The organism is Halomonas sp. A40-4 (assembly GCF_015767635.1).
Classification (GTDB): domain Bacteria; phylum Pseudomonadota; class Gammaproteobacteria; order Pseudomonadales; family Halomonadaceae; genus Vreelandella; species Vreelandella janggokensis.
This window is the reverse complement of record NZ_CP065230.1, coordinates 1-461373: the sequence shown is the minus strand read 5'-3', so window position 1 is coordinate 461373 and position 461373 is coordinate 1. Positions and strand designations below refer to the sequence as shown.

Here is a 461373-nt window from a genome sequence, read left to right as displayed (position 1 = left end):
GCTTCAACATAGAGCACGAGCTCCTCAAGAATCTGGCGCTGGTGGTCAGTCAGCGTCTGCTGGTTATAGTTTTCGATCTCCCGGGCGAAAGCTTTCAAGGTGAAACCTGACAGCGTGGCATCGTTCAGACGTGTCCAGCGAAACGCCTCCCACTGCTCAAGTTCGTCTCCCTCGAGTGTTTCCGGGTAGCTTCGCGCACGAAAGCGGAACAGCATTTCTTCGAGTCGCGGGTCCTGAAAGGCAAACCGCTCGCCCACCAGATCCCAAGGGTCCATGGCCCTGACTCGCTCCATCTGCTTGCGGTCGGCGGCCGAGAAAAAGGCACCGGCATAGAGCATCAGGTCGGGATCCTGCGGCGCATCGTCGTAGCCTGCGCTGAAGACCTCAGCAACTTTCTGGGACACCCCAGACGCCTCGCGGAGCATTTTCCAATGACGGCGACAGGCGTTCATATCCAGTCCCAACCGGGCCACGATATCGCCATACTCGCCTTTCTGCGGGCCCTCCACGTCTTTCAACACAGTGGTGGGAAAGACCACAGGGCAGCGATTGATGTGAATGACCTTGAGCGGAATGCGGGTTTCGCCCTCCGTCAGATCCTGCTGACTGACAAAGACCCGCTCACGAATTTGCGATGCCGACATGGTCAGTAACTCGCTGGGGTCAACGCTCAGGTCATAGACGATGACCCCGTTGGGGTTGCTCGGATGCTCGGCCAGCGGCATCACAAGCGCACTACACGCCCGACTTGCCGGGTAGCGACGCGAAATATGCAAAATCGGTTTGGCGCTGGGCAGGTCGATCTGGTTGGCCACCTGCCGCTTGCCGCGAAGGCCGAGCAAATAGTCAAACAGCTTGGCATTGCGCGACTTCAGCAAGCGCGCCAGCGCAATCGTCGCACGCACGTCGGCCACCGCATCGTGGGCCCCTTCATGGGCGATACCATTGGCCGCCGTCAGGTCTTCCAGCTTGAAGCTCGGCGCACCATCGTCGCGCAGTGGCCATTCGATGCCCTCGGGCCTCAAGGCGTAAAAGGCTCTGACCACATCGATAAGATCCCAGCGCGAATTGCCGTTTTGCCACTCACGGGCGTAAGGATCGAGAAGATTACGGTAGAACAGGTGGCGCGACACTTCGTCATCGAAGCGCAGGCTGTTATACCCGACCACGCAGGTGCCCGGCTCACTCATATGGCGCTGCACTTCAGCGGCGAATTCGGCTTCGGGGAGACCGTGGCGTTGTGCCTTTTGGGGGGTAATACCGGTAATCAAGCAGGCAGCGGGATGGGGCAGATAATCGTCAGCGGGGCGACAGAACAGCTCGATCGGTTCGCCGATTTCGTTTAACTCCGCATCGGTGCGCAGAGCGGCGAACTGAGCGGGCCGATCACGACGCGGATCAGCCCCAAAGGTTTCATAGTCATGCCATAAAAAGCTGGCGGGGGCAGCATTGGGTGACGCCATGGACAAGCACTCCGCTGGGCAATGAAAAGCCCAAGCCTAGCATATCCACATCAGGTTTCGCCGCGTATTCAGAAAACCTCAGCAACCCTGGTTTCAAAAAAGCGCGGGTCAACTTTTAGGGAGCGTCACGTTCAACTCCAATACCGAGCAGTTATCCTCGCTATCCAGTGAGATCTGGATCGCATCGTCGTCCACGTGAACGTAGCGGCGAATGACCTCCAGCAACTCGCGTTCCAGCATCGGCATGTAATCGGGTTGCCCCCGTTGGCTTCGTTGATGCGCCACGATAATTTGCAGGCGTTCTTTGGCCACCGAGGCAGACTTCTTGCGCTCACGCTTCAAGAACTCCAGCAGTTTCATCGCCGACCTCCACCAAACATGCGGCTGAGCAAGCCTTTACGCTGCATTTCGTGAAAGCGCAGAGGCATGTCTTCACCGAGCAGACGCGAGACGGTATCGCTATAAGCTTGGCCCGCGTCGCTTGAAATATCGTGGGTAACCGGCACGCCCTGGTTAGAGGCCCGCAGCACTGCTTCGGACTCGGGAATCAGGCCAAGCAGATTAATCGCCAAAATTTCACGGATATCGTCCAGCGTCAGCATGTCGCCCGACGTGACGCGCTCAGGGTTGTAGCGCGTGACCAGCAGGTGCTCTTTAATCGGGTCGCTACTCTCCTCGGCACGACGTGTCTTGGATGCCAGCAGGCCAAGAATCCGATCAGAATCGCGCACAGAGGATACTTCCGGGTTCGTCACCACGATCGCCTCATCGGCAAAGTACATGGCCAACTGAGCGCCACGTTCGATACCGGCAGGCGAATCACACATGATGAAGTCGAAGTCCTCTTTCAACTTGTCGAGCACTTCGGCAACGCCTTCCTGTGTCAAGGCGTCCTTGTCGCGGGTTTGTGAGGCCGGCAGAATAAACAGGTTCTCAACCCGCTTGTCGCGGATCAGTGCTTGATTGAGCCCCGCCTCACCTTGAATCACGTTTACCAGGTCGTACACCACGCGGCGCTCGCAGCCCATGATCAGGTCAAGGTTGCGCAAGCCCACATCGAAATCGATCACCACCGTTTTCTTTCCGCGTAGCGCTAAGCCTGTCGAAATAGCGGCGGCACTGGTGGTTTTACCGACCCCCCCTTTACCCGAGGTCACTACAATAATTTTGGCCAAGAGTTACTTCCTTCTTGAAGTCGTTCATCGCAAGTGCGCCGTTAGCGCACTACGTACAACGGGAACGTCTATGTCATCTAAACCACGCGGTGACTCCGCGTGGCTGGCATTCTCAACGATTTACGCGCTCGGCGCTAATTAAGCGGCTTAATTTCCAATTGTTGTTGCGTAAAGTGCACCTCAGCAGGGGCACCCAATAGTTGAGAATCGATATCTTCCAGACGCTTGTAATTACCCGCCACTGACAGTAATTCAGCGGCCAGCTCGCGACAATAGATACCCGCCTGGGTATTGCCATGAATACCTGCTAATGCCCGTCCGCGCAATGCGCCATAAACATGAATACTGCCGGCGGCCAGAACTTCCGCTCCCGCATTGACCGCACCGATGACGACCAAATCACCTCCCGAAGCGCTCACCTGCTGCCCGGAACGCACTGTACCGCGGTAGAGACGAGTGGTTTCCGTACCGTTGCTTTCCTGCGCATCGGCTGCCTCTTTTTCGGTGTTTGCATCCGCCACGGCAACGGGGGCTGCACTTTCGCTATCACTGCCGACACTCTTGAGCATTTGCGCACGGCTTTCGTCGACCGGCGCGAACCAGCCAAGGCCGAGCGCCCACGCCGATTGACGCACCGGCTCAGTGCCCCCCCTCACTGCCACCGGGAGCAGCTTGTGGTCCCTGCAGACAGCGCAAATGCGCTCCAGCGAAAGATGGGGCTCATCAAGCTTTTCCACGCTAAGCACAACCGGTGTATGCTGAAAGAACGCAGGTGATTGAGACAGTTTGCCTGCCAGTTGACGTCGGATATGCTCTGGGTCAGCGCTGCTTAGCTCCATGACGGTCATCGGCAGCATGCCGCCTTTAAAGGTAAAGGCCACGTCGGCACTATCCACATTGAGGCTCATGGCCGAACTCCATGTCATGTTCAGGTAAGATATTAAGGTAGCGCATTTGAGCGCTTTTGGGCGGTGAGAATTAACCCTCATCGAACCCACATTATAAGTCAACGCTAAGCGACAGCGCCGACAACTGCAACCTTCTTAGGGTCGACGTCTGATTTTTTTCACGCAAAGCGCCTCACAGCAGGATGATCCATGCACGGACTGTTAAGACGCCTGTTCGCACCTCGCTGGCAACACCCCAATGCCGAGGTACGCCGCCAGGCTCTCCACCGCCTTGATCCTGACCATCGCGAACAGCGCCAGGCGCTCGCTTCGCTTGCGCAGGATCCGGATAGCGACATACAGCTTGCCGCATTACTTGCTCTTGATGACCTTGAAGGGCTCATGGCGGCTTACCCGGCCCACCAGAACGACATGGCTTGGCAAGAGGCGCTATGCCAGCGGCTCAGCGGCCAGCAAGGGCAAACGGGGCTTGGCCAGCGTGAGGCACTTGCCGAGCGTATCGACGATACCAAGATACTCAACGCTCTTGTGCATAAGGGTGACAACCTCAATTTACGGCTTACTGCGCTCGCCCGTTTGACCGATGAACGCGACTTGATCGAACACGCCTGCCATAACGGCGTCGCCGCCGTTCGTCACCAGGCAGCGGATCGCATCGTCAGTCAAGAGGGCCTGAAGCAGCTGTTGAAGCAAGCCCGCCGGGACCGCCAGGTCGTACGCATGGCCAAAGATCGGCTACAAGAACGGCGTGCCGACGCCGAGTGGAAAGAAGCCCAACAGCAAAAGCGCGAGACGCTTCTGCAGCAATTGGAACGTCACGCCCAATCCACCTGGGAACCCCTCTACGGCGGCCGGCTGCGTCATCTGCAGCGTGAATGGGATCAACTCAGCCAATCGCCTGACCCCGACCAGGAGGCACGTTACCATCAAGCCGTTCTCGCTTGCCGCAAAACGCTGCACGATCATGAAACTCACGAACAGGCGCGTCAGCAGAACAACCAGCAACGCGAAGCCACCGACCAGACCCGAGAACAGTTACTGGAAGGCCTGGAAGAAACTCTGGAAGGCCTGCGGCTTGGCAGTGGATTGACGTCTCAGGATATCGACAGCCTTCGCGCCCAGCGTCAGTTGCTTGGCCAGCGCTGGCAGCAACTGTCCGATGTGCACCCGCCCAGCGACTCGATACGCCAACGCTACACCCAGGCCCTGAAAGAGTACGAGGCCTGTATCGAAGCCTGGCAGCGCTGGCAACGCATTAGCGCTGAGCTTGAGCAAGCACTGGCCGACGCCGACCACTCCGCCATTTCATCACTGCTCGACCAATGCCGCTGGCCTGATACTCTGACCATGCCCACGCTTGCTCGCCAAGCACAGGAGGCGCTTGATGCCACCCATGAAACCGCCGATACGCAGACCGATGCCCAATCCCTCAGCGCTTACAGCAACGACCTGGACACCTTCGAACAGTTGCTTGAACGTGGTGCTTTCAAAAGCGCCAGCCGCCTACACCAACGGCTGAAGCCGCGCATTGAGGCGCTCAAGGATGACGATGCCCGACCGCTCAAAGCGAGGCTGAAACAGCTTGGCGCGCAACTCGCCGAACTACGCGACTGGCGAGGGTTTGTCGCAGGCCCCAAACGTGAACAACTGTGCGCTTCCATTGAGGTGCTTGCCGACGATCAGCACATGGCAGAACCGGCACTCGACCGGCACCACCGCCAGCTCGTCAAAGAATGGAAATCCCTTGGGGATGCAGCGGCTGACCGAGAGTTGTCCGCACGCTTTCGTGCTGCTTCGGACCGTATCCACGAGCGCCTAGCCCCCTGGCGAGAGCGGCTAACCCAACAGCGGGAGGCTAACTTGCGTGCCCGCGAAGCACTCTGTGAGCAGCTCGAGACCCTGCTGGCCCAGCCAGCACAGGACGCCGACCCGGATGTACTGCGCGAAATTCGCGATAAAGCACGCCAACAGTGGCGCCACCACTCTCCCGTACCGCGCGAACAGGCAGAAGCCATTGGTCGCCGGTTTGGCCGCGCTCGCCATCAGCTACAAAGCTTGATCGATACCCGTGCCGAGCATATTGCCGACCAGAAGAAAGCCCTGATCAGCAGTGTTCAGGCGCTTCACCAGGACGAACGTCCGCTCGCCGAGCGCATTGAAGATGCCAAGCAGCTACAGCAGCAGTGGCGTCAATTGGGGCGGGCGCCTAAAGGGGAAGAACAAACGCTCTGGAAGGCCTTCCGCCACGAATGCGACCAGTTGTTCGCCAGACGCGACGCGCATAAACAAGAGCAGCTTGCCCAGCAGCAACGCCAGCTCGACAGCCTGCAAGCACTGGTCGACGAAATGGACAGCTGGCAACCTCAAGATGCCAGCGACCACGCCAAGCTGGACGCCTTCATTGAACAGGCAACGCGTTTGGAACCCCTGCCACGTAGCCGCCGAAGCGAAGGCATGCAGCGGCGTCTAAGCGGCATTATTCGTGCCCGGCGTGAGCGTCTTAACCGCCTTGAAGTCGCGGGCACGGTCACCGCCTGGCAGCAGCTGACGCCGCTTATCGAAGCTCACTTGCGCGCAGACCAACGCAGGCTTGTCGACGAACAGGCAGACACGGTAGACGCACAAGCGGTGCTGGGCGAAACGAGCTTGAAAGCGCCTTTTGAGCAGGCCCACCATCAGCGCAATCAACGACGCATGGAGGGGCTCCCCAACGCCCACGAAGCCAACCTGAAGGATCAGCTTGCCCGGCTTCGCGTTCACTTATCACTGCTGGCCATGGGGCGTGTACATCAGCAAGATGAACCCCTGCGGCTGGCCATCCAGGTGGAACGCCTCAACGAGGGGCTTCAAAAAGAGCGTAGCCGCGCGCAGGAGGTTAGCGAGGTGCTTGCAGATCTCATTGCCCTTGGGCCCATGCCCAGATCGCTGTGGGATCAAGAAGTCGACGAGCTGGATGAACTGCTTACCCGGCTCGCTCAAACACCTACGCCTTGAGCCATCACAAAAGCCAGCGAGGGATACTCGCTGGCTTTTTGATCAATGAGCAAAATGAACGACGAGATCAGCCCATGAACTGACCACCATTGATGTCGAAGTTCGCCCCAGTAATGAACCCGGACTCCTCATCGGCGATGAAGGTCACGAGCCGGCCAATTTCCTCTGGCGTACCATAGCGCTTGACGGGGATCGTCTCACGGATCGCCTCGCGCACCTTTTCTGGAATGTTCATGATCATGTCGGTGGCAATGTAGCCGGGCGACACAGTGTTCACGGTAATGCCCTTCGTGGCGGTTTCCTGGGCAAGCGACATGGTCAACCCGTGCATCCCCGCTTTTGCCGCCGCGTAGTTCGCTTGGCCGAACTGCCCTTTGCGACCGTTGATGGATGAAATATTGATAATCCGCCCATAACCGTGTTCAAGCATCATTTCAATCACACTGCGGCAGGTATTGAAGACACTGTTCAGGTTGGTATCGATCACCTCATACCATTGCTCGTATGACATTTTCTTCATGGTGCCGTCACGGGTGATCCCTGCACAGTTAACCAACACACTGATGGGACCATGCTGCTCCTGAATTTGCTGGGCACCTTTTAGGCAGGCCTGATGGTCGGCAAGGTCGACACCGGACAGCGCAATGTTGTTATAGCCATCGGCTTGCTGCGATGCCAGCCAGGTTTTGGCCTTTTCGGGGTTGTGATAACCCGCTACGACCAGATAACCCGCATCCGCCAGCGAACGACAAATCGCCGTGCCGATACCACCAGTTCCACCAGTTACCCAGGCGACGGGGGCTTGATTGGCCATTGACTACCTCCCTGATATGACGAATGGCTTGGGCGTTGCAGAATTGACACCGCAAGCCATTGTGAAAAGCGCCTTGGCGCTTAAGTACCAACGGCAAATCGCAATACAGATGCGCGACTTACCGAGAGTCAGCATTGTTCTTGTTGCACTAACCTCAGCATAGCGCTACTCGGCTCATGTTGCAGCACGAAGCCCACCAACGGCTATAGGGAAAACGTTTTAAAACGCCTATTGACGAAACGTAAAAAAAGCGTAGAATACGCCACACGTTGATGCGGGGTGGAGCAGTCTGGTAGCTCGTCGGGCTCATAACCCGAAGGTCATCGGTTCAAATCCGGTCCCCGCTACCAATATTTCGAGAGGCAGATCAGTAACTTACTGGTCTGCCTTTTTTTGTGCTTACCGTTCACAATAGCCTTGGGCCCAGGCTGGGCGCAAACTGCATTTCTGCTTTCCCCCCAAAACACAAGTTATTGTTAGGCTCCAGACACGCCTTTCATCGACTCAGCGACTTCAACGCGTACTAGAGATGTCAGACGGCAACTGCTGGGGCCAGGGATTCTGGTTCAGCCACGCGATCCCCGCCCATGAATTCGAACAGCGGCTGAGCAAGCAGTCTGAGGCGTGATTGAACCTGGATCGTGCCGGGTTATATAAAAACCGCAAATTCAGCCTATTTCGCATCGTCATGCCAATTCCCGATAATCACGCCATCCTTTTGATAAGCTGAACCCCTCCATACAGGCAAGCAGGAGCGATGCCTCCTGACGGACCATGCCCTGGCCATTATTCATTTTTATAATAAGGAGGCTGCGCTTGGAAATACTTCAATATGCCCTGGGCAGTGCGGGCCTGCTGCTGTCGCGAACGTTAGAGCACATTGCCCTTGTCGGTGTTGCCGTGGGCATAGCGACATTGACGGGCGTGCCGATCGGCATCGCGATCACCAAAAACGAGCGCTTGGCTCAAGGGGTGCTGTATCTGGCCTCGATTATCGTCACCATCCCTTCAATCGCACTGTTTGGCATCATGATTCCGGTGCTATCGCTGATTGGGCACGGCATCGGCTACGTACCTGCCGTTATTGCGGTACTGCTCTATTCCCAGTTGCCCATCATTCGTAATACCTACACAGCGATAAACAACGTGAACCCCGCGTTGCGGGAAGCGGCCAGAGGCATCGGCATGAGCCCCAATCAACGCCTCCGTTTAGTCGAGATCCCGCTCGCCATACCGGTCATCATGGCCGGGGTTCGTACGGCCGTGGTGCTTAATATCGGCGTGATGGCGATTGCGGCCTATATTGGCGCAGGTGGCTTGGGCACCTTCATCAGCCGTGGCATTTCACAGTCAGACCCCCGTCAGCTGATCGTCGGCGCGGTTGCCGTCAGCGTACTGGCGATTATCGTTGACTATTCACTGTTGTATGTCCAAAAGCGCCTGACGCCCAAGGGAATGAGCCGCCAGGCCGACGCGACCTGAGGCCGCTTTTCTGATGTCATTTCTACTATAAGAGACACCCCTATGATTCGACTTGACAGCCTGACCAAGGTGTTCGATACGCCAAAAGGCGCGGTGGTGGCCGCTGACCATATCGATATGGAAGTGCCTGAGGGCGAAATATGCGTCCTGTTGGGGCCATCGGGCTGCGGCAAGACCACGACACTGAAAATGATCAACCGGATCGTAAAACCCACTTCTGGAAAAGTGTTTATCAATGGCGACGATACGACCGGCCTCGATACCCAGACACTGCGACGCAATATCGGCTACGTGATCCAGCAGATCGGCCTGTTTCCCAACATGACCATTGAGGAAAACATCACCATCGTGCCCAAGCTGCTGGGCTGGGACAAGGCCAAATACAAGGCGCGTGCCCGCGAGATGATGGCAATGATCGCGCTGGAACCCGATGCCTTTCTGAAACGCTTCCCAAGTGAGTTGTCGGGTGGCCAGCAGCAACGCATTGGTGTCGCCCGCGCGCTGGCCGCTGACCCGCCGGTCATGTTGATGGACGAGCCGTTTGGGGCCATCGACCCGATCAACCGGGCCGTCATTCAAGACGAGTTCCTGAAGATGCAACAAGAACTCAACAAGACCATCATGTTCGTTAGTCACGATATTGATGAAGCCATCAAAATGGGTGACCGCGTGGCGGTCTTCCGGGAAGGGAAGCTGGTTCAGTACTCCACGCCCGATGATTTGCTGGCAGCGCCCAAAAACACCTTTGTGGAATCGTTCCTGGGCGAAGACCGGGCGCTCAAGCGTTTGAACCTGGTTAAAGTGCGCGAGATTGTCACCGACGAAATCGGCACGGTATCGCCCGGTGATACGCTGGAAGCCGCGCTGGCCAAAATCGACAACTATGGCTACCAAAACGCCATTCTGATGGTCAATGACCGCAAGCAGCCCGCCGGGATTGTCAGCCGCTCCGTCGCGCGCACCACAAAGGGCTACTGCCGTGATCATTTCCAGGCCGTCCCGGCCGTTGTGGGTCTCGACGACGACCTGCGTAAAGCCGCATCCCTGATGTTTGCCCACGACCAGACCTGGCTCCCCTGTGTCAACGACGAAGGGACGGTGTGCGGGCAAATTACCCAGCGCGCCATGACCAGCCACTTAGGCGCGAGATATCGCGCTCGCCAGGGGGATGACCGCACGCCATCGCCGGCCATCAAGGAGTAACCATGCCGATTCGATCCATGAAAGGGGCGCTTAAGGCACTGGTGCTGGTGGCTATTTTTTTCGCCGGTGTATGGAGTCAGTCCAGTGGCGTCATCGATGACTTTATCTGGTATCTGCCCGATGTTCAGTATCTGGCGGTTCAGCACATCTGGCTGACGGCCATGTCAGGCAGTCTGGCCATTCTCGTTGCCATCCCGCTCGGTATTGTGCTCTCTCGCCCGAGTATGGCCCGAGTGGCCGAATCATTGATGCAGATACTCAACGTGGGCACCACGATCCCTACCCTGGCCGTCCTTGCGCTATCGATGAGCTTTCTGGGCATTGGCACAGTGCCAGCCGTTTTTGGTCTGTTTGTGGCCACGCTGCTGCCGATAACCCGGAATACTTATGCCGGCTTAAAGGGCGTTAACCCGGCACTGATGGAAGCGGCGGCAGGCATTGGCATGTCCCCCATGCAACGGCTTTTCAAAGTCGAACTACCCAATGCTCTCTACGTCATTTTTGCCGGCATGCGCACCGCACTCACCATCAATGTGGGCACGGTGCCACTGGCGTTCCTGATTGGCGCGGGCGGCCTTGGCGAGCTGATCTTTACCGGCATTGATCTGTACGACCCGGTCATGATGCTGTCGGGCGCCATTCCGACCGCGCTATTGGCGATCGTGGTCGATGCGCTGATTGCGATCATTGCCTTCCTCGTTGTCCCCCGCGGGGTCAACCCCGGCCGCGCTTGATGATCACCGTGACTGACGCTTCACTAACAAAAGAAGGAATCGATGATGAAAACATTAACTACCGCACTGACCAGTATTGCCCTTGCCAGCGGCATCTCGCTGGCTAATGCCAACGAAATCAGCGTTGGCGGCAAGAACTTTACCGAGCAGCAGATTCTCTCCACCATGACGACCCAGTACCTGAATAACTTGGGCTACGACGTCGATAACCGCTCCGGCATGGGCTCCGCCGTTTTGCGTCAAGCACAGGAAAACGGCCAGATCGATCTTTACTGGGAATACACCGGCACGTCCCTGATCAACTATAACGACATCACTGAAAGCCTGAGCCCTGAAGATACCTACCAGCGGGTGAAAGAACTCGATGCCGAAAAAGGCCTGACCTGGCTTGAACCGTCGGATGCCAATAACACCTATGCGCTCGCTATGCGCGAGGATGACGCCGAAGAACGCGGCATCGAAACGCTCTCCGACCTGGCCGACGCCGTCAACAATGAAGAAGGCCTGACCTTTGCGCTTAACGCCGAGTTCTACGCCCGTGAAGACGGCTGGCGGCCGCTCATGGAAGCCTATGACTTTCGCGTGGGTCGCAGCGACGTGAGCCGCATGGATACCGGTTTGGTCTATCAAGCGCTGCGCGATGAAGAAGTCGACGTCGGCCTCGTATTCGCCACCGACGGGCGTATCCCCGCCTTTAACTTTCACGTCCTCAAAGACGACCAGGGCTTCTTCCCGGCCTACGCCCTTGCCCCGGTGGTACGCACCGAAACCCTTGAAGCGAACCCTGAACTAGCCGACCAGATGAACCGCCTGTCGGCGCTGTTAAACGACGCCACCATGGCCGAGCTGAACGCCCGTGTCGATGTCGAGCGCGTGTCGATTGAAGACGTGGCAGAAAGCTTTCTCGAAGAGAATGATCTGCTCTAGTCGCTCGTGGGTAGCATTGGCATAATGCCGATTGCCATTACAGCAAAGCCGCTCCTATGGAGCGGCTTTTTCAATGGGGAAGCCCAATGCATTATCAAAACACCCTTCGCGTCGGCGCCGCCCAGATCAATACCACGCTTGGCGAGGTGAATGACAACCTTGAGCGCCATTTGGCACTGATTGCCGACGCCCAGCACGACGATGTCGAACTGCTGGTGTTTCCCGAGCTTTCACTGACGGGCTATCGCCTGGCAAACCACGTGATGCAGGTGGCAATGCCGCTGGAAGACCCGCGCCTGCAAACACTGGCCCGCGCCTGCGGCCCGATGCAGGTCGTCGTCGGTTTCGTGGAAGAGGCAAGCCCCGGTGAATATTACAACGCGCTGGCCATCTTTCAGCATGGCCAGCTTATCGCCGTGCACCGCAAACTGAACCTGCCCACCTATGGCGGACTTGAGGAAGGCAAATGGTTCACCCATGGGAGTGAACTCACTCACACGGATATCTGCCCGGGTTGGTCAGCCACCCAGCTGATTTGCGCCGACTTATGGAACCCGGCGCTTGTGCATGCAGCCCTGCTCGCCCGCCCCACGGTGCTTTGTGCGCCGATCAACTCCGCCAGCGGCATCGTCAGCGACGACTTTTCCAACGAAGAAAACTGGGCGCTGAATACACGCTTTTATGCCATGACGTACGGCACGCCCGTGATCATGGCGAACCGCTTCGGGCCGGAAGGCGACAGCCACTTCTGGGGCGGCTCGCGCATTCTCGGGCCAAGTGGCGAGACACTGGTACAGGCCGATGATGAAGAAGCGCTGATTGTCGCGGATCTATCACGCACCGCGATTGCCAAGGCGCGCTTTGAACTGCCCACCCACCGCGACGCCGACACACCGCTGGTGAGAGAGTTGATGGCGGGATACCGCTAGCGACGTTGAGGCGTCGCCAGCGGCTGGATCAAGCGACTACACTTCTCGGTTCAACAACACGTCGTTAAACGGATAGCGGGAAAGCCGCTCAATGCCGGTCTCGGTGATCAGCACCTCTTCTTCCAGCTTGACGCCGTCGGCTGCCCCGACTTCGCCAATATAGCTTTCTACCGACACCACCATGCCAGGCTCCAGGATACCGTCCTTGGAGAAACGGTCGAAATCCATGTGGTGGGCGACCAGCGGCGTCTCGCCGTGCATGCCTACCCCGTGAATGATCGACGGGTAACGGCGGTCGATAAAGCGCTCGGGGATTTTCCATGCCTGCTCGGCAATTTCCCGGTAGCTGATACCCGGCTTGAGCAAGCCCATATTATGTTGCACCTGGTCGTAGGCCATACCATAAAGCTCGCGCTGATAGGCCGTCGGCTTGCCGGGCCCGACATGGAAAGTGCGCGAAAAATCCGAGTAGTAGCCATGGCAACCGATGGTGTCCGTATCCAGCGCCACCAATTCACCCGGGCGAATCTTGCGGTCGCTGGCTTCGTTAAACCAGGGGTTCGTGCGCGGCCCTGAGGAAAGCAGACGGGTCTCGATAAACTCACCGCCGCCTCTGATCACCTCGCCGTACATGATCGCGAACAGCTCGTTTTCGGTAACCCCCGGTTTAATCGCCGCTTCGACTTCGGCGACAGCGGCTTCACTGGCGGCCATCGATTGCGCCAGGCAGGCGATTTCCTCGGGCGTTTTGATGCGTCGACAGTGCAGTGTGTCCTGCATACAGTCATACACATCGAGCCCTTGGGCTTCCAATGCCCGCGCCAGATTCAATGCACAGCGATCCAGACCGACCTTTTTGTTGCCTTTGCCATGCTCTTCAATCAGCTCAGCAATCTCCACCCCAAAGGGGTCGGATGACATACCATCACGCTGGTTCACCGCCGACCATACTACCTTGGAGGTTCGCGCCTCATCGATGGTTTCAAGCCAGGTGGATACATGCGCGCTGCCAGGATATTCGAACAGAATAATGGGCCCTTCCAGCGGCACGTAGACGTAACGCGTGGAGTTGCGCAAAAAGTAACCAAACATATTGCGCGATCCCGTCGCATAACGCTGGTTGTTCGGGTCAAACAGTACCAGCGCTGCATACCCTTCTTCCGCCATCATGGCGCGCAAGCGCTCAAGACGTCCGGCGCGCAGCTGCTTGGGGTCAAACGCCGTGGGGATACTGTCGCCGTTGGCCATGGGCGCCGAAGGCACGACGGGAATGTGGTCCGGCTCGTTATCAGTCAGACTTTCGCTTTCGACAATGCTCATGAATATCTCGCGTTGGGAGTGGTATCAGGAACGGAATGAGCGCCGGGCGGCCTTAATCCGCCAGGCTATCGCTGCGCTGCATGCCGTCTTTAAGAATCTGCTCATGGACCGGCGCCATGCGGCCGAAGATGCGCTGTGCACGTTCGGGACGACCCACGAAACCAGGCTCCTTGGCATAGGCGAAAATCACCGTATGGCGCTCTTTGTCACCCACCACGGGTGTCACCCTGTGGAGCGAATAGCGGCCAAAGAAAATCTGCAAATCACCAGGCTGAAGATCCAGCGCTTTCAAGCGTGAGCGATCACCATCGATCACCTTTTCCACCTCAGCAAAGTTTTCACCCTCGGGGTTGCGAATCCCCGGCGCATATTCAAAGCGCCCACCGCTGTGGGACTGCCGCGTCATCATGGTGACGATGAACTCATTGGTGTCGTAGTGCCAGGGGTGCTGACAGCCTTCGCGCAACACGTTCACCACCAGATCGGCCAGGGGATCGGCGTATTGGTGGATCTCATCGATACCCACAACCGCACCAATAAACCGCTGAAATTCGGGATTCTCGTACACCTGGCGGATAATGGTGTCATGGTCGATGCGGTCGCCGGCGACAAAGCCGTTAGTCCGATCATCAAAGCGGTTTTTGGGGTGTGTGTCAGGTAGCGATGCGTCACCGTCGCTGTTGTACGGATTGGTCTCGGTCTGGTTGTAGTGGGCGTCTGGCGATAGTCGTTCAGTTTCACGCTCAAGCCGAGCTAATGCGGCTTCAGGAACAAAGTTTTTAAGCACCACACAGCCATCTTCTTCGAGTTGGCGACGGCAATCGGCGATAAACGTTTTTCCTGCCGGCGATGACAACTCATTGAGCGGGTAGCGCTCAAGGTCGATCAGCCCTTCGAGGGCATTCACGGGTTGTTTAGCGGCGGTTATTGTCATGGGGTCACGCTCCTGTCGCGTTGGAAGCTTATCTGGACAGGCTAGTGAAGGCTCTTCCATAATAGAAATGAATAGTTAAGATAACACCCATTTAAATGGCTCATTCATCATGGACACAGACTTACTACGTGCGTTTGTCACCGTCGCCGAATGCCAAGGGTTTAGCGCAGCAGGGAAGGTGCTGCATCGAACTCAATCGGCGATGAGCCTGCAAATCAAGCGGCTTGAAGACCAGATGCATCAAGCGCTTTTTGAGCGCACCAGCCGCAGCGTTCTGTTGACGGCCGCCGGGGAACACCTGCTTCCCTATGCGCGCCATATGCTCAAGCTCGAAGATGAGGCCAAGGATCTTTTGAAGGGCGGAATGCATGGCGAGCTTATTCGGCTGGGCACTTCGGAAGAACAGGCCGCTACCTACCTGCCCGACTTGCTGCCACGCTTTGCGGCCCAGTTTCCGCAAATTCAGTTAGAAGTGCATTGCGATATCAGCGACACCCTGGTCAAGCGGTTTCAGGAAGGGCTGTTAGACGTGGTGCTCTCGGTAAGGCACAAGCCCACTCAATCCGGTCACTTGCTTGGCTGGGAGCCGATGGTGTGGGTCATGGCCGACCACGTCTCACTTTCGCAATGGCAAACACTGCCGTTGGCCCTTAATCCCGAGGGCTGCATTTTCAGGGCGCATGCGTTATCTGCGCTGGGCCGCGATGAGACCCGTTGGGAGCTTCGCTACGTCAGCCAATCCCCGACAGGTATCAACGTGCCGGTGCAAAATGGACTGGCGATAACCGTTAAAACCCCACGCAGCGTGCCGCCAGGCTGCCGGATAGTGACCGAAGAAGAAGGCCTCCCCAACCTGGGACATGTCGAAATTGAACTCCACCAACGCCCCGGACACTCCAGCGAGGCGTTTCAAGCGTTATGCAAATCCCTTGAAAGCGTGGTCGCCGAACACGAGTCGATTGCCTGCCTTGGGGGCAGGGAAGCACCTTAGTACGTCGCTGGTTTTTATTGACCTGGATATCAAGTTACGCACAGCGGCTTGAGCAAATGAGCTGAGATTGATTGGGCCTGGTATAGAGCCAGCCGCGCAATTCGGTGTGACAAAGATATAAAGTCACTGCTGGCTCTAAACCTGGGTGCTACTGAAGATGGAATGATGTCGGTCCAAGGGGAACTGGACCTTGGTATGCCCCCATTAATTCCACTTTTTATATCGCTTGAATAAATAGCTTGGTAAAGCAGGCGCCTTTAGCTCAATGATGGAAACCTGCTTTCTCCTCGCTTTTCGGAGAAGACAAAGCAAACCTGATCGGCGTTAATTTTTTCGCTTCAGACGAGGAAGAAAACATCATCCACACAGCGGGGATCATGACGACTATGACCACGCCAATTGGCACTAGCCCCAAAAAACTACCGATGCCGATTAAGAAGGCGGCTAAACCTGCCAACATCACCCTTGTGGAACCTCTGCTCGTGACCTTCTCGACATTGTCTAAATGAGCCGCAAGAGTCGTGTGCTGTTCTTCGCTTAACTCCCCCTGATGGTTGCACTGGGGGCAAGCCGACAAGCGTTCATCTTGAATTGCTTTGGCCTTTTTCCAATTAGCCGACCATTGATGGCCACATTGCTCACACGTTAGAACGGCCATCGTGTCCAACGGCCACTTTTCCTTTTGCATCATGATGTCCTTATCTGGGTTCGCTTATGGCTCATGTCAGTCGTGCGTTTTATCTAAAGGGCAGAGTGGGGTAAGACGCATGAGGTGCCTTAGGCACGTCTACCCCAAAGCGTTTCTCGATATCCCCCATCTCCACAAACTTTTCGCCGCGCTGGTAAGCGGCGCGCAAGTGCTCGCTCAGTTCAGTCACGGCTTGGGAAGGCTTAGCCCATTGGGATTTGGGTAAGGGCTTCGACCACTCAGCTAGCCAGTCACGGGGCACGGCTTTAGGCAGGATGTGCTTCATGCGGTACTCGGTGTACCAGTGGGCGAAGCGAGCATGCTCCCATAGCCGCTTGCGCCGAAAGCGCCGCCAGCGGGCGCTGTCATTCGTACGCTCGCATTCGGCTTTTTCACGGGCCACGTAGGCGTCGTACCACTCCACGCCCCACTCCCGGGCGGCAGTAGTGGTGGCATCGACGCCTTCTTCCATAAAGCGGCGAATATACTCCCACTGGGACAACGCCCCCGGCAGCCCGCCCACGCTGACGATGATGCCCGCCCCTGGCAAGGTGTAGCCGGGGCGCTCTGGGTCAGGCGGCAGCAGCGCGAAATTCCAGCCAAAACCGGTAATCGCCCCCGGCCCCAGGCTAGGGTTGAAACCACACACAGCTACCACGTCTTCCCAGGGCACCAGCACCGTGCGGCGCTCGCGCTTGCAGAGTCGGCAGATGAGATCGTAAAGAGGGGGATAAACGAAGAAAAAGGCAAACCCACCCACGTGCATCAGCAAAAAGCCGACGGGAAAACTCTCGCGAGCACCGCGAAGCCACTCGCCTATTTCAATGAGCCCCATGAATCCAGAAGCACTTAAAGCAAGCCCAACAGTAGAAATCAGCCAAAGGTTGTGAGGGACGGGCAACCAAAAGCGACCTGGGGGATCGACCACAAAGGCCACTTCACGTCGCTGGCGGTGCAACCGAATAGGCGGCATGCGTTGTAATACTGAGTTAACCGCGACGATACCAGCGACAAACGTAAAAAGAACGACGAAATAGAGCCCCCCCCATGCGGCTGCTAACTGCGGGTCAGGAGGGAATCCCCCGATACCTACCCATACAACAAGGAAAAAAGCCATCATGGCTACGACGCCTACGCTCAGCATATGCCCCGCCGTCATCATGCTATCCGGACTGGCACCCTGGCGAATATCCATGGTGACGTCATCGTGACGCACATCGATATGGGCCAAATCCACTGCGTATTCGCTGTCTGTAGGCAGTGGTAAGGGGCTTAAACAGTACTGTTCGCCCCCGGCGCGGCTTTCCCGCCCGTCTGCGCGCATGGGCGGTAGCGCGTTTTGGGGAGTCGTTTTAAACATACGGCGATTATGCCCGTTCCGCCTTCGACCGGAACGGATATGACGGATAAGGGGCCTGTACGGCAGTTGGGGCCGCTACCCCAAAGCGTTTCTCGATATCCCCCATCTCCACGAACTTTTCGCCGCGCTGGTAAGCGGCACGGAGGTGCTCGCTCAGTTCAGTCACTGCCTGGGAAGGCTTAGCCCATTGGGATTTGGGTAAGGGCTTCGACCACTCAGCTAGCCAGTCACGGGGCACGGCTTTAGGCAGGATGTGCTTCATGCGGTACTCGGTGTACCAGTGGGCGAAGCGAGCATGCTCCCATAGCCGCTTGCGCCGAAAGCGCCGCCATCGGGCGCTGTCATTCGTACGCTCGCATTCGGCTTTTTCACGGGCCACGTAGGCGTCGTACCACTCCACGCCCCACTCCCGGGCGGCAGTAGTGGTGGCATCGACGCCTTCTTCCATAAAGCGGCGAATATACTCCCACTGGGCCAACGCCCCCGGCAGCCCGCCCACACTGACGATAATGCCCGCCCCAGGCAGAGTGTAGCCAGGGCGCTCCGGGTCGGGCGGCAGCAGCGCAAAGTTCCAGCCAAAGCCAGTGACCGCCCCAGGCCCCAGGTTGGGGTTAAACCCACAGACTGCGACGACATCTTCCCAAGGCACCAGCACCGTGCGCCGCTCGCGCTTGCAGAGTCGGCAGATGAGATCGTAAAGAGGGGGATAAACGAAGAAAAAGGCAAACCCACCCACATGCATCAGCAAAAAGCCAAAGGGAAAACTCTCGCGAGCACCGCGCAGCCACTCGCCTATTTCGATGGAGCCCATTAACCCAGAGGCAGTCACTGCCAGACTAGCCGTCGAGGCGAGCCAAAGATTGTGGGGGGCAGGCAGCCAGAAGCGACCTAGTGGATCTACTACAAAAGCCACTTCCCGGCGCTGGCGATTAAAGCGAATGGGGGGCATTCGCTTGATTAACGTATTGAGCCAGAGAATTGCCAGTGTAAATACAAATAGAAATCCTGCATAAAGCCCCCCTCCCCATGCGGCTGCAAACTGGGGATCGGGAGGGAACCCACCGATGCCCACCCAGATGATAAGAAACATGATCATTATAGCGGTGACACCTACACTCAGCATGTGCCCTGCTGTCATCATGCTATCTGGGCTAGCGCCCTGGCGAATATCCAGGGTGGCTTCATCGTGGCGCACATCAATATGGGCTACATCGACGGCGCACTCGCTATTTACCGGTAACGGCAATGGGCTCAGGCAGTACTGCTCGCCCCCGGCGCGGCTTTCCCGTTCACCCGCGCGCATGGGGGGAAGCGCTTTGTTGGGCGTAGTTTTAAACATGCTCCATCCTTGTTCAGGGTGACCAGGGGGTCAGCGGCATGCTGGGCCAGGTACCTAATTTAACGCTACTGAAAAAACCGTCCGTCAGGGCTTCCACGCGATGCCAATCGCTGGAAATGGAACGGCCACGGCGATGCAACTCGTAAACCTGGGTGGAGGATTCGCCGTTGAGCCGTAAGCGCACCACCAGCCGCACAAAGTAAAACTGGCTCAGTGCTTCGGGCGCAAAGTGATAAGTGCCCCCTGCACCTTCCTTTTCAGAAGCCTGATGGGAATAGGACAAAACATCCTGAGTAAGTTCTTCATGATCACCGCTCATGGGTACGCCCCAAAGGCCAAACGAGAAATTTTCCTCATCGGGCAGTTGGCCGCCCGGCAGGGTCACCCGAAATGCGAGATCGCTGGGGGCGGGGCCAGGCCCCGGGCCTGCATGGGCTGCGGCTACTCCTTGACGCTCTACCACGGGATCACTACCGCTCAGTTTGCCCAGCGCCTGCTCATGTTCTTCCAAGCTTGCATATTCGCTGCTCAACCCCCAGTAGGAGCGCTGGCACCATTGCTGCACCGGGCTCAACGAGAAGCGGCTGGCCAATAAATCCCCCACCACCAGCAGCAAAGTGCTGGCCGCAACGAACCAGCCAACAGGCCCGGCAAACTTCAGCAATAACAGCCGCCACTGTGCCGCAGGGGCACCCAATATTTTGCCAACAAGCCCCATACCGCCCAAGAAGGTGCCACCTAAGGCTGTCCCTGACGCTCCTACCAGCGCTACTTGAGAGGCTAAGCGCTCGGCCTGCGTCTCGGCGCGGCCCACCTTTTGAGCCTGCCTAATAGCTTCAAACAACCCAGCAAAGCCCCCTAACCAAGCAACAGCCCCCATAGCCTTGTTGGCCACTCGCGCCCACCGTTCTAACTGCGCAGGACTACCCGCTGTCGCCCTCAGTTCAGTCTGGGCAACTTGCTGGAAGGCACGCCCTTCATAGAGTTTGCGATGGCGGGCATCGACTAGCATTTCCCTCATTGCCATCATGGCCGCTGCAGTAGCAAAGCCTTGAGAAACAGTATTACCAAGATACTCTAGAAACCGATCATGGCCGCGGCCTGCTTCAATCAATTCTTTCATCGCCACACATGCCGCGATAGCGCCTAAAGCTGACAAACTACCATTCACCAAGACACCCATCGCACGGGCTACCGATACGTCGTTCTGCTCGTTACGTATCAGGGTATCCAGCGTGCTGCGCATCGTCTCACGGGGCTGGTTGGTTATCTCTTTGAAAGCAGTGCGCTCGGCCAGCGCGGCTCGCGTCGCCGCCTGACTCAAACCGCCCACTTTTAGCGCATGCGAACCGTTTTCACTGGCAGGAAAACTATGTTCTGCCAGGTCATCCAACGCCTCGCTGACCAACTGCTTTTGCTGTTTGATTTCCGAGGCTTTGTTGCGGATATTGTTGGCGTGGTATTGATCAGCAGCGCGGCGATGGCTTTGGCTTGTTCCTCGCCTGGAAGCTTGTTTTATCTCTGCCTCCCGCTCCTGGTAATAGCGCTCCAATTCCTGCTCCAACCGCCGAAGCTGTGATAAGGAGCGTTCTGCCTTGGTGATGGCTTGCTGTAACTTCCCTAGCACCGTTTGGTCGGGTATGTCCCAGCCCATTTCCAGCAGCCCCAGGCGCTCAACAAACATCAGCCGCTGGCCTTCGGGTAACATGCCGGCCATATTGGCAAAGCGTTGTGGTAGTTCCATTTGCTGCGCATCATCCAGCAATGTCTTGATCACCGCTTCACCGAGCATCTTTTCTTTGAAATAGACCTCTCCGGCAATATCTGCAGCGACTTCGTCGCTAAGACCCGCGATGCTACGAAAACGCAGACCTGTTTGCTGCTCGATAGTGCCCTGCCATGCTTGGTAGTTTCCTAACGCGCCAGCGGCGGCCATCAGTGCCGCCGCCTGCGTTAAGGCTTTTTGCGGGCCTCCCAGCTCAGTCAGAAAGGTCTCAATAAAGGTGTCAGTCGGCTGAAAGTGGAGCAGATGGGCCGTGGTGGGAACATCCCCCATATAGTGTTGAGACAGGAAGTCTCCTTGCCCACACAGGGCCAGGGTTTCCACCGCGCAATGTTCCAGCTTACTGGTGAAGCTGATGTGTAATTCGTCTTCTCGATCCAGCAGCAGTGCATAGTTGTGCCATACAGGTAATAAGCCAGCCAAATCCTGCCCTATCTCCCGATAAGCGGTTTGCCAACCCTCTTCAAGCCCGTTGGCATACGTTAGAAAGTCTTGCAATTCCTGCTGACGAATAACATCGACAATGCCATTGGGGGCTAAAGCGTAGTTTCCGCCAATCACTTCGTTAAAGTGGGCCTGTTCGCTTTGCTCGACAAACGCTTTTACCGCTTCAGACTCCGTGCCAAGCCGTTCGGCAAGGTGTTCGCTCAGGGCATCAATATCTTCGTCAATAGGTTGTAATGCGCCCCCGATAAAACCGGGGTGCCCGCCCGAACTTGCAGCAACTTCTTCTTCCCTTTCACGGCGCTTTTCATATAGATCTGCCAATTCGCGTAGATCAGCTTGGTCATCATTCTCGGCATTGCCTAACCATTCAGGAATATTGCCTTGGCCCGCATTAGCGGCATGTGGAGAAAAATCCAGGCGCATAAAACCATCAATCGTGCGCGCAGCAAAGTTTTCGGTTTGGTAGTTATCATGCCAGTTCCCTTGCTGCTCGGCATGGCATGCCCACGCCTGCGATAAATCTTTTAACCGCCCGGGGATATCTTCAACGATTAAACAAGCGCTATCTTGCTTATACTCGCTCGTTATAGCCTCCACTATGCTACTGGCCCCTGCAAGCTGCCATTCTTTATCGCTTCCCTCAGCCTCGCACCATGCATAGCTACCTGTATCCAACTGGTTTTGCTCACCTGATGGCTCGGGGGCCTCCGGGGTACGTCGATGGTCGCCGACGTCATCGGCTAAAGCACTCGCTATATCGTCAGGGTTGAGTAGGTGTGACGTACCATTCCCTGGGCAATAAGCGCCCACATTTACGCGGGTCATGACCAAGTCGCGAAATGCCTCCTGGCGCAACATGGAAACATGCAGAGGTGTCAGTTCAAGAGGGCTATAGAGCACCTGTACCGAGCCTTCTCGCTTGATGACGACGGGGTCGCCACTTCCGTCTGGCTCTACCTTGAACACCTGTACTTCATCGGGCATTAGGCTGTGGACAAGATAAAGCCAGCCACTGCGAATGGGTCGAATACCTGAGCGGCGAAACGTACCCTCATGGGTTGGAGAAAACCCTGGTAGCGCAGCCGCAAGATCCGCTTCATCGGCTTCGGCAATCGCGTATCGCACAGGTACCAATTGAAGATCGGTGCGCGTTAATGGACATTGCCCCTGCGCCTGGCCTGGATCATTGTCTGGCTGGCTTTCCGCAACGCGCTGCGCTTCCGTCATGGAGTCGCTCATACTTGTTTCTCCGTATTCATGAGCCGCGAAGACGCCTCCGCTGCGGCTTTCAATCGTTCCATTGGCGCTCGTTGGTCAGGTCGTTGAAGTAAGGCCGCCATATCAGGCATGACATGATCATCCAGTGCCTGCTCTCCATGCGCGCCCAGAATATTGGCCATGTAGTAATGTGCTCGCCGACCCGTAAATCCCAATTCTCTCGTCAGGTGGATAACTCTTTCTGCGGCAAGGTGGGAGCCACCATGCGCACTCAAAAACACGCCAGAGGAAAAAAAGGTGTCGAGGTGAGTAGACAGCTCTTCAGCAAAGCGCTCCCAAGCAATGTGGCTTAGCGCATCTAGGTGTGCCTGCTGCAGTTGAAAGCTTGCCTCGCGCTGAGAACGCTCCGTACGCTCATTGGCAACCTCATACCAGCTCACCTCGCCATGCTTATTCACCGGGAACCAAGCGGTTTCCATATCTCCCAGTAATTCACTTTGCTGGGGTGACATTTCCGCACTGAGAAGAAGCCTCATGACATCCGCCGACGCCACTCGCAGGATTTTTTCCCCTTCCAATGGGTGTTCAACGAAGAGTAACCATCGTAAGTGCTGTAGCAGCTCGTCAAACCCGGCTGAGCTTGCGAACCCCCATCCCCACTTTCCCTCCACGCCACTCTCCAGAAAGCGCTTCCAGAGAGGATCGTTATCCTGAAGTTGAACCAAACACGGCGAAATGCCCCGGCACCCCTCCAGCGGCGTACCCAAATAAAGCGGTTCGTAAGTAGGGGACTCAACCTGCTCATAAAGCCATCTTTCCAACGGCTCCAGCTGGAGGCCGTCCAGTACCAGATAACGATTTAGCCAGTGATCGTTGACATGCACTGGAGACGAAATGGCCCGCAACCCTTCCATGCCTTACTCCTGGTTATCCAGAGGCGTGCAGGGCTGAGTTAATGCCATTTCCTGTCTAAGTGCGGCGTCCTGTCGTGGCGGCTCAACTCTGGTGAACTGAGGAGCGGCCTCCACCTCCTCCGGCAACCGCGGCCCCTGCGCAGCTTGCCCGCTACCACTGCCTGGGCTGCCGCCGGAGTTGATCTTGACCTGTGGACCTACAATGGTGACGCCGCTGGGGTCGATTTTCAGAAAGCTGCCGCCGGCTTTGAGGGTGATTTCCGCGCCTGCTTCGATCACTACCTTCATGCCTGCCTTGTGGTGCACTTCCTGCCCGGCTTCCATCAGGTGCGCTCGGCCGATCTTTTCGTGGCGGGTGCCGTCGATCATCAGGTGGTCGTCGCCGTCGACCTTCGTATGGCGGTTGTTATGCACCGTGTGGTGATCGTCGTTATCGATCTCGCTGATGCGGTCGTTGTGCACCTTGAGGTGGCTGTCGCGGCGGATTTCTTCGGTGCGATCATTGAGCGTCAGTAGCTCCAGGTCTTTCTGGGCGTGGAGCCAGATCTGCTCTTCGCCCGCTTCGTCTTCAAAGCGCAGCTCGTTGAAGCCTTCTGCCTTGTGGCTTTGGGTGCGCAGCACCGTGCGGGTCTTGTGCTCGGGGAGTGGGTACGGCGCGGTATTGACCGCGTGGTAGGTGCGTCCGGTGACCAGCGGCTGGTCGGGGTCGCCTTCCAGGAAGGAGACAATCACTTCGTGGCCGATGCGCGGAATGGCAATACTGCCGTAGCCGCCGCCTGCCCAGCCCTGAGCGACCCGTACCCAACAGCTTGCCGTTTCATTGGGTTCAGCGTAGCGATCCCAGGGGAACTGGACCTTGACCCGGCCGTGTTCGTCGCAGTGAATCTCTTCGCCGTCGGGGCCGACCACAAAGGCGACCTGAGGGCCATCGACGCGGGGTTTGGGGTTGGGGGTGGCCCGCCAGGGCGCATCGCCGGGGATCAGCGTTACCTGATTATGGTAGCGGGTCATACCGGCAGCGTCACCCTGGGTGATGCCATCTTCTTCCAGCGCCTGGGGCTGTTCGCCGTGGTGAAGAACACTGATGGCCTGCCAGTCGCGGTTGAGGCTATCAGTATCGTGATCCGTCAGCGTAAAGCGCAGGCCGGGGGCGAGTTCGGACAGGTCACTTTCGGCGCTAGCGGTGATGGATTCCCGGCGTAGCTGTTCCAGGCGGATACGGGTAAAGGGCTCGCCGGAGGCGTCCTGCTTGTAGCGGCCGGGGTAGTCGTAGTGTTCGTAATCCACTTGCTGGCCGTGCTGCTCGACGTCCCGCCCCAGGTGGTCGTGCAATTGAGCGTAGGCGGGATTTTTAAAGCTGTAATCCTTGAGCGTGGCGGACGAACTCGCCACCCGGGCGGTGTGGCTAAGCTTGCGTACATGGCGCGTGGGCGCAGTGCCCCCGGCACGGCTGTGGTACGTGCGCTCGCCGAGATGGGTCAGTACCTGCGGGTCATCGGCAAACACCAGCCGATGGGCGCCGTTGGCACTATCTTCGAACTCATGAAAGTAAAACAGGCCTTCTTCGGCGGCCAGGCGCTCGATAAAGGCAAGGTCGGTCTCACGGTACTGCACGCAGTACTCGCGCTCGGCAAGCTCGCGGGTGACCGCAAAGACCACGCCGCGAATGCCTCGCTCATCGCAAAGGGTATTGATGATGGTGAGCGGGTCGACTTTCTGGAAGATGCGCGAGTTGTGGCGCAGTGAAAGCCGCCAAAGAGCGGGGCGCAGTACCAGGGAGTAGAAGGTACGCCGGTGGCCGCGGTCACCCCGGCCAAACTCGCTGACGATACCGTGCACCCGGCGTAGCGGTTCGCCGTCCTGCCAGATGGTCAGGGTGGCTTCGCGATCCAGGAGGTCGGCGGCATCCAGGCTGCCATCGCGGCTGGCCAGGTTGAGCGCCAGCTCGAAAGGCTGGGAGAGCGCTTCGCGGTGGGTAAAGTCAATCACCGCGATGTCGTCAACACCGGGGAGCGTTAGGGTGAATTGCAGACCTGTGCTTGTCATATCAACTGCCCTCCCCTGAGCCAGAGCCAATCACCACGCCGCCGCAATCCACCGCGTGGCCCGTCAGTGAAGCCGGTTTGCCATCGATTAAAATAGTGCTTGAACCCTGTGCGATGGCCCGTGGGTGTGGCGGATGGTCGGGTTTGTCATGTGGTGCCAGAGGGTCACCCACGCGGGCGATTGGTTTGCCGTCCATCACCACCGTGCCACTGCCTGCAGTGACCGGTGTCGGTGGAAAGCCATCGTGGTCGGTCCCCATGTCACCGACGAGTACAAATTTCTGGCCCATTGCGCTACTCCTTTTGCAATCCTGCTTATTCGTGCTTGGTCGCCCTGCTCATTTATCCCGCTCATTCATCCCACATGGCAGGCGCTTCATAGCTGGCGACGTCGAAGGCATCTACGTATTGGCGGCTGAACCCCGCTGCCTCGAGGCTATCGATGGCCGAGTGGCAAGAAACCGGCAGGCGTGTTTGCAGCGGTACGCCATTCAAGCTGCGGCGTACGGCTCTCAATAGCCGCGTGCCATGACCACTGCCTTTCCACTCCTGGCTGATGTAGAAAAACCGCAGCTGCCAAGCGGCCTCATCATCGGGCCGGCAGGCAAGTACCATACCCAGCGGGGGGCCCTCGCCAAGATGCAGTGCTAGCAGGCGCCCCTGCCAATGCACCACTTGGCCCTCCACTTGCTGGAGCCATAGGCCACGGTGAACGGTGAATTCCAGTGCGCGGCGCAATGTTTCAAGCACGCTGTTATCACGTAGCACCCAGGGCGAATGCCCCTTGGCATCTGCCTGGTAGACCGCTTCGAGAAACTTATCGATATCCTCATCGCGCGCCGACTCTAACGGGCGGGCACGCTTCACACCTTGACGCGCAGGGTGCGAAGCGGGCCGGGTATTACCCGAGGTAAACAGCTGCTTAAGTTGCTTAAGCATCGTTATCTCGCTCCGCATAGAGTGCTGACGGCAGTTGGAAGCCTGTCACCTGTGAGCGCGTAAAGGGATTGGGCGCCCCGTTGGCAAACAGGCGATAGCGCATCGTGCCGCCGTCAACGTTGAAGCGCAGTTCCAGCTCTCGCTCGCCAACGTTGGTGATATCGGCCTGTTCCAGCAGGCGGAACCATGCCCAGGCGCCATCCCGTGTCATGCTGCGAGGCGAGCGGTTGACCTCACTGGGCACCATCGTGACACGGCTCTCCGTTCCACCCCGCAGCGAGTTGGGCCATACCATCGACACGCGCTGGCTGGGGCTATGGGCATACTCGATCAGTTGGCCATCCACGCTAATCACGCTTCGCCGTTTATCGGGGCTCAGGCTGATGGGTTCGAGGGCAAACTCAACGTCCAGGGCACCATCCCGGCTGAAGTAAGCACGCCGAATCTGCTCGGCCTGGTCAACCGCGCTATGCACGCTGTCACGCAGTATCGAATTACCCTGGGCGTCCACTAGATGCTCGGGGGCGCCCTCAATGAAAGGCTTGAGGTTATCTTGATAGAACGCATCCAAGGTGCCGTCGGGCGCAAAGAAGTCCTCGAAATCGCTCAGCGACACGTCCCGGCTTGCATTGGGTACCAGGGGATAACGCCCGGCCAGGCGCTCCTGGTAGGGTGCCACGACATCATCAAGCCATTGGCGTTCGAGGTGGCGAGTGGCGCTGGCCATCAATAGCTGCCAGCTTTGGTCGGCCAAATCTTGCAGCATGCCACCCACCGGCTGAGGCGTGTTTTCGGCTATTTTTTCCAGGTTATTGATGGGGTCATCACCACGCAGCGATAGACGATCACGCACGTTCACAAAGGCAGCACGACCGGCGTCACCGGATTCTTCAATATCCAGCAGATAGTCGCGTAGCTCAGTGACCGCCGCCTTGATTTCCTCTAGTGAAGACGGATTATCATCGCGGGCTTCGCTGAGTTGATTGATGGGTGTGAAAGGCTGTTCAATCTGGGCAGCGAGTTCATAGCGCGGGGAGTGCCTTAATGCCTCACGCGCTTTTTCATCGTCTTCTGGAAGCTCTGGATAAAGGCTTGTGTTGTGCTCAACGGCCGATAGCAAACGATCCAGTGGACGCTTGGCACCCACCAGGGCGTCGGCCACCACAATGGCTTGATGAATATCCGGCAGGGGAACCAGTTGGGTATCGCGCAGAGCATCGCGCCAGCTGACATGGTAGTCACTGACATAGTGCTCACGCAGGGCGGTTTTCAACTGCTGTTTATCAGCGTCGCTGAAGTTGATGTCGTCCCGCTGACCCAGCGTCCACGCATCGATGAGCGCTAACTCAGTCGCATGCTCCAACTCTTGTAAAAAGTAGTTCTCAAAACCCTCACGCGTGAGCAAATACGGTAGCGTCACATGGTCCGGGTTGTCGTTGCGAGCCATGAAAACGGTATCAAACAGCGTGCCCACACGCCGCCGTAGATCCAAGGGGTCACCTTCACGACTTCCCGCTGTTTTCAATGCCTCATACACGCGCTCATCGATCGGCTGGCGTGACAGTTCCTCCTGAGCGGCGACCAGGCTGCCCCTGAGTGGCTCCATCGCCTGCTTGGCTCGCTGGCTGCCATCCGCGATATGCCCTTCCAGATCGGTATGGGCCATGGCGAAGTCAAGGTGATCAAGGAGGCGCTCCTGGATCGCACCCTGCTGGGGGAAGTCGCCTTGCCAGCGCCGCGCCATGAAACGCATCACCCGGTCTGGCTGACGACCGCTGGCGTCGGACATCATGCGCAGCACGCGCAGCAGGGCGAGTTTTTCATTGCTGCCTGCCTCGGCGCGGTTCATGTCATCCATGATGCCGATCATCAAGGCGGGCAGGAATTGATGCTCAAGCATCGCCACGTAGGCACGCTCTACCTGAGCACCGATGACATGCCCCTGATACAGCCCCATGTCTGCCAGGTACGGGGTATGGGTACGGTATTCATCGAAGGTTTCCAGCGCGCTGCGTAAACGATCAAGCGGCTCCAGCAGTTCATAACCGGTGGGATCATCACTTCTGAAAGCCTCAGGATCAGTGGCCAGAAAGGTTTCGGCACGGGCTTCCACGGCAGATAAGGAGACGCTGTTTTTCTGATAAAAATGCGTCCAGCCCCCCACCAGGACCACGCCCATGATCAGGCAGGCCGCCAGGCTTATATTGCGCGTGCGGCGACGCTGCCGGGTCACGCGGGCATTGTCACCCGCCAGCCCCGCTTCGGGATAAATGATATTTTCGAACAGTTCCTCGGTAAAATAGAGGGCGCTGCGCGTCGCCCGGTGAGCGGGCTGAACGCTTTCATCCATGCCATAGCGGCGAGCAGCGGCACCCACGAAGGGGTCTTCGGGCACTCCCTGCTGATAGACCGAGGTAAAGTAGGTACCGCGCACCATGGCGGCCGTCGAGAAACGATCGCTGGAAAGCGACTCGGTCAAAAAGCCCAGCAGCACATCGCGAAGCCCGGCCAGTTGACGCACGAAACGGAATACGGACTCGCGCTCTTCCCGGTCTCGGCATTCCGACAACATGGTGGGCAGTTGCTTGTTCAGACGCGCAAGCATTTCGTCGTACTCGGCTTCGAATTCGGCTTCCCACTTCCCTTGGGTTTCCATTGAGGCAGGGGTAAACGTAAAACCCAGCGGAGCTTTGCGGGCGGCGCGGGAGTAATGCCGGAAAAAGTCGTCAAAACCATGCAGCAAATCCATTTTACTGAAGGTGACATACACCGGCAGTCGCGTGCCGTGACGTTCCATGAGTTCACGCAGCCGGGTGCGCAACAGTGCCGCATAGGCCTTGCGCACGGCGACCTGGGCATGGCTTAAACGAGCGAGATCGAGCACCAGAACAACGCCATCGAGTGGCCGCTGGGCACGATTACGTTCCAACCACTCCACAAAGTGGTCCCACAACCGACTCTGAAGCGCTTGGGGCTCGCCGCCTTCCATCGCGCCCTGGGTGAGCAATTCACCGTCAGGATCGATCAGTACGGCTTGGTCACCGATCCACCAGTCAAAGCCAAGATGCCCTTGTTTGGTGCTTTGACCCGAGGCTTTCATCACATGGGTCAACGCAAAGTTCTGGCCAGAGCGGTTGATAAGGCTGGTTTTGCCGGCATTCTCTACCCCCATGACCAGATACCAGGGCAAGCGGTATCGGCTACTGTCACCCCCGCCCAGGTTGGCGGTAATTTCACTCAGAACGTTGTTGAGTGCCGTTTCCTGACGCTCCACCTGGAGCATCACCGGGTCTTGCTGGCGAGCCTCTTCCTGCTCACGCTCGTCATTCAACGAGCGTAACCGCCGTGCAAGGCGTACCCCCCAGATCACGACGACCACGGTGACGATGGCCAACGTCGCCAGCAAGCGGTTGGTCAGCGGGGCCAGGGGCGTTACGCCAAAGACCTCCCAGCGTGGCCCCAGCCACCAAATGGCAATCAATAACGCCACCACCAGCAGCGCCCAAAGCAGCGTTGAAAGCCGTAACAGTCCTTTTGCCTTGTTGCTCTTGGCCTTGGCACTATTGTGCGCGGTCTGTGCTCTCGATAGGCCCGGCACCCAGCGGCCCAGCTTTGATTTTAACGTTGACCACATTAGCCTTTATCCCTCGTCCCTTGTATTAACGATATCGTCAGTGCGATGCATTGAGTGCGGCTTCCAGCCGCGAGACCAATGTCGGCTCCCACTGCTCTAGCGCCAGCGCCGTGACTGTTTGGTGAAGCGTTCGGTAGTGCTGCTGAGCCAGACTTTCCAGTCCCGCTTCATGTAACAAATCTGCGCTTGCCAAACGCCAATAGGCGCTATCACGTGGCGAGCGGGCACGACTCAATCCTTGATCAAGCACTTTTAACGCGGCTCCGACATTGCCATCCGCCATGGCATCGCGAGCCTCTTGCAAGCCTGCCTGCCAAGCTTCCCCACCGTCGCTCGATGATCCCGCACCCTGCGAACTGCTGAACAACCACCGTTTTGTTTCATCATCAATAAATGCCACCCCGTTATTAAAGGCCAGGGTGTCGATACCCGATAACCGCTCCAAAAAGCGCTGGGCTTCCTCACGAATCGCCTCGGCGCAGCGGGGGTGCCCTAACTGTTTCGCAACCCCTGCGCTCAAGCGATGGCCTTCCAGCCAATAAGGGCTCAACGTCAGACTGTTCTCAATGCGCTCCCACAGGTCGTGATCGCTTCCCCGCGCAATCGCGTCGCGGTAATCGGCAACCCGGTCAGCTGAAACAGGCGCCAGTTCGGTTTTACCGTCCTCCCTGGCATTGGGAAGTGCCTGAATCGCGCCCCAGATCGCGAAACGACGCAATCGATAGGCCAAAGGTTCACCAGGGGTTTGCTCGAGCAGGAAATCGGCCATCTTCAACAAGCTTTGGCGATTCGAGCGCTCGTTTCCGGCTTCCATGCGCAGCTCAGGCGCTTTGGCTGAAGAGGGCTGCGTTGTCGTAGCCGACTGTCTATTCGCATCAGGCTGGTCAGGCAGCGTGTTGTCCGACGGCGTTGTCTCGGCAGCGGACGTTGATGCTGTCGGCCGTTGGGCAAGCAATTGTCGGCTCAGCTCATCCAGATTCTGCCCGGGCAACGCGTTCGCTTCTGCTTGCTGCTGGAGCTCTTCAAGCGATGCCCGACAGGCCTCAAATTCATCCTCTGCGTTGTGAAAATCGAGGCTCGACACCAACTTCACGCTGCGCTGGGTGAACTGCTGAAATAAACGGGTACGTAGCTTGGCACCCCGGCTGCCCGAGAACGGGTAAGCCTGTGACCACCAGGGCTGGTCAACGCTGCGGGCAAGCAGCCGCAGCGAAAGCGCAAATCGCACGCCATTCCCGCCGTGCTGCAGGCAATGCACTAAGTGCCCCAACACCTTTAGGTCCTTGCCTTTGTCGCTCAGCATCCGCACGGCAAGGGTTTCAGCGGTGTCCCAGTCAACGTGGGCATGCTGCAATGAGCCTACCTTCATCATTTCTTCATCGAGCGCCAGATAGTCATTGGTGTCTTCCAGCGGCTCGCCGACGGGGTGCCCTTCATCGTTAACGTCCAGCGGAGCCAATACGGGCGTTAGATGATCTTCAACGGTGATGCGCATTGAGTGACTCCTTTACCAGCGACACGCATTGCGCAGTGGTTGAATATCCTCACGAAGGCCTGATACATCAAAGCGCAGCCCGTCCAAGGCACTCTCATCACTGCGTAATGTCAGTTCCTCTGCACTAAGTAATTGGCGAAGGGTATCGATGGCAGGCAAACCGCGGCCGCCGCTAATCACCTGCCCACCGTCACGAACCCGCCACTGCTGCTCAATAACGCCTCCATGACCGGTAAGCTCAAGCGTCACTCGGGCGCTATCTATGGCTACCGGCATATGCAGTTGAAACCGGGTAATCAGCTTTTCACAGGCCATCACCATGATGGGCCTGGGCGGTGTGGTGCCTAATGCGGGCACACTGATCAGCACGTCGCTGCCCGCTTCGCGTATGATCAACCCCATGTCGTCGCCGGCGCGCGCCGCCTCCTGGCGTTCAATGGCGTGCCATAACGCGGGCAATTCGCTGGTGTCGACGCTTGGCGTTGGCGTTTTAAACAGCGCGTCGTAGCAGTTCAGGCGCTCTAAACGGGAGGACTCCTCGGCGCATGCCCGAGCATTTTCCAGCAACGCTGTGGACCCTTCCGCGCGGGAGGGGTGGCTTAATAGCGTCAATAGCAAAAGCAAACCACCGGCTAAGACGTGGCGGTTTAACAACATCGTGTTCATTTGGTATCCAGTTCTAATAGCTGGCATTTATGGGCCAGGGTTCGCTTGGGTAAACCGAGGCTTTCTGCTACCTGGGCACGATTGCCCCCGAACCGCCGCAAGCGTTGACGGATAATGGCGGACTCGACATCGCGCAGGGCTTGGCGCAGGTCATCAATGTCATCAGGTAGTGCGAACCCAGCGTCTTCCGTCACCTCCGATGCCGATGAGGTTTGATCGCTTTGTTCACCCGGCAACAGGTAAGCGTCGATATCGGCCCCCTGAGGCGTCATGGCGCAGGCATAATCAATCACGTTTTTTAGTTCGCGGACGTTGCCCGGGTAATCGCGGCGATACAGCAGGCGCAGTGCGGCGGGGGTAATGCCCATTTCGTCCCGTCCTTCGCGTTCACAAAAGTCGCGAATAAAGGACTGGGCTAACGTGGCAATATCGTCGCGCCGTTCGCAAAGTGGTGGCAATTCAAGAGGGAACTGGCCTAACCGGTAGTAAAGGTCTGCGCGAAACCGCTGCTCACGAATCTGTTCACGCAGCGGTTGATGCGTGGCCGCCACCAGGCGCAAATTCGCGCAGCGTTCCTCACTGGCCCCGAGCGGTCGGTAGCGGCCGCTTTCCAGCACACGCAACAGTTTGGCTTGCAGGGCTAACGGCATATCACCAATTTCATCAAGGAATAACGTGCCTCCATCCGCTTGGCTGATGAGTCCTTCGCGGGCCTGGTCGGCCCCGGAAAAAGCCCCCTTGGCATGGCCAAAAAGCTCTGACTCAAGCAGCGCTTCGGGAATGGCGGCACAGTTAATCGCCATGAAGGGACCTTTTGACCGTCCTGAAAGCTGATGGATAGCCCGAGCCACCCGGTCTTTGCCCGTGCCAGTTTCACCCTGGAGGAGGACTGCCAGATTTGTTTCGGCCGCACGCACCACATGCCGGCGCAGTGCTTGCATGGCTGACGACTGACCCAGCAGGTCGTCGGCGAGCTGATCAGCCAGTGCCTGGCGACGGGCACCATCGTTCAGTTTGGCAAGCGAATCTTGCAGCAAGCGTGAGCGCTGACGCTCCCCCTGCTCCCGGGCCAATCGGGCCCATACACGGCACAACAAGGCATCAAACGCCACCATGCCGGGGTCTTCCGTCAGGCTGCGTACCCTTGACTGGGTGCCTACCAATACCATCACCCCCAGCCATTCGCGGCCTTTGTCCGCCGCCCGCAGGGGGCGGATGTGCAGGTACGAGCCTGCGCCAAGTGCGGCCACCTGTTGCTGGAAAGTGGCATCATCCAGGCGTGTGCGTGCATCGGCGACGCTAAGGGTCAACGCTTTGCCGCTGCGAATGACGTGGGCATAGGGGTGATTGAAATCGCTGCAATCAAACTGCCCCTCATCGCCATCTCGCCCCAGCCAGCGGCCGCTGCCATCGATATACAGGCATTCGGCCGATGCCAGCCCCAGTTGGTCTTGCAGCAGTTGGGCTGCTCGCTGGCGCAACATCGACGTTGAGCGACTTTCCACCAGCATCAATGCCAATGGCATAGCCGCCAGTTCAGCTGATAACGCACTCTTGGCAGTGGATGTGGCATCGGCAGCAGACGTCATGGTGTCAGGCTACCTCCGCCGTAAAGCTGCCGTGATCAGGATCGACTCCCAACACAACGCTAGCCACGCTTTCACGACGCGCCATCCGCTCAAGCAGTGCACGGGAAAGCGGCGGTAACAACTCGCCGTCGATCACCGACTCCAGCATGCGGGCCCCATTTTCACTGCGCGTTGCCCGAGCACAGATCGCCTCGACCAGCGCATCATCCAGTGTCACGTCTGCCTGACGGTGGCGTTCGCGGATGCGCGCCGCCAGGGTGGCAAGCTTGGCATTGACGATAGCACGGAGGGTATCGCCCTCTAGTGGTAAGTAAGTCACCACTTCCATACGTGCCAGCAAGGCCGGCTTGAAGAAGTCGGCCAGCTGCGGATAGAGCGCATCGTCGAGTGCCGTGGGGTTATCACGGTGAGCGACGATGGTTTCATAACCCAGATTGGACGTGAGGAAGAAAAGCACGTTCTTACAGTCGATCAACCGGCCTTCCCCATCCGCCAGCTCGCCTTTATCAAACGCCTGGTAAAACAGATTGAGCACATCAGGGTGGGCTTTTTCCACTTCGTCCAGCAGAACGACCGAATAAGGGCGCTGACGAATCGCCTCTGTCAGCAGCCCACCTTCACCAAAACCGACATAACCGGGCGGCGAACCAATAAGGCGGGATACTGTGTGCTTTTCCTGGTACTCGGACATGTTGATCGTCGTAAGAAACTGGCGACCGCCATACAGCTGGTCGGCGATCTGTACCACGGTTTCGGTCTTGCCGACCCCGCTGGGGCCAACGAGCAGGAAAGCACCCAGCGGCCGCCCAGGGCGACGCAGGTCGGCACGCGCGGTCAGTAGATGACGGTGGATACGTTCAATGGCAGCGTCTTGCCCCTGAATCATGTCACCAAGGTAGGCAGGTAGCGCGGTCAAACGCGTTAATTCATCGCTTGTCATCCGCTCAACCGGCACGCCGGTCCAGTCGCCAATCACCTGGGCAACTTGCGCTTCTTCAACGCTCGGGTTGACCAGGGTAAAGGTCTGCTGCAATTGGGCTAGCTGCTGTTCACGCGCCGCCAGCTCGGCGTGCAGGGAAGAGGAAAGCGGGTCTTCAGCATGACTGCCGTCATCGAGTAGTTGGCGGTGCAAGGCGACGATGGCATCGACACATTCACGCTGCTCGCCCCAGGCCGCTTCCAGCGTCGCCAGTTCATCGTCGAGGTTGGCTAAACGCTCGTCGAGTTCCTGACGGCGTGATACGTCGACGTCTCGGCCCAGCAGCGTTTCACGGGCTAGCTGATCACGTTCGCGCAGCGCTGCGGTATGCTCGCTTTGCAAATGGCTAAGCTTTCGCGGCGGTGTATCAAGCGTTTGTGCCAGGCGCGTGCAGGCAGTATCCAGCACGTCGATCGCCTTATCCGGCAATTGCCGACCGGCCAGGTAGCGAGCGGACAGGGCCGCTGCCGCTCTTAGGCCACTGTCGCCAATCAGTACGCCGTGGGCCTGTTCATAGACATCCCGTAAGCCCCGCAGAATCACCAGGGCTTGATCGACGCTGGGCTCAGACAGCGTAACGGGTTGAAAGCGCCGCGAGAGCGCCGGGTCTTTTTCAAAGTATTTCTTGTACTCCCGCCAGGTAGTGGCGGCGATGGTGCGCAGCACCCCTCGCGCCAGCGCTGGCTTGAGCAAATTGGCCGCATCACCACCGCCTTCCTGGTTACCCGCACCAATCAGGGTATGCGCCTCATCAATAAACAACAGCGTGGGGCGCGCCGCGTTCTTAACCTCGTCAATGACAGCTTTAAGCCGTTTTTCAAACTCACCTTTGACAGCCGCCCCTGCTTGCAGGGCCCCAAGGTCGAGCGTGAGCAGCTCGACATCGGCAAGCGCCGCAGGCACCTGGCCGGCCACAATGCGCGACGCGAGACCTTCAACGACAGCACTTTTGCCGACCCCGGCATCGCCAATTACGATGGGGTTGTTTTTGCGTCGACGCCCCAGGATATCGAGCATCTGGTCGATCTCAGGGTCGCGCCCCAATACAGGGTCGAGCGTGCCTTGTCGCGCCTGCTCGGTGAGTGAGGTAGCGAAGCGTGCCAGCGCACTGTCGTCAGCGTCAGCGGGTACTTGGCGTGGAAACCCCGTTGCCTCGTCCTGGGGAGCTTCGGCTGAATCCGCGGTTATCGGATCCAGGTGGCGGCGCAGGTTTTCCCGGTTGATGTCAGCCAGCAGCCTTACCGCACCTGCTCCCAGGTAGCGTTCCGGGTTATGCAGCAGCGCGGTAAATACAGCGCCGCTTCGCAGGGTTGGGTGCTGATACTCGGTGGAGGCAAGTAACCAGGCATCTTGAAGCAGCTCGACCAAAAGCGGTGAAAAGCTCGGCGTTGCCACCTCTACCTCGCGGGGTGGGCGTGTTTCTTCCGCCAACTGCGCACGTAACGGTGCGATATCCATATCCAGGTGTTCACATATGATGCGCACATCGCACAGCGGCTGATCCAGCATGGCTTGCAACAAATGCCCCACCGTCACCTCGGGCGCCTGCTGTTGCGCACACAGCAACGCGGCTTGCTCTAGCCCTTGGCGAGCAATCGTATTAAGACGGCCAATGAGCGCTGGTAGCTCTACCCTGAGCATGGTTTCTCCTAACGGTAAAGTTGATTAAGTAGCGAGGTAATTTGTGCCGCCTGTTGGTCCAGCGACCAGGAAAAGCCCCAATAAACGCCGACCATGGCGATACCAAACAACGCAAAGATGCCCCAGGTAGGGAAATGCGTTGAACGGCGTTGATGCCCCTGCACGACATTATCGAGGGGGTGAGTTAGCGCTTCTTCACCTGGCTCCTCGAGGCTGTTTAGCTGGTCACCCAAGGCCCTGACAACTTGCTCGTACTCTTCACGACCGTGAGACATCACCCGGTATCGACCTTCAAAGCCAAGGCACAGGCACAGGTAAATGAACGCCAGCATGTCTCGGTAGCGTTGGGGTTCTTGCTGGAGGCGGGCAAGAATCGAAAACACTTTTTCACCGCCCCAGGTTTCGTTATGAAAGCGGGTCAACAGCGAGTGTTCGGCCCATTTACTTTGCCGCCCCCAGGGCATGCCCATCACGGCCTCATCGATAAACGAACACAGCACGTAGCGATAGGCGAGCAGCGTGGCTCGGTCATAACCCTGCTCGGTCAGCTCGATTTCAATGGCAGCGATTTCATCGACAACCTGACGGTAAAGGCGCTCAATATCGCCCGCTTCATCCAGTTGCCGCACCCTGACCACCATGCCCAGCAGGCTGCTGGCCGCATCAACCAAAGGATTCAGGTTATGCCCGCGCAAGCGGAACCAATAATCCTCATCGGCATCAAGCTGCTCGGCGTGGCTATGAATCAAATGCTCCAAACCACGCTCGTTAATTAGATCCTCATGACGCACGCTGTCATTAGGTGCCTGGGAACGGCTCAAGCTGTGCGAATCGGTGGCAAGCTGCTGCATGGTTTAACTCCTGATAGCCCAGAACTGCATTTCCAGCCCTGGAAATTCACCGGCGACGTGAAAAGCAAAGCCGCTGGCACCGTTGAGCATGCCCCACGCCTCGCTTTGGCGGTCGAGCTGGAAATAGCTATAGCCAGCGTGATAGGGCAGTTCGCGGGGAGCCACCGGTAACGGCTCAAGCGGAATGCCGGGTAGCTGAAGGCTGATGAGATCGCGGATTCGCTCGACGCTCGCCACCTTGGTTTGCTGTAAAAACAGCTTGCGTAGCCGTTCATTGGGCATGTCGGCGCGCACGGCGAGGATGAATTCCGCAGATTCGATCAGGCTAAGGTCAGACAGCGGCGCCACTAGCAGGCCATAGCGTCGTGTCTGCAGCTGGATAGCCACGGCACGGGGTTCGAGCACCGTCGACAGCGCCTGGCGAAGCATTTTCATCAACGGATGAAAGGCGCCTTCCGGGTGATCGTGGTCGTAGGCAGGACACTCTGGGGGCAGCCGTGATTCGTCAGTGAAGGTGACAAGTTCACAGGCCACTTCATGCATGGTGTCGTAAAGTCGCTCAGGGTGCAGTTGACCCAACCGAGCGAGGTGCTGAAAACGCGGCTGGGCGCGGTTAAGCAGTTGCAGCAACATAAAATCGGAGACGTCAGCGACGCCCGCCTGATGCGGGGTTGACAGGCGCTGGGCAATGTTACGCGCGCGCTCACGCATCAACCCGGCCATCTCGCCCACAAAGCGCTGCAACCCAGGTGCCGCTTGCACATTGAGCAGCGTTGGCAAGAACTGCTCATCAAGCACCAGGCTGCCGTCAGGGCGACGCTCTACAATGCGCGCAACGGCGAGGCAGGCGTAGCCGCTACGGTCATCGCGTTCGAGCAGCAAGCGGGGCGACACCCGAGCGACATTGATATCGGTGGACACGCCCTCCTGTGAGTGAAGATCACGCACGCTGCGCGACAATAACCGGTAGCGCGCCGGCAAGTTGTCTTCAGGCCAACGCACTTCGCCAATACCATCGGTTGCCAGCGGCAAGCCTAGGTACACGACCTGATTGGTAATACTGGCGTCACTAATTTCCAGCGGCGCGGGCTCAACGTCATCGCCTGGCAGGTGAAACGCCACGCCGTCGGGCATGACGCCACTTGCCCGACTGATGGCGATGCGGCCAAAACTGAGGAATTCATTATTGAGTTCCAGCGAGAGAAAGCCGTATAAATAATGGCTTACCCCCTTTAAGCGCGTATCCAACATCCCTTCCAGGCTGCGCTGCTGTTGCTGGAAGTGCTGAGGCTTAATGAATAAGCCCTCGCTCCACACCACACGATTCCGGCTGGCCATTATCCCTCCTTCCTTAACTCAACTTCGCTGTCACGGAGGTGAACCAGCAGGTGATAGTGCTCGCCACGGCTTTTCACCTTGACGACCTTCTTCCATTCCGCCTCATTGGGGGAGGCGTAATACGCAATCAGCCCGATATAGCGAGTGTTTTCATCAACCTCGAAGGGCGCGTAGAACTTCCACTGCTCCGGCAGCAACGTAAAGTCGTCGTGGGCCAGGTAATTCGTGCCAAGGGTTTCTTCCAGGTCGCTTTCCAGTTGACCTAAATCCGCTGCCATTAGCATTGAATCATCTTTCAACTGCAGGACTTGAAAGCGAAGCGGTGTCCCCTCGCCTTCCACGTTAGGGTTCACGTCAGGTTCCGCCAGCATGCTGAGGTCAACCTTGGTAGGCTGATCACCGGGATAACCCACCGGGATGTCGGGGTCCTTCATGACCTGCCAGGCTTTACTGGTAGCTTCCCGAGTCGACGCGCAGCTTGTCAGCAGCAAGGTGAGGCAGAGCAGTCCGACAAGCCTTGCGATACCAGGCGCAATCATGCGTCCTCCCGCTGCTGGCGACGCACAGACTGGTCGTAGGCTTGCTCAAACACCTCCCAAAACAGCTTTTGAAACCCTTGCTGCCGGTCAGAATTCAGTTCTCGGTAATAGTGGTCATACATTTCCCACGCCCAGCCACTTTCGTTATCGATACGATTTCCGGCGCCGCGATAGGCATGAAAGCGTTTAAGCAACGCCTCGGGGGAAAAGGCGTCCAGAATGGCGCTCAATGCGTGGCCAATGGCGTCTTCGACCGCCGCTTGATGCTGGCCTTGGTGACGCAGACTCTCGGCCACGGCTTCCGGAGCTGATAGGTGTACTGGACTGCGGGACGCCGACAGCATGGTTTCAGCCGTTTCCTCGAATGACTGCCCTAATCGCAGCGGATTGTCTTCGATCGGTTGCAGGCGCCGGTCACGTAGCGGGTACTTACTGTCATTTTGGGTCTGTTGTAATACCCGCAGCCCGTCGATGGCAGCACGCAGGGTTTGGCCGGCTTCTTCCAGGAAAGCTTGTTGCTCTTCACTGTCCCGAAAAGGCAGGTCAATCCCCAATCCCCGCAGCAATGGGTCAGCACCAACATGGCTTAGCGAGCGCGTCGTCGGTTTTTGCCAACGGTCTTCCAATTGCTCACCCACCGAGCGTTCCAGGTCATCTAATTGCCGCTCATCCATGTTATTGCTCCTGTGCGTTTTTTGGCCGTTAAGAGAGGGTATGTCTGGCAGGCTCACCGCTTCGTGGCGGCGCTCTTGTTGAGCCCATTGCTGATATTCATGGCGCTGGGAAACGGGCAGTGTATCGACCGATTCCAACATGGCCGGTCTGGGAGCATCGTCTTCCAGTGCCACCATCGGGTCGTGCTGCAACGATCCAGGGATGACACCGCCCAGCGCTTCAATAGGATCTTCGCGCTGTGGTTGCTCACGACTGGGACCGTGGCTCCCCACCGGCGACGCATACCCATGGACGGTGACGTCTTCGTGCTCCTCGTCAACCAGAGTCGCGAGCGAGTGCGCGCCAGGCTGCCAGGACTGACGATCGCCAAGATGCACTTTCAAGCGGTACTCACCGATCAGCAGCTCGTCACCGTCACGCAGTGCTGCTTTCCGGCCACGCCCCAAAGGCAAGGTCGAGCGGTTGATGAAGGTTTGCCCACTGCTATCGATGAGGCAAAATTTCCCGTCAATTCTGGTAATGTCGGCGTGGCCGGGCCGAATACGCCCTCTATGGTCTTGCAGTAGCCAGTTATCGTGCGTGCCGCTGCCCAAGGTGCCACCGCCGCCACGGAAGACGAAACTGCTCGTCGAGCGCCCTTCGAGCGCTTCACTGTTGACAACCACCAAGGTGATGGCATCGGTCTGAATGGCATTCATGGTTTAACTCGTCATTTGGATGCGCACGCGGCGACGACTTGGGTTATCAACGCTTTCTGGGTCGACAAAGGTGGTCCAGCCAAGCTGACACGAACCACCATCCCCCAGACGCATGGGTTTGACAGCGCTGGGCAACAGTTCAAGTTCAAGGTCATAGGCCAGCGGCTCACGCAGCACAAAACTCACCAGTGTTTTCAATGAATTATGCTCCTCACCATCGGGCAAAAAGTCTCTAAAACGAGAGAGGCTCAAGCCCCGCAAGCAAAGCGCGAATTTGCCCTTGACGTCGGCAACACGCTCCCCGGCCACCACGTCCTCGCCCAAGGTCATACCGGCAAGGCCCGCGCGGCTTCGTTGGTCGGGGGGTATGTCGACCCAACGCAACACCCACTCATCAACCTCTACCTGATCCAGGTCAAAACAATGACCGACAATGCCGCATACCACGTCGGGAGAGCGCGAGCGGCCCGCCAGCAGACCTGCGTAGGCCAGCATCTTGCTCCAGTTGATCGGCGTCTCGCCGCGCAGATCACCGTCGGCTAGTCCCACCAACGCAAAAATCGCCGCTGAAAACCCGTCCTTGGCATCATCCTGGTAACGCACGTAGTGGCGGTATTTACGCCAATTACGGTGCATCAGGGTCAGCAGGCGATGATTAAAAAAATCCAGAAAATCGCCTGCCGCCCCTTCCTGATGCGCTGACTCATGGGCCAGCGCTTCAAGGTAATAGCTCGGGAGCGGCGACTGGGCGCCCTGCAGCCCCATAAAGCTGACCTTCATCTCGTACTGGCCACTTTCGTTCATCGCCAGGGTCAGCACATCGCTACCGGGGAAGCCCAGTGAAGCCGATGCCTTGAAGCGGACGCGCTGCAGTGAGGGCACGCTACCGCCAGGCCCCTGCTCTAAATCATCGCCATGATGACGGTGCAGGAGCTCAACCAACTGGAAAAACTCGTAACGTCTTGCCTCCTTAATGAGAGGCGTTAGCGCTACATCAGGGGCTGCTGCCCCGCCTGTAAACTCCATGTGTAGCGCTCTTGGTTATGTCGATTAACAACATGCAACTCATGAAAAGAGTTGATGCTGGCGTAAAGAGAGAAAAACCGCGCCAGCACACTGCCAAACAGGTACAAACTGCCTTCATCACCAAAGGCGTCCTGGTCCAACGTCATCACTGAGCGAAGGCCACGTATGGGCATGCCTTTGCGCAGTCGATCAACCGACTGTGTTTCGATATCCACGATGCCTGCCCATCTTTTTTGCGCGATGCGTTCTGCTTGACGATCGACAAGCGCGCGAAAGTCATAAGCTCGCAGCACTGAACACAGGGCATCACGCTCCAGTAACGAGAGGTAGTTGAGGGACAGGTTGGAGATCAGCATCCAGAGCAGCCCATCATCCAGTGCGGGTCGCAGCACGGGCGTCGGCCGGGTGATATTGCGAAAGTCGGCATAGGCAGGGCTGTTCTCAGTTGGCACGCAAACATCACCCACCGTCAGTTGCTCTGGCAATTCACGATTGCTGCAAGTCAGCTGCAATGAGATTGTTTCACGGCTTTCAAGGTGTGCCTGCTCGTCGCCCCGCATAAAGGCAATATCGTGGTCAAAGCCATCACTACGCAGGCTGTCACGCACTCGTAAACGGTAATAGAGGGCTTCACGCCCCCGGTCGCGCTCCATTTGATGCTGAAAACTTTCAAAGGGAACGTAACGCCGAGGCTCGCCCTGCCGGTCTGTCTCTGCTCGCCCTACCCAACCGTGAACATTGTCGACGCTGAACACTTCATAATGTGACGGTGAGCGTGTACTGGGCCGCAGGCGATACTCGCTACGCTCACCGCTCAGGTCGATCGGCTCGGCATCGTGGCTTAACAAGTTAATCGCGGGCGTGCAATAAAGCGCCAGGTGCTCATCCTGAACCCGCACATCCGTCGGCAGAGTGCGAGAAAACTCAAAGCGCAACGTGACCCTTTCCGCGGGTTTTGACGGTAAGTACTGGTTCAGCCTTGTGACATCGAAGAAATGAAACGCCTCGGGAAAGCAGAGGTACTCTTGTAAAATTCGGTAGCCCTGATGCACATTACGGGGGTAAGGCAATAGCGCCTGATCGCGCTCAAAACCTACCGCTTGAAGTGCATTGGTGGGCAGGGATTGCTGCCAGCCGTCAACGTCCAGCTCGACGCGGGTCAGGTAGTGATTAAGCCATAGGTACAACGTTCTTGCCGTATAGGCATCGCCGCCCAGATGCAGCCGCAACGACTCAATCCCCATGGCGTCCATCGGCTGGTCGCTATGCACATCCATCGCCAGCTCGACCACCGAGGTTTCACGGGTATGGCGCGCGCTCACACCACTATGAGCTAGCGGGTATAGCGTTACATCGTGACAAGTGCGGAATAAACAGGCGGTCTTTTCCACGGGCGTACTGGCAAGTGATGTGCCTCTTGCAACGGGCTGCTGATGGCTTAACGCATGCCACGCTGGGGTAAATTGCACGACCGTCATGCTGGGTACGGGCCGCAGGTAGTTCGGCCACAGCATGCTGATAAGCGAATGGGTGAGCTCAGGAAACTCGTCTTCCACTTTCTCACGCATACGACCGGTTAAAAAGGCAAACCCTTCCAGCAGGCGCTCGACATCCGGGTCGGTACTGCGCTCAGATAGGAAGCGACTCAGGCCTGGATTTGCTTGTGCAAACTCCCGTCCCTGACGCTTCAGAAAGTTGAGTTCATCTCGATAATAGCGATTGAGCATGCGTGCCCCTCAGCCCATCAGTTGAGACACTGATAACGCTTGTTGTTAAGCAACAGATCGATGGTGGTTTGGGCACTCGCCTTCCCAAGCGCAACGGTGGCATGGACTTGAAAACGCAGTTGCAATGGATCGCCTGCACTGGGCAACGCCTCAACATCCACGCGCTTTACCCGCGGTTCAAAGTGCTCAATGCATTGCCGGATCGCCTGCTGGACGCTGAGCTCCAGATCGAGTACGCCGATCGTGGCATCGTTAAAATCCAGCAGCCCCAATTCCGGTGCGCAGGTGCAGTTTCCAGGATGACTGTTCAGCAACTCCACCAGATGGCGCTTGATCGACTCAACGACATCTTCAAGCCGATCATTTTCTTCTTGCCTCACCGGTTGATGAGGTGCAGCAAGGCGCTCGAACAAGCGAGTGCCTAATACCCCGTTGCTGTTAGCTGCCATCGACCTGCCGTCCCTATTATTCCTTGTCGAGACGCCCGACGAGTGATAGCTCGAAGTTAGCTCCCATGTATTTAAAATGCGGCCGAACCGCCATTGAGACCTGATACCAGCCCGGATCGCCCTCTACATCTGACACCTGAATAGAGGCCGCACGGAGCGGGCGCCGACTACGCACATCAGCCGGCGGGTTCTCTTGGTCAGCGACGTACTGGCGAATCCAGGTGTTGAGCTCACGCTCAAGGTCCTGACGCTCTTTCCAGGAGCCGATCTGCTCGCGCTGAAGCACCTTCACGTAGTGTGCCAGGCGGTTGATAATGAACATGTAAGGCAGCTGAGTGCCTAACTTGAAGTTGGTTTCTGCCTCTTTGCCTTCGGCGGTATTAGGGAACACCTTGGGCTTTTGCACAGAATTCGCCGAGAAGAAAGCTGCATTGTCGCTACCTTTTCGCATGGTCAGCGAAATAAAACCCTCTTCAGCCATTTCAAATTCACGCCGATCCGTGATCAGCACTTCCGTGGGGATTTTGGCCTGCAGTTGACCAAATGCTTCATAGGTGTGAACCGGGAGGTTTTCGACGGCTCCTCCACTTTGCGGGCCAATGATATTGGGGCACCAACGGTATTTAGCGAAGCTGTCAGTCAAGCGCTCGGCAAGTAGGTAGGCGGTATTACCCCACAGGTAATGATCATGGTCTTCACTTACCGTTTCCCGGTAATTAAATGTTTTAACAGGGTTTTCAACGGGATCGTAAGGCGTACGCAACAGGAAGCGTGGCGCCGTCAACCCTAGATACCGCGCATCTTCAGACTCACGCAAGCTGCGCCAGCGCGCATATTTGGGGCCTTCAAAGATGGCTTTGAAATCTTTAATGTTCGGCAGTTCTTCAAAGCTTTCAATACCGAAGAATGACGGTGCCACCGATGACATAAAGGGGGCGTGCGCCATGGCACCCACCGCGGCAGTGTGCTGCAGCAACTTCATGTCAGGGGTGGACGGCGAAAAATCGTAATGCCCGATAATCCCCGCTACCGGCTCGCCACCAAACTGGCCATAACCGGCGTTGTACACATGGTGGTAGAGGCCGCTCTGACTGATTTCGGGCGCGAACTCGAAGTCTTCCAGCAGCTCTTGCTTGGTGGCGTGCAACACATCAAGCTTAATGTTTTCACGAAAGTCAGTCCGGTCAACAAGCAGTTTCAGGCCGCGCCACGCCGATTCCAACTGCTGGAATCCAGGCTCATGCAAAATTTCATCAACTTGATGGCTGATCTTGCGATCCAGCTCAACGATCATGTTATCGACCAGCGACTTATTGACACTGGGTGTTGTTTCACTGCCTTTAAGCAACTCTGATATAAACGCTGCAACACCCTGCTTGGCGACGTCATACCCCTCATCGGCTGGCGCCATGCGGGTTTGGGCCATCACCTGATCGAGAAGCGAAACATCCTCTGACTCTGTCTCTGCCGTCGTTGTCTGCTGCTTTGCTGCTTTACTCATCATTCCGCCCCGAATTCGCTGAAACGCACGCTTGAAAAATCCACCTGACTAATGCGCTACTCACCCTTGCCCTGGGTATCGAGCAGCGCCAGCTCATCCAGCAGTTGCTGTCGGGCCTCATCGCTTTCCAACAACTTTTGCAAACGATCACGGAAGGCGGGGACATTGCCCAGCGGCCCTTTCAAGGCCACCAGAGCTTCACGCAACTCGACCAGCTGGCGCAATTCAGGCACCTGCTTGGCGATCGAGTCAGGGGAGAAATCGCTGAGCGATTTGAAGGACAGGTCCACCGCCATGTCGCCCGGCTCTTCGCTCTCTTCGGCGAGACGGTTAGGCACCGACGCCTGCAAGGTGAGTCCCGCTTCGCGCATGACTGACTGAAAGTTGTTTTTATCAACAGAAACGGCTTGACGCTCTTCTATCGGCGCTTCTTCCTCGTTGCCTTTAAAATCGCCCACAACCAGCAGCTTAAGCGGCAACTCAGTCTCCGCCTGCTGATCACCTGTCGCCGGTACATACTTGATATTGATGCGCTCTTTTGGCGCGACGGTGCCTTGTTTAGCCATGGTGGTTCGCTCTGCCCCGAAGCCCAGCAAAAGGCTTCCTACAACTGTGAATGGTTATCAATCCCGGGAATGTAGCGAACTTAGCAACTACCCGCCAACCCGGGGACCAGGTAACGACAAGCCACCTTTGCTTAGCAGGATTACAAACATTGATTGTTTTTACCGAACTTCGACGCTTTTAGCCTCTAATTTGACTTTAAAACACCAAGCCGAAATTTCCATGTAAGAAATATCTTACAAACGAATCGGCAATCTCTTATAAAAATGAACCGCTTTTTCTTACAAACCAACTTATCTTTTATCGCGTAAAGCTCAATCTGATCGCTAATTAGAAACAAACAACACAACAAAAAAGCACCAAGGAAAGACCGAGCAAGATACCGCCAGAGGAAGCAAAGACTTGCTTAAAACCAGGCAAAAAATTGCCTAATTTAAAATAGCCTTACATATAGATTAAAATAAATATATGAAATATAACAAAAATATAGTTTAGGCACGATAGTTGCTGCCTTATAGCACCCACACTGGGTTTTTCTTTTATTTATTCCGTCTAGGAGCAGTTTTATGCCAACTCCATGTTATATCAGCATCGAAGGACAGTCTCAGGGCAACATTACGGCAGGCGCATTCACACCGGACTCGGTCGGCAACATTTATGTCGAGGGTCACGAAGATGAAATGCTGGTGCAGGAATTCAAGCATGTGGTAACGGTTCCCACCGATCCACAATCTGGCCAGCCTTCCGGTCAGCGCGCCCACAAACCCTTTGTGTTTACCGTGGCGCTGAACAAGGCCGTTCCGTTGATGTATAACGCGCTGGCATCAGGCGAAATGCTGCCCAACGTCGAGCTCAAGTGGTACCGCACGTCGGTTGAAGGCAAGCAAGAGCATTTCTTTACTACGGCACTAACCGACGCCACCATTGTGGATATCAATCTGCGCATGCCGCACGCCCAAGACGTTACCAAGTCTGAGTTTACTCAGTTGATGGACGTATCCCTGTCTTACCGCAAGATTGATTGGGAGCATACCGTCGCAGGCACATCAGGCTCTGACGACTGGCGCGCACCCATCGAGAGTTAATCTCTTCACCATGCGTCGCCTTCAGGCGACGCATGGGTTCATATCGATAGCTCAACCGCCTCAGTGAGCCTCATCCCAGTTGTTACCGCTTTCGGCTTCCACAATGAGGGGCACACTCAGTTTGACGGCGCCCTGCATGCGCGTCTGCACCTCTTCAATGAAGGCCTTCACCTGGTCCTCGGCGACTTCAAACACCAGCTCGTCGTGCACCTGCATGACCATTAGCGCGTCAAACTCGCCCTCTGCCAGCCAGGCATCCACATCGATCATCGCCTGCTTGATGATATCTGCCGCGGTGCCCTGCATGGGCGCGTTGATCGCGGTACGCTCGGCCCCCTGCCGACGGTTACGGTTTTGCGAGTGGATTTCCGGTAAGTAGAGACGGCGCCCTCTTACGGTTTCCACATAGCCGTCCTCTGCCGCCTGACTGCGAATACGATCCATGTAGCGCGCCACCCCTGGGTAGCGATCAAAGTAGCGGTCGATATAGGTTTGCGCCTGGTTACGCTCGATGTGCAGCTGGCGCGACAGGCCCCAGGCGCTCATGCCGTAGATCAAGCCAAAGTTGATGGCCTTGGCACTACGCCGCTGATCGCCGGAGACGTTCTCAAGCGACGTACCAAACACCTCCGCCGCGGTGGCCGTGTGGATATCGCGCCCTTCGGCAAAGGCTTCAAGCAGGCCCTTGTCTTCCGACAGGTGCGCCATGATGCGCAGCTCGATCTGTGAGTAGTCGGCCGCCACAATACGGTAACCGGGACGAGCCACAAACGCCTGGCGAATCTTGCGGCCTTCTTCGGTGCGGATGGGGATGTTCTGCAGGTTGGGGTCGGACGATGACAGCCGACCCGTAGCCGTGACCGCCTGATGGTAGCTAGTGTGAACGCGTCCGGTGGCTTTGTTCAAAAGACGCGGTAGCTTGTCGGTGTAAGTGGACTTCAGCTTGGCAAGCCCACGGTGCTGCATAATCACCTTGGGCAGCGGGTAATCCAGCGCCAGCTCTTCCAGCACCGCTTCTGCGGTCGAAGGAGCACCTTTGGGGGTCTTTTTGAGGACCGGAATTTTCTGTTCTTCAAACAGAATCTGCCCCAACTGCTTGGGTGAACCCAGATTGAATTCGCGCCCAGCCAGTTCATACGCCTGGCTTTCCAGCTCACGGATGCGGGTTTCCAACTGCTGGCTGTGCTCATGAAGGCGTTCTGCATCCAACGCCACGCCATTGCGTTCGATGCGCGATAGCACGCTCACCAGCGGTAGCTCCAGATGATCCAGTACCTCAGCGAGGCGGCCTTCGCGCTCGACCTGAGGGCGCAGGGTTTCCTGCAACCGCAGGGTAATATCCACGTCTTCACAGGCGTACGGGGCCGCCTGCTCCAGAGCGACTTGATTGAAGGTCAACTGTTTGGCGCCTTTACCAGCGATGTCTTCAAACGAAATGGTGCTTTCACCCAGATACTTCAGCGCCAGGGAGTCCATGTCGTGTCGCGTGGCGGTAGAATTCAGCACGTAGGAGGCCAGCATGGTGTCAGCCAGCGGTCCCGCCACGGCAATATCATAGTTGGCCAGCACGGAAATATCGTACTTGAGGTTCTGGCCAATTTTGGTTTTATGGATGTCTTCCAACAGCGGTTTCAGCGCGGTCAATACCGCTTTGCGGTCAAGCTGCGCCGGGGCATCCAGGTAATCATGGGCCACCGGAATATAGGCGGCTTCACCAGCCTCAAGCGCCAGGCCAATGCCGACAATTTCGGCGTCCATGTAGTTGAGGCTGGTGGTTTCCAGGTCGAAGCAGAAGCGCTCAGCGTTATGCAAGCGTTCCAGCCACGCATCCAGCTCACTTTGCTCTACGATCACATGATCGCGTCGCTCGCTGGGGGCGGCAACGCTATCATCGGCGGCGCTTGCGGGCGCGGGCTCGCCGCTCTTGACGTCATCAACGCCTTCGTCCTGGCCTTCAAGAAGCTCACCCAGCCACTGCTTGAACTCCATCTCTTTGTAGAGCTCTACCAGCGCTTCACGATCTGGGTGTGCGATGTCCAGGTCGTCCAGCCCCACGGGCAACTCACAATCGATCTTGATGGTAGCAAGTTGATAAGAAAGAAACGCCTGCTCACGGTGTTCTTCCAGTTTTTTGGGCAACGTTTTGGCACCCCGGAATGACAAGGTTTTAACCCGGTCCAGATCTCCATAAATGGTATCCAACCCCCCGCCCATGCCCTGAAGCAAGCCAATGGCAGTTTTTTCCCCGACCCCTGGCACGCCGGGAATGTTATCGACCTTGTCGCCCATCAAGGCGAGAAAATCGATGACCAATGCGGGCGGCAGACCGAATTTCTGCTCAACGCCTGCCTCATCCAGCGTCTCATCCTTCATGGTATTGACCAGCGTGATATGGGCATTGACCAGTTGCGCCATGTCCTTATCGCCAGTAGAGATCACCGCGTCGCGCCCTGCCTGAGTGGCATGGTGGGCCAGGGTGCCAATCACGTCGTCAGCTTCAACACCTTCAATACACAGCAGCGGCAGGCCGAGAGCTTTCACGCACTCGTGCAGTGGCTTGACCTGACTCCGCAGGTCGTCGGGCATCGGCGGCCGATGGGCCTTGTAGTCGCTGTACAGGTCATCGCGAAAGGTCTTACCCGGCGCGTCAAAAACGACGGCCATGGGGCTTTCGGGATAATCCTTGATCAGCCGTTTGAGCATGTTCAGCACCCCCTTCACGGCGCCCGTAGGCTGGCCATTGGAGGTGGTTAGCGGCGGCAGCGCATGAAACGCGCGGTACAGGTAAGAGGAGCCATCGACAAGCACGATCGGAGCACGGGCCATAACCAAATTCCATTGTTGGCAAACAGTAAGACATCAACTTTCCATGATACGCGTTCGGCGCCAACACTGCAGACCCAAGATGATGGCATGTGTTATTCAACATGACACAACGCTGCCAACTGATGCATCAAGCCGCTACAATAATGGGCTTAGCAACCTGGGCGAGATTCTCATGGCTGTATTCACTCCGCTTAGCGACGCACAGGTCGCTACGTTTTTAGAAAAATTTGATGTTGGCAGCTTCGTTTCCCTTCAGGGCGTCGCGGCGGGCACAGAAAATTCGACGTTCTTTGTGACCACCGACCATCGCGAACTGGTATTGACCCTGTTCGAACAGGGCGAGCATGCCGAGCTGCCGTTTTTTGTCGAGTTATTGGACTACCTGGATGAGCACCGTCTGCCCGTCCCCGGCACCGTTCACGACCGCGATGGCGTTGCGCTTCACAGCTTGGCCGGCAAGCCCGCGCTAATGTTTCCGCGCTTGCGGGGTCGTCACCCAGAGGCACCCAATCTGGCCCAATGCCATGCGCTGGGCGATACCCTTGGGCGAATGCACGTGGTGTCAAAGCACTTTCCCGGGCATCGCCCCAATCCGCGGGACCTGCATTGGCTACATGCCATGCATCACAGGGTGCTGACTTACCTGAGTCCTGATGACCAGACGCTGATGAAAGACGAGGTCGATGACTTCGAAAGTGCCTTCGCCCAACACGATGAGTTGCCCCAGGGCGCGCTTCATGGCGACCTTTTCCGCGACAACACGCTGTTTGAAGGCGACGAGCTTGGCGGCATTATCGACTTTTACAATGGCTGCACCGGTGACTTGCTGTTTGACCTCGCCATTGTCATTAACGACTGGGCTTCCAATGGGGACGGTACGCTGAACAGCGAACGCTATGCGGCCATCCTTAGTGCGTATCAGGCCCGCCGTCCATTAACGGCGGATGAGCAAGCACTGTGGCCGACCATGCTGCGCATGACAGCGCTGCGCTACTGGCTCTCGCGCCTGCTGGTGGTTTACGTGGACCCACCCGCCCACGACTTGACCCCCCATGACCCCGACCGTTTCCGAACCATCCTGAAAGCGCGCATCACCCATGGTGCATTACCACTACCCGAGGCATCTTCATGAGCGAAGCGTCCACCACCCGTTCAGCCCAGCGTGCTCGTCGCACCTGGAACATTGACCAGTGGGGGAGTGGCTACTTCGATGTGGATGACCAGGGCCAGGCACTGGTGAGGCCATTAGGCAACGCGGCCGAGGGGCCGGCACTGCCGCTGAGCAGCCTCGTGCGCCAACTTCAGAAAACCGGGTTACGCCTACCGGTACTGGTGCGTTTCAGCGACATCCTTCACGATCGCGTTGAGCAACTTTGCGGCGCTTTTGACGTCGCCATGCAAGAGCTCGACTATGCGGGCGGCTATACGGCGGTTTACCCTATCAAGGTCAACCAGCAACGACGCGTGGTGGAGGAAATCCTGGCCACCGCCGAACGCGGCCGCGGTCGTGTCGGCCTGGAAGCCGGCAGCAAGCCCGAATTGCTGGCAGTGCTTGCCCTCTCGGAGGGCGGCTCTTCGCTGATCGTGTGTAACGGCTATAAAGATCGTGAGTACATCCGACTGGCATTGCTGGGCGAGAAACTCGGCCACCGGGTTTACCTGGTAGTCGAAAAACTCTCAGAGCTCGACGTCATTCTTGAAGAGGCTCGTGAGCTGGACGTGACGCCGCGTATCGGCTTGCGCGCTCGGCTTGCTTCCGTCGGCAAAGGCAAGTGGCAAAATACCGGCGGCGAAAAATCCAAGTTTGGCCTTACCGCCAGCCAGATTCTGTCCGTCGTGGAGACTCTGCGTACTCAGAAAGCCCTCGATAGCCTGCAGCTTGTGCACTTCCATCTGGGTTCGCAGATTGCCAATATCCGCGATATTCAGCGTGGTCTGCGTGAGTGTGCCCGCTTCTATCAAAACCTGATTACCCTGGGTGCCCCGATTGATACCGTCGATGTGGGCGGTGGCCTGGGTATCGATTATGAAGGCACCCGGTCGCGCAGCGACTGCTCGGCCAACTATTCAATGCGCGAGTATGCCCGCAACGTGGTCAGTGCCTTTGCCCAGCTCTGCCAGGATGCCAAGCTGCCCCAGCCGCACCTGATCAGCGAGTCCGGCCGGGCACTAACCGCCCATCATGCCGTGCTGATTACCAATGTGATTGGCGATGAGCGTATCGACGACACGCCGCCCGAGCGTTCCCAACAGGATGATCTGCAAGTAGCCGCGTTATGGCGCGTCTTTGAGCAGTTGGCAGAACCCCAGGAACCTCGCGTGCTGGTCGAGGCGTGGCATGATTTGTTCCAGGCGGTCAGCGAATTACAGGACCGCTTCGTGCTGGGGCTCAGCGATATCAATGCCCGCGCCGAAGGCGAGCGCCTGTATATGGCCGCGTGCGCAAGACTGCGCAGCCAACTGGATACGCGCAACCGGGCGCATCGCGACATCATGGATGAGCTCGCGGAGAAGCTGGCCGACAAGCTCTTCGTCAACTTCTCGCTGTTCCAGTCAGTGCCCGATGTCTGGGGCATCGAGCAGATTTTCCCGGTACTGCCGTTAAGCGGGCTGGATCAACCTCCGACGCGTCGAGCGATTATCCAGGACATCACCTGCGACTCCGATGGCCGCATCGATAGCTATGTGGACGGCCAGGGCGTTGAAAGCACCTTGCCGATTCCTGAGTGGGCAACCGAGGATGAGCGCTGGCTGGGCTTTTTCCTGGTGGGGGCTTATCAGGAAATTCTCGGTGACTTGCACAACCTTTTCGGCGATACCGACTCAGTGGATGCGGCTCTGGGCCCCGACGGTGAGTGGCAGCTGTCCAATGCTCAGGCCGGGGATACGGTGGCGGAGGTGCTCGCCTACGTGAACTTCGATGCCCGGGTATTGAAGCAAAAGCTCACTGAACAGTTGGCTACCAGTGGTTTTTCCGCCAGCGAGCAGGCACGTTTTGCCGCCAGCTTGAGCGACGGATTGGAAGGCTACACCTACCTGGAATAGCGTTGGCTTACCCGCCTTTGTCAAAACTAAGGCCACCGACGCTGTCGGTGGCCTTTTACTGTCAGCGGCTCACTCAACCACGCTGGTGGTAATATCCAAACCACCGGTCAGCGTCATGTGCAGCGTGGCGCCACGTGGCAGCTCACCCACTCCCGAGGGCGTCCCGGTTAAAATGACGTCTCCTGCTTCCAGGGTGAAATGACGGCTCATCTCTGCGACCAGGGTAGGGATGGTGAAAATCATGTCCGCCCCCTCACCGTGCTGGCGTTCTTCACCGTCAATCTCCAGCTTGAAGGACAGCGCGTTCCAATTTGGTTCGCGGCTCAATGGTAGAAACGGCGACAGCGGGCAGGCACCGTCAAATGCCTTGGCAACCTCCCAGGGATGTCCTTTGTCTTTCAGTTCGGTTTGAACATCGCGCAGCGTTAAATCAAGCGCCAGCCCCAGCCCGACAATCGCTGCACTGGCTTCATCCGGCGTCGCATCACTGATGGTTTTGCCGACTAACAGGGCCAGTTCAGTCTCGTAGTGAACATCGCCACGTTGAAAGGGAGGTGACAACGGCTGCTGAATATCCACGACGCTGGTCGCCGGTTTGATAAACAGCAGTGGCTGGGTGGGAACCGGATTATCCAGCTCTTTAGCGTGGTCAGCATAGTTGCGCCCAACACACACAACCTTGCCCAGCTCGTAGGGAAACGCTTGACCATCGGTAAATTGGGGAACAAAACGCATGATGGGGTGACTCCTTATGATGCACACACAGTAGCAAGCGCACCAGTCTACCCCAGCCATGCGATTGTTCCACACCTGAGTGGTTACCGGGTTAATTTACCGGGATGGCGCTGTTAACGACTGGACGTCGTCATCAGGTTCGTGGGCAAGAAAGCCAGGACGCGATGCTGGTGCTGCATAAGGCTCGCGGCAACGGTTATCCGGACGGTTAAACACAAAAAAAACGTTGCTGCGCGGATCTGGCGACAGGTTGGCATTGGAAGCATGCAGCGTGTTGCAGTCAAACAGCAACAGGCCACCTGCCTGACCCTTGGGCGCCTCAATACCATGCTCGGCGACCAGTTCCGTCAGTGCTTCTTTGCTTGGCACGCCAACTTCCTGCGCTTTAAGTGAGCTTTTGTAGTTGTCTCCTGGCGTTTCCCCCAGACACGGCACGAATTTCTTGTGCGACCCTGGGATCAACATCAAAGGGCCATTAAATTCGTGGTTTTCTGTCAGAATCAGTGAGGCGCTCACGGCATGCATGTTGGGCATCCCGTCTTCAGCGTGCCAGGTTTCAAAGTCGGAGTGCCAGTTGAAACCTTTGCCGGCAAACCCAGGCTTATAATTGATGCGCGACTGATGCACATAGGGCTCGGCGCCGATCAGTTGCCGCGCAGCCCCCGCCAGGCGCTCATCCCGGGCGAGCTCACCCATGCGCTGCGAGAGAAGATGCACGGCAAACAGCGAACGGATCTCCTGACTTTCCGGCTCGGTAACGCTATACGGTTTATCCCGATAGGCATCATGATTCATTAGTGCCCGCAACTCCCGACGCAGCTCATCAAGCTCTGAACCGACGATCAGGTCAGGGATAAACAGAAACCCTTTGCGTTCGAACTCGTCGAGTTGCGCCTGGCTGAGAGGGCCAGACAAGTGCCGACCTTTCACCACTGACTCCTGGCGCGGTTGCCAGAGTGACGCTGGGGCGTTAGCCAGCCGCGATGGATAGGGATCCTTGACCATCGAAAACTGAGCAGACGGCATGTCTGTCATTTCGCTATATTGCTTGTGTGTGTTAACAACATTGAGAGGTGTGTTGCTGACTGTCATCTAATCCACTCCTTGTATGATTAAATTTCAGATCAATTTCAGGTAACTCATCTTGCAGTGCACAAGGTAGACAACCTCAGCTTCCCTGCAAGTCGTACATGCGCACCCCATAACATGGGTTACGTGAAAAAAATTCACTCTTTTGCGCCTGTACATCCAGGGAAGGTCTTACAGTGTATACAGTCCGATTCAGCCCATTCAAGACAGTACCTACCACCCCCACACGCACCGGTAGTTTTCAGCCTATCCATTACAAAATCGATACAATATAAACTACAAGTAAAATATCTGTATACTTTATAACCCATCGTTTTGCGGGCAACAGGAGACCCCATGCTGGTCCTGCATCAGGTACACAAAACCTTCAGCACCCCGCAGGGGACATTGCCAGTCCTCAACGGTATCAACCTGACGCTCCAACAGGGCGATAGCCTGGCCTTGATGGGCGAATCGGGCAGTGGCAAATCCACGCTGCTGCATTTGGCGGCAGGCCTGGATTTGCCCAGTGACGGCGAGATCTGCATTGACGGTCATGCGCTCTCCTCCCTGGATGAGCCTGCTCGCGCCAGACTGCGTCGCCAGTCGCTGGGGCTCGTGTTTCAGCAGTTCCATCTGGTGCCCAGCCTGAGCGTCATCGATAACCTGCGACTCCAGGCGCGCCTGGCAGACCGCGAGGACGCAGAATGGACTGCCCACCTGATGGCGCGTCTGGGGCTTTCCGGTCGCGAGGCCTACTATCCCGAGCAGCTGTCGGGTGGCCAACAGCAGCGTCTGGCGATTGGTCGCGCGCTGGCCGCTCGTCCCCGCCTGTTGCTAGCGGATGAGCCCACCGGCAACCTGGACGAGCAAAGCGCGGATACGGTCCTCGGGCTATTGCTCGATCTGGTGAAAGAGACGCGCTGTGCGTTATTGATGGTGACGCACAGCGCTCGCGTCGCAGCACCGCTCGACCGCCTGGTACACCTCCACCTGGGGCGCCTGGAGGATAACGCTTCATGATCCTGCGCGTGCTGGCGACATTACTGGCCCACTACCGGCGCCATCCAGGGCAGCTAGCCATGCTATTGCTGGGTCTGTGGGTCGCAAGCGCCCTGTGGAGCAGCGTCCAGGCCGTTAACGCCACCGCCAAGGACAGCTATGCCCGTGCCAATGCACTGTTCAGTGCCAACCTTGACGAGCTGTCGCGGCGCGATGGCCAACCACTCACCCGCGAGGACTACCTGAGACTGCGTCGAGAAGGCTTCCCCGTCTCTCCGATACTGGAAGGCACCCTGGAAATCGATGGGGAACGCCTGACCATCGTCGGCATTGAGCCGCTCACCTTGCCAAGCAGCAACACGCTGGGCGCCAGCGGTGCCGCGTTAACGGCCTTTATCACGCCACCCTGGCAAACCCGGCTCGCTCCCGACACGCTCGACTTGCTGGGGCTTTCTCGACAGCAGGCGCCAGGCATGACACCTGCTGTCGATAGTGCTGGAGACAGAGCTGGAGATAGTGCTGAAGACAGAGCTGGAGATAGTATTGAAGATAGCGGCCAGCGCCTTCCGCCACTGGCGCTGCGCACCGACCTTCCGCCGAACACCCTGGTGATGGACATCGCCGCAGCCGCCCTCTTGCTAGACCGCGATAACACCTTGAGCCAACTGGTCACCGCCCCGGGTGCGCTATCCACAGCGCCCGAAGGCTATCGGCTCACCCGCGCCGCTACACTGGCATCCCCAGAGCAGCTCACCGAAAGCTTCCATCTCAACCTCACCGCCCTGGCACTGCTGTCATTAGTCGTCGGCCTGTTTATCGTCCAGGCCGCACTGGGACTTGCCATGGAACAGCGCCTCACCACACTAAGAACGCTGCGCGCCCTGGGCGTCCCCGCCGCCACGCTCGTCATGGCCATTCTGCTTGAATTGCTGGTATTCGGCGTCCTGGGCGCAGCGCTTGGGCTCGCCAGCGGCATTTGGCTGGCAGGCCAGCTACTCCCTGATGTCGCCACGACGCTGTCGTCACTTTATCAAGCCGACGTCAATCGCAGCCTGGTGCTGCCGTGGCACTACTGGGTGGGCAGCCTGGCGATTACCTTCGGCGGCCTGCTGCTGGCGGGCAGCGGTGTGCTTTGGCGGGCGGCTCGCCTCAATGTGTTGGCACTGGGCCAATCCCAGGCATGGCGACTAGCCTACCAGCGCCAGCTAAACCGCATGACACTGGGTGCCGCCGCGGTGGCCGTTCTCGCCTTGGGGTTAGTACTGTGGCTTAGTCTACTGCCGCCCGGCCAGGGTGTGCTGATAAGCTTTGGGTTTGTTGCCGCGCTACTGCTGAGCAGCGCGCTATGCCTGCCGCCGCTGATAAATGGGGTGCTCCATCTCCTGCAGCGATGGCTCCGCCGTCACCCGCTTGCCCACTGGGCGGTCGCCGATATTCAGCTACAGCTGCCGCGACTTTCCCTGGCCATGATGGCGTTGCTGATTGCGCTTGCCACCAACCTGGGCGTCAGCAGCATGGTCGGTGGCTTTCGCCTTACCTTCCTGGACTGGCTGGACCAACGGTTGGCCGCCCCGTTATATGTCAATGCCTCGCCATCGACCTTGGCACCCATGCTGGATTGGCTCGATGCGCGACCTGACGTTGCTGAAACACTGCCCACCGCTCGCGGCAGCGTCGACCTGCTGGCGATGGACGACGCACAAGAACAGGGTACCCGCAAGCGCATTGCGCTGTTCGGCATTACCCCTGCACCCACCATCACCGACCGCTGGCCGCTGCTTGATACAACCGAAGGAAGACCCACTGCATGGGCAGCGTTATCGGCGAATAGCGTGTTTATCAACGAGCAGATGGCCGTGGCACAACAACTCGTACCGGGTGACGCGGTCACGCTGGATACCCCGCAAGGGGCGAGGCCATTTGAGATTGCCGCGGTTTACCCTGACTACGGCAACCCACGCCAGCAGATCCTGGTACCCACCGAAGTGCTGATTCAACGCTTCGGCGGCGAAGTTGCCTCGATAGGGCTGGTGGTCAACGACCGCGCCGACCGCCAGGCATTGCGACAGGCAATGACTGATCGCTTTGACGTATCCACGGAGGCGATGGTCGATCAACAGGAAATCAAACGGCTGGCGACGCAAATTTTCGAACGCACCTTTACCATCACCCGCGCATTGAATGGTCTCACCCTGGGCGTGGCGGCATTAGCGCTGCTCGCCACGTTGCTGGCCCAGGCGCGAGAACGACGGCGCCAGCTGGCTTCGCTATGGGCACTCGGCGTGCCGCGCAAAACGCTGACCTTCCTGCCGCTTTTTCAACTCGGCGGGCTGGCACTGTTTACCGGGGTGGTGGCGATTCCGCTGGGCATTGCCATCACCTGGACGCTCGTGGCAATCATCAACGTTGCGGCATTTGGCTGGCGGCTACCGCTCTACCTTTTCCCATGGGACATACTCATCACGCTGATCACCGCGTTGGGCGTGGCCTTGGCCGCCGCCGCCCTGCCATCAATTCAGCTGTGGCGTACCTCTCCCCAGGCGATGCTAAACCAGGGGGCCACATGAATTATTTCCGGTTATCGACTGCGCTCGTGGCGATGGCATGTGCCACCCTCATCGGCTGCCAGGAATCCCCTTCCGATGCGGCGCCCCAGGGGTTTGCGGGTCTGGGTGAAAACGCGGAGGAATTTGCTCAGGCGGATGCGTCCACGCCATTGAGCTTCCCCCGGGATCACGGGTCGCACCCCGACTACCGCATCGAATGGTGGTACCTGACCGCCAATCTTGAAGACGACAAGGGCGAGCCGCTCGGCCTTCAATGGACGCTGTTTCGCCAAGCGCTGACACCCCCTGACGAGCGCCCTGCGCCGTCGCCATGGGCAGCCGACCAGGTATGGATGGCGCACCTGGGGATTTCCCGGGGAGAAACGCACGTTGCCGCCGAGCGCTTTGCGCGCAGCCACAGTGAACACACCAATGGGCAGGCAGGCGCCGAAGCTGCGCCGTTTCAGGCCTGGATTGATGACTGGTTACTCGAAAGCCCGCCCGGCGCCAACTTCGAGGATTTTACGCTACAAGCCTACAGCGGTGAGGGCGCAGACCGGTTCGGTTACACGCTTACCCTCAGCGCTCAAGGCCCATTGGTCTGGCACGGAGAAAATGGGTTTAATGCGAAAACCGTCGAGGGTCAGGGATCACGCTACTACAGCCAGCCGTTTTTAAGCATCACCGGCCGTGTCACGCTCAGCGGCGAAACCCGCGAGGTCAGCGGCCAAGGCTGGCTGGACCGCGAATGGAGCAGCCAATTGCTCTCCCAGGAACAAACCGGCTGGGACTGGTTTTCGCTGCACCTGGACGATGGGCGCAAGCTGATGGCCTATCGGTTAAGAGGCGGCGGCGAAGCCGGGGGCGACTATGTCTTTGCCCATTTAATCTCGGTGGATGGGCAGACCCAGCTCATCGGCGCCGACCGCGTCACGCTGACGCCGCTGGAAACCCAGACCGTAGCCAACCGAGACATCCCTACGCGCTGGTCGCTCACGCTGCCCGATGCTGGGTTACAACTTATCGTAGAGGCACGCCACCCCAATCGCTGGATGCCCACTTCGGTACCCTACTGGGAAGGCGATGTCGTGGTTCGCCAGGCAGAAACGCAGGAAAATGTCGGGGTTGGCTATCTGGAGATGACGGGGTATTGATCACACCAACGGGCGGATGAAACAAGCCGCCAAGCCATCCCATTGGCAATGTCTACGCTGTGGACACTTTGTAGACACCCACAAAAAAACCGCCCTAGAAGGCGGCCTTTTAAAATTCTTTAACGTGCTGTTTCTAAACCACTTTTTAGTGGTGCCGACACCAGGAGTCGAACCCGGGACCTACTGATTACAAGATTCTTAAATAATGTACCAATACGGCATAAAAATTGCTAAATCAAATAGTTACCCGCAACTTAAAATCTATTCTGGCATGTTTTGGCATACTTCCGTGGACAGTTTTCTCAACCCCAATTTTCCATTATTATGATTGTTATGCACCCTTAAATAATATTTGAAATAAAATATATTCTCTTTGATTCCTTAAGCAATACTTCGTCTTAACGTAGATAACCTCAAGAGTAAATTCGCTCATCTTTTCCTTTTGTATTTTTTTAATAAGTCAACGCAGCAAATATTACCAAAAAATTAAATCAAAAGTTAAAGCAACCCTTGACTTAATAATCATTCTAAAAAAACCTGCTTACTCATGTAATAGACCTCCCTCCTAAACAAACCTTTTCTTATATCCTTTTCGAAGCATGATAATTTTTTTCCATTCGCCTCTTTTCTAACAAAACTTCCGTCTACATCTATGTATAAAAAAATATCACCAACACCAAATATAACACTACTTCTTAGATCATGCTTCAAATAAAAAATCTTCATGAATTTAAATGGTTTCATAATAACGCTCGAATGTTCAAACCTAACTTCTAAACCACTCAGAACGACTAACTTTTTAAAAAAATCATCAAAGCTATCTATAGTTATCAATCTATTTACGTCAATAGATCTAAATTCATTATGAAGCATGAGGACATCAAATATCTGCGCATTGCTTGATTCATCAAAATACCTTTTTAACTTCACCTCTGCATCCAAATCTCTATCTTCAAACTTATTGTTATAATTAAATCTTACATTATATATACAATTCTCCAACTCCCTTTTTAAGCTATCGAATATATTGTAATAAAAAGCTGGATAACCGCCTGAAAATTTCATGTACTTCTCTAAAAGGTTTTTTGATTTGTAATTGCTTTTTCTAATATTGGAAAAGCCAGCTTTCTTATCTTTTATAAAATAACCTAAAGGTCCATATGGCATTTCCTCTTCCTCATCCTGCTCAAAGCTCCCGCCGTAATTTACCACTTCTTGAATTTGCTCTATGTAACAGTTTTCATCAAAGTTTCCTTTTCTAAAATCATAGAAATTTGATTTACAAGATATCAATGAATTATAAAACCTTTCCATGTAATGGATTTTTTCTTTGTCAAACTTTTCGGCTTTCCATTTATTTATTGCGTTTAAACCAGCAAAAGCTGCTATCAAAACAGATAAAGAACTAATGAGCTTAACAATCTCATTCATATAAACCCCTTGTTAAAAAATAAAATTTACCATATATAAATATCACTTTCGTTTATTTTTCCACTTTTTAATCAATTTACTTTCAACCCATACATAAAAAATGGCCACCCCACCAAACAGGATCGCCATTTTCAAAATCTGGTGAAATGCTTCTCTCGCTTCTTCCACAGCCCTTGCTCCCTATTCCCCTTATCCACAATGCCTTCCTCCCTGGAACCATTTATACACAGCCCGTTGGGCTAGTCGGTATCCGTCCCTGTTTTCTTCAACGTCCGGCGTGCCTTCTCTAACTCGGGGCTTACCTGGCCACACGTCTCATCCGTCTGACCAGTCATCAGCCAAAGCGTGTACTTCGGCCATTGCTGGCAAATGGCTTGCAGCATTTCCCCTTTGGGGGCACGTCCAGCCTGCTCGATACTCTCAACTGTTTTTTTATTAAAACCAATAAGTTGCGCGAATTCTGCGCGGCCAGATGTTTCGACCTCACGAATTTCTCGCATTTTTTGGGCTAGATCACTGGACATATACCAACTTCTTCGTATACTAATTACATAGGCTACCAATTAATTGGTACACCGGCTCAGCAATCAATCTACACCGCTTTGATTTTCAAGATTGCTGGTTTTGAAGATACCACAACATGCCACAGCGAGCAGGTACAGCATGGAAACGAGCAATTCGCCCCACGTCCCCGCACCCCAGGTGCCCGTTATGACGGTCGAGCGTTTCTCCGAGCTATCCGGCCTTACCCCCGACACCGTCCGGGGCCAGCTCAACCAGGGAAACCTCCCGCTTATCAAGGTCGGCCGTCGTCGTCTCGTCAACGTCGCGCTCTTTACCGCTGAGTGCCTTCAATCGGAGGACTGGCACTAATGAACGCAATCGCTCCCCTATCGCCTGCTGTTACCCTCACAGCGCCTGACACGCTCCTGGACACCAATACCTTCGCTATCAAGGTACAAGAGCTCCTGATGGACGATCAGCGCGCTCCTGGCGTGGTGTTGCTTCACCAGCATGTTGTTAAAGATGTTGAAGGTGGCGGGTTCAACTTCATCAACGTCCCAGCGGCTCACATGCTCGCCCTCGATCTCGACGACGCCACCATCCTACGCACGGCCGACATCGACAACGGCCAGCGTTACAGCATCGTTTTCGACACCTACCAGCAAGCGCTGGCCTATCTCGCCAAGCACTACGGCCTTGCCCTGGCCGACGTACCTGCGCCCACACCGGTCGACGCCTCCCCTTGTCCCTCGGCGATTGTGGTACCGGCGCATCTATCCACACCCCCACGGCTAACCCGCCGTCCGTTATCCACAACGGCCTTTAGCCCTTTTGGAGTTATGCACATGAGTAAAAAACAGCCTATTCGGGTCTTCCTCGACCAGGAGATCCACAGTCGGTACTTGATCCAGGCAGGCACCAACGGCCTCACCCCCTCCGCCCTGGGGGAACGCCTGATTCAAAGCGGCCTTACCCAACTGGAACGCGGCGACAAGGCACCGCTGGATGCACCGGCCGGTGATGCCTCCCCCGCTCCCCACGGCAACGGGGCCTGATCCCATGTCCCCTGCCCGTCATCCGTCGCCCGTCGGTCGCACGGCTTCCCGAGTCCGCACCGGCGCGGCTGTCACACCCGAGGCACGAGCGGTTGACAGCCGTGCCGGTGTGGACTGCCGTGCATTTCGACCAGAGGGCCACGGAGGGCGGGCAGGGGACTCCCCCTGCCTCGATTCCCGAGCTCTGAGGGAGCGGGGCCAGCGGTGCCTGCATGGCCGAGATTATGCACGCGCCGCGACGTACTACGCCCAGGCCGAACACCTGACGTTACTACTGGACGGTGTGACCCCTGATACCACTGAGCTAGCCATTCTCGCGGACTACTGCCTAACCCAAGCCGCCAGAACCCAACGCTAACGAAAAGGAACCCTAACCATGATCAACACCATTCAAGCCCACGTCATCGGCGCATCACGCTACAGCATGGACAACGGCGTCAAAGGCGCAAAAGTCACCATCATGCAGCCCTCGGCACCCGACAACGAAAACCAGTTGGGCAACCAGGTCAGCACCATGTCAGCGCCCTATGAAATTCTCGACCAGCTGCACGCCTATGCCCCGCATATGCCGTGCCCCCTGGAACTCGATATCGAATTTCGTTCATCAGGTGGCAAAGCCACGATGCACGTCCTCGCCGCCCGCAAACCCAGCGGCACCGGCAGCCAGCCACAACCCGCCGCCAGCGGCGACAAAAAATAGGATTTCGAGCCATGGACACTAGCGAAATCTCCGGTCTGTGGCTCCTGGTTTATTGCGTCGGCCTCGTTCTGACGTTCGGGATCGGCGCGATAAATGGGGGCCAACGATGAACGAACCAAGCCTAACGTTTGTTGTTGGTTCCCTTTTCACGTCCTACGCCCTCGGGTGGGCGTTTGGACACATCATTCTGACGGTAAAACGCTTTATGGAGTCTGTCTCATGACCTTTAAAACCATCGCACAACACGTAAAACAAGCCGCCACTGACACACGCGGCAAAGTCGCTGGCGGTGCTGCCCTTCTGGTCGCTTCAGCCGCTGCCCATGCACAAACAGCCCCTACCGGCGCAGAAGCGGCCTTTAGTGAGGTGCAATCCGCCGGTGCGGATATGGCCGGTTACGCCTGGCCGGTCGTCGCCTCCATCACCGCCGCATTAATCGGCATCAAGCTGTTCAAGAAGTTCGCTAACCGCGCTTCTTAAGCCGGTGCCTCATGGAATCAACAAGGGGCGGAAACGCCCCTTTTTCAATAGCGAGGGGAACATGATTAAAAAAGCCGTTTTACCACTTCTTTTAGCGCCTTTTTTAATGGTGTTTTCTTTGCATGCTTTTGCGGGTAAAACCTATTACCTTACTTCTGCCTCTAAGCATTCTTCTCCTGCTGGTGCCTGCTCTGCTTATGACTTTTCGGATAGCATATCTTTTGGTTATGTGTCTTCTGATGGTCCTGGCGGTTTTATTTGTATGGGAAGAGTTCAAACATCGCCAAATGGCTATATTAATAATGCCAATTTAAAAGAAGGTTCCATCAGCACTTGTTCTTCTGATGAAGATTGGTGTAATAATGATGATCAATATAATAGTTTTGTTTTATCGAATCCTAATGCCCTGCCTAAAGTTGATGATGAGAAGTGTCAGTCTTCTAATGGCTCAACCATTCGCGTCTCATCTGGTGCTGCTAACGCCCTGAATGCAGGCGGTTCTTTTAAGACTCATGGCGGCGCTTGCTCTGTATCATCAACAGGGGGCGTTGAAGCCTGCGATGCTTCCGGCGAATGCATTGTATCGGTTGAATCCATTTCGACTGATGAATATGGCACCTGGTCGCAAGACTCCTCTTTAAACGGTGCCTGGCCTGGTGGGGATTCAGAAGGTACTTACTCTGAGATTGATCTTAACGTTCCTGACTATTTAACCCCACTTGGCGAGTCTTCCTGCACTGACAATTCTTCCTGCGTCACGATCGGCGATACCGACTACATGGTTGATTGGGACTCAGCGCCTGATTACTTCGAGTACGTTGGCTCCGATGGCAATACCTATAGCAACCCTAATTCGGGCGGTGGTTCTGGTGGTGGCGATGGTAACGATAGCGGCGATACTGGCGGCTCCGATCCCACCGATCCCGATAACCCTGGAGATGATGGGGGTAGTGGTTCCGGTGGTGATGACGGTGGCTCTAACGACGACGATGACAACGATAACGGCGGCGGTTCCGATGGTGGCTCTGGTGGCGGTTCCGATGGCGGCTCTAGCGTGCCGGATTTTGAATTTGATGAATCCGGCATCATTGAGGCGGTGGGATCTGCTGGCCAAGCCAACCAGTCCGCCATTGATGCTATGTCCGGCGACATTACCGGCGCGATTAACGGTCAAACCGATACTCTCTCCGACATCATAGACGGGGCAGCCGATGGCCTCTTAGAGGGTATCACCGACGCCTTGGATGGCTTTGTCGATGATCTGGCCGACACCTTCACCGAAGACCTGGGCAGCGGTGATGATCTGTTCGATTCCTCCGGCATGGATGAAACCCTGGACGGTGTTAGCCAGGAAGAAGCCGAGTACGGCGATGAAGTACGCGGCCTGATGGGTCAAATCGGCGAAGACGAGTCCTCAAGCATTGCAGAACAGGTCACCTCCCGCTTGCCTTCGCTCCCCTCCGGCAGCTGCACCCCCATGCAGTTTGGCCCCATGGAAATTTCCTGTCGTGCGTTCACCACCATTCAGCAATGGCTGACCTGGATCGTCTATTTCTGGACGGTCGTTAGCGTCGTGGACACCTTCTTCCGCTCCAGTCAGAGGACCGCATAAATGGCTTTGCCTGCATTACTTGGCATGGGCGCGATTATCGGCTTTTTCTCCCGCGTCCTGGAATGGTTCATCACCCGCATCGCCGCCCGCTTTACCAACCGTCTCGCGGGGATGCTGGTCTGGACAACACTCTATATCACGCTCCTGGTCGCCTTGGGGGGCACCCTGGCCGCGATTATCAACGGCCTGAGTGCGACCCTTCCGTCAGCGCTTGCCCAGGGCATCGGGGCGATAAAACCCAGCAACTTTGAAGCCTGCATGGCCGCGATTTACAGCAGCAAGATCGCCGTGTGGGTCTTCCAGCAGAAAAAGCAGCTGATCGACTGGGAGCAAGGGAGGCCCGTTCTCTAATGGCTGTCTACGTCGTCACTGGCAAACTCGGTGCCGGTAAAACCCTGGTCGCCGTCGGCAAGATCAAGGACAAACTGGTCCAGGGCTGCAAGGTGGCCACCAACCTGGACTTGAACCTGGATCAGCTGATTGGCGAGAAGGCCAAGCAAACCCGCTGCTTTCGCATCCCTGATAAACCGGTCCTGGCCGACTTGAAGGCTATCGGCACCGGTACCGAGGATTACGACGAAAGCAACAACGGTCTCTTGGTCCTGGATGAATGCGGCACCTGGTTCAACGCCCGATCCTGGAACGATAAAAGCCGCCAGGACGTGATTAATTGGTTCCTGCATGCCCGAAAACTCGGTTGGGACATCATTTTTCTGATCCAGGACTTATCGATCATGGACAAGCAGGCCCGAGTGGCCCTTGCCGAACACGTGGTGTACTGCCGTCGCCTGGATCGCGTCACCGTTCCCTTTGTCGGCGCGCTTTACTCCCTATTCATGGGCAAAAAAATGCCGCTGCCCAAGGTCCACCTTGGCATCGTCAAATACGGCGACTCGCCGCAAAGCCTCACCGTGGAACGCTGGACCTACACCGGCCGCGCCCTCTACCCCGCTTACGACACCAAACAAGCCTTCTCCGACAACTACCCCCACGGCACGTATTCGATGCTGCCGCCCTGGTACACCCACGGCATGTTTCGCGTGCCTCGGGATGCGAGGTTCTACATGAAGATGACGCACATCTACTGGAAGCGCTTTAACCGTCCGGTTCTTTCCCTGGCGTCGTTTGCCCTGGGCGCATTCCTTACCGTCTCGGTCCTGGTGGCCGACCGCGTTAACGCCCGTTCCCAGGACGACACGCCACCGCCTGAGTTGCCCGATCTGAGCAACACCCGTATCGCCAGTTTTACCCAGCTTGGCGATCAAATTACCTACCGCCTCATTGATAGCGACCAGCAGTCCCTAACCACCGACGATCTCGCCCGCCAAGGCTTTCGCATCGTCCCCGTTAGCGCCTGCCTTGTTCGCGTAGAAAATGGAGTCTCCCATGCTGAAATTCGCTGCTAACACCGTCGCCGGGTTCACCCTTGCCACCCTCTCGATCACCGCTCACGCCACGCCTGTGCAAATGCAGGACACCGATATTCGGGAATTTGTGCGCTGGTACGTCGAGCAAACCGATACCCCGCTTGCCATTCATCCCAAGGCCACCGGCACCTTGACCGTTTACGCCCCTGACGTAGCGGACCATCAACTGGATGAGTTCTTCCAGGGCGTCCTCTCAAGCCACGGTTACACCATCCTGCCAGGCAATCCGCCCACGGTAGCCCCCAGCAACCAGGCATCCACGTCTCAACGCGCTGACAACCCGACCGATCCCCGCGACGTAATCGCCTCACCGCCCACGTTAGAAAAACCAACCGAACCCCAGGCCACGCACCTGTTCCCGTTTGATAACGTGCGCGCCGACGATATCGCCCCCTTGATCACCCGCTTTTTAACCCAGCAAGGGGACGGTACCCAGCCGCGTGTCCAAGTGCTGCACGCCTCCAATGCCATCCTGGCAAAAGGCCCAGAGAAGCAACTGGCCCAGCTGCAAGACCTAATCCCCGATATCGACGTGTCACACCCCCAAATCTTGATTCAAGCGGTGATTTTCGAAACCACCGACGGCGACACCTTCGATTTAGGCGTGTCGCTTGGCAAGGCCACGGGTGGCGATGTGGCAGGCGGCTTCAACACCGATAACCTCGGCACCTCATTAAGCGGTACCGGCGGCACCTTCGGGATCTTCGACGGCAATATACTGGCGTTTGCGATTAACGCCTTGCAGCGTGATTCCACCTCCAAGGTGTTATCCACACCGCAAATTCTGACGCTGTCCGGCAAACGCGGCATTATCTCCATCGGTCAGAATGTCCCCTTCGTCACCGGTCGCGTCACGGGCGAATCGGCCAGCGTCGATAACCCCTTCCAGACCATCGAGCGCCGTGATGTGGGGATCCGTCTCAACGTACTGCCGGTGGTCACGGCCTCGGGCCTCGTGATCATGGATATCACCACGTCGGCCGATTCGCTTACCGATTCCCTGTTAGCGTCTGATATCATTACCAATCAACGGCAAATCAATACCACCGTTCAAATCCGATCCGGCCAAACCCTCTTACTAGGCGGCCTCTCGTCACAGGACGACCGATCACAGGTCTCCGGCGTTCCAGGCTTATCAGAGGTCCCCCTCGCCGGTCGGTTGTTTAAGAACGAATCCACAAGCGCCCAACGCACCAATCTCCATGTGCTGTTACAGGCCACGGTGCTCCCTCGTTTTGATGCCAAACAGCGCGTCACCGACCAAAACGCCACCCAATCCGTGGCCGGTCTTGTGACAACTCGCTGGTATCAAGAGGTCGAGACCCGCCCTGTAACACGTCTCGCAGAGTGACAACCAAACCCGAGTTATTGGCTCACTACAGCACGTTTCAGCATTTTGAAATTTAAGGAATGAAGCTCATGGAGCGTTGGAACCGTTATTCGATTGCTTCCCTTCAGAAAGGCGAGCAAGACCCGTTCGGAAAACTGTTGATCAGCTCGGCGGGTCAGCGTGAGTTGGGCGATATTCGCTTACTGAACGCAGGCGTGGACACGGTACGTCAGCTGTACCAGGGCAAGCCTTGCCTGTACCAGTTTGATGAGATCATCAGGGTCTACAACGAAGGCAAAGGCGCCACCATGGAGTTGTTCGACGTCACCTGGTCAGTGGGGGCCGGCGCAGCCGGTTCAGGCTTCCGCTACCGTCTCCAGAACAACGAGCTCGGCGTGATCATCTTTTTCCAGGCACGGCACACCAAGGTGGAGAACATCGGCACCCACCTGAAAATTGAGCTCTCCCCGCACTTCATCCAGGAGCGCAGCCCGCAGCAGTGCCAAGACTTCATGTACAACATCGCCGCTCAAATGCTCGCCTACGTCGAGCCGGTTGGCTGTGCCATTCACCTCGCCTTGGACGTCCAGGGCTGGGAACCCCCGACCGACTTTATGCAGCGCTTCGTGACCCGTTCCAAAAAGATCATGCGCATTGACGGCATCGAAGACCTGGAGTTTGCCCACGGCAGCATTGCCACCACCTACGGCCGCGGCGAAACCTACATGTTCGGAACGGCAGGGGCGCTGCAATGCGCGATTTACAACAAGACCCTGGAAGCCAAACACCGCGATAAGATGCACTTCTGGGAAGGCATCTGGAAACACGCCGTTAACGATGACCTGAGTCCCGCCTACGATCCCGACGATACCGTCTGGCGTATCGAGCTACGTTTTCACCAATCCGTGCTGCGGGAATTTGCCCAGGGGGTGCCCTGCAACGTCGATACCGGCGAGGTCCTGGACGCCTCCCACGGCTTTAACCGCTTCATTGAAGTGGTGCCCCACCTCTCCGGTCTCTGGCGAACCGCCATGCAGTCTTACCGCCTGGATGCTCGCCGGAACCTGATCGATCCCGCCTGGCAGGTCATGCAGGAAGACGCCCGCTTCTACTGCCACGAACCGTCATTCATGTACAAACGCGCGCGCAAAGCCCCAGGCATCGGCAACGAAAAGAACGTCACCCTGGCCTTTGGCAACCTCATCAGCATTTACGCCCGCCAAGGCTTCCGCACCCACGAAGCCGTCCGCTACCTCCAACGCTCCGGCATGTGGGAAGACCTCGCTGAATACTACCGCCGACGAGGGGTCGACTCGGGGCAATTCAGGCAGATCGTAGAACAGAAACTGATCGAGCGACGACTGGTAGGGAAAGCGGCGTGAGTATTAAGAAAGTCAAAGGTGGCTGGCAAGTCGATATTCGCCCCAAAGGTGCCTATGGGAAACGCGTCCGTAAGGTCTTGCCTTCTAAAGCGCGTGCGCTCAGCTTCGAGCGCAAAGTTTTGGGTTCCCCCGACGAATATATAACGCACTCAACGGATAAACGTCGCCTGCTCGACCTGGTAGAACTCTGGTACGTGCATCATGGCCAAACGCTTAAGAGTGCCCGGGATCGCGTCCGTGCCCTGCGTAAACTCGCTGACGCTTTGGGTAATCCGGTTGCCAAAAAATTCACTGCCCAGGACTGGGTAGAGTACCGAACCAAGCGGCTCAAGGAAGTGAAGCCCAATACCATCAATCATGAGCATACCTACCTGAAAGCGGTGTTCTCTGAGCTCGAGCGCCTTTCCCTATGGCCGCACGGCAACCCCATGCAGAAAGTCCGCAAGGTGCGCATCGATGAAACGGAAAAAGGGTACCTCGACCAGCTTCAAATACAGCGCTTGCTCGACTACCTCCAGGAGCAACCTACACAAGATTGCTACTTCATCACCCGCATTTGCCTCACGACCGGCGCACGCTGGAGCGAAGCGGAAACCCTCAGAGCTGAAAACGTCCGCGCTGACCGGATCGTCTTCATTGGCACCAAGTCCGGCAAGACCCGAACGGTGCCGATAGATCGGCAGCTTTCACAGCAACTTCGCGAACGACGCAAGATAGGCCGCCTATTCAGCAACCGCTATAAAGCCTTTGCCCAGGCCATCAAAGAACTAAACATTCAACTACCGGAAGGACAGCTAACCCACGTGCTTCGTCACACGTTCGCCAGCCACTTTATGATGAACGGGGGGAACATTCTGGTGCTACAGCAGATACTCGGTCACCAGTCGATCACTATGACCATGCGCTATGCGCATTTCGCACCAGACCACCTGGAAGAAGCGGTGAAATTGAACCCACTCGCTGCTACAAATCCATAGCCTTGGCGGGATATGAGTGTCCAACGGTTGGACACTTTGTGGACACCCACAAAAAAGCCGCCCTAGAAGGCGGCCTTTTAAAATTCTTTAACGTGCTGTTTCTAAACCACTTTTAGTGGTGCCGACACCAGGAGTCGAACCCGGGACCTACTGATTACAAGTCAGTTGCTCTACCAACTGAGCTATGTCGGCTACACGTAAAGTCGGCAATGGCTGGGGTACCAGGATTCGAACCTGGGAATGCCGCTACCAAAAAGCGGTGCCTTACCACTTGGCGATACCCCAGCAGTGTGGTGGCCAGAGACGGAATCGAACCGCCGACACGGGGATTTTCAATCCCCTGCTCTACCGACTGAGCTATCTGGCCGCTGCCAACGGTGCGTATTAAACAAGAATCTCGGCTTTTCGTCAACTCCTTTATAAAACTTTCCGTTTTGTCGGCAAGTTATGTGGCTTGTGTCGGCGGCACGTAACCTTCGGCCTGGTCGGTTTCCTGGTTATCGAAAAAGCGCTGCATCTGCTCCATCAGGTAGGCGCGAGCCTCGGGGTCTAACATGTTGAGGTGTTTTTCATTGATCAAGCGCGTTTGCAATGCCTGCCAGTCTTCCCAGGCCTGCTTGGAAACGGTTGCCTGGATTTCCTGGCCCTGCTTCCCCGGCAGGGGTGGAAATGGCAGGGCTTCCAGCTCTTGTTGATACTTGCGGCAAAATACGGTCTGCGGCATGAGATGGCTCCTAGACTTAGCGGCTACTCAGGGTCAAGCGTGCCCTGGCGTCGACGTCAGTGTGAAAGGGGTAAGTTGATTGATCAGCGACTTTACAGGGGCGGCCAGGCCGAGCTCAGCCGGTTGGCTGGGGTCGTACCAGACACCTCCTTCGCGCACGCCCTTCAGCCTATCGCAACTGACTGGCTGCGGGGTAATCGCCAGACGAAAATGACTGAAGGTATGCTGAAAACAGGCCAGAGGTGGCAAACGCTCAGGCCCCAGCACATGGTCATCCAACCATGAGGCCAGTTGGCTTTGGCTGTCAAACTGCGGCAGGCTCCAAAGCCCACCCCAAAGCCCGCTTGCCGGACGTTGCTCAAGCCACACCCGTCCGTCTGGGTCGTAAAGCATCAACATGATGGTTTCCCGCGTGGGCAAGGGTTTCTTGGGCTTGGATTCAGGATAGCGCTTGGTCTCGCCTTGCGCGTAGGCCAGGCAGACATCATTGAAAGGACAATGCCCGCAAAGCGGGGTACTGCGCTTACATAGCGTGGCACCAAAATCCATCATGGCCTGGGTGTAATCCGCCACGCGGGAATCGGGCGTGTAGTAGTCAGCGAGGGCCCACAGTTTGCGTTCGACGGCAGGTTTACCCGGCCAGCCCGCCACCGCATGCAAGCGCGTCAGCGAACGCTTGACGTTGCCATCCAGGATAGCAGCACGCCGCCCGGTGCTCTGGGCGATAATCGCTCCCGCCGTCGAACGGCCGATGCCAGGCAGCGCCATGAGCCCCTCGACGCTGTCGGTGGGTAGTTCCCCGTTGTGGGCCTCAAGCGCCACTTGCGCGGCTTTATGCAGATTACGCGCTCGGGCGTAGTAACCTAGCCCGGTCCACAGGTATAGCACTTCATCCTGAGGCGCCTCGGCCAGTGCCTCCAGCGTCGGAAAACGCGCCATAAAGCGCTCAAAATAGGCAATGACCGTGGCCACCTGGGTCTGTTGCAGCATGATTTCAGAGACCCAAACGCGGTAGGCGCTGCGCGGTGATTGCCAGGGCAGATCATGGCGACCGTAGCGGTCAAACCAGTCTAGCAAACGCTGTTGAAACACCTCAGCGGCCAGCCGCGGCGCGGGCATGTCCGTCATGCAAACTCCTTAATCAAGCATTGCGCTAATATAAAAAAACAGCGCCGATTCAAGACCGGCGCTGTTCGGGCTGATGGCCACTAATCAAATAAACGCTGCAGCCCCTCACGCAAGGCATTGCCACTGCCTTCACCCAGACGTTCGTCAAGTGAATCAAGCGATTCGCCCAGGCGTTCCTCAAGGGCTTTGCTTACCTGCCCACCGGCTTCTTCCTGAATGAGCTCGACAACAGCACCCTGAAAAGCATCACGATCAAAACGACACCACTCGCCACGGGCGTCGCTGATATGGCCCTCGCAACGCAATGGCAACGGCAGTGCTTCAAGACGGGGATTCACATCGCACGCGGCATCTGCGGTATCCACAAGCCCGGCATTGGCATGCGTATCAAACCGTTGGCTGGTGAGGTCGTATTCGCCCTCGCCCTTTACCTCGATCCCCGGCACGGTGATGATCAAATCGTCGCTGCGCACCACGCCGTCTCGAATCTGCAGCGTTGCGGCAAACTCATCGAAGGCGGTATCGCTTGACCAGTCACGCTGGACTTCCTCGCCTTCCAGCCGGGCAGCAAGCTCGCACATCTCTTGAGAGACATTAATGTCGAGAATGGCGCCCTCCGTTAACCGGGCCTTCAGGTCGCCATTCAGGTGGCGCAGCAATGCCTCGCGCTGATTACCGCGCGTTGTGAGATCTCCGCTCAGATTAAGTCGCCCCCTCAGCGGAGACGCCTCATCACCCTCGCTCAACGTCTCGATAAGCGGCGCTACCTGAACATTTTGCATGGTGGGTGAAAGCGCCCACTGCAGTTCATCCTGAGTGGCGTCTATGCGCCCGCTCGCGGTCAATTCGCCTTCGTAAAAGCCCGCTTCAAAATTGCTTAGCTGATGCAGCCCCTGATCGCCCTGCATCTGGAGGCGCGCATCGCTGAACGCCATGCCCGCCAGCTCAAGCGACTCGATATTCAGGCTGCCATTCACGCTTGACGACGCCAACCACGCCTGGGGCAGGAGCTCAGCCGGGCCGTCGGCAACGGCGGCCTTGATAACCTCCAAGCTTGCTTGCTGTTCGGTTTCTTGGCGCGGCAGATAACGGTCCAGGTTGAGCACGTCACCTTGAAGGTCAAAGTCGACACGCGACCCGTCCAGTCGCGACGCGATATTGCCAGTAAAAGTACTGTCATCCACTACCAGCGAGAGGCTGGGTAGCGATACTTTCTGCAAGTCCCCTTCAATGGGGCTGGTCATGGCAACATCGCTGAGTGCCGCTTCACTTGCCGTCTCAAGCACCACACCCGACCGAGCCAACCACGGGCGCAAGGTGAATGGCGCGACGGTTAACTGACCTTGGTATTCCGGCGCATCGCGGAATTGCGACACGTTAAGGTGACCGCTGACACGCAGGTTATCAGGCCCGGTCAGTTGCAGTTCTTTTAACCGTGCGGTTTGCGCCTGCCAGTCTCCATCCAGACCAAACGCAAGCGCCAGCGCCAGCCCACCATCCCAGTTTTCCGGATGGCGAAGAGTGGTTTCCAGCTTTCCATCGCGAATGCTCAGTTGCTGCTCAGCGAGCCGGACAATGGCTTCAGTCGCTGATACGTCGAACTGCTGCGGTTCGCCTTCAGCCTCAAACCGTGTGCGCGTACTAAGTTGGGTGTTTTCCAGCACAAACTTCTGTTCTGACAAGCCAAGTTGCATGCGTGTTTCAAGGCCGATATCGCTTGATATATTGGGCGCTCGCTCCAATGCCTCAGCGTCCAGGTTATTGTGCTTTGTCAAGGTGAACATGGCCTTAAGCGGAAAGGCACGAACAGGATTGACGTTACTACCAGAGACATTCAGGTCTCGCACATGCCACAGCGCTTGGGCCTGCTCATCCCGGAAACGGATATTGGCCCCGCTGATATTGACATTGGCAATACTCAACACGACTTCCAGGCTGCCAGCATCCACGTTGGGACCCGCACTCGCTGGCGCCAGCACGGTTTCGGCTTCTTCGCTTTGCTCTACAAGCCTGTCCAGAAGCGGCTCCCAGTTGCCCTCGCCGTCGGCATTGCGCTGCAGATTTAAACGCACGCCGTTCAGGGTCAAGCCATCAACGGCTATTTCACCGCGTAACAAGGGCGCAAAAGCGACGCTGACCTCGGCACGGTCGACCGCCGCAAACGCCGTGTCTTCTTCATCTTGACTGGGAAGCCTGGCATTGGCCGTCTCTACGCTGACGCCAATACGCGGATAAAACGACCAGTTGATCGGTCCATCCAGATCCAGGTTCAGTCCTGTTTGTTCTTCGACCACGGCAGTGAGGCGAGGCTTAAAGTCCTCCGGGTCTAAAAATGTCGTTACGTACACGACAGCCGCGACAGCCACAATCGCCAAAATACCAATTGCAGCGAGTACAATGCGTAATAATTGTCTCATTACCCTTTCCTTGTGGGTTTAATTCAACGAGGGTCTAATTCAACAAAATCGCTGGTTACCGGGGCCTCTAAAGACGGCTTTTCAGTATTTGCGACAGGCCGGTACCCCAGTTTTGACAACAAGACGCGGTCGGCCAACGGTAGCGACGACGTGGCGATGCGCAAGACACGCCCATCCTGCTTGGCTTTTTCACCGAGTAACGCCATCAAACGGGACCCTACGCCCCGGCGCCGGGTAGTCTTGCGAACACACAAATCTGATAGCCACCAGGCACCGTCTTGACCCTGTTTGATCGCGACAGCCCCCAATAAGCGGTCATTGAAATGGGCGCAGCCGAAAAAATGCTGCTGCAAATGCTGCTCGATAAAAGGCTCGACCGTTTGGCTGGGCATTCGGTCCTGTGGCGCATCATAATAGATGCGTATCAGATCAAGGCGCACTTGCTCATCGGCTTGCCACCGGGCTTGGTCGACGTAATGCAGTGTCACCGGCATGGAGTATTCCTCTTCACCAACGCAGCAAGGCTGCTTTTTCTTCACAATGGAAGGCGGTTACCTTTTAAGCATTGTAGCGGATGGGGGCACCGATTCACTATAATGGCCGCTTTGCAGAAGGCTTTATCCTTCTCGCTCGGTGGTATGTTCATTTGGGCCATCGGCTTTCTTCTAGAGTGCGCAACAGCGCAGGAGTTGCATGATGTCAGCGCGAATCGCCACGGTAAGCCGTGACACCAACGAAACGCAGATCAGCGTCAGCGTCAACCTTGACGGCGAAGGTCACCTGTCTGGACAGTCCGGCGTACCGTTTCTCGATCACATGCTCGACCAGATAGCACGTCATGGCATGATAGACCTCGACATCAATGCCAAGGGCGACCTGCACATCGATGACCACCACACCGTTGAGGATTTGGGCATCACGCTTGGCCAGGCATTTGCCGAAGCCGTGGGCGACAAGCGCGGCATTTATCGCTACGGCCATGCCTATGTCCCGCTGGATGAAGCATTATCCCGTGTCGTGGTGGATTTCTCGGGTCGCCCCGGTTTGTATATGAAGGCAGACTTTACACGCGACACCATCGGCCACTTCGAAACCCAACTGGTTGCCGAGTTTTTCCAAGGATTCGTCAATCATGCACGTGTTACGTTGCACATCGATAACCTGAAGGGCCTGAACGCTCACCACCAGGTCGAGACCATTTTCAAAGCCTTCGGCCGGGCACTGCGCATGGCGGTTAGCGAAGATCCGCGCATGGCGGGGCAAATGCCCTCGACCAAGGGAAGCTTATAAGGAGCGCTTAATGACCATCGCTGTCATCGACTATGGCATGGGTAATCTGCACTCGGTCGCCAAGGCACTCGAGCATGTTACTCATGAAAACGTGGTCATTACCCGTGACCCACGACGCATTTTAGGGGCCACCCGGCTGGTCTTGCCTGGCCAGGGGGCGATCCGCGATTGCGTCGGCGAACTGGAGCGGACTGAACTACGCGGATTGGTCGACGACATCCTGACGCGCCAGGCCAAGCCGCTTTTGGGTATCTGCGTAGGCCAGCAGATGCTGTTGGAACGCAGTGACGAAAACGGTGGCGTTGATTGTCTGGGCTTTTTCCCTGGCAACGTGAAGCGCTTTCCCGCCACCATGCGCGACCAGCACGACCAGCACGACCAGCGCTTGAAAGTGCCACATATGGGCTGGAACTTGTTACATCAGCGTCAGCCACACCCGCTATGGGAAGGCATCGAGCAGCATGAACATTTCTACTTTGTGCATAGCTACTATGTAGAAGCGGCGGATGACGCTCACGTATTCGGTACAACGGACTATGGCAGTGTGAATGCTCATGTCGCCATCGGCCGCGACAGCACCTTCGCCGTGCAGTTTCACCCCGAGAAAAGTGCCCGCGCGGGTCTACGCCTGCTGGAAAACTTTGTCACCTGGACGCCTTAAGAGGTTTGGTTATGTTGGTAATTCCCGCGATTGATCTCAAAGACGGCCAGTGTGTCCGTTTGAAGCAAGGCCGAATGGACGATGCCACCTCCTATGGCGATGACCCCGTTGCCATGGCCGCCCGTTGGGTGGAAGCGGGGGCACGCCGCCTGCATCTGGTGGATTTGAACGGTGCGTTTGAAGGCAAGCCGGTCAATGGCGACGCAGTGACGGCCATTGCGCGGGCTTATCCGGACCTCCCCATTCAGATTGGCGGCGGCATCCGCTCGGCCGAGACCATTGAGCACTACCTCAAGGCAGGCGTTTCTTATGTCATCATCGGCACCAAAGCGGTGAAAGAGCCGGATTTCGTCACTGATATGTGCCGCGCTTTCCCGGGCCATATCATTGTCGGTCTCGATGCAAAGGAAGGCTTTGTGGCCACCGACGGCTGGGCAGAGGTCTCCACGCTCAAGGCCACCGATCTGGCCAAACGCTTCGCCGACGACGGTGTATCGAGCATTGTTTACACCGACATCGCCCGAGACGGCATGATGCAAGGCGTCAATATCGAGGCGACTGCGGAGCTTGCCCGAGAAGGCGGCCTACCGGTCATCGCCTCAGGTGGTGTGACTAATCTTGACGATATCCAAGCCCTTTGCAAGGTCGCTGATAGCGGCATCCTGGGCGCCATCACCGGACGCGCTATTTATGAAGGCAGCCTGGACCTTGCCGACGCCCAGCGCCTGAGCGATCAACTGACGGGAGGCCGTAAATGAGTCTCGCCAAACGCATTATTCCCTGCCTGGATGTCGATGCAGGCAGGGTGGTCAAAGGCGTGAATTTCGTGGGTATCCGCGATGCCGGTGACCCGGTGGAAATCGCCAAGCGCTACAACCAGCAGGGCGCCGATGAGATCACCTTTCTGGACATCACCGCGAGCCATGAAGACCGCGCCACCACGGTGGAAATGGTGGAGCGTATTGCGGGAGAAGTGTTTATTCCGCTTACCGTGGGCGGCGGTATCCGCAGCTGCGACGATATTCGCACCATGCTGAATGCCGGCGCCGATAAAGTCTCCATCAACACGGCAGCGGTCACCAACCCCGACTTCGTCTTTGAGGCGGCTGAGCGCTTCGGCAGTCAATGCATTGTGGTGGCCATTGATGCCAAAAAGGTATCCGGCGAGGGTGAACCGCCACGCTGGGAGATTTTCACCCACGGTGGACGCCGCCCGACAGGGCTGGATGCCATCGAGTGGGCAAAAAAGATGGTGGACCTCGGTGCAGGCGAGCTACTCCTCACCAGCATGGACCGCGACGGCACCAAGTCAGGCTTTGACCTGGGGGTGACCCACGCGATTGCAGAAGCGGTCAGCGTGCCGGTGATTGCGTCGGGCGGGGTAGGCAACTTGGACCACCTCGTTGACGGGGTACTGAAAGGCGGCGCTGACGCCGTCTTGGCCGCCAGCATTTTCCACTTCGGTGAATACACCATTCCTGAAGCGAAGCGTTACATGGCCGAACGCGGTATCGACATGCGCTTGTGACCCGCTCAAAGCCGTCGACTTGTCCGGCGGCGGCCAGCGTTATGCCTCGTCCAGCGATAATCCCAGGTTACTGACGCCGCCATTACGGCCAAGCTGGCGAATATCTTTCAGGGTGTCTTTGGTCAGCGGCTGCGACACTTCTTCTAAAACAGCGTCCTGGAAGTTATTTTCGTCTTCCGTCAATGGATGGTCACGGATGAGGAGCGCCAGCGCGTTGGCGTCTTCTTCGCCTTCGGTCAGCTCGATAAAGGCGCGTACCCCGGCGCGTGAGGTGCGGCTGACATCCAGCACGGCTTCCGGCGACTCGCCCTGCAGCGTATCCAGCAATGCCGATATCGACACGACCGCATCCAGAGCCCGACGCGCGCCAAAGCTTTCGTCGCCTTCGGGCGGCTCACATTCGGCCAGTTTTTCTGCCTGACGGGCAAAATCGATGCTCGCGCCGGGCACGCTGAGGCGCTCCCAGACCAGGTTGAGCACCGCCCGCAGCGTATGCCCATCGCCATGCCCGGTGGTCTGTTCATAAAGCGCATAGTTGGGCAGTAGTCGCTCACAGAGTGCGGCCATAAATGCTTGCTGAGCGGCTAGCGGCAACTGTTGTAGCCGTTGATAAAAGCCGGGGGGATTGGTGGACGCCATACGCTATTCCTGGATTGAGTAACTCAAGTTATTGGTGAACGCCGGACAATACGTTATCGTCGCCATCGTGTCGGCAGCCTCTGTTGGCAAATTGCCGCAAGGCCGGCGAGGAGATTACCATGCATATTCATCTGCTACAGCACGGCCCTGACCATGGACCCGCCCGATTAACCGACTGGCTAACCAGTATGGGGCACAGCTTCACCATTTTTCATCTCTATGATCATGAGTTGGTCCCACGCGCCAGCGATAGTGACGCCCTTATCGTTCTGGACGGGCCAGACCGCTTCATCGAACAGCCACCGGCCTGGTTCAAGGCCGAAAACAAGCTGATTAATCGCTATCTGGATGGCCAGAAGCCTTTACTGGGTATTGGCCTGGGAGCGTTATGGATCGCCGACGCGCTCGGCAGCGTGGTCGCCCTCGGCACCTACCCCGAATCAGGCTGGCACACCATCCACCTGGCACCGGAAAGTCCCATCGACCTGCCCGAGCAGTTCGATGCCTTCATGTGGCATCGCTATGTCTTCAGCCTGCCCGATGATGCCTTACCCTGTGGGGGGAGCGAAGCGGCACCGCTTCAGGGCTTCAGTTGGGACGCAGGCCGCGTGGTCGGGCTGCTATGCCACCTTGAAGTCACTCAAGAAAGTATCGAGCCGCTATTGGCGCGCCATCCTCTCGAGGCAGAACGCCGCGACTTCCTGCAGACCGAGGCGGATATACGCCAGAGCCCCAAGCGCTTTGACACACTGGCGGCACTGCTTGACCGCTTGCTGAGTCAGTGGCTTCGCCCCGCATCGCTCTAACCATCTCGATTGCTTAGCGAGCAGTTGTCTGGTCGAGGCTCCATTGGCGGGCCGCCGCCAGGCAGCTTTCCCAGTCCCCCGCGTGGTATTCAGGTACACCAGCGTCACGCTGGCGTTCCAGATGATAGCGATACATGGGGTCGTAATATTCCGTGAGCAGCGGGGCTAGCCAAGCCTCGTGCGCTTGTGTATTGCCCTGCTCATGCGCCGTAAAAGCCAGTGCTTGCAGCCTCTGCAACCGCTGCAACCTCGCGTTGCCCAGTCGCTTCTTCAACCGCAACAAGGCGTTACTTAGCTGCCGACACATTCGCTGCCACCCTTCTTCAGGCCCGTAACGGAGCCGGTAGGCGTGCTCGAGATCGAGAATATAGTCGCGCCGCAGCTGCTCCAGACGCCAGTCCAGGGGCATCTCGACGCGTAAACGCGGCGCGTGTTCCATCGCACCCCAAAAGCTTAACGGCACATTCACTTCACCTATTTGCCGCGACTCGTCTTCCACCACCAGAGGACCGGGAAGCGCAAGCAAGCGCTTTGACAATCGGTGTTCAAAGTCGATCTGGCAAGGTGGAGGCTCAGGCGAACGACCAAAGGCGGAGCCTTTGTGCTTGGCAAAGCCTTCCAGATCGACGCCATTGGCTAAGCGATTGACCAGCACCGTTTTAGCGCAGCCCGTCAAACCGCCCACTATCAGCAGTGGCTGTTGAGCCGCCACGTCTATATGGGCGATCAGGCGTTGGCGCAGCGCTTTCCAGCCTCCCTCGATACGTGGCCTGACCACGCCTGACTCGGCAAGCCACTGCTGAACAATTTGCGAGCGCAAGCCACCTCGAAAACAGTAAATCACGGCTTCGGGGTGACGGGTCAAATAATCCCGCCAAGCTGCCATACGGGCCTCCTTGACGGCCCCGCTGACCAGCTCGTTGCCCAGTGCAATCGCCGCTTGCTGGCCCTGTTCCTTGTACGCAATGCCGACGCGGCGGCGTTCTTCATCTTCCATCAGTGGCAAGTTGACAGCACCGGGCAAGGCCCCCTTGGCAAACTCAACAGGCGCGCGTACATCAATCAATGGATGGCCCTGACGAATAAGCTGAAGATCGGCAGACACCGTTGGCAATATCACCCGATAACCTCAATCAGTGACTCGCCCTGGGGCTTTTTGAGCTTCCCAAACGGCTGCAACGTCAGCCCGAACGTACGTCCAATGCGTTCGACATCGTCTTCCCACGCCGGATCGACCGCCAGCAGCAAGCCACCTGAGGTTTGTGGATCACACAGCCATTGCCAGTGGGCTTCATCCATATCGGGTAGCGCACTGCCCAGCGCATCGCGATTGCGTTGCGTACCACCAGGCACTGCCCCTTGCCGACGATAGCTTTCCGCTTCAGCCAGGCGCGGCAAGCGACGAAAATCAATTTGTGCCATGACACCACTGGCTCGGCACATCTCGGACAGATGGCCAGCCAAGCCGAACCCGGTGACATCCGTCATGGCATTCACGCCTTTTATCTCAGCCAGCGGCACCCCAATACGATTCGATTGCAGCATGGTTTCGCGTGCCAACCCATGATGGCCCGCGGCTAGCAGGCCACGTTTTTCCGCCGTCGTGAGCATGCCAACGCCAATCGGTTTGGTAAGGAACAGCAGGTCACCGGGCTTGGCATGGGAATTTAGCTTCAATTTATCAAGCTCCACCAGGCCATTCACCGACAGCCCAAATATCGGCTCGGGCGCGTCGATGGAATGGCCTCCCGCCAGAGACACGCCAAGTTCACGACAGACGGCCTGGGCCCCGGCCACCACATCACCGGCGACGTCGGCACTTAATTTATCCAGGGGCCAGCCCAGAATCCCCAACGCCATGACCGGGGTGCCGCCCATGGCGTAGACGTCGCTGATCGCATTGGTGGCGGCAATACGCCCAAAATCAAACGGATCGTCGACAATGGGCATAAAGAAATCAGTGGTGGCAATCATGCCGCGACCGTCACCCAGGTCATAAACAGCCGCGTCTTCACGCCCCTGATTACCGACGACAAGCCGCTTATTCTTGGCCGCAGGGCCTGCCTTGGCAAGAATATGATCCAAGACATCGGGCGCAATTTTGCAGCCACAGCCAGCACCATGACTGTATTGCGTTAATCGAATGGAACTCATGGTGTCTCTCCTTGGCTCATTGATATCAATTCAGTGTAACCCAATCGCAACCGGTTAGAGGGCATCGAGCGCATCGCTCAATTTATCCACGGCGATGACCTCCATCCCCTTTGGTGGCTGTTTCGGGGCGTTGGCGCGTGGCACAATGGCTCGCTGAAAGCCATGCTTTGCCGCCTCGGTAATCCGCTCCTGCCCGCTCGGCACCGGACGTATTTCGCCCGACAGGCCGACTTCACCAAACACCACCAGTTCTCGTGGTAAAGCACGGTTTTGCAGGCTGGAAACAACTGCCAAAAGCACGGCCAGGTCCGCGCTGGTTTCGAGTACCTTGACGCCCCCCACGACGTTTAAAAACACGTCCTGGTCGCCGGTAAACAAACCGCCATGGCGGTTAAGAACAGCCAATAGCATGGCGAGGCGGTTCTGATCCACGCCCACCGCCACCCGCCGTGGATTACCCAGCGCCGACTCATCCACCAGCGCCTGCACTTCTACCAATATAGGCCGCGTGCCTTCCCAGACCACCATTACCAGGCTGCCCGGCGCTTGCTCTTCCTGCCGGGACAAGAAAATCGCACTGGGATTTTTGACCTCTTTCAAGCCCTGCTCGAGCATGGCGAACACGCCCAGTTCGTTGACAGCGCCAAAGCGGTTTTTCTGGCCGCGCAGGGTACGAAAACGGGAGTCGGCCCCACCTTCAAGTAACAGCGAGGCATCAATCATATGCTCAAGTACTTTCGGCCCTGCCAGCGTGCCATCTTTGGTGACATGCCCCACCAATAGCAGAACGGTATTCGTTTGCTTGGCAAAACGTGTGAGAGCCGCGGCCGACTCACGTACCTGGGCAACCCCACCCGGTGCCGAGGCGATATCTTCAAGGTGCATGGTCTGAATCGAATCGATCACCAGAACCTCGGGGTTTTCCCGTTCGGCTACTGCCAGAATGGTCTCCACACTGGTTTCCGCCAGCATCTTCAAGCCTTGGGTGGGGAGCTGCAGTCGATGGGCACGCATGGCCACCTGAGAAAGCGACTCCTCTCCCGTCACGTAGACGATACGTCGTTGCTGGGCCAGCTTGCAGGCGGTTTGCAGCAGTAGCGTCGACTTCCCTGCTCCAGGGTTACCACCCAACAACACCGCAGAACCTGGCACTAGGCCACCGCCCAGCACACGGTCAAATTCGGCAAAGGTCGACGTTAGCCTCGGGACTTCGCTGAGATCAACCTGGCCAAGGTCTACAATCTGTCGAGAGTGATCCCCCGCATAGCCTGCCCGCCCGGTGCCACCAGCTCCACTGCCGGGGCGGGCACTTGCCAGACGCACCTCGCTTAGCGTGTTCCATTCCTGGCAACTGGAACATTGCCCCTGCCATTTCCGGTATTCCGCACCGCATTCGGTGCAAACGAAAGCGCTTTTGGCTTTTGCCACCGCAGTGAGCCTCCATTTCATTCATTACATACACAAAAGGCGGCCAATGGCCGCCTTTACATGTGCAACATGTGCCGTTACTGGCGGGTAAGCTGCAGCGTTTCACCATTTTCAAAGCGACGACGCTCGGGGTCGATCAACTCCAAGGTGCTTTCATCGATGCGTAAAAAGTAATAGATCTGGCCATCGCCGTTAGGCGTCAGCTCGTAAACAGTGGCATCGGGATTCGATGGTGTTCCACTGAGAACTTCCCAATTACCTTGATAGTTTTCATCCGGTGGATTTTGCGGATGGTTGCGATAGGACGCATTCAGCGTGAAGGTGCGTTCTTCTGCAGCACTCATTTCTTCACCCATCATGGTGACATCCAGATCGATACCGTCGCAGTTACGGCAAGGCAGTGAGCCCTGATAAGTCGCCTGTGCGGTCGCTTCCTCTTCTTGCGGCTGTTCCATTGGGCCGCTCGCGCAGCCAGCTAGAAGTGCCAACATAGCCGAACCGGCTAGCAAACTCCTGAGTTGCATTGGGTCTCTCCTTATCGTGTTGGACATTTTCTTTGTTACGCGCACTTGTGACAGCATAACGCCTACAAGGTGCGACGCCCACCCCTGAGAGCTGAATGCTTGCGCTCAGTTAGCCTTCAAGCGACCATGGGCTATCTTGCAAGGATAATCAGGTTACCCCCATGAGCCAATACTGGAGTCCGGCCGTTCGCGAACTTACGCCATACGTGCCCGGTGAGCAGCCACGTGAGCAGCTTGTAAAGCTCAATACCAATGAAAACCCTTACCCGCCTGCCCCTGGTGTCGGCAACGCGCTCCGCGATTATGCAACCGATCATCTGCGTCTCTATCCGGACCCAACCTCTACAGCGCTGCGTGAGGCGCTCGCGGAGACGTTTAAGGTAGCCAGCAGCCAGGTGTTTGTCGGTAATGGTTCCGATGAAGTGCTCGCGCTTGCCTTTCAGGCGTTTTTCCGCCATGGCGCGCCGCTAGACGTTCCCTCGATTACCTACAGCTTCTATCCCGTTTACGCCAATCTTTATGGCATTGAGTTGCGTAAGCACCCACTCAATAAGCAGTGGGAAGTCGATATCGATGCGTTGACGGCGGAAACTCATCGAAGCGGCGTTATCTTTGCCAACCCGAATGCACCTACCGGCCACGCACACTCGCTGGAGGTCATTGAGTCGCTGCTTAACCGGGTCACGGATCGTGTGGTATTGGTGGATGAAGCCTATGTCGATTTCGGCGCTGAGAGCGCTGTAGCGTTGATTGACCGCTACCCCAACCTGCTCGTTACCGGGACATTCTCCAAATCCCGCAGCCTGGCAGGCCTGCGCCTTGGCTATGCGGTAGGTTCGGAGGAATTGATTGATGGCTTGCTGCGGGTAAAGGATTCCTTTAACTCTTATCCCGTGGATAGTCTGGCCAGCCTGGTGGGCATCGCCGCACTGAAGGATGTCGAGCATTTTGAAGCCTGTCGCGAGCATGTGATTACCACCCGTGAGCGTACCCGTCAGCGCCTTGAAGTGCTGGGATTTGAGGTATTGCCCTCCAAGGCTAACTTTGTGCTTGCCCAGCACCCTGATTATGCAGGGGCTCAGATATTTGCTGACTTACGTGAACGCGGCATCCTGGTCCGTCATTTCAATACCCCGGAACTCAACAACTTCCTGCGCATCACCATCGGCACCGATGACGAGATGGACAGCTTGATTGAAGCGCTGGAAGTGATCTGCGGTTAATGACCAGCATCGTTTTTAAGGGCGGCGCAAGCCGCCTTTTCAATAGCGGTTTTCTTCCACGCACACAAAAACCCCCGAGCACGATGTGCTCGGGGGTTTCTGCGGTATAGGTGCCTGACGATGTTCGGGGCGGCCTTCCGACGGTCGGCGCTCCGATACGCTTCATGGGGAGACCCCTAAAAACAAAGCCCCGACCAAATGGCCGGGGCTTCGTTAAATAAGTGCCTGACGATGACCTACTCTCGCATGGGGAGACCCCACACTACCATCGGCGCGAAGCGGTTTCACTGCTGAGTTCGGCAAGGGATCAGGTGGTTCACGCTTGCTATGGTCGTCAGGCGTAACTTTAAATGCATATCATGCTGTGTTTTGTGTGCGTCTCCTACCAAGCCCTGTGTCATCACCACTTGGCTCAGTACGCGTATCCGGTTCTCTGCGTGTCTTCACACGCGTCGTTATCATCACGACCAGACCCCTTGGGTGTTATAGGGTCAAGCCTCACGGGCCATTAGTACACGTTAGCTCAACGCCTTGCAGCGCGTCCACACCGTGCCTATCAACCAGCTGGTCTCGCTGGGCCCTTCAGGAGGCTCTAGGCCTCAGGGATGTCTCATCTTGAAGGGGGCTTCCCGCTTAGATGCTTTCAGCGGTTATCCCGTCCGCACATAGCTACCCGGCAATGCCACTGGCGTGACAACCGGAACACCAGAGGTGCGTCCACTCCGGTCCTCTCGTACTAGGAGCAGCCCTTCTCAAACATCCAACGCCCACGGCAGATAGGGACCGAACTGTCTCACGACGTTCTAAACCCAGCTCGCGTACCACTTTAAATGGCGAACAGCCATACCCTTGGGACCGACTTCAGCCCCAGGATGTGATGAGCCGACATCGAGGTGCCAAACACCGCCGTCGATGTGAACTCTTGGGCGGTATCAGCCTGTTATCCCCGGAGTACCTTTTATCCGTTGAGCGATGGCCCTTCCATACAGAACCACCGGATCACTAGAACCTGCTTTCGCACCTGCTCGACGTGTCTGTCTCGCAGTCAAGCACCCTTATGCTCTTGCACTCATTGCACGATGTCCGACCGTGCTGAGGGTACCTTCGTGCTCCTCCGTTACGCTTTGGGAGGAGACCGCCCCAGTCAAACTACCCACCACACACTGTCCTCGATCCGGATAACGGACCTGAGTGAGAACGCCAATGATGCCAGGCTGGTATTTCAAGGCTGGCTCCACCCGAACTGGCGTCCGGGTTTCTAAGCCTCCCAGCTATCCTACACAGGCAACATCAGCGTCCAGTGTGAAGCTATAGTAAAGGTTCACGGGGTCTTTCCGTCTAGCCGCGGGTACACCGCATCTTCACGGCGATTTCAATTTCACTGAGTCTCGGGTGGAGACAGCGTGGCCATCATTACGCCATTCGTGCAGGTCGGAACTTACCCGACAAGGAATTTCGCTACCTTAGGACCGTTATAGTTACGGCCGCCGTTTACCGGGGCTTCGATCAAGAGCTTCGCCTTGCGGCTAACACCATCACTTAACCTTCCGGCACCGGGCAGGCGTCACACCCTATACGTCCGCTTACGCGTTAGCAGAGTGCTGTGTTTTTACTAAACAGTTGCAGCCACCTGGTATCTTCGACCGGTTCTCGCTGAAGCCGCGAGGGCTCTCACAATACGCCGGCGTGCCTTCTCCCGAAGTTACGGCACCATTTTGCCTAGTTCCTTCACCCGAGTTCTCTCAAGCGCCTTGGGATTCTCACCCTGACCACCTGTGTCGGTTTGGGGTACGGTCGCACATGATCTGAAGCTTAGAGGCTTTTCCTGGAAGCGTGGCATCGATGACTTCAACACCGTGGTGTCTTCGTCTCGTCTCTCGGCCTTGAGCGCCCGGATTTACCTGAGCCCTCAGCCTACCGACTTTCACCAGGACTACCAACGCCTGGCTCACCTAGCCTTCTTCGTCCCCCCATCGCAATCATGTCCGGTACGGGAATATTGACCCGTTTCCCATCGACTACGCCTTTCGGCCTCGCCTTAGGGGCCGACTCACTCTGCTCCGATTAGCGTCGAACAGAAACCCTTGGTCTTCCGGCGAGGGAGTTTTTCACTCCCTTTATCGTTACTCATGTCAGCATTCGCACTCGTGATACCTCCAGCGAACTTCTCAATTCACCTTCATCGGCGTACACGACGCTCCTCTACCGCTCACACCTAAGTGTGAACCCGTAGCTTCGGTACCTGGTTTAGCCCCGTTACATCTTCCGCGCAGGCCGACTCGACTAGTGAGCTATTACGCTTTCTTTAAAGGATGGCTGCTTCTAAGCCAACCTCCTAGCTGTCTGAGCCTTCCCACATCGTTTCCCACTTAACCAGGATTTCGGGACCTTAGCTGACGGTCTGGGTTGTTTCCCTTTTCACAACGGACGTTAGCACCCGCTGTGTGTCTCCCACGCTCGCACTCACCGGTATTCGGAGTTTGCCTCGGGTTGGTAAGTCGGGATGACCCCCTAGCCGAAACAGTGCTCTACCCCCGGCGGTGATACGTGAGGCGCTACCTAAATAGCTTTCGAGGAGAACCAGCTATCTCCGAGCTTGATTAGCCTTTCACTCCGATCCACAAGTCATCCAAATCTTTTTCAACAGATCCTGGTTCGGTCCTCCAATTGATGTTACTCAATCTTCAACCTGCTCATGGATAGATCGCTCGGTTTCGGGTCTATATCCAGCGACTGTGTCGCCCAGTTAAGACTCGGTTTCCCTACGGCTCCCCTATACGGTTAACCTCGCCACTGAATATAAGTCGCTGACCCATTATACAAAAGGTACGCAGTCACAGAACAAGTCTGCTCCTACTGCTTGTACGCACACGGTTTCAGGATCTATTTCACTCCCCTCTCGGGGTTCTTTTCGCCTTTCCCTCACGGTACTGGTTCACTATCGGTCAGCCAGGAGTATTTAGCCTTGGAGGATGGTCCCCCCGTCTTCAGTCAAGGTTTCTCGTGCCCCGACCTACTCGATTTCACATGATCAGACTTTCGACTACGGGGCTATCACCCGCTACGGCCACGCTTCCCAACGTGTTCGGCTAGTCAGTCTCATGCTTAAGGGCTGGTCCCCGTTCGCTCGCCGCTACTGGGGGAATCTCGGTTGATTTCTTTTCCTCAGGGTACTTAGATGTTTCAGTTCCCCTGGTTCGCCTCCCCCACCTATATATTCAGTGGGGGATACTCATCTGATGATGAGTGGGTTTCCCCATTCAGAAATGCCCGGGTCACAGGTTGTTTGCCACCTCGCCGAGCCTTATCGCAGGCTTCCACGTCTTTCATCGCCTCTGGCTGCCTAGGCATCCACCGTGTGCGCTTCATTGCTTGACCCTATAACCCGAAGGGGTCTGGTGTCTCGCAATGATAACGATTGCCGGATACGCTTGAGACGTATCACAAAACAATTACGTATGAACGTCTTAAAAAAACGTTCATGTCAGCATGATATACATTGTTAAAGAGCGACTGCTATGCGCAGTGATAAGCGGATGCTTTGCTCACATTAAAAGGAAAAAAAGGTCTTTTCTCTTTTTTAACGTGAAGAAAACGCTTATCACTGCGTATCGACAGCTATCTGATCAGGTAATTCATTGTGAGCGCTTACCGCGAGGATGATGCATCGTTTAAGGAGGTGATCCAGCCGCAGGTTCCCCTACGGCTACCTTGTTACGACTTCACCCCAGTCATGAACCACACCGTGGTGATCGCCCTCCAACGTTAGGCTAACCACTTCTGGTGCAGTCCACTCCCATGGTGTGACGGGCGGTGTGTACAAGGCCCGGGAACGTATTCACCGTGCCATTCTGATGCACGATTACTAGCGATTCCGACTTCACGGAGTCGAGTTGCAGACTCCGATCCGGACTGAGACCGGCTTTAAGGGATTCGCTGACTCTCACGAGCTCGCAGCCCTTTGTACCGGCCATTGTAGCACGTGTGTAGCCCTACCCGTAAGGGCCATGATGACTTGACGTCGTCCCCACCTTCCTCCGGTTTGTCACCGGCAGTCTCCCTAGAGTTCCCGACCGAATCGCTGGCAAATAGGGACAAGGGTTGCGCTCGTTACGGGACTTAACCCAACATTTCACAACACGAGCTGACGACAGCCATGCAGCACCTGTCTCTGCGCTCCCGAAGGCACCAAGTGATCTCTCACAAGTTCGCAGGATGTCAAGGGTAGGTAAGGTTCTTCGCGTTGCATCGAATTAAACCACATGCTCCACCGCTTGTGCGGGCCCCCGTCAATTCATTTGAGTTTTAACCTTGCGGCCGTACTCCCCAGGCGGTCGACTTATCGCGTTAACTTCGCCACAAAGTGCGCTAGGCACCCAACGGCTGGTCGACATCGTTTACGGCGTGGACTACCAGGGTATCTAATCCTGTTTGCTACCCACGCTTTCGCACCTCAGTGTCAGTGTCAGTCCAGAAGGCCGCCTTCGCCACTGGTATTCCTCCCGATCTCTACGCATTTCACCGCTACACCGGGAATTCTACCTTCCTCTCCTGCACTCTAGCCTAATAGTTCCGGATGCCGTTCCCAGGTTGAGCCCGGGGCTTTCACAACCGGCTTATCAAGCCACCTACGCGCGCTTTACGCCCAGTAATTCCGATTAACGCTTGCACCCTCCGTATTACCGCGGCTGCTGGCACGGAGTTAGCCGGTGCTTCTTCTGCGAGTGATGTCTTTCCTGCCGGGTATTAACCGACAGGCGTTCTTCCTCGCTGAAAGTGCTTTACAACCCGAGGGCCTTCTTCACACACGCGGCATGGCTGGATCAGGGTTGCCCCCATTGTCCAATATTCCCCACTGCTGCCTCCCGTAGGAGTTCGGGCCGTGTCTCAGTCCCGATGTGGCTGATCATCCTCTCAGACCAGCTACGGATCGTCGCCTTGGTGAGCCATTACCTCACCAACCAGCTAATCCGGCATAGGCTCATCCAATAGCGGGAGCCGAAGCCCCCTTTCTCCCGTAGGACGTATGCGGTATTAGCCTGGGTTTCCCCAGGTTATCCCCCACTACCGGGTAGATTCCTATGCGTTACTCACCCGTCCGCCGCTCGTCAGCATCCAGCAAGCTGGACCTGTTACCGCTCGACTTGCATGTGTTAGGCCTGCCGCCAGCGTTCAATCTGAGCCATGATCAAACTCTTCAGTTTACAATCATTGTGATCCTTACTTGTCACTCGAAAGTAACAAAAGCGGATCAAACTTGGCTCAAGGTTTTCAAACGTTCTCTCAAGATCCGAAGACCTTGGACGAGTCGCTTGCCTTGATAATTGGTGATTTATCACCCTCATCGGCAAGCGCCCACATGAATTACCTGATCACATTATTAAAGAGCGTTTCGCTTGCGGGCCTCAAAACCTGACGTGGCCGCTGCTAAGCGAGGAAGGCGTATTCTACGCACTTTCCAATGTTTGTCAACGACTGTTTGGCAGAAGCGAAGGAAATGTTTAACTCAACTTTCCTTCCTGCTATTTGCCTAACCTACTGACAAACCAAGGTTTTTACACCTCATTCACCGCTGGCAACGCTGGGCGTCCCCGGCAGCGGATGCGTACTTTACGGCTTTGCTGACGAGGACGCAAGGGGTGTGCGGAAAAATTCTACTTAAACCACCCCGACTACTTGACCCCGTTCATTTGAAGCACTGACAAAGGCGCCCTGTCCTGCCTGGCAGCTTGAGTTCATTACGTGACAACCCTATCATTGGTCTTACCAATTTAGAGAGCCATTCAATGAACTACCCTCCGCTACGCCAGCAGCGATTAGCCGATGTGATCACCGAGCGCCTGGAGGCCATGATACTAGAAGGTAGCTTGAAACCCGGGCAGCGCCTACCGCCCGAGCGAGAGCTTGCTGAAAGATTTGGTGTGTCACGGCCTTCCTTAAGAGAAGCGATACAGAAACTATCGGCTCGCGGCTTGTTAACGAGCCGTCAAGGCGGAGGCACCTTTGTCGAAGAGTCGCTTAATAGCGGGTACACCGACCCGTTGCTGGAGATGCTTTCCCGGCATAAAGAGTTTCATCTGGATCTCCTTGAGTTTCGCGACGCCATGGAGGGCATTTCTGCTTATTACGCGGCATTGCGCTCTACGCCAGCCGATAAAGCCGTTCTTATACAACGCTTTGAAGAACTTGACGGCGGATTTGTCGGTGCCAACCCTGCCCAGGAAGCAAAGTTGGATGCGGCCTTTCACCTGGCCATTGCAGAAGCCGCCCATAATGTTCTGCTGTTACATACGATTCGCGGTATTTTTCATCTACTTGAACAAAGTATCGTGGATAATTTAGCCCACCTCTTTGCCAAACCGGATTCACGCAGCCAACTGATGCAGCAACACCGGTCACTGCTGGATGCCATCATTGAGGGACGGCCCGAAGACGCACGTACACGCGCTCACGAACACCTGGTATTTGTCGAGGACGGTTTGCTGGAAGTAGCTCGAGCTGAAACGCGCGCGCAGCGTGCCTTGCGCCGTGCCCAAGGCACGAGTTCGGCACCCTCATGAACATTCCTTTATTCCGCTGGCGGTATCTATGGTTGATCGCTGTAACGCTAGGGCTTTTCTTGTGCATGTGGCAAGCATCGCTCCTGGCCCGCGAACAGGCACTTAATAACCTTCAGCAAGAGGCGGAAAACGAACTTCGCCTGTCCGCCGCTAACCTCAATGGCTACCTGTTACGTTACGACTATCTCCCCCAGATGCTTGCCACGCGCGAAGGTGTACAGCGTTTTCTCGCCTCGCCGGACAGCCAGGACCCGATGCCCCTCAACTTATTGCTGGATCGGTTTCGCTTCACCTCTGGCGTTTCTGACGTTTATCTATTGGACCGCAATGCTGACACAATCGCGGCCAGCAACTGGCACCGTCCAAACACCTTCATCGGACAAAATTACGCGTTTCGCAGCTATTACCAAGATGCAATCGCCGGTGGACAGGGGCGCTTTTACGGACTCGGCCTGCAGTCGCAGGAACGTGGTTATTACTTCTCGTCCCCGGTATGGCTCGATGACACCTCACCCGACGCGCGTCCCGATGGCGTCCTGGTCATTAAAGTATTGCTAAACGACGTGGAAGAAAGTTGGGCCGAACAGGAATCCACTCTGTTCGTTACCGACGACGACAATATCATTTTCCTCGCCAGCCAACCCGAATTGCGCATGAGTGCACTTTATCCACTGACCGACGGACAGCGGCAATCACTGCATGCAACAAAGCGCTACGGCCAAGAACCCTTACCCTCCTCGGGCATTCAGGTGGAAGATATCTTGAATGTACATAGTCGCGTCGTGACGTTTAAAGAAGGCCCGCTCAGTGACGAGCACTATCTGAACCTGACCCGAGAAATCCCTGAGTTTAACTGGCAAATGCATATACTCAAGCCGCTAAGCCCCGTCGTAAACGCCCAATGGATGGCCGCCTTAATGGCCGGCGGCCTCTATGGAATCGTCGCTCTGGCCGCAGGTATCGGCTGGCAGCGGCTTCGGCTTCGCCGTGAGCGCGAGACATTCGCCGAGCGCGAGCGACAGACGCTGGCCCGCGTACGGGATGAGCTGGAGATAAGCGTTGAGAGACGCACCCGCGATCTGGTTGCCAGCAACCAGCGCCTTTCTGATGAAATAGATGAACGTCGCCGTGCAGAGGCCAACCTACGTCAAACCCAGGACGAACTCATCCAGGCCGCCAAGCTCGCGGTATTAGGCCAGCTCGCCGCCGGCATTAACCACGAGCTTAACCAGCCACTAGCGGCTATTCGCGCCTACAGCGAAAACGCCCGACGCTTTATCGAACTGTCCCGGGTAGAACAGGCAGATGCTAATCTGGAGCAGATTATCGAGCTCACCCACCGGATGGCCGACATTAGCGCCCAGCTACGCCAGTTTTCCCGTAAAAGCAGCGACCACCCAGAGACTGTTTCCGTTCAGGCGTGTGCCGATTACGCCTTGCGCCTCTTCCAGAGCCGACTTCGTGATGATCGTATTGACGTTGAACAGCAGTGGCCCGAGGACACGCTTTGGGTAAAAGCCGATCTGGTACGCCTGGAACAGGTACTGGTCAATTTAATCGGCAATGCCCTCCAGGCCATGAAAGAGACGCCTTCACCGCAGCTTATGCTTAGCGCTCAAGCCAACCATCAGCAGGTGATTATCCGGGTTGTTGATAACGGTCCTGGCATTCCGTCCCAATACCTTGAACAGGTTTTCGAGCCGTTTTTCACTACCAAAGCCCCGGGTAGCGGGCTAGGATTAGGGCTTTCCATTTCATCGCGTATCATGGACGATCTAGGCGGCAAGTTGCAGGCAGCCAACCTGCCTGACGGCGGCGCCTGCTTTACCATTACACTCCCTCTCGCTCCCGCTCCGCGGTCTACCCAGGAGACTCCTTCCGATGCATGAGCCGTCGACGCTGCCGGTCATGGTGATTGACGACGAACCGCATCTGCGCATCACCGCCAGCCAGACCCTTGAACTTGCCGGGTATACGCCCCACTGCTTTGAATCCGCCGAAGCGGCGCTGGCCGCACTACCCACCAACTTTCCGGGTGTCATTGTCAGCGACATTCGCATGCCGGGTATGGATGGCATGACGTTGCTGCACGAACTGCATCGTCGCGACAGCACCCTGCCAATCATTTTGATTACCGGCCACGGTGATATTTCAACGGCCGTCGAGGCCATGCGCGCCGGGGCGTGGGATTTTCTGGAAAAGCCTTTTGCCGGTGACGAATTGCTCGACGTGGTGCGCCGGGGTATCGAAAAACGCCAGCTCAGCCTGGAAAATAATCGGCTAAAAGCGGAACTTGAAGCTCAACAAGCGGCACTCGGCCCACGCCTGGTGGGTAGAACGCCGGTGATCTCCCGCTTGGCCGCGATGATTCAGCGCATCAGCCAAGTCGAAGCTGACGTACTGCTGTTCGGCGAAACCGGTACCGGCAAAGACCTGGTGGCCCGAGCCATTCACGAGCGCAGCGCAAGGCGCAACCACCCTTTCATGGCGATTAACTGTGGCGCCGTGCCTGAACACACCATCGAGTCTGAACTGTTTGGCCATGAAAAAGGCGCCTTTACCGGTGCGGTTGAACGGCGAATCGGCAAGTTTGAGCACGCTAACGGCGGCACCGTCTTTTTGGATGAAATTGAATCCATGCCCCTTGCCCTGCAGGTCAAACTGTTACGCGTACTCCAAGAACGACATATTGAGCGGCTGGGTGCCAACGATGTGATACCTCTCGATATCCGTGTGATTGCTGCCACAAAAATCGACCTCAAAGCCGCCGCCGAGGAGGGTCGCTTTCGCGAAGATCTCTATTACCGGCTCAACGTGGTCACCTTACCGCTACCAGCGCTGCGCGAAAGGCGTGAGGATATACCGCTACTTTTCCAGCATTTTGCCGTCGTGGCTGCCAACCGCAGCGGTCTGGAAGCGCCCACCATCGACAGCCATGGCATTGCCAGTCTACTTGCCCACGACTGGCCAGGTAACGTACGTGAATTGCGCAACCTGGCCGAGCGCTACGTATTGCTTGGCGCGGCCTTTGACTACCGGCTGGATGCTCTGCTTGAAGGCGCTCAGGCAGATACTGAAGAGCCAACGCTTCCCCGCCAGGTCGAGCTGTTTGAAAAAAGCCTGATCAGCCAGTCACTTTCCCGCCATCATGGACGCGTCACCGAGGTCTGCCACCATCTTGGCATTCCGCGCAAAACGTTCTACGACAAGCTGAAAAAACATGGGTTACACGCTGACGACTACCGCCATAGCAGCGATCCTTGATTGATCAGTTCGCCCAACACCCCCCAGGGAGGCAGGCAGGGCCAGAGGGGCAACAAGGCAATCAGCATCAACATATTCGACAGCGGGCGGCGACAATCGCCAAACTTCAGCGCCGTACCGAAGGACCGCTTGAGCCGAGCGCCTTCCAAGTCGACGCTGTAGATTTCGTCCAACAGCAAGTGAATAACAAACCCGATCCATACCGCCGCCCCATGCGACCAGGCCAGCCACGCTGGCTGGGAAAGCAGTTGAAAGCTCACGGCCGTTGTCAGCAGCGCGCATAAAAGGCTCGCCAGCAGTGAATGCCAGATACCACGGTGTACCGTAAAACGTGAAAACGTGATCCCCGCGAGATAGCGCACCGCAAGGTAGACGCCACCGCAGGCCATTAACAACTGCCCAGAGGACAGCCAAGGCTGCAATATAAGTACGCCCAGCACCAGTGCCGGTACGGAAAGGATATTGAAAATAAGCCGGATCGAATGCGACCGGTCAGCATCGATATCGGGCAAAATACCGCCAAACGCGGTCAAGATCACCATCAATAACGCCTGGGAAGGTGCCCACCACTGCAGTTGCCAGCCAGCATAAGCCAGCAGCATACCGCCTGTAGAAGCCACCGTGATATGGGTGCGAAAATTCGCCATGTCGTGCTCGACCGGAAAACTGTATAAATTAACAGATTTCCAGTCGATACAATACGACTTTCCAACAAAAAAAGAGGGGAATGAATCGCTTAAGTGTCACTTGATTCGGCAAGGAAGCGATCTTTCAATTTGACGTAATTACCCGCGGTGTAAGCAAAGAAAGCGCGCTCCTTATCTTTTAGAGGACGCAATGCCTTGGCCGGGTTACCCGCATAAACATGGCCGCTTTCCAGATGCTTGCCCGGCGTCACGACCGCCCCGGCGGCAATGATGACTTCATCGTCCACCACGGCACCATCCATGACAATCGCCCCCATGCCAACCAGAATACGGCTTCCCAGTGTACAGCCATGAAGGATCGCTTTATGGCCGATGGTAACGTCGTCACCCACGGTAAGCGGGAACCCCTCGGGATTGTAGTCACTGGCATGGGTGATATGCAGCACGCTGCCATCCTGGACGCTAGTGCGGGCACCGATACGGATACGATGCATATCACCCCGTATCACTGTCATCGGCCACACCGAGCTGTCGTCACCCAGTTCGACGTCACCAATCACGACGCTGGCCGAGTCAATATACACCCGCTCGCCCAGACGCGGCGTCATGCTACTGAAGCTTCTCAACGCACTGCTCATTGCATGCTCCTCACTTTAGATGCAGATGGTGGCCCACTATAGCAACCCGCTAAGCAGAACCATAAGCGTCAGCGGTATCGACACCCAGCGAACCACATTGCGCCAGCATAGATAACCGCGCTCACCCACGCCCAATGCGGCTGCGGCCGCACTGCGAGGCAGCACCCAGGCGGCAAAGATCGCGATCAACAGGCCGCCTAACGGCAGGAAAATATCCGGTGGAATACTGCTTACCAATTCGAATACGTTACGCCCTAACAGCGGACGAAAGTCAGCGAGCGTAGAGAACGACAACGCCGATAGCAGACCAATCGACCACACGCTAAGCGCCACGACGGCCGTTGAGACGCTCCGCCGCCAGCCAAACCCTTGTAATGTGGCCACCATGGGCTCGGCCAGGTTGATCGCCGATGTCCAGGTCGCTAACAGTAGCAGTAGAAAGAACACACTCAGCCATAGCGACCCCCAGGGTAGCTCTGAAAAAGCGATCGGCAGTGTCACAAACATGAGCCCTGGACCATCGGCAGGATCCATGCCCTGGGAAAACACTACCGAAAATATCGCAATACCGGCAAGTAGCGCCACGCTGATGTCCAATACTGCAACCGCCACGGCAGCCCGTGGCAGGCTCTGCTCGTCAGGCATATAGGCACCATAAGCCATCAATGCACACGCCCCCACTGCCAGGGTAAAAAAGGCATGCCCCATGGCATGCAATACAACGGAGGGCGTTAGCGCTTCCAAGGAAGGTAAAAATAGCCAGGACAGGGCTGTACCAAAACCGCTGGTCGTGGCCGCATAGGCCGCCAGCAACAGCAATAGGCCATACAGAAGAGGCATTAACAGATTATTTAATCGTTCCAGGCCTTTGGCAACGCCCGCCGCGACAACCACCATGGTCATCAACAGAAACAGCGTATGATTAAAGATCAGCAGGCCTGGATTCGCCAGAAAGGCATCAAAACCAGCACCAATTTCAGCAGCACTGGCGCCCCTGAAGTTGCCGTTGATGGATGCCACCAAAAACTCGATGGACCAGCCAGATACCACCGAGTAAAACGACAGGATACAAAACACCGTGAAAGCACCGAAAAGGCCCAGCCAACGCCAGTGTCGTGAGGCACCCGCTTCCGCCGCCAGAGCCCCCAGTGCCTGCATGGGCCCTCGGCGTCCGGCGCGGCCAATTAAAATCTCTGCCATCATCACGGGTATACCGAGTAATATTACAAAGGCCACGTAAATCAATAAAAACGCCGCGCCGCCATTCTCTCCAGCCACATAAGGGAAGCGCCAAATATTACCCAGCCCCACCGCAGCACCCGTTACCGCCAGGATAAAGGCCCGTTTTGACCCCCAGCGTTCTAGCGTTTTACTCATTGATGATTCCCGCCTTGGTGCCCTTAAAAGCCCGCAAGACTAACAGGCACTGGGCTGAAGGCAAGTCAAGGTAGTGCCCCAGCATTGAAACAACCCACGTTCGCCCGCACTCTAACGACATGACAGCGCTTGTCGCGCTCCCACGATACCCCAAGAGGTGACTATGTCCCGCAATCCGCTGCTCGAGATTCACTCGCTGCCCCCCTTCACAGATATTCGCGCTGAGCATGTGGTCCCAGCAGTTGAAACCCTGATCAGCGAAAGTCGTGACACAATTGATCGCCTTGCTCAGCAGGCCGCTGAAACAACCCCTACATGGGAAACGTTTGCCGAGCCTACTGAGGCCGTTAACGACCGGCTCACCCAGGCGTGGTCCCCGGTCTCGCATCTCAACGGCACCATGAATACGCCTGAGCTTCGCGACGCCTACCAAACTTGCCTGGAACAGCTTTCCGAGTTCAGTACCTGGGTGGGGCAACATGAAGGCCTTTTTCATGGCTGGCAAGCGCTCAAGGCGGGGTCTGCCTGGACTCAGTTAAGCCCGGCCCAGCAGCGCACTGTCGATAACGCGCTACGCGATTTCCGCTTGGCGGGCGTCGACCTGCCCGCCGATAAAAAAGCCCGTTACGGCGACATTCAGGCGCGCCTTTCGATGCTATCCAACCAATTTTCCAATAACGTGCTCGATGCCACACAGGCCTGGCACAAAGATATCAAACATGCAGACACGCTGGCGGGCTTGCCGCAAAGCGCGCTAGACACGCTGAAGGCGACAGCGGAATCCAAGGGCATCGATGGATTCCGTATCACCCTCGACTTTCCCAGTTTCTTTCCAGTGGTGAGTTATGCCGATAACCGGGAACTGCGCCGCGAAGTCTATACCGCTTTCGTCACCCGCGCGTCCGACCAAGGGCCAGACGCCGATAAGTTCGACAATGCGCCCATTCTCGAAGAAATTCTGACGCTGCGCCAAGAGCTCGCTCACCTGCTGGGCTTTGATACCTACGCCGACTATTCGCTGGTCACCAAGATGGCCGACTCGCCTGAGCAAGTGCTTACGTTTCTGACCGATCTGGCGAACCGCGCCGTACCTCAAGCCAGGCAGGAAGTTACCGAACTCAGCGAATTTGCGCGTAATGAGCTGGGTATCGAGACGCTTGAACCCTGGGACGTAGCTTATGCCAGCGAAAAACTGCGCGAAGCACGCTATGCGATTTCGCAAGAACAGCTGCGCCCTTATTTTCCTGCACCACAAGTCGTCGATGGGCTGTTTCAGGTGGTTGAGCGGCTCTATGGCGTACGCTTTGCAGAAGATACTGACGTTGCGCACTACCACGACGACGTGCACTTCTACTGGATCACCGACAATGATCAGCCGATTGCCGGCTTCTACCTTGACCTGTATGCCCGCGAAGGCAAGCGTGGCGGTGCCTGGATGGCGGATTGCCGGGTACGCCGCCAGACGCATGATGGTTTGCAGCTTCCCGTCGCTTTTCTTACCTGCAACTTCACCCCGCCAGTCGGCAACAAGCCCGCGCTGCTGACCCACGATGAAGTCACCACGCTGTTCCATGAGTTTGGCCATGGTTTGCACCATATGCTGACCAAGCAAACCATTGCTGACATCTCAGGCATTAACGGCGTCGCCTGGGATGCCGTCGAACTGCCGAGCCAGTTCATGGAAAACTATTGCTGGGAACGCGAAGGGCTCGACCTGATAGCCGGCCACGTCGACAGCGGCGACCCACTTCCAGAGGCTCTTCTAGAGCGCTTGCAGGCCGCCAAAAACTTCCAGTCAGCCATGGGCATGGCGCGTCAGATTGAGTTCTCGCTGTTCGACCTGCGCTTGCACCACGAGCTCGATTCTCCCTGCGCCAGCGATGTCCAGGCGCTACTCGACGAGGTACGCCAGAGCGTTTCCGTGGTCCCCACTGTGTCCTTCAACCGCTTTCAAAACAGCTTCGGGCACATTTTTGCAGGCGGCTACGCGGCGGGTTACTACAGCTACAAATGGGCAGAAGTGTTATCGGCCGATGCCTGGAGCGCGTTTGAAGAAGCCGGTATCTTTGACCCCACTACCGGCCAGCGCTTCCGGCAAGAGATTCTCGAGCAAGGCGGCGCACGCGATGCTGCTGACATATTCCGAGCCTTTCGCGGCCGCGAACCCAGCGTCGACCCGTTATTACGTCATAGCGGGATCCGTGCCGCTTAAACCCGCCCCCTACCTGAGCGCGCCCTCCTTTGAGGGCGCGCCATTGGAGCCTGATGATGTCGAGCGTAAAACGTTTTATTGCAGGCGTGACCTGCCCGCGCTGTGCGGCCATGGATCGCATTCGTGCCTGGGAGCAGAACGGTATTCGTTACCGGGAGTGCGTCAGCTGTGATTTTTTCGAACAGCTACCCATTGAGGATGAAGCACCTAGCGAGCTGACCACCCGCGTCAATCAAGCCCGTCCGGAGCCCGCCCAGAATGAGATACAGCCTGTGCGGATCATGGATCCAGACCACAAATCGTCCGACTCATAGCGATTGAAAGATCGCTGTCCTACTTTCACGACGCCTTCATGTGTGCGGATTAACGCACACAAAACCATGCGTACCGTGCGCAACCCCAGACACTTTGTTCTTGCCTCTATACGACTAACGTTGAAAACAAAAATTCTAAGCCTCTGTTTTTAAAAACAAAATCCTTTTTTGGCACGACAATCGCTCTAGTTTATAGCTCACCGCTGGTGGCGTTGCCTCACTCGCATACCGCCGGCGTGTTAATAACCTCAATAAACAACTAGGGAAATTCGCCATGCGCAATTTTAAACCGACCACATTGGCATTACTGACCAGCAGCGCGATTCTGGCGGCCGGTAGCGTCCATGCCGACCGCGAAGACTGGCCGGACAACTTCACCGTTGGCACGGCTAGCCAGGGCGGTACTTACTTCGTTTATGGCTCCGGCTGGGCCAACTTTATCGCTGATGAGTTAGACATCTCAGGCGGTGGCGAGGTGACCGGCGGCCCTACCCAGAACCTGGCACTGGTGCATAACGGCGATGCCGCCTTTGGTCTGGCCACCATGGGCCCGGCTGCCGATGCGGTGAACGGCAAAAGCCCCCTCGCCCCGGGACTGGAAATGGACAACGTCTGCGCGATGTTCCCGATGTACGAAACCCCGTTCTCAATCACCGTGCTCTCCGACAGCGGCATTGAATCAATTTCCGATATTCCCGATGGCGCACGTATCGGCTTTGGCCCATCGGCGTCCACGTCTGACACCTACTTCCCGGCAATGCTGGAAGAGCTAGGCGTCAACTTTGAACGCCGGAATGGCGGTTGGTCCGACCTGGGTGGTCAGCTGCAGGACGGCTTGCTGGACGTCATCGCCTTTGCCGCTGGCATCCCCATCCCGGCCGTCAGCCAACTCGAAGTCCAAACCGATGTAAACATCATCGAGTTCAATGAAGAAGAGTTGGAAACGGTGATGAACGCTTTCCCTGTGGCGGAATTCTCCATCCCGGCTAGCACTTATGAAACGCTGGAAGAAGACGCCCGCGCCGTTTCCATGTGGAACTTTGCCATCGCCGGTTGCGACCTGCCTGAAGACTTTGTTTACGAAGTCACCAAAGCCACTATGGAAAACAACGACCGCATGATGTCGGTCCACCGCAGTGCAGCTACCACCATTCCGGAAAACATCAAGCACAACACTGTGCTGCCTTTCCATCCCGGTGCCGCTCGCTGGTATGAAGAGAACGGCTACGAGATCGACGAAGACATGATCAAGTAAGCAACACTTGTTGTCGCCTGCCCCGGCCAATCAAGATTGGCTGGGGCAGTTTTCGCTAATGCCCCTTTGTTTGCTGTGAGGGTGAACTCTAATGAGTCACAAAACCGACCAAGAACCCAACGGCCTCAAGGATGATGCCCAGGATGCTGAATCTGCCCCTGAGTCTATTGTCGAGGGTGTCGATGAAGAGATTGTTGAATCCAACCGCCGTCTTTTTACCGGCTGGCAGTTTTTCTTGTTTGCGGCGTTAGCCATTGCCTATTCAAGTTTCCACCTGATTTCACTTAACGTGTTTCCTTTGGAAACTTGGTCGTTTCGTATCTTGCACATAGCCGGTGCGCTTATTCTCGGTTACGGGTTATTTGCAGGTGCTCGTTTTGCCGAAGACGACCACCAGGCATCTGGCGCTGCCTTGAAGTGGGCAAGTTACGCGCTGCTTGTTCCCGCCACCTATACACTTGTGCAAGTGTTCCTGATGCACCAGACCCTCAGTGGCGAAGCAATGCGTATCGACCCCAGCGTCGAGAACTGGCATTACGGTTATCCGCTCATGGCGACCACCGCCGGTGCCATTGTACTGTCATGGTTTTATCGTCAGGCCCGCCATCGCTTTAATCCGGCAGATCTGGTGCTCATGGTGTGCGCGGCCGCCAGTGCAGGCTATCTGCTGGTGGCGTTCAACACCAACATACGCATGTCGACCGGCACGTCCTTTGCCCCGTCAGGTATTTCCTGGGCGGCAATTGCAGGCTCCATGCTGATTCTGGAGTTGACCCGCCGCGTCGCCGGGTTGGCGTTGGTGGTCATCTCAGCGGTATTCTTGACCTATGTTTTTGCAGGTCCTGCGTTGCCCGGCTTTCTGGGCTACCCCGGCCTTTCGCTGCAGCGGTTCTTCAGCCAGGTATATACCGATACGGGCATTCTCGGGCCCACCACTGCCGTATCGTCGACCTACATTATTCTGTTCATTATTTTCGCTGCCTTTCTGCAGGCCTCCAAAGTGGGCGATTATTTCGTCAATTTCGCCTTTGCGGCGGCTGGGCGAGCTCGCGGTGGCCCGGCCAAGGTGTCTATCTTCGCGTCGGGCCTGATGGGCATGATCAACGGCACATCCGCCGGTAACGTCGTATCGACCGGCTCGCTGACGATCCCGCTGATGAAAAAGGTCGGTTACCCCGCGCGAAGTGCGGGCGCGATTGAAGCGGCCGCCTCTACCGGCGGGCAGATCATGCCCCCGATCATGGGCGCGGGCGCCTTCATCATGGCCGAAGTAACCGGTATTCCGTATACCGAGATTGCCATTGCCGCCATTATTCCTGCCGTTCTCTACTTTGCATCCGTCTACTTCATGGTCGACTTTGAAGCGGCCCGTAAAGGCATGCGCGGCATGCGCAAAGAAGAGATTCCGCTATTCTCCCGGCTGATCAAGCAGGTCTATCTGTTTGCCCCCATTATCATCCTGATCGTTGCTCTGTTCATGGGTTATTCGGTGATTCGTGCGGGGACTCTGGCGACGGCATCAGCAGCGGTTGTCAGTTGGATTTCACCTAACAAAATGGGCCTTCGTGCCATTCTGAAAGCGCTCCAACTGGCCGGCACCATGTCAATTCAGATCATCGCTGTGTGTGCCTGTGCGGGTTTGATCGTTGGTGTTATCTCGCTGACCGGCGTGGGGGCACGTTTCTCGTCGCTGCTGCTCGGTCTGGCAGGCGTCAGCCAGCTTCTGGCTCTGGTATTCGCCATGCTGATCAGTATTCTGCTGGGGATGGGCATGCCCACCACGGCGGCATATGCCGTGGCGGCTTCGGTCGTCGCGCCTGGCTTGATCAACATTGGCATTGAACCTCTGGTTGCCCACTTCTTCGTGTTCTACTTTGCGGTGGTCTCCGCCATTACCCCACCGGTGGCACTTGCCTCCTACGCGGCAGCGGGTATTTCCGGCGACAACCCCATGGGCACCTCGGTGGCGTCTTTCAAGATCGGGTTAGCCGCTTTCATCGTGCCGTTCATGTTCTTCTACAGCCCGGCCATGTTGATGGAAGGCTCTGCCATGCAGATTCTGCGCGTCGGGGTTACCGCAACACTGGGTATCGTATTGCTATCGGGCATGGTCCAGAAATGGTTCTTCGGTCCAGTGAATACACTCCAGCGTATCGTCATGCTGGTAGGTGCGATCTTCATGATTTACGGCGGTATTTATACCGATGTAGCAGGCCTGGTCATTGGTGCCATCCTGTTTATCATGCAGCGTAAACAGCACGGCGGTGGCAACAAGACGCCGCAAACGGGCTAATTGACTCAAGTCGCTAAACGCGAAGCCTAAAAAACCCCGCTCAAAGTTAACTGAGCGGGGTTTTTGTATTTCGGGTTCATCTATCGGCCTAGCCGCTCAGGTTATCAACAACCTTCAACACCGGCTTGGACTGATTAAGGGTATAGAAGTGCAAGCCCGGTGCCCCGCCATCCAGCAAACGCTGGCAGAGTCGACTGACGACATCGGTGCCAAAATCGGCAATGGCTTCGCTGTCGTCGCCGTAGGATTCCAGCTGCTTGCGAATCCAGCGGGGGATTTCCGCGCCACAGGCGTCGGAAAAGCGCGCCAGCTTGGTGTAGTTGGTAATCGGCATGATGCCCGGAATAATCGGCTGCTCAACGCCCAATGCGCGGGCTTTATCAACAAAGTGGAAATAGGCATCCGCGGTAAAGAAGTATTGGGTAATCGCCATGTTGGCTCCCGCCTTCATTTTACGCGCAAAGTTTTCCACATCCCTGTCTAGATTCGGGGCCTGTGGATGAGATTCTGGATACGCAGCAACGGCAATATCAAAATGATCGCCTGTTTCATCGCGAATGAACTCGACCAGCTCATTGGCGTAGCGCAGCTCACCGATGCTGGCCATACCGGATGGCATGTCGCCACGCAGGGCCACCAGGCTGTCGACGCCTTCTTCTCGGTACTGGGTCAACAGATCGCGCAGTTGGGCTTTTTCGCTCCCAATACAGGACAGGTGCGGGGCAGTCGTAACACCGCTCTGACTCACCTTGCGAACAATCTCACGAGTACGCGCCTGAGTCGAACCACCGGCACCGTAGGTAACCGAGAAAAACCGCGGATTGCGGGCGGCCAGTTCATCGCGTGTCTGGATTAGCTTGTCGCGCCCGGCATCAGTGCCCGGAGGAAAGAATTCAAAGCTAATACCTAGCGGATGCTCGTGGCGGCTCATGGGATTTCCTCATAATGTGACAATAGTCATGATATTTTGGGGTATTCTCGCTGTTCCGTTGCGCTGAGGCTAATGAAAGATTCCACGCTCGGCCTTTAATTCGGCTCATGTTGATCAGTGACTACTCTTATTACCGGAGGGTAAATGGACCTTACACCTGGGGCATTGGTTGGGCCGCTACTCATGTTACTCGGCTATGTGGGGTTAGGCTGGCTAGCCGCCCAACGGCTCAAGCTCGACCCTCGCCCGATTGCCACGCTGCTAGTTTATCTGATCGCTCCCTTTACCATTTTTCGCGCGCTGATGAACGGCGGTCCAACGCCTGACTACTTACTACTCACATTAGCGCTGTTCATTGTCGCGAGCCTGATGGCACTGTTGGTACAACGCGTCACGCGCCACCGCTTTGGCGAACAGGAAGCCGCCCTGCTGGCATTTTCCTCGGGAACCGGCAATACCGGCTACTTTGGCTTGCCGATTGCGTTGATATTGCTACCCCCCGAGGGCGTTACCCTTTACCTGTTCTGCATGCTGGGGATTAATATCTATGAATTTACCGTGGGCTTTTACCTCAGCGCCCGCGGTCGCTTTTCGATACGCGAGAGCTTGATCAAGATTTCTCGTTTACCGCTTATCTACGCTTTCCTGTTAGCGTTACTGCTTAGCGCCCTTGAGATCAACGTCCCCGCCACGGTCATGAGTTCCCTGCAAGTGTTCCCCGCCACCTACACGTTGCTGGGGATGATGATTATCGGCATGACCCTAAGCCAAGTGACGCTTGCCGCCTGGGATACGCGCTTTGTCGCTTCCTGCTTGGGACTGCGCTACCTGATGTGGCCATTGGTCATGCTAGCGGCCGTTTTAATACTGCAGTGGGTGGCGCCACTTTCCACGGAACTGGCCTTGGCACTGTTGTTAATGGGCGTGGTACCCATGGCCGCCAATGTCGTGGTGGTGGCCATGGAACTGGGCATCCAGCCCCAAAAAGGCGCCTTAGCAGTGCTGGTCACGACACTGCTTGCGCCGCTGCTAATTCCGCTCTATCTCGGTTTAATGCTACGCATGACGGGGCTGGGGTAGACGCTTTAATCCGCCGACCACCCAATGGGTTAAAAACCCTCAACCCCTATTTCGTTTAACTGCGCTGCCATCTGCTGCACGTCGGGATGGCTAAAGAACGCCACCAGCGCTTCGGCACGCACCGGGCCAACACCCGGCTGGGCCTGCCACTCGGAAGGCGTCAGGCCCGCCAGGATAGACCAGTCGCCCAAGCGAGCACTACCGCCGGGCGGCATCCCCAGCGCTTCAAGCCAAGTGGCGTAAGGGGCGAAGCGCGCGGCTTGAAACTGCTCCATCAACGAAGCGGCGGTAGTATTGCCAATACCGTAAGCCTGCTCAAGCTCGGCTGGCTCAAGGCTCAGCCAGCCCAATAAGCGGGTGACCACGCCCGCCTCCATCAGCGCTTGCCAGGTCCCCTCACCAATCCCTTGCATCTTCAACTGATCGCCAAGGTAAGTGAGCCGCGACAGCAGCTGGCTTTCGCAGCCGGGGGTTAACTCAAAACAGCTCAGCGGGTGAAAGCGCTGCGGTGATGGCGGCGTGAGCGGTGAACGCTCCTGGGTATGCCATACCACCTCGGTCATCTGTGGAATCGTCAGTCCGCCCAGGGTGACCGCCACCTGGTCGCCGGGGCGAACATCCAGTGATTCCCAGCGCTCCAGGGAGCCTAATGAAACACGGCTAATGCGCCGCCCTTCCAACAGTACTGGATTGAGCCATACCAGCGGCGTCACTTGCCCGGTGCGCCCGACGCGAAACTCAATGCCGCGCACTTCTGCCAGCGCCTGCTTAGCGGGGTATTTCCAGGCCACCGCCCACTCCGGTGGCGACGATGACCAGCGGCGTACGCCGGGGCGCTCGGCCTGCTTGAGGACGACGCCGTCAGTGGCAAACGGTAACGGCCCGTTAAACCATTTATCCCGCCAATAAGCCGCATCACGGCGATCATCAAGTCGGTGGGTATAGTCGGCAGTATCAAACCCTAAAGCACTTAGCTGTGCGAGACGATCAGCCATATTCTCGGGGCCATCAGGCCACCCCCAGATAAACAGTCCCACTTGCTCTCGGGTTTGCGGCGTCGGCGCTTGCTGGGCCATCGCGCCGGCGACATTCCCCCGCGCCCCCGTGGCAGGGTTTCGTGATTGGACATGATCCATCAAACGCCAATACAGCTCGCCCTGCAGAACGCCGGAAAGCGGCGTGGATAACCTATTGGGCACAGCAGGCAACTCACGGACACGGGCCGTCCAATCCTGGCCGCGCTCGCCATCACCACGACTCACCGCTTCTACCAGTTCCCCCTCCTGGTAGCGTAACGTGACCGCCACACCATCGACCTTGGGTTGTATCCAAAGGTTATTCCGGCGGCTGCTAAAGCGTTTCACCCCTTCGCTATCGGTTTTTTCAAGGCCGGTTTGCGCGTAAGGATGAGCGCGAGTGTCGCGGGTACTGGTGATGCGGGTCAACGGTTGGTGACTGGGAACCTTACCCAGGCACCTCTGCCATTCAGCCAAACGTGCCACGGCTTGATCGTAGAGCGCGTCGTCAATCAACGATACGCCCTGATCATGGTAGGCACGATCCCAAACGGCTACCTGCGCCGACAGCGCCCGGCTCTCGCGTGTCAGCCGTTCAGTGCTCCAGCCGGGACACTCGTTTGCCTGCACCGTTAGGGAGACGGCCATCAGCCACCCCACCAGCCATCCCTGCCTATAGCGTTTCATCACCACCAGCCTCCGCCAATTGTCCATTAATGACGTTAGCCTAGCGCACTGCGCATAAAAAACGTCCCCGGCATGCGCCAAAGGGACGTTTTCTTACAACACAGCGAGCAAATATCTTACAAAGCTGCTGCCTGACGGAGCGTATCGGCCTTGTCGGTGCGCTCCCAAGGGAAGGCGATGAACGTCTCTTGTTGGGTATGGCCTTTATCATCGACCCAATGGTAGCTGTGCTCAAACGGCTCGCGGCCAAAGTGTCCGTATGCGGCGGTCAGCTGGTACATCGGATGAAGCAGGTCGAGCATTCGGGTAATCGCGAAAGGACGCAGATCAAAATGCTCACGCACCAGTTTGACGATCTGGGCATCACTCACCTTGCCGGTACCGAAGGTATCGATGGACACGGAGGTCGGCTCGGCCACGCCGATCGCGTAGGAAATCTGGATTTCACACTTGTCGGCGAGGCCCGCCGCCACGATGTTTTTGGCCACATAGCGACCGGCATAAGCCGCGCTGCGATCAACCTTGGACGGATCCTTGCCCGAGAAGGCACCGCCGCCGTGGCGTGCCATGCCGCCGTAGGTATCGACAATGATCTTGCGGCCGGTCAAGCCACAGTCGCCCACCGGGCCGCCAATCACGAATTTACCGGTGGGGTTGATGTGGTATTGGGTATCATCATCGAGCCATTCAGCGGGGATCACCTGTTCAATAATTTCCCGCTTGACCATTTTACGCAGGTCTTGCTGGTCGATATCCGGATCGTGCTGGGTGGAAAGCACCACGGCATCGACGCCGCAGGGTTGGCCTTCTTCATTATAGCGGAAGGTCACCTGGCTCTTGGCATCCGGGCGCAACCATGGCAGCAGGCCGTTCTTGCGCAGCTCCGCCTGGCGCTCCACCAGACGATGCGAGTAATGGATCGGCGCCGGCATGAAGGAGTCGGTCTCGTTGGTGGCGTAGCCAAACATCAACCCCTGATCGCCCGCGCCCTGATCTTCCGGCTTGCTACGATCAACGCCCTGGGCAATATCGACGCTCTGTTTACCGATCAGATTGACCACGCCACAGGTGGCGCCATCGAAGCCCACATCCGATGAGGTATAGCCAATCTCAGTAATCACTTCACGTACCAGGGTCTCAAGGTCCACCCAGGCATTCGTGCTGATTTCACCGGCGATGATCGCGACACCGGTCTTGACCATGGTTTCACAGGCAACGCGCGCCTGCTTGTCACGGGCAATAATGGCATCCAGCACCGCATCGGAAATCTGGTCGGCAATTTTATCAGGATGACCTTCGGAGACGGACTCGGAGGTAAACAGGGAATATTCGCTCATCGCGCACTCTACCCTCGGTGTGACGGCGGCAAGTCACCGCAGCATCAGCAGGAAATCATGGCAGGAAGTTGCCCTGCCCACCTATTAAAGAAGCAACACTGCGCTTCGGGGGCCAAAGTTTACACGCTGTTGGAAGTTCTTCCCAGAACGAGCCCATAGAATTTGCCGACGCCCGGGAAGTCAGCGACAATAGCGCTTTATTATTCACGTTTTCAAGCGAGGAGCACCCCATGCCGTCCCGTTTTGAGCTGGCCAATGCCATTCGCGCCCTTTCCATGGATGCCGTCCAGAAGGCCAAGTCCGGCCATCCGGGCGCGCCCATGGGGATGGCGGATATTGCCGAAGTGCTGTGGAATGACCACCTCAAGCACAACCCCGAAGACCCGAAATGGGCCGATCGTGATCGGTTCGTGCTGTCCAACGGACACGGCTCCATGCTGCTCTATTCGCTGCTGCACCTGACCGGTTATGAGCTCAGCCTGGAACAACTGCAGAATTTCCGCCAGTTGCACTCGCCGACCGCCGGGCACCCGGAATACGGCTACGCACCGGGCATTGAAACCACCACTGGCCCGTTGGGGCAGGGCTTTGCCAACGCCGTGGGCTTTGCCATCGCCGAAAAAACCCTGGCGGCGCAGTTCAACCGCCCTGGCCACACCATCGTCGACCACCACACCTGGTGCTTCCTGGGTGACGGCTGCCTGATGGAGGGCATTTCCCACGAAGCGGCGTCGCTGGCGGGCACCCAGCAGCTCGGCAAACTGATTGCGGTGTATGACGATAACGGCATCTCCATCGACGGCGAAGTGAAAGGCTGGTTTACCGACGATACGGCGAAACGTTTTGAGGCGTACGGCTGGCACGTGGTGCCGACGGTTGACGGCCACAACCCGGACGAGGTCAACGCGGCCATTGAACTGGCCAAAAGCCACGATGACAAACCCAGCCTGATTATCTGCAAAACCATCATCGGCTTTGGTGCCCCTAACAAGCAGGGCAAGGAAGAAGCCCATGGGGCGGCATTGGGGGATGACGAAGTGGCGGCCGCCCGCGAGCAACTGGGCTGGCCCCATGCACCCTTCCATGTTCCAGAGCCAATCTATTCAGCCTGGGATGCCCGCGAAGCCGGCCGCGCGCACCAGCAGGCATGGAATGCCCGGTTTGACCGCTATGCGGAGGCGTTCCCCGCCGAAGCACGCGAGTTCCAGCGCCGTATGAAGGCGCAGCTGCCTGCGGAGCTGCCCACCGAAGCGCTGCTTGAGCAAGCCCAGGAAAAGGGCGACAGCATTGCCTCACGCAAGGCCTCCTTTGAAACGTTGAACGTAATTGGCCCGCAGATGCCGGAGCTATTGGGCGGCAGTGCCGACCTGGCCCCATCGAACCTGACGTTCTGGAACGGCGCCAAAGCGATCACGCCGGAAGACGCCAGTGGCAACTACCTGCACTATGGCGTGCGCGAGTTTGGCATGGGCGCGGTCATGAACGGGATTGGCCTGCACGGCGGCTTTGTGCCGTTCGGGGCGACCTTCCTGATTTTCATGGAGTACATGCGTAATTCAGTGCGCATGGCATCGCTGATGGGGCAACAGGCGATTTACGTCTTCACCCATGACTCCATCGGCCTTGGCGAAGATGGCCCGACCCACCAACCGATCGAGCAGCTGACCAGCCTGCGCACCACGCCCAACCTGAACACCTGGCGCCCTTGCGATGCGGTGGAAACCGTGGCGGCCTGGGACGCCGCCCTCAAACGCCACTCCGGCCCCACCGCGCTGGTTCTCTCGCGTCAGGGCCTGCCCCATCAGCAGCGCACCAAGGCACAGCTGGCGTCGATTCAAAACGGGGCGTACGTGCTTAAAGACCCTGTTCTCAAGGACAGTGAAGGCACGCCCGTAACGCCCGAGCTGATTCTGATTGCCACCGGCTCAGAAGTGTCGTTGGCGATGGACGCCGCCGCTGAGCTCGAGCAGCAGGGCAGGGCCGTCCGTGTGGTGTCCATGCCCTCGGCCTACCGTTTTAACGGCCAGGATGCCGAATACCGTGAAAGCGTACTGCCCAAGGCGGTCACCAAGCGTATCGCCATCGAAGCCGGGCATGCGGACTACTGGTACAAGTACGTGGGCCTGGATGGCCGGGTGATCGGCATGACCACCTACGGAGAATCGGCCCCGGCGGGCGACCTATTCAAGCATTTCGGTTTTACCGTCGAAAACGTCGTCAAACAGGCCAATGAGCTACTCGGATAAGCAAGCGAGGTAGGCCATGCCAGCGTTGAGTGGCCTGTTATGGCTGATTGGCTACTGGTTGCTCGGAGAAGTGGTTATCCACTTTTCCGGCTTGCCCATCTCGTCAGGCGTGGTGGGCATGCTGCTGATGTGCGCCACTCTGGTAGTCATCGGCCGCGTACCATCCAGTATCGCAGCCGCGGCTCAGCCGCTGATTGGTCTGCTCGCCATGCTCATCATGCCCGGTGTTGTGGGCGTCTTCTTTATTCTCGATGAACTGGCGGGCCAGTGGCTTGCCATCCTGGCGGCGCTGCTACTCGGAACGCTGCTAAGTGTCATTACCACACTCTGGTTGCTGAAACGGCTCATGGGGCATCATGCCCATTGACGTATTGGCGACGCTCACTGCGACGCCACTGTTTGCCGTCGGGCTGACAATCGCGGCGTACTTGTTGGGCAGCGAGCTCTTTAATCGCCTGAAAAAGCCCGCCTGGCTTCCCGCCATCCTGGTTGCCGCGTTACTCCTCGCCGGGGCGTTAGCGCTGATAGGCATGCCTTATGCAACCTACCGTCAGGGCGCCGATTGGCTGACGGTCCTGTTAGGACCGGCAACGGTTGCCTTGGGGATGCCGCTTTACCAACAGTTACCACGTATCCGCGCACTCTGGCGCCCGTTAGCGATATGCCTGCCGATCTCGGCAGCACTGGCAGCTTGCTATGCGTTGGGTATTGCCTGGTTAATGGGCAGCTCCGGTCAGATATTGGCCTCCATCGCCGCCAAATCCGTCACTGCGCCGATCGCCATTGGCATTACCGAACAGTTGGGTGGCAACGTGGCTCTATTGATGGGGGCCTTACTGATGACGGGGGTCGTCACCATTCCGTTTGTCAGCCTTTGCGCAAGGGTTTTACACATCGACGACGAACGCATTATCGGCTTTGCACTGGGTCTGAATGGTCATGCGATTGGCACCGTGCGAGCCTTTGAGCTAAGCCCCACCGCCGGCGCCTTTGCCTCATTGGGAATGAGTCTGACCGGCATTTTTACCGCGCTATTGCTACCACTGGCCTGGGAGTTGGTAGGTGTGGGCTAAGCATCGCCAGCTGAAATACGTTATCATCGCGTCTACTTTCATGCCCACCGTGGCCCCTGCTCCACTTTCAAGAGCCGCTTCGCGACATGGCTAATTCCAAAAGGTATCGCATCGCCATTAATGGCTACGGACGCATTGGCCAATGCATCCTGCGCGCGCTGGTTGAGCGAGGCCACCCCGATATTGAAGTGGTGGCAATCAACGAGCTTTCCGACCTGGCGACCATTACCTATCTCACCCGTTACGATACCACTCACGGCCGTTTTCCAGGTGAGGTGGATAACGATGGCGAAGCGCTGCTGATTAACGGGGAGCGCATTCATGTCCTCTGCGAACAAGATCCACGGTCACTTCCCTGGGCCGCTCTGGATATTGATCTGGTACTGGAGTGCTCGGGCAGCTTCAAGGATCGCGCCACCGCCGAGCAGCACCTTGAAGCCGGGGCCAAGCGCCTGCTGTTTTCTCAACCCGCTGAAAGCGATGTCGATGCCACCGTTGTATGGGGCATTAACCAGAACGAGCTGACACGCTCGCAGCGCATTATCTCGGCGGCGTCGTGTACCACCAATTGCCTGGTACCCTTACTGACCGTTCTGGACAACGCACTGGGACTGGAGCATGGCGTAACCACCACGATTCATTCGGCCATGAATGATCAGCCGGTCATTGACGCCTACCATCAGACCGATCTGCGCCTGACGCGTTCAGCGATGCAATCCATCGTACCGGTGGACACCGGCTTGGCGTTGGGCATCAGCCGCTTGATGCCGCGTCTTGCCGGTCGTTTTGAGTGCCTGCATATGCGCGTCCCCACCATTAACGTATCCGCCATGGATGCAGCGCTGACGGTGCACCAGGACACCGATGCCGACCAGGTGAATGCACTGCTACGGGAAGCCAGCCAACAGCAATTGGCGGGGGTATTAGGCTATACCGAAGCCCCCATGGCCTCGATCGATTTTAATCACGACCCGCGCTCTGGCATCCTAGACGCCACACAGACACGGGTGGCCGGTAAACGCCTGGTCAAGCTGCTGTGCTGGTTTGATAACGAATGGGGGTTTGCCAATCGCATGCTGGACATCACCCAACGCTTGGCCACACTGGCGGAAGGCAGCACACGCTGACTCGCAGGGCTCCACCATGACTTTTCACCCGCTTGAACACGAGGAAATACTCGCATGAACGTGCAAAAAATGACCGACCTGTCCTTGAAAGGACAGCGCGTACTGATTCGTGAAGACCTCAACGTACCGATCAAGCACGGGCGTGTGTCCAGCGATGCACGTCTTCGTGCGGCGCTTCCGACGATCCAGGCAGCTGCCAAGGCCGGTGCCAAAGTCCTGCTGATGAGCCACCTGGGCCGCCCGACGGAAGGCGAGTCAGCCGACGAATTTTCACTGGCACCCGTCGCTGCACACCTGGGTGAATTGCTGGGCCACCCTGTTAAACTGATTACCGACTATCTTGATCGTGCACCGACATTGGCCGACGGCGACGTTGCGCTGCTGGAAAACGTGCGCTTCAACACTGGCGAGAAGAAGGACGATGAGCACCTTGCCAAACAGTATGCCAGCCTGTGCGATATCTTCGTGATGGATGCCTTCGGCACCGCCCACCGTGCGCAGGCGTCGACCCATGGCGTTGCGCGCTTTGCCCCGACGGCCTGTGCAGGCCCTCTGATCGCCCAGGAACTTGATGCGCTGGAAAAGGCCCTGGCTCATCCCGCTCGCCCCATGGCGGCGATTGTTGGTGGCTCCAAAGTGTCGACCAAACTAGACGTGCTGACCGCGCTTTCCGACAAGTGCGACCAACTGATTGTTGGCGGCGGCATCGCCAATACGTTCATTGCCGCCGCAGGCTACAATGTCGGCAAATCGCTTCATGAAGCGGATTTAATCGGCCAGGCAAAAGCGCTGATGGAAAAAGTCACTATACCGCTACCCACTGATGTGGTGGTGGCGACCGAATTCTCCGAATCTGCCGACGCGGTGGTCAAGCCGGTAGATCAGGTTGGCGATGACGAAATGATCCTGGACATCGGGCCCGATACTGCTGCGCATCTGGCCAGCCTGTTGAAAAACGCCGGCACCATTTTATGGAATGGCCCGGTTGGTGTGTTTGAAATTGATCAGTTTGGCAAAGGCACCGAGGTGATCGCCCACGCCATTGCCGCAAGCAGCGCTTTCTCAATCGCCGGTGGTGGAGATACCTTGGCGGCCATCGATAAATACGCCATTGAAGATCATGTATCCTACATCTCAACTGGCGGTGGTGCGTTTCTTGAATACGTCGAAGGCAAACAGTTACCTGCCGTCGCTGCGCTCGAAGCCGCCGCCCAACGCGGATAACCGTTAACATTTCAGCGGGCGCTCGCTGCGCCCGTTGACTCCGATACCAGCATTAACCTCACAGATAAGGTGACTCAATGGCTCTGATCAGCATGCGCCAAATGCTAGACCATGCCGCCGAATACGGCTACGGCGTCCCGGCGTTCAACGTTAATAACCTGGAACAGATGCGCGCCATTATGGAAGCCGCCGATGCGACCGACTCACCGGTCATCGTGCAAGCGTCCGCCGGTGCCCGTAAGTATGCGGGCGCCCCATTTCTGCGCCACTTGATTCTGGCGGCTGTTGAAGAGTTCCCGCATATTCCGGTGGCCATGCACCAGGATCATGGGACCAGCCCGGCCGTTTGCCAACGCTCTATCCAGCTCGGCTTCTCATCCGTCATGATGGATGGTTCACTGGGCGAAGACGGCAAGACCCCCACAGATTACGCGTACAACGTTGATGTGACGCGCCGCGCCGTCGACATGGCGCATGCCTGCGGCGTTTCCGTCGAGGGCGAACTGGGCTGCCTGGGCAGTCTGGAAACCGGTATGGCCGGTGAAGAAGACGGTATCGGTGCCGAAGGCAAGCTCGACATGGAGCAACTGCTCACCGACCCGGAAGAAGCGGCTGAGTTTGTCAAAGCTACCCATGTGGATGCGCTTGCGATTGCCATTGGCACCAGCCACGGTGCTTACAAGTTCACCAAGCCACCCACGGGTGACACGCTATCGATCCAGCGCATCAAGGAAATCCATGCGCGCATCCCTGACACGCATCTGGTCATGCACGGTTCATCGTCTGTGCCCCAGGAATGGCTCGATGTCATCAACCAATATGGCGGCGAGATTCCCGAAACCTACGGGGTGCCTGTCGAAGAAATTGTGGAAGGCATCAAGCATGGCGTGCGCAAGGTGAACGTGGATACCGACTTACGTTTGGCATCTACCGGGGCAGTGCGTCGCTTCTTGGCTGAAAATCCGTCTGAATTTGATCCGCGCAAATTCCTCAAAGAAACCGTCTCGGCCATGCGCGAGCTTTGCATTGCGCGTTATGAAGCCTTTGGTACGGCAGGTAATGCCAGCAAGATAAACCCCATCAGCCTGGAAGACATGTATCAGCGCTACGAGCGTGGCGAACTGGCCCCCAAGGTAAAGTAACGCCAACAGCATCATGTCTGGCAGTAGCCACCAAAAAAGACGGCCAACTTGGCCGTCTTTTTAATGGACACTTATTGAATGGAGTACTTACTCTTCGTCTTCGGAGTCGCTTTCGCTGTCATCACTTTCTCCGTTATCCGCATTCGCATCGCCAGAGCCGCCAGTACCCGCTGAGGTTTCTTCATCTTCTGCCGCTTCTTCCTCAGCACCATTGTTCTCGGCGTCAGAGGTATCGCTGCTACGGTCTTCAGCGTCCCGCTTAACGGCACCTGCTTTAATACCATATTCTTCCTCGAGCGCTGCATCGTCGAGAGGCTCATGCTCATGTTCGTCAGCGGTTGCCGCACTAGTGGCGGCCAGCATGGCGGCAGCAAACGCCAACGGCATGATCCAGGGGGTTAGTCGCATCGTCACGGTCTCCTTATTGTGGTAGTACAGCTTAGCACGTCATTTCGTGCCTCGCGCCTTAACTATAAACCGTAAAAATGCCGCTCAATAAACGGTCAAATTTGGCATGCTAGTCACACGTTTTTGGTCAATCTGAATCAGCTCAACCGGTCAGGCAAGCAAAAAATTACAGAACACTGTTCACAAATACGCTAAAATCTCGTTCAATGGTCTTATGATTAATTTTTCTGTTTGTCACTGCAGCTGCTGAGTCTCTGCTAGGAAATCTCCCATGCCGCTTCCCCTGTTATTATTTGATTGCGATGGCACCTTGGTTGATAGTGAGCCTCTTCTTGCCGAAGAGATGTCGACAGGGCTGAATAGTGTGGGACTTCCTTTCTTACCGTCTGACTATTTGGGTGAATTTAGAGGCTCGCGCTTTCGTAATATCGTTGCCCAGCTACAGTTACGCCATGGCAATGTCTGCAATGATCAGTTGAACAGCATGGAAAACGCCATGCGTGCCAACCTGGCTAAACGGCTCGCCAATGAACTCACCACGATTCCCGGCGCGAAAGAAGCCCTTGAGCGGTTATCCGCTTACCCGAGTGCAGTGGTCTCTAACGGCCCCGAAGGCAAAATTCGCACTGCGCTCAAGGCAACAGGGCTCGATGGCTATTTCGCGGAACGCCTTTTCAGTGGCTATACCGCCAACTGCTGGAAACCAGAACCCTGTTTACATCTCTATGCCGCGAGTATCATGGGATTCAACGCAGCTAACTGTATCGCCATTGATGATGCGTTAGTCGGCGTACGGGCTGCCCTTGAAGCTGGCATGAAGGTCATTCATTTGAATCGCTTTCCCGACGCTGAAACCACGCCGGAAAATGCCATCATGATCAGCAACATGTTTCAGCTACCTGCCGTGGTCAGGCAGTTAAGCCAGGAAATGAGCGAGGCAGCCGAGCCTTATTACTCTGAAGGAAAATAACGCGATGGCCTCATTACGCGACCAGCTTGGTGGGCTGGTATATTCCACCGAAAAAGGCAACACCTGCCCCTCTTGCCGTGAACCTCTCGAATCCTGTCGCTGTGATGCCGATAGCGAACAAGCGCGTATTGCCGCCCTTGACGGTGTCGTCCGTATTCGTCGTGAAACCAGTGGCCGTAAAGGCAAAGGGGTCACGACGATTAGCGGCATACCGCTAACAACCGCAGAGCTCAAAGACCTCGCCAAAGCGCTTAAAAAACGCTGTGGCACAGGCGGTGCTGTTAAAGATGGCATCATTGAAATTCAAGGTGATCACCGTGATAGCCTGAAGCAGGAGTTAACTGCACGCGGCTATCAAGTCAAACTGGCTGGTGGCTAATCCATGCGTCTCAGGACGGACCGTCACTGTGCAGTCACATCGCACTAGGACTTTGCAATGACCTGGCTAGAATATTTGCTCCCGCTGATTTTTCTCTTTCCCATGGCGGCGATGGCCAGCATTGTTTTGGCACTCCGTAGCCTGCATGACGCTCGTGTTCAATCTCCCTTCGACACCCCGCTACGCGAGCCCGGCCAGGCTTTGCGCTACCGGTTGGATCAAGCGTTCTCAAGCCTGTTCCTCAACGGCGCATTAGGCCCTTTGATCAGTCTTTCGCCATTGGTCTATGGTATGGGGCGAATGCTTTTTGCCGATAAACAGGACTGGGTGGAATGGGCGCTGTATGGCCTGCTTAGTACACTGCTTGTCCTGGCATTTTCATTGCTTTTAGTCCGCGACTACCAACGCATTCGGCGATTGAAGCTGGGACTGGCCTGCGAGCTTGCTGTCGGCCAGGAACTTGAGCGGCTTATCCGCCCCGATGCACACCCTTACTACGTTTTCCACGACGTGCCGACGGATAATTTTACGATTGATCATGTGGTGGTGACCCCGCACGGCGTTTTCGTGGTCGAAACCCGCGCACGCGCTGTCCCCATCAGTAATGCAGGGCGTGGGCAAAATACGGTTGCCGTCGAGCGCGAGCGACTTCGCTTTCCCTATTGGCAAGAACGGCGTCCACTGCATAAAACGCGTCAAGGGGTCGATTGGCTACGCCAATGGCTGGAACAGCGCTGTGGTGTTTCGGTGCCCGTGAGAGGTGTGCTGGTCTTACCCGGCTGGCACATTGACACCGATGACGCGGCACCTGACATTTTAGTCGTAAGTGGCGATATGCTGGCAAGCCAACTGACCGCGCTCACCCCCGGCCAGATCAGCGACCCCATTCACGATAAGATCATCAATATTTTGCTGGAACGCGCCAAGCTCATGGAGCTGACGCATCTTCGCCAACCTTCGGTATGATGAAGCCTAATCGCCTCGCAAACGCCCGCCCATTTCCTGGGCCAGGTCGACGGCATAGTGATCTGTCATACCGCCGATAAAATCCAGCATTCGCCGGTAGCTTTCGTAGAGCGGCCAGGACGCCAGCGGCGTGTTCTCGCCTATCAAGGCGAGAACACGCTGATGCTTGAACGAGCTACGCCCGGTGTGGTGCAACTCGTGTGCAGCACCAATAAACGCTTCAAGCAAAATGCCCAGCGTTGTATAGGCGCCAATTTCCAGTTTTGCCTTCCGCTCATTTTGGAAAATGCGCTCCCGGGCCAACTGCTTTGCCGCCTGAACGCCCCATCCCAGATCTGGGTGGCACAGTTCCAGAAGGTCATCGCTGAGCGTTCCACTCAGCAGGGCCTGTTCATGTTGCACAAACACCGCGCCAACATCATTGACCGCACGCTCCATCGCTGCGCCACGAAGCAGTGCAATTCGCCGACGTTGTGACACATTGCGGGCTTGCATCTCGGCATACTCAGGTGGAAATTCTCCCGCTATCTGACGCAAGACCTCGACAACTTCTTCATAACGCAGAATCCCCATTTCCAAACCATCTTCGAGATCCAGTAGTGCATAGCAGATGTCATCCGCCGCTTCGACCAGCCAGGCTAACGGATGTCGACACCAGCGCTGCTCACCCTTGGGCAGTAGACCCACTGCTTCAGCGACCTCTTTGAGCAATGCCTGCTCTGACTGATATGCGCCAAACTTCCCCGCGCGCCCACTGTAACGGACCGTCCAAGGGTATTTAAGTAACGCACCCAGTGTCGCCGCAGAAAGTCGCATACCGCCATTGAACTGGTTATATTCGATCTGGGTAATCACTCGAAACCCCTGGGCGTTGCCCTCGTAGGTCAACAAATCCTCGCGCTCAGCCTCTGACAGACCTTCTAACAGGCCGCTGCTCTGAGCACGCTGAAACCAATCACGAATGGCATACTCACCGGCGTGCCCAAAAGGAGGGTTACCAATATCATGACCCAGGCATGCCGTTTGAACGATCACTCCCAAATCAGCAGGTGTTATCCATTTCGGCAACCTCTCGCGTAACAGCTCGCCCACAATCATGCCCAAAGAGCGTCCCACACAGCCGACTTCCAACGAGTGGGTCAAGCGGGTGTGGATATGATCGTTTTCAGTCAGGGGGTGGACCTGCGTTTTACGTCCAAGGCGCCTGAAAGAACCGGAAAAGACAATGCGGTCGTGATCTTTGTGAAACGGACTACGCCCTATTTCGCGGGTACTGGTCGAGCGTTGGTCGTGGAGCCGTTTAGGGGAAAGTAACTCTTCCCAGCGCATTTGTGTCATGACATTCCTCCTTGGGGGCAGTATTTTGACACAAAAGCTAGCCAGATAAACAAACACCCCCGACCATAATGCGGTTAACTAGAGCGGCATAAAAAATCCCCCAGCCTCTTCGAGGCTGGGGGATTTTTTCGAATAAGTGTCTGACGATGATCCGGCCGGCGCTCCGGGGGGCGGCCTTCCGCCGGCCGGCGCTCCGGGGGCAGGCCATCCTGAGGCCGACCATTCAGGACTCTCCATGGGAAGCCCCGTAAACAAAAACCCCCGAGCACAATATGCTCGGGGGTTTCTGCGGTATAGGTGCCTGACGATGACCTACTCTCGCATGGGGAGACCCCACACTACCATCGGCGCGAAGCGGTTTCACTGCTGAGTTCGGCAAGGGATCAGGTGGTTCACGCTTGCTATGGTCGTCAGGCGTAACTTTAAATGCATATCATGCTGTGCTTTGTGTGCGTCTCCTACCAAGCCCTGTGTCATCACCACTTGGCTCAGTACGCGTATCCGGTTTGTCTCGTTATCATCACGACCAGACCCCTTGGGTGTTATAGGGTCAAGCCTCACGGGCCATTAGTACACGTTAGCTCAACGCCTTGCAGCGCGTCCACACCGTGCCTATCAACCAGCTGGTCTCGCTGGGCCCTTCAGGAGGCTCTAGGCCTCAGGGATGTCTCATCTTGAAGGGGGCTTCCCGCTTAGATGCTTTCAGCGGTTATCCCGTCCGCACATAGCTACCCGGCAATGCCACTGGCGTGACAACCGGAACACCAGAGGTGCGTCCACTCCGGTCCTCTCGTACTAGGAGCAGCCCTTCTCAAACATCCAACGCCCACGGCAGATAGGGACCGAACTGTCTCACGACGTTCTAAACCCAGCTCGCGTACCACTTTAAATGGCGAACAGCCATACCCTTGGGACCGACTTCAGCCCCAGGATGTGATGAGCCGACATCGAGGTGCCAAACACCGCCGTCGATGTGAACTCTTGGGCGGTATCAGCCTGTTATCCCCGGAGTACCTTTTATCCGTTGAGCGATGGCCCTTCCATACAGAACCACCGGATCACTAGAACCTGCTTTCGCACCTGCTCGACGTGTCTGTCTCGCAGTCAAGCACCCTTATGCTCTTGCACTCATTGCACGATGTCCGACCGTGCTGAGGGTACCTTCGTGCTCCTCCGTTACGCTTTGGGAGGAGACCGCCCCAGTCAAACTACCCACCACACACTGTCCTCGATCCGGATAACGGACCTGAGTGAGAACGCCAATGATGCCAGGCTGGTATTTCAAGGCTGGCTCCACCCGAACTGGCGTCCGGGTTTCTAAGCCTCCCAGCTATCCTACACAGGCAACATCAGCGTCCAGTGTGAAGCTATAGTAAAGGTTCACGGGGTCTTTCCGTCTAGCCGCGGGTACACCGCATCTTCACGGCGATTTCAATTTCACTGAGTCTCGGGTGGAGACAGCGTGGCCATCATTACGCCATTCGTGCAGGTCGGAACTTACCCGACAAGGAATTTCGCTACCTTAGGACCGTTATAGTTACGGCCGCCGTTTACCGGGGCTTCGATCAAGAGCTTCGCCTTACGGCTAACACCATCACTTAACCTTCCGGCACCGGGCAGGCGTCACACCCTATACGTCCGCTTACGCGTTAGCAGAGTGCTGTGTTTTTACTAAACAGTTGCAGCCACCTGGTATCTTCGACCGGTTCTCGCTGAAGCCGCGAGGGCTCTCACAATACGCCGGCGTGCCTTCTCCCGAAGTTACGGCACCATTTTGCCTAGTTCCTTCACCCGAGTTCTCTCAAGCGCCTTGGGATTCTCACCCTGACCACCTGTGTCGGTTTGGGGTACGGTCGCACATGATCTGAAGCTTAGAGGCTTTTCCTGGAAGCGTGGCATCGATGACTTCAACACCGTGGTGTCTTCGTCTCGTCTCTCGGCCTTGAGCGCCCGGATTTACCTGAGCCCTCAGCCTACCGACTTTCACCAGGACTACCAACGCCTGGCTCACCTAGCCTTCTTCGTCCCCCCATCGCAATCATGTCCGGTACGGGAATATTGACCCGTTTCCCATCGACTACGCCTTTCGGCCTCGCCTTAGGGGCCGACTCACTCTGCTCCGATTAGCGTCGAACAGAAACCCTTGGTCTTCCGGCGAGGGAGTTTTTCACTCCCTTTATCGTTACTCATGTCAGCATTCGCACTCGTGATACCTCCAGCGAACTTCTCAATTCCCCTTCATCGGCGTACACGACGCTCCTCTACCGCTCACACCTAAGTGTGAACCCGTAGCTTCGGTACCTGGTTTAGCCCCGTTACATCTTCCGCGCAGGCCGACTCGACTAGTGAGCTATTACGCTTTCTTTAAAGGATGGCTGCTTCTAAGCCAACCTCCTAGCTGTCTGAGCCTTCCCACATCGTTTCCCACTTAACCAGGATTTCGGGACCTTAGCTGACGGTCTGGGTTGTTTCCCTTTTCACAACGGACGTTAGCACCCGCTGTGTGTCTCCCACGCTCGCACTCACCGGTATTCGGAGTTTGCCTCGGGTTGGTAAGTCGGGATGACCCCCTAGCCGAAACAGTGCTCTACCCCGGCGGTGATACGTGAGGCGCTACCTAAATAGCTTTCGAGGAGAACCAGCTATCTCCGAGCTTGATTAGCCTTTCACTCCGATCCACAAGTCATCCAAATCTTTTTCAACAGATCCTGGTTCGGTCCTCCAATTGATGTTACTCAATCTTCAACCTGCTCATGGATAGATCGCTCGGTTTCGGGTCTATATCCAGCGACTGTGTCGCCCAGTTAAGACTCGGTTTCCCTACGGCTCCCCTATACGGTTAACCTCGCCACTGAATATAAGTCGCTGACCCATTATACAAAAGGTACGCAGTCACAGAACAAGTCTGCTCCTACTGCTTGTACGCACACGGTTTCAGGATCTATTTCACTCCCCTCTCCGGGGTTCTTTTCGCCTTTCCCTCACGGTACTGGTTCACTATCGGTCAGCCAGGAGTATTTAGCCTTGGAGGATGGTCCCCCCGTCTTCAGTCAAGGTTTCTCGTGCCCCGACCTACTCGATTTCACATGATCAGACTTTCGACTACGGGGCTATCACCCGCTACGGCCACGCTTCCCAACGTGTTCGGCTAGTCAGTCTCATGCTTAAGGGCTGGTCCCCGTTCGCTCGCCGCTACTGGGGGAATCTCGGTTGATTTCTTTTCCTCAGGGTACTTAGATGTTTCAGTTCCCCTGGTTCGCCTCCCCCACCTATATATTCAGTGGGGGATACTCATCTGATGATGAGTGGGTTTCCCCATTCAGAAATGCCCGGGTCACAGGTTGTTTGCCACCTCGCCGAGCCTTATCGCAGGCTTCCACGTCTTTCATCGCCTCTGGCTGCCTAGGCATCCACCGTGTGCGCTTCATTGCTTGACCCTATAACCCGAAGGGGTCTGGTGTCTCGCAATGATAACGATTGCCGGATACGCTTGAGACGTATCACAAAACAATTACGTATGAACGTCTTAAAAAACGTTCATGTCAGCATGATATACATTGTTAAAGAGCGACTGTTCGATGAACAGTGATAAGGCAACGCAGTGAGTGCGTCTTGGCTTATCAATGGTCACAAAACATGAGTAAACGGGTAGTAAACTAAAAGTAATGGTGGAGCCAAGCGGGATCGAACCGCTGACCTCCTGCGTGCAAGGCAGGCGCTCTCCCAGCTGAGCTATGGCCCCATCTAACAACACTCACCTCTGGGTAATTTTATTCAGAACAAGGCGTTTTATGGCGTCGCATAGCCTGCTATGCAAGTCACAAAATAACGCATGACTGGATAAAATGTAATTTGTGTGAGACTAGGCGCTTCAGTGCGACGCATAGCCTGCTATGCGAGGAGTGAAGCAACGACGTATCACGCAAATTTGGTGGGTCTGGGCAGACTTGAACTGCCGACCTCACCCTTATCAGGGGTGCGCTCTAACCAACTGAGCTACAGACCCAAGAGGGTTCGTGCTTAAACCGTTTGCTCTATCACGTGATCAGGTAATTCATTGTGAGCGCTTACCGCGAGGATGATGCATCGTTTAAGGAGGTGATCCAGCCGCAGGTTCCCCTACGGCTACCTTGTTACGACTTCACCCCAGTCATGAACCACACCGTGGTGATCGCCCTCCAACGTTAGGCTAACCACTTCTGGTGCAGTCCACTCCCATGGTGTGACGGGCGGTGTGTACAAGGCCCGGGAACGTATTCACCGTGCCATTCTGATGCACGATTACTAGCGATTCCGACTTCACGGAGTCGAGTTGCAGACTCCGATCCGGACTGAGACCGGCTTTAAGGGATTCGCTGACTCTCGCGAGCTCGCAGCCCTTTGTACCGGCCATTGTAGCACGTGTGTAGCCCTACCCGTAAGGGCCATGATGACTTGACGTCGTCCCCACCTTCCTCCGGTTTGTCACCGGCAGTCTCCCTAGAGTTCCCGACCGAATCGCTGGCAAATAGGGACAAGGGTTGCGCTCGTTACGGGACTTAACCCAACATTTCACAACACGAGCTGACGACAGCCATGCAGCACCTGTCTCTGCGCTCCCGAAGGCACCAAGTGATCTCTCACAAGTTCGCAGGATGTCAAGGGTAGGTAAGGTTCTTCGCGTTGCATCGAATTAAACCACATGCTCCACCGCTTGTGCGGGCCCCCGTCAATTCATTTGAGTTTTAACCTTGCGGCCGTACTCCCCAGGCGGTCGACTTATCGCGTTAACTTCGCCACAAAGTGCGCTAGGCACCCAACGGCTGGTCGACATCGTTTACGGCGTGGACTACCAGGGTATCTAATCCTGTTTGCTACCCACGCTTTCGCACCTCAGTGTCAGTGTCAGTCCAGAAGGCCGCCTTCGCCACTGGTATTCCTCCCGATCTCTACGCATTTCACCGCTACACCGGGAATTCTACCTTCCTCTCCTGCACTCTAGCCTAATAGTTCCGGATGCCGTTCCCAGGTTGAGCCCGGGGCTTTCACAACCGGCTTATCAAGCCACCTACGCGCGCTTTACGCCCAGTAATTCCGATTAACGCTTGCACCCTCCGTATTACCGCGGCTGCTGGCACGGAGTTAGCCGGTGCTTCTTCTGCGAGTGATGTCTTTCCTGCCGGGTATTAACCGACAGGCGTTCTTCCTCGCTGAAAGTGCTTTACAACCCGAGGGCCTTCTTCACACACGCGGCATGGCTGGATCAGGGTTGCCCCCATTGTCCAATATTCCCCACTGCTGCCTCCCGTAGGAGTTCGGGCCGTGTCTCAGTCCCGATGTGGCTGATCATCCTCTCAGACCAGCTACGGATCGTCGCCTTGGTGAGCCATTACCTCACCAACCAGCTAATCCGGCATAGGCTCATCCAATAGCGGGAGCCGAAGCCCCCTTTCTCCCGTAGGACGTATGCGGTATTAGCCTGGGTTTCCCCAGGTTATCCCCCACTACCGGGTAGATTCCTATGCGTTACTCACCCGTCCGCCGCTCGTCAGCATCCAGCAAGCTGGACCTGTTACCGCTCGACTTGCATGTGTTAGGCCTGCCGCCAGCGTTCAATCTGAGCCATGATCAAACTCTTCAGTTTACAATCATTGTGATCCTTACTTGTCACTCGAAAGTAACAAAAGCGGATCAAACTTGGCTCAAGGTTTTCAAACGTTCTCTCAAGGTCCGAAGACCTTGGACGAGTCGCTTGCCTTGATAGTTGGTGATTTATCACCCTCATCGGCAAGCGCCCACATGAATTACCTGATCACATTATTAAAGAGCGTTTCGCTTGCGGGCCTCAAAACCTGACGTGGCCGCTGCTAAGCGAGGAAGGCGTATTCTACGCACTTTCCAATGTTTGTCAACGGCTGTTTGGCAGAAGCGAAGGAAATGTTTGACTCAACTTCCCTTCCTGCTATTTGCCTAACCTACTGACAAACCGAGGTTTTTACACCTCATTCACCGCTGGCAACGCTGGGCGTCCCCGGCAGCGGATGCGTACTTTACGGCTTTGCTGACGAGGACGCAAGGGGTGTGCGGAAAAAATTAGCGCAGTGTCACACGGGCGTAACGTTTCTTGCCTGCCTGGATAACGTAAGCCTTGCCGGTGGACAGCATGGCGTCTTGCGCCACAACCTCGCCATCTACTTTGACGCTGCCATTTTTCAGCATGTCTTTGGCCTGGGCACTGTTCTTGGTTAACTCCGAACGGTTTAGCACAGCGGCAATCGGCGCATCGTCAATGCCTTCAAAATCAACCTCAACCTCGGGAAGATCTTCGGGCAACTCACCATCCGCCAACTGGTTGCCGGCAGATTTATGTGCATTGGCCGCGGCTTCATCTCCGTGGTAGCGCGCTATCAGCTCACGCGCCAACGCCATTTTGACATCGCGTGGGTTGGCACCCTGCTCAACGCTTTGCTTAAGCGCTTCGATTTCTTCGTTGGACTTCAGCGACAGTAAATCAAAATAGCGCCAGATCAAGGTATCCGGCATGGAAACCAGCTTATTGAACATGGAGCCGGGTGTTTCATCGACGCCAACATAATTACCCAGCGATTTGGACATCTTCTGCACACCGTCCAAACCTTCAAGTAGTGGCATGGTGATCACCACCTGCGGCTCCTGACCGAAATGCTTTTGGATCTCTCGCCCCATCAGCAGGTTGAACTTCTGGTCAGTACCGCCTAATTCGACATCCGCGTCTAACGCGACCGAGTCATAGCCCTGTACCAGCGGGTAGAGAAATTCGTGGATGGCGATCGACTGGTTGGCTTTGTAGCGTTTTTCAAAGTCATCGCGCTCGAGCATACGCGCAACAGTACTTTGCGCTGCCAGCTCGATCATCTTGGCGGCGGTTAGATCGCCAAACCATTCAGCGTTGAAGCGTACCTCGGTTTTATCGGGATCAAGGATTTTAAATACCTGCTCCCTGTAGGTATCGGCATTGGCTTTAACGTCAGCTTCGGTCAGCGGTTTGCGAGTCACGTTTTTACCGGTGGGATCACCAATACGACCGGTGAAATCCCCGATGAGGAAGATAACGGTGTGCCCCAGATCCTGGAACTGGCGCATCTTGGTCAGCAGGACGCTGTGCCCTAGGTGTAGATCGGGGGCTGTAGGATCGAAACCTGCCTTGATACGCAGTGTACGGCCAGAGGCCAGCTTTTCGCGCAGCTCCTCCTCCAGCAGGATTTCGTGCGTCCCCCGCGACAGCAACGCTAGCGCCTGATCCACCTCACTCATTGCTTTATCTCCACGTAAGCATCGCCTTGTTGGCGTTCGAATAATAAATAGTGGGCGATGTTATCATGCTCACGGATATTGGTTGAGCCTTAACGCGCTTTGTATGGGTCGTCTTATGAAATCTGCACCACATTATTATATTGGCCTGATGTCGGGCACTAGCCTTGACGGCATCGATGCCGCTCTGGTGGCGATTGGCCGCGATACACCGCCACAACTGCTGGGCACCCTGGCTGCCGAAATGCCTGACACGCTGCATCAACAGCTGCTGCATCTTTGTCATGCACAAGAAGTGAGCTTTGCCGAGCTGGCCGCCGCGGAGGACGCCTTTTGCCGACTGCAAGCCGAGGCGGTGAAAGCCCTGCTAACCGCACAGCAACTTTCGCCTGAACAGATCCAGGCGGTAGGCAGCCATGGGCAGACCGTTGAGCACGCTCCAGACGGCCATAATGGCGGCCCGGCTTACACACTGCAATTGGATAACCCTAGCCTGCTGGCTGAGTTGACCGGCTGCACCGTTGTGGCTGATTTTCGACGACGCGATCTGGCAGCAGGCGGGCAGGCGGCACCGCTGGCACCAGCCTTTCATCAGGCGCTGTTTGGGCGCCAGGAAGGCGAACAGCTCATCTTGAATCTGGGCGGTTTTGCCAACCTGACGTGGCTGCCCAGCAACTCGAAAACGCCTGTGACCGGTTTCGATACGGGGCCTGCGAATGTGTTGCTGGATGCCTGGTTCTCAAAACACCAGGGCGGCCGTTTTGATCAGAATGGGGCCTGGGCTGCCAGCGGCAATGTGGACCCTGAGTTACTGGAACGGCTACTGGATGCCCCCTTTTTTCAACAGCCGCCACCGCGTAGCACGGGTCGAGAGCTATTTCATCTGCCATGGCTGGAACGTCATCTGGCCGGTCACGAAGCGCCTGATGATGTCCAGGCCACACTTGCCGAACTCACTGCGGTCAGTGTTGCACAAGGCATCCAGCAGTTGCCTTTCTCTCATCAGGGCGTCACGTTGATTACTTGCGGGGGTGGTGCGCATAACGCTGATCTGATGGCCAGGCTGGCCGCTCACTTGCCGTTTGCCACCTTTGCGTCACCGTCAAGCTACGGATGGCCTGAAGACTGGATCGAGGCAGGCGCCTTTGCCTGGCTGGCCCACCAGCGCCTGCACCAGCTACCCGGCAATCTGCCCTCGGTGACCGGTGCCAGAGGACCGCGCGTCCTTGGCGGCGTCTACGCGCCCTAGGACATCAGCGTCACCATGCATCGTCGCGGTCGCGCAGATCCCAATGACTTGGAGCACGCTCATCCAGCGAACGCGACGTCGCCTCCCCTTGCAGCTTCAGCATGAGTCGCAAGTCATTGGCGGAGTCCGCGTGGGCAAGCGCTACCTCATGACTAATCTGTGATGCCTGGCAAAGATCGAAGAGTGCTTGATCAAACGTCTGCATGCCGTCATCACGCGACGCCGCCATGGCGGCTTTAATCTCGGCGACCCTGCCTTTACGAATCAGGTCGGCAATCCGTGACGACGGCAGCATGACTTCAACCGCCGCACAACGACCACCGTTCAGCCTGGGCAACAGCTGTTGAGCCACCACCGCGCGGAGATTGAGGGAGAGGTCCATCCATATCTGCTCATGACGCTCATGAGGAAAGAAGTGAATGATACGCTCCAACGCCTGATTGGCGTTGTTGGCGTGCAAGGTGGCCAGACAGAGATGCCCTGTTTCAGCGAACGTCAACGCATGTTCCATGGTTTCACGGCTGCGTATCTCACCGATCAAGATCACATCAGGGGCTTGGCGCAGGGTGTTCTTGAGCGCTACTTCAAATGACTCGGTATCAATCCCCACTTCACGCTGGTTAACGATGGCGCGCTTGTGCGGGTGCAGGTACTCGATCGGATCTTCAATGCTGATGATGTGCCCACCGATCGTTTCATTGCGCTCCTGCACCATCGACGCCAGGGTGGTGGATTTCCCGGTCCCCGTGCCCCCTACCACCAATACCAGCCCCCGTTTGGCATGGGCGAGCGAGGCAAGCACCGTGGGCACACCCAGGGTTTCCAGGGTGGGAATGTGCTGCTCAATACGGCGAATCACCATGGCGGGCTGATTTCGCTGCTGGAAGGCGCTAACGCGAAAGCGCCCTTTGTCTTCAAAACCCAGCGCAAAATTCGCCTCGCGCTGTTGGCTAAAACGCTCGCGCAGCCCTTCAGGCACGGTGTGCGTTACCAGCTCACTTACCTGATGTTCACTCAAGGGCCGTTGGCCAAGAGGAACCAGCCCGCTGGGCATCTTGAGGCTGGGTGGTGCCCCCGTTGAAATGAGTAGGTCTGAGGCTTGCTGCGTCACCATGATGTCCAACAGCTGATGCAACCACTGGCCAGGCGTCAGCGTTGAGGCGTCGTTGTTCGTCATCGATTACGCCTCCCGCGAAGAGAGGGTGCCCTTGGCCAGCGCCTGGGCATCTTCCATGCCGACATGACCGTCGTTGACCAGTTGCATCAGTGCGGCGTCCAACGTTTGCATACCCAGATTGCCGCCGGTTTGAATCGCCGAGAATATCTGCGCCACTTTGTCTTCACGAATCAGATTGCGCACCGCCGAGGTCGCGATCAGAATTTCATGGGCCGCCACACGGCCGCCCCCCTGGCGTTTCAACAGCGCCTGGGATACCACGGCCTGTAGCGACTCCGACAGCATCGAACGCACCATGGCCTTCTCTTCGCCGGGGAAGACATCAATAATCCGGTCAATGGTCTTGGCCGCTGAGGTGGTATGCAGCGTCCCGAGCACCAGGTGTCCGGTCTCTGCCGCTGTTAACGCCAGGCGGATGGTTTCCTGATCGCGCAGCTCTCCCACCAGAATCACATCCGGGTCTTCGCGCAGCGCACTGCGCAATGCCTCCGCAAAGCCATGCGTGTCACGATGGACTTCCCGCTGATTAATCAGGCAACGCTTGCTGGCATGCACAAACTCAACCGGGTCTTCGATGGTTAAAATGTGTTCAAAGCGATGATCGTTGATGTAATCGATCATGGCCGCGAGTGTGGTACTTTTTCCCGAACCGGTTGGCCCGGTCACCAACACCAGACCGCGCGGCAGCATTGAAAGGCGCTCGAACACTTCCCCCAGCCCCAGGGTCTTCATCGATAGCACCTGGTTGGGAATGGTGCGAAATACCGCTCCCGCACCGCGTGCCTGATTAAAGGCATTGACCCGAAAACGCGCCACGCCCGGCACTTCGAAAGAAAAGTCGACTTCAAGGTGTTCTTCGTAGTCGCGACGCTGGCGATCGTTCATGATGTCGTGAATCAACCGACGGACCTCACTGTTATCCATGGCGGGCACATTCAGCCGACGGATATCGCCATCAACCCGTATCATGGGCGGCAAGCCCGCGGATAAGTGGAGGTCTGAAGCATTCTGCTTTGCCGAGAATGCCAGCAGTTCGGTAATATCCATCTTTCTTCCCCAGCTGCGGTAAGGTGCTTGAGTATGACAGATAACGCGCTTCCAGCGTCACTAGCCCGCGCGCGTGAGCGACTAGAACGCGCGCTCATTGACGCTGACCGCCCCCTTGATGATGCCTCGCTGCTGGCCGTAAGCAAAACCAAACCGGCCTCGATGATTCGCCAGGCAAGCGCGCTGGGTCAGCGCGAGTTTGGTGAAAACTATCTGCAGGAGGCGTTGGACAAACAGGAAGAACTGGCCGACCTGGACGACCTTGTGTGGCATTTTATTGGCCCTCTGCAATCGAATAAAACACGCGCTGTTGCGGAAAATTTCGCCTGGCTGCACACCATTGACCGCCTGAAAATTGCCAAGCGGCTTAGCGAACAACGACCCACCCACCTAGCCCCACTCAACGTTTGCTTACAGGTCAACATCAGCCGCGAGCCCTCAAAATCAGGCGTCATGCCAGAGGACGTGGAAGCCCTTGCCAAAGAGGTCGCAGCACTACCTGGCCTCAAGCTGCGAGGCCTGATGGCAATCCCTGCTCCGGCAGAAAGCCTGTCGGCCCAGCGTCAGCCTCTGAGCGAGATGCGCGAGCTTTTGTCGGCGTTGCAGAAGGCTCTGCCCGATGCGCCTCTCGATACGCTTTCCATGGGCATGAGCGACGATCTGGAAGCGGCTGTGCTGGAAGGTGCCACACTGGTACGTTTAGGGACGGCGATCTTTGGCGCGCGGGATACGACCTGAGAACCAACGAACTAAGCGGGAATGCCTTACCCCGACGAGTGACATAACACGGCTCAACGCCGCCTTTTTCAACAGAGGATACCCCCATGACGAACAAGATCACCTTCATTGGCGCAGGCAACATGGCAAGCGCCATCATTGGCGGCCTGATCGACAGCGGTGTCACGCCTGCCGACATCACTGCCACCGCGCCACGGGAAAGCGAACTGGACACGATTCGCACACGCCTCAATATTCAGACGCAAACCGATAACAACGCCGCCGCGAGTCAGGCCGACGTTCTGGTGCTGGCCGTTAAACCACAGATCATGCGCGACGTATGCGAAGCGCTTAGCGACACGGTTAAACAACGCAACCCTCTGGTCATTTCCATCGCCGCCGGCCTTGACGCGGCCACCATTGACCAATGGTTGGGCGGGGATAGCGCTGTGGTTCGCTGCATGCCGAATACACCGTCTTTGGTAGGACGCGGTGCCAGTGGCCTGTATGCTAATGCGCGGGTCAGCGATGCCCAGCGCGATGTCGCGACTCACCTAATGGAAGCGGTGGGTATCGTCGAATGGGTCGAGGAAGAAGCCTTGCTGGACGCGGTGACAGCGGTCTCCGGTAGCGCGCCGGCGTATTTTTTCCTGATGCTGGAAGCCATGGAAGACGCCGCCGTCAAGCTCGGCCTTCCCGCTGATACAGCGCGCCGCCTGGCGATTCAAACCGCGCTGGGTGCCGCCACCATGGCACAACAAAGCGATAAAGACCCGGCAACACTTAAACAGAATGTCATGTCGCCCGGTGGAACGACCGAACAAGCGATTCAACACATGGAAGATGCCCAGCTAAGGACGACAATCGCTGATGCGATGCAGGCCTGCGCCAAGCGCGCCCAAGCCATGTCCAAGGAACTGAGCGGCCACTAAACCAAGCGGATTTTATAGGAGAAACAGCCATGGGCAACGAATTGGGCAGCGCCGGGTTAATGCTGGTTAACTCGCTGATTAACATTTATCTGTTTTTACTCATGCTGCGATTTTTATTGCAGGCATCAAGGGCCGACTATTACAACCCCATGAGCCAGACAGTGGTCAAGATTACCCAGCCGGTCGTGGGCCTGTTCCAGGGCTTTCTAGGGCCGGTCGCCGGTCGCTTTGATCTTGCGACACTGGCGGCAGGGTTTGTCCTCAAGGTCCTCAGCATTATCGCCATTTTCATGGTCATCGGCGTTGGCATGCCGCCTGTTACAGGCCTGTTGATCGCTGGCATCGCCGCGCTGGCCAACGCCATCCTGAAGATTTACTTCTTCGCCTTGATCGTGATGATCATCCTAAGTTGGGTCGCCCCCAACGCTAGCCACCCAGGCGCGCTCTTGGTCATGCAGCTGGTGGAGCCCATCATGGCGCCGGTACGCAAAGTCATCCCGCCGCTAGGCATGATTGATTTATCTCCCATTGTGGTATTTATCGCCATTAATCTGGTGGATGGGCTACTGGTTGGCTCACTGATTCGCGCGGCCGGCATTTCCGGCGCCCTGGTCGGCCTGTAATCACTCGCAATGGCTTATTTACGACGACTGACTCAGCAGGACTAACGCTTTCGATGCCCGATTCAGACACGCTTGCTTTTGAAGACCGGCCGACGAATTCCGTCGGGCTGGTCACTCCGAATGTCGCCAAGTTCGACACACCGCTTTCGCTCGCCTGCGGCAAGGTACTGCCCGAGTATGAGTTGATTTACGAGACATACGGCACCCTTAACGCCGAACGAAGCAACGCGGTACTGATCTGTCATGCCCTGTCCGGCCACCATCATGCGGCGGGTTATCACAGTCAGGAAGACCGCAAACCCGGCTGGTGGGATGCCCACATCGGCCCCGGCAAACCTATCGACACCAACCGCTTTTTCGTCGTGTCCCTGAACAACCTGGGCGGCTGCCATGGCAGCACCGGTCCGGTGAGCCACAATCCCGACACCGGACGCCAGTGGGGACCCGACTTCCCCATGGTCACGGTGAGTGACTGGGTGGCCAGCCAGGCTCGCCTGGCCGATCAGTTGGGGATCGAGCGCTGGGCGGCAGCTGTGGGTGGCAGCCTGGGGGGTATGCAGGTGCTGGAATGGACAATGACCTACCCTGACCGGGTTGCCAATGCGGTGGTCATCGCCGCGACGCCACGCCTGTCAGCGCAGAACATCGCCTTCAATGAAGTCGCGCGACAGGCGATTCGCTCCGACCCGGATTTTTTTGACGGCTGGTACGCCGAACATAATACCGTGCCCAAGCGTGGGCTGAAGCTGGCTCGTATGGTGGGCCATATCACCTATCTTTCCGAAGACGCCATGGGCAGCAAGTTCGGCCGTGACCTGCGCAGCAACGACTTGAACTTCGGCTTCGGCGTCGAATTCCAGGTGGAGTCCTACCTGCGCTACCAGGGTGATACGTTTTCCACCGCTTTTGACGCCAATACCTACCTGCTGATGACCAAGGCACTGGATTACTTCGACCCGGCGGCCACGCAGGGCGGAGACCTCGCCAACGCCCTCTCCCCGGCTCAGTGTCCGTTCCTGATTGTCAGCTTCACGACTGACTGGCGCTTTCCGCCGCCACGCTCTCGGGAGTTGGTCGACGCCCTCACTCGTGCGGGCAAACCGGTGAGCTACGCCAATATCGACTCGCCCCATGGCCACGACGCTTTCTTGTTACCCGAACCACGCTACGAAGCAGTATTCGGCGCCTTCATGAAACGCGCGGCCCGCGAGCTTAACCTCGCTCATCCGGATGCAGAGGAGACACCATGATGCGCGCTGATCTGGAACTGATTTATGACTGGGTCCCCGAAGGCGCGCACGTGCTGGACCTGGCCTGCGGTGATGGCGTACTGCTCGAAGCGCTGGCCCAGCACAAAGGCGTGACCGGCTATGGGCTCGAAATCGATCACGACGGCATTACCGGCTGCGTAGCCCGCGGCGTCAACGTCATCGAGCATAACCTTGACGATGGCCTGGGTAGCTTCTGCGACAACAGCTACGATCAGGTGATCATGACCCAGGCCCTGCAGGCCTTGCGTCGCCCCGATAAAATGCTCGATGAAATGCTGCGCGTTGCCGAAGAGGGCATCATCACGTTTCCCAACTTTGCCTATTGGCGTCACCGCATTCATCTGGGCCTGCGAGGCTACATGCCGGTCTCGAAGTCGCTGCCTCACGCCTGGTACGACACCCCCAATATTCATCTCTCCACCTTCAACGACTTTGAGCACCTGTGCCGTGAAAAAGGCATGGTGATTGTGGATCGCGCCGTGGGCGTGGGTGACCACCGTGGGCATTGGACTTCCCGGCTATGGCCCAACCTGTTCGGTGAAATCGCCATTTTCCGCGTTCGCCGTCGCTAGCGAATCTGGCCAGCGTATCGGCAAGGGCCGCGATAAACGCACGAACGCGGGGCTTGCCGCAGCCCGCTGCACCTCAATCCCGTACGCCAACACCTCAACCCCTGCTTGCGCCGCCTCACCCAGCGCCGCGGCATAAGCAGGGTCGATATGCGCCGCGGGCGCCACGTCACCGATGCCTTCATGGGCGACACAAAACAGCAGCATCGCCCGCTCGCCCTGCTCGGCCAGCGCCTGTAGCGCACGCAGATGCCGGGTGCCTCGTACGCTGACCGAGTCGGGGAAATAGCCATGGCCATCAGACTCTCTCAGCGTCACCTGCTTTACTTCGATGTAAGCATTACCAAGCTCAGGGTCATCCAGGCGAAAGTCGAGCCGTGCATCGGTTATTTTCACCTCGCGCTTGAGGGTTTGATAGCCCGCCAGCGGCGCGATATCGCCCGCCTCGATGGCCGCCTCCACAATGCGGTTGGCACGCCCGGTATGCACCGAAGCCAGTGCCACCGTGCCATCCGGCTGCGGCAGCTCGATCCACTCCCAGGTCCAGGCCAGCTTGCGTTTCGGGTTATCGCTTGGCGACAGCCATACGCGGCAACCGGGCACATTGACCGCCTTCATCGAGCCTGTGTTGGGACAATGGGCGACGACGTCCCGGCCATCATCCAGGCGCACATCGGCCAGAAAGCGCTTGTAGCGCCGCAGCAAGGTACCGGGCACCAAGCCCTGGCAGGCAAGGCTCATAGACGGCTCACAAAGCGGGTGATGCGCTCCACGGCGTCTTCCAGCCGCTCGACGTCGTTGGTAAAGGCAATACGCACATGATGCTCGCCGCCCTGAACGGCAAAGTCGATACCCGGGGTGATCGCCACGTTCTCCTCACGCAGAAGCCGTTCGCAAAAATCCTGGCTGTCACGACTATAGCGGGAGATGTCCAGCCACAGATAAAACGCCCCCTGGGGCGGCAAATCCGGCGCCAGCCCTAATTGCGCCAGGCCCTCAAGCAATACCTGACGGCGCTGCTTGAGCGTCGTCCGCCGAGTCTCGAGAATATCGCGACACTCGGGGGTAAAGGCAGCCAATGCCGCGTGCTGGGAAAGCGTGGGGGCGGCAAGAAACACGTTCTGGGCAAGCCTGGTGAGCGGCTCGATCGCGTGTTCAGGGGCCACCAGCCAGCCCAGGCGCCAGCCTGTCATGCCGAAGTATTTGGAAAAGCTGTTGACCACAAAGGCGTCGCTAGACAACGACGTTGCCGAAAGAGGCGCGTCGTCGTAATTCAGCCCCTGATAGATCTCGTCGACCAGCACCTCGCCGCCACGCTCGGACACCGCCTTGAATACCGATTGCAAGGCATCGGCACTCAACGTATGACCGGTCGGATTGGAGGGGGATGCCAACATCGCCAGCCGCGTATTGGTTTGCCAGTGCCGCTTGACCAGCGCAGCGTCCAACTGCCAGCCGCTTTCACGACCAACCGGGATAGCATCGACGTCGGCACCGGCCAGGGCCATGAAATGGCGATTACACGGATAGTTGGGATCGGCCATCATTACCCGGTCGCCTGTCTCGACCAATAGTTGACTGGCCAACAACAATGCCCCCGATGCGCCAGGGGTGACCAGAATCCGCGCGGGGTCCACCGAGGCATTGAAGTGCTCCGCGTAATGACCGGCAATGGCCTCGCGCAATGCGGGCAGGCCAGCGGCAGGCGTGTAGCGGGTTTTGCCAGTCGCCAATGCTTGCTGGCCCGCGGCCACCACCGGCGCAGGGGTAGCGAAATCCGGCTCCCCTACTTCAAGGTGAATCACATCATGGCCCGCTGCCTCACGCGCCTGAGCCATTTCCAGTAGATGCATCACACGAAAAGGTGCGACATGATTCACGCGTGAATTCCAGGCCATAGTGGCTCCTTACCTAGCGGTAGTAAAAACATGAGCTTGGTCGCACTGAAGGCAAGTTCATGATAGAAAGCACCCTATTATGCTTGCAACGCAGCCAATTTTCAGCTAAACAAGCATCCCTTTGGCGTGAGATCGTGACACACGCTCATGGTCGATCAGTAGTCACATACGTAGGGGGCACTCCCATGCCAGTAGCGGAAAAAAAACCGGAAGCGTCCAAGCCCTTCACACCGTATGAGCCGGCAACGGGTGAAGAATATATGAATGACCAACAGCTGGCGCACTTCCGCCAGCTGCTGTTGGATTGGAAACAGGACCTCATGGAAGAGGTGGACCGTACCGTACGCCACCTGCAGGAAGATGCTAACAACTACGCCGATCCGGCTGATCGGGCGACCCAGGAAGAAGGCTTCAGCCTTGAGCTGCGCACTCGGGATCGCGAACGTAAGCTGCTCAAGAAAATTAACGAAACCATCGAAAAGATCGACGAAGACGATTACGGCTTCTGCGAAGCCTGCGGCGTCGAGATTGGTATTCGCCGTCTTGAAGCGCGCCCGACCGCCACGCTATGCGTCGACTGCAAGACCCTGGCCGAGCTCAAGGAGAAGCAACTCGGCGGTTAAGCCAGGAACAATCGACCTGTATGCTATTGTGGAATGCGGGCACCCTGTGGTGCCCGTTTTGGTTTCTGGAAGACGTTGATGACGCAACCACTTCGCTACCGAGGACGTTTTGCCCCCACGCCGTCAGGGCCGCTACACTTCGGCTCGCTGGTGGCGGCCCTGGGCAGTTACCTGGACGCCCGCGCGGCGGGCGGCGATTGGCTGGTACGCATTGAAGATATCGACCCACCCCGCTGCCCACCAGGCACTGACAGCACCATTCTGCACCAGTTGGAAACGTTTGGGCTTCATTGGGACGAGACCGTTCGCTGGCAGCATGACCGCCACGCTGCCTATCAGCAGGCGCTCGATACGCTGGCCGATCAGGGGCTGGCCTACCCTTGCAGCTGTTCGCGCAAACAATGGCAGGCATATCCGGTATACCCCGGCTGGTGTCGCACAGGGCTGAGTGACCCCGCCCAGCCGGTCGCCTGGCGGCTGCGCAGCGATCTGGGCAAGCGCCCGATCCAATGGCACGACCGCCTGTTTGGCTGGCAGCAATTAGACCCTGAAACCCTGGGGGACGTCATCCTCAAGCGCAAAGATGCTCTCTGGGCATATCAACTGGCGGTGGTGGTCGACGACGCCGAGCAGGGCATAACGGACGTTGTCAGAGGCTTTGACCTGCTCGACAACACACCCTGGCAGCGCCAGCTGCAAGTGGCACTGGCATTTCCCGAGCCACGTTACCTGCATTTGCCGTTGGTGGTGACATCGCAGGGCCAGAAGCTTTCCAAGCAGAACCTTGCACCTGCGCTGGCCGACGAGCCGCACGCCGTACGCCAGCAGCTGTTTCGGGCGCTGCAGGCACTTGACCAGGCGCCGCCCGATGACCTTTCCCAAGCACCGGTGACAACGCAGTTAGACTGGGCGGTGACGCATTGGTCGGTCGAACAACTGTCACCGTCAGCGCAGCGCGAACTGCCACAGGAGCCCTGACATGTACGTTTACCGCATCATGCTGTTTCTGGTGTTTGGCGGCTATCTGCTCTCCCCATTGCTGATGGATGGCTGGAGCGACCCGAGCGTGTCCTGGTATCGGCCCTTTGTTATCTGGGGTGGGCTGATCGCCCTGACGCTGTGGCTCGATCAGAAGAGGAAACTGGATGAGCGTTGAGGTTCTTGGCGCGCTGTTTCTCGGCCTGGGCTATCTCGCCCTTCTGCTGGGCTGTGCCCTGGCGGTGGAACGGGGCTGGATACCGTTGCGCATCAGCCGTCACCCTGCCGTCTACACCCTGGCACTGGGCGTTTATGCCAGCGCCTGGGCAATTTATGGCAGCGTCGAACTAGCGGCTAATGTCGGCTTTGGCTATCTCGCCTACTACCTGGGGGCCGCCGGTGCCTTTCTGCTTGCCCCGGTGTTGTTGGTCCCCATTCAGCGGATCACTCGCACCTACCAACTCGCCTCCCTGGCGGACCTGTTCGCCTTTCGTTTTCGCTCCCGCTGGGCGGGCACCCTGGTAACCTTGGTCAGCCTGCTCGCGGTATTGCCCTTACTGGGCATTCAGGTCAAAACCATGAGCGAGGCGGTCAATCTTTTCACCCAGAGCCAGGCTGGTCCTGTCGTGGCACTGGCATTTTGCACGGCCATCGCCGCTTTAGCGGTGATGCTAGGGGCGCGACATAGTCATGTGCATAGCCGTCACAACAGCCTGTTGAGCACCATTGCGATCGAGTCGGTCGTCAAACTGCTGGCCATGCTGGGGCTGGGTGCCGTGGCATTGTGGCTGGTGTTCAGCGGCCCTGGCGACTTGCAGGCATGGCTCGAAGGCCCCGGCTACCTTGCCCAGGCACACACAGCGCGTTTTGATCCCGCCCAATGGCGCACCCTGCTGCTGTTGTTTTTTGCCGCCGCCTTCATGATGCCGCACTTGTTTCATATCACCTTTGCGGAAAGCCTGTCACCGCAAACCCTGCTGCAGGCAAGCTGGACCTTGCCGTTATTTTTACTGCTGATGGCGTTGCCTGTCCCCCTTATCTGGTGGGCTGCGCAGTCGGTCAACGAGACACTCCCCATCACCGCCTACGCCGCCTATGCATTGAGCGAGCACTGGTGGGTCGGTGCGCTGGCGTTTATCGGCGGCTTGGCTGCCGCCAGCGGCACCATGATGCTGATCGCGCTGGCACTCTCGGGCATGGTGCTTAACCACATCGTATTGGTGGCAAGGCCCCCCGAAGCACGTAGCGACTTGTATGGCTGGCTGCTATGGCTGCGCCGGGGGCTGGTGATCGGGGTTATTTTAAGCGGTTGGCTGTTTTATCAGTGGGTTGGCCGTCATCACCCGCTGACCAGCCTGGGGCTCGCCGCCTTCATCGGCATGGCCCAGTGTTTGCCAGGCATGCTGGCACTGCTCTACTGGCCGGGTGCCAACCGCAAGGGCATGGTGGCTGGCCTGATCGGTGGCGTTGGCGTCTGGCTCTGGGGGCTATGGCTGCCCCTGGTGGCGGGCTATACCCCACCCACCCTGCCATTGACACCGCTGACACCCACGGATGCACCCATCTGGTATAGCGTCACCTTGCTGTCTCAATCGCTCAACATCCTGCTGCTGATTGTCGTTTCGCTGTTCACTCGCACCTCGGAAGGTGAAAAATCGGCGGCCGAAGCCTGCTCGGTGGATGCGGTCATTCGCTCGAAACGCCTGCCGCTGGAAGCCGCCACAGCGAGTGACTTCTCCGCCCACCTGGCCCAGGCACTGGGCGATGACGCCGCCCACCGTGAAGTCGACCGCGCGCTCAAGGCACTCAACCTGACTCACCAGGAACGCCGCCCCTACGCACTGCGCCGCCTTCGCGACCGTATCCAGGCAAACCTTTCCGGCTTGATGGGTCCTTCAGTGGCGCGCGACATCGTCGACCGTTACCTGCCCTACCGGCACGACGATGCGCCGATTACCGATGACATCCATTTCGTGGAAAGCCGCCTGGAAGCCTATCGCTCGCGGCTCACGGGGCTGGCCCGGGAACTCGACGGCCTGCGCCGCCACCATCGTCAAACGCTGGCTTACCTGCCCGTCGGGCTTTGCGTCCTCGGCGACGACGAAGAGCTGGTCATGTGGAATCAAGCGCTTTCCCAGCTGTCCGGCATCAGCGGTGAAAGCGTGATCGGCTCGCGCCGGGACAGCTTGCCCGCCCCCTGGCCATGGCTCCTGGGTAGCGTGCTCAACGAGGGGCCGTCACCGTTGTATAAACAAGCGGTAAGGCTCCATGATAAAGACTACTTCCTGACCCTGCATAAAGCCGACCTGAGCGGTAATGACAGCCGTGGTGGCAGCGTCATCCTGGTGGAAGATCACACCGAGATGAAGTGGCTGGAGGATGAACTGGTTCACGCCGCCCGCCTCGCCTCCATCGGCCAATTGGCAGCGGGTGTTGCCCATGAGATAGGCAACCCGATCACCGGCATCTCGTCGTTGGCGCAAAACCTGCGTTATGACACTCAGGATCCCGCCTTGCTGGAAACCGCCGACCATATTCAGCAGTTGACCGAACGGGTGACCAAGATCGTCAATTCGCTGGTCGGCTTTGCCCATGCCGGGCGCGACTCGCCCGGCATGCCGCGCTCGCCTGTCGTGCTTAGAACGATCACCGACGATGCCTTGCACTTGATCCACCTGGCCCGCTCGGGCGAGGATGTCATCTTTACCAATGCGTGTGCGGAAGAGCTGGTGGTGCAAGGTGATGCCCAGCGCTTGACCCAGGTGATGGTGAATCTAATGGGCAACGCACGGGATGCCTGCAGCCCCGAGGGCAGCGTGCACATTACGGCCGACAGGCAGGATGATCAGGCATGGTGGTGTATTACCGACGATGGTCTGGGTATTGACCCCAAGGTACGTGACCACCTGTTCGAGCCCTTCACTACCACCAAAGCGGCCGGTGAAGGCACCGGTCTTGGGTTATCACTGGCCTACCAGATTATCAATGAGCATCACGGCAGAATAGAGGTGGCGTCGCCACCGCCCGGAACATCTCGCGGCACGGCCATTACCTTGTGGCTACCGCTTTTCCAACAGGATGATCAGCTGCCCCATGTCTAGGATTCTGATTGTTGAAGATGAAGCCATTATCCGCAGTGCGCTCAGGCGTCTGCTCGAGCGTCACGACTACGAGGTCAGCGAAGCGGGCAGTGCTGAAGAGGCCGAGACGTTTGAGCTGGTCGGCTTTGATCTGATTATCAGCGACCTGCGCCTGCCCGGTGAGCCGGGCACCCGCCTGATCCAGGCCGCCGCCCCGGCGCCGGTCCTGATCATGACCAGCTATGCCAGCATGCGCTCAGCGGTCGACTCCCTCAAACAGGGCGCTGTGGATTACGTTGCTAAACCGTTTGACCACGCAGAGCTTTTGGAAACCGTTGCACGGATTCTGCACCAGCAGTCAATGCAACACAGCCCGCCCCCCGCCATCACCGATGACGGAGGTGGCCGCCAAACCATGATCGGCAACTGCGTGGCCATGCAGCAGGTCTATACCCGCATTCGCAAAACCGCCCCCGCCGATGTCACGGTGCTCATTCTGGGGGAGTCCGGCACCGGCAAGGAACTCGTCGCCCGGGCCCTGCACCAACAAAGCAAACGGGCCAAGGCCCCACTGATATGCGTCAACTGCGCGGCTATCCCGGAGACGCTGATCGAGTCAGAACTGTTTGGTCATGAGAAAGGGGCCTTTACCGGCGCCAGCGCCGCGCGTACCGGGCTGGTCGAAGCCGCCGACGGCGGCACGTTATTTCTGGACGAAATTGGCGAGCTACCCCTCGACGCTCAAGCACGGCTGCTGCGCGTACTCCAGGAAGGCGAAATTCGCAAAATCGGATCGGTGGAAACCCGCCATGTCGATGTCCGCCTGATCGCCGCGACCCATCGCGACCTTCGTGCGCTCTCCAAGAGTGGCGAATTTCGCCTGGACCTGTATTACCGACTGAACGTCATGCAGATAGAGCTGCCGCCGTTGCGTGAGCGTGAGGACGATGTGCTGGAAATCGCCGACATCCTGCTCGACAAGGCCTGCAAGCGCCACGAACGCCAAGGGCTGCGCTTATCCCGGGCGGCGCGCCATGAGCTGCGTGACTACCCCTGGCCCGGCAACGTGCGTGAGCTGGAAAATGCCCTGGAACGCGGCGTCATTCTGGCCGAAGGCCATTTGATCCACCCCGATGACCTGGGACTGGCCCCCGTTTCGCATCGCCCGACACCAGCGGCTAGCCCCCCTCCGTCAGCCGCCAGCGCCGACACGATTCAATCCGGCACCGAAGAAGATGACCTGTCATTGGAAGACTATTTCCAACACTTTGTACTTGAGCATCAGGACCAGATGAGCGAGACCGAGCTGGCACAGAAGTTGGGGATCAGCCGCAAAAACCTATGGGAGCGACGCCAGCGGCTGGGCATACCGCGCAAGAAGACGGCACGCCGCCCTACCTGAACAGCTCAACCGCACCTACAACTAACGTCTAATACACTGATTTACCAAAGAAATATCCACGAAATTCGTTACCCGCATACTGTTACCTTCCCACACGAAAGACCGCTCAAAGCGGGTAACACTTATTTCTCACGATCGTTCCCTGGCATAGCGGAAAATTTCAACTGACTGAATTTTCGGAATTATTCTACGAGTGGCACGGCGAGTGCAATATAACTGGGTAAGAAAAACAAACTGGGCAACGCGGTAAGTCGTCAACAAAAACAACATGACACCGCCCAGACCTGAGCCAAAACAAAAACAACACGGCCAGGCAGAGATAACGGTACTAACAAAAACAACAGGCTTGTATCTCGTTACTTGCTTGCGCTAAGAAAAATAAGCGCTAGACACAACAACAACATACGGCAAGTGCCCAAAAATGGACGCGACGTACACCTGAAAGACTGCGCCCTAACAAGAACAACAGTAGTCAGTGTGTACACCCCGGACCCAACAACAACTCGCCGGGGGGATGAAAAGTTCGCGGTTGGATTATTGTTTTGAATACGAGGCGGTCGGAATCCACGTGATTGCCACGCCTACCGACTGCGGTGCGTATTCAGGGCGATGTGCCATCATGAAGAAAAACAGCAGCAACGGACGCTGATTGTCGCTTTTACAGGGGAGGCCTTATTAGCCTCCCCTTTCTGCGTTTAGCGGTCTGCGTTTAGCGGTTTTGCTCATGCCACAACCCTGCCAAGGCTTTGCAAGCCTCTAGCGGTCGGCTACACTCAGCGACTCGTCGCTTACATTAGGGCCATTTTTTCGATATCCTGCGAGTCGATTCCGCCGCATGCTTAAAGGATTTACCCGTTTATTACTCAGTCCGGGAGAGCAATTGAAATCTCTGCTCGAACCCCAACAGGGCGCGTCAGGCGCGCTTAGCCCACGCATTATACCTCGCTCCGAGCACCCCGTTTCTCGTCAGCAGATCAGTGATGCTGCCCTGAAGGTGCTGTACCGCCTCAATGGCGCCGGTTTTGAGGCCTATCTGGTGGGCGGCTGCATTCGCGACGCCCTGCTTGGCAAGATGCCCAAGGATTTCGACGTTGCTACCAATGCAACACCCGAGCAGGTGCGCGATCTTTTTCGCAATTCGCGCCTGATCGGGCGACGTTTTCGTATTGTGCACGTGCGCTTTGGTCGAGAAGTTATCGAGGTCACGACCTTCCGCGGCAAACCCCAGGACGAGCACGGCGACCATATCGCCCAGCAATCTGACGACGGCCTTCTGCTGCGTGACAATGTATGGGGCAATATCGAAGAAGATGCCCTGCGGCGCGATTTCACCGTGAATGCGCTGTATTACAACATCGCCGACTTCACCATCCATGACTTTGCCAACGGGGCCAAGGATATTGAGGCGCGGACGCTTCGCTTGATTGGAGACCCCGCCACGCGCTACCGCGAGGATCCTGTTCGCATGCTGCGGGCAGTGCGGTTTGCCGCCAAGCTCGGCTTTACGATTGATGCCGACACCGAAACGCCCATGTACGATCTGGCGCCGCTGCTGTTGAGCATTCCCCCGGCACGGCTGTTCGATGAAGCGCTCAAGCTCTTCATGTCGGGTCACGGACTAGTGACCTTCAGGATGCTAAGCCATTATGGGTTGTTTGGCATGCTGTTCCCCGAGGCCGAAGAAGCCATGGCGGATGCGGCATGGGCAGAAGATTTGATTGAAAAGGCGCTTGCCAACACCGACAAGCGTATTGCCGAAGACCGCCCCGTTACACCCGCTTTCTTGCTGGCGGCGTTCTTATGGGCCCCGGTTGCCCACCGCCAGGCAGAGCTTGAAAGTGAAGGCATGCCGTCCATTCCCGCGCTACAAGCGGCCGCTCAGCAGGTCGTGACTCGACAGCTACAGCACATCTCCATCCCCAAACGTTTTGGCATGCCGATGCGCGATATCTGGGAGCTTCAGGGGCGCTTACCCCTGCGCCGGGGTAAAAAAGCGTTCCAGACCCGCGAACACCCCCGCTTCCGTGCCGCTTATGACCTGCTGCTGCTGCGCGAACAGGCAGGGGAAATCCCGAGTGGGCTGGGCGAATGGTGGAACGCCTTCCAGACTGGCGACGAGCACGATCAACGCCGACTATTGCAGAAGGTGGGCGGCGATCCTGCCAGCCAGGGCGACCGCCGCCGCAAACGGCGACGCAAACCGCGTAAAAGCGAAGAGTAACACACATGTCGTTTGCCTATATCGGCCTGGGAAGCAATCTGGATAACCCCACCGACCAGATTCGCCAGGCGCTTGGCGAGCTTGCCCGTCTACCGCTAAGCGACATGGTCGGTGCCTCTTCGCTGTATGCCACTCCCCCTCTGGGCCCCCAGGATCAACCCGATTTTATTAACGCCGTCGCCGCGCTTCAAACATCACTGTCGCCACTTGCGCTCCTTGACCAACTGCAGGCACTGGAACAGCATCATCGCCGCCAGAGGCGTCGTCACTGGGGGCCTCGTACCCTCGATCTAGACCTGCTGCTTTATGACCAGTTAGCACTCGACACCCCCCGCCTCAAGCTGCCCCACTTGCATATGCACGTACGCGCCTTTGTCCTTGTACCGCTCTACGAGCTAGCCCCCGGGTTAAGTCTTCATCAGCGTCCACTTGGCGACTGGCTTGCCAAGCTCGATAGCGCACCGATACGCCGACTCGTGGATACCGATGTCACCCCGACTGCTGCCATCTGACACAAATCTCGACACCAAGGCCGCATTCAGGTAACAATTGCCGGTTACGCCACTCAGCGTCCGCCGTCAGGCGGCGTTAACACTGGCCGAACGCCAATGTCGCGTCGGCCTCACGTAGAAACATGAGAGCACGCCATGAAAACCGTCACCCTGAGCACGCTACAGGCGCACAAGCGCGCCGGTGAGACGTTCAGTTGCCTGACCGCTTATGATGCCTCCTTTGCCCACGCCGCCAGCCACGCAGGTATTGACGTGTTATTGGTGGGCGATTCGCTGGGCATGGTCCTGCAGGGCCATAACAGCACCCTGCCGGTGACCATTGACGACATCTGTTACCACACCCGCTGCACGGCCCGTGGCAAAGGCCATAGCCTGCTGATGGTCGACCTGCCCTTCATGAGCAATGCCACCACCGAGCGCTTGCTGGAAGACGCCGCCGCCTTGATGCGCGCCGGTGCCGAGCTCGTCAAGGTAGAGGGCGAAGCCTGGATGGCCGACGGCATACGCGAGCTGACTCGCCGCGGTGTCCCTGTCTGCGCGCATCTGGGGCTGACACCGCAGACGGTCTATCAACTTGGCGGCTATAAGGTACAAGGCCGCGAAGCCGCCCAGGCAGAACAGATCATTAATGATGCCAAAATCCTCGTTGAGGCGGGCGCATCGATCATTTTACTGGAGTGCGTGCCCGCGAGTCTGGGCAAGGCGGTGACGGAAGCGCTGGATGTGCCGGTGATCGGTATTGGCGCTGGTCCGGATACCGACGGCCAGATCCTGGTGATGCACGACGTTCTCGGCGTTACCCATGGCCGCACGCCACGCTTCGTGAAAAATTTCATGACCGACGCTGACAGCATTCAGTCGGCGTTTCAGCACTACCACGAGGCGGTCAAAACCCGGACGTTCCCCGCGCCGGAACACTGCTTCTAAACGATGTTCCAATGGGAACGTATTAGCACAATGCCCGTGAACGACGACAAGACTGCTATGCATACTTTGCGAGACATCTCCGAGCTACGCCATACGCTGCGTGAGCACCGATTACGCGGCCAACGGATTGCCCTGGTACCCACCATGGGCAACCTGCATGCCGGGCACCTGGCCCTGGTGGCCCGCGCCCGAGCGAACGCCGACGTGGTGGTCGCCAGTCTGTTCGTCAACCCGATGCAGTTTGGCCCCGGCGAAGACCTGGACGCCTACCCCCGTACCTTCGAGGCGGACCAGGCACAGCTGACCGAGGCAGGCTGCGATGTGCTGTTCAGCCCGACCATCAGCGCGCTGTACCCTAATGGTTTAACCGCCCAGACCCGTGTGCATGTGCCCGAGATGGGAGAAGGCCTGTGTGGCAGCTCCCGGCCTGGGCACTTTGACGGCGTTTCGACCGTGGTCAGCATGCTGTTTAACCTGGTGCAGCCCGATGTAGCCTTTTTTGGCCAAAAGGACTACCAGCAGCTTGCGGTGATTCGTAAGCTGGCCAGCGACCTGCACATGCCCATCGAGATTATCGGCGTGCCCATTGTGCGCGCTGAGGATGGACTTGCGTTGTCCTCTCGTAACGGTTATTTGAGCCAGGAGGAGCGGGCGATTGCCCCCGCGCTCTACCAAACCCTCTGCAAGTTGCGCGATGCATTAGAGGGCGGCGAATCTGTCGAACGAGTACTACACGGAGGTCACACGGCCCTGTATGATGCGGGTTTTACGCCGGACTACCTGGAGCTGCGTGACACCATGCTTGGCCCAGTAACCCCCTCGACACGCCACGCCGTTCTGCTAGCCGCCGCCCATCTCGGCCCGGCTCGGCTTATCGACAACCTCAGCGTCCAATTGCCGGCTGCAACTGACGCTGGCCGCTAGCTTTGTTATCTAGGAGTTTCCATGCACACGATTATGCTCAAAGCCAAATTGCATATGGCCCGCGTGACCCACGCGGTACTCAACTACGAAGGCTCCTGTGCCATCGACGGCGATCTGCTGGACATGGCGGGCATCCGCGAGAACGAACAGATCCAGATCTATAACGTGGAAAATGGCGAACGCTTCACCACTTACGCCATCCGCGGTGAAGAGGGCTCCCGATTGATCTCGATCAACGGCGCCGCCGCCCATCTTGCCGCTCCGGGGCATCGCATCATCATCTGCAGCTATGCGCATTACTCGGAAGCCGAGCTGGATAACCATCAGCCCGCGCTGGTGTATCTTCAGGAAGGCAACCACGTCAGCCACACCAGCAATGCGATTCCCGTCCAGCTTGCCTAGCAGAAACGATGATTGACGGGCCACAAGTTGGCCCGTTTTCATTTGGATCAAAAAGCGTATTGCCGCCAGCCACATCCTTCCCCTATGCTGAGACAAGACCTTCGCTGAGACGATAACGGTTACAACAACGCTCAATACAAACGCTGGCGTTTTTTCAACGGCGTTACTTAGACCAGGAGTCTGTTATGCAAGAAGTAGTCATTGTGGCGGCACGCCGCACCGCTGTAGGCGCTTTTGGAGGGTCTCTCGCCGGTATTCCCGCGAGTGACCTGGGCGCACTCGTCATCAAAGACATTCTTTCATCAACGGGCGTTGCCGCCGACCAGGTCGATGAAGTCCTGCTCGGTCAAGTGCTAACTGCCGGTGTGGGCCAAAACCCTGCCCGTCAGGCGTCGATCAAGGCCGGTCTTCCCGAGGCTGTACCGGCCATGACCATCAACAAGGTCTGCGGTTCGGGCCTTAAAGCCCTGCACCTCGCCACTCAGGCCATTCGCTGCGGTGATGCCGAGCTGATTCTGGCCGGTGGCCAGGAAAACATGTCGGCGTCTCCCCACGTGCTGCCCAACTCGCGCAACGGACAGCGCATGGGTGACTGGAAAGCGATTGACTCCATGGTGCATGACGGCCTGTGGGATGCCTTCAACAACTACCATATGGGCATCACCGCCGAAAACCTGGCCGAGAAGTACGGCATTACCCGTGAAGCCATGGATGAATTCGCCGCCGCGTCGCAGCAGAAAGCCGCGGCCGCCATTAAAGAGGGCAGGTTCAAAAGCCAGATCGTGCCGGTGGAAGTTCCCCAGCGCAAAGGCGACCCGATGGTGTTTGATACCGACGAAAACCCACGCGAAGTCACCGCCGAGAAACTGGGCGGCATGCGCCCCGCGTTCAAGAAAGACGGCACCGTGACAGCAGGCAACGCCTCGGCGCTCAACGACGGCGCGGCGGTGGTGATGATCTGCTCGGCGGAAAAAGCCAAGCAGCTCGGCCTGGAGCCGCTCGCCCGGATCGCCGGTTACGCCAATGCCGGTGTCGACCCGGCAATCATGGGTATCGGCCCGGCACCGGCCACCCGCCGCTGTCTGGAGAAAGCCGGTTGGAGCCTCGACGACCTGGATCTGGTGGAAGCCAACGAAGCCTTTGCTGCACAGGCACTTTCGGTCAACAAGGAACTCGGTTGGGACACCAACAAGGTCAACGTCAATGGCGGCGCAATTGCCCTGGGCCACCCCATCGGCGCCTCCGGCTGCCGCGTTTTCGTGACGCTGCTCCACGAGATGATCGCCCGCGACTCGAAAAAAGGCTTGGCGACGCTGTGTATCGGCGGCGGTCAGGGGGTTGCGCTGGCAATTGAGCGAAGCTAGCTAGCGAGAATTGCCTAAGCGACAGACGTATCGCCTCTCATGCCCCCGCATCAGCGGGGGCATTTTTTTGCCTCAGCGATGCTTCACTCCCACAACCCGCGACGGCGTTAGCCATACCAGCAGCGTGCCCAGTAAAAACAATCCCGAGGCAGCCCACATGGCGACCGGCAGACTGGTGCCATCGACAATGCGGCCGCCCACCATGGCGCCAAAGCCAATGGACAAATTAAAGGTGAAGGCCATCAGTGCGGTAGCCGCTTCGGTGTTGGGCGCCGTCCGCAAAATCCAGGTTTGAATGCTCACCGAGACGCTGCCGAATACCGCACCCCATACCATGAGCAGCATCACACCACTGCTTGGCTGCACACCCAGCACCGGGAAGCTGGCCACGACAAGGAGCAGCAGACTGGGAATCGCCAGCACCGCTCGGTAAGGATGGCGCCCGGCGAACATGCCTGCCGCGATGTTGCCGAGGATGCCTGCCGCCCCGTATAGCAGCAGTAGGCTGCCTACGTGGCGCTGGGCAATACCGCTGATGTCCTGTAGGACGGGACTGATAAAGGTATAGGCCGCAAAGTGCCCCACCACCACCAAGCCGGTGGTCAGCACGGCCACCCTGACCCCACGGTTCTTGAACTGTTGCGCCAGTATCCTCAGACGAACCGGCTCGCTGGGTGGCAATGGCGGCAGCCAATACCACAGCGCCATCGCTGTTAACAGGCTTAACCCGCCCAGCGCCCCAAAGGCAACCCGCCAGCTACTGAACTCGCCCAACAGGGTTCCTAGCGGGACCCCAAGGACCGACGCCGCCGCGACACCACCAAAGATCACCGTCATCGCTTTGGAAACCTGGGCCTCGGGCACCAGACGCGGGGCAATACTCCCTGCCACCGCCCAGAAACCGCCAATACTGAGCCCTACCAGCACCCGAGAGGCCAATAGCAATACGAAGCTGCTGGCCATTGACGTCAGCAGGCTACCGACCACCATAACGCCCATCAGTGATGTCAACATGATACGGCGATCAAGACGCCCCACCGCGACCGGTAGAAGCGGCGCTGAAAAGGCCGCCACGACCCCAGGCACTGTCACCATCAAGCCGGCCATGCCCGGGGTAACGTCCATAGAAAACGCCACCTGCGGCAGCAGACCAATCGGTAACTGCTCGGCAGTTACCAACAGGAAAATCCCCATCATGACGGCGACCACTGCCCACCAACGCGGCGCCATTTGCTGTTCCATCGCATGCTCCTTTCCTAAGCCCCCAAACACTACCGCCCCCGCAACGAGACGCTGCGAGGGCGGTGATGTCGACGCTGCCGCTGGATTAATCAGCGATTTCCGCGTCGTCGGCTTCGAAGGCCGCCTTCTCTTCTTCGGTGATCTCCTTGATCGAGAGCTTCACCCGGTTGCGGTTATCAATATCGAGGACTTTAACGAGCACATCGTCGCCTTCGTTCAGGAAATCGCGGACGTTGTTAACCCGCTCCTGAACAATTTGCGAAATATGCACGAGACCATCGGTACCTGGCATGATATTCACGAAAGCCCCGAAGTCGGCGATACGTACCACTTTACCCATGTACAGCTTGCCGATTTCCGCTTCTGCCGTAATGGCCAACACGGTATCAATGGCTTTTTTCGCGGCGGCTTTATCTTCCGCGTAGATACGCACGGTGCCGTCATCGTCCAGATCGACCGATGCGCCGGTATCTTCGCAGATCTTGCGGATCGTGGCGCCGCCCTTGCCGATCACATCGCGGATCTTGTCCGGCGCGATTTTGATCGTCGCCATGGACGGAGCATTTTCAGACACTTCGGCACGGCTCTGGGCGATCACGGCATTCATCTGCTCAAGAATACCCAGGCGTGCTTTCAAAGCCTGCTGCAGGGCCGTTTCCATGATCTCTTCGTTGATACCTTCGATCTTGATGTCCATCTGCAGGGCGGTCACGCCCTCTTCAGAACCAGCCACCTTGAAGTCCATATCACCAAGATGATCTTCGTCACCCAGGATATCGGTCAATACCGCAAAACCGTCTTCGTCTTTCACCAGACCCATGGCAATACCGGCCACCGGCGCCTTGAGCGGTACACCGGCGTCCATCAGGGCCAGCGACGAGCCGCAGACTGAGGCCATCGAGCTTGAGCCGTTGGACTCGGTAATTTCCGACACCACACGAATGGTATAGGGAAACGCATCTTCAGCCGGCAGCATGGCCTGTACACCCCGGCGAGCGAGGCGACCATGGCCGATTTCACGGCGCTTCGGTCCACCGAAAAAGCCCGCTTCACCGACGCTGTAGGGAGGGAAATTATAGTGCAGCATAAAGCGGTCTTTACGCTCGCCTTCCAACGACTCAATGAGCTGCGAATCGCGCAATGTGCCCAGGGTCGCAATGGCTATCGCCTGGGTCTCACCACGAGTAAACACAGCGGAACCATGGGTCTTGGGCAGCGTACCGACCTCGATGTCCAACGGACGTACCGTGGTATTGTCACGGCCGTCAATACGCGGCTCGCCCTTGACAACACGAGAGCGTACGACACGCTTTTCAAGACCCGCGAAGGCACCTTTGACGTCGTCCTTGCTGAACTTGCCTTCTGTCTCTTCGCCTTCGGCAGCAGCAAGCTGGTCGACTGCTTCGTCTTTCAAGGCCGAAAGGGCATCCTGACGCGCCATTTTATCGGTAATTCGATAGGCCTCGCCGACCTTGGCTTCGAAGGCGTCGGCCATGGCCGCTTTCAGCGCCATGTTCTCTTCGGGCGGCTGCCAATCCCAGCGCGGCTTACCGGCCTCTGCAACCAGTTCATTGATCGCACTGATAGCAACCTGCATTTCCTGATGACCGAACAGCACGGCACCCAGCATTTCGTCTTCAAGCAGCTCTTTGGCTTCAGACTCGACCATCAGCACGGCTTTTTCAGTACCGGCGACGACCATATCCAGTTCCGAGCTGGCAAGCTCTTCAACGGTGGGATTCAGGAAGTAGCCCTGCTCTTCGTTAAAGCCGACTCGGGCACAGCCAATCGGGCCGCTAAACGGCACACCTGAAATCGACAGCGCCGCTGAAGTACCGATCATTGCCGCGATATCCGGATCGTGATTGCGATCGGTGGAGAGAACGGTACAGATCACCTGCACTTCGTTCATGAACCCCTTGGGGAACAGCGGACGGATAGGGCGGTCGATCAAACGCGAGGTGAGCGTCTCTTTTTCGGTGGGACGACCTTCGCGTTTGAAAAAGCCGCCAGGAATCTTGCCTACCGCGTAGGTTTTCTCCTGGTAATGAACCGAAAGAGGGAAGAAGGGTTGGTTGGGATTTGCTTCTTTCTTTGCCACTACCGTACACAGCACCACGGTGTCATCCATGGTGACCATAACGGCGCCGGTGGCCTGACGAGCAATGCGCCCAGTTTCTAGCGTGACGGTGCTACGACCGTATTGGAACGTTTTTTTTACCGGATTCACGGCGACTTCCTTTAACATTAATAGCTACTTGTCTTTTCGTTTGGGTCGTTTGGACTCGCCACCATTCTAGGCGTTGCCGCGCAATAGGGCTACCACAAACAAGAAAACGGGCAGCCCCTGAGGAGCTGCCCGTTTCTCGACCTTCGCCAACAATAACTTAGCGGCGGATGCCCAAGCTCTGAATCAGAGACTGATAGCGCTCGAAATCTTTACGCTTCAGGTAATCCAGCAGCTTACGACGCTGGTTTACCATGCGGATCAGACCACGACGCGAGTGGTGATCCTGCTTGTTGGTTTTGAAGTGATCCTGCAGGCCGTTGATGTTGGCGCTCAGCAGTGCAACCTGCACTTCAGGTGATCCGGTGTCGTTCTCGCCGCGGCCGTATTCGTTGACGATTTCGGCCTTCTTTTCAGCGGTTAATGCCATCTGTCTCTCCAGTAAGCAATATGCCTAACAATGAATGGGTGAGACCACGCATATTTGCAGTCTCAATCTACTACTCTAGGTCTACAATTTTCGCGCAAATCGCCGCATTGATGCAACGCTTTACGAGATAGCGACCGTACTTAACAGCCGCTTGGGTGCCACTTCCTGGCCCTCTTTTACAACGCCAAGGCCAATGAACGCCTCCGCGTAATAAAGTCTTGCCAGCGCCTCGGGTGGCAGTGATTTACCAGACACCACATTGGCCGACTGGCCGTGAGCCAAGCGCCCATAAGCCGGTTCGTCCAATGTAAGCGACGGCAAATGATCTACCAGCACGTCAACCGGCATCAGCTCGGCTTCGCGGGCCGCTTGATCGGCTAACGCCTCAAGCGCTTCCAGCGTCCACATGGCATCGCCGTTGAAAGGGCCGGTCTTGAGCCTTCTCAGCTGACTGATGTGGCCGCCACAGCCCAGTGCCTTGCCAATGTCTTCAGCCAGGGTACGGATGTAGGTCCCTTTGCTGCAGCTGACTTCCAGTTCGAAGGCCGTGCCTTCAAATGACAGCAGGCGGGCATCATACACGCTTACCCGCCGCGCTGCACGCTCAACCTGCTTCCCTTCGCGGGCCAGCTCGTAGAGTTTTTTACCTTCGTGCTTCAGCGCCGAGTACATCGGCGGCACCTGGTCGATCTCACCGCGAAAGCCGGATAATACCGACTCAATATCGTCGACCGTCAGGCTTGGCACATCATGTTGCTCAATGACCGCGCCTTCTGCATCCCCCGTGTCGGTTATCGTCCCCAGTTCTACCCGGGTGCGATACACCTTGTCGGCTTCCAGCAGGTGCGATGAAAACTTGGTGGCCTCACCCAGGCAGATGGGCAGCAAGCCGGTAGCCATCGGATCCAGCGTGCCGGTGTGGCCCGCTTTTTGTGCCTCGAAAAGACGACGCACCCGCTGCAAGGCATGGTTGCTGGAAAGCCCTTTCGGTTTATCCAGCAGAACAATACCATTCACCGGCAACCCCCGGCGGCGACGCGCCATTAACGCGTCTCCCCGCCTGGCTCATCCGCGCCTTCATCATCCTGTTCCTGACGGGCACGGTCGGTTGAAACCGCTTCGTCAATCAGCGACGACAGCTGTTGGCCACGCACCACGCTTTCATCGAAATGAAAGCGCAATTCGGGAACGTGGCGCAGTTTAATGCGCTTGGCAATCTGGCTTCTCAAGAAACCTGCCGCCCGTTTCAGCACCTTCAGGTTTTCCTTGATACGCTCGGGATCCTGCTCACCCAACAGGGTGACGTAGATATCAGCATAACCCAGGTCGCGGCTCACGGTGACACCGCTGACCGTGACCATGCCGAGGCGTGGGTCTTTCACTTCGCGCTGGATCAGCACCGCCAGCTCCTTCTGGAGCTGGTCGGCTACCCGGTCGGTACGCTTGAATTCGCGCATGCTTGCTCCTCAGCCCTACAGGCTGCGCTCGACCTTCACTTGGTCAAAGACTTCGATCTTGTCGCCGACCTGAACATCGTTGTAGTTCTTCACGCCGATGCCACACTCGACGCCGCTACGTACTTCCTGAACGTCGTCCTTATAGCGGCGCAGCGATTCGAGCTCGCCTTCGTAGATCACCACGTCATCACGCAGCACGCGAATCTTCTTGTTCCGGTGCACGGTGCCTTCAACCACCATACAGCCGGCGATCGCGCCGATCTTCGGCGCGCGGAAGACATCGCGTACTTCGGCAATACCGACGATTTCTTCTTTCCACTCCGGCGCAAGCATACCGCTCATCGCCTGCTTGACCTCGTCGATCAGCTGGTAGATGACGCTGTAATAGCGCAGATCCAGGCCTTCACGTTCGATGATCTCGCGGGCGGCAGCATCGGCACGCACGTTAAAGCCGACCACGATGGCTTCGGAGGCGAGCGCCAGGTTGGCATCGGTACCGGTGATACCGCCCACACCCGAGGACACAACCGCCACTTCGACTTCGTCGGTGGAGAGCTCTTCCAACGCGCCCTTGATGGCTTCCAGCGAGCCCTGGACATCGACTTTCAAGACGATGTTGACCTTGGCCACTTCGTCCTGGCCCATCTGGCTGAACATGTTCTCCAGTTTGGCCTTTTGCTGACGCGCCAGGCGTACTTCGCGGTACTTGCCTTGACGGAAGTTGGCCACTTCGCGGGCTTTCTTCTCGTCGGCAACCACCATGAAGTCGTCACCGGCGTCCGGCGTACCGTCCAGGCCCTGGATCTCGACCGGCATGGCCGGGCCCACCTCGTCCACTTGCTTGGCAAGTTCGTTGGTTAGCGCCCGCACGCGACCGTAGTGCAGCCCGGCCAGGACGATATCGCCTTTCTTGAGCGTACCGTTCTGAACCAGCACGGTCGCCACGGGGCCACGGCCTTTATCCAGGCGCGACTCAACCACGACACCTTTACCCGGTGCTTCAGGCACGGCTTTAAGCTCGAGCACTTCAGAGACCAGCTGGATCGCTTCCAGCAGCTCCTCAATGCCATCACCGCTCTTGGCAGACACGTGGACGAACTGGGTATCGCCGCCCCACTCTTCCGAGATCACGCCGTGCTGCGATAGCTCGTTACGAATGCGGTCGAAGTCAGCACCCTCTTTGTCGATCTTGTTGACCGCCACTACCATCGGCACACCCGCCGCTTTGGAGTGCTCGATCGCCTCAACCGTCTGGGGCATCACACCGTCATCCGCCGCCACGACCAGAATGACAACGTCGGTCGCCTGGGCGCCGCGGGCACGCATGGCGGTAAACGCCGCGTGGCCTGGCGTATCCAGGAAGGTAACGCCGCCATGTTCGTCTTCCACATGGTAGGCACCGATATGCTGGGTAATACCACCCGCTTCGCCGGTCGCCACCTTGGCCTTACGGATATAATCGAGAAGCGACGTCTTACCATGATCAACGTGGCCCATCACGGTCACGACCGGGGAACGGGTGATCTCGTCGCCTTCATAGGAGATGCCTTCGAGCATTTCCGTTTCCAGCGCGTCGTCCTTCACCAGCTTGACCTTGTGACCCATCTCCTCGACGACGATGGCCGCCGTATCCTGATCGATGGTCTGGTTGATGGTGACCGCCGCGCCCATGTTGAACATCGCCTTGATGACTTCATTGGCCTTGATCGACATCTTGTCGGCCAGATCCGCCACGCTGATGGACTCGGGGATCGAGACCTCGCGCACGATCGGCTGGGTCGGCTTCTGGAAGCCATGCTTGCCGTTACCACCGCTTGAACTACCACCACGACGACCGCCGCGGCGTTCGGCACGCTTGGCTTTCTTGCCACCAGCGCCGCGCTTGCGCTCTTCGCGATCACCGCGATCTTCCTCGTCATCACGACGGCCTTTCTTCTTGGCCGCTGATTTCTTGGGCGGTGCTGTGCGGCGATCGGTGCGGCCTTCTTTCGGCGGTGCCGGCGGCATTTCTTCAGGTGCCGGGGTATCGTCGATCTGCAGCTCAGGCACTTGAGCGTCAGATGCTTTCTGTGCCTCGACCTGAGCTGCTTGTTCGGCTTCTTTACGCGCCGCTTCTTCAGCCGCCTTGGCTTTTTCTGCAGCGGCTTTTTCTTCCGCTTCACGCGCCTCGCGTGCCTTGCTTTCAGCCTCAGCTTCCGCCATGTCACCGACTAACTGACGCGGGCCAGCATGCTTGGGCTCAGGCGCTTTCGGCTTATTCTCTTCTTCAGAGCGCTTGACGTACGTCTTCTTCTTGCGCACCTGAACTTCAATCGTTTTGCCGCGCTCGCCTGTCTTGATACGGCTGCGGGTTTTGCGCGTCAGTGTAATACGGCTCTTGCCGCTATCACTTTCATCGCCATCGCCGCCGTGACTTTTCTTCAGAAAGTTAAGCAAGGTGCGCTTATCTTCTTCTGATACGGCATCGGTTTCCGAGGCGTGCTGCAAACCCGCTTCTTTCATCTGTTCTAGCAGGCGAGGCACATCGCGGCCTACCTTTACTGCAAAATCTTTAACTGTCATATCTGACATATTGACCCTCCTCAGCCCGTGACCTGTTTACTGTGTGTTTGAATCCGACGCGTCATCGTCTTCAAACCAGGGCGCACGGGCAGTCATGATCAGTGCCGCTGCGCGCGCTTCGTCCAACTCCTCGATATCGACCAGATCGTCAACAGACTGCTCGGCGAGATCTTCCATGGTAACAATGCCGCGGCTGGCAAAAATGAAGGCCAGATGGCGCTCCATGCCGTCCATCGCCAGCAGATCGTCTGCCGGCTGGGCACCGTCTAACGCTTCTTCCGAGGCAATGGCCATCGTCAGCAGCTCGTCTTTCGCTCGTGCACGCAGCTCTTCAACCAGATCCTCGTCGAATTCTTCGATTTCAAGCATCTCTTCAAGCGGCACATAGGCGACTTCTTCAAGGGTTGTGAACCCTTCTTCCACTAACAGGCGGGCAACATCTTCATCGACCTGGAGATGGCTGACGAAAGAATCTACCAGACTATCAATTTCCTGGTCGCGCTTGGCTTCCGCTTCATCTTCGGTCATGACGTTAATGCGCCATCCGGTCAGATCAGAAGCCAGACGCACATTCTGGCCGCTTCGGCCTATGGCCTGGGCCAGGTTGTCCTGGGCAACGGCAACGTCCATCGCATGGGCATCTTCGTCAACAAGGATAGACGCCACGTCGGCGGGTGCCATGGCATTAATCACCAACTGTGCTGGATTGTCATCCCATAGCACGATATCGACACGTTCGTTTTGTAGCTCGGTCGATACTGCTTGAACGCGAGAGCCACGCATGCCGACACAGGCACCGACTGGGTCAATACGACGGTCATTGGTCTTCACGGCAATCTTGGCGCGTGAACCGGGATCCCTTGCCGCCCCTTTGATCTCGATTAGCTGCTCGGCGATTTCCGGCACTTCAATCTTGAACAGCTCGATAATCAACTCGGGGCAGGTGCGCGATAGCTGTAGCTGGGCACCGCGGGCGTCTGGATCCACCTTGACCAGCAGCGCGCGCACACGCTCGTTCATGCGGTAGCGCTCACCGTGGATCATTTCGTTGCGCGGCAGAAACGCTTCTGCATTGTCGCCCAGGTCAATGATCAAGCCGTCGCGCGTGGTCTTTTTGACAATACCGGCGACCAACTCCCCTTCACGGTCGGTGTATTGACGTACGACCTCGGCACGCTCGGCTTCGCGAACTTTTTGCACGATGACTTGCTTGGCCGTTTGTGCAGCAATACGACCAAACACGGCGTTTTCGATTTTCTGCTCGACGACATCGCCCAGCTTCAGCGGCGGATCGCGCTGTTCAGCGATGGTCTGCTTAATTTCGTAGTCTGGCGTTTCGAATTCGTCGTCCTCGACCACCGTCCAGTAGCGAAACGTCTCGTAATCCCCCGTACGGCGGTCAATGTGCACCCGCACGCTGGCTTCTTCATTGTCAAAACGCTTGCGTGACGCGCTCGCAAGAGCAGATTCCACCGCTTCAAAAATAACGTCGCGGGGAACACCTTTTTCGTTAGAGATCGCGTCAACGACCATTAATATTTCTTTACTCATGCGTTTGCCTCGCCAGAAAACCTGTCCTTATGTGCATCGTGCCAGCTGCCTGCCGGCCACCACGCCACCTGGTTAATCGTCAAACTGCGGTACAATGTGCGCAGAATCAATGCCTTCTATGGGAAAACAATACTCTTCGCCATCCATCTGCAGCAGTATTTCGTCGCCCTCGACACCTGCCAGCAATCCTTGGAACTTGCGACGCCCGTCAAAAGGGGCGCGCAGTTTTAATGCGACATGATGACCTTGAAAACGGGAAAAATGATCCAGGGTATACAGCGGGCGTGCCATGCCCGGCGAAGACACTTCGAGCCGATACTCCCCCGGAATAGGATCTTCGACGTCTAATATCGCACTGACTTGACGACTGATATCGGCGCAGTCTTCAACATTGACGCCGCTTTCGCGTTCGATATAAATCACCAACCGCGAATGCTTACCCTGCGAAAGATGGTCGATGCCCCATAGTTCAAAGCCCATGGCAGCAACAACAGGTTCTATCAGCGCGTGCAGCGCCGCATGTTTTGTGGCCACAGACATTGCTCCTATAGCCGTTGCATCAGGCACCTGGCCAGGAGACATATGAAAAGCTAGGTGGCTGATTGGCGTTACCCGGAAATGTGCCTCCGGCAAGCCGATGGGCATCCGCCCTTGAGACACGCTTGTTAACGAAAAGCTGCTAACAAAAAGCCCCTTCACAGGAAGGGGCTTTTTGAAAGAAACCTGTTACACCAACATGACGGTAAGCATTGGGAAAGCCCTTAACGATGGCGCCGCCTCTTATGACATGAAACGCTCGCACATGTTTGCTTATCGCCAGAAAGTGGTAGCGGGGACCGGATTTGAACCGATGACCTTCGGGTTATGAGCCCGACGAGCTACCAGACTGCTCCACCCCGCATCAATCTAGGTCGCAGATAATAGACGCTCAAGCTTATTTCGTCAAGCTGTCTTTTACCCTTACACGCTCCAACCAAGTAGCGTTTATTACGTCTGGGGAGCTGGAGAACCAGCGCAACAGATGGTGCCGAAGGCGGGACTTGAACCCGCACGACCGTAAGGTCACTACCCCCTCAAGATAGCGTGTCTACCAATTCCACCACTTCGGCATCAGGGGAGGCTCAAGGAAGCAACATCAATCAGTTACTCGCTGCTTTCCTCTAGCACTGGCGCGGCATTATCCGCACTTTCGCCACCTTCGTCAAGCATTGGTGCACTTTGCTGTTGCTCGATCAGGTTGGCATCAGGAATACCTGCTTCCGGTGCCTGCCCTGCCTGAGTGGCAAAGTAAGCCAGCGCCATCGATGTGACGAAAAAGCCTGCGGCAAGGATGGCCGTGAAACGAGACAGAAAATTACCGCTGCCGCGTGAACCAAATACCGTTTGCGACGCACCGCCACCAAAGGCGGCACCTGCTTCGGCACCTTTACCCTGCTGAAGCAGGATGAGCACAACCAGGGCGATCGCAATCACCACGTGGACCATTAGAATTGCAACTTGCATGGCGTTATCCTGCTGACTGACAAATGGCGTAAAATTCGTCGGTTTTGAGCGAAGCACCGCCCACCAAACCGCCGTCGATGTCCGGCTGAGCAAGCAGCTCAGCCGCATTGCTTGCATTCATGCTGCCGCCGTACAACAGCTTGAGCTGTTCGGCAAGCACCGCGTCGAAGGACGCCTGGTAAGACCGAATACCGGCCATTACCTCTTGAGCTTGTTCAGGCGTTGCTGTTCGTCCTGTGCCAATCGCCCAAACCGGCTCATAGGCGATGACCACCTCAGAACGCTGAGCGGGCTCCAGGCGAGACATTACGTACCCGACCTGGCGCAGCACGACATCCATGGTGCGATCCGCATCGCGCTCTTCCAGGGTTTCCCCGACACAGAGAATCGGGGTAAGTCCTGACGCCAGGGCTGCCATCAGACGATCAAATACCTGCTCGTCATTTTCCTGATAAAGCTGACGCCGCTCTGAATGGCCAGCCAGTACGTAGGCGACATCAAACTCCTGAAGCATACTGCCACTGACTTCGCCGGTATGAGCGCCTGAGGACTGAGGATTGAGCGTCTGCGCACCCAGTTTTAGCGACGTCTTTTTGAAGGCCTGCCGCGCCATCTCCAGATAAGGAAAAGGCGGAATCACGACCACATCAACGCCAGCAGGCAATTTGGCGGCCGCAAAAGCATCGCCAAATGCTTTCACCAGAGCCGTCGAACCGTTCATTTTCCAGTTACCGGCAATTAATGGCCTACGCATGGAATCTCCTCACACTCAAGGTGGAGCGAAATGGTATAGGAGCGGACTTGTCAAGACAACCGCTGTTGTCAGCAGAGGCTATTTAAGCAGCGCTTGCACCTGTTCAGCCAAACGATTGGCCAACTTATCGACATCCAGATGCGCGCGCCCCTCCACCATGACACGAATTAACGGCTCAGTGCCCGAGGCCCTGAGCAATACACGACCTTCATCACCCAACTCCTTTTCGAGAGCGGACACTGCCTTCTGAAGCGGCTCCGAGGCCATCACGTCCTTGGCATTTGTCCCTGCAGGCAACCTGACGTTCACCAGCGCCTGCGGGACTTTTTCCAACCCTCTTAACAAGGCGGGGAGCGGTTGCTGCTCACGCATCATCAGCGCCAACACCTGCAACGCTGACACGATGCCATCTCCGGTGGTCTGGACATGGCTGCACAAGATATGGCCCGACGATTCGCCACCCAACTCCCACTGATTGGCCGCCATACGCTCCATCACGAAACGGTCACCGACCTTGGCGCGCTCAAACGGAATACCCATTTTTTCCAGCGCCATCGCCAGCCCCAAGTTACTCATGAGCGTCCCTACCACACCGCCATCCAGCAAACCACGCTCGTGACGATCCCGGGCAATCAGATAAAGAATATCGTCGCCGTCGACTTCACGACCATCGGAATCGACGAGTAATACACGATCGCCGTCGCCGTCAAAGGCGATCCCCAGGTCGGCGCCTTGCTGGATAACCGCCGCGCGCAACGCTGCTGGGTGCGTCGAGCCCACGTTCTGGTTGATATTCAAACCATCTGGCGTCCCGCCAATGATGCTGACCTCGGCCCCCAGTTCACGAAACACACTCGGCGCGATGTGATAAGTGGCACCATGAGCGCAGTCGAGCACAATGGTCAAGCCATGCAGGCTAAGGCGATCCGGCAGGGTCGATTTGCAAAACTCGATATAGCGACCGGCCGCATCATCAATCCGCATGGCTTTGCCCAGCTGGGCGGCCCCTGCGGTGGTTAACGGCGCATCCAGCATGGTCTCGATTTGGTCTTCAATAGCGTCCGGGAGTTTCTTACCCTCCGCCGAAAAAAACTTGATGCCGTTATCGTCGAATGGATTGTGGGAGGCTGAAATCACGATCCCGGCATCGGCCCGAAAGGTGCGCGTCAAATAGGCAATACCGGGGGTAGGCATTGGCCCCAGCAGCGCCACATCGGCGCCCGCTGCAGACAGCCCCGATTCAAGCGCAGACTCGAACATGTAACCAGAGATACGGGTATCCTTGCCGATCAACACCCGGGTGCGACCTTTCTCCCGGCGTAAGACCTGCCCCGCGGCCCAGCCCAGCTTGAGCATAAAATCGGCGGTAATGGGTGACTGGCCGACCGTTCCGCGAATACCGTCCGTGCCAAAATAGCGTCTTGTCATGCGTTATTCTCCTTCTTGGTAGCGGCCTCACAGCCTTCCTGACACACAGCCCACGCCATATTGATGGCGTCGACCGTCGGCCCCACATCATGGACGCGAACGATACTCGCCCCGCGTTCAACCGCCATGGCCGCCAACGCAAGCCCGCCTGGCAGCCGTTCGTCTATGGGTCGACCCAACACTTTACCGATCATGCTCTTGCGCGACATGCCGACGAGCACCGGCAGACCTAATGATCGAAGGGCATCCATGCGATTCAGCAAGCGCAAATTGTGCTCAACCGTCTTGCCAAAGCCAAAGCCCGGATCCACGAGCAGACGATGACGGCGCAGCCCTGCGGCTTCGCACTCGGCAACTCGGGCCGCCAGATAGTCGACCACCACTTCTTCGATGGGTTGAGTATAGGCAGGTGCCTGCTGCATATCCTGCGGCTCACCCTGACGGTGCATCAAGCACACCGGCAATCCGCTGCCCGTGGCGGCTGCCAAGGCCCCATCCCGCTCAAGTGCCCGCACGTCATTGATCATGCCGGCCCCCAGCGTGCTCGCCTCGTGCATCACGGCAGGGCAACTGGTGTCCATCGAAACAAGCGCATCCAGCTCGCGTACCAGTGCTTCCACGACCGGCGCAACACGATCAAGCTCCTGCTGCTCGCCGACGGGGGAGGCACCAGGGCGAGTCGATTCCCCCCCCACATCAATCATGGCGGCGCCTTCCGCCAGCATTTGCTCGGCGCGGCGTAACGCATCGTCCAATGCCACGTGCTGGCCACCGTCAGAGAAAGAATCCGGCGTGACGTTCAAAACGCCCATGACGCGAGGAAAGGAAAGGTCAAGTAAATGCCGGCCGCAACGCAATTGCGCTGAAAGCTGCGCCTGCGGAGCCGACGGGGTGGGACGTGCCGTAGAAGTCATGCTGTCGCCTGGTCGAAAAAACATATCGGTATTATAGGTGCACAGCATAACAAAAAGGCGTCCCGTTTGGGGACGCCTTAATGTTAGCTCAATGACCGGACTTGGAGCCTAAGGGCCGGCAGGGCCACCTAGGGGGTCAGAGGGTCGACGGCTAGGCTCTTCGTCATCTGAATCACCATCGCCACTTGCCTCATCACCATTACGCGTATCGCTGGGGGACGCGCTGGACTGATCGCTTGATGCAGGCGTTCCACCACCGGATGAATCGCCGTCATTCCAGCCTTCCGGCGGACGCGGGTCGCGGCCGTCCATAATATCTTTTAGCTGGTCGGCATCAATGGTTTCGTACTTCATCAGCGCTTCCGCCATCGCGTCGAGTTTATCGCGATTGTCGGTCAGAATGCGGCGCGCTTCCTCGTAGCAATCATCGATAATCTTGCGGACTTCCTTATCGAGCCGTGTGGTGGTTTCACCCGACTTCATCTTGGAGCCACCCTGACCAGGACCGCCGAGGAACTGGTGGGACTCGTCCTCGTCATACATGATCGGACCCATTTCATCCGACAGCCCCCACTTGGCGACCATGTTATGGGCAAGCTCAGTGGCACGCTTGATATCGTTGGATGCCCCGGTGGTGACACCGTTAGGCCCAAGCGTCATCTCCTCGGCAATACGACCACCGAACAGCGAGCAGATCTGACTCAGAATTTGCTGACGCGACAGGCTGTAACGATCCTCTTCAGGCAGGAACATGGTCACACCCAGCGCCCGTCCCCGAGGAATGATCGTTACCTTATAAACCGGGTCGTGGCTGGGCGCCACCAGGCCGATAATTGCGTGGCCCGACTCGTGGTAAGCCGTATTTAGCTTTTCCTTGTCGGTCATGACCATGGACTTGCGCTCAGCGCCCATCATGATCTTGTCCTTGGCCAAGTCGAGCTCTTCCATGCTGACCAGCCGCTTGTTACGACGGGCAGCGAAGAGGGCAGCCTCGTTGACCAGGTTGGCCAGATCGGCCCCTGAAAAGCCGGGTGTACCGCGTGCAATCAGCTGCGGTTTGACATCGTCAGCCAGCGGCACCTTGCGCAAGTGCACGCCGAGGATATGCTCACGGCCACGGATATCAGGCAAGGCAACGGTTACCTGACGATCAAAGCGTCCAGGACGCAGCAGTGCGGGGTCAAGCACGTCAGGACGGTTAGTAGCCGCAATGACGATGACGCCTTCATTGGCCTCGAAGCCGTCCATCTCAACCAGTAGCTGGTTCAGGGTCTGCTCACGCTCGTCGTTACCGCCACCCATGCCAGCACCACGCGAGCGGCCTACCGCATCAATCTCATCAATAAAGATGATGCACGGCGCCTGCTTCTTGGCCTGCTCGAACATATCGCGTACACGGGACGCACCGACACCGACAAACATTTCAACGAAGTCAGAGCCGGAGATGGAGAAGAACGGTACCTTGGCTTCGCCGGCAATCGATTTCGCCAGCAGCGTTTTACCGGTACCCGGCGGCCCCACCATCAGAACACCACGCGGAATTGTGCCGCCCAGGCGCTGGAACTTGGTCGGGTCGCGCAAAAAGTCAACAAGCTCTTCGACTTCTTCCTTGGCTTCATCGCAACCGGCAACGTCCGAGAACGTCGTCTTGACCTGATCATGAGAGAGCAGCTTGGCTTTGGACTTGCCAAAGCTCATCGGGCCGCCTTTACCTCCGCCGGCACCGCCCTGCATCTGGCGCATGAAAAACATGAAAATGGCCAGGATCAGCAGAATCGGGAAGCTGGCAATCAGCAGACGCGTCCAGATACTTTGTTGCTCCGGTTCTTTACCGATAACCGTCACGTCGTTGCTCAGCAGATCATCCATCAGCTTGGGATCTTCTGCCGCAGGACGAATTGTCTGAAACTGTGAACCATCGGTCCGCTCACCGGAGATGGTATAGCCATCAATAGTGACGCTGCGTACTTCCTGGTCCTGCACCTGCTCAACGAACTGGGTGTAGTTCATTGTCTGAGGTGCGCTCTCGGTACTGAAATTATTGAACACTGTCAGTAGAACGGCCGCGATGACCAACCACAGAATCAGGTTCTTTGCCATATCGTTCAAGGGGCTACCCTCATTACAAGAATCCGTCAGTTAAACCTATCAATGAGACCTTACACCAGCCTCGAGGGTTCAACCATTGCCAAGGCGTCTAATACCTTGGGCCATCTGTGCCACGATCACCTTTAAGGCTCAATATGACACACTTTGCAACTGTCTGTCTGGCTATCGCGGTGATAAATCCTGTCGATAGTCCTAGCGCTGATCATGCCCCCCGAAAGCCCTCCGCCAGCAGATAGACTTCACGGGATCGCGCCCGAGAAGCACCGGGTTTACGTGTCACCACCCGCTTGAAGCTTTCGCGAAGCTCTTTTAGATAACTGTCAAAGCCTTCGCCCTGAAAGACCTTTACCAGCAACTGACCACCCGGAGAGAGCGTTTCACGTGCCAACTCCAGCGCCAGCTCCACCAGATACATGGCTTGAGGCTGGTCAATCGCCGCCATGCCACTCATATTGGGGGCCATATCCGACATCACAAGGTCTACCGGACGATTTTCCAACCGCTCAAGAATCGCATTGAGCACCGCTTCCTCGGTAAAGTCCCCCTGAACAAAGGACACATCGGCCAGCCCATCCATATCGAGAATATCGGAAGCGATGACCATGCCCTGCGGACCGACTTTCTCGGCGGCGATTTGACTCCACCCCCCTGGCGCAGCACCAAGGTCAATGACGGTCATCCCAGGACGCAACAGCTTGTCCTTTTCGTCAATCTCGAGCAATTTATAGCTCGCCCGCGAGCGATAGCCATCCTGCCAACTCTGCTTGACGTAAGGATCGTCAAAATGCTCTTTCATCCAGCTTGCGCTGGTTTTACTTGATGGCCGCTTACGGCCTGGGGGCGTGTGCTGCATGAGAAAATCTAACACTGGAAGAGGCGACGGCACGCTTTAACACCATGTCTTTCACTCGGTGGCGTTTCACCGTAAGATGGAACGTTAAGCGCAAACTGGGATACCGCAAGATACCATGAGCTTGTCACAGGCACAAAAGAAAGCATTTCGTAGCATTGGTCACCACTTGAATCCGGTCGTCACCGTTTCAGAAAACGGCGTTTCCGACAATTTACTGGCTGAACTCGACCGTGCGCTCAACGACCACGAACTGATCAAGGTAAAGCTGGCATTACCGGAGCGCGATGAGCGCGCCGCCATGCTCGAGGAGCTGATCAACCACAGCCAATCAGAGCCGGTTCAGACCATTGGCAAAATGGCGCTGCTCTATCGCCGCAATCCGCAAGTGAACCCCAAGCTTTCGAACATCAAACGCTTCGAAAACCACCACGGTCGTCACTAACGCCTCGCACGAGCCAGAAGCTACCGCCAGGCCAGCATGCCGCACCCGCCGTCAGACAAAACGCCCCCGCAGCCATGGTTGCGGGGGCGTTTTGTTTCAGGCTTCGCTCAAGCTTGAATCAGAGGTGCTCAACACTCTCGATCTCGTACTCGACGTCGCCACCCGGGGTCGTCACCACGACCACATCGCCTTCCTCTTTACCGATAAGTGCACGGGCAATCGGCGAGGTCACGGAGATGAGTCCTGACTTAATATTGGCTTCGTCTTCACCCACAATCCGGTACGTCACCTGAGCGTCGGTATCCAGATTGAGCAGTGATACCGTCACGCCAAAAATCACCTTCCCGGTCTTTGGCAGCTTGGTGACATCGATTACCTGGGCGCCTGACAGCTTGCTTTCGATTTCCTGGATACGCCCTTCGATAAACCCTTGCTGTTCACGCGCAGCATGATACTCGGCGTTTTCCTTAAGGTCGCCGTGCTCGCGCGCTTCAGCGATAGCCGCAATCACCTGGGGACGAGCTTCGCTCTTGAGGTGATTGAGTTCATCACGAAGACTTTTTTCGCCCGCTATCGTCATCGGGACCTTGTTCATTGACTTGCTCCTGCATGCAGATCCTGAAGGCGCCGCACCGTAATCTCCCTACCGTACTCAAGCGCCATGCAAACGGCATTAGCGCCCGCCAAGGTGGTCGCATAGGGCACCTTGCGCGCGAGAGCAGTACGGCGAATGACCGAAGAGTCGTTAATAGCCTGGCGACCTTCGGTAGTGTTCACGATGTAGGCGATTTCGTCGTTCTTCAACAGATCGACGATGTGGGGACGACCTTCGTAGACTTTATTGACGTGCTCCACTGACAGACCAGCCGCTTCCAGGGCAGCTGCCGTGCCACGCGTTGCACAGAGAGTAAAGCCCAATGTTAGCAGAGAACGAGCCACTTCGATAATCCCCTGCTTGTCCGGCTCACGTACGGACAGAAATGCCTTGCGCTCGCCGGTGAGCGCAGGAATCGCCTCCCCCGCCCCCAGTTGCGCTTTGAAGAAGGCTTCAGCAAAGGTCTCGCCCGACCCCATTACTTCGCCGGTGGACTTCATTTCCGGCGACAGAATCGGATCGACACCGGGGAATTTATTGAACGGGAAAACCGCCTCTTTAACACTATAGAAGTGCGGCACGATTTCATGATCGAAGCCCTGCTCAGCAAGGGTCTGACCGGCCATGCAGCGCGCCGCGACCTGGGCCAGCGAGGTACCAATGCACTTGGAGACAAACGGCACGGTACGCGATGCACGCGGATTGACCTCGATCACGTAGATCTCGCCGTCCTGCCAGGCAAGCTGGACGTTCATCAGGCCCTTGACGCCCAGCTCCACGGCCATCTGCTTGACCTGATCGCGCATTTCATCCTGCACGGCGGCGGGTAGCGAGTAAGGCGGCAACGAACAGGCCGAGTCGCCGGAGTGAACGCCCGCTTGCTCCACGTGCTGCATGATACCGCCAATCACTACCTGCTGACCGTCGGAAACCGCATCGATATCGATCTCGATCGCCGCGCTCAAAAAGTGATCCAACAGGACCGGTGAGTCGTTGGAGACTTTCACCGCGTTGGTCATGTAGTTCTCGAGCTCGGAAGCATCGTAGACGATTTCCATCGCCCGACCGCCGAGGACGTAACTGGGCCGCACCACCAACGGATAGCCAATGGCATCAGCTTTGGAAAAGGCTTCGTCAAAGCTGCGCGCAGTGGCGTTGGGCGGCTGTTTGAGGCCCAGCTTGTCGATCATCTGCTGGAAACGCTCGCGGTCTTCGGCGCGGTCGATGGCGTCCGGCGTGGTGCCGATAATCGGCACACCAGCGGCTTCAAGCTCGCGGGCGAGCTTCAATGGGGTTTGGCCACCGAACTGGACGATCACGCCCACCGGCTTCTCTTTGTCGGCGATTTCGAGCACGTCTTCCAGTGTCACTGGCTCAAAATATAGCCGGTCAGAGGTATCGTAGTCGGTCGAGACGGTTTCCGGATTGCAGTTGACCATGATGGTTTCATAGCCATCGTCGTGCATGGCAAACGCCGCGTGCACACAGCAGTAGTCGAACTCAATCCCCTGACCAATCCGGTTGGGGCCGCCGCCCAGCACCATGATTTTCTGACGGTCAGAGACGTCTGCTTCGCACTCTTCTTCGTAGGTGGAGTACATGTAGGCGGTATCCGAGGCGAACTCCGCCGCACAGGTATCCACCCGCTTGTAGACCGGGCGAATGCCGGCGGCCTGGCGCGTTTTGCGGAAATCTTTCTCTGCCACGCCCAACAGCTTGGCCAACCGGGCATCCGAGAAGCCCTTACGCTTGAGCTGGTAAAGCTCACGGGCGGAAAGCTCGCTAAGAGAACGCCGTTGCACAGCGGCTTCGCTCAGCACGAGATCTTCCAACTGCACCAGGAACCAGCGGTCGATATTGGTGAGCGCAAACACCTCCTCGACGCTCATCCCGGCACGCAGGGCGTCAGCGACAAAGAAGATGCGCTCGGCACCGGCGGCCTGAAGCTCGCCTTGAATCACCGCCATATTGTCAGACGTGAAATCGGTAATGATGGGATCAAGGCCGTCGTTACCGGTTTCCATGCCGCGCAACGCTTTTTGCAGCGACTCCTGGAAGGTACGGCCGATCGCCATCACTTCGCCCACCGATTTCATCTGGGTGGTCAGGCGGTCGTTGGCCTGCGGGAATTTCTCGAAGGTGAAACGTGGAATCTTGGTCACCACGTAATCGATAGACGGCTCGAACGACGCCGGTGTACGCCCACCGGTAATATCGTTTTGCAGCTCATCCAGGGTATAACCCACCGCCAGCTTGGCGGCGATCTTGGCAATCGGAAAGCCAGTGGCTTTTGAGGCCAGCGCCGAGGAACGCGACACCCGCGGGTTCATCTCGATCACCACCAGGCGGCCGGTCTTGGGGTCCATACCGAACTGGACGTTGGAGCCACCGGTTTCCACGCCAATCTCGCGCAGGACCGCGAGGCTGGCGTCACGCATGATCTGATACTCTTTATCGGTCAGCGTTTGCGCCGGCGCCACGGTGATGGAGTCGCCGGTATGCACCCCCATGGGGTCGAAATTTTCGATCGCGCAGACGATGATGCAGTTGTCGTTTTTGTCACGCACAACTTCCATCTCGTACTCTTTCCAACCCAGCAGCGACTCGTCGATCAACAGCTCGTGGTTGTTGGAAAGCTCAAACCCGCGGATACAGATCTCTTCGAACTCTTCCTTGTTGTACGCCACGCCGCCGCCGGAGCCGCCCATGGTATAGGAAGGGCGAATAATCGTCGGGAAGCCGAGCTCGGCCTGGATCTCCCAGGCTTCTTCCATGGTATGGGCGACTTTCGCTTTCGGGCATTCCAGACCGATCCGCTTCATGGCCTGATCGAACAGGTCACGGTCTTCGGCCATGTTGATCGCATCGGCGTTAGCGCCGATCATCTCGACGCCGTGCTTTGCCAGCACACCGTGCTTTTCCAGATCGAGGGCACAGTTCAGCGCGGTCTGCCCCCCCATGGTGGGCAGAACGGCATCCGGCTGCTCGGCTTCAATAATTTTTTCAACCGCCTGCCAGGTGATTGGCTCGATGTAGGTGGCATCGGCCATGACCGGGTCGGTCATGATGGTCGCCGGGTTGGAGTTGACCAGAATCACCCGGAAGCCTTCCTCACGTAGCGCCTTGCACGCCTGGGCGCCGGAGTAGTCGAATTCGCAGGCCTGGCCGATAACGATCGGGCCAGCGCCAATGATAAGTATGCTGTTGATATCGGTACGCTTGGGCATAACGGTTCCCGCAAAAATGGTGACGATGGACGACAAAAGACGGCGATAAATGGCGGCAACAAACGATTGCGTTAGCGTCGCGCCTGCATCATGGCGATGAAGCGATCAAACAACGGCGCCACGTCGCGGGGGCCAGGACTGGCCTCCGGGTGCCCCTGGAAGCTGAAGGCCGGACGATCGGTGCGCTCAACCCCCTGCAAGGTGCCGTCGAACAGTGAACGGTGCGTAGCACGCAGGTTAGCGGGCAAGCTATCTTCGTCCGCCGCAAAACCGTGGTTCTGACTGGTGATCATCACCGTGCCGGTATCCAGATCCTGCACGGGATGGTTGGCACCGTGATGGCCGTGGCTCATCTTGATGGTTTTTGCCCCCGAGGCGAGCGCCAACAGCTGGTGACCCAGGCAAATACCAAACACCGGCGTATCGGTTTCCAGTACGTCCTGGATCGCTTTGATGGCATAGTCGCAGGGTTCCGGGTCGCCGGGGCCGTTGGCCAAAAAGACGCCATCGGGTTTCATTGCCAACACATCGGCGGCGCTGGTTTGCGCTGGCACCACCGTCAGACGACAGCCGCGTGACGCCAGCATGCGCAGAATGTTGAATTTCACACCGTAGTCATACGCCACTACATGGTAGGGGCGCTCACCTTGCGTCGCATCTGCATAACCTTCACCTAGCGCCCACTCGCCTTCCGACCACTCATAGACCGCCTTACAGGACACCTCTTTGGCCAGATCCATGCCCTTCAACCCCGGAAACGCGCGGGCGGCTTCCAGCGCTCGTTCCACCGCATCGTCGCCTTCTGCATCAGCGCCTGCCAGAATCGCCCCGTTCTGAGCCCCCTTATCACGCAAAATGCGCGTCAGGCGACGGGTATCGATGTCGGCAATCCCCAGCACGTTCTGGCTTTTCAGGTAGTCTGAAAGCGTCTGCTCGGAACGGAAATTGCTGGCCAGCAGCGGGAGGTCGCGAATCACCAGCCCAGCAGCGGCAATCGAGGCAGATTCCACGTCTTCACTGTTAGTGCCGGTATTGCCGATATGGGGATACGTGAGGGTAACGATCTGGCGGGTATAGGAAGGGTCGGTGAGGATTTCCTGGTAGCCGGTCATGGCTGTATTGAACACCACCTCACCGCTTGTGGCGCCATCCGCGCCAATGGCGGTTCCGTGGAAGACACTGCCATCCTCCAGAGCCAATATTGCGGGTTTGCTCAATGCGGTGTTATTCAAAACAAGATCCTCCCAGGCTGATGGGAGCCTGTGGGCGCAGGCTCAGCAATTTCTTCGTTATTCACGACGCTCATTAGTGAAACTATCTTCATTAAACTGGGGCCGTAAAAAAGCGGGATGACGCCGATTAAAAATCGGTTTCATCCCGCTTGTTGTTCTCATCCATGGCTAACCGTCATGGCGCAGCGATTAGCTATTTCTCTCTAACCTGAGGCCAGTGCAACAAGCGCGGTGCTTTCGCTGCAGACATTTCGCTGCCTGTAGGCAGCCACTCGGCCAAAATTTTTGGAATGTTACAGGAATTTCTGACCCAAGACTACCCCCTAGAGACCGAACTGTCATATCGCAGACGCGCCCTTTATCTATTTCAACGCCAGCACATCCTGCATATCGTAGCGGCCGCTCTCCTTACCCGCGACCCAGCGCGCCGCGCGCACCGCGCCTTTGGCAAAGGTCATGCGGCTGGAGGCCTTGTGGGTGATTTCGATGCGCTCGCCTTCGGTGGCGAACATCACCGTATGCTCACCGACGATATCGCCCGCGCGAACGGTGGCAAAGCCGATTTCTTTATCGGTGCGCGGGCCGCACTGCCCCACCCGCTCGAACACGCCGTGCTCTTTCAGCGTGCGGTCCAGGCTTTTCGCGACCACTTCGCCCATCTTGATCGCGGTGCCCGACGGCGAATCCACCTTGTGACGATGGTGGGACTCGATAACTTCAATATCGTAGCCTTCATCGCCCAGCGCTTTGGCGGCGGTTTCCAATAGTTTCAGGGTAAGGTTGACCCCCACGCTCATATTGGGTGCAAACACCATCCCGACGTCATCACGGTAGCTATCCAACTGGGCCAGTTGATCATCGTTCATGCCCGTGGTGCCAATCACGATACGCTTGCCATGCTTGGCACAGAACGCCAGGTTAGCCAGGGTCACCTGCGGCGCAGTGAAATCGATCAGCACATCGAAATCGTCCACGATGGCCTCCAGCGAATCCACCGCCTTCACACCACGCTTGCCAACACCTGCCAGTTCGCCAATATCCGCACCGGTCAGGGAACTGCCAGGCTCGACAATGCCACCGGCCAGCGTGGCGCCTGCCTCCTGTTCAACAGCGTTTACCAGTGTGCGGCCCATCCGGCCAGCGACGCCAACAATGGCAACTCGGGTCATGGAAACTCCTGCGCTAAGTGGTCTAGTGCATCAACATAGAGGAAATAAAAGAAAGTGATTATAACAGACCCACTATCCTGTTCGACGTCGGGTCTCGCTCAATTTTCCCAAATGATGACCAGCGCTTCATCACCGGCCATACGCACCAGGTGCCGCTCCACTACTCCTTCCAATTCGTCCAGATGGCCTTCCTCCAGTGTCTCGAGCGCCACTATCAAGGTTTCGTCATCGGCCCTCATCAGGCAGGTACCGGAACCAAAAACGATTTTTGCCTCTTGATCAGAGTGCTCAACCTCAAGCTCGTGCGCCCAGTGCTTGCACAAGCGATTCATTAAGCGCTCGCCAGAGGGCGTCGCGATTTCAGCACGAGATAGCGGCATGCTGCTTTCTCCAAAAGAAGTGGCAAGTGAGTACCTACTAGCCTAATCCGCGCAGCCATAAGTGCCAAGCAGCGTTTTCACCCTTGGCGTGACGCGGCGTTTACGGGGTTACCCCTCTCGACAGCCAGGGTCGTTTCCACGATAATGATCTCTGTTGCAAATAGGAATTAAACGCAGGACATAGTTGAATCATTCACGCTCCGTTGGCGAGCATTGCGACTCCCCCCACTGGCTCACTTTATCGACTGGTAATAAAAATGCGTATAGCTACCCACTTTTCAAAATGGCTGTTTGGTGCACTGTCTGCATTGAGCTGCGTCGCTTCAGCTGACGAGATTACCGTGACCGATGTTGCCGGTCGCAACGTCACCCTAGAAGCGCCGGCCGAGCGGGTTATTCTAGGCGAAGGCAGGCAAATCTATTTGGTGGGCATACTGGAACCGGAGGACCCCTTTGCGCATGTAGTGGGCTGGCGCGAGGATTTTTCCCAAGCTGACCCCGACAACTACGCACGCTATCTTGAGCGTTTTCCTGAGATTGAAGCGATCCCGACTTTTGGCGGCTTTAAAGACGGCACCTTCGATGTTGAACAGGCTGCATCGCTTACCCCAGACGTGGTGATGATGAACATTGAAGCCAAAACCGCCACCGAGGATGCTGGCTACGACGACAAACTGGCCGAGCTGGACATCCCTATCGTCTATGTGGATTTCCGCGAAGACCCCATCAAAAACACCATTCCTTCTATGCGAATCATCGGCAAGCTGTTTGGCGATGAAGCCGCCGCCGAAGAGTTCATCACCTTCGCCGAGGAACAGCTTGCACGGGTCACGGATGTCATCGAGCAGGCCGACCCCGAGCGACCCAGCGTCTTTATTGACCGAGCGGGCGGCTACTCAGACGAATGCTGCATGAGCTTTGGCCCTGCCAACTTTGGCGAATACGTCGCCCTGGCCGGTGGCACCAACATTGCCGCGGACATTATCCCCAACACCTTCGGCACCTTGAATCCCGAGCAGATTATCGCTGCTGACCCAGACCACATGGTAGTGACTGGCGGCAGTTGGGATGCCTACGTGCCAGGCGGCGACTGGGTCGGCGTCGGGCCTGGCGCTGACATGGAGAAGGCGCAGGCCAAGCTCGAGGCCCTCACCGAACGCACCGCCATGACCGGTATTCAGGCGGTCGAGTCAGATAATGTCCACGCCATTTGGCACCAGTTCTATAACAGCCCCTACTATTTTGTCGCTATCCAGCGATTGGCGAAATGGCTGCACCCCGACCTGTTTGCGGACCTGGACCCGGAAGCCACCATGGCGGAACTGCACGATCGCTTTTTACCCATCGATTATGAACCCGGCTACTGGTTATCCTTGAATGACGACTGAGAGCATCGCGACAACGCCCAACGCGCAGGATTCACAGGGGCGCGCCTTTTATCGCAGCCAAGTGTTTCGCCGCCAGATGATTCTGGCGGCGCTGGTCGTCGCGCTCTTCTTCAGCCTGTGCGTCGATCTTGCCCTCGGCCCTGCGCGCTATAGCCTGGGCGAGGTCATGGCCGCGCTGTTCACCCCCGACAGCGTCAGCCAGCAGGCCCGGGTGATCCTCTGGGAAATCCGCATGCCAGTAGCCCTGATGGCGCTGGTGGTGGGCGCGAGCCTTTCCATCGCCGGGGCGCAGATGCAAACCATCCTGAGCAACCCGCTGGCCAGCCCCTTCACATTGGGCATTTCGGCGGGCGCAAGTTTTGGTGCCGCTCTGGGCCTAGCCTTTGGCGTCGCGATTATCCCGGCGGCCATCGAATACGTGGTGCCTATCAATGCGTTTCTGATGGCCATGGTCACCGCCTTTCTCATCCATGCGCTCAGCCTCAAGCGCGGCGTGACGGTGGAAACCATCGTGCTGCTGGGCATTGCGATGGTATTTATCTTCAATTCCCTCATGGCGCTGATTCAGTTTTTTGCCAGCCAGCAGGCCGTAGCCGCAGTGGTGTTCTGGACCATGGGCAGCCTCACCAAAGCCACCTGGCCAAAATTCTGGATCGCGCTGAGCATTTTGACCATGGTGATGCCGCTACTGGCACGTCACGGCTGGGCGCTCACCGCCATGCGACTGGGCGATGCCAAGGCCGAAAGCATGGGCGTGAATCCTCGCGCGCTGCGACTGGAAGTGCTGGTACTGGTATCGCTACTGGCCGCGATTGCAGTGGCGTTTGTGGGCACCATCGGCTTTATTGGCCTGGTCGGGCCGCACATTGCACGCATCCTTCTAGGCGAAGACCAGCGCTTCTTCCTGCCCGGCTCGGCGCTGTGTGGCGCGCTGATTCTTTCCGTCGGGTCCGTGATTTCCAAAATCATCATCCCCGGCACCATCATCCCCATTGGTATCATTACCTCACTGGTGGGCATTCCCTTCTTTCTATTTCTCGTGCTTAACCACAAGAAGGCGTCATGGTAACCCTACAGCTGACTCATGTTTCCGCCCGCTACGGGCGTACTCCCATTATCCAGGACATTACGACACCAGCCTTTCAGGGTGGGCAGATGGTCGCCCTGCTGGGGCCTAACGCAGCCGGTAAATCGACCCTTTTTCGCCGCATCCTGGGCCTATTGAAAGGTGACGGCGAGGTCACTATCAGCGGTACCAGTGCCGAGCGGCCCGTGGCCTATATGCCCCAGGACACGGGGGCAAGAGCTGTACTGACGGTGTATGAGTCGGTACTGTTAGCGCGCATGCAGGGACGCAGCCTGAAAGTGCAAAACGAGGACCTGGCCCAGGTTGATCGCGCCCTTGATGAGCTGAACATTGCCGTGCTTGGCGAGCGTGATATCGGCGACCTGAGCGGTGGGCAGCGCCAACTGGTCAGTGCCGCCCAGGCGCTGGTCCAGGAGCCCGAGATTCTGATGCTCGACGAGCCCACCTCGGCGCTCGACCTTAACCGCCAGATTAGCCTGCTGGGTGTGCTAAGGCGGCTGGCCAATGAGCGCCAGATGCTCATTCTGGTGGCGTTGCATGACCTGGGCCATGCGCTGCGCTTCAGCGATGCCGCCATGGTCCTCGAACATGGCCGCCTGATTGCCTGCGGTCCCACGGAGGACGTCATCACGCCCTCGCTGCTGCAATCCGTTTATCGGGTCAATGCGCGGATCGAGCCCTGCTCAAAAGGCAGCCCGCAGCTTATCGTCGAAGAGGCCATCTAAGCCGCCGCCCTTCCATGGCGGCCAGCGCCACCCCGCTCAGCATCAGCGGCAGTGCCAGCAGAAAGGCACTCGAGACAGGTATTCCGAACAACATCCAATCCGCCAATACGGGCCAAACCAGGGCAATATACTCAAAGGGTGCCAGACGTGACGCTTCCGCGTAGCGTAATGCCAGCGTCATCGCGATATGCGCCGCCCCGCCAAACAGGCCCGAGAGCACCAGCAACCCAAACTCGACCGGGCTAAGCGCCGCCCAGCCCCATGGCAGGGTTGCAAGGCCTGCCAACGACGACACCAGAATAAAATAGAACGCGATGGAACCCGCCGTTTCCGTGCGTGAAATCCGCCGAACGGTCAACAGCGCCCCTGCCGTTAACAAGGCGCTAAGCGCGCCCAGCGCATAGCCGGCCACCTGGCCATGCGCCCCATCCTTGCCCAACCCAGGCAGCACCAATACCGCCATTCCGCTGAGCGCTAATACAATCGCCCCTGCTCGATAGAGCGAAAACCGCTCACCCAGCAGCAATATCCCGCCTACCGCCATGAACACTGGTGTCAGTTGAGCGAGCAGCGTGGCCTCGGCAACCGGCAATATCGCGACCGCCGCAAAGGAGGCGAACATGGCCGCCGCTCCCAACCCCGAGCGCAGAGCATGACCCAGCGGACGACGCGTTGCCAGGCCACGAGGGAATTCATGGCGCAAGGCCAGAAACACCACGATCGGCAACAACGCAAACAGCGAGCGAAAAAACACCGACTGGCCGACCGGCACAGCATCGCTGACCGCCTTGATGCTTACCAGCATGCCGGTAAACAGAAGACCTGACAGGACCCTGAGCAAAATCCCTGTTACGGGCCTATCCTGAAGGTTATCCATGATGCGCAGCACTCCCCATACAGCAAAAACCCCCGGCGGACCGAGGGTTTTTGCGCTTAACAGCCGACGGTTGGCTATCTCCCCAACATTACGGCTTCATCTCTTCAAAAAACTTCTTCACGCTGTCGAAGAAGCCGGTTTTCTTGGGTGAATGGTGGCTGTTGCTGCCGTCCAGGCTTTCCTGGAACTGGCGCAGCAGGTTCTTTTGTTCCTCGCTGAGCTTGACGGGCGTTTCCACCACGACTTTGCACAGCAGGTCGCCAGGGACGCCGCCGCGAACCGGCTTGACGCCCTTGCCCTTGAGCCGGAACATCTTGCCGGTTTGGGTTTCCGGCGGAATCTTCAGCTTCACTCGACCATCGAGTGTCGGCACTTCCAGCTCACCGCCCAATGCTGCATCGACGAAATTGATCGGCACGTCACATTGCAGGTGCTTGCCATCACGCTGGAAGATATGGTGCGGCTTGATGGCCACCTGGACGTACAGGTCGCCTGGCGGGCCGCCATTGATGCCGCTTTCGCCTTCCGCGTTCAGGCGGATACGGTCGCCGGTATCCACACCCGGCGGGATTTTCACCGACAGTGTCCGGGTCTCGCGCACGCGCCCTTCGCCGTTACACTTGTGACACGGCACCTTGATGTGCTGGCCTGAGCCATGGCAGGTCGGGCAGGTTTGCTGAACCGCAAAAAAGCCCTGCTGCATACGCACCTGGCCGTGGCCATGGCAGGTGGGGCAGGTATCTTTGCTTGACCCCGGTTCAGCACCGCCGCCGTCACAACGGTCACATTCAATATGGCGCGGCACACGGATATCAACCGTGGTACCGGAGACCGCATTTTCCAGGTCCAACTCCAGGTTATAGCGCAGGTCAGAACCGCGCGCCGGGGCATTGGGACCACGACGACGCCCGCCGCCACCGCCGAAAATATCGCCAAACACATCGCCGAAAATGTCGCTGAAATCGCCAGCGCCACCGCCGCCGAAACCACCGCCACCAAAGCCACCGCCCTGGCCATCGACACCGGCATGACCAAACTGGTCGTAGGCCGCACGTTTTTCGCTATCGGTCAGGACTTCGTAGGCTTCTGACACTTCGCGGAATTTTTCCGCGGCAGTATCGTCTTCCGGGTTGCGGTCGGGGTGATATTTTTGCGCAAGGCGACGGTAGGCCTTCTTGATCTCTTTCTGATCGGCCCCTTTGTCGACACCCAGGATTTCATAATAATCGCGTTGGGACATGGGTCCTACGCCTCTTGGTTAGCTACGCATTCAACTGCACATTTAACTATGTGTTAACGACAGAGTATTTAAGACACAGTATTTAACGACACATTAAGCTTTTTGCGTCTTTGACGTGGAAACAGCAACGCGGGAGTTGCCCCCCGCGTCGCCGCCTACCTCGTCAGAAAGAGCGCTTACTGCTTTTTCTGATCGTCGTTGACTTCTTCATACTCGGCGTCGACCACGTCTTCATCGGGCTTGGCGTTGCCCTGCTCGGCACCTTCCTCACCCGGCTGCTCGGCGCCTTCAGCCTGCTCGGCGTACATCTTCTGTGCCAGCTGGCCAGACGCTTCAGTGAGTGCGTCGAGTTTCTGCTGGATCAGCTCCTGGTCATCGCCTTTGGTAGCTTCTTCCAGCTCGGTGATCGCGGTTTCGATGGATTGCTTCTCGTCATCGGTCGCCTTGTCACCAGCTTCTTCCAGCGTCTTGCGGGTGGCGTGGATCATGCCGTCCGCCTGATTACGCAACTGCACCAGCGCCTCGAACTTCTTGTCTTCGTCGGCGTGGGCTTCGGCGTCGCGTACCATCTGCTCGATCTCGTCTTCGGTCAGGCCGCTGGACGCCTTGATGACGATCGACTGTTCTTTGCCGGTCGCCTTGTCTTTCGCGGAGACGTTCAGGATACCGTTGGCATCCAGGTCGAAGGCCACTTCGATCTGCGGCACGCCGCGCGGCGCCGGCGGAATATCGGCAAGGTCGAAGCGACCCAGCGACTTGTTCTGCGACACTTGCTTGCGCTCACCCTGGACGGCGTGGATGGTCACTGCCGTCTGGTTGTCATCCGCCGTGGAGAAGGTTTGCGTCTTCTTGGTCGGGATGGTGGTGTTTTTCTCGATCAGCGGCGTCATCACGCCACCCAGGGTTTCGATGCCCAGGGTCAGCGGCGTTACATCGAGGAGCAGCACGTCTTTCACGTCGCCACCCAGAACGCCGCCCTGAATTGCGGCACCCACGGCCACGGCTTCGTCCGGGTTGACGTCTTTACGTGCATCCTTGCCGAAGAACTCAGCGGCTTTTTGCTGAACCAGCGGCATGCGCGTCTGACCACCGACCAGGATAACGTCGTCGATCTCGGAGGCCGACAGGCCGGCATCTTTCAGCGCCATCTTGCAGGGTTCCATCGAGCGCTGCACCAGATCGTCTACCAGCGACTCCAGCTTGGCGCGGGTCACTTTCACGTTCAGGTGCTTCGGACCGGTGTTATCGGCCGTGATATAGGGCAGATTGACATCAGTCTGCTGGGCGCTGGAAAGTTCGATTTTGGCCTTCTCGGCGGCTTCTTTCAGACGCTGCATGGCCAGGTTATCGCCTGACAGGTCAATACCGCTGTCCGACTTGAACTGGTCAACCAGATAGTTGATCAGCGCCAGATCGAAGTCTTCACCACCCAGGAAGGTGTCACCGTTGGTGGCCAACACTTCAAACTGGGTTTCGCCGTCGACATCGGCGACTTCGATGATCGAAATATCAAAGGTACCGCCGCCCAGGTCGTATACCGCGATGGTTTTATCACCGCGTGACTTGTCCATGCCATAGGCAAGCGCCGCTGCGGTCGGCTCGTTGATGATACGCTTGACATCCAGACCGGCGATGCGCCCTGCATCTTTAGTGGCTTGGCGCTGGCTGTCATTGAAGTAAGCCGGCACGGTGATGACCGCTTCGGTGACGGTTTCACCAAGGTAGTCTTCTGCCGTCTTCTTCATTTTCTTGAGCACTTCCGCGCTCACCTGCGGCGGTGCCATTTTCTGGCCTTTCACTTCTACCCAGGCATCACCGTTATCGGCTTCGGTGATCTTGTACGGCACCATCTTGATATCTTTCTGAACAACGTCGTCTTTGAAACGACGGCCAATCAGGCGCTTGATAGCGTAAAGCGTATTTTCAGGATTGGTCACCGCCTGGCGCTTGGCGGCCTGACCGACGAGCGTCTCACCGTCTTCGGTGTACGCAATGATGGACGGCGTCGTACGGCCGCCTTCTGCGTTTTCAATGACTTTTGCACTGTCGCCATCGAGCACCGATACACAGGAGTTTGTGGTGCCCAAATCAATACCAATAATGCGTCCCATAATAAGAACCTCGTATTCGGTTGTTTCAATACATCAAACTGGTTGCGGGATTTCCCGCGGGGTTGCCCCTTTATCTGGGGGCCACCTGAGACTTTTCAAGGCCCTTTTTAGGCCTTTACTGCGTTATGACTCACTCGCTTTCTGACTGACCACGACCATGGCCGGGCGGACCAGGCGTCCATTCAGCAAGTAACCCTTCTGCATGACCTCCATGACCGTATTTGGCTCCTGCTCAGGGTTCGGCACCATCGCCATGGCTTCGTGGACCTGTGGGTCAAACGGCTCGCCCTGGGGATCGATGCTTTCAACGCCAAACTTGCTCAGCACATCCAGCTGCATCTTCAGGGTCATCGAGACCCCTTCGCGATGAACCTCGGAGGCGTCTTCCTGCATCGACTCAAGCGCTTTTTCCAGGCTGTCGATGACCGGCAGAAGCTCTTTAACAAACTTCTCCAAGGCGAATTTGCGCGCCTTTTCAGCCTCATGCTCCGCCCGGCGGCGCACGTTTTGCGCTTCGGCGGCTTCTCTTAGCGACTGATCCTGGGCTTCTGCCAGACGCTGCTCCAGATCCTGCACCTTGGCGGCCAGCGCATCGACTTCAGCCTCATCCTCGACACGATCGACGACGGTTTCATCGTCATTGACAAGGCCTTCCAGTTCGCCTTCAACCAGGCGATCTTCAGCTTCTTGCTCCGGCGTCTCTGCTTCCTGCTCGTGGCGAGCCAGCTCGTCGTCCATCGGGGTTTGCGGTTCTTTTGCCATGCCTAGCTCCTGCAACGTTCGAGAGGCGTGCGATACGCCCAAATAATAAATAGCAACGTAAATTGGCTCTGCACCGTATATGGGGACCATAAAAGCCATCTCAAGTGGGCATTGAAGCGTGATTTCGACTACTGTATAAAACAACAATATTCAGACGCATTGACTACGCTCGTTCCGCTGCGCCTCAGGAGGCCCTCATGTTGACTCAGCTTGCCATTCGAGATTACGCGATCGTTGAGCACCTGGAACTCGACCTGACCCATGGCATGACCGCCATTACCGGCGAGACCGGGGCCGGCAAATCGATTCTGCTCGGCGCACTGGGCCTTTGCCTGGGCGAACGCGCCGACGCAGGCAGCGTGCGCCATGGCAGCGAACGCACTGACCTCTCAGCGCGTTTTGATATTCAGCATTTGCCCGCGGCAAGCGAGTGGCTTAGCAGCCGCGAACTGCCCAGTGACGAATGCCTGTTAAGGCGGGTGGTAACGGCAAGCGGGCGCTCCAAAGCATGGATCAACGGACAACCGGCCACGATCAGCGACCTCAAAGCGCTTGGGGAACACCTGGTGCAGATTCACGGCCAGCACGCCCACCAGGCGCTGATGCGCGAAGAAACCCATCTCGCACTACTCGACGATTATGCGGGCCTTCGCGACACCGCCCAGCAGCTGGCCGAGACGTACCGTGACTGGCGCAGCGCCAACCGTCGCCTCAAGCAGCGCAAGGAAGCCGGCAGCAAGGTAGAAGCCAAGCGACAGCTGCTGCGCTATCAGGTGGAGGAGCTCGATCAGTTGGGCCTTGCTGAAGGCGAACTGCAAACCCTTGAAGAAGAACAACACTCCCTGGCCCACGCCGATGAAACACTCCGCGAAACGCAGTTTGCTGCTGACTGCTGCGCCAGCGACGAGGGCGGGGCACTATCGTTGCTCAACCAGGCTTATACACATTTAAGCGCCTTGCCGGGCAGCGATAAGGGCACGTTATTTAACACTCTGGCGATGCTCAGCGACGCGCGCATTCAGGTCGAAGAGGCCGCCAGCGAGCTCAACCGCCTCGCCAGCACCACCGAACTCGACCCCGAGCGCCTGGCGTGGGTGGAAGAGCGTTTAGCGGACGTGCACCGTATTGCCCGCAAGCACCATGTGGCACCCGAAGAGGTTTGTGCACTGCATGCGGAGTTGAGCCGGGAAGTGGCCGAACTGGATAACAGCGAGAACGACATCGAGGCCTTGGGTGCCCAGGTAGCGGAACTTCGCGAGCGCTATCGACGTGACGCCAAGCACCTGAGCGAGGGACGCCAGAAAGCCGCCGTCCGTTTGGGGAAGGAGGTCCAGCAGCAGCTAAGTTTCCTGGCCATGGGCAAGGCACGCTTTGAAGTGGAGGTCACGCCCAGGGATACACCGGCGGCGGAAGGCGTCGATCAGGTTCACTTTTTAATCAGCGCCAACCCCGGACAGCCCGCCAGACCGCTCACCAAAGTTGCCTCTGGCGGTGAGCTTTCGCGCATCAGCCTGGCTATCCAGGTCGTCGCCGCGTCTCACTCAACCATACCAAGCCTAGTGTTTGATGAAGTCGACGTCGGGGTTTCCGGTGCCACTGCAGAGATTGTCGGCCAGCTGCTCCGCAAGCTGGGTGAAAACGGCCAGGTAATGACGGTCACCCACCTGCCTCAGGTGGCCGCCCAGGCTCACCAGCACCTGCACATTGAGAAACACGCCCGGCGCGATACCACCCTGACGCACATGGCCCTGCTGGATGAACAGGGCAGGGTCAGCGAGCTGGCCCGCATGCTGGGCGGCGTCAAACTCTCGGACCAAACCCTGGCCCATGCCCGTGAAATGCTCAATGCCAGCCAGCGCCAGCCCCACTGACGATGGCGGGTCGAAGGGCTGCTGGGCAACCGTGTATTTCAAGCGCGCAATAAAACGCCCCTAGGCCGCCTGGTATTTAAGCCAGGCAGCCTAGAGGCATTAGGGCGTGCATCAAAGCCTGAGCTAGGGTTAGCCCCTATTTCTTATTAGTCGGCCCGCTGTCCTGGCGTGTTACGTCCGATCCTCGGGGGCGCACGTACAACACCAACGCATGGTCAACTAATTCATAGCCGTGCTCTTCAGCGATTTCTTGCTGGCGTCGCTCAATGATCTCGTCAACGAACTCGACGATTTCACCGCTTTCCAGACACACCATATGGTCATGGTGGTCTTCTTGCGTCATCTCGAATACCGCGTGGCCGCCATCGAAATTATGACGAATCACGAGGCCCGCCGACTCGAACTGAGTCAGCACACGGTAGACAGTTGCCAGCCCCACATCTTCGCCCGCATCTATCAGTGTTTTATACACTTCTTCTGCGCTAAGGTGGTGCTGACCCGATGCAGTTTCGAGAATCTGCAGGATTTTGACGCGCGGCAGGGTCACTTTCAGCCCGGCTTTACGTAATTCATGGTTCTTATCGGCCATGGTTGCTCTTCGCAGTAACAGGTTAGGTCGGGTATGATCGACCGAAACCACGATAGTGAAGAATAGGCTCAAATGCAAAAATTGACTCGAATCATTACGCTTTCCGTCTCCATTGCCGTGATCAGCGGCTGTAGCTACGTTGGCGTGTATAAACGCGACATCCCGCAAGGCAACCTGGTCACCGAGGAAATGGTCGACCAACTGCAACCGGGGATGACCCAGGAACAGGTGACCTATGTGATGGGCCGCCCACTGCTTGAAGCGCCCTTTGATGCTCGCGAGTGGGATTACGTGTTCCGGCTCGACAAAGCTTACGCAGGGGTTGAACAGCGGCGTGTCACGCTGACATTTGATGACCAGGGGCGGCTTGCCAATATCGATCAGGAAGGCGATTTATCTGAGGACCTCCCTCTGGAGGCCGACACCACTAGCGGGCCGGCACCGGACATCACCGATCCCACTGAAGCGATCCCTAACGAGCCGAGGCAAAACACAACGCCCAATACCACCAATTGATGACGCGAGTCGTCGTCTTAATCGGCGCTCCCGCTCGCCTGGCGTTTTGCACGTTCACGGCGAGCGGCCTTGGGGTCAATCAGCAATGGCCGGTAAACCTCAACCCGATCGCCAGGGGCGACTTCATACCGCGATGGATCGCGTAGCGCCTGACCGAAGATGCCCAACGGCGCGTTTGCAAACGTTTCAGGGGCCAGCTCGGGGAACAGGTGGGGCAAATCTGCCAGGGCGACAGCTTCACGCGCCGTCGTCCCCGGCGGCACGCTCAGTGCAACCAGGCGCTGCTTGTGCGGAAGACCAAACGCCACCTCGATGGCAACGGCGTCATCGGCCATGGATCTCGTCGGCGCGGCGGGTAAAAGCCTCCACTAACTGCCCGGCAATCTGCTGGAACAACCTGCCGAATGCCATGCCCAGCAGTCGGTTAGCAAATTCGAATTCCATGTCCAGGCTCACCTTGCACGCACCATCACCCATCGGAATGAATTGCCAGCGCCCTTTCAAACGTTTGAAAGGACCGCTAACCAAGGACATTTCAATACGTTCGGGAGCAAATAGGTCGTTGCGGGTAGTGATCGATTGCTCAACGCCGGCGCGCCCCAGGGTCATTTCGCCGATCAAATGATCGGCGTCGTGCTCGAGCAGACGCGCACGCCGACAACCCGGCAAGAACTCTGGATAGCGTTCGAAGTCGTTGACCAGATCGAACATTTGTTTCGGGGTGTGCCGCACCAAGGCGGAACGATTGACGGTTGGCATTGACCTCTCCGCTGACTTCACAGTGCCCAAGGCGTATCATGGGATCATAGTTAAGACCTTGAATGGTATCATGCCTCCCCACATAACGAAGGGGGTGTCACAGACAGATCGAATATGAGGTTTCATGGCCACGAAAAAAGGTAAGAGCAAAGGCCCTACCAGCAACGTTATTGCCCAGAACAAGAAGGCACGCTTTGAGTATCATATCAATGAAACCTTCGAAGCGGGTTTATCGCTGGCAGGATGGGAAGTCAAAAGCCTTCGCGCAGGCAAAGGACAGTTAACAGACACGTATATTTTAATTCGCAATGGCGAAGCGTGGCTGCTGGGTAGCCATATCATGCCGCTGAACACCGCGAGCACCCATGAAATCGCCGACCCTACGCGGACGCGAAAATTGCTCCTGCATCGCAAAGAAATCGCCAAGATATTCTCTGTGACTCAGGATAAGGGCCACACCTGCGTCCCCCTGAAGCTTTACTGGAAGCGCAACAAGGTGAAGTGCGAACTCGCCCTGGTCACCGGCAAGAAAATCCACGACAAGCGGGCCACCGAGAAGGACCGCGACTGGAATCGTCAAAAAGGTAGAATCATGCGGGAACATAACAAGGCATAGCTGGTCAATTTCGGGTGAGCACGTTAGAATGCTCAGGTAACTAAGGGGGCGACATGGTTTCGACGCCGGTGACAAACCCTGCGGTGCATGCCGAGAGTGTGATGTATCTCGTAAATACCACATCACGAAAAATAGTCGCAAACGACGAAAACTATGCTCAGGGCGCGCTAGCAGCGTAAGCTGGTAGCTTCTTGTCCGGCCCCAAGGCGATGTGCCTATCCATCGCTGAGGGGATACGAGCTAAAGCTGATAGGACCGCGGTTGGCGGTGTCTTCTCGTCAATCGTTAAACTTTAGAAGACTCGCAAGGCTGAATCCTGATCGTCGGAGTCAGCCGAGTTAAAGCAAAAGACGAAATCTAAGCATGTAGAGCCAATGGGCGAGTGCTGGCGGACGCGGGTTCAATTCCCGCCGCCTCCACCAGACACCCCTTCAAATCAAGCACCTACGGGTGCTTTTTTTGTGTCTGTACGCCTTGCATCACATCAACCCGTGTCATTAGCGTGGGCAGCTCAAGTCGCCTTCTTCGCAATGCGCATGCTCCCGTAGCCTCTCCGTGCGCCGCTTTGTCAGCGTGGCAAGGCATCCGTTACGGACCATGGGTTGTGCGCTGCCACCTTCTACGCCGCTGCTCTCGAGCGCGCATTCGGCATCGCGAAAGCTGATCCAGGCCCGCTGGGCTTTTCGCAGTTGTTCGAGCGTTGCTGGACTTGCCTCCAGTTTGCGGACAAGCGACTGATACGCGTCGTTAAGCTCATCATCGGCTGATTGATACGCCTGCGCAGAACATTCCGTTAGTGCTAACTGGGTGCTCGCGTTGTCGCACCCCGTATCTGCGGTTACCACACTGCTCGAGACCAAAAGCCCGATCCCCAGCAAACGTGCAAATGAAGGTATTGCGCTTGATAAAGACCAATAGGGCGTCATGGGTCGACTCTTCACTGTTTTGTTTCACCCCATACAAGCAAAGCGCCGGCATTTCTGCCAGCGCTTTTTCACAATGCCGAACCTACCAGAAGGCAGGAGGTCCGTCTCGACCATCAATATCAGTGCGCCAGCATTTCATCGACGATCTCATCACCATCCAGCGCCGAAGGATAGTACGTCGGCCAGTTAGTGACCTCTTCCAGCAGCGCTTCGCGATCGTCGCCCCAGTAGAGGTGGAAATGGGACGCATCGGTGGGATAGATGCTGTGATCGCTAAACTGGATATATTGCGGCAGGTCATCAGATGGCTCTTCCAGCTCGAAGATAAAGCGGACACCCCGGTTGCCGGCCTCGTAGGTCAATATCTCATAGCCATCATATTGATATTCTCCCGTACGCTGCTCTCCGTCCTCATGGAAAGTGACGTTTTGCCCGTCGATCACGATACGGTTCACGTCCGTTTGATACCCCGTCTCATAATACGCCTTGTACTCTTCAGCCGTTTTATCGCCTTCCGAGGCTTTATAAGCAAATACCTCGTCCAACGTACCGTCTTCCAGGTATGGGTAGACGGACTGCCAGTCACCCTCCCAGTCTGAAAGAGGGCGAGCCTTTACTTGCTCGTCGTCAAAGTAGCCTGCATAGATATCGCTGTCATGGCTGTGGTCGTGGTCGTGGTCGTGGTCGTGGTCGTGGTCGTGGTCGTGGTCGTGAGCATGGTCATGATCGTGCGAATGGTCATGGTCATTGGCCTGCACACTTTGAACACCCGTAATCAGCAAAGCACTTAGCGCAACGGCACTCGCTTTTTGACGATATGTCATCAACATGTCGATATATTTCCTCTGCAAAATCACAAGACTGGAATGTCGAAAAAAGATAAGTTATAACATAACAAACGTCAATGACCCGTACGACCTTGTCGCCCTCAAAAATGCTAGGCGGAAACCGATACTCTCCGCTATGTTATGCCAACGCCTGATGCTTGCGGGCCAACACCGAAGGGAAAACGCAACATGCTACATGCTTTAAGCTTATTGGTGGGTATAGGCTTTTTGACCCTGGGCGGAGAAGCCTTGATACGCGGTGCCGTGGCAGGCGCGCGACGAGTAGGCGTCTCTCCCCTTTTGACCGGGTTGGTGGTCGTGGGGTTTGGCACCTCAGCTCCCGAGTTGGTGGTATCGATACACGCGGCCATCAACCAACAGCCCGATATTGCCGTGGGCAATATCGTCGGCAGCAATATCGGTAATATCTTATTGATTCTGGGTTTATGTGCTGTCATTTGCCCGATGACCGTTCAACCCAAGGCGCTTAGCCGAGACGGGGTCGTAATGGTCGCGGCGAGCGTGTTGTTTATTGGCTTGGCGTGGGGGGGTGCCCTGGGACGCTTTGATGCCGCCCTTTTCCTGGCTGGATTGATCAGCTATCTCGTTTGGGCATACCTCAGCGAACGACAGCAGACAATTCCTGCTGCCCAGATGCACGCCTCAGAAGCGGATGAGCTGAACGCACTGCCCAGAACGTCTTTAGGGATTATCATTGCACTGATGCTGGGTCTTGGCTTACTGATCGGCGGTTCCCAGTTATTACTCTATGGTGCGATTGGGCTGGCCAACGCCATGGGCATTTCAGAAGCGGTGATTGGCTTGACCATTGTGGCCGTAGGCACATCGCTACCGGAAATGGCCGTGTCGGTTATCGCCGCTTTACGGCGTCATGCCGATGTTGCCGTAGGCAACATTCTGGGCAGCAATATCTTTAATATTCTCGGTATTTTAGGTATTTCGGCGTTTTTACAACCTCTGCCCATCGCAGCACGCGTGACCATGTTCGATCAGTGGGTGATGCTGGGCGCTGCGGGCTTATTGGTGTTTTTTCTGTATACCGGTATGCGGCTATCGCGTCTTGAGGGTGCTTTATTATTAGCAGGCTACATTATATATTTGGCTTTAAGCTTTACAATAATCAATGCTGTCTAATAAGCAAGATTCACCAAATGACCATTACCTAAAAGGTTAATTTGCTAAAAAATGATCTTTAACGGTTAAGCACCGTAATATTCATTCGCTTTTATTACATATTGCAATGCAGTACAGGCTGATAGACTAACGCGGCTTACAAATCCTCCTATAATCCTAATGAAAGGAAACGCGTCGTCATGCCTTTTTTTCGCCCCTCCTGCCAGCCACGATTCGATCGTCGCTGGCTTTTTTTGTTGGCAGCCCTGCTGCTGGTTTTTAGCCCCGCCGTTCTAGCCGTTACGGGTGAGCTGGACCTGACCCAATCGGTGGTCGGCTTTTTTGCATTGGGTATTTTTGTCCTGGCCTATGCATTGGTCATGGCAGAAGAAAAGATACACATGCGCAAGTCCAAACCCGTGCTGGTCGCCGCCGGTATTATCTGGAGCCTCATCGGCTGGGTGTATGTCCAAAACGGCATGTCGGAGGCATCTGAGCACGCCTTCCGCGTGACGCTCTTGGAGTTCACCGAGCTGATGCTGTTCTTGCTGGTGGCCATGACGTATATCAACGCCCTGGAAGAACGCCGGGTATTTGATGCGCTACGTTCCTGGATGCTGCGCAAAGGGTTCAATTACCGTTCGCTCTTCTGGTTAACGGGTGGACTTGCCTTCATTCTATCGCCGATTGCCGACAACCTGACCACGGCCCTGCTGATGTGTGCGGTGGTTACCAAAGTCGCCGAGGGTGATAAGCGCTTTATCAACGTTGCGTGTATCAATATCGTGGTGGCCGCCAACGCGGGGGGTGCCTTCAGTCCTTTCGGTGATATTACGACGCTGATGGTCTGGCAAGCGGGTATTGTGCCGTTCCAGGACTTCTTTATTCTGTTCGTTCCGGCGCTGGTCAATTTCCTGATTCCTGCCGTGATCATGAGTTTTTTCATTCCCAACAAGAAGCCGGAAAGCGTACAAGAAGACGTCTGGATGAAGCGCGGTGCCCGGCGCATTGTGGCGCTTTTCTTACTGACGATCACCACCGCCGTACTTTGCCATACGCTACTGCACCTGCCACCGGTGCTGGGCATGATGACGGGTCTCGGCTATCTGCAGTTCTTTGGCTATTACCTGCGCCGCAGCCTGCCGCGCTCATTGGAGCGAAAGCGCGAGCGCTACAGCCGTCGTGGCGACAACAAGAAGCTGGAGCAGCTAGGTAGCGTCGTGCCGTTCGATGTCTTCAACCGCGTGGCGCGCGCCGAGTGGGATACGCTGCTGTTTTTCTACGGCGTGGTGATGTGTGTTGGCGGGCTGGGCTTTATGGGCTACCTCGGCTTGCTCTCGGAAGCGCTATATCTCGGCTGGAACCCCACAGCGGCCAATATTGTGCTCGGCATCGTCTCCGCCGTGGTCGATAATATTCCCGTGATGTTTGCCGTCCTGACCATGGAACCCGATATGTCACATGGGCACTGGTTGCTCATCACCCTCACCGCCGGGGTCGGCGGCAGCTTGTTATCGATTGGTTCCGCGGCAGGTGTGGCGGTCATGGGCCAGGCACGTGGCGCCTATACCTTCCTGGGCCACTTGAAGTGGTCGCCGGTCATTCTGCTGGGTTACGCTGCCAGTATCCTGGTTCATATGTGGCTGAATGCGGAGAGCTTTGCCTTGTTTGGCTAGCCCTACCAGGCGTTTTTGATTCATGCCCTGCCGCTCTTAGCGGCGGGGCTTTTTTTCATCAAACAGGTCATCAATGGGCTTGGGATGATCCAGCAAATAGCCTTGATAGCGATAGCAGCCATGGCCTTTTAACCAATCCAACTGGGCCTGGGTTTCCACGCCTTCGGCCACTACCACCAACCCCAAGCTGACAGCCAGAAGAATGATCGTATCGACAATCGCGGCGTCGGCCTTATCCGTCAGCAACTCACGGATAAACGATTGATCGATCTTGAGCTCATCGAGAGGCAGCCGCTTTAGATAGCTAAGGGACGAATACCCAGTACCAAAATCATCCAAGGCAAAGCGAACGCCCTGTTCTCGCAACTTGAGCATGGTGTGACGCACACGGGTCGGCTCGCGCATCAGTAGACTTTCGGTGACTTCCAACACCAATCGATTAGCAGGTGCTTGCGTCTGCTTGAGGCGATTTTCCACGAGATTGATAAAGTCGGGCTGCTGGAACTGAACCGAACTGACGTTGACCGAAATCGTCAGCGGTGCGTAGGCGGTTTGCCGCGACCACCGGGCAAGTTGCTGGCAAGCCTGGGTCAACACCCAGTCGCCAATCGGAATAATCAGGCCGCTTTCTTCAGCTAGCGGAATGAATTCGGCGGGCGAAACCCAGCCACGTGTCGGGTGATACCAGCGCAGTAACGCTTCGACGCCGGTCGTGACGCCCTTGTGGTTCACCTGAATCTGGTAATGCAGCTGTAGCTCATGGCGAGCCAGGGCATGGTGGAGATCGGCTTCCAGGTTCGCCCGCTCCAGCACGCTGGCCTGCATATCGGGGTTGAAAAAGCGCAGCGTATTGCCGCCCGACGCCTTGGCCTGCTGAAGCGCCATGTCCGCCTGCTGAAGGACGGCATCAAGCGAACTCGATTCGCCGCTAAAAAGTGCCAACCCTACGCTTGCGCTAATGGGCAATGAGCGGCTATTGCGTAATTCGTGAACTTTCATCATCAGCTGTCGCGCGATGCGCTCGGCCTTGGCGGCAGCCTCCTCCTGCTGGGGGTCCAACTGGTTGACCAGCACCACGAATTCATCACTACTGAAGCGCGCCAAAATGGCATCTTTTTCCAACGCCTGGCGGAGTTGTTCAGCCACATTGATCAACAGCTGGTCGCCGCTGGCGTGCCCTTGCAGATCGTTGACCAACCGGAAATTATCGAGGTCAACGACCATCAGCACACCGAACTGCTTGCTCTGCCCGTCTTCCTCTATGGTAGTGGCCAGGGACTCCATCAGCAGACGTCGATTAGGCAGGCCCGTCAAGGCATCGTAATACGCCAGATAATGCGTATGGGACTGCATCTCCAGATACTCGGTCAATTCGGTCGAGATCCCACACAAGGAAGGTGGCTTACCCGGCGTTAACGTCAGCGGCATCTTGATCGACAAGAAGGTTCTTACCCGGTCGTCGTGCCTGAGGACATTGCTTTCTTCCAAGGTGACTTTTTCACCCGACGCCAATACGCGGCGGTCCACCTGGACAATTTCGGCAGCCGTCGCAGGGTCAAAAAAAACGTCGTCGCGCTGCCCTATCACTGCCTCTGCGGGACGACCAAAAAGCTCGCAAATGCGATGATTGACATACTGGTATGTCAGGTCAGGCGATTTGATGTAGATATACGCATCCACGGTATCCAGAATCGTGCTCAGCATGGCCTCATTGGTTGCCAGCCGTACCCGCTGCCTGGCCACACGCCGTTTCAGTAAAAGGTTCACCAGCAGCGCCACGACCAGTGACCCAATCAATGCTGCCACTCCCCAGCTCAGCCACTTGGAGGTCTCGGGTGGACTGGGTGCTCCCGCCTGCCAGGCTTGAAGCGTGGCAAAATAAAACGAATCTGTATCCGCTTTCCAGCGCATCAGATAGTCATCAAGGCGCTCAATTACCGTTTGGGGAAGCGATGGTGACGCTGCAAAATAAAGCTGGACGGGCTGAAACATCAATGGGGTATCAACAAGTCCAGCCTCAGCCGCGCGCCACTCGCCAAACTGACGATTCGCTGCAGCGGCGTCAGCCTCACCGCTGGCAACCTTTGCAAAGCCTTCTTCAAAATTCGGAACGTTGATCCAGTCAACCGGTATATCAAAGCGTTGGGTAAGCGCTAATAGATGGTCTTGTTGAATTGACCCATCGACCACCGTCACGCGCTGTTCGGCTAAATCCACCACCGCCTCTATCGATAGCCCTTCCCGCTGGTAAATTTGTGACCAGCTGTGCAGTGCGGGTTCGCTATGAAAACTGAATCGTTCGGCCCTTGCCTCGCTCCATGCCACATCGGGTAACAGATCGATATCACCGCGTTCAAGAAGCGACAGGCAACGTTGCCATTCACAAGCAACCGGCTCGACCTGCCAGGCTTCACGCTCGGCAATGGCCGATAGCAGATCGCCAAAAATACCATCCAGGTCCTGCTGGTCATTCAGAAACAGTTTAGGCGGGTTGTGATAAACACCGACACGCAGAGACTCATCTGCCATTAGCGCAGAGGTTATCAGCAAGCTGCTAAGCGCGAGGACCGCTCGGCCGATGCAATAATCTCGTAACAGGCTCACGTTGGGGCCTAACCGGGTTGCCGTCAACGTTACCATGATGTTGCTTACGCCCCGGGCATGGTGAGCGGGCCTGCGCGCTCAACAACACGCTGCCAGGCTGAGTCAGCTTCAACGCGCTCGACGAAGCGTGCAATTGCCGGGTACGTCGACAAGGAATGTGTTGCTGCTACCGCCTGAAGGGGGAAGCTCATCTGCACATCCGCCCCACTCGGCCACGGGCTTGCAAAATGCTCGTGTGACGCCAGGTAGTCATCAATAAAGCGCAGGTGCTGATTGATTTGCGGATGCAAGAAAGTGCGGTTAACCGTCTGAGTAATGCCATTGGCGACCGGCTTGACCAACCATGGCGCGCGCTTGGGAAGTTGTCCGAACACCAATTGCATGACCAGCAGTGGCATCAAGGAGCCTTCTGCATAGTGCAACCAGTAACGATAATCGACCCAGTCATTGGCATTATCGCTATTTGGCTGGCAGCGGCCGTTGCCATAGCGCTGTAATAGATAATCGATGATCGCACCGGACTCGGCAACCGTCAGCTCACCGTCTGTGATCACCGGCGACTTACCCAGCGGATGTACTTCCTTGAGCGATGCGGGGGCCTGCTGAGTGGAAGCGTCACGTTGATAAACGATGATCTCGTAGTCCAACCCAAGCGTTTCAAGAAGCCACAAAATGCGGTGTGAGCGGGACTTTTCCAGATGGTGAACGTGGATCATAGTCACTCCATGGGCAATTGAGCACGCCAGCCATGAACTGGCGCCCGTCTTCCTTTCACTGTGCCCATTCAGCATAGCAGCGTTGGCCGCGTAGAAGAAAACCTCTCCATGACCCGGCAGCCAACGCTAACGTTAACTTAGGTAGTTCGTTCAGAAAGGCGCCGCAGGAGAACGTCCAATGGTGACACCTTACCTTCAAGCCAAGGCGCCAATAACCGCATCGAGAGTGGAATAAATACGAACACCATGATCGGCGTCAGCATCAGCGTGCTGACCATAACCCGTGGAAACATCGACCAACTGGCGAACGTACTACCGAATAGCCAATGGAAAAGCAGCGACACAGGAAAAAAGGCGAGCCACACGGCCACGGCCTGCTTCCAGCGGGGTGGCGCTGGCGAGTTTGCCTGGAACCAGGCATCGAGACCAACAGCGCGATGCTCATGCGGGGCATCAAACAGGCCCTGGCCACGGGCCAGCCAGGCACGCCGGGAAGCCGAATGCTCCCAGGCAGCCAGTGTCTCGGCACTGCTGAAACGAAATATAATCTGATATTCATCATCGTCGGCGGGCGGTGCCAACACCCCGGACCCCAGATAACCGGGGAAGTCCGCGGCCAGATGGCGGCCTTCATTCAACCAGCGGGTGAAATGCGGATAACGCTCTTTGGCGACGCGACGCGCCACCATCAAGGTGACTGGTGAGGCAGACATGGTATATCTCCTGATAGCTCAGCAGCCGTCGCCGGATAGGCAGGCTGCCAACGTTCCCGGCGGGTAAGCCCGGACGTTCATTGAAGCGATCAGTATAGCCTAGTCTGTGGCCTTTTGGTGGCCGGGACCCGCGGGGCGAACTTAACGGCTCGCCAGAGGGTGACGGCGTTCACCCCGCTGATACGCCCGCACATGCTGATAAATGTCAATGGCACTGCGCAACGCCTGTGCTTCATTGCGGTCAAGCTTCACCATCGAAGCTCCTTCACGGCCGTCGGTGCTCACCAGAGCCGCTACGTCCTCGCGGTGGCGCGTCAACAAATGTTCAAGGTGCATGCGCACAAGACGGACTTCCAGACGGAAAGCGTCCTGCTGTTCTTTGCGCCGCATAATCTCCAATGGATCAGTGGCGGCCTCCATGATGCTTTCCAGGGTATTGTTGACCAGCTTTTCGGCCATATTGAGGTTGGGAACCACCTCGTAGACGACCTCATGTAGTGACACGTCAGATTTAGTATCGGGCATATGAACTCAACAGATACCAAGCGGATGAATACTGATAAATCGGCCTGTCTCAGAAAACTTTAGTCGATAGTGACCGTAAACGCCGTCGTGGGTCATGACACGACGCAGCGCTTCTGCCGGGAACACCACCCGTCGGCCGTCAAGGCTGTACGTATAGACCTGGGCTATGCGCCCCTCGTAGTGCGCCAGGCACGCCTCATAGGAGAGGTTAATCACCACATCAATCGTCTGCATCGCCTGTTTTCCTCGCCTCTGAGGCTCACTCGTCCAACGTTAACTTGCACGACCGACTTGCCTCACCGATACTTTACGATACTTCTTTATTTTCATGGAGCGCTTGCCATGACAATCGCCGTGCTGGGAGCTGCCTCTCTGTCCGCTTGGGCATCACCCACGTTTAATGCAGGTTCGGCCAAGGTCACAACGGCTGAGCCCAAAGCAGCTAACGCGTCATCTGCAGAGCCGGAAGCCTCATCCGACGAAGTCTCATCCGACAATGCGACCCGCGGCGAGTCTGCGGGCCCAAAGCGCGCCGACGGTACGCCGATGGCCCCAGAAGAAATTGAACAGTTGGAGCAGCTCAAGCAGACCGACCGTGAAGTCAGACAACACGAGATGGCTCACCAGACGGTTGGCGGTGCTTATGCGGGCGGGGCAAGCTACGATTACGAGGTAGGCCCTGACGGCCAGCGCTACGCTGTTGCTGGCGAGGTATCGATCAATTACGGCCCGGTGCCCAACGACCCCAAGGCCACCATCGAGAAAATGCAAACCGTGATTGCCGCCGCGCTGGCTCCCGCCGATCCTTCGCCAAAGGATTATCAGGTCGCCGCCCAGGCCAGGCAATACCTGCTTGAAGCCAAGCTTGAAGCGGCCATGCAGACAAGCGAAATGGCCCAGGCACGCGCCAGCGCCGAAGGTAAATCACCGACCAGCGATGCAATGACTGACAGTGCACTGAACCCCAGTAATGCGCCAAGCGCCGCTTAAGCCCTACGCCTGACTGTTAATGTATCTTTCCAAGCGCGTTCCAATCGGCTCGTCTCGGCCACGCGGCTAGCCATTGTGGCAGTTCATTAGCAGGCATGGGGCGTGCGATACCGTAACCTTGTGCCAACTCACAGCCCAGGGCGATCAGCGCTTTTGCATGCCCCAGCGTCTCAACCCCTTCCGCCAGCATCGGCCGCTGAAAGCGATTTGCCATATAGATCACGCTTTCCACAATCGCCATGTCGTCCGCATCGCTTAACATATCGCGGACAAAGCTCTGGTCGATCTTGATCAGGTTCACCGGCAGTTGGCGCAAGTGGGTTAGTGATGAGAAGCCGGTACCAAAATCATCAATCGCAAAGTTGACCCCCAAGGCCTGGCATTTCGCCATGGTGTTCAACGCCGCTTGAATGTCATGCATCGCCGCGCTTTCCAGCACTTCGAGCTTGAGCATGGCCGGTGGCACACTGGGGTAACACGCTAACAACTCACCAAGGCGCTGGCTGAAGTTGTCCAGAAGCAAGTGCGAGGGGCTGATATTGACGTTGACGGGCAGCGAAATTCCCGCCGCTTTCCACTTCACCAGTTGTCGCATCGCCTCTTTCAACACCCACTCACCCAGGTCAACCTCAAGCGGCGTCGCCTCAATAATGGGCAGAAACTGGCTGGGTGCCAGCAGTCCTCTTTCGGGATGCTGCCATCGAATCAGGGCTTCCACCCCCACGACCTGCCCGGAACGCATATCGACTTGCGGCTGGTAATAAAGCCGCAGCTCATCGTTTGCCAATGCGTCCACAAAGCGCTGGCGTTGCTCGTGGCGGACCTGCAGCAGACGGTCATGGTTCGGATCAAAGACATGGAAGTTATCACGCCCCCGCTGCTTGGCCCGGTACATCGCCTGATGGGCATGGCGTAACAAGCCATCGCCCTGCGCCGGGTCGTTAGGATAAAACGTCACCCCCAGACTGACCGTCAGGTGGACCGTGTGTCCTTCAATGAAAAGCGGTCTCCGAATGGAGGCCAGCAGCTTTTCGAGGAATACGTCGTCCACACCATGATGGAGCAGCAGCACAAACTCATCACCGCCTACCCGAGCCAGCACATCGTCGCCAAACAGCAGATGACTGATACGCTGCGCAAAGCTCGAGAGCAGCGCGTCGCCCACGCTGGAGCCAAGACGGTCGTTGATGGCTTTAAAAAGGTCGATATCCAGGGAACATACCGCCAGCGACTGCTGCTTGTTTTCAGCGTGCTGTATGGATTCCTGGATAAGCTGTGTCAGCAGTTGCAGGTTGGGCAGTCCCGTCAATGCATCAAAGTACACTTCCCGGTTAAGATGCCGCGCATGGGCAGGAATCGCGGATAGATCCGCCAGTACGATCACATGGTGATCAACGTTACCCTCGGCGTCGCGCACCCGATTGATCGACATCATGCCGGGATAAAACTGACCGTCGTGGCTACAGTAACTCACCTGACTTTTACTACGATCACGAAGATGAAGCTCTTCACGCATCAACCGGGTGGTGCGGCTATCGTCCAACGGCAGAATACTGAATGCCTCTGGCGTCTTGCCCTCCACAGCGTCCAGCATGCAGCCGGTCAGTTCACTGAAGGCCGGATTGACATCGATCACGCGGTTTTCTGCGTCGGTTATAATTATGGCCTCGTTGGCATGCAGGAAAGCCGCTTGGGCGGGTCCTAGGGCGGGCAGGCGAGTAGCGTCCGAGTCGTCGGGCTCATCGGCTTCGCCTGGGGATAGCGATAAAGCATGGGAATGAGGCAAAGACTGCGCCTTTGGCGTCGTGAAAGACTGGCTCATACGTCCCAGCGCTCCTCAATTTATAATAGTCGTCAATGTATTTTTAGCTGCGTCAGAGGCCTCCCCATACACAGCAGGTTCATTATATCATCACCTACTGTTAAACCCTGCGCGACACGACAATCGTCGCTAATCAACGCATTACAAAACGCCAGGCACTGTCCTTCAGTCACAGTTCATATCAAGAGGGCGCTCCAGTCAGCGCCCTCTATGGTTTATATCGGCCTAACTAAGCATAACTTGATGGCTGTCGCGCACCTGATACGTATTCATTCTTCGGGTCATATCATCAGCCTGCTCATCCAGCGAACGACTGGCCGCCGCGACTTCTTCCACCAAGGAAGCATTTTGCTGAGTGACGTCCTCCAGCTGAACCATGGCCCGATTAATTTCCTCAATGCCCGATGATTGCTCATGGGTCGCCGAGGCCATCTCATCCATCAAGCCCGCCATCTGCTTAACGCGCTGGGCGATACGTTCCAGCGTATTGTTGGTCGATGTTACCAGGGTTTCGCCCTCGGCAATCTTGTTCACGTTGTTATCGACCAGTTGACGAATCTGGCTCGCTTCGTCAGCGCTCCGGCTGGCCAGCTTGCGTACTTCATCGGCCACCACCGCGAAACCACGCCCATGTTCACCCGCTCGCGCGGCCTCAACCGAGGCATTCAGCGCCAGCAAGTTGGTCTGGAAAGCAATATTGTCAATCGTCGCGACAATGCTGGTGACTTGTTCATTGGCTTGCTGAATGAGCTGCATGGCTTGCTGGGCTTGCGACGCCACATGAGTCGCCTCTTTGGCTTCCTCGGCCACTTCGCCAGTCATCTTCTGAGCCTGTTGGGCGTTGTCAGAGCTCTGGCGGACCGTCGCTGTGATCTGCTCCATACTCGACGCGGTCTGTACCAGCGAAGCAGACTGCTCTTCCGTCCGCTGAGCAAGGTCCTGGTTTCCTTGCGCGATCTGATTGCTGGCCACCGCCACCGACTGTGCGTTGTGTTTGATCTCAGCCACCAGGTTCTCAGTTACCGCCGACGATTCATTGAAGGCGCGATACAGCTGCGATAATTCATCGCTACCCGGCACTTTCAAACGCTGGGTCAGATCGTTACCGCGCGTCTCAATGCTGGACAGTGCCAGATGCAGCGGTTGCGTAATTGCCCGTACAATCAATGCGGCAACGCCTATCGCCACCATACTGGCCACCAGCGCAATCCCCGCATATTGCCAGAGCGCCTGCTGAGCTTCCTGACGCAACGCGGCTGTTTGAGTCACTATCGAATCCGCCACCTGGTCTTCTAATGCCTTCAAACGGCCGATCTTCACTGTCTGCCATTCGAACCATTCCTCTGGGTCCACGCCGTAGCCGCCCTCGCTGGCTTGGCTGATGGCAAGTTCGCGCCGCTCCAGAAGTCGCTCGATCTCCGCACCGCTTAGCGCTTGAGCAAGCTGTTCGCGACTTGCTTCACTGGTCAGGACCCGAAAGCTATCCAAAAAGGCCTGTTCCTCGCCGAGCAGTGATAAAAAGCGTCGCAACATCTCGGCTGACATGCCATCCGCAGCAAACGCATTCGACAGCAGCGCCCGTTCGATACCGGCCAGATCCTTGGCTTCCAATAGCTGATAATAAGCGCTCAGTTGGCGGGTGATATCACCTTCCTGAGTGAGATGCGCCAACGTACCTACAAACGCCATCAGTTGGCCGTTAATGCCGGTATAGTGACCAAGCGCCTCCCCCATCGTCACCTCCAGGTCATCAACGCGATCGCGAAGCGCCGGCTGGCGTTGCCAACGTTCATCAATCTCGCGCAGTTGCTGCTGGACGGAGGGCGTCAGCTGCGATTGATCCAGGGAAGCCCGCTCGTTATGAAACGCCTCGGCGGCCTCATCGGTGTTGGGTCGCTGCTGGCGAAGCCGGTTGCCAAACGCGTCACCCTCGCTGCCTAAAAATCCAGCCGTCATCCCACGCTCTAACTGCATCTGATGAACAACATCACCGGCACGCTGAGCAAGCTCAGTCATTGCATGGAGGCGGTCAAACTCCTGCAGCGAAGTACGACGTTCCATGATCCCCTGAATGGCAAACCAGGCCAACGCGAGCAACGGCAATAGCAACACGCAGGCGAATTTGAGCCGCATCGGCATGCGGTTAACGATAGTTTTCATTGCTTAGCCTCAAACTGATAGCGTCGTTAGTGAGGTAAGCGGCATGCTCGCGTTTTTGTTATCGCGTCGTGTAACGCTTTGAACTGAGTGTGCCGCATCATGTCACGTAGTTAAATACGCTTAATGCTCATGGATTAGGTAGGAAGTCAAAACGAAGCATATTATAGGGAGCTGGAATGCACGCTAATTGACCCAGGTCATGAAACCAAAGAGTTATTAGACACGTTCAAACCTATCGTGGGGCGCTCACGGAGCGGGGCTTGCGGCCCCCAGAAAGCGCTGCTGCCAGTAGTCGATATCCAGCGGCACACTCACCACTTCACGGCCGCTGCCGGGGGCGTGAATCATCTGCCCCTGCCCGCGGTAAATGCCCACGTGAGTGGCTTTCTGGCGTGAACCAAAAAACAGCAGATCACCCGGGCGCGGAGCATTCGCCGTTGGCAGTTGGCGAAACTGCTGGTCGGCGGTACGAGGCACACGGATCCCCGCCGCTTGATAGACCATCTCGACCAGTCCGGAGCAGTCCAGACCGTCGGGCGAGTTACCGCCGAAGCGGTAGGGAGTGCCCAGCGCTTGCTGGGCATGGGAAAGAATCAACGCACGCTCCATGGACAAGCCCTCAGCCTCGTCAAGGCGTTCATTCAGGTCTGTCTTGTGACTGGCGCAGCCTGACACCATCATGAGGATTAACAAACCTACAATAGGCAAGCTGCGCGCGAAGGGCATGGAGGCATCTCTACTTTGACCGGTTAGTCTATAGCATGGCGCAAAGATCGAGACGCTGCCAAATCGATTAGATAATCGCGTGGCGTACCCGGGCGGATATCCACTCCGACACCAGTACGGTGGCAAAGATCATGACGAAAATCACGCTGACCTGATCCCAGGCAAGGCTGTTGATCGAAGCGTTCAACTGCAAACCGATACCGCCCGCCCCCACCAGGCCCAGCACAGTCGATTCGCGGATATTGATATCCCAACGGTAAACGCTGATACCGGCAAATGCTGGCATGACCTGGGGCAACACACCATAGTTCATTACCTGCATACGGCTCGCACCGGTCGCGCTGATCGCCTCGACCGGCGTGGGATGAATCTCTTCGATGGATTCGTAGAGCAGCTTACCCACAAAGCCGATGGAACGCAGAGCGATGGCAATAATCCCTGCCAGCACGCCGGGACCCAGGATGGTGACCAGCAACATTGCCCAGATCAGCGAGTTGATCGAGCGTGACGACACAATCACCACCAACGCGGCGCTGCGTATAAGCGGATGCGGTGTCGTATTGCGAGCCGCCAGAAACGCCACTGGAAAGGCCATGACAATGCCCAGCGCCGTGCCCAGGGTGGCAATGTTCAGGGTGTCCCACATGGGCTTCCATAGCACATTGGCATAGCCCCACTCGGGTGGGGTCATGCGGCTGATCAGATCGGCTCCCTGGCGGCCAGCGTCGTCGACGAACACCCACATGGTATTGTCGGAAATCAGCTTCCAGCAGAGCAGAAACAGGCTGACCCCTGCCAGCCAGGCCAGGTACTGGAGCCATTGCGCGCGGGTCGTACGCCGCCGCCAGACCGGCTGACCCTGAGATGAGGTGGAAACGGGCATTCAACTACTCCACAAAGTATCGATTCAGAAAAGACTGATTCAGGGGTTACTGGGTCCAGCGACGGACATGACTCGAGGCGTACTCGCACAGCAATACGATGGCGATGATGATCAGCAGGATCGCCGCTGAGGTATCGTATTCGTAGCGGCTCAGCGAGGTGTTCAAGGTGGCGCCGATACCGCCTGCCCCGACAATCCCGATTACCGAAGATTCGCGGAAGTTGATATCCAGGCGGTACATTGAAAGCCCGATCAAACGCGGCATGACCTGGGGTTGAATCGCGTGATTCATGGTTTGCCACCAGCTGGCACCCGTGGCGCGCACTGCCTCAACCTGACGCCAGTCCAGGTCCTCGATGTCTTCGGCCAGCAGCTTGGCCATGAAACCAATCGTCGCAAACGCCAGGGTGATCATGCCGGCAAAAGGCCCAAAGCCGAACATCACCACGAACAGGATGGCGATGATGACCTCCTGAAAAGTGCGCGACACCGCAATGATCGCCCGGCAGGCTGTGTAAATCGGCAATGGCGCAATATTGCGCGCGCCCCCCAACCCGACGGGTATCGCCAGCAGCACCCCAATCACCGTGGAGGTCAGCGTCATGGTCAAGCTTTCCAGCAAACCCGCAACGATATCGTCGTAACGGCTGACAAAATCGGGCTGCATAAACGCGCCCAGAAAATTCACCGCACGGCCCGCCCCCTCAGCCACGCGCTCCCAGTCCACCTCTACCGAGGCGAGCGCCAACACAAGATACACCCCCACTCCGAGGACAATGCCCCAGCGCAATCGCGGGCTTGCGATCAGTGGAAGCCGGCGCCACTCGCCGCGGTGTGCCGCTTGCTGGCGCGCCGTCAACATCTCGGCCTGCTCGCTCATCGTGCGCCTCCGACGGCCATTGCGGGGGCCGCGCTGTACGAGGCTGTATCGCGCGGGTCATCGCTAACCTCGTCATCCATTGGTTCGGGCGTGGTATCCCAGTCCTCCTCGCCGTAGATCGTAGTGAGAATCTCGCTGGTGAGCTCACTGGGGTCACCGTCAAAGACGATTTCCCCCGCCCGCAGTCCGACGATGCGGTCGGCAAACTGCTTCGCCAGCGCCACATCATGGATATTGATAATCGCCGCCAGGTCACGCTCGGCACACAGCTCACGAATCAAGCGCATGATTTGGCGAGAGGTTTTCGGGTCAAGGCTGGCGGTGGGTTCATCGACCAACAGCAGCTTGGGGCTCTGCAACAGGGCCCGGGCGATCCCCACACGCTGACGCTGACCGCCCGATAGCGCATCGGCACGCTTATCGATGGCGTGCGTCAAGCCAACCCGCTCCAACAGCCGAAACGCTTCCACGACCGCTTCCTGAGGGTAGCGGCGCAGAAAGCTGCGCCAGAAACCCACGTAACCCAACTGACCTGAGAGCACGTTTTCCATCACGGTGAGTCGATCAACCAGGGCATACTCCTGGAAAATCATGCCCATGGAACGCCGTGCATGGCGCAGCTTGTGGCCGGAAAGCTTGGTAATTTCGGTATTTTCCAGGCGAATGCTGCCCTGGGTAGGCTCAACCAGCCGGTTCACACAACGAATCAGGGTGCTTTTACCGGCGCCGGATGGCCCGATCAGCGCCATCACCTGTCCCTTGGGCAGGGTTAACTCTATATTGGCCAGCGCCCGATCGCCGGTGGGGTAGCGCTTGGCTACGCCGCTTAGTGTCAACATTTTCCACCTCAAACATATAAAGAAACGGCCAGAAAGGGGAGCCTTCCTGGCCGGTTAACAACGTCTACCTGGCGATCAGTCGCAGTCGTAGGTCACCCCATTGGCATCAGCGATGGTGCGAATCACTTCCCAGTTATCCTGATAGGTAATGGGGATAAACTGGGCTTCGCCGGAGTTGGAGAATTCTTCCTCCAGGGCGGTGCCTTCCCAGTCATAGCTGAAGAAGGCGTCCTGAATGTCCTGCGCCAGTTCGGGTGCCAGGTTATGGGCCGTACCGTAGGCAGTGGTCGGGAACGTTTGCGAGGTATAAATGACATCGTAATCACCTTCTTCCACGACGCCACGCGACAGCATCCGACGCGCTACCGAGTTGGCGATGGCCGCGGCCTCATAGTCTTCGTTGACCACGCCTAGAACAGAGTTGTCATGTGAACCCGAGAACGCTGTCTCAAAATCTTCTCCCGCTTCCATGCCGTATTCGGAACGCAGTAGCGCTGAAGGCGCACGGAAGCCCGAGTTGGACGTCTCGGAGGTGAATGCCAGTTGGCGGCCCTGCAAATCTTCAACGGACTCAATACCGCTACCCGGGTAGGTGATAATTTCCATTTCATAGCCAAAGCTGCCGTCCTCGGCGGCCATCATGGCAAACGGACGGAAACCACCGCAGTTGACCGCTACTGGCACACCACCCGTATTAAAACCGGCGACGTGCAAACGGCCCGCACGCATGGCTTCCTGCTGGGCAGCGTTGGACTGTACCGGGAAGAACTGCACCTCTTTACCTGTGGCGTCACTCAAATGATCCAGGAAGTCAGACCAGACATCGGCATAGACAGCGGGATCTTCGACCGGCGTATAGGCAAACACCAGCGTGTCCGGGTCTACCCACTGGGCGTCATCGCTGGGGACATCTGCCATCAGATCGCCGTCCGCATCCTGATAGCGGCTGGAAAGATCGGCCTGAACCGCCACGGCTGAAAAGGCAAAGGCACTGGCAACGGCGGCGCTAATGAGGGTACGAGGAAGAGATAACGTCTGCATGGATCACCTGATGCGTTGTTAGAAGACACAACGATACTGACGCGCTCAGATGACAGGGGCGGGACATTCAGATGACCCATTGGTGACGTTTTGACGACCGTAATGTGTCATTACGCTTTCAAGCTGGCAGCGTTGCGGCTACGTCGCTCGACAAACAGGCTGTTGCCAGGAATTTTTTTGGCCTGTTGCTTTAACTCCGAGAGTTCGGCAGCGACATCCAGGGCCTTACAGTCGGCGACGGGTGGAATCGGCTTGACGGCAATCGAGACGCTGACAAACGGAAAGAAGCTGATTGTCCCCTGCCGGTTTTCGATGTGGATTCCGCCACGCTTGCGGTCGTCCTCTTCATAAAATCCCGGCGCCATCAGCTCCATATGATGCAGGATCTGCTGGCAGGCTTTTTCCCAATGCGCCAACGGCAGTAGCAGCATGAAATCATCCCCGCCGATATGGCCGATGAAGCCACCGACGCTATCGGCCTGAGCCTCCAGCAGCCGGGATAACGCAATGATCATGTGATCGCCCCGGGCATAGCCGTAGGCGTCGTTAAAAGCCTTGAAATTATCCAGGTCGACGTAAGCAGCGGCCACCCCCTCACCGGCATTCAGGTAGCGGCCAAGGGTTTCATTGATCAGTATATTGCCCGGCAACCCGGTAAGCGGGTTGGCATGGCGCGCCTGGCGAACCTGGATGGCAGTAATTTCACGCAGCAAGTCGACAATATTGCCCATGCCCAGGTAGTGGCTATTTTCATCGACAATCACAAAGTCTTCCTGCTCGATATCGCGGCTATCCGTCAGTTGCTGACTCAATATATCCAGCGGGGTACTGGCATTAGTGATCAATGACTTGGTATCGGCGACATCCAGCACGCACCGCTTGGCATAAAGCGCATGGCTGTAGGGGTTGGTAAACAAGGTGAGAAACGCATTACGGCGCACCACGGCCACTGGCCTGCCGTCATCGACCACCGCTACGCAGCGAAGACTCGACTGCTGTCGAAAGCGCTCGGCCAGCGTAAGAACAGCACAGCTAGGGGTGACCGCTTCAATCGCCTGACAGATCGAACGGGCCGTTCGTCCCGCTGGGTTTGCCAGCGGTTTAGCGGCAGGCAGCCGCATATGCAGCTGAAGCGGAGGCTCCGCGCTGGGTCTGGCAAAATAAAACCCTTGCAGCAAGGCCAGGCCACGATCGAGCTCCCACAGGCACAGGTGCTCAGCGGCGGTTTCAACGCCCTCCGCTATCAATTGGCAGTCCAGACTACGCGCAACATCCAGAATAGAGCGTAGAAACTCGCGCTTGGCGGGCTCCTGATCGATGCCCGAAATAAAGTGGCGATCCAGTTTGACGAAGTCCGGGCGCAGTTCCGACCAGTGGCGCAGGCTTGAGTGGCCCGCGCCGAGATCATCCAAGGCCACTTGAAAGCCCATGTCGCGATAGTGATCCACTGCCTGGCGCATCAACTGGTAATCATGAATGGGCACGTGCTCGGTGAGTTCGATCACTACGCGCTCTGGAGGAAGGCCGCTTTCGCGAATAAAGCCTAGCGTCAATCCTTCGCGAAAATCACGTTCCAGGATGGTGAGCGGCATGACGTTCAGAAATAGTAGACTAGGCAGCTCGAGTTCGGCAAAGCGTCGTATGGCCAAGCGACGGCAAAGCAGGTCCAACTCAACCAGAAGCCCTGCCTGAGTGGCGACTTCAAACAACCGCAGCGGCGAATAAAGCGGAGAAGAGCGAGGCCCTCGAACCAGTGCCTCGTACCCATAGATGGCTTGCTGGCTGGCATCCACAATGGGCTGAAAAAGGACCTGCAAGTCTTCTGTATGAATGATGCGATTGAGCCATTGCGCTTCTTGTGCGGTCATTGCCTGTTCGTCACATTAAATAACAATCGGATATCCCTAGCGTTTTTATCCATGAGATAAGCTTGGGCCAATACCGTGACGAAATGATGACAGACGCTATAACTCCTAACGCGCCGGTATATCGGGCGGTGGAAAACAGGCTTCTCCTCCGCTGGCGTCCAACTGGCGAATGTCGACCGGGCAGCCGTGTTCGTCGAGGGTCACCAGCCCGATACCGCTGGCGTTCCAGAGGCGTTCGCCAGCACTTGCACGGTCGGGATCACGGGGGTGAACACTCAGCTTGCGGCGCTTGGTAAACCAGTTGAGCGGTGACCAGGGGGCATACAGCCAGCGATTGAGCCGGTCAAAGGTGTCCAACAGCGAATCAGGAAAGGTATTTTTGACCCCGCTGGAAGTGATCTGCCATAGCCTGGGCGCATGCTTGCGGTGACGCACCACGATGTCGTAGGCAAAGGAGTAGTGCACATCGCCGGACAGGATCACGTAGTTGCCGGGCGTTTTGGAATGCTGCCAAATCTGCAATAGCACGTTCGCAGCCCCGCGATGCGCCATCCAGTTTTCGGCGTCGACCATCAGCGGTTTGCCAGCCAGGGTAAACAGCTTCTGGATACCTTCGATCAGCTTGACGCCAAACATCGGCGCGGGTGAAATGATCACTGCGCTGGGCGCCCCGATCAACGCCTGCTGCATTTCAATCAACGCCTCCCAGTCCATCAACCCGGAAGGACGCTGCGGGTGTCGCTCGTTACGCCAGCGGCGCGTACGGGTGTCCAGCACGATCAATGGCGGTTCGCCGGAGACCTGAAACGCCCACCCCTGAAACGCCAGCAGGCGGTCAATCAGGCCGTCTTGCGCCACGTTGGCGAGATAGCCGGTGCTGTCTACCGACTCGAGCATCGCCTTGGTCTCGTCAATCAGCGGGTTGAGCTTTTCAGGCGCGTTACCCCACCCCTGACAAAGCAGGTAAGCGATCAAGGCATTGCCGATAATCTGCTTCGAGAACGGGTGACCGTAGGCACTTTGCTCCCATTCAGCGGTCAGATTCCAGTCGTCGGTTACATCATGATCGTCGAAGATCATCAGACTGGGCAAATGCGCCATGGCGCGCGCGCACTGAGGCAAACCCGCCACAAACGCCTCGATCACGGCCTGCTCCTGCTGATAAAGCGCGGCGTCCTTGTCACCCAGTGACGGCTGAGAGGGCGCAATAACCTGCCATGCCACGGGCGACCAAACCAGGCAATACATGGCCAACATTTCGCCCAGCGTCATCAGATGATTCTGCGCATTGGCCGAGGTAAAGACGGGCTTTTTCACGCCGCCAAAAAAGCGTTCGCGAAGCGCCACGTTGCTGGTGGTATCCGGTAGTAACTGGCTGCGCTGATAGTAGCTGTCGGGGGACGTATAGAGCGCCTGGCTGTCACTGATGGTCGCCCCTTCCAGATACTCATCGACCAACCCCAGGCGTTCCGTCAGGGCATGAATCGCGCGCAGCATCGGCCCTGCCACGTCATCCACATACACCTGATCGCCGGTCATCAGCAGCCAAGCGGGCCATTCACCTGGCGTCGTCTGACGCTCGGCCAACCATTGGTCAGCACGCACCAGACCGTCGGCGCTATCATGGTGGGGCTTGCGGCAGGAGCCGTGCATCAAGCGATGATGGCGCGAGGCAATCACAAACCCCGGGTAGTCCTGGCCGTCGTAGCATAACCACGGCGCCCACTCAGGAAGTGACTGGTAACCACCATCGCGCTGCTGCACTTTCAGGTCATAGGCAATGCGCTCATCGCGGGGCAAGGGGCTCGCCAACGGCACGTCGATCAAATGGATAAACGCATGTTGCCCGACAGGCAGGCATTGCTGATAAGCCGCGAGCGGATACGTCTGTGCTCGCGGCCCGTCGGGATGCAGCACCAGGGACATGGTGAGCGGCCGTGACGTCAGGCACCACATCACCCACCGTGAAGGGGTGATGCGGCGCAGAATGGGGCCAACCAATACATCCGGGAGGACTGCCGCGTGGTGGTTCATTGATCGCTCCTTGCCTGTTCGGTGTTCGTGACGCGTTTTCAGCGCCTATCCGGGCGACGAATCACGACGACGGGTAGCGTGATGGTGACCGCCAACCCGCCCAAAGCGGCCCGCTCAAGTTGCATATCGCCACGATACAGAGCGACCAGATCAGCAACGATAGAAAGCCCCAAACCACTTCCCGAACGTTTCTCATCCAGCCGTTTGCCCCGCTGCAGCGCTGCCTGGCAATCAGCAGGGGACATTCCGGGGCCATCGTCGCTGACACACAGCTGGAGGTGTTCGCCATGTGCCTCCAGGGTCAGAATAACCTCGCCCTTCGCCCAACGCAGAGCGTTATCCAGAATATTGCCGACAATCTCCTGGGCATCCTGGGCATCCATGTGCGCTTGCATATCGCGCGGCAGGGTATGCTCAAGGTGGATATCGCGGCGCTGGGCCAGCCTTGCCAGTCCGTTTATCAGCGGCGCCAGGGCTTCATTGAGCGACACGGGCGCCACCCTGCCGCCCTCACCGGCCGCCGAGGCGCGTGCCAGATGGTGGCGCACGGCGTTGTCGATGCGCGTCAGCTCCGCTTCCCAGGCGCTCTGCTGCTCGGCCGGTGCCTGACGGGCCAGCAGACGCATCACACTGAGCGGCGTCTTCAGCGCGTGGGCCAGATTGCCAGCGGCATGGCGACCACGTTCTATCAAGCGTTGGTCACGGGCCAGTACGGCGTTCATGGTGGTGGCCAGGCCGGCCAACTCATCGGGCAGCCGGGTATCCAGTTGCTTGGCCTCGCCGTTTTCCACCTCGCGCAGGTTGGCTCGCATACGCCGCAACGGCGCCAACCCCCAGCGAATCTGTAACGCCAGCACCGTCAACAGCAGCGTGCCCAAGCCGGCCAAACCGCCCCATAACCACTGCTGAAACTGGCGCACATTGTCCATCAATGCCTGGTCTTCAGCTGCAACGCTGATATGCAGCGGCTGCTCGAGCGGTGCCAGCTGTATATCGCGCTCGACCAGGCGCAGCGAACTTGCCCGGGGACCGTTCACGGTTCGGGCAATGAGCGTGTTGCCGTCATGGGTCGGCAGGCGCTGATCCCATAGCGAGCGCGAGGTGAGCGTGTGCTGCTGACCGTCGGTCATCTGCCAATACCAGCCGGAGTAAACCTGATCGAAACGCGGATCACCCAGATCGCGATCAAAGATCAGTCGCTGCTCGACACGGTCAAAGGCGACCCCGGCGATGACCACATTGAGCAAGGCTTCCAGGCGATCATCGAAGGCCTGCGTCGCCGACTCACGGTAGTGATGGGACAGCAAGAACCCCGCTAAAGGCAGCCCGACGATGACGATCACCAGGGTCGCCACTAATAGACGGCTGGCGATTGAGCGACGCGCAATGCGGCCCTGCCAAGATGGCCAGGGCATCATCCCGCCGCCGGCTGCTCGGCCAACAGGCGGTAGCCCTGGCCGCGCTGGGTGACAATACGCCATGCGCCCAACTTGCGTCGTAATCGGCTGACCTGAACATCAATGACGTTGGAATCGGGTTCATGGTCACGGTCGTAGACATGTTCGGACAGCTCGGTGCGGCTCACCACCCGGGGCGCGGCGTGCATCAAATAGCTCAACAGTCGCGTTTCCTGGGCGGTCAGCGATACGGGGCGGCCCGCTAGCGCCACGTGCTGGGTATGGGTATCCAGGCTTAACTCTCCCATCCTGAGCACCGGGTGCGCGTGCCCGTGGCTGCGACGAACCAGCGCACGCAGGCGAAACAGGACCTCAGCGGATTCAAACGGCTTGGTGACATAGTCGTCGGCGCCAGCGGAAAAACCGGCCGCTTTATCGGCCCAACGTTCACGCGCGGTTAAAATCAGTATCGGCAGATCAATGCCGTCTTCGCGCCATGCCGCCAGCCAACGGATGCCGTCACCGTCGGGCAGTCCAACGTCCAGAATCAAGCTGTCGTACGCTTCGGTGCGCACCAGAAAGTCGGCTTCCTGACCGTTGAACGCATGCTCTACCAGCCAGTCACCATCGCGTAATGCCTGGCCAAGTTCGCGGGCTAACGCCTGGTCATCCTCTACCAACAAACACTTCATCGGCTCACCACTGTTTCTGCCTTCTATTCCGTGCGGCGCATGTCGTTGATCCTGACGCCTTCCATCTCCATAAGCTGCCCGGTCTGACCATCAAATTCAAACTCTACCACCTGGTTTTGCGGACCCAGCAGCTTGATTTCATACTCGACGTAGCTACCTTCACGCTCGACCTCAACTTCCAGTACCTCGCCGATATAATGAGCCTCCAACCAATCGAGAATGGTTTCCAGAGATACCACCTCACCCTCGCTGACCTCCCCGTGAAGCGTCTCCCACGAGGAATCAGAAGACGCCTGCCCCGTGACCAGGCCAAGCACCATTATCCCCACCAGCATCATGCGGCGCAGTGCAGGCGGCGTATCACGGCATGGCCGCGTTGTCAGGAGGGAGGTCACATGTTTCATTGTCACACCATGCCAAAGTCAACATGAACGCTAGATGAACCGCTTTGTCAGCTTAAGGAAAGCATAGTGGGGGTATAACGTCACTGTCGCATTCGCCGAATGCCGTTTACCACCTCGAATGGAAAGAAGGAATTAACCATGAATACGATGAAAAAAATGCTGATCATCCCGGGCTCTGCGTTACTGCTTACAGCAGCGGTGGGCACGGCCCAGGCGGACTCTCTGGCGATGGACCGGATTGACGATGTGCTGACCCACGCCAATGATTATGGCTTTACGCATTTTGAAGAAGTCAGCATCAATAGTCGTGGCCGCGCAGAAGTCGAAGGCTGGCTCGACGATGAGTGGTTCGCCGATGTCAGCTTTTCAATCGATGACGGCGAAACGCTGGAAGAAAAACGCGAACGGCTAATTACCGGTGCCTGGGGCATGAGCGAAGACGATATTCGCCAGGCGCTGAACGTCGCCAGCCAGGAAGGTATGGTCGAGTTTGAAGACATGGATATCGACGAAAGCGGCGTTATCGAGATTGAAGGGCGCGATGAAAACGGTCGTGAACTGGAAATCAGCGTCCGCCAGGGTTCCTACGATATCACCCAGATGGACCGCGACTGATCGTTAACTGTGTCGCTTCACGGGCTTCCAGCGGGGAGCCCGTTTGCGTTCTAGGCCCCTGCCACAGATTAATGCCTGATGACATACCTGCAGAGACGGCCTCTTCCATATCAGCAGTAAGCGTGTTACCAACAGCCGTGATAATGACGCTTTATACCCCCGCTTGCCCTGGGAATTCTGCCATGATCAGCCATTGCCTGAACGCCAGACCACGCCGACCCGAGAACAACGCTTGAAGCCGCCTAACTACCTGGAAGGTGTGACGTCGGCACATCATGAAGCAATATTGCGTGACCTCGCCTGGCTGGTCGTGACACCGGATATCGTGGCGTTCCCGCCCTCCAGTCCATTTTCAGGCCGCCCTAGCCAGTCCGAGCTGGGGCTGAGTGACGCCCTGGAAGCCTGGCTGAATGGTTTGGCAATCCCTGAGCTGGCCCGCCATGGTCGCCAGTCGAGCCGCATGGGGCACTATCACGAAAAGCTATGGCATTGGCTGCTGGACCGCGCGCCCAATACGCGCCTGCTGGCTCATAACGTGCGGATTACCCGCAAGCGCATTACCTTGGGCGAGCTGGACATGCTCTACCGCAGGCGGGATCAACCTGCTCCGGTGCATCTGGAAGTGGCGATCAAGTTTTATCTCGGGTTACCTGAAGGGCCTGGAGAAGCCACCAGCCAGAGCCGCTGGATAGGCCCGGGCGGTCTGGACAGCCTGGCTCTGAAATACTGCCATTTGCAGCGTCATCAGTTGCCACTTTCTTCCACAATACCCGCACAGGAAACACTCGGCCATTGGCTAGCCCCTCGGGATACAGGATATACAGAAACAGGCCTGGGCGGGCAGCTCACCCAACGGCTGGCCATGCCGGGCGTGCTGTTTTATCCATGGCACGCGCCCATGCCATCGCCTGAGGGTGCCACTACTGCACACCGCAGAGGACGCTGGTGCCACGTCAGCGACTGGCCAGCGCTTGCCTCTACCCTACCCGCTGATTTTCTGGTGACCTGGCTCGAAAAACCGCACTGGTTGGCGCCGCCAACCTTTGACGCCTTCAAACCAGCGTCAGAATCACTGATACCGCTATTGGCGATGGCCCGGTATCAGCCGCAGCAGGTCATGATGTATCTGCCCTCAACCCAGCGCTGCGAGCGGCTGTTTATCGTGCCCGACAACTGGCCGCGTCAGGTACCTTTGCCACCGCGTTTGCAACCGCGTTAAACCACCACCAGATTATCGCGGTGAATCAACTCGTGAGCCTCCACGTAGCCAAGGATGGCTTCAATTTGATGGCTTGGTTTACCCGCTAGCTGACGGGCTTCGTCGGCTCCGTAGTTGACCAAGCCTTTCGCCACGGTTGTGCCTTGCTCATCGACACAGGCCACCATATCGCCGCGCTTGAAGCTGCCCTGGACGGTACGCACGCCAACGGCCAGCAGGCTGGAGCCTTTATCGCGCAGTACCTTGACGGCGCCAGGGTCCAGCACCAGCGTGCCGCGCACCTGGAGTTGTCCCGCCAACCAGCGTTTACGTGCTGCGATGGGGGCTTGCTCCGGGCGCAGCAACGTGCCCAGCGCCTCGCCCGCCATAACCCGGGTGATGACATCGGGCTGCCGACCACTGGCGATTACCGTGACCGCACCGGAGCGGGCCGCCAATTGAGCGGCGCGCACCTTGGTGGTCATGCCGCCCCGCCCCAGCGACCCGCCACTACCCGCAACGGCCGCCAGGCGCGGGTCGTCGGCCCGGGCCTCGCCAATCAGCTGTGCGGTGGGGACGTGGCGGGGATCAGCGTCGAACAAGCCTTCCTGGTCAGTCAGCAGCAGCAGGGCGTCGGCTTCGAGCAGGTTGGCAACCAGGGCGCCCAGGGTGTCGTTATCGCCAAAGCGAATCTCATCGGTGACCACGGTGTCGTTTTCGTTCACCACCGGGACGACGCGCATTTCCACCAGAGTACGCAATGCAGAAAGCGCGTTAAGGTAGCGCTTGCGGTTGGAAAGGTCGTCGTGGGTCAGCAGGATCTGCGCGGTCAGCACACCGTGGCGGGCGAAGTGCTGCTCGTAACACTGGGTCAGACCGTTTTGCCCCACCGCCGCCGCGGCCTGGAGTTCGTGCACCGCGCTGGGGCGGGCCTGCCAGCCAAGGCGCACCATGCCCGCCGCGACGGCACCCGATGACACCAGGACGACCTCGATGCCCCGCTGGTGCAGGGCCGCAACTTGATCGACCCAACGGCCAATCGCCACTTCATCCAGGCCACGACCGTCATTGGTCAGCAGCGCGCTGCCCAGCTTGACCACGACGCGGCGAGCCCTGCTCAACGCCGCTCTACCCAGCACCGACTCATTGCTTGCCACGTCGCTCTTCTCCCTTTTGGCCAACCCTGCGCCTTTAGCCCTCAAGGCGCGTATTCGACATCCACATCGTAATCATCATCATCGAAGTCGTCGTCATCTTCGTCGTCGCGTTTGCGCTTGCGGCCGAGTCGCGCTTCGGTGCGGGCCACGGACTCTTCCTCCATGCGCCGACGCATTTCCTGCTCCCGGGAATGGGCTTCCTCGTCTTCGTGTTCCAGGCGCTGCTGTTCGGTGAGCCAACGATAGGCCGCCTGCACCAGTTTGTCGGTGCCGTCGCTGCTGATCGCCGAAATGCGGAACACCGGCCCTTGCCAGTTCAGCGCATCGATAATCGCCTGGGCGCGCGCCTCGCGCTCTTCTTCATGCAGCAGGTCGAACTTGTTCAGGACCAGCCAGCGGGGGCGCTCGGAAAGCGCCGGTGAGAACTGGCCCAGTTCGTGTACGATCGCTTTGGCCGCCTCGACCGGGTCAGATTCATCGAACGGCGCCACGTCGACCACATGAAACAGCAGCCGCGTACGGGTCAGGTGCTTCAAAAAGCGCAACCCAAGCCCCGCGCCATCGGACGCGCCTTCGATCAGGCCCGGCACGTCGGCCATGACGAAGTGCTCGTGCATGCCCAGCTTCACCACGCCCAGGTTGGGCACCAGGGTGGTAAAGGGGTAGTTGGCCACCTTGGGCTTGGCCGCCGATACGGAGCGAATCAGCGTCGACTTGCCCGCATTGGGCATGCCCAGCAACCCCACATCCGCCATGACTTTCATTTCAAAGCGCAGGTTGCGGCGATCCCCCTCGGTGCCCGGTGTGGTCCGCCGGGGCGCACGGTTGGTGGACGACTTGAAGTGGATATTACCCAACCCACGGCGACCGCCTTCGGCGACCAGCACGACCTGACCGATCTCGGTCACATCGGCAATCACTTCGAGGGTATCCTCGTCGATCACCGTCGTTCCCACGGGCACTTTGACGTGCAGGTCTTCACCGGCCTTGCCGCTCATCTGGCGGCCCATACCGCCCTGACCGTTTTCGGCTTTGTAGAAGCGCTGGTACTTGAAGTCGATCAGCGTATTCAGCGCATCGTCACCAATCAGGTAAACGCTGCCGCCGTGGCCGCCGTCGCCCCCATCAGGGCCGCCTTTGGGCACGTATTTTTCGCGGCGAAAGCTGAGACAGCCATTGCCGCCTTTTCCCGCCTCAACAATGATGGAGGCTTCATCGACGAACTGCATTGGTTTCTCCCGGCCGCTTTCGCCGCCCTCATATGCGTTACGTTTTCCAACCTTTGATTCCACCAACATGATGGAAAAGTGTATTGGAAAAGGGGTTAACCGACAAAAAAGCCCCGCCATGGCGGGGCTTTTTTCTCGCAACGCTTTGTCGACGTTACGAGCGCAACGCTAGCCGTTTACTCAGAAACGATGCTAACAAACTTGCGGTTGTGCGGACCCTTGGTCTCGAACTTCACAAAGCCTTCGTTCAGAGCGAAGAGCGTGTGGTCACGACCCAGGCCAACGCCGGTGCCGGCGTGGAAACGCGTGCCGCGCTGACGAACGATGATGCTGCCTGCGCTCGCTGCCTGGCCACCAAAGAGTTTCACACCTAAGCGTTTGGACTCGGAATCGCGACCGTTACGCGTGGAGCCGGCTGCCTTTTTATGTGCCATTGCAAAATCCTCCTAAAGGGGAATTGGCCGCTTACGCGGAAATTCCGGTAATTTTGACTTCAGTAAACCACTGGCGGTGGCCCTGGCGCTTCATGCTGTGCTTACGGCGACGGAACTTGATGATCGTCACCTTATCACCGCGGCCGTGGGAAACCACCTCGGCAGACACTTTCGCACCGCCAACCAGCGGTGCGCCGACATTAACGTCGTCACCGTCGGCTACCAGCAGCACTTGGTCAAACTCGATCGTCTCGCCAGTGGCGACTTCGATCTTTTCAAGCTTGAGGGTCTGGCCTTCCTGAACGCGGTACTGCTTGCCACCGCTTTTAATAACTGCGTACATGTCTCTCTCCGGACGTCAATATTGCCGCTTTGATCACCGAAAACGGCGCTCATCAAAAATCGCTCTTGTCGACCTGCGGCGAGTGGCGCCCCTTTTGGCAGCCATCTGACAGGGAGCATGATGAGTGGGTCGCGGATTATAACGATGATTGCGTTTTGCTACAAGGCCTATTGCACCATTACAGATGATAGGGTATCACACACCCGCAGGCGCCTTGACGCCTAACGGAGAGCCCCATAGCATGGCCTCAACTTAGCGCGGCATATGCCGCCTCCATCTGCCGCGACGAACATTCCATGACCGCTAACGTCTCATCAGTCCAGCCTGCCAGCTCCACGCCCTCACCGCTGCACGCCGTGGTGGCGGATGACTTCGATGCCGTTAACCGGACCATCGTCGCCCAGCTCAATTCCAAGGTGCCGCTGGTCGAAACCATCGGCCAGTACATCACCGAGAGTGGCGGCAAGCGCTTGCGGCCACTGCTGGCGTTGCTGGCGGCACGTTCACTGGGTTACACCGGCGATAAGCATATCCCGCTGGCCACGCTGATCGAGTTCATGCACACCTCGACGCTGCTGCACGACGACGTGGTCGATGAGTCTCACATGCGGCGGGGCAAGAAAACCGCCAACGACGCCTGGGGCAATGCGCCATCCGTACTAGTTGGCGACTTCCTATACGCGCGCTCGTTTCAGATGATGGTCGATGTCGGCTCGATGCGCATCATGGCGATTCTTTCCGGTGCCACCTGCGTCATCGCCGAAGGCGAAGTTCAGCAGCTGACCAATATCGGCAATCCCAGCGTTTCAGAAGACGACTACTTCGATACGATTCTCGGCAAGACCGCCATGCTGTTCGAAGCCGCTTCCCACAGCGGCGCGGTGCTTGCTGAAGCAACCCCCGATCAGGAACAGGCGCTGCAGCACTACGGGCGTTATCTGGGATTGGCGTTTCAACTGATTGATGACCTGCTGGATTACCAGGGCGACGCCGAGGCCATGGGCAAGAATGTCGGCGACGACCTGGCCGAAGGCAAACCGACCCTGCCGCTGATCCGTGCCATGGAACAAGGCACCCCCGAACAGGCCAAGCTGATTCGCCAGGTCATCCGCCAGGGCGGGCTCGAGCAACTCGACGCGGTACTCGACATTGTTCACGCGACCGGCGCTCTGACCTACACCCGTACGCGGGCCGAAGAAATGGCCGATAAAGCCCTTTCCCAGCTTGACGCTCTGCCCCCCAGCCCCTATCGCGACACGATGGCAGAGCTCGCTCGCCTGGCGGTTGACCGGCAAACATAATTGCGTTTTCAGCCCTGGCAAGACTTGAAAAAAACCGCCTGGCTACGTATTATGCCTCTCCGTTGTCGCACCATACGGCAACGCATCGGAATATAGCTCAGCTTGGTAGAGCGCTGCCTTCGGGAGGCAGAGGTCGTAGGTTCGAATCCTGCTATTCCGACCAAAGATTTCCATGAAAACGGCCACTTAGCTATTACAGCAGGTGGCCGTTTTTGGCTGGGTGTTCCTGTGTCAGCAATATGTCAGCACTCGCCAAAATGACATTTTTCCTTTGTGTTTGAGCAAAGCAATTATTGAGATCTGATTTTTCAATTCCGCGGGCATGAGAATTTCACTATGGGCTCAGTGTCCGCTGAAACGATCGCTGAGGGATTGGGATAGCCCCTTGCCTCCTCTTGGATCCCACGGAATGCGTTGCCCACGCTCATGCGGGAAAACACGGAATTTGTGAGTAGCTTTACACTACTCTCCCCTTTGCACGCGCTTGACCGGTGCCCGAAAATCGGACTACGCACCATAGTGACGCTTTCCCATACGCAGCAGGGCAGCCAACCCGTTACCAGATTTTCCGGCGGCATTGCTTGTCATTACGCGGGGAAAGGCACGGCAGGTATTACGAAAGTTTCTTAATACCCATCAAGCCGCAAGTGGGACTTCTCACCCCTCCCCGCACAGGCAAGCCATGGATCAACGATCAGGCGATACGCAAAACACGCATTGAAGCGCGCGGGCGTCCAGTACCGTAGCCCCTGCCAACCCCACCACACCTACGCGAGCATGATGGTCAGCGCAGGTGAGCCACTGGCCTGGGTACCAAAGCAGATGGGGCATACCAGCGTGGTGACTACGACCAGGATCTATTCGGGGTGGATACCGACAACGAATAGCCAGGCGGGGATGTTAGCAACAGAAGCTTTCTCAATTCGATCGGAGAAGCTATGATAGTTAGACGAGCAGCCGAAAATTTCTTGGCTCCACATCGCGCCACCAACTTTTTTGTTGTATTGTGACTGTGTGAGCCAACTAGCTTGAGTACTTCTGATTGAGGAACTCGCTAGCAAGCTCTCAATCAAAGCTGACGTAGATCAGCAATTCTACCCAAGGATGCGCTAAGGAGATGACATGATGACAACCTACATGCGGTTCGATGCCAACGCTAATAAGGTATACGACGAAAATGATGGCCTATGAGGTAGCTTCACATCGCCATTAATTAGCTGTAGCCTACTCAAGAGGTGCCTTTGGCACCTCTTTTGCTTTTTAGAACTACTAAAAATGGGACTTTGACGTGTTCGATTGGTTAGTGTCGTATGTAAGCAGCTTAAGACCAGAGGCTATACAAGCATTCCTTACCTTAGCAGGTATTACAGTAGCAGTGATTTCAGTCAGGAGTGTGAAATCTACAGCTCAAAAAAAACAAACTGCTGATTATTTGCTTGAGTTACGCACTGACATCAGGATGGAAAAAAGCATAAGGCTTCTACGCCAGCTACACGGCTGTGAAAACACCAACCTGCTGACGCTAGGTAGAGAAAATAAAGCCGACAACGAAGATGCTCAAGATCTCCGCTACCTCCTGAATCACTTCGAGAGGCTTAGTGTTGGCATACAAGAGAAAATTTATAATGAAAAGATGATAAAAAAATCACAATATTCAACAATTGTAAGGACTTATGACAGATCAAATAAATTCATAGAGGGCGTACGAGAAAACGCTGAAACTGCTTATCAAGAATTTGAATGGCTGAGCAAGAAGTGGAAAAAGAAGCCACTGAAGAAAAAACGCCAACTGCAGTAGTCAACTATATGCCAACATTTTCGAATAACTCACTGATTTAACTAATTAAAAGGCGGATTCAACTCCCGCCACCGGTGAATCTCCATTTCAAAAGAGTCTCTTAAAGACATTCTTTTCCTACCACGCGGCCCGGCTATTTAACGGGCGCAATTTTGCGCTCAGCGACCACACCAAGCTAAACAGGTGGCAGCTATTTGTCTCACTGGTGAAACTGGCGCAAAGGATCGGCAAAACAGAAGGGGCTTACCGCTGGCTCTGGTGGGCTTTCCTTACGGTAGGTTCTGTCTTATATCATGGTCAGCTTATTGTGGCTGAGGCTCACTTTTAGCCGCTATGGTGTCAGCCCTCAGCACATCGCACACGCTCAGTCCCCGTAACACACTACGGAGGTTGGGCGCTTTACCTTACCCCATCTTGCCCACTTATGGGCGGTGGCTAGGTAGCCCAAGCTAAAACGGTACAACTTTAACCCGGCAAACAGTGGCATCAAGGTAATTCATAGTAGTCATTGGCCGGCTTCTTCTGATTCCGCATAGGTCTTACGTATCCAGGCTTCAACATCTTCAGAAGACCAGCGAACGCCACCCATCGGCATCTTGCGGCCGCGTGGAAAGTCACCACTTCGGATCATCGCGTAAACCTTGCTTTCGCTATACCCAACCCTGGCAGCAACATCACGCATTCTTAATAGAGTAAGCGTCATAGCACACACATCCTCCTAACCAGGCGAGCGACCCGGGCGGCTAACTTTATCACCGTGGAGGTGATCGGGTCGGAGTAGTACGGTGCCAACACGGCAAACAGTGCCGTCCACTCTTTACGATTTACAATTCCTACGCGCACGCGGCGGGGGTTATCAAGGGTGGGGTACATTGCGGCGTCTCCCCAGTTAACGCGGCATCACGTCTCCTAACGGGTCCACCCGCCTGGCTGCCAGCGCTTATTCTTCCCAGTCCACAGTTTCCAGGACCGCATCAAGCAGCGCATTCGCGCAGCTAACCGGCTACCGGGGCAGGCGGCGGCGATAAACTTGCACTCGCTTCAGCAGGCGAGCAAACGATAGGCAGCAGGTTACATATTCGGCCCTTTTGGCCCTGTAGGTGGCGTGTTTTGTAAAGTTGCTTCGCTCCGCTCTCTAGGGCCAGGTGGCTTACCGGCGGCAGGATCTGTAGCACTCAACACGGCACGGTGGCCCACATCGGTCAGATGCCCTGCAGAATCAAAGTAGGGGCTGGCGCTCATGAGCTCAAATGCTTGTGCTAGATCGTCGCGGCTTGCCAGTAGCCCCCAGCACTCTCGGCGCGTGGCCTCATTCGCTCCGGCAAACGCCAATGGGGAGGCGGACTTCAAGCGCTCGACCAGCGCGCGCTCCCGGCGTTCTAGGCGCTCCCGCTCTCTCAGAGCTTCCCGTTTTTGCTCACGTTCGGCCTCCTCGCGTTGCTGACGTGCCTGCTCGGCCTCCCAGCGCTTGCGCTCCTCAGACTCCCGGCGCAACTGGCTAGCGGCCTGCTTAACTTCCGATTGCTGTGCGTCGCTCAGCCCTTCCGTAAACGCGGCTAGCTCTCGGGCAGCGGCTTTGTAGCGCTCCTGGTGGCGACGGGCGGTTTCTTCCATCTCATTGGCCCGGCGGCGGTCGTGGACAGCCGACGCGGCGCAGGCTATCACAGGTGCGTAGTGGTCGCGTATTAGCTCAGACAGGCGCGCGGCTTGCTCTTCGGGAGTCTCTTTCGACCATAGGCGGCCACGGCGCTCCAGTTCGGCAGCTGTCAGGTCAATATGACCGGCCAGCGCACGCGCCAGCGCCTCATGATGCTGTTTGTTTGTGGTGTGACTGGCGGCTGAAAGCTCAAGCCCACGCGCCAGCCTGTGCTTGGTGGCCACCTCCTCAGCAAACGCAGTTTGTAGCGAGGACAGCTTGGCAGGGGTGCCGTTGTAGTGATCGGCAGACAACACCACCTCAGCAGGCTGGTGAATCTGTTTTGTGACGCGCTTCAGCTTGCCGTTTTCGTCACGACCACCCGCAAACACAGACTTGCGTATAGTGCGAGCGGGGCGCTCCACCAGGGGCACAACGTACACCACAAGGTGGGGCGCGGATTCGTCGTTTTGGACGTTCACAGCCACTACATTGGCGGCACCGTGCCGGGCTTCCAGGAACGCCTGGGCATCGCGGAAATAGGCGGGTGCGTCCGTCTCCCCGCCTTGCTCTTTGAACGACTCGGCGCGGGCGGTTATCAGGTACTCAACGCACAACACAGGACTTTTCGCTGTGGTAGCCGTCACAAGCGCCAGCCGGCCGCCTATCGCGTCACGAAGCGCGGCGGGGCTAGCCACATCTCGCCAATCCTCGTTTAGGTGCTGCTTGTCCGGGTCAGCATGAGGAACGGGCAACGTGCGCCACGTATGACCTCCGGACGTGGCAACGGCGCTCCAAGATTTCAGCTTTGTCATACGTAGGATTGCGGGCGGTTGGCGGTTTACGTGAGGCTTCATTGGTTGCCTCGCTGGTGATCTCGGAAAACCTGAATCATCTCAACGACCACCCAAGGCTGCGCGCAATGAGCGAAGCCCTTGCTCTGAGCTCATCTGTTGAGGCAGCCTCTCCCCTTGCTGCTGTCCCGCCTCACGGCTGGCGCGTTCTGCCAGTTCAGCGCGACTCAGCTGACTGTCGAGGTCGATCAGTCGGCGTTCGCCGTCAGGCGCTAACTTCCGCCAGTATTCGTTTAGGTGCCGTCCATCCTGATCAGTTGGCAGCCTGAACCAGGTGTGGCCAACGGGCGCGGCAACGCAGTTGCACGTTTTGCGCTGGCCAGGCTGGTCGGTCAATTTGGCCGAACAGGTCATTGTTATCCCCTTTGCTATTTGCATATATAGCTAATAAGGGGCACAGATCCGATATTTGCCCCTCTTGATTAAAAAAGAGGGGTTTCGCGGCCGACTTTTGTCACAAAACATGCTCGAAAGGTTTGCTTGCATCGCCTTCAGCACGGCACTTGCTAAAGTGATTGATAGGCGCAACGCCCGACAAGGCGCTGCCCAAAACGAGAAAAGGCCCTTTCGGACCTTTAATGTCGGCATTGCTTGCAATCAGCAACGCCCATCAACCATCAAATAGACGCTCTGGACTGATGGTTCCGAGCATAGTCATCTAACCAGGTTGCGCCACTTTCTTGCATTACTTCATTCATGACGACCCACCTCCCTCGCTACGCTGCGAAGGCGATCGGCCGCGGTGGCCACTCAATCAAACTCCGTACGCACCAGCCTTTCGCGGCGGTGAGAGGCTTCCGCTGCCAATAGCGTAATCAGCGACTCTTGTGCTTCGGCATTGCTTTCTAACGTCGAGTGCTCGCCTTGGCATAGATACGGCCGTAGTTCAGGCGCGCTGCTACCTCTTCCTTCTCTTCCTGTCCTTCTTCTTTTTCAGCTTCGCTAATCTCTTTCTTCAACCGCTCAACCTCTGTTTCAGCCTCATTGAGCTCTTTTTTCAATCGCTCGACTTCCTTCTCGGCCTTCTCAAGGTCATTGTGAAGGCTTGCGCGGCTGAGCAAATTTGATGCTTTGCGAATGTGGTTAGAAGGCATGGCTACAGCTCCTTGTTTCAATTCTCGGGAGTCAAAGGGTTTCCCACGCTGGCGCGGGCGTATCCCTCTCAGTATTCGATGCTATCCGGTGCGCTGACGGCGTATAGCAACGGCAGCTTCACCTGCATGCTGGCACTGTCGTAACTTTGGCCATCGGGTGCGTGCTCGTTAGCCTGATCCCTTGCAGCGTTGATATTGGCCAGCAAGGTCTCAAGGTCGATACCCTCGATTGCTTTGATAAGCGCCTGCTCCTGGGCTTCCATCGTGGCCTTGCCCACCTCAAAGCCAACGCCTTTACTTAGCGCTTCCAGGTCTGCCAGCTCTTCATGCAAGCCGCTTCGCATCTTCTCTAATCCACGTTTGGCCGCGTCCTGCTTTTCTGCTTGCTCTGCGGCTTTTTCTGAAGCCTTTCGGGCTTTGGCCAGGGTAGTGGCCGCCTGTCCTTTCGCCGCTTCGTCCACATCCCCTAGCAAGGCTTGTGCCTCCAAGCGCTCCACCTCTTCGGAGGCCGCCTGGGCTTTCTGTTCCAGTTCCACGGCAATGCTAGCGCTGTCCTTCATGCTGTTCAGGGTCGCGTCGATTTTGCCCACCTGTTGCTGGCGCCCATCAATCTCTAATTGGATCGCCTCAAGCGCCTTTGGCGAAGGCGTGGGCATCTGCTTTTGCACATCCCGAAGCGCTTGCTCTGCTTGCTGCTTTTCACGAATTGCGGCTTCCAAATCCGCTTGGGCGTTCTCCCAATCGTCTTTCGCTTCTTTAATCATGCTGGCTTGCCGTGCCCACTCTGCATAGCGGGCACGATTGTTCACGTCGACGTTTTTATTCATCACAGCCGCAAGCTTCGAAAGCACACCCTCGACTTGCTCAGAGGTAGGCGGGTAACTCACCTTTGTCCCGGCAGGTGCTATAGGCCATAGGCAGTCATATAACCTATGCTCAGCACTCTCGAGAGCTTGCTTTGCAGAGTTTACTGGCACGGCATTAAGGTCTTGCTGAGCTTGATAATTGTGCTCTAGCCATGTCTTCCATGTGATTAAGTCGCTCATTGGGCAGCCTCTTGTCTCTGTTGTCGAATTTCGGATAACAGCAGCAGCCAGCCAGCGGCGTTAACGTCACCTTCGCTAGCCATGTCTACCAGCATACGAGCTAGCTCTAGGCGCTGCTTTTGGGTTGGGTAGGCCTGTGGGCCTCGTGCTTTCATAATATCACCACTGTTTTTATATACAGTATATTAGCACTTTTTTCGGCTTTATTGTGCTTTTTGCTATTCAAGCGTGAAGGTTTGCTGCCCTCTTTTGGAGGGTCACAAAACGCTTGTTGCCAGATTGCCCTAGCGGGCTGACAGTGCCGAAAAATGGACTATAGGTGCCGACGACACACCGCTATAGATTCGGCACCTTCGGCACCCCTAAGCACGGCAACCATGCAGGTTGGAGCTAGGTGCTGCTGACGACTATGTTTTGCCGAAATTTAGCCACAGAACATGGTTCGAATTCCCCGTGGTACGGTCTTGTGCCGGGGAAGGACCCGCGATTTTTCGCCAAGGCTTACTGCCACAGATCCTTCCAACGCTCTATGTGTCCCGGGCGGCAGCCAGGTTCTATATCGTTCAGCTCTTCATCGGCCAGCTTGTCGAGACGGCGCTGCAACCGCTTCACACCAGCAGCGTCGCCGCGGCCAAAGGCCCAAGTCAGGCGGCGTTCTAGCTTCTCTCGCTCGAGCTCTAGGCGCTCATCCCGATACTGCTCAGCCTCCCGGCATTCATGCTTGAAGGCGTTATCGTTGATATTGCGGGCGTCGGTCGCAAAGTTTCGGCGGGTGCGGTTGGTGTGGCGCATTGGATCTCCTGGCAGCTAGCCTCATCATTGAACTGATTAAATATACAGCTACAATATCCATGCTCAAAAAAAGCCCAGCGGGTGCCGGGCGTGGTGACCGAACGTTGGCCAGGTGTTAACGCTTGGAGGCTGGTTCAAGTTGCCAGCATGTTATTAGCAAGTCGCCGGCCGGCGTTGCCTTTGGTAAAGGGCATGGCTCTGTGATGGGCGTGACGGTTTGCCGTCGGTTTATCGTCAACAGGTTCAGGCAATGCAGGCCAGCGGGCTTTGGCGGCGTATAGGGCGTAGGATCGGTCAGTGGGTCGATGGGCCTGTTTGGGTAATCAGTGTTATCGCCCGATATGTATGGCACTTTCAAAGCTGCAAAGCGCCATACATTTGGGCCGGGCATAAAAAACCCCGCCGGGGCGGGGTTTTTTAAGGATAAGGGTGTCTTTTAACCGTGATTATACACATTGAACGCTCGATCCACCCAAACGACATGAAAAACACGATCCATTCGATACCCAACAATAGGCGCCTTGCCACAGAAACGAAACGACAGAAGGTCAACATCTTCTGTGATTGCATCGGGTATATGGGCTCTGAAAGAGTGACGCGCGATTTTTTCGTACCCTCTGCCATGCCGAGGAGCTTGGCGCAAATCTGCCCAAGTCATGCTGCTTAATAAACGAAGCGTCTCTGCAAGAGCAGCCCTTTCATCTTTAGTGCATTCAGAAATGCAATGACTCGGACGAAGCTTAGCAAAGCAAAACCATGGCGTAAGAGTATCAACCGAACGCTTTTCTTTTGGGCGCTCGGCGACGTCATTACCGGTCTTTTTTGGTCTGTTTTTTAGCTTAGCCACGCCTAAATCTATTCCAGAAGACTGGGGAAGAACTCTTCTAGATCTTCAATCTTGATTTCACTGGAACCTATTTCAGAATCAAAACGATTCATCCAAGGGTCTTCTTCATGGGATAGGTTTCGTAAATGCCATGCAGAGTGTTGAGCATAAACATTGAACACTTCATCAACAAGCTCAGCTGTTTGATCATCAATATCAACTTCTTCTAATGGCATGGCTGGCGGTATTTGCCCATTACCATAAGCCTTATAGTAGTGGTAGGCGCTAGGAACTACAGGCCCATGCATCCATGCTTCCATGCGATCGTCGAAAGCCGGACGCTTAAGTAATACCGTATGAAATCCCTGTACGTAATACAGAAGTTTTTGAAGCTTAAGGTTTGATAGCTTAGAGTGCTCGCCATCTGAAGATGAAGCCTTAGCAATCAAGTAATTAGCAATTTGCAGTGCGTTTGCCATATCTTACACCTCATTCCCCTAATGCGCAGCCGTGTCATTCAGAGGTATCACGCTGCGTGTTTGCGTAGAGAATAGGTTCTGCAAAGCAGCTTTACAACCAATGCTTGTGTTTTTTTGTTAGTAATTAGCCTTACATAAGCTGGCTAGGTCAGCGGCAAGCTAAGCTGCATCCGCTCTCGCCTGCAACGCTCATTGCCTTCCATCGGCTACTTGTGCCAGCGCCACGCAGCCAAGCCGCGCCCTTCTTCGCTCACCTGCTCGCGACGATCTTCCAGCGCTTGCCGTGCCTGTTCCCATTGTTGCTTGGCGTACTCACCTCCCTTGGCAATGGTGTCCAGAATATCCAGCACCCACCGGCGGAAGGCTTTGGCTTTTTTGGTGCGGGCCAGCATGGCAATCAGGTGAGCCCCGCGTAAAGAAAATACGCGCACCCCTTGGGTACCGGTAGGCGTGGTCAAATTGACCACCCCTGACATGGTGTCGGTGAACTCATCCTTATTACGAGTATAAATCCGCTGCACCGCCTTCCCATTTGCATAACCAAGCGCGCGACCTAAGTTACTGGCTGTCACCCAAACCTCATTGCCTTGTGTGATTAGCTCTACCTCAGTGCCTTCAAATACCATCGGTTTCATCCTTCCTTGCCATGCGGTCGGTATTGGCGAGCAACACAACCAAGTGTTTAGGTAACGGATTAGTTATCACGCCTGCCGGCATCCCTAGCATATGGATCGCGTATGTCTGTTCTGGCGTCAGGTGAGCAATGCCCTCGCCCTGCACCGCGGCGTGGATCAAATGCTCTGGGGCGACAATGGTTGGCATGTGCGTTACTCCTTGGCTGTCCTGTTGGTTTGGTGGTTGCAGCATCAACAAGACGTTACTGCTTGGAACTGAGGCGGGTGATCAGCAGGTGATTAGCAGCGCGGCGACCTGCGTTATCTTTGGCATGCTTTCGTGGCTCATCCCGGGCTGCCTGCTGCCACGCTTCCACATACTGACGCGCCAGCCGCATTGCGTGGCCAGGGCTAAGCGTTACCAGCCGTAGGCGTATAAACCGCTTATCCTCTGGCACCAGCGTGCAGTGCTGCTCAATCAGCGCCAGCCACGGCTCTATGATGGGTGCCACTGTGTGTCGGTGGGGAACGACAGATACCTCACCAACCGGCTCAGGCAACGCGGGCCAGCAAGCTTTGGCGGCGTCTAGGGCGTTAAGGTCGGTCAGTAGGTGCCGGCATTGCTTCCGGGCGCTAGGTAGGTCAGGGGCTACTGTAAAGGCATCATCCAGCGCTGCTATTACTTCACCACGAACAGGATTATCTAGGCCTAGCAGCCGCTCACGCGCCAGCTTTTCAAGAGCGCCACCAAGGTCGCGTCCTATCGCTCGCAATGTGGCCAGCATGGCATCCACTTCAGCGGCGCTTCCCCTCTGTTTTTTCTCAAATGCCCCAGTTGTGTCACTGACTTTTCTGACAGATTCAGATAAGTCAGTTTTGTCAGCTCCCCGCTGGGGGCTTTTCTGGATGTCGGCGGTAGCGCTTGCACTTTCGGCAAATGCCCTAGTTGTGTCACTGACTTTTTTGACAGATTTGGATAAGTCAGTTTTGTCAGTTTCCTGTAGGGGGCTTTCATGCATAACAGCGGTGGTGCTTGCCGTTTCAACAAATGCCCCGTTTGTGTCACTGACTTTTCTGACTGATTCGGATAAGTCAGTTTTGTCAGTTGCACACATAGGGCTTTTCTGTATTTTAGCGAGCCAGCGTCCCATCAGCGCACCTCCCCAGCCAGCACCAATTCAGGATGCCAGTGATACTCTGTTCTTGGCTTAGTGGTGGTCGGCACTTCCAGGGCGGTCAGGTGGTTATGCTCCACCAGGACATCCAGCGCATCGCGCACCGCCTCAGTGCTGTCCAGCCCTGTCCATTCCTTACGGCGCACATCCCGCGACGTGAACGGGCTAGGCAGCTTATCCCGGCGTTTAACAACCAGAGCTGCCCCTATTGCGCCTCGATTGGTGGCGGCGCTGTACAGTCGCTCTGCGTGGGTTTTCAGATAATCAGCCCACTCCAGGGCTCGGGCAGCGGCTACCTGGCCAACGGCTCCACCTTCTCCCTCGATCAACTCAAATAGCAGCGCCAGCCCTGCAATGGTCTGGGGCATTTTGAGCAGGTGGCTCTCTAACGCTGGCGCCAGGTCGCTTTCCCGAGCTTCGATGTTGAGGCTCTCCATCCACTCAATGAACAGCGCCTGCGCCTCTGGAGTAAAACGCCAGGCTGGCGGTTCGCCTTCGGCATCGGTTTCCGGCGCCAGCCCTTGCAGCCTGAAAAAGGTTTGCTCGTAAGCGTTCCGTGCCTGGGGATCGGGGGCCCGGTCGCGCCACCGCCATTGCGTTAGATCGTCTGGCCATACCGCCAGCTGAAGCCGCTGAACCAGGCCGTCATTAGCAGTTCCATTGCTGGCGCTGCGAACGATCGGCGCTATCTTGTCGGGCTGGATGCCTCCAATCATGGACAGCGTGCAGTTCTCTATCTCAATGGTACCTCGGCCTATACGGTCGTAAGTAAACCGTCCGTTGCCGTCGAAGCACTCAAGATAAAAAGCTCTGTCGCTTTGGTAGTCATCTTGCGCCAGCTTGCCAAGCCAGCCGGCCAGCTCATCGCGCACCAGAATCAGGCCGTTGGGGTTTTCGTTCAGCAGCTCCCCCAACTTTTCTACGGTGGCATCATTGACGATAAGGCGCGGTTTGCCCGGGGGCGGTATTTCCCGCTCAGCCTCTGCCAGCTCGGCTAACGCCTCGTCACGCTTGCCCTGCTGGTGCAGCTTCTTGGCCTTGTTCTCAGTGGCTTTCTTTTCCAACTCAGCCAGCTTTTGCTCTGCCTTGTACTGCTGCAGGGCTTCACTATGGCCATCGCTAGCGTCCTGCTGGACCCTCACCAACGGGGCAAGCGCGGCTTTCATGCTGGGACTTTTCATGGCGCTGGGGCGGCCAATGATGGCACCCCACTGATTCGGCGTGACAGTCCAGTCGTCTCGCTGCTTGGGGCATACCAGTACCTTGCGGCCCACCAGGGCAGATAACGCACAGATCGCCGTGACGGCCACGAAGTCCGGCGGGCACTGCTGACGGTCGGCTACGTCCATCACATAAGCGCTGATTGCCTCTGGCAGCATGTCAGGCTGAAACGCGGCAACCGGGGCCAATGCACTTGGTAGCGGAATAAGCGGCTTGGGCGCGCCGGGCTGGCGGCTCTGGGCATAATCATCCAACCAGGTCGCGCCTTCCATTTGCGTGGCTTCATACATGACAGCCTACCTCCCTTGCTGCACTTCGCAGACGGCCGGCGGCTGTGACCAGCCGGTCCAGATCGACACGCTCCAACCGGTCACCGCGGTGAGTGGCTTCGGCGGCTATCAGGGTGATAAGTGCTTCTTGGGCAATAGCGCTCAACACGTCGCGTGGTACCCACCGTTCCCCCGGGCGCTTGCTGGCGTGGTAGTCATCACGGCCGCGCTGGGGGAACAGGTCTTTAAGCTCGAGACCAACGGCGGCTAGCACATCAGGCGTAGGGCACCCAGCAAAACACTTCACCAGGATGGTGCCGTCTGGCGTCTCACGGACTGCCAAGCTAGGTGATCGGTCTTGGTGGGCTGGGCAGCACGCCAGCCAGCGGCCTGGCCCGTTCTCTTTCACCTTCTCTAGGCGCGACAGCAAGGCGTACACATCGGCGTGTGTGCTATTCTCAGGCTTAGCGTTTGCTCTGGTAGGCGGCGCTGTTGCCCGGCCACTGTGCCGGGTTGCTTTGTTTTGGGCGTTAGCTGGCATCGTTGCCCCCTTCCTTATCGGCTACCTTGAGCGTGCCAACCATCAGGCCATCACGCTTCATGCAAAGGTCAGCATCTTCAGACGTCACCGTCAGTTCACGCGGGCCTTGCTCAAGCTGCTGGGCAGCGTCTTTCAGCAGGTGGGCTAAGTCGTGGGCATCATCAGCACACAGCGCCAGCACCACACGTTTTGACGCCTGGGTGATTGGATGTTGGGCGTAGCTCATCGCTTCAAGTAGCGCGCTGGCTGCCTCTGATATGTGGCGGCAAGCGCGGCCATAGTCGGCAACGGCTTCATCAGCTATGCCATCGGCTTTAAGCTCGTCTGCCAGGTCGTCTAACTTGTCGCCAATGGCCACCAGCGCGGTTACCTGGTCTAACGTCAGGTGTGATTGGCGGGTGTTCATGACTCACCCCCAGCGCCAGTAAGCTTACGGGCTTCCTGCTCTTGAATAACATCGGTCAAAGAGTCGGCATGGCCCGCAAGGTGTTTGATGGCCGTGACCATGCATCCGCGCTGGAAACGCGAAAGCATTAATGCTTCGTCTTCGCTGGTATCACCGCTACCAGCTTTCTCGAGCATGTCGGCCAGGCCGTAAATGGCGCCCATCATGTCTTGGAGGTTTTCGGCGTGGTTCTGGATGTGGCTCATGAGCGCACCTCCTGCCCTTGCGAGGCTTTATCAATCGCATCAAGGGCGTAATAACCACGGTTGGCGAGTTCATCAATGGCAGATAGTAGGCAACCAATGTCATGGTCATTGAGGGCGGCTTCGTCCTCACTCCCTCTGCGGCACAGGTCTTTTTGCATGATGCCGGCAAGGCCACTCATGGTGCCTAGCAAATCTTCGATCTTATCTAGCTGGGGCTGAACGCGACTCATGACGCCACCAACCCAGGAAGCAGCGCTTCCAGATCGCGAGCAATCATCTGAAGTTGTTCAAGGCTGTCAGGTGCAGCGCGTGTGCAAGGGGGGACGTATACGCTGTATGACTTGGGCAAGACATTCGGGCAATGCAGGTCAGCGCGGCGGCTAACGCTTACATTCAGCTGAAGCAGCATTCCGCAAAAATCCACGCTTACCCAACATGGCGGCTCTGTGCCGTATTCATGGCGTAAAGCGCTGGCGGCCATGCCGATGGTCAGAATATGCAGCAAGGCGTCCCGGTGGGCTTGGGGTATTTGATGCTGGTTCATGCCACACCTCCAGCGCTGCGCTTGGCAGTGTCAGAAAGGCGGGCTTCAAGCTGCTGGGCTTTTCCAATGTGGTGGTTGTAACGCTTAAGGCGGGTGCTGGCGCTGCTATCGGCAAACAGGGCGGCTTTCGCCATCGCTCTGTGTGCAGCGGCGCGGCCAGATAAACTGCGGGTAATGACGTTAGACAGGCGTAGTAATGCCATGGGTGTGACTCCTTGAGGTTTGGAGTCGTCCCCGGATGCCGCCAAGCATCGGATGGGGGCGACTGTACGCAAGTTGGCGGACCGGCCCTCAAGGTTACCGGCATGCCCGAAGGCATCTCGCGCACAGCCGCCATAATGCATAGCGGGCATAAAAAAAGCGCCTGCTATGGTAGGGGCGCTTGTGCGCCTTAAGGGTTTCGATCCGCCAAGATCGGCTGACGATTTTGCGCCAGCCATCGAAGCATAGCGGGGATTGATTGCCGCGGTCAACATCACGCTACCCCCTTCGCTTGGACAGCGTGCAGTGCTTCTGCAGTACTACCGTAGGTATCGCCATCGGCCAGCCAGTTCAGAACATCTTGAAGCCGATACCTGACACTCCGCCCGCGCTTCACATAGCAAGGTGCTTGACGGCCTAACAGCTCACCTGTGCGTCGGCTATCGCGTCCTGTTCTGAGGCTGGCAGGAATCAGGTAGGGGAACACCTGGCGTTCCGTGAGCTCTACTAGCTCGGCAGGCAATCCCGCACGATAGGGTTCTAACGCTTCCGCTATTGCGCGGCCACGTTCTGTCGTAAATGATTTTGTGCTTTGGGGTATGGCAGTAATGCCTTGGGTGTCTTGCATAGTGTCACCTTCACGCTGTTGTTGACGTTCGGTTGTCAGCGTGAAGGTGGACCAGACAGAAGGCATGGCAACTGCCAAAGCTAAACGGCAGCTGCCGTAACCAGGTGGGCTAATCTCTTTCTTTATGAGCGTCGTCTATGGCTCGGAGCCCTTTAGTTATACGCTCTCTTAGGCTTCGATTGCTCATGCCATGGATGCCAGACACGGGGCGCTCAGCTCGACGTGATGAAGGCTGCTCACTTCCTAACTCATCGACACCCGCCAGATAGCGCGCCAGCTCAGACGCATTGGGCTTGTTTCCGTTGTTACCAGAAGCACCAAGGCGACCGGCTAGCGCCTCAGAGAGAGCCCCGATCGTACGATGCAAGTTATCTATTTCTCTTTCACCAGGTGTATCTGAACCTGAATTAATAACCGGCCCATCATTCCACTCACTCTTCTGACTTTTATCTATAAACGCCAAAATATCCCGGCCTGCAATTTTCACATCTGACGCATGAAGGTATGCATAGTCGCGAATTTCTGGGCTAGCATTTTTCTCATACTCCTGGTTTATACCATGCGCGAAAAATGAGAAAGCACCCGTCGGAATATTTCCACTTTGGCTGGCGTATTGAGACTGAGTATCTTCCATGCTCCAAACGACATGCCTTACTTGGTAAACGAGAAAATCTGCAACTAACCTATCAACCGCGATGCAGTCATCCTCAACAGCAAGTTGAGCCTTAAGGAAACTACTTGATTCTACTGCTTTAATTTTCACAGTTCTGCCAAAGCCCCATAGCCCTTCGGATCGGGGACGTGAGATGAAGCTATCGTTGATTACTGGTGCATCATGTTGTTCATACCAACCTAGCCTAATACCTTGATCTTCTGCTTCTTTATAAAGCGCTACACCTTCTTCACCTATGTCTGGCTCAACATTAATTATTTGTAGATAAACTTTCGTGTTGATGTCCTGCCCCAATGTTGTCAGTGGCAGGTCTGTATATGCCGGCAGGTGCCCTAGCCTGACATAGTGTCTTACGTCTTTTTCCAGACACTGCTCCCCAAGCCTGTCAGAAATAATCTTGGCGGCCTCTGGCATGTCATAGAAGTCTCTAAGCGGCAATTTCATTACACACTCCCCAGCGTGCTCCCCAAATAGAATAGATCTGGCAAGCGGCGGGGAAGCCGCGTTCGGGAGCGACCCTAGCCAGATCTAACCTTTTAGCCTGTGATGCTGCTGCGGTAACTTTTTAGCTCTCCAGCAGTATCCGGCGTGTGCTTTTCTCCAAAGGCATTCACGTAGTCACGCGCATGGTCTGGCCGCAAGTGGCCATAATGCTCAATGGTGGTTTGAATATCGGTGTGAGCCATCAATTTAGACACGGTTAACAAATCTGCCCCACCCATAATCAACTGTGACGCGAAGTTATGGCGTAAGGAATACATCGCCAGATTTTCAGGTAGGACCGAAGCGATCTCCCCTTTTGCTTCTAGCTCTATTGCTAGCTGCTTTATGTTCTTCCATGGGCGTGACATGGCTTTTTTATCCATTCGCCGTCCTGTTCTATCACTTGGAAAAACATAGCCTGTCCCGGGTTTTCCTTTTTGCTCCCACCAATCACGCAAGATACCTACGGCCTGCTGGCAAACTGGGAATGTTCTGGGTTCTGGCTGGTGGTGTGCCGTCTTCTCGATCGTTTTGGTGATCGTAGAGAAAGCCAAATTAATATGCTCCCACCGAAGGCCATAAATATCCCCAGGGCGAAACCCTGTGTAGTACATCAGTAGAAGCCATGGCTTAACGTGATCGGCGAAGGGAACATCGTCTAAATTCTCTAAATGAGGTTTCCCATGGGCCCGACTGCTGCGGCGCTGCGCCCGCTTTTGCTCTTGATAGGCCTCAATACCCGCGAATAATGCTGTGACTTCTGATTCCTCAAGATACCGCCGGCCACCATTCGACTCTACCAAGTCGCTCTCCGTCATAGCAGGACGCTCGAGGGAGACACCTTTCAAAGGATTAACCGCGATAGTTTCCCCTCTCTCCGCATGATTCAGCAGCGTCTGCAACGCACCGTATGCCCGCTGAATCGTAGGGTGAGACAGGCCCTTTGACTCTTTGTCAGCCTGCCAGCGCTCCACGTCGCTCCTTTTGAAAGCTCCCATCGGACGAGGGCGCCATGAGCCAAAGTGCCGATTTAATATTGCCAGGGTGTCATTGCCGGTCTTCTTGCGCCTTTGATAAGCAGTATACGGACCGTCCAAATAGGCGCCCAAGGTCTCCTGGTCTTTGCGAAGTGCAGCGTCTTTAACCGCCTGACGTTTAGCCATCGGGTCTTCACCCTGGAATACCTGCCCCCTGGCTTCATGCGCCAGCCTTCGCGCCTGATCAGCAGTAAGAGCGGGGTATCGGCCAACTGTATATGAACGTTCTCGACCATTGCTGGTGCGATAAATAATCCTCCAGCTACCACAGGTCTTCAGCTTGACCAGGTGAAAGCCTGATAGTTGGCTATCCCACAACTTATCTCTGAGCTCAGCAGAGCCGATGAACTCAGCAGCCTTTTTAGCTGTGATCTTAGCCTTTTTCACAGTACATCTCCGGCGCCCGCATAGCGTGTCAGCAATATGTCAGTACTTTCAATCGTAAACCATCGCCACCCAGCGTCAACAATCGTATAAAAACAATAATACAAATCCATGTTTTATAAGCATTTTAACCACTAACATTGACGTTCACTTACGTTGGCTAGTCATGAACAGAATACCTTCGGGAGGCAGAGGTCGTAGGTTCGAATCCTGCTATTCCGACCAAAGATTTCCATGAAAACGGCCACTTAGCTATTACAGCAGGTGGCCGTTTTTTGTTGGCGTGCAGGGTAGCGAACCGCCTATTTGGGGAGGTGCGCGTCACCCCGGCGGGTGAATCAACCCCACAACGCTGACCAGAATCAGCACGGCCCCCAACACACGAAAGAACAGCCCGGTGTCTGCTTTGAGCATATAGCGGTGGGCCTTCTCGCCGAGCAAATGGCCAATAAAAGCGCAGGGCAGCAGCCACAGCTGGTGAATCAGTTGCAGGTCGACGCCTGCGATGACGAACGACACCATCTTGATCACCACCAGGATAAACCACAGCACAAAGAGGGTATCCCGCAGCTGTTCCTTGGCGACGTGAGTAGCAAACACCGCCACGATCAGCGGCGCACCGATCAGTGAGGTACCGCTGACATAGCCGCCCAGCGCCAGCAGCACGTAGTCCACATACTTGTTCTTGCTCTTGAACGGCTTGTTAAGCACGTAGCCAATGGCATAGATGATCACGATGCCGAAGATGATGCTGGTCATCACGTTAGCCGGCAGCGTCAACAGCCCCACCACCCCGATGAGCTTGGGGATAATCATGATCTTCAAGGCCTTGGCCAGGTAGCCCCAATCGATATTACTCGCCGGCGCGGCGCCGGCTCCCCCCTCTTGCTGCACTTGACGATGCCCGCGCCAGGCAATCCAACTGGAGAAGATCAGCAGGTGAATGGCAATAATCGGCAGGAAGACCAGGGGCTCGTTCACTACCAAAAGCAGAAATGGCAGCGCCAGTACGGCACCGCCGAAACCCAGACTCGTCCTGACAAAACCGCTCCAGGCAAAAATTAGCCCGATCAATGCATACTGATACCAGAGTAGATCCGTCATGGGTTCGCCTAACCATCGTCGTTTTTGAAAGCCGTTATGGGGCATCGTTATTGAGAAAAGGTCTCCACCGTCCACCAGGAGGGCAGCAGCGCACGTACATTAGCTTGCGCGAAACGATCATCCATTAATACCACAACGCCTTCATCATCTGGACTGCGAATCACCCGGCCAGCGGCCTGCACCACTTTGATCATGCCGGGAATACGGTAGGTGTAGTCGTCACCCTGGCCAAAGCGCGCGCCCAAACGCGCTTTCAGCGCTTCGTTGAAGTCGTTAAACGGCGGCAGGCCCAGGGTCGCAATAAAGGCGCCAATCAGCCGGTCGCCGGGCAGGTCGATGCCCTCCGCGAAGGCACCGCCCAGCACCGCAAAGCCGATGCCTTTTCCACCGGGTGTAAAGCGCGCCAGAAACGCCTCGCGTTCGGCCTCAGGCATCCCGCGGGTTTGGCTAAACACGGGCACATCCGGGTGCGCTTCGCGGAACCGTGCCAGCGCTGCCGCCAGGTAGGCAAAGCTGCTGAAGAACGCCAGGTAGTGGCCTGGCCTGCGCTGATACTGCTGCGCCATGGTGGTGACGATGGGCTCGATGGAGGCGTCCCGGTCACGAAAACGGGTGGAAATATCGCGTCTTATGCGTACCTCAAGCTGGCGGGCGGCAAACGGCGATGCCACTTCGCGCCAGACGGTCTTTTCCGGCAAGCCGAGAAGGTCTCGATAGTAGTGACCAGGGGTGAGCGTTGCCGAGAACAGCACCACTGAGTGCGCGGCGTTAAAGCGCGGGGCCAGAAAATCGGCGGGTATCAGGTTGCGGAGTCCCAGCACCGCCCGCCCTCGCCCATAGCGGGTAAGATCACACAGCGAGTGCTCGCCAAAACGCTCCGCAAGGCGGCAGAACGCCAGCGCTTCGAACAGCAGTTCCTGGAGTTCCAGACTGGCGTCTTCAGGGTGCTCACCCAGGTGATCGGTCACCGAAGCCCCCGCCTGCTGAGCGGCGGCCACCAGCTTGTCGGGCAGCGTCGTGAGCAGCCGATAGGCTGGCTTACCCAGTTCGCCTACCGCATCCAGCCCCGCGTCTTTCAGTGACTCGTCATTAAGCGATGAGTCTTTAAACAATGCCTGCCACTGGCGGGCTAAACGATTCAAAGGCCGTGAAAGCGCTGTCGGCGCGGCACGGCGCAACCGGTTAAGGCGCTGCTGGTCGAGTTCGGCGCTGTACATGCCGCGGGCGCGCTCCACCAGATTATGCGCTTCATCGACCAGTACGCCCGTCCGCCAGTCATTGGCCTGAGCCAGGCCGTGCAGCAGCGCGTGGTTGTCGAACCAGTGATTAACGTCGCCGACCACCACATCTGTCCAGCGCGCCAGTTCCTGGCCTAAATAGTAGGGGCACACGTCATGGGCCAGCGCCACTTCACGTAGCGCGTCGCGATCCAGCCACGCTTGCTCGACTGCCGCTTGTCGCGCCGCAGGCAGGCGGTCGTAAAAGCCCGCCGCCAACGGGCACGACTCGCCGTGGCAGGCGCGGTCAGGGTATTCGCAGGCCTTGTCCCGGGCCACCAGTTCCAGGACCCGCAGCGGCTGGGCTTCCTCGCCCAGGCCAGCGCGCAGCGTGGCGAGCGCATCCAGCGCCAAACGGCGGCCGGGGGTCTTCATGGTCAGAAAGGCGATGCGGTCGAGTTGCTGACGCGGCATGGCCGAGAGCATGGGGAACAGCGTTGCCACGGTCTTGCCAATGCCCGTGGGTGCCTGAACGAGCAGGCAGCGCCCGGTGCCGGTGGCTTTATAGACATCTTCAGCGAGCTCGCGCTGGCCGGGACGAAACGTGCTGTGAGGAAAACGTAGCGTTTGCAGGCGGCTGTCGCGGCGCTGGCGATGGTCGGCCTCCTGCTGCGCCCAGGCGAGAAAGCGTTGGCACTGGGCGGTAAAAAACGCCTGCAACTCGCTAGCGGACGCCTCCTGGTTAAGCAAGGTCTCCTGGCCACTGGCGATCTCCAGGTACACCAGCGTCAAGGTGATGTGCTCCAGGCCGCGCTCTTTGCAGAGCAGCGCGCCGTAGACTTTCACCTGCGCCCAGTGCAGCACCCGCTGGTTATCGGCCATGCGCTCCAGGCTGCCGCGGTGGGTTTTGACTTCTTCCAGGCGGTTGGCCGCAGGGTCAAAACCATCGGCGCGGCCTGTCACCGTCAGCCCCGCAAAGGTGCCTGACAGCGGCAGTTCGGCGATATAGTCCGCCCCGCGGCGGCTGGCCACCAGCGTATGCCCTTGTATGCCTTCCTGGGCACTGGGCGCAGGAGTAAAGCGGTGGTCGAGATCGCCTTCGCGGGCGGTGAAATCGCAGAGCGCCCGCACTGCCACCCGATAGGTCGCGCTCATGGCATTGGCTCGGCGCTATCCGCCCAGCAGACGTAACATACCGCGACGGGGATCTCGTGACGGTGGAAGAAGGTTAGCCAGCGACGCTGATTATCCTGCAGCCGGTCGCCGGGGCCCTTGACTTCGATCATCCGGTAGCGCGGCGTGCCCTCGGGTGCATCGGGCATCAACTGAATCAGATCCGGCAGCCCGGCGCGGTTGGCCTTGAGATCCCCCAGCAGCCGTTCGAAACAGGCGCGCAGATGCTCTGCGGGGATACATTCGAGCGCCAGCTCGACCAGCGCCTCATCGACAATTGGCCAGTGGACAAAGGGCGATGCCAGACCAAACTTCTCCCGCCAGGTCGCCTGAATCACCTCGCGGTAGCTGCCGTCTTCCAGCCGCGCCAGGCAGGCATCGAAGGCGTCACGCCGACGCGCCACAAAATCGTCGCGGTATAAATCCGCGGGGCCGTTATGAAAGGGATGAAAGAAGGCGCCGGGCAACGGTGCAAATATAGCGGACCAGCAGAGCAGGCCAAACAGCCCGGTGATCAGACTGTTTTCCACATAGTAGACCGGTGCCTGGGGCTCGCTAAGTGCTTGAGCCACAGCGCGCTCCACACCTTGTGGCCCGGGCAATACTAGATCCCAACGCTCATGGGCGGGCTCTGGCTCACTCGGTACAACAGGCATTTTAAGCCGCCGCTGCAAACGGGGCAGCAGCCGTGCCAGAGCTTGATGTTCGGTCTCGTTAGGGCTGCTATCCAACGCCTGGGTCGCCCGTTCAAAAGCCGCTTGATGTTCTCCCGCTCGCTCCAACACACGTAGCTGTCGAATGCGCGCTTCGCTACTGTCTGCATCGCCATAGAGTGTCAGCGCAAGCGCAGAGTCACCGCTGCGCTCAGCCTCGCGGCCCAGTTGCAGCAGTAACCGAGCACGCCGCGTGGCCAACCAGCGGTTATCCGAGGTCGATGGTACTTCACGGTAAAGATCAGCGGGCAATTCGCCCTCATCAAGACGTTGGCGCAAATGATGGAGCACCAGGTAGGTATCCACTTCATGACGCGATTGGAAAGCGCGGGAGTGTGACGTGAACGGCACAACCTCAAAATGCTGGAGGCCGAGCTCCGTCAACACGAACTCAGCCCAGTCCTGGCGCAGGTTGCCAAAGAACATCAGCCGCAGACGGTCGCAGGTTTCCATGACCGTTAGCCGCAGAACTGTATCGTTTGCCCCGGGCCACCACTGGCATAACCGCTTGGATTCATTGAACGCGCTTGCCAGCGTGTCGTAGAGCACGGTTTTGGCGCTAGAGACACTCACCCCGGCTGCGCGTATTTCCGCTGCCAACGCCTGGCGGAGTTCGGCCAAGCGTAGCTGGTGAAACACCTCATCGACACTAAGCGCCGGGTCGCTATCGACCCAACCTAGCGACATCAAGGGCGCCACCGCCGTTGCGCTGTCGCCGATCTCGGCATAGCTGAGTTTGCCAAGCCGGAACAGCTCGCCCTTGCGCATCACCATGCGCACCAGCAGCGCCTGGGATGATCGCGGCAAGTTATCGAATTGAACCAGGAAATCGCGCTCATCTGCCGAAAGCAGGTCAGCATGGCGCTCCCCCACCCAATCCAGAACGAAGCGGAAGTTCGTCAGGTAGTAGAAAGGGTCATCGAGGGAGGCGGTCGGCGTCGCGAATGCACTGTTCATTCATCCATTGTAACAGCGCGGCGGTTTCGCCGTCATGGCGTATGGGAGCGGGTTTTACCCCACCCGATGCTGCTTGAGCACGGTGAGGCTTCGCTCTTCTTCGCTTTGCGGTTGCGATGGTGCTTGGCGGGTGCCGACAAGCACATACCACTCCGCCTCACTCAGATAGCCTTCGCACCAGCGACCCAGATCGGCGGCACAATCCTCTCGAGTGAGCTCTCCCGCACGATAGTCATTGGCCAGGAGTAACAAGCTCTGGCGTGCCGCGCGCGCGCGGGCATCGCCACCGTGCACCTTGGAGAGCGGGCAGCGCCTATCGTAGGCAGCGTTGGTCAAGGCATTTAACCAACGCTCCAGCTCATGTGCTTGAATACCGCCGTAAACGGCCACGCGCGAACTCCCTGCCCTATATAAAGGGCGATAGACTGCCCGAATTGGCCTCGAGTGTCATCTTTTGATGTCTTAACTTATTCCCTGTTTAAAGCCTTGTAGCACATTGACGACATTGATACCAATGTCGTCCACAGCATAGCCGCCTTCCATAAGCAACACCGTTGGCAGGCCAGCTTGTGTAAGTCGTTGTCCCAACAAGCTAAAGTCGCCGCTTGTGAAGGTAAAAGCGCTGATGGGATCACCTTCGAAGATATCCACGCCCAGCGAGACGATCAGCATGTCGCATTGTGCCTCCTTGATCCTGGCAAGGGCGTTATCCAGCGTGGCCATCCAGGTATCAACGGTCGTACCCGGCGGGAGGGGGTAATTGGTGTTGAAACCTTCCCCTCTGCCCCGCCCCGTTTCATCCGCATAGCCTGAATAGTAAGGAAAGGTTACCTCGGGGTCGCCGTGTAGTGAGATAAACAGCACGTCATCGCGCTCGTAGAAGATCTGCTGGGTGCCATTCCCGTGGTGAAAATCCACGTCCAGTATCGCGACGCGGCGCTTGCCCGATGCCAGTGCTCGCTGCGCGGCGATCGCGGCATTATTGAAAAAGCAGTAGCCGCCAAACTGGTCAAAAGCGGCATGGTGCCCCGGCGGCCGACACAGGCCAAAACTGGGCTCGCCCGTCGCCAGCGTCTGTTCAACAGCCCCCAGTGCCACATCTTTACTGGCCATCGCGGCTTCAAAGGTACCTTCGCTAATCGAGGTTTCCGCCGCCAGGGCGTAATAGCCCAGCTTGGCGCTTACCACCCGGGGTATACGGTCATCACGCAAGGTTCGCGCAGGCCAGATATTGGGAATTGCCTCCCCCTCGTGCCCGGCGGCTACCCATTCGTGCCAGCAGTCTGCCAGGAAATTGACGTAGTCAGCATCGTGCACTGCCAGCACCGGCTCCAGGCCGAAGGCGCGCGGCTCGAAAAGCTCGCCCACCGCCGCCTGCTGGAGTTGCTTCAACACCAGATCAACGCGCTCGGGGCATTCGAAGGGAGCGACCAGCACGCCATCATGAAGCTCCGTTCGCGCCTGTCTCAGGCGGGTCTTGTCTGAATAAAAAATATGCATGGTGTCTCCTGCCATCGGCAACGGGGCTGGGCTCGCCCAGGCTGATGCCCAGGCGCGCTTCTGCTGCGCCGACTGACGCTTGAGTTGGTATTCGGCACGGCTGGCGCTCGCCCGGTCGGGGAACGGCTGCGCGCCAAGCAGGGCCACGGGCGGGTTCGCACGGGTAAAGCGCGCACCTTTACCTGAGGCGTGGGCGCGGTAACGCTTGGCCAAATTATTGGTGATGCCCACGTAAGTGCCCCGCTGGCATTCAAGCAAGTAAAGATACCAACGGTCGCGCCCAGGCGCCGTCACGCTATTGACGGACTGGGTCACCGCTGGCTCCTGACGCTTGGCTGCTCGTTGAGCGAATCGATGAACGCGACCAAGCTCGTCAACGGCATGGGCCTCGCCAAGCCAAAGCCCTGAAAGACATCGCAGTGATAGTCCAGCAGTTGGCGATGCTGATCAGACGTTTCAACACCTTCCGCAACGACGTTCAGCCCAAGGTGATGGGCCATGGAAATAATGCCTTTAACAATGGCGCTGTCGGCCTCGCTTTGATGCAGTTCGTGTATAAAACTGCGGTCGATTTTCACCGTATTCACCGGCAGGTGCTTCAAGTAACTGAGGCTTGAAAAGCCTGTGCCAAAATCATCGATGGAGACCCGAATGTCCATATCGCGCAACGCACGCAAGGTATCGATGGCGACCTCGGTATTCTCCATCAGAATCCCTTCGGTGATCTCCAGCGCCAACTGCTGTGGCGGCAACCCGGTGTCCGAAAGCGTCTGTTGTAGCGTGGCGAGAAAATTTGAGCGCTGAAATTGGAGCGGCGATAAATTCACTGCCACCGCCAGATTCCCCCGCCCTTGCTGGGCCAGGGCTTGCATATCACGGCAGGCGCGGTTCAGCACCCACTCACTGATCGGCATGATCTGGCCGGTGGCTTCCGCCAATGGAATAAAACGCGCCGGCGAGATAAATCCTTTTGTCGGGTGCGGCCAACGCAGCAAGGCCTCAACGCTGACGAGCTGGCCGTTGCGGTTAAGCAGCGGCTGATAATACAGTTCAAACGCCTGGCTCTCGATGGCCTCCTGCAGTTCGTTGCGCAACACCAGTCGCTCGCTGGCGGTATCGTTAAATACCTCCGAAAACCATTGATAGGCATTACGTCCCCGCTGTTTGGCTTTATACATCGCCATGTCGGCCCGCTGGATCAGCATTTGCGGCTCCAGCAAAGCCTCCTCACTGATGGCAATGCCCACACTTGCAGTCAGGTATAGCTCGTGCTCCTCGATATAATAAGGACGCGACAGCGCTACCAGCAGGTGCTCGGCAATCTCCACCACATCGGCTTCGTCGTGAACCCTTGGGTGCAGAATGACGAACTCATCGCCACCCAAGCGCGCTACCAGGTGGTGTTCGTCTACCGCACCGAGCAGTCGCTGGGCCACCTCTTCAAGCACCCTGTCGCCCACGGCGTGCCCCAGGTTGTCGTTGATCGGTTTGAAGTCATCCAGGTCGACAAACAGCACCGCAACGCGCTGTTGCTGCGATTGAGCTTTGGTAAAGGCATCACCCAGCGTTTCTTCAAACAGTGCTCGGTTGGGCAATTGGGTCAGGTCATCGTGGGTCGCGTGATAGGCCAGCCGCGCTTCGAAGGCCTTGTGTTTGGAGATGTCGTGCTGCACGCCCACGAAGTGGGTCAACTGTGCATCGGGGCTGCGTACCGGGGCGATGTAAAGATCATTCCAGAACAGGCTGCCGTCTTTGCGGTAATTGCGTAGGGTCACATGAACATCACGCTGTTCGCTTAGCCGCTGACGGATTTTCTCAACAGCATCTGAGTCAGTACCCTCGCCTTGCAGAAAACGGCAGTTGCGGCCCAATATTTCCGCCTGCTCATAGCCCGTCATCTCGGTAAATGCCTGATTAGCATAGACAATCGGCAGCCCCGGCTGCGTAGCATCGGCGATGACCACCCCATTAACGCTGGCTTCCACGCTGCGCTCGAGGGTGCGCAGCCGAGACTCCTGCTGCCGCTTATCGGTAACTTCCTGAGCAATCCCATAAAGCCCCTGAATGTCGCCGTCGACCACGATGGGCAGGTTGATCAGGTCCATGATATGCGGCTCGCCTGCGCGATCACGGATAACTAACTCATAGCGGATAATACTGCCCTGCATGACGGATTGGTAACGCTGGTTGACTGAATCGATATCCTCGTCGTAGATAAAACAGTTGAAGTGGCTACCGACAATCTCATCAACGGCGTAGCCACTAATCGTCGCGCAAGTGGCATTGGCCGTGGTAAAACGGCCTTGCTCATCAAGTGAGAAAACCGCATCCGGGTGGTGAGTGAACAATGAGCGGTAGCGCTGCTCGCTTTCCTCGAGCGAGCGCCGAACCTGAAAACGCTCAACCGCCAGCGCCATTAAGCCAGCCGCCTTGTCGATCAGCAAATTATCGTGCTCGGTAGGCACCCGCGGTCGGTGGGAATAGGTGGCAAACGTCCCCAGCAGTTGCCCATTGCTCCCCATCACCGGACTCGACCAACATGCGGCCAATCCCGCTTGTCGGGCAACATTGTGATACCCATTCCAATGCTGATCATTGGCAATGCACTCACTGATCACCTGGCGACGCTGGTAAGCCGCGCGACCGCATGCGCCCATCAAAGGGCCAATGGCCACCAGATTGACCGCTTCAAGGTATACGTCGGGCAACCGCTTACCCGCCGCCAGCGTCAGGTGAGTCTTCGCTTTATTCGCCAGCATGATCGAACATAACGAACCGGGCAGTTGGCGCTCAAGCAACTGGCAGAGGCTTTCCAGAATGTCCTCCAGAGGCGCTTCCTGGGCGATCATCCGCTGTATATGCTGCTGGTCCTCAAGGGTTTGACGTGCCTCCGCCAGCTCTTTTGCCCTGGCGATACTGGCGACCACCAAACCGATGCAAAAGGCCAACAAACCACTCAGCATCAGCCCCACCATGGCGACCACCACGGGGACAAAGCCCGCTAGATACCAGTTGTAATGGCTGCCCGACAACGCCTCAAGGCGCAGGTTGATCCCCCCGGGCAAGCCTGCATTGCGCTTCGCCAATATACGCCCTGGGTGTAGCGCGCTATCTGTCTGAGCGCCAGGCGGCTGCAGCATCAGCAGAGGCGTACCGCTACGGCTCATGTTGACCTGAAAGGGGCCCAGCTCAAGACGCAAGTCATAATTGAACAGCACGGCCAGATCGAGGCTTGCCACAAGCCGCTGATCCCGCTGGGCGAGCGGCATCGCCACAAACGCCAGGCTCGGCGTGTATGGATCAGAGATCACCACCCAGGGCCGGTCGAAGGGCACCGATAACCACTCGGGCACCGATGGCTTGTTGAGCTGCTGCCGAAGCCACTTCTCGCTGCCGGATGTTCGGGAATGAAACCAGATGGGGTTCAAGCGCTCATCGACCAGGGCGATCGCCTGCAGGCTGGGGGTATCACGCAGATAGCTTTCCCCATCCAGCGTCAACAGCTCGCGATCAAAGTTGTCTGGCGAGGCGTTGATGCGCTCAGCCATACGTTGCAACAGCTGCAACCGCGAATTGACCGCCTTTTCGGCGTTCAGCTGCACATTATCCAGCAGGTACCTGGCCTGTTGTTGCGTATCGTTGAACTGCTGCAGACTGAGTACTCCCCAGGCCACGGCACTGGCGGCTACCCCGGCGAGGCACGCCAGTGCCGTGGAGCGAGTCAGGTTGAGTGGCCCGGGCGAACGGCGCAGGTAAACCCCCACCATGGCGGTTCCCAGCAGGAGTGTGAATACCACTACCGCCACCGGGGACGACGAAAACATCGGATCGTCCAGCTCGATGCCCGCCCATAACCTGACCATCATCAGTCCACCAAATAGCCACTGGCCAAGCCCACTGAATAACCAGAGTAACCGACGCCTGTCCGTTGACTGGCCGCACCACAGCGCTAACCCCACCACCAGCAACATCACCGCGCCAATACTGGTCATTCGCTCCTGACCGGTTAACCATGAAGGATCAACGGGGGAAGCAAGGACGTTATGGGCAAGGGTGTATAGCGCCAGCCCCGTTAGCGCCAGGGCGCAGAACCATCGCATGCGCTGCCACCCTTGCAGGATGGCGAACACGCCGACACTCGCCAGCGAGGTAGCGATCGCTGCATCGGGCACCAGTGCGACGGCAAACAATGAGTGGGATTCGGACAGCCCAAATAGGCTGCCGACCACGCCCATGAGCACCATTGTGGCGACGGTCATTAACAGCAGCGTATCTAACGCAAGGGTCCGCGCGTTGATGGGCACGAAGGCAGTTTCTCCTGGTTAGTCTCTAATACCACTTCACACTGGCTAACGTGAGAAGGCTAGTTCCTCGGTCAACGATTGAATCCGTTCCTCAACAGCCTATACTGCCGCGTGCTGGCATGGATCAACTCACTTTCCTGTCAGTTATTACACTGTATCGACAGCATGCCGACTTACGTTAGGCGCTCTCCTTCAACGGTTAACCAACCACCGCTGCCGAGCAACGGAATTACCTCACGATGAACGGGGCGTAAGGTTAAGTGTACTTCATCACCCCCCCTTGTGGTCATCATGCGAAAGACGATATACGTTTTGTCTAGGGGATAGACGACAAATTAGGTATAGTGGTAGCGCACTAACATCAGACTGACGGAGTACGAATCACGATCGATCATTCTTTCCAAATTGCAGGAGGTTCTCCCTATGAAGGTTTACAAACCCGAGTGGCAGTGCACGTTTAGCGTAAACGAAGGCGCGGAAGAATCAGCTAGCTGGAAAGAGAGAATCGCTTGGCGTCTCAGAGGGGTTGCGGATCGGTTAGAGGGCGGCGGTCGTACGGTAAAGATTGACTATCGCGTGACGCCAGCCATTAGCCAGCACGAAGTTGATACCTGCATGGGTAAAGGCTTTGAAGTGACCCAGCGCTTGCTGTCCCAACTGGCACAACAACAAGCCTGCGAAGATGTAATGCGCCATGCCAAAGCTGAGCTATTCGTAGAAGATCACCAGCATTGATGCGGTAGTCATTGTCCCGCCCGATACCGGGTGGGACACTTGCCAATTTCACTCGTTACGCCCCGACGTTTGCCGCAACACCTCTGTCATTTTGTCCAAAAACACCGTGCACGCTTCCAACTGACTGCGCTCAACATACTCATCCGGTTGATGCGCCTGGGCAATGCTGCCTGGCCCCAGAATGATCGTCTGTAAGCCCTGCCCCTGAAATTGCCCGGCCTCGGTCGCATAGGCCACCGCGTGGTCGCAGCATCCTGCTGGCAAATGGTCTTTCGCCAAGCGTAGGACGCGGTCATTATCACGATCCGCCAACCCCGGGACTGTCACATTCAGCGCCTCGGTCGTGATCTCAACATGCTTCCCTCTGGCCTGCATTTGATCGCTTAACTGGGCGCAAAACGCCTCATAGCGAGCATATACCTCGTCGAACGTATCCGTCGGCAAATGGCGAATTTCCCACTCGAACTGGCACTCCCGGGCCATGATATTGATCGCCGTACCGCCTTTGATTTTACCGACGTGCAGACTGGTATGGGGCACGTTGAAGGCCTCATCGACACGGCCCTCTTCCACCAGCGCGGCCATGGTGTCTTCGATAAAGGTCACCAGTCTTGCCGCGACGTGAATCGCCGAGGTGCCCTGATTGACCTGGCTGCTGTGGGCCTCGCGCCCGGTAACGGTGGTGCGCAGGTTGGTCGCACCTTTTTGCGCCACGACCGGCTGCATGCTGGTCGGCTCGCCGACAATCACATGCGCGGTGGTCGAGTAATGCTCATAGAATCGCCGAATCAGATCCGGCGCGCCCACACAGCCGATTTCTTCATCGTAGGAAAACCCCAGATAAACTGGTTGCTTGAGTGGCGCGTTCACCCACTCGGGCACGTTGGCCAGAACGCAGGCAAGAAAGCCTTTCATGTCGCAGGTGCCGCGCCCGTATAACCGGCCATCACCGCCATCGCGCAGGGTGAAAGGGTCACTCGACCAGGGCTGACCCGCCACCGGCACCACATCGGTATGCCCGGAAAGCATGACACCGCCCGGCGCATCAGGGCCGATACGGGCAATCAAGTTGGCTTTATTACCACACGGGCTCATTACCCGCTCGGCTTCAACACCATGGGAAGCCAGGTAGTCTTCCACATAGCGGACCAGCGCCAGGTTGGATTCGCTCGAGGTGGTATCAAACGCCACCAACCTTGCTAACAGTCGCTCCGCGTCGCTCATTATTGCCCTTCCTGTCATTGGCCATCTTGTCTGCCAGACTATCACCCCACCCACCGGCCGCCTACATCGGCAAGTTGTCATGTGGAGTTCATCTGGCGTTCACCTGAACGTCATCTGCACTTTCTACAGTCTAGGCATCCAGAAAACTATGCATCCAAAAAACCTTAACAAACGCAGGGTACTGCCTGATTCATTTCAGGCCCACAAGGAGCTTCTGTATGTCTCGTTTTACACTGCATGCGCTTGCCGTAGGGGTGGCAACGGCCAGCCTCAGCCTGTCTGCCCAGGCGGCAACAGAGATTAGCTGGTGGCACGCCATGGGCGGCCAACTGGGTGACATTCTTGAAGAGATGACCCAGGACTTTAACGAGTCCCAGGATGATTATCATGTGACCCCCAGCTACCGTGGCACCTACACCGAAACGATGACGGGCGCTATCGCCGCCTTCCGAGCCAATGAGCAACCGCATATCCTGCAGGTCTTTGAAGTCGGTACCGGCACCATGATGAACGCCGAAGGCGCCATTTACCCAGTGTACGAGTTGATGGAAGCGCATGGCCGCGCTTTCGATAACGATGTCTTCCTGCCCGCGGTGGTGGGTTACTACACCGACACCAACGGCAATATGCTGTCGTTCCCGTTCAACTCCTCTACGCCCATCATGTACTACAACCGCGACATGTTTGAAGAAGCGGGCCTGGATCCCGAACAGCCCCCCCAAACATGGCAAGAAGTGGCCGACTTTTCACGTCAGATCGTCGACGCTGGTGCGGCCAGCTGCGGTTTTACCACCTCATGGCCTAGCTGGGTAATGCTGGAAAACTTCTCCGCTTGGCATAACGTGCCGCTAGGTACGCTGGAAAACGGTTTTGGCGGCCTGGAAACCGAGCTTACCTTCAACAATGAGCTGGTTGCTCGTCATTGGGACAACCTCCACGACTGGCAGGAAGAGGGGGTGTTTAAATGGGGCGGCCCCGGTTCCGGCCCCGACTCGGAGCCGCTTTTCTACTCCCAGGACTGCGCGATTTTCTTCGGCTCTTCTGCTTCACGGGCAGATGTCGCCGCCAATTCAGAATTTGACGTCGGCTTTGGCATGCAGCCCTACTACGATGACGTAGACGGCGCACCACAAAACTCGATTATCGGTGGCGCAACGCTATGGGCACTGCAGGGCCACAGCGAAGAAGAATACGCAGCCGTTGCAGCGTTCTTTGAGTATCTCTCCCAGCCCGAGGTACAGGCGCAGTGGCATCAACAAACCGGCTATTTGCCCATCACCCAAGCCGCCTGGGATCTGAGCAAAGAGCAGGGCTATTACGAAGAGAACCCGGGGGCGGATATTTCGCTTGAGCAGATGACCCTCAACGAGCCGACCGAAAACTCCAAAGGCCTACGATTTGGTAACTTTGTGCAGATTCGCGACATTATCTCCGAGGAAATGGAAGCCGTGATGACTGGCGATAAATCCGGCCAGGAAGCGGCGGACGATGCCGTGGAACGCGGCAATGTTCTGCTGCGGGACTTCGAAGCCGCCAATCAGTAACCAGGCACTGACGTCGCCGCTTACCCAAGGGTAGGCGGCGCTTTCGTTCGGCTGTGTTCAAGAGCTTGCCATGCAAACAAAACGCATGACCTTTCCAGGGCGTTGGCTGCCTTTCGCCCTGCTGGCCCCCCAGGTTATCATCACGCTGATTTTCTTTATCTGGCCGGCGGGTCAGGCCCTGTATCAATCACTCCTGCGCGAAGATGCCTTTGGGTTACGCTCGACGTTTGTGGGGCTCGAAAATTTTGCCCGCCTGTTCCGCGACGGCAGCTATCTTAATTCGCTGTCGGTGACGGTAATTTTTGCGGTGGGCACCACGCTGGTGTCGATGTCCATGGCGCTACTGCTGGCCAGCACCGTCAATCGGATGATTCGTTCGCGCAGCACCTATACCACGCTGTTGGTGTGGCCCTACGCCATTGCCCCCGCCCTGGCGGGCGTTTTGTGGTGGTTTATCTTCAACCCCTCCATAGGCATCGTGCCCTACATGCTGGAAATGGTCGGCTACCAGTGGAATCACCGCAATTCCGGCAGCGATGCCATGCTGCTGGTGATTTTAGCCGCCTCCTGGAAGCAGATCTCCTACAACTTTCTGTTTTTCCTGGCAGGCATGCAGTCCATCCCGCAATCGCTGATCGAAGCAGCCGCCATTGATGGCGCCAGCCCCATCAAGCGCTTCTGGACGATTGTATTCCCACTGCTGTCGCCCACGACCTTCTTCCTGATGGTGGTCAACGTGGTGTATGCCATGTTCGACACCTTTGGGATTATCCACGCCACCACCGAAGGCGGACCGGCACAGGCCACCAACATCCTGGTGTATAAGGTGTATGCCGACGGCTTCGTGGGGCTGAACCTGGGGTCTTCGGCCGCTCAGTCGGTGATTCTGATGGTCATTGTGGTCGCGCTGACCGTGATCCAGTTCCGCTTTATCGAGCGGCGCGTTAACTACTAACGGACGGCCTGCTAATCCGGCCTTGTTGGAGCCTTGTAATGGTTGAAAACCGACCCTGGGCCAATTGCTTTGCCCATACTGTGTTGATCATCGGCGTGGCACTGGTGGTTTTCCCCGTCTATATCGCCATTGTGGCATCGACCCAGGCACCTGATGAGCTACTGCGCGGCACCCTGCCGTTGCTACCTGGCAGCCATGGGATCGAAAACTATACCCAAATGTGGCAATCCGGCGTTTCGACGGCCAACTCTCCATCCGCCGCGCTGATGCTCTGGAACAGCTTTGTAATGGCCATGGCGATCACCGTGGGCAAGCTGTTTATTTCGCTGTTATCCGCCTTTGCCATCGTCTATTTCCGTTTCCGCTTCCGGATGTTTTTCTTCTGGCTGATCTTCGTCACCCTGATGCTGCCCGTGGAAGTACGCATTATCCCGACGTATCAGGTAGTGGCCGACCTCAGTATGCTCAACAGCTTCGCCGGCCTGTCGATTCCGCTGATTGCCTCGGCCACCGCAACCTTCCTGTTTCGCCAGTTCTTCATGACCGTCCCCGAAGAAATGCTCGAGGCCGCCCGGGTCGATGGCGCCGGGCCTATGAAGTTCTTCAAGGACATCCTGATGCCACTTTCGATGACCAATATCGCTGCGCTGTTCGTGATCATGTTTATCTACGGCTGGAACCAGTACCTGTGGCCGCTACTGATCACCACTGACCCCGACTACACCACCATCGTGATGGGCATTCAGCGCATGACCTCGGAAGAAAACCCCCAATGGCACCTGGTGATGGCAGCGGTGGTGATGGCCGCGCTGCCACCGGTATTAGTCATTCTGTTTATGCAACGCCTGTTCGTGAAAGGCCTGACCGAGACGGAGAAATAACATGGCCAGCATTACCCTGGAGGGAATAGCGAAGACCTATACCGGCGATGTCCAGGCGGTCAAGGACGTGGACCTGCAGATCGAAGACGGCGAGTTCGTGGTGCTGGTGGGGCCTTCAGGTTGCGGAAAATCTACCCTGCTGCGCATGGTGGCAGGATTGGAAACCATCACCGACGGCACGCTCAAAATCGGCGAGCGAGTGGTGAACAAGCTCGAACCCGCCGAGCGGGATATTGCCATGGTGTTCCAGAACTATGCGCTTTACCCGCATATGACGGTGTACAACAACCTTGCCTATGGCCTGAAGAACCGCGGCTTCAAAAAAGATGAGATTGAACAGCGCGTTCATGCTGCCGCCAAAATGCTGGAGATCGAAGAGTTTCTGGCGCGCAAACCGCGCAAGCTCTCCGGCGGTCAGCGCCAGCGCGTCGCCATGGGCCGTGCCCTGGTTCGCGACCCGGCAGCGTTTCTATTCGATGAGCCCCTTTCCAACCTGGATGCCAAGCTGCGCGTGCAGATGCGTGTGGAAATCAAGCAGCTACAGCGGCGGTTGAAAACCACCAGCCTGTATGTGACCCACGACCAGCTGGAAGCCATGACCCTGGGTGACCGCCTGGTGGTGCTGAACGCCGGGCAGATCGAGCAGGTGGGCACGCCGATGGAGATCTACGCCCGCCCCGCCAGCATGTTTGTGGCCGGGTTTATCGGCTCCCCCGCCATGAACATGCTGCCGGTGGACTACCTGAAGGCTAAAGGTGGCAACGGCCTGCTGGATAACCTGCCAGAAGGCACCGATACCGTCGGCATTCGCCCGGATGATATGCACTTAACGCCGCCCACAGCGCCTCACCTAACCATCGACTCAACGCTTGCGTTGTTTGAGGCCGCCGGAGCCGAAAGCCACCTGTATGCGAACCTTGCCGACAGTGACCAGCCCATGGTCATCCGCGTCTCCGGCCAGCCGCCAGTGGCCGAAGGCGAAACCCTGCGGTTCTACGTGCCCCGCGACGCGCTGCATCCTTTTGACAGTGCCACGGGGCAGCGCACGTCATCACCAGGGGAGTGACTCGCCGTTGCTGTGCCAAAACCCGCCGCTGTTATCGAGGGTCAATTCCTCAATCCGCGCGGCAATACCCAACGCGGCATCCTGCGGGCTGATAAACCCGCCAAAATTCACCATGCGCGTTTGCACATAGCCGGGGTGCAGTTGGGCCACGGCAATGCCGCGGGGTTTTAAATCCATCGCCAGCGATTTGCCAAAGGCGTTGAGCGCCGCCTTGGACGCACGGTACCCATAACGGCCGCCCGAGTCGTTATCCGCGATGGACCCCATGCGGCTGGTGATATTGGCGATCTTGCTGCCTTTGCCGAGATTGGGCAGCAGGGCTTCTGCAACCCGCAGCGGCGCATAGGCATTGATTTCCATCTGCTCGCGGATACTGTCGAAATCAAGACTGCCCAGGGATTCATCGCGCAGCAACCCGGCATTGTTGATCAGCAAGTCCAGCGACTGGCCCTTCAGGGTCTCGGCAAGGCTTATGACATCATCAGGCTGAGTGACATCAGTCGACTCGATCACCTGATCCGCCACGCGGTCCAGCGCGTCGGATGACTGCCGGCAAACGCCGATAACGCGATAGCCTTCATCAAAATAGTGCTCTGCCAGCGCCAGCCCGACACCCCGGTTGGCCCCCGTGATTAACACCGTTGATTTCATCTGTAACTCCCCATTTTTGGAACATGCATCACGGCTACATCGTACATCCTTGCACAACCCTTAGGCGGGTCTCCTTTAAACGCTGACAGGCACCGTGTTGTCATCGCTTATTCACCTGCCTGTCTTAGGCATGTCATCCCTGTCGTCCAAACTGCTCTGTAAACAGACAAGAGGGCGGATCGCACATGCGGCTTTGCATCGTCAGCGAAACATGGGCACCGGACATCAATGGTGTCGCACACACCTTGAGTCGGCTTAGCCGCGAGCTTGACCGCCATCAGGTTCTTATTGATGTGATTCGGCCAAAGCCCCCGCTTGCCGCCAAGGCAACTCAGGCACGGGCCGAGCTACAGGTACCGCGCTTTGCCATCCCGGGCTACCGCGACGTTCAGGTAGGCTTTTGTCGCCCCGCGACTTTGCGCAAGTTCTGGAAAGAGCAGCGCCCCGATGTGGTTTACCTGGCCACTCAAGGCCCGCTGGGCTGGTCGGCACGCCTGGCAGCACGGCAGATGGGCATTCCGCTGGTGGCGGGCTGGCACACCAATTTCGATCATTACTGTGGCGATTACGGCGTTCCCTGGCTCGCCTCGGCAACCCGCCGCTATTTGCGTTATTTCCATAACGGTTGCGGGTTAACCCTGGTGCCTACCCAACTGCAGGCCAGTCAACTTCGCCAGCAAGGCATCCACGACGTCGCGGTGATGTCACGCGGCATCGATGGTGAGCGTTTTTCCCCTGCCCACCGCGACCCTGAATTACGTCGTGCCTGGGGCGTTAACGACCATCAGCCGGTGGCGCTTTATGTCGGGCGGCTCGCCGCCGAAAAAAACCTCGCGTTGCTACAGGAAACCTATCACGCCATGCGCAACGTCCGCCCGGACATGGCCCACGTTATCGTGGGCGATGGCCCGGCAAAGGCCCAGCTTGAAAGCGCGCTCCCGGATGTCCATTTTACCGGTTTTATTGATCCAGACGCGCTTGCCCGGCATTACGCAAGCGCCGACCTGTTCATCTTCCCCTCGCTTTCCGAAACCTGGGGCAACGTGGTCAGTGAGGCCATGGCCAGCGGGCTCGCCGTGGTGGCCTATCGGCACGCGGCCAGCGCCGAGCTGATCCAGAGCGGCTACAACGGCATTACCGTGCCCATCAACGACTCGGCGGCCTTTAGTCAGGCGGCGGTGACCCTCTGCCAACACCCGGCGGACTATGCCAAGTACAGTCGTCTCGCCCGGCTGAAAGCCCTTGAGCAAAGCTGGGCGGGCATTGCCCGGCAGTTTCTTGATTATCTTCAAAAGGCCCAGGAGGCTTATCATGCGACCCCGCCCCCTCGTCGTATTCGATCGTCTTGATTTGCTGGAATGGCAGTTTTGCCAGCGCGTATCGCGCCTATCGCTCTACCGGCCCTGGCGCATGACACTCCAGGCTGCCAGCCGGTTGGGTGATTGGCCGGTCTGGGTGCTACTGATCCTGGCGCAACCCTGGCTGCAGCCTGACGGCGCCTGGCGAGTGCTGCAGTACACCCTGATCGCCAGCGTCGCCATCGCCATTTACCGGCTGGTAAAAACCCGCCTGTGCCGTGAGCGGCCGTATATCACTTATCGCAGCGGTATTCAGTGCAATGCACCGGCCCGGGATCGCTATAGCTTTCCCAGCGGGCATACCATGCACGCCATGATGTTCAGCGTGCTGGTCGCCGCCCACACGCCGTGGTTACTGCCAGTGGTCATTCCCCTGTCGGTGCTGATTGCGATATCCCGGGTGGGCCTGGGCCTGCACTACACAAGCGATGTGATTGCCGGCGCCGCCATGGGCTATGGCTTTGCGCTGCTCAGCCTTTACCTGATGGGCTAGTCGGGGAGCGATAAGGCATCAATCAGACGCAAAAAAACCACCTCGCCGGAACAAGGTGGTAATTTCGCATCGTCGTCATTCCATGACACTGATGTTTAGCGCCTCCTTATGCTAAAACGGAGAGTGCCCATTCCTTTGAATGTTCCATTCATTATCACTCGGGCTTCCTGCCTTCCTTTTACTGCCGTGACACTCTCCTGACCCGCTTTACCTTTCTACTGCTTACCTTTCTACTGCTTACCTCTCTGCTACTATTCCTTCCAACCTATTACCTTTTGACTGACCAGCTTCCGATTACCTTCCAACACGAGATCAACCTTTCCTACGTAACGACTTTACCTGCATAACAACGTTTCTGAACCCAATGATTTGACCTTTGTGACCGTGACTTTAATCAATGCGAATAAACAAGCTTCCTTATCATTTCGCATACACACCTAACGAAGCAGGCATCAGGCCAACTTCGCTTAAAAAAAATTAAAAACCAATTAAAACAATATCTTAAATAAATACCAAAGGGTTCATTCGCGGCGACGACGGCACACAAAAAATGTGGCGTAATGACACATGCGACAAAATAGCATGGTGATTAGGATAAAGAGGTACATACTGCCAGTGTCGCTAAATGGCTAACGTTTGCTAGTCTAGCTAATACCCCCTTGAAGGGGGTGACCACCTGAAAGGAAGCTTCTATGAAACGCATGACAGCTCTTGGCATTCTTAGCATCACCATCTTACTGTTAGTGAGCGGTTGCAATACCATTCGCGGGGCGGGTGAAGACATCGAGCAAGGTGGAGAAGCTATTCAACAATCAGCGAGTTAACGACATTATGCTAACGGTCTACCTATCACATGGCTTGGAAAGCGGCCCCGGCGCATTGAAAATGCAGGCGCTGAAAGGCATTGCCGAAAAGCTCGACGACTGCGAGGCCGTCGTGATGGATTATCGAGACCAACCCGACCCCCAGCAACGCCTAAAGCATCTTTTGGCGACGCTGTCGGCGCGGGGTGACAACCCTGAGTGCTGCGTCTTTGCCGGCTCAAGCCTGGGTGGCTGGCTAAGTGCAGCGGTCAGTTCACAGCAGCCCGTACTGGGCTGCTTTTTATTGGCCCCGGCCATTGGTCTACCGCATTACCCGGAAACCGCCCCCACGCTCCAAGCCAGTTGCACTCACGTGATTCACGGCTGGCAGGATGACGTGATTCCCCCTCGCCCGGTCATTGACTGGGCCGAACGGCAGCGCCTGTCGTTGCGCATGCTGGACGACGATCACCGCCTCCACGAAAGCCTTGACACCTTGCTCAGCGACTTTGACGCCTTCCTGATGCGATGCAGCGCCGTCCTGCACGCCAGTACAATCGCCTGTTCACGCCGCTAGCCGCTAAAGGTAAGGAGTAAAGGTGTCGCAGCATTAGACAAACACTCTCCAAGGGTGTACAAACAATGTACACACAGAAGGAGAGCGTCCATGTTTGGCCTTTTCAAGCGCGACCCCAAAAAGAAGCTACAGCAAGACTACGAACGCAAGCTGCAAGCCGCCATGGAGGCATCACGCAACGGTGACATGCGGGCAAATGCCACCTTGACGGAGGAAGCCGATGCGCTGCTCGCTGAAATAGAACGCCTGAAACAAGAAGACAAGTAACGTAAGCTCATTGCGGCTTGCGCTACTCGTCCGCCGCCAGCGCAGGCAGCAGCGTTTTCAGTTTGCGGGTCAACGTATTGCGCCCCCAGCCCAGTAATTCTGCGGCCTCGCCCTTACGCCCGCCGGTGTGCTTGAGCGCGGTTTCTATCAAGATGCGTTCGAAATCCGGCACGGCCTCTTCCAGCAAATGGGTGTGGCCTTCTGCCAGGGCGTGATCCGCCCAATCGCGAAAAGCGCTCCGCCAGTCACCGTGGGCACTTGACTCCGAAGCGCTGGATGCGCGCAATTCCGCGGGCAAATCTTCTACCAGCACTTCACGTCCCGAGGCCATCACCGTCAGCCAGCGGCAGATGTTTTCCAACTGGCGAACATTGCCCGGCCAGGGCAGGCGGGTCAGATGTGCTTCCGCTTCGGGGGTCAGCACCTTCACATCCGTGGACAGCTCTTTGGCCGCCTCGGCCAAAAAGTGACTCGTCAGCCTGGGGATATCCTCACGGCGCTCGGCCAGCTTCGGCAAGTGGATGCGAATAACGTTCAGGCGATGAAACAAGTCTTCCCGGAAGCGCCCATCGTCGACCAGTGATTCAAGGTTCTGGTGGGTGGCCGCGATAATCCGCACGTCGACTTTTGTCGGCGTATGCCCCCCCACGCGATAGAACTCGCCGTCGGCCAGTACGCGCAGCAACCGCGTCTGGGTTTCAGCCGGCATATCGCCAATTTCATCCAGAAACAGCGTACCGCCATTGGCCTGCTCAAAGCGCCCCTGACGCTGTGAAGTGGCACCGGTAAAGGCCCCTTTCTCATGGCCGAACAGCTCGGACTCGATCAAGTCCCGCGGAATCGCCGCCATGTTCAGCGCAATGAACGGCTTGCCCTGGCGCGGGCTGTGCTGATGTAGCGCCTCGGCAACACGTTCTTTACCGGTGCCCGACTCGCCATTGATCAGCACGGTAATATGCGAATGAGACAAACGCCCGATCGCCCGGAAAACCTCCTGCATGGCAGGGGCTTCACCGATAATTTCCGCGTTGAGCCCCTCCGGCACCGTGACCGGGCGCTGACGTTCGCGCGCATGGGCAATGGCACGACGCACCAGCGCCAGCGCCTCATCCACGTCAAACGGCTTGGGGAGATATTCGAAGGCGCCGCCTTGATAAGACGCCACGGCGCTGTCCAGGTCCGAATGCGCGGTCATCACGATCACCGGCAAATCGGGGTGGGCCTCGCGTACCCGGGCCATCAGGTCCAGGCCATCAATTCCCGGCATGCGAATATCGGTAACCAGTACATCCGGCGGACTCTCGAGCAAGCGGGAAAGGGCCGTGTCGGCACGCTCGATACATTCAACCTCGAGATCGGGTTGCGCCAGCGCACGTTCAAGTACCCAGCGAATCGCACGGTCATCGTCAACAATGACGACCCGCGCAACATCATTACGGGCAGGCTCTGTCATGACGCTTCTCCGGTGACATTAATAACCAAGGGAATCAATAAACGAAATTCGGTGCGCCCTGGGCGTGAGTCGCATTCGATCAGTCCTTGATGTTGGTGCAAAATTGATTGGGCGATCGACAGTCCAAGCCCGCTGCCTTCGGCACGGCCCGAGACCATCGGATAAAACAGGGTTTCTTGCAGGGAGCCGGGAATGCCGGGGCCATTGTCGATAATGCCCACCTCGCTGACCAGGCGGTGCCGCTCGGCGCCCAACGTAAACTGGCGGCGCGCACGGGTGCGCAGCGCCAGCGTCGGTGTCGGCGTCTCGGCATCGCCCATGGCCTGAACCGCATTGCGGGCCACATTCAGCACCGCCTGGATCATCTGCGCTTCATCGCCGAACAGGTCCGGCAGGCTGGGATCGTAATCCCGTTGAATATCGACCCAAGGGTGCTCAGCGATCAGCAATGAACGCACACGTTCGAGCACCTTGTGAATATTGACCGGCTCGTGTTTGACGATGTAATTGGGCCCCAGCATGGAATCCACCATGTCCCGTAGCCGGTCAACTTCTTCGACGATGATATGGGTAAATTCACGCAGCGCCGGGTTATCCAGATCGCGTTCAAGCAACTGCGCCGCGCCACGAATACCACCCAACGGGTTTTTGACTTCGTGAGCAAGGCCGCGCGCCAGCACCTTGATAGTTTCCTGGCGGGTGGTGAGCGCCTCCTCGCGGGAAATCTGCATCAGCCGGTCGCGGGGCTCGACCTCCAGCAACAGTTCCGTGTCGGACAGGGGGGTTACCGTATAGTCGACGGTGAGTGGATCGCGATTCAGCGGCGTAATGCGCGCCTCACGCTGGGTAAAGGGATGAAACGCATCGCGGGCTTTGGCCAACACCTCATCGATGCTTTCATCACCGCCCAGCATCTCGTCCAGGCTCATCCCCCGCACACGGCTGAGGCTAACGGCAAACAACGCCTCTGCGGCAGGATTCATCCAGCACACATTGAGGCGGCCGTCCAGCAGCAGCACCGCCGTGGTGAGGTGTTCAAGTAAACGCTGGTGCATGGTGATGTCTTGCAAAGTCGCCTCGTCCATTATCTTGGGTCAGCCTTCCGCTGGAAAGATGTAGAGAGAACTGCAAAAAGCGCGCCAAATGGGCCAGCGTGCTGATTTGCACGGCACTTGCGCCGTGTGGCGGTGCATGGCGAGTCGTTTTAGCGCAGGTCATCGACGCTTCCAGCGACCACATGCACCATAATGGCGCATTGACGCTATTCTGCCACCACAATCGTCACCGTGTTTGTGCGGTGCTGCCGTCGCCCATGGCTATCCAATAGCTCAGCCTGAAGCCGATGCCGACCGGCGGGCAAGTTTGCCAACCAGAACACATCGCTGTGCAGCGCCGACTGGCTAAGCTTGCCATTCACCCGCAGCTGTACCCGATGATCATCACGTAACCGGGGGCTAATACTCAGCATTACCGGCGTGTCGGCACCCACCTCGGCGCCATCGCTTGGCGAGCGAATCTGGAAGCGGTCGTAAGGCATGAAGGGCTGGCCAGGTGAGGTGGCCTGTGGCTCATCGGACCTCTCGGCGTATTCGCTTGGCAATCCAGGCAACGGCGCCAGCTCAAGCGCTTCCCCACCCTCGCTCGGGGTGTCGGAAAAGGTGACATTGCCGTGTTCATCGACCACTCGATAGACGGTTGATGATGCAGCCGTAACATCCACCCATACGGCCAGCACCAGACCAAGGCCGATGCCCCAGCCTTTGGTCAGCGCCATTAACACCTTGCGCAACATGCGTCCCCCTCAATCGAGTAGGAAGGGGAGTTACCTCCCCTGTCCTCTCACACCACCGGGCATACGGTTCCGTACCACGGCGGTTCATGAACAACGTTTGAGCCATCCTACCGTATCGAGTATCGAGATTAGGCCATGGTCATAAAAGCACTTCCTCGGCAGGGCCTGATTCATGTGCGATGCCCCGGCATTCCACCAGGGGCCTCGCCCATTACCCGCCGATTTCCAAGCTCGGTATGCGTCCAGACCTAGGCCTCGGAGTTTCCGCCGCCGGGTCGCTGGGCGCTTCCATTGCCGCCAGAGCAGGCCGCGTAAGCGGCGGCGTATCCATTGATCCAGCGCTTCCAGCGGGCGCTTTACATCAACGAGGCTGAAGTAGTTGGCCCATCCTCGTAGGACTGGCCTCAACCCTTCGATTACCCGTTGGATGTTACGCCCCCTGCCACGCTTCAGGATCTCCCGGACACGCTGCGTCATACGCTTCAGGCTGGTCTTGGCTAGCGTCAGTTTCGGCTGATTGTGCCGAGTGAGACTGTAGCCTAGATAGCCGCGTTTCCACGGCCGATCCACCGCACTTTTGCGGCGATTGACCGTCAGCCGGAGTGAACTCTCGAGATACTCACTCAAGCTGTCCATGACACGCTCGCCTGCTCGTCGACTTTTGACGTACACCTGAACGTCATCGGCGTAGCGACAGAAGCGGTGGCCTCGGCGTTCCAGCTCCTTGTCCAGATCGTCCAGCAGGATGTTCGCCAGCAGCGGGCTGAGGGGCCCACCTTGAGGCGCTCCTTGGCGTCTCGGTGTGGGCAGGCCGTGCTGGAATATGCCTGCCTCCAGGTAGCGGCGGATCAGGCGCAGCACGCATTTGTCGTCAACGCGTCGCGCCACCCGTGCCATCAGCAGGTCGTGGTTCACTCGGTCGAAGAAGGCTTCCAGGTCGAGATCGACCACCCAGCGGTGGCCGGCGGTAACGTGGGCCTTCATGGACGAGACGGCCTGCTTGGCGTTGCGTTTGGGGCGGTAGCCGTAACTCGACTCGGAGAACATCGGGTCGAAGATAGGCATGAGCACCTGCAGCAGCGCTTGCTGGATCAGTCGGTCTGTGACCGTAGGAATGCCGAGTTGCCGCTCGCCGCCTTTAGGCTTGGGGATCGTGGCCGCTCGGATTGGGCTTGGGTGATACTCGTCGGCCAGCAGCCGCTCGCGCAGCGTTGGCCAGTATTGCTTTAGGTGGTTGGCTAATTGATGCACTGTCATGCCATCGACACCCGGTGCCCCTTTGTTGGCAACCACCTTACGGTAAGCTCGCTCCATGTTCTCCGGGTCAACGACCCGTTCCATGAGCGAGGTTGGCTCCGCTTTCGTCCACGATAGCGACGCCGGGGTCGTCTCGACGCTCACCGGCTGGGGCTCAGGGTACTGCCCCTGCCCCTCTGGGTGAGTGACGGTGTTAGCGTCAGTTTCTGTCTTCATGATCGATCCTCGAGACGTTATCGCCTACTCGCGGTTCTTCATGTTCGGCCCTTGGTGCCGGAGTGAACCGGCACTTACTATGGCCTCTGCTGACGTCTGGTGGTCCATCCCGTCGCCTCTCGACGCCGGTAGCACCATGGCAGACCACCAGACCTCCCAGGGTAAGACGCGCGACCTTCCCGCTTATGCCTGTCGGATTTACGTCATGACGTTCCGTGCAAGTATCGGGCTTTAGTGATTAGTGCCACCTCACCCCGCCATAACGCCTCGTATCCGCTTCCTATTCGTCAGGCCAGCGTTTTGCCTCAGGCTGCCTTCAGATTCCCCCTCGCGGGAGACACCCTTGCCGTCGGCTAGCACTTCCCCTTGCCGGGCGTGCAGGGGACTTTCACCCCCAAGTCATCCTGAGGCACCACCCCCAGGAACAGCGCCAGTTAAGGCGCTGCGCGCCATGCCTGGCGCACACTAAAAAACCCCGCCGTGGCGGGGTTTAGGATCATCTGCACCACATAGGTGAGATTAGCCGCTGTTGTTAGCAGCTATAATACATATCAAACTCGACCGGATGCGTGGTCATGCGGATCCGCTCCACGTCTTCCATCTTGAGTTCGATGTAGGCATCGATCATTTCGTCGGTGAACACGCCACCTTCGGTCAGGAAGGCCCGGTCGGTGTCCAGCGCTTCCAGCGCCTGATCCAGGCTGCTTGCCACGGTGGGTACCGACTTGCCTTCTTCCGGCGGCAGGTCGTACAAGTTCTTGTCCATGGCGTCGCCAGGGTGAATCTTGTTCTTGATGCCGTCGATACCGGCCATCAGCATCGCCGCAAAAGCCAGGTACGGGTTGGCCGTCGGGTCAGGGAAGCGGGTTTCAACACGCTTGCCTTTCGGGCTGGCCGTGTACGGAATACGAATGGATGCCGAACGGTTACGGGCACTGTAAGCCAGCATGACCGGTGCCTCGAAACCCGGTACCAAGCGCTTGTACGAGTTGGTAGAAGCGTTGGTGAAGGCGTTCAGGGCACGGGCGTGCTTGATGATGCCGCCAATATAGTAAAGCGCCATTTCGGAGAGACCCGCGTACTCGTCGCCTGCGAACTGGTTGGTACCGTCCTTCCAGAACGACTGGTGAACGTGCATGCCCGAACCGTTATCACCCACCAGCGGCTTCGGCATGAAGGTTGCCGTTTTGCCGTAGGCATGCGCCACGTTGTGGATCACATACTTCATTTCCTGAACTTCGTCGGCTTTCTTCACCAGCGTGTTGAACTTCACACCGATTTCGTTCTGACCAGCGTTGGAAACTTCGTGGTGGTGAACTTCTACCGACTGGCCGATCGCTTCCAGGGTGTTACACATGGCACCACGGATATCGTGGAAGCTATCGACCGGTGGAACCGGGAAGTAGCCGCCTTTAACACGCGGACGGTGGCCCAGATTGCCACCTTCTACCTGGCTGTCCGTGGCCCATGCACCTTCTTCAGACGTGATCTTGTACATGGCGCCCTGGATGTCGGATTTCCAGTGGACTTCGTCAAAGATGAAAAACTCGGGCTCAGGACCGAAGAAAGCCGTGTCGCCAAGACCGGTTGACTGCAGGTACGCCTCGGCGCGCTTGGCAATGGAGCGTGGGTCACGGTCATAGCCCTGCATGGTGGCCGGTTCGATAATGTCACAGCGCAATACCAGCGTGGCATCTTCAGTGAAGGGATCGAGATAGGCAGTGCCATCTTCGGGGCGCAGAATCATGTCGGATTCGTTGATGCCCTTCCAGCCGTTGATGGACGAACCATCAAACATCTGACCGTTTTCGAAAAAATCTTCGTCCACATCGCGGGCAGGCACGGTCACGTGCTGCTCTTTACCGCGGGTGTCGGTGAAACGCAGGTCTACCCACTTAACATCATGCTCTTCAATTAGCGCGAGAGTCTTGGCTGACATAGTGTCCTCCGGTATGAGCGTGGCTTAAAGCTAATGACAGTAAGCTACCAATAAATGTTGTTCGACATGTCGCGTGCATCATGGCACGCCTGCCTTGCTTATTCACTCAACGTTTGTCCGTTGCCATCAACAGAACGTCTAGCGATAGAAACCGGCTAATGTTGTAGCACGCCGCCAGGCGATTTGCCTATGACCTACTAGCCGCTACCGCTAATAATGCAGGTTGCGTGCCAATCTTGCACCAATATGGCATAAAATAATGGCAAATAGTTGTTTTTAAATGACTTTAAAAATCACTCTGGTGCCACTTCATGTTGCATATCAAGCATAAACGTCCATTCAAAACCTGATGCCGCCAACTATTGCACCACAAATAAGCAAGAATAGACTTAAGCGCACCATATAGGTGCACTCGATATTGCAGCCAAATCCACCCGCTTAATTTACTTGCGCGCCAAACGGTAGAGACTATAGTAAACTTTTATACACAATCAGTTACAATAAGCAAAAACCAGACACATAGACCGGAGGGCAACCCATGAAGTCGGTCTGCTTTATTATCGACACCAGCGTAACGGGTGCCCAACTGCCCCGCCATTTACGCAACATTCACCTAGCAGCCGCCGACCATCCCGCTTTCACACTGCAGATAACCAGTTTGCACCGTGACCCCCGGTTAACCTTGATGGAGCAACGCTTCGCTGCCCACTGCACCACCCTGCCGGGCACCGCGCTGGGTGCGCGGCTGAACCATTCGGCCGCCACCAGTCAGGCCGAATGGCTGGTGTTTGCCCTCCACGCCAAGGCCCTGCCGGTGACACTTTGGGTGGCAATGTTTCCCATGCTGGATAGCTACGCCGTGGATGCCGTCGTGCTCGGCCCCAGTGAGCCCACCTTTCCCGCACGCCTGTTACAACGCTTTTTAGCCTCAACGCTACAATCGCCGCCCTACATAGCGGTTCGACGAACGTGGTTGGAGCGTCTGGGCGGCTTCGACCCGGACCTCGACCGCAGCGCCCTGCACGACTTCATGCAGCGACTGCATGCCTGCCCCACCCGCATTCATACGTTGACCAACGACAATGCCACCACCTCGCCAGGGGTCGCCTAGTGCATGGCCACATTCAGTTTCTTGCCAAACATCATCGCCCCGATTCTGGATGTATTGACCACCTTGCTTAGCACGATACAGCCCGTAATGCTCACCAACGCAAGCATTACGGCGTAAACCACGATGGGCAGCGATAAAGGCGCGATGATCAGGTCGGTGGCGATGAAAAACATCGGATGCGCCAGATAGATGCCAAACGAATACACATTGATCTGGCGGACCCAATTCGGTGCCGTATAGCCCTTGAGCTGACGTGTGGCGCAGAGCGTAAACAACACAAAGAACGGAATGACCCAGACCTCTTTTGATGTAAAGGCCGGCAGGTGGGCAAGTGTTGCCACACCAAGCCCAAGTACAAACAAGCCCAGGCAGGCCGGGTGGGCCAGATACTTCATCCACTGCGGTCGCTGGGCTTTGATGCCATTAGGGGCCAGCGGGTAGTAACGCACGAGTACCAACGCCAGGAAAAACAGGTAAAGCCAGCCCAGCGGCGCCACCCAGAGCAGATACCCCGGCGGATTGACGCCCTGCCAGTACGCCGTTCCCCAGTAGGCCATGCTGATCAGGCAAGATAGCCAGAACCACGGTACCGGGTTGACTCGCCAGAGGCGCAAGCGGGTAAACAGCCAATAACCGACATAAAACTGCATCGCAATGATCAGGAAGTAACCGTGCCAGCCGGCATAAACAAAATACTCAACGGCATTGGCCCAGAAGTTGACCGGGTCACCTTCTGCCCCCCTTTTCGCCCACTCCGCCGTTGAATAGATAAATCCATAAACGAAATACGGCAGCATGACGTATTTGACCCGCTGGCGTATGAACCCTTCAGGCACCGCTTTATCGTAGCGAACGGCAAAGACGAACACCGAAATAAACAGGAAAATCGGCGTCCCCAATACCAGGGGGATACGCATGAAATCAGTGACGAGGTTGTCGACGTACTTGTTGACCTGGTCCATCAAGTGGAATAAAAAAACGGCTATACAGCCGTAAGCTCTAAGCCAAAAGATTTCTTCCACTTTCTGCATGAACCCTCCCGCCACGTTGTGTTGCGCGACGCCGACGCATTAGCATCTTGAACATCCCACCCCGTGAGTTGTCCGACCCCGGTAGAACACGAGAATTCCCGACAGACGAGGTGCTCATGAGGAAACGCCCACTTTGGCGGCTCGGATTCATCAGCCTGTTTGGTTTACTCGCGGGGCTGTTGGCGGCCACTTCAACCGCCCTCGCCAGCAGTGTGGAGCGACACCATTTCGATTCGCCGACGTTGGGCAACCCCTACCCCTACACGGTTTACCTGCCTGATGGCTATGCTGAAAACAGCGACACCGTCTACCCTGTGGTTTACCTCCTGCACGGCTCGTTTGGTAACGAACGCGACTGGCTGGCCAAGGGCAATTTGCAGCAGACCGCTGACCGGTTGATTCGTGCCGGGCACATTCCGCCCAGCGTCTTCATCATGCCCGGCAGCCGCAGCTGGTGGGTCGATGGCCATAACGAAGCGGCCCGCAGTGCCTTTTTCAACGACCTCATGCCCCATGTGGAAAACCACTACCGTGTGGGCGACGAGCGCTCGATGCGCGGCGTGGGTGGGCTCTCGGCCGGCGGTTTTGGCGCGATTAACTTCGCCCTGGAGCGCCCCGACCTTTTCGCGGCCGTCGCCGCGCTCAGTCCCGCGAGCTATGTGCCTTTTCCACCCAACAACTCCTCTGCCAACCGTCACCCTGCCTTTCTTGACGATCAGGGCGAGTTCGACCGCCAGCTTTGGCAGCAGTTGAACTACACCGCGCACCTTGAGGATTACCGCATCAAAGTGACGCCTCGCCCCTTGGAAGAGCATAGCGACGTGCCCCACGTTCCAATGTATATCAGCGCAGGGCGCAGTGATGTATATGACGCCGAGTTTCACGCCCGGCAACTGCGCCAGGCCATGGAAAAGATTCAACCCACCTCAGTGCATATGGACCTTTACCCCGGCGGCCATACCTGGAGAGTCTGGCGGGCCAGTCTGCCCGCAGCGCTTAACTTCATGTTTCAACACGTCGGACAGCCTAACCAGGGCGAAAGTAGCGAATAAGTAAGCTACGCTAATATAACGATATTTATCTTTGTTGCTTGCAACGCACCACGAAGAAGGAGTTTTCTATGCATCGGCACATTGAATGGGATATGCCAGGCAGCGCCAGCGTTGCGCACCATTACGCCCAGGATCCCAACCACGACGCCAGACCGCATACCGGTGATATCATCTCCGCCCGCTACCAGGGCTGTTCGGTTCGAGTCGACGTGCAAAGCTACCAGGAAGACGAAGCGGTCAGCATCGGCCCGGTGGTAGCGATCATTGGCCCCCAGGGCCAGCGCCTGGACAGCCACGGCAAGCTCCACAAAGGCGACATCGTCCGTCTCCCTGACGACAAGCGTGCTATGGAGCCGAGTCCGGAGGAATAATAACAGTGTGAGACGTCCTCCAAGATATCCCTCGTTATCGACGGGGGGTTATTAGGTCTTTCGGCGCTTTCTATATTTTTCCTAGATTCCCTCAGCTTTCACTCACATTTATGCGGCACGCTTTAAGTGCAAGACTGCATGATTAGCGTTGCCCTGTGCCGCTGAGCGCGTAAAATAAGCGGCAAATTTTTGGCTTTGCCATCGTTATGTTATAACCTATTCGATTATTCACGAGGTCGGCTTTAATGAGTGAGCATTCGCATCGCCACAACAGGGAAGGCCCTTGTCATTTTTCGCTGATGTCGCTGTCGGCGGTACGGCGGTTGCTGTCGGTAACGGTACCGCTGCTGGTGCTTTGGTTGATGGTGCTGTGGGCCAACGGGTGGACATCATGAGTCAGCGCTCACTATCACGCCTGCAACTGCACAACCTGCATTTGGCTCAGGGGCACCGCACGGTGCTTGAGCATGTGGAAGGCGACTTTCAGCCTGGCGCGATTACCGCCTTGATTGGGGCTAATGGCTCGGGCAAAAGCACGCTGATTCAAGCCATCATGGGTGAGCTACGCCCGATCAGCGGCAAGGTGGTGTGCACCGTGCCGAAAGAACGCCGCGCCTGGCTGCCCCAACAGCTGGCGTTGGATCTGACCTTTCCGATGAGCGTGGAAGAGCTGGTCATGACCGGCAGCTGGCCGAGCCATGGGGCGCTGAAAGGCTACTGTGCGTCGCATTACCGCAAGGGCCGCGAGATCATGGCGCGGCTGGGCATTTCTCATCTGGCGCACCGCCCGCTGGGCGAGCTTTCCGGCGGCCAGCGCCAGCGCGCCTTGATTGGCCGTACGCTGATGCAGGAAGCCGAGCTGTTACTACTCGACGAGCCGTTTGCCAACGTGGATAGCGAGACGGTGGATATCCTGATCCGCATCCTGCGCCAGATGGCCGATGACGGGGCCACCCTGATTCTGGTGCTGCACGATATGGACCACCTGCGCCGCCTGGCCGACGAGGTATTGATGCTCAACGGCGGTCACGGTCGCTGGGTATCGCCCGGCGCCCTGACGCACCAACACGCCCCGGCAGAAGTGGTGCCGTTCACCGTGGGAGGTCGACATGCTGGCTCTGCTTGATGCCTGGATTATCGCGCCTTTCGATTACGGCTTTATGCGCCGCGCGGTGGTCGGCGGTCTGGCGCTGTCACTGGCGGCACCTACGCTGGGGGTGTTCCTGGTACTACGTGGCATGAGCCTGATTGGCGATGCCATGGCCCACGCGATTCTGCCGGGGGTGGCGCTGGGCTTTCTGCTGGCCGGGTTTTCGCTGCCGGTGATGAGCATCGGCGGCGTGCTGTTTGGTGTCATGGTGGCATTGCTTGCCGGGGCCGTGTCCAAAATGGGCGGCCAGCGCGAAGACGCTGCCATGGCCAGCTTTTTCATTATTTCGCTGGCGGCGGGCGTTATGCTGATTTCGATCGGCGGTAGCAGTGTCGACCTCACCCACGTGCTGTTCGGCTCCATTCTGGCGATCAACTCCACCGCACTGCTACTGATCGCTGGGATGAGCACGCTGATCGTGCTGACTCTGGCGGTGATTTTCCGCGCCCTGGTAGTGGAATGCCTGGACCCGCTGTTCCTGCGCGGCCAGAGCCGCCGAAGCGGCTGGGTACACAGCGTGTTTCTGGGCCTGCTGGTGCTCAACCTGACCGCCGGGTTTCAGACCCTGGGGACACTGATGGCAGTAGGCTTGATGATGCTGCCCGCCACCTCGGCACGGTTCTGGAGCAAGCGCCTGGAGGGGTTGATCGGCATTGCCGTGTCGCTTGCCATGATTTCCAGTACCGGCGGGCTACTGCTGTCGTTCCATCTCGATATTCCGTCCGGGCCGAGCATCATTCTGCTGGCCGGCATTGGCTATCTGCTCTCTGCCCTTTTCGGTCGCTATCACAGCTTGGCAGCCCGCTGGCGGCGCAAAACCGCGCCCCTCTCGGCCGAGCCAAGCGCTTGATCATCGGGCCTTGCCCGTTCACCTTTACAAGGAGCCTTTATGTCGCCGTTACCTTTCTCCCGCTGGCTGGTTGGCGTGTCTGCGCTGCTGGCGCTACCCGCCGCCGTGGCGTCTGAACGCGTGCAAGTGGTCACCAGCTTTTCGATTCTTGCCGACATGGTCGAGCAGGTCGGCGGCGAGCACGTGGACGTGACCTCGCTGGTCGGCCCAGACGGTGATGCGCACATGTATAGCCCGAGCCCAGGTGACGCGCGAGCGCTGGCCGATGCGGACCTGGTGGTGTTCAACGGGCTACTGTTTGAAGGCTGGATGGAGCGCTTGATCGACGCCAGCGATTACACCGGCGCGTTGGTCACCTCGACCCAAGGCATCAAACCACTGGCCCAGGCAGGTCAAGATGATCACGACGAGCATGAGCACGATGAGCATGGCCACGACGAACATGGTCATGGTGATCACGACGAGCACGGTCATGATGCTCAGGGCCACGATGGTCCCGGCGACAACGCCGAACACGCCCATGGCGATGACGACCCCCACGCCTGGCAGGATCTGGTCCGCGCGGAAACCTACGTCGAGAACATCCGCGATGGATTGATCGAAGCCGATGGCGACAATCGCGAGGCTTATCAGGCCAATGCCGAGCGCTATCTGACCGATATCCGAACGGCTGATGAAGAAATCCGCGCGCTGATCGAAGAAATTCCTGATTCTACCAGCGTGATTACCGGCCACGATTCGTTTGGCTACTTTGCCAATGCCTACGGCGTGCGTTTCCTGTCACCGGTAGGGCTGTCCACGGAAGCCGACCCGAGCGGCGCCAGCATGGCCGAGCTCATCGATGTTATTGAAGAAGAGAACGTCGAGGCGCTGTTCCACGAAAACATGACCAATCAGTCGGTACTTGATCAGTTAGCGGAAGAAACCGGTCTGAGCGTGGCTGGCACACTATACGCCGATGCGCTTAGCAGCGAGGGCGAAGCAAGTACTTACTTAGGCATGATGCGTCACAATGCCAAAACGCTCCACGATGCGTTAGCCAAACCCGGTCATGAAGAGACTGACCACGAAGATTACGATCATTCTCACGACCACAGCGAGCATAGCCACTAATCGAACCGGACCTAAAAGCGCTGCTCAGGCCTTGGCTGCCTTGAGCAGCCATGCTCGGAAACACGTCATGGCGTGGGTTTCGGTGCGTGTCTGCAGGCGCGTCAGCCAGTAGCCGCCCAAACTGACGGCGGTGTTAAACGGCTGAACCAGTGCGCCACTGCTCAGTTGACGGGGGAACATCAGGGGTGGCGCCAACGCCACTCCCGCCCCTTGCAAGGCCGCTTCCACCATGGCGATGGATGAGTCGAAAACGATGCTTTTCGACATCGGATAGCTGCTGGGCAACCCCGCCGCCAATAGCCACTCGGTCCACTCATCAGCACGATAGGAACGTAGCCATGTCTCGCCCAGCACATCGGCTGGCGTGTTGAGCCGGGCAGCAATCTCTGGAATGCACATTACCGATAGCGACGCTGGCATCAAGGGCTGCGCGGCGGTACCGTGCCAAGCCCCGCTACCAAAGCGGATCGCAAAGTCGAGGCCCTCGGCGGCCAGCTCGGCGCGATTGTTATGAGTGGAAAGGCGCAGGTCGATAAACGGGTACTGCTGCTGAAAATCATCCAGACGTGGCAATAGCCAGCCGACGGCAAAGGTCCCCACTACGCCCACATGTATCACTTCCCGGTAACCGCTCTCGCCTATCCGGTCTAGGGTATGCCCCATCTGGTCAAAGGCACTGTTCAGCACCGGCAACAAGCGCTCGCCTTCTTGCGTCAACATCAGCCCTCGGGGCAGACGTTTAAATAGCGGTACCTTCAAATGACTTTCAAGCAGCTTGACCTGGTGGCTAACGGCCGCCTGGGTAACGCAGAGCTCATCCGCTGCCTGGGTAAAACTCAAATGCCGCGCCGACGCCTCAAAGGCGCGCAACGCGTTTAGCGGCAGATAAGAACGCGCCATCCAGACCCCCTAATTTTTCTAATGGCTTGGGCAAAATATCGCTGTTTGTCGTACTCACCCGCTCACCCTATATTAGCGACTTTCACGCTCGCACCGGCGGGCGATTACGCCCGGCCAACTGACACTCACCTTGCCACTGCAACAGGAGCCATGTATGTGCAGGATGTTAGCAGCAAAAACCGGCCTTATCATGACAGGTTCTCTTCTGATTGGCAGCACTGCCTGGGCATTGGAAGACGTTGATAACGCAAACATCGAGGCGCTGGTCAACGACACGATCGCCCCGCTCATGGCCGAGTATCGTATTCCCGGGATGTCCGTTGCGCTGAGCATCAACGGCCAGCCGTATTACTTTAATTATGGCGTTGCCGACCTGGAAGCAGAAACGCCGGTCACCGAAGAGACGCTGTTCGAGCTTGGGTCCATCAGCAAGGTGTTCACCGCTACGCTTGCGGCTTATGCGGCATCCAATGGCGACCTGTCGCTTACTGATTCGGCCAGCCAGCACTTGCCGGCCCTTGAAGGCAGCGCTTTCGATGAGATCACCCTGCTGGAACTGGGTACCTACACGGCAGGTGAGCTGCCTCTCCAGTTTCCGGAAGCGGTACAAGATGAAGCGGCGATGGTGGACTATTATCGCCAGTGGCAGCCTGAATCACCGCCCGGTAGCCACCGGCTCTACTCCAACCCGAGTATGGGCCTGTTCGGTTATCTTGCCGCGCAACGCCTTGGCAAGCGGTTCGAGACGCTGATGCAGGAAGACCTGCTCACACCGCTGGGCCTTGAGAACAGCTATTACCAGGTACCTGACCCGCAACAGCCGCATTACGCCTACGGTTACTCTCAAGACGACGAGCCGATCAGGGTGAACCCGGGCATGCTGGATGCCCAGGCCTACGGTTTGAAATCGACCGCGGCAGACGTACTGGCGTTTGTAGAAGCGAATATGGACGGTGCCGGGCTTGATGGATCACTCAGCCAGGCCATGGCGACTACGCGCGCCGGTTACTTTGAAGTCGGCAACATGACCCAGGGGCTGGGCTGGGAAAGCTACGCCTACCCGGTCCCCCTTGATAAGCTTGTCCAGGGCAACTCGCTTGAGATGATACTCGACGCCAACCCCGTCAGCCGCTTAAGCCCACCACAGCCCCCCAGGCAGCAGGCGCTCTACAACAAGACGGGCTCCACCAATGGCTTTGGCGGCTATGTGGTCTTTGTGCCCAGCGAGCAGATCGGTATCGTGATGCTGGCAAACCGTAATTACCCCAATCAGGCGCGCATCAAGGTGGCTCATCAACTCCTTACCGCGTTGACCGACGGGCACTGAGTGCAGGAACAGTGTCAGTGAAAGTTGCATTTTTCGCTGTCGATAAGGAGACTAGCACCACTTCCTTTGCCTGCAAGAGTCAGCCCCATGCGTTTAAACGCCGACTTTACCCGCTTTGCCTGTGTGACACCGGAAGATTACCGCTGGGTGGCCTCGCCCAGTGCTGGCGTCGAACGGATGATGCTTGACCGTATTGGCGACGAAGTCGCGCGCGCCACCAGCCTCGTGCGCTACGCGCCGAATAGCCAGTTTGACCCGCATATCCACGGTGGTGGCGAAGAGATTTTAGTGCTGGAGGGTGTGTTTGCCGACGAGTATGGTCGCTATGCCGCCGGTAGCTACTTGAGAAACCCCATCGGTACCGCCCACACGCCGCAAATTGGCGATGAGGGCGCGCTGATACTGGTCAAGCTGCACCAGTTCGACCAGAACGATGAGCTACAGCTTGCCGTCCCCGCCCACCGCCTGCCCTGGCAGCCGGACCGTCGCCCCGGCATCAGCTACAAGATGCTGCACACCTTCAAACAGGAGCGGGTCAGCCTGGAACACTGGGAGGCTGGCCAGGCCATTGAGTATCCGGTGCTGACCGGCGGGCTGGAGTTTTTCGTGCTGGAGGGCGCCTTGAGCGACGGCGACCGGGAATACACCGCTGGTAGCTGGTGCCGCTACCCCAGCGGCATGGCGCTGACCCTCACTGCCGGGGAAAGTGGCGTGCAGATGTACCTCAAGCGCGGCCACCTACCGCCGGTGCAGGACGATTCAGCCTAGGGCCAGAAAGGGCAGCAGCGTTAACGCCACCAGCAATAAGATGGCCACGCCCACCAGCGTGATTTGCACGGGGTGGGCACTAAAACGCTGCCATAAGGTGGGTGCATCACCCCGTGCGAGGGCTTCGTTGTGTTCTTGCCTGGCCCGCGCCTGGCGCTCGGCCTGATACTCGGCCAGTAGCGCGTTGGCATCCTCAAGTTGACTTAGGTCACGCAGCCAGATGGCATCCACGCCCAACCGGAAGAAACCAGCCTGTGTCTCGTAAGTATCCAGGCCATGGGCATCGAGCAACTGGCGGACTTCCATGGCCTCTTCGTCGGTCACATGGCGCAGGCGAAACAGCAAATGCGCCATGCTAGTCGCCCTTGCCGGCCATCAGGTCCGCTTGAATCACTTCAATCCAGTAGCCGTCCGGGTCTTTGACGAAAATCACGTCTTGCATCTTTCCCTGATCGGCACGCTTGACGAAGGTGACGTCGTGCTCGTCGAACCACGCCTGGGCCGCCGCCAGATCGGGCACGCTAAAGCAGATATGGCCAAACCCCTGGGGCTCGGCGTTGCCATCGTGGTAGGCAAAGCCGTTCTGGTTTTCTGTGCCCCAGTTGTGGGTCAGCTCTAAAAGTCCCTTTTGACTAAACGTCCAGGCGGTTCTTGCCTGCGTCTCTTCAGGGACCTGATCACCGTCTTCCAGATTAGCCAGAAAGTAGAGTGAAAATTGCATTTCTTCAAAATCAAGTCGACGCATCACTTGCATACCAAACACCTGTGAATAAAACGCCAGCGCACGCTCGGGGTCCTTGACCCGCAACATGGTGTGGTTCAAACGGAATCCCTGAGTTTGCTTGGGCGTCGGGGCAACCCCTGGATGCTGCTCACCTTGAAATGACATGCACTATCTCCTTTGACGTTTCGGTTACTTTGTACAAGGCTGTAGAGTCCTGGCTGGCAGTCTTCAGCAACTGTCTGTACCAACTATCTGTTACCAACAGCCTTTACCAACCATCGTGACTCGCCCTCATGGCGCACCAGAATGATAGTTGTCTGTCATTTCATCATGAGGGCAGTCTGACAAAATACCAGTCCTTGCGCTAAGGAGGCCTTATGGCCCGCGATCTCAATGTCCTGGGTGAACCGCTCACCCCGTGCTGCCATGACCCCAAAACCGGCTTTTACCGCGATGGATTCTGTCGCGTGGGGGCGGATGATATGGGCGTCCACTCTGTGTGCGCCATGCTGACGGAGGAGTTTCTGGCCTTTTCACTGGCACAAGGTAACGACCTGGTAACGCCGCGGCCTGAATTTGGCTTTCCTGGCCTGCGGCCCGGTGACCGTTGGTGCCTGTGCGCATCACGCTGGCTGGAAGCCGCCGAGGTGGGCTTGGCGCCCCCTGTCGTCTTATCCGCCACTAACCAGAAAACCCTCGACATCATCGGCCTCGAAACCTTGCGCCAACACGCCCTGGATGCCGTGCATTGATAGGGTTGCGTCTTGGATATTCTGTGCAAACATCCTACACTTCCATTATAAATTTTATACACCCCATCAGTTGATCCCCACCGGAAGGGTATCCAACAGGAGTAGGTCATGACCTCGATCGATATGACCCTTGGCGATCACATCACCTTGAAGCAGCTTTCCCAGGCGCTCCGCAACGGCTTCTCGCCGATTGTGGAAGTTGAATCAATGGATGGCATCTATAAGGTGCGCTTTCACCATGCCAACGGGGTTTCTGATTTATCCAATGCCCAAGGGCACGTCAGCACCTTCCTGGGCACTGGCGAAATCCGCGATACTCTGGGTGAATTGGGCTTGACCCATGGCGTGCTTACCTTTGCCGATCAGTGCGGCGACGAAATGATCGGTGTTGAGGGGAAAGCCATGACGCCCGATGAAATGCTCACCTACGGAACACGCATCTCGTTTCGTTAAACGAGCCTATCCAACGCTTTACAGACCCACCTAAGGCACGGATAGTATGATCACGACAGGGGCGCTCGTCACTGAACGGGCTGAGAAGCACCCTTATAACCTGAACCGGCTAATACCGGCGTAGGGAGTCGTGGTGCCCTGTCACCACCTCCCTGCCGGGAGGATTTCATGACCACATTTGGCGACAGCTTGATGACGCTGCGCGATACCACCCCGCTTATTCACTGCATCACCAATTATGTCGCGATGAACAGCACCGCCAATCTGCTGCTGGCCACCGGGGCGTCACCTGCCATGCTGCATGCCACCCAGGAAGTCGCTGAGTTCGCCGCGCTTGCCGATGCACTGTCGGTCAACATCGGGACGCTTTCATCACCCTGGGCGGAAGCCATGCTGCTTGCCGCGCGCACGGCTCGCGAGCACAGCACGCCCTGGGTACTGGATCCCGTCGCCGTCGGTGCGACCCGTTATCGCCAGACGGTCTGTGCCGACCTGTTAGCCCTTAAGCCCAGCGTCATCCGTGGCAACGCCTCTGAAATACTGTCGCTCAATGGGCTGGCCCACCAGGGCAGGGGGGTTGATGCCACCGCGTCTACCGACGATGCCATAACGGCCGCCATGGCACTTGCCGAGCGGCAACAGTGTATTGTGGCCATGACCGGTGAGCGGGACAGGGTCACCGACGGACGAGTCTGCTACTCGATCAATGGCGGCCACCCTTTGATGCCCCGCGTCACGACCTTGGGCTGTGGGCTTAGCGCCCTGGTCGCCGCGTTTGTCGCCACCAATCCGGACGCGCCGTTGAATGCCAGCAGTGCCGCCGTGGCGTGCTTTGCGGCAGCCGGGGAGCGTGCTGGCAAGGCTGCCAGGGGGCCCGGCAGCTTTTACGTTGCCTTGTTGGACGCGCTTTACCAACTGACACCTGATGAGCTTAACCGCTTTGCCCAGCGGGAGGTCAGCGATGCCCTTTGATCTGTCGCTCTATCTGGTCACCGACGCGACCCTTTGCCAGCACCATGGTCTTGAGCATACCGTCAGCGAGGCGGTCCGCGGCGGCGTCAGCATGGTGCAACTGCGCGACAAGCAGGCAAGCGATGCACAGATGATCGACCAGGCACGACGTTTGAAAGCCCTGCTGGCAGGCACTGGGGTGGCGTTGATCATCAACGACCGCCTTGAGGTGGCACTTGCCAGTCAGGCCGATGGGCTGCATGTGGGTCAGAGCGATGCGACGGTTCGCCAGGCCCGGGCTGGGATGGGGCCAAAGGCCATATTGGGGCTCTCGATCAACACCGTTGAGCAACTGCATGACGCGCCCATTGATCAGCTTGACTACGTCGGCATCGGGCCGATCTTTGCCACCCCCAGCAAAGCGGATCACGCCCAACCGATTGGCTTTGGCGGTCTCGCCTCCTTGATCAAGGATTGCCCGATACCCAGCGTGGCCATCGGCGGGCTGAATGCCAGCCACGTGAGCGCGATACGGCGGGCAGGCGCTGACGGGCTAGCGGTCATCTCGGCGATTTGCGGGCAGCCCGACCCTGAGGCAGCGGCTCGCGCCTTCCGGCGTTAAGAGTCGGTACTAGGCCGTTGGGCGCCGCTTTAACGTCGTTCGACGGTCGTGATAGGCAATCGCCAGGCCGCTCGCCATGATCAAGGCACTGCCCACCCATACCCAGAGGTCCGGCAGTTCGCCCCAGAACCACCAGCCGAGCAGCACTGCCCAGAGCATGGCGGTGTAATCAAACGGGGCGGCTATCGCCGCGGGAGCGAAGCGAAATGCCAGGGTAATAAACGCCGTCGCACCTACCCCCAGAACGCCAGACGCCAAAAAGCCCAGCCAGTGCCAGGGCAGCGGCGTCTGCCAAACCCAAGGCAAGGTCAGCCCCGTCACCACCAAGGGCACAGAGGTCATGTAGAAAAGCATCGCCCAAAGGTGCTCACGGCCCCCGTAGCGGCGTGCGGTAATCATCATCAGGGCATAGAACAGCGCCGCTCCCACCAACACCACGGCGCCCAGTTGAAAGGCATCACTGTTAGGGCGAACAATAATCAGCACTCCGACAAACCCCAACAGTGAGGCAATAAGCACCGGAGGTTCAATACGTTCTCCCAGCAACGGCACCGACAGCACGGTGACAAACAGCGGCGCGACAAAGGCTATCGCCGTGGCTTCAGCCAGCGGTAATAGCGTCAAACCCCATACGAAACAGACCATGGTAGCGGTATAGATCAAGCCGCGTAGCAGGTGCACCCCCGGTCGCCGGGTCCGTAACTTGCGCAAGCCGCCAGCAAAGTGGGCAAGCAGGGCAATCAGCGGTAGCGAGATCAGCGCCCTAAAGAAGATGATCTGCAGTGGTGAGTGCACCTCGCCTAGCCACTTGGAGACGGCGTCCCCCAGTGCCAGGAACAGCACCCCCGTACACATGCAAAGTATGCCTTTCAGCGACGTCGTCACCGCCGTCTCCTTTTATTTCCTAGCAGCCTGTCGGGCTTGACCGATCGTCGCGAGAAGCACGGATTTTGAGCCAAATTTATCGATCGATTGAGGCGAATAGCGCGCTATTTAACGAAATCGATCGAATAAAGTTGGCCAAAATACCGGGATTCGCAGTAGATCAGTGTTAAGTCCGACAGGCTGCTAGCTCGAATTGATGATCTGAAAAGTAAAAACCCCGCCAAAGAGCCTTTGGCGGGGTTTTGGGCTCTTTTCAATGCTACAGGCTGGCGTTAACGACCATACAGTCCATTCCCCGCGAGCGCAGCTGTTCGCATGCCTGATGTGCCTGTTGTTCTTCCAGCGCCATCAGCCGGGCACGAAATATCGGGTTCTGACCTACGGAGGTGTCGTCTATCGCCACTTGACCATCGAGGTCACGTGGCAAGTACGCGGCAGCTTCACGTGCATAGCGCTGGGCTTGATCTTCCTGACTGAAAGCGCCTACTTGAATACCCCAGCCACCTGCGGCACGGGATGCCATAGCGCGCTCGCGGTCGATAAAGGCCTGCAAGGGATCCGTTCGTGGTTCTGGAGCTTGTGCTGCCACGCCCGGCGGTTCAAATGGAGCTGTTTCAGGCGAGTAAGACGCGACAACGGGTGAAGATTCGACCGGTGCGGGTGTTGGCGTCGGCGACGGCGCGGGCGTATGAGAAGGTGCTGGGGAAAAGGCCATGTATTCTTCAGAAAATTCAAGGTCGGCCAGCCAGTTCGACTTATCAAGGAGGGCTGCACGGGCAAAGCCCCGATCCAGCAGATTTGCCATGTGCTTATCCCGGGACTGAGCGGTAAATCCGCCCATCACAATAGCCATCAAGCGCCGGTCACCGCGCTTGGCCGTGGTAATCACGTTGAAGCCTGAAGCGCGTATAAAACCGGTTTTCAAGCCATCGGCCCCGGGGTAGTCACGTACCAGTCGGTTGTGACTGGTGTGCCGAGTGCCGCGGTAAGTGAACGCCTGAAGACCAAAATAGTGATAGTACTCGGGGAAATCCCGCATTACACGTACCGCAAGCGTGACCATGTCGCGCGCCGTGGTGACCTGCCGATCATCGGGAAGCCCCGAGGCATTGCGGAAGGTGGTATGGCGCATTCCCAGTTCGCGGGCTTTTTCCGTCATCAACTGGGCAAAGCGACGTTCGCTACCCCCCAACGCCTCTGCCATGACGACCGCTACGTCATTGGCCGAGCGGACAGCGAGCGCACGAATTGCTTCATCGACCAGAATCGAGCTGCCGGGGGAAAGCCATAACTTTGTTGCAGGCATGGACGCCGCCTGGGACGACACCGGCAGCGGTTGGTCCAGCTGCAATCGCCCTTCTTCTAGCGCTTCAAAGGCCAGATAGAGGGTCATGACCTTGGTCAGCGAGGCAGGGTAACGGCGAGCATCCGCATTTTCCGAATACAGTACTTCACCTTGATCGAGGTCGACGACCATCCCCGCATAGCGTGGGTTAGCCGCTTGCAGGGGTAGAGCCATGACAATGAACAATACCCCTATCAACAACGATACCGCTCTGATGGATACGGCTCGCCGACATTGTCTCGCTATCATACGTCCCCCTGACATTTTGTTTTATAACAGCGCCGTGATAGTGGCCTTTACTTCAGGCTAATGCATTGAGTATATACGTTGAACTGGCTAATCGGCACCATAAAAAAACCGACCCACAAGGGGTCGGTTTTGGCGTTGACGAGGTGTAGCAAAAGGGAATTACTCTTCTGCAACGGCCTCTTCAATCACCGGACGATCGACAAGCTCAACGAATGCCATGGGCGCATTGTCGCCGGTACGATAACCGCACTTGAGAATACGGACATAACCGCCCGGACGCTCGGCGTAACGCGGACCCAACTCGTTGAACAGTTTGCCGACGGCTTCTTTGGAGCGCGTGCGGGCAAATGCCAAACGGCGGTTGGCAACGCTATCCTGCTTAGACAAGGTGATCAGCGGCTCGATGACGCGACGCAGCTCCTTGGCTTTGGGCAGGGTTGTCTTGATAACTTCATGTTCGACCAGCGAGACAGACATGTTCTTGAACATGGCCTGCCGATGCGAGCTGGTACGATTCAGATGACGACCACTCTTACGATGACGCATGGTTGTAATTCCTTACCAAACTGGGACTCGAGTCGACACTCACGCGGAGGCCTTGTCGTCCTTCAGGCTAGCCGGCGGCCAATTTTCCAACCGCATGCCGAGGGACAAGCCGCGCGCCGCCAATACATCCTTGATTTCATTCAAGGACTTTTTACCGAGGTTCGGGGTCTTCAACAGCTCAACTTCAGTGCGCTGAATCAGATCACCGATATAATAGATATTCTCGGCTTTCAGGCAGTTCGCGCTGCGAACGGTCAACTCAAGATCGTCTACGGGGCGCAATAGGATCGGATCAACGTGATCCTCTTCCTCTTCGACTTCCTGCTCTTTATCTGCTTCCAGGTCGACGAAGGCGGCCAGCTGCTCTTGCAGGATGGTCGCACTGCGGCGGATAGCCTCTTCCGGATCCAGAGTACCGTCGGTTTCCAGATCGATAATCAGCTTATCGAGGTCGGTCCGCTGTTCGACACGAGCAGCTTCGACCGCATAGGAAACTCGGCGGACAGGGCTGAAGGTAGCATCCAGCTGCAGGCGGCCAATGGCACGGGACTCTTCATCAGAGCCACGAGCGTCAGCCGGTTCGTAGCCACGACCCAGTGCTACCTTAAGCTGAATCTTCAGCTCGGCACCTTCATTGACGTGTGCAATGACGTGGTCCGGGTTGACGATTTCGACGCTATGATCAAGTGCAATGTCGCCAGCGGTGACGACGGCTGGGCCCTGCTTGTTCAGCGAGAGCACCGCCTCATCGCGGCTGTGCATCTTGATCGCAACATCTTTCAAGTTCAGGAGGATTTCAATGACATCTTCCTGCACCCCTTCGAGAGCACTATATTCGTGCTCGACACCCGCAATCTCAGCCTCTACCACGGCACAGCCGGGCATGGATGAAAGCAGAATGCGACGCAGTGCATTCCCCAGGGTGTGGCCAAAGCCGCGCTCGAACGGTTCGAGTACGATCTTGGCATGATGTGCGCTGATTTCTTCGACCTTGATGTCACGAGGACGGAGAAACTCTGTCACTGAACGCTGCATATGAACACCTTTCAGGCTGCCAAACGGATACTTGGTACTCGGTACGACCTGGTGCTGGCCTTAAACCGGCACCAGGTCGACAAGAAACAGAAAACTGCTTACTTGGAGTACAGCTCGACGATCAGGTTTTCGTTGATGTCGGCAGACAGGTCACCGCGTTCAGGCAGAGCCTTGAAAGTGCCTTCCATCTTCTTGGCGTCGGTTTCGATCCACGCCACATCACCACGGTTGGCCGCAATGGACAACGCGTTTTGAATGCGAGCCTGGTTCTTCGCCTTTTCGCGAATGGAAACAACGTCGCCCGGCTTCACTTGATAGGAAGCTATGTTAACGCTGCGACCGTTCACGCTAATCGCCTTGTGGCTGACCAGCTGACGCGCTTCAGAGCGAGTCGAGCCGAAGCCCATACGGTAGACGACGTTATCCAGTCGGGATTCGAGCAACTGCAACAATACTTCGCCGGTCGCGCCTTTCAGGCGAGCGGCTTCTTTGTAGTAGTTACGGAACTGTTTTTCGAGTACGCCGTACATACGACGTACTTTTTGCTTCTCGCGAAGCTGCAAGCCGTAGTCTGAAAGACGTTGACGGCGCTGGCCGTGTACACCCGGAATCTGCTCGGATTTACACTTTTTCTCGAAGGGAGTCACACCACTCTTCAAAAAGAGGTCGGTGCCTTCACGACGAGACAGTTTGCACTTCGGTCCAATATAACGAGCCATGAATCTGTCTCCTTAAACGCGGCGTTTCTTCGGCGGACGGCAGCCATTATGGGGGATGGGCGTCGCGTCGATAATGCTTTGCACGCGGAAGCCGGCGGCATTCAGTGCGCGCACGGCGGATTCACGACCGGGACCTGGGCCTTTGACCAGCACGTCTACGTTTTTCACACCATACTCGGCTGCAGCAGTTGCTGCACGTTCACTTGCCACTTGAGCAGCGAACGGGGTGCTCTTGCGAGAACCACGAAAACCCGAACCACCGGCAGTCGCCCATGACAGAGCGTTGCCCTGGCGGTCTGTGATCGTCACGATCGTGTTGTTAAAAGAGGCATGGATATGCGCTACGGCATCCACTACCTGCTTTTTAACCTTTTTACGGTTACTACGCGGGTTAGCCATGTTGATGTCTATTCCTGTCTTTACGCCAGAACGTGCGTGTTATTTGCGGATCGGCTTACGCGGGCCCTTACGGGTACGCGCGTTAGTCTTAGTCCGCTGACCACGCAGCGGAAGACTACGACGATGACGCAGACCACGGAAACAACCTAAGTCCATGAGACGCTTAATGTTAAGCGTGACATCACGACGAAGGTCGCCCTCTACGGTGTACTTACCAACTTCAGAACGCAGGGTGTCGACTTCTTCAGAAGACAGGTCCTGGATCTTGGCAGTCGGCGCGATACCGGCAGCAACACAGATGTGCTCTGCACGTGTACGGCCAATCCCGAAGATATAGGTCAGCGAGATCGCCGCATGCTTGTTGTCCGGGATATTGACGCCTGCAATACGGGCCATCAGCTTACTCCGAAATTTGAGCGGCTTGCTCGTTAATCATCTTTAAAAGGCGCAACAGCATACCCCCTTTGTACACCCGAAGGCAAGGGGTATGCCGGCACCCGCTTAATACAGACCAGGAAATTAACCCTGGCGCTGCTTGTGCCGCGGTTCGATGCAGATGACGCGGACTGCGCCATTGCGACGAATAATCTTGCAGTTACGGCACATTTTCTTTACGGAAGCTCGAACTTTCATCGTTCTCTCCAATACGGACGGCAGGCGCCTTAGCGCATGATGCCGCCACTACCGTAGCCTTTCAGGTTGGACTTCTTCATCACTGAGTCATATTGATGCGACATGAGATGCGATTGCACCTGGGCCATGAAGTCCATGATGACCACGACCACGATCAGAAGCGAGGTACCACCAAAGAAGAACGGTACGTTCCACGCTACGATCAGGAACTGGGGCATCAAGGAAACCGCAGTGATGTACAAGGCACCAAACAACGTTAAACGCGTCATGACCTTGTCAATATAGCGAGCGGTCTGCTCGCCAGGACGAATACCCGGCAGGAATGCACCTGACTTTTTCAGATTGTCAGCTACGTCCTTGGGGTTGAAGACCAGCGCTGTGTAAAAGAAGCAGAAGAATACCACTGCCGCCCCAAAAAGCAAGATGTAAAGCGGTTGGCCGGGACCTAATGCTTGCGAGGCACGCTGCAACCACTCCATGCCATCACCTGAACCCACCCATTGGCCGATTGAAGCCGGGAAGAGCAGGATACTGGAGGCGAAAATGGCTGGAATGACCCCCGCCATGTTCACTTTCAATGGCAGGTAGCTGCTTTGCCCTGCATACATCTTGTTGCCGACCTGGCGCCGCGGGTAATTCACTTTAAGGCGGCGTTGACCGCGTTCAATGAACACCACGAACGCAACAGTCGCGATACCCAGTGCCGATAGCGCTAACAGTGGCAGTACGTTCCAGGCCCCTTCGTTGCGAGCCAATTCAAACGCCTGACCTGCCGCACTGGGCAGCCCAGCCACAATACCGGCAAAGATCAGCAACGAAATACCGTTGCCAATGCCTTTCTCGGTAATTTGCTCACCTAGCCACATCATGAATACCGCACCCGATACGAACGTAATCACGGCGGTAAAATAGAAGCTGAAGTCAGCGGTGTACGCGATACCCTGGCTAGCCAGACCGACAGACATACCGACAGCCTGAATAAACGCCAGTAGCACCGTACCGTAGCGGGTGTACTGGCTAATCTTGCGGCGGCCGGCCTCACCTTCCTTCTTGAGCTGTTCAAGATGGGGAGAGACCGCAGTCATCAGCTGCATGATAATCGACGCCGAAATATAGGGCATTATGCCCAGGGCGAGGACACTCATGCGCTCCAGCGCACCACCCGAGAACATGTTGAACATGCCCAGAATGGTGCCCTGTTGCTCCCTGAACAAGGCAGCAAGCTGGTCAGGATTGATACCGGGAACGGGAATGTGGGCACCAATACGGTACACCACGATGGCGAGGAGCACGAAGCGCAAACGCGCCCACAGTTCACTCAGACCGCTGCCCATCGCCGGCATGTTTCCTGACTTGGCCATTTAGTCCTCTACCTTGCCGCCAGCGGCTTCGATCGCTTCACGGGCACCTTTGGTGACCTTGATGCCGCGAACGGTAACCGCTTTTTTCAGTTCGCCAGAAAGGATGATCTTCGCGTGTAGCGTTGCATCCTTCAGCACGTTTGCCTGCTTCAGCGTCTCGAGTGTCACCTCTTCGCCGGCCACTTGGGCCAGCTCAGCCAGGCGAACCTCTTCCGAGACCATCGACTTGGCCGAGGTGAAACCAAATTTCGGCAGACGACGCTGCAACGGCATCTGACCGCCTTCGAAACCTGGCTTGACGCTGCCACCGCTGCGTGCTTTCTGACCTTTGTGGCCTCGGCCACCGGTCTTGCCCAGACCGGAACCGATACCACGACCAACGCGCTTTGCAGCGTGTTTAGAGCCCGCTGCCGGGCTCAAGGTATTGAGTTTCATGGATTACTCTCCCTCAACGCGCACAAGGTAGTTAACCTTGTGGATCATGCCGCGTACGGCAGGGGTGTCTTCCAGCTCAACCGAATGACCGATGCGACGCAGACCCAGGCCGTTGATAGTCGCCTTGTGCCTGGGCTGAACGCCGATGGTGCTGCGGATCTGGGTAACCTTGATCGTTGCTGCCATGGTGCCTTACCCCGTGATCGCTTCGACAGACAGGCCGCGCTTGGCGGCCACGTCATCCGGTGCTTGCATGGAAGCGAGACCTTTAACAGTCGCTCGCACCACGTTAACCGGGTTAGTGGAACCGTAGCACTTGGCCAGTACGTCATGGACACCAGCGAGCTCCAATACAGAGCGCATGGCGCCACCGGCGATAATGCCGGTACCTTCAGAGGCTGGCTGCATGTATACCTTGGAAGCACCGTGACGGGCTTTAACCGGGTATTGCAGCGTATGGCCTGAAAGGTTGACCTTGACCATGTTGCGACGAGCTTGGTCCATGGCTTTCTGAATCGCGATCGGCACTTCACGCGCCTTACCACGACCGAAACCAACACGACCTTTACCATCACCAACGACGGTCAGTGCGGTGAAGCCGAAAATACGACCACCTTTGACCACCTTGGCGACGCGGTTGACCTGCACAAGTTTTTCCTGCAGATCACCGCTTTGCTGTTCGTTCTTCGCCATCGTAAAAACCCTTTAGAATTCCAGGCCGCCTTCACGCGCGGCGTCGGCCAGAGCCTTGACGCGACCGTGATACTTAAAGCCAGCACGGTCGAAGGCCACCTGGGTGATGCCTGCTTCTTTAGCGCGTTCGGCAATCAGTTCGCCGACTTTCGTAGCGGCTTCCGAGTTACCAGTCGCACCCTCGCGCAGTGCTTTGTCCAGCGTAGATGCGCTAGCCAACACTTTGCCACCATCCGGCGAGATAATCTGCGCATAGATGTGACGCGGGGTACGGTTGACGCACAGGCGATACACGCCCAGCTCGCGGATCTTGGCGCGAGCACGGCGGGCACGACGGAGACGAGATTCTTTCTTCGCGTTCATAACCCTGCCTTACTTCTTCTTGGCTTCTTTGCGACGCACCTGCTCGTCGGCGTACCGAACACCCTTGCCTTTATACGGCTCGGGGGGACGGAAGGCGCGGATTTCCGCGGCGCACTGACCGAGCTGCTGCTTGTCCGCGCTTTTCAGCACGATCACGGTGTTTTTCGGCGTTTCCGCTGAGACACCTTCAGGCAGTTCGTAGTCGACCGGGTGCGAGAAGCCCAGTGAAAGATTGAGCGTCTGGCCCTTAACTTGGGCACGATAACCGACGCCAACAATTTCGAGAGTTCGTGTAAAACCCTCGGATACGCCCGTCACCAGGTTCTGAACCAAGGCGCGGGTTGTACCGGCCATTGCCCAGCTCTTGGCAGATTCACTCGGGGCGAAGGTCAGCTGGCCATCTTCTTGAGCCACTACCACATCGTGGTGAATGGTCATTGACAGCGTGCCCTGGCCGCCCTTGGCGGTCAGCTGGTCGGCATCGATTTTGATCTCAACGCCGGCAGGCACTTTAACCGGATATTTCGCTATGCGGGACATTCCAGCCTCCTAGAATACGGTGCAGATGACTTCGCCACCAACACCCGCCTGGCGAGCAGCACGATCGGTCATCACCCCATTGGAGGTGGTAACGATCGCAATACCCAGACCGTCGGCGACCTTAGGCAGGTTGTCCTTGCCCATGTAACGGCGCAAAGACGGCTTGGAAACCCGCTGGATATGGTCGATAACCGGCTTGCCCTCAAAGTACTTGAGAGTCACGGTTAATTCGGGCTTGGTGCTTTCAGCCACCGTGAAATCGGTGATGTAGCCCTCTTCTTTCAGCACGCGGGCCACTTCCACTTTCAACTTGGAAGACGGCATGGTGACCGTCTCCTTGGTGGCCATCTGCGCATTGCGGATACGGGTAAACATATCCGCCAGAGTGTCTTGCATGCTCATTTAATGTGCGCTCCTGATGATTCTACGTGGCGTTACCAACTGGACTTTTTCAGACCAGGAACGTCGCCACGCATGGCGGCTTCACGCAGCTTGTTACGGCCGAGGCCGAACTTGTTGTAAAAACCGTGCGGACGGCCTGTGACACGGCAGCGATTACGCTGACGTACCGGGCTTGAGTCGCGCGGCAGTTGCTGCAGCTTCAGCGTCGCCTCGAAGCGATCTTCCTCAGAAGCGTTCACATCTACGATGATTGCCTTGAGCTCAGCGCGCTTGGCCGCATACTTCTCGACCAGCTTGGTGCGCTTTAGCTCACGCTCTACCATGCTTTTTTTAGCCATGATCCAACCCTTATTTCTTGAACGGGAAGTTCAGCGCGGTTAGTAGCGCGCGACCTTCCTCGTCGGTGTTGGCGGTAGTGGTGATAGTGACGTCCAACCCACGGATACGATCGATCTTATCATACTCGATCTCCGGGAAGATGATCTGTTCACGCACACCCATGGAGTAGTTGCCGCGACCGTCGAAGGACTTCGGGTTGAGACCACGGAAGTCACGCACGCGAGGAATCGCGATGTTGACCAGACGGTCCAGAAAGTCCCACATACGCTCAGCGCGCAGTGTTACCTTGATACCGATCGGCCAACCTTCACGCACCTTGAAGCCCGCGATGGACTTGCGTGCCTTGGTCACCAGCGGCTTTTGACCGGACAACATCTCCAGGTCGCCGATGGCATTGTCGATCAGCTTTTTATCGCTGACCGCATCGCCGATACCCATATTAAGCGTCACTTTCGTGATGCGGGGTACCTGCATTACGTTGGCGTAGCTGAACTGCTCTTTGAGCTGTGCTACGACCTCGTTTTGATAACGTTCTTTCAAGTTCGCCATTTTGCTACCCGACTCGCGTTAGGCGTCGATCTGCGTCTGCGTCGACTTGTAGATACGTACCTTGGTACCGTCTTCCTTCACTTGGAAGCCGACGCGATCCGCCTTACCGGTCTCCGAATTGAAGATGGCTACGTTGGACGCGTGAATCGGAGCCTCACGCTCGACGATACCGCCCTGATTTCCCGCCATGGGATTTGGCTTGGTGTGACGTTTAATCATGTTCACACCGGACACCAAGAAACGGTTTTCTAGTACCCGCTTAACGGTGCCACGCTTGCCCTTATCCTTCCCGGCGATGACGATGACTTCATCGTCACGTTTGATTTTTTGCATATCCGCCTCGCTCCTTACAGCACTTCAGGCGCTAAGGAAATGATCTTCATGAACTTCTCGTTACGAAGCTCACGAGTGACCGGCCCGAAAATACGAGTACCGACTGGCTGTTCGTTGGTGTTATTCAACAAAACCGCCGCATTTCCATCGAAACGGATCAGCGAACCGTCGTTACGACGGACGCCACTACGGGTCCGGACCACAACCGCTTTCATGACCTGGCCTTTCTTGACCTTGCCACGCGGAATGGCTTCCTTCACCGTTACCTTGATGATGTCACCAATGCGAGCGTAACGACGGTGTGAACCGCCCAACACCTTGATGCACTGCACCCGGCGCGCTCCGCTGTTGTCGGCGACATCCAGCATTGTCTGAGTCTGAATCATCGGTTTTCTCCAAACCTAATCTGACTGCACTGGTTAAGCAGGTTCATGGGTTACCCCTTGGCCTGCTCGACCACCTCGATTAGCGCCCAGGCTTTCTTCTTGGAAAGCGGACGGCACTCCTCAATGGAAACCGTATCGCCTGCCTTAGCCTGGTTCGCCTCATCATGGGCGTGCAGCTTGGTGGAGCGCTTAACGTATTTTCCGTAGATCGGGTGACGCTCACGACGCTCGATCATTACGACGATGGACTTATCCATCTTGTCGCTCACCACCTTGCCGGTGAGCGTACGTGCTTTTTTCTCTTCGGCCATCTCAGTCACCTGCCTTCTCGTTGAGCACAGTCTTCACACGGGCAATATCCCGACGGACCTGCTTGAGCAGATGAGTCTGGCTCAGTTGGCCGGTGGCCTTCTGCATGCGCAGGTTGAACTGCTCGCGGAGGAGTTCGAGGAGCTGCTCATGGAGCTCTCCTGCGGACTTTTCACGAATTTCCTGGGCTTTCATCACATCACCGTCCGTTTCGCAAAGGTGGTGGATATGGGCATTTTCTGTGCGGCAAGCTCAAACGCTTCACGAGCGAGCTCTTCAGGCACACCTTCGATTTCATACAGGACCCGACCCGGCTGGATCTGGGCTACCCAGTATTCGACGGAGCCTTTACCTTTACCCATACGAACTTCGAGCGGCTTTTTGGAAATCGGCTTGTCAGGGAAAACGCGGATCCAAATCTTACCGCCACGTTTAACGTGACGTGTGATCGCACGACGGCCGGCTTCGATCTGGCGCGCAGTAACGCGACCACGACCGGTAGCTTTCAGACCGTACTCCCCGAAGCTGATCTTGCTTCCGCGATGCGCCAGGCCACGGTTGCGGCCTTTCTGCATCTTGCGGAATTTCATACGCTTGGGCTGTAACATCGACTCGCTCTCCCCTTACCTGGAACCTTTCTTCTTGGGCGCGTTGCCGGAAGGCTGCTGTTGCTTAGCCTTGGCACGAACTTCCTCGATACCGCCGAGGATTTCACCCTTGAAGATCCACACTTTGACGCCGATAACGCCATAGGTGGTGTGAGCTTCGTAAGTGGCGTAGTCAATGTCCGCACGCAACGTATGCAACGGAACACGACCTTCGCGGTACCATTCGGTACGTGCGATTTCAGCACCACCCAGACGACCTGACAGCTGAATCTTGATGCCGCCAGCGCCAAGACGCATGGCATTTTGCACCGCGCGCTTCATGGCACGACGGAACATCACACGACGCTCAAGCTGGCCCGCTACGTTAGCAGCGACGAGCTTGGCATCCAGCTCCGGCTTGCGAACTTCTTCGATGTTCACGTGAACAGGAACACCCATCAACTCGGTGAGATCGCGACGCAGACGGTCGACATCTTCACCTTTTTTACCAATCACGATACCCGGACGGGCAGTGTGAATGGTGATGCGGGCGTTGTTCGCCGGACGCTCGATGTGAATACGGCTAACGGAGGCGTTTTTGAGACGCTGCTCCAGGAAGCTTCGCACTTCGAGATCGTTATTGAGCTTATCGGCATATGCGCCGCGCTCGGCATACCAGACAGAAGCATGGTCTTTGACGATGCCCAGTCGAATGCCTGTTGGATTGACTTTCTGACCCATCGGTCGACTCCTACTTCTCGGCTACCTTGACGGTGATGTGGCAGGTGCGCTTCAAGATACGATCCGCCCGCCCCTTGGCGCGCGGCTTGATACGCTTGAGCGTCATGCCCTCATCGACGCAGATGGTCGAGACACGCAGCTCGTCAATGTCCATGCCGTTATTTTCTTCCGCGTTTGCAATAGCGGACTGAAGCACTTTCTTGACCAGTTGGGCAGCCTTCTTCGGTGAGAAGGTCAGCAGGTCGAGTGCCTCGGCGACAGGTTTACCGCGCACCTGATCAGCCACCAAACGGGCCTTCTGGGCGGATAATCCGGCGCCACGCAGCTTAGCTGTGACTTCCATCTCTCAATCCTCTTTGGCTTACCGTTTGGCTTTCTTGTCCGCCACGTGCCCGCGATAAGTGCGAGTGGCAGCGAATTCGCCTAGCTTGTGACCAACCATTTCCTCGGAGACGTGCACCGGGACGTGTTGGCGACCATTATGGACTGCGATGGTCAGACCCACCATGTTTGGCAGGATCATCGAACGACGCGACCAGGTCTTGATCGGTTTGCGATCGTTCTTTTCCACTGCAGCCTCTACCTTCTTCAAAAGATGAAGGTCAATGAAAGGACCTTTCTTTAGTGAACGTGGCACAGCCGTTACCTCTTAATGTCTTGGCAATTTAGATCAGCTACGAGCCTTGCGGCGACGTACGATCAGCTTGTCGGTGCGCTTGTTCTTACGCGTCTTATAACCCTTGGTCGGCACACCCCATGGAGTGACCGGGTTACGACCACCGCTGGTGCGGCCTTCACCACCACCGTGCGGGTGATCCACCGGGTTCATTGCGACACCGCGAACAGTCGGACGCACACCTCTCCAGCGCTTCGCACCGGCCTTGCCAAGTTGACGCAGGCTGTGCTCGGAGTTGCTCACTTCGCCCAGGGTCGCACGGCACTCAGCCAGCACCTTGCGCATCTCGCCGGAGCGAAGACGCAGGGTGGCGTAGTTGCCTTCACGCGCAACCAGCTGAGCGCTAGTACCGGCACTGCGAGCAATCTGCGCGCCTTTACCCGGCTTCAGTTCGATACCGTGAACGGTCGAACCCAGCGGAATGTTGCGCAGCGGCAAGGCATTGCCTTTCTTGATGGGCGCGTTGACACCAGATTCCAGCACGTCACCCGCGCTGACACCTTTCGGTGCGATGATGTAACGACGCTCGCCATCGGCGTATTTCAGCAGCGCAATGTGCGCACTGCGGTTCGGGTCGTGCTCCAGGCGCTCAACGGTGGCCGGAATGCCATCCTTGGTGCGCTTGAAGTCGATCAGCCGATAGTGATGACGGTGACCACCGCCCACGTGGCGGGTGGTGATGCGACCGTAGTTGTTACGGCCGCCGGACTTGGACTGTTTTTCCAAAAGCGGTGCATAGGCACGGCCTTTGTACAGTTCCTCGCCAACGATCTTGACGACGTGGCGACGACCGGCGGATGTGGGTTTGGTCTTGACGATTGCCATTATCCGTACTCCTGCCCTTATTCGGCGCCAGAGAAGTCTTCGAGCGTTTCACCCGCAGCGAGGGTTACATACGCTTTACGGTAACCCTTACGCAAGCCAACGCCGTTTGCAGTACGCTTGGTTTTACCCTTCACGTTCAGTACCTGAACGCTACCGACCTTCTTGCCGAAAAGTATTTCCACGGCCTTCTTGATCTCGGGCTTGGTAGCATCGGTTGCCACCTTAAAAACGTACTGGTTGCGCTCGGCAGCCATCGCGGCCTTCTCGGTCACGTGCGGTCCAAGCAGAACCTTGAATACGCGTTCCTGGTTCATGCCAGCTTCTCCTCGAATTTACGCAGGGCGGAGACGGTGACCAGGACCTTATCAAAGGCAACCAGGCTCACCGGGTCAGCGGCCGCAACATCCACCACATCAACGTGAGGAAGGTTGCGCGCGGCTAGATAGAGCTTTTCGTCAACGTCTTCGGTGACGATCAACACTTTCTCAAGGTTGAGCTCTTTCAGCTTGGCAGCGACCTGCTTGGTTTTCGGCGCTTCAACGTTGAACTCTTCAACCACGACCAGGCGCTCTTGACGTACCAGCTCTGACAAGATGGAGCGCATCGCGGCGCGATACATCTTGCGGTTCACCTTCTGGGTATAGTCTTGCGGACGCGCCGCGAAGGTGACACCGCCGCTACGCCAGATTGGCGAACGGATGGTACCGGCACGAGCACGGCCAGTCCCTTTCTGACGCCACGGCTTTTTACCACCACCGCGAACATCGGAACGGTTCTTTTGAGCACGGGTGCCCTGACGACCACCAGCCAAATAGGCAGTGACGACCTGGTGTACCAGCGCTTCGTTGAATTCTTTGCCAAAGGTGGCGTCGGCTACTTCAACGGTACCCGCGCCTGCAGCAAGATTCAGATTCATTGGTAATTATCCCCTTCAGCCTGCTTTAACGGCGCTGCGAACGATAACGTCACTACCGGTTGCACCCGGCACGGCGCCCTTGATCAGCAGCAGGTTACGCTCGGCGTCGACACGGACGATCTCTAGGCTCTGCACGGTGCAACGGGCGTTACCCATTTGACCGGCCATCTTTTTGCCTTTGAAAACGCGACCCGGGGTCTGACACATACCGATAGAACCCGGCGCGCGATGCGACAGCGAGTTACCATGGCTGTTGTCTTGGGTACGGAAGTTCCAGCGCTTAACGGCACCCTGGAAACCTTTACCCTTGGAGGTACCGGTCACATCGATCATCTGACCAGCTTCGAAGAGGGATACGGTGAGTTCGCCGCCGACTTCAGGAGCTTCTTCGCCATCTTCCAGACGAAACTCCATCAGTGAACGACCAGCCTCAACACCCGCCTTGGCAAATTGACCCGCCTGGGCTTTGCTGAGGTGTTTGGCCTTGCGAGAGCCGGTTGTTACCTGAACCGCCGCGTAACCGTCAGACTCGACAGATTTAACGCGTGTAACACGGTTAGGATCAACCTCAATAACGGTTACGGGCACTGATGCACCGTCTTCGGTAAAGACACGAGTCATCCCGGCCTTTTTACCGACTAAACCGATAGTCATTCTCAGTTCTCCTATAGTGTACGGGGCTATCACCCGCTATGGCTGCCCTTTCCAGAGCATTCCACTAGCACATTGTGTGGCGTCTCACGACGCGGCGGCTGCTGCTCAAGGTTATTTCGTAATGAGCGCTGGGCCGCAAGTGTCTAGTGTGATTAGTCGAGCTTGATTTGCACGTCTACGCCAGCGGCGAGATCGAGCTTCATCAGCGCATCAACGGTTTTCTCGGTCGGCTCAACAATGTCGAGCACACGCTTGTGCGTACGAATCTCATACTGGTCACGCGCGTCCTTGTTGACGTGCGGCGAGATCAGAATGGTGTAGCGCTCGCGGTTGGTTGGCAGCGGAATCGGACCACGAACCTGAGCACCAGTACGCTTAGCGGTTTCAACAATCTCCGCTGTGGACTGATCGATCAGGCGATGGTCGAACGCTTTCAACCGAATGCGAATCTTTTGGTTCTGCATTTGCCCTAAACTCCAATGGATGTCGACGGCGCGAGCCGTCTACCCACGCATTCAAAGGATGCGCATTATAGGCACGCCAAAAGCCCATGTCAAACATTTGCTAGAGGTGCGCAGAAAAGGGGGCTCAAACGAGCCCCCTTTCACATTCAGCGAATCAACTTACTGAATGATTTTGGCCACAACGCCAGCGCCAACGGTACGGCCGCCTTCACGAATCGCGAAGCGCAAACCTTCGTCCATGGCGATCGGAGCGATCAGGGTGACAACCATTTTCACGTTGTCGCCCGGCATGACCATCTCAACGCCTTCCGGCAGTTCACAGGTACCGGTGACGTCAGTGGTACGGAAGTAGAACTGCGGACGGTAGCCCTTGAAGAAAGGCGTGTGACGACCACCTTCTTCTTTGGACAGTACGTAGACTTCTGCTTCAAAGACGGTGTGCGGGGTGATGGTGCCGGTTTTCGCCAGAACCTGACCACGCTCAACGTCATCACGCTTGGTACCACGCAGCAGGGCGCCAACGTTCTCGCCTGCACGACCTTCGTCGAGCAGCTTACGGAACATTTCAACACCGGTAACGACCGTCTTGGTCGTGTCGCGCATACCGACGATTTCAACTTCTTCGCCCGCCTTGATGATGCCGCGCTCTACACGACCGGTAACAACAGTACCACGGCCAGAGATAGAGAATACGTCCTCGATCGGCATCAGGAACGGCTGATCGATGGCACGCTCAGGCTCCGGAATGTACTCATCCAACGCCTTGATCAGGTTGGCAACGGCAGTCGTACCCATGCCGTTGTCGTCCTTGCCTTCCAGAGCCATCAACGCAGAACCAGTGATGATCGGCGTGTCGTCACCCGGGAAATCGTACTGGTCGAGAAGTTCACGAACTTCCATTTCAACCAGCTCGAGCAGCTCTTCGTCATCGACCATGTCCGCCTTGTTCAGGAACACAACGATGAACGGAACGCCTACCTGGCGAGACAGCAGGATGTGCTCACGCGTTTGCGGCATCGGGCCGTCGGCGGCAGAACATACCAGGATTGCGCCGTCCATCTGCGCAGCACCGGTGATCATGTTCTTGACGTAGTCGGCGTGCCCCGGGCAGTCAACGTGTGCGTAGTGACGCGTCTCGGACTGGTACTCCACGTGAGACGTCGCGATGGTGATACCGCGCTCACGCTCTTCCGGCGCGTTATCGATGGCGTCGAACTCACTCCAGTCACCACCGAATACTTCAGCGGAAACGCGGGTCAAGGCCGCAGTCAGAGTCGTTTTACCGTGGTCGACGTGACCAATGGTGCCGACGTTGATATGCGGTTTGGAACGTTCAAATTTTTCCTTAGCCACTGCTATAACCTCTTTACGTTAGCTAACGGTTAACCGTTTTGGTTGATGACGGCTTCAACGACGCTGGAGGGCGCCTCCTCGTACTTCGCGAACTCCATAGAGTAGCTCGCACGGCCCTGGGTTTGCGAGCGGAGATCGGTTGCATAACCGAACATCTCACCCAGCGGCACCGTTGCACGAATGATTTTACCAGACGAGGAATCATCCATGCCCTGGACCAGGCCGCGACGACGGTTCAGGTCGCCCATGACGTCACCCATAAACTCTTCGGGGGTCACGACTTCGACCTTCATCACCGGCTCCAGCAGCACGGCCTTGGCTTTCCTGGCACCTTCTTTCACTGCCATAGAAGAAGCAATCTTGAACGCAGTCTCGTTGGAGTCCACGTCGTGATAGGAGCCATCAAACAGCGTCACTTTAACGTCAATCATCGGGTAACCCGCAATGACGCCATTTTTCAGCTGCTCGTATGCCCCTTTCTCTACTGCCGGGATGTATTCCTTGGGAACCACACCACCGACGATTTCCGAGTTGAATTTGAAGAAGATTTCATCATCCCCTTCGCCTTTCTCCTCGTAGGTCAACGGCTCGATACGCATGATAACGTGACCGTATTGACCACGACCGCCAGACTGGCGTACGAACTTGCCTTCCTGCTCGACGCTGCCGCGAATCGTTTCACGGTAGGCCACCTGCGGCTTACCGATATTGGCTTCTACCTTGAACTCGCGACGCATACGGTCGACAAGAATATCGAGGTGAAGCTCGCCCATTCCCGAAATGATCGTCTGACCAGTCTCTTCGTCGGTTTTCACCTGGAAGGACGGGTCTTCCTGGGCCAATTTACCCAGAGCAACACCCATCTTTTCCTGGTCAGCCTTGGACTTCGGCTCAACCGCTACCGAGATAACCGGGTCGGGGAATTCCATACGCTCAAGCACGATCTTGTGATTGATATCACACAGGGTGTCCCCGGTGGTGACATCTTTCAGACCGATACAAGCCGCGATATCGCCCGCGCGTACTTCCTTGATTTCTTCGCGCGAATTCGAGTGCATCTGAACGATACGTCCAACACGCTCTTTCTTGCTCTTGACCGAGTTATAGACGCCATCACCAGAATTCAAAACGCCCGAGTAGACGCGAATAAACGTCAGGGTACCCACAAAGGGGTCGGTGGCAATCTTGAACGCCAAGGCAGCAAACGGCTGATTATCGTCCGCTTCACGGGTATCGATAGTACCGTCTTTATCATCAAGCTCGCCTTCGATCGCCTTGACTTCAGTCGGCGACGGCATGTACTCGATGACGCAGTCCAGCACTGCTTGAACGCCCTTGTTCTTGAAGGCGGAACCGCAGGTGATGAGGACGATTTCGTTAGCCAGGGTGCGCGCACGCAGACCTGCCTTGATCTCTTCGATGGTCAACTCACCACCTTCGAGATACTTTTCCATCAACTCATCAGAACCTTCTGCCGCGGCTTCGACCATCTGCTCGCGGTAGGTTTCTGCCGTTTCGACCAGCTCTTCGGGAATATCAACCAGGTCATAATTCATGCCCAGGTTCTCTTCGTCCCAAAGGATGCCCTTCATCTGGATCAGGTCGATGACGCCCTTGAAGTTCTCTTCCGTGCCCCAGTTGATCTGGATGGGCACGGCATTGGCACCCAGGCGCTCTTTCAACTGGTCGACGACCATGAAGTAGTCGGCACCGGTCCGGTCCATCTTGTTGACGAAGACCATGCGCGGCACTTCGTACTTGTTGGCCTGGCGCCATACTGTCTCGGTCTGCGGCTGAACGCCGGAGGAACCGCACAGTACGACAACCGCCCCATCAAGTACGCGCAGGGAACGCTCAACTTCGATGGTGAAGTCAACGTGCCCCGGTGTGTCGATGATGTTGATGCGGTGCTCAGGAAACTGCTTGCTCATGCCCTGCCAGAAACAGGTAGTCGCAGCTGAGGTGATAGTAATACCACGCTCCTGCTCCTGCTCCATCCAGTCCATGGTCGCCGCACCGTCATGCACCTCACCCACTTTGTGGGAAAGGCCGGTGTAGAACAGTACACGCTCAGTCGTCGTGGTTTTACCCGCGTCGACGTGAGCGACGATACCGATATTACGGTAACGATTTAGTGGAGTCTTGCGTGCCACGGTGGAACTCCCGTTTGTTGGCGATGCTCGTGAATCTGGAGGTGCGTTTTTTGCTTATGCCACCGCCGCCATCAATCATGATAGCGGCGGCATCTTGCAACTGACGCTCACTGATCTCGACACGGCGCAGTAGCAAAAAAGCATCCCCAGAAAACGCCGAATTTAAAAACGCTGATGCTAAAAGCGCCGATCTTAAAAACGGTAGTGCGAGAAGGCCTTGTTGGCTTCTGCCATACGATGCACGTCTTCGCGCTTCTTGACGGCAGAACCCTTGCCTTCAGCGGCATCCAGCATTTCGCCTGCAAGACGCTGAACCATCGTTTTCTCACCGCGACGACGCGCCGCGTCAACCAGCCAGCGCATGGCGAGCGCTTGGCGACGTGACGGACGAACTTCAACCGGCACCTGATAAGTCGCACCACCGACACGGCGCGACTTTACCTCGACCATCGGCTGGATAGCTTCCAGCGCCTTGTCGAAGATCTCCAGCGGCTCTTCTTTACTACGCTCGGCAACCTTGTCCAACGCACCATAAACGATGCGCTCAGCTATGGACTTCTTGCCGCTGAACATCAGGTGGTTCATGAACTTCGCCAGGCGCTCACTTCCGAACTTGGGATCCGGCAGGATTTCGCGCTTAGCTACAACTCTTCTTCTAGGCATGATAAGCCCTCAATTTAAGGATCCTTCAGGTAAACTCGGAACTCACACAAGCGATTTCGCGAAGTGCCGCCCGACCTTACTCTTATCAGACCATCATATGCGTGATAAACATCTCGTACGGACGCCGCTTACGCGACGCAGCACCGAATTAGGACTTCGGACGCTTGGTACCGTACTTGGAACGACCCTGCTTCCGATTCTGTACGCCAGAGGTGTCAAGGGCGCCGCGAACGGTGTGATAACGCACACCGGGCAAGTCCTTCACACGACCGCCACGAATCAGCACAACAGAGTGCTCCTGGAGGTTGTGACCTTCACCACCGATATAGGAAGCCACTTCGAAGCCGTTGGTAAGGCGCACACGGCAAACCTTACGCAGGGCCGAGTTGGGCTTCTTCGGGGTGGTGGTGTAAACGCGCGTACATACGCCGCGCTTTTGCGGACAAGCCTGAAGCGCGGGCACGTCACTCTTGGTGACGGGGCGCTTACGCGGCTTGCGCACTAGCTGATTAATCGTTGCCATGGTGTTTAGCTGACTCCAATGGTTGCCTGGCCTTCCAGCGGATGCGGGCGTACCCACCCCACTGTTAAAGGCTGCGCATTCTAAAGGCTGACCCTAGCCGACGTCAAGTCCTGCCGGTCGCTAAACCGACAGGACCATGATGCCAAAGGGTCAGGTCTCAATGTTAGAGCTCGTCGTCGGAATCCAATGCGGTCAACTGAGCTCCCAGCTCCTGCTCTACCTCGGTCGCCGAGGGATTGTACAGGCGCTCGACGTCTTCGCGTTTGCGGCGACGTTCCGCGTGGTGAGTCAGACCGGTACCTGCCGGAATCAGACGACCCACTACGACGTTTTCTTTCAGGCCGCGCAGATAATCGCGCTTGCCGGTTACCGCTGCTTCGGTCAATACACGGGTCGTTTCCTGGAACGATGCCGCCGAAATGAACGATTCGGTCGCCAGACTGGCCTTGGTGATACCCAGCAACAAGCGCTGATACTTGGCGGGGAATTTGCCTTCCTTCTCAAGTACTGCGTTCTGCTCCAGCACCCGCACTAGCTCTGCCTGATCGCCAGTGATGAAGTCAGAATCGCCAGAGTCGGTGATTTCCACCTTGCGCAGCATCTGACGCACAATCACTTCGATGTGCTTGTCGTCGATACCGACGCCCTGCAGGCGGTAAACATCCTGAACTTCGGCGGCGATGTACTTGGCAAGCTCGGCGACGCCCAGCAGACGCAGGATATCGTGAGGATTGCTCGGCCCGTCGGAAATCACCTCGCCTTTCTCGACGGTCTCGCCCTCAAACACGGCAATCTGGCGCCACTTGGGAATCAGCGCTTCAAACGGATCACCGGATTCCGGCGTGATCGTGAGGCGACGCTTGCCTTTGGTCTCTTTACCGAAGCTGACCACACCGCTGATCTCGGCCAGGATTGAGGGTTCTTTCGGCTTACGCGCTTCGAACAAGTCAGCCACGCGTGGCAGACCACCGGTGATGTCTTTGTTACCGGACGCCTCGACCGGAATACGGGCAACCACTTCACCCACACCGATCGCCGCACCGTCATCAACGGAAATAATCGATTTACCCGGCAGCAGGTATTGCACTGGGGTATTCGCCCCGGAGACCGAAACGTACTCGCCAGCGGTATCCTTGAGCATGACCATCGGGCGCTTGTCACGACCGGCCATGGGACGTGCCGCAGCTTCGATAACCTCGATGGACGACAGGCCCGTCATCTCGTCGACGGTACGGTGCATGGTGACACCCTCGTCGAGATCGATGAACTGCGCCTTACCTTCCACTTCGGCAACGATCGGGTGAGTGTGCGGATCCCACTTGGCGACCGTTGCACCGGCATCGACGACATCGCCGTCACGCACGGAAAGCTCTGCACCGTAGGGTAGCTTGTAGTACTCACGCTCGCGACCATGGTCGTCAGCAACGGCCAGGGCGCTGGAGCGGGATACCACGACCAGCTTGCCGTCGGCACGCTCAACGTGCTTGATGTTGTGCAGGCGCACCTTGCCGCCGTGCTTGACCTGGACGCTGTCCACTGCCGATGTCCGCGAAGCCGCACCACCGATGTGGAAGGTCCGCATGGTCAGCTGGGTACCCGGTTCACCGATGGACTGAGCGGCGATGACGCCGACAGATTCACCGATGTTGACCTGATGACCGCGAGCCAGGTCACGACCGTAGCAGGCAGAGCACACGCCATGCGGCGTATCACAGGTAATCGTCGAACGAACGATAATTTCGTCAACGCCCATGGTGTCCAGCGACGCGCACCATTTTTCATCGAGCAGCGTACCGCGCGGGATAAGGACTTCATCCGTTCCAGGATCGACTACGTCCTGAGCTACCACTCGACCCAACACACGCTGGGACAACGGTACGATGATGTCGCCGCCTTCGATGATCGGGTGCAACGTCAGGCCGTTTTCGGTACCGCAATCGGACTCGGTAATCACCAGATCCTGTGCGACATCGACCAGACGACGGGTCAGGTAACCGGAGTTGGCCGTCTTCAGGGCCGTATCCGCGAGACCTTTCCGCGCGCCGTGGGTCGAGATGAAGTACTGCAGTACGTTCAGGCCTTCACGGAAATTGGCGACGATCGGTGTTTCGATGATCGAGCCGTCCGGCTTGGCCATCAGACCACGCATACCCGCCAGCTGGCGGATCTGGGCGGCGGAGCCACGTGCGCCGGAGTCGGCCATGATGAAGACGCTGTTGAACGAATCCTGTTCGACTTCGTTGCCATCGCGATCAACCACCGTCTCTTTCGAGATACCGGTCATCATCGCCTTGGCGACTTTGTCATTGGCCTTGGACCAGATGTCGATAACCTTGTTGTACTTCTCGCCCGCTGTTACCAGGCCAGAAGAGAACTGGTCTTCGATTTCCTTAACTTCCGCCTCGGCAGCGTCGACAATTTCTGTCTTCGCTTCGGGAATGACAAAGTCGTTGACGCCGATAGAGGCCCCGGACATCGTCGCCAGACGGAAGCCGGTATACATCAACTGGTCAGCGAAGATGACGGTCGGCTTGAGGCCGGCGCGACGGTACACTTCATTGATCAGGCTGGAGATCGCCTTTTTCTTCATCGGCTGATCGATCAGCTCGAACGGCACCCCTTCCGGCAGGATGCGGAACAGCAGTGCCCGACCCACCGTGGTGTCGTAGATACGGCGGTGATGAGAACGATCCCCGGTCTCTTCGTCAACATCCACTTCGTCCAGGCGCACTTTCACCCGCGCGTGCAGCGATACCGTCTGGGTACCGAAGGCGCGCTCGACCTCATCGAGGCCGGAAAAGATCATGCCTTCGCCTTTATCGTTGATTCTTTCCCGGGTCATGTAGTAAAGACCCAGAACAACGTCCTGCGACGGCACAATGATCGGCTCGCCGTTGGCGGGCGACAGCACGTTGTTGGTCGCCATCATCAATGCACGGGCTTCGAGTTGGGCTTCCAGGGTCAGCGGTACGTGTACCGCCATCTGGTCACCATCAAAGTCGGCATTGTAGGCAGCACACACCAGCGGGTGCAGCTGGATGGCCTTACCTTCGATCAGCAGCGGTTCAAACGCCTGGATACCCAGACGGTGCAGCGTCGGTGCGCGGTTAAGCATGACCGGATGCTCGCGGATAACGTCGGCGAGGATATCCCACACTTCCGGCAGTTCGCGCTCGACCATCTTCTTGGCCGCTTTGATCGTTGACGCGTAGTCAAGCGACTGAAGCTTGGAGTAGATAAACGGCTTGAACAGCTCCAATGCCATCTTCTTGGGCAGACCGCACTGGTGCAGACGCAGCGTCGGACCCACGGTAATCACCGAACGGCCCGAGTAGTCGACGCGCTTACCCAGCAGGTTCTGGCGGAAACGGCCTTGCTTGCCTTTGATCATGTCGGCGAGCGATTTCAGCGGACGCTTGTTGGTACCGGTAATCGCACGGCCGCGGCGGCCGTTATCCAACAATGCATCGACCGCTTCCTGGAGCATGCGCTTCTCGTTGCGCACGATGATGTCCGGCGCATTGAGATCGAGCAGCCGCTTGAGGCGGTTGTTACGGTTGATCACTCGACGGTAAAGGTCGTTGAGATCCGAGGTCGCGAAGCGGCCACCGTCGAGCGGCACCAACGGACGCAAGTCCGGCGGCAGCACGGGCAGCACTTCCATGACCATCCACGCCGGCGCGTTGCCGGAGTGGTAGAAGGCTTCCAGCAACTTCAGACGCTTGGAGAGCTTCTTGATCTTGGTTTCAGAGTTGGTCTGCGGAATTTCTTCGCGCAGATGATTGATCTCTTCTTCCAGATCGATGTCCTTGAGCAGCTCCTGGACGGCTTCGGCACCCATACGGGCATCGAAATCGTCGCCGAACTCTTCCAGCGCTTCGAAATACTGCTCGTCGTTCAGCAGCTGACCGCGCTCCAGCGTGGTCATGCCCGGATCGATGACGACAAAGCTTTCAAAGTACAGCACGCGCTCGATATCACGCAGGGTCATATCGAGGAACATGCCGATGCGCGACGGCAGTGATTTCAGGAACCAGATGTGAGCCACCGGGGAGGCGAGCTCAATGTGCCCCATACGCTCACGACGCACGGCGGCCTTGGTCACTTCAACACCGCACTTCTCGCAGATAATACCGCGGTGCTTCATGCGCTTATACTTGCCGCACAGACACTCGTAGTCCTTGACCGGGCCGAAGATCTTGGCGCAGAACAGACCATCCCGCTCCGGCTTGAAGGTCCGGTAGTTGATGGTCTCGGGCTTCTTCACCTCGCCGAAAGACCAGGAGCGAATCATGTCCGGCGACGCCAGGGTAATCTTGATCGCGTCAAACTCTTCGGACTGAGATTGCGATTTGAGTACTTTCACCAAATCTTTCATGGGACGGCTCCTAGCTCTCTAACTCGATATCGATGCCCAGCGAGCGGATTTCCTTCACGAGTACGTTGAAGGATTCCGGCATGCCTGCCTGCATGGTGTGGTCGCCATCCACGATGTTCTTATACATCTTGGTGCGTCCTTCGACGTCGTCCGATTTGACGGTGAGCATCTCTTGCAGCGTGTAGGCCGCGCCATAAGCTTCCAGCGCCCACACTTCCATCTCACCAAAGCGCTGACCACCGAACTGCGCTTTACCGCCCAGCGGCTGCTGGGTGACGAGCGAGTAAGAACCGGTAGAACGCGCATGCATCTTATCGTCGACCAAGTGGTTCAGCTTGAGCATGTACATGTAGCCAACGGTAACAGGGCGGTCAAAGGCATCACCGCTACGTCCGTCGTACAATATCATCTGACCCGACTCGGGAATGTCCGCCAGCTTGAGCAGGTGCTTGATTTCGTGCTCTTGAGCACCGTCAAACACCGGCGTTGCCATGGGCACGCCCGCCTTGAGGTTTTTCGCCAGCGCAATGACTTCGTCATCACTCAGCGAATCGATGTCTTCGACCCGCGTGCCTGGCGTGTTGTATACCTGCCCCAGGAAGTCGCGGATCTCGGCCACTTGCTGTTCACGGGCATCGCGCAACATGGCTTCGATCTTGACGCCTAGACCACGCGCCGCCATGCCCAGGTGGGTTTCGAGAATCTGACCCACGTTCATCCGCGACGGTACACCCAAGGGGTTCAGCACTACGTCAACCGGCTCGCCTTGCTCGTCGAACGGCATGTCTTCGATGGGCATGATCGCCGAGATAACACCCTTGTTACCGTGGCGGCCAGCCATCTTGTCGCCCGGCTGAATGCGGCGCTTGACGGCCATGTAAACCTTGACGATCTTGAGCACGCCCGGTGCAAGATCATCGCCCTGGGTCAGCTTGCGCTTCTTGTCTTCAAAGCGCTCGTCCATTTCTTTGCGGCGATTTTCCAGCTGCTCATCGGCCTGGGCCAGCAGCTCGTTAACGCTCTCATCCTGCATGCGTAACTTGAACCACTGCTGACGCGGCAGCTCGTCAAGGTACGCCGCATCAAGGGTATCGCCTTTCTTGAGGTTCGGGCCACCGTTAACCACCTGGCCTTCCAGGGTCCGCTTGAGACGCTCGAAGGTTGCGTCTTCAGCGATACGATAGGTTTCCTGCAGATCCTTACGTACCTCATCCAGCTGCATTTGCTCGATCGCAAGCGCCCTGGAGTCTTTCTCGACGCCGTCACGGGTAAACACCTGAACGTCGATAACGGTGCCTTTCATGCCGGTGGGGGCACGTAGCGAGGTGTCTTTTACGTCAGACGCTTTCTCGCCGAAGATGGCACGTAGCAGCTTTTCTTCCGGCGTCAGCTGGGTTTCGCCTTTGGGCGTTACCTTACCGACCAGGATGTCGCCCGGGCCCACTTCGGCACCAATGTAGACAACACCGGCATCGTCCAGTTTGCCAAGCGCCGACTCACCGACGTTGGGGATATCCGACGTAATCTCTTCCGGGCCCAACTTGGTGTCGCGCGATACGCTGGTCAGTTCCTGGATGTGAATGGTGGTGAAACGGTCTTCTTGGGCCGCCCGCTCGGAAAGCAGGATGGAATCCTCGAAGTTGTAGCCGTTCCAGGGCATGAAAGCGATGCGCATGTTCTGACCCAGCGCCAGATCGCCCATGTCCACCGACGGGCCGTCGGCGAGGATATCGCCACGCGCCACGTCGTCACCAGGCCGCACGATGGGGCGCTGGTTCATGCAGGTATTCTGGTTCGAGCGGGTGTACTTGGTCAGGTTGTAGATATCGACCCCGGCTTCGCCGCCGATGATCTCGTCTTCATTGACCCTTACTACCACACGACGTGCATCAACGGAATCAATCACCCCGCCACGACGAGCTACGGCACAGACACCGGAGTCACGGGCAACGAAGCGCTCCATGCCGGTACCCACCAGTGGCTTCTCGGCACGCAGTGTAGGCACCGCCTGACGCTGCATGTTGGAACCCATCAAGGCACGGTTGGCATCATCGTGCTCAAGGAACGGAATCAATGCCGCTGCCACCGATACCACCTGGCGCGGCGAGACATCCATCAGCGTGACCTGCTCAGGGCGCATGAAGGTGGTTTCGCCCTTGTGACGGGCCTGCACCAGATCGTCGCTCAGCTTGCCGGACTCATCCACGGCCGCTGATGCCTGGGCAATAACATAGTCACCTTCTTCGATTGCCGAGAGGTGAACAATATCGTCGGTCAACTGACGGTTCACTACCTTGCGATAAGGCGTTTCCAGGAAACCGTAGCTGTTGGTGTGGCTGTAGGTGGCCAGCGAGTTGATCAGGCCGATGTTCGGGCCTTCCGGCGTTTCGATCGGGCACAGGCGACCATAGTGCGTGGCGTGTACGTCGCGCACTTCGAAGCCGGCACGCTCACGGGTCAAACCACCCGGGCCGAGCGCTGAAACACGGCGCTTGTGAGTCACCTCCGAAAGCGGGTTGTTCTGGTCCATGAACTGCGAAAGCTGGCTAGAGCCAAAGAACTCTTTCACCGCCGCTGCCACCGGCTTGGCGTTGATCAGGTCTTGCGGCATCAGGCCTTCACTTTCCGCCATGGAAAGACGCTCTTTCACCGCGCGCTCAACGCGCACCAGACCGACACGGAACTGGTTTTCGGCCATTTCGCCAACGCAGCGAATACGGCGGTTACCCAGGTGATCGATATCGTCAACGTCGCCAAAGCCGTTGCGGATGTTGATCAGCTCACGAAGGACGTCGAGGATGTCTTTACGATCCAGGATGCCGGAACCGGTATCGCCTTCGTTGCGTAAGCGACGATTGAACTTCATGCGACCCACGCCCGACAGGTCGTAGCGGTCCTCAGTGAAGAACAGATTGTGGAACAGCGTCTCGGCGGCTTCCTTGGTAGGCGGCTCACCGGGGCGCATCATGCGGTAGATTTCCACCAGCGCTTCCAACTGCGACCCTGTAGTGTCCAGTTTCAGCGTGTCGGAAATAAACGAACCACAGTCCAGGTCGTTGGTATACAGCGTTTCAATCCGCTTGATACCGCCCTTGGCCATGGCTTCCAGCACGTCCGGGGTAATTTCGGTATTACACGGGCAGATCAGCTCGCCAGTCTTGCTGTCGATCTGGTCCTTGGCCAGGGTTTTGCCGAACAGGTACTCCATCGGCACATCCAGCCGCTCAAGCCCGGCTTTTTCGAGCTGGCGGATATGCTTCTGGGTAATCCGGCGACCTTCTTCAACGATGGTCTCTCCGTTGCCATCCTTGATATCGAAGGTGGCCGTTTCGCCGCGCAGACGCGACGGCACCAGTTCCACTGAAAAACCAGACTTTTCAACGTGGAAAACGCTGGTTTCAAAGAATTCGTCGAGAATCTCTTCCGCACTCATGCCCAGCGCACGCATCAACACCGTGGCCGGCAGTTTACGGCGGCGGTCAATACGCACAAAGACGTTGTCTTTGGGATCGAATTCGAAGTCCAGCCAGGAACCACGGTAAGGAATCACTCGGGCGGAATAGAGCAACTTACCGGATGAGTGACTCTTGCCTTTGTCGTGATCGAAGAAAACACCGGGTGAGCGGTGGAGCTGGGACACAATGACCCGCTCGGTACCGTTGATCACAAAAGTACCGTTCTCCGTCATCAGGGGGATTTCCCCCATGTAGACTTCTTGCTCTTTGATATCTTTGATTGCTTTATTCGAGGAATCGCGATCATAAATGATCAAGCGAACCTTGACGCGCAGCGGTGCGGAATACGTGACTCCGCGCAGCTGGCACTCCTTAACATCGAACGCCGGCGTACCGAACCGGTAGCTGACATACTCAAGCGCCGCATTACCGGAGAAGCTCTCAATCGGAAACACGGACTTGAACGCCGCGTGCAGGCCGATCTCGTGCCGCTCGTCGGGCGAACGATCTTGCTGGAGGAAGTCGTAATAGGAATCAAGCTGGATGGCCAGCAAGTAAGGCACATCCATCACTTGTGGCAGTTTGCCGAAATCCTTGCGGATGCGTTTTTTCTCAGTATATGAGTAAGCCATCTGTATTCCCCAGCTTGTTCACCATGGGTGACCGATGCGTGGTCATCTGCCCTGCGGCCGTGTCAGACGCGAACAGCAAGCTCCTGATCGGGTAGCTCGCCGTCGAAAATCTTGATCGATAACAGTCTTGCGATAACCGTACTACAACGATTCTGCTTCACCGTTCAGTTACAACAGAAAAAGGCCGGCAGCGGGAGTTCCCGCCGCCAGCCGTGGAAGCTTACGCAGCGCGTAAAGCCATCGGCACAAGAATTACTTGAGCTCGACGCTTGCGCCCGCTTCTTCCAGCTTCGTCTTAGCTGTTTCAGCGTCTTCCTTGGCCATGCCTTCTTTGATGGTCGCCGGTGCGCCGTCAACGGCACCCTTAGCTTCCTTAAGGCCAAGACCGGTGATCTCACGTACCGCTTTGATGACGTTAACTTTCTTGTCACCAGCAGAGGTCAGCACCAGGTCAAATTCGGTCTGCTCTTCTTCAACAGCCGCTTCGCCGCCACCAGGGCCAGCCACAACAGCTGCCGCGGCAGTAACGCCGAATTTTTCTTCCATTGCTTCGATCAGCTCGACAACTTCCATGACGGACATGTCGGCTACAGCATTGATGATATCGTCTTTGGTCAGTGCCATTGTTTCATTCCTAACTTTGCGGGAGTCTCGGTTTGCCGACGACTCGGGATTCATTGCTCGGTTCAAGCAGCCTCAGGTTGCGCAGAAAAAGCGTTTAAGCCGCTTCTTCTTTCTGGTCGCGCAGGGCAGCCAGTGTGCGAACCAGCTTGCCAGCGGAGGCTTCTTTCATTACCGACATCAGCTTGGCAATTGCTTCATCGTAAGTCGGCAGGGTTGCCAGACGGTCGATGTCAGCAGCCGGAATCAGCTCACCTTCGTAGGCCAGCGCTTTGACTTCGAAGTCTTTGTCGTCTTTGGCAAACTCTTTGAACAAACGAGCGGCAGCGCCCGGATGATCAGTCGAGAAGGCCAACAGAGTTGGACCCACGAAGCTCTCGGTCAGGCATTCCCACTGGGTGCCTTCGAGGGCGCGACGCGCCAGGGTGTTGCGGACAACACGCAGCTGGACGCCATTCTCACGTGCCTGCTTACGCAGATCGGTCATCTTGCTGACCGTCACACCGCGAGAATCGGCAACTACGACGGAGAGTGCGTCCTTGGCCGCTTCACTGACCTCGGCAACAATCGCTTTCTTGCCTTCAAGTGCTAGTGGCACAGTGATCACTCCTTCGTGCCGAAACCTGTTATAAGTCTCGGTGGTTACCATCTCTTCCAGGTGATCAGTCGATCAACGCTGGAAGCCTTAGGGATGGTGCTCACCAGAAAGCGGTTAGCTAAAAAGCGTTACCAACTGGCGGCCACACCATCTGCGCAGGCGCTTTGAGCAATTAAGCCACACTTTTCAGCATCTACTGCATACATCCAAAGTGCGGCACCTGCGGTCTTTGACGGTGCCCCGGCATGACCGAGGGACCGCAAAGTTATTGCTCGGTTGTTGCTAAAACCTCACGAACACCCGCTTATACGTAAGCAGAATGATCGATAGTCAAACCCGGGCCCATGGTAGTAGACAGGGTGACTTTCTTAAAGTAGATACCTTTCGACGTACTCGGCTTGAGACGCTTCAGGTCAGCGACAAGCGCTTCAACGTTGCCGTTGATAGACGCCGCATCGAAGTCCACTTTACCAACTGTCGTGTGGATGATGCCGTTCTTGTCGGTACGGAAGCGCACCTGACCCGCCTTGGCATTTTTAACCGCCGTCGCCACATCGGGCGTAACGGTGCCAACTTTCGGGTTAGGCATCAGGCCGCGCGGCCCCAGAATCTGGCCCAGCTGACCAACAACGCGCATGGCGTCCGGAGAGGCGATAACGACGTCAAAATCCATCACGCCTTTCTTGACCTGTTCGGCCAGATCGTCCATGCCCACAATGTCGGCGCCTGCTTCTTTAGCGGCATCGGCATTGGCACCCTGGGTAAAGACCGCAACGCGCACATCTTTGCCGGTGCCGTTAGGCATGACAGTAGCGCCACGCACCACCTGGTCTGATTTACGCGGGTCAACACCCAGGTTGATCGCCACGTCGACAGACTCCTTGAACTTGACCGTCGACAGCTCGGAGAGAAGAGCGACAGCTTCTTCAAGGGAATAGACCTTGTTGGTGTCGACCTTTTCACGAATCTGCTTGGCACGCTTGGTAAGTTTCGCCATGATTAGAGACCCTCCACGTTGAGGCCCATGCTGCGGGCACTACCCGCGATGGTGCGGACCGCTGCGTCCATGTCAGCCGCTGTCAAATCCGGCTCTTTGGTTGTGGCGATCTCTTCAAGCTGTTCGCGTGTCACCGTGCCGACCTTCTTCTTGTTCGGCTCGCCTGAACCCGACTTGATGCCGGCTGCTTTCTTCAGCAGCACAGCCGCCGGCGGCGTCTTGGTGATGAACGAGAAGCTGCGGTCAGAGTAGACCGTAATCACGACAGGCGTCGGCAGACCAGGCTCGATATCCTGAGTCTCTGCGTTGAACGCCTTACAGAATTCCATGATGTTCACGCCGTGCTGACCCAGTGCCGGGCCGACGGGCGGACTTGGATTGGCTTTACCTGCAGCAACCTGCAGCTTGATGTAAGCCTGTACTTTCTTGGCCATCGTTTTACTCCAGTTGGGTGATAACGCCTTTCGGCTCCCCGGTAACAGCCAGATGACGACATCGTCACCTGACACGAATCAAATCAAAACATGGCGCAGCACGAACGACTGACGGGACACACCCGCCAGGGTATCGACTGCTATTCTTTCTCTACCTGCGCGAACTCGAGTTCGACAGGCGTTGCACGCCCGAAGATCAGCACACTGACCTGCAGACGGCTCTTCTCGTAATTGACCTCTTCCACAACGCCGTTGAAATCAGCAAAGGGACCGTCAACCACACGAACAGACTGGCCCGGTTCAAACATGTGCTTGGGCCGCGGCCTGTCGGTGCCGTCTTTGACACGACGCAGAATGGCATCAGCCTCCCGCGTGGTAATGGGCGCTGGCTTTTCCTTGGTACCGCCAATAAACCCCATTACACGGGGCGTTTCGTTTACCAGGTGCCAGGTATCGTCGGCCATTTCCATTTCGACAAGCACATAGCCGGGGTAGAACTTGCGCTCGCTCTTGCGACGCTTACCGTCACGCATTTCAACGACTTCTTCAGTCGGCACCAGAATCTCGCCAAAACGATCTTCCACGCCGTACATCTTGACGCGCTCAATCAAGGAGCGCATCACGTGCTTTTCAAAGCCGGAATAGGCGTGAACGACGTACCAACGTTTGGACATGCAAGCTCCTAACCAATAACGCCGGACATCGCCCAGCCAAGAAGAGTGTCAATCAACCAGAGCATCAACCCAACCACCAGCACAGCAACAAGCACAATCGCCGTGGTTTGAATGGTTTCAGGGCGAGTTGGCCATACAACGCGCTGAATCTCTTTCTTAGCGCTTATTGCCAGCTCTACCAACTCACGCCCCTTGGTCGTGGTAAGTGCCAGCAGACCAGCTGCGACACACAACACCACGACGCCCAGCACGCGGTAGATCAGGCCAATATCGGCAAAATAGGTATTACCTACAACGGCAACGACAAGCAACGCAATGACTGCAGCCCACTTGAGCCCGTCATGGCGCGACTGTTGCACCTCAGCGCCATGTTTTACAGAACTCGGCTTCATAAAAACGAGACTCCTCAGGGTGCAGCAAGCGACAAAGGAATTCTTGAAAAAGACATACCAATCTGGGGAAGATTGGCAGGCCAGGAGGGAATCGAACCCCCAACCTGCGGTTTTGGAGACCGCTGCTCTGCCAATTGAGCTACTGGCCTGTATCAATATTTACGTAGACAAGCTCTCCAGCCTACGCAACAGCGGGCGTCATAATAGCGGACAAAAAGCCGCTTGACAACCCTTGCTCACGCCAACCACTTTCATCAAGCAACTGGCGGCAGCGACAAAAAAAGCGAGCATCGCTCGCTTTTTTGAATATGGAGCTCATGGACGGATTTGAACCGTCGACCTCACCCTTACCAAGGGTGTGCTCTACCCCTGAGCTACATGAGCCAAGTACCTATACAACTCAGTACCTAACTGGAGCGGGCGGCGGGAATCGAACCCGCACCATCAGCTTGGAAGGCTGAGGTTCTACCATTGAACTACGCCCGCGCAACTTGCTTCAGAATGATCATCCGCAGCGCGCCTAGTCGTAATATTGCCCGCTTCCGGCTTTCATTCTACGGCATCGACACTTGTCGCTGACGCTTGAAACTGGTGGAGAGGGAAGGATTCGAACCTTCGAAGCTTTCGCGGCAGATTTACAGTCTGCTCCCTTTGGCCACTCGGGAACCTCTCCAACTAAGGCGGCACATTATGCCAAGCTCCAAAGCCGTGTCAAGCTCACTTTGACCTTCAGTGACCGCAACAACCTTTGGGTTCAACAACATAGGATTTTATTACCCTAAACTTGCTGGCCGCATGCCTTGGAACGCGCTGCATTCTGTCAAAGCAGCATGGAGAATGCAAGGCCCGCACGAATTTTTTCCAATGATACCGGCTCCGGAACACGCGGGGCGCCCGCCATCTTACCCGCGCGTTCGGCAAAGGTGAGCGGGAAACGCGCTTCAAGCCCGCCATAGACCATATCAGGCCACACCGCGTGGGGCACCTGCACCCCCCGCGAGACCACGCGGGCGTCGCCACCCGTCAGCAGCATTGGCAGGGCCACGCCTTCCTGATCGCACACCTCGCTGTAGATGCGGTTAATGGCACTCACTGCCGCCATGTAAATGCCATGGTTCACAGCGTCGACCGTTCGCCGCCCTGGCTCCAGCAGAGCGTCCGCTTCGCTTTCCGGGTCAATGGCCACGTTCCGCGTTCCCAGCTTCAGGCTTTCCTTCATCAGGCGCAGTCCGGGTACAATAAAGCCACCCAGGTGCTGTCCGCCTGGCAGCACGAAGTCGATAGTGATGGCACTACCACAGTCTACCGCACAGCAGCCACCCGCGAGCTGATAGCCCGCCAGCGCACCCAGCCAACGGTCGACACCTAATCTTTCGGGCTCTTCGTAGCCGTTGACCACGCCCAGTGCTTCGGCAGTTGAACGGGCAACATGGACATTCCGCACCCGCCGACGCAGCAGCCCCACGGTCTCCTCTAGTACGGCCGCCCGGGCAACACTTGAAATGCGCACAGCTTCGACCACGTCGAGGTCGGGTATATCAGCCCCGGGCCGCCATTCCTCACGTGTCCATACAGCGCCCCGTGACCGTATCTCACTGCTGTCAGCGTCTTTCAGGCGCCACTTGGACAAGGTATTGCCAATATCTAGATCTAGAATCATAAGCGCCTACGTACGCTGATTTCACCGCCCGACAAGCGCTTTGACTGCCCTGATGCCGTTACCCACAGGCTGCCGCTATCGTCCACATCGCACGCGACAGCCTCGTAAACCTGACTACCCTGAGTGACGCGAATGGGTTGGTCAGCATAAGCATGCCGCTCATTCCAGGCCGCGCGCCAGGATGCAAACCCTTGTTGTTCAAACCCCGCCAGCATGGCGAGCAGCCCCGCCACAACATCCGCTGCCAGCTGGTTACGGGAAAGCGACGGCAAGTCATCAAACAGTGCCGCTACCGGCTGTTCAATGGCATCACGCATTGCCTCGGGCAGCGAGAGGTTCATCCCCATGCCTATCACGACCTCGCACGGGCCGGCCGCGTCCCCGGTCACTTCCACCAATATACCCGCCAGCTTGCCCAACTCATCGCTGTCGCGCTGGGGCAGTAAAATATCATTGGGCCATTTCAGCCGAGGGGCGACACCATGCTGTTCAAGCACCTGGGCAACTACCACGCCAACGGCCAGGCTCAAGCCTTCCAGGGCATTGACACCCGCTTCAAAGCGCCAGCCAACCGAGAGCATCAGGCTTTGCCCCCAGGGCGTAGTCCATACCCGCCCTCGTCGACCACGCCCCGCCGTTTGCAACTCGACCAGGCACACCTCTGCGTGGCCAGCCCCCTGCTCAAACCGCTCACGCAGGTAGGCATTGCTCGAAGGCAGTTGGTCTTCGACAAACAGGCGGGCAAGGTGATGGCGAGCGGAGGCGGGAAGGCGCTCCACGATTTTTGCTCCGACAAGCGGCTCCAACGGCTGGGCAAGGCGATAGCCGCGCCCCTTGACCGCCACCAGCGACACGCCGAGCGCCTCTAACTTTTTCAGCTGCTTCCAGACGGCAGCGCGTGAAACGCCTAGCGCCTCGCCCAATTGTTCACCGGAATGAACCTCGCCATCGCTTAGCAGCCGCACCAGGTTGCCGATGCTCATGTCCTTGCCCCATCTGGGAAAACGTCTATCTTACCGGATGCGCCAGCAGCGCGAAAACTACTGCCCAAAGTTAATCTATTGATGCCTTGCACAATACAGTGCTGGTAGTAGACCGCACCGAGACCCTATAATGCCGCCCTATTTTTCTAGCAGGATCGCGTCGTGATCGAGAATCTTCGCAACATTGCCATTATCGCCCACGTTGACCACGGTAAAACCACCCTGGTCGATAAACTTTTGAGCCAGTCCGGCACGCTCGACCGCAAAGCCGAAGGGCAAGAGCGGATCATGGACTCCAATGACCAGGAAAAGGAGCGTGGCATCACCATCCTGGCCAAAAATACGGCGATCAAGTGGCAGGACGGCAACGGCACTGACTACCACATCAATATCGTGGACACGCCCGGACACGCCGATTTCGGCGGTGAGGTCGAGCGCGTCATGTCGATGGTGGACTCGGTATTGCTACTCGTTGACGCCGTTGATGGCCCGATGCCGCAGACCCGCTTTGTTACCCAGAAAGCGTTTGACCGTGGCCTGAAGCCTATCGTCGTGGTCAACAAGATTGACCGCCCCGGCGCGCGTCCCGACTGGGTGATCGACCAGATCTTTGATCTGTTTGATAACCTGGGCGCTTCCGACGACCAGCTCGACTTCCCGATTATCTATTGCTCTGCCTTGAACGGCATTGCCGGCCCCGACCCGGAAGAGCTGGCAGACGACATGTCCCCCATGTTCCAGTCGATTGTCGATATCGTCGAACCGCCCAAGGTCGAGAATGACGGACCGTTCCAGATGCAGATTTCCGCACTGGACTACAACAGCTACGTCGGCGTCATCGGCCTCGGCCGCATCAGCCGCGGCAGCGTCAAGCCGAACCAGCAGATTACCGTGGTAACCAAGGAAGGCCAGTCACGCAAGGGCAAGATCGGCCAGGTAATGACCCATATGGGCCTCGATCGCGTACAGACCGACGAAGCCACTGCAGGCGATATCATCTGCATCACCGGCATCGAGAATCTGGCGATTTCCGACACCCTGTGCGACGTGAACGCCGTCGAAGCGCTGCCGCCGTTGACCGTTGACGAGCCGACAGTCTCGATGACCTTCCAGGTCAACGACTCGCCGTTTGCTGGTAAAGACGGCAAGTTCGTGACCAGCCGCAATATCAAGGACCGCCTGGAACAGGAACTCATCCACAACGTGGCGCTGCGCGTTGAACAAGGCGAAACGCCGGAGAAATTCAAGGTCTCCGGGCGTGGCGAACTGCACCTGTCCGTATTGATCGAATCCATGCGTCGTGAAGGCTTTGAGCTGGCCGTTGGCCGCCCCGAGGTGATCATCCGTGAAATCGACGGCGAACAGCAGGAGCCCTACGAAGAAGTCATCATCGACTGCGAGGAGCAGCACCAGGGCGCCATCATGGAAGAGCTTGGCTACCGCAAGGGTGAAATGACCAACATGAATCCGGACGGCAAGGGTCGCGTTCGCCTGGACTTCATCATCCCGGCGCGTGGCCTGATCGGCTTCCGCGGTCAGTTTTTGACCCTGACCTCGGGCACCGGCATCCTGACCAGCCGCTTTGACCACTACGGCCCGCTGAAGCCGGACGCCTCGATCGAGCGTCGTAACGGCGTCATGGTGTCGATGGTCGATGGCAAGGCACTGGCCTATGCGCTTTACACCCTTCAGGAACGCGGCAAGCTGATCGTCGACCACGCCACCGAAGTCTACGAAGGCATGCTGATCGGCATCAACAACCGTGCCAACGACATGGTGGTCAACCCGACCAAGGGTAAAAAGCTCGATAACATGCGCTCAACAGGTAACGATGAAAATATCGTGCTGACGCCGCCGATCAACTTCACCCTGGAGCAGGCCATCGAGTTCCTTGACTCCGACGAGCTGGTGGAAGTAACGCCGAACCATATTCGTCTGCGCAAGAAGCTGCTCAAGGAAAACGAGCGCAAACGCTCCAGCAAGAAGTAAGTTCTCGAAGCCCGCTTAGCAGCGGGCTTTTTTTTGCCTGCCACACCCCTGACATGTTGACCACGCACGTTTGCCAAGGGGTTCCCCCAACGCAACCTTAACGGTTACTCGCTGGAAAGCCGCTGCGGTGTAGCGCAAAGTAGCGGTATCCCCGACACGGGAAATCATTTTATTATCGAATTCATACAAACGTTTTGATCATCACTGCCGTCAAGGAAACCCATGACCCCGCTTATCGAGGTTCAACAGGTCAACAAGGCCTTTGGTGGCCTGCAGGTCATCAACGACTGTTCTATCCACGTCGAGAAAGGCTCGATTACCGGCATGATCGGCCCTAACGGCGCGGGCAAGTCGACGTTATTCAACTTGATGGCCGGCGCGTTACAGCCCGACAGCGGGCGTATCCTGCTGGAAGGCGACGATATTACCGCGCTCAGCGCGGATCAGCGCTTTCATAAAGGCCTGCTGCGCACCTTCCAGATTGCCCATGAGTTCACCCACATGAGTGCTCTGGAAAACCTGATGATGGTCCCCCCGGCGCAGGCCGGGGAAAACCTGTTCACGACCTGGTTCAAACCCGGTCTGGTGCGCCGCGAGGAAGCCGAAGTGCGCCGACGCTCGCTTGAGGTGATCGACTTTATCGGCCTTCACCATGTGCGCAATGAGCTGGCTGGCAACCTGTCCGGCGGCCAGAAGAAACTGCTGGAACTGGGCCGCACGATGATGACCAACGCCAAGATCGTGCTGCTCGATGAAATCGCCGCTGGCGTCAACCGTACCCTGCTCGGCGACCTGATAGGCAATATCGAACGACTCAATCGCGAAATGGGCTATACCTTCCTGGTTATCGAACACGACATGGACATGATCGCCCGGCTTTGCGATCCGGTCATCGTGCTTGCCCAGGGCCAGGTCATGGTTGAAGGTCACATCCAGGATATCCAGAACAATCCCGAGGTCATTGAGGCCTATTTCGGTGCCGGAGCAGCGTGACGGATGAAGGCGCCGAGCTTATTTAAATGCCACAAGCAATCAGTTGGCAATCAACAAGAGACTTTTCCACCATGCCTTTAATCGAAGCGCGCGACGTTTATGGCGGCTATGGCGGCATGAATATCCTCAATGGGGTGGACATGTCCCTGGAAGCTGACGAAGTCGGGGTGATTGTAGGACCGAACGGGGCGGGTAAATCGACGCTGCTGAAAGCGATCTTCGGGCTTCTGCACGTCAATCAGGGTGACATCCTGCTCCATGGCAAGCCCATCCAAAATTTACCCCCCCACCAGTTGGTTGAGCGCGGTATGGGCTTTGTCCCTCAGGAAAAGAACGTTTTCCCGAGCCTCACCGTGCAGGAAAACCTGGAGATGGGAGCCTTTCTGAAGCCGCAGAACGTGAAACGCATGCTGGGTCAGGTTTACGAGTTCTTTCCGCCCCTGCAGGAAAAGCGTCATCAGCCGGCGGGGGAGCTATCCGGAGGGCAGCGCCAGATGGTCGCCATGGGCCGCGCGCTCATGGCCGAACCCAGCTTGCTGCTGCTCGATGAACCCACCGCCGGGCTTTCCCCGCTCTACATGAACGAGATTTTTGACCGCGTTAAGCATATCAACGCGGCTGGGGTAGGCATTCTGATGGTCGAACAAAACGCCAAGCAAGCACTGGCCATTGCCGATAAGGGCTTTGTGTTGGCAGCAGGCCAAAACCGCTTCACCGATACCGGCGCGGCACTGCTTGCCGACCCGGACGTGGCAAAAAGCTTTTTGGGCGGATAGTCCAGGGGACAATAACGTGAATGAACTGGTTTTCTTTGTTAACAACGTCGTGATCGCCGGTAGCGTGACGGGCGCCATCTACGCCATTGGGGCGATCGGCGTCACGTTGATTTTCAGCATCATGCGCTTTGCTCATTTTGCCCACGCCGACGTGATGACCTTTGGCGCCTTCATGGTGTTGCTGCTCACCACCGCATTTCCTGGCGTCGGCATCAGCATCGGCGTACCCACGGCAATCGTCATGTTGCCTATTGCCATGCTGCTGACCGCCTTCCTGGCAGTGGGTATTGATAAAGCGTTTTACAAACCGCTGCGCGCTCACGGGGTGAAGCCCATCGTCATGGTCATCGCCTCGCTGGGGGTCACCTTGATTCTACAGGGCCTGATTCGCTTGTTCTCAGGGACAGGCGGCCAAGGCTTGTACGTTGACGATCGCAAGGCGATTTTTCGCATGCTGCCGTTTGAAAACGTTCGTGTACCGATCGTGATTACCGAGCCGCAAATTTATCTATTCGTGATCACCCTGGTGGCGGTGATCGCCCTGCACCTGTTTTTAAGCCGCTCGCGGCTCGGTAAAGCCATGCGGGCAATGTCTGACAACCCCGAACTGGCCCAGGCTTCGGGCATCAACACCAACACCATCGTCGCCGTCACCTGGGTGATTGCCGGCGGGCTTGCCGCCATTGCCGGCACGCTGCTGTCGCTGGACGTGACGTTCAAGCCCGACCTGAGTTTCTTCCTGCTGCTACCCATTTTCGCCGCCGCCATCGTTGGCGGCGTCGGCCACCCCTATGGCGCGGTCGCCGGGGGCTTCGTGGTCGCTTTTGCTGAAACCCTGGCGGTGTTCAACTGGGCCGTGTTGCTGCGCCCCTTCCGCGATAGCCTGCCCACCTGGCTCGAGCTGCCGTCCAACTTAGCCTTCGTGGGGACCGAATATAAAATCGTCGTGCCGTTTTTCATTCTGGTCGCCATCCTCGTTTGGCGACCCACCGGCATCTTTAAAGGCAAGGTGATCTGATGGCTGATAATAACTACACCCCGCAGGATGCAACGCCCAAGGCGTCGCGGCTGCCGCTACGCGAACTTTGCCTGTTCGGCGCACTACTGTTGACCATTGTCGGCGTTTATGCAGCGATGGGGGCCGCCTACAGTACCCGCATGCTGGTCGAAGCGGCGTGTTACGCCGTGCTGGCGCTGGGGCTGACCATTCAATGGGGCTATGCGGGCCAATTCAATGCTGGTGTCATGGGTTTTGTCGCCTTGGGCGGTGTCAGCGCCATGTTGTTCAGCGTGCCGGTCAACGACGCTTTCTGGAACAGCGAACTGCCTGCCGAGCTTGGCAAGGTATTGCTGTATGCCATTGGGGCCACACTGCTGGTCGTGGCCGCCACCAAGCTCACCCGGCTGGGCGTTCCCAAACGGGTGCGTACCGTATTCGCTGTGCTGCTCGCCATCGTTCTGTATATGGTGGTCATCAGTTTGTTGCGCGACGTCACCGCGGATATTGAGTCCCAGGCAGACTTCGTCGGCGGGCTTGGCTTGCCGCCCTGGCTCGGCTGGATCTTTGGCGGTGCGCTGGCAGGCGTCGTGGGCTACTTCATCGGCCATGTTTGCCTTGGCCTGCGCAGCGACTATCTGGCCATCGCCACACTGGGTATCGCCGAGATCATCAAGGCATTCCTGAAAAACTCAGACTGGCTGACCCGCGGCACCGCGACGGTTTCGCCACTGCCCTGGCCAACGCCCGGGCCGGCAGAATTGGGGTTTACCCTTTCCCGGGCGATATACCTGTCGCTGACGGCGGTGATCATTGCCGGGATCTTCTTTCTGCTCCATCAGGCTTACCATGCCCCCTGGGGGCGTATGATCCGCGCCATTCGCGACAACGAGATATCGTCGGCGGCCATGGGCAAGGATATCAACAAGCGGCGCCTCGAGATTTTCGTCCTCGGCTGTATCCTGATGGGCATCGGCGGCGGGATGCTAGCCAGCTTCAACAGCTTGTTTGACCCCAACGGTTACCTGCCGCTCAACCATACCTTTCTGGTTCTGGTCATGGTGATTCTGGGTGGACCAGGCAACAATCTGGGCACCATTTTTGGCGCCGTCGCCGTATATATCATCTGGATCATGTCGGAACCACTGGCGCTGTACCTGATGGACCTCGCCGTGGCTTTCGGTAACGTTGCCTTCGACTGGCAGGCCCCTGCCAACATCGACAGTCGCGCCCTCCAGGCAAGGGTCTTGGTGATTGGTGTACTGGTAACGCTGGTATTGCGCTTCGCGCCTAAGGGACTGCTGCCAGAGCGCGTCAAGTACCACGACTGAACAAAAAACCGCCCCAGCGACTGGCCGGGGCGGTGGATGTGGCTCAGTTGACGCCGCTGACTGCTAGTCGGCGAGTTCGCCTACCCGTTTGAACTCGCCGTCTTCAACGGTCATTTCCACAACGATACCGGGCACGTCGCCGCTTTCGTTGAACTCATGGCTGCCTGAAGCACCTTCGTAGTTAATCTCTTCTCCCTGGGCAATCAGCTCCACGGCCTTCTCCCACTCGCCGGGCAAAATGGTTTCACCGGGTGCTGTCGCCACCGAGCGCAATGCCTCTGATAACCCTTCACGCTCGGCGTTACCGTTCTGCTCGATGGCCAATGCCACCAGAAACGCCGCATCATAGGCCTGGGCGGCAAATACCGCTTCAGGGTCGATTCCTTCAGCTTCGGCGGCTTCAATGAAGATATCCGTGCCGGGCAGTGCCGGGCTGCCTGGGCGGGTTGCGATCATGCCCTCAAGCACACCAGCGCCTACGGCTTCGACGAGGCTATTGCCCACCATGCCGTCAGCACCGACGTACTGGGTGAATACACCGCTTTCTGCCGCCTGGCGCAGCACGGTCTGGCCCGATGTATCGGCATAGGCCAGTACCACTAACGTTTGTACACCGGTCGACGACAATATGCCCAGTTCAGAGCGGTAGTCGGCACGATTGTCTTCGTGGGCGAGGCTTTCCACCACGCTACCACCTTCCGCTTCAAAGGTGGTGGTAAAGGCGTCGGAAAGCCCCTGTCCATAGTCGTTATTGACGAAGGTCACGGCGACTTCTTCGATGCCTTTATCGATCAGAAGCTTAGCCAGCATTTCGCCCTGGAAGGCATCAGAAGGCACGGTGCGGAACACCAGATCATTATCGTCAAGCTCGGAGACCGCCGGCGCGGTAGAAGCGGGGGATACCATGAGCACACCGCCGGGGATCGCTGCATTATTGGCCGCGGCAATGGTGGCACCGGTACACAGCGCACCGACGATGGCGGTGACATCTTCGGAATTGACCATACGGTCCGCCGAATTCGAGGCGGCCGATGCATCAGAACAGGTGGTATCGCCCGACGGCATTTCCAGCGTCTGGCCGCCCAGAAGACCGCCCTGTTCATTGATCTGCTTGACCGCCAACTGCGCACCGTCAAAGATTGGCGGTGTCAGGCTCTCGATCCCCCCGGTAAAGCCCCCCAAAAAGCCCACCTTGACCTGAGCCTGGGCCGCACCTGCCAATGCCAGTGAAGAAACGGCCACGGCCGTGGCAATTATGCGTTTATTCATCATGTTATCAATCGCTCCCTGTAGGATTTAGCGCCCCATCGTCTCGCGCTGGGGTCTGCTCTTAATCTGGAACTGGAACGCTAAAAATACAAGCAACGTTTTCCAACGCTAGCCGTCGCGATCATCCTTGACGCGCTCAGCCCAGCGCTTGCGAGCCAGGTTGCGTCGATAAAGCCGCATCAGTGCAATCGTCAGCGCCGTCGCCAGCATGGCAGCCAACACGACGCCCTGCCAGGGACGGGCCGCGTTACCCATTACCGTCTCCAACGTGATAATCAGTGTCAGGCCAATTGCCTGGGAGCCGATCGCTAGCGCGCGCAGCCTATCAAAAGCGGGTGGGGGCATAACGTCTCCGTAATTTTCAACTCGCATGATATGGTGCATCAGTGTAACTGCTAAACGGGAAAACCATGAACGCCATCACCCTTGGCCCGCTGCTGATTTCGCTGCCCCGCCTTTACGCCATTGCCTGCGCGCTGGCATTGCTGGTCAGCACGCGCTATTTGCTGGGGCTGCCCCACCGCCGCCACCAACGCTGGTTTTTGGGTCTTTTGGTCATCTGGCTGATCGCGGCTCGCTTCGGTCATGTCGCCCTGCATATCGAAAGCTACAGTACCGCCCCACTGGAGACACTTAAGCTCTGGAAACCTGGTTACCAAGGACTTTGGGGCATGGCAGCAGGCCTGTTGTGGACAATCTGGTCGCTGCGCTCACGGCTGATTGCCATGGGCGGCGCAATGGCGCTGCTGATCGGGGCCTCAAGCCTGTGGCTGGTGCTGGTAACGCTTGCCCCGCTGGGCAGCGACATGAGTTTGAAAAGCCTGCCCGACATTACCCTGGAAGATATTGATGGCACCCCGGTGCATCTTCCCTCCTTGGCGGACGACCACGACAGGGTCATCGTCAATCTTTGGGCCACCTGGTGCCCGCCTTGCCTACGCGAAATGCCGCTGCTTGAAGATGCCGACCAGCGCGAAGGCGTCGCTGTCGTGGTCGCCAACCAGGGCGAGGACCTGCTGCCCATTGTGCGCTACCTGGATGAACAATCGCTGCGCTTTCGCTACGCCCTTCGCGACCCCAACCAAATGCTGATGTCGCTCGTCGAGGCCCCCGGGTTACCCACGACGGTGTTGTTCGACGGCGACGGCAACACCCTGGATATTCATGTGGGCGAACTCACCCAGGCCCATCTGGACCGTTGGCTCGAAGATTGACGACGATACACCTTAATCCCCCAGCGCCTTTGCGTTAGAATCCCTCGCCCTGTTTGTAGCCGGTCATCGTGACCGGCCACGTACGCCCCGTTTCGCAGACTTCCTTGAGGCATCATGAGCGATTTTTCCCCCGGCCAACGCTGGATTAGTGACGGAGAAGCCGAGCTTGGGCTCGGTACCGTGCTTAACTGCGACACCCGTAGCGTTACCATCTTGTTCAGTGCCAGCCAGGAAACCCGCACCTACAATACCCGCCAGGCCCCGCTGACCCGCGTCATGTTCGGCACCGGCGACCGCATCCAGTCGGCTGATGGCTGGCAGATGATCGTCGATGACAGCCAAACGTCTAACGGCTTGATCACCTATACAGGCGAAGACAACCAGGGACAACGGCGCGAACTGCCGGAAGCCAAGCTCGCCGACACCATGCAGTTCGACCAGGCTCGCGACCGGCTGCTTACCGGCCAGGTCGACCGCAACGACTGGTTCGACCTGCGCTTTCGCACCCTGCATCACCACCAGCGTATCGAACAGCACAGCGCGCTGGGCTTTGCCGGGCCGCGAATCGACCTGGTGCCACACCAGCTGTATATTGCCGATGAAGTCGCCCGGCGCCATGCGCCGCGCGTCCTGCTGGCAGACGAAGTCGGGCTCGGCAAAACCATTGAAGCGGGGCTGATATTGCACCGCCTGCTGCTGACCGGACGCGCCGAGCGAGCCCTGATTCTGGTGCCGGATAGCCTGACCCATCAGTGGCTGGTCGAGTTGCTGCGCCGCTTCTCGCTCAACGTTACCCTGTTGGATGAGACCCAGAGTCAGGCTCACGGCAGCGCCAACCCGTTTGAAAGCGCTCAGCTGGTACTGGCAAGCCAGGGCTGGCTGTTTGCCAATACCCACCGCCAGGAACAGGCGCTGGCCAGCCACTTTGACCTGCTGATTGTTGACGAAGCCCACCATCTTGACTGGAGCAGCGAGGGTAGCGGCCCCGGCTATCAGTGCGTCGAGCAGCTGGCAAGCGATATCCCCAGCCTGTTGCTGCTCACCGCCACGCCCGAGCAGATGGGCATAGAAAGCCACTTTGCCCGTTTGCGGCTGCTCGATCCAGAACGCTACCACGACCTGGCGCGCTTCAAAGACGAAGAACGTCACTACGGTGAAGTGGCCAGCGCCATTGAAGCGCTCGAGGCATTACCCGACACGCCTGACGCCCGTGTCCACGTCGACGCCGTGGCCGACGACCGCGATAGCCGGGCCCTGCTTGCCACCCTGTGCAATCCTGAGGCCAGCACCGACCAGCAGGACGCTGCCCGCGCCCAACTGCGCGACGCCCTGCTTGACCGCCACGGCACCGGGCGGGTGATGTTTCGCAATAGCCGCCGCCATGTGGGCGGTTTCCCCGAGCGCCGCCTGCACCTTGACGCGCTGGCATTGCCGTCGGCCTATCGCCGCATGCAGCGACGCCTGGAACGCGACGACGACTACCTCGACGAACTGCTGATCGAGACCGGCATGGATCATCCGGACGTGCTGATCTATCCGGATGCCGCTTACCGCGAGTTGAGTAACGATCCGCTTCACGGCGAACCCTGGTGGCATATCGACCCGCGGGTTAACTGGCTGCTGGAAAAACTCAGCGACGACAGCGCCGCCGGTTTTGCCAACGATAAGGTGTTGGTGATTGCCCATCACCGCGACACCGCTGAAGGCCTGGCCGAAGGTCTCCGCGTGCTGGGTGGCTACCATGCCCCGGTGTTTCACGAGGGCCTGTCGCTGGTCGAACGCGACCGTGCCGCCGCGGCGTTTGCCGATGAAGAAGACGGCTGCCAGGTGCTGGTGTGCTCTGAAATCGGCTCCGAAGGGCGCAACTTCCAGTTCTGCCGTCACCTGGTCATGTTTGACATGCCCCAGCATCCCGACCAGTTAGAACAACGCATTGGCCGCCTTGACAGGATCGGCCAGCGCCACGCGATCGAGATGCACATACCGACGTTTACCGGCAGTCCCGGCGAACGCCTGATGCGCTGGTATCACGAAGGCATGGATGCCTTCAGCGCGCCCCACGGTATTGGCAGTGACCTGTTTGACGCCTTTGGCGATGCCCTGGCCGATGCACTGCTCGACGACGAGATGCTGGATGAAATCATCAGCGAGACCCGTGAGCTGTTTGTCGCCAAATTAGCCGAGCGGGATGCAGGCCGTAACCGCCTGCTGGAGCTCAATGCCTGCCGCCCTGTGCGCGCCCAGCAGGTGGTCGAAGCCGTGCGCGAGCTGGACGACGACAGCGCCCTGCCGCGCTACGTAGAGCGCGCGTTGGATGTGTTTGGCGTGGATAGCCAGGAGATCGGCAACGGGCTGCTACACCTCCAGCCGGGACAGCACATGCTGGACGGCCTGCCTGGGCTGGTAAAAGGCGAAGAAGGGTTTTCGGCTACCTTTGATCGTCATCAGGCACTCGCCCGCGATGACGTTCAGCGGCTTTCCTGGGAACACCCGCTGCTGCGCGAAATGATGGGGCGCATCATTGACGGCACCATGGGTAACACGGCACTGGCATTGCTGGGTCACCCGGCAATCCCCAGCGGCCGACTGATGACCGAGCTGATATTCCGCACCCATTGCCCAGCCCCGACATCGCTGCACCTGAACCGGTTTCTGCCGCCGACGGCCGTCCGCGTATTGCTTGACGAGTCGGGGGCCAACCTGACCGACAAGATTTCCTTCACCGGGCTGGGTAAAAACCTGCAGAAGGTCAATAAATCCATGGCACGGGACCTGATCAAGAGCCGTCACGACGAACTTCGCGGTCTGCTCAGGCAAGGAGAGGGTGAAGCCGAACGAGAACTACCCAGCATCGTTGAAGCCGCCGAGGCACGCATGCGCACCCAGTTGGACGCAGAACTTGCCCGTCTGGGGGCGCTGGCGGAACACAACCCGTCAGTACGCAGCGAGGAGCTCGACGCCCTGAAAAAGGAACGCCAAGCCCTCAGTGACGCGATTGAAAACACCCGTCTGCGGCTGGACGCCGTGCGGGTGATTATCACCGTTGACCCCAATGCCTAAGCACTCCGCTCAGGCGAAAGGATAGCGGCGAGCGCCTTTTCCAGCGTGGGGTATTGAAAGCGAAACCCCGCTGCCTCAAGGCGCTCGGGGCGCATATCAGCACCGGTCAGCAGCAGCTGAGACATCTCACCCAACCCCGCTTTCAACACGCAGGCGGGCACCGGCAATACCGCCGGGCGGCGCAGTTGCCTGGCCAGTGTCCGGGTAAACTCGGCATTGGTCACAGGATGCGGCGCACTGCCGTTGAAGGCGCCGGATAGCGAGGCATCATTGAGCAGGAACATGATCGCCTCGACCAGGTCGTCGCGATGGATCCAGGGCATGAACTGCCTGCCATCGCCAAAACGGCCCCCCAGCCCCAGCTTGAACGGCGGTAACATCTTTTGCAGGGTGCCGCCGCCCGCCCCCAATACCAGCCCGATACGTAAAATCGCCAGGCGCACGCCCATGTTCTCAATGGGCTTCGCCGCGGCTTCCCATTCCGCGCATAGCCGGTGGGCAAACTCATCGTGGGGCGAGGTGTCTTCGGTGACGCGCTTATCGCCTTGATCACCGTAATAGCCCATCGCGGAACCACTGATCAGCACCTTGGGCAGCGGCTGGCCGTTCTCGCCCAGCTGCTCGCAAAGCGAGACGAGTTGCTCGGTCATCTCGATCCTCGAGCGAGTCAGCCGCTTTTTCTGGCTGTCGCTCCAGCGCTTGGCCGCAATTGACTCCCCCGCCAGGTTAACCAGTGCATCCGGCGGGCTATCGATGAACGCCTGGGCGCTGTCACGGATGTCACATTCGCGGGGAAGACGCTCGCGTACTTTATGAGGCGTACGGGAAACCACCAGCACCTCATGTCCCTGCGCTATCAACGCCGGGCAGAGTCGCTGGCCGACAAAACCACTGCCGCCGGTCACTAGTACACGCATGTGCTTCTCCCTTTGATATCGATGAGCAAGCTACGCTCTTTATTAAGGTTTACATTTCGATTTATTTATACAAGACTATTACTTATAAAATGATCCGTACATAAATATATGTGAACTCTATACATCACATCGTGCTGGGCCGATTACCCAACAGGTCGCCATGACAACCGTCACCTCTCCTTCTCTCTCAAACGTCGCCATTATCGGTGCTGGCATAACGGGACTGGCCTGCGCCAACCGGTTGGTAGAACACGGTGTGGCGGTGACGGTATTTGATAAAGCCCGTGGCCCAGGCGGACGCATGTCGACCAAGCGCCTCGATCAGGCTCAGCTTGATCTGGGTGCCCAAGCATTTACCGCTCGCGATCCAGCCTTCAGGGACGCTGTTGCTGACTGGCTTGCGTCAGGGCTCGTCGCTCGCTGGCCGATCGTCAGCTATCAAGCTAGTCCAAACGGCTGGCAACTGCATCATGACTCACGCCCCCGCTACACCGGGGTACCCCGAATGAGCGCTATAACCCGCCACCTGGCAGCTAGGTTCCAGGCCCACCCCCAAACGGCCCTGCAACTTGCAACGCGCATCGAGGCGCTGCACCGCTCACCCAAAGGCTGGCAGCTTCAAGATGCACAGGGGCGTGGTTACGGGCCGTTCGACCACGTCGTCTTGACCACTCCACCGCCACAGGCATTACCACTGGTGGCGCCCTGGGAGACGACACTGGCTGAGGCATGCCAAGCACGTGAGCAGCGCAGCTGCTGGGCGGCCTGGGCGGTGCTGGATGGCCCCCTACCCACTCCACCAGGCAGTCAGAGCGACTGGCAGATGGCCCGTATTGAGCACCCCGCGCTGCGCCTGGTGTCGCGTAACCAGACCAAGCCGGGTCGCGAGCATCAGCCTGAAAGCCTCAGCCTGATGGCCCATCTGGACTGGAGCGAGACCCACCTGGAAGATGACCCACAAGCGGTTGCTGAGTCACTGTGGGCGGCCTTTACGACGCTTTTTCCGGCTGACACGCCGTTACCGTTGCGGGTTACCAGCAGCGCACACCGTTGGCGTTATGCTCAGCCAAGCACTGCCGATGACCAGCTATACCTATACAGCGACAGCGGCCTGGCTATGTGCGGTGACAGTTTCACGGCCAGCCGTGTGGAATCGGCATGGGTCTCTGGAACGCAATCAGCCCAGGCGTTAATAGATCGGTCGGTACATAACAGAGCCTCATCATCACACTCCAACAAGTGAATCCAAAGGTTGTACCTTGAGGCTACAAGTTGTACAAAGGAACGTTAGTTATTCAAGATTGTTGATCGGTTAATTAGATATTAGGTAATTGCTATGGATAGCAAACCACATCGCCCGCCGCAGCAAACCACGATAGGCCCATGCGGCTTGGCTCCGCAGACAACGAAGAGGCAATGGCGCCCATGAATAATAAGGCGACCCACCCACCCGATACCCCACTTTATCCTATTCGGGAAGTTTCCCGTCTGACGGGCGTAAACTCGGTTACCCTGCGCGCCTGGGAGCGACGTTACGGTTTGATATGCCCCAAACGCACCCCCAAGGGCCACCGGCTGTATGCCCAGGACGACATCACACGCATCGAGCGCATTCTTCAGTGGCTCAACCGCGGCGTTCCGGTCAGCCAGGTCGCGGACCTGCTCGACCAACCCGACACCGTTGAGGCCCCGGTGCCCGATGCCGGCGATTGGGTAAGCCAGCGTCAGCAGTTGCAGGCGGTCATCGAAGCGCTGGATCTACCCAAACTGGAAGCCTTCTACCACCAGAGCCTGGCCCTCTATCCGCTGAGTACCGCTATCAACGAACTGTGGCAGCCGGTGGTGCTGACGCTGGAAGCCAAGTGGGCAGTGCAGCCTGATGCCCTTGTCCGCCGCACCTTCGAAGCCTTCCTGCGCAGTCAGGTGGGAATTCGCCTGCATTATGCCAACCAAGCCACCCGCGGCCCGTTGATCCTGCTTAATGTCATGCCCGACGACCCAGGCCCCCTGTGGGTTCTGATGGCAGCGTTGATGGCCAGCGAACAGGGTTACCGTGTGCAGCTGCTGGATCACTCCTTGCCGCTTGAAGACCTACCCCAAGCCGTTGCCCGCCTGCATTCTTCGATGGTGCTGCTGTCCAGCGGCCAGCGGGAAGACGACCACTATATTCGCCAGTCGCTGCCGGATGCCGCCGCCACGTTAAATGTGCCCATCGGCGTCTGCGGTGAAGTCGCCCGCCTGCGCGACGCCGACTTGCGCGACACCTCCGTGCATATGCTGGGCGATGACCTCCCTCAAGCCATCGCCCGCTTGCGCCCGTTGCTGCGCGAATCAGGCGTCCTTTGACAAACTGAGTGACACCGCCGCTGCGGCGGTGGCTACCCGCTTGACCATCGCCCTGCAGGAGTTCCCATGTCTCGACAGTTGGTTTGGCTGCGTAGTGACCTGCGCATCCACGATAACACCGCGCTTGCCGCCGCCGCTGCAAAAGGGCCGGTCGTTGCCGTGTTTCTTCGCTCAGTGGCCCAGTGGCAGGCGCATGGCCATGGTATTAACAAGATCGACTTCTGGGCACGTGGCGTTACTGCCCTCAAAGAGGCACTTGATGGACTGAATATTCCGCTCCTGCACCGGGATATCGCATCGTTTGACGATGCTCCCGCCACCTTGCTGGAGATTGCCCGCCAGCACCGGATTGAGCAGTTGCATTTCAACATCGAGTACCCCCTCAACGAACGGCGCCGCGACCAGGCGGTCATGGAGTCCTTCAAGCAGGCAGGAATTGACGCGCAAGGACATCATGATGCGGTGGCCTTTGCCCCCGGGACGCTACTGACCGGCAAGGGCGACTATTACGGCGTGTTCACGCCGTTTGCCAAGGCCTGGCACAAGCAGATCACGGCAGACCAGTTGACACTGCGCGACACCCCGGACGCCCAATCGCCGCTAAGTATCGAGAGCGACCCCTTGCCTACGCTGGCAGACGTCAATGGCTCCCCCGTTGATGCACACCAGTGGCCTGCAGGAGAGCACGCCGCCAGTGACCGCCTGGAGCGCTTCTTACGCTTCCGCGGCCACCACTACAGCGATCAGCGGGACTTCCCAAAGGTGCGCGGCACCAGCGAGCTTTCGCCCTATCTGGCGCTGGGAATGATTTCTTATCGTCAATGCATGCAAGCCGTCATGAGCGAGAATGGCGGACATTTGGCCGATGGCGATAAAGGCCTGACCGCCTGGGTAAGCGAGCTTATCTGGCGGGAATTTTACCAGCACGTGGCCGTCGGCTTTCCTCAGGTATGCCGCCACCAGCCGTTTCAGGCCCACACTCGTAAACTTGCCTGGCGCGACGACCCCGACGCCTTTAGTGCCTGGTGCGAAGGACGCACCGGCTACCCGCTGGTAGACGCCGCCATGCGCCAGCTCGTCGCCACCGGCTGGATGCATAATCGGTTGCGAATGGTGACGGCGATGTTCCTGAGCAAACACTTGTTGATCGACTGGCGGCAGGGTGAAGCGTTTTTTCTGCATCATCTGATCGATGGCGAATTTTGCGCCAATAACGGCGGCTGGCAGTGGGCGGCCTCAACGGGTACCGACGCGGCCCCGTATTTCCGAATCTTCAATCCCACCACGCAATCCACGCGCTTTGACCCCCACGGCGAGTTTATTGCCTACTGGTTGCCCGAGTTTGCCACTTTGCCAGCCAAAGCCCGCCATGCACCGCCACGCGACTTGTTGACCCAGTTGGACTACCCCGCCCCCGTTGTCGACCACAAGGCAGCACGTCAACGGGCACTCGATGCCTTCAAGGCGCTGTCAGACTGATACCGGCCCGCTAACCGCCTAACGACTTCAGGAGTCTTCATGTCACAGGACAAGGCACTGGAAGATTTTTGCGCCTTTTTCAACAAACTTGACAATACCTGTACAGAAAAGCTGTACGAAGTATATACTGACGATATAATTTTCACTGACCCGCTGCATAACGTTGAAGGTCGCCCCGCGCTGTCGCGCTATTTTGCCGCGATGTATGAAAACGTCGAGCATTGCCAATTCGTTTATCACACGCGCCAGCGCCAGGGCAGTCAGGCATTTGTCACCTGGACCATGACATTCGTGCATCCAAAGCTGTCAGGGGGACGTACGATCAAGGTAGAGGGATGCAGTGCGTTGACATTTGCTGACGACGGACGTGTAGCGCGACACAGAGACTACTTTGACGCCGGGGCGATGCTCTATGAGCACCTTCCGGTAATGGGGCGGGTAATTCGCTGGTTAAAGCATCGTCTTGATTAATCATTACGTTGCCTGGGGCACCTGACCGAGGTGCCCACAGGGTGTAACAGGAGAGGTTCGATGAGCACATGGACAACCCCCCAGCGTATCTGGCTGACGGGTGCGACCTCGGGGATTGGCGAAGCCTTGGCCAGAAAGCTTATTGCCCAGGGTCATCAGGTCGTAATCAGCGCCCGCAACCACGAGGCGCTGGAAGCGCTGTGCCAGGACCACCCCAACGCCCACCCGCTGCCGCTCGACGTCAGCGACCGCCATGCGGTGTTGGCGGCGGGCCAGCAGATCGGCGAACTGTTGGGCGCCCTGGACCTCGTTCTGCTCAACGCAGGCACCTGTGAATATCTCGATGCCCAGCAGTTTGACATGGACCTGATCGAACGTGTTTTCACCCCCAACCTGTTTGGCACCCTGTATGGCGTCGAGGCGGCCCTCCCCTTACTGCGTGCCGCCCGCCAGGAAGGCAAGCCCGCCCGGCTTGCGGCCACTTCGAGCGCTTCTGCCTACCTGCCGTTACCCCGGGCTGAAGCCTATGGCGCCTCCAAGGCGGCCGTCAGCTATTTCCTGGAATCGCTGCGCCTTGACCTTGACCAGGAAGGCATCGACGTCAGCCTGATTCACCCAGGCTTCGTCAAGACGCCGCTGACCGATCGCAATGACTTCCCCATGCCCATGCAGGTCAGCGCCGACACCGCCGCCGAGGCCATTATCAACGGCCTGGTCAAAGGCCATCTGGATATTCATTTTCCGCGCCGCTTTACCTATCTGGTCAAGTTTCTCGGCATCCTGCCGCCAGCCCTGCGTCGCCGGATCGGCCTGCGCATGACCCGGCAAGAGGCTTCCTGATGAGCAACACGGCGTCTCAACGCATTGCCATTATCGGCAGCGGCATCAGCGGCATGGCGGCCGGATGGTACCTATCTGCCCAGCACGAGGTCACGCTGTTCGAAGCCGACGCGCGCCTGGGCGGGCATACCGCGACCATGGATGTCGAGGTAGGCAGTCGCCCTTACGCCATCGACACCGGCTTCATCGTCTTCAACGACTGGACCTATCCGCATTTTCAGCGCCTGCTGGATGCCCTGGATGTTCCCAGCCAGGCCACCGAAATGAGTTTTTCGGTACACGAGACCAGCGTTGACTTTGAATACAACGGCCACACCTTGACCTCGCTGTTTGCCCAACGCCGAAACCTGCTGAATCCAGCTTTTTATCGCTTACTCGGCGATATCATGCGCTTCAACAAGCAGGCCACTGCGGACCTGGAGAACGGTCGGCTTGCTCAGGACATGACGCTTGGCGACTATCTGGACCGTCACGGCTACGGCCAGGCCTTCCAGCGGCGCTACCTGCTGCCCATGGGTGCGGCCATCTGGTCGGCGAGCATTGGCGACTTGCGATCCTTTCCGCTGACCTTTTTTGTCCGTTTTTTCCGCAACCACGGGCTTCTATCGGTCAACCACCGTCCCCAGTGGTACACCTTGGTGGGCGGTTCACGCCGCTACATTCCACGATTGACCGCGCCCTATGCGGACCGTATTCATCTGAACACCCCGGTTTCCGGCATTACCCGCACGGATACCGGGGTGATGATCACCACTGCTCAAGGCACCCAACGCTTTGATCAGGTCGTACTGGCATGCCACGCCGATCAGGCCCTGGCCATGCTGGACGACCCGACCGAGGCTGAAAGTGAGATTCTCGGCGCAATGCCTTATCAGGACAACGAGGTGGTACTACACACTGATACGTCGCTGTTACCGCGTCGGCAACGCGCCTGGGCCAGCTGGAATTACCGCCTCGACGGTCGCGGCGCCGATGAGCGGGTCTCGGTCACCTACAACATGAACATTCTCCAGCGGCTGGACGCGGACACCACGTTCTGCGTCACCCTCAACGATTCAGACAGCATTGACCCCGCCAAGGTGCTGGGTCGCTACACCTACGCTCACCCGCAGTTCACCCTGGCGGGGCACGCCGCTCAGCAGCGTCACGACGAGATTTCATCCCCCGCCCGACGTACGCACTTCTGCGGTGCCTACTGGCGCAACGGCTTTCATGAAGACGGCGTCTGGAGCGCCCTGCGTGTTGCCCGCTCGCTGGGTTGTGACGAAGCGTACACCCCGTTTACCACCCCCACGGCGCTGCCTACCACGGAACTGTTTGACGCCCACCAGGGGAGTGACGCGGGATGATAACGACGCCACATTCACGGGTGTATCGCGGCACCCTGCGCCACCGACGTTTCTCGCCTCATGCCCACCGTTTTGATTACCAGCTGTGGATGGCCTGGCTGGACCTGGACGAGTTGCCGACGCTGTTTGACGGTGTGCCGGGGTTCAGCGCTAGAGGCGCGGCGCTGGCTCGCTTTCGCCGCGAAGATTATCTCGGCCCGACGGATCGCCCGCTGGCCACCGCCGTGCGCGAGGAGCTGACACGCCAGCTGGGCAGCGCTCCTGAGGGCCGAATCTGCGTGTTGACGCAACTGCGAACGCTGGGCGCCATGTTCAATCCTATCTCGATGTATTACGCCTATGACCGGCAAGGCCAACTGTCAGCGGTGCTTGGCGAAGTCACCAATATGCCCTGGCGTGAGCGCACCTGTTATGCCTGCCGTGTCGATAGCCACCGCCACAGCCACCACGCAACCTTCGCTAAAGCCATGCACGTCTCACCCTTTAACCCCATGGACATGACTTATCGATGGCGATTTAACACACCGGGCGACCAGTTATTACTGCACATGGAAAACTGGCAGGCCGGGCAGCGTCATTTCGACGCCACCTTGACCCTGGAGGCGGCACCCGCCACCGCCAGGGTATTGCTGACCACTTTGGCGTGCCAGCCATGGATAAGTCTGAAAACCATCACCGGCATTCATTTTGAGGCGCTTCGGCTGTGGTTGAAGCGCAACCCTGTCTACAACCATCCCAAGCGCAAGGAGACCTCGAAATGACGACCCTGCGTTCCACGCCGCCTGACATTCAACCCGCCCCCCAGGGGCGTGTCACCCGCTGGCTGAAAAAGCGGCTGATCACACAGCTGGACACCTTTACCGGCGGGCACATCACCCTGATTGAAGGCAACCAATGTCACCATCTGGGCCAGGGTGGCGAGCTTCACGTCACCGTCGTCGTCCGCCACGCACGCGCCTGGAAGCGGCTGGCTTTCGGCGGCACCGTGGGCGCCGCCGAGGCGTACATGGATAACGACTGGGACGCCGATGACCTGGTCGCCCTGGTGCGCCTGTTTGCCATTAACCTGGATCAGGTCAACGGGCATCTCGAGAACGGCAGCGCGCGCATGGCACGCTGGCTGATGGGCCTGGTGCATCGTTTTCAGCGCAACAGCCTGACCGGTTCCAAGCGCAATATCGCCGCGCATTATGATATTGGCAACGACCTGTTTGCCACCTTTCTCGACAAGCACCACTGGATGTACTCCAGCGCCGTTTTTCCCTATCCGGATGCCAGTCTGGAAGAGGCCTCGACCTACAAGCTGGATGTCATGCTCGACAAGCTCGACGTGCAACCCGAGCACCATTTGCTGGAAATCGGCACGGGCTGGGGCGGGCTGGCCATCCATGCGGCCAAGACCCGCGGCTGCCGTGTGACGACAACCACCATTTCCGAAGAACAGTACGCCTATACCGCAAACCGCATTAAGGAAGAAGGCCTGGAGGAACGCGTTACTCTGCTGAAACAGGACTATCGCGAACTGACCGGACGCTTTGACCGGCTGATTTCCGTCGAGATGATTGAAGCCGTCGGCCATCAGTACCTGGATACCTACCTGCACAAGGTCGACAGCCTGTTGACCGACGACGGTCAAGCCATGCTCCAGGCAATTACCATCCGCGACCAGCGCTTTGATGGTGCCAAGCGGGATATGGACTTCATCAAGCGGTATATTTTCCCCGGTGGCTTTTTACCTTCCCACCACGCCATTGCCAGCAGCTTGATGCGCAAGACCTCGCTCAACATGGTTGCGCTCGATGAAATTGGCCAGCATTACGCTCGAACCCTGCGCGAATGGCGGCACCGCTTCGAGGCCCATCTGGAACATATTCAAGCGCTGGGTTATGACGAGCGCTTTATTCGCATGTGGCGTTATTATCTCTGTTACTGCGAAGGCGGTTTCCTTGAGCGTTCGATTGGCACCTGCCACCTGCTGCTGGCCAAGCCTGCTGCCAAACCGGCGCCCTTGACCGGAGGGTTGTAATGCTTGCACGGCGGCGCTTGATGGCGGTGCTCGTCAATGCCCTCGGCTTTGAAGTGATCTGGACGCTATGCGTGCTTGGAGGCTCCTGGGTCGCAGCGATCGCTGGCAGCACCTGGATTGCACTGCATTTAAGGTATGTCGGTAAACCGGGCGAATGGCGCCTGGTGGCAGGCTTTGCCTTGTTAGGGCTCGCAGTCGACGGCGGCTTACAGCTGGCAGGGGGGCTGATATTTGGCGATCAACGGCTCATTGCCGGCTTGCTGCCATTATGGCTATGGATGCTCTGGCCACTGTTTGCCACCCTGGTGCATCATTCGCTTGCCTGGCTATGGCGTTGGCCCTGGCTGGCAGCAGCGCTGGGTGCGCTGGGCGGGCCACTATCGTATTTTGCGGGCGCCGCCCTCACCGATGTCACCCTGGCGCCTTGGCTGCTACCCGCCCAGGCGCTGGTATGGGCACTCCTCTGCCTGGGGGTTTGCCGCTATTATCGGCGCTGGCAATATCGCCATGCTGCCACTGCAGTTCGCTAAGGACCCGCTTTCGCCATGCTGCCGGTGCGTGACTTTGCAGGCTGTGACTGGGGGAGCAAACGTTGCTCCAGTTCGTGTGCGGGTTGAGGACGGGCGAAATAAAACCCTTGCACCATATGGCAGCCCGCATCAACCAGGAAATCACACTGTTCTTTGGTTTCGACGCCTTCAGCAATCACATCAAGCTCCAGCCCCTTGGCCATCGACAGGACCGCCTTCACAATGGCGGCATCGGCCTGATCACCGGGCAGCTCCCGGATGAAAGCGCGGTCGAGTTTTATCTTGTCCACCGGCAAGCGCTTCAAGTAGCCAAGCGACGAATAGCCGGTACCGAAGTCATCAATCGCAATAGCATAGCCTTGGGCGCGTAGCGCTTTCAGGCGCGGCCCCATATCTCCCGCGCGCTCGTCCAGAAGAACCGATTCGGTTAGCTCCAGACCGATGTGACCAGGCGTTATCCGGTAGCGTTTCAGGCAGGTGGCCAGCTGGGTTTCCAGATCGCCATGAAAGAGTTGCAGCGCCGAGATGTTGACCCACATGGTCAGCGTCGGCATGCCATTATTGGCCCAGTGCGCCTGCTGGGCGCAAGCCTTTTCAATCACCCAGCTACCCAGTTCGGCCATCAGGCCGTGGCGCTCGGCCAAGGGAATGAATTCACCGGGCGATATCATTCCATCGCGAGGGTGCTGCCAGCGCAGCAGCGCTTCCATGCCAAGCAGCTCGCCCGTACCAGGGTGGTGCTGGGTCTGAAAGTACAGTTCCAGTTGGTCTCCCGAGACGAGGGCGGCGCGCAGGTCGCTAACCAGCGCCAATTGCGGATTGTCCTGCTTGTCCAGGGCAGGGCGAAAACGCAGACTGTGGTTACGCCCAAGCCGCTTGGCGTTGTATAACGCCGACTCCAGCCGTTGAAACAGCACGCCTGAGTCACGACCATCTTCTGGCGCTCGACAGCTGCCGATGGTCAAACCCAGACGCAACGACTGCTCTAGAATCTCAAACGGATTGCTCATGTGGTCGCGTAAGTTAGCGACCCACTTATCGTGATCATCATAGGTCGTGGTGCGAATGACCATGAATTCATCGCCGCCTAGACGTCCGACGACGCTACCTGCCATATAACTCGTCAACCGCTGAGCAAAGCGCGCCAGCAAACGATCACCCTGCTCAACGCCCATGCTGTCGTTCACCGATTTCAGGCCATCAATATCGATCAGCGCAATATCCAGGCTTTCCCCCGCGCGTACACCGCGCAGGCGTGATTCCATCAGGTCGTGCAGGCGCCGCCGGTTAGGTAGCCCGGTCAGCGGGTCTTCATAGCCAATGCGACGCAGGTCGCGCTCACGGGCTTTCTGGGCGGAAATATCGGCAAAAAGGCTAATGAAATGGGTTATCTTGCCGCGTTTATCGGTGATGGCACGCACCTTGAGCCACTCGGGGTATTCATCGCCGTGCTTGCGCCGGTTCCACATCTCGCCTTCCCAGCGCCCGGTGCTTTTCAGTGTGCTCCAGAAATGCTGGTAAAACGTCTTGTCGTGCCTCGGGGCTGCCAGCGTTTCGAGCTTCAGCCCCAGAATTTCATGACTTTCATAGCCGGTAATTTCAGTAAACGCAGGGTTAACCGCAATGACACGATTCTCAATGTCACTGATGACCATCGCATCATTGGCGAGACCGATCGCATCCTGCGATAGGCGCAACCTTAGGCGCTGGTGACCAACCTGACGCCATGCATCCCAAAGCCCGAGCGCCACCATCGATGCCGCGACCATGCGCAGCGCGACATCCGGAATCCAGATGCAGGCGGGTAATGCCACCAGCGCTGTCCAGACTAAGGGACGATTAAGGGAAACGGGAAGCCACATGCTTGTTCACGATATCCTATAAAAACGGGCTCAGAGCTACTCCCAAAAAGAATTAGATCGACGTCATACCGTCGCCTGACAAGCGACTGAACGCCAATCTTACGTCAATAAGCCGTTTAATGTGCAAAACCAATCATTCGACTCTACACTATTTGCCTCATTATACTTTCGGCCGCTAATAAAAAATCTGTAGGGCACACCAATAATAGGCCCGTTACGTGCATTCAGCGGTTTCGGGAAGTAGACTAGGCGCAACCTTTTACCCTGATACTCGGAACGATTCAGTGACCAAGCAACATTCCTTTGATCGCGATGAACTGCTGGCCTGCTCGCGCGGCGAACTTTTTGGCCCGGGCAATGCCCAACTGCCAGCACCCAACATGCTGATGCTTGACCGCATCACGCACATTCACGAAGCAGGCGGCGAGTACAATAAAGGCGAGCTGATTGCCGAATTGGATATCACACCCGACCTGTGGTTTTTTGATTGCCATTTTCCCGGTGACCCGGTCATGCCAGGCTGCCTTGGGCTTGATGCCATGTGGCAGTTGGTTGGCTTCTACCTGGGCTGGCTAGGCCACCCCGGCCGCGGTCGCGCACTCGGCTGCGGCGAAGTGAAGTTCAGCGGCCAGATACTTCCCGACGCGCAAAAAGTAACTTATCGTATCAACATGAAGCGTATTATTACTCGTCGGCTGATTCTGGGCATGGCCGACGGCACCGTCTCAGTAGACGGTCGTGACATCTATCAGGCTAATGATTTGCGCGTTGGCCTATTCACCTCCACTGCGAATTTTTAACAGGAGGCTCCCATGCGACGAGTGGTAGTCACCGGCCTTGGCATTGTGTCGTGCCTGGGCAACGACCAACAACAGGTTCTTGAGGCGCTCAGAAGTGGCCGTAGCGGCATTCGCTTCAAAGAAGACTATGCTGAACGTGGCTTTCGCAGCCAGGTTGCAGGCAGCGTTGATATTGACCTTGAATCGCTCATTGACCGCAAACTGCTGCGCTTTATGGGCGATGCAGCGGCTTATGCGTATATTTCCATGGCACAGGCCATCGAAGACGCCGGCCTCCCTGATGACCAGGTATCCAACGAGCGAACCGGCCTGATTGCAGGTTCTGGCGGCGCCTCGAGCGCCAACCAGGTTGAAGCCGCTGACGTGCTGCGCGAAAAAGGTTTGCGCCGTGTGGGCCCCTACCGCGTTACCCGCACAATGGGCAGTACCGTGTCGGCCTGCTTGGCAACGCCGTTCAAGATCAAGGGCGTCAACTATTCGATTTCGTCGGCTTGTGCGACATCGGCGCACTGCATTGGCAGCGCCATGGAGCAGATCCAGCTCGGCAAGCAGGACGTGGTCTTTGCTGGCGGTGGCGAAGAGGAACACTGGACACTGTCCTGCCTGTTCGACGCCATGGGCGCTCTTTCCACTCACTATAACGCGTCGCCCGACAAGGCATCGCGTCCTTATGACCAAGCTCGTGACGGCTTTGTGATCGCTGGCGGCGGCGGCATGCTGGTGCTCGAAGAACTGGAGCACGCCAAGGCACGCGGCGCCAAGATTTACGGTGAGTTGGTAGGCTATGGCGCCACGTCTGACGGCTACGACATGGTGGCACCTTCCGGCGAAGGGGCGACTCGCTGTATGCGCCAAGCCATGGCGACCGTTGAGGGTGATATTGATTATATCAATACCCACGGCACATCAACGCCGGTGGGCGATGTGGCCGAGCTCAAAGCGGTTCGCGAAGTATTTGGCAATTCAACACCGGCGATGAGCTCGACCAAATCGCTGACTGGCCATTCACTGGGCGCGACCGGCGTGCAGGAAGCCGTCTACTCGCTGCTTATGATGCAGCATGGCTTTGTGGCCGCCTCGGCCAACGTGGAACAGCTCGACGAGCAGGCCGACGGTTTCGATATCGTCACCGAACGTCGCGACGGCGTAACGATCGACCGCGTCTTGTCCAACAGCTTTGGCTTTGGCGGCACCAATGCCTGCCTGGTGTTCCAGCGCTACGCCGAGTAATCTGCGGCTAGTCTCTGGTAAGCACCATGAAAACGCCCCCTGTGGAATCCACATGGGGCGTTTTTTATGCTCAGCACATAAGCGCGTTATTGCGGCCTTGGCACATCCGATATATCGATCAGTTGGGTCTCTATCCACGCCTCGACATCGGCCAGTACCTCATCCGAGGTTCGCCCCGCGGTTTCGATCGGCTCGCCAATACGCACCCGCAGCACGCCCGGACGCTTGACCCAATGGCGCCCTGGCCAACGCTCTCCCGCATTATGGGCCACGGGGATGACCGGCACCCCTGCACGACAGGCAACCACGCTACCGCTTTTGTTGTAACGCCTGCGCTCCCCCGGCTCAACCCGGGTGCCTTCAGGGAAAATCAGCACCGAAAGCCCCGTGTTCAGCCGCGAGACGCCCTGGCTCAGCACCTGTTTGATAGCCCGTGCCGGTTTGGAACGGTCCAGGCTGATCGGGTGTAGCAGACGCAAGCCCCAGCCAAAGATGGGTAGGCGCAGTAATTCTCGCTTCAACACGGTACAAACAGGCGGTTTCATCACCTGCAGAAAAACCGTTTCCCACTCGCTCTGGTGGTTTGCCTGAATCACACAGGGCCCGTCAGGCAGGTGATGCGCGCCCTGAATGTCGTAACGCACACCACAGGCGATGCGGAACCAGAACATCAGAAAATAATTATATAAATTGAGCAGGCGATAGCGCCCGGCCAGAGGTAAAAAAGGCGCGATCGGCAGAAACAATACGCCAATCACCAACAAAGCGGCAAAATATCCCGCGTAAAATACCACGCTGCGAACCACTTGCTTCAAGACGACGCTCCTGTGCCGTCGACACCCTTTTGATCACGCGTTAAACACCAGGCATCGAGCATGCGCCCAACCTCCAAACGCCACGGCTTTTGATGGACACCAAACACGTTGAGCACGCGGCGGCAATTCAGCACGCGCCGCAGTTTGGCATCGTGATGATGCTTCAATGCCTTGACGTCGCCTAATGTCACTTGCTCGCCACGACCTTCAAGGTGGGTCAACAACTGGGTTCTTACCATGGAGGTAAAGGTAAAAGCGCTCACCGGCTCAGTGCCTGCCAGGTGATAGGCGCCCCAGGCGTTCGCCCCGCAGGACTGCTGCTGGAGCATGCCGATCAGTGCGAGAGCCACGGCATCTGCCGAGGTAGGGCAGAAGATGACGTCTTCCGCCGCGCGCACGCTGTCACCCATGACCAGGCTGTCCAACAGTTCGTTGAGCCACGCATGACTGCCCTCAAGGGCAAACAGCGGCCCCAGACGAACAATCAGATGGCGCGCGTAATCAGCCCGGATACGATTGCCGGTTTGCACCAGACGGCGCAGGCTCTCATCACGAGGTGCCGGAACGACATGCTCATCGATGGCGACGTCGAAACCGTCTTCGTAGAGCTGATCAGACACACACCAGACGAGCGCCACGTCTTCTGCGCGGCAGGCCTCAAGGCAGGCCTCAACGGCGTCGGCGTGCTCCATAACGGCGGCGGGAGCCATGTTCAAGGGGTGCGCCAGAGGCGGCATAATCACTGCATCCGGCGACACCTCGCGCAGGCGCTCGGCGCTCACTCGCGTCGTTGGCTCAATCACCAGCTCAGTATCTGAGCGGCGATTGGTTTCGCGCGCCAGCGCCAGACTCAAGCAGTGTCCCGCATCGAGTATCAAAAGCTTCAAGACGGCCTGTCTCCCTTAACCATCACTCGCGTCATTGAACGTCACTTAGAACGGAATCTCATCGTCGAAATCATCGAAATTGCCGGGGTCAGGGGCGCCATACTGGTTGTTTTGCTGGCCTTGGGGCGGTGCGGGCTGGTTTTGCTGGGGCGCTCGCTGCGGCTGGTTAGCGCCTTGTCCGCCGTATTGGTCACCCTGAGGCGGCTGGGGTTGGCCACCCTGCCCACCTTGCGCATAGTTATTGGGCGCCCCGCCGCCCTGGTAATCACCGCCGCGGGAATCAAGCATCTGCATGTCATTGGCAACGATTTCAGTGCTGTAGCGGTCCTGACCATTCTGGTCCTGCCATTTGCGGGTTTGCAAACGACCTTCGATGTAAACCTTGGAGCCTTTCTTGAGGTATTGCTGGGCAATTTCGGCGGTTTTGTTGAACATCACCACCCGGTGCCACTCGGTGCGCTCCTGGCGCTGGCCACTCTGGCGATCCATCCAGGTATCAGTGGTGGCCAGATTAAGATTGGCAACCGCTGTCCCGGAGGGCGTGAACCGTACCTCAGGATCCTGTCCGAGGTTGCCGATCAAGATAACCTTGTTAATGCCGCGAGCCATAAGGCGCTCCTTTCAATTGATATCGATAAACGTCGACAGCGTCCCAGCGACGCACTATTACCCCGCCCCTCTTACGATTTCGGGGGTGTTACCAGCTTAGCAAGCGCTGCTTGATCAAGCTGCTGTCGATTGACCTTCAAATACGCTAGCCGCTCTTCGGGCACAACCATGACATCCTCGACGCCTGCCACGCCCGCCAGGTGATCAAGCAGCACGTCCATAGTATCGCCCTCGGTGTCACCCAGTGCCACCACCTCACTGCTCAACGGCGGAGGCGATGGCATATTCAGCATCGCGACCCACCATAATAGCGCCAGCAGCGCACAGCCGAGAAATACTGCGTCCAGACCGCCGACCGTTGCCAGCACGCCCCCCAGGGTACCGCCGAGAAATGCCCCCAGGAATTGGCTGGTGGAATAAACACCCATGGCAGTCCCCTTCGCCCCGGCCGGTGCGAGCTTGCTGAGCATCGAGGGAAGGGTCGCTTCCAGCAGGTTAAAGCCGGTAAAGAAAATAAACAGCCATGGAAATAACCAATAGCCTTCAGAAACGGGCAGTCCCAACCCCGCCAGGCTGACCGCAATGGCGCCTATCGCCAGCAAACAGATCCGCGTCATGCGCTGGTGCTTCTCGGCCATGATCATCAGCGGCAGCATGGCGATAAACGAAAGCCCCATGATCGCCAGGTAGGCCAGACCATGATGCGCCGCACTGATACCCGTCTCAATCAAGCGAAACGGCACGGCCACAAAAATCGCCATCAGCACAAAGTGCAGTGCAAAAATCGACACGTCGAGTCGCCAGAGCTCCGGGCGTGACAACACGCTTCTCAACTGCCGACGATCCATGCCCACATCGCGGTGCTGGACACGGCGCGGCGCGGGAGGCACCCAGCGCCAAAGTACCATCAAGCCCAGCAGCGTCAGCAGCACCGTCATCCAGAACACACCGGCAAGCCCTGCCCATGCCGCCAGCCAGGGCCCAATCACCATGGCCAGCGCAAATGCCACGCCAATCGATAAGCCAATCGTTGCCATCGCCGCGGTACGCACCTGCTCGCGGGTCTGGTCCGCGAGCAGCGCCATGATAGCCGCGGCCACCGCACCACTGCCCTGCAAGGCACGACCGACAATCATTGCACCGATGGAATCAGCGAGCGCCGCCACCACACTGCCCAGGGCAAACAGTACCAGGCCGAAGGCAATCACGCGTTTGCGGCCAATCCGGTCAGACCATAAACCAAAGGGGATTTGCAGCAGCGCCTGGGTCAGTCCATAGATCCCTAGCGCCACCCCCACCAGCAGCGGCGTCGAACCTGCCAGACCGTCGGCATACAGCGCCAACACGGGCAGCACCATGAAAAGCCCCAACATACGAGACGCGTATAGACCCGCCAGGCCGCTGATGGCACGGCGTTCAGAGGCCAGTAACAGTGCAGACACCTTGCGCATAAAACCCTTGGGGTGGTCCTTGGGGTGATGATCGTCGATGGTAAATGCCCATAGGGGCTTGGATAGCCGCCCATTCTAGCGCGTTGGGTGATTCAGCGAAACGCCATCAACCCGATGCCAAGTGAAACCGCTTTGCCGGGAGGGCACAGAGAAACGTATAATCACGCTTTTGCCGCGCGATTCGAGGTGTTGATGGACAGCATTCTGGTCAGGGGTGCCCGCACCCACAACCTCAAGCAGATCGATGTGGAACTGCCCCGCAATAAGTTGATCGTGATTACCGGCCTTTCCGGTTCGGGTAAATCATCGCTGGCGTTCGACACCCTTTACGCCGAGGGGCAGCGCCGCTATGTGGAGTCGCTCTCCACCTACGCGCGCCAGTTCCTGTCGATGATGGAAAAGCCCGATGTAGATCACATCGAAGGGCTGTCACCTGCGATCTCCATTGAGCAGAAGTCCACCTCGCACAACCCGCGTTCGACGGTTGGCACGATTACCGAAATTTACGACTACCTGCGCCTGCTGTTTGCCCGTGCGGGCACGCCACGCTGCCCCGAGCACGGTGAGGATCTGGAAGCCCAGACGATTTCGCAGATGGTCGACCAGGTAATGAACCTCACCGAAGGCACCAAGCTGATGCTGCTTGCCCCGGTGGTCAAAGGCCGTAAAGGCGAGCATTTGCAGCTGCTGGCAGAGTTGCGCGCTCAGGGCTTTGTGCGCGCGTTGATCGATGGACAGGTGCTGGAACTGGACGACATCGCTCCGCTGGACAAGCGCAAAAAACACGACATCAGCGTGGTGGTCGACCGTTTCAAGGTGCGTGACGACCTCGCTCAACGCCTGGCCGAATCCTTTGAGACCGCGCTGAACCTGGCCGACGGCACCGCCATGATCCACTTCATGGACGGTGGCCACGAGGATATCGCCTTCTCGTCGCGCTTTGCCTGCCCGGTGTGCGGCTACTCGCTGGCAGAGCTCGAACCGCGCATGTTCTCGTTCAATAATCCGGCCGGTGCCTGCCCCACCTGCGACGGGCTGGGTGTCCAGCAGTACTTCGACCCGGCCAAACTGATCAGCCACCCTGAGCTGTCCTTGGCGGAAGGTGTAATCAAGGGCTGGGACCGGCGCAATATCTACTACTTCACCCAACTTCAGGCGTTGGCCAAACACTATCGCTTTGAACTGGAAACGCCCTGGAATGAACTTGCTCGCCACGAGCAGGAGATTATTCTCAACGGCAGCGGCGATGAAACCATTCCGTTTGTCTATGTGGGTGATCGCGGCCGCAAAGTGACCCGCGAACATGCGTTTGAGGGCGTACTGCCCAACATGCAGCGCCGCTACCGGGAAACCGAATCCAACATGGTCCGCGACGACCTGGCCAAGTATATCGCGGTACAGCCCTGCGCGACCTGTAGCGGCTCTCGTCTGCGTAAAGAATCACGCCATGTGTATGTCGACGACCGCAACATTGCCGATATGGTGCATTTGCCCATTGGCGACGCGTGGCGCTACTTTGCCAACCTGAGCCTGCCGGGACGCAAGGGTGAGATCGCCGACAAGATCGTTCATGAAATTCATGCACGGCTGGAGTTTCTGGTCAATGTGGGCCTAGATTACCTTAACCTGGAACGCAGCGCCGACACCCTCTCCGGCGGCGAGGCACAGCGCATTCGCTTGGCCAGCCAGATTGGCGCAGGCCTGGTCGGGGTGATGTATATTCTCGATGAGCCTTCCATCGGGTTGCATCAACGCGACAACGACCGGCTTTTAAAGACCCTGGAGCGACTGCGCGACCTGGGCAACACCGTGATCGTGGTCGAGCACGACGAAGATGCCATCCGCGCCGCCGACCACGTGCTGGATATCGGGCCCGGAGCTGGCGTCCACGGCGGCGAAATTGTCGCCCAGGGGACCCCGCAAGACGTCATGGACAACCCCAAGTCGCTGACCGGCCAGTACCTTTCCGGCACGCGGGAAATCGCCGTACCGCCCTACCGCATTCCCGGCAATCCGGAAAAGCAGCTCATCGTGCACGGCGCCACCGGCAACAACCTTCAGGACGTGTCGCTCTCGCTGCCGCTGGGGCTATTTGTCGCCATTACGGGCGTGTCTGGCTCGGGTAAATCAACCTTGATCAACGGCACCCTGATGCCCATCGCCGCCCGGGAATTGAATCGCGCCACCTCACTTACCCCTGCGCCTTATCAGAAAATCGAAGGGCTCGATCAGTTGGATAAAGTGATCGATATCGACCAGAGCCCGATTGGGCGCACGCCGCGCTCCAACCCGGCCACCTATACCGGCATTTTCACGCCTATCCGCGAACTGTTTGCCGGCACCCAGGAAGCCCGTTCGCGAGGCTACAAGCCCGGCCGGTTCAGCTTTAACGTCAAGGGCGGGCGCTGCGAGGCCTGTCAGGGCGAAGGCATGATCAAGGTCGAGATGCACTTCCTGCCCGACATCTATGTGCCCTGCGACGTGTGCAAGGGCAAGCGCTATAACCGTGAAACGCTGGATATTCATTACAAGGGCAAAACTATCCACGAGGTGCTGGCCATGACGGTGGAAGATGCCCTGGAATTCTTCAGCCCAGTGCCGGCCATTGCCCGCCGCCTGCAAACCCTGCTCGACGTGGGCCTGTCCTATATTCGCCTGGGGCAAAGTGCGACCACGCTTTCCGGTGGTGAAGCTCAACGAATCAAGCTCGCCCGCGAGCTGGCCAAACGCGATACCGGCAAAACGCTATATATCCTCGATGAGCCGACCACCGGCCTGCACTTTGAGGATATTCGCCAACTGCTGACGGTACTTCACCGCCTGCGCGATCACGGCAACACCATCGTGGTGATCGAGCATAACCTGGATGTGATCAAGACCGCCGACTGGATTATCGACCTGGGGCCTGAGGGAGGCTCTGGAGGTGGCCGAATCATCGCTGAAGGCACGCCGGAGCAGGTCGTCAAACAATCGACATCGCATACCGGACGCTTCCTGGCACCGTTACTGAAACGCCAACAGCCCGCGTCCGCCTGATGGTCAACCATGGTGGGCTTGCGCGCGCTGCTGCCACGCTGCGAGACTCATACGCTAAGCATTTTTAATCGGCGTCGTTTATAGTAGCGATCGATTGGATCATCGATTTTGTGCGAACATCATTTAAGGGGTCGTTAGCCGTGGGCCAAGAAAAAAGCTGCATCATTAAGCATTTCAGCCACTACTCCTCGCTTAGTGAAGACGAAAAGCAACTGCTCATCTCGCTGGAGGATAGTCCCACCGACATCAAGGCAGGCACGCTACTCTGGGAGATAGGCGACCCGGCCAATGAGTTCTGTACCCTGAAAAGCGGCTGGGCTTACTCGTATCGCCATCTGGAGAACGGCGACCGCCAGATACTGGAAGTCTTTTTGCCAGGCGATATCATTGGACTGCGTGAGTTTGCCTTTAACCAGCGTCTCGAGAACGTGCGCATGATCAACGACGGGGTTATCTGCCATTTTCCCCATCGCCGCATGCTCGAGCTATTTCGCCAGTCGCTACCGTTAACCTCGGTCATGTTCGCCATCGGCAGTCGTCAGCAAGCATTACTAACCGAACGGCTAGTCAACATTGCCCGGCGCAGCGCCCGCCAGAAAATGGCTCATTTTCTTCATGAAATGTATTTACGGCTGCGCCAGACAAACGACGATATCAGTGGCCAGTTCCGCTTACCGCTTTCCCAGGAGCAGTTGGCCGATATCCTGGGTTTGAGCCCGGTCCACGTCAGCCGAACGTTCAGCGCCCTCAGCGAGGATGGGCTGGTCTTCCGTGATCGGCATAACGTCACGATCCCGGACCTGGACGCCCTCTCGGTAGAAGGCGAGTTTGACGACGCCTACCTGACCGATAATGTGCGCCCACTGTTTGATGCCGCGGGCTAGCCCCCTACCTCCTCGTCTCCCCAACAAGCAAAAAACGCCGCGGGCTGACTAAGCTCGCGGCGTTTCTCATACGGCGATGACGCTTATTAGCCGCACTTAGACCAGCCACACCCCGCGTAACAGGTCGGGCAGCCATCCATCATGATCAGCTCACCGCGGCACTCCGGGCAGTGGCCGACGACCGCCGGTCCGCTGGCCTGGTCAGTGGTCGACGCCGCTTGACCGATGGGCTCGACCGCCCCGCTGCCGGCCTCGTCGGAGGTATCATCCACGGGGGGCTGCCAGGCGTGGCCGTGCTGCATACGATGCGCGTACCGCTCCACCAGGCTTTCCACCGGCACCTGGTTGCCGTCCTGATCCAGAAAGCCCCGGCGATACAGAATCTGCTGGATCGACCAGGCAATAGCAGCCACTTCGGAATCGTGGAACATGGGTTTGTTCCAGCGGTTCATGCCACAACGCACCAGACCCTTATCCCAGGCAACCTTGCGTAGGTCCGCGACCGCCTGGGTGACATAGCCGCCCCTCGCCGCCAGTGACAGGCTACGCATGGTAGCCGTAATCCATTGGTGTTCGCTGGAAAGCTGCCCGGAGGGGAAGAAAAACTCCACCGGCCGCTCGATGACCACGCGTTTGCCGCCAACCACGCCTTCCACCGGCATGAAGGACACCAGTAGATAAACCTTTTTGCGGCCTTCAGCGCCCACGTAGGAAATCTTTTCCGAGACGGCCTCCAGCGTGCCTTCCGGGCGCGACGGAATGCGCACCGTCAGCGGGTCTTCCTCGGGCAGAGTTGGGTTGGGCGCCGTCGGCTCCTGCTGTTTGATACGGTAACCGACGATCTTTGAAGTAATTTCAACAGTCATAACGTTCTCCACTTAGCAAAGGTGTGCATTGGCTGTGCGTGATGGGCCGCGTCCAGGCATCACCATTTGCCGTAAGTGCCTTCTTTCAAGCCATCAAACAGGTTGGCGGCATTGTGCTCTTCACCGTCGTAGATCACTTTTTCATCGCCGGCCAGTTCGAGGGTTTCACCGTTCTCGAGCTCAAATACATAGGTAGTGTTTTTCAGGTCATCCTCACGCACCAGCACGCCCTGGAAGGCTTCCGGGTTAAAGCGGAAGGTCGTGCAGCCTTTCAGGCGGCTTTCATAAGCCTGTAGATATAAATCCTGGAACTGTTCGAACGGAAATTCGGTGGGCACGTTAACCGTTTTGGAAATCGCCGAGTCGATCCATTGCTGGGCCGCCGCCTGCACCGCGACATGCTGCTCGGGGGTGACGGCATCAGCCGTAATGAAGTAGTCGGGGAGGTCACTGTCCACCGCATCAGCAGCAATAAAGTGGCGATAGGCTGCCAGCTCGAAGGACACAACTTCGACCTGCTCTTTGGTTTTCTTGCCAGACTGGATGATATTGCGGAAATAACGGTGCGAGAACGACGGCTCGATGCCGTTGGAGGCGTTGTTACCCATCGATAGCGAAATCGTGCCGGTCGGCGCGATAGAGCTGTGATGGGTAAAGCGAGCACCGTGTTCCGCAAGCTGCGCCACCAGCTCGGGTTCCAGCTCAGCCACCTTGTTCATGTACTGGCTGTAGCGGGCATGGAGAATGCGACCGGGCACCTTATCGCCCACTTCATAGCCGTCTTTGGCAAGCTGAGGACGCTCACGCATCATCTTCGGGGTGATCACGTGCTCTTCGGCAAGTACCGGCGCCATGCCTTTCTCTTGGGAAAGCTCTAGCGCCTGCTTCCAGCCTTCTAGTGCCAGGTGACGACTGACTTCTTCCGTGAAGGCCAGCGACGCCTGTGAGCCATAGGGGATCTTGAGCATGGTCAACGTCGAGCCCAGGCCCAGAAACCCCATGCCATGGCGACGCTTGGCTTCGATTTCGCGCTGCTGCTGGGGCAGCGGCAAGCCGGCAATCTCGACCACGTTATCCAGCATGCGGGTGAAGATCGCCACCACCTTGCGGTAGCGATCCCAATCAAAGCGCGGCTGGTCACTGAACGGTTCAATCACGAACTGGGTCAGGTTGACCGAGCCCAGTAGGCAAGCGCCTTCCGGCGGCAGCGGCTGCTCACCGCAGGGGTTGGTGGCGCGGATATCTTCGCAGAACCAGTTATTGTTCATGCGGTTCACCTGATCAATCAGGATGAACCCAGGCTCGGCATAGTCGTAAGTCGAGGACATGATGGTGTCCCACAGTTCCCGCGCCTTGATCACCTCGACAATGCGGCAGGCCACACGGCCTTCATCGTCGACCGTGTAGCCGTCTTGAACTACCGGCCAGTCACGGTAGATGATGTCCTCGGCGCTGACGTCTTCTTTCTCGCCGGGGTGGAGCGGGAAGGCCAGCGGCCAGTCCGTGTTATGCTTGACGGCCTCCATGAACTCGTCAGTAATCAACAGGCTAAGGTTAAACTGACGCAGCCGCCCCGCTTCGCGCTTGGCCTGGATAAACTCACGCACATCGGGGTGGCCAACATCGAAGGTGCCCATCTGCGCGCCTCGGCGGCCGCCCGCCGAGGCGACGGTAAAGCACATCTTGTCGTAGATATCCATGAACGCCAGGGGGCCGTTGGTGCCCGCACCTGCACCAAACACAAAGGCGCCCTTGTGGCGCAGCGTGGAGAAGTCGTAGCCGATACCGGCGCCGGACTTGAGCGTCATCCCTGCGTCCACCACGGAATCCAGAATATCGCGCATCGAATCGCGGATGGTGCGCGACACGGTGCAGTTGATCAGACTTACCGCGGGCTTATAGGCGTCAGCTCCGGCATTGGAGAGAATACGACCTGCAGGAACCGCACCATTTTCCAGCGCCCAACGGAATTTGGGCAGCCACTCTTGCGCCTTGTCACCTTCTACATCCGCCAAGGCTTTCGCTACACGCTCGAAGGTCGCGCCCAGGTCCTGATCCACCGGTTGGCTATGGCGATCCTTCAGACGATACTTGGCATCCCAAATTTCCCGCGACGGCGCCTGCAGCGGGACATCGTTAGAGGTGTTCATAGCCTGGGTAGCAGTACTCATGTCGCGAAACTCCTTAGCGGCGGTGAAAATAGCACTTGGTCAAAGCGATTATACGAGGCAACCGGATGAAGTATAGCCCTGACTTTCCACTATATCGGCTGCTTTTTGATATTTTTTCTACCATATATAGAAAAATCAGCGCGTTAGCCTTTTGTCCCCGAGCATCAGACGATAGGCTAAGGGTTTTCCAGATGATGGGCCTGCTCATGCCGTTAATATCGCGTTTTCAATCCGCACTTGCTTACCCTGCACTTGGCGCGGCATTGGTGTTATCGCTGCCATCGGCTCATGCCGTGTCGTTTAACGTCGAAGACGACCAAACCCATGAGCATTGGCAGTCGATGTCATTGACCCTCGGTGACGAGCGGCATTTTCGTGCCGTGGAAGCGCACAGCTATTCGGATGCCACCTTGAGTATCAATGCCACCCAGGGCGTGTGCGACTTACCCTGGCTGGAGATGCGTGTCGAGCTGGAGGCCGCTCAGGGCGAAAGCCAAGCGGTTAATCAGGTGCCTGCGCGGCTACGCGTCGATGAGCGAGAGCGCATTCACAGCGTCGCCGAATTTATCACCGAGCGTGGCGATAACGGCTTTTATGCCCACTTTTATCTCAACGATATCGATCAATTGATCGCCGACATGAGTGTTGGTGAACAGGTCTTCCTGGGTTTTGATCAGGGAGATGAAGACCCCTGGTACATGATATTCAGCCTGGAGGGCGCGGGAGAGGCACTGGCAAGGATGCAGCGCCTGTGCCGGGATGCGTCTTAGCGGGGGTTACTCCTGGATTGGCGGTTGCCTGAGTACCAGTTCGACACGACGGTTGGCCGCCCGCCCCTGCGCCGTTGCATTACTTGCGATCGGCTGGGTATCGGCATAGCCAACGGCGCGCATGCGATCAACCTCGAGCCCCTGGCTATCCAGGTGGCGGACCACTGCGATCGCCCGTGCTGCTGATAGCTCCCAGTTGGAAGGAAAGCGCGAGGTCGCGATGGGCACGTTATCGGTATGGCCTTCGATCGATACCTGTCCATCAAAGGCGCTGAGCACCTCGATAAGACTTTCGACAAGGTCACGGCCCTGCCCGGTGAGTTGCGCCCGGCCGCTATCGAACAACAGGTTGTCGTTGATGCGCAGCGTCACCCCTTCCCGCCCCTGGGAGACATCCACCCCGGGGATACTGACACCCTCAAAGCGTGGCTTAAGGCCGCTATGACGGGGCTCGATCCCGGCCGCCAGGGACGCCAGAGGCAGGTCGGCAATCGCGCCGGGAGATGCTTCAACGACGCTGGCTTGCGATCCGGCATCGTTACCGCCGGGTGGCGCCAGCGAGAGCAGCAAGACAAACAAGGTCAGCAACAGCGTCAATACATCCAGATAGCTGGTCATCCAGCCATCGTCGCCACTGTCCTTGGGCAGTGGCGCTTCCAATGTATGGCGGGTATCCCGGTCCAACATGCCGACTACCCCTTGGCGGGGGCGCTATTCGAGGCGCGCGGCTTCTTGACCTCCGGCTCGCGGATTTCGTCATGGTAATTGGCGACAAAGGAATTGAGCGTTTCTTCAATAAAGGAAGGTAACCGCCGCTTGGTAATCAGGGAGATCCCTTCCAGCACCATGTTCATGGTGATCAGGCGCTCCTCGGTGCGTCGCTCGAGCTTTACCGCGATAGGCTTGAACACCAGATTGGCCAGCAGGATACCGTAGAAGGTGGTCAGCAGCGCCACCGCCATGCGCGGGCCGATCACATCAAGATTGCCGGCGTCCATGACTTCCAGCATATTGACCAGTCCCACCAGGGTGCCAATCATGCCGAAAGCGGGCGCATAAGTGGCCATGGTGCGGAATATCTGGGCTTCCGCATGCTCACGCGCCTTCAGCCGCGCAATACGCCAGCGCAACATATCGAAGATTTCGTCTTCTTTGGTGTTGGCGATCACCAGTTGAATGCCGGTCCGCAAAAACGGATTACGGGTGTTTTCGAGCTCTCGTTCAACAGCGCGGACATCGCCCTTGAACCACAGCCGGGACATGGCCACCAACTCGTTGATATCATCACGCACGTAGGTGTTTTCGCGCCGGAAGACCAGCCCGACCAGACGCACCACCCGCAGCACTTCCTTGAGGGGATAGCTGATAAAGGTAGCGGCAAGTGTGCCCGTGACCACGATGGCGAGCCCGGGCAGGTTGAAGAAGCTATCCGGCGATTCGGCGGTGAAAAACAGGACGCTTACCAGCAACAGGATGCTGGCGAAAATACCGATCAGCGTCGATGGGTTCATGTCGTGCTCCTTAAAGCAATATAACGGGGCTTATCAGCACCGAGCGCTAAAACGCCGTTGCCCTGGCAGTGACGTCAAAAGCTCCTAAACCGAGTCGTTTAACTTGGCGCGCAGACGGCTGACTGCCTGACTATGCAACTGGGAAACGCGTGACTCCGTGACGCCGAGAACAGCGCCCACTTCTTTCAGGTTGAGCTCTTCCTGGTAATACAGCGCCATGAGCAACTTTTCACGCTCGGGCAGCGCCTCGATGGCCGCCACCAGGGTTTCCCGCTGCTGAGCATCGAGCAAGTGGTCAAACGGCGAACTCACGGTTTCGCGATTATGCGGTTCGCTGCCATCGGCCACCAGCTCTTCAAAGGGCAGCAACTGCCCGCTATTAGTGTCTTGCAATAGCTGCTGATAGTCGCCCAGCGGCATCTCCATGGCGTCAGCGATTTCCGTTTCCTCGGGGGGACGCCCAAGCGACTGCTCCAAACGCCTGACGGTTTCATCAACGGCCCGCGCCGAACGACGGACGCTGCGAGGCAGCCAATCACGAGTACGCAATTCGTCCACCATCGCCCCGCGTATGCGCTGACTGGCAAACGTCGCAAAGGTGGCCCCCTGAGTGGCATCGAAACGTCCCAGAGCTTCCAGTAGCCCCATCATGCCTGCCTGGATTAAGTCATCCAGCTCTATGCTGGCCGGCAACCTGACCTGAAGCGTCAAGGCCTGACGTCTCACCAGTGGCATGTACTCCGTCATCAGCTCACTTTGTTTGATCCTGCCTTGTGCTGTGTACATCCTATTGCCTCGCGGCTAAACCACCTGTGCTCACTGGTAATTCACTATCATCTGCAACCCTTTAACGCTAACGGGACGCTGCCCTGGGTTTAGCGCAAATTGAAAATGCAGGGGCGTTGTCGCACTTATGCCTGATAAAGCACGGGTCTCCCCACGCATGCCCGATAATGACACACAGCGCTCGGGGTGGCATAACCATGCCTGTAGCGCTGCCCCGGGCGCGTGTTGGTACTGCCACTGGACTCGCTCGATGACCGCCGCTGGCGTGGTAGCGCCCGCTGGAGGACGAACCGGTTCACTGCGACTGGCGCGGTCGCTCATGGTCACCATGAGCCCCGGCACTTGTGTCACCCAGCTGCTGGACGCTCCCTGAGCAAACGAACCGAGTCCCAGGGCTAGTACCAAAATGCTAATCGCATGACGCCAATAGCCTAGCATGCATCGTTCCTTCTCATGAGCGGATTAACCCCGATTATTAGACGCTTTACCGGCGTTAGCTGCCATTAGCGGGCCAGCAATAGCAATTCAGTGTCAAGATAGTAGCCGGCCGCTTGCTGCAGGTTGGCCAATAGGCCTTGCCTGGGCAGGTGAGGCTCGTGCAGTGCCAACAAGCGTTGCGGGCCGTTATGCTGCCGCAGCTGTTTCAATAGCTGGTACATGCGCCCAAATGCATCGGCATCGCTGCTGACCCACAACGCCCAGCGACGGTGTTGCTGGCTGAGCGTCGCCAGTTCTGGCTCATCCGGCATCACGATCCGAATATCCCAGTCGGCCGGATCCCCGGCCCAGGCTCGCCCTAGCGCGGCCCACTGGCCCAGGCGCGCGCTGACCTTGCGCACCTCTACCGGCCCATCACCTGATAGCCCGGTGACCATTAACGGCGTTTTAGGCTTAGGCGGTGTGACAGGCGGCTCCATGGCCGCCGCGCTGGGCACCACGGGTGAGCGGTAGGCCATCGGCCCGGATGATTCCGTTGCCTCGGGAGGCGCTTCATCGCCCCGCTGCTGACGCTGCAGATCCGCCCACTTGCGCAGCCCAGAAGCTTGGTCTTGTGCGCTCATGCCAGGCCCTCACGATTAACACCGCCCAGTTGGCGGATCGCATCACGGGCCATAAAGGCGTATACCAGCGCATCCAGCAATGCCGTATCCCGCCGACGGCGACGGCTGCTTAGCAGGTTCAGCACATCACCGTGCAATGCACCGGCGGCCTCGTCCTCGGCGCAATCAAGGTGCCCGGCAATGGCGGCAATGCCACTGGCCATCAACAGGCGCACTTCAGGGCTTACGTCGCCACTATCGGCGTCTTTGAGCTGCTGCCAGGCACGCCGTGTCAGCGCCGCAAGGCTTTCACTCTGCAGTTGGGTCACCAGCAGGCTCAGCACCTCATTGCCCAATCGCGCGGGGGTGAGCCAGTAACGGCGGGTGACCACTTTGGCGCTTTCGGGGTCACGGACTTCGCCATACCACGCCAGCAGCGCCCGCCCCTCTTTGTCGGTAACTTCGGCATAGGCCGTCCACAGCGCCATCGGCTGGCCACGGAAGCGCACATTGACGCGGTGATTGAGCGTACTCTCGGCAAACAGCTGGCGCAGCGCATAGCGTTCACCGTGCAAGTTTACCCTGAGTGCCGGGGGTGCCAGGCTGACCCAGGTCAGGTATTGGCGCTCTAACCAGGTCAACGCCTCGCTATCGGGTAATGACGGCAGCAGGTGCACGGCGACGCCATCGCGCTCGCTAAAGGTGGTCATGCGCGGTTGCCAGCCAGCGGGCTGGCGGTGCTGAAGCCAGGGTAGCGCCATCCAGGCGCCCTCGGCATCCAGTCCTATATCCGGCATCGCCCAATCGCAGCCGCGTTCATTGCGGCGGGGCGACCAGGCCATGCCCAGCATGTGTTGGGGCGGTGGGTACCCTTCCAGAAGCTCGTCCAGACGCTGATCCTGCAACACGCTGGGCAGGTTAGCGATATCCCAGACGCCTTCGAGACGCTCAAAGCCCACCATGCGCTCGCGCAGACGCGCAAACAGCGACGACAGACGGCGCCCCTGGCCCAGCACATCCCGTGACCAGCGGGGCATGCTGAGCGGTGCGGCGGATGGAGATCCACTGCCTGACCCGGCCGCGTCGGTATTCAGCGCCTGATCGACCAGGGTAGCCGGGTCCGCCACCGCCATATCTTCGGGGACCTGCTGACCATAGGAACCAAACAGCACGCGCATGCCATGGCGCATGACAATATCCAGGATAGGCGCCAAACGTCCCGCTTCGTCCTGCTTGGTGATGATGCAGTCATCCAGTTCAGCACCTGCCGCACGGGCAGCCTGGCGATAGCGCATCACCACTTCTTCCAACGTTTCCGGTTGGCTGGCGGCATTCAGCAGCAGTACCAACCTGACGTTGGAGCGACCACCCTGCAAGTGAGCGATCTGCTCGATGACCCGCTGGTCGCGCTGGCTCATGCCCACGGTATCGATGATGACCCACTGTTTGCCCTGCAGACGATTCAGCAGGTCGTCGATGGGTTGCTCCGCATCCAGCGCGTACATCGGGATATCCAGCAGGCGCGCGTAGATGCGCAGTTGCTCATGAGCGCCGATACGGAAGCTGTCGGTGGTCACCAGGGCGACGGGACGGGTCCCATGGCGCATGACAAAGCGAGCCGCGAGCTTGGCGGTAGTGGTCGTCTTGCCAACCCCGGTGGGCCCAACCAGGGCGACAATGCCCGTTTGATCGAAAAATTCGGGCTCATCCTGGAGCACGGCCAGTCGTGCCATCAGGCGCTCACGCAACCAAGGCAGTGCCTGCTCGCTGTCCGCACTTTGCGCCGACAGGAAGCCCGGCAGGTCCATCAGGATGTCGTCGGCAAGCTCGCGGCTGAAACCAACACCGCAAAGCAGCTGTCGCCAACGCTCTGTCCCGCTGGCGGTCGAGGCAGTGGGTGTTGTGCTACGGTCGGTTTGTTGGGAAGCAAGCAGCGAGCGCATATCCTGCATTTCGCGCAGTAAGCGCTCACTCATCGACTCCAGCGGATCCTTCGGCGCAGCCGGTGGCTCGTTGGCGGGAGGGGGCGAAGGCTCGAAATGATCAACGGCTTCGTCGGCCATGGCGAGAATTTCAACGCCGCCCTCAGTGCGCCGGTTCGCGACAATCAACGCGTCGTCACCCAGCGCTTCACGCACCTGGCGCATCACATCGCGACTGTTGGCGCCCACGAAACGTCTAACACTCATGTATTACCCCTGGCCGTGAGTCAAATAGTGACGCTGGCATCAGCGGCCCCCTACCACAGTGGTTACCCGCAGCGTGCGGTCATCGGGTATCTCAGCCTGGGACAGGACGGCCATATGGCGCAAGCGACGGCGCAAGAACCGCGACAACACCGCACGCAGGGAATGCTGAACCACCAGTACCGGCGGCTCGCCACTGCTTTCGTGGCGCTCCAGTGCCTGCTGGGCCTGGGTCATTAGCGTTTCGGCAAGCCCCGGCTCCATCGCCCCGTTGCCGTTCATCGCCTGCACCAGCACCTGCTCTAGCTGAGCATCCAGCCCCATCACGTTCAAGGTATCCTGACCGGCAAACCACTGCTGGGTAATCGCCCGGCCCAGGGCCACACGAACCAGAGCCGTCAGCTCGTTGGCGTCCTGCTGCTGGCTGGCGTACTCAGCCAGGGTATCAAGGATGGTGCGCATGTCGCGAATCGACACGTCTTCATCCAGCAGGTTCTGCAGGATACGCTGCAGCACCGTGAGCGAAATGGCCTTGGGTACGACTTCTTCCACCAGCGACTTCTGCTCGCTGCCCAGCTTGTCCAGCAGTTTCTGAACTTCCTGGCGGCCGAGCATTTCCGGCGAGTGGCGGTGCAATAGGTGATTGAGATGCGTCGCGATCACTGTGCTGGCGTCGACGACCGTGTAGCCGTAGACCTGGGCATGCTCTCGCTGGCTGGACTCAATCCACACCGCGGGCAAGCCAAAGGCAGGATCTTCGGTTGGCGTGCCTTGCAGTTCCCCGGACACCTGACCCGGGTTAATCGCCAGCCACTTGCCCGGATAGGCCTCGGCACGGCCAATTTCGGCGCCTTTCATTGACAGCACATAAGCGTTTGGCGACAGCTCCAGGTTGTCGCGTATATGCACTACCGGCGGCAGAAAGCCGACCTCCTGGGCAAACTTTTTACGAACGCTTTTAATCCGCGCCAACAACTCGCCTTTTTGTCGTGAATCGACTAGTGGAATCAGACGATGACCGACTTCCAGGCCGAGCGTATCGACCAGTTGGACATCTTCCCAGCTGGCCTCAGGCGCCTCCTGGGTCGGCGGTGGTGCGGCGGAGATTTCCTCCTTGACCAGCGCCTGCTCCTGGCGGCGCATGATGAACCAGGCCAGCCCGGCAAGCAGCAGGGTAAACAGCAGGAAAACCATGTTGGGCATGCCCGGCACAATACCTAGCAGGCCCATGACCATCGCTGCCAGGATCATCACCTGGGGGTTGATGAACAACTGGCTGATCATCTGCTGACCAACATCCTGGTCGGTATTGACCCGCGATACCGTCACACCGGCGGCCGTCGAAATAACCAGGGCGGGAATTTGCGCCACCAGGCCATCCCCGATGGCCAGCAACATATAGCTGCGACCGGCATCGCCGAAGCTCATATCGTGCTGCAGCATGCCAATCATCAGGCCGCCAATGATGTTAACGACCATGATCACCAGGCCCGCGACGGCGTCGCCACGTACGAACTTGCTGGCACCATCCATCGACCCGTAAAAGTCGGCTTCCTGGGCGATTTCCGCACGCCGGTTCTTGGCGTCTTCCTCGCCAATCAGCCCTGCATTGAGGTCAGCATCGATTGCCATCTGCTTGCCAGGCATGGCGTCCAGCGTGAAGCGAGCACCCACTTCGGCGATACGCCCTGCACCTTTGGTGATAACCATGAAGTTGATGATCACCAGAATCAGAAAGACCACCAAACCCACGGCAAAATTACCACCGACCAGAAACGCCCCAAAAGCCTCGATCACCTTGCCGGCAGCGGCACCGCCCTGGTGCCCTTCCATCAGCACCACGCGGGTTGACGCCACGTTCAACGACAAACGCAGCAGCGTCGTAAACAGCAGCACGGCGGGGAAGGCGGCAAAGTCGAGGGGTTTTTGGGCGAACATGCTGACCATCAGCACCATGACGGCCATGGCGATATTGAAGGTAAACAGCAAATCCAGCGCAAACGGCGGCATGGGCACGATCATCATGCCCAGAATCATCAGGATCAGCAGTGGCCCGGCGAGCAACTGGACTTTTACGTCGCTCACCCAGTCACGCCGACTCATTAGTTGGGTAAAGCCTTTCATGTTTGGGCCTCATCGCCACCGGCGCCACGCCCGGGGGTTTCCATTTCCGGGGGCACCGGCAGATTATCGGGGGTAGGCGGCACTTCGCCTCCTTGTTGCGCTACATTTTTCAAGCGATATGCCCAGGCCATGACCTCGGCCACGGCCGTATATAAATTCGCCGGTATTTCGGCGTCCAGATCGACGTGATGATACAGCGCCCGCGCCAGCGGTGCTGCTTCTAACCGTGGCACTTCCGCTTCATTGGCAATTTCACGGATGCGCTCGGCCACCGCATCAGTGCCTTTAGCCACCAGGCGTGGCGCCCCCATCTGCCCCTCTTGATACGACAGCGCCACTGCGTAGTGGGTCGGGTTGGTAATGATGACGTCCGCCTCCGGCACCTTGCTCATCATACGGCCGCGCGCCATGGCCTGCTGCTGCTGGCGAATCCGGGCCTTCACCTGAGGGTCGCCTTCTGATTCCTTGTGCTCGCGCTTGACTTCTTCCTGGCTCATGCGCAATTTCTTGGCATTACTCCACAGCTGGAAGGGCACATCAATCAAAATCACCACGATCAACGCCAGGATCATCAATCCCGCTGCCTGGGCCGCCATGGTCAAGGCGCTGGCCAACGCCTGCTGAATAGGCTGGTTCATCAGTGACATGAACTTGCCCATATTAAGGTATAAAAATGCCGCACCTACGCTACCGACCAGCAGTGTCTTGGCAATCGCCTTGGCCAGCTCGATCAATGCTTGGGTAGCGAAGATGCGCTTCATCCCGGATAGCGGATTCAGCTTGGACAGTTTCGGCTGCATCGACTTTCCTGAAATCAAAAAACCGCCCAGCAGCGCAGGTGACACCAGCGCGATCAATGTCAGCAGTAAAAACAGCGGCATCATTGCAAACAGAGTGCGCCTGCCGAGATCGATGGCATGGGTCACCATCGGCATACTTTCCATGGCGTGGCGGCGCTCGAATAGAAAAGCCTGCTCCATCACCATGCCAAGCTGATTGTAGAGCATTTGTCCCATGGTCCAGAGGCCAATCACCCCGCCCAAGAGCACCAGAAAGGTGGTCAGCTCCCGCGAGCGGGGCACCTGCCCTTCTTCACGCGCCTTTTCCAGCCGTCGGGGCGTGGCCTCTTCGGTCTTTTCCTGGTCGCTGTCGTCTTCTGCCATGCGGTCATCCGGCCAGGTAATGTATCGCGGCTAAACACGAAAAGCCGCCCCTAAGGACGGCTGAGCGAAACGTCGTGTAACCCGAGCAAGGGTTCAAACCGTGCGCTAGAAGCCCAATTCGTCCAATAGATCGTCGACCTGATCTTGCCCGGTCACGATATCAGGTGCATTGTCCTTCACTTGAGGCCCATTCAAAAGCTCTTCGTTACGCCGTGCATTCTCGTTTTTCCACTGATCTTCGGCCTTGCGTTGCATCGTTTCTCGTGCCTGGGCCTCCGGAACGTTGTCAATGAGCACCTGAACCAGCTGATGTTCAATCTCGCGAATGACGTCCATCATCTTCTTGATGACCTGACCGGTAAGGTCCTGGAAATCCTGTGCCATCATGATTTCCATCAACTCTTTATTGGTCGCCGCCGCCATATCCGGCACGCTCCCCAGATAGCCACGCGTATCTTTGACCAGCGCTTTGGCTTCGTCCAACTCCTTTGGCGCTTCAAACCACTCTGACCAACGCTTATCCAACGCCTCAGCCTGATCGCTAAGCTGATCCTGAAGCGGTTGGGCCCGGTCAATCGCATTCAGCGAGCGATCTGCCGCCTGCTCGGTCATGGTGGCGACGTAATGCAAACGGTCGCGTGCATCGGGTATCGCTTCAGCCGCTCGCTCGATTTCCTTATCCAGCCCCAGCTCACGCATGTTTTCCCTCAACATGCGGGTCAGTTTGCCAACGCGATGAATAAGATCTTCGGCGGCCTCTTCGGACAGTTGGGTAGAACCGGACTGCTCATTCTGGCTCATGGTGCTCTCTCCTCGTAATCCCGGCCCGCAGGCCTTGCCGCGTTACTTACCCAATTTGTCAAAGATCTTATTGAGCTTTTCTTCCAGCGTCGCGGCTGTAAACGGCTTCACAACATAGCCGTTGGCGCCCGCCTGAGCCGCCGCAATGATGTTTTCTTTCTTGGCTTCCGCCGTCACCATTAACACCGGCAACTCTTTGAGGGCGTCATCCTGACGGATTTCCTTGAGCATCTCCAGGCCATCCAGATTGGGCATGTTCCAATCAGAGACCACAAACTCAAAATTGCCTGCACGTAGCTTGTTCAAGGCATCCTGCCCATCCTCTGCCTCTTCTACGTTGGTAAAACCGAGTTCTTTCAACAAGCTGCGTACAATACGGCGCATCGTGGGGAAGTCATCCACCACCAAAAAGCTCATGTTCTTATCTGCCATGGGTCATCCTCTATCAGTTGGGGCTGGTTAAAATTCTTCCCAGTCGTCGTGTCCGCTGGTTGATGGCACTGAACGGCTAGGCGGAGTCGATGGTGTTTTGGCGGCTGGCGCGGCCACCGCTTTAGGCACTGAGCCTGCACTTGCCTGGCGTGACGGCTGCTGATGAGCCACCTGCATGCCCACCAGTTTAAATACCGCCACCGCTTCTTCAAGGCGGTTGGCCTGCTCTTCCAATGACGACGCGGCGGCGGTGGCCTGTTGCACCAAGGAGGCATTCTGCTGGGTCACCTGGTCCATCTGGCCGACCGCTTGACTGACTTGTTCGATGCCGTCGCTCTGCTCCTGGGACGCAGCTGAGATTTCGTCCATGATGTCGGTGACACGGCGTACAGACGTCACCACGTCGGACATGGTTGTGCCCGCCTGTTCAACGAGGGTAGAGCCTTGCTGGATCTGAGTCACCGAGTCATCAATCAGCGCTTTGATCTCCTTGGCGGCATCGGCACTTCGGCTGGCGAGGTTGCGCACTTCCCCGGCCACGACAGCAAAGCCTCGGCCTTGCTCACCGGCACGGGCTGCTTCAACCGACGCATTGAGGGCCAGGATATTGGTTTGAAAGGCGATCGAGTCGATCACGCTGGTAATATCCGAGACTTTTTGCGAACTGCTGGAAATACCGTGCATGGTGGTCACCACCTGCTGCACCACGTCGCCGCCACGCTCAGCCGTGGACGATGCATCCGCTGCCAGCGTGCTTGCCTGGCGTGCATTGTCGGCATTCTGCTTCACCGTCGCCGTCATCTCTTCCATGCTGGAGGCAGTCTCTTCGATAGAGGCCGCCTGCTGCTCGGTACGCGATGAAAGGTCGGCATTGCCGCTGGCAATTTCGCGAGTACCGTGGTGAATTTCACGGCTGCCATCACGCACCCGCGCGACGATATCGTTGAGGCTGCCCTGCATCCGCTGCATCGCGGTATAAAGCTGGCCAATTTCGTTTTTGCCGCCGCTGGGGATCGCTGTGGTGAGATCTGCATCGGCAATGGTATCGAGCATCTGCACAGCTTCTTTGAGAGGCCGAATCACCACGCTGCGCAAGCCTGCATAAATCAAGAACAACAGAAGAAGCGTTACAGCAAAGATGATCCACTCAATAAAACTGTAGAACTGGTTAATGTCGTCCAGCTCCCGCTGGAGGGCATCGCCTCGCTCGCCAGCATAGCGCACGAATTCAGTCAACAATTCTTCCTGACGCTCTGCTGTTGGGGCCAACTCATCACGAATCGCATTGAAGCCGGTTGTATCCATCTGGTCCAGCGCTTCTATCTGCTGGTACGTCAGATCAAACACCGCTTCAAAAACCGTTTCGATCTCGCTACCCAGCGCATCTCCGACGTCTGTACGCGGTACGGAAGCAAAGTTGTTAAAACGTGCTTCAGCCCGACTCAGTTGGTCCTCGGCGGCTTCCAGGCGAGCCGTCGCTTCGCGGTTGCGTCCCAGCAGAAATTGGTTGGAGGCCACCTCCAGTTCAACCAAGGCGCCGCTCCACAGCGCATCGGCGCGGTTTAGTTCATTCAGTTGCTCCACATTTATCCGCTCAAGCGTGGTTAATGTATCGTCCATAGCCTGTTCGGCAAGTCGACTCATTAACACATTGCTGACAATGGCCAGCAAGAATAACAACAGCGCCACGATCACCGCGACGTTAACACTTAAATTGCGTAATGCTCGGTTCATTGGGTTCCCTTACAGCCAAGGATGACTCATTCTTGTCGTTATACCCGCTGTGCCCGCCCCGACGCGGCAATCAGCGACATTAATTTCTCTGGAATCTCATCCAGCGCCGTGACATCAGCGGCCGCGCCCATGGCAACTGCTTCTCGGGGCATACCATAGACAACACAGCTTTCCTCGTTCTGAGCAATGGTGGCTGATCCAGCCTGACGCATTTCCAGCAGCCCGGCGGCTCCATCTTTGCCCATGCCGGTAAGAATCACGCCAATGGCGTTTTTGCCGGCCTGGTCGGCGGCAGAGTGAAATAGCACATCCACCGAGGGGCGGTGGCGATTGACCGGTGGTCCGTCGTCAAGCCGGGCGACGTAGTTGGCACCGCTGCGCGCCAGTTTGAGGTGCTGGTCTCCGGGGGCAATATAGGCGTGGCCGGGCAGCACACGCTCGCCGTCGGTGGCTTCCTTGACGGTAATGCGACATAGCCGGTCCAGCCGCTCCGCAAACGAACGCGTAAACCCACCCGGCATGTGCTGGGTAATTAAAATCGCCGGCGCGTTGGCGGGTAGCGGTTCGAGCACTGCCCTGATTGCTTCGGTACCGCCAGTGGAAGCGCCGATAATAATCAGCTTCTCACTCGATACCATGGGCGCTTTGAGTTGGGCAGGCGGCGGGGTATTTTTATGCCGCGCCTGGCGAGGGCGAGAACGCGCCGCCGCACGCAGTTTTTCGGCAATCTCGTTGGCGTAATCCATCATCCCGCTGCGAATACCCAAACTGGGCTTGGCAACAAAGTCCAGCGCCCCAAGCTCCAACGCCCGTAGGGTGATTTCCGAACCGCTTTGGGTCAGTGACGATACCATCAATACCGGCATCGGACGCAGACGCATCAGGCGCTCGAGAAAGTCCAGCCCGTCCATGCGCGGCATTTCAACATCAAGCGTCAGGACATCCGGATTATGCTGCTTGATAAGGTCGCGGGCGGCAATCGGATCAGGCGCTACCGCCACGACTTCCATATCGGGTTGGGTATTGATAATTTCCGTCAACAGGTCGCGAATCAGCGCCGAGTCGTCAACACATAACACTTTTATTTTGGCTGCACTCAAAGCACGCCTCCTTATCCGTCAAGCCGTTTGCCGCACTAAGGCACGTTGGCGTTTTATTTGTTTGCCAGGGTATAAACTGTTTGCCCACGTAGCTTGAAAGCATCGCTGATGTAGGAAAAATTCTCCGAGTGACCGGCAAACAGAAGGCCGTCGGGCTTGAGCAGGGGCGCGAAACGTTTAAGAATTTTTGCCTGGGTGTCTTTATCAAAATAAATCATGATATTCCGGCAAAAGATCACGTCAAAAGGGCCTTTGACAGGCCACTGGGGCGCCAGCAGGTTCATGGGCATAAACTCGACCAGCGAAGATACTTCAGGTCGCACGCGGGCCAACCCGAGATGGTTGCCGGTGCCCTTCTGGAAGAAACGCTTTACCCGCGCCTCTTCAAGCTTGCGCACCTGTTCCTGGGGATAGACGCCCTTACGCGCTTTGTTCAGGGCGTCAGTGTCAATATCCGTCGCGATGACGCTGGACTGGGAAGCTCGTCCGCCCAGCGTTTCGAGCAGCGTCATGGCAATCGAGTAAGGCTCTTCACCGGTGGACGCAGCCGAACACCACACCGATACAGGCCCCTGCTTGTCCTTTATATGCTCAGCCAGCAGCGGAAAGTGGTGGGCCTCACGGAAAAAGGCCGTGAGGTTGGTGGTTAGCGCATTGGTAAACGCTTCCCACTCTTTAGCATCCGGCTGACGCTCAAGGCGCGCGAGGTAGTCGCCAAACCGAGTCATCCCGTGGTGACGTAACCGTTTCGCTAAACGGCTATAGACCATTTCGCGCTTGTGCTCGGCCAGCACAATGCCTGCGCGCTGATAAATCAACTCACGTACACGGGTAAAATCGGCATCCGTCAGTTCCAGGTCGCGCTCGATCTGGCTGCCGGATGCCCATTGGCCGATGTCGACTCGTTCACGTTGCTCGGTCAAAATATGCGCCACTCCTCTACAAAGCCTTGACCCGCCTACTTGTCAGCCAACGGGGGTTGCACGACACGGTGAGTCTGAAACACAACCGACTGCTGGCACCAGAGGCACACCGCCTGATAGAGCGGCATGCCTCTGGTCGAAGTGCTATTGACTCCAGCTTTTATACTATCAGCTTGAAACCCGCTGACTTGAGCGCGTTTGCAGTACGTCTTTAGTGTTTAAAACGCTTCCCATTCATCCGCTGTTGCTGCTGACGCTGGCGCGGCAGGACGGGGGGACTGAGCGGGCAGCGAAGTGGCTGCGCGTGGCTTGCTTGCGGAAGCCGTCTGCGACTCGGCAACACGAAAACGTTCAACGGCTTCGCGCAGTCGCCCGGCTTCGTCTTCCAACTCGTTCGCACTGAAGGCGGCTTGTTGCACCAACTCGGCATTTTGCTGAACCACTTGATCCATTTGCGCCACGGCCTGGTTAACCTGACCGATACCATTGCTCTGCTCTTCGGAAGCAGCCGCAATTTCGTCCATGATGTCGCTGACCCGCTGCACGGCGGCCACCAGGTCCTGCATTGTCTTACCGGCCTGATTGACCCGCTCAGTACCAACATCGACTTTGCTCAACGAGGTGTCGATCAGGGTTCGAATATCCTTAGCCGCACTGGCGCTTCGGCTGGCGAGACTGCGAACTTCCTGTGCAACCACCGCAAACCCTCTACCATGCTCGCCAGCCCGCGCCGCTTCTACGGACGCGTTTAGCGCCAGAATATTCGTCTGGAAGGCGATATTATCAATAAGGGTAATGATATCGGCGACCTGGTGCGAGCTGGCGCTGATGTCCTGCATGGTATCGACGATCTCGCCAACTTCTTCGCCGCTGCGCCGTGCCGTCAGGGTGGCATTTTCCGCCAGTTGACTTGCCTGGCGGGCGTTATCCGCATTATGGCCAACGGTTGAGGCAAGCTGCTCCATGCTGGAAGCAGTTTCCTCCAATGAGGACGCCTGTTGCTCAGTGCGTGATGAAAGATCGTTGTTGCCACTGGCGATCTGTTGCGAGCGCTCAAAAATTGACGCACCACTGGTACGGACGACACCCACCGTTTGCGACAGCGACGCTTGCATATGGGCCATCGCAACGTAAAGACGACCAATTTCGTTATTACCAGGCGCGGTAATCTGCTGGTTTAAGTCGCCTTTTGCCATGCGTTCGAAGTAACCCACCAGATTGTCCAAAGGACGCAGCACATTTGCTGCCACCCCCCAAACCACTGCCACTACCGTGGTGAGCGTCACCAGCACCACGGCTAGGAGACTCCAGCGTATTTGCTCGGCGAACGCTGTAAACGCCTGCTGCTGGGCGGCTAGATCGCTACTGTTTTGCACGATATCTGCCCCATGATGGAGAGCATAAAGGCCGATACCACACGCCACCAGCACCATCGTCGACAGCGTCACCAGCACCAGTCCCCAACTCAGCCGGACGGTCATGTTATTCATTACTTGCCGTATCACCTGCCCCACCTACCGCACTCCTTATCGCCAGAAGCGCCCCCTCACTCCATTGCGGTGAGGGCGCTGACCGCATGATCCCTGGACACTCTTCCCTGTGCGTCAACTTTCTTTAACTCTGGCTGGCGCCGTCCACCAAGGCCATCTCTTCGCTGGTAAGCAGTTTGTCGATATCGACGATCACCAGCATGCGATCGTCAAGGCTGCCGAGTCCGCTAAGGAAATCGGAAGACAGAGTGACGCCAAACTCGGGGGCAGGCTTGATCTGGTCGGGCGTCAGCGTCATGACATCGGATACGCCGTCAACCACAATACCCACAATCCGGTCAGCCACGTTGACAACGATCACCACGGTTTGGCCGCCGTACTCGACATTTTCGAGGTGGAACTTGATGCGCAGGTCGACGATCGGCACGATCACGCCGCGCAAGTTGGTCACCCCTTTAATGAAGTCAGGTGCGTTGGCAATGCGCGTTACGTTCTCGTAGCCGCGAATTTCCTGAACTTTCAGAATATCGATGGCGTACTCTTCGTCACCTAGCGAGAACACCAGAAATTCGCTGTTATCCGCTTCAGTCGCGAGGACCGCCCTATCGTTTGCTTGGCTCATGACGGTTCAGACTCCTTGTAAAAAGACATGGTTTGCGTTTTGGCTGGTTTTGCAGCCTCTTTTTTTGCCCGGCTCAGTCGATGCAAGCCGGAAATATCCAGAATCAGGGCTACGCTACCGTCGCCAAGAATGGTGGCCGCAGAGATGCCAGGCACTTTGCGGTAGTTATCTTCCAGGTTCTTGACCACTACCTGCTGCTGGCCAACCAGCTCATCGACCAGCATGGCATAGCGACGTCCCTCACCTTGCACAATCACCGCAATGCTTTTGGTCGGGTCGGTAATGGCATTTTCGACGTCCATCACTTCGTGAATGGCGATCACCGGCAGGTATTCGTCGCGCACCTTGAGGACTACGTCGTCACCCGCCATGGCATACATGTCATCTTTATTGGGCTGCAAAGACTCCAACACGGTGGAAAGCGGCAGGATAAAGGTTTCCCCCCCCACTTTAATCGACATGCCGTCCAGAATGGCCAGTGTCAGGGGTAACACGATACTCGTGACGGTGCCCTCACCTTTTTTGGATTGGATCTCGACACGCCCACCCATGCCCTGGATGTTGCGTTTCACCACGTCCATACCGACGCCACGCCCCGATACATCGGTGACTTCGTTGGCGGTGGAGAAACCCGGTGCGAAAATCAGCTGATAAACCTCTTCATCCGACATTGTGTCGGATACATTCAGGCCGTTTTCCTTGGCTTTGGCAAGCAGGCGGTCGCGATCAAGGCCAGCGCCGTCGTCACGCACTTCAATCAGGATGTTGCCGCCCTGATGGCGGGCAGCCAGGGTCAGCTTGCCGGTGCGCGGTTTGCCGATCGACTCGCGCACATCGGGCATTTCAATGCCATGATCAAGGCTGTTGCGTACCAGGTGGGTTAACGGATCGGTAATTCGTTCTACCAGGCTTTTATCCAGTTCGGTGGATTTGCCTTCGGTGACAAGCTCGATCTCCTTGCCCAGCTTACCGGCGGTATCGCGTACAACCCTTGGGAAACGGCTAAATACAAACTCCATGGGAATCATGCGGATCGACATGACCGATTCCTGCAGGTCCCGGGCATTGCGCTGTAACAGGCTCATACCGCTTTGCAGCGAACTGTTGACACCCGACTGCTCACCCAGGTCGCTGACCGTTTGATCGAGCATCGACTGGGTGATGATCAGCTCACCAACGAGATTGATAATCTGATCGACCTTGTCCACCGATACACGTATCGACGAGGACTCGGAGGCCGCTTTCTTCGCTTTGCCCTTGGCCTGCCCATCGCCAGCCTCGGCCTTGGCAGGTGCCGGCGGCGACGCTTTTTGTTCAGTTGCTGGTGCCGACGTTTCTTGCTCGGTGGGTGGCTTGGCTTCAGGCTGCCCTGCTGACGCGTCTGCTTTCACCTCGCCAGTTGCAACCGGCTGGATATCAATTTGGTCGGGCTCGATAATAAAGCACATGACCGCTTCAATATCGTCAGCGCTTACGCTACCACTGAGCACGACTTCGTAGCGCTTATCGTCGCCCGACTGGGACTCGATATCGCCTAGTTGCTCCAGCTCTTCAACCAGCAGTAGGCGATCCTTGTCATCCACATTGATCAGCGCCACTTTCAACTGGCCAGTGCTGTTCGCCTGTGGTGCTTCATCTGCAGACAAACCGTCAGCGGATGCCTCTTCGGTTGACGCCGCCGGAGTGCTCGCCGACGATGTTGTTTCAGCAGGCGCTTCGAGGGACTGGCCAATCTCTTCAAGGGCTATCTGCTGTAACGTTTGGCAAATTCGTTCATACGTTTCCTGGTCAGGCTCTTCCTCGTTGCGATAGGCATTTAATTGCTCGTGCATAATGTCTTTGGCCTCTAAAAATGTATCAACGAGGTCAGCCCGCAGCGCTAGCTCCCCTTTACGCGCGTAATCCAGAAGATTTTCCATGATGTGCGTGGTGTTTTGCAGAACGCCAAATCCGAAAGTGCCTGCGCCACCTTTAATCGAATGTGCGGCACGAAAAATAGCGTCGAGCTGCTCGCTGTCAGGATTATCCACATCAATCTCTAGCAGATGCTGCTCCATATCCGCGAGCAGCTCTTCTGCCTCTTCAAAAAAGGTGTCAAAAAAATCGGCTATATCCATGCACCATCCCCTACCTTCACGTCAAAGTGTTAGCACAAGCGCAGCGTTATTCGGCGCTCGTTGTCTCTTGTTCTAAGTCTGGCTGTTCTGGGTCTATCGCTTGCTCTGGGTTTTCCGCTGGAGTCGCCTCTTCAGGTACACCAATTGCGTCTTCCGCAGTTTCTGATAGCACCGTGGAAACATCGGTTTCCATCACCACCGGATTGCGAATGGCCTCGGCAATTTCGGGTAACAACACGATCAACTCAATGCGTCGATTGATCGGGTCGTCGGGTGCAGTGTCGGGCAGCAGCACCCGGTCTGCATAGCCGGAAACACGCAACAGTTGACCCGGATCAAGTCCTCCCGCAACCAACTCTCGGCGGGAGGCGTTGGCCCGGTCATTCGACAGCTCCCAATTGCTATAGCCTCGATAGCCACCGGCATAAGGCACGTTATCCGTGTGCCCCCCGATACTCAGGTCGTTGGGCAGCTCATTGAGCAGCGGCGCAATGGTTCGCAGCAGATTACGCATATAGGGTGCCACCTGGTCGCTGCCCAACTCGAACATGGGTCGCTGCTCGGTATCCAGCACCTGAATACGCAGGCCTTCGCGAGTCAGGTCAAAACGCAGCTGTGAGCGCAACTCGCGTAGTTCAGGATCGAGCTCAATCGCGCGCTCGATACGCTCCTGGACATCCATGAAAAAGCGTCGCTCCTGCACGCTAGGCCGCGTTGCCTGCTTTAAATCAATGCGTGCGCGTTCACCATCGCTGTGCGTTGGATCAGGGCCGCCGCCAGGAATCGCACTCGTACTTCCGGAGCGGTCACCACCGGTAATAGCGGTCGTCAAGGGTGTACTGAAATATTCAGCGACGCCTTGGCGCTCTTCCTCGCTGGACACGCTGAGTATCCATAGCACCAGAAACAGCGCCATCAGTGCAGTCATGAAATCGGCGAGGGCTATTTTCCATGCGCCACCGTGGTGCGCATGCACGACTTTCTTGCGCCGAATAATGATCGGCCGCTTATCTCCCGCCGCACTCATGCACTACCAGCCTTTTTCGCGTCGCGTACGTAGTCTTCCAGCTCGTTGAAGGTAGGACGCTCAGTGCTGTGCAGCGCCTTCCTGCCAAATTCCACCGCCAGCTGAGGGGCATAGCCATGCAGGCTTGCCAGAAGCGTCACGCGAACACACTGGAGCATTTTTTCCGCTTCTTTCGCCTGCCGATCGATCGTGCTGGCTACCGGGTTGATAAACCCGTAACCCAGCAGAATCCCAAGGAAGGTACCCACCAGCGCTTGGGCGATCATCTCCCCCATCTGCTCTGGGCCGGCATCAGCATAAGTCAGCGCTTTCACCACGCCCATTACCGCCGCCACGATGCCAAAGGCAGGCATCGCATCGCCGACCTTGGAAATCGCGTCGATAGGGATGTGAGCTTCCTGTTCGAAGGCCTCAATTTCATGCAGCATCAGCTCATCAATCTCCATGGGCTCCATGCCGCCGCTGACCATCAGGCGCAGATAATCGGTAAGGAAGTTCATGATATGAGGATCTGCCAACACCGTAGGGTGCTCTTGAAACAGCGGGCTTTCCTGGGGGTTATCGATATCTCGCTCTATCCCCAGCATGCCTTCACGACGAACCTTGGAAAGCAGCTTGTACTGCAGCGCCATCAACTCCATGTACATGGCTTTGTTGTACTTTTTCGTGCGCTTCAGCTTGGGCATGATTTTGAAGGTGGCCTTGATCGCTTTGCCGTTGTTGGCAGCAAGAAAAGCCCCTACCCCGGCACCGCCGATCATCAACAACTCAAGCGGCTGAAACAGGGGACCCATGCTGCCCCCCGCCAGCACGTAGCCACCAAATACCGACAGTAATACGACGATGTAACCTAAGAGGATCAGCACAGGCAGTGTCCTTCACTATTTCAATGGTCTATAACGGAACCAACGGCGACCCGTTACGTCAAAAAATCACGTTATGTTTGATGCCGATTTACACATCTGCCGCGTTTTGCCGGCCCGGGAGGGCGGTTGGCAAATGCCGCAGACATAGTCGTGCATCGGGTTATGAGCGTGAGCAACAAAACGACCTCCGCAACGGGTACACGGCGTCAGCTGGAGCAAGTCGCTCTCAAAAAAACGTACCAGCGTCCAGGCGCGCGTCAGCCCCAACACCGGCTCTACGCCCTCAACATCAATCTGTTCGCCGTATAGCCGATAGGCCTTCACGAAGGCATCAATCCGCTCACAGTCAGCTTCTTCCACCAAGCTGGTATAAATGTTGTAAAATAAAGAGGAGTGGATATTGGGCAGCCAGGTAATGAACCAGTCGGTTGAAAACGGCAGCATGCCTTTTGGCGGCGACATCCCTCTTACCTCTTTGTACAGCTTGATGAGACGTGTGCGACTTAGCTCTGTCTCCGTCTCCAATACCTGCAGCCTTGCCCCAAGTTCAATCAGCTCAATAGCGAGCTGCACCTGGTGCATTTCGTCTACCAAGCTTTTTTGACTCACGTGCTGTCCTCCGGCGGCATCGACTCGTACTCCTCACCAGCCAGCAGCAGTGACGCATGCAGGCTTGCGAGGCCTTGATCACGCGGATTGGCTGTCACCTGCTTCAATCGCTCGACGCTTGCCTGACCGAACCGGCAAATCAACTGGTTGGTCCGCGACAGCTTCGTCAGCTGCCGAGCATTGAGCGATAGGATAAGATCCGCCACCTCACCGTCGATTTTCAGACGGAACATTGCGGCCTCACGGTCTTCACTCAACAAGCGCTGTGCGAGCAGCAAGTACGCTAAATTGATTTCTTGTATTTCATCGAGAAAGCTGGTTTGACTCATAGTGGCCTATCGGACGAAACTGACGCCTCTATTAGGGTGGTAATGGCGCCATGAGTGATTTTTTCATACTGACCCAAACTTCATGGTTGCATACCACGTTTACATTGGCTACTCAGCCTTCTCACGCTTGTGTAGCCCAGCCTCCGACAATTCAAATACCCATACCAACAGTTCAGCAATCACCTGATACAGGTTGGCAGGAATCTCTGCATCCAAATCCAGTTGCATCAATAGCGCGACAAGCTCCGGCGCATCATGCACATAAATGCCCTGACGCTGTGCCTCGGCCATGATGCGTTCGGCCAGATCGCCATAGCCCTTGGCCACTACCCGTGGCGCTCGTTCATGATCCTGATAAGCCAACGCCACCGCTTGACGCCGCGATTCATCCGAAGACATCCGGGGCCTCCTCGACGTAGCGTGCACGCACCTGAACCTTGCGCAGATCCAGCGCCTCCAGACGCGACTCAAGCGCAGGAACGCCGGCCTCAAGGCGTTGATGCACTTGCGCTTCACTGGCGGTTAAGTCGATGTTCAAGACACCTCGATAGAGTCGCAGTGACACGCTAAAAGCACCAAAACCAGGCACATCAAGCTGCATATCGGACTGCCAGCTATCATCAGACGACCGCTGCTCTTCGCCGTCTTCCTGATGCTGCCCACGTGTCGGCAGATTAATCGCCAGCGCCATGAAAATACCCGCCCACACGTCACCTTCCCACCGGATCGTGGGTGTCACCAGCATTTCAAGCTGTTGACGCACCAAGCTTTGCAGACTTTCATGCACCACTTCGCGTGGCTGGCGATTGGGCATGACATCCAGGGTGGTGTCGCGGGCCAAACGCGCATCAATGTTCGCTTGTGGCGACTCTTTCGCATGGGGGGCGAGTTCAGCCGTGTTAAATGTTCCTGGACTGCCCACCGGCGACTGAATCGTAGCGGGTGTGTTAACCACCGGGGCACGCGCCGCCGCAGATTCACTGGCTGCAGGTATTAACGATGTGTTGGGTAGGATAGCGGCGTTACCCGGCGGCGGTGGCGCTACCAGCAATGGCGAGGTGGCGCCGGGCACCATACCGGATGACGATATTCCACTCCCACCACCTTGCGGCACCAGACCTGCACCCAGCGCTGTCGACGCCAAAGGCGTTGGTACCGAGGCGCGCGGACCAGGCTGCATTTGCGGCTCTCTCAATAGCTGCTGCCGATTGGCCTCACCTTGAAACCAGCGTTTGAGATGTGCCTCGTAAAACAGGCCACTGTCCCGCACGCTGGCTTCAAGCCGCGCCGCCAACTGTGTCGATGATGGTGACTCGGCCGCATTCATCAACGGCGCTTCGGCACGCATGACGGTGGGTGGCGCGGGAAAGCGAAGCAATACATCCGCAATACTGCGTGCCGCTGGGCTAAAGTGGGTCTGAGTTGAGCCAGGCGGCAATGCCTGAGCATCACCTCGCTGAGGCTGTCGCCCGCCGTCAAGCTGAGACGGCAAACCCCTCATATCCCGTAGTGCTGTATCACGCAGCGCTGTAGAAGCAGGGTCACGTCCATCCAGCCGCGCATCCCCCATCAGGGCGCGCGGGCCTTCACCCGGCACTACCGGTTTAATCGGCTGATCCATTAACCGCTGGTTCGACACATCGCCCCGGCGCCCCAGCACCTGATGAAGCAGGGTATCGATCAGCGGATTAATGGTACTCACGACGACCTCGGCGCCTGGTCATCATTACCGCCAAGCTCATTACCACCTGCCTGCTGTGGCGCATAGGCACGGTGTAAATTGCGCTGACGTTGAGACACATTGATTAACCGCCCCAACTCATCACGACGGGCAATAAGCTGCCGACGGATCTCCACGTCCTGCTCCAGAATCGCTTCCAGCAGCTCTGCTTTACGCTGCTGCGCAGCAGACTCGAGCGTCACCGAGGAGTCCAGCTCGCGCAACTTTTCAACCAGCAGGACATAGTGAGTCCGCTGATCGATCAACTCTGCCCACTGATCATTATCGGCCAGTTCGTGCATATACATAACGCTGTCGAGTAGCGCTGTATAGGTATCAATGAGCGTCTGTTGCGCGTCATCTCGCGTCGTGGTGGAAGCCGCCATTAGTGCCTCATGCAGATTGCTGTTGGCCAATTTCGCGCCATGCAGAGGCAATATCCTCAAGCAGCCGCTCGGCTTCGTCCAAGCTCGCTTCGTCATTGCGCAAATTAGCTGTCAACAACAGGCGTGCAATATAGTTGTACAAAGCGCCTAGTTGCTCTGCAATATCGCCGCCCTGCTCGCGATCAAGTGCCGCCGCCAGGCCATTGTTGACGATATCAAGCGCTTTCGAAATGGACCGCCCTTTCTCAGCCGAGTTACCCGCCTGCATATGGATACGGGCGGCGCGAATGGCGGCTTGCGCACCATCAAAAAGCATAACGATCAGCTGATGGGGATCAGCCGACATCACGCCGCTTTCAACGCCAACCCTTGCATACGCATTGGCTCCTCGGCCATAGGCGGCTGCACCGCGCGAGTACGTCATACGTGCTACTCCTCATCCCGTGGCGACCGGATGCGGCCAGCCACTAAGCAAATTACCGGCAAGCATCAAGCATATCGCTGGGAATGCCTGCCTTAATTGATTATCGGCGAGCGCCAAAGCGACTTTAGTGCTTCAAGGTGTTTTTCTTTGTCTGGCGCTTGTAAGCCCTCTGTCAGCGCCATGGCTATGTCGAGACGGCCACTTCGCTCACCGGACGCCCCAGCTTCTCGACAACATTACCGCGTATTGTCTCACCCAGGTTATCGCGCATCGGTGCATTCGCTGACGTCGCCAGCTGAACCTCCGTGAGATCACCCTCCTCATCAATACGCAATACCCACGCCAGCTGCTCACTGGAAAAGCGCACCAAGGCGCCAACCGGCAAGGACTTAAAGTGCCCCACATAACGCTTGATCCAGTGTGGGTCAAACTGTTGGGAATGGGTCAACAGATGGCGGTAAATTTGCTGTGCCGTTTTCGCGGGACGATCACTTCGGTCGCGCCGCAGGGCTTCCGCGACATCCACAATGGCGCTGGCCTTGGCAAGCTCGTTCAACGATTCTCCCGACACACCGTCTGGATAGCCGCTACCGTCCATGCGCTCGTTGATACCGCCGATCACGGCAGACGCAACACTCTGAGACAGCCACTGGCAACTCTCCAATCGCTCTAACACAAGCGAAACGTGTTCGCTCAATGCCTGGCGATGCGTCGCCTCGAAGTGAGCCGCCTTGAACAACACCTGAGGCACCAGCGCCTTTCCCAGATCATGAACCAGGCCGCTTGCCACGACCGCTTTGCGCACATCGCGGGGCATACCAGCGCCTACCAAATCCAGCAAGTGAACCGCCACGGCAATACCATGGCGAACCAGCAGCGGCTCGGGCGACAGACACCGACAAGCGAAAAGCAGCGATTCACGATCCTCTTCATGCAGCCCCATCAACCGGTCGGCGTATAAGGAAAGCTGGCGCGAGTCGATATCGCTTCCTTGCTGCAGCGACAGCATTTGCCCATCCAGGAAAGCGGCAACCTTGACCAGGCGGCGAGCCATGGGCGTGGCATAGCGCTTTACGTCGCGTCGCCCGACATGCTCACCGGCACCCACTCGCCCAGCTGGCGAGGTAAACAAGGGCGATGGCTGGCGCCCCTCACGATCCTCTTTGGCATAACGGGCCGACTCGCGCTCGATTTCACATACGAAATACCAGACCTGACGCTCCTGATCGGCACTGCATGAACCGAAATAAAACCCGACGCGCAGCAAATTTCGCTCCGGGTCCGGGCGCTGATGGCGAGCCAAGGCCTGAATCTCAAAGTGCGTCCCATCGGGAAATTCAAAGGCAATATCCAATGGCCCCTCAGCGGTTGACAGCATGCCGCTTGCCGTCATTGGCAGCTCCAACTGGCAACCCTGCTGGGATAAGTCGCGCAGCTCGCCATGAATAGCCTCCTGGCCTGGCATGCTGACGTTGGCGGCCACGGGCATGCCAATGCGTAGCTCAGCGCGAAAAGCCTCACGCCGCTGAAGTACGTCCAGATACGACGGATAATCACTGCAGCACAGAAAACGCCCACCAGAACGGCGAGTTTCGGTCAACGATAGCAACGGTGTGCGCAGCACCTTACCTTGCGTTTCCCCCACCAGATAAAACGCCTCACCCTGCTGAAGACGACCGAGCAGGTAATCTACCGACGAAAGATCCAATACCAGGGTTTCGCCCTTGTGCTGCTCCATCAGCACGACCGGTTCCGGTCGCCGATCATCACCCTCCAAGCAAAGCGACGCGCCGCCGCTTTCCACCAATGTATCCAACAGCGACGCCACCGCTACCGGGTTTGCAACTCGCTCATATTCTTCCTCAAGGGCCACCATGCTCTCCTTACCTCTCCCATTGCCTCAGCGGATTATGCGCAAAGCGCTACACAATACCAGAAGCTGACGACAACAAGGATGCGCCACCCTTCGATGCAAGGTTTCGCTTAGCGGCTATCCTAAACGCGACTATGCTAAACAGGGTGACAAAGTTAACTTATCCACCAATACTGCTTTGCCGACACTAAAGTTATCGTTAGCAGGGCCGATCAACATAGCGTAAGTATTAGATGCAAGAGCCTAAAAGTCGCTCCAATAAAGCCTCATGCCAGAAGAACTTATCAACCAGCGCTGGCCATTGGGGGCAGGTACAAAAAACAGGGGAATACGCACCATGAACTCATCCAGCATTGACGCAATCAACCTCGCTCAGACGACTCAGTTGAATATGCTGTCGCCGCGCCAGCGTCTTGACGACGCATTAGAGGTCCTTTCTGCCCCCGGAAGCCAGCTGAGCGAGAACCGACAGGCTGAACCCACTGCCGGGGAGCTCGTCGAACCCATCCAGCGCATTAATGAAGTGATGCGAGAGCGGGGGATAGAATTTGAAATCAGCGAAGATTTGTCGCGGGTCATCACTCGTGTCGTTGACCGTGATTCGGGTGACGTTATTCGACAGATTCCTGCCGAGGAAGTTATCCGCATTGCCGAACAGCTACAGGAAATGCGCGGCCGGTTCATCTCGCTGGAAGCTTGAACCACTGACACAAAAACCCGCTACTAACAGACCGCAATCAACAGGCGTAGCACAAAGTGCGTTACGGGGTTACACCTGCATATTCATAACATCCCGGTAGGCTGACACCAGGCGATTGCGCACCTGTAACCCCATCTGAGAGGCAACACTCGCCTTCTGCATATCAATCATGACATCCGCCAATTCGAGGTTGGGGCCCCCCGCCTGAAACGCCTTCGCCTTGTTGTTGGCATCCAGCTTTAGCTGATTGATGCGCTGAATGGACGCCTGCAGCTCACCGCCAAAACTGCCATGCCCTGCCGACTGGACAAGTGCACCACTTTGCATTGGCTGATTTGCCGCCTGGCTGGCCAACCCCTGCATCTGCTGCAGCGTTGCCTGTATTGCAGGAGTACTCATGTTATCGCCTCAAGCAGTAAAATGGCTGAACGTACGAAGCCTATCACCAGTATGACAAAGCTCATACGGACAATTACGTACAAAAAGCCAAGCTTTTCGTTCCTTTATGGTTGCCCAGCCACCGGATAATGGCGTTCATCATAATTACGCCTCATCTTTTCGGCGGATAACCGCGATTGACGGAATTTAGCCTATGCCTTCTATGGTGATGTGCCTGGGCAGCTACCTGTTTTGCTTGTCCCAAGGGAGGGATTCATGAGCGAAGCGGGTGCTGCGGCGGGCCGTCAGACGAACACTACCACGCCCTCAGCTCGTGACGGCGCAGGTAATGATAATACGAAAACTTCCTTTGCTGACCGCGTGCTGTCTCAGTTGCGCGGCAATCCGCTTGTCGCTCTGCTGGTGGCTGGCGCCGCGACCATTGCCGTGATTGCCGTCCTGATGATGTGGGCAAGCAGTCCCGACTATCGCGTGCTGTACAACAATCTTGATGAGGCGGACGGCGGCCGCATTATTACCGAACTTGATGGTCGCGGCGTGCCTTATCGCTTCAGCGACAACGGTCAGGCGTTGATGGTTCCCGGCGATCAGGTGCACTCTCTGCGCCTCTATCTTGCTGAGCAGGGCCTCCCACAGGGGGGGAATGTTGGCCTGGAACTCATGGACAACCAGGCGTTCGGGATCAGTCAGTTCGCCGAGCAGGTCAATTATCAACGGGGACTGGAAGGTGAGCTAAGCCGTTCCATTGAGTCATTAGGGCCTGTAGAAGGCGTTCGTGTTCACCTATCGATGGCCAAGCCCTCGGTGTTTATTCGCGATCGAGAGCCCGCGAAAGCCTCGGTGGTACTGACCCTGTTGCCCGGGCGCGTACTTGGCGATGGCCAGGTTAGCGCCATTGTTCACATGGTATCGAGCAGCGTGCCTGAGCTGGCGCCCGAAGATGTCTCCGTGGTCAACCAAAATGGCCGCTTACTGTCGGCAGACGTCGGCGGCAATAATGACCTTGATGGTAGCCAACTGGAATATCTGGCTGAGGTCGAGCGTTCTTATCAGCGGCGTATCGAGAACATCCTCACACCGATTCTCGGCGAAGAAAACGTGCGCGCTCAGGTAGCCGCTCAGGTGGACTTCTCCCAGCGGGAAGAAACGTCTGAACGCTACGGCCCCAATCAACCGCCTAACGAAGCCGCCGTTCGCAGCCGCCAGTTAAGCCTGTCGTATGACGGTGAAAACCTACTGAGCTCCGGCATCCCTGGCGCACTCAGCAACACCCCGCCTGGAACAGCGCCCTCCCCCATCAATCAGCCTGATGAGGACGGTGAAGGTGACGAAGACGGCGAAGAAGCCCCTGAAGATGCCCTTCGCAACCTGCAGCAAGACGATGTCGTCAATTACGAAGTTGACCGCAGTATTGAGCACGTTCAACACCGGCTGGGTCGCGTTGAGCGCCTGACGGCCGCGGTTGTCGTGAACTACCGTGAAACCATCAACGAAGAAGGTGAGCCAGAGCAGGTGCCTCTCTCGAACGAGGAAGTGCAACAGATCGAGCGCCTGGTGCGCCGGTCGATGGGCTTCTCTGAAGCGCGCGGTGACGCAATCGATGTGGTCAACACCCCGTTTGTCGATATGGAAGAGGACACCCGTGAAACGCCCGAGTGGTGGCAGCGTCAGGGGACTCTTGAGCTGGCAGCGCAGCTGGGCCGTTACCTGCTCGTCGCGCTTGCCGCGCTGCTGCTGTACCTGCTGATACTAAGACCGCTCATCAAGCGCTATACCGAATCGCCTGTCATGTCGACAGCCACGCCTGGCGCAGGCGTTCAGGCTCGGGTTGGGGATGATGAAGATGAGTCGGTAGAAAACGAAGAAGACGCCGACGAGACATACCAAAAGCCGAAACGCCGGCGCAAGACATCGCTGTACGAGCACAACCTCAACGACCTGCGCGAAATGGCGCAAGAGGATCCCCGCATGGTAGCGATGATCGTGCGCAGCTGGATGAATGCCAATGAGTAATGTAGTTGCCAATATGGGCGGCGCCCGCAAGAGCGCCATCCTGTTACTCGCCCTGGACGAGGACAGCGCCGCTGAAGTGTTCAAGTACATGAACGCCTCGGAAGTCCAGGAAATCAGTATGGAAATGACCCGCCTTCAGCAAGTCTCCCACGACGACATGAAAGCGGTGCTTGAGGCATTCCATAAAGAGACGGAAGAGTTTGTCGCGCTCAACCTTAACTCCAGCGAGCATATTCGCTCGGTGCTTACCAAGGCGCTGGGCAGCGACCGCGCGTCCAGCCTGATTGAAGACATCCTGGAAAGCAGCGCTGAGACCTCCGGGATCGACTCGCTCAACCTGATGGAAGCCTCGATGGTCGCCGAGCTCATCCGCGATGAGCACCCGCAGATCATTGCCACCATCCTGGTCCATCTGGATCGTCACCAGGCGTCAGATGTGCTTGAACTGTTTGAAGAGAAACAGCGCAACGACGTGGTATTACGTATCGCCACCTTCAGTGGCGTTCAGCCCGCCGCCCTGCAGGAGTTGACCGAGGTCCTCTCCAGCATGCTCGATGGCCAGAACCTCAAGCGCAGCAAAATGGGTGGCGTAAGAACGGCAGCGGAAATTCTCAACCTGATGAATTCGTCTCAGGAAGAAACGGCGATCGAAACCGTACGTTCCCACAGCGAAGATCTGGCACAAAAAATTATCGACGAGATGTTCCTGTTCGAGAACTTGCTCGACCTGGACAACCGCGCGATCCAGATGGTCCTGCAGGAAGTCGAGACCAATTCGCTGGTGATCGCCCTCAAGGGCGCCCAGGACGCCCTGGTGGACAAGTTCCTGCGCAATATGTCTCAACGTGCTGCTGACCTGGTCCGCGAGGACATGGAAGCCCGCGGGCCCATTCGCGTGTCTCAGGTTGAAGCCGAGCAGAAGACGGTTCTTCAGGTAGTGCGCCGCCTGGCGGATTCGGGTGAAATCGTCCTGGCAGGAGGAGATGATGAATATGTCTGAGACCCAATCGCCGCAGTTCGATCGTCACCAACAGTGGCGGCGCTGGCAGATGGATGAGCTCCTCCGCCCGGCCGGCCCTGGCGAACATGAGACCTCAGCGTCGGCATCGTCCCACCAGCGTAAGATCGACGCCGCTCAGAAAGCCGCCAAGGAGGCACAGCGGCGCGAAGAACAGGCGCGCCAGGCAGAATACGACAAACTACGCGAGCAAGCCGAAGCTGACGGTTACCAGGCTGGCCTCGCTCGCGGTCATGAAGAGGGCTTTGCAAAAGGCCTTGAGGAAGGCCGTCAGCAGGCCGAGCAGGAACTCGCTCAGCGAATAAAAGACACCTTGACTCCGCTTGGCAACCTTGCCAAGCAGTTTTCGGACGCACTCACGCAAATTGACGACGCCATTGCCCATGATCTGGTGGCGTTGGCCACCACAACAGGCAAACAGCTTGCTGCCGAGGCACTGAATGAAACGCCCGAGCGTATTTTGACACTGGTACGCGAGCTACTGCATACCGACCCCCCGCTTGTCGGCCAACAGCGGCTGTGGCTAAACCCTGATGACCACGCGATTGTCGCAGAGCACCTCGGGGTTGAGCTTGAAGCCGCCAACTGGAAACTCCAGCCCGATGATCAACTGGCCCGAGGCGGATGCCGGGTGACCAGCGCTCAAGGCGAGCTCGATGCCACCTTCGAGAGCCGCTGGCAAGCCGTGCAAGCCCAGGAGCGCAAGCGCCAATCCAATCCACCCAAGTCGTCGACGTCGTCATAGGGACTGCCATGACCACTGCTTGTCCTCACCAATTCCGCTGGCAAAAAGCCATCCGCCGCACCACGCAGCGGGTTGGTTCTTTACCGCGTGTGGGCACCAGTGGTCGCGTCATACGGGCAACCGGCATGGTCGTCGAAGTGGTCGGGCTTCGCGTTGCGGTCGGCAGCGCCTGCAAAATCGAACTACCGAAAAGTGATGCGCATCTTGACCAACCTTATGCCGAAGCGGAGGTTGTCGGGTTCGCCGGGGATAAGCTCTACCTGATGCCTCTTGAGCAAATCTCAGGCCTGATGCCCGGCGCCCGCGTATCACCGCTGAGCGACGGAAGCGGCCACAGTGCAAGGCGCTTTCCCATCGGCGAGGAGCTGCTGGGTCGCGTACTTGACGGCAATGGCAATCCGCTTGATGACCGTGAGCACCTGGACGACACTGCCCGCGCCACCCTCGATACGCCACCGCTGAACCCTCTATCCCGGGCGCCCATCGAGTCTCAGATCGATGTCGGCATTCGCTCGATAAACGCACTGCTGAGCGTCGGCCGGGGTCAGCGCATGGGGCTTTTCGCCGGGTCAGGGGTCGGCAAATCGGTGCTTTTGGGCATGATGGCACGCTATACCAAGGCGGATGTCATTGTCGTAGGCCTTATCGGCGAGCGTGGCCGAGAGGTGCAGGATTTCATCGACAATATTCTCGGCCCCGAAGGCCGCCGCCGCGCCGTGGTCGTTGCCGCACCGGCTGATACGTCGCCCCTGCAGCGCCTCCAGGGGGCCGCCTACGCCACGCGGCTGGCCGAAGGGTTTCGCGATGAAGGCCGCGACGTTCTACTGATCATGGATTCCTTGACGCGCTTTGCCATGGCCCAGCGCGAGATCGCCCTTGCCATTGGCGAACCTCCGGCCACCAAGGGATATCCGCCGTCGGTCTTTGCCAAGCTGCCTAGCCTGGTCGAGCGCGCAGGTAATGCGGAACGGGGCGGCGGCTCGATTACCGCGTTTTACACTGTCTTGACCGAGGGTGATGATCAACAGGATCCGATCGCGGATTCCGCTCGGGCGATCCTCGATGGTCATATTGTCCTTTCGCGTACGTTAGCCGAAGCAGGCCACTACCCGGCTATCGATATTGAAGCCTCCATCAGCCGCGCCATGACCGCGATCACCGACGAAGCTCAACAACGTCAGTCACGTGTTTTCAAGCAGTACTTCTCGCGTTATCAGCGTAATCGCGACCTGATTAGCGTGGGCGCCTACTCGCCCGGTCACGACCCGCAGCTTGATGAGGCGGTGAAGCGTTTTCCAGAACTTGAGCACTTTCTACAGCAGAATATTAACGAAAGCGCCACCATCGACGCTTCCCGACAAGCCCTGAATGCCCTGGTTGGAGAGTCCGCATGAGCCGAACGCAGCTGGAGATGCTTGCCGATTTAGCCCGTGAAGCCCGCGACCAGGCGGGTATTGCCCTCGCCCAGGAGCGACAGGGGGAACAACAGACAACCGCTCAATTGAATTCGCTAAAGCGCTATCGCGCAGAGTACGCCGAGCGTTTGCAGCAGGCGATGCGCGAAGGAATTGATCCGGCCACGATGTACAACTACCAGCAATTTCTTGGCTCGCTGGATGCTGCATTGGATCGCGCTCGCCATACGCTGGCGGCACAGCAAAAACGCGTGGAAAAACGTCAACAACATTGGCAACAAGAGCAGCGTAAGCTGTCTTCCTACGATACACTGACCTCACGACGGCTAGTGGAAGAACACCGACGCCTTGAGCGTTATGAACAGAAAACCAATGACGATTTGGTGACTAGCCGTTTGGCTCGCCAACGTAATGAGACGCCGCAGTAGCGGTGCCGGGGAACTGAGCATGAATATTCACCAGTTGCTATCAACGACGCAAGGTCAAGCGACCAGCAGCCAGCAAGGCAACACGACAACAGCTGACAGTGCGCGTGGATTTTTTCAGCAAGCGCTTTCCCAGGCGTCTGCTTCGCCTCATCAACGCCTTGCCAGTGCACAGGTTACCTCCCCCTTAAACCAGGCAGGCAATAGCCCGATGGATAATGGTCAGCCTACAGAGGCAACATCGCTGTCGGCCTGGCTGGAATCACTTGGTTTAGATATTAGCCCTGAGGCCCTGGAGGCACTGGTGGCACGCTTTGCCTCGGACGGTGGCGAGTCAATGCCTGAGGAAATGACCCGCCTTGATGCTTCCGAGAGCCTGGATAACGCCACACTTGATGAAATTGCCCAGCGCCTCGCGCTAATGGCAAACTTCAGTAATACCGCCAGCGCGTCCCAACAGCTCCCGGGCAACGAGGGAGCGGCGCCTACCGCCACCGAGCTTGCCGAGCAGCTAGGCATTGAGGAAGGTGAAGCAGAGCAATTGGTGAGCCTGCTCAGTGCCTTTGCTAACTCTCAGGGCCAGACAGCCAACACGACCGATACCCGGCCATCCGGTGCATCGCGAGGACTGAGCGATATCGCACAGGCACTAGGTACTTCGCCTCAAACGGCTGACGCGAGCAAGGGCTCGCGAGCGGAGAGCCTATTAAGCCAGGTCGACGCACGGTCAGCCTCTCGTCAAGGTCCGGACACCTGGGTGAATGCGCTCGACACCTCAGGACGCGCGGCTGACGGAGCTGCCAAAGCCAATCTGGTTTTGCCCACAACGTCCTCGGAAACACTGCTCAACACCCTGTCGTCGAATAACGCCGCGCAATCCAGCGGACAGGCGTCCGCACAAGCGACTAGCGGTCAGCCAACACCGACGAACAGCCTGGGTAGCGCTGCTAACCCGGCACCTGCCGCGGTCAACACCCCGGTGACCAGCCCCGCCTGGCCGCAGCAACTAGGTCAGCAGCTCGTCCAGTTCGCCCAGCGAGGGGGAGACCAGCTTGTGCAAATGCAACTACATCCCGCCGAGTTGGGTGCCCTCTCCATCTCCTTGAAGTTTGGCGAACAAGGCGCCCAGGCACACTTTTTATCCAGCCACGCCCAGGTTCGCCAGGTCATCGAACAGGCCATTCCCCAGTTGCGTGAGGCGCTGGCAGAGCAGGGTATTTCGCTTGGCGAAACCTCGGTTGGCGAGCAGCGCGAATCAAGCGAGCAGGATTTTGCACAGCAGCAGGCTAGCCCGGGTGGCCAACCCGGCACTGAAGGGGGCGAGGAAGGTAGCGGCTTGGCGCCAACTACCCTTAATGCGCCCATCACAATGGATGGCAGAGTTGATCTGTACGCTTAACCGGATAATTCGCCAGGACAACACGTCTTCCGTGACCATTCAAATGGCACTTGGAAGCTAAGCCAAAAGATAGGCTTGCCAAGCGAGCCTGTTCATTTCATCACTAGCATGCGCTTTAGGCATAATGCCACGTTAACGCCACGCATGGAGATTACGGGAACGACCAATGGCTGAATCAAGCGGCGGACCAAAAAAACTACTTTGGGTCATGATCATTTTAGTACTGCTCTCCTCTGCCGGTGCAGCAGCCGCCATTTATATGGTGCTGGATGAGCGTGATGATGATAATCCGGAAGCCCCCTCCGAGGAGGTTGTAGAGTCAAAGCCACCGGTATTTCTGACCATCGAGCCCTTCACCGTTAATCTGGCTGATGATCGTCATGGTACACGCTTGTTATATGCGGGCATTACGCTTCGCGTGGAAGATGAAGCTACCCGGGAGTTACTGGAAACCCATATGCCACAGGTACGCAGTCGGTTACTGACGGTATTATCGGGTCAGGAGGCCGGCCAGTTGACATCCTCAGAAGGCAAGCAGCAACTAGCCGCCGCCATCAATGAAAGGCTGAGCGAGCCTTTCGACGAGAACCAGCCACCGCCTGAGCTGCGTGAAGTGCTGTTTACTGAATTCATTGTGCAATAATTTCGGGAACTGGAGCCGTTCATGTCGCAGGACGATCTACTGTCCCAGGAAGAAATTGACGCCCTGCTGAAAGGGGTCAGTGGTGATGACGAGTCATCAGCTTCCTCGGCCCAGTCGCAGGATGAATCAAGGATACGGCCTTACGATCCATCCACGCAGCATCGCGTTATTCGCGAGCGACTGCATGCTCTGGACTTCATTAATGAGCGCTTTGCACGTTACTTCCGTACCGGCTTATTCAACTTGCTCCGGCGCAGCGCTGACATAACGGTTGAATCGGTTCGTTACCAGAGCTTTAGCGATTTTTCGCGCAATGTGCCCGTGCCAACCAACCTGAACATCGTCTCGATGCGCCCGCTACGTGGCTCTGGCCTGATCGTATTTCCGCCTAATTTGGTTTTCATGGTGGTCGATAACCTGTTTGGCGGCGACGGACGCTTTGTCACAAAATCGGACGGGCGCGAGTTTACCAATACCGAGCAGCGCATCATCCACCGACTGCTAGGCTTGGCCATTGATGCCTATCAAGAAGCCTGGAAAGTCGTTTATCCGCTGGACATCAGTTTCTTGCGCTCGGAAGTACAGTCAAAATTTGCCAACATTACCAACTCACCCAATGAAATCGTGGTGAACACGAAATTCAATATCGAGGTGGGCAACCTGTCGAGCAATTTTCAGGTCTGCATGCCTTACGCCATGATCGAACCGCTACGCGATCTTCTGGCGAACCCGATCAACGATAGTAACCACGATCAGGACGGCACCTGGTCGCGCCGGATGGCAAGTGAGTTACGCGAGTCGGAAATCGAGTTAGTGGCTGAGTTTGCACAAATACCCAGCCGTATTTCCCATGTCATGGGACTCAAGAAAGGCGACGTACTACCGTTGGAAATTCCCTCTACGGTTACCGCCAACGTTGATGGCGTACCCGTGATGGAGTGCGAGTACGGTAGCCAGCGTCAGCAGCGTGCCTTGCGTGTCAAGCGCTTGATTGATCACGCCGCCATGAACAATGTACCGTCCAACGACTTTGCCAAAGGGTCGACGCGACAGAAAGCCAAGGAATCTAAAGCATGACGGATCCTAAGAAACCCGATCAGAACATCTCTGACGACGACTGGGCATCTGCCATGTCGGAACAGGAGCAGGAAGAAACCGCTGCCTCATCCGAGGCCGCTGACGGGGAGGATGAAGATCCCTGGGCAGCGGCGATGGCAGAACAGCAAGCCGTCGAAGAAGAAGCCTCAGCAGAAGAAGAAAGCGCAGCCGATGAAGCGCCCGCAAGCGAAGCCAAGGCGGCCAGCGACGATGTTTTCCGTCCGCTGACCCAGGAAGGTGGCGCCACGCCTTCGCGCGATCTCGAAATGATCATGGATATTCCGGTCAAGCTGACCGTTGAGCTGGGGCGTACGAAGCTGACCATCAAACAGCTGCTTGAACTGGCGCAAGGGTCGGTGATCGAACTCGACGGGCTCGCCGGTGAGCCCATGGATATCCTGATTAACGGCTATCTGGTGGCTCAAGGGGAAGTCGTTGTTATCGAAGACAAGTATGGCATCCGTATCACCGAAATCATTACGCCGTCTGAGCGCATTCACAAACTGAACCGATGAGCAGTGAAGCCGCTTCAACACAAAATGGGTCGCTCGACGCACTAAGTAGCGGTGGAGATTCCTTGATTGGCATGGCCATGCTGGGCAAGACAGCCGCGGCGCTGGCGCTGGTCATTGCGATCATTTTGCTGTGCACTGCATTGCTCAAGCGCCTCGGCAATGCCAAACGCGCTGGCGGACAGCTTCAACTGATTAGCAGTATTGCTGTAGGTAATCGTGAACGCGTGGTCATCGTGCAGGTTGAGGATACGTGGTTGGTGTTAGGCGTCGGTAGTGGGCGAATTAACAAACTACACGAGCGACCGGCACCAGCCACACCGCCAGCTGAGACGCCTCAGGCACCATCCAGCTTTGCCAAGCGATTTGCCCAGGCACTTGCACACAATGTGACCCAAAAGCGCCGCGGCCAAACGCCCTCACCGACCTCTGATACAGACCGAACCCCATGAGGATTGAAACCTTGCGTCAGCCGCATTATCAGCGGTGGCGGTGGCTCATTGTTATTGGCTTACTGCTGTGCCTCTTGCCGGTCATCGGTTATGCGCAAGAGCTGCCCGGTATCACGACCCAGCCGCTTGAAGATGGCGGCCAGCAGTGGTCGGTTTCTCTACAAACGCTGTTATTTCTAAGTTCGCTGGCGTTTCTGCCCTCCATGCTGCTCATGATGACCAGCTTTACGCGCATCATCATTGTGCTGAGCTTGCTGCGCACGGCCATGGGCACCCAGGCGACACCACCCAACCAAGTACTACTGGGCATCGCGCTGTTCTTGACGTTTTTCATCATGTCGCCGGTGTTGGCCCAGGTCTATGACACTGCCTGGGTGCCGTTAAGCGAAGAAACCATCAACTTTGAAGAGTTTTTGCGCCTTGCGCAGGTGCCGTTTCGTGAGTTCATGCTGGCCCAGACCCGCGAGCCCGACTTGGCCCTCTTCGTTCGCCTGGCGGACGTCGGCCCTATGCAGGGACCTGACGATTTGCCAATGCGCGTTTTACTGCCGGCATTTGTTACCAGCGAGCTTAAAACCGCTTTTCAAATCGGCTTTACGATTTTTATTCCTTTCTTGATTATCGATCTGGTCGTTGCGAGTACGTTGATGGCACTGGGCATGATGATGGTTCCGCCGATCACCATTTCGTTGCCATTCAAGCTGATGCTATTTGTTCTGGTCGATGGCTGGCAGCTGATTGTCGGATCGTTGGCTGAAAGCTTCTACATGATATAGCCGTCATTACGACGATGGAGGCCGAATGACCCCTGAAATGGTCATGACGATTGCGTATCAAGGCATGCGAGTAACGCTGTTTCTCGCAGGCCCCATGTTGCTTGCTGCCCTATTTACCGGCTTGGTTATCAGCCTTTTTCAAGCCGCGACGCAAATCAATGAGATGACGCTGACGTTCATCCCCAAAATTCTGGCGGTTTTTGCCGTCCTGGTGCTGGCGGGCCCATGGCTTCTTGGGCTGATCACCGATTTTACCCACCGCTTATTCACCAATATTCCCAGCATGGTGATGTAAGCCAATGGTTGAGGTCACCTTTGCCCAGCTACAGGCATGGCTGGTGGCGTTTATCTGGCCGTTTGCCCGCATTACCGCCTTCATGGCGGCTTCACCTCTGTGGGGTCATTCCAGTGTACCCAACCAGGCCAAGGTAGGCCTCGCGGCGGTCGTTGCGGTGGTGATCGCTCCGATCCTCCCTCCCATGCCAGACGTACCGCTGATGTCCTGGGCTGGCGCCGGCATCATGGTCGAGCAAATCCTCATTGGCATCGCTATCGGCTTGGTCATGCACATTGTATTCGCCGTGGTTCAAGCCGCCGGGGAATTTATCGGCCTGCAGATGGGGTTGGCATTCGCTAGCTTTTTTGATGCCGCCAGTGGTACCAACATCATGGTCTTATCGCGGATTTTATATATGGTCACGCTGTTGATGTTTCTTGCTCTGAATGGCCATCTGATGGTGCTGGAAACGCTGGTGATGAGCTTTCAGAGTCTGCCCATAGGCATCGGCACGCTTAATCCCAACGCCTTCGAACTAATGGCCCGCTACGCGGGCACCATATTTGCCTCAGGGATGCTGCTGGCCCTGCCACTGGTCGGCTCACTGCTGGTCATTAATCTGGCGCTGGGAATTCTGAACCGATCCGCTCCGCAATTGACGGTGTTCAATATCGGTTTCCCGACGTCATTGACGGTAGGACTCCTGCTGATGATGGTGCTGATGACGGATCTTGAGCGCTTTTTACAACGTATTTTCAGCCAGGGGATCGACTTCATGCAGGGTTTGATCGACACCCTCGCACCGTTATCTTGAACTTTTAATAAACGGCTCGCACCATGCAAAAAGCCCCTTGCCATCAATGACAAAGGGCTTTTAATTAACGTCAACAGAATTTCTGTCGCTCAATTTTCCGGGTTTACGTTACAGGTAGTCAAACAGCGACATACCCTTCACATCAACAAAGGCTTTTTGAGAAGCCTGCAGGCCTACCTGGCGTAAACTATATTCAGAGATTGCTTCGTTATAGTCGAGGTCGACCAGATCCGACAATGTCTGTTCATAGTTGAGGCTACGGTTATTGCCCACCGCGTCAATCACATCGAGCTCGTTGAGGCGTGCGCCTGCTGATGCGCGCACGGTTAGAACGTTATCCAGCGCATTGTCCAGGTCACGCATCGAGGTATTGAGCGTGTTGCGTAGATCAGCCTTGTCCGCGTCGTCCTGAACGGGGTTTTCAAGCACACGAATCGCTTCTTCCATGGTGCGGAACAGGTTCGGTTCGCGTTGATCGCTACCCGCCTGGGCTACCAGAATTTCATCCCCCACCGCTGGCTCGCCTTCCAGGTCAACATTTACCCCGCCGAAAGAAACATTCATACCTGGAATGTAGGCTTGATCGGTAAAATCACCATTATTATCGGGATCGTAGGCAACCCAGCTTTCGCTGCCCTCGTCATAAGTCTCGATGCTATAAGTAGGGTTGTTCCCAGCATCCTCATCGAACTGAATGCGATAGCTATCACCATAGCCGTCGTCATTGACATCGCTGACCTGCGGACCACCAAACGTCACATTGCCAGCGTTATCGTTATCCGCTTCAGCCACGTAGCCTGCGCTGCTGGGCACACTTTTGAAAATTGATTCACCGTTTTCATTGACCGACATCAGGCGTGATGCATCGACTCGCTGTTCACGCGTATTGCTATCACCTTTATATTCCACATTGCCATCGGCATTTTTGACAAATGGCGGGTTGCTATCATTATAGCCACCGAACAGATAGCGTCCGTTACCGTCGGTGGCATTAGCCTGGCCCAGCATGGTTTCGTAGACGCCTTTGAGCTCGCTGGCGATCGAATCGCGATCGACATTGCTGAGCGTGTCGCTGGATGCCTGGATCAGCAACGTCTTGGCGCTGGTAACGGCGTCGCTGACACTGTTGAGGATGCTTTCCGTCTGGGCAAGCGAGTTACGCGCTGAGGTTCGGGAATCGGCGTACTGCTCGGTGACCGCCTTGGCCTGGTCAACACCAACGGCGCGCGAGGCTGCCTGAGGGTCGTCGGAGGGATTCACGACGCGACGACCACTTGCAATCTGCTGACTGACTTTCAAAAAATCGCTTTGCTGGCGATTCATTGACGCCGTGCTTTGATCAAACATGGTAACGCTGCTAATACGCATGACTGTCTATCCTCGAATTAACCGCGTAGATTCAGAATGGTGTCCATTATCGTGCCGGCCGTATCAATAACGCGGGCGTTGGCCTGATAGAACTGCTGATAGCGGATCAAGTTGGCGGCTTCTTCGTCCAAATTGACACCGGACTCGGACTGCTGCACCGCGGTTAACTGATCGGTAAGTCCTTGCCGTGCATCCAGGTTCACCTCGGTAATGTTGGTACGATTACCTACATCACTGACCATCGAGCCATAGGCCCCACTCACCGTAGCGCTTCCGCCAACGACATTCTGGCTTTGCAGGTCCTGCATGGCCAAGGCATTGCGATTATCACCGGTATTGGCTGTTGCTTGGGATAACGTTAGCGTTGAATCTGTGCCAGCGTCATCAATAACAAAGCTAACGCCGTCGACTGTTATTTCATCACCGTCTGAGAACGTAGCGGCCGTTCCACCAGTCGCATCCGTTTGGACAACCCCTGCGTTAAGGGCTCTTTCTTCTCCATTAACGAGTACGTTACCTGTAAAGCCATCAATCGTTAACTCACCACCAGCGAGATCAAATTCCAATTGCTCACCTGTGGAATTGGTTAATGCATTATCCCCCGTCACCCGGAGATCGCTGATCGCCATCGTTCCCGCTTGCTCAAACTCGAAACTACCCGCCGCAATCTTGTCAAGATCGCTGATATTGGCTTCCATACCGGCCCCAGCACGGCGTACGGGCTGGATTTCAAATTGATCACCGTCAACTGGTGCTGGCGTATCGCTAAATTCGATAGTGATACCACCGAATTTTAATTGCTCATCGTCGTTCCAGGCGTCCTGATCAAACTCGACTTCCTGGCCGTTATCGTTGCGTGTCACGACGGGGTTAGCGCCGTCAAAGCTGACAGTGTAGTCCGTCGCGCGAAGCTCGTCGGCGCGACTAGCGTCGAATTCGGCAGAGGTAATAGTGGCATCGCTGTTAGACTCATATCCATAGGTCTGGGGCGCGCGAATATTGAAAAAATTCTCGCCCTGTTCACCATTGAGATCGACGCCTTGTTTGTGTTGCTCATTCATTGCGGAAGAAAGCGACACTGCCAGTTGCCCGATCTGGTTCTGAGTCTTGTCCAGAGTTTCCTGGCGGAAGTTCATTAATCCGCCAAGCGAGCCGCCCGTCACCACGTCTTCATCCAACTGTGAAAGATTACCGCCGCCATCCCGGTAGCCGATGACGGTCCGCTGCGGATCGTAATCAGCTTCCATGGTTTCCAGTTGAAAAGAATTGGTGCCGGTAACCAATGGCTGGCCATTGGGTAAGCTGACGTTGTAGGTTTTGCCATCCTGGATATTCAGGCGCAGGTCCATTCGCTCGTTCAGGTCGGAGACGAGCTTATCCCGCTGGTTGAGAAGGCTGTTGGGAGCTTCCCCAGTACGGGCCCGGGCTAGGGCAATCTCTTTATTGAGGCCGGCCACTTGCTCGGTGGTGTTATTGATCTGGGTAACTTCGTCTTTCAGTTGACTGTTGATATTGGTCTGCATGTCCTGCAAGTAGCTATCGAACGAGCGGAACTGTGCGCTTAACGTTTCAGCGTTACCCAATACACCCTGCCGAGCCGCCGGGTCTGATGGCGAACTTGCCAAGTCCTCCAGCGAGGAAAAGAAATTTTGCATCAGCGGCGCTAGCCCCGCGTCGCGATCGGCGAGCAGGTTATCGATCTGGGTCACCTGGTTGTAATAGGTCTCCAGAGCGCTTGACTGCGTCTTGGCACTGTTGAGCTGTTCCGCCACGTATTGATTGAACTGGCGTTCGATATCGTTGACCTGAACACCTGATGTCCCCGCGCTGCTCTCACCCAGTTTGGTTATTTCACGGTTGTAACCAGGGGTGTACACGTTGCTGATATTGTTGCTGGTCGTGTTCAGCGCGTTTTGCGCCGCGTTCAAGCCGCTTAGCCCAACAGAAAACATGCTCATGGTTCGATTCCTTTAGCCGATATTTTTATGATCGGCAGCGCGGTACAAAACTTGAATGATGATCTAACGTGAATCCGCCAGGAAGTCACCGGCATCCGGCATTGGCCCCAGGGTGTCCATCACGCTCACCAGCTTTTCAGCATAGCGGGGGTCAGTTGCATAACCGCCACGCTGCAACTCACGCGCCGCCAGTTCGGCTGACGGCGCCTGTGTCACGCCCGCGTAGCGAGGGTTATTGCCAATCAGGTTGGCATAGTCGGTAAACGCATGCTCATAGGAATCATAAACACGGAAGGTATCGACAATTTTCTGGCGACGCCCATCTATGTATTCGTGCGTCACAACATCCGTTGTGTCGCCATCCCAATGCCCGCCAGCCTTGATGCCAAAGACGTTATGACTATTCCTGCCATTCTGAGTGGCAATTTCATGCTGCCCCCAGCCTGTTTCCAGCGCAGCTTGGGCCAGGATCAATTCAGCGGGAACCCCAGTGGTACGGCTAGCAGCTTGAGCTGAAGGGGCCAATGTGCTCATAAACTGATCAACGTGGGGCAATTGCCCTGTCGCTTGACGCTGGGCCTCGGGCTGCACAGGGGCTACTTCCCCTCTCTGGCCCTGACGTACAGCATCCAACTCAGCCAGGAAGTGACTTTCCGAGCTCGCTTCGGGAACGCGCTCGTCACCAGGATTAAGCGGGCTGTCCAGAACCCGAGGCGTACCTCTTGGAATACCCGCGATCAATGCCTGCATTTGTTGATCACTGGTGGAGGACGTTCCTCCCCCTTTAGCTACCAGGCCTTCCCGCTCCAACTGCTGAACAAGTGCATCCGCAAGTCCAACGCCTCGTGAAGCAATCACCTGTGACCATTGCTGGTCCAGCATCTTTTGGTAGCTATCGGTCGCACTACTGTCCATCAGGCCAGACGTCGGGATCGCATCGCGCATGCTTTTCATCATCATCTGCACGAATAACGCTTCAAACTGTTGAGCGGCTGACTGTACGCCAGCTTCCGGATCCATCTTCGCCGTGTGCTGCATCCGCTGAAAGCCTTGTACATCAAGCGCAAATTGACTGCTCATATCAGTGGCATTCATCAGATGATCTCCAGCTCTGCACGTAGCGATCCCGAGGCCCTTAATGCTTCAAGAATCGACATCAAGTCCTGAGGGGTGGCGCCGAGGGCATTGAGTGCGTTGACAACTTCATTCAGGTCTGCCCCCTCGACCACCTGCAGGAAGGCTTCCTGCTGCTCAATGTCGATATCGGTATCGGGCACCACCGCTGTTTCCCCTTCGCCGAAGGGATTGGGCTGGCTGACGCCAAACTGGGTATCGATCATGATCGAGAGATTGCCGTGGGCGACAGCCGCTTGACGCAGCGTGACCGCGCTGTTCATGACCACCGAGCCGGTCCGCGCATTGAGGACGACACGCGCAGGCGCCTCCATCGGGGTCACATTCACGTTCTCAACCCGGGCCATAAAGTTGACGCGCTCGTTATCGTCTACTGGGCCGTCTAGGGCGATCACCCGGCCATTGCGGCCGTAGGCGACCGACCGACCAAATTCGTTGTTGATGGCGGTTACCATGCGCTGGACGGTGCCAAAATCAGCGTCATCCAGCTGTAGCTCCAGCATGCCGCCATTGCTACCCAAATTGAGCGGCACTTCCTGCTCGACCAGACCGCCGTTGGGAATTCTGCCCGTTGCCTGCTGGTTGATCTGTACGCTACTCCCTCCGGCTTGTGCCCCCGCACCGCCAACCAGCATATTGCCTTGGGCAATGGCATAGGTATCGCCATCGGCGCCTTTCATTGGCGTCATCAAGAGGGTGCCGCCACGCAGGCTCCGCGCGTTGGCTATGGACGAAACCACGACATCAAGCCGCTGACCCGGCCGGGAAAACGGCGGCAGATCGGCTGTCACCATCACTGCGGCAACGTTACGCAGCTGTAAGTTGGTGCCAGAAGGGACCGTCACGCCCAATTGCGACAGCATGTTGGTCAAACTCTGGCTGGTAAACGGTGCCTGGGTCGTCTGGTCACCAGTGTTGTCCAGCCCCACCACTAACCCGTAACCTACAAGCTGGTTATCCCGCACACCGGCGAAGCTCGCCAGTTCGCGAATACGCTCTGCTTGAACAGGCATGGCCAGTAGGCAAACCAGCCCCATGATACCAAGTTGCCAGATCCGTTTTCCCAGCGCGTGAGGCGTTATACGTTGCATGTGATTGACCCGCATATTGTCGACCGTCGTGTCAGGCGCGATTAGAAAGGCGAAACGTTGAGGAAGAAGCGCTGCAGCCAGCCCATGTGCTGCGCTTCGTTAATGTAACCATCCCCCACATACTCAATCCGCGCGTCGGCGACCTGGGTAGAAGGAACGGTATTTTGCCCGCTGACGGTACGGGGGTTCACCACGCCCGAGAAGCGAATAAACTCGGTACCCTGATTGATGGCAATCTGTTTCTCACCGCGTACGCGCAAGTTACCGTTGTTCATGACTTCCAGTACCGAGACAGTGATGGTGCCGGTGAATGAGTTATTGGCCTGAGAGCCTCCTCCGCCTGAAAAGTCGCTTTCACCATCAACCTCAAAACCATACTCGGCCAGTGTTTCCAGGGCATCCGGTAGTGCACCAAACTCCAGACTCGCACTGCCATCGCGATCGGCATTGGACGCCGAGTTTTTGCTGGCACTGACCTCTTCATCAAGAATAATGGTCAGAATATCGCCAACGGACCTTGGGCGGCGGTCTTCAAATAACGGCTGGTAACCCCGACGCGCCTGGTAGATAGAGCCATTGGGAACCGGCGGGGGGCGATCGACAATATTGATCTGTTCCTGTTCGCCCACCACCGACGCCCTGGGTATTTGAGCACAGCCAGCGACCACCAGCAGAAAGAACGCCAGCCCTGCCAGCGCAATGCTTCGCAAACTACAATGTCGTTCCAGCATGAACCCAACCTGTCAGTAAACGTCGTTACAGCTGACCTAAACGCGCCAACATTTCATCGCTGGTCGAAATGGCCTGGCTATTGATTTCGTAAGCGCGCTGGGTCTGGATCATATTGACCATTTCTTCGACCACATTGACGTTCGACGTCTCTACGTAACCTTGAAACAAGCGCCCAGCTCCGTTCATGCCCGGCATATTCTGATTAGGCACACCGGAAGAACCAGTTTCCTGATAGAGATTGCCACCCATGCTTTGCAGACCAGCGGGGTTAATGAAGGTGGCGACGTTAATCTGACCAATCTCATTAGCCTGATTGTCCCCCGGCTGGCGTACGCTAACCGTACCGTCTTCGCCCACGCTCACCGAGAGCGCGTTTTCCGGGATGAAAATCGCAGGCTCGATGGGGTAACCATTGGCCGTGACCATCTGGCCATTTTCATTCAGCTGAAAGCTGCCATCACGCGTATAAGCGGTATTGCCATCGGGCATAAGAACCTGGAAGAAGCCATCCCCATTGATCGCCAGGTCGCGGGAGTTTTCGGTTTGTTCCAGTCCGCCCTGAGTGTGCAAGCGCTCTGTGGCGACCGCGCGCACACCGGTACCCACCTGCATACCGGATGGCAGGCGATCCTGTACATTATTCTGCGCGCCTGGCTGACGCATATTTTGGTATAGAAGATCTTCAAATACCGGACGTGAGCGCTTGAAACCATTGGTGCTGACGTTGGCCAGATTATTGGAAATCACATCCAGCTTGGTTTGCTGAGATTCCAAACCGGTTTTGGCCGTCCACAAAGACGAAATCATAAAAAACCCCTCTTGGCTGACAACGGTTTATCAGCCCTGAATCGATAACATGCTGTTGGCGCGCTGGGCATTTTCGTCCGCCGAGCTCAGCATTTTCATTTGCATATCGTAGCGGCGCGCTGCGTCAATCATTGTCACCATGGCGTCAACCGCGCTGACGTTACTACCTTCCAGCGCGCCACTGACCAGTGTCGCGTCTTCATCGGCTGCTAGTGCCCCCGGCTCGCCTTCTTCATTCGGGGGGGCGCGGAAGAGTCCGTCTTCACCGCGGGTGAGTTCGCCCTCTGCTGGCGTCACCAGCTTGATGCGACCGACATTCACCAGGGCTTCTGGACCCTCGCCCTGGGGAATCGCACTGATGGTGCCATCGGCACCAATGGATATTTGCGACCCCTGGGGTAGCGCGATAGGGCCTCCGTCACCCACCACCGGCCGACCAACGCTCATCAAGATACCGTCGCTGTCGACCTGGAGGTCTCCACGCCGCGTATAGGTTTCAACGCCTTCGCCGTCCTGCACGGCCATCCAGGCATCCCCCTGCATGGCGACGTCAAGCGTGCGCCCGGTGCGCTCTATCGGCCCTTGAGAATAATCGGTGCCCGGCGTGGTGGTCACGGCAGACGTGCGGGTAGACAGCAAGGCGTCACCTTCCACAGGCACAGAGCGCGCTGCCTGCAGTTGGGCGCGGAAACCCGATGTGGCAACGTTCGCCAGGTTATTACTCACCACCGACTGCTGGTCCATCGTATGCTTGGCGCCGCTCATGGCGGTATACAGCATTCTATCCACGACCTTGCTCCCTTAAATCCGTCAGCCGTTACAGGTTGATGATGGTCTGCAGCAACTCATCCTGGGTACTGATGGTCTGCGAGTTGGCCTGGTAGGCACGCTGGGCGACGATCATGTCGACCAGTTCCGCGGCCATGTCCACATTGGAGGTTTCAACCGCGCCAGGCTCAATAAGACCGCGCTGGCCAGTGCCCGGCGCACCTACCAATTCCTGGCCTGAGGAGCCGGTAGCGGTCCACAGATTTTCGCCATTGGGGCTCAAACCTTCAGGGTTACGGAAACTCACCAGAGCAACCTGGCCAGCCGCGCGCGATTCCTCGTTGGAGTAGTTGCGCATGATCGAGCCGTCGTCTTCGATGGTCACACCCACCAGCGAGCCAGAGGTATAACCATTCTGAGACAAGTCATTAACCGTAGAGCTATTGGCAAACTGGGTGGTATTGGCGAAATCAATCTCGATCTGCTGACTGGTCAATGCGCCGCCGCCACCGAACTCACTAGCTGCGACATTATTACCGTCCGCATCACGAATATCATCCGGTGTATCAAGATTAAGCTCAAATGCATTGAAGTTATTGTTTAGGCGCCCGTCCGTCGTGAAGTCAAAATTTATCGGATCACCATTTTGATTATTCCCGCTCCCAATATCGGTGAAAGCATAATTAGGTGCGCCAGCAGGCCCCCCCGATATCCGCGCATCAACTCGCCACTCATTGGCAGCAGTCTTGGTAAAATAAGTAGTTAGGTTACGAGCATTCCCTTGGGAATCGTAAATCGTACCGTTTGTAGAATACGAATATTGACTCGAATCAAGACCGTTAGCTACCGCCTCTGCATCGATACCCGCGGTCACTGGATCAATTACTTCTTCTTCAGCATCCAGATTAAGGGAAACATCCAGCTCAGTGGTGGCACTTGCTGCAATATCTCCAGCATCAACGCTAAGCGCTTCAACGTCACCGCCGCCCTGGATATTGCCCTGATCATCCGCCGGGTAACCCATGATCTGTGCGCCCTGGGCGTTTACCAGGTCGCCGTTGGCCGTCATGGTCAGTTGGCCATTGCGCGAGTAGCCGATTTCGCCGTTGGGCTGCTGAAAGCGGAAGAAGCCTTCGCCAGCAATCGCCAGGTCCATATTGCGGTTCGATGATTCGATATTGCCCTGGTTGAAATTCTGCAGCACGGAAGAGGTTCGTGTACCCAGACCAATGCGCGACTCAGCGTAAACATCGGCGAACTGTACGCTCGAGCTCTTGAAGCCGACCGTTTGCGAGTTGGCGATATTATTTCCGACGGCACCCAGCTTGTCTTGCTGGGCATTCAGGCCACTTAACGCTTGTGAAAAACTCATGATAGTCCCCTGCTAAATCGATCAATAAGTAATGGTTCAGAGAATTTGTTTGACTTGATCAAGTGTCACTTGGCCGTATACAGCACCGAGGTCAAGGCGAACTTCTTCACCCGATTCGGCGGGCGTCACACCCTGAACAAGCGCATAATTGAGCGCTTTGGATTCAAGTGCTTCCCCTTCGGCATTGGTCGCTTTAAAGCTGACGTTGTACGACCCCTCAGCGACGGCAGCTCCGTCATTATTCAGGCCACCCCAGCTGAACGACTCGACGCCCGCACTAACACCCTCAATGTTCTTGGTATAGACGACTTCACCGGCATTACTGGTCACGGTAATCTCGACATTATCCGCTGGCTTATCCAGCTCGATACCAAACGGGGTGGCATAGCTGTTGCCGTCTTCATCAGTGTTGACCTTTACCTGGTTACCCGGTACCAGCACGGCATTACCGATTAACCCGGAGGCTTGTAACATTTGAGAAGCATCCATCTGCTTGGTAATGCCACTGAGGGTATCGTTCAACTCCTCAATGCCGCTGACCGTATTGATCTGAGCCAGTTGGGACGTCATCTCCGCATTTTCCATCGGATTCATCGGGTCCTGATTTTCCAACTGGGTAATCAGCAGGGTCATGAAACTCTCACGCAGCTCCGCCGACTGACTGGCCGGCATTCCGCTAGAGCCACCGCCGTTGACATTGCTAAGTACACTTGTATCGATATTCATGGTTTACCCTTCACCCAGCGAGAGTGTTTGCATCATCATCTGTTTACTGGTGTTAAAGACCTCGACGTTGGCTTGATAAGAGCGTGAGGCTGAAATCATGTTGACCATCTCATGAACCGGTTCAACATTGGGCTTGGCGACGTAGCCATCCTCGTCTGCAGCGGGGTGGTTGGGCATGTACTCAAGCCGTAGTGGCGAATCATCCTCCACGACCTCAGTGACACGCACGCCCCCCACGCCATAGCGTGAATTATTGGCTTGGGATTCGAACATGACCTGCTTGGCCCGATACGTCTCGCCGTCTGGACCTGCCACGCTATCGGCATTGGCCATGTTGCTGGCGGTGACATTCATGCGCTGCGACTGAGCACTCATGGCGGAACCTGCGATATCAAACGCAGAAAACATTGACATAACTACCTCCTAACCGGTTCGGGCCAGTTTATTCTGGCTGCATGGCCGTTTTTAGCCCTTGAATCCGGCTATTCATTATCGTGAGAGCTGCTTGATAGCGAACTGCATTGTCGGCGAATTGCGAACGCTCACGGTCCATTTCAACGGTATTGCCGTCCAGGCTGGGCTGGCTTGGGGTCCGGTAAAGCAGATCCGCATTATTACCGGCCGTTCGTGCAGGCCCTTCGCCGGCCAGATGCCGATCCGAGGTCCGCGACAACGCCAGGCCCCCGCCATCATTGCCCTGTGCACGCTGACCGCCGTCAACGGCTTTTTTCAATTCGCTGGCAAAGTCGATATCCCTGGCTTTGTAATTCGGGGTATCGGCATTGGCAATATTCGCCGCAAGCACTTCATGCCGCGCCTGACGCAGCCCCAGCGCCTGCTGGTGGTAATTCAAAGAAGCTTCTAATTGGTCGATCATGCCAACCCTCGCTTACTGAGAGGCAAAATAGGATTTGTTGATGGTGGAGAATACGCCGACGCCTGTCAGCCTAAAGCATGAAACAACCTTCGTTTCACCCAGCATTTCTCGTGATAGCTATCGGGCTTTTTCGTTAGAATCATGGTTAACTTATATCTGCCTCTTTCGTTGAGCACCCGCCTCCATGCGTCAATTGCCGCTTAATTCTGTACCAATCCCTCTGCTACGTTGGGTGTATCGCCTGATTGTGGTCAGCCTGGCGGCATTGGCGGCCCTGCCTTTCGCCAACGCGTCAGATACCAAGCATGACGCGCTAATGGAAAGCGTGCATCAGTTCCTCTATAGAGAAACACAGGCCCTGGGTAACGAAGTGGTTATCAATCTGCGCCCCCCTTCTCCCCACCTTTCCGTCTGCACCAACCCCGACCCGTTCTTGACCAACCCGAATGAGGCGCCACTTGGACGCGTTTCCGTGGGGGTTCGTTGCGGCACCGATAGCCAGCAAGTTCGCTATCTGCAGGCAGAAATCGACGTCATCGGCAGTTACACGATTGCCGCTGTCAACATCGAACGCGGCCGTCAAATCACTCCTGACATGCTGGGCGAAAAAACCGGCAATCTAGGCGACTTACCCTCACGAGCTATCACTCAACCCGATGACATCGTGGGTAAGGTCGCCCGCCAACCAATCGCTAGCGGGACAACGATTCAATCACATTTTATTCAGGCGCCTCTTCTCGTTGAACGAGGCCAGCGGGTTAAGGTCATAGCTGAAGGAGATTCTTTTCGCGTATCCCGCGAAGGGGAGGCTCTCAATAATGGCGCTATGGGCGAAGAAGTCAGAGTGCGCTTTGGTTCTCGCGAAGTGATGTCCGCGCGTGTGGTCGAGCGCGGAACTCTGATGGTCGATTTTTAATTAAATGGCTAAAGTTTCACCCAACGACGCCGATAGTCCACGTAACACGCGCATCGCGCTCTAAACGTTGACGATGAGGCACACAACGTGAAAATTGATAACGTCAATAATCAGCCACTTCGCTCCAATCATGCCCAGCAGCGTGATGAAACCCAGAAGGCGGCGAATTCAGCATCTACCATGTCAGGTGCTGAAGCAGAGGGCTCAACACGCATCAGCACGATGAGCGCCGACGAATCGCATGATATCGACAGCGCGAAGGTTGAAAGCATTCGTGATGCTATTCGTGATGGACGCCTGGAAATCCGGGCTGATCGTATTGCTGATGGCTTGATTGCCAATCTTCGAGAAACCCAGGAGTAATTTATGAGCCTCGCCAGCTTGTTGACCGATCAGCATCAGCGCCTTGATGCGTTGATATCACTGCTGGGCAACGAGCAGACTCTGCTAACTCAGGGGGACATCGACGGCAATGCGCTGGCTGACGTTGCCCATCAAAAACAGCAATTGCTCACTGAGCTTGAGCGTATTGAAACCCTCCGGCGTAGCGTACAAAAACGCCTAGGGTACGAGGATGGTGCTCAAGGTGCCAAAGCTGCCGCTCGCGATGCTAGCTGCACTGACACATGGAGCCGCTTGCTCGAAAAAAGCGAACGTGCCGCCCGCATGAACGCGTTAACAGGTGAAATGCTTTCCCTTCGCATGAAGCATAATCAAAAGATGCTTGATTATATTCGGCAGATTGCTGAGAAGACGCTTTACAACCCGGATGGTCGTAATTCAGCCCAACCGGGTCGCATCAATGCTTCAGCTTGAACAATACTTGTATCAAGCGCTACTAAAACTAGACAACCCCTCTGCAAGATACTTCAATAGGTAACATTACGTTCCCTTATGGAGTAGCTGCATGCTTCCTTTCCTACCCGAAAAGTTTACTGCTGTCGTTATCGGCGCCAATGGCGGTATTGGCAACGCCATCGTTAACACCTTGCTAGGCAATAGCCAGATAGGGCGTCTCATAGCGGTTAGCCGTGCACCTTTTCATTCAAATCACCCTGACGTGGAATCCGTGGTTGCTGATGTCTCGACATCATCTGGGCGTGAGGTCCTATCACAGCACCTGGATGGCCGACCTATACATCTTTTGTTTAATGCGATGGGGATACTTCACGACCAGGCAAGTGGTATCCAGCCTGAAAAACGGCTTGAACAGCTCAATGAAGACACTATAGCCCATGTCATGCACATTAACGCAGTGACACCAGCGCTTTTGCTCTCGTCACTAAAACCGTGTTTACAAGGTAAGCATCCTTCGATCATCGCCAGCCTGTCGGCTCGTGTAGGTTCAATTGGAGATAATGGCTACGGGGGCTGGTATAGCTATCGAGCCAGCAAGGCGGCTCACAACATGTTGATGAAAACAGCTGCCGTCGAGCTTTCACGTCTTAACAAGCAATCTATCGTGTTATGCCTTCACCCTGGCACTACCGACACAACGCTTTCAAAGCCCTTTCAAGCGCGTGTTCCCTCCGAAAAGTTATTTCACCCTGCCTTTGTTGCCGATCAATTGATCAGCGTAATAGCCAAGCGCACACCTGAGGACACCGGCAGCTTCTGGGACTGGGCTGGCAAACCTATTGAATGGTGATTGTTTATTTTTCTTTCACACAAACAAAAACCCCCGAGCACGATGTGCTCGGGGGTTTCTGCGGGATAGGTGCCTGACGATGACCAGAGCGGCGCTCCGGCACTCTTCATGGGGAGACCCCTAAACAAAAAACCCAGCCGATTGGCTGGGTTTTCTGCGGTATAGGTGCCTGACGATGACCTACTCTCGCATGGGGAGACCCCACACTACCATCGGCGCGAAGCGGTTTCACTGCTGAGTTCGGCAAGGGATCAGGTGGTTCACGCTTGCTATGGTCGTCAGGCGTAACTTTAAATGCATATCATGCTGTGTTTTGTGTGCGTCTCCTACCAAGCCCTGTGTCATCACCACTTGGCTCAGTACGCGTATCCGGTTCTCTGCGTGTCTTCACACGCGTCGTTATCATCACGACCAGACCCCTTGGGTGTTATAGGGTCAAGCCTCACGGGCCATTAGTACACGTTAGCTCAACGCCTTGCAGCGCGTCCACACCGTGCCTATCAACCAGCTGGTCTCGCTGGGCCCTTCAGGAGGCTCTAGGCCTCAGGGATGTCTCATCTTGAAGGGGGCTTCCCGCTTAGATGCTTTCAGCGGTTATCCCGTCCGCACATAGCTACCCGGCAATGCCACTGGCGTGACAACCGGAACACCAGAGGTGCGTCCACTCCGGTCCTCTCGTACTAGGAGCAGCCCTTCTCAAACATCCAACGCCCACGGCAGATAGGGACCGAACTGTCTCACGACGTTCTAAACCCAGCTCGCGTACCACTTTAAATGGCGAACAGCCATACCCTTGGGACCGACTTCAGCCCCAGGATGTGATGAGCCGACATCGAGGTGCCAAACACCGCCGTCGATGTGAACTCTTGGGCGGTATCAGCCTGTTATCCCCGGAGTACCTTTTATCCGTTGAGCGATGGCCCTTCCATACAGAACCACCGGATCACTAGAACCTGCTTTCGCACCTGCTCGACGTGTCTGTCTCGCAGTCAAGCACCCTTATGCTCTTGCACTCATTGCACGATGTCCGACCGTGCTGAGGGTACCTTCGTGCTCCTCCGTTACGCTTTGGGAGGAGACCGCCCCAGTCAAACTACCCACCACACACTGTCCTCGATCCGGATAACGGACCTGAGTGAGAACGCCAATGATGCCAGGCTGGTATTTCAAGGCTGGCTCCACCCGAACTGGCGTCCGGGTTTCTAAGCCTCCCAGCTATCCTACACAGGCAACATCAGCGTCCAGTGTGAAGCTATAGTAAAGGTTCACGGGGTCTTTCCGTCTAGCCGCGGGTACACCGCATCTTCACGGCGATTTCAATTTCACTGAGTCTCGGGTGGAGACAGCGTGGCCATCATTACGCCATTCGTGCAGGTCGGAACTTACCCGACAAGGAATTTCGCTACCTTAGGACCGTTATAGTTACGGCCGCCGTTTACCGGGGCTTCGATCAAGAGCTTCGCCTTGCGGCTAACACCATCACTTAACCTTCCGGCACCGGGCAGGCGTCACACCCTATACGTCCGCTTACGCGTTAGCAGAGTGCTGTGTTTTTACTAAACAGTTGCAGCCACCTGGTATCTTCGACCGGTTCTCGCTGAAGCCGCGAGGGCTCTCACAATACGCCGGCGTGCCTTCTCCCGAAGTTACGGCACCATTTTGCCTAGTTCCTTCACCCGAGTTCTCTCAAGCGCCTTGGGATTCTCACCCTGACCACCTGTGTCGGTTTGGGGTACGGTCGCACATGATCTGAAGCTTAGAGGCTTTTCCTGGAAGCGTGGCATCGATGACTTCAACACCGTGGTGTCTTCGTCTCGTCTCTCGGCCTTGAGCGCCCGGATTTACCTGAGCCCTCAGCCTACCGACTTTCACCAGGACTACCAACGCCTGGCTCACCTAGCCTTCTTCGTCCCCCCATCGCAATCATGTCCGGTACGGGAATATTGACCCGTTTCCCATCGACTACGCCTTTCGGCCTCGCCTTAGGGGCCGACTCACTCTGCTCCGATTAGCGTCGAACAGAAACCCTTGGTCTTCCGGCGAGGGAGTTTTTCACTCCCTTTATCGTTACTCATGTCAGCATTCGCACTCGTGATACCTCCAGCGAACTTCTCAATTCACCTTCATCGGCGTACACGACGCTCCTCTACCGCTCACACCTAAGTGTGAACCCGTAGCTTCGGTACCTGGTTTAGCCCCGTTACATCTTCCGCGCAGGCCGACTCGACTAGTGAGCTATTACGCTTTCTTTAAAGGATGGCTGCTTCTAAGCCAACCTCCTAGCTGTCTGAGCCTTCCCACATCGTTTCCCACTTAACCAGGATTTCGGGACCTTAGCTGACGGTCTGGGTTGTTTCCCTTTTCACAACGGACGTTAGCACCCGCTGTGTGTCTCCCACGCTCGCACTCACCGGTATTCGGAGTTTGCCTCGGGTTGGTAAGTCGGGATGACCCCCTAGCCGAAACAGTGCTCTACCCCCGGCGGTGATACGTGAGGCGCTACCTAAATAGCTTTCGAGGAGAACCAGCTATCTCCGAGCTTGATTAGCCTTTCACTCCGATCCACAAGTCATCCAAATCTTTTTCAACAGATCCTGGTTCGGTCCTCCAATTGATGTTACTCAATCTTCAACCTGCTCATGGATAGATCGCTCGGTTTCGGGTCTATATCCAGCGACTGTGTCGCCCAGTTAAGACTCGGTTTCCCTACGGCTCCCCTATGCGGTTAACCTCGCCACTGAATATAAGTCGCTGACCCATTATACAAAAGGTACGCAGTCACAGAACAAGTCTGCTCCTACTGCTTGTACGCACACGGTTTCAGGATCTATTTCACTCCCCTCTCCGGGGTTCTTTTCGCCTTTCCCTCACGGTACTGGTTCACTATCGGTCAGCCAGGAGTATTTAGCCTTGGAGGATGGTCCCCCCGTCTTCAGTCAAGGTTTCTCGTGCCCCGACCTACTCGATTTCACATGATCAGACTTTCGACTACGGGGCTATCACCCGCTACGGCCACGCTTCCCAACGTGTTCGGCTAGTCAGTCTCATGCTTAAGGGCTGGTCCCCGTTCGCTCGCCGCTACTGGGGGAATCTCGGTTGATTTCTTTTCCTCAGGGTACTTAGATGTTTCAGTTCCCCTGGTTCGCCTCCCCCACCTATATATTCAGTGGGGGATACTCATCTGATGATGAGTGGGTTTCCCCATTCAGAAATGCCCGGGTCACAGGTTGTTTGCCACCTCGCCGAGCCTTATCGCAGGCTTCCACGTCTTTCATCGCCTCTGGCTGCCTAGGCATCCACCGTGTGCGCTTCATTGCTTGACCCTACAACCCGAAGGGGTCTGGTGTCTCGCAATGATAACGATTGCCGGATACGCTTGAGACGTATCACAAAACAATTACGTATAAACGTCTTAAAAAAACGTTCATGTCAGCATGATATACATTGTTAAAGAGCGACTGCTATGCGCAGTGATAAGCGGATGCTTTGCTCACATTAAAAGGAAAAAAAGGTCTTTTCTCTTTTTTAACGTGAAGAAAACGCTTATCACTGCGTATCGACAGCTATCTGATCAGGTAATTCATTGTGAGCGCTTACCGCGAGGATGATGCATCGTTTAAGGAGGTGATCCAGCCGCAGGTTCCCCTACGGCTACCTTGTTACGACTTCACCCCAGTCATGAACCACACCGTGGTGATCGCCCTCCAACGTTAGGCTAACCACTTCTGGTGCAGTCCACTCCCATGGTGTGACGGGCGGTGTGTACAAGGCCCGGGAACGTATTCACCGTGCCATTCTGATGCACGATTACTAGCGATTCCGACTTCACGGAGTCGAGTTGCAGACTCCGATCCGGACTGAGACCGGCTTTAAGGGATTCGCTGACTCTCGCGAGCTCGCAGCCCTTTGTACCGGCCATTGTAGCACGTGTGTAGCCCTACCCGTAAGGGCCATGATGACTTGACGTCGTCCCCACCTTCCTCCGGTTTGTCACCGGCAGTCTCCCTAGAGTTCCCGACCGAATCGCTGGCAAATAGGGACAAGGGTTGCGCTCGTTACGGGACTTAACCCAACATTTCACAACACGAGCTGACGACAGCCATGCAGCACCTGTCTCTGCGCTCCCGAAGGCACCAAGTGATCTCTCACAAGTTCGCAGGATGTCAAGGGTAGGTAAGGTTCTTCGCGTTGCATCGAATTAAACCACATGCTCCACCGCTTGTGCGGGCCCCCGTCAATTCATTTGAGTTTTAACCTTGCGGCCGTACTCCCCAGGCGGTCGACTTATCGCGTTAACTTCGCCACAAAGTGCGCTAGGCACCCAACGGCTGGTCGACATCGTTTACGGCGTGGACTACCAGGGTATCTAATCCTGTTTGCTACCCACGCTTTCGCACCTCAGTGTCAGTGTCAGTCCAGAAGGCCGCCTTCGCCACTGGTATTCCTCCCGATCTCTACGCATTTCACCGCTACACCGGGAATTCTACCTTCCTCTCCTGCACTCTAGCCTAATAGTTCCGGATGCCGTTCCCAGGTTGAGCCCGGGGCTTTCACAACCGGCTTATCAAGCCACCTACGCGCGCTTTACGCCCAGTAATTCCGATTAACGCTTGCACCCTCCGTATTACCGCGGCTGCTGGCACGGAGTTAGCCGGTGCTTCTTCTGCGAGTGATGTCTTTCCTGCCGGGTATTAACCGACAGGCGTTCTTCCTCGCTGAAAGTGCTTTACAACCCGAGGGCCTTCTTCACACACGCGGCATGGCTGGATCAGGGTTGCCCCCATTGTCCAATATTCCCCACTGCTGCCTCCCGTAGGAGTTCGGGCCGTGTCTCAGTCCCGATGTGGCTGATCATCCTCTCAGACCAGCTACGGATCGTCGCCTTGGTGAGCCATTACCTCACCAACCAGCTAATCCGGCATAGGCTCATCCAATAGCGGGAGCCGAAGCCCCCTTTCTCCCGTAGGACGTATGCGGTATTAGCCTGGGTTTCCCCAGGTTATCCCCCACTACCGGGTAGATTCCTATGCGTTACTCACCCGTCCGCCGCTCGTCAGCATCCAGCAAGCTGGACCTGTTACCGCTCGACTTGCATGTGTTAGGCCTGCCGCCAGCGTTCAATCTGAGCCATGATCAAACTCTTCAGTTTACAATCATTGTAATCCTTACTTGTCACTCGAAAGTAACAAAAGCGGATCAAACTTGGCTCAAGGTTTTCAAACGTTCTCTCAAGATCCGAAGACCTTGGACGAGTCGCTTGCCTTGATAATTGGTGATTTATCACCCTCATCGGCAAGCGCCCACATGAATTACCTGATCACATTATTAAAGAGCGTTTCGCTTGCGGGCCTTAAAACCTGACGTGGCCGCTGCTAAGCGAGGAAGGCGTATTCTACGCACTTTCCAATGTTTGTCAACGGCTGTTTGGCAGAAGCGAAGGAAATGTTTAACTCAACTTTCCTTCCTGCTATTTGCCTAACTTACTGACAAACCGAGGTTTTTACACCTCATTCACCGCTGGCAACGCCTGGCGTCCCCGGCAGCGGATGCGTACTTTACGGCTTTGCTGACGAGGACGCAAGGGATTATACGAAAAAGTTTTATGGCTAGACACTATCCGCCGTGAAAGCGCTTCGGCGACAGGCCAATTGGCGGTTACACTAGCGGCATTTACTTTATTGCCGAGGTCCGTGATGAGCCAGCGTCAGCACCTGTTAACTGTCGATTCATTAAATCGCGAACGCGTTGACCATTTACTGCGCATTGCCGCACGTATGGAGCCGATTGCACAGCGCCGCCAGGTTACCCGTGTTTTAGAGGGGGCAGTTCTTGGCAACCTGTTTTTTGAGGCCAGTACGCGTACCCGCGTGAGCTTCAATGCCGCCTTTTGCCGGCTGGGCGGCAGCGTGTGCGACACCACCGGCTTTACCTTTTCGTCGATGGCCAAGGGAGAGTCGCTGTACGATACCAGCCGCGTGATGAGTGGGTATTGCGACGCCATTGTCATGCGCCACCCGGACCAGGGGTCTGTGGCAGAATTTGCTGCGGCGACAAATGTCCCTGTGATCAACGGCGGCGATGGTCCCGGTGAACACCCCAGCCAAGCGCTACTGGATATCTACACCATCGATAAAGAGTTTCAGCGCTTGGGTAAATCACTGAGCGGTGCCCACATTCTGCTCACCGGCGATTTAAAGTACGGCCGTACCGTGCACTCTCTGATCAAGCTCTTGTCACTCTACGGACCGCTACGCATTACCCTGGTATCGCCGCCGGGCCTTGAAATGCCTGCACAACTGGTAGACCTCGTCACATCTCGTGGCCACCGTATTGAACAGCGCAACTCGCTGGCCAGCGACTTCTCGGATTTGGATGTGGTGTACGCTACCCGGATTCAGAAGGAGCGCTTTACCGACGAGATGAACGAGAGTTTTCAGGGCCTTTCGAATGACTTTATGGTTAACCGCGATTTCCTGGACCAGCGCTGTAGCGACAACACCATCGTCATGCATCCGCTGCCCCGCGATAGCCGCCCTGGAGCAAATGACTTGAACGTGGATCTAAACGGCGATCCTCGGCTAGCCATCTTCCGCCAAACCGATAACGGCATTCCCATGCGCATGGCCATCTTCGCAACGCTACTTGAGGTTGACGAGCTGGTTGAAAAGGAAATGCGCCCCGTACGTTGGTTTGTCCCCGCCCAGACGGGCACGCTCGACCGTTAGCCTACCTTCAGCGGGATATGCGCCCACCGGGAAGTCCTTCCTGGTGGGCAAACCAGCCTTCCAGAATCAACACCGCGGCGATACCGTCGACACTCTCTTCACGGTAGTTGCCACGGTGTCCCGCCGCGCGGGCGATGTGCTTCGCTTCCTGGGTAGAGCCACGCTCGTCGACCATTTCACAAGGTTTACCGAAGCGCCCGTGAAGTCGATTACCGAACTTGCGCGCGCGAAGGCTCATGGCCGACTCGGTGCCATCCATATTGAGCGGCAAGCCGACAACAAACAGATCGGGTTGCCACTCCTTGACAAGGCGCGTCACCAGCTCCCAATCGGGAATACCGTCGCGTGCGGTGAGAGGAGCAAGCTCACGAGCACTGTTCAGCATCTCATTGCCGACAGCCACGCCAATGCGCCGTGTACCAAAATCAAACGCCAGCACAAGGCGCTGACCGCTTTCAGTCATTATTCTCAACCATCAGGCGTGGCCTGCATCACGGGTCATCAGGTTAAGATCCACCCCGAGAATGCCTGCCGCCGCGGCGAGGCGTTCGGCAGGTGGCGTATCAAATAGTACGGATGCCTGACCCTCCACCGTCAACCAGGCGTTTTCTTTTAACTCTTCTTCAAGCTGCCCCACTTCCCAGCCGGCACAACCCAGGCAGACCAGAAACTGTTCAGGGCCTTCACCGTTCGCCAATGCCTGCAAGATATCCATCGACGTCGTGAGCGAAATGTTGTCTTCAACCTGAAGGCTGGAATCCCATGCCTGACTATCCCCGGTATGGAGAATAAAGCCGCGATCTTTATGCATCGGCCCACCGTAATACACCGGCGAGTTGCGGTAGGGGCTATTATCTCCCCCTAATTCCAGTTGCTCGAAGAGCGCATCGAGGGTGATCTCCAAGGGGCGGTTGGCAATCACACCCATGCAACCATTGTGATCATGGTCGCACAGGTAGATCAGGCTCCCCGCAAAATTGGGATCGTCCTGGTGCGGCATCGCCATCAAGAAATGATGCTTTAAACTTTGCATGCGTCTCCTGCGGCCAACTGACAACATCAGCCAGCCTAAAAAATCAGTAAATAAGTCGCGACAGAGCAATAAAGAGCCGCTTATGCAGCAAGGCGACGTTCTATGGCGTCCAGCAGCAACCCTGCGATATCCGTGCCACGCTGATCGTCGATTTCGCGCACGCAGGTGGGGCTTGTCACGTTAATCTCGGTAATATAATCGCCGATCACATCCAGACCGACGAACATCAATCCTTTTTCGCGGATCATGGGCTGCACTTGCTCAACAAGCCACTGGTCTCGCCTGGTCAGCTCGCGACTCACGCCGCGCCCACCGGCAGCCAGGTTACCGCGTGTTTCCCCCGCTGAAGGAATGCGGGCCAGACCATAGGGTACCGGTTCGCCATCGACTAGCAGAATCCGTGTGTCGCCTTCCTTGATGGCGGGCAGATAACGCTGCGCCATGATCTGGCGCTGGCCGCGCAGGGTAAGCTGCTCGATCACGGCACCGATATTGCGCCCCTCGGGACCAATGTGAAAGATACCGGTACCGCCCATGCCATCCAATGGCTTGAAGATCACATCGCCATGCTCGGCGTGAAAGGCGCGCAACACGTCGGCCCGGCTGGCCACAAGCGTCGGCGCGCAGCACTGCGGAAACTGCTGGGCAAATAGCTTTTCATTACACTGCAACAGGGCATCTGTCGGATTGACAATCAACACGCCCTCTCGTTCAGCAAAGCCGAGCAGATGAACCGCGTTGGTAAAATCCGCATCCACCGGCGGGTCTTTGCGCATCAATACCGCGTCAAGCTCATTGATCGGCCGGGCTGAGGGTTCACCCAGTTCATACCAATGCGCGGGATCTCGATAAACCGTCAGCGGTCGCATGCGCGCGTATGCCTGCCCTGCATTCAAGAAAAGATCTTCCTGCTCCATGTAATGCAACGTATAGCCGCGGTCCTGGGCCGCCCATAGCATCGCCATGGTGGTATCTTTCTTGTAAGCGATGTCGCTGATGGGATCCATCACGACACCAAGGTGCAATGTTGACTGACTCATCGGGGCACAATCCATACATGAACATATAGGTGGGCAGTATGCCGCACTGCTTCTCAGGCTCCAACCGCGAGACGTATTACTCGCTGAGCGCACCGGGCACTAGGCGTATGGCGTTAGGCTCAAGCGTAATCAGCTGTTGCTTGTAAAGTCGCCCAATCGCCTGCTTGTAGGCGCTCTTGCTCACACCCAGCCGCGCCTTGATATCGTGAGCGGTACTTTTATCCCCCAATGCCAGGTAACCGCCGCTCTCGCGCAGCGCCTTGAGCACTTGGTCACCTACCACGTCCAAGCGGGCAGCGCCGGGCGGCAGCAGCGAAATATCCACCCGTCCGTCTTCACGACGCTGCTTGACATACCCTGTTAACGACTGGCCGCGACGCAGCGGCTGGCTGATATCGTCCTGGTAGATCAACCCCCAATAGCGGTGATTGACGACGACTTTCATGCCCAGATCGGTGCGGTCGGCGACCACTACGGCCACTTGGTCACCCGTATCCAGTGCCCAGGCATCATCGGTTAAAAACCGATCCAGGCGCATGGTGGCCACGGGCCGCCCCTGATCGTCGCTATACAGCATAACCAACACGCGTTTGCCGGGGTCGGGGCGAAAACGCTGCTCGCTGTAGGGCAGCAGCACATCCTTGGAGGGCCCCCAGCGCAAAAAGGCGCCAGTGTTGTTCACCGCGGTAACGGTTAAGTAGGCCACTTCACCCAGTTGAGCAGATGCATCGCTGGCGGGTCGGGAGGAAGAGTGAGGCTCACGGACCATGGGTGCCGTCCTTACAATAAATAGGCTTTCATTATGGGGGCTTGGTAACGCAAGGCAAAGTAGTAGAGAGGAAGGCTTACAAATCGCCTAGGTAATGCTGAAGAAGGGTTAACGCCACCACCGGCGCCGTCTCCGTACGCAAAACCCGTGGGCCGAGTGTTAGCGGTTTAAAGGCAGCATTTTGGGCGGCATCAATATCACTCTCGCTCAAACCGCCTTCCGGGCCGATAAGCAATGCAGCCGACGTGGGACGGTCTTGGCGATCGAAGGCATGGCCAGTCGCCAGATGCAGCATTAAACGCAGCGGCTCCTGGCGCGCCTCAAGCCATGCCTTGAGGGTGATGGGCGGGTTGACCGGCGGCACGAACGCACGCCCGCTCTGCTCACAGGCGCTGGCAGCCACCGCCTGCCAATGGGCCAGCTTTTTGGCTTCCCTGTCGCCTTTAAGGCGCACATCACCCCGCTCGGTATACAGCGGAGTGATGGCAGACACGCCAAGCTCGACGGCCTTCTGAATGGCATAATCCATCCGGTCGCCTTTGGAAATTGCCTGGCCTAGATGCACGGCCAGCGGCGATTCACCGTTACCCGGCCAAACAGCCTCAATACCCACCGTTGTCTGCTTGCGGCCTACGTCGACAAGGCGCACACCCGCCTCATGGCCATTGCCATCGAACAGCACCAGGGGCGAGCCTTCACCCAACCGCAACACCCGTGTCACATGTCGCGCAGGGCCTTCCGGGAGCACCACCTCATCGCCTGGGCGAAACACCCCGGGGACATAAAGGCGCGGCATTTTCCCGTGCCGGGCGTACCAGTCGGTCGCCAACATCATTTAGTGCGTATTCGCTTCAGCCTGGTCAGCTTGTTGTTTCTCGCGTTGCTTACGCTGCGCGTACATCGCTTCAAAATTCACCGGCGCCAGCATCAGCGGCGGGAAGCCACCACGGTTGACCAGATTATCCACGCATTCGCGGGCGTAGGGGAACAGCAGGTTCGGGCAGAAGGCACCCAAGGTTTGATCCAACTGGGCACCTTCGATACCGGAGATACGGAACAGGCCTGCCTGCTCAACTTCCGCCAAAAAGGAAGTCGTACCGGTTTCTTTGTCGTTAACCTGCGCCGTCACTTTAACGACCACTTCATACTGGTCATCGGCAATTTTTTTGCTACTGGTATTAAGGTCGAGGTTGACCTTGGGCTTGAACGCGTCCTGGAACACCGACGGCGAATTGGGCGCTTCAAACGAAATATCTTTTACGTAAATACGTTGCAGCGAAAATTTGAGCTGCGGTTTGTCGTCGGCTTGCGCGCCAGCCTGCGGGGTGTTGTTATCTTCCGCCATGTGAGAACTCCTCGTTGTTGATGCAATAGTCAGTGCAATCGTTCATGCAATAAGTAACGTGCGTATCGACGCTTACTTTTTAACCACCGGAAGGCCGTCAGCCTGCCACTGCGCCATGCCACCTTTTAATTTAAAGGCGCGTTCAAAGCCTGCTTTCGCAAGCTTCGCCTGGGCAGCACCTGAACTTTGTCCATGTTTACACGCCACAATGATCGGCTTGTCTTTCACTTTATTCAGCTCATTCATGCGGCTATCAAGGCTGCTCTGGGGAATATTCCGCGCACCGGCAATATGCCCCGTTTTAAAGTCTTTACTTTCACGGATATCCAGTACAACGGCGTCTTCACGGTTAATGAGCTGCGTGGCCTCAGTGGCCGTTAGCGCATGGGTTGAGGCGCTGCGTGTTTCGTACACAATCCACGCAATCAGCGCCAGCACAAACGCCCCTACCAATAGGGGGTGATTCATTACGAATTCGAACAGCTGATCGATCATCGCGACACAATCTCTTGGTCAATACAGAAAAAAGCGGCATTGCCACCATTAGAACGCGACAAGTATACACGTCTGACGCCAGCGCGCGCAGGCCGCGAATAAAAACGAGCACCAGCGCGGCCATGCGTGAAACGTCAACAGGCCCTATTCATGACGCTCAGCCACTGGCTGCGTTATGATGCCCCAAGCATGCATTAGTCGCGACCCCGATTGGCTTTATGCCGTCCGGTTCGCCACTCATCAGGAGAAATTTTATGGACACTGCAAGCACTCCCCGCCCCGTCGCGTTAATTATTTTAGACGGCTACGGCCACAACCCCGACAACGCGCACAATGCAGTAGCTGCCGCCAACACACCGGTAATGGATAAACTCTGGGCTGACCGACCACATGCCTTTGTCCACACGGATGGGCGCCACGTCGGGCTACCTGACGGGCAAATGGGGAACTCCGAAGTGGGCCACATGAACCTGGGTGCCGGCCGCATTGTTTACCAGGACTTTACCCGCATCACCAAGGCAATTGAAGACGGCGACCTGGACACCATTGACGTGCTGACCCGGCCCATCGACGAGGCAGTGACCAACGGACGTCCCGTTCACCTGCTGGGGCTGCTTTCGCCCGGTGGCGTTCACAGTCACGAGGACCACTTTATCGCCATGGCGGAGCTGGCGGCCCGCCGCGGCGCCCAGCGTATCTATGTTCACGCCTTCCTGGACGGCCGGGATATGCCGCCACAAAGCGCGTTGCGCTCCATAGAGCGTGCCAACGCCCGTCTGGCTGAGCTGGTAGGGGCTGACAACGGCTTTGTTGCCTCGATCATCGGTCGCTTTTACGCCATGGATCGCGACAACCGTTGGGAGCGTGTTGAGCAAGCCTACCGCCTGCTCACTGACGGCCACGCCGACTACTATGCCACCAGCGCTGAAACGGCGTTGCGCGATGCCTACGACCGTGGTGAAACCGATGAATTTGTGGCCGCCAGTAGCATTCCGCTGAGTGACGGCTCCCAAGACAAGGCCATCACATTACAGGATGGCGACGCGGCAATATTCCTTAACTTCCGCTCGGACCGCGCTCGCGAACTGACCCGCGCCTTCGTCGAGCCTGACTTCAATGGTTTCGAGCGGCGCGTCTGTCCCAAGCTCGCGGGCGATGGGCTGGTCATGATGACCCAGTACGCCGCCGATATTCCCGCACCAGCCGCCTTCCCGCCCTCGGACCTGAACGACACTCTGGGGGAAGTCGTGGCCAAACGCGGCTTGAAACAGCTGCGCATCGCCGAAACTGAAAAATACCCCCATGTCACCTTCTTCTTTTCGGGCGGCAATGAAGCCGAATATGAAGGCGAAGAGCGTATTCTCGTCCCCTCACCGCGCGACGTGAAAACTTACGACGAAAAGCCCGAAATGAGCGCCGTCGAGATTACCGACAAGTTGGTTGAGGCCATCGATAGCGGCCGCTTTGACCTGATGGTATGCAACTACGCCAACGGCGATATGGTGGGCCACACCGGTGACTTTGACGCCGCAGTAAAAGCCATAGAAACCGTCGATACCTGCGCGGGACGCGTGGTCGAAGCCATTGAGCGCGCGGGCGGGGCCTGCCTGATTACCGCCGATCATGGCAACGCCGAGCAGATGGTCCACCCCGAGACCGGCGCACCGCAAACCGCCCACACCACCTTTATGGTGCCACTGGTTTACATTGGAGAACGTCCAGGGGCGCTGGAGGATGGACGGCTATGTGATCTTGCCCCGACGCTTTTGCGCATGATGAATCAAGAGGTTCCTCAAGCGATGACCGGCCACCCATTGATCACCTTCGGTTAATCCGCTTGATGCGACGACTTGTCAGCATAGCGGCTGGGATAGCGCTGTTATACGCTACGCACAGCGCTGCCCAGCCCAGCGAAACCCAGGCACGCCAGCAACTGGATAACCTCGGCCAGGCGATCGAGGCGCTTTCCGAGCGCTTGAGCGAAACCGATGAAGCTCGCGAAGGGGCCAAACGCGAGCTGCGCGAGGTTGAAACCGAGCTCGCCGAGACCCATCAACGGCTCGATCAGCTACAAAGCGAGCGCCGCAAGCTCAATGAGGAAACCAATCAGCTTCGCAAGCATCGCGACCGCCTTGAGGCAGACCGCGAAGTTCAATCAGATGCCCTCGGCCAACAGCTGGCAGCGCTTTACCGGTTGGGACCGACTCCCCAACTCAAACTGCTGTTAAATCAGGGCGACCCCGCCGAACTTGACCGCATGCAGGCTTACTTGAATCGGCTTACCGAGGCGCGTCAGCAGCGCATGGCCGAGATAGCCCGGTTGGATAGTGCGCTGGCCGACACCCAACAAGCACTTGCCGAGCGCGAGGACCGACTGGACGCTCTGTCCGAAGAACTGGAAGCCGAAAGTGCACGGCTCGCCGAACGCACCCAGGAACGTCGCGGCGTCGTAAACAGCCTAGATGACCGCTATGGCAGTGAAGCCGAGCGTCTGGCCGCCCTGAATGATGACCGAGAGCAGGCCGAACAGCGACTGCGCGAGATTCAGGCCGAGCTGGCACGCCTTGACGAGCCTGCGCCGACGACCCATATTGCCCGTACTCAGGGGGATCTGCCCTGGCCGGTCCAGGGCGATATCACGGCGGCTTTTCAGCGCCGTGATGGTGTCCATTACAACGGCATCGTCATTCAGGCCACGGCAGGCACCTCGGTTAGCGCCGTGCACCCTGGTCGTGTGGTGTTTGCCGACTGGATGCGTGGATTTGGCAATTTATTGATTATCGACCATGGTGATCAAATCATGACGCTCTACGCCCACCTGCAGCAGTTCACCGCGCGCCCCGGTCAGCAGATCGAGCGCGGCGACGAGATTGGTCGGGTTGGCGATAGCGGTGGTCAGCCACGTAGTGCGCTTTACTTTGAAGTCCGCAGGCGTGGTGAACCAATTAACCCACAACGTTGGATTGCACGCCGCTGACGGGATAAGCTGGGTAATTCTTGTTGTCATTGGGGTAGCGGCGCGCGCTGCCCACCAATATCGTTTCGCGGAGTCTGCATGACGCTATCTGTTACCGAGGGATCGGCCCTTGCCAAACGCCTCTTGGCAACCCTGCTCCCTATCGCTTTACTTTCGGTCCCGTTACCGCTTCTGGCTCAGCCCAGTAGTGACAGCGACGGGACAGTTGATAACGTCAGCGACGACCTGCCGCTTGAAGAAATCCAGACGTTTGCCGAGGTATTTGAGCGCATCAAGCGCGCCTATGTCGAAGACGTCGAAGACCGCACTCTACTCCGCAACGCCATGCGCGGCATGCTGAGCGAGCTGGACCCTCACTCCGCCTATCTGGATAAAGAAGAATATCAAAGCCTGCGCGAATCCACCGAGGGCGAGTTCGGCGGAATCGGCATCGAAGTGGGTATGGAAAACGGCCAGCTTATGATCATAACGCCGATCGACGATACCCCGGCCTCAGAGGCGGGGCTGATGTCCCGGGATATCATCATCAGTATCGATGGCACCCCCACCGAGGGCATGTCCCTGCAAGAGGCCGTGACCTTGATGCGTGGCGACCCCGATACAACGCTGGACATTTCCGTGCTACGGGCAGGCGAAGAGTCCCCTCGCGAGTTCACCCTTACCCGCGAGATTATCCGTAGCGAAAGCGTCAAACACGAGTTGCTGGAAACCGGCTATGGCTATTTACGCATCAGCCAGTTCCAGTCACGCACGCCTGAGCAGGCCAGGGAAGCCCTGCAGCGCATGGCCCGTGAACAGCCGCTGGATGGCCTGGTGCTCGATTTACGTAATAACCCCGGCGGGGTTTTACAGGCCGCCGTTGGCGTGGCGGACCTGTTCCTGGATGAAGGGCTGATTGTCTACACCGAGGGTCGCATTCCCGACAACGAGCTATCATTCTCCGCCTCGGCTGATACGCCAGCAGAGGATGTGCCGCTTGTCGTGCTGATCAATGGCGGTAGCGCCTCCGCCGCGGAGATTGTCGCCGGTGCCCTTCAGGATCAGCGCCGCGGCGTGATCATGGGCACCGACAGTTTCGGTAAGGGATCGGTACAGCAGATCATGCCGCTGGGCAATGGTGAGGGGTTGAAGCTTACCACGGCGCTTTACTATACGCCGCAAGGCCGTTCCATTCAGGCCCAGGGCATCGAACCCGACGTTGATGTGGTTCGCGGGCGCCTGGAAGTCGCCGAAGGCAGGCGCGAAATCCGCGAATCCGACCTGGAAGGCCATTTACAGTCCCAACAGGCCCCGCGTGACCAGGAAGAGGTGTCACAGCGCCTGCGCGAAGACTACCAGTTGAGCGAAGCACTTAATCTGCTCAAAGCGCTGAACGTGGTCGACCGCCGCCGTCATTAACGGCACGAAGCCGGCAAGCGGCCGCGTTCGCCGGTGGCTTGCCGCATTACCATGCGCTTCAGCGGAGTAAGCCGGTGCAAGCCGCTCATGCCCAGGTTACGCACCAGCGTCAGTGCCGGATCATGGCTGCCGAACAGGGTTTTAAAGCCTTTCATTAGTGCCAGCATGGCGCGGTTGTCACCGCGCCGACGGCGGGCATAGCGGCTCAAGGTGCTTAGCTCACCCCACGGTGCCCCCCGCCGCCAGGCCGAGGTGACCTCGTCGGCTAAAACGGCGGCATCCATCAACCCCAGGTTAGCCCCCTGCCCCGCCAGGGGATGAAGGCTATGGGCCGCATCACCCACCAGTGCAAAATGCGGCTGCACGTAATGCACTGCATGGCGTTGGACCAACGCAAAACGGTGCGCTTTATCGCAGACGCTCACCGCGCCCATTCGCTCCCCCAGGGCGTGGCCCAGGGCTTCCCCCAACGCCTCTCGGGAAAGCTGGCACAGCGCTTCGGCATGCGCGGGGGTGGTCGACCACACAATCGAGCAGTAATGAGGGTCCCCCTCCACCGTTAGCGGCAAAAATGCCAACGGACACCCGTCGATAAACGCTTGCCGCGCGGTATCGCCATGGGGATAGCCGCAGCGCACCGTGGTGACCAGCGCCTCCTGGCCCATCGCCTCGCTGACCACGTCGATGCCCGCCATGTCGCGCAAGACCGAACGCGCACCGTCCGCCGCAACGACCAACGGCGCATGCAGCGATTGGCCATTCGCCAAGCGCAACTGACGCCCCGACGTTGAAGCCTCCAGGGCATCTACCGGCGTGCCGAAAAATATGCTGACCCGGCCCTGGTCTTGAAGCGTTGTGTGCAACGCCGATAACGTCACGTCATTCTCGACGATATGCCCCAACACGGACACGCCCGCTTCGTCGGCGGAAAAGCTTATCTCGCCGCTACCCTCGGCGTCCCATACCTGCATATAGCGATAAGGGGTCACCCGGGCATTAACCATTAATGGCCAGGCCCCGATATGGGTTAACAGTCGCTGCGAGACCGGTGTCAGAGCACTCACCCGGGGCGACGGCAAACCGCTCACCTCGTGCAAGGGGGGCTGTGCTTGCGCTTCTACCAGCGCCACCTGCATGCCGGCGTCGGCCAATAGCCAGCTCAACGTCGAGCCCACCATGCCGGCGCCGACAACGATGGCGTCGAAGCCGTTCTCCGCCGGTGCACCTGACTCATTGGATGTCTGCATAACACTCCTTCTGCTGGCAGCCCCGGGGGCACTCAACGCTCCAGTCCCATCGCCCGGCGCGCCAGACCTTTACGTAATGGCCCGATGATATTGAGCCCCACCAGGCCGGCGGCTCTGGCATGGGGTAAAAAGGGTAAGTTCATGCCAAACAGGCGAATCAGGCCATCACTAAAGCGAATCACATTGGCTCGGTCCTGAGCGCGCTGCCGCTCGAACGCCTGAAGCGTGGTCATGTCACCCAACGGCCGCTTCGCCAACTCGCCTTTCTCAAGTGCCTCGACCAGGTCCATTACCCCACGAAGGGCCAGATTAAAGCCTTGACCGGCCACCGGGTGCAGCGCATGGGCTGCATTGCCCAGCACCGCAAGCCCAGGCCGAACGGGCTCCTCGGCAGTGATTAAGGTCAATGGATAGCTGTGGCGCTGGCCCACTCGGGTAAAGCGCCCGACCCTGTCGCCAAAGGCCGTTTGCAGCTGCGCCAGGAAGTCTCCATCGGATAGATCCAGGCGCGCTTGTTCATGCCCGGTGGAATGCGTCCAGATCAACTCCATCGTCTGCCCTGGCAAGGGTAACAGAGCGATAGGCCCGGCCTGGGTAAACCGCTCATAGGCCACGCCCTGATGTGGCTGGCTAACGCCCACATGAGCAATCAGCGCCGTTTGCTGATAGGCCTCGCGACGGCTGCCAATGCCAAGCTGCTCCTTTAAACCCGACCGCCCGCCGTCCGCCAGCACTGTCAGGGCGCCGTGGAGCCGACTGCCATCAGACAGCATCAAGTCGTGCCCTTGGGGCGTCGGCGTGATGTTGTCGACCTTGGCCGGGCAGTGCCATTCAAGGGGTAATGCATTCAGCCGCTGATGCAGCACGCGCCCCATCCAGGCATTGGGAATCACGTGACCCAGCGCATCCACGCCCAGTTCATCGGCACTGAGCCGGGTTGCCCCGAGCCGCCCCCGTTCACTGATATGGATACGCTTGATGGGCGTTGCCTCGGTTTGCATTGCCTCCCATACGCCCAGCTGACGAAAGCGCTGGGCCGAGCCTTCCGCAATGGCACTGGCACGAGCGTCGAAACTGGGTTGCCAGGCCTCATCAAGTGATTTGGCCGGTAACGGCGCCGCTTCGATAATGGCGACTTTCCAGCCGTAACGCTCAATCAAGGGCGCCAGAGCACAGCCCAGACTTGCGCCGACTAATCCGCCCCCCACAATCACAATGTCATGGGTTACCGTTTGCCCAGACGCTTGCATTGACTCTCTCCCGCTGGTGACACAGGACCACGCTTATTGCGTAACGTAAATTACATAATGCACTGCAACGACTTAATCAGGCGCCATGAGAGCTTCAATATCGGCTACCCGTTTAGGGACCTGGTGGGTCAGTACCTCACGCCCCTGGGCGGTAACCACCACGTCATCCTCAATACGGATGCCGATACCGCGGTACGCGGCCGGAATGTCAGCTTCATCGGGAATATAAAGCCCCGGCTCAACGGTCAGCACCATACCGGGCTCAAGTGGACACGGGGTTTCTGCGTCCAGGCGATAGGTGCCCACATCATGCACATCCAGCCCCAGCCAGTGCGATGTCGAATGAAGATAAAACCGCCGGTAGCGCTGCTCGTCGATGCAGGTTTGCAGATCGCCTTCCAGCAGACCCAGTTCCATCAATCCAGTGGTCAAGTCAGACACAACGCCCTGATGGATTTCGGCGAGGGTGGTGCCAGGCTGAACAGCCGCAACAGCCCGCTCCTGGGCATCAAGCACCACCTGGTAAAGCACTCGCTGAGCATCGCTGAAGCGCCCGGAAACCGGGAAAGTGCGGGTAATATCGCCCGCGTAAAGGTCAAACTCGGCACCGGCATCGATCAACACCAGCTCGCCGTCTGCAAGGGGTGCACTGTTCTCAATGTAGTGCAACACGCAGGCATTGGCACCGCTCCCGACAATCGTGCTGTAGGCGGGTCCGCTGCCACCCTGCCAGACAAACTCATGCTCCAGCTCAGCCTGAAGCTGATATTCGCTTAACCCAGGGCGCGCTACCTGCATGGCGCGCACATGAGCACGGGCAGAGATTGACGCGGCGTGCCGCAACAAGGCGATTTCCGACTCGCTCTTAATCTGACGCATGGCATGTATCAGCGGGCTAATATCCATCCAGCCTTTCAGCATGGGATGACCGCGACGTTGACCCGCCTTGGCCTGGGACAGGGCGTCTTCGGCAATATCGAGGGCATCGCCCTGATCAAGCGGTAAATAGAGCCACTCACGACCCGCTAACAGCTCAAGCAACAATGTCTCGCGTTCGGCGTTCTCGAACGCCTGATCGACGCCATGCATTGTCACGACTCCCTGAGCGCCCAATCGCCGCCCTGTCCAGGCTTCCATGGTGGGGTCACGGTCCTGGCAGAACACCACGCTTTGCCCCGCTTCGCGCCCGGGTAACAGCACCAGCAGGGCATCCGGCTCGCCAATACCGGTCAGGTAGTAGAAATCGCTGCTTTGCCGGAACGCATACTCACTGTCATGAGAACGCGTTACCAACGATGCGCCGGGCACAATAACGGCGGCATTCGGCGGAAGTTGGGCCATGAGGGTCTCGCGCCGCTGTTGGTATTCCGCTGACGGGATAGCCGGAGGGCGAGGCAGTACATCAGGCAACATAGCGTTTTCCAAAACAGATTAATGAACAGGGGTATCAGTTTGCTCGACCTGCGGCTGACCGGGGTGTTGCTCGGTATACAGCAGCATGGCAGCCATACGCGCGTGCTCGGTCAGCGCAAAGAGGTCATTTTCATTTTCCGGGGAATCATCGATATCCGTCTCGATCTGGCCTAACCCGGCAAGGTCTTCTACCGCTTCACGCAGGGTTTGCGACCAATGCTTTCGCTGTGCGTCATCGGCCACTTCGTCGACCACTTCCATGAAGCCTAGCGTCCACTCCTTCAGGCCCTGGGCCTGCTCAGCCAGGCTGAACAGCTCATCCGGCAGCAGGGGGGCATAGTTCATATCACTGGCGCTTAGCGCCTCCAGGGTTTGCCGTCGCCAGCCCAACAGACGTTCAGCACTCGCCGAATCGCGTGGCTGATCCACCCCCAGGCTTAAGCAGACCTCTTCCAGCCAAGCCTGGGCATCCATATCACGCAGCGCGAGCAGTGCGCATAACCGGCCGTCCAGAAAGGCGGGCGACTGCATACTCCCGTGCAACAAAAAAACATCGGCGATATCCGAGAAATCCTGGCGTTCGTCTATTAGCGACATCGTCTTCACTCGTTGATGGGTTTAGGGTCGCTCGGGCTTGCGCGTTGACCCCGCGCAAGCGGCTCTCTTATAGTGAGCGACATCGTCCTTCCTATGCAGTGATGTTAACGCATTGGGCATCCTTTTGACCCGTGCCGGAGCCTGTCATGAGTAACACTAAACGGCCTACTACCGAAATCAGCCTGTTAGGGCGTGATTACGTGATTGCCTGCGACCCCGGTGAAGAAGCCAAACTAGAACGGGCCGCACGCTACCTGGACCGCGCCATGCAAGGGATTCAAGCCCAAAGCAGCCTGCTGGGAAGCGAACGTATCGCGATCATGGCGGCACTTAACATTACCCACGAGCTGCTTGAAGCCATGGACGAACATCGCGCCGGAGAAGCCAGCCTGAACCGGCTTAACGAGCGGCTTGAGCACGCTTTGTCACAAACCCGCACGCCGTAAAGACCGTTTAACGCATGCCTTTGGCATTGGGCCCCGCTCTGTTAGGATGATGACGTTCTCTGGGGTGTGCGCCAGTCGTTACAGTCCCTCGAGCCTATGCGTAATACCTAGGGGGCCAAATGCTAGCCAGGCCCGTGTGCATGTCCGTGCGTCGGAAAGCCTGACGGCTTGGCTGCGGCCACCCACCTGAACCAGTAGGTTCAGGGCCAGAACGACAGCGGCACTCTGGGGAACACTAATGATGAACAGCCTCCACAGCGCTGAAGAAAAACGCGCTTTGCGACGTGAACTGCGTCGGCGGCGTCAATCGCTCTCGCTGCGTGAACAACGCGAAGCAGCCCACCGTCTCTGTCAGCAGCTTAAGCGCCTTCCCGAAATTCACCGCGCAAGACGCATCAGTCTTTACTTACCTGTCATGGGTGAAATCGACCCGACCCCGCTACTTCCCTGGTTGCGTCGACGAAGAGTGTCGGTTTATCTACCCGTTTTACGGCCATTCAGTGCCAATACGCTCTGGTTTGTCGCCTACCATGCCAACACGCCGATGATCAAAAACCGCTTTGGCATCGCCGAGCCGGATACCCGTTTTGCGGCCAAACATCAGCGTCGTTTGCCCGCATGGGCGTTGGATACAGTGATCTTACCGTTGGTCGGCTTTGATGCCCGGGCCAATCGCATGGGCATGGGCGGCGGCTTTTACGATCGCAGCCTTGCCTTTATGCGCCGCCCTGGCCCCAAACCGACGCTGCTGGGTGTTGCCCACGCTTGCCAACAGGTAGATACCCTCCCTGTTGAGCCCTGGGACATACCATTAAACGCCGTGGTGAGTGACCAGCATATCGTTCGCCCAGGATAAGCTACCTAAAAAAATGGGCTGGCCCGTAAGGGCCAGCCCATTGAGCCGGTGACGCTTTCGTACCCCAGCGCTACGGCTTAACCTCCCGAAAGCGCCTGCGCGTAGCCGGTGGCTAATACCCCGAGCGCAAACACAATCATTAGTGTCAGTACCATATCGGGTTTCTTACGCCGCATAGTGCTTCTCCAGCCCCTTTAAAGTTGTCAACTTTAAGGCGTCATCCTGGTTACCTGTCGTTGATGAGCAGCCTAATACTGCCCTGATGACGCCCTTCATCAATATCGCCTGTGACTATAGGGCCAATAGGCTATCGTTGACAACGGCTTAACCCCCTATATGACATTAAAAAATAAACGCACACTGTTTCTTAACAAACTGACTTGTGAAGGGCTGCGCTGTAAGTAACCGCTCACATATTTGGCGACGCAAGATCAAGCCATGAACAGCCGGTAGGCGGGATTATCGCTTTCCCGCCAATAGCGGTAGCCAATCGCATCCAGATGCTCGGCGACGTGAGAGCGGTCACCATTAGGTACCTGCATACCCACCAGAACACGGCCATAAGCGGCCCCGTGGTTACGATAATGAAACAGCGAAATATTCCAGTCATGGGGCAGTTGGGTGAGAAAGTTCATCAGGGCCCCTGGACGCTCAGGAAATTCAAAGCGATACAGCTCTTCTTCAAAGTATTCGCTGGGGCGGCCGCCACTCAAATGACGGATGTGTAACTTGGCAAGCTCGTTGTCGGTCAAGTCCTCGACCTGATACCCCCCGTCCCGAAGCTTGTCGATGACCAGTTGGCGATCTTCGCCGCCGGGTTTAACCTGCACGCCGACAAAAATATGCGCTTCGCTGTTATCTGCGTAGCGGTAGCTGAACTCCGTGACCATGCGTTTGCCAAGCGTGCGGCAGAACTTTTTAAAGCTGCCTGGCTTTTCGGCAATCGTTACCGCCAGGATCGCCTCCCGCTGCTCGCCAAGCTCGGTCCGCTCGGCAATATGCTGTAGACGGTCAAAGTTGGTGTTGGCGCCGGAATTGATGCACAGCAGGGTTTCGCCTTCCGCGCCGGTTTGCTGAATATATTTTTTCAACCCGGCCAGCGACAGCGCGCCCGAGGTTTCCGCGACGGCGCGGGTATCTTCAAAGATATCTTTGACAGCGGCGCACATTTCATCGGCGGTAACGGTAATCACATCGTCGATAATGTCTTTCACCAGCGAAAAGGGCACTTCGCCAATCTGCGCCACGGCAACACCTTCAGCAAAAACACCCACCTGGTCCAGCACTACCCGTTCACCGGCCTCCAATGCCGCTTTCAGGCAGGCGCTGTCTTCGGACTCAACACCGATCACCTTGATATCCGGGCGCAGATATTTAACGTAGGCAGCGATCCCGGCAATCAGTCCACCGCCGCCAACCGGTACAAAAATAGCATCAAGACGCCCCGCCTGCTGGCGCAGGATTTCCACCGCGACAGTGCCCTGGCCGGCGACAATATCAATATCATCGAAGGGGGGAATATAGGTATAGCCGTGCTCCTTGATCAGCTCCTGGGCATGCTCAGCGGCGGCAGCAAAGGCATCCCCCTTGAGGACTACCTTGGCGCCCCGGGCGCGGACCGCCTGTACTTTAATCTCTGGGGTAATCCGTGGCATCACGATCACCGCTTTGACGCCCATCAATTTGGCGGCCATGGCAAGCCCCTGGGCATGGTTGCCCGCCGACGCGGCGATCACGCCTTTGGCTTTCTGTTCTTCGCTGAGCTGGGCCATCTTGTTGTAGGCCCCACGGATCTTGAACGAGAAAACCGGCTGCAGGTCTTCGCGCTTGATTAAAATCTGGTTATTGAAACGACGCGACAAAAAAGGAGCAGGTGAAATGGGCGTTTCACAAGCGGCTTCGTAAACGTGGGCCTGGAGGATCTTTTTGACGGTAGCTTCAAGCATGCGGAAAATTCCAAGAAAGAACATAACCCTGACGGGTGCGGGGAAAGCTCCTATTGGTAGCAGATTACGCCGTTCGACGTCCAGCAGCGTTTTGATCGGCAGGCCGCGTTTAGGCCGTTATAATGGTCACCGAGTCCAATCTTCCCTGCGAAAAGGCATACCATGAACCAAGACGAACTCAAGGCCGCCGTCGCCGATAAAGCGATCAGTGAAATTGAACCCTGGCTGGAAAAAGACACCGTGCTGGGAATCGGCACCGGCTCGACGGCCAACCTGTTTATCGACCGCTTAAAGCCGCTACGTGATCAGTTCAAGGGAGCGGTGGCAAGCTCTGAGGCCAGTGCCAAACGCTTGGAAGCATTGGGCATCGAGGTGTTCGAGTTGAATAGCGTTGGAACACTGCCCTTTTACATCGACGGCGCTGACGAAGTGAATGCTCACTTACAAATGATCAAAGGCGGCGGAGCGGCACTCACCCGGGAAAAAATCGTGGCTGCCTGCGCCGAGCGTTTCATTTGCATCGCCGACCAATCCAAATATGTCAGCCAGCTTGGGCACTTTCCACTGCCGGTGGAAGTCATTCCCATGGCACGCTCCTACGTTTCCCGCCAACTCGTCGCCCTGGGGGCTGAACCGGTGTATCGGCAAGGCGTGGTTACCGACAATGGCAACCAGATTATCGACTGCTATGAATTCATGATCGACGACCCGGTCGCCATGGAAGCCACGCTCAACGCCATTGTGGGCGTGGTCACCAATGGTCTATTTGCCGACCGAGGAGCCGACATCCTGCTATTAGGCAACCCGGAGGGCGTTGAGCGGATCACGCTACGCTAATAATTTTGTAGCTTGCTCATCCTTAGCCAGGCCAGTTTTTACGCTGGCCTTTGTTTTATCGAACAATAACACCCCCTCCACCTCTCTTCTCACCCTACTCGTCCCCAGGCCCATACCCTTACCCATGCTCAAAGTATGACGAAAAGCATGCCGTGTTAGTGAGCAAATCCATTAGTCCGACTATTGCTTCTAATTGTAATTAGAATTAAACATAAGGATACAAACTGTTGCAAAAAAAGCGCTGATTAACGTCTTGTGACGAAGACGTCATCAGCCAATAAAGGGGAAGGGAACATCATGTTGGATCACAACGATAAGCGTGTTCTTGTGACGGGTGGTGCAGGCTTTATAGGCTCCCATACGGTCGACCTACTTTTGGCAAGCGGTTACTCGGTGCGCGTGCTGGACAATTTTTCAAGTGGTCGCCAGGCCAACCTGCCTGAACACAAACATCTTGACGTTATGCAAGGTGATATCCGATCCCGCGAGGACGTCTCAGCCGCAATGCGGGGAATCACTCATTGCCTACACCTGGCCGCTCAGGTATCCGTTTCACGCTCAGTTGAAGATCCTTACGACTCTGCCACACATAATATCCTAGGGGCGCTTAACGTGATGCAATCGGCAGCCCAGGCAAAGGTCACGAAACTCGTTTACGCTTCTTCTGCCGCCGTTTACGGTGTGCCAACACAGCTGCCCCTGACCGAAGAGTCATGTCAGCAGCCGCTATCGCCTTATGGGCTGGAAAAATGGGTGGATGAACGCTATGCCGCCCTGCTGGCAAGCCTGCACAACTTACCCAGTTTAGGGCTGCGTTATTTCAATGTTTACGGCCCACGCCAAGATCCGCACTCGCCCTATGCGGGGGTTGTGGCGCGCTTTATCGACAGACTGCTTGCCCATCAAGCGCCTATCGTGTATGGCGATGGACACCAATCACGCGACTTTATCTATGTCGGCGATGTGGCCCGCGCCAACCTTACCGCGCTGTTCAGCGAACAGTGTGGTATTTGCAACGTGGCTACCGGTCAGCGGATTAATCTGCTTGAACTGATCGACCTTCTTAACCACTTCACCGGTTGTTCATTACCCGCCCAGCACCTACCCGCCAAGGCCGAAGATATTCAACATTCTTACGGGGACCCTCAGCGGCTGGCCGAATGGCTATCGTTGAGTCCGCAATGGACGCTAAGCGAAGGCCTGAGCGAACTCATTCAAGACTATCGCCACACCATCGCCAGGGAGTCAGCCTCCCCACTGAAGGTGAGCGCCTGATAAGCGCATTATGCGAATGGTCAATACCAATATAAAGGTGATGCTGTGGCGACTTCTCTCTTCCGTGGACTACTCTTAGCACTCAACATGCTAAGCAGTGCCCTGGTGTATGCGGCCACAACACCCGGCCAACCCAGCGTTGCGTTCTACTACGGCAATGACGCCCCCACCGAGCTTCTCTCGCAGTTCGACTGGATCGTGGTCGAGGCGGCCAATATTGACCATGACCAATCCCGTCAACTTAGACAGCACGGCGGGCAAGTCTTTGCCTACGTCAGTGTTGGTGAACTCGACGCATGGCGGGAAGCCAAGACACTTGTTGCCGAAGATGCGCTGGTCACCCGCAACGACGCCTGGAATAGCCAGGTCGCCGACCTGACCGCCCCCGAGTGGCAACGATGGTTGATTGAGGAACACATTCGACCATTGTGGAATGCGGGTTATCGTGGCCTGTTTCTCGACACTTTGGATAGTTATCGCCTATTTGCCCCTGAGGGAGACGCCGCTAAGCGCCAGCAAGACGCGCTGGTGGAGATCGTTACCCAGATCAAACGTCAGTTCCCCGATATGCAACTGGTGTTCAACCGGGGCTTTGAAATCCTTGACCGCGTTCACAGTGATGTTGCCGGGGTGGCCGCAGAGTCGCTCTATCGCGGCTGGAACCCCAGCACCAAGGTCTACGGGGCAGTGCCTGACGATGACCAGGCCTGGCTTTACGCACAGCTTGCCCGCGTTAGGGATGACTATCAGCTGCCCGCGATTGCGATCGACTATGTGCCCGCCAATAACCGCGCGTTAGCGCGAGACACCGCCAAGCGCATTCATGACGAAGGGTTTATTCCCTGGGTGAGTGTTCCACAACTCAATCAAATGGGTATCGGGCTGATCGAGGCCATGCCTCGGCGAGTGCTGATCCTGTTTGATAAAGCCAAGACGGAAGCTGGCGAGTTGGCCTACACCAACGCCCATCGTTACCTGGCAATGCCCCTTGAGTACCTTGGCTACGGCGCCGAGTATCGCGACGTCAATGAGCCGCTGCCCAGCGACACCCTGCACGGCCGCTATGCCGGCGTGGTCACATGGTTTAACGAGTCGTTAACGAATGCCCCACATTATGCCCCCTGGCTACAGCATCAAATGGAGAATGGCCTGCGTGCAGTCATCATCGGTGATCCAGGCATACCGCTCTCGGGCTCGTTGGGTACTTTAATGGGGCTGCGTGAAGTCAGCGGTCTTGTGGCTTCCTCGTTAACACCACTGGAACATGACAACCTGGTTGATTTCGAAGGGTTTCCACACCCGTCCCCCGCACCGCAGACCAGCTACCAGATACTCAACAGCGCCAACACATCACATCTGACGCTGAGCGATGACCAGCAGCGGCGCTTTTCACCGATCATCACCGGCCCTTGGGGTGGTCTTGCAAGCCACCCGTGGATTTTCGAGCAGGCCAGCGAAACGCAAATACGCTGGAATCTTGATCCCTTTGCCTTCTTAAAGCGCGCATTAGCACTCCCGGACATGCCGATCCCCGACGCCACCACCGAAAATGGCGCCCGCTACTGGATGACCCAGATTGACGGCGATGCTTTTGTTAGCCGCGCCGACATGCCGGGCACGCCCTTCACAGGCGAACTGATGCTGTCGGACATTTTAAGGCGCTATCAGGTGCCTACCACGGTGTCGATTATTGAAGGCGAGATAGGTCCTGAGGGCCTTTATCCCCAGCACCGCGCTACGTTAGAACCGCTAGCCCGGCGTATTTTCAGTCTCCCTTGGGTGGAAGTCGCAACGCACACCTTTAGCCACCCTTTCGAGTGGGAAAGCCTCAATGAAAACGACTTGGCGGGCCAGGGTGTAACTCTTGCCAATTTCAATTACAACCTTCCGATTCCCGGCTATCGCTTCTCGCTACGACGCGAAATCGAAGGCTCAACCGACTATATCAACCGTGAGCTGGCACCCGCCGATAAGCCGGTCAAGGTGGTGCTATGGACGGGTAACGCACTACCGCCGGAAAAAGCCTTGGCGATTGCCGACGAGTTGGGGCTACGCAATATTAACGGCGGCAACACCAGCGTTACCCAAAGCAACCCGACCATGACCAATGTGTCGCCCATGCTGCGCCCGCTGGGCCGCTACCTTCAGGTTTATGCCCCGCAGATTAATGAAAATATATATACCAACAACATGCTTGGCCCACTTTGGGGCTATCGGCGAGCGATTGAGACCTACCAGCTCACCGACCAGCCGCGCCGTTTAAAGCCTATCGATATTTACTATCACTTTTACTCTGCTGCGAGTCCCGGGGCACTGCGTGCGCTCCATCAGGTATATGAGTACGTACTCACACAAGAGACGTTGCCGCTTTTTACCAGCGCGTGGAGTGATGTCGCCACCCAGTGGTACCACACCGGTATCGCCAAGCAGTTAGACAGTGGCTGGCAGATCAAAGGGGCTAACCACATGCGTACCCTACGTTTACCCGCGGACATGGGCTGGCCTGATCTCGAGCGCTCTAGAGGCGTTGCGGGCGTGCGCGACATCAATTCGGGTCGCTATATCGCGCTCTCAGGTGACCGTAACGCCACCCTTTACGTGACGACTAGTCAACCGCAAGTACCTCACTTGCGCTATGCCAACGGGCGCATCACCGAGTGGCAGACAGGGTCGTCCGGGCAGCTAAGCTTAGGCCTTGCCGCCGAACAGTTACCATTAAAGGTAGCGCTAGCCAACACCCATAACTGTCAAGTCTCTGCCCCTGGGGCGCGTATTGAACAACGTGATAACGCCACTCTACTAGCCTTTGACCGCGCTGATGCTGAGCGTATCGAGGTGCGCTGTGCAACGCGTTAATCCCAAAGCCGGTACTGTGTTGCGTCAAAGGCGCCTGATCCGACCGTTGACCCTGCGCCTGGTGGCATTGGTCATCGCCTTGATGTTGGTATTGCTGTTTCCTGCCCACCATCTGCTGACCCTCGAAAGCAGCGACAGCATGCCGAGCCGTATTTCACTGCTGTACTCCCAGGCACTGTTAAACGCCAACCCGGATAACGTCGAGCTACGCGTCAATCTTGCAAGCAAACTGCTCCAGGTGGGCGACGCGCCGTTGGCTCGCACTATCCTGATGCCTCTGCATGACAATGAAGACAAGACGATTCAATGGCTGCGCCTGTCCATCGAGTGGCAATTGCTCGCGGCGATCAAAGTGGAGCAACCAGACCGTCAGCAAGCCGTGCAGCAGTTTCAAGCCATCCTGCAGGCTTTCCAGACCAACGCCCATCTGCCTGCGGCGTATTTAGAACGCATGGCGGACTACTGGCTGGCCACGGAGACCCCTTCACAGGCCGCTACACTTTATGAGCGTCTTGCTGAGCAGCAGGTCGACAGCCAATATCATTGGTTATCACTGGCCGGCTACTGGTGGCTTCGCGCCGGTCACCCGGAGCGCTCGGCCGCCGCCTGGCATCGCGCTTACCGAGTCGCGGAAATGCCCAGGGTGACACTGGGCTGGCTTTCCTGGCTGATTGCCTCAGCGCACGCCCAACAAGGCGATGATAGCGCCGAATCGCCGCGCCGATCTGCAGCTCTGGAAGCGCTACGCTCCGCCCAACAGAGCCAGCAGGACGATGGTGTCGAATACGCCCGCGAATACCTGGCCGCGTTTCCCAATGACCGCGAGCTGCTCGACCTGGGTATTCGCCTCGCACTGGCCCACGGCCAGCCTCAGCAGGCGCTTGGCTGGTCACAGCGACTCATCGACCAGCAACCGGACATCGCGAACCTAGAACGCCACGTCAACATCGCCCTGGGCCTTAACGAATTAGCCAGCGCGCTGGGGGCGCTCGACCAGCTACGCCGCCAAGACCCAGACAACACCGCTTACCTGGAGCAACTGACCCAAACTCAGCAGTGGTCCGGCGATGCCGCGGGCGCACTGCAAAACGCTGATCAACTCGCCCGTCAAACCGGCGAGGAAAGCCATAATCGCTGGGTCATTTCGCTGGCACTGAGTGTCCGCGACCGACCTTCTGTCATACGCGCCTTGAACCGCCTTGATGGCCAAGGCCAACTGACGCTGGAAGACCGTCGTTTATGGGCCGATTTGCTTGAACAATTGGGCGAGCCCGACGCCGCGATTGAGCAGATCCAAGCCTGGCAGGCATCCGGCATTCACGACCAAGCGCTAGGTATTCGCCTGGCCACCTGGCTTGGGCAAACCGGACGCCTGGATGAAGCGGCTGACAGTTGGGCGGCACTCAATGTCCGCTACGGGTCACAGCCTGAGTTCATCCAGGCCCAAAACCAGTTGATGAGCCAAAACTGGCAGTTGGATCGTGCCTTGCAACTATTAGGCTCGCCCACGGATGGCATCAGCATGGGCGCCAGCAATGACAAGCAACGCGCCGAGCTAGCCTGGCAGCTAGGCGATAGCCAGGCCAGCATGACGGCCTATCGCAGGTTATTTGAACAGGATAACCTGGACGCAGAAGGCGCCTCCCGGCTCATACAAACCGCTGCTGATAATGACAACCTCGACCTTGCCATGCGGGTGACCGAGTACCGCTGGGCCCAGGCACGTGACGGCGATGCCCTGATTCAAATGCTCTATCTGGCCCAACGAGAACGCCAGACAGCATTGACCCAGTCGCTATTGGCGATGGCAGAACAAACCCCTGAAAGATTCGCTAATTCGTCGGATTATTGGGCTGCGTCGGCACAGCAAGCGCTGCTCCGGCGAGAACCTGACGAAGCGATCAACGCTTACCAACGCGCCCTGGAGCACTCACCCCAGGACCCTGGTCTTCGCGCAGGCATGCTATACGCGTTGATCGCCTCAGGGGATGATGAAGCAATACGCGAGCGCATCACAGAGTGGCAGGAGCAGGCCGTTCAGACGCCTTCCATGATGAGCGCCATGGCCGACGCGGAACGTTTTTCAGGCAACCTCGATCAAGCACTTGTCTGGTACGCCTTGGCAAGCGACGCAGGTGTATTGGATGCCTGGCAGCAGCTTTACTACGCCGATGCCCTCAGTCAGCGCGGTGAAGTAGCGCTGGCATTTAACATGCGCTTGGCCGCCTTCGACGAGCTGTCGCCAACCTTTACCTCACCGCTAGCGTCTCCTCTGAGCGAGGCGCAGCGCCGCGACCATACTCAGGCAATGGCAATAGTGGCCAACCGACATGGCCCTGAGAGCGTGCGCAGCTGGTACCACCAGCTCGTGACAGACGCCTTTGCCGATACGCCCCCCCAACCCAGCGACAGCGAGTGGCTGTTCGATGCACACATGGCTATGCGACAGCCCGTTCACGCCCGCTATTTGCTGCTCCGCGCCCAGTCACAGGGGTATGTCAGTCCCGCCTGGCAAACGTTGGCTGTGGCCTTAGAAAAAAACGATCGCGATACACTAGAAGGGTTATTGGATAGCGATGCGGGTCGCGCGCTTTCCGCCACCGATCGCTTAGCCATTATGCGCCAGCTTGACCGTCGACAAGACGCCTGGGCGCTCGCCGAACGGCTTACCGCGAAGGGCGTGGACCGACGGCGTGATGTCGTCGAGCTAGCCGCCGACATGCCTCACCGGCTGGCCACTTCGGCTAAATATCGGCGCTTGGGCGACCTGGATATCGCCTCACAGGACGTGTCATATCAGCTAAGTGGAGAGCGTTTCTGGGGCCAGCTTGATCTGGTTCGTCGTCAGCTAGATAACCACGACGACGCTGTCGATAGCCAAGACCTCCGCGATGAACAAGCCGTCGAATTAACCGTGGGCCGGAACGGTACGCGCCTTGATACCGAGTTATCGCTGGGCCAGCTAAACACTGACCGTAATAACCGGCTTTACGGTGGCGTGTCTCAACGCTGGCAGGCCACCTCACGCCTGGCAGGCACGCTGTATGGCGAAATAAGCCATGTGTCCGATATTAGCGACTCGATGCGACTGCTAGCCGTCGAAGACCAGATTGGCATTCGCATGGAATGGACCCCTACCGCCCGAGACACTCTGACCCTGGACACTCGTCACGTGAATCTGCGCAGCCGCGAAACACGGCAGACATTGGGCGATGGCTATCGGGTAGATGCCGAGCTACGCCATGCGCTGCTGAAAGGGGCTACCCGCCAGTTGGATCTCAGTTTGTTGGCCAATCATGCCGACTATTCCATCGGCCAGTTGCCTGACGATATCCGCCAGCGACTACCAGCCAATTTTCAAGCTGATGACTTGCTCACCGAACAATCGAGTTTTGTAGGGGTCGGCGTCGCGCTGCGACGCGGGGAACCCGCCAGCACTTCCCCTTTGCTGGCCTCACCGAGTTTCGAGGTAGCGTTGGAAGCGGGCTACCAGCTACCCGAAAAAGATATCGGCCTTAACGCCCGTTTTGCCTTGGGTAGCCGACTTTTCGGTAATGACGCACTCAGCCTGAGCCTGGAGGCTGACCAGGGAACGGGGAATGATGGCGACACTAACCTGGGCGTTTCACTCACTTATCAATACTTCCTGGGGCACTGAACATGCCACGGGCGACCCAACGGCAACGCCGTTACCCCACCACTGCTTGAGGCGCCGAGCTAGCGCCCTGGAGATACAGCGATGCGTATTCATCATTTGAGGCCGTTGGCACAGCTGGCACTTCTTGTTGGCGTGATATTACTCAGTGGCTGCGCGGTCACGGATGTTCACCGCTCAGAACCGCTAAGCCGCCAGGCGCAATGGGCATTACTGCCAATTGCCAACCATTCGGAAACACCGCTGGCAGGGCAGAAGGCGGAAGCCAGCCTTACGACGCTTTTGCATCAGCAAGGCATCAGTTCCCTGACCCAGGCGCCTCGCCCGCCCCAGCAAAATTTATTGGCGCTGCCCAGTGAGCAGGACTATCAAGCGGCTCTCAGTTGGGCGCAGCAGCAAGGGGCGCGCTATGGGGTGACGGGGTCGGTGGATGAGTGGCATTACAAAACCGGTCTGGATGGCGAACCCGCTATTGGCATCAGTTTGCGCGTAGTGGATGTCAACACAGGGGATATTTTATGGAGCGCCAGCGGCGCACGGTCTGGCTGGGGCTTCAGCACCACCAGCGGCGTGGCACAGAAACTGATGGCGGATCTCGTCGACACCTTGCCCGTACAGCAGTGAGGCCACAATGATCCTATCGACCGATGAACGTCAGCCTGCACTGCCCTCCCGCGGGTTAAGGCTTCTAGAAACCGCCGTCATCACTCTCGGGTTTCCGGTTATCGGCTGGCTCATCAACCCAGATGACCCCTTGCTACTGGGCAGTGGCTTAACCTGGCTATTGGCTATCGCCCCCTTGCTGGTGGGCATGCGCTATGGCTTTGCTCTGGGTTTCAGTAGTGGCTTGGTCAGCGTCGTATTGATGGGGCTTGAGGGATGGTGGTACCACGGTGACCTGCTAAACGACTCGTCACAACGCCTGCCAGTGGCCATCGCGCTGATATTGGTAGGCATGGTGGCAGGTGAAATGGCCGATAACTGGCGGCGGCGTTTACATCAGATGACGGTTGTCCACCGTGCTCAGTCGACGCGGTTAGAGGAGTTTATCCGCCACTATCAGCTATTGCGCGTTTCCCATGATCAACTGGCCGAGCGCTTGGCGGCCAACCCGTTCACGCTGCGTGATGCCCTGAAAGCCCTTGAAGCCAAGTACCAAGCACTTGCGCCTGGCGTCGATGTTCTCAGGCAACACGGCAACGAACTGCTGAACTTCCTGGCCCTGCATGCCAGGGTCCAAAAGGCAGCGTTGATACCCGTCGATCGCCAACAGCGATTACAGCCACAGTCTGTCACATGGTATGGCGGCGATATTGCGCTTCCGTGGAACGACCCGATGCTCTTGGCCTGCCTTGAACAACGCCGCATGATCTGCCTTAAAAGCGCAATGGATCAAGGAATTAACATTGATAACGCGCCACTGCTTGCCGTCGTGCCTCTCATTGATGTCGAGCAACGCATCTACGCTGTTGTAGCTATTACCGCTATGCCTTTCATCGATTTTCATCGTGGCCACTTACACCTGCTGGCCGTGCTGGGGGCTCAGTTGGGTGATCTGTTGCAACAGACCCAACACACACTGCAGGGAGAAAGCACTGACCATCGCGCCATCGTCGCCCAGTGGGTTCGACACGCCCGCGATCATCAACTGACCTCGCTGCTCATCACCATTGATTTCTCAACCCAGCTCAGCGACATCCAGATAACCTCCGCCAAGGATAGCATCGTCAGTGCGCAACGCGGCCTCGACCGTAGCTGGGTCACTCCAAAAGACGACGGTTCGCAGCGACTCTATGTACTGCTGCCGTTAACAAAACAAACGGCCTTTGCGATGTATGCCGAGCGGTTAAAAGAAACCATGGCCGCGCAGCCGGGTATCGGCGAGGCCTGCCAATACATTGATGTCAGCTACCAGGTCATTGACGGTCGGCGTTCGGCCAGGAAGCTGCTCTCGACCAATACTCGCCCCGAGGCAAGCCATGCTCACGCCTAGTCCTGCAAGACGTTTATCAATCGGCATGCTCTGGCTGGCCGCGGGCTTTGGTGCTGAAGCCTGGGGTGCTCACATGTGGTTCGCGACGGCAAGTGTGCCTTCTTTACCCATCATGTTGCTACATGGCGCTGGCGCGCTACTGATGGCGGAAGGTATTCGACAACTATTGCCTTCAGGCTACCAGCAGCCCTTGATGGGTAATCTTCTACTGCTGTTTTTATTACTCTTCCTGTTGCCGGGTATCGGCTTACTGGGTTTATTGATGGCCGTGGTTCCCGCACTTTATGGGGCTACCCCAAAACGTGACGTGTCTTGGCAGGCACTGAATTTACCGCCTCTCCCTTACCAGCCGCTCTCCCCGCCCAGCCCTGAGACCACTGCCATGCGGGAAGGCTTAGCCAGTATATTGAGCTATTCCGATAGCCCAGTGCTGCGCCAGGAAGCCATTCTGGCCTGCCGACATCTACCACGGCGCCAGGCGATCAATCTGCTTCGTCTAGGCCTGGCTGACCCGACCGATGACGTAAGGCTGCTGGCCTATTCCATGCTCAGTGGCATTGAGCGCGATGTCGACGAACGTATCCAACGACTCGTTCAGCACCGCGAGCGCGATGGTGACCCGCATGGGCATTTCGCCGAAGCATTGGCGACCCTCCACTGGGAATATGATTACCTTACCCTCGCCCAAGGCAGCACGACGCGATTCTATTTATCCCAAGCTCTTGACTACATCAATCAGGCCATCGGCCAAGCCAATCACGCTCATCGACAGCTCTTACGCGGCCGTATATACCTGGCCTTGAAGGATCAGCAAAGCGCCGAACAGGCCTTTCGCCAATGTGAAATGCTCGACATGCACGACGATGACCTCGCGCCTTATCGCGCCGAACAGGCCTTTCAAACCCGCAACTACCATATGCTACGCGATCATTTGTCACGACTGAGCCCTACGGCCCAGCAGCACCCTGTGTTGCACCCTCTAATGGAGTACTGGCGATGAACTGGCCGACACTGAGTCAACATGACGACCCGGCGGATGTTACTTTGCTGCTGGAAGGTACCTATCCCATGGTACGGGGAGGGGTAAGTGCCTGGGTAGACCAGTTGATTCGTGGTCTGCCACACCTTCGTTTCGCGCTGGTTTTCCTGGGCGGGAGCCGCGACCATTACCACGGCATTTTGTTTGAACGTCCCGCCAATGTGGTGCATCTAGAATGCCATTACTTAATGGAAGACTTGTCCCCGCGTCGCACCATCAAAGCTAGCAGAGGTCGAGCCAGCACCTTTGTCAAGGTCCGTGAACTTCACGACACGTTGCGTCAACCAATGGCGAGTGACCAACAGCGGGCACTATGCGACGTTGCCCGGATGATTGGCCAGCGGGGTGGCTTAAGTCAGGAGGATTTTCTTCACAGCCAGGAAGCATGGCAATACATTGTCGATCACTACCTCGAGCATGTGACAGAGCCCTCATTTATCGATTACTTTTGGTCAGTGCGCAATATTCACGCGCCGCTCTTCATGTTGGCGCGCATTGCCAACGCCTTACCAAAAAGCCACTGTCTACACGCCATCTCTACCGGCTATGCAGGATTCTTAGGCGCGCTGGCACACCATATCCATCAGCGGCCATTGGTGATCACCGAGCACGGTATCTATACCAAAGAGCGTCAAATAGACCTGCTCGAAGCCAAGTGGATTAAAACATCCCGGGATGCGCTGTCCCACGGGTTTCAGATCGATACCGGCTATATTCGCCAGATGTGGATCCGTTTCTTCCAGGGGCTTGGCCGAATGACCTACGCCAGTGCCGCGCAAATCACCACGCTCCATGAAGGCAACCGCTTGCGTCAACTGCAGGATGGGGCGACTGAGGCACGTACCCGGCTGATCCCCAATGGCATTAACATTGAGCGCTTTGCCCCGTTGCGCGATGCCACCGCGTGCAACCAAGCGCCCATTGTCGCTTTGCTGGGTCGCGTCACGCCGATCAAGGATATCAAGACGTTTATCCGCGCTATGCGCCAGTTGATCAGTCAATTGCCTGACGCCGAAGGCTGGATTGTCGGGCCGGACAGCGAGGATCCGACTTATGCCCAAGAATGCCGCGACCTGGTGGCACAGCTGGGCGTGGAAAAGAACGTGCGGTTTCTGGGTTTCCAACGCACCGAAGACATACTTGCCCAAGTGCGCCTGGTAGTGTTGACCTCAATTAGCGAAGCACAGCCATTGGTGGTGCTCGAAGCCATGGCTGCGGGCGTACCCGTGGTGTGCAGCGATGTCGGTGCCTGCCGCGAACTGGTCATGGGCCATCAGGATATTCGCCAAGCGGCAGGAGAAATCGTACCGATCGCCAACCCCATGGCGACGGCCAGTGCCATGCATTATCTGCTTGCTAATCCGGCGGTATGGCACAGTGCACGCGCCACAGGTATTGCCCGCGTTGAGGCCCAGTACACCGATATTTTAATGATGGAGCGTTACCAGCAGCTGTATAAAGATGTCATGCAACCCTCTTTAGCCGCCAGCGATTCATCGGCACCCGCGGGCAGCCCACTATCAACATTAACTGCACGTTAACCCCTTGGCGCTGGGAGATCATATAGATGGCCGGCATTGGTTTTGAACTGCGGCGGTTGCTACGCCAGGATAGCTATTTCAGCCTGCTGCGTGCCTATGGCTACGCGGGATTGATCAGTTCCGGCCCCTGGGTGCTGTCCATTCTGGCGGTCATGGCACTGGGCATCTTGTCAGCAGCAGCTAGCCCCGCCAACACCCCCCATGTGACAGCGTTTCTGGTGTCTGTCACCTGGCTTGTCGCCGGGTCGCTACTGCTGACATCACTGGTACAGTTGCTGTTTACCCGCTTTGTTGCCGACCGGCTGTTTGAAAAGCGCGATGCCACGATCCTGCCCAACGTGATGGGGCTGCTGACGTTGGTCATGCTGGTAGCCGCCTCCGTTGGTAGCGCCCTGCTGTGGTGGACTTTCGGACAGACACCCTGGCTCTATCAACTGGAAATGCTGGTCAGCTTTGTGGTGCTTTGCATGATCTGGTGCGTCACCGTGTTTGTCGCAGGAATAAAAGCCTACCGTCAGGTACTACTGGCGTTTGCCGTTGGCTATGGGGCCACGTTTGTTGGCGGCATGCTGCTCAACGATTATGGGCTTGAGGGCCTGCTGGGTGGCTTTGTGATTGGCCAGAGCCTGCTGCTTTTCATGCTACTGGCCATGGTAATTCGACATTACCCAAGTGATCGACTGTGGGCCTTCGAGTTGCACCGTGCCGGGCAGTGCCAGCGTTCGTTGATCGCCATTGGGCTGTTCTATCAGGCCGGTATTTGGGCAGACAAGCTGGTGTTCTGGTTCAACCCGGCCACATCCGAGCCCATTATTGGCCCGCTGCGCGCCTCGCCGATTTACGACCTGCCTATCTTTTTGGCCTATCTTTCCATTGTGCCGGGAATGGCGGTATTCATCATGCGCATGGAAACCGACTTTGCCGAGCGATGCCATGCCTATTACGACGCCATAAGAGGTGGAGACACACTGGGACATATTGAGACACTGCGCGGTGAAATGGTCGCCAGCGTTCGCCACGGTATCTACGATATTTTTAAAGTACAGGGCATCACGGTGGCCGGACTGCTACTCAGCGGCCCATTATTATTTACCTGGCTGGGGTTTTCCCACTGGTACTTGCCGCTTTTCAATATCGATATTGTGGCCGTGGGAATCCAAGTACTGCTGATGGCCATCCTGAACGTGCTATTTTATCTTGACCGTCTCAAACCGGCACTTTGGCTTTGCCTGCTATTCTTGTTAAGCAACCTTGTATTCACGCTACTCAGTCAACTTCTCGGCCCAGTGTTCTACGGTTATGGATACGCACTATCGCTTCTTTTTACATCTTTAGTTGGCTTGGCCGTACTGGACCATGAGTTTGAACATTTGACTTACCAAACGTTTATGCTGCAACCCAGCAAGGGTTAATCCGGAGAGACCGCTAGCGACTGGGGTACGAGCTTACCAAGCCCGTGCAGGGTTCGCTTGAGGGCGCCCTGCTGGGCATTGATTACCGCCAGGCCAGCCTGGCCTTTTTGTTGCGCATCACAGGGATGGTCAAAATAACTCATCAGCATCTCGGCGAGGGCATCGGGGCTATCCACTAGAACGAGGGCGCCGGCGGCTAACAGTGGCTCGGCCACGTCAGTAAAGTTTTCGATTGAGGGCCCGCTCAACACAGGCCTGCCCAGGGCAGCGGGCTCCAGCACGTTTTGGCCGCCCAGGGGGACCAAACTGCCTCCCACGTAAGCCACACTGCCCGCCGCATAGAGCAGCGCCAATTCCCCCAGCGTATCCGCCAGGTAGACCTGGGTCTGCTCCGTTACGACTTGCTGTTCGCTGCGACGGCTGAGCAACCAGCCCTCATCGCGGCACAGGTAGGCAACCTCATCAAACCGCTGGGGATGGCGGGGCACCAGAACTAAAAGCGCGTTTGGATGGCGCTTACGCAACTGAGCATGCGCCTCGAGTAATAGTGTTTCTTCACCATCACGGGTGGAGCCCGCTACCCATACCGGGCGCCCACCCCACTGACGATGTAAGTACTCACCCTCCTCGAAAACCTTATCCTGAGGGGGGATTTCAAATTTCAGCGACCCCACCACGCTGGTTACCTCAGCGCGGCAACCCAGCGCGTTAAAGCGCTCGGCATCTTCCGGTGACTTGGCAGCCAGCCAGCTAACGTTAGCCAGGGCGTCAGTCATCAAGGGTCGCCAGCGCCGATAACGCTGGTAGGCGCCAGACGATAGCCGACCATTGACCACGGCCACAGGCACTGTCTGACAACGGCAGGCGTGTAGCAGGTTGGGCCAGAGTTCGGTTTCAAACAGCAGCGCCATCGCGGGTTTTACCCGATCGACAAAACGCCTGGCCGCGCCTGGATAGTCGAGCGGCAGGAAGCGGTGAACAAGCCGCTTCTGTTCGCTTTCAGGTTGTTCATGGATGAGCGCCTGGGCCTGCTGAGCGCCCGTGGCGGTCATGGTAGTGATCAGCAGGCTGTGCCGGGGATAGCGCTCCAGCAAGCCCTCTATCAGCGGGCGGGCAGCACGCACCTCGCCCACCGAGGCGCAGTGCAACCAGAGGCGCGGCGCTGAAGGCAGTGGATCAAGACACATACCAAGGCGCTGCAAACGGGAGTAAGTAGGTACTTGCTCTCGCCAGATACGCCACATGATCAATGGCGAAAGGGCATACAGTGCCGCTGAGTAAGCAAGCCGAGGCCAGTTGGGTGCCGCCATTAGCGCTCGCGATCCAGGATCGAGCTGATCATCGCTGTGGTTGAGACACCATCTTCAAAGCCCAGTACTTTCACCTCACCGCCATTGGCAATCACCGCTTTTCCACCGACAATATCCTCTGGCCGATAGTCGCCGCCTTTGACAAGAATATCCGGCAGTACGGCTTCGATGAGCGCTTGTGGGGTGTCATGGCTGAAGGGGACGACCCAATCTACCGCCCCCAACCCTGCCAGTACCTGCATACGGCGATGGAGTGGATTGATAGGCCGCGTCGGGCCTTTTAGGCGGCCGATGGAGGCATCGTCATTGACTGCCACAATCAACCGATCCCCCAACCGTTTTGCCTGTTCAAGATAGGCCACGTGGCCCGCGTGCAAAATATCGAAGCAGCCGTTGGTCATGACCACTCGCTCGCCCCGGGTCTGGGCAGCTTGTACGGCCTCTACCAGTTGGGTTGGCTCAATCACCCCGAATTCAGCAAGCTTATCGCCGTGCAGGGCGGTATAAAGCTCGGCGATCGACAACGTAGCAGTACCCGGCTTGGCCACTACCAACCCTGCCCCCAGATTGGCCAGCATCATGGCCTCGGGCAACTCATGGTTTGCCGCCATTGCCAACCCCATCAGGCCAATCACGGTATCGCCGGCGCCCGTCACATCAAAGACTTCCTGAGCACGGGTTGGTAAATGCAACGGTTCATGCCCCTCGTAAATCAACGTCATGCCTTTTTCGCTGCGCGTGATCAATAGCGCGTCCAACGCCAGCTCAAGGCGCAATGCTTCACCACGCTTTGAGAGCTCTGCATCACTGCTACAATGGCCGACTATTGTCTCGAACTCCGTCAAATTCGGCGTTATCAGGCTGGCGCCGCGGTACTTACTGAAATCGCTACCCTTGGGATCGACCAGCACCGGCTTACCTTGGGCTCGCGCCAGGGCGATCAGCTTCTCCACCTGGTTCAAGGTGCCCTTACCGTAGTCGGACAGAATCATCACGTCGCAATCAGGCAGCGCCTGCTCCACCTGGGCCAGCAAATCCGTGGTATCGACACCGTCCAGACGCTCCTCGAAGTCCAGGCGCAGCAACTGTTGGTTGCGACTCATGACCCGAAGCTTGGTAATCGTGGGTATCTCCCCGCTATACTGAAAGTGAGTACTTACATTCGAAGCCGACAATTGATGCGAAAGCAACTCGGCATTTTCATCTGCGCCCACCAATCCTGCCAGGCCAACCCGTGCCCCTAACGCCGCAATATTCAACGCGACGTTCGCCGCTCCGCCGGGACGATCATCCGCATCCTCGACGCGCACCACCGGCACAGGCGCTTCCGGCGATATGCGCGAGGTGCCACCGTGCCAATAGCGGTCTAGCATCACATCACCCACCACAAGAACGCGGGCATGCTCCAGGGCGTTTAAATCAACTTTCATCGGTGGTTCCTGTTGTTGGGCGCGCAGCCGTATGTGTCAGCAGTGCCTCGAACTTGGCAATCACGTCATCGGTTTTGATGAGTCCCATGGCGTCGGCATGGCGAACGCGCTGTCCCCAGCTTACCTCTTCCACCAATTTTTGCTGGTAGGTATACAGCGCCTCCGGGTAGGCATTAACGGCGAAATCTCGCCATAGATAGGGCGCCGCGCGCTGCGGGTTGGTCGTCGCGTAAAGTCCTAGTGTCGGGGTCCCCATGGCGTTAGACATATGCGCAGGACCGGTATCCGGCGAAACCACCGCACGCGCGCCATCAACCAACGCTAAAAGACCTTTTAACGACGTCTGACCAATGGCATTGATCACGCTGCCTGGCTGGCAGAGCATTTCAATTTGCTCCCCGATCTCCCGCTCGAGGGAGCTGCCTCCTCCAGTCAACACGCTTTTCAGTCCGTGCTGTACCCACGCATATTCAATGACGCTTGCATACCCTTCCACCGACCAGTTACGGAAATTACGCAGCCGCACGTTACTGCATGGATTAATCACCAGATAAGGGGCTTCACCGCTGATCAAACGCGCTTCATCATAAGCGGCAGAGGGTACCGGCAAATTCCACTCCAGGGGTCCTTCTTCGACACCCATCAAACGCGCGAAATCCATGAAGGATTCCAGCACATGGGGGTTGGTCCTGGGCGCAATATGGAGCTGGGTAAACCGGTGCTGGGCATCTTTGGCCCGCGCCTTGTCATAGCCCACACGCACATTGGCCTTCAGCCCCAGCGATAAAATACTCGCCCGAATGGCTTGCTGCATGTGCAAGAGCACGTCAAAACGCGTATCCGCAAGCTCGCGCCATAGAGCGCGCATTCCCTTGAGCCCCGTCGATTTGTCGTACACAACAAACTCGACCCCGGACAGGCCGGCCAGTAAACTGTATTCCCCTTTGCCGATGATCCAGGTAATGCGCGCTTGTGGCCACTGGCGCTGCAACGCTCGCACGGTGGGCACAAGGTTGCAGACGTCTCCTAACGCCGAGAGACGCAGAATCGCAATATGGTTAGGTTGAGCAGGCAGAGAGGGCTTCATGCGCTTAGCGGCACTCCGGCAAGGAAATAGTCTGATTTTACATGATGCAGACAGTTTATGTGACGCTGCCATGTCACACCAACCCGATCCCGCTCTGTTCAGCGCTGAATACTGGCGATCCCGCGATTTAGTGGTCGGTGAAGCCCCTGGCCGGGGCAGCAGCCTTTTTTTGCAGGCTACCCCTGAAGAGCAATGGGTTTTGCGCCCTTACCGGCGAGGCGGTCTAGTCGCCAAGCTAAGCCAAAAACGCTATTTCTGGGTAGGTGCTGAGCGCACCCGCGGCTTTCGCGAAATGCGCCTCACGGCCAACCTGTTCGAGCAGGGTTTACCTGTTCCACGCCCTATCGCCACCTGCGTGGTTCGTCACGGACTCAGCTACGAAGCCGCCTTGATCACGCAACGCATCACCGGCGCAAAAGCGCTCGCCGAGTTGATCGTCAGCCACCTGGCAGATGAAGCGCTCTTGCAACGCGTAGGTGCCATGATTCGACGCTTTCACCGTGCCAAGCTTGATCATGTCGATCTGAACGCCCGCAATATTCTGGTCGATGCCAGCGGCACGCCATGGCTGATTGACCTGGACCGCTGTCGGTTGCGCCAACCGGGGAAGTGGCAGAGCGCCAATCTGGAGAGGCTTGAGAGGTCCATTCACAAGTTTGATTCCAGTCTATCGATCTCCTCTATTCTGCAAGGATATCGCGCTACGAGTTGATCAAACGCGGCCGTATTGATCCTCGAAGCGAATAATATCGTCTTCACCCAAGTAGCTGCCGGACTGAACCTCGATCAATTCGAGAGGCAGCGTGCCGGGGTTTTTCAGCGCGTGAATCTGGCCGATGGGGATATAGGTCGACTCGTTTTCACACACAAGGTAGGTCGCCTCTCCGTTAGTCACTTCCGCCGTGCCGGATACCACTATCCAGTGCTCTGCCCGGTGATGATGCATCTGTACCGAGAGCTTGGCACCCGGATTCACCGTAATACGCTTGACCTGATAACGCTGGCCCCTATCAACCGATTCGTAGCGCCCCCAGGGACGATAGACAACGCGATGATTGTTGAACTCGTCGCGACCTTCAGCCTTGAGTCGCTCGACGATTTTTTTAACGTCTTGCGTCTTATGCCGATCAGCGACTAATACCGCATCCTTGGTTTCGATAATGACCAGGTCTTCCAAGCCTATCGCAGCCACCAGGCGACTCTCGGAACGCAGCATGGTATTGCGAGTATCTTCCTGGATAACATCACCATGATAGCTGTTACCCGCCTCACACTTATAGCTTAACTCCCATATGGAAGCCCAGGCTCCCAGATCGCTCCAGCGCGCCGCCAAGGGCACGACGGCGGCATGCTGTGTTTTCTCCATCACGGCATAATCGACCGAGATGTCCTCGCATCGGGCGAAAGCCTCGTTGTCGATGCGCGTAAAATCCAGGTCATTCTCTAGCTGAGCCATTGCCTGATGGCAAGCATGCAGCATATCGGGGTGGAAGCGCTCCAGCTCTTGCAGGTAGCAGCTCGCTCGAAACAGGAACATGCCGCTATTCCATAGATATTCACCACTTTCCAGGTAAGCAGTCGCCGTCGCCGCATCAGGCTTTTCGACAAAACGCCTGACACCAAAGCCCTGCCCCAGTGATGTCCCCTGCTGAATATAACCGTAACCAGTTTCTGGGAAGGTGGGTACCACACCGAAGGTGACCAAATAATCAAGCTCTGCGAGAGCCTGCGCCTTCTTGATACTGTCATGGAACGGCACAATATCCTGAACCTGATGGTCAGCCGCCAACACAAGCAGTAAAGGGTCATCGCCGTCTTGTGTCGCGGCAATGGCCGCCAATGCAATCGCGGGCGCCGTATTGCGCCCGACCGGTTCCAGCAATATGAGACGATTATCCGACCCTATCTGGCGTAACTGTTCTGCTACCAGAAAACGGTGTTCCTCATTGCATATGACGATGGATGATTGTGTTTCAAGCCCGTCCAGACGCCCTAGCGTCTTTTGCAGCATGGTAGGCCCACCATCCAGTGACAGGAATTGTTTGGGATGCAATTGACGCGATAATGGCCATAGTCTCGACCCAACACCACCCGCCAGGACAACAGGCAATAATGACATATCAGAATATTCCTAGGGTTATGAGGGCGCCACAGTATTGATTGCCGGGGCTCGAAAAGGTTCGGGTATCAGGCTGTAGCATAAACAATGCATATCAGGGATTTGTCTTTCTTTTTAAAGAAAAAACACTCACCCACTCTCAACTTGCCATCCCCAAGTGTTAGTTACCAGCCCTCCTGATACTCGACTATACACATAGACGTCCAATCCAACCTTCTGAGGGCTTGTTTCGTGTAAGCTGGTTCTATGGCACGCTAACAGATACTTCCTGCAACTTCCCGATATCAGCCTGATGACTTGCTAACGCCCTGGCACCTGTTCTCAAGGATATCTTTCACATCTGTACTGCAATTTCTGAGACACCTGCTGTCGCGATCCACAATTCGCGATGCGCCCAGCGGCTCCAATACAGCCCTATTATGCAACCTCCGCTACACCAAAAGGATTCACCTTCATGAAGGTATTGATTGTCGTTCGTACGTTAAAAATTGGTGGGATGGAACGCGTAGCGGTGAACCTCGCAGACAGCTTTGCAGAACAGGGGCATGAGAGCCACTTGATGTATTTCAAGTCGCGCCCACCCCAGTTGGAACCGAGCAATGACCACGTCAATGTTCATCATTTCGAGCTTGCACGTGCCATGTGGACATCAGGTATAGGCGGCGTCATCGAGATCGCCGCACGCCTGTTCAATAGCGTTTTACGCAAAAGCTATTTTTTATTATCAGGATGGTGGGGCGGAAAACTGTTTAAGCGCGAAATACGCCGCCTAGAGCGCCAATACGGCTCTTTTGACCGAATTATCTTTCGTGGTATTGGCACCTTCGAAACGGTTTGGTCTTTCCAGGACACGCGCGCCTGTTACGTTCTTGAAAATATCGTCAAGCCAACCTTAGGCCACAATGCCTGGTTGGAGCGACTGAAAGCACGCTGCCTATTTCATAATAAACATCTAATTACCGTTTCTCACGGGGTCGAAAAACAAATAGCGACGACAATGCAGGCGCTAAAGGTAGAGCCTTTATCATTGAAAACCATCACAAATCCCTGCCCTGTAGCCGCCATCCAGCAGGCCATGAAAGATGACTTCCCGGAGCGACCCAATTTCCCTTATTTACTCAACGTGGCCCGCTTAGTACCGCAAAAGAACCATGACCTCCTGCTGAGGGCGTATGCCAAAATGAAAACGCCCCTCCCGCTTGTGATTGTCGGCGAGGGGCCATTACGCAAAGAACTGGAGGCGCTTGCCATTGAGCTTGGAATTGCTGAGAACGTTATTTTTGCGGGCCGCCAATTAAATCCTTACCCATGGATGCACCATGCTCGTTTGTTTATCCTGAGCTCGGCACATGAAGGTCTTGGCATCGTACTGCTCGAAGCGCTGGCCTGCCAAACCCCTGTTGTTTCGGTCGATTGTCCAGGCGGGGTACGTGATATCATGACCGGTGATTTGGAAGCTTACCTGTGTGAAATGACACCGGAGGCGTTAGCAGCCCGTGTTGATGGCATTCTTGACGCTGGCGGCTACGCTATTGATGAAGGTTGGCTGGAACGTTTTTCACCAGCACACATTACTTCTGCCTTTTTGCAAGAGATGCCTGTTTCATGATATCGGCTAATATTATTGCCTTTAACGAAGAAGCCAATATTGCGGACTGTATTGCTTCCGCTCGCCAGGTTTGTGATGACGTTGTTGTCGTAGATTCAGGCAGCCAGGATCGAACCGTGGCGATTGCGACCGAGTTGGGTGCCAGAGTGGTACATCAGGCATACTTGGGCGACGGCATTCAGAAAAATGTTGCACTTGAACATGTCAAGTATGACTGGGTTCTGAGTCTGGACGCTGATGAACGTCTTACCCCAGAGATGGTAGAAGCGATTCGTCAGCTTGAGCTCGCGGCAACCGAGCACGACGCCTTTGCCTTTCGGCGACGCAACATGATTGGATCACGCTGGATCCAGGTCTGCGGCTGGTATCCAGATTACTGTATTCGACTCTACAACCATCGCCATGCACGCTTTGCTGACGTCAAGCAGCACGCAAAAGTCATCGCCGCCAATCCAAAGCGACTTGATGCGGATATGATACACCACTCTTTTGATAACCTTGGGCAACTGTTTGCCAAGCCAGGGCGTAATTTCAGTGGTCGCGCGGCCAAAATCATGTTCCAGAAAGGGAAGCGGGCTAACGCTTTCTCACCGTTTGCACATGGGCTGAATGCTTTTGTGCGTAAATATGTATTACAGCGCGGCTTTATGGGCGGGGTTGATGGCATGACCGTTGCAGTCAGCGCGGGGCTCAATAGCTATTTGAAGTATGCCAAGCTACTCGAGTATCAACGTGATCCCAAAGTGCTTGAAGCGGAAGATTTTAATAAGGTTTGGTGATCAATGCACATTACTCATGTCAATTTGGCGCGCGGATTTCGTGGCGGCGAGCGCCAAACTGAGTTATTAATCAAGACATTGGCAGAGCAGTCACACAACGACCTTTCACAAACACTGGTTTGCCGTCGCGACTCTCCCATGCGTCAACACCTGCATGGCGTAACGAAACTCACGTTTCAGACGGCCGATCATCAGTTGGCCGGACACTTTCATCTCGGCGACACTCAGTTGGTACATGCTCACGATGCAAAAGGCGTTCATTGGGCCTATTTGCACTATCGTTTAAAAGGCACACCCTATTTAATTACTCGTCGTGTTGATGCACCCGTTAGGAAAAAGTGGTTTAACCAGCAAAGTTACTCGCATGCATCCGCCCGAGTTGCCCTTTCCCAAGTTATAAAGCACCTTCTGGAAGACAGCCAGTGGGGCAATGTAACGTTGATACCGAGTGCCTATTCACGTTTGACGCCTAAACTTGAGGCCGCCAACAGTTTTCGTGAGGATTTTAGGGATAAATTCTTGGTAGGCCACGCAGGCGCCGTGGTCGATAGCCATAAGGGTCAGCGAGTGCTACTGAAGGCTGCGCAGATGCTTGAACATCAAGCGCCGGATATACACTTTATTTTTTTAGGTGATGGTAAAGATGCAGAGGCACTAAAAGCAGAGTCGTCGTCGCTTGGCAATGTCTCCTGGCTCGGATTTAAAAGCGATATTGCCAATTATCTGGCTGGCCTGGATATATTTGCATTTCCGTCACGTAATGAGGGATTGGGTTCTGTTATTCTGGATGTCATGCAGCTAGGCATCCCCGTCATTGCCACTGATGTAGGCGGCATACCCGATATCGTCAAACATGAGCATACGGGATTACTTATTCCCTCCAGCGATGCTGAATCGCTGGCTAAAGGGATTATTCGTTTACGTGAAGATCCAGCTCTTCGTCAACAGTTAGCTCAAGAGGCCACTGAGCATTTGGATCAATACAGCCCTCAGTCAATGGCAGCATCTTACTGGCATCTCTATCAATCAATAGTGAATTAACATTATGCTTGCAACGTCTGCAAAAGCACATAAAAACTTTCACAAGCTTAGCTTTTATGCCCGACATACCTTTCACCGCCTGATTCCAGGGGCTTTTCTTCAGCGTCAACGAAAAAACTTGCTTCGCAAGCTTAAGAGCTTTTCAGAGGACGAGCGGCAAATAATACTTAATCGTGTTAATTACTGCAATCAACTGAATGATAACGTTGAACTTCCCGAGCAGGCCATAACGCTATCTAGTTTCAAGCGTGAGAAAAGTGGCACTTATTACTTGGATTTACTCAGCGTATTGCGCTATTTTCCACCTGAGCTACGCTTCTGTCATCGCTTTGGTGATGTAACCACTGTGCCCGACGTGCCAACCTTGGTTAAAAGCCGCCCCATCAGTGACCACAATCAAAACTCTGTTTTACTTAAGTTAAACCGCGTTCGTCATTACTACACAGTAAAAGATCCTTACCGCTATGATGCCAAGCTTGACCTCGTGGTATGGCGTGGTTCTTGCCATCAAGAGCATCGGCGTCAATTCATCCGAGACTTTTACGATCATCCGCTATGTAATGTGGGTGACATTCACAAAAATGCGCTTGGCCAGCCTTGGCATAAACATTTCATGTCGGTCCCGGCGCAATTGAAGTATAAATTTGTGATGAGTATCGAAGGCAAGGATGTTGCAACCAATCTCAAATGGATAATGGCCTCTAACTCACTGTGCTTCATGAGACGACCACGCTTTGAAACATGGTTCATGGAAGGCACATTGCTGCCTGGATATCACTATGTGCTACTCAAGGATGATTACTCTGACCTTGAAGATAAAATCATCTACTACCGGGAACACCCCTGCGAAGCAAAAGAGATTATTCGCAATGCCAACCGTTACGTAGATCAATTTATGGATACCGAAAAAGAACGTTTGGTTGGCCTATTGGTTATGCAAAAATATTTCGAGCGTACCCATCAATTTTTCTCTCATTAACGCTATTATTAACATCCACCGATCTCGCTTCAATTTGATTCTCACTATTTAAATCAGGTAAATGTCATCATTCATTATCGCTTTTTCTCTAAACTGGATAACGTTAGGTTAGCCATCATTGCCATCACCCTGATCGGTCTCTCCCTTGGCTATGCGATCACCGTGCTAACCCGCCTACCCTTGTGGACGCTGTTCCTGTTTGCTCTCGCCTGGTTAAGCGTCGGTATAAAGTTACGCTGGGGGCGGCCTCTCAATGCACGTTACCGCAAAGTATGGCCGTGGTCGCTTGCGCCGTTAAGTCTATGGGGTGTTTATATCTACCTGGCAGACAGCTTCGGTAATGTCGACTTGGGGGCTGTTTTTTTCCATCTCCAGGCAGGCATGGCTGAGCATGGCGGTGCAGGCAAGATGATTACCGCCCTTGTTTATACACTGAGCATGCTTGCTGTATTGGCTTCTGTCACCTGGCTGTCCCGCCATGATCAACGTTGGCGATTGATAGAACGCTTTCTGGCGATTGGGCTTCTCGCCAGTAATCCTTTGCTTTTCGGGCTGGGCCAGCGCAGCGCGGCAGTGGTGGCCGACAACGCTGATTGGCTGGATCAGCGCTATGTAGCCCCACCTACATCTAATCAGAAAGAAGCCCCTAACTTGCTTGTACTTTATTTGGAAAGCATCGAGCGCACTTATGATGCCACCCAGTTTGGCGATGCTTACGATGACCTTAACCGCCTCGGTGAACGGGGCGTTGTCTTTGAGGGTATTCAGCAAATGGAGAATACCGGCTGGACCATGGCCGGTATGATCGCCAGTCAATGCGGTGTTCCCCTGATGCCAGCGGGGCTTCTCCATGACAGTCAGTTCGAACCATTGAAGAGTGTTGTTCCAGGTATTGACTGCCTGGGCGATATTCTAGCCGCCCAAGGATACCGACTCAGCTACCTGGGTGGGGCCAGCACGGAGTTTGCTGGCAAAGGCTTATTCTACCGCGGCCATCAGTTTCAACGCGTTCAAGGCAAGGAAGAGCTCGTACAGCGACTCGATGACCCGGACTACGTCAACAGTTGGGGAATCTACGATGACAGCCTTTATGACATGACAGTTGAAGAAATTCGTCGGCTTGACGAAGCAGATAACGGCCCCTGGGGGGTAGTGACGCTGAGTATTTCAGGCCATGCCCCCAACGGATTTCCTGCCCAGCGCTGTCGCGAACGTCAGGGCCCTTTTGATGAGCAAGACATTCTTTACTCAGTTGAGTGCTCTGCCTGGCTGGCACGCGATCTGATTAATCGCCTGAACAATGAAGGGTTATTGGATGACACCGTCGTGGCGATCATGAGTGATCACCTCACCATGCGCGTATCAGTATGGGACGAGCTGACCACGATGGATCGTGAAAACACCTTCATGCTACTGGGTGACCATTTGCCTCCCCAGCGAATTCAGCGAAATGCCACCATGCTGGATGCCTTCCCCACGATTCTTGAGGCTCTCGACTTCACATTGGATGGACACCGAGCGGGGCTGGGCGTCTCGCTGCTGAGCGATCAGGAAACCCTGGTGGAGCGTCATGGCCTGGATACTTTGAACGAGCACTTACGAGAGGAAACCGCCCTGCAGCACCGACTGTGGGAGGGGCTGGCACCCCAGCGTCAGGAACCCAGTCCCTCTCCACAGGAGCAGGTGATTGAAACGCCGGCAGACCGAACCGATGAAGTCGACATTATGCGTTAACGATCACTTTTTCACGCTGCCGGTCGGCCAAAATTGCCTGATAGACGGATTCTACGTGTAACTTATTCAAGCAGTTAGTATGGCCCAATGGGCAGGTACGCTCAAAACATGGGGAGCAGGAAAGTTCAAGATAATGAATCACCGCATTATCGGTAAGCGGTGGTGTGTAAGCAGGCGAAGAAGAACCATAAAGCGCATGTATCCGCACACCGACTGCGGCCGCTACGTGCATAAGACCCGAATCATTGGTCACGACCTGGCGACAGTCGGCAAGCAGGTCCACCGCATCTGCCAGGGCCGTCTTACCACATAGATTGTGGGCCTGGGGGAGCCCTTTCACAATCGTGTCAGCGCCTTCATGGTCTTTGGGACCACCAAAAACACGTATTTCATAGCCATCGGCAATAAGCTTTTGGGCTAATTGTCGAAAGTAGTCGAGTGGCCACTGTTTCGCCGGTCCATATTCAGCCCCCGGCATCATGCCTATCGCCGGACGGGATGAAAGCATATTGGCCAGTCGTAAATTGACCAGATTGTCCCGGTCAATGGTCAGGCGCGGCTTGGGGATCGCAAAATCCCCTGTCGCCGCCTCATCAAGCGGCAACCCTAACGAGACAAATCGCTTCACGGTTTGATCCAATACTTGCTTATCCAGCTTGCGGCGCTCTTTCAAGAGGCCATAGCGATGCTCTCCGAGAAATCCGATACGCTCAGGAATACGTGCCATAAAGGGCACCAATGCGGCTTTCCAGGACCGGGGCAGCACAATCGCCCGATCAAAACGTCCTTTCAGACGATTGGCAAGTTCGCGCCGACTGACAAGACCAAACTCGCCGTGGCCTACTGCCAGGGGCAGCACCTCATCCACCTCGGGCATTCGTTCCAGAATAGGCTGTGACCATGCGGGTGCGACCACCCCGATGGTGGCATTGGGATAACGTGCTTTAAGGGTCATGAACAGGCTCTGGGCCATCACCATATCGCCCACCCAGGAAGGCCCGATAACCAGTAGCCGCATGGCGGAATTAGCCATTGAGCCACTCCAGATACGCTTTGACACCCTGGGCAACCGTTTTGAATTCGACATCGCAACCGGCTTCCCGCAGATTGCTTATGTCAGCACGGGTATAGCTTTGGTAACGCCCTTTCAGTTCTTCCGGGAAATCGATGTAATCGATTTGCCCCTTGGCGTAGAAATCGATGACCGCTTCACCAATCGCCTTAAACGGTTCCGCGCGGCCGGTACCCAGATTGAAAATACCCGAGGCACCTGGGTTATCCAGAAACCACAGGTTTACGTCGACAACATCGCCTACATACACAAAGTCACGGCTCTGCATACCGGCCTCATAGCCATCATAGGCACCAAACAGTTTCAGGGTTTCACCATTACGGATTTGCAGGTGGTGATGATACGCCACGCTGGCCATCTTGCCTTTATGCTGCTCTCTGGGGCCATACACATTGAAATACCGAAACCCCACAACCTGGGTTGTCAGCTCATCCCAGCGAGTACGCACGTGTTGATCGAACAGCAGCTTGGAGTAGCCATACACGTTGAGCGGTTTTTCACACTCAGGCACCTCCTTGAATACCTCGCTACCGCCATAGGTGGCAGCTGATGAGGCATACAAGAAGGGGATTCCCCGCAGCTCGCAGTAATTTAGCAGTACTTTGGAGTACTCGAAGTTATTTTCCATCATATAGTGGCCGTCCCATTCCGTCGTATCGGAACAGGCGCCCTCATGGAAAATAGCATCGATCTTGGGTAGATCGACGCTCTCTCCCCGCAATGCCGCTTTTACCCTGGCGAGAAAATCGTCTTTATCAAGATAATCCGCCAGGGTGCAGTCAGCCAAATTGACGAATTTGGTGCCATCGCGCAAATCATCAACCACCATTACATCGTTCCGGCCGCGGGCGTTCAGCGCTTTGACCAAGTTGGCCCCGATAAAACCGGCACCGCCTGTTATGACAATCATTTCATTCTCCTTACCAAAAACGGCTCTGTTGGCTCTCGTGCCTATAACCTATCTGCTTGGGATTGTATACTTGACGGCTTATGAATTCATGGCCAACGGTGCTTTCCGCGATGAGTGTCTCGACAAACCAATCGACGCCTGATGTGTCGACCTTTCAAGGCTTGATCCTTGCGCTGCAACAGTATTGGGCAGAACAAGGCTGTGTCATTCTCCAGCCGCTCGATATGGAGGTTGGTGCAGGCACTTTTCACCCCGCTACCTTCCTGCGTGCCATTGGGCCGGAGACCTGGAACGCTGCCTATGTCCAGCCGTCTCGCCGCCCTACAGACGGCCGCTACGGCGAAAATCCCAACCGCCTGCAGCATTACTATCAATTTCAGGTGGTCATGAAGCCGTCACCCAGCAATCTCCAGGACCTGTACCTTGGCTCATTGAAACGCCTAGGACTGGACCCGCTGATCCATGACGTGCGCTTCGTCGAGGACAACTGGGAATCCCCTACCCTCGGCGCCTGGGGGCTTGGCTGGGAAGTCTGGCTGAACGGCATGGAAGTCACCCAGTTTACCTATTTCCAGCAGGCCGGCGGTATCGAATGTTACCCGGTCACCGGCGAGTTGACCTACGGGCTTGAGCGCATCGCCATGTACCTGCAAAACGTCGACAGCGTCTATGACCTGGTTTGGGCCATTGCCCCCGACGGCAGCGAAGTCAGCTACGGCGACGTTTACCTGCAGAATGAACGCGAACAATCCGCCTATAACTTCGAACACGCTGACGTTGACCAGTTATTTGCTAACTTTGACCATCAGGAACAAGAGTGCAGCAAATTGCTGGCAGCCAGACTTCCACTGCCCGCTTATGAACAGGTGCTGAAGGCGTCGCATACGTTCAACTTGTTAGACGCGCGTCACGCCATTTCGGTCACCGAGCGCCAACGCTTTATTCTACGCGTTCGGACCATGGCACGGGACGTCGCCACTGCCTATTTTGAGTCGCGCAAAGCTGAAGGTTTCCCCATGGCCCCGGAATCACTGCGCAACGAACTACTCGCCGATCAGGGAGACGCATAATGGCTGTTGATACGCTTCTACTGGAACTGGGCGCTGAAGAGCTTCCGCCGACGGCCCTGGATGCGCTTTCAGATGCCTTCGCGGCCGGGATCGAAAAAGGCCTGCAGGAAGCTGACATTCCCTTTCAGGGCGTTACGGCTTATGCGACACCCCGCCGTCTGGCGGTGCAGGTGAAAAACCTAGCCGACAAACAACCTGACCGTGAAGTCGAGCGCCGTGGTCCAGCCCTGGCAGCCGCCTTCAAAGAGGGAGCGCCCACCAAGGCGGCAGAAGGCTTTGCGCGCTCTTGCGGTGTCAGCGTGGATGAATTGATCCACCTGGAAACCGACAAGGGCACCTGGCTTGGCTTTCGCGAACATCAGCCGGGTGAAAGTGTACAGGCGCTACTGCCCGATATTCTGCGCAAAGCGATCAGCGCGCTGCCCGTGCCCAAAAACATGCGCTGGGGTACCTCGCGAATAGAGTTCTCCCGCCCGGTTCATTGGCTTGTGACCCTTTACGGCAGCGATGTCATTGCCGCCGAGGCACTGGGTTTGCAAGCCAGCCGTACCACTTATGGTCATCGCTTCCACGCCCCGGATGCCATTCAGCTCGAGCATGCCGATGCTTACCTTGGCGCACTGGAAAACGCCTTTGTGCTGGCCGACCGTCAACAGCGCCGGGAGCGTATCCGCGAGCAGGTGCTGGCAGAGGCGGAAGTACAGGAAGCCAACGCGGTAATCGACGAAGACCTTTTGGTCGAAGTCAGCGGTCTGGTTGAGTGGCCCGTGGCACTGACCGGCAGCTTTGACGAACGCTTCCTGGAAGTGCCCGCCGAATGTCTGGTTTCCTCAATGAAGGCCAACCAGAAGTACTTTCATTTACTGGATGATCAGGGCAAGCTCAAGCCACTTTTCATTACCATCTCGAACATCGACAGCGCTGATCCTCAGCAGGTGATTTCAGGTAATGAAAAGGTCATTCGCCCGCGCCTGGCCGACGCGGCGTTTTTCTACGACACCGACCGTAAGCGTACCCTTGCTTCGCGTATTCCCCAGTTGGAAAGCGTGGTCTTCCAGCAGCAACTCGGGACCCTGGCCGACAAGGCACGCCGCAGCAGTGCTATCGCAAGCCACATTGCCGAAAGGATTGGCGGTGACGTCACCCATGCCCAACGCGCCGTTGCACTTGCCAAGTGTGATCTGGTGACCGAGATGGTACTGGAATTCCCTGAGCTTCAGGGCATCATGGGGCGTTACTACGCCGAGCAGGATGGCGAACCCGCTGACGTTGCCCAGGCACTTGAAGAACAGTACCTGCCCCGCTTTGCGACCGATGCCATTCCCCATAGTGCGACAGGCAAGGCGCTTGCTCTGGCTGACCGTCTGGACACCCTGGTCGGCATTTTCGGTATTGGTCAGCGGCCGACTGGCGCCAAAGATCCCTTTGCATTGCGTCGCGCCTCTATCGGTGTGCTGAACATCCTGGTCAAAGGCGAACTTAATCTCGACCTTCGTGAGCTGCTTAACGTGGCCGCTGAACAGTACCGGGATCTCCCCAAGGCGGAAGGACTAATCGATGATGTCCTGACCTACATGCTCGATCGTTTCCGCGCCTGGGGCCAGGAAGAAGGCATCAGCGCCGAAATGTACCTGGCTGTTCGCGCCCGCCCGGTGACCAAGCCGCTCGATTTCGCTCGCCGCCTGCGTGCCGTCAAAGCTTTCGCCCAGCGTGATGAGGCGGCTGCCCTGGCCGCAGCCAATAAGCGTGTTTCTAATATTCTCAGCAAGCAGGAACATGACGGCAGCACTCAGGTCGATCAAAGCCTGCTGCAAGAGCCGGCGGAACAAGCATTGTTCAATGCAGTAACCCTCAGCCAGCATCAGGTGACTCCGCTGTTTGCCGCCGGTGATTACCAGCAGGCGCTTGATGCGTTGGCAACGTTGCGCGAGCCGGTGGATAATTTCTTTGATCAGGTGATGGTGATGGCCGATGATGTGTCCATTCGCCGTAATCGCCTTGCATTGCTTGCCAGTCTTCAGGCGCTATTCCTTGAAGTGGCAGACATCGCCCAATTGCCTCAATAACGCCAACCCAGTATCTGATACGGTTTGAAACACGGAAAGCCCGGCACCCAGGTTGCCGGGCTTTTTTATACCCACAGCACTGTTTCACGTGAAACATTCGCGCTTTTATTGATCCGCTTTTAATCTAAGGCTAAAGCGAAAGCACCACCATCACCCAAGGATACCTATGCTGAGTGCTCACCAGTTGGTCATTCTCGATCGCGACGGCGTTATCAACCATGACTCTGACGCCTACATCAAATCTTTGAGCGAATGGGTCCCCTTACCCGGCGCTATCGAGGCCATCGCCAAGCTATCCCGCGCGGGCTTCACGGTTGCGATTGCCACTAACCAATCGGGCATTGCCCGGGGTTTTTACGATGAATCGACGCTGCAAGCCATGCACGACCATCTTCAAAGTCAAGTAAATGCCAAAGGTGGCCAACTTGCCCATATCGCCTACTGCCCACATGGACCAGACGATCACTGCGATTGCCGCAAACCGTTACCCGGCCTGCTTGCTGAAATACAGGAAAAACTGGAATTGGAGAGCCTTGAGGGCAGCTGGATGGTCGGTGATAGCCTGAGAGATCTTCAAGCAGGTGAAGCGGTTGGCTGTCGACCGGTACTGGTCAAAACGGGCAAAGGGGAAAAAACGCTCTCCAGGAATATAGGTCTGGAGAAGGCACTGGTCTATCGCGATCTGGCAGAGTTTGCTGATTGGCTGTGTGACCAACAACAGATAATTCCTCAGCCATAAAAAAACGCTGCTCCTGAGCGGGCAGCGTTTTTCATCAGGCAAAGCACCGACTGTTTCACGTGAAACAGCGTGCTAGATATCGATATTCGCCGTCAGCGCATTGGATTCAATAAAGTCACGCCGCGGCTCAACTTCATCACCCATCAAGGTGTTGAACATCATGTCAGCCGCCACCGCGTCTTCAATGGTGACCCGCAGCATACGACGACTATCAGGATCCATCGTGGTATCCCAGAGTTGTTCCGGGTTCATCTCACCAAGGCCTTTGTAACGCTGCACAGAAAGGCCACGCTGACCTTCCTGCATCAGCCAGGCCAGCACTTCAGAGAAGTGGGCAACCGGCTTCTGGCGCTCGCCTCGAGCGATATAGGCACCTTCTTCAAGAAGACCGTTAATCGTGCCACCCAGCGCCGCAATGGCACGGTAATCTGCACTTTCAAAGAAATCCAGACCCCATACATACTCGGTCGTCACACCATGAGCAATGAGCGATACGGCTGGCAGGTGAAGATCACGCTCCGTGTCTTCGTGGAGATAGAACTGATAACGCGGGCCGCCTTCATAGGCCACCATGTCATCCATGGCTTTTTGCAGCTCGGCAATCCAGTTTTCCATGGTAACGCGATCTTTAAGGCTTGCTTCACCCTCAAGAGCGGTGGCGTGAACAGCCTGCTTGAGCACTTCGATGGGGTATACCCGTGCAAGACGGTCAATACGCTTCATCACATTGCGGTACTGGTTAACCAACGATTCAAGCTGCGACCCGGCGATACCCGGCGCATCGGCATTGACATGGAGCCCTGCACCGTCCAGGGCTGTGGTCGTCAGGTAATCAACCATCGCCTGCTCGTCTTTGAGGTAAAGCTCTTGCTTGCCACGCTTGATCTTGTAAAGCGGTGGCTGCGCGATAAACACATGACCGCGCTCGATCAGCTCGGGCATCTGACGGAAAAAGAACGTAAGCAGCAGCGTTCGAATATGCGAGCCATCAACATCAGCGTCTGTCATGATGATGATGGAATGATACCGTAATTTGTCGGGATTAAACTCTTCGCGACCAATACCGCAGCCCAGCGCGGTTATTAGCGTGCCAACTTCCGCTGACGATAGCATCTTGTCGAAACGCGCCTTTTCGACGTTCAGTATCTTGCCTTTAAGCGGCAAAATCGCTTGCGTGCGACGGTCACGGCCCTGCTTGGCACTGCCACCCGCCGAATCACCCTCCACCAGATACAGCTCCGACTGGCTGGGGTCTTTTTCCTGGCAGTCGGCGAGCTTGCCAGGCAGCCCGGCAATATCCAGCGCCCCTTTACGGCGTGTCATATCCCGCGCCTTACGAGCCGCTTCACGCGCCCGTGCTGCATCAAGCATCTTATTGACGATTGCTTTGGCTTCGTTGGGCTTCTCGATCAAGTAGTCAGAAAATAGACGGCCCATTTCCTGTTCTACCGCGGTCTTAACTTCCGAGGAGACCAGCTTGTCCTTGGTTTGTGAGGAGAACTTCGGGTCAGGCACTTTTACTGAAATAATCGCGGTCAAGCCTTCTCGCGCATCATCACCCGAGGTATTGACCTTGGCCTTCTTGAGCAGACCTTCAGCCTCGATGTAATGGTTCAGCGTCCGCGTTAACGACGCGCGAAAGCCAGCCAGGTGCGCACCGCCATCGCGCTGGGGAATATTGTTGGTGTAGCAGAAAATACTCTCTGTAAAGGTATCGTTCCACTGCATGGCCACTTCCACTTCAATACCGTCCTCACGAACCGCGTTGAAGTGAAACACCGGGTTGAGCACTGATTTATTCTGGTTGAGGTGGTCAACAAACGCTTTCAAACCACCTTCATAATGGAAAAGCTCTTCCTTGCCACTGCGCTCATCCATCAAGCGGATGGCAACGCCAGAATTCAGGAAGGACAACTCCCTTAGCCGTTTCGCCAGAATATCATAGTGGAATTCGATACTGGTGAACGTCTCCGGTGAAGGCCGGAAATGCACTCGCGTACCACTCTTTTCTGTCGTGCCCACAACGGCGAGGGGAGCTTGGGGAACACCGTGGTGATAAACCTGTTCAAAAACGTCTCCCTGGCGCCAGATCGTCAGCCGCAGCTCTTCGGACAAGGCGTTGACCACGGAAACGCCCACACCATGGAGCCCCCCGGAAACCTTATACGAATTATCGTCAAACTTACCGCCTGCGTGCAGGACGGTCATGATGACTTCAGCGGCCGATACGCCTTCACCTTCGTGAATCTCGGTAGGCACACCGCGTCCATTATCGCTGACCGTGACGGATTCATCAGGGTGAATAACCACACGAATTTCGCTGCAGTGGCCAGCCAGGGCTTCATCGATGGAGTTATCCACCAACTCGAAGACCATGTGGTGCAGCCCGGTGCCGTCGTCTGTATCGCCGATGTACATGCCTGGACGCTTGCGTACCGCATCCAGCCCCTTGAGCACCTTGATGCTTGATGAATCGTAAGCCTGCTCGCTCATTGACCACTCCGTCGTGAAGTCTGTCTCTATCCGTGTCGTCTACCCTTCAGGCATTAACTGACTCAATCCATTATCCGCATGTTTCACGTGAAACATCCTTACATGGGTTTGAGCCTGCCATGTTTGCCTTAAAGCATCAGGTTCGACGCTGGTAATAAATACTTGGCACTGCATATCTTCCAGTAATTGACAAAACCTTAACCGATGCAACTTGTCTAGCTCGGCGGGCAAGTCGTCAATCAAATAGATGCAATGCCGCTGTGACGCTCTTTCCAGAAGCCGACCCTGCGCTAGCTTGAGCGCACTCACCACCAGTTTTTGTTGGCCTCGGGAAAGAACTTCTATCGCAGGTTGCTTATTAAGCTTGATGCGCAAGTCTGCTCGCTGAGGGCCTTGCTGCGTAAAGCCCATTTGCTGATCGGTTGAACGGCTAGCCTGCAGTACATCAACCAACGACCTTCTTTTATCCCAGCCTCTCGCATAGTGAAGCGTTAAACCGGGTAGTGGGAGTAGCCATTCGAGGGTTTCTTCAAATACAGGGAGAAACTCAGCGAACCAGTCCCGTCTTAGCGTATCTATTTGCTCACCCCAGTTAGCAAACTCTTGCTCCCAGATGGCAAACTCCTGAGGCTCTATTCTACCATGCCTCAACAAGGCATTCCGATGTTTCAACGCTCGACGCGTTCGCTTCCATATTTCGAGAAAACCATGTTTCACGTGAAACACACCCCAGTCCAGGAATTCACGACGACCTGAGGGGGAACCTTCCAAAAGGCGAAAAGCATCAGGATTGATGAGTTGAAGCGGCATGGCTTCCACCAGATCCGCTAGGCGGGCGTTCTTATCACCCTTGATACGCAGTTCCAGCTCGCTGGTGGCGCGCAAGCGACGGACCCCTAGTGCAACATCAGGCTCTCCGGACAAACGGCCATACAGCGTTACGTGGGGCGCATCCGTTTGAATCGCATGCTTGAGCTGACGTGTCCTGAATGACCTGCCCATGCCCAGGATATGAATGCCTTCCAGCAAGCTTGTTTTACCGCTTCCGTTAACGCCATTAATCACGTTGATACCGGGCGACGGTGCCATATCCACAGGCTGCAAGTTGCGAAGACCATCGAAATTAAGCTGAAGAAGACCCATTCACCCGTCACTTATTTTGTGCGCCCTGAAACATAGCGACGGCGCCCATACGCCGTCACTCGGTAAATTATCGCCAACTGAGGACTTTATAGACGCATCGGCATGACAACGTAGAGTGCGTCACCCCCACCCGGCTCTTCCAGAAGCGCACTGCTATTGGGGTCTGCAAGGGTGATTTGTACGCGGTCTTCATCCAGTACGCCCATCACATCGACCAGATAGCCGACGTTAAAACCAACTTCCATGGCCGAGCCCGTATATTCAACGGCAATGTTCTCTTCCGCTTCTTCCTGTTCAGGGTTATTGGCCATTACCTTGAGGTTATTTTCCTCGAGATAAAGGCGTACACCACGGTACTTCTCATTGGACAGGATAGCGGTGCGGGAAAGCACTTGGCGGAGTTCGGCGCGCTCAGCAATTAAAACCTTGTCACCGTTGCGCGGTACCACACGCTCATAGTCGGGGAATTTTCCATCAATCAGCTTGGACGTGAACGTAAAATCACCGGTGTGCGCCCTCACATGCGTGGATCCTAATGTCAGGCTCACCGGCTCATCGCTATCGTCAAGCAAACGGGACAATTCGAGAATCCCTTTACGGGGAACAATGAGCTTCTGTGACTGATCAACGGTCACGTCCACCGGCCGCGAACACATCGCCAGGCGATGCCCATCAGTCGCCACGGTGCGCAGGAGGTTGCTCTGAATCTCGAGCAGCATACCGTTCAGATAATAGCGAACATCCTGCTGGGCCATGGCGAAGGATGTCGCTTCGATCAGGTGTTTCAGCGTACCACGCGGAACACTCAATTCCTGGCTGCCTTCGGCATCTTCAATAGATGGAAACTCAGCGGCGGGAAGCGTCGACAGTGTGAAGCGAGACCGACCACTCCTCAGGACAGCGCGACCCTCTTCAACCGCTAGCTGTATATCTGACTGATCAGGGAGCGACTTACAAATATCCATCAACTTGCGGGCCGGCACGGTTGCCGAGCCTTCTTGATCCACCTGACTGGCGACAGTGCGGCCAACCAATTCGACTTCCAGATCAGTGCCCGTCAGGGCCACCTGGTCACCGTCTACCTGGATCAGCACATTCGATAAAACAGGCAATGTCTGACGGCGCTCTACCACCCCTGCTACCAAGGTAAGCGGACGTAGCAGCGCCTCTCGGGAAATCGAAAATTTCATCAATACTCCGTTGTCTATCCTGAAAGACCTGCTGAAACAGGTCCGTCCTGGTTGATTAACTGGTCAGTAGGCGTAACAGGTTCTTATAGTCTTCGCGAATATCGGCGTTTTCTTCCTGCAACACTTTCACCTTGCGGCAGGCATGTAACACCGTCGTGTGATCACGACCGCCAAACGCATCGCCAATCTCAGGCAGACTGTGATTGGTCAATTCCTTGGCAAGCGCCATGGCAACTTGACGGGGCCTTGCAACCGACCGGGAACGCCGTTTGGATAATAAATCGGCAACCTTGATTTTGTAATATTCCGCTACCGTTCGCTGGATATTGTCGACGCCCACCTGCTTGTCTTGTAGCGCCAACAAGTCTTTAAGCGACTCACGTATAAAGTCCTGGGTAATGGTCTTGCCCATGAAGTGCGAGTCAGCAATCACTTTTTTGAGGGCACCTTCAAGCTCGCGCACGTTCGATCGAATCTTCTGGGCAATAAAGAACGCCGCATCATGGGGCAAGTCGACTTTGGCCTGATCCGCTTTTTTCATCAAAATAGCCACACGGGTTTCCAACTCAGGCGGCTCAATAGCGACAGTAAGGCCCCACCCAAAGCGTGATTTCAGGCGTTCTTCGACACCACTGATTTCCTTGGGGTAGCGATCCGACGTCAGAATCATTTGCTGACCGCCTTCCAATAACGCATTAAAGGTATGGAAGAACTCTTCCTGAGAGCGCTCTTTACCGGCAAAAAATTGAATATCATCAATGAGTAACGCATCAACACTACGGTAAAAACGCTTGAAGTCATTGATGGCATTGAGCTGTAGTGCCTTCACCATATCGGCCACGAAACGCTCTGAGTGAAGGTAGACCACACGCGCATTTTCACGGCGCAACGCCAGACCATTACCAACGGCATGCATCAAGTGGGTTTTACCCAGACCAACACCGCCATACAAGAATAGCGGGTTATAGGCCCCACCCGGATTTTCGGAAACCTGGCGAGAAGCCGCGCGCGCGAGCTGGTTGGATTTACCTTCCACGAAAGTATCAAAAGTAAAGTTAGGATTTAGCCCGCTGGTATGCTTGAGCCCACCCTCAACCTGAACCTGGCGCTCGTTCGAACGCCGGTCTGAACCACTTCCCTCCTCGCGTAGCTGATCGATTTCACGCTCGTCAGCAATATCGCCCCGTGGCGGCGTATGAACAGCCGCCGACGCACGCGGTGCCGGAGAGGCCGAGACCGGATTACCCAGATCACGGGGTTGGGGGGCAGGTGCTGCTGGCCGTCGACTACCTACCGTGAGGCTAACCTTGGGAGGTTTCGAAGGGGCAAGCTCGCGCATCAGTTCGCTAATCCGCTTGGCGTACTTGTCACTCACCCAATCGCGCACAAAGCGGTTAGGCGCCAACAAGCGCAGCTCGTTAGCCTCACTATCTTCAGCCTGCAGTGGACGTATCCACGTGTTGAACTGCTGCGAACTCAGCTCGTCCTGCAGGTAATTCAGGCACTGTTGCCAAAGCGCGAGTGACACACATCTCACCATCGGTTGAAAAAGGCCGACCATTGTAGCGTCCAACGGCGTGGTTATCCACACAGGACTGGGGCGTTTTAATAAGCTGTGGAAAACTTTTCAGGTGTCGAATTGATAGATATTCCAAGTGCTGATC

422 protein-coding genes, 13 tRNA genes, 9 rRNA genes, 2 other RNA genes, 1 pseudogene and 1 riboswitch (1 of these 448 only partly in view) are annotated in these 461373 nt (G+C 57.1%); of the genes and pseudogenes, 170 read left to right on the top strand and 277 right to left on the bottom strand.

What is annotated here, in order from left to right; all coding sequences use genetic code 11:
* The 4 genes from sbcB to minC form a co-directional block, all read right to left on the bottom strand.
* A protein-coding gene (gene sbcB / locus IT895_RS02235) for an exodeoxyribonuclease I (protein ID WP_199284575.1) crosses the window boundary here: on the bottom strand, window positions 1-1463 show its 5' portion. It extends 31 nt beyond the left edge of the window; the window shows 1463 of its 1494 coding nt (coding positions 1-1463); its start codon is at window positions 1461-1463; the stop codon falls past the left edge of the window.
* Window positions 1464-1571: 108 nt separating this feature from the next.
* A complete protein-coding gene (gene minE, locus IT895_RS02230; RefSeq protein WP_027337743.1) occupies window positions 1572-1823 on the bottom strand; it encodes a cell division topological specificity factor MinE in 252 nt (83 codons plus the stop codon).
* The gene (minD, locus tag IT895_RS02225; RefSeq protein WP_066319322.1) at window positions 1820-2638 is read right to left on the bottom strand and encodes a septum site-determining protein MinD; all 819 of its coding nucleotides are present in this window, start codon (window positions 2636-2638) and stop codon (window positions 1820-1822) included. The genes minE and minD overlap by 4 nt, the downstream gene beginning before the upstream one ends.
* 134 nt (window positions 2639-2772) lie before the next feature.
* Complete coding sequence (minC, locus tag IT895_RS02220; protein WP_085918290.1) at window positions 2773-3546, bottom strand: septum site-determining protein MinC; 774 nt, start codon at window positions 3544-3546, stop codon at window positions 2773-2775.
* Between the two features lie 189 nt (window positions 3547-3735).
* On the opposite strand from minC, the gene IT895_RS02215 reads away from it, so the two are divergent.
* Window positions 3736-6540, top strand: a complete 2805-nt coding sequence (locus tag IT895_RS02215; protein ID WP_199284574.1) for a DUF349 domain-containing protein — start codon at window positions 3736-3738, stop codon at window positions 6538-6540.
* A 67-nt stretch (window positions 6541-6607) separates the two neighbouring features.
* On the opposite strand, the gene phbB is transcribed toward IT895_RS02215, so the two are convergent.
* Entirely contained in the window at window positions 6608-7354 is a 747-nt protein-coding gene (gene phbB, locus IT895_RS02210) for an acetoacetyl-CoA reductase (protein ID WP_199284573.1), read from the bottom strand.
* 273 nt (window positions 7355-7627) lie between these two features.
* Between phbB and IT895_RS02205 the strand changes: the two genes are divergently transcribed.
* The 6 genes from IT895_RS02205 (at window position 7628) to IT895_RS02180 (ending at window position 12629) form a co-directional block, all read left to right on the top strand.
* Window positions 7628-7704 (top strand) — tRNA-Met (locus tag IT895_RS02205).
* A gap of 466 nt (window positions 7705-8170) precedes the next feature.
* Window positions 8171-8836: an ABC transporter permease gene (locus IT895_RS02200; protein WP_085919022.1), complete on the top strand. Its 666-nt coding sequence runs from the start codon at window positions 8171-8173 to the stop codon at window positions 8834-8836.
* Window positions 8837-8878: 42 nt separating this feature from the next.
* On the top strand, window positions 8879-10039 hold the full coding sequence (locus IT895_RS02195) for an ABC transporter ATP-binding protein (protein WP_085919023.1): 1161 nt from the start codon (window positions 8879-8881) through the stop codon (window positions 10037-10039).
* Window positions 10040-10041: 2 nt separating this feature from the next.
* Window positions 10042-10773, top strand: a complete 732-nt coding sequence (locus IT895_RS02190; RefSeq protein WP_085919024.1) for an ABC transporter permease — start codon at window positions 10042-10044, stop codon at window positions 10771-10773.
* Between the two features lie 45 nt (window positions 10774-10818).
* On the top strand, window positions 10819-11700 hold the full coding sequence (locus IT895_RS02185) for a glycine betaine ABC transporter substrate-binding protein (protein WP_199284572.1): 882 nt from the start codon (window positions 10819-10821) through the stop codon (window positions 11698-11700).
* An 86-nt stretch (window positions 11701-11786) separates the two neighbouring features.
* The gene (locus tag IT895_RS02180; RefSeq protein ID WP_199284571.1) at window positions 11787-12629 is read left to right on the top strand and encodes a nitrilase-related carbon-nitrogen hydrolase; all 843 of its coding nucleotides are present in this window, start codon (window positions 11787-11789) and stop codon (window positions 12627-12629) included.
* A 36-nt stretch (window positions 12630-12665) separates the two neighbouring features.
* On the opposite strand, the gene IT895_RS02175 is transcribed toward IT895_RS02180, so the two are convergent.
* Complete coding sequence (locus IT895_RS02175) at window positions 12666-13949, bottom strand: M24 family metallopeptidase (protein ID WP_199284570.1); 1284 nt, start codon at window positions 13947-13949, stop codon at window positions 12666-12668.
* A gap of 52 nt (window positions 13950-14001) precedes the next feature.
* On the bottom strand, window positions 14002-14883 hold the full coding sequence (locus tag IT895_RS02170; RefSeq protein WP_199284569.1) for a HalD/BesD family halogenase: 882 nt from the start codon (window positions 14881-14883) through the stop codon (window positions 14002-14004).
* A gap of 109 nt (window positions 14884-14992) precedes the next feature.
* Between IT895_RS02170 and IT895_RS02165 the strand changes: the two genes are divergently transcribed.
* Window positions 14993-15874, top strand: coding sequence for a LysR family transcriptional regulator (locus tag IT895_RS02165; protein WP_066319289.1), 882 nt, complete (start codon window positions 14993-14995; stop codon window positions 15872-15874).
* Between the two features lie 262 nt (window positions 15875-16136).
* Here the strand turns inward: IT895_RS02165 and IT895_RS02160 are convergent, their stop codons facing one another.
* The 22 genes from IT895_RS02160 to tssB form a co-directional block, all read right to left on the bottom strand.
* Window positions 16137-16565 carry a hypothetical protein gene (locus IT895_RS02160; protein WP_199284568.1) on the bottom strand — a complete coding sequence of 143 codons (429 nt, stop codon included), beginning with the start codon at window positions 16563-16565 and terminating at the stop codon, window positions 16137-16139.
* 46 nt (window positions 16566-16611) lie between these two features.
* Entirely contained in the window at window positions 16612-17922 is a 1311-nt protein-coding gene (locus IT895_RS02155) for a hypothetical protein (protein WP_199284567.1), read from the bottom strand.
* Between the two features lie 7 nt (window positions 17923-17929).
* A complete protein-coding gene (locus tag IT895_RS02150; protein ID WP_199284566.1) occupies window positions 17930-19261 on the bottom strand; it encodes a hypothetical protein in 1332 nt (443 codons plus the stop codon).
* Between the two features lie 13 nt (window positions 19262-19274).
* Window positions 19275-22730, bottom strand: a complete 3456-nt coding sequence (locus IT895_RS02145; RefSeq protein ID WP_199284565.1) for a toxin VasX — start codon at window positions 22728-22730, stop codon at window positions 19275-19277.
* Window positions 22727-23623 carry a DUF4123 domain-containing protein gene (locus IT895_RS02140; protein ID WP_085919033.1) on the bottom strand — a complete coding sequence of 299 codons (897 nt, stop codon included), beginning with the start codon at window positions 23621-23623 and terminating at the stop codon, window positions 22727-22729. The genes IT895_RS02145 and IT895_RS02140 overlap by 4 nt, the downstream gene beginning before the upstream one ends.
* A 3-nt stretch (window positions 23624-23626) precedes the next feature.
* Window positions 23627-25669: a type VI secretion system Vgr family protein gene (locus tag IT895_RS02135; protein ID WP_199284564.1), complete on the bottom strand. Its 2043-nt coding sequence runs from the start codon at window positions 25667-25669 to the stop codon at window positions 23627-23629.
* Between the two features lies 1 nt (window position 25670).
* Window positions 25671-25958, bottom strand: a complete 288-nt coding sequence (locus IT895_RS02130) for a type VI secretion system PAAR protein (RefSeq protein ID WP_085919035.1) — start codon at window positions 25956-25958, stop codon at window positions 25671-25673.
* Between the two features lie 61 nt (window positions 25959-26019).
* On the bottom strand, window positions 26020-26607 hold the full coding sequence (locus IT895_RS02125; RefSeq protein ID WP_199284563.1) for a GNAT family N-acetyltransferase: 588 nt from the start codon (window positions 26605-26607) through the stop codon (window positions 26020-26022).
* Window positions 26600-30241 carry a type VI secretion system membrane subunit TssM gene (gene tssM, locus IT895_RS02120; protein ID WP_199284562.1) on the bottom strand — a complete coding sequence of 1214 codons (3642 nt, stop codon included), beginning with the start codon at window positions 30239-30241 and terminating at the stop codon, window positions 26600-26602. Before tssM ends, IT895_RS02125 begins: the two co-directional genes overlap by 8 nt.
* A 37-nt stretch (window positions 30242-30278) precedes the next feature.
* Window positions 30279-31736: a type VI secretion system protein TssA gene (gene tssA, locus IT895_RS02115; protein ID WP_199284561.1), complete on the bottom strand. Its 1458-nt coding sequence runs from the start codon at window positions 31734-31736 to the stop codon at window positions 30279-30281.
* 12 nt (window positions 31737-31748) lie between these two features.
* On the bottom strand, window positions 31749-32402 hold the full coding sequence (gene vasI / locus IT895_RS02110; RefSeq protein WP_199284560.1) for a type VI secretion system-associated protein VasI: 654 nt from the start codon (window positions 32400-32402) through the stop codon (window positions 31749-31751).
* Complete coding sequence (locus tag IT895_RS02105; RefSeq protein ID WP_199284559.1) at window positions 32399-33991, bottom strand: sigma-54 interaction domain-containing protein; 1593 nt, start codon at window positions 33989-33991, stop codon at window positions 32399-32401. Before IT895_RS02105 ends, vasI begins: the two co-directional genes overlap by 4 nt.
* A 4-nt stretch (window positions 33992-33995) precedes the next feature.
* Complete coding sequence (gene tssH, locus IT895_RS02100) at window positions 33996-36611, bottom strand: type VI secretion system ATPase TssH (RefSeq protein ID WP_199284558.1); 2616 nt, start codon at window positions 36609-36611, stop codon at window positions 33996-33998.
* Window positions 36612-36619: 8 nt separating this feature from the next.
* Window positions 36620-37462 (bottom strand): type IVB secretion system protein IcmH/DotU, encoded by an 843-nt coding sequence (gene icmH, locus IT895_RS02095; RefSeq protein ID WP_085919042.1) that lies wholly within the window; start codon window positions 37460-37462, stop codon window positions 36620-36622.
* 3 nt (window positions 37463-37465) lie between these two features.
* A complete protein-coding gene (gene tssK / locus IT895_RS02090; protein WP_085919043.1) occupies window positions 37466-38800 on the bottom strand; it encodes a type VI secretion system baseplate subunit TssK in 1335 nt (444 codons plus the stop codon).
* Window positions 38800-39339 (bottom strand): type VI secretion system lipoprotein TssJ, encoded by a 540-nt coding sequence (gene tssJ / locus IT895_RS02085; RefSeq protein ID WP_085919044.1) that lies wholly within the window; start codon window positions 39337-39339, stop codon window positions 38800-38802. Before tssJ ends, tssK begins: the two co-directional genes overlap by 1 nt.
* Window positions 39336-40712 (bottom strand): type VI secretion system-associated FHA domain protein TagH, encoded by a 1377-nt coding sequence (gene tagH, locus IT895_RS02080; protein WP_085919045.1) that lies wholly within the window; start codon window positions 40710-40712, stop codon window positions 39336-39338. The genes tssJ and tagH overlap by 4 nt, the downstream gene beginning before the upstream one ends.
* 3 nt (window positions 40713-40715) lie before the next feature.
* The gene (gene tssG / locus IT895_RS02075) at window positions 40716-41738 is read right to left on the bottom strand and encodes a type VI secretion system baseplate subunit TssG (RefSeq protein ID WP_199284557.1); all 1023 of its coding nucleotides are present in this window, start codon (window positions 41736-41738) and stop codon (window positions 40716-40718) included.
* Complete coding sequence (gene tssF, locus IT895_RS02070; protein ID WP_199284556.1) at window positions 41702-43465, bottom strand: type VI secretion system baseplate subunit TssF; 1764 nt, start codon at window positions 43463-43465, stop codon at window positions 41702-41704. Before tssF ends, tssG begins: the two co-directional genes overlap by 37 nt.
* A 17-nt stretch (window positions 43466-43482) precedes the next feature.
* The gene (gene tssE, locus IT895_RS02065; RefSeq protein WP_085919048.1) at window positions 43483-43914 is read right to left on the bottom strand and encodes a type VI secretion system baseplate subunit TssE; all 432 of its coding nucleotides are present in this window, start codon (window positions 43912-43914) and stop codon (window positions 43483-43485) included.
* A 16-nt stretch (window positions 43915-43930) separates the two neighbouring features.
* Window positions 43931-45415 (bottom strand): type VI secretion system contractile sheath large subunit, encoded by a 1485-nt coding sequence (gene tssC, locus IT895_RS02060; protein ID WP_085919049.1) that lies wholly within the window; start codon window positions 45413-45415, stop codon window positions 43931-43933.
* 56 nt (window positions 45416-45471) lie between these two features.
* Window positions 45472-45981, bottom strand: coding sequence for a type VI secretion system contractile sheath small subunit (gene tssB, locus IT895_RS02055; RefSeq protein ID WP_085919123.1), 510 nt, complete (start codon window positions 45979-45981; stop codon window positions 45472-45474).
* A gap of 564 nt (window positions 45982-46545) precedes the next feature.
* On the opposite strand from tssB, the gene IT895_RS02050 reads away from it, so the two are divergent.
* Window positions 46546-47064: an Hcp family type VI secretion system effector gene (locus IT895_RS02050; RefSeq protein ID WP_085919050.1), complete on the top strand. Its 519-nt coding sequence runs from the start codon at window positions 46546-46548 to the stop codon at window positions 47062-47064.
* A gap of 60 nt (window positions 47065-47124) precedes the next feature.
* Here the strand turns inward: IT895_RS02050 and polA are convergent, their stop codons facing one another.
* Complete coding sequence (polA, locus tag IT895_RS02045) at window positions 47125-49890, bottom strand: DNA polymerase I (RefSeq protein ID WP_199284555.1); 2766 nt, start codon at window positions 49888-49890, stop codon at window positions 47125-47127.
* 172 nt (window positions 49891-50062) lie between these two features.
* Between polA and IT895_RS02040 the strand changes: the two genes are divergently transcribed.
* A complete protein-coding gene (locus IT895_RS02040) occupies window positions 50063-51022 on the top strand; it encodes a homoserine kinase (RefSeq protein WP_199284554.1) in 960 nt (319 codons plus the stop codon).
* Complete coding sequence (gene speA, locus IT895_RS02035) at window positions 51019-52935, top strand: biosynthetic arginine decarboxylase (RefSeq protein ID WP_085919052.1); 1917 nt, start codon at window positions 51019-51021, stop codon at window positions 52933-52935. The genes IT895_RS02040 and speA overlap by 4 nt, the downstream gene beginning before the upstream one ends.
* Window positions 52936-53004: 69 nt before the next feature.
* Here speA and IT895_RS02030 read toward each other — a convergent pair whose 3' ends face one another.
* Both IT895_RS02030 and thpD read right to left on the bottom strand, forming a co-directional pair.
* Window positions 53005-53670, bottom strand: a complete 666-nt coding sequence (locus IT895_RS02030; protein ID WP_085919053.1) for a fumarylacetoacetate hydrolase family protein — start codon at window positions 53668-53670, stop codon at window positions 53005-53007.
* A gap of 96 nt (window positions 53671-53766) precedes the next feature.
* A complete protein-coding gene (gene thpD, locus IT895_RS02025; RefSeq protein ID WP_085919054.1) occupies window positions 53767-54762 on the bottom strand; it encodes an ectoine hydroxylase in 996 nt (331 codons plus the stop codon).
* 333 nt (window positions 54763-55095) lie between these two features.
* Here thpD and IT895_RS02020 point away from each other — a divergent pair, with 333 nt between their 5' ends.
* The 3 genes from IT895_RS02020 to IT895_RS02010 are packed head-to-tail and all read left to right on the top strand — an operon-like array spanning window position 55096 to window position 59440.
* Window positions 55096-55761: an ABC transporter ATP-binding protein gene (locus IT895_RS02020; protein ID WP_199284553.1), complete on the top strand. Its 666-nt coding sequence runs from the start codon at window positions 55096-55098 to the stop codon at window positions 55759-55761.
* Entirely contained in the window at window positions 55758-58307 is a 2550-nt protein-coding gene (locus tag IT895_RS02015) for an ABC transporter permease (protein ID WP_199284552.1), read from the top strand. The genes IT895_RS02020 and IT895_RS02015 overlap by 4 nt, the downstream gene beginning before the upstream one ends.
* Entirely contained in the window at window positions 58304-59440 is a 1137-nt protein-coding gene (locus IT895_RS02010; protein WP_199284551.1) for a lipocalin-like domain-containing protein, read from the top strand. Before IT895_RS02015 ends, IT895_RS02010 begins: the two co-directional genes overlap by 4 nt.
* Before the next feature lie 522 nt (window positions 59441-59962).
* On the opposite strand, the gene IT895_RS02005 is transcribed toward IT895_RS02010, so the two are convergent.
* Window positions 59963-60871 (bottom strand): hypothetical protein, encoded by a 909-nt coding sequence (locus tag IT895_RS02005; protein ID WP_199284550.1) that lies wholly within the window; start codon window positions 60869-60871, stop codon window positions 59963-59965.
* A 239-nt stretch (window positions 60872-61110) separates the two neighbouring features.
* Window positions 61111-61395: a hypothetical protein gene (locus tag IT895_RS02000; protein ID WP_199284549.1), complete on the bottom strand. Its 285-nt coding sequence runs from the start codon at window positions 61393-61395 to the stop codon at window positions 61111-61113.
* Between the two features lie 139 nt (window positions 61396-61534).
* On the opposite strand from IT895_RS02000, the gene IT895_RS01995 reads away from it, so the two are divergent.
* From IT895_RS01995 to IT895_RS01945, 11 genes are all read left to right on the top strand, one after another.
* Window positions 61535-61744 (top strand): DNA-binding protein, encoded by a 210-nt coding sequence (locus tag IT895_RS01995; protein ID WP_233337329.1) that lies wholly within the window; start codon window positions 61535-61537, stop codon window positions 61742-61744.
* Window positions 61744-62430: a hypothetical protein gene (locus IT895_RS01990; protein WP_199284548.1), complete on the top strand. Its 687-nt coding sequence runs from the start codon at window positions 61744-61746 to the stop codon at window positions 62428-62430. The genes IT895_RS01995 and IT895_RS01990 overlap by 1 nt, the downstream gene beginning before the upstream one ends.
* A 4-nt stretch (window positions 62431-62434) precedes the next feature.
* Window positions 62435-62788 carry a hypothetical protein gene (locus IT895_RS01985; protein ID WP_199284547.1) on the top strand — a complete coding sequence of 118 codons (354 nt, stop codon included), beginning with the start codon at window positions 62435-62437 and terminating at the stop codon, window positions 62786-62788.
* Window positions 62789-62806: 18 nt separating this feature from the next.
* Window positions 62807-63130: a hypothetical protein gene (locus tag IT895_RS01980; protein WP_199284546.1), complete on the top strand. Its 324-nt coding sequence runs from the start codon at window positions 62807-62809 to the stop codon at window positions 63128-63130.
* A gap of 219 nt (window positions 63131-63349) precedes the next feature.
* On the top strand, window positions 63350-63610 hold the full coding sequence (locus IT895_RS01975) for a major coat protein (protein ID WP_092830989.1): 261 nt from the start codon (window positions 63350-63352) through the stop codon (window positions 63608-63610).
* A 61-nt stretch (window positions 63611-63671) separates the two neighbouring features.
* Window positions 63672-65222, top strand: coding sequence for a hypothetical protein (locus IT895_RS01970; RefSeq protein ID WP_199284545.1), 1551 nt, complete (start codon window positions 63672-63674; stop codon window positions 65220-65222).
* Window positions 65223-65573, top strand: a complete 351-nt coding sequence (locus IT895_RS01965) for a DUF5455 family protein (protein ID WP_199284544.1) — start codon at window positions 65223-65225, stop codon at window positions 65571-65573.
* Window positions 65573-66628, top strand: a complete 1056-nt coding sequence (locus tag IT895_RS01960; protein WP_199284543.1) for a zonular occludens toxin domain-containing protein — start codon at window positions 65573-65575, stop codon at window positions 66626-66628. Before IT895_RS01965 ends, IT895_RS01960 begins: the two co-directional genes overlap by 1 nt.
* Complete coding sequence (locus IT895_RS01955) at window positions 66609-68000, top strand: secretin N-terminal domain-containing protein (protein ID WP_199284542.1); 1392 nt, start codon at window positions 66609-66611, stop codon at window positions 67998-68000. The genes IT895_RS01960 and IT895_RS01955 overlap by 20 nt, the downstream gene beginning before the upstream one ends.
* Window positions 68001-68068: 68 nt before the next feature.
* Window positions 68069-69361 carry a hypothetical protein gene (locus IT895_RS01950; RefSeq protein ID WP_199284541.1) on the top strand — a complete coding sequence of 431 codons (1293 nt, stop codon included), beginning with the start codon at window positions 68069-68071 and terminating at the stop codon, window positions 69359-69361.
* Complete coding sequence (locus IT895_RS01945; RefSeq protein ID WP_199284540.1) at window positions 69358-70338, top strand: phage integrase; 981 nt, start codon at window positions 69358-69360, stop codon at window positions 70336-70338. The genes IT895_RS01950 and IT895_RS01945 overlap by 4 nt, the downstream gene beginning before the upstream one ends.
* 116 nt (window positions 70339-70454) lie before the next feature.
* Here IT895_RS01945 and IT895_RS01940 read toward each other — a convergent pair.
* From IT895_RS01940 to IT895_RS01910, 7 genes are all read right to left on the bottom strand, one after another.
* A tRNA-Thr gene (locus IT895_RS01940) sits at window positions 70455-70530 on the bottom strand.
* Window positions 70531-70548: 18 nt separating this feature from the next.
* Window positions 70549-70623 (bottom strand) — tRNA-Gln (locus tag IT895_RS01935).
* A 6-nt stretch (window positions 70624-70629) separates the two neighbouring features.
* Window positions 70630-70705 (bottom strand) — tRNA-Phe (locus tag IT895_RS01930).
* 78 nt (window positions 70706-70783) lie between these two features.
* Window positions 70784-71062 (bottom strand): oxidative damage protection protein, encoded by a 279-nt coding sequence (locus tag IT895_RS01925; protein ID WP_085919107.1) that lies wholly within the window; start codon window positions 71060-71062, stop codon window positions 70784-70786.
* 33 nt (window positions 71063-71095) lie between these two features.
* Window positions 71096-72190 carry an A/G-specific adenine glycosylase gene (gene mutY / locus IT895_RS01920; RefSeq protein WP_199284539.1) on the bottom strand — a complete coding sequence of 365 codons (1095 nt, stop codon included), beginning with the start codon at window positions 72188-72190 and terminating at the stop codon, window positions 71096-71098.
* An 80-nt stretch (window positions 72191-72270) separates the two neighbouring features.
* A complete protein-coding gene (locus IT895_RS01915; RefSeq protein WP_085919109.1) occupies window positions 72271-74607 on the bottom strand; it encodes an AsmA family protein in 2337 nt (778 codons plus the stop codon).
* Window positions 74608-74630: 23 nt separating this feature from the next.
* Window positions 74631-75101 (bottom strand): GNAT family N-acetyltransferase, encoded by a 471-nt coding sequence (locus IT895_RS01910; RefSeq protein ID WP_085919110.1) that lies wholly within the window; start codon window positions 75099-75101, stop codon window positions 74631-74633.
* 202 nt (window positions 75102-75303) lie between these two features.
* Between IT895_RS01910 and hisB the strand changes: the two genes are divergently transcribed.
* From hisB to hisF, 4 genes are read left to right on the top strand one after another with little or no spacing between them, the layout of a single operon-like run.
* On the top strand, window positions 75304-75897 hold the full coding sequence (hisB, locus tag IT895_RS01905; protein ID WP_085919111.1) for an imidazoleglycerol-phosphate dehydratase HisB: 594 nt from the start codon (window positions 75304-75306) through the stop codon (window positions 75895-75897).
* Window positions 75898-75907: 10 nt separating this feature from the next.
* On the top strand, window positions 75908-76558 hold the full coding sequence (gene hisH, locus IT895_RS01900) for an imidazole glycerol phosphate synthase subunit HisH (RefSeq protein WP_199284538.1): 651 nt from the start codon (window positions 75908-75910) through the stop codon (window positions 76556-76558).
* A gap of 11 nt (window positions 76559-76569) precedes the next feature.
* Window positions 76570-77316, top strand: coding sequence for a 1-(5-phosphoribosyl)-5-[(5-phosphoribosylamino)methylideneamino]imidazole-4-carboxamide isomerase (gene hisA / locus IT895_RS01895; RefSeq protein ID WP_085919112.1), 747 nt, complete (start codon window positions 76570-76572; stop codon window positions 77314-77316).
* The gene (hisF, locus tag IT895_RS01890; RefSeq protein ID WP_085919113.1) at window positions 77313-78086 is read left to right on the top strand and encodes an imidazole glycerol phosphate synthase subunit HisF; all 774 of its coding nucleotides are present in this window, start codon (window positions 77313-77315) and stop codon (window positions 78084-78086) included. The genes hisA and hisF overlap by 4 nt, the downstream gene beginning before the upstream one ends.
* Window positions 78087-78125: 39 nt before the next feature.
* On the opposite strand, the gene IT895_RS01885 is transcribed toward hisF, so the two are convergent.
* Complete coding sequence (locus tag IT895_RS01885) at window positions 78126-78725, bottom strand: YjaG family protein (RefSeq protein WP_066319837.1); 600 nt, start codon at window positions 78723-78725, stop codon at window positions 78126-78128.
* A gap of 119 nt (window positions 78726-78844) precedes the next feature.
* Here IT895_RS01885 and IT895_RS01880 point away from each other — a divergent pair, with 119 nt between their 5' ends.
* Window positions 78845-79531, top strand: coding sequence for a type 1 glutamine amidotransferase (locus IT895_RS01880; RefSeq protein ID WP_085919114.1), 687 nt, complete (start codon window positions 78845-78847; stop codon window positions 79529-79531).
* Between the two features lie 13 nt (window positions 79532-79544).
* Here IT895_RS01880 and mnmH read toward each other — a convergent pair whose 3' ends face one another.
* From mnmH to IT895_RS01860, 4 genes are all read right to left on the bottom strand, one after another.
* Window positions 79545-80651 (bottom strand): tRNA 2-selenouridine(34) synthase MnmH, encoded by a 1107-nt coding sequence (gene mnmH / locus IT895_RS01875; protein ID WP_199284537.1) that lies wholly within the window; start codon window positions 80649-80651, stop codon window positions 79545-79547.
* Window positions 80648-81685, bottom strand: coding sequence for a selenide, water dikinase SelD (gene selD, locus IT895_RS01870; RefSeq protein WP_085919116.1), 1038 nt, complete (start codon window positions 81683-81685; stop codon window positions 80648-80650). The genes mnmH and selD overlap by 4 nt, the downstream gene beginning before the upstream one ends.
* A gap of 54 nt (window positions 81686-81739) precedes the next feature.
* Window positions 81740-83113, bottom strand: a complete 1374-nt coding sequence (radA, locus tag IT895_RS01865) for a DNA repair protein RadA (RefSeq protein ID WP_085919117.1) — start codon at window positions 83111-83113, stop codon at window positions 81740-81742.
* Between the two features lie 77 nt (window positions 83114-83190).
* The gene (locus IT895_RS01860; protein ID WP_085919118.1) at window positions 83191-83637 is read right to left on the bottom strand and encodes a copper resistance protein NlpE N-terminal domain-containing protein; all 447 of its coding nucleotides are present in this window, start codon (window positions 83635-83637) and stop codon (window positions 83191-83193) included.
* 161 nt (window positions 83638-83798) lie between these two features.
* On the opposite strand from IT895_RS01860, the gene hisC reads away from it, so the two are divergent.
* Window positions 83799-84860: a histidinol-phosphate transaminase gene (hisC, locus tag IT895_RS01855; protein ID WP_199284536.1), complete on the top strand. Its 1062-nt coding sequence runs from the start codon at window positions 83799-83801 to the stop codon at window positions 84858-84860.
* 223 nt (window positions 84861-85083) lie between these two features.
* Here the strand turns inward: hisC and rrf (IT895_RS01850) are convergent.
* From rrf (IT895_RS01850) to IT895_RS01840, 3 genes are all read right to left on the bottom strand, one after another.
* Window positions 85084-85199: ribosomal RNA gene (gene rrf / locus IT895_RS01850) — 5S ribosomal RNA — on the bottom strand.
* Between the two features lie 148 nt (window positions 85200-85347).
* A 23S ribosomal RNA gene (locus tag IT895_RS01845) occupies window positions 85348-88238 on the bottom strand.
* Window positions 88239-88532: 294 nt separating this feature from the next.
* Window positions 88533-90064: ribosomal RNA gene (locus IT895_RS01840) — 16S ribosomal RNA — on the bottom strand.
* The 16S, 23S and 5S rRNA genes sit together here, the layout of an rRNA operon.
* Before the next feature lie 582 nt (window positions 90065-90646).
* Here IT895_RS01840 and IT895_RS01835 point away from each other — a divergent pair.
* From IT895_RS01835 to IT895_RS01825, 3 genes are read left to right on the top strand one after another with little or no spacing between them, the layout of a single operon-like run.
* The gene (locus IT895_RS01835; protein ID WP_199284535.1) at window positions 90647-91420 is read left to right on the top strand and encodes a GntR family transcriptional regulator; all 774 of its coding nucleotides are present in this window, start codon (window positions 90647-90649) and stop codon (window positions 91418-91420) included.
* Window positions 91417-93309: a sensor histidine kinase gene (locus tag IT895_RS01830; protein WP_199284534.1), complete on the top strand. Its 1893-nt coding sequence runs from the start codon at window positions 91417-91419 to the stop codon at window positions 93307-93309. Before IT895_RS01835 ends, IT895_RS01830 begins: the two co-directional genes overlap by 4 nt.
* Window positions 93302-94684 carry a sigma-54-dependent transcriptional regulator gene (locus tag IT895_RS01825; RefSeq protein ID WP_085920345.1) on the top strand — a complete coding sequence of 461 codons (1383 nt, stop codon included), beginning with the start codon at window positions 93302-93304 and terminating at the stop codon, window positions 94682-94684. Before IT895_RS01830 ends, IT895_RS01825 begins: the two co-directional genes overlap by 8 nt.
* Here the strand turns inward: IT895_RS01825 and IT895_RS01820 are convergent.
* From IT895_RS01820 to IT895_RS01810, 3 genes are all read right to left on the bottom strand, one after another.
* Window positions 94660-95331 carry a metal-dependent hydrolase gene (locus IT895_RS01820; protein WP_199284533.1) on the bottom strand — a complete coding sequence of 224 codons (672 nt, stop codon included), beginning with the start codon at window positions 95329-95331 and terminating at the stop codon, window positions 94660-94662. The two genes, IT895_RS01825 and IT895_RS01820, sit on opposite strands and share 25 nt — an antisense overlap.
* 89 nt (window positions 95332-95420) lie before the next feature.
* On the bottom strand, window positions 95421-95969 hold the full coding sequence (locus IT895_RS01815; protein WP_085917727.1) for a gamma carbonic anhydrase family protein: 549 nt from the start codon (window positions 95967-95969) through the stop codon (window positions 95421-95423).
* Between the two features lie 36 nt (window positions 95970-96005).
* The gene (locus tag IT895_RS01810; protein ID WP_085917726.1) at window positions 96006-97346 is read right to left on the bottom strand and encodes a sodium-dependent transporter; all 1341 of its coding nucleotides are present in this window, start codon (window positions 97344-97346) and stop codon (window positions 96006-96008) included.
* A gap of 163 nt (window positions 97347-97509) precedes the next feature.
* Here IT895_RS01810 and prlC point away from each other — a divergent pair, with 163 nt between their 5' ends.
* The 4 genes from prlC (at window position 97510) to IT895_RS01790 (ending at window position 103420) form a co-directional block, all read left to right on the top strand.
* Window positions 97510-99558, top strand: coding sequence for an oligopeptidase A (prlC, locus tag IT895_RS01805; RefSeq protein WP_199284532.1), 2049 nt, complete (start codon window positions 97510-97512; stop codon window positions 99556-99558).
* Window positions 99559-99614: 56 nt separating this feature from the next.
* Window positions 99615-99872 carry a YheV family putative zinc ribbon protein gene (locus tag IT895_RS01800; RefSeq protein WP_085917724.1) on the top strand — a complete coding sequence of 86 codons (258 nt, stop codon included), beginning with the start codon at window positions 99615-99617 and terminating at the stop codon, window positions 99870-99872.
* Between the two features lie 274 nt (window positions 99873-100146).
* Window positions 100147-101127 carry a TAXI family TRAP transporter solute-binding subunit gene (locus tag IT895_RS01795; RefSeq protein ID WP_085917723.1) on the top strand — a complete coding sequence of 327 codons (981 nt, stop codon included), beginning with the start codon at window positions 100147-100149 and terminating at the stop codon, window positions 101125-101127.
* 91 nt (window positions 101128-101218) lie between these two features.
* Entirely contained in the window at window positions 101219-103420 is a 2202-nt protein-coding gene (locus IT895_RS01790) for a TRAP transporter permease (RefSeq protein ID WP_199284531.1), read from the top strand.
* 88 nt (window positions 103421-103508) lie between these two features.
* Here the strand turns inward: IT895_RS01790 and metF are convergent, their stop codons facing one another.
* Window positions 103509-104351 (bottom strand): methylenetetrahydrofolate reductase [NAD(P)H], encoded by an 843-nt coding sequence (metF, locus tag IT895_RS01785; RefSeq protein ID WP_199284530.1) that lies wholly within the window; start codon window positions 104349-104351, stop codon window positions 103509-103511.
* A 144-nt stretch (window positions 104352-104495) separates the two neighbouring features.
* Between metF and IT895_RS01780 the strand changes: the two genes are divergently transcribed.
* Window positions 104496-105431: an AEC family transporter gene (locus IT895_RS01780; RefSeq protein ID WP_085917720.1), complete on the top strand. Its 936-nt coding sequence runs from the start codon at window positions 104496-104498 to the stop codon at window positions 105429-105431.
* Window positions 105432-105460: 29 nt separating this feature from the next.
* Here IT895_RS01780 and ligB read toward each other — a convergent pair whose 3' ends face one another.
* Both ligB and metK read right to left on the bottom strand, forming a co-directional pair.
* Window positions 105461-107134, bottom strand: coding sequence for an NAD-dependent DNA ligase LigB (gene ligB / locus IT895_RS01775; protein WP_233337328.1), 1674 nt, complete (start codon window positions 107132-107134; stop codon window positions 105461-105463).
* Between the two features lie 116 nt (window positions 107135-107250).
* On the bottom strand, window positions 107251-108471 hold the full coding sequence (gene metK / locus IT895_RS01770; RefSeq protein ID WP_085917719.1) for a methionine adenosyltransferase: 1221 nt from the start codon (window positions 108469-108471) through the stop codon (window positions 107251-107253).
* Between the two features lie 230 nt (window positions 108472-108701).
* Here metK and tkt point away from each other — a divergent pair, with 230 nt between their 5' ends.
* From tkt to fba, 6 genes are all read left to right on the top strand, one after another.
* A complete protein-coding gene (tkt, locus tag IT895_RS01765) occupies window positions 108702-110717 on the top strand; it encodes a transketolase (RefSeq protein ID WP_199284529.1) in 2016 nt (671 codons plus the stop codon).
* Window positions 110718-110733: 16 nt separating this feature from the next.
* A complete protein-coding gene (locus tag IT895_RS01760) occupies window positions 110734-111084 on the top strand; it encodes a CidA/LrgA family protein (protein WP_085917717.1) in 351 nt (116 codons plus the stop codon).
* Window positions 111074-111790, top strand: coding sequence for an LrgB family protein (locus IT895_RS01755; protein WP_199284528.1), 717 nt, complete (start codon window positions 111074-111076; stop codon window positions 111788-111790). Before IT895_RS01760 ends, IT895_RS01755 begins: the two co-directional genes overlap by 11 nt.
* An 86-nt stretch (window positions 111791-111876) precedes the next feature.
* The gene (locus IT895_RS01750; RefSeq protein ID WP_199284527.1) at window positions 111877-112917 is read left to right on the top strand and encodes a type I glyceraldehyde-3-phosphate dehydrogenase; all 1041 of its coding nucleotides are present in this window, start codon (window positions 111877-111879) and stop codon (window positions 112915-112917) included.
* A 54-nt stretch (window positions 112918-112971) separates the two neighbouring features.
* A complete protein-coding gene (locus tag IT895_RS01745; RefSeq protein WP_199284526.1) occupies window positions 112972-114141 on the top strand; it encodes a phosphoglycerate kinase in 1170 nt (389 codons plus the stop codon).
* 77 nt (window positions 114142-114218) lie between these two features.
* Window positions 114219-115283: a class II fructose-bisphosphate aldolase gene (fba, locus tag IT895_RS01740; RefSeq protein ID WP_199284525.1), complete on the top strand. Its 1065-nt coding sequence runs from the start codon at window positions 114219-114221 to the stop codon at window positions 115281-115283.
* Window positions 115284-115370: 87 nt separating this feature from the next.
* Here fba and IT895_RS01735 read toward each other — a convergent pair whose 3' ends face one another.
* Window positions 115371-115691, bottom strand: a complete 321-nt coding sequence (locus tag IT895_RS01735) for a hypothetical protein (protein WP_199284524.1) — start codon at window positions 115689-115691, stop codon at window positions 115371-115373.
* 271 nt (window positions 115692-115962) lie between these two features.
* Here IT895_RS01735 and IT895_RS01730 point away from each other — a divergent pair, with 271 nt between their 5' ends.
* From IT895_RS01730 to IT895_RS01720, 3 genes are read left to right on the top strand one after another with little or no spacing between them, the layout of a single operon-like run.
* Complete coding sequence (locus tag IT895_RS01730) at window positions 115963-116661, top strand: HAD-IA family hydrolase (protein WP_085917711.1); 699 nt, start codon at window positions 115963-115965, stop codon at window positions 116659-116661.
* A 4-nt stretch (window positions 116662-116665) separates the two neighbouring features.
* Complete coding sequence (locus IT895_RS01725) at window positions 116666-117040, top strand: translation initiation factor Sui1 (RefSeq protein WP_085917710.1); 375 nt, start codon at window positions 116666-116668, stop codon at window positions 117038-117040.
* A gap of 57 nt (window positions 117041-117097) precedes the next feature.
* On the top strand, window positions 117098-118006 hold the full coding sequence (locus IT895_RS01720) for a nuclease-related domain-containing protein (protein ID WP_199284523.1): 909 nt from the start codon (window positions 117098-117100) through the stop codon (window positions 118004-118006).
* A gap of 6 nt (window positions 118007-118012) precedes the next feature.
* On the opposite strand, the gene IT895_RS01715 is transcribed toward IT895_RS01720, so the two are convergent.
* The 7 genes from IT895_RS01715 to tyrS form a co-directional block, all read right to left on the bottom strand.
* Window positions 118013-119344, bottom strand: a complete 1332-nt coding sequence (locus tag IT895_RS01715) for a deoxyguanosinetriphosphate triphosphohydrolase (protein WP_085917708.1) — start codon at window positions 119342-119344, stop codon at window positions 118013-118015.
* Window positions 119345-119643: 299 nt separating this feature from the next.
* Window positions 119644-119759: ribosomal RNA gene (gene rrf, locus IT895_RS01710) — 5S ribosomal RNA — on the bottom strand.
* Window positions 119760-119890: 131 nt separating this feature from the next.
* Window positions 119891-122781, bottom strand: a 23S ribosomal RNA gene (locus IT895_RS01705).
* A gap of 229 nt (window positions 122782-123010) precedes the next feature.
* Window positions 123011-123086: transfer RNA gene (locus tag IT895_RS01700), tRNA-Ala, on the bottom strand.
* A gap of 187 nt (window positions 123087-123273) precedes the next feature.
* Window positions 123274-123350, bottom strand: a tRNA-Ile gene (locus IT895_RS01695).
* A gap of 85 nt (window positions 123351-123435) precedes the next feature.
* Window positions 123436-124967: ribosomal RNA gene (locus IT895_RS01690) — 16S ribosomal RNA — on the bottom strand.
* A gap of 449 nt (window positions 124968-125416) precedes the next feature.
* Window positions 125417-126616 carry a tyrosine--tRNA ligase gene (gene tyrS / locus IT895_RS01685; protein WP_199284522.1) on the bottom strand — a complete coding sequence of 400 codons (1200 nt, stop codon included), beginning with the start codon at window positions 126614-126616 and terminating at the stop codon, window positions 125417-125419.
* 115 nt (window positions 126617-126731) lie between these two features.
* Between tyrS and IT895_RS01680 the strand changes: the two genes are divergently transcribed.
* Complete coding sequence (locus IT895_RS01680) at window positions 126732-127862, top strand: anhydro-N-acetylmuramic acid kinase (protein WP_199284521.1); 1131 nt, start codon at window positions 126732-126734, stop codon at window positions 127860-127862.
* A gap of 10 nt (window positions 127863-127872) precedes the next feature.
* Here the strand turns inward: IT895_RS01680 and IT895_RS01675 are convergent, their stop codons facing one another.
* Window positions 127873-129039 carry a PilT/PilU family type 4a pilus ATPase gene (locus tag IT895_RS01675; protein ID WP_085920179.1) on the bottom strand — a complete coding sequence of 389 codons (1167 nt, stop codon included), beginning with the start codon at window positions 129037-129039 and terminating at the stop codon, window positions 127873-127875.
* A 3-nt stretch (window positions 129040-129042) separates the two neighbouring features.
* Window positions 129043-130086, bottom strand: a complete 1044-nt coding sequence (locus IT895_RS01670) for a type IV pilus twitching motility protein PilT (RefSeq protein WP_085920178.1) — start codon at window positions 130084-130086, stop codon at window positions 129043-129045.
* A gap of 33 nt (window positions 130087-130119) precedes the next feature.
* On the opposite strand from IT895_RS01670, the gene IT895_RS01665 reads away from it, so the two are divergent.
* From IT895_RS01665 to metW, 5 genes are all read left to right on the top strand, one after another.
* Window positions 130120-130824: a YggS family pyridoxal phosphate-dependent enzyme gene (locus IT895_RS01665; RefSeq protein WP_199284520.1), complete on the top strand. Its 705-nt coding sequence runs from the start codon at window positions 130120-130122 to the stop codon at window positions 130822-130824.
* Between the two features lie 86 nt (window positions 130825-130910).
* Complete coding sequence (proC, locus tag IT895_RS01660; protein ID WP_085920176.1) at window positions 130911-131735, top strand: pyrroline-5-carboxylate reductase; 825 nt, start codon at window positions 130911-130913, stop codon at window positions 131733-131735.
* A gap of 29 nt (window positions 131736-131764) precedes the next feature.
* Window positions 131765-132358, top strand: a complete 594-nt coding sequence (locus IT895_RS01655; RefSeq protein WP_085920175.1) for a YggT family protein — start codon at window positions 131765-131767, stop codon at window positions 132356-132358.
* Between the two features lie 53 nt (window positions 132359-132411).
* Entirely contained in the window at window positions 132412-133608 is a 1197-nt protein-coding gene (gene metX / locus IT895_RS01650) for a homoserine O-succinyltransferase MetX (protein WP_199284519.1), read from the top strand.
* On the top strand, window positions 133608-134201 hold the full coding sequence (gene metW, locus IT895_RS01645; protein WP_066316286.1) for a methionine biosynthesis protein MetW: 594 nt from the start codon (window positions 133608-133610) through the stop codon (window positions 134199-134201). Before metX ends, metW begins: the two co-directional genes overlap by 1 nt.
* Here metW and sfsA read toward each other — a convergent pair.
* Window positions 134148-134939, bottom strand: a complete 792-nt coding sequence (sfsA, locus tag IT895_RS01640) for a DNA/RNA nuclease SfsA (protein ID WP_199284518.1) — start codon at window positions 134937-134939, stop codon at window positions 134148-134150. The two genes, metW and sfsA, sit on opposite strands and share 54 nt — an antisense overlap.
* Entirely contained in the window at window positions 134936-136096 is a 1161-nt protein-coding gene (locus tag IT895_RS01635) for an aminotransferase class I/II-fold pyridoxal phosphate-dependent enzyme (protein ID WP_199284517.1), read from the bottom strand. The genes sfsA and IT895_RS01635 overlap by 4 nt, the downstream gene beginning before the upstream one ends.
* A 185-nt stretch (window positions 136097-136281) precedes the next feature.
* Between IT895_RS01635 and dksA the strand changes: the two genes are divergently transcribed.
* The 11 genes from dksA (at window position 136282) to IT895_RS01580 (ending at window position 148529) form a co-directional block, all read left to right on the top strand.
* Entirely contained in the window at window positions 136282-136719 is a 438-nt protein-coding gene (dksA, locus tag IT895_RS01630; protein ID WP_066316091.1) for an RNA polymerase-binding protein DksA, read from the top strand.
* Window positions 136720-136797: 78 nt separating this feature from the next.
* A complete protein-coding gene (gene gluQRS, locus IT895_RS01625; protein ID WP_085920171.1) occupies window positions 136798-137697 on the top strand; it encodes a tRNA glutamyl-Q(34) synthetase GluQRS in 900 nt (299 codons plus the stop codon).
* 1 nt (window position 137698) lies between these two features.
* Window positions 137699-137875 (top strand): hypothetical protein, encoded by a 177-nt coding sequence (locus IT895_RS01620; RefSeq protein ID WP_199284516.1) that lies wholly within the window; start codon window positions 137699-137701, stop codon window positions 137873-137875.
* Window positions 137865-140798 (top strand): ATP-binding protein, encoded by a 2934-nt coding sequence (locus tag IT895_RS01615; RefSeq protein WP_199284515.1) that lies wholly within the window; start codon window positions 137865-137867, stop codon window positions 140796-140798. The genes IT895_RS01620 and IT895_RS01615 overlap by 11 nt, the downstream gene beginning before the upstream one ends.
* Window positions 140791-142179, top strand: a complete 1389-nt coding sequence (locus IT895_RS01610) for a sigma-54-dependent transcriptional regulator (RefSeq protein ID WP_199284514.1) — start codon at window positions 140791-140793, stop codon at window positions 142177-142179. The genes IT895_RS01615 and IT895_RS01610 overlap by 8 nt, the downstream gene beginning before the upstream one ends.
* An 835-nt stretch (window positions 142180-143014) precedes the next feature.
* The gene (gene pcnB, locus IT895_RS01605) at window positions 143015-144400 is read left to right on the top strand and encodes a polynucleotide adenylyltransferase PcnB (RefSeq protein WP_199284513.1); all 1386 of its coding nucleotides are present in this window, start codon (window positions 143015-143017) and stop codon (window positions 144398-144400) included.
* A gap of 5 nt (window positions 144401-144405) precedes the next feature.
* Window positions 144406-144912, top strand: coding sequence for a 2-amino-4-hydroxy-6-hydroxymethyldihydropteridine diphosphokinase (gene folK, locus IT895_RS01600; RefSeq protein WP_199284512.1), 507 nt, complete (start codon window positions 144406-144408; stop codon window positions 144910-144912).
* 135 nt (window positions 144913-145047) lie between these two features.
* A complete protein-coding gene (panB, locus tag IT895_RS01595; RefSeq protein WP_085920166.1) occupies window positions 145048-145839 on the top strand; it encodes a 3-methyl-2-oxobutanoate hydroxymethyltransferase in 792 nt (263 codons plus the stop codon).
* A gap of 57 nt (window positions 145840-145896) precedes the next feature.
* Complete coding sequence (panC, locus tag IT895_RS01590) at window positions 145897-146763, top strand: pantoate--beta-alanine ligase (protein WP_085920183.1); 867 nt, start codon at window positions 145897-145899, stop codon at window positions 146761-146763.
* A gap of 21 nt (window positions 146764-146784) precedes the next feature.
* On the top strand, window positions 146785-147165 hold the full coding sequence (panD, locus tag IT895_RS01585) for an aspartate 1-decarboxylase (RefSeq protein ID WP_027337660.1): 381 nt from the start codon (window positions 146785-146787) through the stop codon (window positions 147163-147165).
* 185 nt (window positions 147166-147350) lie between these two features.
* Window positions 147351-148529 (top strand): acetyl-CoA C-acetyltransferase, encoded by a 1179-nt coding sequence (locus IT895_RS01580; RefSeq protein WP_085920165.1) that lies wholly within the window; start codon window positions 147351-147353, stop codon window positions 148527-148529.
* Between the two features lie 72 nt (window positions 148530-148601).
* On the opposite strand, the gene IT895_RS01575 is transcribed toward IT895_RS01580, so the two are convergent.
* The 16 genes from IT895_RS01575 to rlmE all read right to left on the bottom strand — a co-directional run bounded on the left by IT895_RS01575 (window position 148602) and on the right by rlmE (window position 165559).
* Window positions 148602-149771, bottom strand: a complete 1170-nt coding sequence (locus IT895_RS01575) for an MFS transporter (RefSeq protein WP_199284511.1) — start codon at window positions 149769-149771, stop codon at window positions 148602-148604.
* A gap of 85 nt (window positions 149772-149856) precedes the next feature.
* Complete coding sequence (gene pnp / locus IT895_RS01570) at window positions 149857-152019, bottom strand: polyribonucleotide nucleotidyltransferase (protein ID WP_085920163.1); 2163 nt, start codon at window positions 152017-152019, stop codon at window positions 149857-149859.
* Between the two features lie 139 nt (window positions 152020-152158).
* Window positions 152159-152428: a 30S ribosomal protein S15 gene (gene rpsO / locus IT895_RS01565; protein WP_066316110.1), complete on the bottom strand. Its 270-nt coding sequence runs from the start codon at window positions 152426-152428 to the stop codon at window positions 152159-152161.
* A 120-nt stretch (window positions 152429-152548) separates the two neighbouring features.
* Window positions 152549-153472, bottom strand: coding sequence for a tRNA pseudouridine(55) synthase TruB (gene truB, locus IT895_RS01560; RefSeq protein ID WP_199284510.1), 924 nt, complete (start codon window positions 153470-153472; stop codon window positions 152549-152551).
* Entirely contained in the window at window positions 153472-153885 is a 414-nt protein-coding gene (rbfA, locus tag IT895_RS01555) for a 30S ribosome-binding factor RbfA (RefSeq protein WP_085920161.1), read from the bottom strand. Before rbfA ends, truB begins: the two co-directional genes overlap by 1 nt.
* 15 nt (window positions 153886-153900) lie before the next feature.
* Entirely contained in the window at window positions 153901-156456 is a 2556-nt protein-coding gene (gene infB / locus IT895_RS01550; protein WP_085920160.1) for a translation initiation factor IF-2, read from the bottom strand.
* Between the two features lie 27 nt (window positions 156457-156483).
* Window positions 156484-157998 (bottom strand): transcription termination factor NusA, encoded by a 1515-nt coding sequence (nusA, locus tag IT895_RS01545; protein ID WP_085920159.1) that lies wholly within the window; start codon window positions 157996-157998, stop codon window positions 156484-156486.
* A gap of 72 nt (window positions 157999-158070) precedes the next feature.
* Window positions 158071-158532, bottom strand: a complete 462-nt coding sequence (rimP, locus tag IT895_RS01540; RefSeq protein ID WP_085920182.1) for a ribosome maturation factor RimP — start codon at window positions 158530-158532, stop codon at window positions 158071-158073.
* 290 nt (window positions 158533-158822) lie between these two features.
* A tRNA-Met gene (locus tag IT895_RS01535) sits at window positions 158823-158899 on the bottom strand.
* Window positions 158900-159020: 121 nt separating this feature from the next.
* Window positions 159021-159107: transfer RNA gene (locus tag IT895_RS01530), tRNA-Leu, on the bottom strand.
* A 34-nt stretch (window positions 159108-159141) separates the two neighbouring features.
* A complete protein-coding gene (gene secG, locus IT895_RS01525) occupies window positions 159142-159501 on the bottom strand; it encodes a preprotein translocase subunit SecG (RefSeq protein WP_199284509.1) in 360 nt (119 codons plus the stop codon).
* Window positions 159502-159505: 4 nt separating this feature from the next.
* Entirely contained in the window at window positions 159506-160255 is a 750-nt protein-coding gene (gene tpiA, locus IT895_RS01520; RefSeq protein ID WP_085920158.1) for a triose-phosphate isomerase, read from the bottom strand.
* A gap of 78 nt (window positions 160256-160333) precedes the next feature.
* Window positions 160334-161683, bottom strand: a complete 1350-nt coding sequence (glmM, locus tag IT895_RS01515) for a phosphoglucosamine mutase (RefSeq protein WP_085920157.1) — start codon at window positions 161681-161683, stop codon at window positions 160334-160336.
* Window positions 161680-162597 (bottom strand): dihydropteroate synthase, encoded by a 918-nt coding sequence (gene folP / locus IT895_RS01510; protein WP_199284508.1) that lies wholly within the window; start codon window positions 162595-162597, stop codon window positions 161680-161682. The genes glmM and folP overlap by 4 nt, the downstream gene beginning before the upstream one ends.
* Window positions 162598-162705: 108 nt before the next feature.
* Entirely contained in the window at window positions 162706-164706 is a 2001-nt protein-coding gene (gene ftsH / locus IT895_RS01505; RefSeq protein ID WP_085920156.1) for an ATP-dependent zinc metalloprotease FtsH, read from the bottom strand.
* A gap of 202 nt (window positions 164707-164908) precedes the next feature.
* Entirely contained in the window at window positions 164909-165559 is a 651-nt protein-coding gene (gene rlmE / locus IT895_RS01500) for a 23S rRNA (uridine(2552)-2'-O)-methyltransferase RlmE (RefSeq protein WP_085920155.1), read from the bottom strand.
* A gap of 115 nt (window positions 165560-165674) precedes the next feature.
* Here rlmE and yhbY point away from each other — a divergent pair, with 115 nt between their 5' ends.
* Entirely contained in the window at window positions 165675-166001 is a 327-nt protein-coding gene (gene yhbY / locus IT895_RS01495; RefSeq protein WP_085920154.1) for a ribosome assembly RNA-binding protein YhbY, read from the top strand.
* A gap of 118 nt (window positions 166002-166119) precedes the next feature.
* On the opposite strand, the gene greA is transcribed toward yhbY, so the two are convergent.
* From greA to IT895_RS01470, 5 genes are all read right to left on the bottom strand, one after another.
* Window positions 166120-166596, bottom strand: a complete 477-nt coding sequence (gene greA / locus IT895_RS01490) for a transcription elongation factor GreA (protein WP_085920153.1) — start codon at window positions 166594-166596, stop codon at window positions 166120-166122.
* Entirely contained in the window at window positions 166593-169823 is a 3231-nt protein-coding gene (gene carB / locus IT895_RS01485) for a carbamoyl-phosphate synthase large subunit (RefSeq protein ID WP_085920152.1), read from the bottom strand. The genes greA and carB overlap by 4 nt, the downstream gene beginning before the upstream one ends.
* A gap of 71 nt (window positions 169824-169894) precedes the next feature.
* Window positions 169895-171040 carry a glutamine-hydrolyzing carbamoyl-phosphate synthase small subunit gene (gene carA / locus IT895_RS01480; protein ID WP_176243724.1) on the bottom strand — a complete coding sequence of 382 codons (1146 nt, stop codon included), beginning with the start codon at window positions 171038-171040 and terminating at the stop codon, window positions 169895-169897.
* A 377-nt stretch (window positions 171041-171417) separates the two neighbouring features.
* Window positions 171418-172224 carry a 4-hydroxy-tetrahydrodipicolinate reductase gene (gene dapB / locus IT895_RS01475; RefSeq protein WP_199284507.1) on the bottom strand — a complete coding sequence of 269 codons (807 nt, stop codon included), beginning with the start codon at window positions 172222-172224 and terminating at the stop codon, window positions 171418-171420.
* Window positions 172225-172322: 98 nt separating this feature from the next.
* Complete coding sequence (locus tag IT895_RS01470; protein WP_085920149.1) at window positions 172323-172604, bottom strand: DUF2218 domain-containing protein; 282 nt, start codon at window positions 172602-172604, stop codon at window positions 172323-172325.
* A gap of 257 nt (window positions 172605-172861) precedes the next feature.
* Between IT895_RS01470 and IT895_RS01465 the strand changes: the two genes are divergently transcribed.
* Genes IT895_RS01465 through IT895_RS01455 form a run of 3 tightly spaced genes read left to right on the top strand, consistent with a single transcriptional unit; the run spans window position 172862 to window position 175804 of the window.
* Window positions 172862-173992 carry an ABC transporter substrate-binding protein gene (locus IT895_RS01465; protein ID WP_199284506.1) on the top strand — a complete coding sequence of 377 codons (1131 nt, stop codon included), beginning with the start codon at window positions 172862-172864 and terminating at the stop codon, window positions 173990-173992.
* Complete coding sequence (locus tag IT895_RS01460) at window positions 173982-175061, top strand: FecCD family ABC transporter permease (RefSeq protein ID WP_199284505.1); 1080 nt, start codon at window positions 173982-173984, stop codon at window positions 175059-175061. The genes IT895_RS01465 and IT895_RS01460 overlap by 11 nt, the downstream gene beginning before the upstream one ends.
* Window positions 175055-175804: an ABC transporter ATP-binding protein gene (locus IT895_RS01455; RefSeq protein ID WP_085920324.1), complete on the top strand. Its 750-nt coding sequence runs from the start codon at window positions 175055-175057 to the stop codon at window positions 175802-175804. The genes IT895_RS01460 and IT895_RS01455 overlap by 7 nt, the downstream gene beginning before the upstream one ends.
* Here the strand turns inward: IT895_RS01455 and IT895_RS01450 are convergent.
* The 4 genes from IT895_RS01450 to grpE form a co-directional block, all read right to left on the bottom strand.
* The gene (locus IT895_RS01450; RefSeq protein WP_199284504.1) at window positions 175782-176681 is read right to left on the bottom strand and encodes a DMT family transporter; all 900 of its coding nucleotides are present in this window, start codon (window positions 176679-176681) and stop codon (window positions 175782-175784) included. The genes IT895_RS01455 and IT895_RS01450 overlap by 23 nt on opposite strands.
* Window positions 176682-176769: 88 nt before the next feature.
* Window positions 176770-177921, bottom strand: coding sequence for a molecular chaperone DnaJ (gene dnaJ / locus IT895_RS01445; RefSeq protein WP_085920326.1), 1152 nt, complete (start codon window positions 177919-177921; stop codon window positions 176770-176772).
* Window positions 177922-178097: 176 nt separating this feature from the next.
* A complete protein-coding gene (gene dnaK, locus IT895_RS01440) occupies window positions 178098-180032 on the bottom strand; it encodes a molecular chaperone DnaK (protein WP_085920327.1) in 1935 nt (644 codons plus the stop codon).
* A gap of 123 nt (window positions 180033-180155) precedes the next feature.
* Window positions 180156-180794: a nucleotide exchange factor GrpE gene (grpE, locus tag IT895_RS01435; RefSeq protein ID WP_085920328.1), complete on the bottom strand. Its 639-nt coding sequence runs from the start codon at window positions 180792-180794 to the stop codon at window positions 180156-180158.
* A 197-nt stretch (window positions 180795-180991) separates the two neighbouring features.
* Between grpE and recN the strand changes: the two genes are divergently transcribed.
* Window positions 180992-182665, top strand: coding sequence for a DNA repair protein RecN (gene recN, locus IT895_RS01430; protein ID WP_199284503.1), 1674 nt, complete (start codon window positions 180992-180994; stop codon window positions 182663-182665).
* A gap of 136 nt (window positions 182666-182801) precedes the next feature.
* Here the strand turns inward: recN and fur are convergent, their stop codons facing one another.
* Window positions 182802-183254 (bottom strand): ferric iron uptake transcriptional regulator, encoded by a 453-nt coding sequence (fur, locus tag IT895_RS01425; protein WP_066316169.1) that lies wholly within the window; start codon window positions 183252-183254, stop codon window positions 182802-182804.
* Between the two features lie 72 nt (window positions 183255-183326).
* Here fur and IT895_RS01420 point away from each other — a divergent pair, with 72 nt between their 5' ends.
* Window positions 183327-183770: an outer membrane protein assembly factor BamE gene (locus IT895_RS01420; RefSeq protein WP_085920330.1), complete on the top strand. Its 444-nt coding sequence runs from the start codon at window positions 183327-183329 to the stop codon at window positions 183768-183770.
* Between the two features lie 17 nt (window positions 183771-183787).
* On the opposite strand, the gene IT895_RS01415 is transcribed toward IT895_RS01420, so the two are convergent.
* Together IT895_RS01415 and IT895_RS01410 are read right to left on the bottom strand one after the other, a co-directional pair.
* Window positions 183788-184105, bottom strand: coding sequence for an RnfH family protein (locus tag IT895_RS01415; RefSeq protein ID WP_199284502.1), 318 nt, complete (start codon window positions 184103-184105; stop codon window positions 183788-183790).
* Complete coding sequence (locus IT895_RS01410) at window positions 184095-184529, bottom strand: type II toxin-antitoxin system RatA family toxin (protein WP_085920332.1); 435 nt, start codon at window positions 184527-184529, stop codon at window positions 184095-184097. The genes IT895_RS01415 and IT895_RS01410 overlap by 11 nt, the downstream gene beginning before the upstream one ends.
* 124 nt (window positions 184530-184653) lie before the next feature.
* Here IT895_RS01410 and smpB point away from each other — a divergent pair, with 124 nt between their 5' ends.
* The gene (smpB, locus tag IT895_RS01405) at window positions 184654-185145 is read left to right on the top strand and encodes an SsrA-binding protein SmpB (RefSeq protein WP_085920333.1); all 492 of its coding nucleotides are present in this window, start codon (window positions 184654-184656) and stop codon (window positions 185143-185145) included.
* Between the two features lie 44 nt (window positions 185146-185189).
* Window positions 185190-185567: a transfer-messenger RNA gene (gene ssrA / locus IT895_RS01400) on the top strand.
* Between the two features lie 75 nt (window positions 185568-185642).
* Here the strand turns inward: ssrA and IT895_RS01395 are convergent.
* Window positions 185643-186071, bottom strand: a complete 429-nt coding sequence (locus IT895_RS01395) for a lysozyme inhibitor LprI family protein (protein ID WP_199284501.1) — start codon at window positions 186069-186071, stop codon at window positions 185643-185645.
* 119 nt (window positions 186072-186190) lie between these two features.
* Window positions 186191-186901, bottom strand: a complete 711-nt coding sequence (locus IT895_RS01390) for a metal-binding protein ZinT (RefSeq protein ID WP_233337327.1) — start codon at window positions 186899-186901, stop codon at window positions 186191-186193.
* A 186-nt stretch (window positions 186902-187087) separates the two neighbouring features.
* Here IT895_RS01390 and IT895_RS01385 point away from each other — a divergent pair, with 186 nt between their 5' ends.
* Entirely contained in the window at window positions 187088-188053 is a 966-nt protein-coding gene (locus tag IT895_RS01385) for a calcium/sodium antiporter (RefSeq protein ID WP_199284500.1), read from the top strand.
* Window positions 188054-188232: 179 nt separating this feature from the next.
* Window positions 188233-189708, top strand: a complete 1476-nt coding sequence (nhaD, locus tag IT895_RS01380; RefSeq protein WP_085917687.1) for a sodium:proton antiporter NhaD — start codon at window positions 188233-188235, stop codon at window positions 189706-189708.
* A gap of 36 nt (window positions 189709-189744) precedes the next feature.
* On the opposite strand, the gene IT895_RS01375 is transcribed toward nhaD, so the two are convergent.
* The 5 genes from IT895_RS01375 to IT895_RS01355 form a co-directional block, all read right to left on the bottom strand.
* Complete coding sequence (locus tag IT895_RS01375) at window positions 189745-192237, bottom strand: EAL domain-containing protein (RefSeq protein ID WP_199285382.1); 2493 nt, start codon at window positions 192235-192237, stop codon at window positions 189745-189747.
* A 119-nt stretch (window positions 192238-192356) separates the two neighbouring features.
* On the bottom strand, window positions 192357-193028 hold the full coding sequence (locus tag IT895_RS01370; RefSeq protein WP_085917686.1) for a glutathione S-transferase: 672 nt from the start codon (window positions 193026-193028) through the stop codon (window positions 192357-192359).
* A 137-nt stretch (window positions 193029-193165) separates the two neighbouring features.
* Window positions 193166-193741 (bottom strand): antibiotic biosynthesis monooxygenase, encoded by a 576-nt coding sequence (locus IT895_RS01365; protein WP_199284499.1) that lies wholly within the window; start codon window positions 193739-193741, stop codon window positions 193166-193168.
* A 141-nt stretch (window positions 193742-193882) separates the two neighbouring features.
* A complete protein-coding gene (locus tag IT895_RS01360; protein ID WP_199284498.1) occupies window positions 193883-194266 on the bottom strand; it encodes a hypothetical protein in 384 nt (127 codons plus the stop codon).
* A 6-nt stretch (window positions 194267-194272) separates the two neighbouring features.
* A complete protein-coding gene (locus tag IT895_RS01355) occupies window positions 194273-194500 on the bottom strand; it encodes a DUF2835 domain-containing protein (RefSeq protein ID WP_085917683.1) in 228 nt (75 codons plus the stop codon).
* Window positions 194501-194608: 108 nt separating this feature from the next.
* Between IT895_RS01355 and IT895_RS01350 the strand changes: the two genes are divergently transcribed.
* Window positions 194609-195256: a putative metalloprotease CJM1_0395 family protein gene (locus tag IT895_RS01350; protein ID WP_085917682.1), complete on the top strand. Its 648-nt coding sequence runs from the start codon at window positions 194609-194611 to the stop codon at window positions 195254-195256.
* A 16-nt stretch (window positions 195257-195272) separates the two neighbouring features.
* Here IT895_RS01350 and IT895_RS01345 read toward each other — a convergent pair whose 3' ends face one another.
* From IT895_RS01345 to IT895_RS01290, 12 genes are all read right to left on the bottom strand, one after another.
* A complete protein-coding gene (locus tag IT895_RS01345; protein ID WP_199284497.1) occupies window positions 195273-197078 on the bottom strand; it encodes a putative bifunctional diguanylate cyclase/phosphodiesterase in 1806 nt (601 codons plus the stop codon).
* Window positions 197079-197303: 225 nt separating this feature from the next.
* Entirely contained in the window at window positions 197304-199238 is a 1935-nt protein-coding gene (locus tag IT895_RS01340) for a methyl-accepting chemotaxis protein (protein ID WP_199284496.1), read from the bottom strand.
* Between the two features lie 246 nt (window positions 199239-199484).
* Window positions 199485-199916, bottom strand: a complete 432-nt coding sequence (locus tag IT895_RS01335) for a C40 family peptidase (protein WP_422823624.1) — start codon at window positions 199914-199916, stop codon at window positions 199485-199487.
* Window positions 199917-200031: 115 nt separating this feature from the next.
* Window positions 200032-200847, bottom strand: coding sequence for a phosphonate ABC transporter, permease protein PhnE (gene phnE, locus IT895_RS01330; protein WP_199284495.1), 816 nt, complete (start codon window positions 200845-200847; stop codon window positions 200032-200034).
* Window positions 200848-200893: 46 nt separating this feature from the next.
* Entirely contained in the window at window positions 200894-201727 is an 834-nt protein-coding gene (gene phnE, locus IT895_RS01325; protein WP_199284494.1) for a phosphonate ABC transporter, permease protein PhnE, read from the bottom strand.
* Window positions 201724-202566 (bottom strand): phosphonate ABC transporter ATP-binding protein, encoded by an 843-nt coding sequence (phnC, locus tag IT895_RS01320; protein ID WP_085917676.1) that lies wholly within the window; start codon window positions 202564-202566, stop codon window positions 201724-201726. Before phnC ends, phnE (IT895_RS01325) begins: the two co-directional genes overlap by 4 nt.
* A 75-nt stretch (window positions 202567-202641) precedes the next feature.
* The gene (gene phnD, locus IT895_RS01315) at window positions 202642-203607 is read right to left on the bottom strand and encodes a phosphate/phosphite/phosphonate ABC transporter substrate-binding protein (RefSeq protein WP_085917675.1); all 966 of its coding nucleotides are present in this window, start codon (window positions 203605-203607) and stop codon (window positions 202642-202644) included.
* Between the two features lie 110 nt (window positions 203608-203717).
* A complete protein-coding gene (locus tag IT895_RS01310) occupies window positions 203718-205475 on the bottom strand; it encodes a bifunctional diguanylate cyclase/phosphodiesterase (protein WP_199284493.1) in 1758 nt (585 codons plus the stop codon).
* A gap of 105 nt (window positions 205476-205580) precedes the next feature.
* Entirely contained in the window at window positions 205581-207509 is a 1929-nt protein-coding gene (locus IT895_RS01305; RefSeq protein WP_199284492.1) for an alkaline phosphatase family protein, read from the bottom strand.
* Between the two features lie 38 nt (window positions 207510-207547).
* Window positions 207548-208924, bottom strand: coding sequence for a sensor histidine kinase (locus IT895_RS01300; RefSeq protein ID WP_199284491.1), 1377 nt, complete (start codon window positions 208922-208924; stop codon window positions 207548-207550).
* On the bottom strand, window positions 208924-209598 hold the full coding sequence (locus IT895_RS01295; RefSeq protein ID WP_199284490.1) for a response regulator transcription factor: 675 nt from the start codon (window positions 209596-209598) through the stop codon (window positions 208924-208926). The genes IT895_RS01300 and IT895_RS01295 overlap by 1 nt, the downstream gene beginning before the upstream one ends.
* A gap of 23 nt (window positions 209599-209621) precedes the next feature.
* On the bottom strand, window positions 209622-210002 hold the full coding sequence (locus tag IT895_RS01290) for a PepSY domain-containing protein (protein ID WP_139839341.1): 381 nt from the start codon (window positions 210000-210002) through the stop codon (window positions 209622-209624).
* Between the two features lie 138 nt (window positions 210003-210140).
* Between IT895_RS01290 and IT895_RS01285 the strand changes: the two genes are divergently transcribed.
* Together IT895_RS01285 and IT895_RS01280 are read left to right on the top strand one after the other, a co-directional pair.
* Window positions 210141-210617, top strand: a complete 477-nt coding sequence (locus IT895_RS01285; protein ID WP_199284489.1) for a PepSY domain-containing protein — start codon at window positions 210141-210143, stop codon at window positions 210615-210617.
* A 193-nt stretch (window positions 210618-210810) separates the two neighbouring features.
* Entirely contained in the window at window positions 210811-211836 is a 1026-nt protein-coding gene (locus IT895_RS01280) for a DUF1853 family protein (RefSeq protein WP_442786526.1), read from the top strand.
* Here the strand turns inward: IT895_RS01280 and proB are convergent.
* From proB to rplU, 4 genes are all read right to left on the bottom strand, one after another.
* Window positions 211833-212972 carry a glutamate 5-kinase gene (proB, locus tag IT895_RS01275; protein WP_199284488.1) on the bottom strand — a complete coding sequence of 380 codons (1140 nt, stop codon included), beginning with the start codon at window positions 212970-212972 and terminating at the stop codon, window positions 211833-211835. The genes IT895_RS01280 and proB overlap by 4 nt on opposite strands.
* A 41-nt stretch (window positions 212973-213013) precedes the next feature.
* Window positions 213014-214201: an Obg family GTPase CgtA gene (gene cgtA / locus IT895_RS01270; protein ID WP_199284487.1), complete on the bottom strand. Its 1188-nt coding sequence runs from the start codon at window positions 214199-214201 to the stop codon at window positions 213014-213016.
* Window positions 214202-214377: 176 nt separating this feature from the next.
* Window positions 214378-214635: a 50S ribosomal protein L27 gene (gene rpmA / locus IT895_RS01265; RefSeq protein ID WP_085917668.1), complete on the bottom strand. Its 258-nt coding sequence runs from the start codon at window positions 214633-214635 to the stop codon at window positions 214378-214380.
* Between the two features lie 31 nt (window positions 214636-214666).
* On the bottom strand, window positions 214667-214978 hold the full coding sequence (gene rplU / locus IT895_RS01260) for a 50S ribosomal protein L21 (protein WP_027337601.1): 312 nt from the start codon (window positions 214976-214978) through the stop codon (window positions 214667-214669).
* Between the two features lie 296 nt (window positions 214979-215274).
* On the opposite strand from rplU, the gene ispB reads away from it, so the two are divergent.
* From ispB to IT895_RS01240, 3 genes are all read left to right on the top strand, one after another.
* A complete protein-coding gene (ispB, locus tag IT895_RS01255) occupies window positions 215275-216279 on the top strand; it encodes an octaprenyl diphosphate synthase (protein ID WP_085917667.1) in 1005 nt (334 codons plus the stop codon).
* Window positions 216280-216365: 86 nt separating this feature from the next.
* A tRNA-Pro gene (locus IT895_RS01250) sits at window positions 216366-216442 on the top strand.
* Window positions 216443-217567: 1125 nt separating this feature from the next.
* Window positions 217568-218077, top strand: coding sequence for a DUF4760 domain-containing protein (locus tag IT895_RS01240; protein WP_199284486.1), 510 nt, complete (start codon window positions 217568-217570; stop codon window positions 218075-218077).
* 505 nt (window positions 218078-218582) lie between these two features.
* On the opposite strand, the gene IT895_RS01235 is transcribed toward IT895_RS01240, so the two are convergent.
* The 28 genes and pseudogenes from IT895_RS01235 to IT895_RS01100 all read right to left on the bottom strand — a co-directional run bounded on the left by IT895_RS01235 (window position 218583) and on the right by IT895_RS01100 (window position 244193).
* Window positions 218583-218780 carry a helix-turn-helix transcriptional regulator gene (locus tag IT895_RS01235; protein ID WP_199284485.1) on the bottom strand — a complete coding sequence of 66 codons (198 nt, stop codon included), beginning with the start codon at window positions 218778-218780 and terminating at the stop codon, window positions 218583-218585.
* A 368-nt stretch (window positions 218781-219148) separates the two neighbouring features.
* Window positions 219149-220528 (bottom strand): plasmid recombination protein, encoded by a 1380-nt coding sequence (locus IT895_RS01230; protein WP_199284484.1) that lies wholly within the window; start codon window positions 220526-220528, stop codon window positions 219149-219151.
* Between the two features lie 81 nt (window positions 220529-220609).
* The gene (locus tag IT895_RS01225; protein WP_199284483.1) at window positions 220610-220921 is read right to left on the bottom strand and encodes a hypothetical protein; all 312 of its coding nucleotides are present in this window, start codon (window positions 220919-220921) and stop codon (window positions 220610-220612) included.
* 491 nt (window positions 220922-221412) lie between these two features.
* Window positions 221413-221661, bottom strand: coding sequence for a hypothetical protein (locus IT895_RS01220; protein ID WP_199284482.1), 249 nt, complete (start codon window positions 221659-221661; stop codon window positions 221413-221415).
* A 68-nt stretch (window positions 221662-221729) separates the two neighbouring features.
* Window positions 221730-222488: a hypothetical protein gene (locus IT895_RS01215; protein ID WP_199284481.1), complete on the bottom strand. Its 759-nt coding sequence runs from the start codon at window positions 222486-222488 to the stop codon at window positions 221730-221732.
* 720 nt (window positions 222489-223208) lie between these two features.
* Window positions 223209-223499, bottom strand: coding sequence for a hypothetical protein (locus IT895_RS01210; RefSeq protein WP_199284480.1), 291 nt, complete (start codon window positions 223497-223499; stop codon window positions 223209-223211).
* Between the two features lie 436 nt (window positions 223500-223935).
* A complete protein-coding gene (locus IT895_RS01205; RefSeq protein ID WP_199284479.1) occupies window positions 223936-224346 on the bottom strand; it encodes a hypothetical protein in 411 nt (136 codons plus the stop codon).
* An 8-nt stretch (window positions 224347-224354) separates the two neighbouring features.
* A complete protein-coding gene (locus tag IT895_RS01200; protein WP_199284478.1) occupies window positions 224355-224804 on the bottom strand; it encodes a Panacea domain-containing protein in 450 nt (149 codons plus the stop codon).
* Between the two features lie 206 nt (window positions 224805-225010).
* Window positions 225011-225430, bottom strand: coding sequence for a BRO-N domain-containing protein (locus IT895_RS01195; RefSeq protein ID WP_267905859.1), 420 nt, complete (start codon window positions 225428-225430; stop codon window positions 225011-225013).
* Window positions 225420-225626 (bottom strand): hypothetical protein, encoded by a 207-nt coding sequence (locus tag IT895_RS01190; RefSeq protein ID WP_199284476.1) that lies wholly within the window; start codon window positions 225624-225626, stop codon window positions 225420-225422. The genes IT895_RS01195 and IT895_RS01190 overlap by 11 nt, the downstream gene beginning before the upstream one ends.
* Window positions 225627-225681: 55 nt before the next feature.
* Complete coding sequence (locus IT895_RS01185) at window positions 225682-226203, bottom strand: hypothetical protein (RefSeq protein ID WP_199284475.1); 522 nt, start codon at window positions 226201-226203, stop codon at window positions 225682-225684.
* A 365-nt stretch (window positions 226204-226568) separates the two neighbouring features.
* Complete coding sequence (locus tag IT895_RS01180) at window positions 226569-228104, bottom strand: YfjI family protein (protein ID WP_199284474.1); 1536 nt, start codon at window positions 228102-228104, stop codon at window positions 226569-226571.
* On the bottom strand, window positions 228097-228522 hold the full coding sequence (locus tag IT895_RS01175; RefSeq protein ID WP_199285380.1) for a hypothetical protein: 426 nt from the start codon (window positions 228520-228522) through the stop codon (window positions 228097-228099). The genes IT895_RS01180 and IT895_RS01175 overlap by 8 nt, the downstream gene beginning before the upstream one ends.
* 91 nt (window positions 228523-228613) lie before the next feature.
* A complete protein-coding gene (locus IT895_RS01170) occupies window positions 228614-229030 on the bottom strand; it encodes a hypothetical protein (RefSeq protein WP_199284473.1) in 417 nt (138 codons plus the stop codon).
* Window positions 229027-229275, bottom strand: coding sequence for a hypothetical protein (locus IT895_RS01165; RefSeq protein ID WP_199284472.1), 249 nt, complete (start codon window positions 229273-229275; stop codon window positions 229027-229029). The genes IT895_RS01170 and IT895_RS01165 overlap by 4 nt, the downstream gene beginning before the upstream one ends.
* Window positions 229272-229505, bottom strand: coding sequence for a hypothetical protein (locus tag IT895_RS01160; protein WP_199284471.1), 234 nt, complete (start codon window positions 229503-229505; stop codon window positions 229272-229274). The genes IT895_RS01165 and IT895_RS01160 overlap by 4 nt, the downstream gene beginning before the upstream one ends.
* Window positions 229502-229819, bottom strand: coding sequence for a hypothetical protein (locus tag IT895_RS01155; protein ID WP_199284470.1), 318 nt, complete (start codon window positions 229817-229819; stop codon window positions 229502-229504). Before IT895_RS01155 ends, IT895_RS01160 begins: the two co-directional genes overlap by 4 nt.
* Window positions 229816-230022: a hypothetical protein gene (locus IT895_RS01150; RefSeq protein WP_199284469.1), complete on the bottom strand. Its 207-nt coding sequence runs from the start codon at window positions 230020-230022 to the stop codon at window positions 229816-229818. Before IT895_RS01150 ends, IT895_RS01155 begins: the two co-directional genes overlap by 4 nt.
* A gap of 272 nt (window positions 230023-230294) precedes the next feature.
* A complete protein-coding gene (locus IT895_RS01145) occupies window positions 230295-230714 on the bottom strand; it encodes a hypothetical protein (protein ID WP_233337325.1) in 420 nt (139 codons plus the stop codon).
* Window positions 230715-230757: 43 nt separating this feature from the next.
* Entirely contained in the window at window positions 230758-231765 is a 1008-nt protein-coding gene (locus IT895_RS01140; protein ID WP_199284468.1) for a hypothetical protein, read from the bottom strand.
* Between the two features lie 92 nt (window positions 231766-231857).
* Complete coding sequence (locus tag IT895_RS01135; RefSeq protein ID WP_199284467.1) at window positions 231858-233228, bottom strand: site-specific integrase; 1371 nt, start codon at window positions 233226-233228, stop codon at window positions 231858-231860.
* A 318-nt stretch (window positions 233229-233546) separates the two neighbouring features.
* Window positions 233547-234329 (bottom strand): sulfite exporter TauE/SafE family protein, encoded by a 783-nt coding sequence (locus IT895_RS01130; protein WP_085917703.1) that lies wholly within the window; start codon window positions 234327-234329, stop codon window positions 233547-233549.
* Window positions 234330-234376: 47 nt separating this feature from the next.
* Complete coding sequence (locus tag IT895_RS01125; protein WP_199284466.1) at window positions 234377-236701, bottom strand: ATP-dependent DNA helicase; 2325 nt, start codon at window positions 236699-236701, stop codon at window positions 234377-234379.
* Window positions 236698-238389, bottom strand: coding sequence for a VRR-NUC domain-containing protein (locus IT895_RS01120; protein ID WP_199284465.1), 1692 nt, complete (start codon window positions 238387-238389; stop codon window positions 236698-236700). The genes IT895_RS01125 and IT895_RS01120 overlap by 4 nt, the downstream gene beginning before the upstream one ends.
* A 54-nt stretch (window positions 238390-238443) precedes the next feature.
* Window positions 238444-238779: a hypothetical protein gene (locus tag IT895_RS01115; RefSeq protein WP_085917664.1), complete on the bottom strand. Its 336-nt coding sequence runs from the start codon at window positions 238777-238779 to the stop codon at window positions 238444-238446.
* Window positions 238780-238851: 72 nt separating this feature from the next.
* The gene (locus IT895_RS01110) at window positions 238852-239889 is read right to left on the bottom strand and encodes a histone deacetylase family protein (protein ID WP_199285378.1); all 1038 of its coding nucleotides are present in this window, start codon (window positions 239887-239889) and stop codon (window positions 238852-238854) included.
* 69 nt (window positions 239890-239958) lie between these two features.
* Window positions 239959-240183 (bottom strand): annotated as a pseudogene (locus IT895_RS01105) (GIY-YIG nuclease family protein); the annotation flags it as partial.
* Between the two features lie 17 nt (window positions 240184-240200).
* The gene (locus IT895_RS01100; protein ID WP_199284464.1) at window positions 240201-244193 is read right to left on the bottom strand and encodes a bifunctional diguanylate cyclase/phosphodiesterase; all 3993 of its coding nucleotides are present in this window, start codon (window positions 244191-244193) and stop codon (window positions 240201-240203) included.
* A 423-nt stretch (window positions 244194-244616) separates the two neighbouring features.
* Between IT895_RS01100 and IT895_RS01095 the strand changes: the two genes are divergently transcribed.
* Window positions 244617-244928: a hypothetical protein gene (locus IT895_RS01095; RefSeq protein WP_085917661.1), complete on the top strand. Its 312-nt coding sequence runs from the start codon at window positions 244617-244619 to the stop codon at window positions 244926-244928.
* 48 nt (window positions 244929-244976) lie between these two features.
* Here IT895_RS01095 and argE read toward each other — a convergent pair whose 3' ends face one another.
* The gene (argE, locus tag IT895_RS01090; protein WP_199284463.1) at window positions 244977-246152 is read right to left on the bottom strand and encodes an acetylornithine deacetylase; all 1176 of its coding nucleotides are present in this window, start codon (window positions 246150-246152) and stop codon (window positions 244977-244979) included.
* A 218-nt stretch (window positions 246153-246370) separates the two neighbouring features.
* On the opposite strand from argE, the gene ugpB reads away from it, so the two are divergent.
* The 4 genes from ugpB to IT895_RS01070 all read left to right on the top strand — a co-directional run bounded on the left by ugpB (window position 246371) and on the right by IT895_RS01070 (window position 250598).
* A complete protein-coding gene (gene ugpB / locus IT895_RS01085) occupies window positions 246371-247696 on the top strand; it encodes a sn-glycerol-3-phosphate ABC transporter substrate-binding protein UgpB (RefSeq protein WP_199284462.1) in 1326 nt (441 codons plus the stop codon).
* A 70-nt stretch (window positions 247697-247766) separates the two neighbouring features.
* The gene (gene ugpA / locus IT895_RS01080; protein WP_199284461.1) at window positions 247767-248651 is read left to right on the top strand and encodes a sn-glycerol-3-phosphate ABC transporter permease UgpA; all 885 of its coding nucleotides are present in this window, start codon (window positions 247767-247769) and stop codon (window positions 248649-248651) included.
* Window positions 248652-248689: 38 nt separating this feature from the next.
* Window positions 248690-249532, top strand: a complete 843-nt coding sequence (gene ugpE, locus IT895_RS01075) for a sn-glycerol-3-phosphate ABC transporter permease UgpE (protein WP_199284460.1) — start codon at window positions 248690-248692, stop codon at window positions 249530-249532.
* A gap of 1 nt (window position 249533) precedes the next feature.
* Window positions 249534-250598 (top strand): sn-glycerol-3-phosphate import ATP-binding protein UgpC, encoded by a 1065-nt coding sequence (locus IT895_RS01070; protein ID WP_199284459.1) that lies wholly within the window; start codon window positions 249534-249536, stop codon window positions 250596-250598.
* Here the strand turns inward: IT895_RS01070 and IT895_RS01065 are convergent.
* Window positions 250584-251249 carry an SDR family oxidoreductase gene (locus IT895_RS01065; protein WP_085917655.1) on the bottom strand — a complete coding sequence of 222 codons (666 nt, stop codon included), beginning with the start codon at window positions 251247-251249 and terminating at the stop codon, window positions 250584-250586. The two genes, IT895_RS01070 and IT895_RS01065, sit on opposite strands and share 15 nt — an antisense overlap.
* 185 nt (window positions 251250-251434) lie before the next feature.
* Here IT895_RS01065 and IT895_RS01060 point away from each other — a divergent pair, with 185 nt between their 5' ends.
* The 5 genes from IT895_RS01060 (at window position 251435) to IT895_RS01040 (ending at window position 254747) form a co-directional block, all read left to right on the top strand.
* A complete protein-coding gene (locus IT895_RS01060) occupies window positions 251435-252598 on the top strand; it encodes a glycosyltransferase family 4 protein (protein WP_199284458.1) in 1164 nt (387 codons plus the stop codon).
* On the top strand, window positions 252561-253100 hold the full coding sequence (locus IT895_RS01055) for a phosphatase PAP2 family protein (RefSeq protein ID WP_199284457.1): 540 nt from the start codon (window positions 252561-252563) through the stop codon (window positions 253098-253100). Before IT895_RS01060 ends, IT895_RS01055 begins: the two co-directional genes overlap by 38 nt.
* Before the next feature lie 692 nt (window positions 253101-253792).
* Window positions 253793-253924: an entericidin A/B family lipoprotein gene (locus IT895_RS01050; RefSeq protein ID WP_085917652.1), complete on the top strand. Its 132-nt coding sequence runs from the start codon at window positions 253793-253795 to the stop codon at window positions 253922-253924.
* Window positions 253925-253931: 7 nt separating this feature from the next.
* Complete coding sequence (locus IT895_RS01045) at window positions 253932-254480, top strand: YqiA/YcfP family alpha/beta fold hydrolase (RefSeq protein WP_085917651.1); 549 nt, start codon at window positions 253932-253934, stop codon at window positions 254478-254480.
* Window positions 254481-254570: 90 nt separating this feature from the next.
* Window positions 254571-254747, top strand: a complete 177-nt coding sequence (locus IT895_RS01040) for a DUF6435 family protein (protein WP_199284456.1) — start codon at window positions 254571-254573, stop codon at window positions 254745-254747.
* Between the two features lie 22 nt (window positions 254748-254769).
* On the opposite strand, the gene ntrC is transcribed toward IT895_RS01040, so the two are convergent.
* The 4 genes from ntrC to ltrA form a co-directional block, all read right to left on the bottom strand.
* Window positions 254770-256200 carry a nitrogen regulation protein NR(I) gene (gene ntrC, locus IT895_RS01035; protein ID WP_199284455.1) on the bottom strand — a complete coding sequence of 477 codons (1431 nt, stop codon included), beginning with the start codon at window positions 256198-256200 and terminating at the stop codon, window positions 254770-254772.
* Window positions 256197-257255: a nitrogen regulation protein NR(II) gene (gene glnL, locus IT895_RS01030; RefSeq protein ID WP_085917702.1), complete on the bottom strand. Its 1059-nt coding sequence runs from the start codon at window positions 257253-257255 to the stop codon at window positions 256197-256199. Before glnL ends, ntrC begins: the two co-directional genes overlap by 4 nt.
* A 206-nt stretch (window positions 257256-257461) precedes the next feature.
* Window positions 257462-257992, bottom strand: a complete 531-nt coding sequence (locus IT895_RS01025; RefSeq protein WP_233337324.1) for a DUF4124 domain-containing protein — start codon at window positions 257990-257992, stop codon at window positions 257462-257464.
* 84 nt (window positions 257993-258076) lie between these two features.
* On the bottom strand, window positions 258077-259465 hold the full coding sequence (gene ltrA, locus IT895_RS01020) for a group II intron reverse transcriptase/maturase (protein ID WP_199283554.1): 1389 nt from the start codon (window positions 259463-259465) through the stop codon (window positions 258077-258079).
* Here ltrA and IT895_RS01015 point away from each other — a divergent pair.
* Window positions 259464-259700 carry a hypothetical protein gene (locus IT895_RS01015; RefSeq protein WP_199283555.1) on the top strand — a complete coding sequence of 79 codons (237 nt, stop codon included), beginning with the start codon at window positions 259464-259466 and terminating at the stop codon, window positions 259698-259700. The genes ltrA and IT895_RS01015 overlap by 2 nt on opposite strands.
* A gap of 297 nt (window positions 259701-259997) precedes the next feature.
* On the opposite strand, the gene glnA is transcribed toward IT895_RS01015, so the two are convergent.
* Window positions 259998-261404 (bottom strand): glutamate--ammonia ligase, encoded by a 1407-nt coding sequence (glnA, locus tag IT895_RS01010; protein ID WP_199284454.1) that lies wholly within the window; start codon window positions 261402-261404, stop codon window positions 259998-260000.
* Between the two features lie 538 nt (window positions 261405-261942).
* Here glnA and IT895_RS01005 point away from each other — a divergent pair.
* Window positions 261943-262515 carry a hypothetical protein gene (locus IT895_RS01005; RefSeq protein WP_199284453.1) on the top strand — a complete coding sequence of 191 codons (573 nt, stop codon included), beginning with the start codon at window positions 261943-261945 and terminating at the stop codon, window positions 262513-262515.
* Here the strand turns inward: IT895_RS01005 and IT895_RS01000 are convergent.
* Window positions 262512-263546 carry an acyltransferase family protein gene (locus IT895_RS01000; protein WP_199284452.1) on the bottom strand — a complete coding sequence of 345 codons (1035 nt, stop codon included), beginning with the start codon at window positions 263544-263546 and terminating at the stop codon, window positions 262512-262514. The genes IT895_RS01005 and IT895_RS01000 overlap by 4 nt on opposite strands.
* Before the next feature lie 116 nt (window positions 263547-263662).
* Between IT895_RS01000 and IT895_RS00995 the strand changes: the two genes are divergently transcribed.
* The 6 genes from IT895_RS00995 to IT895_RS00970 all read left to right on the top strand — a co-directional run bounded on the left by IT895_RS00995 (window position 263663) and on the right by IT895_RS00970 (window position 268082).
* A complete protein-coding gene (locus IT895_RS00995) occupies window positions 263663-264598 on the top strand; it encodes an alpha/beta hydrolase (RefSeq protein ID WP_199284451.1) in 936 nt (311 codons plus the stop codon).
* 68 nt (window positions 264599-264666) lie between these two features.
* Complete coding sequence (locus IT895_RS00990) at window positions 264667-264969, top strand: hypothetical protein (RefSeq protein WP_085917645.1); 303 nt, start codon at window positions 264667-264669, stop codon at window positions 264967-264969.
* A 245-nt stretch (window positions 264970-265214) separates the two neighbouring features.
* Window positions 265215-265364, top strand: coding sequence for a hypothetical protein (locus tag IT895_RS00985; protein ID WP_199284450.1), 150 nt, complete (start codon window positions 265215-265217; stop codon window positions 265362-265364).
* Window positions 265361-266095, top strand: coding sequence for a metal ABC transporter ATP-binding protein (locus tag IT895_RS00980; protein ID WP_085917637.1), 735 nt, complete (start codon window positions 265361-265363; stop codon window positions 266093-266095). The genes IT895_RS00985 and IT895_RS00980 overlap by 4 nt, the downstream gene beginning before the upstream one ends.
* Complete coding sequence (locus tag IT895_RS00975; RefSeq protein ID WP_085917636.1) at window positions 266079-266969, top strand: metal ABC transporter permease; 891 nt, start codon at window positions 266079-266081, stop codon at window positions 266967-266969. Before IT895_RS00980 ends, IT895_RS00975 begins: the two co-directional genes overlap by 17 nt.
* Window positions 266970-267008: 39 nt before the next feature.
* Window positions 267009-268082 carry a metal ABC transporter solute-binding protein, Zn/Mn family gene (locus IT895_RS00970; RefSeq protein ID WP_199284449.1) on the top strand — a complete coding sequence of 358 codons (1074 nt, stop codon included), beginning with the start codon at window positions 267009-267011 and terminating at the stop codon, window positions 268080-268082.
* A 24-nt stretch (window positions 268083-268106) separates the two neighbouring features.
* Here IT895_RS00970 and IT895_RS00965 read toward each other — a convergent pair whose 3' ends face one another.
* Entirely contained in the window at window positions 268107-268982 is an 876-nt protein-coding gene (locus IT895_RS00965; RefSeq protein ID WP_085917634.1) for a LysR family transcriptional regulator, read from the bottom strand.
* A 163-nt stretch (window positions 268983-269145) separates the two neighbouring features.
* Here IT895_RS00965 and ampC point away from each other — a divergent pair, with 163 nt between their 5' ends.
* Complete coding sequence (ampC, locus tag IT895_RS00960; protein WP_422823623.1) at window positions 269146-270309, top strand: class C beta-lactamase; 1164 nt, start codon at window positions 269146-269148, stop codon at window positions 270307-270309.
* Window positions 270310-270396: 87 nt separating this feature from the next.
* Window positions 270397-271077, top strand: coding sequence for a cupin domain-containing protein (locus tag IT895_RS00955; RefSeq protein WP_085917632.1), 681 nt, complete (start codon window positions 270397-270399; stop codon window positions 271075-271077).
* On the opposite strand, the gene IT895_RS00950 is transcribed toward IT895_RS00955, so the two are convergent.
* Together IT895_RS00950 and gloA are read right to left on the bottom strand one after the other, a co-directional pair.
* Window positions 271069-271431 carry a DUF6164 family protein gene (locus tag IT895_RS00950; protein WP_085917631.1) on the bottom strand — a complete coding sequence of 121 codons (363 nt, stop codon included), beginning with the start codon at window positions 271429-271431 and terminating at the stop codon, window positions 271069-271071. The genes IT895_RS00955 and IT895_RS00950 overlap by 9 nt on opposite strands.
* Window position 271432: 1 nt before the next feature.
* Entirely contained in the window at window positions 271433-271966 is a 534-nt protein-coding gene (gene gloA / locus IT895_RS00945; protein ID WP_085917630.1) for a lactoylglutathione lyase, read from the bottom strand.
* A gap of 212 nt (window positions 271967-272178) precedes the next feature.
* On the opposite strand from gloA, the gene IT895_RS00940 reads away from it, so the two are divergent.
* From IT895_RS00940 to thiE, 4 genes are all read left to right on the top strand, one after another.
* Complete coding sequence (locus IT895_RS00940) at window positions 272179-272553, top strand: DUF2237 family protein (RefSeq protein WP_085917629.1); 375 nt, start codon at window positions 272179-272181, stop codon at window positions 272551-272553.
* 108 nt (window positions 272554-272661) lie between these two features.
* The gene (locus tag IT895_RS00935; RefSeq protein ID WP_085917628.1) at window positions 272662-273006 is read left to right on the top strand and encodes a hypothetical protein; all 345 of its coding nucleotides are present in this window, start codon (window positions 272662-272664) and stop codon (window positions 273004-273006) included.
* A 47-nt stretch (window positions 273007-273053) separates the two neighbouring features.
* A riboswitch (TPP riboswitch) is annotated at window positions 273054-273150 on the top strand.
* Between the two features lie 24 nt (window positions 273151-273174).
* Complete coding sequence (thiM, locus tag IT895_RS00930; protein WP_199284447.1) at window positions 273175-273978, top strand: hydroxyethylthiazole kinase; 804 nt, start codon at window positions 273175-273177, stop codon at window positions 273976-273978.
* Window positions 273968-274579 (top strand): thiamine phosphate synthase, encoded by a 612-nt coding sequence (thiE, locus tag IT895_RS00925; RefSeq protein ID WP_199284446.1) that lies wholly within the window; start codon window positions 273968-273970, stop codon window positions 274577-274579. Before thiM ends, thiE begins: the two co-directional genes overlap by 11 nt.
* Before the next feature lie 9 nt (window positions 274580-274588).
* On the opposite strand, the gene IT895_RS00920 is transcribed toward thiE, so the two are convergent.
* The 32 genes from IT895_RS00920 to fusA all read right to left on the bottom strand — a co-directional run bounded on the left by IT895_RS00920 (window position 274589) and on the right by fusA (window position 294469).
* Window positions 274589-275464, bottom strand: coding sequence for a DMT family transporter (locus IT895_RS00920; RefSeq protein ID WP_233337322.1), 876 nt, complete (start codon window positions 275462-275464; stop codon window positions 274589-274591).
* Between the two features lie 259 nt (window positions 275465-275723).
* The gene (locus IT895_RS00915) at window positions 275724-277058 is read right to left on the bottom strand and encodes a D-alanyl-D-alanine carboxypeptidase (protein WP_199284445.1); all 1335 of its coding nucleotides are present in this window, start codon (window positions 277056-277058) and stop codon (window positions 275724-275726) included.
* A gap of 159 nt (window positions 277059-277217) precedes the next feature.
* Window positions 277218-277604: a 50S ribosomal protein L17 gene (gene rplQ, locus IT895_RS00910; protein WP_199284444.1), complete on the bottom strand. Its 387-nt coding sequence runs from the start codon at window positions 277602-277604 to the stop codon at window positions 277218-277220.
* A gap of 39 nt (window positions 277605-277643) precedes the next feature.
* Window positions 277644-278639: a DNA-directed RNA polymerase subunit alpha gene (locus IT895_RS00905; protein ID WP_027337527.1), complete on the bottom strand. Its 996-nt coding sequence runs from the start codon at window positions 278637-278639 to the stop codon at window positions 277644-277646.
* Window positions 278640-278737: 98 nt separating this feature from the next.
* Complete coding sequence (gene rpsD, locus IT895_RS00900) at window positions 278738-279358, bottom strand: 30S ribosomal protein S4 (protein ID WP_085917623.1); 621 nt, start codon at window positions 279356-279358, stop codon at window positions 278738-278740.
* A gap of 12 nt (window positions 279359-279370) precedes the next feature.
* Window positions 279371-279757 (bottom strand): 30S ribosomal protein S11, encoded by a 387-nt coding sequence (gene rpsK, locus IT895_RS00895; RefSeq protein WP_027337525.1) that lies wholly within the window; start codon window positions 279755-279757, stop codon window positions 279371-279373.
* A 39-nt stretch (window positions 279758-279796) separates the two neighbouring features.
* Window positions 279797-280153 carry a 30S ribosomal protein S13 gene (gene rpsM, locus IT895_RS00890; protein WP_085917622.1) on the bottom strand — a complete coding sequence of 119 codons (357 nt, stop codon included), beginning with the start codon at window positions 280151-280153 and terminating at the stop codon, window positions 279797-279799.
* A gap of 123 nt (window positions 280154-280276) precedes the next feature.
* Window positions 280277-280390: a 50S ribosomal protein L36 gene (gene rpmJ / locus IT895_RS00885; protein WP_009099023.1), complete on the bottom strand. Its 114-nt coding sequence runs from the start codon at window positions 280388-280390 to the stop codon at window positions 280277-280279.
* A 29-nt stretch (window positions 280391-280419) separates the two neighbouring features.
* Entirely contained in the window at window positions 280420-281751 is a 1332-nt protein-coding gene (secY, locus tag IT895_RS00880) for a preprotein translocase subunit SecY (RefSeq protein ID WP_085917621.1), read from the bottom strand.
* Window positions 281752-282186 (bottom strand): 50S ribosomal protein L15, encoded by a 435-nt coding sequence (gene rplO / locus IT895_RS00875; protein ID WP_066318535.1) that lies wholly within the window; start codon window positions 282184-282186, stop codon window positions 281752-281754. It abuts the gene before it with no gap.
* A 3-nt stretch (window positions 282187-282189) separates the two neighbouring features.
* Window positions 282190-282372: a 50S ribosomal protein L30 gene (gene rpmD, locus IT895_RS00870; RefSeq protein WP_066318538.1), complete on the bottom strand. Its 183-nt coding sequence runs from the start codon at window positions 282370-282372 to the stop codon at window positions 282190-282192.
* Window positions 282373-282378: 6 nt separating this feature from the next.
* Entirely contained in the window at window positions 282379-282879 is a 501-nt protein-coding gene (gene rpsE / locus IT895_RS00865) for a 30S ribosomal protein S5 (RefSeq protein WP_085917620.1), read from the bottom strand.
* A 12-nt stretch (window positions 282880-282891) separates the two neighbouring features.
* Complete coding sequence (gene rplR, locus IT895_RS00860) at window positions 282892-283242, bottom strand: 50S ribosomal protein L18 (protein ID WP_066318549.1); 351 nt, start codon at window positions 283240-283242, stop codon at window positions 282892-282894.
* A 9-nt stretch (window positions 283243-283251) separates the two neighbouring features.
* Window positions 283252-283782 carry a 50S ribosomal protein L6 gene (gene rplF, locus IT895_RS00855; protein ID WP_085917619.1) on the bottom strand — a complete coding sequence of 177 codons (531 nt, stop codon included), beginning with the start codon at window positions 283780-283782 and terminating at the stop codon, window positions 283252-283254.
* A 9-nt stretch (window positions 283783-283791) separates the two neighbouring features.
* Complete coding sequence (rpsH, locus tag IT895_RS00850) at window positions 283792-284184, bottom strand: 30S ribosomal protein S8 (RefSeq protein ID WP_085917618.1); 393 nt, start codon at window positions 284182-284184, stop codon at window positions 283792-283794.
* A gap of 32 nt (window positions 284185-284216) precedes the next feature.
* A complete protein-coding gene (gene rpsN / locus IT895_RS00845; protein WP_066318556.1) occupies window positions 284217-284522 on the bottom strand; it encodes a 30S ribosomal protein S14 in 306 nt (101 codons plus the stop codon).
* Between the two features lie 10 nt (window positions 284523-284532).
* Window positions 284533-285072 carry a 50S ribosomal protein L5 gene (gene rplE / locus IT895_RS00840; RefSeq protein WP_085917617.1) on the bottom strand — a complete coding sequence of 180 codons (540 nt, stop codon included), beginning with the start codon at window positions 285070-285072 and terminating at the stop codon, window positions 284533-284535.
* Window positions 285073-285090: 18 nt separating this feature from the next.
* Window positions 285091-285405: a 50S ribosomal protein L24 gene (gene rplX, locus IT895_RS00835; RefSeq protein WP_007111996.1), complete on the bottom strand. Its 315-nt coding sequence runs from the start codon at window positions 285403-285405 to the stop codon at window positions 285091-285093.
* A gap of 14 nt (window positions 285406-285419) precedes the next feature.
* On the bottom strand, window positions 285420-285791 hold the full coding sequence (rplN, locus tag IT895_RS00830) for a 50S ribosomal protein L14 (RefSeq protein WP_066318559.1): 372 nt from the start codon (window positions 285789-285791) through the stop codon (window positions 285420-285422).
* A gap of 50 nt (window positions 285792-285841) precedes the next feature.
* Window positions 285842-286102, bottom strand: coding sequence for a 30S ribosomal protein S17 (rpsQ, locus tag IT895_RS00825; RefSeq protein ID WP_066318561.1), 261 nt, complete (start codon window positions 286100-286102; stop codon window positions 285842-285844).
* A 1-nt stretch (window position 286103) separates the two neighbouring features.
* The gene (gene rpmC, locus IT895_RS00820) at window positions 286104-286295 is read right to left on the bottom strand and encodes a 50S ribosomal protein L29 (RefSeq protein ID WP_066318563.1); all 192 of its coding nucleotides are present in this window, start codon (window positions 286293-286295) and stop codon (window positions 286104-286106) included.
* Window positions 286295-286708, bottom strand: coding sequence for a 50S ribosomal protein L16 (rplP, locus tag IT895_RS00815; RefSeq protein WP_066318565.1), 414 nt, complete (start codon window positions 286706-286708; stop codon window positions 286295-286297). Before rplP ends, rpmC begins: the two co-directional genes overlap by 1 nt.
* 15 nt (window positions 286709-286723) lie before the next feature.
* The gene (gene rpsC, locus IT895_RS00810; RefSeq protein ID WP_066318566.1) at window positions 286724-287428 is read right to left on the bottom strand and encodes a 30S ribosomal protein S3; all 705 of its coding nucleotides are present in this window, start codon (window positions 287426-287428) and stop codon (window positions 286724-286726) included.
* A 10-nt stretch (window positions 287429-287438) separates the two neighbouring features.
* Window positions 287439-287771: a 50S ribosomal protein L22 gene (gene rplV, locus IT895_RS00805; RefSeq protein ID WP_027337512.1), complete on the bottom strand. Its 333-nt coding sequence runs from the start codon at window positions 287769-287771 to the stop codon at window positions 287439-287441.
* Between the two features lie 18 nt (window positions 287772-287789).
* The gene (gene rpsS / locus IT895_RS00800; protein WP_027337511.1) at window positions 287790-288065 is read right to left on the bottom strand and encodes a 30S ribosomal protein S19; all 276 of its coding nucleotides are present in this window, start codon (window positions 288063-288065) and stop codon (window positions 287790-287792) included.
* A gap of 33 nt (window positions 288066-288098) precedes the next feature.
* Window positions 288099-288929, bottom strand: a complete 831-nt coding sequence (gene rplB / locus IT895_RS00795) for a 50S ribosomal protein L2 (protein ID WP_085917616.1) — start codon at window positions 288927-288929, stop codon at window positions 288099-288101.
* A 17-nt stretch (window positions 288930-288946) separates the two neighbouring features.
* Complete coding sequence (rplW, locus tag IT895_RS00790; protein WP_199284443.1) at window positions 288947-289243, bottom strand: 50S ribosomal protein L23; 297 nt, start codon at window positions 289241-289243, stop codon at window positions 288947-288949.
* On the bottom strand, window positions 289240-289845 hold the full coding sequence (gene rplD, locus IT895_RS00785; protein ID WP_066318576.1) for a 50S ribosomal protein L4: 606 nt from the start codon (window positions 289843-289845) through the stop codon (window positions 289240-289242). Before rplD ends, rplW begins: the two co-directional genes overlap by 4 nt.
* Window positions 289846-289860: 15 nt before the next feature.
* A complete protein-coding gene (gene rplC, locus IT895_RS00780) occupies window positions 289861-290499 on the bottom strand; it encodes a 50S ribosomal protein L3 (protein WP_066318578.1) in 639 nt (212 codons plus the stop codon).
* Window positions 290500-290651: 152 nt separating this feature from the next.
* Window positions 290652-290963, bottom strand: a complete 312-nt coding sequence (gene rpsJ / locus IT895_RS00775; RefSeq protein ID WP_009098983.1) for a 30S ribosomal protein S10 — start codon at window positions 290961-290963, stop codon at window positions 290652-290654.
* Window positions 290964-291122: 159 nt separating this feature from the next.
* Window positions 291123-292316: an elongation factor Tu gene (gene tuf / locus IT895_RS00770; RefSeq protein WP_085917614.1), complete on the bottom strand. Its 1194-nt coding sequence runs from the start codon at window positions 292314-292316 to the stop codon at window positions 291123-291125.
* 29 nt (window positions 292317-292345) lie between these two features.
* A complete protein-coding gene (gene fusA / locus IT895_RS00765; protein WP_085917613.1) occupies window positions 292346-294469 on the bottom strand; it encodes an elongation factor G in 2124 nt (707 codons plus the stop codon).
* Window position 294470: 1 nt separating this feature from the next.
* On the opposite strand from fusA, the gene IT895_RS19485 reads away from it, so the two are divergent.
* A complete protein-coding gene (locus tag IT895_RS19485; RefSeq protein ID WP_267905858.1) occupies window positions 294471-294602 on the top strand; it encodes a hypothetical protein in 132 nt (43 codons plus the stop codon).
* Window positions 294603-294661: 59 nt separating this feature from the next.
* Here the strand turns inward: IT895_RS19485 and rpsG are convergent, their stop codons facing one another.
* The 16 genes from rpsG to IT895_RS00685 form a co-directional block, all read right to left on the bottom strand.
* Complete coding sequence (gene rpsG, locus IT895_RS00760) at window positions 294662-295132, bottom strand: 30S ribosomal protein S7 (protein WP_027337504.1); 471 nt, start codon at window positions 295130-295132, stop codon at window positions 294662-294664.
* Window positions 295133-295280: 148 nt separating this feature from the next.
* Window positions 295281-295655 carry a 30S ribosomal protein S12 gene (gene rpsL / locus IT895_RS00755; protein WP_066318585.1) on the bottom strand — a complete coding sequence of 125 codons (375 nt, stop codon included), beginning with the start codon at window positions 295653-295655 and terminating at the stop codon, window positions 295281-295283.
* A 163-nt stretch (window positions 295656-295818) separates the two neighbouring features.
* Window positions 295819-300033, bottom strand: a complete 4215-nt coding sequence (gene rpoC / locus IT895_RS00750; protein ID WP_085917612.1) for a DNA-directed RNA polymerase subunit beta' — start codon at window positions 300031-300033, stop codon at window positions 295819-295821.
* Window positions 300034-300043: 10 nt separating this feature from the next.
* A complete protein-coding gene (rpoB, locus tag IT895_RS00745; protein WP_199284442.1) occupies window positions 300044-304120 on the bottom strand; it encodes a DNA-directed RNA polymerase subunit beta in 4077 nt (1358 codons plus the stop codon).
* Between the two features lie 252 nt (window positions 304121-304372).
* The gene (rplL, locus tag IT895_RS00740) at window positions 304373-304744 is read right to left on the bottom strand and encodes a 50S ribosomal protein L7/L12 (protein ID WP_066318605.1); all 372 of its coding nucleotides are present in this window, start codon (window positions 304742-304744) and stop codon (window positions 304373-304375) included.
* A 94-nt stretch (window positions 304745-304838) separates the two neighbouring features.
* Window positions 304839-305339 carry a 50S ribosomal protein L10 gene (rplJ, locus tag IT895_RS00735; RefSeq protein ID WP_066318608.1) on the bottom strand — a complete coding sequence of 167 codons (501 nt, stop codon included), beginning with the start codon at window positions 305337-305339 and terminating at the stop codon, window positions 304839-304841.
* Window positions 305340-305643: 304 nt separating this feature from the next.
* Entirely contained in the window at window positions 305644-306336 is a 693-nt protein-coding gene (rplA, locus tag IT895_RS00730) for a 50S ribosomal protein L1 (protein ID WP_066318611.1), read from the bottom strand.
* 2 nt (window positions 306337-306338) lie between these two features.
* Window positions 306339-306770, bottom strand: a complete 432-nt coding sequence (rplK, locus tag IT895_RS00725; RefSeq protein WP_085917609.1) for a 50S ribosomal protein L11 — start codon at window positions 306768-306770, stop codon at window positions 306339-306341.
* A 140-nt stretch (window positions 306771-306910) separates the two neighbouring features.
* Window positions 306911-307444, bottom strand: a complete 534-nt coding sequence (gene nusG, locus IT895_RS00720) for a transcription termination/antitermination protein NusG (RefSeq protein WP_066318615.1) — start codon at window positions 307442-307444, stop codon at window positions 306911-306913.
* Between the two features lie 8 nt (window positions 307445-307452).
* A complete protein-coding gene (gene secE / locus IT895_RS00715) occupies window positions 307453-307836 on the bottom strand; it encodes a preprotein translocase subunit SecE (protein WP_085917608.1) in 384 nt (127 codons plus the stop codon).
* Between the two features lie 73 nt (window positions 307837-307909).
* A tRNA-Trp gene (locus IT895_RS00710) sits at window positions 307910-307985 on the bottom strand.
* A gap of 160 nt (window positions 307986-308145) precedes the next feature.
* A tRNA-Thr gene (locus IT895_RS00705) sits at window positions 308146-308220 on the bottom strand.
* A 28-nt stretch (window positions 308221-308248) separates the two neighbouring features.
* A tRNA-Gly gene (locus IT895_RS00700) sits at window positions 308249-308322 on the bottom strand.
* Window positions 308323-308425: 103 nt separating this feature from the next.
* Window positions 308426-308509, bottom strand: a tRNA-Tyr gene (locus IT895_RS00695).
* A gap of 147 nt (window positions 308510-308656) precedes the next feature.
* The gene (locus IT895_RS00690; protein ID WP_085917607.1) at window positions 308657-309496 is read right to left on the bottom strand and encodes a type III pantothenate kinase; all 840 of its coding nucleotides are present in this window, start codon (window positions 309494-309496) and stop codon (window positions 308657-308659) included.
* A complete protein-coding gene (locus IT895_RS00685) occupies window positions 309493-310479 on the bottom strand; it encodes a biotin--[acetyl-CoA-carboxylase] ligase (protein ID WP_199284441.1) in 987 nt (328 codons plus the stop codon). The genes IT895_RS00690 and IT895_RS00685 overlap by 4 nt, the downstream gene beginning before the upstream one ends.
* Before the next feature lie 162 nt (window positions 310480-310641).
* Between IT895_RS00685 and typA the strand changes: the two genes are divergently transcribed.
* The 5 genes from typA (at window position 310642) to IT895_RS00660 (ending at window position 316565) form a co-directional block, all read left to right on the top strand.
* Entirely contained in the window at window positions 310642-312468 is a 1827-nt protein-coding gene (gene typA / locus IT895_RS00680) for a translational GTPase TypA (protein WP_199284440.1), read from the top strand.
* A gap of 222 nt (window positions 312469-312690) precedes the next feature.
* Entirely contained in the window at window positions 312691-313461 is a 771-nt protein-coding gene (locus IT895_RS00675; RefSeq protein WP_199284439.1) for an ABC transporter ATP-binding protein, read from the top strand.
* A gap of 71 nt (window positions 313462-313532) precedes the next feature.
* Window positions 313533-314237, top strand: coding sequence for an ABC transporter ATP-binding protein (locus IT895_RS00670; RefSeq protein ID WP_085917603.1), 705 nt, complete (start codon window positions 313533-313535; stop codon window positions 314235-314237).
* A gap of 16 nt (window positions 314238-314253) precedes the next feature.
* Window positions 314254-315255, top strand: a complete 1002-nt coding sequence (locus tag IT895_RS00665) for a branched-chain amino acid ABC transporter permease (RefSeq protein WP_085917602.1) — start codon at window positions 314254-314256, stop codon at window positions 315253-315255.
* Window positions 315255-316565, top strand: coding sequence for a branched-chain amino acid ABC transporter permease (locus IT895_RS00660; protein ID WP_085917601.1), 1311 nt, complete (start codon window positions 315255-315257; stop codon window positions 316563-316565). The genes IT895_RS00665 and IT895_RS00660 overlap by 1 nt, the downstream gene beginning before the upstream one ends.
* Before the next feature lie 63 nt (window positions 316566-316628).
* Here IT895_RS00660 and IT895_RS00655 read toward each other — a convergent pair whose 3' ends face one another.
* Entirely contained in the window at window positions 316629-317837 is a 1209-nt protein-coding gene (locus IT895_RS00655; RefSeq protein ID WP_085917600.1) for an ABC transporter substrate-binding protein, read from the bottom strand.
* A gap of 105 nt (window positions 317838-317942) precedes the next feature.
* Complete coding sequence (locus IT895_RS00650; protein ID WP_199284438.1) at window positions 317943-318179, bottom strand: hypothetical protein; 237 nt, start codon at window positions 318177-318179, stop codon at window positions 317943-317945.
* A 65-nt stretch (window positions 318180-318244) separates the two neighbouring features.
* On the opposite strand from IT895_RS00650, the gene IT895_RS00645 reads away from it, so the two are divergent.
* Together IT895_RS00645 and rapA are read left to right on the top strand one after the other, a co-directional pair.
* Window positions 318245-319048 (top strand): redoxin family protein, encoded by an 804-nt coding sequence (locus IT895_RS00645; RefSeq protein ID WP_085917598.1) that lies wholly within the window; start codon window positions 318245-318247, stop codon window positions 319046-319048.
* Between the two features lie 114 nt (window positions 319049-319162).
* Entirely contained in the window at window positions 319163-322108 is a 2946-nt protein-coding gene (rapA, locus tag IT895_RS00640; protein WP_085917597.1) for an RNA polymerase-associated protein RapA, read from the top strand.
* On the opposite strand, the gene IT895_RS00635 is transcribed toward rapA, so the two are convergent.
* Complete coding sequence (locus IT895_RS00635; protein ID WP_199284437.1) at window positions 322105-323025, bottom strand: TIGR01777 family oxidoreductase; 921 nt, start codon at window positions 323023-323025, stop codon at window positions 322105-322107. The two genes, rapA and IT895_RS00635, sit on opposite strands and share 4 nt — an antisense overlap.
* A gap of 160 nt (window positions 323026-323185) precedes the next feature.
* Here IT895_RS00635 and IT895_RS00630 point away from each other — a divergent pair, with 160 nt between their 5' ends.
* The 9 genes from IT895_RS00630 (at window position 323186) to IT895_RS00590 (ending at window position 332066) form a co-directional block, all read left to right on the top strand.
* Window positions 323186-324268 carry an NAD(P)/FAD-dependent oxidoreductase gene (locus IT895_RS00630; protein ID WP_199284436.1) on the top strand — a complete coding sequence of 361 codons (1083 nt, stop codon included), beginning with the start codon at window positions 323186-323188 and terminating at the stop codon, window positions 324266-324268.
* A gap of 182 nt (window positions 324269-324450) precedes the next feature.
* The gene (locus IT895_RS00625) at window positions 324451-325371 is read left to right on the top strand and encodes a MerR family transcriptional regulator (protein ID WP_176243627.1); all 921 of its coding nucleotides are present in this window, start codon (window positions 324451-324453) and stop codon (window positions 325369-325371) included.
* 66 nt (window positions 325372-325437) lie between these two features.
* A complete protein-coding gene (gene phrB, locus IT895_RS00620) occupies window positions 325438-326850 on the top strand; it encodes a deoxyribodipyrimidine photo-lyase (protein WP_085917594.1) in 1413 nt (470 codons plus the stop codon).
* Between the two features lie 39 nt (window positions 326851-326889).
* Complete coding sequence (locus tag IT895_RS00615; protein ID WP_085917593.1) at window positions 326890-327321, top strand: nuclear transport factor 2 family protein; 432 nt, start codon at window positions 326890-326892, stop codon at window positions 327319-327321.
* A 60-nt stretch (window positions 327322-327381) separates the two neighbouring features.
* The gene (locus IT895_RS00610) at window positions 327382-328161 is read left to right on the top strand and encodes an SDR family NAD(P)-dependent oxidoreductase (protein WP_199284435.1); all 780 of its coding nucleotides are present in this window, start codon (window positions 327382-327384) and stop codon (window positions 328159-328161) included.
* Complete coding sequence (locus IT895_RS00605) at window positions 328161-329510, top strand: NAD(P)/FAD-dependent oxidoreductase (protein WP_199284434.1); 1350 nt, start codon at window positions 328161-328163, stop codon at window positions 329508-329510. Before IT895_RS00610 ends, IT895_RS00605 begins: the two co-directional genes overlap by 1 nt.
* Window positions 329507-330271, top strand: coding sequence for a DUF1365 domain-containing protein (locus IT895_RS00600; RefSeq protein ID WP_085917590.1), 765 nt, complete (start codon window positions 329507-329509; stop codon window positions 330269-330271). The genes IT895_RS00605 and IT895_RS00600 overlap by 4 nt, the downstream gene beginning before the upstream one ends.
* Complete coding sequence (locus IT895_RS00595; RefSeq protein WP_085917589.1) at window positions 330268-331536, top strand: SAM-dependent methyltransferase; 1269 nt, start codon at window positions 330268-330270, stop codon at window positions 331534-331536. Before IT895_RS00600 ends, IT895_RS00595 begins: the two co-directional genes overlap by 4 nt.
* Window positions 331536-332066, top strand: coding sequence for a DUF2878 family protein (locus IT895_RS00590; protein ID WP_199284433.1), 531 nt, complete (start codon window positions 331536-331538; stop codon window positions 332064-332066). Before IT895_RS00595 ends, IT895_RS00590 begins: the two co-directional genes overlap by 1 nt.
* Here the strand turns inward: IT895_RS00590 and IT895_RS00585 are convergent.
* Window positions 332063-333928, bottom strand: coding sequence for a putative bifunctional diguanylate cyclase/phosphodiesterase (locus IT895_RS00585; protein ID WP_085917587.1), 1866 nt, complete (start codon window positions 333926-333928; stop codon window positions 332063-332065). The genes IT895_RS00590 and IT895_RS00585 overlap by 4 nt on opposite strands.
* A 284-nt stretch (window positions 333929-334212) precedes the next feature.
* Between IT895_RS00585 and fabA the strand changes: the two genes are divergently transcribed.
* The gene (gene fabA / locus IT895_RS00580; RefSeq protein WP_066319005.1) at window positions 334213-334728 is read left to right on the top strand and encodes a 3-hydroxyacyl-[acyl-carrier-protein] dehydratase FabA; all 516 of its coding nucleotides are present in this window, start codon (window positions 334213-334215) and stop codon (window positions 334726-334728) included.
* Window positions 334729-334740: 12 nt separating this feature from the next.
* Window positions 334741-335958, top strand: coding sequence for a beta-ketoacyl-ACP synthase I (gene fabB / locus IT895_RS00575; RefSeq protein ID WP_085917586.1), 1218 nt, complete (start codon window positions 334741-334743; stop codon window positions 335956-335958).
* 86 nt (window positions 335959-336044) lie between these two features.
* Here the strand turns inward: fabB and IT895_RS00570 are convergent, their stop codons facing one another.
* The 4 genes from IT895_RS00570 to IT895_RS00555 all read right to left on the bottom strand — a co-directional run bounded on the left by IT895_RS00570 (window position 336045) and on the right by IT895_RS00555 (window position 339720).
* Entirely contained in the window at window positions 336045-336773 is a 729-nt protein-coding gene (locus IT895_RS00570) for a lysophospholipid acyltransferase family protein (protein ID WP_085917585.1), read from the bottom strand.
* Window positions 336770-337660, bottom strand: coding sequence for a sugar nucleotide-binding protein (locus IT895_RS00565; protein ID WP_199284432.1), 891 nt, complete (start codon window positions 337658-337660; stop codon window positions 336770-336772). The genes IT895_RS00570 and IT895_RS00565 overlap by 4 nt, the downstream gene beginning before the upstream one ends.
* Before the next feature lie 45 nt (window positions 337661-337705).
* Window positions 337706-338269 carry a single-stranded DNA-binding protein gene (gene ssb / locus IT895_RS00560; RefSeq protein WP_066318997.1) on the bottom strand — a complete coding sequence of 188 codons (564 nt, stop codon included), beginning with the start codon at window positions 338267-338269 and terminating at the stop codon, window positions 337706-337708.
* Window positions 338270-338340: 71 nt separating this feature from the next.
* Window positions 338341-339720, bottom strand: coding sequence for an MFS transporter (locus tag IT895_RS00555; protein WP_199284431.1), 1380 nt, complete (start codon window positions 339718-339720; stop codon window positions 338341-338343).
* A 192-nt stretch (window positions 339721-339912) separates the two neighbouring features.
* On the opposite strand from IT895_RS00555, the gene uvrA reads away from it, so the two are divergent.
* Window positions 339913-342756: an excinuclease ABC subunit UvrA gene (gene uvrA / locus IT895_RS00550; protein WP_199284430.1), complete on the top strand. Its 2844-nt coding sequence runs from the start codon at window positions 339913-339915 to the stop codon at window positions 342754-342756.
* Between the two features lie 140 nt (window positions 342757-342896).
* The gene (locus IT895_RS00545; protein WP_085917581.1) at window positions 342897-343640 is read left to right on the top strand and encodes a Crp/Fnr family transcriptional regulator; all 744 of its coding nucleotides are present in this window, start codon (window positions 342897-342899) and stop codon (window positions 343638-343640) included.
* A gap of 86 nt (window positions 343641-343726) precedes the next feature.
* Here IT895_RS00545 and IT895_RS00540 read toward each other — a convergent pair whose 3' ends face one another.
* Window positions 343727-344506 carry a ribonucleoside-diphosphate reductase gene (locus IT895_RS00540; protein ID WP_199284429.1) on the bottom strand — a complete coding sequence of 260 codons (780 nt, stop codon included), beginning with the start codon at window positions 344504-344506 and terminating at the stop codon, window positions 343727-343729.
* Between the two features lie 59 nt (window positions 344507-344565).
* Window positions 344566-346677 (bottom strand): adenosylcobalamin-dependent ribonucleoside-diphosphate reductase, encoded by a 2112-nt coding sequence (locus IT895_RS00535; RefSeq protein ID WP_199284428.1) that lies wholly within the window; start codon window positions 346675-346677, stop codon window positions 344566-344568.
* A 194-nt stretch (window positions 346678-346871) separates the two neighbouring features.
* Here IT895_RS00535 and IT895_RS00530 point away from each other — a divergent pair, with 194 nt between their 5' ends.
* A complete protein-coding gene (locus tag IT895_RS00530; protein ID WP_442786531.1) occupies window positions 346872-347447 on the top strand; it encodes a hypothetical protein in 576 nt (191 codons plus the stop codon).
* Between the two features lie 6 nt (window positions 347448-347453).
* Here IT895_RS00530 and IT895_RS00525 read toward each other — a convergent pair whose 3' ends face one another.
* From IT895_RS00525 to IT895_RS00405, 25 genes are all read right to left on the bottom strand, one after another.
* Window positions 347454-348134, bottom strand: coding sequence for an OmpA/MotB family protein (locus IT895_RS00525; RefSeq protein ID WP_199284427.1), 681 nt, complete (start codon window positions 348132-348134; stop codon window positions 347454-347456).
* A 5-nt stretch (window positions 348135-348139) separates the two neighbouring features.
* Window positions 348140-348958 carry a motility protein A gene (locus IT895_RS00520; protein ID WP_199284426.1) on the bottom strand — a complete coding sequence of 273 codons (819 nt, stop codon included), beginning with the start codon at window positions 348956-348958 and terminating at the stop codon, window positions 348140-348142.
* 84 nt (window positions 348959-349042) lie between these two features.
* Complete coding sequence (locus IT895_RS00515; protein WP_199284425.1) at window positions 349043-349744, bottom strand: RNA polymerase sigma factor FliA; 702 nt, start codon at window positions 349742-349744, stop codon at window positions 349043-349045.
* A 30-nt stretch (window positions 349745-349774) separates the two neighbouring features.
* A complete protein-coding gene (locus IT895_RS00510) occupies window positions 349775-350182 on the bottom strand; it encodes a flagellar protein FlhE (protein WP_199284424.1) in 408 nt (135 codons plus the stop codon).
* A 65-nt stretch (window positions 350183-350247) separates the two neighbouring features.
* On the bottom strand, window positions 350248-350805 hold the full coding sequence (locus tag IT895_RS00505) for a hypothetical protein (RefSeq protein WP_199284423.1): 558 nt from the start codon (window positions 350803-350805) through the stop codon (window positions 350248-350250).
* Window positions 350802-352973: a flagellar biosynthesis protein FlhF gene (flhF, locus tag IT895_RS00500; RefSeq protein ID WP_199284422.1), complete on the bottom strand. Its 2172-nt coding sequence runs from the start codon at window positions 352971-352973 to the stop codon at window positions 350802-350804. The genes IT895_RS00505 and flhF overlap by 4 nt, the downstream gene beginning before the upstream one ends.
* Before the next feature lie 39 nt (window positions 352974-353012).
* Window positions 353013-355094, bottom strand: coding sequence for a flagellar biosynthesis protein FlhA (gene flhA / locus IT895_RS00495; protein ID WP_085917572.1), 2082 nt, complete (start codon window positions 355092-355094; stop codon window positions 353013-353015).
* A complete protein-coding gene (gene flhB, locus IT895_RS00490; RefSeq protein ID WP_085917571.1) occupies window positions 355091-356257 on the bottom strand; it encodes a flagellar biosynthesis protein FlhB in 1167 nt (388 codons plus the stop codon). The genes flhA and flhB overlap by 4 nt, the downstream gene beginning before the upstream one ends.
* Before the next feature lie 105 nt (window positions 356258-356362).
* Complete coding sequence (gene cheZ / locus IT895_RS00485; protein WP_199284421.1) at window positions 356363-357058, bottom strand: protein phosphatase CheZ; 696 nt, start codon at window positions 357056-357058, stop codon at window positions 356363-356365.
* Window positions 357059-357100: 42 nt separating this feature from the next.
* On the bottom strand, window positions 357101-357490 hold the full coding sequence (gene cheY / locus IT895_RS00480; protein ID WP_085917569.1) for a chemotaxis response regulator CheY: 390 nt from the start codon (window positions 357488-357490) through the stop codon (window positions 357101-357103).
* A 27-nt stretch (window positions 357491-357517) separates the two neighbouring features.
* Complete coding sequence (locus IT895_RS00475; RefSeq protein ID WP_199284420.1) at window positions 357518-359224, bottom strand: methyl-accepting chemotaxis protein; 1707 nt, start codon at window positions 359222-359224, stop codon at window positions 357518-357520.
* A 38-nt stretch (window positions 359225-359262) separates the two neighbouring features.
* On the bottom strand, window positions 359263-360324 hold the full coding sequence (locus tag IT895_RS00470; RefSeq protein ID WP_199284419.1) for a protein-glutamate methylesterase/protein-glutamine glutaminase: 1062 nt from the start codon (window positions 360322-360324) through the stop codon (window positions 359263-359265).
* Between the two features lie 53 nt (window positions 360325-360377).
* The gene (locus tag IT895_RS00465) at window positions 360378-361247 is read right to left on the bottom strand and encodes a CheR family methyltransferase (protein WP_085917698.1); all 870 of its coding nucleotides are present in this window, start codon (window positions 361245-361247) and stop codon (window positions 360378-360380) included.
* Window positions 361248-361465: 218 nt separating this feature from the next.
* The gene (locus IT895_RS00460) at window positions 361466-362737 is read right to left on the bottom strand and encodes a methyl-accepting chemotaxis protein (RefSeq protein ID WP_199284418.1); all 1272 of its coding nucleotides are present in this window, start codon (window positions 362735-362737) and stop codon (window positions 361466-361468) included.
* Window positions 362738-362861: 124 nt separating this feature from the next.
* Window positions 362862-363359 carry a chemotaxis protein CheW gene (cheW, locus tag IT895_RS00455; protein ID WP_066318954.1) on the bottom strand — a complete coding sequence of 166 codons (498 nt, stop codon included), beginning with the start codon at window positions 363357-363359 and terminating at the stop codon, window positions 362862-362864.
* On the bottom strand, window positions 363356-365476 hold the full coding sequence (gene cheA, locus IT895_RS00450; RefSeq protein WP_085917566.1) for a chemotaxis protein CheA: 2121 nt from the start codon (window positions 365474-365476) through the stop codon (window positions 363356-363358). The genes cheW and cheA overlap by 4 nt, the downstream gene beginning before the upstream one ends.
* A 46-nt stretch (window positions 365477-365522) precedes the next feature.
* Complete coding sequence (motB, locus tag IT895_RS00445; RefSeq protein WP_199284417.1) at window positions 365523-366503, bottom strand: flagellar motor protein MotB; 981 nt, start codon at window positions 366501-366503, stop codon at window positions 365523-365525.
* Window positions 366500-367369 (bottom strand): flagellar motor stator protein MotA, encoded by an 870-nt coding sequence (motA, locus tag IT895_RS00440; protein ID WP_199284416.1) that lies wholly within the window; start codon window positions 367367-367369, stop codon window positions 366500-366502. The genes motB and motA overlap by 4 nt, the downstream gene beginning before the upstream one ends.
* Before the next feature lie 66 nt (window positions 367370-367435).
* Window positions 367436-367978, bottom strand: a complete 543-nt coding sequence (gene flhC / locus IT895_RS00435; RefSeq protein WP_199284415.1) for a flagellar transcriptional regulator FlhC — start codon at window positions 367976-367978, stop codon at window positions 367436-367438.
* Window positions 367975-368307: a flagellar transcriptional regulator FlhD gene (gene flhD / locus IT895_RS00430; protein WP_085917562.1), complete on the bottom strand. Its 333-nt coding sequence runs from the start codon at window positions 368305-368307 to the stop codon at window positions 367975-367977. Before flhD ends, flhC begins: the two co-directional genes overlap by 4 nt.
* Window positions 368308-368415: 108 nt before the next feature.
* Window positions 368416-368706, bottom strand: coding sequence for an EscU/YscU/HrcU family type III secretion system export apparatus switch protein (locus IT895_RS00425; protein WP_066318940.1), 291 nt, complete (start codon window positions 368704-368706; stop codon window positions 368416-368418).
* Window positions 368693-370009: a flagellar hook-length control protein FliK gene (gene fliK, locus IT895_RS00420; RefSeq protein WP_199284414.1), complete on the bottom strand. Its 1317-nt coding sequence runs from the start codon at window positions 370007-370009 to the stop codon at window positions 368693-368695. The genes IT895_RS00425 and fliK overlap by 14 nt, the downstream gene beginning before the upstream one ends.
* Window positions 370006-370413 carry a flagellar protein FliT gene (locus IT895_RS00415; RefSeq protein WP_085917559.1) on the bottom strand — a complete coding sequence of 136 codons (408 nt, stop codon included), beginning with the start codon at window positions 370411-370413 and terminating at the stop codon, window positions 370006-370008. The genes fliK and IT895_RS00415 overlap by 4 nt, the downstream gene beginning before the upstream one ends.
* Before the next feature lie 7 nt (window positions 370414-370420).
* The gene (gene fliS, locus IT895_RS00410; protein ID WP_085917558.1) at window positions 370421-370837 is read right to left on the bottom strand and encodes a flagellar export chaperone FliS; all 417 of its coding nucleotides are present in this window, start codon (window positions 370835-370837) and stop codon (window positions 370421-370423) included.
* A gap of 184 nt (window positions 370838-371021) precedes the next feature.
* Window positions 371022-372713: an HD domain-containing phosphohydrolase gene (locus IT895_RS00405; RefSeq protein WP_085917557.1), complete on the bottom strand. Its 1692-nt coding sequence runs from the start codon at window positions 372711-372713 to the stop codon at window positions 371022-371024.
* Between the two features lie 334 nt (window positions 372714-373047).
* Between IT895_RS00405 and IT895_RS00400 the strand changes: the two genes are divergently transcribed.
* Window positions 373048-373410 carry a flagellar protein FlaG gene (locus IT895_RS00400; protein ID WP_199284413.1) on the top strand — a complete coding sequence of 121 codons (363 nt, stop codon included), beginning with the start codon at window positions 373048-373050 and terminating at the stop codon, window positions 373408-373410.
* Window positions 373411-373479: 69 nt separating this feature from the next.
* On the opposite strand, the gene fliE is transcribed toward IT895_RS00400, so the two are convergent.
* A complete protein-coding gene (fliE, locus tag IT895_RS00395; RefSeq protein ID WP_199284412.1) occupies window positions 373480-373809 on the bottom strand; it encodes a flagellar hook-basal body complex protein FliE in 330 nt (109 codons plus the stop codon).
* 255 nt (window positions 373810-374064) lie between these two features.
* Here fliE and fliF point away from each other — a divergent pair, with 255 nt between their 5' ends.
* The 13 genes from fliF to fliR all read left to right on the top strand — a co-directional run bounded on the left by fliF (window position 374065) and on the right by fliR (window position 385396).
* Window positions 374065-375822 (top strand): flagellar basal-body MS-ring/collar protein FliF, encoded by a 1758-nt coding sequence (gene fliF / locus IT895_RS00390; RefSeq protein ID WP_085917555.1) that lies wholly within the window; start codon window positions 374065-374067, stop codon window positions 375820-375822.
* The gene (fliG, locus tag IT895_RS00385) at window positions 375815-376822 is read left to right on the top strand and encodes a flagellar motor switch protein FliG (RefSeq protein ID WP_085917554.1); all 1008 of its coding nucleotides are present in this window, start codon (window positions 375815-375817) and stop codon (window positions 376820-376822) included. Before fliF ends, fliG begins: the two co-directional genes overlap by 8 nt.
* A complete protein-coding gene (locus tag IT895_RS00380) occupies window positions 376815-377585 on the top strand; it encodes a flagellar assembly protein FliH (RefSeq protein WP_199284411.1) in 771 nt (256 codons plus the stop codon). The genes fliG and IT895_RS00380 overlap by 8 nt, the downstream gene beginning before the upstream one ends.
* Before the next feature lie 8 nt (window positions 377586-377593).
* The gene (gene fliI, locus IT895_RS00375) at window positions 377594-378979 is read left to right on the top strand and encodes a flagellar protein export ATPase FliI (protein ID WP_199284410.1); all 1386 of its coding nucleotides are present in this window, start codon (window positions 377594-377596) and stop codon (window positions 378977-378979) included.
* A complete protein-coding gene (fliJ, locus tag IT895_RS00370; protein WP_199284409.1) occupies window positions 378976-379428 on the top strand; it encodes a flagellar export protein FliJ in 453 nt (150 codons plus the stop codon). The genes fliI and fliJ overlap by 4 nt, the downstream gene beginning before the upstream one ends.
* Window positions 379429-379447: 19 nt before the next feature.
* Complete coding sequence (locus IT895_RS00365) at window positions 379448-380824, top strand: flagellar hook-length control protein FliK (protein WP_199284408.1); 1377 nt, start codon at window positions 379448-379450, stop codon at window positions 380822-380824.
* Window positions 380825-380990: 166 nt separating this feature from the next.
* A complete protein-coding gene (gene fliL, locus IT895_RS00360; RefSeq protein ID WP_085917550.1) occupies window positions 380991-381467 on the top strand; it encodes a flagellar basal body-associated protein FliL in 477 nt (158 codons plus the stop codon).
* Between the two features lie 21 nt (window positions 381468-381488).
* Window positions 381489-382544: a flagellar motor switch protein FliM gene (gene fliM / locus IT895_RS00355; RefSeq protein WP_085917549.1), complete on the top strand. Its 1056-nt coding sequence runs from the start codon at window positions 381489-381491 to the stop codon at window positions 382542-382544.
* Window positions 382541-383080: a flagellar motor switch protein FliN gene (fliN, locus tag IT895_RS00350; RefSeq protein ID WP_085917548.1), complete on the top strand. Its 540-nt coding sequence runs from the start codon at window positions 382541-382543 to the stop codon at window positions 383078-383080. Before fliM ends, fliN begins: the two co-directional genes overlap by 4 nt.
* 71 nt (window positions 383081-383151) lie before the next feature.
* Window positions 383152-383529, top strand: a complete 378-nt coding sequence (gene fliO / locus IT895_RS00345; protein ID WP_325073203.1) for a flagellar biosynthetic protein FliO — start codon at window positions 383152-383154, stop codon at window positions 383527-383529.
* A 47-nt stretch (window positions 383530-383576) separates the two neighbouring features.
* The gene (gene fliP / locus IT895_RS00340; protein ID WP_139839345.1) at window positions 383577-384305 is read left to right on the top strand and encodes a flagellar type III secretion system pore protein FliP; all 729 of its coding nucleotides are present in this window, start codon (window positions 383577-383579) and stop codon (window positions 384303-384305) included.
* Between the two features lie 25 nt (window positions 384306-384330).
* Window positions 384331-384600 (top strand): flagellar biosynthesis protein FliQ, encoded by a 270-nt coding sequence (fliQ, locus tag IT895_RS00335; protein ID WP_199284407.1) that lies wholly within the window; start codon window positions 384331-384333, stop codon window positions 384598-384600.
* 4 nt (window positions 384601-384604) lie between these two features.
* Complete coding sequence (gene fliR / locus IT895_RS00330; RefSeq protein ID WP_085917544.1) at window positions 384605-385396, top strand: flagellar biosynthetic protein FliR; 792 nt, start codon at window positions 384605-384607, stop codon at window positions 385394-385396.
* Window positions 385397-385504: 108 nt separating this feature from the next.
* On the opposite strand, the gene flgL is transcribed toward fliR, so the two are convergent.
* The 11 genes from flgL to flgB form a co-directional block, all read right to left on the bottom strand.
* On the bottom strand, window positions 385505-386764 hold the full coding sequence (gene flgL / locus IT895_RS00325; protein ID WP_085917543.1) for a flagellar hook-associated protein FlgL: 1260 nt from the start codon (window positions 386762-386764) through the stop codon (window positions 385505-385507).
* Window positions 386765-386781: 17 nt separating this feature from the next.
* Window positions 386782-388722 (bottom strand): flagellar hook-associated protein FlgK, encoded by a 1941-nt coding sequence (flgK, locus tag IT895_RS00320; protein WP_085917542.1) that lies wholly within the window; start codon window positions 388720-388722, stop codon window positions 386782-386784.
* A 63-nt stretch (window positions 388723-388785) separates the two neighbouring features.
* The gene (gene flgJ / locus IT895_RS00315; RefSeq protein WP_199284406.1) at window positions 388786-389817 is read right to left on the bottom strand and encodes a flagellar assembly peptidoglycan hydrolase FlgJ; all 1032 of its coding nucleotides are present in this window, start codon (window positions 389815-389817) and stop codon (window positions 388786-388788) included.
* Entirely contained in the window at window positions 389817-390893 is a 1077-nt protein-coding gene (locus tag IT895_RS00310) for a flagellar basal body P-ring protein FlgI (RefSeq protein WP_176243626.1), read from the bottom strand. Before IT895_RS00310 ends, flgJ begins: the two co-directional genes overlap by 1 nt.
* A gap of 95 nt (window positions 390894-390988) precedes the next feature.
* Complete coding sequence (locus IT895_RS00305) at window positions 390989-391678, bottom strand: flagellar basal body L-ring protein FlgH (protein ID WP_199284405.1); 690 nt, start codon at window positions 391676-391678, stop codon at window positions 390989-390991.
* 25 nt (window positions 391679-391703) lie between these two features.
* Window positions 391704-392486, bottom strand: coding sequence for a flagellar basal-body rod protein FlgG (flgG, locus tag IT895_RS00300; protein WP_199284404.1), 783 nt, complete (start codon window positions 392484-392486; stop codon window positions 391704-391706).
* Window positions 392487-392516: 30 nt separating this feature from the next.
* Entirely contained in the window at window positions 392517-393275 is a 759-nt protein-coding gene (gene flgF, locus IT895_RS00295; protein WP_199284403.1) for a flagellar basal-body rod protein FlgF, read from the bottom strand.
* 28 nt (window positions 393276-393303) lie between these two features.
* Window positions 393304-394626 carry a flagellar hook protein FlgE gene (gene flgE / locus IT895_RS00290; RefSeq protein ID WP_199284402.1) on the bottom strand — a complete coding sequence of 441 codons (1323 nt, stop codon included), beginning with the start codon at window positions 394624-394626 and terminating at the stop codon, window positions 393304-393306.
* A 36-nt stretch (window positions 394627-394662) separates the two neighbouring features.
* Window positions 394663-395352: a flagellar hook assembly protein FlgD gene (locus tag IT895_RS00285; protein WP_085917535.1), complete on the bottom strand. Its 690-nt coding sequence runs from the start codon at window positions 395350-395352 to the stop codon at window positions 394663-394665.
* Window positions 395353-395355: 3 nt separating this feature from the next.
* Entirely contained in the window at window positions 395356-395766 is a 411-nt protein-coding gene (flgC, locus tag IT895_RS00280) for a flagellar basal body rod protein FlgC (RefSeq protein WP_066318863.1), read from the bottom strand.
* A 28-nt stretch (window positions 395767-395794) separates the two neighbouring features.
* Window positions 395795-396229 (bottom strand): flagellar basal body rod protein FlgB, encoded by a 435-nt coding sequence (gene flgB / locus IT895_RS00275; protein WP_199284401.1) that lies wholly within the window; start codon window positions 396227-396229, stop codon window positions 395795-395797.
* A 184-nt stretch (window positions 396230-396413) separates the two neighbouring features.
* Here flgB and flgA point away from each other — a divergent pair, with 184 nt between their 5' ends.
* From flgA to IT895_RS00255, 4 genes are all read left to right on the top strand, one after another.
* Window positions 396414-397145, top strand: coding sequence for a flagellar basal body P-ring formation chaperone FlgA (gene flgA, locus IT895_RS00270; protein WP_199284400.1), 732 nt, complete (start codon window positions 396414-396416; stop codon window positions 397143-397145).
* An 87-nt stretch (window positions 397146-397232) separates the two neighbouring features.
* The gene (gene flgM / locus IT895_RS00265) at window positions 397233-397508 is read left to right on the top strand and encodes a flagellar biosynthesis anti-sigma factor FlgM (RefSeq protein WP_199284399.1); all 276 of its coding nucleotides are present in this window, start codon (window positions 397233-397235) and stop codon (window positions 397506-397508) included.
* A 3-nt stretch (window positions 397509-397511) separates the two neighbouring features.
* Window positions 397512-397961, top strand: coding sequence for a flagella synthesis protein FlgN (locus tag IT895_RS00260; protein ID WP_199284398.1), 450 nt, complete (start codon window positions 397512-397514; stop codon window positions 397959-397961).
* Window positions 397962-398052: 91 nt separating this feature from the next.
* Window positions 398053-398793, top strand: coding sequence for an SDR family NAD(P)-dependent oxidoreductase (locus tag IT895_RS00255; RefSeq protein WP_199284397.1), 741 nt, complete (start codon window positions 398053-398055; stop codon window positions 398791-398793).
* A 167-nt stretch (window positions 398794-398960) separates the two neighbouring features.
* Here IT895_RS00255 and rrf (IT895_RS00250) read toward each other — a convergent pair.
* The 3 genes from rrf (IT895_RS00250) to IT895_RS00240 form a co-directional block, all read right to left on the bottom strand.
* Window positions 398961-399076 (bottom strand): 5S ribosomal RNA (gene rrf / locus IT895_RS00250).
* Between the two features lie 148 nt (window positions 399077-399224).
* Window positions 399225-402116, bottom strand: a 23S ribosomal RNA gene (locus tag IT895_RS00245).
* 294 nt (window positions 402117-402410) lie between these two features.
* Window positions 402411-403942, bottom strand: a 16S ribosomal RNA gene (locus IT895_RS00240).
* A gap of 499 nt (window positions 403943-404441) precedes the next feature.
* Between IT895_RS00240 and IT895_RS00235 the strand changes: the two genes are divergently transcribed.
* Window positions 404442-405518, top strand: coding sequence for an aspartate carbamoyltransferase (locus IT895_RS00235; RefSeq protein ID WP_085919126.1), 1077 nt, complete (start codon window positions 404442-404444; stop codon window positions 405516-405518).
* Between the two features lie 7 nt (window positions 405519-405525).
* Here the strand turns inward: IT895_RS00235 and ruvX are convergent, their stop codons facing one another.
* The 7 genes from ruvX to IT895_RS00200 all read right to left on the bottom strand — a co-directional run bounded on the left by ruvX (window position 405526) and on the right by IT895_RS00200 (window position 410200).
* The gene (gene ruvX / locus IT895_RS00230) at window positions 405526-405981 is read right to left on the bottom strand and encodes a Holliday junction resolvase RuvX (protein WP_085919127.1); all 456 of its coding nucleotides are present in this window, start codon (window positions 405979-405981) and stop codon (window positions 405526-405528) included.
* 12 nt (window positions 405982-405993) lie between these two features.
* Window positions 405994-406551 (bottom strand): YqgE/AlgH family protein, encoded by a 558-nt coding sequence (locus IT895_RS00225; RefSeq protein ID WP_085919128.1) that lies wholly within the window; start codon window positions 406549-406551, stop codon window positions 405994-405996.
* A gap of 80 nt (window positions 406552-406631) precedes the next feature.
* Window positions 406632-407591 (bottom strand): glutathione synthase, encoded by a 960-nt coding sequence (gene gshB, locus IT895_RS00220; RefSeq protein ID WP_085919129.1) that lies wholly within the window; start codon window positions 407589-407591, stop codon window positions 406632-406634.
* 76 nt (window positions 407592-407667) lie between these two features.
* Window positions 407668-408360, bottom strand: coding sequence for a CvfB family protein (locus IT895_RS00215; protein WP_085919130.1), 693 nt, complete (start codon window positions 408358-408360; stop codon window positions 407668-407670).
* Window positions 408361-408436: 76 nt separating this feature from the next.
* Window positions 408437-409192: a 16S rRNA (uracil(1498)-N(3))-methyltransferase gene (locus tag IT895_RS00210; RefSeq protein WP_085919229.1), complete on the bottom strand. Its 756-nt coding sequence runs from the start codon at window positions 409190-409192 to the stop codon at window positions 408437-408439.
* Between the two features lie 3 nt (window positions 409193-409195).
* On the bottom strand, window positions 409196-409705 hold the full coding sequence (gene secB / locus IT895_RS00205) for a protein-export chaperone SecB (protein ID WP_085919131.1): 510 nt from the start codon (window positions 409703-409705) through the stop codon (window positions 409196-409198).
* 72 nt (window positions 409706-409777) lie between these two features.
* Window positions 409778-410200 carry a rhodanese-like domain-containing protein gene (locus IT895_RS00200; RefSeq protein ID WP_085919132.1) on the bottom strand — a complete coding sequence of 141 codons (423 nt, stop codon included), beginning with the start codon at window positions 410198-410200 and terminating at the stop codon, window positions 409778-409780.
* Between the two features lie 254 nt (window positions 410201-410454).
* Here IT895_RS00200 and gpmI point away from each other — a divergent pair, with 254 nt between their 5' ends.
* The 3 genes from gpmI to IT895_RS00185 all read left to right on the top strand — a co-directional run bounded on the left by gpmI (window position 410455) and on the right by IT895_RS00185 (window position 414575).
* Window positions 410455-412032: a 2,3-bisphosphoglycerate-independent phosphoglycerate mutase gene (gene gpmI / locus IT895_RS00195; RefSeq protein WP_085919133.1), complete on the top strand. Its 1578-nt coding sequence runs from the start codon at window positions 410455-410457 to the stop codon at window positions 412030-412032.
* Window positions 412033-412040: 8 nt separating this feature from the next.
* The gene (locus tag IT895_RS00190; protein ID WP_085919134.1) at window positions 412041-413177 is read left to right on the top strand and encodes a murein hydrolase activator EnvC family protein; all 1137 of its coding nucleotides are present in this window, start codon (window positions 412041-412043) and stop codon (window positions 413175-413177) included.
* A 78-nt stretch (window positions 413178-413255) separates the two neighbouring features.
* Window positions 413256-414575 carry a S41 family peptidase gene (locus IT895_RS00185; protein WP_085919135.1) on the top strand — a complete coding sequence of 440 codons (1320 nt, stop codon included), beginning with the start codon at window positions 413256-413258 and terminating at the stop codon, window positions 414573-414575.
* Here the strand turns inward: IT895_RS00185 and IT895_RS00180 are convergent.
* The 4 genes from IT895_RS00180 to IT895_RS00165 all read right to left on the bottom strand — a co-directional run bounded on the left by IT895_RS00180 (window position 414572) and on the right by IT895_RS00165 (window position 419082).
* Window positions 414572-415822: a UbiH/UbiF/VisC/COQ6 family ubiquinone biosynthesis hydroxylase gene (locus IT895_RS00180; RefSeq protein ID WP_199284396.1), complete on the bottom strand. Its 1251-nt coding sequence runs from the start codon at window positions 415820-415822 to the stop codon at window positions 414572-414574. The two genes, IT895_RS00185 and IT895_RS00180, sit on opposite strands and share 4 nt — an antisense overlap.
* A 32-nt stretch (window positions 415823-415854) precedes the next feature.
* Window positions 415855-417072 carry a 2-octaprenyl-6-methoxyphenyl hydroxylase gene (ubiH, locus tag IT895_RS00175; protein WP_085919137.1) on the bottom strand — a complete coding sequence of 406 codons (1218 nt, stop codon included), beginning with the start codon at window positions 417070-417072 and terminating at the stop codon, window positions 415855-415857.
* Window positions 417073-417144: 72 nt separating this feature from the next.
* Window positions 417145-418485 carry a Xaa-Pro aminopeptidase gene (gene pepP / locus IT895_RS00170; RefSeq protein WP_085919138.1) on the bottom strand — a complete coding sequence of 447 codons (1341 nt, stop codon included), beginning with the start codon at window positions 418483-418485 and terminating at the stop codon, window positions 417145-417147.
* Between the two features lie 18 nt (window positions 418486-418503).
* Entirely contained in the window at window positions 418504-419082 is a 579-nt protein-coding gene (locus tag IT895_RS00165) for a UPF0149 family protein (protein WP_085919139.1), read from the bottom strand.
* Window positions 419083-419228: 146 nt separating this feature from the next.
* Here IT895_RS00165 and IT895_RS00160 point away from each other — a divergent pair, with 146 nt between their 5' ends.
* From IT895_RS00160 to IT895_RS00150, 3 genes are all read left to right on the top strand, one after another.
* Window positions 419229-419528 (top strand): cell division protein ZapA, encoded by a 300-nt coding sequence (locus tag IT895_RS00160; RefSeq protein WP_085919140.1) that lies wholly within the window; start codon window positions 419229-419231, stop codon window positions 419526-419528.
* A 53-nt stretch (window positions 419529-419581) separates the two neighbouring features.
* A non-coding RNA gene (gene ssrS, locus IT895_RS00155) (6S RNA) lies at window positions 419582-419764 on the top strand.
* Window positions 419765-419769: 5 nt separating this feature from the next.
* The gene (locus IT895_RS00150; protein WP_085919230.1) at window positions 419770-420384 is read left to right on the top strand and encodes a 5-formyltetrahydrofolate cyclo-ligase; all 615 of its coding nucleotides are present in this window, start codon (window positions 419770-419772) and stop codon (window positions 420382-420384) included.
* Window positions 420385-420815: 431 nt separating this feature from the next.
* Here the strand turns inward: IT895_RS00150 and ilvA are convergent, their stop codons facing one another.
* Window positions 420816-422330 (bottom strand): threonine ammonia-lyase, biosynthetic, encoded by a 1515-nt coding sequence (gene ilvA / locus IT895_RS00145; RefSeq protein WP_085919231.1) that lies wholly within the window; start codon window positions 422328-422330, stop codon window positions 420816-420818.
* Window positions 422331-422492: 162 nt separating this feature from the next.
* On the opposite strand from ilvA, the gene rpiA reads away from it, so the two are divergent.
* The 9 genes from rpiA to pelG all read left to right on the top strand — a co-directional run bounded on the left by rpiA (window position 422493) and on the right by pelG (window position 436938).
* Window positions 422493-423167 carry a ribose-5-phosphate isomerase RpiA gene (gene rpiA, locus IT895_RS00140; RefSeq protein ID WP_199284395.1) on the top strand — a complete coding sequence of 225 codons (675 nt, stop codon included), beginning with the start codon at window positions 422493-422495 and terminating at the stop codon, window positions 423165-423167.
* Between the two features lie 297 nt (window positions 423168-423464).
* The gene (locus IT895_RS00135) at window positions 423465-424442 is read left to right on the top strand and encodes an NAD-dependent epimerase/dehydratase family protein (RefSeq protein ID WP_085919142.1); all 978 of its coding nucleotides are present in this window, start codon (window positions 423465-423467) and stop codon (window positions 424440-424442) included.
* A 45-nt stretch (window positions 424443-424487) separates the two neighbouring features.
* Complete coding sequence (locus IT895_RS00130) at window positions 424488-427298, top strand: bifunctional glycoside hydrolase 114/ polysaccharide deacetylase family protein (RefSeq protein WP_233337319.1); 2811 nt, start codon at window positions 424488-424490, stop codon at window positions 427296-427298.
* The gene (locus IT895_RS00125) at window positions 427285-430956 is read left to right on the top strand and encodes a tetratricopeptide repeat protein (RefSeq protein WP_199284394.1); all 3672 of its coding nucleotides are present in this window, start codon (window positions 427285-427287) and stop codon (window positions 430954-430956) included. Before IT895_RS00130 ends, IT895_RS00125 begins: the two co-directional genes overlap by 14 nt.
* Before the next feature lie 81 nt (window positions 430957-431037).
* Window positions 431038-431577 (top strand): hypothetical protein, encoded by a 540-nt coding sequence (locus IT895_RS00120; RefSeq protein WP_085919145.1) that lies wholly within the window; start codon window positions 431038-431040, stop codon window positions 431575-431577.
* Between the two features lie 7 nt (window positions 431578-431584).
* Window positions 431585-432946 carry a PelD GGDEF domain-containing protein gene (locus IT895_RS00115; protein WP_199284393.1) on the top strand — a complete coding sequence of 454 codons (1362 nt, stop codon included), beginning with the start codon at window positions 431585-431587 and terminating at the stop codon, window positions 432944-432946.
* Window positions 432933-433946: a HEAT repeat domain-containing protein gene (locus IT895_RS00110; RefSeq protein ID WP_139839370.1), complete on the top strand. Its 1014-nt coding sequence runs from the start codon at window positions 432933-432935 to the stop codon at window positions 433944-433946. The genes IT895_RS00115 and IT895_RS00110 overlap by 14 nt, the downstream gene beginning before the upstream one ends.
* Window positions 433943-435526, top strand: coding sequence for a GT4 family glycosyltransferase PelF (pelF, locus tag IT895_RS00105; protein ID WP_233337318.1), 1584 nt, complete (start codon window positions 433943-433945; stop codon window positions 435524-435526). Before IT895_RS00110 ends, pelF begins: the two co-directional genes overlap by 4 nt.
* 26 nt (window positions 435527-435552) lie before the next feature.
* A complete protein-coding gene (pelG, locus tag IT895_RS00100; protein ID WP_085919149.1) occupies window positions 435553-436938 on the top strand; it encodes an exopolysaccharide Pel transporter PelG in 1386 nt (461 codons plus the stop codon).
* On the opposite strand, the gene waaA is transcribed toward pelG, so the two are convergent.
* Genes waaA through IT895_RS00085 form a run of 3 tightly spaced genes read right to left on the bottom strand, consistent with a single transcriptional unit; the run spans window position 436935 to window position 440765 of the window.
* Complete coding sequence (gene waaA, locus IT895_RS00095) at window positions 436935-438248, bottom strand: lipid IV(A) 3-deoxy-D-manno-octulosonic acid transferase (protein WP_199284392.1); 1314 nt, start codon at window positions 438246-438248, stop codon at window positions 436935-436937. The two genes, pelG and waaA, sit on opposite strands and share 4 nt — an antisense overlap.
* Window positions 438248-439678 (bottom strand): bifunctional D-glycero-beta-D-manno-heptose-7-phosphate kinase/D-glycero-beta-D-manno-heptose 1-phosphate adenylyltransferase HldE, encoded by a 1431-nt coding sequence (gene hldE, locus IT895_RS00090; protein WP_199284391.1) that lies wholly within the window; start codon window positions 439676-439678, stop codon window positions 438248-438250. The genes waaA and hldE overlap by 1 nt, the downstream gene beginning before the upstream one ends.
* Window positions 439668-440765 (bottom strand): glycosyltransferase family 9 protein, encoded by a 1098-nt coding sequence (locus IT895_RS00085; RefSeq protein WP_199284390.1) that lies wholly within the window; start codon window positions 440763-440765, stop codon window positions 439668-439670. Before IT895_RS00085 ends, hldE begins: the two co-directional genes overlap by 11 nt.
* On the opposite strand from IT895_RS00085, the gene IT895_RS00080 reads away from it, so the two are divergent.
* On the top strand, window positions 440764-441477 hold the full coding sequence (locus IT895_RS00080) for a 3-deoxy-D-manno-octulosonic acid kinase (RefSeq protein ID WP_199284389.1): 714 nt from the start codon (window positions 440764-440766) through the stop codon (window positions 441475-441477). The two genes, IT895_RS00085 and IT895_RS00080, sit on opposite strands and share 2 nt — an antisense overlap.
* Here the strand turns inward: IT895_RS00080 and IT895_RS00075 are convergent, their stop codons facing one another.
* Window positions 441478-442884 carry a mannose-1-phosphate guanylyltransferase/mannose-6-phosphate isomerase gene (locus tag IT895_RS00075; RefSeq protein WP_199284388.1) on the bottom strand — a complete coding sequence of 469 codons (1407 nt, stop codon included), beginning with the start codon at window positions 442882-442884 and terminating at the stop codon, window positions 441478-441480.
* Between the two features lie 454 nt (window positions 442885-443338).
* Here IT895_RS00075 and IT895_RS00070 point away from each other — a divergent pair, with 454 nt between their 5' ends.
* The 5 genes from IT895_RS00070 to IT895_RS00050 all read left to right on the top strand — a co-directional run bounded on the left by IT895_RS00070 (window position 443339) and on the right by IT895_RS00050 (window position 449026).
* Window positions 443339-444493 carry a glycosyltransferase gene (locus IT895_RS00070; RefSeq protein WP_199284387.1) on the top strand — a complete coding sequence of 385 codons (1155 nt, stop codon included), beginning with the start codon at window positions 443339-443341 and terminating at the stop codon, window positions 444491-444493.
* Window positions 444427-445272, top strand: coding sequence for a glycosyltransferase family 2 protein (locus tag IT895_RS00065; protein ID WP_233337317.1), 846 nt, complete (start codon window positions 444427-444429; stop codon window positions 445270-445272). The genes IT895_RS00070 and IT895_RS00065 overlap by 67 nt, the downstream gene beginning before the upstream one ends.
* A 3-nt stretch (window positions 445273-445275) precedes the next feature.
* Window positions 445276-446313 carry a glycosyltransferase family 4 protein gene (locus IT895_RS00060; protein ID WP_199284386.1) on the top strand — a complete coding sequence of 346 codons (1038 nt, stop codon included), beginning with the start codon at window positions 445276-445278 and terminating at the stop codon, window positions 446311-446313.
* Between the two features lie 4 nt (window positions 446314-446317).
* Complete coding sequence (locus IT895_RS00055; protein ID WP_199284385.1) at window positions 446318-447292, top strand: glycosyl transferase family 90; 975 nt, start codon at window positions 446318-446320, stop codon at window positions 447290-447292.
* Window positions 447293-447454: 162 nt separating this feature from the next.
* On the top strand, window positions 447455-449026 hold the full coding sequence (locus IT895_RS00050; protein WP_233337316.1) for a sulfatase-like hydrolase/transferase: 1572 nt from the start codon (window positions 447455-447457) through the stop codon (window positions 449024-449026).
* Here IT895_RS00050 and waaF read toward each other — a convergent pair.
* Together waaF and rfaD are read right to left on the bottom strand one after the other, a co-directional pair.
* Entirely contained in the window at window positions 449016-450059 is a 1044-nt protein-coding gene (gene waaF / locus IT895_RS00045) for a lipopolysaccharide heptosyltransferase II (RefSeq protein ID WP_085919159.1), read from the bottom strand. The genes IT895_RS00050 and waaF overlap by 11 nt on opposite strands.
* Entirely contained in the window at window positions 450052-451008 is a 957-nt protein-coding gene (gene rfaD, locus IT895_RS00040) for an ADP-glyceromanno-heptose 6-epimerase (protein WP_199284384.1), read from the bottom strand. The genes waaF and rfaD overlap by 8 nt, the downstream gene beginning before the upstream one ends.
* Before the next feature lie 110 nt (window positions 451009-451118).
* On the opposite strand from rfaD, the gene glyQ reads away from it, so the two are divergent.
* The 3 genes from glyQ (at window position 451119) to gmhB (ending at window position 454883) form a co-directional block, all read left to right on the top strand.
* A complete protein-coding gene (gene glyQ / locus IT895_RS00035) occupies window positions 451119-452078 on the top strand; it encodes a glycine--tRNA ligase subunit alpha (protein ID WP_085919161.1) in 960 nt (319 codons plus the stop codon).
* Window positions 452078-454144, top strand: a complete 2067-nt coding sequence (glyS, locus tag IT895_RS00030; protein ID WP_199284383.1) for a glycine--tRNA ligase subunit beta — start codon at window positions 452078-452080, stop codon at window positions 454142-454144. The genes glyQ and glyS overlap by 1 nt, the downstream gene beginning before the upstream one ends.
* 166 nt (window positions 454145-454310) lie before the next feature.
* Window positions 454311-454883: a D-glycero-beta-D-manno-heptose 1,7-bisphosphate 7-phosphatase gene (gene gmhB, locus IT895_RS00025; RefSeq protein ID WP_199284382.1), complete on the top strand. Its 573-nt coding sequence runs from the start codon at window positions 454311-454313 to the stop codon at window positions 454881-454883.
* Window positions 454884-454955: 72 nt separating this feature from the next.
* Here the strand turns inward: gmhB and gyrB are convergent, their stop codons facing one another.
* The 4 genes from gyrB to dnaA all read right to left on the bottom strand — a co-directional run bounded on the left by gyrB (window position 454956) and on the right by dnaA (window position 461237).
* On the bottom strand, window positions 454956-457376 hold the full coding sequence (gene gyrB / locus IT895_RS00020) for a DNA topoisomerase (ATP-hydrolyzing) subunit B (protein WP_199284381.1): 2421 nt from the start codon (window positions 457374-457376) through the stop codon (window positions 454956-454958).
* Between the two features lie 39 nt (window positions 457377-457415).
* Complete coding sequence (gene recF / locus IT895_RS00015; RefSeq protein ID WP_085919165.1) at window positions 457416-458519, bottom strand: DNA replication/repair protein RecF; 1104 nt, start codon at window positions 458517-458519, stop codon at window positions 457416-457418.
* An 86-nt stretch (window positions 458520-458605) separates the two neighbouring features.
* Window positions 458606-459709, bottom strand: coding sequence for a DNA polymerase III subunit beta (gene dnaN / locus IT895_RS00010; protein WP_066315588.1), 1104 nt, complete (start codon window positions 459707-459709; stop codon window positions 458606-458608).
* 55 nt (window positions 459710-459764) lie between these two features.
* Window positions 459765-461237, bottom strand: a complete 1473-nt coding sequence (gene dnaA, locus IT895_RS00005) for a chromosomal replication initiator protein DnaA (RefSeq protein WP_199284380.1) — start codon at window positions 461235-461237, stop codon at window positions 459765-459767.
* Window positions 461238-461373 lie beyond the last annotated feature (136 nt).

What these genes read in the sequence shown, in the direction of transcription:
- IT895_RS01730 (WP_085917711.1), top strand. Translation starts at nt 115,963, where the DNA reads ATGCCGCTTCCCCTGTTATTATTTGATTGCGATGGCACCTTGGTTGAT.
- rpmD (WP_066318538.1), bottom strand. Translation starts at nt 282,372, where the DNA reads ATGGCAGCAACGATCAAGGTTACCCAGATCCGCAGCACCATCGGCGTT.
- IT895_RS01960 (WP_199284543.1), top strand. Translation starts at nt 65,573, where the DNA reads ATGGCTGTCTACGTCGTCACTGGCAAACTCGGTGCCGGTAAAACCCTG.
- fliI (WP_199284410.1), top strand. Translation starts at nt 377,594, where the DNA reads ATGACCACTGCTTGTCCTCACCAATTCCGCTGGCAAAAAGCCATCCGC.
- IT895_RS01180 (WP_199284474.1), bottom strand. Translation starts at nt 228,104, where the DNA reads ATGTATGAAGCCACGCAAATGGAAGGCGCGACCTGGTTGGATGATTAT.
- IT895_RS01160 (WP_199284471.1), bottom strand. Translation starts at nt 229,505, where the DNA reads ATGAGTCGCGTTCAGCCCCAGCTAGATAAGATCGAAGATTTGCTAGGC.
- IT895_RS00285 (WP_085917535.1), bottom strand. Translation starts at nt 395,352, where the DNA reads ATGAATATCGATACAAGTGTACTTAGCAATGTCAACGGCGGTGGCTCT.
- tagH (WP_085919045.1), bottom strand. Translation starts at nt 40,712, where the DNA reads ATGAATGCCATTCAGACCGATGCCATCACCTTGGTGGTTGTCAACAGT.
- rpiA (WP_199284395.1), top strand. Translation starts at nt 422,493, where the DNA reads ATGAACCAAGACGAACTCAAGGCCGCCGTCGCCGATAAAGCGATCAGT.
- secY (WP_085917621.1), bottom strand. Translation starts at nt 281,751, where the DNA reads ATGGCCAAGTCAGGAAACATGCCGGCGATGGGCAGCGGTCTGAGTGAA.
- IT895_RS01390 (WP_233337327.1), bottom strand. Translation starts at nt 186,901, where the DNA reads ATGTTGATGACATATCGTCAAAAAGCGAGTGCCGTTGCGCTAAGTGCT.
- rpmJ (WP_009099023.1), bottom strand. Translation starts at nt 280,390, where the DNA reads ATGAAAGTTCGAGCTTCCGTAAAGAAAATGTGCCGTAACTGCAAGATT.
- IT895_RS01580 (WP_085920165.1), top strand. Translation starts at nt 147,351, where the DNA reads ATGCAAGAAGTAGTCATTGTGGCGGCACGCCGCACCGCTGTAGGCGCT.
- IT895_RS02185 (WP_199284572.1), top strand. Translation starts at nt 10,819, where the DNA reads ATGAAAACATTAACTACCGCACTGACCAGTATTGCCCTTGCCAGCGGC.
- mutY (WP_199284539.1), bottom strand. Translation starts at nt 72,190, where the DNA reads ATGACGGACATGCCCGCGCCGCGGCTGGCCGCTGAGGTGTTTCAACAG.
- IT895_RS01130 (WP_085917703.1), bottom strand. Translation starts at nt 234,329, where the DNA reads ATGACGGATCTACTCTGGTATCAGTATGCATTGATCGGGCTAATTTTT.
- glyQ (WP_085919161.1), top strand. Translation starts at nt 451,119, where the DNA reads ATGAGTGTCTCGACAAACCAATCGACGCCTGATGTGTCGACCTTTCAA.
- ugpE (WP_199284460.1), top strand. Translation starts at nt 248,690, where the DNA reads ATGGTTGAAAACCGACCCTGGGCCAATTGCTTTGCCCATACTGTGTTG.
- cheA (WP_085917566.1), bottom strand. Translation starts at nt 365,476, where the DNA reads ATGGATATAGCCGATTTTTTTGACACCTTTTTTGAAGAGGCAGAAGAG.
- vasI (WP_199284560.1), bottom strand. Translation starts at nt 32,402, where the DNA reads ATGAACACGATGTTGTTAAACCGCCACGTCTTAGCCGGTGGTTTGCTT.
- flgA (WP_199284400.1), top strand. Translation starts at nt 396,414, where the DNA reads ATGCGTCAATTGCCGCTTAATTCTGTACCAATCCCTCTGCTACGTTGG.
- IT895_RS01715 (WP_085917708.1), bottom strand. Translation starts at nt 119,344, where the DNA reads ATGACACAAATGCGCTGGGAAGAGTTACTTTCCCCTAAACGGCTCCAC.
- tkt (WP_199284529.1), top strand. Translation starts at nt 108,702, where the DNA reads ATGCCGTCCCGTTTTGAGCTGGCCAATGCCATTCGCGCCCTTTCCATG.
- pcnB (WP_199284513.1), top strand. Translation starts at nt 143,015, where the DNA reads ATGCTTAAAGGATTTACCCGTTTATTACTCAGTCCGGGAGAGCAATTG.
- tssH (WP_199284558.1), bottom strand. Translation starts at nt 36,611, where the DNA reads ATGCTCAGGGTAGAGCTACCAGCGCTCATTGGCCGTCTTAATACGATT.
- IT895_RS00075 (WP_199284388.1), bottom strand. Translation starts at nt 442,884, where the DNA reads ATGTCATTATTGCCTGTTGTCCTGGCGGGTGGTGTTGGGTCGAGACTA.
- tssM (WP_199284562.1), bottom strand. Translation starts at nt 30,241, where the DNA reads ATGTGGTCAACGTTAAAATCAAAGCTGGGCCGCTGGGTGCCGGGCCTA.
- IT895_RS01060 (WP_199284458.1), top strand. Translation starts at nt 251,435, where the DNA reads ATGCGGCTTTGCATCGTCAGCGAAACATGGGCACCGGACATCAATGGT.
- IT895_RS01370 (WP_085917686.1), bottom strand. Translation starts at nt 193,028, where the DNA reads ATGATCCACGTTCACCATCTGGAAAAGTCCCGCTCACACCGCATTTTG.
- yhbY (WP_085920154.1), top strand. Translation starts at nt 165,675, where the DNA reads ATGAGCTTGTCACAGGCACAAAAGAAAGCATTTCGTAGCATTGGTCAC.
- IT895_RS01980 (WP_199284546.1), top strand. Translation starts at nt 62,807, where the DNA reads ATGATCAACACCATTCAAGCCCACGTCATCGGCGCATCACGCTACAGC.
- IT895_RS01305 (WP_199284492.1), bottom strand. Translation starts at nt 207,509, where the DNA reads ATGAACCACCACGCGGCAGTCCTCCCGGATGTATTGGTTGGCCCCATT.
- IT895_RS01810 (WP_085917726.1), bottom strand. Translation starts at nt 97,346, where the DNA reads ATGAGTAAAACGCTAGAACGCTGGGGGTCAAAACGGGCCTTTATCCTG.
- dnaJ (WP_085920326.1), bottom strand. Translation starts at nt 177,921, where the DNA reads ATGTCCCAACGCGATTATTATGAAATCCTGGGTGTCGACAAAGGGGCC.
- IT895_RS01300 (WP_199284491.1), bottom strand. Translation starts at nt 208,924, where the DNA reads ATGCCCTGGCCATCTTGGCAGGGCCGCATTGCGCGTCGCTCAATCGCC.
- IT895_RS01185 (WP_199284475.1), bottom strand. Translation starts at nt 226,203, where the DNA reads ATGCTGGCCACATTGCGAGCGATAGGACGCGACCTTGGTGGCGCTCTT.
- secB (WP_085919131.1), bottom strand. Translation starts at nt 409,705, where the DNA reads ATGGCGGAAGATAACAACACCCCGCAGGCTGGCGCGCAAGCCGACGAC.
- IT895_RS01885 (WP_066319837.1), bottom strand. Translation starts at nt 78,725, where the DNA reads ATGGCGTCCACCAATCCCCCCGGCTTTTATCAACGGCTACAACAGTTG.
- greA (WP_085920153.1), bottom strand. Translation starts at nt 166,596, where the DNA reads ATGAACAAGGTCCCGATGACGATAGCGGGCGAAAAAAGTCTTCGTGAT.
- cheZ (WP_199284421.1), bottom strand. Translation starts at nt 357,058, where the DNA reads ATGAGCCAGAATGAGCAGTCCGGTTCTACCCAACTGTCCGAAGAGGCC.
- IT895_RS02010 (WP_199284551.1), top strand. Translation starts at nt 58,304, where the DNA reads ATGAATTATTTCCGGTTATCGACTGCGCTCGTGGCGATGGCATGTGCC.
- rpoB (WP_199284442.1), bottom strand. Translation starts at nt 304,120, where the DNA reads ATGGCTTACTCATATACTGAGAAAAAACGCATCCGCAAGGATTTCGGC.
- cgtA (WP_199284487.1), bottom strand. Translation starts at nt 214,201, where the DNA reads ATGCAGTTCGTCGATGAAGCCTCCATCATTGTTGAGGCGGGAAAAGGC.
- panD (WP_027337660.1), top strand. Translation starts at nt 146,785, where the DNA reads ATGCACACGATTATGCTCAAAGCCAAATTGCATATGGCCCGCGTGACC.
- IT895_RS02040 (WP_199284554.1), top strand. Translation starts at nt 50,063, where the DNA reads ATGGCTGTATTCACTCCGCTTAGCGACGCACAGGTCGCTACGTTTTTA.
- IT895_RS01190 (WP_199284476.1), bottom strand. Translation starts at nt 225,626, where the DNA reads ATGCCAACCATTGTCGCCCCAGAGCATTTGATCCACGCCGCGGTGCAG.
- IT895_RS01800 (WP_085917724.1), top strand. Translation starts at nt 99,615, where the DNA reads ATGTCGAGCGTAAAACGTTTTATTGCAGGCGTGACCTGCCCGCGCTGT.
- flhA (WP_085917572.1), bottom strand. Translation starts at nt 355,094, where the DNA reads ATGAAAGGCTTTACCCAACTAATGAGTCGGCGTGACTGGGTGAGCGAC.
- IT895_RS01750 (WP_199284527.1), top strand. Translation starts at nt 111,877, where the DNA reads ATGGCTAATTCCAAAAGGTATCGCATCGCCATTAATGGCTACGGACGC.
- metW (WP_066316286.1), top strand. Translation starts at nt 133,608, where the DNA reads ATGCGCGCTGATCTGGAACTGATTTATGACTGGGTCCCCGAAGGCGCG.
- IT895_RS00215 (WP_085919130.1), bottom strand. Translation starts at nt 408,360, where the DNA reads ATGGTCCGTGAGCCTCACTCTTCCTCCCGACCCGCCAGCGATGCATCT.
- IT895_RS00190 (WP_085919134.1), top strand. Translation starts at nt 412,041, where the DNA reads ATGCGACGACTTGTCAGCATAGCGGCTGGGATAGCGCTGTTATACGCT.
- IT895_RS01215 (WP_199284481.1), bottom strand. Translation starts at nt 222,488, where the DNA reads ATGAATAAAAACGTCGACGTGAACAATCGTGCCCGCTATGCAGAGTGG.
- IT895_RS01290 (WP_139839341.1), bottom strand. Translation starts at nt 210,002, where the DNA reads ATGAAACATGTGACCTCCCTCCTGACAACGCGGCCATGCCGTGATACG.
- fliR (WP_085917544.1), top strand. Translation starts at nt 384,605, where the DNA reads ATGGTTGAGGTCACCTTTGCCCAGCTACAGGCATGGCTGGTGGCGTTT.
- waaF (WP_085919159.1), bottom strand. Translation starts at nt 450,059, where the DNA reads ATGGCTAATTCCGCCATGCGGCTACTGGTTATCGGGCCTTCCTGGGTG.
- IT895_RS02135 (WP_199284564.1), bottom strand. Translation starts at nt 25,669, where the DNA reads ATGACAAGCACAGGTCTGCAATTCACCCTAACGCTCCCCGGTGTTGAC.
- IT895_RS01285 (WP_199284489.1), top strand. Translation starts at nt 210,141, where the DNA reads ATGAATACGATGAAAAAAATGCTGATCATCCCGGGCTCTGCGTTACTG.
- dapB (WP_199284507.1), bottom strand. Translation starts at nt 172,224, where the DNA reads ATGACCCGAGTTGCCATTGTTGGCGTCGCTGGCCGGATGGGCCGCACA.
- IT895_RS00305 (WP_199284405.1), bottom strand. Translation starts at nt 391,678, where the DNA reads ATGCTGGAACGACATTGTAGTTTGCGAAGCATTGCGCTGGCAGGGCTG.
- fabB (WP_085917586.1), top strand. Translation starts at nt 334,741, where the DNA reads ATGCGACGAGTGGTAGTCACCGGCCTTGGCATTGTGTCGTGCCTGGGC.
- IT895_RS00380 (WP_199284411.1), top strand. Translation starts at nt 376,815, where the DNA reads ATGTCTGAGACCCAATCGCCGCAGTTCGATCGTCACCAACAGTGGCGG.
- IT895_RS01975 (WP_092830989.1), top strand. Translation starts at nt 63,350, where the DNA reads ATGACCTTTAAAACCATCGCACAACACGTAAAACAAGCCGCCACTGAC.
- rpsC (WP_066318566.1), bottom strand. Translation starts at nt 287,428, where the DNA reads ATGGGTCAGAAAGTCAATCCAACAGGCATTCGACTGGGCATCGTCAAA.
- speA (WP_085919052.1), top strand. Translation starts at nt 51,019, where the DNA reads ATGAGCGAAGCGTCCACCACCCGTTCAGCCCAGCGTGCTCGTCGCACC.
- cheY (WP_085917569.1), bottom strand. Translation starts at nt 357,490, where the DNA reads ATGGCAGATAAGAACATGAGCTTTTTGGTGGTGGATGACTTCCCCACG.
- IT895_RS00970 (WP_199284449.1), top strand. Translation starts at nt 267,009, where the DNA reads ATGTCGCCGTTACCTTTCTCCCGCTGGCTGGTTGGCGTGTCTGCGCTG.
- ltrA (WP_199283554.1), bottom strand. Translation starts at nt 259,465, where the DNA reads ATGAAGACAGAAACTGACGCTAACACCGTCACTCACCCAGAGGGGCAG.
- IT895_RS01170 (WP_199284473.1), bottom strand. Translation starts at nt 229,030, where the DNA reads ATGAACACCCGCCAATCACACCTGACGTTAGACCAGGTAACCGCGCTG.
- IT895_RS01360 (WP_199284498.1), bottom strand. Translation starts at nt 194,266, where the DNA reads ATGCCCGATACTAAATCTGACGTGTCACTACATGAGGTCGTCTACGAG.
- phbB (WP_199284573.1), bottom strand. Translation starts at nt 7,354, where the DNA reads ATGGCCAATCAAGCCCCCGTCGCCTGGGTAACTGGTGGAACTGGTGGT.
- IT895_RS00505 (WP_199284423.1), bottom strand. Translation starts at nt 350,805, where the DNA reads ATGAGCGCACAAGACCAAGCTTCTGGGCTGCGCAAGTGGGCGGATCTG.
- IT895_RS01225 (WP_199284483.1), bottom strand. Translation starts at nt 220,921, where the DNA reads ATGACCTGTTCGGCCAAATTGACCGACCAGCCTGGCCAGCGCAAAACG.
- IT895_RS01950 (WP_199284541.1), top strand. Translation starts at nt 68,069, where the DNA reads ATGGAGCGTTGGAACCGTTATTCGATTGCTTCCCTTCAGAAAGGCGAG.
- IT895_RS01055 (WP_199284457.1), top strand. Translation starts at nt 252,561, where the DNA reads ATGCGACCCCGCCCCCTCGTCGTATTCGATCGTCTTGATTTGCTGGAA.
- panB (WP_085920166.1), top strand. Translation starts at nt 145,048, where the DNA reads ATGAAAACCGTCACCCTGAGCACGCTACAGGCGCACAAGCGCGCCGGT.
- tssC (WP_085919049.1), bottom strand. Translation starts at nt 45,415, where the DNA reads ATGAGTAAAGCAGCAAAGCAGCAGACAACGACGGCAGAGACAGAGTCA.
- IT895_RS00595 (WP_085917589.1), top strand. Translation starts at nt 330,268, where the DNA reads ATGACGACCCTGCGTTCCACGCCGCCTGACATTCAACCCGCCCCCCAG.
- smpB (WP_085920333.1), top strand. Translation starts at nt 184,654, where the DNA reads ATGGCCACGAAAAAAGGTAAGAGCAAAGGCCCTACCAGCAACGTTATT.
- rplU (WP_027337601.1), bottom strand. Translation starts at nt 214,978, where the DNA reads ATGTACGCAGTTATTAAAAGCGGTGGCAAGCAGTACCGCGTTCAGGAA.
- IT895_RS01155 (WP_199284470.1), bottom strand. Translation starts at nt 229,819, where the DNA reads ATGAACCAGCATCAAATACCCCAAGCCCACCGGGACGCCTTGCTGCAT.
- IT895_RS00670 (WP_085917603.1), top strand. Translation starts at nt 313,533, where the DNA reads ATGCCTTTAATCGAAGCGCGCGACGTTTATGGCGGCTATGGCGGCATG.
- gloA (WP_085917630.1), bottom strand. Translation starts at nt 271,966, where the DNA reads ATGTCATTTCAAGGTGAGCAGCATCCAGGGGTTGCCCCGACGCCCAAG.
- truB (WP_199284510.1), bottom strand. Translation starts at nt 153,472, where the DNA reads ATGGCGCGTCGCCGCCGGGGGTTGCCGGTGAATGGTATTGTTCTGCTG.
- IT895_RS01665 (WP_199284520.1), top strand. Translation starts at nt 130,120, where the DNA reads ATGACAGATAACGCGCTTCCAGCGTCACTAGCCCGCGCGCGTGAGCGA.
- ilvA (WP_085919231.1), bottom strand. Translation starts at nt 422,330, where the DNA reads ATGCTTGAAGCTACCGTCAAAAAGATCCTCCAGGCCCACGTTTACGAA.
- IT895_RS00200 (WP_085919132.1), bottom strand. Translation starts at nt 410,200, where the DNA reads ATGATCGATCAGCTGTTCGAATTCGTAATGAATCACCCCCTATTGGTA.
- rpsO (WP_066316110.1), bottom strand. Translation starts at nt 152,428, where the DNA reads ATGGCATTAACCGCTGAAAAGAAGGCCGAAATCGTCAACGAATACGGC.
- IT895_RS01450 (WP_199284504.1), bottom strand. Translation starts at nt 176,681, where the DNA reads ATGGATAACCTTCAGGATAGGCCCGTAACAGGGATTTTGCTCAGGGTC.
- phnD (WP_085917675.1), bottom strand. Translation starts at nt 203,607, where the DNA reads ATGCAGACGTTATCTCTTCCTCGTACCCTCATTAGCGCCGCCGTTGCC.
- tpiA (WP_085920158.1), bottom strand. Translation starts at nt 160,255, where the DNA reads ATGCGTAGGCCATTAATTGCCGGTAACTGGAAAATGAACGGTTCGACG.
- IT895_RS01420 (WP_085920330.1), top strand. Translation starts at nt 183,327, where the DNA reads ATGCAAAAATTGACTCGAATCATTACGCTTTCCGTCTCCATTGCCGTG.
- IT895_RS00675 (WP_199284439.1), top strand. Translation starts at nt 312,691, where the DNA reads ATGACCCCGCTTATCGAGGTTCAACAGGTCAACAAGGCCTTTGGTGGC.
- folK (WP_199284512.1), top strand. Translation starts at nt 144,406, where the DNA reads ATGTCGTTTGCCTATATCGGCCTGGGAAGCAATCTGGATAACCCCACC.
- IT895_RS00060 (WP_199284386.1), top strand. Translation starts at nt 445,276, where the DNA reads ATGCACATTACTCATGTCAATTTGGCGCGCGGATTTCGTGGCGGCGAG.
- IT895_RS00990 (WP_085917645.1), top strand. Translation starts at nt 264,667, where the DNA reads ATGCATCGGCACATTGAATGGGATATGCCAGGCAGCGCCAGCGTTGCG.
- IT895_RS00980 (WP_085917637.1), top strand. Translation starts at nt 265,361, where the DNA reads ATGAGTCAGCGCTCACTATCACGCCTGCAACTGCACAACCTGCATTTG.
- rpsJ (WP_009098983.1), bottom strand. Translation starts at nt 290,963, where the DNA reads ATGCAGAACCAAAAGATTCGCATTCGGTTGAAAGCGTTCGACCATCGC.
- IT895_RS01575 (WP_199284511.1), bottom strand. Translation starts at nt 149,771, where the DNA reads ATGGAACAGCAAATGGCGCCGCGTTGGTGGGCAGTGGTCGCCGTCATG.
- nusA (WP_085920159.1), bottom strand. Translation starts at nt 157,998, where the DNA reads ATGAGTAAAGAAATATTAATGGTCGTTGACGCGATCTCTAACGAAAAA.
- IT895_RS01120 (WP_199284465.1), bottom strand. Translation starts at nt 238,389, where the DNA reads ATGAACAGTGCATTCGCGACGCCGACCGCCTCCCTCGATGACCCTTTC.
- IT895_RS00615 (WP_085917593.1), top strand. Translation starts at nt 326,890, where the DNA reads ATGTCACAGGACAAGGCACTGGAAGATTTTTGCGCCTTTTTCAACAAA.
- IT895_RS01910 (WP_085919110.1), bottom strand. Translation starts at nt 75,101, where the DNA reads ATGCCGGTGACACTGCATTACGTCGACCAAGCCCGGTGGCAAGCCGAT.
- phrB (WP_085917594.1), top strand. Translation starts at nt 325,438, where the DNA reads ATGTCTCGACAGTTGGTTTGGCTGCGTAGTGACCTGCGCATCCACGAT.
- IT895_RS00185 (WP_085919135.1), top strand. Translation starts at nt 413,256, where the DNA reads ATGACGCTATCTGTTACCGAGGGATCGGCCCTTGCCAAACGCCTCTTG.
- IT895_RS01210 (WP_199284480.1), bottom strand. Translation starts at nt 223,499, where the DNA reads ATGCGCCACACCAACCGCACCCGCCGAAACTTTGCGACCGACGCCCGC.
- IT895_RS01340 (WP_199284496.1), bottom strand. Translation starts at nt 199,238, where the DNA reads ATGAAAACTATCGTTAACCGCATGCCGATGCGGCTCAAATTCGCCTGC.
- IT895_RS01365 (WP_199284499.1), bottom strand. Translation starts at nt 193,741, where the DNA reads ATGTCTGCCTCACCAGTCACCTTGATGGTGGCGCGTCGCGTCGCCAAA.
- flgK (WP_085917542.1), bottom strand. Translation starts at nt 388,722, where the DNA reads ATGAGCATGTTTTCTGTTGGGCTAAGCGGCTTGAACGCGGCGCAAAAC.
- IT895_RS00415 (WP_085917559.1), bottom strand. Translation starts at nt 370,413, where the DNA reads ATGGCGGCTTCCACCACGACGCGAGATGACGCGCAACAGACGCTCATT.
- rpsG (WP_027337504.1), bottom strand. Translation starts at nt 295,132, where the DNA reads ATGCCTAGAAGAAGAGTTGTAGCTAAGCGCGAAATCCTGCCGGATCCC.
- glmM (WP_085920157.1), bottom strand. Translation starts at nt 161,683, where the DNA reads ATGACAAGACGCTATTTTGGCACGGACGGTATTCGCGGAACGGTCGGC.
- ampC (WP_422823623.1), top strand. Translation starts at nt 269,146, where the DNA reads ATGTTAGCAGCAAAAACCGGCCTTATCATGACAGGTTCTCTTCTGATT.
- flgL (WP_085917543.1), bottom strand. Translation starts at nt 386,764, where the DNA reads ATGCGTATTAGCAGCGTTACCATGTTTGATCAAAGCACGGCGTCAATG.
- IT895_RS01145 (WP_233337325.1), bottom strand. Translation starts at nt 230,714, where the DNA reads ATGCCTTCTGTCTGGTCCACCTTCACGCTGACAACCGAACGTCAACAA.
- ruvX (WP_085919127.1), bottom strand. Translation starts at nt 405,981, where the DNA reads ATGACTGAAAGCGGTCAGCGCCTTGTGCTGGCGTTTGATTTTGGTACA.
- IT895_RS01150 (WP_199284469.1), bottom strand. Translation starts at nt 230,022, where the DNA reads ATGGCATTACTACGCCTGTCTAACGTCATTACCCGCAGTTTATCTGGC.
- IT895_RS01410 (WP_085920332.1), bottom strand. Translation starts at nt 184,529, where the DNA reads ATGCCAACCGTCAATCGTTCCGCCTTGGTGCGGCACACCCCGAAACAA.
- IT895_RS01200 (WP_199284478.1), bottom strand. Translation starts at nt 224,804, where the DNA reads ATGGCAAACGCACTGCAAATTGCTAATTACTTGATTGCTAAGGCTTCA.
- hisC (WP_199284536.1), top strand. Translation starts at nt 83,799, where the DNA reads ATGAGCCAATACTGGAGTCCGGCCGTTCGCGAACTTACGCCATACGTG.
- flgG (WP_199284404.1), bottom strand. Translation starts at nt 392,486, where the DNA reads ATGATTTCGTCTTTGTGGACGGCCAAAACCGGTTTGGAATCTCAGCAA.
- ubiH (WP_085919137.1), bottom strand. Translation starts at nt 417,072, where the DNA reads ATGCAAGCGTCTGGGCAAACGGTAACCCATGACATTGTGATTGTGGGG.
- IT895_RS01760 (WP_085917717.1), top strand. Translation starts at nt 110,734, where the DNA reads ATGCCAGCGTTGAGTGGCCTGTTATGGCTGATTGGCTACTGGTTGCTC.
- IT895_RS02180 (WP_199284571.1), top strand. Translation starts at nt 11,787, where the DNA reads ATGCATTATCAAAACACCCTTCGCGTCGGCGCCGCCCAGATCAATACC.
- IT895_RS01235 (WP_199284485.1), bottom strand. Translation starts at nt 218,780, where the DNA reads ATGACGCTTACTCTATTAAGAATGCGTGATGTTGCTGCCAGGGTTGGG.
- IT895_RS02215 (WP_199284574.1), top strand. Translation starts at nt 3,736, where the DNA reads ATGCACGGACTGTTAAGACGCCTGTTCGCACCTCGCTGGCAACACCCC.
- rplX (WP_007111996.1), bottom strand. Translation starts at nt 285,405, where the DNA reads ATGCAAAAAATCAAACGTGACGATGAAGTCATCGTCATCGCCGGGAAG.
- IT895_RS01620 (WP_199284516.1), top strand. Translation starts at nt 137,699, where the DNA reads ATGTACGTTTACCGCATCATGCTGTTTCTGGTGTTTGGCGGCTATCTG.
- IT895_RS02175 (WP_199284570.1), bottom strand. Translation starts at nt 13,949, where the DNA reads ATGAGCATTGTCGAAAGCGAAAGTCTGACTGATAACGAGCCGGACCAC.
- IT895_RS01065 (WP_085917655.1), bottom strand. Translation starts at nt 251,249, where the DNA reads ATGAAATCAACGGTGTTAATCACGGGGGCCAACCGGGGTGTCGGGCTG.
- IT895_RS02150 (WP_199284566.1), bottom strand. Translation starts at nt 19,261, where the DNA reads ATGTTTAAAACTACGCCCAACAAAGCGCTTCCCCCCATGCGCGCGGGT.
- IT895_RS01675 (WP_085920179.1), bottom strand. Translation starts at nt 129,039, where the DNA reads ATGACGAACAACGACGCCTCAACGCTGACGCCTGGCCAGTGGTTGCAT.
- IT895_RS00965 (WP_085917634.1), bottom strand. Translation starts at nt 268,982, where the DNA reads ATGGCGCGTTCTTATCTGCCGCTAAACGCGTTGCGCGCCTTTGAGGCG.
- cheW (WP_066318954.1), bottom strand. Translation starts at nt 363,359, where the DNA reads ATGAGCCAAGCAAACGATAGGGCGGTCCTCGCGACTGAAGCGGATAAC.
- minE (WP_027337743.1), bottom strand. Translation starts at nt 1,823, where the DNA reads ATGAAACTGCTGGAGTTCTTGAAGCGTGAGCGCAAGAAGTCTGCCTCG.
- IT895_RS00915 (WP_199284445.1), bottom strand. Translation starts at nt 277,058, where the DNA reads ATGATAGCGAGACAATGTCGGCGAGCCGTATCCATCAGAGCGGTATCG.
- IT895_RS01455 (WP_085920324.1), top strand. Translation starts at nt 175,055, where the DNA reads ATGGTAACCCTACAGCTGACTCATGTTTCCGCCCGCTACGGGCGTACT.
- tssB (WP_085919123.1), bottom strand. Translation starts at nt 45,981, where the DNA reads ATGGCTAAACAAGGCACCGTCGCGCCAAAAGAGCGCATCAATATCAAG.
- hisH (WP_199284538.1), top strand. Translation starts at nt 75,908, where the DNA reads ATGACCATCGCTGTCATCGACTATGGCATGGGTAATCTGCACTCGGTC.
- IT895_RS00995 (WP_199284451.1), top strand. Translation starts at nt 263,663, where the DNA reads ATGAGGAAACGCCCACTTTGGCGGCTCGGATTCATCAGCCTGTTTGGT.
- IT895_RS02005 (WP_199284550.1), bottom strand. Translation starts at nt 60,871, where the DNA reads ATGAATGAGATTGTTAAGCTCATTAGTTCTTTATCTGTTTTGATAGCA.
- motB (WP_199284417.1), bottom strand. Translation starts at nt 366,503, where the DNA reads ATGAGTGCGGCGGGAGATAAGCGGCCGATCATTATTCGGCGCAAGAAA.
- prlC (WP_199284532.1), top strand. Translation starts at nt 97,510, where the DNA reads ATGTCCCGCAATCCGCTGCTCGAGATTCACTCGCTGCCCCCCTTCACA.
- rplF (WP_085917619.1), bottom strand. Translation starts at nt 283,782, where the DNA reads ATGTCCCGCATAGCGAAATATCCGGTTAAAGTGCCTGCCGGCGTTGAG.
- IT895_RS00260 (WP_199284398.1), top strand. Translation starts at nt 397,512, where the DNA reads ATGAGCCTCGCCAGCTTGTTGACCGATCAGCATCAGCGCCTTGATGCG.
- sfsA (WP_199284518.1), bottom strand. Translation starts at nt 134,939, where the DNA reads ATGAGCCTTGCCTGCCAGGGCTTGGTGCCCGGTACCTTGCTGCGGCGC.
- flhB (WP_085917571.1), bottom strand. Translation starts at nt 356,257, where the DNA reads ATGGCAGAAGACGACAGCGACCAGGAAAAGACCGAAGAGGCCACGCCC.
- flhD (WP_085917562.1), bottom strand. Translation starts at nt 368,307, where the DNA reads ATGAGTCAAACCAGCTTTCTCGATGAAATACAAGAAATCAATTTAGCG.
- IT895_RS00650 (WP_199284438.1), bottom strand. Translation starts at nt 318,179, where the DNA reads ATGCCCCCACCCGCTTTTGATAGGCTGCGCGCGCTAGCGATCGGCTCC.
- IT895_RS01995 (WP_233337329.1), top strand. Translation starts at nt 61,535, where the DNA reads ATGGAAACGAGCAATTCGCCCCACGTCCCCGCACCCCAGGTGCCCGTT.
- IT895_RS01825 (WP_085920345.1), top strand. Translation starts at nt 93,302, where the DNA reads ATGCATGAGCCGTCGACGCTGCCGGTCATGGTGATTGACGACGAACCG.
- IT895_RS00955 (WP_085917632.1), top strand. Translation starts at nt 270,397, where the DNA reads ATGCGTTTAAACGCCGACTTTACCCGCTTTGCCTGTGTGACACCGGAA.
- rplR (WP_066318549.1), bottom strand. Translation starts at nt 283,242, where the DNA reads ATGAACGCGAAGAAAGAATCTCGTCTCCGTCGTGCCCGCCGTGCTCGC.
- rplQ (WP_199284444.1), bottom strand. Translation starts at nt 277,604, where the DNA reads ATGCGTCATCGTAAGAGTGGTCGTCATCTGAATCGTACCAGCTCGCAT.
- selD (WP_085919116.1), bottom strand. Translation starts at nt 81,685, where the DNA reads ATGAGTTCCATTCGATTAACGCAATACAGTCATGGTGCTGGCTGTGGC.
- rpsN (WP_066318556.1), bottom strand. Translation starts at nt 284,522, where the DNA reads ATGGCTAAAAAAAGCATGGTAGAGCGTGAGCTAAAGCGCACCAAGCTG.
- gshB (WP_085919129.1), bottom strand. Translation starts at nt 407,591, where the DNA reads ATGAGTCAGTCAACATTGCACCTTGGTGTCGTGATGGATCCCATCAGC.
- IT895_RS01350 (WP_085917682.1), top strand. Translation starts at nt 194,609, where the DNA reads ATGACAATCGCCGTGCTGGGAGCTGCCTCTCTGTCCGCTTGGGCATCA.
- fliJ (WP_199284409.1), top strand. Translation starts at nt 378,976, where the DNA reads ATGAGCCGAACGCAGCTGGAGATGCTTGCCGATTTAGCCCGTGAAGCC.
- tssG (WP_199284557.1), bottom strand. Translation starts at nt 41,738, where the DNA reads ATGGAGTTTACAGGCGGGGCAGCAGCCCCTGATGTAGCGCTAACGCCT.
- rfaD (WP_199284384.1), bottom strand. Translation starts at nt 451,008, where the DNA reads ATGATTGTCATAACAGGCGGTGCCGGTTTTATCGGGGCCAACTTGGTC.
- gluQRS (WP_085920171.1), top strand. Translation starts at nt 136,798, where the DNA reads ATGACGCAACCACTTCGCTACCGAGGACGTTTTGCCCCCACGCCGTCA.
- rpsD (WP_085917623.1), bottom strand. Translation starts at nt 279,358, where the DNA reads ATGGCTCGTTATATTGGACCGAAGTGCAAACTGTCTCGTCGTGAAGGC.
- rbfA (WP_085920161.1), bottom strand. Translation starts at nt 153,885, where the DNA reads ATGCGCGAATTCAAGCGTACCGACCGGGTAGCCGACCAGCTCCAGAAG.
- IT895_RS01220 (WP_199284482.1), bottom strand. Translation starts at nt 221,661, where the DNA reads ATGCCTTCTAACCACATTCGCAAAGCATCAAATTTGCTCAGCCGCGCA.
- rpsQ (WP_066318561.1), bottom strand. Translation starts at nt 286,102, where the DNA reads ATGGCCGAAGAGAAAAAAGCACGTACGCTCACCGGCAAGGTGGTGAGC.
- IT895_RS01615 (WP_199284515.1), top strand. Translation starts at nt 137,865, where the DNA reads ATGAGCGTTGAGGTTCTTGGCGCGCTGTTTCTCGGCCTGGGCTATCTC.
- phnE (WP_199284494.1), bottom strand. Translation starts at nt 201,727, where the DNA reads ATGAGCGAGCAGGCCGAGATGTTGACGGCGCGCCAGCAAGCGGCACAC.
- thiM (WP_199284447.1), top strand. Translation starts at nt 273,175, where the DNA reads ATGACCACATTTGGCGACAGCTTGATGACGCTGCGCGATACCACCCCG.
- IT895_RS01635 (WP_199284517.1), bottom strand. Translation starts at nt 136,096, where the DNA reads ATGGCCTGGAATTCACGCGTGAATCATGTCGCACCTTTTCGTGTGATG.
- nhaD (WP_085917687.1), top strand. Translation starts at nt 188,233, where the DNA reads ATGCCTTTTTTTCGCCCCTCCTGCCAGCCACGATTCGATCGTCGCTGG.
- IT895_RS00555 (WP_199284431.1), bottom strand. Translation starts at nt 339,720, where the DNA reads ATGCGCAAGGTGTCTGCACTGTTACTGGCCTCTGAACGCCGTGCCATC.
- IT895_RS01815 (WP_085917727.1), bottom strand. Translation starts at nt 95,969, where the DNA reads ATGAGCAGTGCGTTGAGAAGCTTCAGTAGCATGACGCCGCGTCTGGGC.
- fur (WP_066316169.1), bottom strand. Translation starts at nt 183,254, where the DNA reads ATGGCCGATAAGAACCATGAATTACGTAAAGCCGGGCTGAAAGTGACC.
- rapA (WP_085917597.1), top strand. Translation starts at nt 319,163, where the DNA reads ATGAGCGATTTTTCCCCCGGCCAACGCTGGATTAGTGACGGAGAAGCC.
- hldE (WP_199284391.1), bottom strand. Translation starts at nt 439,678, where the DNA reads ATGAAAGTTGATTTAAACGCCCTGGAGCATGCCCGCGTTCTTGTGGTG.
- rplE (WP_085917617.1), bottom strand. Translation starts at nt 285,072, where the DNA reads ATGGCGAACTTGAAAGAACGTTATCAAAACGAGGTCGTAGCACAGCTC.
- IT895_RS02050 (WP_085919050.1), top strand. Translation starts at nt 46,546, where the DNA reads ATGCCAACTCCATGTTATATCAGCATCGAAGGACAGTCTCAGGGCAAC.
- rpsH (WP_085917618.1), bottom strand. Translation starts at nt 284,184, where the DNA reads ATGAGCATGCAAGACACTCTGGCGGATATGTTTACCCGTATCCGCAAT.
- pelF (WP_233337318.1), top strand. Translation starts at nt 433,943, where the DNA reads ATGAACTGGCCGACACTGAGTCAACATGACGACCCGGCGGATGTTACT.
- gpmI (WP_085919133.1), top strand. Translation starts at nt 410,455, where the DNA reads ATGGACACTGCAAGCACTCCCCGCCCCGTCGCGTTAATTATTTTAGAC.
- ssb (WP_066318997.1), bottom strand. Translation starts at nt 338,269, where the DNA reads ATGGCTCGCGGCATTAACAAGGTTATCTTGATCGGCAACCTCGGACAG.
- IT895_RS01795 (WP_085917723.1), top strand. Translation starts at nt 100,147, where the DNA reads ATGCGCAATTTTAAACCGACCACATTGGCATTACTGACCAGCAGCGCG.
- rpsM (WP_085917622.1), bottom strand. Translation starts at nt 280,153, where the DNA reads ATGGCCCGTATTGCAGGCGTCAATATCCCGGACAACAAGCATGCGGCG.
- IT895_RS01125 (WP_199284466.1), bottom strand. Translation starts at nt 236,701, where the DNA reads ATGAGCGCGACCTATCGGGTGGCAGTGCGGGCGCTCTGCGATTTCACC.
- rplN (WP_066318559.1), bottom strand. Translation starts at nt 285,791, where the DNA reads ATGATTCAGACTCAGACAATGCTGGATGTCGCCGACAACAGCGGAGCG.
- IT895_RS01925 (WP_085919107.1), bottom strand. Translation starts at nt 71,062, where the DNA reads ATGCCGCAGACCGTATTTTGCCGCAAGTATCAACAAGAGCTGGAAGCC.
- IT895_RS01470 (WP_085920149.1), bottom strand. Translation starts at nt 172,604, where the DNA reads ATGCCGCTATCTCGTGCTGAAATCGCGACGCCCTCTGGCGAGCGCTTA.
- IT895_RS00660 (WP_085917601.1), top strand. Translation starts at nt 315,255, where the DNA reads ATGGCTGATAATAACTACACCCCGCAGGATGCAACGCCCAAGGCGTCG.
- IT895_RS00115 (WP_199284393.1), top strand. Translation starts at nt 431,585, where the DNA reads ATGATCCTATCGACCGATGAACGTCAGCCTGCACTGCCCTCCCGCGGG.
- hisB (WP_085919111.1), top strand. Translation starts at nt 75,304, where the DNA reads ATGTCAGCGCGAATCGCCACGGTAAGCCGTGACACCAACGAAACGCAG.
- tssJ (WP_085919044.1), bottom strand. Translation starts at nt 39,339, where the DNA reads ATGATTGCGCCTGGTATCGCAAGGCTTGTCGGACTGCTCTGCCTCACC.
- IT895_RS01860 (WP_085919118.1), bottom strand. Translation starts at nt 83,637, where the DNA reads ATGCAACTCAGGAGTTTGCTAGCCGGTTCGGCTATGTTGGCACTTCTA.
- IT895_RS02170 (WP_199284569.1), bottom strand. Translation starts at nt 14,883, where the DNA reads ATGACAATAACCGCCGCTAAACAACCCGTGAATGCCCTCGAAGGGCTG.
- fliM (WP_085917549.1), top strand. Translation starts at nt 381,489, where the DNA reads ATGTCGCAGGACGATCTACTGTCCCAGGAAGAAATTGACGCCCTGCTG.
- IT895_RS01000 (WP_199284452.1), bottom strand. Translation starts at nt 263,546, where the DNA reads ATGCAGAAAGTGGAAGAAATCTTTTGGCTTAGAGCTTACGGCTGTATA.
- rpmA (WP_085917668.1), bottom strand. Translation starts at nt 214,635, where the DNA reads ATGGCACATAAAAAGGCAGCCGGCTCCACGCGTAACGGTCGCGATTCC.
- IT895_RS00055 (WP_199284385.1), top strand. Translation starts at nt 446,318, where the DNA reads ATGCTTGCAACGTCTGCAAAAGCACATAAAAACTTTCACAAGCTTAGC.
- IT895_RS01880 (WP_085919114.1), top strand. Translation starts at nt 78,845, where the DNA reads ATGCATATTCATCTGCTACAGCACGGCCCTGACCATGGACCCGCCCGA.
- IT895_RS00600 (WP_085917590.1), top strand. Translation starts at nt 329,507, where the DNA reads ATGATAACGACGCCACATTCACGGGTGTATCGCGGCACCCTGCGCCAC.
- polA (WP_199284555.1), bottom strand. Translation starts at nt 49,890, where the DNA reads ATGGCCCGTGCTCCGATCGTGCTTGTCGATGGCTCCTCTTACCTGTAC.
- IT895_RS01780 (WP_085917720.1), top strand. Translation starts at nt 104,496, where the DNA reads ATGGACCTTACACCTGGGGCATTGGTTGGGCCGCTACTCATGTTACTC.
- glnA (WP_199284454.1), bottom strand. Translation starts at nt 261,404, where the DNA reads ATGTCAGCCAAGACTCTCGCGCTAATTGAAGAGCATGATGTTAAGTGG.
- IT895_RS02140 (WP_085919033.1), bottom strand. Translation starts at nt 23,623, where the DNA reads ATGGAAGGGTTGCGGGCCATTTCGTCTCCAGTGCATGTCAACGATCAC.
- flgE (WP_199284402.1), bottom strand. Translation starts at nt 394,626, where the DNA reads ATGAGTTTTTCACAAGCGTTAAGTGGCCTGAATGCCCAGCAAGACAAG.
- IT895_RS01415 (WP_199284502.1), bottom strand. Translation starts at nt 184,105, where the DNA reads ATGGCCGATGACGCCGTTGCCATCGAGGTGGCGTTTGGTCTTCCGCAC.
- dnaN (WP_066315588.1), bottom strand. Translation starts at nt 459,709, where the DNA reads ATGAAATTTTCGATTTCCCGAGAGGCGCTGCTACGTCCGCTTACCTTG.
- metX (WP_199284519.1), top strand. Translation starts at nt 132,412, where the DNA reads ATGCCCGATTCAGACACGCTTGCTTTTGAAGACCGGCCGACGAATTCC.
- IT895_RS01310 (WP_199284493.1), bottom strand. Translation starts at nt 205,475, where the DNA reads ATGACCGCACAAGAAGCGCAATGGCTCAATCGCATCATTCATACAGAA.
- IT895_RS01465 (WP_199284506.1), top strand. Translation starts at nt 172,862, where the DNA reads ATGCGTATAGCTACCCACTTTTCAAAATGGCTGTTTGGTGCACTGTCT.
- IT895_RS00425 (WP_066318940.1), bottom strand. Translation starts at nt 368,706, where the DNA reads ATGTCTTCGGATGAATCGCGGCGTCAAGCGGTGGCGTTGGCTTATCAG.
- rplC (WP_066318578.1), bottom strand. Translation starts at nt 290,499, where the DNA reads ATGACTATCGGTTTAGTCGGTAAAAAGGCCGGGATGACTCGTGTCTTT.
- fba (WP_199284525.1), top strand. Translation starts at nt 114,219, where the DNA reads ATGGCTCTGATCAGCATGCGCCAAATGCTAGACCATGCCGCCGAATAC.
- IT895_RS02015 (WP_199284552.1), top strand. Translation starts at nt 55,758, where the DNA reads ATGATCCTGCGCGTGCTGGCGACATTACTGGCCCACTACCGGCGCCAT.
- pnp (WP_085920163.1), bottom strand. Translation starts at nt 152,019, where the DNA reads ATGTTAAAGGAAGTCGCCGTGAATCCGGTAAAAAAAACGTTCCAATAC.
- IT895_RS01985 (WP_199284547.1), top strand. Translation starts at nt 62,435, where the DNA reads ATGTCCCCTGCCCGTCATCCGTCGCCCGTCGGTCGCACGGCTTCCCGA.
- IT895_RS00120 (WP_085919145.1), top strand. Translation starts at nt 431,038, where the DNA reads ATGCGTATTCATCATTTGAGGCCGTTGGCACAGCTGGCACTTCTTGTT.
- pelG (WP_085919149.1), top strand. Translation starts at nt 435,553, where the DNA reads ATGGCCGGCATTGGTTTTGAACTGCGGCGGTTGCTACGCCAGGATAGC.
- IT895_RS02165 (WP_066319289.1), top strand. Translation starts at nt 14,993, where the DNA reads ATGGACACAGACTTACTACGTGCGTTTGTCACCGTCGCCGAATGCCAA.
- fliL (WP_085917550.1), top strand. Translation starts at nt 380,991, where the DNA reads ATGGCTGAATCAAGCGGCGGACCAAAAAAACTACTTTGGGTCATGATC.
- IT895_RS00135 (WP_085919142.1), top strand. Translation starts at nt 423,465, where the DNA reads ATGTTGGATCACAACGATAAGCGTGTTCTTGTGACGGGTGGTGCAGGC.
- IT895_RS01955 (WP_199284542.1), top strand. Translation starts at nt 66,609, where the DNA reads ATGCTGAAATTCGCTGCTAACACCGTCGCCGGGTTCACCCTTGCCACC.
- IT895_RS00400 (WP_199284413.1), top strand. Translation starts at nt 373,048, where the DNA reads ATGAACTCATCCAGCATTGACGCAATCAACCTCGCTCAGACGACTCAG.
- IT895_RS02145 (WP_199284565.1), bottom strand. Translation starts at nt 22,730, where the DNA reads ATGAGCGACTCCATGACGGAAGCGCAGCGCGTTGCGGAAAGCCAGCCA.
- fliE (WP_199284412.1), bottom strand. Translation starts at nt 373,809, where the DNA reads ATGAGTACTCCTGCAATACAGGCAACGCTGCAGCAGATGCAGGGGTTG.
- IT895_RS01745 (WP_199284526.1), top strand. Translation starts at nt 112,972, where the DNA reads ATGAACGTGCAAAAAATGACCGACCTGTCCTTGAAAGGACAGCGCGTA.
- IT895_RS00520 (WP_199284426.1), bottom strand. Translation starts at nt 348,958, where the DNA reads ATGAACCCATCGACGCTGATCGGTATTTTCGCCAGCATCCTGTTGCTG.
- IT895_RS00655 (WP_085917600.1), bottom strand. Translation starts at nt 317,837, where the DNA reads ATGATGAATAAACGCATAATTGCCACGGCCGTGGCCGTTTCTTCACTG.
- icmH (WP_085919042.1), bottom strand. Translation starts at nt 37,462, where the DNA reads ATGCAGCAGCTTGCCACCGATTCGCACAGCTTGAGCCGTTCCCAGGCA.
- phnC (WP_085917676.1), bottom strand. Translation starts at nt 202,566, where the DNA reads ATGTTGACACTAAGCGGCGTAGCCAAGCGCTACCCCACCGGCGATCGG.
- IT895_RS02105 (WP_199284559.1), bottom strand. Translation starts at nt 33,991, where the DNA reads ATGACGTCTGCTGCCGATGCCACATCCACTGCCAAGAGTGCGTTATCA.
- IT895_RS00225 (WP_085919128.1), bottom strand. Translation starts at nt 406,551, where the DNA reads ATGCAAAGTTTAAAGCATCATTTCTTGATGGCGATGCCGCACCAGGAC.
- IT895_RS00150 (WP_085919230.1), top strand. Translation starts at nt 419,770, where the DNA reads ATGAACAGCCTCCACAGCGCTGAAGAAAAACGCGCTTTGCGACGTGAA.
- flgB (WP_199284401.1), bottom strand. Translation starts at nt 396,229, where the DNA reads ATGATCGACCAATTAGAAGCTTCTTTGAATTACCACCAGCAGGCGCTG.
- IT895_RS01790 (WP_199284531.1), top strand. Translation starts at nt 101,219, where the DNA reads ATGAGTCACAAAACCGACCAAGAACCCAACGGCCTCAAGGATGATGCC.
- IT895_RS02000 (WP_199284549.1), bottom strand. Translation starts at nt 61,395, where the DNA reads ATGTCCAGTGATCTAGCCCAAAAAATGCGAGAAATTCGTGAGGTCGAA.
- IT895_RS00310 (WP_176243626.1), bottom strand. Translation starts at nt 390,893, where the DNA reads ATGGGGCTGGTTTGCCTACTGGCCATGCCTGTTCAAGCAGAGCGTATT.
- tssE (WP_085919048.1), bottom strand. Translation starts at nt 43,914, where the DNA reads ATGGCAGCTAACAGCAACGGGGTATTAGGCACTCGCTTGTTCGAGCGC.
- recN (WP_199284503.1), top strand. Translation starts at nt 180,992, where the DNA reads ATGTTGACTCAGCTTGCCATTCGAGATTACGCGATCGTTGAGCACCTG.
- rpoC (WP_085917612.1), bottom strand. Translation starts at nt 300,033, where the DNA reads ATGAAAGATTTGGTGAAAGTACTCAAATCGCAATCTCAGTCCGAAGAG.
- IT895_RS01040 (WP_199284456.1), top strand. Translation starts at nt 254,571, where the DNA reads ATGTTTGGCCTTTTCAAGCGCGACCCCAAAAAGAAGCTACAGCAAGAC.
- IT895_RS00585 (WP_085917587.1), bottom strand. Translation starts at nt 333,928, where the DNA reads ATGTGGCTTCCCGTTTCCCTTAATCGTCCCTTAGTCTGGACAGCGCTG.
- IT895_RS01915 (WP_085919109.1), bottom strand. Translation starts at nt 74,607, where the DNA reads ATGAGACAATTATTACGCATTGTACTCGCTGCAATTGGTATTTTGGCG.
- rpsE (WP_085917620.1), bottom strand. Translation starts at nt 282,879, where the DNA reads ATGGCGAAGAACGAACAGCAAAGCGGTGATCTGCAGGAAAAACTTGTG.
- IT895_RS00515 (WP_199284425.1), bottom strand. Translation starts at nt 349,744, where the DNA reads ATGTACACAGCACAAGGCAGGATCAAACAAAGTGAGCTGATGACGGAG.
- argE (WP_199284463.1), bottom strand. Translation starts at nt 246,152, where the DNA reads ATGAGCGACGCGGAGCGACTGTTAGCAAGGTTGGTGGCGTTTGATACC.
- IT895_RS00365 (WP_199284408.1), top strand. Translation starts at nt 379,448, where the DNA reads ATGAATATTCACCAGTTGCTATCAACGACGCAAGGTCAAGCGACCAGC.
- IT895_RS01735 (WP_199284524.1), bottom strand. Translation starts at nt 115,691, where the DNA reads ATGCGACTAACCCCCTGGATCATGCCGTTGGCGTTTGCTGCCGCCATG.
- rplO (WP_066318535.1), bottom strand. Translation starts at nt 282,186, where the DNA reads ATGAAACTCAATACCTTGAGCCCGGCAGCGGGCTCTAAACACGCTGCA.
- fliF (WP_085917555.1), top strand. Translation starts at nt 374,065, where the DNA reads ATGAGCGAAGCGGGTGCTGCGGCGGGCCGTCAGACGAACACTACCACG.
- IT895_RS01965 (WP_199284544.1), top strand. Translation starts at nt 65,223, where the DNA reads ATGGCTTTGCCTGCATTACTTGGCATGGGCGCGATTATCGGCTTTTTC.
- IT895_RS01725 (WP_085917710.1), top strand. Translation starts at nt 116,666, where the DNA reads ATGGCCTCATTACGCGACCAGCTTGGTGGGCTGGTATATTCCACCGAA.
- IT895_RS01680 (WP_199284521.1), top strand. Translation starts at nt 126,732, where the DNA reads ATGAAATCTGCACCACATTATTATATTGGCCTGATGTCGGGCACTAGC.
- gmhB (WP_199284382.1), top strand. Translation starts at nt 454,311, where the DNA reads ATGCTGAGTGCTCACCAGTTGGTCATTCTCGATCGCGACGGCGTTATC.
- rplP (WP_066318565.1), bottom strand. Translation starts at nt 286,708, where the DNA reads ATGTTACAGCCCAAGCGTATGAAATTCCGCAAGATGCAGAAAGGCCGC.
- IT895_RS00475 (WP_199284420.1), bottom strand. Translation starts at nt 359,224, where the DNA reads ATGAACCGAGCATTACGCAATTTAAGTGTTAACGTCGCGGTGATCGTG.
- IT895_RS01095 (WP_085917661.1), top strand. Translation starts at nt 244,617, where the DNA reads ATGAAGGTTTACAAACCCGAGTGGCAGTGCACGTTTAGCGTAAACGAA.
- IT895_RS00690 (WP_085917607.1), bottom strand. Translation starts at nt 309,496, where the DNA reads ATGATTCTAGATCTAGATATTGGCAATACCTTGTCCAAGTGGCGCCTG.
- minC (WP_085918290.1), bottom strand. Translation starts at nt 3,546, where the DNA reads ATGAGCCTCAATGTGGATAGTGCCGACGTGGCCTTTACCTTTAAAGGC.
- IT895_RS01005 (WP_199284453.1), top strand. Translation starts at nt 261,943, where the DNA reads ATGAAGTCGGTCTGCTTTATTATCGACACCAGCGTAACGGGTGCCCAA.
- IT895_RS02195 (WP_085919023.1), top strand. Translation starts at nt 8,879, where the DNA reads ATGATTCGACTTGACAGCCTGACCAAGGTGTTCGATACGCCAAAAGGC.
- IT895_RS02125 (WP_199284563.1), bottom strand. Translation starts at nt 26,607, where the DNA reads ATGCTTAAGCAACTTAAGCAGCTGTTTACCTCGGGTAATACCCGGCCC.
- rpsK (WP_027337525.1), bottom strand. Translation starts at nt 279,757, where the DNA reads ATGGCTAACCCGCGTAGTAACCGTAAAAAGGTTAAAAAGCAGGTAGTG.
- recF (WP_085919165.1), bottom strand. Translation starts at nt 458,519, where the DNA reads ATGGGTCTTCTTCAGCTTAATTTCGATGGTCTTCGCAACTTGCAGCCT.
- IT895_RS02020 (WP_199284553.1), top strand. Translation starts at nt 55,096, where the DNA reads ATGCTGGTCCTGCATCAGGTACACAAAACCTTCAGCACCCCGCAGGGG.
- flgC (WP_066318863.1), bottom strand. Translation starts at nt 395,766, where the DNA reads ATGTCAATGTTTTCTGCGTTTGATATCGCAGGTTCCGCCATGAGTGCT.
- ugpA (WP_199284461.1), top strand. Translation starts at nt 247,767, where the DNA reads ATGCAAACAAAACGCATGACCTTTCCAGGGCGTTGGCTGCCTTTCGCC.
- tssF (WP_199284556.1), bottom strand. Translation starts at nt 43,465, where the DNA reads ATGCTCAATCGCTATTATCGAGATGAACTCAACTTTCTGAAGCGTCAG.
- gyrB (WP_199284381.1), bottom strand. Translation starts at nt 457,376, where the DNA reads ATGAGCGAGCAGGCTTACGATTCATCAAGCATCAAGGTGCTCAAGGGG.
- ntrC (WP_199284455.1), bottom strand. Translation starts at nt 256,200, where the DNA reads ATGACAGAGCCTGCCCGTAATGATGTTGCGCGGGTCGTCATTGTTGAC.
- IT895_RS01835 (WP_199284535.1), top strand. Translation starts at nt 90,647, where the DNA reads ATGAACTACCCTCCGCTACGCCAGCAGCGATTAGCCGATGTGATCACC.
- IT895_RS01045 (WP_085917651.1), top strand. Translation starts at nt 253,932, where the DNA reads ATGCTAACGGTCTACCTATCACATGGCTTGGAAAGCGGCCCCGGCGCA.
- IT895_RS00635 (WP_199284437.1), bottom strand. Translation starts at nt 323,025, where the DNA reads ATGCGTGTACTAGTGACCGGCGGCAGTGGTTTTGTCGGCCAGCGACTC.
- rplW (WP_199284443.1), bottom strand. Translation starts at nt 289,243, where the DNA reads ATGAACCAGGAACGCGTATTCAAGGTTCTGCTTGGACCGCACGTGACC.
- pepP (WP_085919138.1), bottom strand. Translation starts at nt 418,485, where the DNA reads ATGTTGCCTGATGTACTGCCTCGCCCTCCGGCTATCCCGTCAGCGGAA.
- IT895_RS00975 (WP_085917636.1), top strand. Translation starts at nt 266,079, where the DNA reads ATGCTGGCTCTGCTTGATGCCTGGATTATCGCGCCTTTCGATTACGGC.
- ugpB (WP_199284462.1), top strand. Translation starts at nt 246,371, where the DNA reads ATGTCTCGTTTTACACTGCATGCGCTTGCCGTAGGGGTGGCAACGGCC.
- IT895_RS01230 (WP_199284484.1), bottom strand. Translation starts at nt 220,528, where the DNA reads ATGACAAAGCTGAAATCTTGGAGCGCCGTTGCCACGTCCGGAGGTCAT.
- tssA (WP_199284561.1), bottom strand. Translation starts at nt 31,736, where the DNA reads ATGCGCATCACCGTTGAAGATCATCTAACGCCCGTATTGGCTCCGCTG.
- glnL (WP_085917702.1), bottom strand. Translation starts at nt 257,255, where the DNA reads ATGCACCAGCGTTTACTTGAACACCTCACCACGGCGGTGCTGCTGCTG.
- IT895_RS01355 (WP_085917683.1), bottom strand. Translation starts at nt 194,500, where the DNA reads ATGCAGACGATTGATGTGGTGATTAACCTCTCCTATGAGGCGTGCCTG.
- IT895_RS00610 (WP_199284435.1), top strand. Translation starts at nt 327,382, where the DNA reads ATGAGCACATGGACAACCCCCCAGCGTATCTGGCTGACGGGTGCGACC.
- IT895_RS02130 (WP_085919035.1), bottom strand. Translation starts at nt 25,958, where the DNA reads ATGGGCCAGAAATTTGTACTCGTCGGTGACATGGGGACCGACCACGAT.
- IT895_RS00255 (WP_199284397.1), top strand. Translation starts at nt 398,053, where the DNA reads ATGCTTCCTTTCCTACCCGAAAAGTTTACTGCTGTCGTTATCGGCGCC.
- IT895_RS00080 (WP_199284389.1), top strand. Translation starts at nt 440,764, where the DNA reads ATGCGCTTAGCGGCACTCCGGCAAGGAAATAGTCTGATTTTACATGAT.
- IT895_RS01050 (WP_085917652.1), top strand. Translation starts at nt 253,793, where the DNA reads ATGAAACGCATGACAGCTCTTGGCATTCTTAGCATCACCATCTTACTG.
- IT895_RS02030 (WP_085919053.1), bottom strand. Translation starts at nt 53,670, where the DNA reads ATGCGTTTTGTTCCCCAATTTACCGATGGTCAAGCGTTTCCCTACGAG.
- IT895_RS01165 (WP_199284472.1), bottom strand. Translation starts at nt 229,275, where the DNA reads ATGAGCCACATCCAGAACCACGCCGAAAACCTCCAAGACATGATGGGC.
- metF (WP_199284530.1), bottom strand. Translation starts at nt 104,351, where the DNA reads ATGAGCCGCCACGAGCATCCGCTAGGTATTAGCTTTGAATTCTTTCCT.
- IT895_RS01110 (WP_199285378.1), bottom strand. Translation starts at nt 239,889, where the DNA reads ATGCATATTTTTTATTCAGACAAGACCCGCCTGAGACAGGCGCGAACG.
- IT895_RS00530 (WP_442786531.1), top strand. Translation starts at nt 346,872, where the DNA reads ATGGGCCTGCTCATGCCGTTAATATCGCGTTTTCAATCCGCACTTGCT.
- IT895_RS01070 (WP_199284459.1), top strand. Translation starts at nt 249,534, where the DNA reads ATGGCCAGCATTACCCTGGAGGGAATAGCGAAGACCTATACCGGCGAT.
- IT895_RS00535 (WP_199284428.1), bottom strand. Translation starts at nt 346,677, where the DNA reads ATGAGTACTGCTACCCAGGCTATGAACACCTCTAACGATGTCCCGCTG.
- phnE (WP_199284495.1), bottom strand. Translation starts at nt 200,847, where the DNA reads ATGCCCGTTTCCACCTCATCTCAGGGTCAGCCGGTCTGGCGGCGGCGT.
- IT895_RS00935 (WP_085917628.1), top strand. Translation starts at nt 272,662, where the DNA reads ATGACCTCGATCGATATGACCCTTGGCGATCACATCACCTTGAAGCAG.
- rplB (WP_085917616.1), bottom strand. Translation starts at nt 288,929, where the DNA reads ATGGCAATCGTCAAGACCAAACCCACATCCGCCGGTCGTCGCCACGTC.
- folP (WP_199284508.1), bottom strand. Translation starts at nt 162,597, where the DNA reads ATGACTTCTACGGCACGTCCCACCCCGTCGGCTCCGCAGGCGCAGCTT.
- rplA (WP_066318611.1), bottom strand. Translation starts at nt 306,336, where the DNA reads ATGGCGAAACTTACCAAGCGTGCCAAGCAGATTCGTGAAAAGGTCGAC.
- IT895_RS01375 (WP_199285382.1), bottom strand. Translation starts at nt 192,237, where the DNA reads ATGGCAGATGAGTCTCTGCGTGTCGGTGTTTATCACAACCCGCCTAAA.
- rlmE (WP_085920155.1), bottom strand. Translation starts at nt 165,559, where the DNA reads ATGCAGCACACGCCCCCAGGCCGTAAGCGGCCATCAAGTAAAACCAGC.
- tssK (WP_085919043.1), bottom strand. Translation starts at nt 38,800, where the DNA reads ATGGCCAGCCGGAATCGTGTGGTGTGGAGCGAGGGCTTATTCATTAAG.
- IT895_RS00685 (WP_199284441.1), bottom strand. Translation starts at nt 310,479, where the DNA reads ATGAGCATCGGCAACCTGGTGCGGCTGCTAAGCGATGGCGAGGTTCAT.
- tyrS (WP_199284522.1), bottom strand. Translation starts at nt 126,616, where the DNA reads ATGAGTGAGGTGGATCAGGCGCTAGCGTTGCTGTCGCGGGGGACGCAC.
- IT895_RS01385 (WP_199284500.1), top strand. Translation starts at nt 187,088, where the DNA reads ATGCTACATGCTTTAAGCTTATTGGTGGGTATAGGCTTTTTGACCCTG.
- uvrA (WP_199284430.1), top strand. Translation starts at nt 339,913, where the DNA reads ATGGACAGCATTCTGGTCAGGGGTGCCCGCACCCACAACCTCAAGCAG.
- secE (WP_085917608.1), bottom strand. Translation starts at nt 307,836, where the DNA reads ATGAAGCCGAGTTCTGTAAAACATGGCGCTGAGGTGCAACAGTCGCGC.
- infB (WP_085920160.1), bottom strand. Translation starts at nt 156,456, where the DNA reads ATGTCAGATATGACAGTTAAAGATTTTGCAGTAAAGGTAGGCCGCGAT.
- IT895_RS01335 (WP_422823624.1), bottom strand. Translation starts at nt 199,916, where the DNA reads ATGGTGTCAGGCTGCGCCAGTCACAAGACAGACCTGAATGAACGCCTT.
- glyS (WP_199284383.1), top strand. Translation starts at nt 452,078, where the DNA reads ATGGCTGTTGATACGCTTCTACTGGAACTGGGCGCTGAAGAGCTTCCG.
- IT895_RS00540 (WP_199284429.1), bottom strand. Translation starts at nt 344,506, where the DNA reads ATGACTGTTGAAATTACTTCAAAGATCGTCGGTTACCGTATCAAACAG.
- grpE (WP_085920328.1), bottom strand. Translation starts at nt 180,794, where the DNA reads ATGGCAAAAGAACCGCAAACCCCGATGGACGACGAGCTGGCTCGCCAC.
- fliO (WP_325073203.1), top strand. Translation starts at nt 383,152, where the DNA reads ATGGCCATGCTGGGCAAGACAGCCGCGGCGCTGGCGCTGGTCATTGCG.
- IT895_RS01195 (WP_267905859.1), bottom strand. Translation starts at nt 225,430, where the DNA reads ATGGTATTTGAAGGCACTGAGGTAGAGCTAATCACACAAGGCAATGAG.
- IT895_RS00160 (WP_085919140.1), top strand. Translation starts at nt 419,229, where the DNA reads ATGAGTAACACTAAACGGCCTACTACCGAAATCAGCCTGTTAGGGCGT.
- IT895_RS01395 (WP_199284501.1), bottom strand. Translation starts at nt 186,071, where the DNA reads ATGACGCCCTATTGGTCTTTATCAAGCGCAATACCTTCATTTGCACGT.
- IT895_RS01820 (WP_199284533.1), bottom strand. Translation starts at nt 95,331, where the DNA reads ATGGCGAATTTTCGCACCCATATCACGGTGGCTTCTACAGGCGGTATG.
- IT895_RS01990 (WP_199284548.1), top strand. Translation starts at nt 61,744, where the DNA reads ATGAACGCAATCGCTCCCCTATCGCCTGCTGTTACCCTCACAGCGCCT.
- thpD (WP_085919054.1), bottom strand. Translation starts at nt 54,762, where the DNA reads ATGACAGTCAGCAACACACCTCTCAATGTTGTTAACACACACAAGCAA.
- ispB (WP_085917667.1), top strand. Translation starts at nt 215,275, where the DNA reads ATGACCGCTAACGTCTCATCAGTCCAGCCTGCCAGCTCCACGCCCTCA.
- fliN (WP_085917548.1), top strand. Translation starts at nt 382,541, where the DNA reads ATGACGGATCCTAAGAAACCCGATCAGAACATCTCTGACGACGACTGG.
- IT895_RS00180 (WP_199284396.1), bottom strand. Translation starts at nt 415,822, where the DNA reads ATGCAGACATCCAATGAGTCAGGTGCACCGGCGGAGAACGGCTTCGAC.
- IT895_RS00210 (WP_085919229.1), bottom strand. Translation starts at nt 409,192, where the DNA reads ATGTTGGCGACCGACTGGTACGCCCGGCACGGGAAAATGCCGCGCCTT.
- rplL (WP_066318605.1), bottom strand. Translation starts at nt 304,744, where the DNA reads ATGGCACTGACCAAAGACGATATCATCAATGCTGTAGCCGACATGTCC.
- fliS (WP_085917558.1), bottom strand. Translation starts at nt 370,837, where the DNA reads ATGACGTACTCGCGCGGTGCAGCCGCCTATGGCCGAGGAGCCAATGCG.
- ligB (WP_233337328.1), bottom strand. Translation starts at nt 107,134, where the DNA reads ATGAAACGCTATAGGCAGGGATGGCTGGTGGGGTGGCTGATGGCCGTC.
- IT895_RS00625 (WP_176243627.1), top strand. Translation starts at nt 324,451, where the DNA reads ATGAATAATAAGGCGACCCACCCACCCGATACCCCACTTTATCCTATT.
- IT895_RS00645 (WP_085917598.1), top strand. Translation starts at nt 318,245, where the DNA reads ATGAACGCCATCACCCTTGGCCCGCTGCTGATTTCGCTGCCCCGCCTT.
- IT895_RS02155 (WP_199284567.1), bottom strand. Translation starts at nt 17,922, where the DNA reads ATGTTTAAAACGACTCCCCAAAACGCGCTACCGCCCATGCGCGCAGAC.
- hisA (WP_085919112.1), top strand. Translation starts at nt 76,570, where the DNA reads ATGTTGGTAATTCCCGCGATTGATCTCAAAGACGGCCAGTGTGTCCGT.
- IT895_RS01830 (WP_199284534.1), top strand. Translation starts at nt 91,417, where the DNA reads ATGAACATTCCTTTATTCCGCTGGCGGTATCTATGGTTGATCGCTGTA.
- rplV (WP_027337512.1), bottom strand. Translation starts at nt 287,771, where the DNA reads ATGGAAGTCACAGCTAAGCTGCGTGGCGCCGGATTATCCGCCCAGAAG.
- nusG (WP_066318615.1), bottom strand. Translation starts at nt 307,444, where the DNA reads ATGTCCAAACGTTGGTACGTCGTTCACGCCTATTCCGGCTTTGAAAAG.
- proC (WP_085920176.1), top strand. Translation starts at nt 130,911, where the DNA reads ATGACGAACAAGATCACCTTCATTGGCGCAGGCAACATGGCAAGCGCC.
- IT895_RS01025 (WP_233337324.1), bottom strand. Translation starts at nt 257,992, where the DNA reads ATGTTGCGCAAGGTGTTAATGGCGCTGACCAAAGGCTGGGGCATCGGC.
- thiE (WP_199284446.1), top strand. Translation starts at nt 273,968, where the DNA reads ATGCCCTTTGATCTGTCGCTCTATCTGGTCACCGACGCGACCCTTTGC.
- secG (WP_199284509.1), bottom strand. Translation starts at nt 159,501, where the DNA reads ATGCAAGTTGCAATTCTAATGGTCCACGTGGTGATTGCGATCGCCCTG.
- IT895_RS01345 (WP_199284497.1), bottom strand. Translation starts at nt 197,078, where the DNA reads ATGAGCCAGTCTTTCACGACGCCAAAGGCGCAGTCTTTGCCTCATTCC.
- IT895_RS01295 (WP_199284490.1), bottom strand. Translation starts at nt 209,598, where the DNA reads ATGAAGTGTTTGTTGGTAGAGGATGACCAGGCGTTAGCCCGCGAACTT.
- IT895_RS01460 (WP_199284505.1), top strand. Translation starts at nt 173,982, where the DNA reads ATGACGACTGAGAGCATCGCGACAACGCCCAACGCGCAGGATTCACAG.
- IT895_RS00605 (WP_199284434.1), top strand. Translation starts at nt 328,161, where the DNA reads ATGAGCAACACGGCGTCTCAACGCATTGCCATTATCGGCAGCGGCATC.
- IT895_RS01015 (WP_199283555.1), top strand. Translation starts at nt 259,464, where the DNA reads ATGATCGATCCTCGAGACGTTATCGCCTACTCGCGGTTCTTCATGTTC.
- IT895_RS00630 (WP_199284436.1), top strand. Translation starts at nt 323,186, where the DNA reads ATGACAACCGTCACCTCTCCTTCTCTCTCAAACGTCGCCATTATCGGT.
- IT895_RS00950 (WP_085917631.1), bottom strand. Translation starts at nt 271,431, where the DNA reads ATGGCGCATTTGCTGTTTCGCCTGCGCCATGTGACCGACGAAGAGGCC.
- IT895_RS00940 (WP_085917629.1), top strand. Translation starts at nt 272,179, where the DNA reads ATGGCCCGCGATCTCAATGTCCTGGGTGAACCGCTCACCCCGTGCTGC.
- flgJ (WP_199284406.1), bottom strand. Translation starts at nt 389,817, where the DNA reads ATGAATGCCACTGATATGAGCAGTCAATTTGCGCTTGATGTACAAGGC.
- IT895_RS01610 (WP_199284514.1), top strand. Translation starts at nt 140,791, where the DNA reads ATGTCTAGGATTCTGATTGTTGAAGATGAAGCCATTATCCGCAGTGCG.
- IT895_RS01140 (WP_199284468.1), bottom strand. Translation starts at nt 231,765, where the DNA reads ATGAAATTGCCGCTTAGAGACTTCTATGACATGCCAGAGGCCGCCAAG.
- IT895_RS00510 (WP_199284424.1), bottom strand. Translation starts at nt 350,182, where the DNA reads ATGCTAGGCTATTGGCGTCATGCGATTAGCATTTTGGTACTAGCCCTG.
- hisF (WP_085919113.1), top strand. Translation starts at nt 77,313, where the DNA reads ATGAGTCTCGCCAAACGCATTATTCCCTGCCTGGATGTCGATGCAGGC.
- fliG (WP_085917554.1), top strand. Translation starts at nt 375,815, where the DNA reads ATGAGTAATGTAGTTGCCAATATGGGCGGCGCCCGCAAGAGCGCCATC.
- rplK (WP_085917609.1), bottom strand. Translation starts at nt 306,770, where the DNA reads ATGGCCAAGAAAGTACAGGCTTACATCAAGCTGCAGGTTGCTGCAGGT.
- IT895_RS00405 (WP_085917557.1), bottom strand. Translation starts at nt 372,713, where the DNA reads ATGGTGGCCCTTGAGGAAGAATATGAGCGAGTTGCAAACCCGGTAGCG.
- fliQ (WP_199284407.1), top strand. Translation starts at nt 384,331, where the DNA reads ATGACCCCTGAAATGGTCATGACGATTGCGTATCAAGGCATGCGAGTA.
- IT895_RS01670 (WP_085920178.1), bottom strand. Translation starts at nt 130,086, where the DNA reads ATGGATATTACCGAACTGCTGGCATTCTCGGCAAAGCAGAATGCTTCA.
- IT895_RS02190 (WP_085919024.1), top strand. Translation starts at nt 10,042, where the DNA reads ATGCCGATTCGATCCATGAAAGGGGCGCTTAAGGCACTGGTGCTGGTG.
- IT895_RS00085 (WP_199284390.1), bottom strand. Translation starts at nt 440,765, where the DNA reads ATGAAGCCCTCTCTGCCTGCTCAACCTAACCATATTGCGATTCTGCGT.
- IT895_RS00905 (WP_027337527.1), bottom strand. Translation starts at nt 278,639, where the DNA reads ATGCAGCGTTCAGTGACAGAGTTTCTCCGTCCTCGTGACATCAAGGTC.
- panC (WP_085920183.1), top strand. Translation starts at nt 145,897, where the DNA reads ATGCATACTTTGCGAGACATCTCCGAGCTACGCCATACGCTGCGTGAG.
- rpsL (WP_066318585.1), bottom strand. Translation starts at nt 295,655, where the DNA reads ATGGCAACGATTAATCAGCTAGTGCGCAAGCCGCGTAAGCGCCCCGTC.
- IT895_RS00460 (WP_199284418.1), bottom strand. Translation starts at nt 362,737, where the DNA reads ATGAATAACATGACCGTCCGGCTGAGTTGGGGACTGGTGCTGGTGACG.
- IT895_RS00070 (WP_199284387.1), top strand. Translation starts at nt 443,339, where the DNA reads ATGAAGGTATTGATTGTCGTTCGTACGTTAAAAATTGGTGGGATGGAA.
- IT895_RS00165 (WP_085919139.1), bottom strand. Translation starts at nt 419,082, where the DNA reads ATGTCGCTAATAGACGAACGCCAGGATTTCTCGGATATCGCCGATGTT.
- flhF (WP_199284422.1), bottom strand. Translation starts at nt 352,973, where the DNA reads ATGAGTGTTAGACGTTTCGTGGGCGCCAACAGTCGCGATGTGATGCGC.
- rplD (WP_066318576.1), bottom strand. Translation starts at nt 289,845, where the DNA reads ATGAATCTGAATCTTGCTGCAGGCGCGGGTACCGTTGAAGTAGCCGAC.
- IT895_RS01970 (WP_199284545.1), top strand. Translation starts at nt 63,672, where the DNA reads ATGATTAAAAAAGCCGTTTTACCACTTCTTTTAGCGCCTTTTTTAATG.
- metK (WP_085917719.1), bottom strand. Translation starts at nt 108,471, where the DNA reads ATGAGCGAATATTCCCTGTTTACCTCCGAGTCCGTCTCCGAAGGTCAT.
- IT895_RS01755 (WP_199284528.1), top strand. Translation starts at nt 111,074, where the DNA reads ATGCCCATTGACGTATTGGCGACGCTCACTGCGACGCCACTGTTTGCC.
- rpmC (WP_066318563.1), bottom strand. Translation starts at nt 286,295, where the DNA reads ATGAAAGCCCAGGAAATTCGTGAAAAGTCCGCAGGAGAGCTCCATGAG.
- IT895_RS00590 (WP_199284433.1), top strand. Translation starts at nt 331,536, where the DNA reads ATGCTTGCACGGCGGCGCTTGATGGCGGTGCTCGTCAATGCCCTCGGC.
- dksA (WP_066316091.1), top strand. Translation starts at nt 136,282, where the DNA reads ATGCCAGTAGCGGAAAAAAAACCGGAAGCGTCCAAGCCCTTCACACCG.
- waaA (WP_199284392.1), bottom strand. Translation starts at nt 438,248, where the DNA reads ATGGCGGCACCCAACTGGCCTCGGCTTGCTTACTCAGCGGCACTGTAT.
- IT895_RS01655 (WP_085920175.1), top strand. Translation starts at nt 131,765, where the DNA reads ATGGGCAACGAATTGGGCAGCGCCGGGTTAATGCTGGTTAACTCGCTG.
- IT895_RS00985 (WP_199284450.1), top strand. Translation starts at nt 265,215, where the DNA reads ATGAGTGAGCATTCGCATCGCCACAACAGGGAAGGCCCTTGTCATTTT.
- IT895_RS02160 (WP_199284568.1), bottom strand. Translation starts at nt 16,565, where the DNA reads ATGATGCAAAAGGAAAAGTGGCCGTTGGACACGATGGCCGTTCTAACG.
- dnaK (WP_085920327.1), bottom strand. Translation starts at nt 180,032, where the DNA reads ATGGGACGCATTATTGGTATTGATTTGGGCACCACAAACTCCTGTGTA.
- IT895_RS00110 (WP_139839370.1), top strand. Translation starts at nt 432,933, where the DNA reads ATGCTCACGCCTAGTCCTGCAAGACGTTTATCAATCGGCATGCTCTGG.
- IT895_RS00525 (WP_199284427.1), bottom strand. Translation starts at nt 348,134, where the DNA reads ATGTTGGACCGGGATACCCGCCATACATTGGAAGCGCCACTGCCCAAG.
- IT895_RS01720 (WP_199284523.1), top strand. Translation starts at nt 117,098, where the DNA reads ATGACCTGGCTAGAATATTTGCTCCCGCTGATTTTTCTCTTTCCCATG.
- carB (WP_085920152.1), bottom strand. Translation starts at nt 169,823, where the DNA reads ATGCCCAAGCGTACCGATATCAACAGCATACTTATCATTGGCGCTGGC.